Genomic DNA, 461,373 nt, shown 5'->3' on the forward strand with positions numbered 1-461,373 from the left:
GATAGCGCAGAGCGCCATCATTGCCTCTAATAGGCATGAGCGGCGGGCCGGCGTCAAAACATTTCGCGTCGGTCAGAGCACTGACGTAGCCCCGTTTGACTGCAGTTCTCGCGATATCCCGAAAGTTGATATCGCTATTATTTGAAAAGAGGGCACGCGCATTCGCAACTGACATGTTCCTCCGCTCGATCACACGTTCAGCCTTTGCTGGTGTGAAAGTGAATTAATGAAAATCGAAAACAAAAGGAAAGTCAAATGAAGATAATTGTTTCAATTGCGAAACCTGTTCAGCCGCTGATTAAACGCCTTCTGCATGGGATGATCAGATGAAACGATGGTGCTCGTTCGTCTTGAGCGGCGTGGGTTGGTTGGCCGAGGCAAATGGCAAAATAACGAGGCGATATGAACCGCGTTGCTTCAATCACTCAAGGGAACACTGTGTATCGTCAGGATAGGGCCGGAGTTGCCTGGGGATCAACTCCAAGCCTTCGAAGCAGCCTTCCTGCTCAATGAAGGATGAATGAGCAAGAGGCTGCACCGAAGGTAGCAGGGCGCGGTAGCACGCCCCCGTCATTAGAGCACGTTTCTATCTGATTAAATCAGATCGACGCTCTCAGTATTTGTTCTAACATGCATCTTGTTCCGAAAACCGTTTCACACTTTTCGGGATGCGCTCTAATAGTGCCCCCGCCTCACACGTGGCCCACTGTAATAGTGGTGTCTGTGATGGTTACGCCAAGTATTGTGCCTGTAATGGCGGTGTGAATGCCAGCGCGGTCCACGATAATGGCGGTTATGCGAACGCCAATGGTTTCGCTTGTAATGATGCTGTTTTTTCCAGTGTTTCCGTGAATGATGGCCCCGATGGTCCCGGACCTGTTCGACATTCGAACTCACGTCTGGCTTTGCGACATTGAGCGTTGGTGCCGCGTTTGCTGCGCCCGCTCCGATCAGCATTCCGACACCGAGAACACCGGCGATCAGTCCTTTAATTAGGTTCATTCTGCGTACTCCTTTCAAGTTCGCATCCTGAAACCTGGCGTATGAACTCAGGATGAACAGGGAAATCAGGAAAGATTTGGCTCTGTAACATGCTACTTCTCCAGCCATGAACCTCTCCGGACTGGCACCTTTGCGATTCAAGGACTACCTATAAGAATGAGATCATAACTAGCTAATTCGTAAGGGAGAAACATGCTTAGATCCAGCGTCGTTGGAACCATTCTGCTGCTGCTTCCCGTGTTCCCAGCCGCAGCAAACGACGCGCAATTGGTCGCCGATATGGCTTCCAAGTGCTGGAAGTTGCCCGAGGACATGGACTATCAACGAGCGTCCGCAACTTTCGAGGTTACGTATAATGCCGAGGGCGAGCTGGTGCGCATCGTGACTGTCGAGTATCAGCCAGTTCGGCGCGCAGGTCGAGAATTTGCAATCAGCGCCCAACAGGCGTTGAATGAATGTGCGGACAAAACGCCTGTTAAGTCCCGGACGATCCGGGTAGTAATGCGATACACAGCATCCGCATCGGATGGACCGTTGATCATGAAGAAGCCCCTCCGCTAACCAGACAACACGGCTTGCTTGTCCCTCACATTGCCTGATTGCCTGTAATAGCGATCATGTGGAGGACATCGTCGGCGGAGCAGCCGCGCGAGAGGTCGTTTGCGGGTTTGGCGAGGCCCTGGAGCACGGGGCCGATGGCCTGTGCTCCCCCGATGCGCTGGGCAATCTTGTAGCCGATATTGGCGGCTTCCAGATTGGGGAAGACGAAGACATTGGCGTTGCCCTTCAGCGGTGAACCCGGTGATTTGGCATGGCTGATTGCCTCCACGAAAGCGGTGTCGAACTGCAGTTCACCGTCGATGCACAGATCGGGTTTGCGGTCCCGCACCGTGCGGGTTGCCTGAACGACCTTCGACACGCGTTCATGCGCGGCGCTGCCGCCGGTGGAGAAGGACAGCATGGCAACGGCTGCGTCCTTTTCGGTCAGCTGGCGGTATGAATCTGCCGATTGGATGGCGATATCGGCAAGCTGGGCGGAATCCGGTTCCACCACGAGGCCACAGTCGGCAAAGACGAAAGCGCCTTTCTTTTGATGGTGCGACTGGCACAGCAGCATCAGGAAGAAGCTCGAGACGAGGGAAGCGCCTTCGGCCTTGCCGATGATCTGCAGGGCGTGGCGCACCACATCGGCTGTCGTCGCTACCGCGCCGGCGACCGTTCCGTCCGCATCGCCTTCCCGCACCATCATGGCGGCAAAGCCGAGCGGCGTCTTCACCATTGCCGCGGCCTGTTCTTCGGTCATGCCCTTGGCCTGACGCAGCCGGTAAAGTTTTTGCGCGTAATCCGCGCTTCTGTCCGATGTTTTGGGATCGATGATCGCGATCTTTGAACCGTCGATCTGTCCGCCGATGATGCTTTGCGACCCCAGCAGCGTGATGCGGGCAATGGCTTCTTGTTCGGCACGCAGCGCCGCATCGATGATACGCGGGTCCTCGCCCTCGGCCAGCACGATGTGACGTGGCTTCAAACGCGCTTTCTCAAAAATCTTTTCCAACGGCAGCATGGATGTATGTTTCTCTGGAATGGCCGGGAGATTTGTCCTCCCGGCCTGATCACTGACGGACTGGTTCAGACAGGCATTTGCTGGCGCATGTCGGCCTTGTCGATACCGGCCACGGTGACGGGTTTCTTCATCGCATCGCGGCGGAAAGGTTCGCCCAGCTCCTGATTGAGCACCACCTCGATGAAGGTGGTCACGCCCTTGGCCTGATCGTCGATTGCCGTCTGCAAGGCCTCGGTGAGCGCCTGCTGGCTATCGACAGTCACCCCCTTGAGACCGCAGCCATCCGCCACCTTGGCGTAGCTCAGATTGGGGTTGAGCTCGGTTCCCACGAAGTTGTTGTCGTACCACAGCGTCGTGTTGCGCTTTTCGGCACCCCACTGATAGTTGCGGAAGATGACCATGGTGATCGCAGGCCAGCCCTTGCGGCCGATGGAGGTCATCTCGTTCATGGAGATGCCGAACGCCCCGTCACCGGCAAAGCCGACCACCGGCGTGTCGGGCTGGCCGATCTTGGCGCCGACGATGGACGGGAAGCCGTAACCGCAGGGACCGAACATGCCGGGCGCCAGATATTTGCGCCCATGCTCGAAGCTTGGATAGGCGTTGCCGATAGCGCAGTTATTGCCGATATCGGTGGACATGATGGCGTTCTTCGGCATGCCGGCCTGAATGGCGCGCCATGCCTGTCGCGGCGACATGCGTTCCTTCTCGCGTTCACGTGCACCGGCATTCCAATGTGTACCCGGATCGTCATCCTCGTGATCCATCGATGAAAGCTGCTGCAGCCAGGCGGATTTGCGCTGATGGATGAGCTGCTTGCGCTCGTCGCGACCGGCATTGCCCGCATTGGCGCCCAACTGGTCGAGGATCTGCTGCGCGACCTGCTTGGCATCGCCGCAAATGCCGACCGTGATCTTCTTGGTGAGGCCGATGCGATCCGGATTGATGTCGATCTGGATGATCTTGGCGTCCTTCGGCCAGTAGTCGATGCCATAGCCGGGCAGCGTCGAAAACGGATTGAGGCGGGTGCCGAGCGCCAGAACCACATCGGCTTTGGCGATCAGTTCCATCGCGGCCTTGGAGCCATTATAGCCGAGCGGACCTGCGGCAAGCGGATGGGTGCCGGGAAAGGCATCATTGTGCTGGTAGCCGCAGCAGACCGGTGCATCGAGCCTTTCGGCAAGTGCGATGGATTGCGATATCGCGTCGCCGATGACGACGCCGGCGCCATTGAGGATAACCGGGAACTTTGCTTCCGTCAGAAGCTTTGCAGCCTCGGCAATGGCATCGCGCCCGCCGCTGGGGCGTTCCAGTCGCACGATCTGCGGCAGATCGACATCGATGACCTGGGTCCAGAAATCGCGCGGAACATTGATCTGCGCCGGTGCGCAACCGCGCCAAGCCTTCTCGATCACCCGGTTCAGTACTTCGGGAATGCGGGTCGCATCACGCACTTCTTCCTGATAGCAGACCATATCCTCGAACAGCGCCATCTGTTCCACTTCCTGAAAGCCGCCCTGACCAATGGTCTTGTTGGCAGCCTGCGGCGTGACCAGCAGCATCGGCGTGTGGTTCCAGTAGGCCGTCTTGATTGCGGTGACGAAGCCGGTCACGCCCGGACCGTTCTGGGCAATCGCCATGCCCATCTTGCCGGTCACCCGCGTATAGCCGTCACAGATCAACGCCGCATTGGTCTCATGCGCGCAATCCCAAAACGTAATGCCTGCCTTCGGAAACAGATCCGAAACCGGCATCATCGCAGAACCGATGATCCCGAATGCATGCTCTATCCCATGCATCTGCAGAACCTTAACAAACGCTTCTTCCGTCGTCATTTTCATGGCAGTGAATTCTCCTAAGCTACTTTTTCATAGGTTGGCGCGGTGGCGTTCTGTGCCGTTAACGCGTTTTTCCTGTCTTCAAGGACCATCTGGGCGAGTTTTGCGCCGATCATCATCGCTGGTGCATTTGTATTGCCGGAGACGATTTCCGGCATGATCGAACAGTCTGCGACACGCAGACCTTCAATGCCGCGCACACGCAGCCGGTGGTCGACAACAGAGCGTTCATCGACACCCATCCGGCAGGTGCCGGTCGGATGATAGATCGTGGTGGAATTGCTTCGTGCCCAATCAAGCAATTCGTCATCGCCGTCGAGATCAGCTGTCGGTCGGAATTCCTGCGCAATTGCAGACTTGAGAGGTTCAGTCCGGGCAATGCTGCGTGCGATGCGAATTCCCTCGACCAATGTCTGCTGGTCGTTTCTTGTCGCCAGATAATTGGGTTGAATGACTGGATGATCGAACGGGTTGCTCGAACGCAAGGCGACAGTTCCACGGCTTTCCGGCCGTAACTGGCACACAGATTGGGTGAAGGCAGAGAAAGGGTGCACACCTTCGCCGGGGCTGTCTGCCGACCATGGCTGGATGTGAAACTGAATATCCGGCGTGGCAAGTTCAGGTCGCGTCTTGACAAATCCGAAGACCAGACTGGCGGCCATCGTCATGGGGCCGGTTCTAAACAGCGCATATTCAAGACCAATGGCAGCCTTCTTGAAAAGACTGCGAACTTCGTCATTGAGTGTCGGCTCGTTGCATTTGAAAACCAGTCGAGCCTGCAGATGATCCTGCAGGTTCTGGCCCACTTCCGGCGCGTCGCGATGGACAGAAATGCCGTGAGCGGCCAGTTGTTCGGCTGGGCCTATGCCAGACAGCATGAGTATCTGCGGTGAGCCGATTGCTCCCGCGCACAAGATGACCTCACGTCTGGCATGAATCGTGCGGCGGGTGCCGTCTGGACGCTGATACTCTACGCCCGTCGCGCGGCTGTTCTGGATGACGACACGCATGATATGGGCATCGGTTTCGACGGTCAGGTTCTCTCGATGACGGATCGGGCGCAAAAATGCGGCTGCAGAAGAACATCTGCGTCCTTTGTGCATGGTCAGCTGAAAATGCCCCACGCCCTCCTGCGTTGCCCCATTATAATCGGGGTTGTAATTGTAGCCATTCGCGCGGGCTGCATCGATCCACTTTTCGCAGATTGCCCGCTTCAGGCGCGGGTCCGACACCTGCAGCTCACCTGTGGTGCCACGGTCTGCGGCGGCCGGGCGATGAAACGTTTCGAAACTCTCGAAAATGGGCCCCACATCCTGCCAGGACCAGCCGGAATTGCCGAACTGTGCCCAGCGATCATAGTCCTCTTTCTGGCCGCGGACGTAAAGCAAACCGTTGAGCGAAGACGAGCCGCCGAGCACCTTGCCCCGAGGCCAGTTCAGGCTGCGTCCGTTTAATCCTGAATCCGGTTCTGTCTGATAACACCAGTCATAGTTGGGGTCGTGCATCGTGCGAAAATAGCCAACCGGAACGTGAATCCATGGATTGCTATCCTTGCGGCCGGCTTCCAGCAGGTGAACGGTAACCGAAGGGTCCGCACTGATCCTGTTGGCCGCGATGCAGCCAGCCGAGCCAGCCCCAACTATGATGTAATCTGCTACTTCATTCATAAAGCACTTCCTCCTGACAGGATCCGTATCGCACGATGGAAACGGATCCCTGTCTTGCTGCCACTGCAGCCTGCTGGTTCCGCTAGAGCCGTTTTCGCCTGCGCTCGATTGCGACAGCGGATGCCAACGAAATTGCGGCCGCAAAAACCACGTAGACACATACCCAGAAAGGATCGTTGTTATTGATGGACATCAGATAGGTGGCGATCATCGGTGTCAGACCGGAAGCGATGATGCCCGAGAACTGATAGACGAAGGATATGCCCGTATATCTCACCGTCGGATCGAACAGGTCTGCAAACAGGGCCGCTTCCGGCCCGTAGCACATCGGATAGATGATGCCGAAGGGTAGTACGACACCCAGAATGATCAGCACGGGCTCTCCGGTCGACATGAGCCAGAAAGCCGGAAAAACGCTCAAGCCTAACAGCAATGATCCCCACGCATAGGTAACAGGTCGCCCGATCCGGTCCGACAGGCGTCCGAACAGCGGAATGAATACGATCATGACCACGGCGGCGGCGCAGACCGTCCACAATGCTGCCGTACGATCAAGCCCGGCAAAACGGGTCAGATACAGGATCGAGAAAACGGCAAAGATATTGAAGAAAACGCCGTCGATATAACGGGCACCCATGCCGAGAATGACGTTACCCGGATAGCGTTTGATCATGGTGGTAAAGGGCAAGCCCTGGTCTTGGTTACGAGACGCGGCCTTGGCCTTTTCGAACTCGGGGCTTTCTTGGATGTTCGAACGGACCCAAGTCCCTAGGAACACCAGAACGATTGACCCGATGAAGGCTGCGCGCCAGCCCCATGCCATGAACTGGTCGTCAGGTAGAAGTGACAGGAGCGCCATGACGCCTGACGACAGGAACAATCCAAGGGACAGGCCGATCTGTGGCAGGGAAGCGTAGAAACCACGCTTGTCCTTGGGCGCATATTCGTAAGCCATCAGTACTGCGCCGCCCCATTCGCCTCCAATACCAATGCCTTGAAGTATGCGAAGGAACAAAAGCGCCACGGGTGCCATCAGGCCGATGGTTTGATAGCCGGGCAAAAGTCCGATGGCGACGGTAGCACCGCCCATCATCAGCAAGCTGACGATCAGCATTGCCTTCCGGCCGATAAGGTCGCCGAAATGACCGAAAACAAGCCCGCCCAATGGTCGGGCGACAAAACCTACCGCAAAGGTCGCGTAGGCCAGCATGACAGAAACGGTTTCGTTCTCCGATGGAAAATAAAGGTGATTGAAGACGATGCCTGCCACCACGCCATAGAGAAAAAAATCATACCACTCGATGGTAGAACCGATCAGGCTGGCAAAGACCACTTTCCTGACATCGTTATTCTGGCTGCTGCTCCTCACAGCATCCACAGTTGTATCCGACATGACGCCCTCCTGCGTTTTGACGGTTATGGCCCGATCCACACTCCTCCTGTGGGTCGCGATGTCTTCAGCCTTGGCGCAAAACGAGTGAGAGTCAATTGTTTTTTGAGACGTTATGTCTCAAAAAATATCAATACGTTGAAATCGCCGGATATTAAATTCTCTTGGATACGTGTGGCAGGTGAGGTAAACCACGGGAAATCTCAGTGTGACGTAGTGTTTTCATGAAAAATGAATCCAAGAGCCTGATTGCCAGTCCAAGTATAAGAAACCTGCAGATTCTTGAGTTGCTGGGCCGTCAAAGACGAGCAATGACGCCTGCCGAATTCATTGATGAACTCAAACTGCCCAAGCCGACAGTTCATCGCCTGCTTGCCTATCTCGAAGAACAGGGTTTTCTCGCCAAGAACATTGATGGGAAAAGCTATCTGCCCGGGGCTCGCTTCCGCGAGATGGCAATTGGAGCCATGCATGCTTCACTGAGCAGTCTTCCGAGCAGAAATGTTCTGGTCTGGCTTAATCAGCAGATCGGCGAAACATGCAATCTGGCTGTTCCCGACAATGATGCGATGATTTATGTCGATCGCGTCGAAACGCAGTGGCCGCTCCGCATCGCGCTCCATATTGGCTCACGGGTGCCACTCCACGCCACTGCGGCGGGAAAAGTCACGCTCAGCCTGCTTTCGGAGGAAGCGTTCGAACGCTATCTCTTCACCGGAGACAAGCAGTCCTTCACCAACAAAACCATTGTCGACACGACGATGCTTCGCGAGGAAATCGAGCTTGTGAGAGCGCGTGGGTTCGCAACGGATCGGGAAGAGCTCGTCGATGGTATGATTGCTGTTGCGGTGCCGGTCATGGATGCGCGGCACAATTTTTGCGCGACCCTGTCGTTCCATGCGCCAACCCAGCGACTGTCCCTGGAACAGGGGCTTACCCATCTTGATGATCTGCGACAGGCAGCGGAAAAACTCGGCAAGTTTATCTGACTGGCCGCCGTTGTGTCATCTTGTGGAAGATTGACGGGGCAGCAACTGCCCCGTTCCGCTCAGCCCGTTGAGGCAGGCTCTCGTGAAAGAGCGTTCACCCAAACCTTAGATCAATTGTGACGAGAGACGCGCGAGCGTCTGCCTTGGGTCTGCCGGGCAGGGCCTATTTGCGTAATTCGGCTTCGATCTGATCGAGAACCTGATCCTTGCCAATACCAGTCAGGAAGGGCAGGCCCTTGATGACGAGCTTGGTCACCGAAGCCGAGATCGGCGTGGTGGAAACGATGAAATCTACATTGTCGGCCAACGAGGCAACTTCGGTTGCTTTCGCCTGCTGAGCATTGAAGGTAAGCCCGCGCTTTTTCATTTCTTCGGTCACGGTTGCATTCACTGCCGTCGATGTCGCTACACCTGTACCGCAAGCGAAGAGAATTGTTTTTATTCTAGCCATGGTTTCCTCCAATGGTCGTGCATTTAGAGCGCGTTTCGATCTGATTGAATTAGATCGTCTTTATTGCAGCGCGGTTTGAATGTCCTCAAGCGTGCGCGCCGCCTTCAACATGTCGAGTGCATCGGCATCCTGAATGGTCGCCATGATCCGCTGCAAGGTCTCAATCTGTTTGTCCTTGTCATTGATGGCAAGCAGAAAGACATATCCAACAGAAACAGCTTCTTCAGGATCTTCCATATTGGCAAATTCAACTGGCGATTTCAGCGTTGCCAAGGCGATGCCGGCTTTGAGCACATGCTCAGGATCGGTATGCGGCACGGCAACATTCTCGTCGCGCTCAAGCGGCAATCCGGTCGGCATTGACAACTCGCGGCTTATGACGGCATCGGCATAGCTTGGCTTCACATAGCCAAGCTTTTCCAGCTTTCCCGCCAGAATCCGGATGATTTCTTCATTGGTTTTTGCGTCGCTCTGAAGCTCGATCGCTTGAGGGTCGAGAAAATCAATCAGACCAGCAGCCATTCCATTCTCCGTTTAAAGAAGGTCGCACGCCGGTCTCGACGTGCGACTTGTATTTCATGCACCGATCAATGCCACCATTAAGCGGCAATTTCGTCTGCAGGTTCGTCCTCGGCACCTGCAGCGCGTTCCCATGCCTGCGTATTGCGACGATAGAGCATGAAAAGTGCTGCAATAACAACGGCGATCACCGCGATACCAATAGCACCAAGCCACTGGATGGCAGAGATGATGATGTACGGCACCCACAGGAATCCATCGACCACCGAAGTAATCTGCAAGGCGTTTTCAGGCAGCTTGAAGCCCGATGAGACTGCAGCACTGGTGAACAATGGTGCAAGCGCATTGGCGACATAGAAGCCGATTGCCAGCGTGATCGTTCCCACGACAACCATGCGGAACACGTTTCCTTTCAGAAGCGGGGCGGTCATGGCGACGATGAAAGGAATGACGGCAAGATCGGCGAACAGGATCACGCGGTTGCCCGGCAGGATGACCGACAGGATAATCGCAATCGGTACCAGAATGAGCGATGATGAAATCGCAGCCGGGTGTCCGATGAGGATTGCCGAGTCGAGGCCGACGAGAAGCTCGCGGTCACCGGTGCGTTTACGCACGAATTCCTGTGCGGCATCCGAAACTGGCAGCAAGCCTTCCATCAGGATTTTGACCATGCGCGGCAGAAGCAGCATTACGGCTGCAAGCGTCATGCCGGTGCCCAGAACCTTGGCAAGCACCGTGCCGAAGTCACCCGCATTATAGAATGCGATAAGACCGAGTACGAGACCGATGATCAGCCCCATCACAACCGGCTCACCAAAAACCCCAAAGCGGCGTTCGATGGTTTCGGTGTTGATGTTGATCTTGTTGATGCCGGGGATGCGGTCCATGATCCAGTTGAGCACGATCGCGATTGGCAGGATCTGTGCGGAAGCCAGATGTGGCACCGAAACGCCGGGAATGCCATAGAATTGCTGAACAGCGCGCGCCGACCAGTCCGCGAACAGCAGGGACAGAGCGGCAACAAGTGCTGCAACAATAATGCCGTAAGCGATATTATCGGTTGCTGCCACTACCAGCGAACCAACGAAGGCAAAGTGCCAGAAATTCCACACATCGACATTCAGTGTTCGTGTCCAGCGCATTAGCAGAAGCGCTATATTGACCAGAATGCCGACCGGAATAACCCACAGGCCCACCGATGAGCCAAAGGCGATTGCCGCAGCGGAAGGCCAGCCCACGTCAACGATATCGCGCTTGATACCTGTATTGGTGACGATTGCCTGAGCCACTTCACCGATTGAGGTGAACATGAGGCCGAGCACCAGATTAATACCGATGAAAGCTACGCCGATGGTCACGGCCGCTCGGAAGGCTTTGCCCACTTTTGCGCCAAGCACCACTGCGATGATGAAGATCACGATAGGCAACAGAACTGTCGCCCCAAGTGTGTCGACTGCCGTTTTTAGTCCGCTCAGAAATGCGTCCATTTATTTCTCCTCCCCCCGGAACACTCCCAAAGTGCGCCGAGCTAACAGAACGCCATTATTAGCTCGCACGTATCGACGTTTCAAAAAGTGAATTGTGCGAAACGGCAGAACATTTGTATTCTATAGCAAACCAAAGTTGAATAACAAGATGGCATTTAAAGGGTGTATCCGACCGAGCTGAAAATGAACACTGGTATTGACTTAAAAACAAATGTTCATTAATCGGTAGGGTAACAGAGGAGACTGCGAGAATTTTTGCAGGGACGTTCAGGAGGAAACGATGGCAACCAATGTGGCGTTGACGGGTCTGGCGCGTGATATGCAGGCGCGGGCCGATAGTGGGCGACCAATCCGCATCGGACTGATTGGCTCAGGAGAAATGGGCACGGATATCGTCACACGCGTTGCGCATATGCCGGGTATCGAAGTTGGTGCTATCTCCGAGCTGCGTGTTCCCAATGCTCTGAAGGCTGTCGATATTGCCTTTCAGGAAGAAGGCCATGGCCGCGAGGTTTCGACCGCTTCCGATCTGACGGCCGCCATGGAAGCGCATAAAGTTGCCGTAACAGACAACGCCAATCTGATCCTCGAGAACGATCTCATCGATGTTGTGATCGATGCAACGGGTGTTCCGGCTGTCGGTGCCGAGATCGGCCTGCGCGCTATGGAGCACGGCAAACATCTGGTTATGATGAATGTTGAAGCCGATGTGACAATCGGTGCTTATCTGAAAGCGGAAGCCGAGCGTCTTGGAGTCACCTATTCGCTGGGTGCTGGTGATGAGCCGTCATCCTGCATGGAGCTGATCGAGTTCGTAACCGCCATGGGCCACCCGATTGTGGCCGCAGGCAAGGGCAAGAACAATCCGCTCAATATTGATGCGGTCCCTGATCAATATATGGAAGAAGCCACGCGCCGTAACATGAACGTGCGCATGCTGGTGGAATTCGTCGATGGTTCAAAAACCATGGTCGAAATGGCTGCTATTGCGAATGCAACCGGTCTTGTCCCGGATAAGGCCGGCATGCACGGCCCTGCTGCAACACTTGACCAGCTCAACAAGACACTGATCCCTGAAAAGGACGGCGGTGTGTTGTCCAAGATTGGTGTGGTTGATTATTCGATCGGCAAAGGCGTAGCGCCTGGCGTGTTTGTCGTCGCCGACATGTCGCATCCTCGCATTTCCGAGCGCATGGAAGACCTGAAGATGGGCAAGGGTCCATATTTCACGTTCCATCGCCCCTATCACCTGACCTCTCTTGAAGTGCCGCTCACCTGCGCTCGCGTTGTTCTTTACGGCAAGCCGGACATGGTTCCGCTTTCAAAGCCGGTCGCAGAAGTGGCAGCGGTGGCAAAGAAGGACATGCAGCCGGGCGAAAAGCTCGATGCCATTGGCGAATATTGCTACCGCGCATGGATCATGACTTCGGGTGAGGCACGCAGCGCACATGCGATCCCTTGCGGGCTTCTGCAGGGTGGCAGCGTGACCAAGCCGATCAAGAAAGGTGAACTGATCACTTACGATAATGCGGCTGTGGCTCCGGGTTCGAAGATTGCCGAACTGCGCGCGCGTCAAGACAAGCTCGTTTACGGAGCGTGAGGACAAAACATCATGGTTCAAGCCAAAAAAATCGAACCGCAGGATACGGGCGACCGTCATAACTTGCCTTATGCCTTCCGCACCTACTCGCCCGATCAGCTGAAAGAAGCGCTGCATAAGATGTATCTTATCCGTCGCTTTGAAGAGGGCGCGGAAGAAAGCTACACGCGCGGTCTTATTCACGGAACAATGCATCTTTCCATCGGGCAGGAAGCCAGCGCGATGGGAACGTGTCTGCCGCTCAACGACGATGATATGATCACGTCGACCCATCGCGGCCACGGTCATTGCATCGCAAAGGGCGCAGACGTGAAGCGTATGTTTGCCGAGTTCTTCGGCAAGGAAACAGGCTATTGCAAAGGCCGTGGCGGCTCTATGCATATTGCTGATGTTTCCAAGGGAAACCTTGGAGCGAACGGTATTGTCGGTGGCGGTATTCCAATTGCGGTCGGTGCCGCCCTTTCCGCCAAGCAGCAGAAAAACGGCAAGGTTGTCGTGTCGTTCTTCGGGGATGGCGCAAACAATGAGGGTGCTTTCCACGAAGCTCTCAATATGGCTTCTGTCTGGAAACTGCCTGTGGTTTTCGTTTGTGAAAACAACGGCTACGGCATGTCTACCTCCACCAAACGCTCGACGGCGGTTGCCAATGTCGCAGACCGTGCATCGGCCTATAACATGCCGGGCGTGATCGTGGACGGTAACAATCTGTCGGAAGTGGCGGAAGCCGTCAATGAAGCTACCGAACGCGCGCGGCGTGGCGATGGACCAACGCTGATTGAAAGCAAGACGTACCGCATTCGGGGGCATTCCAAGAGCGACCGCAATCGCTATCGCACCAAGGAAGAAATCGAGCATTGGCAAAATGATCGCGATCCGATTGCGCATTTCGAGGCCGATTTGAAAGCCTATGGCTTCATCAACGATGCCGAGATCGAGGCGATCCGCGCTGAGGTGGAGAAGGAAATCGCCGAGGCGATCGAGTTCGCCAAGAACAGCCCGGCACCCGATCTGACCAACCTGACCCGCGACGTTTACACGGACGATATTTGAACATGGACACGACAATCCGTGAGTTGAGCTATTCGCAAGCTATCCAGGAAGCAATGGCAATTGCCATGGAACGCGACGACCGCGTATTTCTGATGGGTGAAGATATTGGCGTCTATGGCGGCGCATTTCAGGTGACTGGTGATCTGGTGCATCGCTTCGGTGAAGACCGGGTCATGGATACGCCGATTTCAGAACTGGGCGGCGCTGGTGTTGCTGTCGGTGCAGCACTGACCGGTATGCGTCCGATCTTTGAGTTTCAGTTCTCTGACTTTGCCGCGCTGGCGATGGAACAGATCGTCAATCAGGCCGCAAAAATCCGCTACATGCTTGGGGGGGCAGTTTCGGTGCCGCTGGTGATGCGCTTTCCGGCAGGTTCTGGAACGGGCGCTGCGGCACAGCACAGCCAAAGCCTTGAGGCATGGCTTGGCCATGTACCGGGCCTCAAAGTTTTGCAGCCTGCGACACCTTATGACGCCAAGGGCATGTTGCTTGCAGCTGTTGAAGATCCTGATCCGGTTATGATTTTCGAGCACAAGCTGCTCTACAAGACCAAAGGTCCGGTTCCTGAAGGCTTCTACACTGTGCCCATCGGTAAGGCGGAAGTGGTTCGCGAGGGTCGCGATCTGACCATCGTTGCGACGGCGATCATGGTTCACAAGGCGCTTGATGCGGCTGCCGAACTTGCCAGGGAAGGCATTGATGTTGAAGTGATCGATCTGCGCACAGTGCGTCCGATTGATCGCGAAACCATCATTAAAAGCGTCAAGAAGACGTCGAAGCTTCTTTGCGTTTATGAAGCCGTGAAAACCCTTGGCATTGGTGCTGAAATCTCTGCGATCGTGGCGGAAAGTGAGGCCTTCGACTATCTCGATGCGCCAATCGTCCGTCTAGGCGGCGCCGAAACTCCAATTCCTTATAATCCCGACCTTGAACGCGCGACGGTTCCACAGGTGCCCGATATCCTGAAAAGTGCTCGTGATCTGGCCAAGGGAGTGCGCTGACCATGGCTGTGGAAGTCATTCTCCCCAAGGTCGATATGGATATGGAGACGGGACAGATTTCGCGATGGTACGCCAAGGATGGCGATACTGTCACGAAAGGCCAGCTTCTCTTTGAAATCGAGACCGACAAGGCCGCGATGGAAGTCGATGCGCCGGCATCGGGCATCATCGCAGACATCAGCGCTTCTGAAGGGACAGTTGTGCCAGTTGGTCATACGGTGGCCTGGATTTATGCTGAAGGCGAAGAGCGCAACGGCAAATCGGCTCCTGCCATTGAAGAACCGATTGTTGCCGCACCCGTTGAAACGGTCATCGAACCGACAATTTCAAAACAGGCCGAACCCAAGTCCTCCCAAGACGATGATGCGGGTTCAGCCAACGATGTGCGGGCAACGCCGCTTGCTCGTCGGCTTGCGCGGGAAGCAGGGATTGATCTGACGTCCATTCAGGGTTCAGGCCCGAAGGGCCGCGTGCAGAAGAAGGACATTGAGGGCAATATCAGCGTCGCGAAGCCGGTAGCTGCGGTGGCCGCTAAATCGCCTGCAAGCAAAGATGCCGAACCTTCGGCTCTTGGACAGCTCAACGCTGTTTGGTTGCGGGAGGGGGACGCAGGCCGTCTGCCGATTGTCCTGCTTCACGGCTTTGCGGCTGATCTGAATTCGTGGCGTGGATTGTTTGCCGGGGCATCGCTCGGTCATCCGATCCTGGCAATCGATCTTCCCGGACACGGCAATTCACCACGTGCCGTTCCTGAAAGCATTGATGATATTGCTGTTGCTGTGGAGACGACGCTGGCATCCCTGGGCGTGACGTCGTGCTTGTTGGCCGGTCACTCCCTCGGCGGAGCTGTCGCGACTGTCACGGCGGCACGCGGTGTTGTCGATGTACGTTCCTTGCTGCTGATTTCGTCAGGTGGCCTGGGACCGCAGATCAATGGCGCATTTATAAAAGGTCTTGTCGGCGCGAAAAGCGAAGCCAGTATCGTTCCCTGGCTGAAGCTGCTCGTTACTGACGAGAGCCGTCTGACGAAGCCGTTCATCAACGCAACCGTTGCTCAAGCTTTCGACGCAGAACTGCGCAACACGCAGGAAGCGATTGGCGCCCGCTTGTTTGCAGATGGCACGCAGACCTTTGAGGTTCGCTCAAGCATTGCCACGCTTGCGATGCCAGTGCGGCTTATCTTCGGTGCCGAAGACCGCGTTATCCCGGTTGCCCATGCTCATGGCTTGCCGGGTAAAGTGGGGGTCCACATTTTTGCAGGTTGCGGACATATGCCACAAATCGAAGAACGGGCTGCCGTGCTGCAAATTCTTAAAGAGTGTGCTGCCGCAGCCAATTGATGCGGTAATGAAAAGAAAGCACATCGTTTTACGACGATGTGCTTTTTGCTGTTACTCTGATTGCGTCTTGTCTTTGAGCATCTGCGCGGCACTTTCCTCATCAGTGATGAGAACTGTCGGCTTCAAAAGCTCGACTGCGCCAAGCAGTGCTGCGATCTTCTCTTTGCCGCCTGATGTAAGAATACGCTGCGGCGTCTTCTGAAGGCTCTCGATTTTGGCCGACATAACACGGTCATGCACCGGATCATCGACGATCTTGCCGCTCTTGTCATAGAAGTGGAACAGCACGTCACCGACAGCACCATTTTCGATGAGCGACAGTTTCTGCGCCTCATCGATCAGGCCCACACGATAAGACGTGCTGCTCGCAGTCTGAATATCACCGACGCTGAGTAGAACCATGTCGAGTTCTTCGGCCATGTCCAGCACAGTATTCAACCCACAACGCTCGATAAGAGCGATCCGCGTTTCTTTGCTGTCGACCAGTGCGGGGGCGGGGATCAGATAGCCTTCGCCCTGAAAAATCTGCGCAAACTGCCAGGCAAATTCCGGTGGGTTTGAGCGACGCGGCTGTACGATGCCGCCGAGTAGAGAGATAACTTTCAAGTCATTGAGCGGGCGTGCACCGATATGTTGCAAAGTGCTGGAAAGGGTACGCCCCCAGCCCACGCCGATCGTCATGCCGTGCTGCACTTTTTCCGAAAGATAGGCGCCGGTGGCAGCACTGATCGGCGGAATCGGATCGATGTCGGGCGAAGAGAGCGGCGCGACAATGGCGCGCTCAAGACAGAAGGTCTTCTCAAGCTGAACTTCCAATGATGTCAGACTTGCCAGCTTGCCTTCGATAGTAATCTTTACTTCATTTCGAGCGCGGGCATCGGCAAGAAGGCGAACGATCGTGACACGGCCGACACCAAGCGCTTCCGCGATGTCGTTCTGGGTCATCTGCTCGACGTAATACATCCACGCCGCGCGTGTTCTCAACCGGCTTGTACGGTTTTCAGCAGCCACACCTTCCGATCCAATGACGAGGTCTGTTGCTTCCGGATTTTTCTGCGTCTTCTTGCCGGCTTTTTTCAAAGCTATCCCTCAAATTAATGGCGTATTATTGCACTATAGAAACGCTGTTCTTACACCGAAACTATTGCTTTTCCACGCGAAGGCAAACAATAATTCATGTGCTTGGTGCATCCTGTTATGATGGCGCTGTAGTTGAGGAAAATGAATATGTTACGCACTCTTTCGGAAGAAATTGCAGTCAATCTGAAGGACCGCCTGCGCGAGGTTCGATACATGATTCGTCGCAATCGCCATGAAAGTTTGCAGGGCGAGCAGGCGGCGGTGCGTCCTGGCGAAATCGTATCGCCGGAATTGTTGCTGGGACATGCGGCGAGCATGATGGACAAGGCGCTGACGACGGCTGAAACAATTTCGATTTCACTGATTTCGTCGAACCCAAATGTGCATAACAGCGCACCGCATGTAAAAAGCCTGTCGGTTTATTTCAGCGCTGGCGCCGAGGGTGTTCGGGCTTTTCGTAAGGATATGTATTATCTCACGAAGGAAGTACTCCGCCGCCATCAGTTGCAGAATGTGCTGATTCAGGAAGCCACGTTTGTGACGGTCCATGCCAGGATGGTGCAAAAGCACGGCTCGTTGCTGAAGAGTGTGTTTTCTGCAGAAGCAGGTGAAACGAAAATCGCGGCAACGGCCAAAGCTGTTGCAGCCATGTTTCTGGAACTGCTTGGCGAAAGGCCTGTGCGATTTATCTCGATGGACGGGCATTGCGACCCTCAGACTCTGCGCAAATTTGAAGCGACTTGCTTTGCGGCAGTTGGTGTTGCCTGTGGTCTGGCAACTGCAAAAGCGGCAGATCTGGCGGGCGTCGATCCTTTGGAAAGTGCAATTCTGGCACTGGATGCGCGACATGATCGTCTCATGCAGGCGGCAGAAGACCGCGATCAGGCACAGCTCGAAAGATTGTTCCAGACCTTAATTGCTCATCTTCCGTAAGGAAAAGCCCGGATATGGCTATCCGGACCTTTAACAGGTGCTTCGCGGGCGAAGTCTAACTTCCAAACATATCTGCGATAAGCTTTTTTGCGCGGGGGATTGAAGCCGGACTCATGCTGAGTTCGGTCAGGCCCATACGCAGGAATTCGCCGATAAGCTCCGGCTTGCCGGCAGCTTCACCGCACATGCCGACCATGATACCTGCTTCTGTCCCCGCTTTTGCGGTCATCTCGATTGCAGCCATTACGGCTGGGTGGCTGACGTCGTTGAGTTTCGCAACGGTCGGGTTGAGCCGATCCGCAGCCATCACATACTGCGTCAGATCATTGGTGCCGATGGAAAAGAAGGCTGCTTCTTTTGCGAGTTCTCGGGCAGCGAAAACCGCCGCGGGAGTCTCGATCATCACGCCAAGGTCAAACTCGGCAAAGGCCTTGCCTTCGGTTTCAAGCTCAGTGATGCAGTCCGCGATAAGATGCTTGGTTGCACGGATTTCTTCAACATCCGAAACCATCGGCAACATCACTTTGAGATTGCCGTTGACCGCTGAGCGCAACAGCGCCCGCAACTGCGGCTTGAACACATCCGGGCGGTCCAGACACATGCGAATGCCGCGCCAGCCAAGGAACGGGTTTTCCTCTTCGGGAAATTCGACGCCGGCAATCGGCTTGTCACCGCCGATATCCAGCGTGCGCACGATAACCGGGTTTGGCGCAAAAGCTTTCAGAAGTGCCGTATAGGTTTCTGTCTGCATATCTTCGGAAGGCAGGTGAATGTGCTTCATGAAGAGAAGTTCGGTGCGGAAAAGTCCGACCCCCATCGCACCGGCTTCGAGTGCTACATCGATCTCTTCCAGCGCACCCATATTGGCTGCGACTTCGATGATTGTTCCGTCGGCCCGACGCGGCGTGATGGAGCGGTAAGCATCCAGCGTCTGCTTTTCCTGCAATGCTTTGGAAATGCGCGCTTCGATTTCGTTACGGGTTGCGTCATCCGGATCGGAGTGAACGATGCCGAAACTTCCGTCCACGGCTACGGTTTTGGCATTCTTGAGTTGTTGAACTGCACTTCCAAGGCCAAGAACCGCAGGTATGCCGTGCGTGCGTGCAATGATGGCCACATGCGATGTCGCGCCGCCATGACCGCAGACGACGCCGCTGATTTTCTTCAGTGGTGCGCGCGCCAGATCCCAGGCGCCGATGTCTTCGGCGATGAGTACGGAGCCTTCCGGCAGTCCTTCCAGATTGATGTCTTCCTTGCCAAGCAGAGCAAGACAAATCTGGCGGCTGACAGCGTGAACATCATCTGCGCGCGCATTAAGATATGGATCGTCGAGTGCTGCAAATTGACCTGCTACAGTTGAAGCTGCGGCGAGCATTGCGGAAATGCCATCCAGACCGCCGCGAATAAGCGCAAGCGCTTCGTCAGTCAGACTGTCATCTGCAGCAATATCCTTCAATGCAGCGATGATACCCCTATCAGTGTCGGCGAGATCGCCGCTGGAGAGGGAAGCATCCATGCGTTGTTGCACTGTTGCGATAGCCGATCTGAAGTGGGCAATCTCCGCGTCTATTTCAGAAGCCGCAAGCTTCCGGCCTAAAGGTTTGATTTCTTCGGGAAAAAACGGAAACGCTGTTCCTAAAGAAATACCTTCGCTGGCCCCCACGCCTTTTATCTGACCTGCGGGAAGCGTTATCGTCATTGCAGGCCGAGCATCGGGGGGAGACGTGGTTTCGACTTGAGGGGCAGCCGTGGGAACAGGGCTAGCCGGTGTGTTGGTTTCTTCGAGGCCAGCCTGTGGGTTTTCCAGATAGCCGATCAGGGCCTCAATGGCTTCAATCGCGTCTGCCCCATTGGCGCGAACGGTCACTTCATCGAGCTCTTTCACGCCAAGCAGCATCAGTTTGACGGAACTTTTGGCGCTTACGCTTTTCCCGGCTTTGGCAATTTCGATATCACTTTCAAAACCCTTGGCCAGTTTAACGAAGCGAGTTGCAGGGCGCGCATGCAGCCCTTCGTGCACCCGGACGATAGTCGAGCGTTCCATTTATGTAAGCCTCAAATCGACATCTGAAACATTCCGACATCGGTGATGTGGAAACCCATTCCAGTTGTCTGTTTTAACACGCAAATCCAAATCGATGTGTGGCCAGTCTCAGCCGCCGATGGTGATGATCTGCCCTTCTTTGAGAGCAGCGACAAGCTCCTCGCCTGCTATTTCGCTGGCACAGATTTCACCTGGGCGGTCTGTCGAATCCGCGCCTGTGAATGAAATAACGACATGTCCGATTTCGCGCACTTTCTGCCAGGCACTTTCGCCAACCGCGGTGATTTGCGCGTTCAGCGAGCCTATCGTGATCTGTGCTCCAATGGCGGGAGCCGATGCTTCCGGACCTTCTTCCACAACGTGAAGAACAGATACTTCTGCCAATTCAGGCGGCGACCCGTCGGCAAACAGGATGAGAACGCCGCCTTCGGCGAGATCCGCGACTTCCGGGCCGATCGCGGTGATCCGCGTTTTCAGATGTATCGACATAGAAGCGGTCCTTTCTTGGTATGGTCGTTCGATGCTCGGGAAATCGATTGGGGCATCTTGTTGCACATGTTTGGGCGATTGCCTGCCGCCGCTTTTGCCGCGGCAGGCTGAGAGCTTCAAAGCGCATCCCGAAAAGTGTGAAACGGTTTTCGGGTAAGATGCGCGTCCAAAAAGTATCTAGAGCGCCGATCTGGTTCAATCAGATCGAAACGCGCTCTAAAGCACGGCGAGGCTGACAAGCCATGCGATCAGAACCGAAAGCGGGCCCATGATCTGACGGCTGATCAGAACTGCAGGTACACCAATTTCGATGGTCTTGGGCTTGGCTTCTCCGAGCGCCAGACCAACCGGCACGAAGTCGCAACCGACCTGTGTGTTGTAGGCAAACAGTGCGGGCAGGGCCATCGCCGGAGCGATTGTTCCGTTTGCGATCTGCGGTCCGATGATTGCCACGCCGACAACCTGCGCGATAACCGCACCCGGTCCGAGAATTGGCGACAGGAACGGCAAGCCGCAAATTGCGGAAAGCACAAGCAAGCCGACAATGTTATTGGCAAGCGGTCCGAGCGGCTGAGCAAGGATGTCGCCGATACCCGTGTAGAGGATCAGGCCGATCAACATGGTCACGAATGCCATGAATGGCAGAACGTTACGGATAACCTGATCGATTGTGCGGCGTCCGGCCTGGAAGAAGATGCCAACCACACGGCCCATCACGCGACCGATGCTGCTGATAAGGCCGACAATGCCGCCTTCGCTTGGTAGTTCTACCGGCGCAGGCGTGTCTTCTTCAACCGTCGCAGCAGCAGGGGCGGCGGCTGAGCCATCAGCAGGAACGATGTTTTCCGGCTTCACACCCGACACGTAAATGTCTTCGGTAATGAACTGTGCCAGCGGTCCAGACTGTCCAACCGGCGTGATGTTCACCGTTGGAATACGCTTGCGTGGATAGACGCCGCAACGGGCTGTGCCGCCGCAATCGACAACCACGACTGCCATTTCGCTTTCGATCGGCGGCGAGCGGAAACCGTCAACGGCTTCTGCGCCGGTCAGCTCGGCAATCCGGCGCGCAAGCGGATGAATGCCTCCGCCGGTGACCGATACAACTTTGCTGCGCTGCTCGGTCGGCTGAATGACCAGCGGGCCGCCCCAACCGTTGGAGCCGCGGGAAATCTTAACTGCCTTATAGGTCTTCACCATGTCGTCCTCCCCAATTCCCGCTTAAAGCTCAATGCCCTGACGCCGCGCCATAATGGCGGTGATGCGTTCAGTAAGCATGCCTTTAAGGAGGATCACGACGAGACCCACGATGGCGTACCAGATGGCGACGTTGATGTGATAACCTGTTGGAACTGCGCCCTTCTTCTCAAGTTCGAGAAGGGCAACGAGTACACCACCCCAGACGAAATATTCGCCCGGATTGATATGCGGGAAAAGACCCAGCGGCGGATGGACGTAGGATACAGCTGCATCGTAGAAAGCAGGCTTGTATTTCTCGTCCAGGAACGAACCGAATGTATAAGCCATCGGGTTGGTCAGGAAGAAGACCGAAAGAACAGGCAGAACCGTGTAGCGGGTGAGCGCAATACGTCCGGCGCTGCGTGCAATACCATGGACGCGCTTTTCACCGACCAATTCGGTTACGGCATAGAAGGCGGTCATCAGCACGACGAGGGTCGGGATGATGCCCGTTACAAACCCCGCAAAAACTTCGCCGCCCTTCTGGAAAACGCCAATGAAGTGCTTGCCGATTGAGGCAAGCCAGCCGAGCTGTTCTTCCTGCTGAACGTTCTGAAGTCGTTCCTTGAACTGATCGACTGTAATTCCGCCGCTGCCAGCATCGCCCGGCGCGGTGGTCGTTGCTTGCGCAAGCTGCAGTAGATCATTTCCCGCGTGCTCTGCGGCATGTTTGCCATGCAGTGCGGCATCGGAAATCATACTGCCAGCCATATGGATAGATTGCATTGTTACGTCGGCATGTTGTGCCAACATCGTCACTATCGACATTGTTCCTCCTCGATTGCTTGTTTCAGGCAAGCAACTCCTATGCTCCCACTGCCTTCAGACCTTCGAGTTCGATCCCATCGGATTGATCTCTGATGCGACCGATCTGCTCCAGCGCCTGTTGCGCGGCAGCCACCACTTCAGGCGTTCCTTCTCCAATTGCCGGATTGCCCTGTAATTCGCTGAGGTGCATTCCCTCGAAGCCTTCGCGACGGATGAATTTTGCAAAAACCGTGCGTCCGCTCATCTGCAGGAAGCGTCGCACCACCAGGTCGCGGTCTACGACGATCAATACGATGACGCCTTTTCCGAAGCGTGCCCGTATGTGTCCCGCACCAACAAAACCGTCAGAATATTTCGAAGTGATGCCTTTCATCACATCGGAATAGTGGCGCATCTGGAACCAGACGCCGAGCGACTGAAAGCCCCACAGCAAGGCGAGCGCCAGCAAGGCCCACTGCCAGATAGCCATAATTGTTCTCCTCCCAAGAAGGACGAATAGGATATTTCTCTCGTTCGTCTTTCATTAAATAGAGAACATTTGTCTTCTTGAATGTCAATATGTATAATTTTTTCTGCTAAACGAAGGCGAATGACGACTGACATCTCGATCGGTTTCGCATAATGTCATTTGCAACCCGGAGGCCGCTCGCACCATGGACTTGCTACTCAGAGAACAAATGGCATCGATGCCTGATTTGCGTCATCGACTGCGTCAGCTACGTTGGTTCAGGGCGACATTCCGCAAGCATGCCAGTCTGCTGCATGAACTTTATGGCGTTGAATATGACATCGATGAAAAGAAGCTTACCGAGGCGTTTCTGAACTGGGTGGAGCTGGTCAATCAGAACAAGCGTTTTGCCAAGGTGGACCGCAAAGACTTCATCACCTTTGCTGCCGGTCTCGTGCTGCGCGAATTGATCCGTTTGTCGCCTGCAAGGGTCGTTTCTCCACCAAAACACGCCACGGGCGATGCTGCCCGTCTTTATGAGATCGTCAGCTTCTGGCCGGAGGGTTTTCTCTACACCAATTACTGTATCTGTGCGATTGCCGCTGTGCAGGAACAGGAGTTCGGCACGGTACCGGATATCGACCAATGTGCCGACGAATTACGCACCTGGTGGTCTTATAAGGAAAACATCTCTGAAATGCCTGGTTATGCGATTGCATTTCTCGATAAGTTTCTTGGTGGCGAGCCCAACTGGGTCATGCCGGATCTGGCATCGGCGCGTGCAGCAGTGAAGCGCGCTTTGGGTGCTGATAATCCGGTCACAAAAATCAAGAATGAATAGCGGCGGCTTTCGTTTTGGAGCGGCGCTTTCGAATTTGAAGTTTGAAAAGAGTTTCTTTCGAATGGGTATCAAACGCCAAATTCATTCCACTAGGATATAGCTCAACGACTGCCGCCGCTGACTAATTGGCAAAGACGGTTGCCAAAAAACCATAATTACTCAACAAGGGTTGGAGTTAAACGCTCAGCGTCAAGAAATGGAACATCACTTGAAACGCATCAAAATTGGCTTGTTTTGTCTTTTTCTGACAGGTGCTTTGCCCGCACATGCTCTCGATACCGGTTCACCAGCCGTTTTGAAGCCATCGCCGCAGCAAGTGCAGGCCGCCCACCTGACGTCCGAATTTCTCGAGCGGTTTCACTACCGGCCCATTCCGCTGGATGATGCGTTGTCGGTCCGGATCATGGACCGGTTTATAGACTCGCTGGACCCGGATCGGCTCATCTTCCTGCAGATGGATGTCGACAAGTTCTTGATCGGCAGTAAGGAAATCGACGATGCCATTCAACAGCAAGATCTGACCGTTCCGTTCTCCATTTTCAACATCTACCAGCAACGCATCATCGAGCGCATGACATTTGCGCGCAGCCTGCTCAAACAGAATTTCGATTTCAGTAAGCAGGAAGATTTCTCCATCGTGCGCGACAAGGAACCTTGGCCGCGATCGAATGAAGAAAGCAATGATCTGTGGCGCAAGCGCGTCAAGAACGACTGGCTGCGCCTGAAGCTGGCCGGTAAGGATGACGCGACTATTCGCAAAACACTCGATAAACGCTACGAGAACTCCATCGAGCGGACGTATAAGTATAAAAGCGACGATGCCTTTCAGTCATTCATGGCTGCCTATACGACAGCGGTTGATCCCCATACCGATTATTTCGGCGTGAAGGCTTCAGCCGAATTCGACATTGCAATGAAGCTATCGCTAGTCGGTATCGGTGCCGTGCTTCAGGAAAGAGACGACTACACGACAATCCGCGAGCTCGTTGCCGGAGGCCCGGCGCAGTCATCGGGTAAGCTTGCCGTGGGCGACCGTATAATCGGTGTCGGTCAGGGCAAAAGCGGTCCGATCAAGGAAGTGATCGGTATGCGTCTCGATGAGGTTGTGCAAATGATCCGTGGCGACAAGGGGTCAGTCGTGCGCCTCGATATTCTGCCGGCGGATGCCGGCCCCGACGGCAAGCACCACGTCATCACTCTGGTTCGTGACAAGATCAGTCTCGATAAGCAAGCCGCCAAAAAAACGATCCTTTCGGTGAAGGACGGAGACGTCACACGCAAGATCGGAGTGATCACCCTGCCAGCGTTTTATGAAGACATTGCAGCACGGCGAAAGGGCGATAAGAACTACAGGAGTGCCAGCCGTGATGTTGCCAAGCTTATCGCCGAGCTCAAGCAGGATAAGGTTGATGGCGTTTTGGTTGATCTGCGCAACAATGGCGGCGGTTCGTTAAGCGAGGCGATCGACCTAACGGGTCTGTTTGTTGGAAAAGGTCCGGTGGTTCAGCAGCGCAATGCAACCGGAGAAGTCAAAGTGGAAAGCGACACTCTTCCGGCTCCGGCCTGGAAGGGACCGCTGGGTGTACTCATCAATCGCGGCTCAGCTTCTGCTTCCGAGATTTTTGCTGCAGCGATACAGGATTATGGGCGGGGCGTGGTCATCGGTGAACCGAGCTTCGGCAAGGGAACTGTGCAAACGGTGGTGGATCTTGATGAAGTGGCCAACAATCCTAAACCGGAATATGGCGAGCTTAAATTCACGGTTGCCCAGTTTTTCCGGGTTGATGGCGGAACGACACAATTGCGCGGTGTGACGCCCGATATCACTCTGCCGGGGCTTTTCGATCTCAAGCTGGTCGGTGAATCGAGCTTCGACAATGCTTTGCCCTGGTCTCAGGTCAACGCGGCAAAATACAAGTCATCCGATGATATAAAAGCCTTGTTGCCCCGGCTGCAAAACCTGCATGATGAGCGTGTGCAGAAATCTCCCGAGTTCAAGGACTTTGTGGAAGACGTTGCAACGCTCAAGGCGCAGCGTGACAAAAAGGTTATCTCGCTCAACGAAACAGAACGTCGTAACGAGATGACCGCTCAGGAAAATCGGGTCAAAGCACGCGGAAAACTCAATGATGGTATCGATGCGGAGGTTGACGACGGTCTGCAGTCGAATGAGCGAAGCTTGAGTGCTGATCTAGCTCTTGAGAAAAACCGCAAGAGCGCGACGGATGTCCTGCAGAATGAAGCTGCGGCTATTGTTACCGATTTGGCTGCTTTGCAAGGCAATGCACCTAAACGCGCCGCCAACTGATTGAAAGCAGGGCATTAGCCCTGCTTATACATTTGAGGCCGGAACGCTAAACTTCGTTCCGGCCTCAAATGTATAAGCAGGTTATTTCGTGCTGCAAATCAACGGTCGCTTCCTTGCTCGTAAATTACTCTGAGTTGCGGTCACAGCCAGTTCGCCTGACGGATACTTGACCAACGCATAGCCAATCAGCTATACGTTGGTTCATAGCCAATTGGGTATGAATTGAGCGAGGCCATGAGAGACGAAGTTTTCAAAGCGTTATCCGATCCGACCAGACGATCGATATTCGAGCGTCTTTGTCGAGAGGGCGAGAAGACGGTTACGGTGTTGACCGCAGGAACGAATGTTTCACAACCTGTTGTCTCCAAACATCTCGCCGCTCTCAAAAGGGCAGGCCTCGTCAGGGATCGTCACGAAGGCCGCCAAAGCCATTACAGAGCGGAATACACCGCATTAGTTCCTCTTATCGATTGGGCGAAAGAGTTGAACGGTTTTTGGGAACAGAAGTTCGATGCCCTTGAAGACCTGTTGAGGAGGATGGATCAATGAGCCAGATGTCAATTGATATGCGAACAGTCATAGTTGAGCGCGAAATGCCTTGTCAGCCCGAAAAGCTCTGGCGCGCGCTAACTGAGCCGCATCTGATCGCGGAATGGTTGATGAATAACGACTTCGCTCCGACTGTCGGCCATTGTTTCAAACTTCGAGGCGAGTGGGGCGGCGTATTGGATTGTCAAGTTTTGGTTGTCGAGCCGAACAGGCGGTTGTCTTACACTTGGAACCATATCCATGAGGACGAAGCATACAATCTCAGAAGTGTCGTGACCCTAATTTTGACACCCACCGCTACCGGGACACATTTGCGGATGGAACAGTCGGGCTTTTTGCCCGGTCAGAAGCAGGCCTTTCACGGCGCTCAACATGGATGGCGGAGTTTCCTTGAAAAGCTGGATGCGGTAGCCACCAATCTGGACTGACTCCATTCTTCGTCAGATTGTTGCAAAACATTGCAAGCCTTAGAACAACGGGAGTTCAGCCGGTCCGCTTTGCGAACTCCTCAAGGAGAATCCTCATATGGTCATAAATAGATCCATACGCCAAATTCATCGCTGGTTGTCGATCATTTTCACCCTTACCGTGATTGCGAATTTCGTCACCATGGCTTTCAGGGAACCTCCAGCATGGGTCGTCTATTCGCCGCTTTTACCACTATTTGTCCTGCTCGCGACTGGGCTGTATCTGTTTATTCTACCTTATATTCTGAGACGAAGTGAGTGAAGCCTTTCCAGGACCTCGCGCCCCGCCAGAAATAAGGAGCATGCTCCTGGAAACCGAATTCATACGCACTCAGGTGTCGATGTCGGCATGATCGTGCAGATTTATGAAATCATACTGGAAATGGCCGCCAGTGGAGCGGTTATCTTGTGGCGTCAAATCAAAAACCAACACTGAGTTTTGCGTTGAAGCCATTTTGTTTGGCACCGGATGCGAACTGCCCATTGTAGGATAGGCCAAGCGTGGCATCCTCGGTCAGTCGGAAATCAAGCCCCCTGGGCGTTGGGGACAGTACCCTCCTGCCATGATGCTGCGTTGTCCCAAAACGGCAGTGCGTGGTTTTTCCAGGTTTCGGTGTGAGCCGGAAGCGGAAAACCGAGCGCGGTCGAGATAACAATGGAAGAATGCCAGAACAGGTGCTTCTTGCGTCGGGAAAACGGCGCACGCAAACGTCTAGTTTTTGAAGTAAGTAGTGCCATTGCTGCCCCAGAGACGCAGCAAGCCACTGCGATGCAGCCTTATATATCAGGAGCCTCTATATTTCCAACAGCTCAAGCGGTCTGTTGATGATAAATGCACAGCAGATCTTGAATTAATAAGTAGTGCTTCTGTAATGGGCCTTCGTTCGTCAAGTCCCTCATTACCAAAATCTCGTCACCAGGATCATGCTTCTGTCCGTGGTCAACACGAAGGCCGCCACACCACGCCATAAGATCAGAACCGGCAGGTCAATCTAGGCGGCGTGATTGCCGAGGCATCACAGCACTACTTACGACCTTGCCAAGCTCTCGTCCCGGTGACGGGACCTCGCTGAGACGAAATTACAATTGCTTCGTCGCGATGCTTTATTTATGCCGCGGAGGCTTCTTTGCCCCAACGAAACTCGGTCTCATCCACCCACAGACGATGAAGGACAGTCGCAAGCTTGCGGGCAAGCGCGACTTTGGCGCGTTTCATGCCACGCCGCTTTGCCACGTCGACTGCCCATCGCTTCAGTGCCGAGAACCGGGTGGCGCGGGTCAGCATGATGTGGGCCGCCTCGTAAAGGGCCGTGCGCACCATTGTGTCACCGACCCGGCTGATGCCACCGTCCAGATCCGTCTCGCCGGACTGGTACTTCTTCGGCATTAATCCGAAGTACGCTCCGACGGTTTGGGATTTTGCAAACCGACCAGGGTCGTCGACCGCCGAGCGATAGGTGATCGCAACGAGTGCGCCACCCCCCGGCGTGGTCATCAGTCTCTGGCAGACCCGATCCTGGCGAACGATCTTCAGCATCTCACGATGCATCTTGGTGAACTCGTTCCAAAGTGCATGCCGGGCATGCAACATAGCACCGATGACTGTCTCCAACACAGGATGTCCGTCGACGAGCTCCAATATCCGTCCTTCAAATCGACCGCGGCTCACCTCGCCGACCTTCAGACCATAGCCACGCAAAATGCCTCGAATGCTCAACTCCACGTCACGCAATTTAGCTTGCAGCAGTTTGCGACCGGTCAGAAGCGCACGGACATCCTGCGAGCCGGGAGACTTCGAATGCACGGAGCGATACCATCCCATCCGCAATAGCTGCGCGATGCCACGCGCATCTTTCCTGTCCGTCTTGATAATCATCGCCGACAGCGCGGCCTTCACGTGACGGGTCTCCAGCAAAACAACATCAAAGCCAGCTTTCGTCAGACCTTCATACAACCATTGTGACATGGGGCCTGCTTCCAGGCCGATCCGCTTCAAAGCAAGATCCAGCGATGCAAAGTGTTCGATGAGCGCACCCGGATCGCTCGCCACCTTCGTCTCGCGGATGATCTTGCCTGCTGAATCCACCAAACACACACTGCTTGCTTCCAAAGAAACATCAATTCCGGCAAAGTACTCCATGGCTGTTCCTCGCTTGATGTTTGGGGCCGACCCGTTCGGACCCCGTTTCAACATCGTCATTCTGAGGGACAGCCACCTATCTCGCTACAATCTCGGAAGAGCCGGCCCATTACGGCATCTAACATCCGATCTTCGCATTGCCTTGAGTAATCATAGTCGACCATTAATCTCTCACGACAATAGCCGCGATGCACGCCCACCGCGTCTCATCCCAAATGCGAACGCCCCCCTTAATCAGCCCACCGCTTGCAGAGGCAGATAAACGCGATCACCCTTAAAGATCAGGCTTGGGTCGGTAATGTGCCCAAGATTTAAAGCAACGGTTTCCGACACATCTCTGTTGTTTGTCTTGGCAATAATGACAATGTTGTCGCCAGTGTCCACAACAATGGCCGTATACCCCTGTTGGTCGAGGTCGGGATTGAAGCGGCCCTGACTGTCCTGGTCGCCCGATGGATGGATGTCGACATAATCTGCGAGTACCCACCCGGTCCTGTCCGTGCCATCTGTCGCGAAACCATCCACCAAGGCCCATTGATTACCTGCCTTGTCTGTATGGCGTTCACCTGTCTCATCGACCAGCGAACCGGGGTGGAGTGTAGCGAGTTTCTTGCTGTCGACACCCGGCGCTTCCCTAACGTTAAGTCCGTCCGGCGCGATCACCACCAATTGGGTTTCAGGTTCAGGGTTTTCTTCTGGTTGTTTCTCCGGCTGCTCTATCTCGGGGGGCTCGCCCGATGGTTCGGTTTTGGTATCGACCGCAGGAATAGAGTTGTCTTCGTCATCTCCAAACAGTTTCGCAAAGGCATTGAAACTGTATATCGCCAAACCGCCGCCGAACGTGACGCCGAACATCCAACGGTCGGCCGTCGTCAAATCTCCACCCCACCCGGCTTTGCCCATTTTGGGATGCTGTTTTCCCCATAACCACCCGGAACCGACACCAAACAACACTCCCGCAGTGGTATTGAGGGGAGCATAATCTCCTTCGGGGATCGAGAGGCCGCTGCCTACGAGATACGATGGCAGGTGATATTTATCTGTTTTGGTGAATGCGCTTTGTCCGGTACGTGCTTCTCTAAGCGCCTTGGTGCCGAAAGCAACATTGCTGACTGTGAAAAGAGTGTTTGAGCTAAGGGGCGCTTCGATCGTTGCGGGAATGCCGCCATAGGCCTGGTTGGGCATAAAGCTTAGAGCTGTGATGGCACGTACTGTGCGTCCAAAAGGATGGCTTACATCCATCTGTTTGATAGGCAAAGCCAAGAGAACCTGAGTTGCAGCACGTGCGCCGTAACTGCTGGCATGAATCGCGAGCTGAGCATTTGCCGGAAGAAGCGGCATGACTATGGCAAATGTTCCAGTGCCGACGCCCGTCAACACGAAATCGCCAACACCAGCGGCCCGCATCCTCGCTATTGCCTGTACAGGACGCGATGCAGGTTTGTAGCCATTGAGCGCTGCTCGGAGATCAGGTTTGATCGCAGCGGTCTGTATTGGTCTGAAGATGGCGTTCTGCGTCGAGGTAAATGCTCCAAGTTGCTCCTTGCTCAACCCTGCCATTTGTCCCGGGGTAAATCTGCGCGACTGTCCGGTCGTGAATTCGGGCAATTGTTCGGGTTTGAGGGCGCCAAGATCTATATGCTTTACCCGCTTTTCCGGAATAGCTCGCAACTGATCGCCAGTCAGAGCCTGCCATTGGTGCTCGTTGAGTGATTTCCAGCCCATTGGCGACATATTGGTGATTTCATCGCCGGTCAGATTACGCGCAAAGACAAGCTCTTCGAGCATTGATTTGTGTTCTGCGCTCATTTTCTGCTTTGATGTGCCGGTTATTGCTTCCATCTGGGGAGTGGTCAGTTCCGGGAGTTGTTCAGTTTTTAGCCGTGGAGCAATCAATCCGACGCTGCTTTCGGGCACAGACCGCAATTGTGGTCCAGACATCGTGTGTACCTGCCGCGTACTCAACGCACTGAACTGGGCATTGCTCAACCAGCCGAACTGCTGTGGCTCGAGGCCCGAAATGCCAAGCGAAGGGACGCGCTTCAGTGAAATTGCTCTGATCTGGGGCTCGGTGAGGTTTTTTTGCTGACCCGCCCGATTGAAAGCCTCCCACTGCTTTTGTGTGAGCCACGGTATCTGTCTGGGTTTCAATGACGAAACATTCAGGCCTGCCATCCGGTTTGTCGGTACGGCCCGGGTTTGGCCCTGTGTCATATATTCCGGCAGGCCTGCCTGATTGAATGCCTTCCACTGGCCGTTTGTCATGCCCGCCACTTGGCCTTTTGCGGACATCCACGGAACCTGTTTCCCGTCTAGTCCGGCCATATCGAGCTGCTTGAACTGCTTCTCCGGAAGCGAGCTGAACTGGGTTTTGGTGAGATATGCCTGTGAGCCTGACTTGTTGAATGTCTTCCATTGCGGACCGGTGAAAGCTGCGATCTGGCTATTGGTAAGCGACTTGATCTGGTTCTGCGTCAATATTCCAGCATCGATATACCTGACACGAGCTTCCGGGATTCCGCGCATCTGGTTGCGGGTCAGATAAGGTTGCAAACCGGCCTGCTTGAAGTCGGCCCATTGCTTGGGGGTGAAACCCGCAACTTGATTGGACTTCAACCACGGCACATGCCGGGGCTCCAATTGCCCGATGTCGATACTGCGAGGTGCCGTGGCCTGCAGTTGTGTGCGGCTCGGACCGCGGGGCGCGGATGGCTGATGGTTGGACGAAGCACCACGGATCCATGGCACAACGTAGGCATCTTTGCCGTCCCAGACAATGCTGTGACTTTTGTTGCTATATTGGGGTTCGTCGCCCCGAGGTGTCCATCCGCCTTTGGCTGTTACATAGATACTCTCGGGATCGTTTGGAGCTCGACCGAGCACAGTCGCGGTGATTGGTTGCCCGGTTTCGTCGATCAACTGGATCGTTGTGGGCGCCTTGCCGGATTTGACTCCGGGGGTCTGGTCTGGGGTGCCCGTTGGCCCGGCCCCATCTGGATCGAGAGGCGAGCGATAGGCCGCGTTGGTAATCGTCGCATCCACTGGCGGCTGTGTTCCGGTTTCTTCGCCGTTGCCGGTCTTGACAGGTCGCATGGCGGCGAAAGATCTGACGCCCATGCCGGTGCCCACCACACCTGTTCCCAAACCAGTGATGGCGTTGGTAAATTCCAGCCCTGACATCTTGTCGCCGTTTGTCAGAAGGTCGCTTGCAGTAGCCGCGATCATCGGAACGCCGATGGCTGCTGCAGTGCCCTCCAATCCAAGGGCGGCAACATTCATGGCGCGTCCGCTATTGAGATAGGACCGGGCACTGGCCGCATAGGGGGAGGCCTGAAGATTGAAGGTCCGTCCACCCAGCGTGAAGGTTGAATCCTTCATACGCATTGCGCCGAAATTCGCCTGTAGCGAGCGCCCGAATGACATTTCAGTGCGCGCCGCCATGCCGAACGTACGCATACTGCTGCCGATGACAGGTAGTGCTGTCATGGCAACGCTAGCTACATTCATCAGTGATTCAGTATCTCCCCATTCGCCGCCATGATCCAGATAATCGGCCTGTCTGATGACGGCACGCCCGCCGAGATAAACGCCGCTACCGATTGCGATCGGTGCTGCCACTGGTGCGAGCGGAGTAAATGACAGGAGGGTTGCGCCGGTGCCCACAAGACCGACGACCGGGTCAATAACCTTGTCCCACGCTGAAACGATACGTGCATCTACAACATCAAGCGCAATCTGGCCGTCTTCGCCTTCCTTCATTTCCAGATTCTTGGGAATAACCAGCTTGCCGCTGTCATCGAACAGGCGGTTGTTCTCCTGGAAGTCTTTAACCCCGTCGAACTTCTGACCATTGGCATCAACATATTTCGTATTGCCGGCGCTGTCCTGGACCGCAAACAATGTTGTTTGGCTTGTTTCACCGCTTTCAGGTACGTAAAAAATCGGTACGGCCTTAACCTTGGGGCTATCGCCGCCAATGTTGTGGATCTCATCGATGATTTTGTCCCGCGCTTCCGCGTCGTCAATTCCGGCAAGACCTGTAGTTTCACCGATATAGTCGCTCAGTTTTTCGCCAGCGCGCTCTTCAAACTTGTTGTCAAATCCGTTGTCTTGCAGCCCCTGGAACTGCGGCTGGAAAATACCGCTCAGTGTTTTGTCTTCATCCTTGTCAAGAAGCACACGATCGGCGTCGTCCGTGCCCAACCGCTCAGGCTCCGACAAGAGTAGTTCCGATCGGTCGACATTGCTTGCAATGTTTTGTTTGACGTCATCCAGCTGATCGCGCTGCTGGTTCAGCATGCCGAGCTGGATTTGCAGGTTGGCAATGCGTGGATCAACCCAGCGGCCCTCTTTGGGCGCGCCCTGTGTCGGGCTTATCTCGATCCACACCGGTTTGCCGCTGTTCGTAAGGGCGTTGATTTTTTCCAGGCCCGACAATCCGTCAAGGTTCTCGGCGACTTCAGGAGCGACCTTAACGGTCAATCCATTGCCAAGATCCACTTCTACCGGCGGCTGTCCATCTGACAGCAGCCCGGCAGGCGGTTCTGCCGTGCCGGGACCATACTGACCGATCGCTTCCTGCACCTTGGCTTCCATGCCCTCTATCTGCTTGTCAATTTCGCCGATGTTCACATCTACACGCTTGTCGAGCAGAGTATTGACGTTGATCTTTGCCTGCTCATAACCGGCCAGTGGGCCGGGATTGGCAACGCACTGATCGCCGTTTGAGGTGGGAATGGAATTCGCCTGAAGGTCTCGCCATTGCTGGGCAAGCGGGCCGTTCCGGGCTTCATCACTTGCATTTTTGTCGTCGGGATCGGCGGTGATGTCGATCTTGAGAGTCTTGTCCTCGTATTTGATTTCCAGGACAAACTGTCCATCGGCGTTCTGGATGACTTCGGCACTTTTGAACTTGCCGCTGAATTTTCCACCGGCATCCGTAAACCCGTCTGGATCAAACTGGTGCGGTGCACGCTCCCTTTGCTGTGCTATTGTCTGATTTTCCAGAACTTCGTAATCGGCTTTCCCGCTCTTTTGCGAATAGTAGGTGGAATAGGCCTCGCTGAGTTGCAGGGCGCCATCAGTCTGGGTCTTGAAGAGTGCAACTTGCGGTTCGACCCAGCGCCATTCCGTCCTCACGCTGCCATCGGGCTGTGTGACGTTGACCTGGACGGCTATCGATGTCGCACTTGCAAGTGCATCGATCCCGCCACCGGCGGCGTTGTAGGCATCCGCGATATCCGGTGCTACCTTGATGGTCTGATCACCGATGGTGATTTCCACCGGCTCTTGGTTTTTTTCCAGCATGCCGGGTGGTGGAGTGTCCGACCCGGTTGTAAGAGCCATCATGTCGGCAAGCGCCTGATCACCTGCCTTGTTCTTGACGTCGGCCTGTGCCACGAGGTCGTTGATCTCCGCCCACGCAGCTTCGCCTTTTTCAACTTCATCCTGGAAGTTGTAATTGCTGTCGGCTGCGACGGCGACCGTATCATTACGGCCGGGATAGTATCCCATGTTGACACGATTATTGATCGCCTGGTCGAGAAGCGTCTTGCCTTCCTTGTAGGCGTTATATGCCTCGCCGGCTTTGGTATGGGCATCATGGGCGTCGGTTTGCAGTTGTTTGGCGTCTTCCAGCGTGCCTTCCGGCTTGACCGCATTCCACTGTAGCCCCAGCGGCTCAAATTTCTCGTTTATGCCAGCCTGGGCTGCTTCGACAGCCTGCTCGTAGTCGGGATCGAGCAGGTATCGGTTAAGATCGGCATAGTCGCTGCCGATCTGTGCCTTGGTCTCGGTTACTTGAGAAAGGGCAATGCTTTCATCCTGAAACGCGGCAGCGACATCGGGATGCATCCAGACCCACTGGCCGTTGACGGGGTACGCGATCCATTTTTCGCCTGGCGGGATGCCATATTTGGGCGGATCTCCAACCGGATCGAGTACGCCATCTCTTTCCGTCGGCGTCGCCGCAATGCCAGGAAGTTTGGGTCCATCAGGATCAGCCGGATTGACGATGCCATGTTCATCAATCGCATCGTTCTTTGATTGCGTAGCGTCGGTTGCGGCCTTTTCCTGCGCCTCCAGAAACTTGTCCGCGAGCTGGCTTTCGGCGAAGGCCTTGGTAACTTCCCCTTCCTTCTTTTCAGCGGGATCCGTGCTGTTGGGGTTTGCCTCGATCAAAGACTGCGCCAGTGCAGCCTCCGCACTGCCCTTTTCGAGTGTTATCGTGTCACCGGTCTCGTTATCCTTCAGCGTGACGGTACCATCGGTGCCCGTGGTCATGGTGTAACCGTTTGCAGTCACCGTAGTTGTCGTTGTCTCTTTACCGTCTGCGCCTGGCTGGGTAACCGTTTCTGTTATTCGGCCGTTTTCATCGGTCTTGGTCGTCCTGATTTCACCCGTCTGTGAATTGGTAACAGTTTTGTTCGTTGCGCCGGTCGCACCGTCCTTGGTTTCAACCGTCGTCACCGTATAGGACGGAGCAACCGGTCCCTGCACGCCTTCGGGAAGGCTGTTGTCGTGAACCTCCTGGGTGTAGGTTGTTTCATCGCCGGTTTTGCTGTCCGTCAGAGTTATTGAAGTGGTAGTGCCGCTGGTAGTCTCCTTTATGTCGACACCGGCAGCCAGCAACTCGGCGCGGACCTGATCGGCAGACAATCCACGTTCCTGCGCGATCTCCTCGACCGTTTTTCCATTCTCGATGGCATTTTTTGTATCGGAGACGTTCTGGTCAGCCGTCTTTACAGTGCCCTTGTCGCCGGGCAGACCCGGAGCCGATTGCTTCGGATCCAGCTCAACCCTTTCTCCGTCCGGACCAGTCACGAAGGTTTGCGTCGTGCCATCAGGATTGACGGTCGTTTCAACTTTCGTCCCGTTTTCATAACTGGTCTCGGTATGCGTCTCACCACTGCCGAGATCGTCCGTTTCCGTGGTTGTCGTGACACCGGTCTCGGAGTCGTAGCTGATTTCCTGCTTTTTCTCGCTTTCCGTACGAATTGGCGACGTATCTGCGTCGCCATCGGGCGTGGTCGTCACCGTGTAATGCGTGCCGTGCTGATAATCGATATTCTCGGTAACGGCACGACCCTGACTGTCGGTAATTGTTGTAACGCGAGTGTCACCATTCTGGCCTTCGGTGACAACAATCTCCGGGGCTTTTTCTCCGCCAAGTGCAGTCATGACAGCTTCTCGTGTCATGCCTCGTTCCTGTGCGATGGTATCGATGCTCTTGCCCTTGCCGAGATCGGCATGGATTTCGTTTGCAATCTCCGTGGGTGTTTTCTCGGTCTGCGTGGTAGAGACCGGCTTCACATCCGGCTGCTTTTTCGCTGGCGGAGGTGGCGGGGGAGGTGGAGGCGGCGGGGGTGGCGGCGGAAACTTCCGAATAATATCAAATATTCGCATCCAACGTCTCCCAAACTGTAGATTTCAGGCCGTTCGCGCATAGCTTCCAATACCTCCGACCGGGTCGGTCTGGATTGGGCAGGGCGCAAAAGCCTCCAACATCCGCATGCTTCTGGAAATATGGTAAGACGGTGTGGCCAGTCAGCAAAATCCACTTGGATTACGAGAACAACATTTTGATTTTAAAGAGAATATCTCTTCAGTGTCTTTGCTCGTGGCAGTTCAAGTAACGAGAGCGGAATGATTTTGGTGCAAACGGGTGCCAGCAACGAAACGGTTTTGTCGACTAAACATGATTGAGCGCAACGAGATGAGGCACAACCAAAGGAAAGAAATCGCTGTGCACATACTGGCCGAGTGTTGAACGATCGAACATGGCCTCGACCAGGCCGATATCTTCGATTACCGGTATCTGCATCCGTCGCGCAGCTTCCTCCAGTCGCAGGGCGTCCTCATCCGTAGCTTTCCCGGCTATCATCGGCATCGGGGTTTCGTCCTTGACAAAGCGAATGGCGATTGCCCGCGTGTTGCCTGAGAAGATAAGTGTCGGACCGGCTTTTGCACTTTGATATGGAGTGGAAACTGCTTCCTGTCGTAAACGGTTGAATTCACGTCGAATATACGGATCACCCTCGATATCGCGATGCTCGCGCTTGTATTCGCTACGCGTCATTTTCATATCACGACCGAAAAGCCACCGCTGGACGGGAATATCTGCCAGCCCCAGAAGGACAAAGCTCAGCGCTCCAGTTACTGCAAAGGCAACCAGTGCACCGAAGGCCACCGGAGCAAGGCAGCCGGGCGCGCAGACAGGCGCTTGAAAGATGGGTGATAGCCAACTGGCGCCAATGGCAATGAAAATGGATGAGAGCAGTGCGACCTTGGTTATTCCCTTGATGAACTCAATGAGATTGCGCAAGGATGCCAGACGTTTGAATCCTGTGACCGGGCTAAGCTGACTGAACTGAGGCTTCACGGGCTCGAAGGAGAAAATCAATCCCTTCATCATAATGATGGCTGTGGGAATGAGAGACAAAAGCATTATCGCCAGGGCTGATCCCATCATGGTCAGGAACAGCCAGAACACCATCATCATTGCCTGTCGGGCCAGCAACTCGAACGGTTGGCTGCCCGCCAATGCAACGATCTCGATCAACTCCATAAAACGTGCATAGAACCAACCACGAAAGAAATAAAAAAGCCCCAGTACCGCGATAAAAGATACGGCACTCAACAAATCGCGACTGCTGGCTACCTGGCCCCGCTTGCGCGCATCCTTGAGTTTTTTGGCTGACGCAGGAAAACGTTTTTCTTCAGTATCTTTGTCGGCCATCACTCAATCGCTTCTGTCCGGATGTTCACTGGAAGCGGAGCACAAATGTGCTGTGCTATGGCGTTTGCGGTTCTCTATCTTGAGGTTGTTCGGGGGCTTCCTCGGTTCCGTAGATATATCGGCGCGCGGCTCGAACCGATGGTGCAGAAGGCGGCGGTCCCATCCGCCGTCCTTCGAGCAGGTCTTTCTCGCTTTCCACCATGCGCTGAAGATTAAAGGCATTTGCGCAGCCTGGCGGTAGATGCGGCCCGACCTGCGAGACTTTCATGTACCGGGTTCCCGCCGATGTTGGTTCCTGGTCGGCAGGCGCTGTCAGGCAAGCATTGGGGACCAGAACTGAACCTTGAACGCCCTTGGCACCGTCGCTTTGACCGGTGGGAACATAGCTATAATCATTTGAGTGATCCGGTTCTGGCGCAGGTGTTGCACATGCTGAAAGAAGGATAATCGGAAGGATCCTGCCAAGACCGGTTATGTGAAAAGTCATCGGCGTTCTCCTCACTTGATTATCAGTCCCATGGACGGTGTATTCTTGGACCGCTGCGGTTTCTTTCGGGCGGGCCGGTCGATCGGGGTCGCCAGATCGCGGCTGCTCACGGGATTGACGATGTAGGGCGTGATCAAGACCACCAGCTCGGTCTCGCGTTTCTGAAATCGCTCCGAGCGGAACAGACTTCCAAGGATCGGCGTGTCTCCAAGGACGGGGACTTTCTCCAGATTGCGAGTCATGTTTTGCTGAAACAATCCAGCCAGCGCAAAAGTCTGACCACTCCCCACTTCAACGGTGGTGTCGACCCTGCGAACGACGAAGCTCGGATAGCTGAAACCGTCAGAGCCCGCAGATGCATTGATGCTGGAGATTTCGCTAACCTCCGGCTTGACATGCATGGCAATGCGGTTCTTTCCGATAACGGTCGGAGTGAAGTTTAGCGAAACCCCGAAGGGCTTGTATTCTACAGTATAAACACCCTGGCCCTGCGGTACCTGGATTGGAATTTCTCCGCCTGCGAGAAAATTGGCAGGCTGTCCGCTGACCGCAGTCAGATTTGGTTCGGCGAGTATTTTCACCAGACCATTGCGTTTGAGTGCTTCGATCACGACATCAAACTTGAAACCGCCCGATGTGGATCCGCCAGCGCCGAGATTGCCGCCGCCGTCAGGAACGGCATTGTTACCGAATATTCCCAACTTGAGACCATTCGATTCATATCCGAATTCCCAGTCAATGCCGTAAGATTGCAGTTCACTGCGCGCTACTTCCGCAAAGCGGACGCGAATATTGACTTGCTGTGACCCTCCGCCCAGAGTCGAATTGTTGATCGGTGGCTGATCGGGAAGGGAAAAGCTGCGGGCAACATTCTCTGTCGCCAGTGCGTCATCGATATTACCGGCCTGGCCATCCACAATGAGCTGGTTGCCGCTGAACGTCAGATTGGTGGTTGAAGTTGGGGCGGCTGCCTGATTTGCGCGGTTGGCTGCACGGGCATTGTTGGCCACCACGATCTGGGTCGCCGCCTGTATCTTGCGAGCCCGGGTCATGGCGATAAGGTTGGTTGCGCCGGGTTTCACGCCGTAAACATAGACAACGTCGGGCGCGACGACCTGTAGTTCAGCGATGGTTGAATCGGCCATGAAAACAGATTCGACAGGTTCGTTGAAACGTATGATACGACCTTGCCCGACAGGCAGATCGATAGCTGTTTGTCCCGACAAGCGTAAGGCGTCCTGAGCGTTTGCCGTCCCGCATAGCAACAAAACCACTGTGCCAATGAGCGCCAGAATACGGCAACATGCCTGCCGGAAAACATTTCCAGGACATGGTTGTCGTAATGCGAATTCATCCATGTTTTATTGTTCCCACTCTTATTATTTCACGCCTGTTGTGAGTGACCGACGTCCTGCATACGATTGGTCAATCTGCCTTGAGCGCCATTCCCGGAACTTGATCCGCTAACCGTCCCCAGCGGCTGCACGTTGAATTCAAAGGCTAACTCCTGATAGGACAATACCGATATATCGATGCCGTGATGGATGAGCAGGGCACGCAGATGCGGGCGAATATCTGCAGCTGTAATAACGACAGGCGCGGTTTCGGCCGTCGAGCGTGCGTTCAATTGCTTGATCTGCTGGGCAACACTGCGAAGCGCATCATCGGATAAATCGAGCACCGCGCCTGTGTCCGCATGTCGTAGTGCATTTCGTACATCGTGTTCGGCGGAGCGTTCAAGAATGAACGCGGCGATAACATGATTGTCATCGGCTGCCCCAAAACTGATCTGTCTTTTCAAAGCCATGCGGACTTTTTCATTCAGTGCACGCGTCTCCTCGTTTCCTGCCTCGATAAGAGCTTCCAGGATGACGCGAAGGTTGCGTATCGTCACGCCTTCTGCGACGAGCATTCGCAGAACCTCCAGCACTTTCGTGGTCGGCATTGTCTCCCTCGCCTGTGTCACGAGCTCTGATGAGGTTTTGCTAAGATCTTGCAGGAGATGGTTGGTCTCCTGAATGCCGATGAAATGCTGGGAATACATCCTGAAAACAAAACCCAGCAAAGGCCCCACACTATTCCCGAGTGGTCGAAAAGGAATATCGGCAGCGGTAAGGAGGGCCTGATGATCCCCGACAACCAGAAACATCTGCCTCTGACCCTGTATCTTTATCAAGGCGTCGCCGGCAATGCCCGCCAGTTCGAGATGCGCCGGGTCTTCCTCGACAAGAACACAACCGGGCGGAATTTCCATTTCAAGCACCGGCACGTCATCAAGATCGATGCGCAACTGGCGCGGTTTTAATTTTCTGTCGACAAGCCGGGGAACTGGAGGCACGTCGATGCCAAGTTCACTGCTAAGAAGGCCGCGCGCTTCATTTTGCGACGCTTGCAGCAAATCGGCGGGCATATCTGTTGCCAGCTCCGTACCAATTCGAATGACAAGCGGTGAATCGTAGACCGGTAAGTGCTCTTCGCTGTCGCCATCGTTGGACACCTGCCTCAACTGCACCGGTTCGGCGGCCTTCTTAACTTCGTCGGCCTGATTACGTTGCATCGCATAACCGGCCACACCGAGAATAAGGCCGAGCATGATAAATACCGGCATCGGGAAGCCGGGCACGATCGCCAGAACGAACATGATCAGGCTCGCCATGATCAGGCTTCGCGAATTGCGCAGCAGCTGTGACGTAATCTGGCGACCCAGATCGCTACCATTTTCCGAGCTGGCAACGCGTGTAACCATTGTACCGGCAGCAACGGCAACCAGAAGTGCTGGAATCTGAGCCACAAGACCATCACCCACCGAAAGCAGGGAATATGTCATGCCGGCTTCTGCAAACCCCATTTCGTGCTGCAGAACTCCAACGGCGAGACCACCGATCAGATTGACGAAAATAAAAACCATTCCGGCAAGCACGTCGCCTTTAACGAACTTCATGGCACCGTCCATGGCACCGAAGAACTGACTCTCCTGTTCGAGTGTCTGGCGCATCGCGCGTGCTTGAGCCTGATTGATGTCGCCGTTACGCAATTCGGCATCAATACTCATCTGCTTGCCAGGCAGGGCATCCAGCGTGAACCGTGCTGCGACTTCGGCAACTCGTTCGGCACCCTTGGCTATCACCACGAACTGGGCAATCGTAATAATGAAAAATATGATCAGGCCGACAGCTATACTTCCGCCAACCACGAAATTCCCGAAAGCGGTTACGATTTCACCAGCGTCAGCCTGCAGAAGAATGAGGCGGGTTGTTGTGATGGTGATCGCCAGTCGAAAAAGGGTGGCAATCAGGATCGCGGAAGGCAGCGCAGAAAACTGGAGGGGCGTGGTTGCATAAAGCGAACTGAGCAGGATGAGGACGCTGAATGCGATGTTAAGCGTGATGAGTCCGTCCACAGCCCAGGTCGGCAACGGTATAACCATCATGCTGACGGCTACCAGAACCAACACGGCGATCACGATATCGCTGGTGTTGCGTGCTCTCGCGAGGAAGCGGGTTATTCTGTTCATCATGCCCCGATCTCTGCCCGCATTTTCACAAACAGGTTAAAAGTCTGTCGTGCCTCTTCCTGACGCCCCGCCGCATGAAGAGCGCGGCTTTTCAGCAGGTGAAGCGCCGGATCATGTCTGTCGCCCAGTGTTTCGAGCCGCGAGATTGTTTCAAGAGCCTTGTCGGCTTCACCATCCAGTGTGAGAAGGTGACTGAGCGTTCGGAGGACCCCGATATCGTCCGGGGACAACTGGGCTGCAATCAAAAGATAAGCCGCTCCTCGTTTGGCCTGTCCATGACATCCGTAGACATAGCCAAGCAGATGTAGCAGCTGAACGGTGTCACGAGGATTTGTCAGTGCTGGTCTCCTCGCGCAGCCGATCGGAAAAACTGTTGTGGCGGCTGATTTCATCATCGATCAATGCGACTGTGAGCGAGCGTAGATTTCCGTTTCCCTCCAGCGGCATCAGACCACCATCGATATATTCGCCGAGCAGTTGGGCTGCATGCCGGATGATCGAAACATCGGCGATGCGCGGGCGCACGAATTCGGTAAGAATTTCGTTGAGCGTGTCGCTGTTGTGCAGCGACGCGAATGTCATTTCGGACTGTGTGGCCTCGCTGGCGTCTGCCTGTGCCGTACCTTGTGCAGTTCTGCGCTTGCGAAGTGCATCAATGGCCTTCAGATCCTGGCGCTCGACTGCTTTCCCCTGAACGGCGTGGGAGCGCCCGATGTTCCGGATATCGCTTGGCGGGCCTGGGTCAAGGCGGATTGCATCCGTGCGCCGCGTCATCGGTAATTCAGAGCAATTGTTGCCCCCTCCTTGCTAAGGTGAAGCGACTTCTCGCCAATCTTGCTGATCATCCAGCCATCATCCACATAGGCACCCTCATGATACCGAGTGCCGTCTCCTGCCAACACGTAGGAATTCGGTCCGAACCAGATGGCTTGTAGTGCAAGGCGAGGGGGCGTGCCGACACCGTTGACGGCGACATTCGAAGTCAGCACGATTCTGTCGCCATAGTTCCGATCAAACCAGGACTGTATATCCAGCCAGGCCTCGCTTTTCTCCTTGGCTAACGCGCCTGAAGCCACGAGGCGGTTTTTTTCGACTGCCAAAGTCACTCCACCGATGCCTGCCTGGTCCAGTTGAGCAGCCAGCAGGCCTTGGGCGACAGCCGGAGTTTCTGCCTTGTCCGGCATGGCGGCCTGCATCGTGCTGCCGGGGTCAGTGCCGAGATCCGCGCCTACAGGGGAGCTCATCAATGCGTGGGCCGCTAGAGACGCAAAGACGCCGATACAACAGACCACAGTCGCGACCGCAGTCGTTGGGCGTTTGAAAAAGCTTTTTGGCTCGGGCTGAGACGGAGCACAGATTACCATCTGTGCATCGCCGACGACGATGTTGACAGGTAGTCGGCTTCGATACCCGTGTCCCTCGGCGATGTGATGAGTGTTTACTTCAACATCACCACCGACAGCCTCGATTTCGATGCGGCGACCTGTGGGCCGCACCAGCACATGACGCGCGGCGATACCCGCGTCCTTCAGAACAATATCAGCTTCAGCGTCGGAACCGATGACGTAAGCTGAACCATCAAGCGAGATGGTTGCGCCTTGGTGTAATCCTGCGGCGACGCTCAGTCGAACATTTCCATCCGCAAAGCCGCTACGCCATTTTTCCAGTAAAGCGGGCAGCGCGTGCATCGGCTTGTTATCCTCCCGGCAAAATTGCCCGACCGGACCGTCCGGCCGGGCAGAATCGTGTCAGGACACGCTCGTATTAGCGACCAGACTGGCCGACCGCATCTGCTACACGGTTGCGTGACTGACCCTTGGCTTTGTCGGTTTCGACCGTAAGGTTGAACTTGGTCATTGCGAGCTGAAAGGCTTTCTGCTCTTGCCAGAAAGATTTCAGTTCGTTCACATTCCCGCCGGTCGTATCATCTACTTGTGTCACTGGGGGTCTCCTTGAGTTCGAACTTCATGCCCGACAGTAACGGCCGGACAGGTTCTCAGGTGCAGCGCGATACTAGCTTGGGGTTCCAAGTTCGGAAAATCCATTTGGTTCAGCGTTGGCCAGATGCGCTGGCGGTCGTGAAAACCCGCCTATTTCGCGATTTTCGTGAGTGGAGCAACGACGTGGGGCGGAAATAATGAACGTAAACCGCGGCCATGGTGGAAGTCAAAATTCGCCTGCGACACGTCGAACGATCCCAGCGCCCAGTTCACGGTGCTCCACTGTGACACGGTCTTTTTCGGGAATTTCATCTGCAAATTTCAGTTTCAGTCGGGCAACGACGATATCCGATGCGTGTAAGCCCCATCCGTGAAAGCAACCCCATCCATCTGTAACGATCTCGTCCAATGCCAGTTCGACATCGCCAAGCGGTCGGTTCTCCGCCGCAAGTTCACGGTTTCTGAGTGCGGAGGTGATAACATCTTCGCCGAGAAGGGTCTCGAGGCGGATCGCCTGTCTCCTGTCAATGATACCGGCGATTGCATTTGCCCGAAAAACGGCACCACTGCGCAGGATGAGTTCACCGAACCTGGCAGAGGGTATCAGCGCGATTGACCGGTCTTCTTCCCCAACCGTTTCCTCCGTAGGGGAGGGTAGATCGTAATGCGCGATCAAGCGTTGAGACAAGCGCCGCCGCAGGCGATGACTCCTTAAGAGTAGATCGCATTGTGTAAGGGAAATACGATCATCAAAGCATGCAGAAAGTTTTTCAGGCACGACATAGTCGGCAGGCTGGTCAAGAAAATTGCGCCATGCTGTGTCGGATTCATCCATTTGGCGAAGCCGTTCTCTTGGACGGAGGCAGAAGCTCACCGATCCTGTATTCTCCATTTTTGCGTCGGCTGATGAGCAGGAATATCCAGATAGCCAATCCTGATATAGCCGCTACGAAGGTGCTGATCAGCCAGATCGCTGGCACCACACTGTCCGGATGCAGCCATAGCCCAAGAAAGGATGTGTAACCCTGAACATCCTCGCTGGCGTCTGTGGGCGCCATGACGGGAACCAGAACCACTGAAACCTTGTCATAGGAAAGGCCCGCGACACCGTTGGCAACAAGCATCTTTACCTGCGGGATCAAGCTGTTCATCGGAACGGATGTCTTGTGGCGGATGAACACTGAAGCCGAGGATGGCACCAGATTTTGCCGAAGTGGGTCGTTTTCAGGCAAGACGAGATGTACGCGCGCGGAAAGCACACCATCGATATCCAGGATTGTCTTGGATAGTTCCTGGCTTAGTCCGTAAATCATGCGAGCCTTTTCCTGAACGGGTGAGGAGATAAGGCCATCATTCTTGAAGACGTCGCCAAGGCTTTCAAAACTCTGCTTTGGAAGTCCATTCTCATTGAGAATGGCCATGGCATCTGCAAAACGGTCTTTTGGAACGGAAACGGTTATCTTGCCGCTTTTACTGTTTTCCCGCTCTGCGGGTATGCCTTTGCGAGCAAGTGCAGCCACGACTTCGTTTGCCTGACGCTGATCGAGATCGGTATAAAGCTCGACAGTACAGGCCTGCAGCACCAGAAGTGACATGATGAGGACGAGGGCACGAACCCTGGAGGAAACCATGCGCGCGTTCAAACCCATTGCCTCAACATAAGAGATAAGTGCATGCTGCTCGCCTATTGTTGCTTTACCAGGGTATTAACCGATGTGGAGGCAGCGGCGACGCTACTTGTCGCCAGCGATGCGCTGAAGCTGGCCCAGGAAATAGAAACGTAACGATCCAGAACGTCGTCCAGACTTGCCAGATCCTGACCACCATTTGAACGGTCGTCTACCCGGTCATGTGCAGTCGTGCCTTGGGAGGGGTCTAGCGCTTCTTTTGCCTGCACGGCATTTTTTCCAGCCAGCATATTTTGGGCGTTTTCGACGACGCCAACGAAGGATTTCACGCCGGAACTCATGAAAGAATTGGGTGACAATGACCGGCCGTCAGAGCCTGCTTTATCAAGATAGTCCAGCAATCGTTCGGACTTGACGTTGGTTGAGCCATTCAACTCCGGCGACGAGCGATCAGTTCCACGGCTTTGCAAGGTCGTCGTATTGGAAGAAGACGGATCGGCCTGTGCGACCTGCGTTGTCTGCGTTTCAGTAATTTTTTGGGCTGTCATGCTGGCCTGCTGTTCTTTTAGGCGCAGCGCTGTTTCTGCGTCTGTCAGACCGGCAGGAGAGGCTGCGGCCACATTCGAAACGGGGTTCGCAACGGTCAACATCTGTGTCGAAATCAACCCGGATGCGATGGGTGCAACTTGCATGGCGTGCTCCTCAATTGACTTTTTCTACAGTCGGCGAACCGACATCGACTGATTGTGCCTGGGTTTGCCGTCCGCGAAATACACGTACATTCGTGGGAGCGTCGGATACGGTTTCCGCTGTCGTAAACGTGCCGACGGTTTCCTTGACGAGGGCGATGTAGGCAGGTGGGCCCGATATGGATGCCGCCTTTTGCTCGCGGTCGATCCGAACCGGAAACCGTGGATCGACAAGCCCCAGATTATCAAGTCGCTGGCTGATACCATCAAGCGCTCTGTCGTCCATGGCTAGCACTTCGGTGCGGTTTTCGGTCTCGTTGCTGATGTGCAATGTGGAACCGTCGAAATACCAGACTAGGCCGTAACGGTTGCAAACCCACTCAAGGAACTCCTTCGCGTTGCCTTGCGGCACACTTGCGGTGACACGTCCTTTGATTTCAGGGCTCATCTGAGTGGATACCCCGATATTTCGACCGAATTCGGTTAGCGTGTCACGCACTGACTGATCGATAACCATGTACTGGTAAGGACCCTCGGGCCATTTAGGTTCAGCGGCCCAGCTCATATTGGCCCATGTGAGTACAAGTGCGAAACCAATCCCGAAGGCGGATATAGTCTCCGACCGGCGTTGCCGAGGGCGATTTCGGTCAGCTTTTCGCATCTATCCACACAAGATTGAGCTGGGATCATCCATCGATGAAGGATACCGGCTCGACGGCACAACGGAAAATCCAAATGGAACGGGAGATCGACGAAAACTGCATTATTGATCGCAAGGTTGTTTCGCAGACGGCTTCGGGAGAATGGTGTGGTGAAAAAAAACACGGGTGTCTTCCAGATCGATGCCTGGAGGCGCAGTACAGGGATCACTGCCGTGGTCGTTTGTCTGATCCTCGCGATTACCGCTACAACTCCACTGTGTGCACAAACCGGGGGGTATGACCCCAGAACCTGGGTTTTTGATGAGGAAGCCAATGTCATGTTGGCGCCTGGAGACCTATTACCCCCAGGTGATCGTGGGTCCGCTGATCGTAGCAGGGAACCTATACCGAAGCGGATTGTAAACTATTCAGGGTCGGAGCCGACAGGCACCATAATCGTAAATACGACCGCAAAACGGCTCGAACTGGTTCTGGGGGGCGGAAAGGCAATGCGATATTCTGTGGGGGTGGGACGCGAAGGGCTCAGTTGGTCGGGACGTGATCGGGTATCTGCCAAAAAACAGTGGCCGGACTGGCGTCCACCGGCTGAGATGCGGGCACGCGAAAATCTGAAAGGACGTTCGCTACCTGCCTTCGTCCCCGGCGGACACAACAATCCGCTTGGCGCTAGGGCACTTTATATCGGGTCTACCCTCTATCGGATCCACGGAACAAACCAACCGTGGACCGTGGGCACGGCGACCTCCTCGGGATGTATTCGTTTGACCAATGAAGACGTTGTCGACCTCTATGAACGGGTAACGGTTGGTGTCGGTGTCATTGTGCAGAAATGAGCGTTGAAGGCAGAAAAATAAACGCCGCTGGACGCGGCGGGAAAAAAGAGGGGAAGATGCGGTTTGGTTTAGCAGTGGTTCTGGGGGCTGTCTTGCTGGCAACCGGTTGTCAGACGATCAACGAAAAAACCGTAAAAAAAAATCCGGAGCCGACGTCTCAATCAGAGCGATTGGCAAAGCTGGCTAAAGACATCGAGGGCCGTGGAGAAGCTGACACAGCCTTGCCTTTATATGCGCGCGCTGCCGCAATGCCGGAGGCAAGCGCAGCAATCATGGTACAGTCCGGCGACGCCTATTCTCGGGCTGGGCAAGCCGAAGAGGCGATCAGTGCATATAAGGCGGCTCTGGCCAAGGCGCCTGACAATGGACCGGCATTGCTGGGGATGGGGACTGCGCTGGTTCAGGTCGGTGACTTGTCAGCTGGCGTCAGTGCCCTGACCTCTGCCGCACCGGCAGTTGGTACCAGCAGTGCCTATAATCGTCTCGGTGTTGCCTTGACCATGACAGGACAAACACAAAACGCGATTGCAGCTTATCAAAAGGCACTGAGCATGGCGCCCGCAGATGTCGATATCCAGTCGAACCTGGCGCTGGCTGCCGCTTTGCAGGGCGACGCGTCAACGGTGGAACAGGCAGCACATAAGGTCGAAGCCTCGGGAGCTGCCGAGCTTCATCACAAGCGAAACATTGTGCTGGCTTACGGCTTGATCGGTCATGATCAAGAGGTTCGTTCCTCCACCCCCGCGGGATTAACCAGCGGTGAAGTCGACAAAATCCTCAAACTGGCAAAAAAAGCGCGTACGAAAGGGTCAGTAACGGCCAAGGCAGCAGCGCTTCGCGATGTCATGAGCGGATGAGCGCCAGTTCGCAATGGTTGGGCCAGATCGACATATCTGGAAAAATCTGAAGCCGGATGAGTGGATTTCGTCAGCCACGATAATAGGGTGCGGATAAGCGCTTAGGCAGAGGAAAAGCAATATCCTCCATCGATCAGGTTACAGGCTTTCAAGTTAGCGTGCACGTTGTTGGGAAACCGGCCCAGTCGGTCTGTAGAGTCCAAGCCGGTTATCCATATGTCAGTAGTGAAATCAAGCACCAGTATAATCCACTGAATCCACAGGGCAAATACGCTGTTTGACTGGTCTGTCCGACTGGTGTTACGAACGTGTCTCCCAATTGGGAGGGAGAACGCGGCGTGGGGGAACAATTCCGAGGCTAGGGAGAGCCGCATGAATTTTAACGCTGCATATGTTTTCGAAGGACGGTCGCATCGACCTGGACAAGCTTTGACCTTTTTCACCCGTGCGCGGACCGCATGGGAAACGCCCGCTTCAGGCGATGCGTGTCTGTTGAGACCATGCGCGAGTCGTCCGTGACCTCTTCTGGTCGTCGCCCAGTCGAAATGCCTGACATGGCAGGTGAAATTCTCATTTTGCTGCGTGCTCAGCTCAACGACATGACGCCGCAGATCCAGACCGCTGCGAGATTTATTCTCGACCGGCCGCAAGACGTGATGCTCCTGTCGATGCGAGAACTGGCAAATGCGGCAGGTGTCTCGCATTCGACGATAATGCGTTTGGCGGAATGGTTGGGGCTTGATGGATATGCCGCACTGCGTGAGGTCTTTATCAGCTCATTCCGGGAGGGAACGATTGTCGTAACTGCGGAATCGGGCATGCCGGAGAAAGCAGGCGAAGAGGGGAAGACCCCTGCGTTGATCGCATCCTCGATCAAGGATCTGGCGGCTGACAAGGCTCAGGTGCAACTTGCCGATGCGGCACAGCGGCTCATGAAGGCACGGACGATTGTCCTTGTTGGTTCGGCCCAGGAAAGCCCGGTGATCGGTCACGCAAGGCAACTTTTTCAAGCCCTCGGTTCGCGGGTGCAAATATCTGAACAGTTTCAAGCCGCAGATGCGGTTGAAGAAGATATATGCCTGCTCGTCATCTCCTTGCGCCCGCATGGCGATGAGCCCAGAGAGGCCATCCGTCTGGCGAGGCAGCTTGGTGTCCCCTCGCTTGCCATAACCGACAGTTCGAAAGCGCTGGTCGCAAGAATGGCAGATGTGCCGGTCATTTTTCGCCCCGCGTCGATAGCACTTAATATTCCCAGCCTAACCCCCGCCATCGCCGCCATAGAAGCAATCGCTTCAATCTGGCGACGAAATATGGGGTAAGTTCTTGCCGTTCACAACGCGATGCCGGGATTAGCCATCAGTGATGCGATTATTTCTACGGATGCGATTGTTGCTGCAAGCATCGGAGTGGTCTGCGATATTTGCGAGGGCAGTATGATCACATGGGAAAATCGTGTGATCGACGACGCCGGGCAGTTGGTAAGTGCAACTATTCGCGCGCCCCGGCGCCCTGCATATCGCGCCGTGTTTGTGACTTGAGGAATTGATGCCCCCATGCACACTGCAAGCATTGCGTCGCGGGGCCCCAGTGATTTGATCTCTGTCGGCGCGCCTGTTGCTGAATCGAATGAAACAGCCTTGCGCCCGATCGCCTGCATCAGATCTCCGAAACGGTGGGCTACGGTAAGCTCCGCCTCGCTGGTCACGCAGATCACGCGATCCGCGTCAGCCAGTATGGTGGCCGCTTCCCCGTAATGCTGGATCCTGTCCTGCAGGCCGCAACGCTCCACCTCCGTTGCCAGCCATTCGAGGCTGTCACTGGATGTCTGCTGACCCCAATCATTGTCTGTTGAACCCTCTGTGCCGGTCCAGGTTCCTGCTTTAATTCCTTCTCTGAAGATCGCACGCAGTGCGTCATAACCATCCAACCCCGTCCATTCTGCCAGACGTACCATTGTGGAGTGAGATACTCCCACCTGTTTGGCTTGTTTGCGCATTGACGTCAGAGCGACGTCAACCGGATGCGACAGGACGAAACGCGCTGCGGCGCGTAAACCTTGCGGCATGGTTTCCAGTTGCTCGGTCAGCCGTTCGTTGAAACGTTGAAAGTCATCGCTGATTAAGTCAGCAATTTCCTGTTCGATATCCCTCTGGTGTTTGGGCATAGAAAATCGAGCTCCTCCGATTTATGCCCCCTGCCACTTTGCACCACCTTCACTCCTCCTTTCGGTTGTAGGTTAAAGTATTGAGTATTCCCCTTGTTCAGAATTCGTGTTCTGGCGATCCAGATACCATTCCAGATTGCCCGAATTGAAAGTTTCATCGTATATCGACTAGTTCCTCCAGGAGGTTGTTGATCTCACCAAAGAAGGATAACTCGCCCTTCAGATAGGTGAGCAGAAACGCTGCATAGAGGAGAAGCAGCACCGTGAATGACAATGATTTCACGGCGAGCGACATGGCAAAAATATTGAGATGCGGTGCCGCGCGCGATACCAGCGCAAGCAGAATATCCGAGAGCAACAGGCCGACAATAAGCGGGAACGCGAGAGCCAGGGCCATGGTAACGATCCGTGTGCAAAGATTGAGAAAAAGCGTAACGCTCTCGGTGCGAAAGACCGGGGTGAACTGATCGACCGGCCATATGCGATAACTCGTATAGACAATGTCGAGCATCAGCAACAATCCGCCCAGCGACAGGAAAATCACGATCATGACGATGCTGAAAAGTGTACCCGTTATACTGGTTTCATGAGTCATCATGGGATCGATAAGCGATCCCATCGTCACGCCGCGCTGAAGATCCACTATGTCACCTGCTGCTTCTGCTGCCCAGAATGGAAGGCTCATGACAAAGCCGAGCATCGCGCCGAGAAGCATTTCTTTCATGCCCAGGGCCACCATCATTAACGGGCCCATATTCGTGTCCGTCACGGTCTTGTAAACAAGCGGCATGAGTGGAATGGACAATGCAATGGCCACACCATTGCGCAGGAGACCTGCAATACGGGCGCGCGTGAACAGAGCCATCAGGATCATCAGGCCGACCATGCGTGCCATTGCCAGTGCCGCAACCAGGACCAGAATATGGACCTGATGGAGCGCTGAAAAGATTCCACCGACCGATGTCATCGCGTTGCCCCCGGAAACTCCTCGAAAGCAACCGTTGCCTGGCGTGCGATGTCCTGACCAACTATCGGCCCGAAAATGAGGATCACGACCAGAATGACGACGATCTTGATTGCCTGAGGCAGTGACTGATCTTGAATCTGGGTCAAAGCCTGAAGGAGGCCGACGATCAATCCAACGACCAGGGCAGCGATGATTACAGGCGCTGATGCATAAAGCACCGATAGTAGTGCTCCCTGAACCCTTGTGAGAATGAGATCATCTGTCATTGCGCCTCTTCAGGAATAGCTCAAGATAAGGCCGTGCATCAGGCGCGACCATCCGTCGATTGCGACAAACAGGAACAGTTTCAGTGGAATGGATATGAGGATCGGTGACACCATGATCATGCCAAGCGTCATGAGGATGTTGGCGACAACCAGATCGATCACGAGAAATGGCAGATAAAGCAGGAGTCCGATCTCGAATGCACGCGTTAATTCGCTGGCAACGAAAGCAGGTATGAGAATAGACAGGTCATCGTCGCGCACGATGTCTTGCTTGGCGTCGGGCCATAAACGTTGAGTTGCGCTTTGAAAAAAGCTGCGTTCTTCCGGCTTGGTGAACCGCACAAGCTGGCGTTTGATCGGTTCGCGTACAAGTTCGGCGCTACGCATAATGTCGTCCGCCGTTTCGAATTTAGCCTGTCCCTCCACAAGTGTTCTCTGGATTTCTGTCAACATTGGCGTGGTGACAAACACTGTCAGGACAAGGGCTATTCCGTACAGAACGAGATTTGGCGGCATTTGCTGGATGCCTAGCGCATTACGCACCAGAAACAGCACAACGGATATTTTGAGAAAGCCGGTCATGGTGACCACTGCCAGGGGCAGGAGACCGACAATTCCGATGACAACAATGAGGGGAAGGATGTTCTGTTGCGCCTCAATCATTGTTGAAGATATTCACAACACGGATACCAAGTTTTTCACCCAGCTTTACGAGCTCCCCACGACCGACACGCTTGCCACTTGCAAAGATCGAGACCCCATTGTCGACGGGAGCGTCGAGCGGGATCAGAGCGCCTGCATCCAGACGCTGGACTTCCGCAAGGGGCAACGCCACACGGCCTGCCTCAAACACCAGAGTTACCGGTATATCGGCCAGGCCTGCAACGCTGTCGTCATCACCGTTTTCCGTCGTGCGTTCAGTAGCCATGTCGAAATCCCATTCAGATCCGGTTAAAGGAAGGAAGTGATCATTCAAATGCCAGCCACCGTTGACAGCCGAAACAGGGGCAGCCAATCGGTCGCCGATCAGACAACAGGATCGGCTTGCATGAAGTTCGCTGTCTGCCGGTAGAATGACATCGTCCCGTTCCAGTTCTTTCATCTCGCGGAGGGTAATGGTGGTTGCGCCGTAGAGAATGCGCAGGGGAACCGGAACCGATGTTGCAAAAAGCGAGGCCGGTTCTGCCGCCTGATCGAGCAGCGCCGCCAGCTTTTGCGCAAGTTGATCGCTGCCGATGGTCAGTGAGATGCTCATGCCGCAATCGGATCTGGCCGATATGATGGGCAGTAGCGGATCATCGTGAAAATCGACGTTCCCCCGGACCTCAAGGAATTCAATTCCGCTATTCAGCTTTTGTTCAAGCCAGTTCAATTCGTTATCAAGAATGGCCTCAAGCAGGAGGGTCAGATCTGCCAACGGCATAGTTTCGAAGCCGGTTGTTGAATCAGACCGTTCTAACCAGTCACCGAATAATGCGGCTGGGATATGAAGCGCCGCCCAGCCATAGGAGGTTGTTAGGGTAACGGAAACCTCGTGATGTGCGTCTGGCGGATAGTTGGTCGGGCCAAGAGTAAATGTCCGGTCCATTACTGAAAATGAAACCAGGCTCCGTCGCCGATTAAGCGCGTTAGCCGTATCAATGTGCTGGGTGGGTAGTTCGGGCAAGCCCAAAGGCTCAACGGTAGGGCGAAGCTTACCGTTGACCTGACTGGTGGTTGCCACCTGTCTTCTGTTTGCCAGCACCGCAACCATTCAGACTGGCCACCCGTCATCGTCTGGGGACTTGTTCAATCGATCGATCAACTCCTCAAGCTTTGTTTTCGAAGCACAAACCTGTCTGTATCGGCTCTGTTCGATACTCAGTTTTTCCATTGCTTGATCGAGAGATGATTGTGCCGCGCATTCCTCTTTCCAGTGGTGCTTGCCAGTTGCTGCGGCGTGCTGTTGAAAAGCCTCCAGATATTGCAGCCGGGACGTGTTGATGGTTTTACCCGCCATTGTGGCCAGTATCTCTTGCTCCATGATTGCAGCCTCGGCGACGTGTGCAAGGCGAAGTGCCGCCTTTTCGCGTGCCATGGCTTCCGCCTGTCGAGCCAGCTTTCTGACGCGACCGAGAGTGGCTCCGGCCTTTGTTTCGCGGAACTTACGGATCTCGCGCAGATGCTCGAGAACGGCTTTTTGTTTGGCGTGATTCAATCCGCTATCCCTCGCATCAGGCACAGGGTTTCTTCGATTGGTGCGCGCATTGGCTGTTTTTGCTGCAGGAAGTCATTGATCTTGTCGATCTTTGCAATCGCTTCGTCGGTTAGCGCATCGGAACCATGTTCATATTCACCGATGCGTATCAGAAGTTCCACCTCCTGATATCTGGCAAGGAGCCGTCTAATATGTGCCGCCGCCGCACGATGCTCATCGTCAATCACCTTCGACATCAGACGGCTATTGGAACGCACGACGTCGATGGCGGGAAAATGGTTGCGCTGGGCAAGATCTGCCGAGAGGAAGATGTGGCCATCCAGCAGCGCCTGAACTTCTTCGACAACAGGATCCTGAGTGCCGTCGCCCTCTATGAGCACGTTGTAAAGCCCGGTAATCGACCCGGTGGAGCCGGGACCGGCCCGTTCTAGCAAGCGAGGTAGAGCAGCAAAGAAAGAGGGTGGGAAACCGCGTCTGGTGGGAGGCTCCCCGGCAGCAAGTCCAATTTCACGCTGAGCCCTGGCGAAGCGCGTGATATTGTCGACTGCCAGCAGTACATGTTTACCTTGGTCGCGGAAATACTCGGCTATGGTTGTGGCAGCATGTGCTGCCTTGACACGTTCTATACCCGAGCGATCAGAAGTGGCTGCGACCACTACACAGCGCTGTCGTGATGCTACACCAAGATGGTGCTCCATGAATTCGCGCACTTCCCGGCCGCGTTCCCCGATCAGGGCGACAACGGTGACATCTGCATCGCTGCCTTCGACGATTTCGGCCAGAAGGAGTGACTTTCCGACACCTGGTGCACCGAACAGACCGACGCGTTGGCCCCGCGCGCAGGTTAGCATCCCGTCAATCGCCCGTACGCCGAAATGGATGGGTTCCGATATCAACATCCTTTCCATAGGCTCGGGCGCCTGGGCCATGACCGGATAGGAGTGCCAGTCGTAGCCAGGATCCAACGGTGCGCCATCGATGGGATTGCCCAAAGAATCGATGACCCGACCGAGGAGACCTGGTCCAACACGGATTTGCTGTACATTTCGTGTCGGGATGACCTCTGTAAGATTGGATAGGTTTTGAATGTCGCCCAATGGAAGCAAGATAGCGGTGTCGTCCCTTAGCCCAACGACTTCGGCTTTCCCTCGCTGACCTGATTTGGGGTCGACAAGATCACAGATTTCGCCCATGCGGGCTTCATCGATAGAGGCGCTAATCATCAGGCCAGTGACATCGCGCACCCGACCGCGACTGGGGCGAGAAACCCTGTTTTCGGTAAGTCCTCCGCGCAGTCGGGGGATGATGGAGGCAAACTTCGTGTCTGTTTCGTTCATTCATGCCCCGTTCTGGAAAACGTTGCATCAGGTGTCAGAAGGTTCGTGCGTATTGCTTCCAACTGTACTCTGAGCGTAGCGTCGATCACGGCCAGATCGGAGGACAGAATACAGGCATCGTCCGCCAGTTCGGGGTCGCCATGTATTTCAAAGGGCATCTCTTCATTCGCCATCAGGTCGGCCAGTTCACGACGCACTGCCTGTTCCATGGCTGGGTTGACGGCAATCTTCACGTATTTTGAGCGACGCAGATCCACCAGCGCCTGACGGGCCGTCTGGGCCAGTAGGTTGCCTGTGTCGAATGCGCCAAGCACACGCGTGACGATGTCGAGCGCGAGACTGGTGATTTCATTCTCCAGGGATCCGAGATATCGATCAACTTTGATGGTGGTGGTCTGAATCAGACGTGTGGCCGCCTTCTGGCCTTCGCTATATCCGTCTTCATAACCCTGTGCGTAACTGTCGCCATAGGCCTTGCGGGCCGCTGCCTGCTGTTCTTCTGCCGCAGCTTTGGCACTTTGGAGGAGGTTGTACCCCTCCAGCCAGACCCGTGCTGAAGATGCCTTGATGATGCGCCCCGTTGGGCCATTGGAGAACTTGACGGGGGCGGTGCTCGAAGTCATCGATAGCCACCGATTATCCGTGCAACGGCCAGCTTCGGATAATCGTCGAAGCGATATGTCCTGCTATGACTTTGTCCAGGTTTCCACATGTGACCGCGCCAGTTTGATTTTCGCGGCCACGATAGCCCCACAACACGGTGAGGAAAAATCCAAATGGATCGTCTGTATCGCGTGAGAGGACTGGCTCGGGGGATCTGCATAATGATGACAAATGGAATTTCTGCCTGAGTTCGGCGCAGATGCCCGGAACAGGCGATACCATGACACGACGACCCCGCCGGAACGATGCCCGGCTCTCAGGGCGAAAGTAGCACTTGCCCGTTACGGTGGCCTTACACAAATAGAGATCAACCACGACTGCAAGGTAGGCGAAGCCTTAGCAGATTCGGATGTTGGCGATGTTCGTCATCCGAGCCTGTGTTTGGAGCCGTCACGTCGCACTGTCTGTCAAGCATATTATCGATAATGACGGACGGTCTGCCGCCGTAGATGCTCCCGGCGACGGTTATAGCCAATCGGCGCGAATTGATTCCATCTGATTTTGTCACACAGAAGCATCGAAAGTCTGAACGCCGTATCTTGACATGTTTAGGCGTTTCATCATAAATATTCAGAATGCTGTTCTATAATGTAGAATTGCATGGAGGGGATAAAAATAAATGAGTGAGCCTGTGGAATTGCGCGGCCGGTTATCCGGTGCGGCTGACTTTTTGCACCTCAAATCAGGGAAGTCGCGAGCCATACATGCCTTGTCAGGGCATTGTTATCTGCGGCGATTTTCTGCGCTTGCAAGCATCAAAGGTTGGTGCGCCAAGCCAGGCTGCGTCGTTCTTCGCTCAACACCAGATCTACACGTTGCAAATGGAGGCAATGCATCATGACACTAAGCTTTGGTACTTTTTTTTCACTCGGTCGCCCCGTCACTCTCGCCGCATTTTTGGCTCTTGCCGCTGCGCCGTCGGCCCTGGCTGTCGAGATGATGGGTGAGTGCGAAGTGACTGGTGTGAAAGGCTCCATGCCTTTCACACCAGTCACTGCCGGCCAATTGACGGTACAGGTTAATCTTCCTTCGAACCCTGGCTGGAACAATGGGGATACGCCTGACAAGATCAAGGATGGTTACGAATATTGCCTTGGCGCTAACATTGCTCATCGCGCGGGCCTTGATGGTGTGAAGATCGTCAATGTTGCATGGGATGCGCTGGTCGCAGGTCGAACCAAAGATTTCGACGTGGCGCTTTCGCAGATTTCGATTACGGAACCACGTAAGAAAGTTGTCGATTTTTCGACGCCCTATTTCCACTCTGATTTTGGGATCCTGGTGAAGAAGGGTACGGTTGTCGACGCAGCCTCCATTAAGAAGATGCGCATCGCCGTGCAACAGTCGACCACTGCCGCTGATTTTGTTTCCAGCAAGCTGCAACCAGCCGAAGTCAAGGTGTATCAGGATGTAGCCAGCACGGTTACTGCGTTGAGGGCAGGTCAGGTTGATGCCGTGGGTAATGATACCGCTGTTGTACTCGGCTGGGCAAAGCGCTCAAACGGAGCGCTTGAAGTGCCTGGACAATTTCCGACAGGTGAAACATACGGCGGCCTTTATCCAAAGGGTTCCGATAATGCCGAAAAGATCAACAAAATCATCGAGTCGTTGATCGGTGATGGGACGGTGAAGTCACTTTCAGCCAAGTATCTCACGCCGGTGCTGGGCGCTGACCCGGCTTCGATCCCCTACATCAAGATGTAATCGCGCGAGGTTTTGAGCTGATGTCCTTCATTACGGATAGCGAAGGAGGCCAGATTTCTGGCCTTCTCAGCGGCAAGCGCCGCTGGAGTGCTGGCACGCCGCCCAAGGATGTTGCCGGTTGGGTGGCTGCCGCGTTGGGCGCCAGCGTCCTCGTCATTGCCTGTACCTGGAAAACGCTGCTTGACGTCAGGGCTGCCGCTGTGACGCTGGAAATCGGGGGGCTGTTCGTTGACGCGGTTCTGATGATCTGCGGTCTTGCCGTTTTGCTGCTCTTGCTACCAGGGCTCAGAAGCCTGCAAAATTCACGCGCTGCAAAAGCGGCGCTTGCGTCGGACAGTATGGTTGATGCCCGGGTGGCCAATGCAGCGTCGCGGGAGAACGCCTATTATACTTTGGGTGCGGCCGCTGCGGTCGTAGCCGTGATACTACTTGTGCAGTTCGTCATTGCAAATGATCTCGCCGTTGGGCGCACGTTCTTTCTGCTGCCGCTGATTGGAAGCACGTTTGGGCTGGTCGGCAAGGCATTCTGGGTCAACATCTATATTTTCGTCGTTGCGGAAATCTTTGTTCTCATTTGGGGACTGATAGTCGCCGTTGCACGGCTCATGCCAGGCAAAGCATGGCGTCCAATCCGTATGATGGCAACCATCTACACCGACGTATTCCGCGGGTTGCCAGCGATCATCAACATCTATCTGATCGGCTTTGGCCTCTCGTTAACAGGGCTGCCTTGGGTCAAAGATCTTTCACAGGAAACCTTTGCCATTATCGCACTGACCTTGACGCATGGTGCCTATACTGCCGAAATTTATCGCGCCGGTATTGAGAGTATTCATGGCAGTCAGGTGGCAGCAGCACGCTCGCTGGGGCTCACATATTTCCAGACGTTGCGATACGTAATCGTACCGCAGGCGGTGCGACGCATCATTCCACCACTCTTGAACGGCTTTATCGGACTGCAGAAAGATACGGCACTGGTTAATGTGATCGGCGCTGTCGATGCTTTCAATCAGGCCAAGATTCTGACCAGCAATTACTTCAACCTGTCGCCGGTATCCGGCGTCGCCTTCCTGTTTATCCTGATTACCATTCCACAGGCTCGTCTCGTGGACAAGCTGATGGAACGAGACCAGCGCCGCATGCGTGCCGGCGGCAATTGAGGGCTTCCGCACAATGGCAATGATTGAAATTCGTAACATCCATAAGCAATACGGTCACCACAAGGTGTTCGATGGCCTCAGTCTGAAGGTCGAAGAGCATCAGGTCGTCTGCCTGATCGGCGCGTCCGGTTGTGGCAAGTCGACCTTGCTGCGAACGATCAACGGACTGGAGGACATACAGTCCGGTGAAATCCGCATATGCGGCGACCGGATTACCGGCCCTGGTGTTGATGTCAACACGCTAAGACGGGATGTCGGTATCGTTTTCCAGAGCTACAATCTCTTTCCGCATATGACGGTACTTGAGAATGTCACATTGGCGCCGATCAAGGTGCTGGGTGAGGATCGTGCGGAAGCGGAAGCCAGAGCAATAGCGCTTTTGAAGCGGATCGGTCTCGACCATAAGGCGAAGGAATATCCCGACCGTCTTTCTGGCGGGCAGCAGCAGCGCGTTGCTATTGTCCGGGCGATGGCCATGGGGCCGATGGTGTTGCTTCTCGATGAGATCACATCGGCGCTTGATCCGGAACTTGTTTCGGAAGTGCTTAATATTGTCCGTGATCTTGCGGCCGAAGGCATGACCATGCTTCTTGCAACACACGAAATGGCATTCGCCCGCGAAGTTTCCAGCAAGATCTGTTTCCTGGCCGACGGCAAAGTGCATGAAGAAGGTTCGGCGGAAGAAATATTCGGGGATCCGAAGCAGGAGCGCACACGTGCTTTCCTGCAGCGGATCATCGAAGCCGGACGACTATAGGCCTCGCTTCAGCCGCTTCCTGTCGAGGCTATGATCCAAGGGAGAGTACATGCCATGAGTAAAATCAAGCGAGTACCACATTGCAGCCATTGGGGCGCGTATACGCTCCTTGTGAATGACGGCACCATTGTCGGCGTCGAGCCCTTCGAGTTCGATCCGTCACCGTCGCCGATCATCAATTCGGTAAAGGAATGGGGCAGCGGCTATCGCCGCGTGCCGCAGCCGCTGGTGCGCGCGGGTTGGCTGGAGAAGCGTGAGAAAAGCGATCGCCGCGGACGCGGGTGTGAGAAGTTCATACCTGTGGGATGGAATGAAGCAATCAACCTGATTGCCGAGGAGATACAGCGCGTCTCGCGTGATTTCAGTAATGAATCGATCTTCGCCGGCTCTTATGGCTGGACGAGTTGCGGACGTTTTCATCATGCACCATCGTTACTCAAACGTATGCTCAATCTGGTCGGTGGTTTCACCGGGCATGTGGACACCTATTCTACCGCTGCGGGGCCGGTCATCTTGCGGCATACGCTGGGAGATGATGCTGCTGGCGGTGGCCAGGCCAATACGCTCGATACAATTGCCGAACATACGGAAACATTGGTTGTTTTTGGTGCACTGTCACCGAGAACGGCACAAAGCGAAGCGGGTGGTATCGCAAGTCATTCGCTCGAGATATATTTGAAGAAAATTGCAGAGCGCGGCGTGAAAGTCATTCTCGTCTCCCCTTTGCGTGACGATATCCCCGATTGGGTCAATGCCGAATGGTGGCCGATCCGCCCAAACACAGATACTGCTTTGATGATCGGCATAGCGGGAGAGATATTACGGGCGGGCAGACACGACCTGTCGTTTTTACAACGCTGCACCAGTGGTTCCGAGCGCTTTCTGGCCTATCTGGACGGTGGTAGCGACGGTGTTGTGAAGACCGCCGAGTGGGCGGCGGATATCACGGGCCTCGATAGAAATCAGATCGTGTCGCTGGCGAAGCAGTTGGTAGACACGCGCTCGATGATAACGGTCAGCTGGAGCCTGCAGCGAGCGCATCATGGCGAGCAACCTTTCTGGGCGGCGCTGGGGCTTGCGTCACTGATCGGTCAGATCGGACTGCCGGGTGGAGGTGTCGGATATGGATATGCATCTCTCGGTGGTGTTGGCGCTCCGATCAATATTGGCAAGTCACCTGCAATCTCGCAACTGACCAAGCCCATTAACAGCTTCATTCCCGTCGCGCGTATTAGTGATATGCTTCTCAATCCAGGGAAGACTTACACCTATGAAGGATTGGTGCGGACCTATCCGGATATTCGTCTCGTCTACTGGGCGGGCGGCAATCCCTACCACCATCATCAAGATCTCAACAGGCTCTCTGAAGCCTGGACACGGCCGGAAACGATTATCGTTCAGGACCCCATGTTTACCGCTACGGCACAGCGGGCTGACATTATTCTTCCGGCAAATACATCTATTGAACGAAACGACATAGCGGGCAACAGACGATCCGATTTTATCATAGCCATGCACAAGGCGATCGATCCTGTTGGTGATTCAAAATCTGACTTTGATATTTTCAACGCCATTGCGATGAAGCTGGGTGTAGGCACAGCCTTTAATGAAGGCCATGACGAAATGGGATGGCTGCGGCACCTTTACGATATCAGCCGCGACGACGCGCGTGAGCGATTAGGCTTCGACATGCCGGATTTCGATATGTTCTGGGAACAGGGATATGCCCGATGTCCCACTGTGGATCATCACGTATATCTTTCCGGTTTCCGCGAACACCCTGAAAATCATACCCTCAATACCGAGAGTGGCAAGATCGTGATCGGTAGCGAGACACTCGCTTCACTGAAATATTCCGACTGCCGCGAACATCCTGCATGGATAGAGCCGGCTGAGTGGCTCGGTTCTGCTCAGGCTGGCAATCAGTTTCATCTTATCTCGCATCAACCGTCGGGACGTCTCCATAGCCAACTAGAAACGGGCGAGACGAGCAGGGCACAAAAGCGAAATGGACGGGAGCAAGCCCGTATCAATCCACTTGATGCCTGTGATCTGGGGATAGAAGACGGCCAGTCAATACGCCTGTGGAATATGCGAGGTGAATGTCTGGCGACAGCCAGCATTTCGGATGCTGTCCGGCAGGGCGTCGTTGTTCTCCCGACGGGAGCATGGTTCACCCCTTCCGGGAACAACGGGCTTGAGATTGCAGGAAATCCCAATGTGTTAACGCTCGATATTGGTACATCTCAGTTCGGGCAGGGGTGCTCAGCACATACCTGTTTGGTCCATGTTGAGTCCTATTTGGGGGACGCGGGGGATGCAATCGAAAAGTATCACGATCAACTCGTGGCCCTATCGGCTGTGGGCAGATGATACGAGGATAGTTGAGAGACCAGTCGGGGTTGCTTCTGCTTGAACAGAATTGTCGGAACTTCTCCAGATCTTTGTTTTTACGCATTTCTGAACGGAAAATTGCTGCTCGTTTTCCCTTGAGATGCTCCCAACCAGCAAGTGAGGGGTCATGGCCGCTGAGTTCGATGTAAGTGTATGTGGTAGTTATATTCTGGATATCTGCGGGTTTCCGGTAACCGATATCCCGCCGGGCGGCAGCGTTTCTCTTATCGAAGAAATCAGTATGACCGTCGCGGGAACAGCTGGAGGCACAGTGGTTCCATGCGCACGCCTGGGTCTTAAATCCCAAGCATTCGGTGCAGTCGGTAATGACGAGAAAGGGAGCTGGGTTCTCAATTCTTTACAAATGGAAAGTATTGATACGTCGCATATGCTGCGTTTGGACGGCGTGCAAACATCGGCCACGATCCTGCCAATCCGTCCTGATGGTTCGCGACCTGCAATTCACGCACGCGGTGCCTCCGCTCAATGGGTGATGACACCTGAAGCGCAGGCCGCAGCGATCAAATGCAAGGTTGTACATCTTGGCGGCGTCAATTCGATCATCGCCATGCAGGGGGAGCCTTCCATCGCACTTCTGAAGTCTGCCAAATCTGCCGGTTGTATTACGACCCTCGACCTGATTTCTGCGCGCAATGATACCTGGGCGCTGGTTGAGCCGCTGCTTCCATATGTCGATTTTTTCATGCCAAGCATTGATGAGTCGGCCATGATGACAGGCACCGACGATCCCGAGGCTTGCGCCCGTTTCTTCCTTTCAAAAGGTGCTGGGGCTTGTGCTATCTCGCTTGGCGCAGATGGTTCTTACTTCTTGAATAAGGAAGGACGGCAGTTCGCTCTTCCCGCATTTGCTGTGAAAGTGAAGGATACATCTGGCTGCGGAGATTCCTATACCGGCGGATTTATCGCCGGATTAGTACGAGACTGGGATGTCGAGGACTGCGCGAAGCTTGCCACAGCGACATCCGCCATTGTTGCTACCGGGTTGGGCTCGGGTGCGAATCTTGTTTCTTTTGAGAAAACTGTTGAAGCGATGAACTCGTTGCCGGTCTTGAAACACTGATCCTACAACAAACTGGAAAATGCGAAATGAACAGGAATGCCATCGTAACCGGCGGAAGCCGCGGTATCGGACGCGCAATAGCTTTGGGGCTTGCGCAGCGCGGTTTCAATCTCGCGCTTCATGATATGGAGCCACAGAAGGAATATCTTCTTGAAACCGTGAAAGCCGTTGAAGCTCTCGGTCGCCGCTGTGTGCCGGTTTTCGCAGATGTGAGTGATTTGGCTGAATGTCAGCGGGCGACACAGGAATCCATCGATGCACTTGGCCATATTGACGTGCTGGTCAATAATGCCGGCATTCTGAAAATGGCAACGATCGAGGAGATGACGCCTGAACTCTGGGACCAGACCTTTGCGGTTAATACCCGTGGTGTATTTCAGATGACGCAAGCTGTCATCGCTCATATGAAGAAGCGGCGTTACGGACGTATCGTGAATATCGCTTCGCTGGCCGCCCGGACCGGCGGGCCAGGCCAAGCGCATTATTCAGCCTCAAAATCCGCTGTCGTCGGGTTTACGCGCGTCTGCTCAATGGAGTTTGCCGGAGATGGAATTACCGTTAATGCTGTTTGTCCGGGCATCATCAAGACCGAGATGGGAATGAACAATCTGCGGGAGCCCGAAAAGATAGCGTATTTTGAGAAGGTCACAGATGTGCACCGGCTAGGCGAGCCTGAGGATGTCGTCGGACCGGTTGCTTTCTTCGCCTCTGACGATTGCGCCTTTGTCACCGGGCAGGCACTCAACGTCGATGGCGGTATTTTCTACAGCTGATTGAATATAAAAGGGCTGGCCGTTCTATCGGCCAGCCCCTCTACTACCGGTGATGACAGCTATTTATTTTCGGCGTATTGCCGCTTGCCGGTCTGAACTGTCTGATAGAGGGTTTGCGCGGCTGTCGGCAGTGTGGAAAGCAGGCCGCTATGTGTATCGCCTGCCTTGTCTGCCCACCTCTTCTGCTGTTCTTCAGTTAAGAGCACGAACTTGCCACCATTGGCTTCGAATTTACCGACTTGTACTTTCTCGTCAGCATCCTGGCGCTGCCGCATCTCATCGGTGGACGGCATTGCTGATTTGAGCAGGTCCTGAATCTTAGGCGGTAGTCCGTCATAGACGCGCTTGTTGATGAAAAATCCCTGTTCGTGATGGTACTGATGGGTGGTTACATAATTCTTGGCGAACTGGGCGGCGGGTGTTGTCACATAGAAGGTGAAGGGCAGGTCGCCACCCTCAACCATACCTTGCTCCAGCCCAGTAAAGAAATCCGGCAGGGAAAGCTGGACGCCGTTGACACCGATGTTCTCCCAGAACGCGCGAGCCGATGCTGCGGGCGGGACCCGAAAACGCTGGCTTGCAATATCATCGGGGGTTGTGCAGGTGGACTTGCAGAAAAGGTTTGACCAGCCAGCATCGCCAAGCCCGATTAGAACCAGCCCATTATCCTCGAAAATTTGTTCAAGTGCAGGACGCACAACGTTATCCGTGGCCCAACGGCGTTGTGCGTCATTGTCCCACAGATAGGGCATGGACATCACTGCGACAGGGGGAAGCGATACTGCGGTCGCCGCCAGTCCGCTGGTGCCGATTTCAAGACGGCCACGGATGACCTGTTGGGTCATTTCCTGATCGTTGGCGACGAGCTGGTACCCGATCTTGTAGTCGTCACCGCTCTGCGCGTTGAAATTGTCGATGAATGTCTGGATGATGCCCATCATCATCGAACCTGGCCGCAGTGATCCGGCGATGCGTAGGGTTTCAGTCGCCTGCGCTGTTCCAGTCATTGCGACCGTTGCGGCCAGAGAGCCAAGCAGCGCGATCCTCGTGATTGTCTGCATGTTGTTACCTCCTCCTTTATTATACCTTACGCTGTCCCCAATGACGGTCCGTATTATTCTTTTCTTGCAGCAGGTTCAGCGGACAAAAAACATGACAATCTGCGGCACATAGGTGGTGATCAGCAGGGGGATCAGCATCAGGATGACGAAAGGCAGCGCACCGCGTACTATGGTCGAAAAGCTTTCCCTGAAAACGCTCATTGCCACGAATAGATTCATGCCGACTGGAGGCGTGATGTAACCGATCTCCAGATTGACCGTAGTAATGACGCCGACATGTACGGGATCGTAGCCCTGGGCCTGCATCAGCGGCAGCAGTAGCGGCGACAGGATCAGAATCGCGGAACCAATGTCCATGAAGCAACCCGCAATCAGCAAGATGATGTTCAGTGTTAACCCCGCCGTGATCGGATTGGTGATCCACTGGCTCAACCACTCGACCATCATCTTCGGGATGCCTTCATAGTCGAGAATGGTGTTGAAGCTGCCCGCGATGGCGAGAAGTGGCAGAAGCGTGCCGAACAGGCGGATGGATTCCCCCAGCATTTCCGAGAAGCCTTTCATCGTCAGGTCTCGATAGACCAGCCCTTCGACGATAAGAGCGTAGACGAGTGAAACCACGGCTGCTTCGGTTGCCGTAAAATAGCCGGTATAGATACCTCCAAGTAGCAGAACTGGAAGGAACATGGCCGGGCCACCGCGTTTCAGCGCATTCAGGAGACGAGGCAGTGAGAAATTGCCACGAGCCGAGATCGGGGCGACGATTACGCAATAGATCACGAAGAAGGCCGTCATGAGGATGCCAGGGCCGATGCCACCCATGAAGAGTTTAACAATCGAAGTATCGGTGATGATGCCGTAGAGCATCATGGGAATTGATGGGGGAATCAGGATGCCGAGTGTCCCGCCTGAACATAGCAGGCCAAGCGACAATTGTTTGGAGTAGCCTTCCTTCAGCAGCGCCGGATACATGATTGAGCCGATGGCGGCGAGCGTGACGATGGATGAGCCTGAAATAGCTGCGAAAACCGCACAGGCCAGAATTGTCGCCACCGCAAGACCGCCACGAATATTGGCCGTCAGTTCTATCATGATGTTGATCAGGCGCTGCGCAATGACGCCCTTGCTCATGATGTTGCCCGCAAGGATGAACATGGGGATCGGCAGAAGCACATCGCGATCAACCGTGAACCACAAATCCTGAATGAAGAATTCGACCGATGAATTGCGCGCTACGAACTGATGTAGACAGATCACTGCAAAGGCAAGCATCAGCACCATGGGCTGGCGTAGTATAACGAGGGCCAGACTGCCGCCCGCAATCAAGAAGCCGGTCATATATCGGCACCTCCGTCATTCGGCCGTAAGCCGGGAAAGCAACTAAACAGAAAAAACTTGAACGCAGAAAAGCCGAAGGCGACGACAAGCACGCTTTGCACTTTCCAGATGTTGAAGGGTAGGGTCATGTCCTGCTCGCCGAGCTGGTAGGTGCTGGCGATGAACAAGAAGGACGCATAGGCAAGTCCGAGACACAATATACATGAGATGATGTCGGCAAGACGTGCGAAGAAGGCGTCGTATCGCGGCGAAATCAGCTTGTCGAGCACGGTGGGACGTAAATGACCGCCATAGGAGATCACATAAGAGAAGCCCATGATTCCGGCGACTGCCATGCAATAGACGGCGACACGCTGGGCGCCGAATATGCCTTGGCCGAGAACTTCCCGTCCAAAAATGTCCAGAACCAATGCGATTGTACCGGCAATGAAGGCAATATAACAGATGATCGTCTCCATTCGCACGACTGCCTTGTAGATGAAGACGATCAGCGCATTCGTCTCCGAGTGAACCAGCGTTCCTTTGGAGTGCGCGTCTTTGGTTGTTTCCATGGGCTTGACCTATGCCTGCTGCGCTGCCGTATCCGATTGTCCAGCGAATATTCCGGTCATCAGCGTGCGTGCTTTGAACAACGATGCTGACGGGATACTCAGTTCATCTGGCTGACAAACTTGGTTTCGAGATAGGCTGCGGTTGCTTCGGAGCCGCCTTCCGTTCCGTAACCCGAATCTTTAATTCCTCCAAACGGCACTTCAGGCAGTGCAAGGCCGTTGTGATTGATACTTAGCATGCCTGCTTCCATGTCGCGGGTCAGAGCGTGAGCTGTTCTGGCGGAACTGGTGAAGGCATAGGATGCAAGGCCGAAAGGCAGGCGATTTGCTTCGCCGATAGCATCTTCGTATGATTGGAACCGGTTGATGATAGCTACGGGGCCGAAAGGTTCTTCATTCATGATCTTTGCCGAAATGGGAACATTGACCAGCACGGTTGGTTCGAAGAAGTTGCCCTTGTTGCCGATCCGCCGTCCGCCCGTCTTCACTTCTCCGCCCTGCTGTACGGCATCGGCTATCAGGTCTTCCATGGCAAGGACGCGCCGTTCATTTGCCAGCGGTCCCATCTGGATTGCGTCATTGAAACCATTGCCGACGATGATGGCTTTGGCGGCCTTCACGAAGCCGTTGATGAACTGTTCCGCTACTCCTTCCTGTACAAGAAAGCGCGTTGGAGAGATGCAGATCTGACCGGCGTTTCGAAACTTGGAAGCGGATGTCACGGAGATTGCCTTTTGCAGATCCGCGTCGTCAAAGATGAGGACCGGCGCGTGTCCGCCCAGTTCCATCGTGACCCGTTTCATATGTAGGCCAGCAAGTGAAGCCAATTCCTTGCCTACGGGAGTAGAGCCGGTGAAGGAGATTTTGCGAATTGTCGGATGGGGAATTAGATAGGATGATATTTCCGATGCCTTGCCGTTGACAAGATTGACGACGCCAGCGGGGATTCCTGCGTCGGCGAAGGCTCGCACCAGTTCCGCCGGGGAGGCCGGGGTCTCATGCGGTGCTTTTACGATGATCGAGCAGCCGGTCGCGACCGCCGCTGAAAGCTTTCGAACAGCTTGGTTGATGGGAAAGTTCCACGGTGTAAAGGCTGCAACCGGTCCAATTGGCTGCTTGATTGCCAGTTGGGACACGTCGCTGTGGCGAGCTGGAATGACCTGGCCATAGGTGCGCCGGGCCTCTTCGGCAAACCACTCGATGATGTCCGCTGCACTTAGAACTTCTGCTCTGGACTGTTCCAGTGGCTTGCCCTGCTCGAGCGTCATGAGGCGGCCTATATGATCGACCCGCTCTCTCATGAGGCTGGCGGCCTTGCGCATGATTTTCGAACGTTCGAACGGAGACGTTTCCCGCCAGACACGAAAGCCGCGTTCGGCGGCAACAAGAGCTAGATCAAGATCTTCCTGGCGAGCCTGTGCAATATGGCCGACGATCTCGTTTGTTGCCGGATCGATAAGCGGCATCGTTTCGCCCTTAAGCGCGTCGCGCCATTCACCGTTGATGAAAAGTTTGATCTTCAGTTCGTTTAGCATGGGCACCGCTCGAATATTTTGGCTTTGAGGGTCTGCGATACTGTTGGCGATATCGCATACGGTTGCTATATGTTCTGAAATATAGAACGCTATTCCAAATATTTATTGTATAGGTAGACAACCTTTGTCAAGCTGGATTGTCGGCAAAACCTATTGTCCGGTTGCGGAGTTGTCATAATGGAATTGACAAGGAAGATATGGCGGCGATAGACTGGAATTCAGAACTGTATTCTATATTCTAGAACACTCCCGCAATCTGCAATTCCATTCGGAATGACGATGCGTCTGGGGCAATATATGCAAGGCGCGAGAGAGATCGCGGGACGCGGTTGCAGCGCATCCAAGCAGGCACGAAACTACAATATCAAAGCAGACAGTGGGTTACGCATGAGCGATGAACTGACATTACGCAATGAAATCATCGAAGGCTGCCGGAGCATGAATAGCCTCGGCATCAATAAGGGTACGTCCGGCAACATCAGCATGCGCTATGGAGACGGCTTTCTGATTTCGCCGACGGGTATTCCCTATGAGAAGCTTGCTCCGGAACATGTTGTCGCGATGCGCTGGGATGCGAGCTATGAAGGCGATGTGCTACCCTCCAGCGAATGGCGCTTTCACAGGGATATTCTAATGGCGCGCGACGACCTTAACGCGGTCGTACATACGCATTCGACCCATGCCACTGCCGTTAGTATCCTTGAACGGGATATCCCTGCGATCCACTATATGATTGCATCGGCGGGCGGCTCAAGCATCCGATGTGCCCCTTACGAAATCTTCGGTTCGCAGGAGTTGGCCGACCGGATCATTGACGCGCTTGAAGGACGGCGTGCGTGCCTTATGGCGCATCATGGCGTTGTCGCAGCGCATGTTTCGGTTGCACGAGCGCTTTCGCTGGCTGTGACCGTAGAAGAGCTTGCCCGGCAGTATCTTCTTTGCCTGCCATTTGGCGAGCCGCCAGTCTTGTCGGAGACACAGATTGCTGCCGTTCTGGAAAAGTTCAAGACATACGGACAGCAAAGCAACGCAGCACTAGACGGTCTTAGAGTTGCATCGTGACGGTGAGCCGGTCTCGTTCGACGATTATCATATTTCTATTTTTTATCTGCAAAGGTTGAAAGCATGACAATTGCTCTTGATAACGATCCGGTGGGTTTTCGACCAGCGTCCCGTATCGCTTCCGTTGGTGTCTCGAAGATACTGCAAATCGGTGCGAGGGCAGCTGCCATGAAGCGCGATGGCCATCCGGTTATTGTGTTGGGTGCGGGTGAGCCGGATTTCGATACGCCGCAGAATATCAAGGAAGCAGCCAAGGCCGCGATCGAAGCGGGGCAGACGAAGTACACTGCGCTTGACGGGACAGTGGCTCTGAAAATGGCAATCATGGAAAAATTTCGCCGTGAGAACGGTATTGATTATTCGAATGACGAGATCACGGTGGCCACCGGTGCAAAGCAAATTCTTTTCAATGCGTTCATGGCTACACTCGATGATGGTGACGAAGTAATTATTCCTACCCCTTACTGGACATCTTATTCTGATATTGTTGAAATTTGCGGCGGTATTTGTGTCACGGTTCCCTGCGATACCAGGTTCGGGTTTCGCCTTCAGGCCGAGCAACTTGAAAAAGCCATTACGCCAAAAACGCGCTGGGTTCTGTTGAATTCGCCTTCGAATCCTTCTGGTGCAGCCTACAGCGCTGACGATTATCGTCCATTGATCGATGTGCTGCTGCGCAATCCGCATGTCTGGTTGATGGTTGACGATATGTACGAGCATATTGTCTATGATGACTTCAAATTTGTGACACCAGCAGCTCTGGAACCTCGCCTACACAAGCGAACGCTCACCATTAATGGGGTTTCAAAGGCTTATGCAATGACCGGCTGGCGTATCGGTTATGCTGGCGGACCGAAGGCGCTCATCAAGTCCATGGCGGTCATCCAGAGTCAGGCGACATCATGTCCTTGCTCGGTCAGTCAGGCGGCTGCGGTCGAAGCCCTGAACGGGCCGCAGGCGTTTTTGAAAGAACGTCGAGATGACTTTCAGCGCCGCCGGGATATCGTCGTCAGCGGCTTGAATGCTATTGATGGGCTTGAATGCCGTACGCCGGAAGGCGCTTTCTTCACTTTTGCCGGATGCGGTGGCGTTTTGGGCAAGACGACGCCTAATGGACGAACGATCGTCACAGACAGCGATTTCACCGATTATCTTCTGGAGGAGGCATTCGTTGCCGTTGTTCCGGGGTCGGCATTCGGTCTGTCGCCGTTCTTTCGTATCTCCTACGCTATATCGGAGGCGGAGCTAAACGACGCGATAAACAGGATCAGCCGAGCCTGCGCCGCGTTGACATAACGATTGTTCATCAATGAGACACAAGGGCGGTTTGGCTTCAATGAAGTCGAAACCGCTCTACCTCTTGATTTTACTGGATCTTCAAGCAGACTTGGAGCATTTCCGGTCTATGCTGAATCATCAGATATTTCTATCTGTTTGTTATCAAACGCATATTTCCCCGAAAACCACTTCACGCTTTTGGGATGCGCTCCAATCGGCCCGGTTGAGCCGCTTATGGACGAATTTTCTTGTGTAGCTGCTTACACATTTGGGGGAAAGCTCCGCCCTCCCAGCGCCCGTGTTATCATTCTGGAAGCTTCCATCACATGAACGGAGTATTCCTTGATCTGTTTGCGCTTCAGCCGGGTATCCGGACCGGATATTCCGATCGCACCAACCAGCTCGCCGGAATGCCCCAGAACAGCACAGGCACAGGCAGCAATGCCTTCCCGCCATTCGCCTTGCGGAACAGACGCATATCCTTGCTGACGTATCAGGTCTATATCCGCTTTTAACTCTTCAAGGCTCGTCTTTGAGGAAACCGTATAGGGCGTAATCAGATCTTTAAACTGTTCCAGATAGGAATCTGGCAATTGCGCCAGCATCGATTTGCCCGTGGCGACCGTCCATGCAGGGGCTCTCGAACCAACGCTAGTATGCGCTCTGACATGATGCGCACCCTCGATCTTGTCGACATAGACGACTTCCGTTCCTTCAAGGACCGACAGGTGGATGGTTTCACCGGTAAGTTCAGAAAGCATTGCAAGCGCCGGATGCGCTACTTCAATAAAATTCAGTCTCTTGATAACAAGACTACCGAGTTGCCAGATTTTCGTTGTCAGTTCGTAGGTACTATGCGGAGGAATCTGGCGAACATAGCCATTCCCTATGAGCGTCGCCAACAGACGATGCACATTGCTTTTGGTCAGTCCCAATTCATTGGCGAGATCGGTTATCCCGCGAGGTTTTTCACTGGCTGCCAAGGTCTCGATCAGCCGTAGTCCCTTGATAAAGGCTTTATCCATTGCGCGCTTGCATTAATCTCGTTTTGGGTTTCGTATCTCAATTCATCGCAGGCTTGCTGAACATGCTTTCGACGATAATGCGTTAGAGTGTATTAAAATGAAAACTATAGAATAGATTGTCCCGCAGGAAAAGCGCCGAGCCCAAAAAACGGGCTCGGCAATTATTAATTATTGTGCGAGCAAAGCATTCAGTTTTTCTTGTGCATATTCTTCATTTGTTGATTTTCCGTCTGGCGATGGCGCACCCCAATAATCTGCGCTCCATTCAATGGCCTGTTTGACGTTTTCGGGATTATTGGCCCACAGCCGGCTCACTTCCGGGTCGGCGGCTTCATAGACTACCGAGGATGGCACGGGCACCGGATAGGCTGTCGACAGTTGGGCTGCGCGGTTTGCATCAAGGCGATAGGAGAGAAGCTTCAGAGCATTCTCGGGATTGGGAGCACCTTTGGGAATTGAAAAGAAGTCATAATAGACGAAGCCCTGATTCCAGGTCATGTTGATTGGGGCGCCTTCATCCTGTCTGAGTGTGATGATACGGCCCACATATGCCAGACACATGTCTGCTTCTCCATCCAGCATAAGCTGAGGTGCCTGAGCGGCCGTCGTCCACCACTTGGCCACATTGGGTTTGATCTCCGCAATTTTTTTGAGCGCCCGTTCCATATCAATCGGATAAAGCTCGGATTTGTCGACGCCGTCGGCCATCAACGCTGCTTCAAAAACAAAGCGCGGCCATGCGGGCAGGCAGCGTTTGCCGGGAAATGCATCCACGTTCCAGAAATCAGCCCAGTTATCTGGGTGTTTTTCATCATATTTATCGGTGTTGTAGGCAAGTGTCACACCAATGACCTGCAGCGCTACGCCCTTCTGCCGCTTCAGATTGTCTGGCATCGCGGCAAGCGTTTTCTGGGCTCCATCGGAGAGCTTGCTATAATCTATATCCAGGAGGCAACAATCGCCAAGAAGTTTGGTTTCTTGATCAAAGATGAATGTTAGATCCCACTGTGCCTTTTCAGCGGCTGCCTGTGCCTTGATCTTTGGCCCGCTACGGGCATCCTGAATGGTGATGACCTTGATGCCGGTATCCTTTTCGAATGGATCATACATGATCGAACGGAGCGCTTCACCATAAGCGCCGCCCGGATCCTGCATAATGACTTCCTTGCTTTGCGCATTTGCCCCCATCACGCCGAGCAGGCTGCATGTGGACGCAATCATTGTTCCCATGAAAAGCTTTCGTACCGTTCGCATTACCTGTCTCCTCCCTGTTTTGACATTGAATTTTGGATTGATCTTACGCATTTGCTTTCTTCGACCTCGTCAGAACGGGGCCGAACAGAAGTATCCCGCCCACCACCAGGACGACTTCCAGCGTTGAGACGACGGCGAGTACCGGATTGAGCTGATAGTTTACGTCCGCCCACAGGCGCAGCGGCAGCGTCTTCAACTGGGCGCTGGAGAGAAAAAGGGACAGGACGAGTTCGTCAAAAGAGTGCAGGAAAGCAAAGAATGCTGCCGCAGCAAGGCCGGGGGCGATCGCGGGCAGCGTCACTTTCTGCAATACCACCAGCGCTGAAGCGCCATGTATTGCCGCAGCCTGTTCCAGCCTTCTATCCACACCTTGCAGACTGGCAGCCACGATAACCACGACAAGGGGTATCCCGCCGATGGCATGGGCGGCTGCGAGCCCCAGTCTCGTGCCGATCAGGTCGAACTGAAGAAACAGGCTGTAGAGTGACAGCCCCAGCACGACCGGTGGCACGATGATGGGACTGACCAGAAGCAGCATGACGAGCGTCTTTGCTTTGAATGTTCCTCGAACGATACCCATCGCCGCTGATGCGCCGAACAGGACGGAGATGAATGATGAGATTGCCGCAATACTTAAAGATGCGAAGAATGCTGCCAGCCATTCGGAGTCCGAGAAGAATTTCTGATACCATCGCAACGAAAAGCCGGGCGGTGGGAATGTCAGAAAGCTTGCCTTGCTGAACGAAATGATGATGACCACAAGGATGGGCCCTATCAGGGCCAGTATCACCAGGGCTCCCAATAGCCTGACTGTCCATGTGCCGGAGCTTTCCGGCAATTTTCCAAGCAAACGTAGAAGTGGCCATCCAAAACTGTCTGCCACTATGGCTTTGAGGGATTGGCGGGCTTGCCGATTATCACTCTGGGATGAGGAAGTGCTTTTGCCTTCGGCCAGTTTTCCTCCACCCCAGATGAAATCAAAACCCAGAAACCGTCCGGCGATCCCGACGACCAGAAGCGTAATCAGGAGTAGGACCACCGCAAGGGCCTGAAGGAAACCCTCACTGGTGAGGAAATCCGCTTGTTGTGTTATATGCATCGCGAACATCTGGTCGCCGGGGCCACCAAGCAAGGTCGGCGTGATGAAGAAACCGAGGCCGGTTACGAATACCAGCAGAAACCCAGCGCCGATGCCAGGAAAGGTAAGCGGAAGCAGGATACGCCAGAAGACTGCAATTGGTCCTGCACCGCTGGCCAGAGCCGCCCGTGTGAGATTGTTATCAATCTTGGAAACACTGGAATAGATGCTGAGAACCATGAGGGGAAGCAGAACGGCTGTCATTCCGAGTAGAACGCTGCCGCGATTGAAGAGCAGTTGTGCGGGCTCATCGAAGATACCAAGCCACAGTGCGAGCTTGTTCAACGGACCGTTACGACCGAGCAGTACCATCCATGCATAGGTCCGGATTAGAATCGCAATGAAATACGGAAGAATGATTGCGGTCGCTATGAGCATTTTCACAATGCCGCGGCTGCGGTGAAGAAGAAGTGCAGTAGGATATCCCAACAGCAGACACATTATTGCAACGGAAACAGATATCTCCATCGTTCGAATCAGCGATTCCCAATAGAGGGCAACGGAGAATATGCGCTCGAAATGGCTTGTCCAGTTGGGACCGCTGATGCTCAGGCGAAATAGATCGAGCAGTGGCCAAAGATAGATGAAGCTGAGAAAGATTATAGAAGGCAGCAAAAGAACTGACGGATTCTTCAGTCTTTCAAGCCATGGTCTTGTCGGCTCCATACGACTGGAAGCGTTGCCCTGGGCCATCGTCATGACAATACCCAGCAATCTTCGGCGCTCCAGCTTACGTAGAGCTGCTCACCAATTTCGGGAATTGGTCTGCGATGACTGTCTGTACAGCGGATTACCAGCTTCTCACCACTGTCCGTTCTTGCTTCTATTCGCAGTAACTCTCCGAGAAAGAGGGCTGAAGTCACCTTGACCGGGAGTGAATTCTGGTGTTGCGTATTTGTAAAGGAAATGCGCTCTGGACGTACAAGTACAGTGACCCGTCTTGCATCAACCTGGTTGCCGCTTTCGACTTCGAATGTGAAACCGGCCTGGCTCTTCAACAAAAGCCGTGTTCCTCGTCTTTGAAGCACTTCGACATCAATAAGATTCGATTCACCGACAAACGAAGCGACGAACCGTGTTTCGGGATGGCGATAGATTTCTGTTGGTGTGCCTATCTGAATGATCTTACCTGCATCAAGAACGGCGATACGATCACTCATCGTAAGGGCTTCGCCCTGATCGTGGGTCACGAAAAGAATGGTGCTTCCGATTGTTCGGTGCAGTTCTCGGATTTCTATCTGGATGGATTCCCGAAGACGGCGATCAAGGGCGCTCAACGGCTCATCCATCAGAACGATGCGCGGGCGCATGACAATGGCTCGTGCTATCGCCACGCGCTGTTGCTGGCCGCCGCTCATCTGGCCGGGCATCTTTGCCGCATGAGCCGCGAGTTGCATCATTTCCAGCGTTTCGGCAACGCGTCTGTCGGTCGTTGCTCGATCCAACCCGGCCATGCGCATTGGGAAAGCTACGTTCTGCGTCACCGTCATGTTTGGAAACAACGCGTAGCTTTGAAATACCATGCCGAAGCCGCGTTTATGCGGTGGTATGTGCTGTACAGGACGACCGTCGACGAGAATTTCACCTGAATCAATCTTCTGAAACCCCGCGATGACATTCAGAAGTGTGGTTTTCCCGCTGCCGCTTGGCCCGAGAAGAGTGATAAACTCACCAGGAGCGATATCAAGATTTGCATCATCGATTGCAAGGAAACCGGCGTAACTCTTGCGAACCTGAGAAATGCGAATGCTACTTCCGATGACTGTGGAGGGCATTGAGGTGATATTTGTCCGATTCTGTCTGATGTACGTGGTGTCAGGGGACTCCTTGAGCTGTTTTGATGTAGCGGTCATAAATCCTCCCATTGGTTCTACATAATAGAACGATATTCCATAAATAGATTATTTCGTTCACCCAGCTTGTCAAGCAGTCACAGAAAATTGCCTCTGCCGCTGGTTAGAGGATTGACAGGTCGTTACGCTGGACGTTAACTCTAATTTAGAAATAGGTTCTATAATACAGAACACACAACGAAACGTAGAACGCGTTTATGACGCGCCCGGCTAATGGGAGGGTCACTTGCGATCCAAGCTTTGCGAATTGGCCAGCCTAGTTAAAACTGGCATGAAAATCGCGATTCCGGTTGATTATGCCGGTGTCTCGATGGCCATGACCGGAGCGCTTGTCGAAAATGGTGCAAGTGACCTTCATCTGGTTTGCGTGCCGACCGGGGGGGTGCAGGCAGATATCCTGATCGGTGCAGGGCTGGTCAGATGTATTGAAACGAGCGCTGTATCGCTGGGTGAGGCCGGCAGTGCGCCGCAGTTCAGTAACGCTGTCAAGCAGGGTGAAGTCGCGATACTCGATTCAACTTGTCCCGCGATTCATGCCGGTTTGATGGCGGCCCAGAAGGGGAGTCCGTTTCTGCCGATACGGGGACTCATTGGCACTGATATATTACGCAATAGGCCTGACTGGCGCCTTATCGAAAATCCTTTCTCGAAGGATCCTGACCCCATCGTTCTGGTGCCTGCCATCCAGCCGGATGTTGCTATCTTCCATGCTCCAATGGCTGACCGGTTCGGTAATGTCTGGGTGGGGCGTCGCCGGGAATTGGCGGCGATGGCATATGCTTCACGACAGACAATCGTAACTGTCGAAAGGGTTGTAGAGCACAGCTTGCTAAGTGACGAGATCACAGCCGCAGGCACGCTCCCGTCACTCTATGTGACGGGTGTTGCTGTCGCGCCAAAAGGGGCCTGGCCCTACGGTCTTTGGGGAGAATATCCTCCTGATCTTGCAGAGCTGAAACGCTATGCCGGGCTTGCGCGAACCGCTGCCGGGTTCGCAGAATATATCAAGTCGCTTTCTCCGGAGTCCGTGCAATGATGCCAATTCTTGCTCGAGAGACACTGATTTATACAATCGCACAACTTCTTGAAGGTGTGCGACACGTTGCCGTTGGAGCATCGTCTCCCATCCCTGCCGCCGGTGCAATGCTTCGACGTGCGCTCAACAGGCGCGACGGCGGGGAAGCGGTCAAAATCTCGATTCTGGGTTCGGTCGAACATAATTTCTTCACCAACGGTTCCGCAGAGCTTTTTGATTGTGCTGGTCAGGGTCGGATAGATGCCTTTTTTCTGGGCGGTGGACAGATTGACGGGAAGGGCAACATAAATCTTGTCGGCGTCGGTGATTATCCGCGAAGCACTGTGCGGTGGCCTGGTTCCTTTGGCTCTGCCTATCTTTACTTTGTCGTTCCGCGCATCATTCTTTTTCGCGAAGAGCACAGCCCACGTGTTCTGGTGAAAGAAGTGGATTTCATAAGTGCGGCGGGTGTCTCCGAGAAGAATGTCTACAGAACCGGCGGACCATATGCGTTGCTGACGGGCAAGGGGCTTTTCCATTTTGATAAAGAACGTGAAAATTTCCGTCTGACAAGCCTGCATAAAGGGCATGAGCTGGCAGACGTTATGGAAGCGACCGGTTTCGACTTCGATCATTCGCCCAGGCCAGATTTAACGCCCGATCCTGATCCTTCCATCCTCCAGTTGCTGCGAGGACGTATATTGGACGAACTTAGCGAAACCTATCCAGAATTTGCGACCGAGATGCGCCAGGAAATCGAGATGCTCTCGTCCGATGCATTTGAAATACAGGAAAATTGACATGACGCATAAGCAAGTTTCCAACGGATCTCTTCAAGGCTTGAAAGTCATTGATGCAAGCCGAGTGTTGGGTGGGCCATATGCGGGGCAAATTCTCGCGGATCACGGCGCTGATGTCGTCAAGATCGAGCCACCGGGTGGGGATGAAACCCGTGGATGGGGACCGCCTTTTCTGGATGATGCGGCAAGCTATTTTCTTGGTCTCAATCGCAACAAACGCGGCATGGCGCTAGATATGTCCAAGTCGGCCGGACAAGAGTTGCTGCTGCATCTGCTTGAGACGGCCGATGTCTTCATTGAAAATTTTAAGAGCGGCACGCTTGAGCGCTGGGGCCTGAACCGTACAGTTCTGACTGAACGTTTCCCCAAGCTCATTCATTGCCGGATATCCGGTTTCGGTAGCGACGGGCCACTGGGCGGCTTGCCCGGCTATGATGCGGCGATCCAGGCGGCTTGCGGCATTATGAGTGTGAACGGTGAAAAGGGTGGACAGGCTCTGCGTGTCGGTTTGCCGGTGGTCGATATGGTAACCGGCCTGAACGCCGTCATAGGGATTATGATGGCGCTGAATGAACGCGTAACGAGCGGTAAGGGCCAGTTTGTGGAGACGACACTCTACGATTGCGGCTTTTCTCTTCTCCACCCGCATTTGCCGAATTTCTATCTCTCGGGGAAAGTGGCTGGAACCTCCGGCAATGCGCATCCTAACATATGCCCGTATGACACATTCTTGACCGCGACGGACCCGATCTTTCTTGCAGTCGGCAATAACCGGCAGTTCGAGATATTATGCCAGATGATCGGTAAGCCGGATCTGCCTTCAGATTCACGATTTACAAACAACGGGCAGCGAAATCGAAACAGGGACGCCTTGAAGGCTGAACTGGAAAAGGGGTTGGCTGCTTTTGAATGTAAGGCGATCGCGAAGGATTTGATTGAGGCCGGGGTTCCCTGCGGTGCCGTTCGAACCATCGATCAGGTGATCGACGATCCGCATACGAAACACCGGGAAATGGTTGTGGATATCGATGATTTTCGCAGTACAGGGAGTCCGATCAAGATGTCGCGAACTCCGGCCAGTTATAGACGCAAGCCGCCGCGCTTTGCTCAACATACAAATGAAATTCTTAGCGAGCATGGTGTCGATATCGAGGACTATCGGGAAGTTCTGCCAGGGATGGAAACGGTTTCACCAATACCGGCAAAAACGGTCTAGAGATTTACTGTGAGAATTAAGGCTGGTTTGCGTTCGGGAAACGATAAAGGCAAACAGGACGATTTTGGCAAAGCCGTTTTACGGAAACCGTTCTGGTTTGGTTTATCGGCATTCCGACCACTCCGATACTTCGCTTCAAAATGAGGGAACTAACACAAATGAACGGCGCCGATCTTCTGTGCGAAACCTTGCTGTCAAATGGAATTGACGTCTGTTTTGCCAATCCGGGAACGTCCGAGATGCACTTCGTGGCAGCGTTGGACAGGCAGCCGAAAATCCGGTGCGTACTTGGCCTTTTCGAAGGTGTGGTGACCGGAGCCGCGGACGGGTACGCCCGTATGGCGGATAGGCCGGCGGCTACTCTGCTGCATCTGGGACCGGGGTTGGCGAATGGTCTTGCCAATCTGCACAATGCCCGTCGTGCTTTCACGCCGATAGTCAATGTCGTTGGAGATCATGCGACACAGCACCTTGCCTATGACGCCCCATTGACTTCCGATATAGAGTCACTGGCGCGTCCGATGTCGGGCTGGGTTGGAAGAGCTCAATCGGCAGATGATGTGGGGCGGCAGTCGGCACGTGCGATTACGGAAGCCAACAGGGCGCCCGGCGCCATCTCCACTCTTATCCTTCCCGCTGATGCCGCGTGGGGAGAGGTGCACAGCAACGTGCCCGGGAAAGCATCGAGAATTCCGGCTGACCAACCGGACTCTGACAAGATAAGAGAGGCCGCGCAGGCTTTGCGCGCAGGAAAGAATACGACCATTCTCGTTTCGGGAATAGCGCTAAGGGCGGAAAATCTCGAAACGCTGGGCCGGATCGCCTCGATGAGCGGCGCACGGCTGATGGCACAGCAATCGAATAGCAGGATACAGCGCGGTGCAGGACGTGTCGCCCTTGATCGAGTGCCTTTTGCCATCGATAAAGCGATTGAAATTTTCGCCGAGACGCAGCAGATTATCCTGATAGGTGCAAAGGCACCCGTCGGCTTCTTTGCTTATCCTGGCAAGCCGAGCAGTATGCTGCCCGTTGGCTGCATGGTTCTCGATATGGCATCGAACCATCAGGATTTGAAGGCCGCAATCGCCATGCTTGCCGACGAACTCGGGATCAACGCAACGACCGGCGCCATTGTTGCAAAGCGTGAAAAGCCCTCCATGCCAGATGGGACACTGACGCCTGAAGCGATTTCGCTCGCGCTGGCCCACCATATGCCGGAAAATTCGATTATATGCGATGAATCCGTTTCGTCAGGCCGGGATTTTTTCCGACATACATACAGTGCGGAACCTCATGATTTTCTACAGCTCACGGGAGGCTCAATCGGGATAGGGTTACCTCTGGCTGTGGGCGCGTCCATTGCCTGCCCGGATCGTAAAGTGATCACTCTACAGGCGGATGGCAGCGGTATGTATACGGTACAGGCTCTCTGGAGCCAGGCACGGGAGAGGCTTGATGTTCTGACCATTGTCTATGCGAACCAGCGCTATAACATTCTGCATGGTGAGCTTAAGCAGGTGGGGGCAGGGGTTGCAGGTTTCAACGCAAGCCGAATGCTTGATCTGGTCGATCCAACGCTTGATTGGGTCGGCCTTGCCAACGGCATGGGCGTCGAGGCTGTTCGCGTGGATACCGTGGCGGGATTTGAGAATGCACTAAAGGCTGCCTGCCAGCAAAAAGGGCCTTTCCTGATCGAAGCCATTATCTGAATCTTTAAGAGCGCCCGATTCCACAGAAGTGGTCGGGCGCTTTATCTCTTTGTTTTTACGCGCTGTCCGACGTAAAAATGCTTCGCACTTTTGCTGCAAATGCTTCAGACGCAGAATATCTTCTCAGCAACATAGACGATCTCACTGGTGAGCGGCACAGCATTTGCGCCTTATATGACATCCTGCACATGACGAAAGATAAGTTACGAGGCTGGGGCTTGTTCGAAATGGGCGAAAAGAGCGCTTGCGGAAAACACACCATTGCTTGTCACCACACCAGATACGAGGTGAGGCGGGGTTACGTCGAAAGCCGGATACCAGCCTTTTGCTAGCGGTGAAGCTGTCCGTTGGCCGAGGCAATGGAGGCTCTCCTCCGGGTTTCTGTCTTCCATGGGCACGTCGGCGTCCGTCGGTGTATTGCGGTCAGGGCTCTGCACCATGGCAAAGTAGGGAAGGCCAAAATGTTGTGCCGCGATTGCAAGTTGCAACGTACCAACCTTGTTGACGACGTGGCCGGACATGGTAACCCTGTCGGCTGCCGTCATCAGCCGTGCGACGTTGCCGCGCGCCATTGCCCAGGCGCCCATATTGTCGGTAATGACGGTTACCTCGAAATCCATTTCCGCAAGGCTGTGAGCGGTAAGCCGCGCCCCTTGCAGATAGGGACGGGTTTCGGAGCAAATGAAGCTGACCCGTTTACCTGCGCGCCTGACGGCCGCAGCTGTTTCGATAATAGTTGCTTCTGCCCAGCAGTGGGTGAGCACGCTGTCACCATCGGCGATCACACTTGCGCCATGGATCCCGAGACGTCTGGCTGTCGCACGACGTTCATTCCAAACACGCTCGATGGCGGCCTCGAACTGACCAAGAAAATCATCGGCACCGGCGAAGGTTTCTGTATCGGCCAACAACACCCTGACGACATTGGCGATATGATCATTGGTCGCTCTGGTCGCGATCAGGCGCGCACCGGCGCGTCGCATCAGATCAAGCCGGTTCTGCTCACCGGAAAGGAGTTGTGCTTCGCGCGCGGCCAGAACCATGCCTGCACTGGCGGCATAGAAAGGCCCCCCGCTCTGTGTCACCATCTGTTCGATGGCGATCGCCACGTCTTCCACCGTGCGGCAGACCACGAAGGATTTTTCGAACGGGAAGACTCGCCTGTCGAGGATGCGCACGCAGTCGGGCTCCAGGATCACGTTCTCGCGCATTATGGTGGGCAAAGTGATGGAATGCATATTTCCTCCAGGACGCTGAGGCCTCGGTGATGATTGACAATCATCTTATTCAATCTGGCTCAACCTGTCCGTCCAGTAATGGAATTAACATAATGAAATACATAATTTCAATATTAAAATTTAAACTAGGGTACTGCATCGGCAGCGCGTCGCCAATCCTGGGCTTCCGCGTATCTGGCGCGCAAGTAATCCATAAGTTCGGTGAAAGCTTCCTCGGTCGTGCGCTGGTTTCGGCTATAGACCCCCAGCAAGATGCGTCTGTGAAAGCCAGCAATCAGCATGCGATCACGGAACTTGAATACCACCATATTGGCAGGTGGAATCAGCACTTCGAGCAAGCCCTGAAGAAAGAAGCTATAGACACCATTGCCCGTTGCCTGAGCCAATGCTTGATGAAAGCGCACATCGGCGGCGCAGAAATCGACGTCGCTGATGGTGGCATCTTCCTGCAATACCAGTTCCCTTTCAAGCGCGGCAAGGTCGTCGTCCGTGCGGCGCTGGATTGCGTATTTCAAGCACAGAAGCCCCGTATCATGGCGAAATTCGGCAATATCGATCAGCGAAAACGAACCGAGGCTCGAAAGAAGCATCATGATGCCGACCATGTTCTCGCGGGTCTGATCAAAGCTTGGTCGGTTGACGAATATACCTCCCCCTGGTCCGCGCTTGGAGCGGATCAGATGTTGGGCAGCAAGTCGCTTCAGGGCTTCGCGAATTGTAGGGACCGATACACCGTAATGTTCAGCCAGATCGCCCTCTGTCGACAGGCGTTCATCGATCTTCAGTTCGCCATTAAGGATGCTGTCGCGGATATCATCCGCGATTTGCCGCGTGATCTGCCGCGGTGCCTGGGGGGCTTCCGTTTCCGGAAGAGGTTTGATGTCGGTCATGGTTCCTTTTCCCGGATGTGTCATGCCAGCATAATGCGATATCTGGCAGTTGCAGACAACATATGTTGACGGCCAAATCGCAAATTGTAATATGATAATTAAATGGGGGACGAGAATAATCAGAGATTGCTGCTCATGAAGCGAGCTTCCGGGAGTGGTCGAGATTTCCTGATGATGAACAACCTCATGGCCTGCCCGTGAAGTGTATCCCGAAAAGCGTGAAGCGGTTTTCGGGACAAGATAGCCACAATAGCAAAGAGATTGAGCATTTCTGATGATCCAATTAAACCGGAAATGCTCCAGGACGAAATATGAGGCGTTTGCGGGCGACCGCAGCTCCAATCGAGAGTTTTTTCCGAGAGTGAGGCGGCATGACTGATAAGACGATCACGACAACTGCGGTCGCATTCAATGAACACACGCTTAAGGCTTATCTTGGTTCGACGCCTCGGCTGAATGCGGTGTTCGATGAAGCGGTTGAAGATCTGCTTATCGATGAGATCGGCGATGGCAATCTGAATTTCGTTTTTTTCGTGCGTGGCAAGAAGGCAGCGTTGGCGCTCAAACAGGCGCTTCCCTATTCGCGCATGTCCGGTGGTTCGCGTTCATTGACATGCGAGCGACTGGCTTTTGAAACTAAAGCGCTGAGGATATTTGCGCAGCTCGCACCCGATCATGTTCCGGTGGTCCATCACTATGATGCCGAAAAATCGTTGATGGCACAGGAGTTTCTCTCGCCGCATATCATCATGCGCAAGGGCATGGTCGATGGTGTGGTTTACCCTCATTTTGCCGATCATATTTCAACTTATCTGGCCCGTTGTCTGTACGGGACGTCGGATTTTGCGCTGGCTGCGACGCGGAAGCGTGAACTGGTGGCTGATTTTGCACGCAATATCGAACTGTGTGAAATCACCGAACGACTGATCTTTACGGAGCCCTTTGTGCGCTCCACGAATAACAGATGGACGAGTCCGGCCTTGGATGCGCATGTCGAACGCATTCAGTCTGACACAGTATTGAAACTCCGCGTGGCGGAATTGAAGCAAAAATTTCTGACGCGAACCGATGCGCTGCTTCACGCAGACCTGCATTCCGGGTCGATCATGCTGACGGAGAGGGATACAAAGGTCATCGATCCGGAATTTGCGGTGTTTGGCCCAATGGGGTTCGATATTGGCATTTTGATCGGCAACCTGCTGCTTAACTATTTCGCCCAACCTGTTTATGAGCTATCTGGAGGCGATCGCGGGGGCTATCGTCAGTATATTCTGACTATGGTCCAGGATGTCTGGTCTGGCTTTGCTTCGAAGTTCTCCCTGCTCTGCCAGGAGCCATCCGATGCAGGCATCTTCTCCACTTCTGCTTATGACCCGTCGATTGAGGGTATGAGTCAGGCACGTGATGCCTTCGTTCGCTCCTATCTCGACGAAGTCCTGCGCGACACCATCGGTTATGCTGCGGTTGAGATGATCCGGCGCACCATCGGTCCAGCTCATACGCTCGACTATGAACTTATCACGGATCATGCACTTCGGGCGAAAAGTGAAGCTGCTGTTCTTGCTTGCGCCACAGGTATGTTGGCACGACCGTTTTCGATCCGCACGATAAGTGACGTGTGCTGCTTCGGTCAGGAGTGTGAGGCGCTATAGCTGGAATGGCCTAACTGTCATTTACCAGGGACTGAAACACACGGCGAACCGTAGCTTCCAGTTCTGTTGCACGATGGCCGACATGCTCGATCAGGGAAAGAATTCGTGATTCCGGTGGCTGGCCGAATGGCAGGCACTTCAGGTGCTCTGCGAGTGGAGGGGACAAGAGACGCTGCGGAATGACCGAAACTCCAAAGCCCTGAGAGACCAGTTGCTCTATCGTATCGAGGGAGTCGATTTCCATGCCGTCGGTGGGGTAAATGGCTTGTATCTGCAAGTCTGCTGCGATCTTCTGCCCCAGCCATGCACGTTTATTAAATGCGATGAAAGGTAACGCTGTTACGAGTTCTACGGCTGAAGTTACGTGTTTCAACGATTGCGGGCCAACGATGAAAAGCGGTTCCCGCGCGATCTCGGTAACATTCAGCTCCGGCATTTCCGTGCTAGGGGAGGTGATCAGTGCGAAATCTATTTCGCGCCGCAGCACGGCTGTAGCCAATTCGCCGGACAGGCCGGATTTGATATTGATCTGAAGATCGGGAAAGACGTCCCGCAACCGGCTGATTACGCGGGGCAGAATACGTGTCAGGGTTGTCGGAACAAAACCGATCGTGATCGACTTCGCGATATCCATACCCTTTGCAATTCTACGGATACGCTCTTCCAATTCCAGAATCTCTTGCGCAATTTCGGCAATAGCAAATCCCTCGACCGTCAAGGTTGGCGGCCGCGTGGTGCGATTGAAAAGATTGATCCCAAGCTCCTGCTCCAGCCGAAGCATTTGAATGCTTACGGCTGAAGGGCTGAGCCCGATCTGATCTCCGGTTGAAGCAAAACTTTGTTGCTTCAGGAACGTCACAACGGTTCTGAGTTGGCGGATATTCATGCAGTGAGGCCCTCTGGAGAAGATTTATCGTGAATATTTGTCATGATAAAATGCACTTCTTTAAACTGGCAACACTTCTTTTCAGTATCTAGAATGCAAGCATGATGAGTTCAGCCCACACAGATCCAGTTTCCACCGGCCCTCTCCACGGCGTCAGAGTACTTGACCTGTCCCGCATTCTTGCAGGACCGACATGTACGCAATTGCTCGGCGATATGGGGGCGGACATCCTCAAGATCGAGCGACCAGAAGAAGGGGACGACACACGAAGCTGGGGCCCCCCGTTTGTCACAGGTCCGGATGGCGCTTCGACACGGGAAAGTGCTTATTATCTGTGTGCCAATCGTAACAAAAGATCGCTTGCCCTCGATATTGCCAACCCCGATGATGTGAAGAAGCTTCGAAAGCTTGTCAGAGAATGCGACATTGTGGTGGAAAATTTCAAAGTCGGAGGCCTGCGTAAATACGGGCTGGACTATGAGAGTCTGATTAAGGACAAGCCGGATCTCATTTATTGTTCGATCACCGGTTTTGGTCAGACTGGTCCGAATGCGGCTAAACCCGGTTATGATTTGCTGGCTCAGGCTTATGGTGGGATCATGAGCCTGACTGGTGAACCTTCTGGGGAGCCGATGAAAGTCGGCGTCGGTGTTGCGGATGTTGTCTGCGGTCTTTATGCCGCCACCGCTATCCTGGCTGCATTGCGCCATCGTGACCAGACCGGCGTCGGCCAGCACATCGATATTGCGCTCGTCGATTCACAGATCTCCTGGCTTGTGAATGCGGGTACCTACTATCTGTTGTCCGGCAAGGCACCGGCAAGATATGGCAACCAACATCCGAATATCGTTCCATATCAGGTTTTTGAAGTTGCCGATGGGCATGTCGTGGTTGCAGCGGGCAATGACCGCCAGTACCGGAGCTTTTGCGATATCATTGAGCGGCCAGATCTGGCAACCGATGCCCGTTTCAAAACCAATGCAGCTCGTATCGAAAACCGTGAGGTGCTGATTGAGCTTCTTGAGAGAGAGCTGAAATCCATTTCCAGACAAAGGCTGGTCGATGGCATGGAGGGCGCCGGTGTTCCCGGCGGTCCCATCAATACGCTTTCAGATGTCTTCGTTTCGGATCAGGTGGAAAGCCGGGGGATGAAGATTTCAGTTCCCTATCCGACGTCACATTCCGGCCATGTGAGCCTGATCGGCAATCCCATAAAGTTCAGCCATACGCCGGTTACTTATCGCCGGGCGCCGCCGACCTGCGGGGAACACACGAACGAAATTCTTGAGCAATTCGGCCTGATGGATTCAGAGCCGCAGCCGACTATGGAATGAGGAGAACAACATGACTGCCGCAACCCCGATTACAAGCGATTTGATGGCCGCAGCCCGCGACCTTGCGGAAAATGAGTTTCGGCCATTGGCGGCAGAAATAGACCGAACCGAAGCCTATCCATGGCAGAATGTGGAAAAGCTTGCAAAAGCCGGCTTTATGGGAATGACCCTTCCCAAGGAATTTGGCGGCCGTGGATTGAGCTATGCCGATGCGGTCGTGGTGATTGAGGAAATGTCACGTTGCTGTGGGACAATGGGGCGGATCACCGTCGAAGCCAATATGGGAGCTATTGGCGCGATCATGCGCTATGGCTCCGACAAGCAGAAACATCTTGCCAGTGAACTTATTTTGGCAGGCGACAAGCCAGCGATTTGCATAACAGAACCGGCCGCAGGCAGTGCCGCCACTGAAATGACCACGACTGCGATCAAAACAGGCGATAAATATATCATCAATGGCAAGAAGCATTGGATCACTGGCGGAGGTGTGTCACGGTTGCATCTCGTCTTTGCCCGTCTGGTCGAAGGAGGTCAATCAAAGGGCATTGCCGGATTTATTGCCGTCAGGGACAAGACGCCAGGTCTGGTGATCGGCAAGCGAGAGCCAGCCATGGGGCTTCGCGGAATACCTGAAACAGAAATTCTGTTTGAAGATATGGAAATCGGCGAGGATATGATCGTCATTCCGCCGGAGGGGGTCAAGCGGGGCTTTGCAGGACTGATGCGCGCCTATAATTCTCAACGTGTCGGCGCAGGCACAGTTGCATTGGGCATTGCTCAGGGCGCTTATGAGCACGCTGTCACCTATGCACAACAGCGAGAGCAATTCGGGCGCCCCATTGCTGAATTCCAGGGGCTGCAATGGATGATCGCGGACATGTCGATTTCAATAGCTGCTGCCCGCGGGCTGCTCCGGTCCGCAGCAGGGACTCTGGTCGATGGATTCCCGGAGATCTGCGCCGCAGCGCAGGCCAAAATTCTCGCTGCCGAAGCAGCGCAGTCCGTAACCAGTGCCGCACTCCAGATTCATGGTGCCATGGGTTATTCTCGCAACCTGCCACTGGAGCGCATGGTGCGTGATGCTCGCATGTTCAGCATAGCCGGTGGCACCGCACAGATTCTGCGCACACAGGTAGCCGGTGTGGTTATGGGAATGAAGACACCGCAAACGCGGGATGGGTATCTGCAAAAGGAGGCGCTGCCGGCCCGGCAGGATGCTCTTCTCAATGTTGCAAGTGCCATGTGAGGATCGCACCGTGAGACAATTTGAAAATTCAGACGGCCTCGCCTTTACGGCGACATCAAGCGACAGTGCTACCGCATTCAGCAATTTTACTTCTGCCTATATGGGCTTTCGCCGCGACACAGGCGGCCTAATCAAGGCGCTGACAGAAAGTGACCCCGATATGCCTATGGCGCGATGTGCCAAAGGCTATCTTGCCAAGTTGATCGGCAGCACAAATCATTCGGCAAGAGCGAAGGTCATTTCCAGCGAGATGGGTGAGATACTCAATCAAACTGGCGCAAACGATCGCGAGCGCGCCCATGCCGCCGCACTGGCGCATTGGTGTGCTGGCGATCTTGAAAAGGCGACAGGGGTATGGGAAGGGATTTTGCTCGATCATCCTCTGGATGGTCTTGCTTTGCGTCTAGCACATTTTACGCATTTCTATTCCGGTGATCCACGCAGGATGCGCGATTCTATGGCGCGTATCCTGCCGCTCTGGTCTCGCGACCATCGGGATTATGGCTTCCTGCTTGGAATGTATGCCTTTGGTCTTGAGGAAAACGGCGAATATTTCTCTGCGGAGAAATACGGTCGGATGGCAGTTGAGCGAAACCCAGCGGATGCATGGTCCGTGCATTCGGTAGCCCACGTTCTGGAGATGACTGAAAGAACGGAAGAAGGCATTGAGTGGGTGATGGGTCTCGAAGACAGCTGGTCTTCCGTCAACAACTTCCGTTTCCACCTCTATTGGCATCGGTGTCTCTATCATCTGGAACGAGGTGAATTCCAGATGGTATTGCGGTTGTATGATGAGCAGATTGTATCGGATATCGAGTCGGATTTTTATCTCGACATTTGCAATGCATCGTCGTTGTTGTGGCGACTGGAAATGTTCGGCATTGATATAGGCAAACGTTGGGAATCGCTTCTGGATGTCGCGCGTCGCCATGTCAACGATACAGACTTGATTTTCGTATCGCTTCACTATCTCATGGCGCTTATTGCTGGCGGCGATCGCGAAGCGGCCGACCGCATGATCTCAAACATAACGGAATGGTCGACACTGGACGGTACGCAGGCCCAAATCTGCGCGGAGTCCGGGCTAGCGCTTGCAAAAAGCCTGCAACTGGTTCGGGCTAGCCGCTTTGCTGAGGCTGTGGCGACCATGGAACCAGTTCGTTACAAGCTGGACCGGATTGGGGGTAGTCGGGCGCAACGAGATGTGTTCCATATGATCCTGCTCGATGCAGCCAAATCCAGCAGCGACACACTGCGTGCAAGGGCACTCTTCGCAGAGCGCCTCGGCCATAAGGCGCATTCGAGCTGGTCGTGGACTGGTTATGGAGAAGTTCTCAGCACGCTTGGTCAGAACGAACAGGCGCAGCTGGCACATGCAAGAGCCGCATCGATAATTGTGAAATCATGATAAGGCACCCGATAACCGCGGACTGGAACTGAACTTGACGATCAAGCCCCGCTAGCGTTCGCAACCGAACAAACCTTATGTATTTACAGTGCCGGGTCAGCCCAATATGGTTCGGTAGATGGATTCCATAGGGCCCGACTGGAAGACTGTAGGCAGTGCCAGCCGTTGAATGCTCTTGATAACTTCAATGATGGGGGGCGGCGCGAAGGTTCAGTTGCAAAGAAATCTGCTTTGGATGAAGGTTGGCTTATTTCTGGACGCACTTATACTGCGATTGCCTTCCAGATCGCTGTGACAGGCCAACAACTGCTCGAGAATAGGGCTGCTCCTGCATGGCGTCGTCTGGCCAACGGTCGAAGCGGTTCTTTATCAGCGACTTGTCATCATTGAGGACACGGGCGAACTCCATTGCTCTTCTCCCAACAGAGCACAGCGGTGTGCCGTCGATCACGTCAATTTAACGAAACGCCCGAAACTGTTCAGACAAACCGAGATGGGGTATTCCGCTTGAGCCCCACCTTTAACGATTGCGGATTGTAGAAGGGTGCTGCGCTTCTGTTGATGGTAAAACGAGGTCATGTTTTGCAATAGCCTCAAGCATCGGAAAGGAAGCGCAGCATGAAACATTATACTGGACTTGACGTATCGGTAAAAGAGACCGCCGTTTGCATTATCGATGAAGCCGGTAAGATTTGCCGTGAGGTAAAAGTATCGTCACATCCTGATGACCTGATTGTAGTTCTGAAAGATCCTAGGTGGCATATTGAACGTGTCGGACTTGAAGCGGGCCCCTTATCGCAATGGCTGTTTGAGACTCTGGCAAAAGCAGGCGTGCCAACGATTTGCATCGAGATTCGTCACACCAAGGCGTTTCTGAAGGCACAGCCGAACAAAACTGATCGTAACGATGCTCGCGGCATTGCCCAGATGATGCGCGTAAATCTGTACAAGCCTGTACATGTGAAGACATTGACGAGCCAGAAGCGTCGCGCCTTGCTCACGGCACGTCAATTGCTTCAACAAAAAGCCATTGCCATAGAGAATGACATTCGAGGCCTACTGCGGAATTTTGGTTTAAAGGTTGGCCTGGCCGGTAAGATCACGTTTGAAGAACGGGTCTGCGAACTGGTCACTGGCTTTCCAGAGCTTGCGGAAATCATGGACGTTCTGCTGTCAGCCCGGACCAAACTACGCGATGAACTTAAAAAGCTGCAGAAGAAAGTGCTTGATTTGACCTCCCGGGATGAAATCTGCCGACTGTTGATGACTGTTCCCGGCGTTGGCCCTGTTGTCTCTTTTGCCTTTGTGAGCACGATTGATATTCCGCAACGATTTAAAAACTCTAAGGCAGTTGGGCCAATCCTCGGATTAACGCCAAAGCTGAATGAATCGGGTGAGAGTAAACGAATTGGTCGGATCTCCTGCTGTGGTGATGCAATGATGCGTTCCTTATTATACGAAGCGGCTCAGACCCTCCTGACGCTTGTCAAGAAATGGTCGTGGTTAAAGGCTTGGGCAATGAAGATTGCCAAACGAGCAGGAAAGCAAAAGGCAATTGTCGCACTTGCCAGGCGACTGGCTGTCATAATGCACCGCATGTGGAGCGACGGAACCGAGTTTTGCTGGACTAGGAATGGCTTACCCGCTGCTGCGTGAACAGTAGCTGTATAAAGATCCACATCGCCGTGGAGAGATGTCCTTTGCAGGACGATGAATGAGGTAAGTTCGTAGAGGTGGCAGTGCTGGTCGTATATGGCGATCAGGACGATACCGAGATTGGATACCTCATTCGTCTAACCCCATAGTGGAAGGGCCAACGCGCCGATTCCGGAGAGAGGCAAGAACCTGCGAAAGACTTTGAAATGCGGAGATTGTGAAATATCGAAGCGCTTGACTTTAGCTCGCCGAATAGAGAAGCCACCTCTGAGGATCGCGATCCGATACGAAGGAAGACGGCGACGTTTGTAAGGGCGGTTTAGGAATAAAGAAAGCGGGGCTTCGGTTCCGCTTTCTTTAATTAATGCGCCCTAGCTCTCTCCCCGCATGTGTTGTGCCGCCCCACTTATCCGAGTAGGACGGCAACGCTACACCTAATTCCGTTTCGTTTTGATCAAGTCATTGGTGGGGGTAGGAAACCGACCAGCAACAACCTCAGTTGTTGCAACCTTTGCCTTGGACTTGTCTTGCTTTGGTTTTCTAATTTCTCGGTTACTTCTTTTCTGACCTCTGGACATCCTGAAAACTTCCTGCTTTTGAGTAATCTATCATTTCTTGTGGTCGGTCTAATCATTCAATGGTTCAAACCACGGCTGGAGACCCGTCCATATTCTCAGTTGCATGACGCTGAGGAAGTTTTGGCAGAGCTCTGGATAGTGAGCGACCAGATTGGAATTCTTGAATCAGTAACTTTGCTTTGGCCAGATGGGCGGCCCGGTTTTCCGCGTTATCGTAAAGCCGATAGCCTGCGCGCCTCAATATTTCACGCATCATGCGGAAGTCAGTCGGGCCAAAATATGGTTTGATAATCTTGGAAGACATTTTGTCCTCCTTTTTTGGGGCTAGAGTCTGCACTCGTAACCGACAGCGCCCGTTCCAAATGCTATCGAGGTAGTCACCATGCGCTTTATGTTTGAGCAAAGCAACTGAGGCCGCATTGTGACCGCAGATAGGCGCCGCCTTATTGTTTATTGTTTGCAGCAATGGCTACGCCATGTCGGCTACGGTGATCCGATAAGAGGTTTGCCGCGCATGGAAGTACACTTCGCGCGCAACGTCGTAGATAATTTTCCGAGACGCGTCGAAGGCAGCGAGAAGTGACGATTCCGTCGCGGCGATGGAGCCGTTTTTCTCCAGTGCGGTTTTATCGATTAGGAATGGAACGGATGTCATTCCATCGTAACCGGTAAAGCGCACACCCATCTCAACTTCATCAAAGCTTCTTGCGGGATTTGGAAACAAAAGGGACATTATGTTTCTCTTTTTCCCGACCCGCCGTCACCATCCCATCGATCGGTGGCCTTTGCCATTGCTCGATGCTTTTTGATGAATTGTTTCAGGGCAATCTGTAGGCGACCTTCGTCGCGTGTTCCCTCTTGAAACCGGCGCGCGAGATAACGTGCAGCATCAGTGCGCAAATCTTGCGTGTCCTCTGTTTGCCGGGCTTCTCTAAGAAGGCGGGAAATCATAGTAATGTTTCTGGAATTCAAGGCGGTGGAAGACATGGCGTCCTCCTTTGTTGCGGGCTAGGCTTTTAAAGCCTGAACAACAGCGCCCGTTTCAATTGCTGTTATGACATTCACCATGCGCCTAATGTCCGACTTAAGCAACTAAGGCTGCATTAAGGTATCTACGATGCCCAGTCATTAATAGGCATCTAATGCAATCCGCCGCCACAATCGAAATGGACTTGCTTCGAAAAAGTGGAGAGGCGTTTTTCATTTATGCGGTCATTCGCTCGAACTGAGCCGGGCTCAGATAATCGAGTGAAGAATGACGGCGGATGGGATTGTAGAAGCCGTCGATATATCGGGCAATAGCTATTTCTGCATCGTGCCTTGTCTGGAATACCGTCCTCCAGATCAGCTCTGATTTCAACGTCTTGAAGAATGTTTCAACCATGGCGTTATCGTAGCAATTTCCCTTTCCAGACATGGAAATCGCGATGCCGTTCGCCTTTAGCTTCGCCTGGTAGTCATGGGAACAATATTGACTTCCGCGGTCCGAATGATGGATCAGGCCTTTCGGCGGACGCCGCATCGTTAAGGCCTTTTCGAGAGCCTGAAGAGCCAACCGGCGATGCAGGCGATCACTGGCCGCCCAGCCGACGACACGACGTGCAAAGAGATCAATGACGACAGCGAGATACAGCCATCCTTCTTTCGTCCAAGTGGAGTAAGAAGCGCAGATGCGCTTCTCCTCCCCGAACCGTACGTGCACCTTTCAGCGCATACGGCTCTCTATTCAAGCTTGGCCCATGGCCATAGCAACGTCATGATAATGCGACGTGACGGTGCTGCGGTCTTCAATCCGGAAGATGTATGGATTTACCTCGGGATTGCGCCACCGGAATTGCGCTTTCGGGCTTGAGACAAGCCGTTCCAATGCTTTTCCGATAGGATCACCGCGTTCATTGCGACCAAACACGAGCCAGGTTTTCGCCTTGCCCGGTTCCGGGACCCTGAACCATTTTCGCATCAAGGGTTTGATGCGAGATCGGTACTTATGTCCCAGCCAGTGCGCCATTTTCCAGAACACGACATGGTCGATGCGCCGGAAGACATACGCCGTGAAGTCGGTGAACTTGTAGAACGCCGCCCATCCCACCAACTGGCGGTTTAGGCTGGCGATCATGTCGACCGTGCTGACACTATGATTGCCGGAAAGAGTTTCCGTGAGTTTGCGAACAAACCCCTTGGCCTTTTCCTTGGGTATCGTCGTAACGATGGACATCCGTCCATGCGCCCCTCGCTTGCGGATAATCCGGTGCCCCAGAAAGACGAAGCCGTCATTGACGTGGGTGATATGGCTCTTCTCCATATTCATCGTCAGCTTAAGCCTGTCTTCCAGAAACGCCCGGCATTCCTCGCGGATTTCCTCCGCCTGAGCCTTGGTTCCTTTTACGATCACGACAAAGTCGTCAGCGTATCGGCAATAGGCAACAGCCGGTTTCCATTGCCGGTTCTCTCGAACCGTAATGGGCCTGCCTTGCTGGATGCCGAAGTTCCATGCCCAGCGATCCTTGCGGGCCTTGTCACTCAGGTATTTCGCCTCCAACCACACATCAAATTCATGGAGCATGATGTTGGACAGCAGCGGCGATAAAACGCCGCCTTGCGGAACGCCTTCGCTTGAAGCCGTAAACAGGCCACGATCAATGTGACCTGCCTTCAGAAACCGCCAGAGAAGATCAACAAACCGTCCGTCCTGTACCCGACGCCGCACACATTGAAGAAGCAGTCGATGATGAACCGTGTCGAAGTAACTTGCCAGATCACCTTCAATGATCGAGCGGCCTTTCGTTCCACCACCATCCTGTAACTGTATTCTCACTGTGCGAACGGCATGATGCACACTCCGTTCTGGCCGGAAGCCATAGGATAGACGATGGAAATCGCTTTCCCAGATTGGCTCCATGGCCATCAGCATGGCGCGTTGGACAATGCGGTCTGTCAGGGTCGGAATACCCAGTGGTCGTAGCTTGCCGTTTGATTTCGGGATATAGATGCGCTTCACCGGCTGGGGGCAGTAGGCACCCTTCAGCAGGCTTGTCCGCAGATTGTCCAGATGCTGATCCAAACCAGCCTGCATCCGTTGCTTATCTATTCCGTCGATACCCGGTGTTCGTGCGCCACTTGACGCCAGAACAATACGGGCGGCCTCGGCGAGCCACTCCCGATCGGCAATGAGCCGAAGAAGACGATCAAACCTTCTATTTGGATCGCTCTCGGCCCATGTTGCGAGCTTGTGCTGCATTTCGCTGATTATCATAGGTCTTCACCTCATTTGGTCAGGTAATTTGCACTTCAAGCAGTTTGAACTGTTCCCCTTCGCCATGTGACAGGCTTTCCCTGCCGCGGACTACTACGAGAACTCCGCCAGCATGATGGACATCAGGGTCAACTCCCTTGCAATGCAGAACATCGTTGTCATTCCATCATGCCTTCCCTCGTTCATATGCTGGACGTCTTCATATTGGTGAGGCTGCCGGTCGCAGTCTTTTCCCTTGCTTTCCGCAAGTCGATGCCGATGCCATGGTCTGGCTGCATTCTCCCCATGACCCCATGTGAGCAAGCTACATATATGATCACATTCGGATGACGCTGACATACGTCTCCAGCAACATCATCAGCATTCCGCCTGTTAAGCCGCGTAGGCGAAGGCGACATTTCAGCCCTCAGATGCGGGTTAACCGGTTCGTGTTCCTCAACCTTCCAATACTTCAGCCTCGGGAACCATCTCGGCGTAACGGCTTCGCCTCAATTCCCTTTACCTGCGGGCTACGTCACCCTGCCAGTTGACGACAGGTCACCGCCGCTTGGGCTCACGCCCCCTTACAGCAGAGGGCAGGCAAATCTTCAATTCCTCCTTTCTCCTTTGCATTCCAGTCATATACCTCCCCAATTGGGGCGAGGCGCACCTATATGAAATGTCGGCACCCCATTTCTGATTAGGGCCCGTTGCGGCGAAATCCTGCGCAATTATGTTGGGTGCGACCGGAAAAGCATGATGGCTGTCCGTGGTCTTTTTGAAACGGCGCTTCTGGCGTGCATGCATTGCGTTCTCCCGCATCAGGCGGGCAATTCGCCGACGGCCAACATCAAAACCTTGATCCAGCAATTCCCGCGTCATGCGCGGGCTGCCATAGGTTTCATTCGAGAGAGACCAAGCCGTGCGCATATGTGCCAGCATCACCAGATCATCGCGCTGGCGACGACTGGCTGCTCGATCTTTCCATGAAAAATAACCGCTTTGGCTAACGCCCATGACATGGCAAAGACGAGATGCGGGGAATTCTTTCTTCGCCTGATCGATGAAACGAAATCTCATCGACTTCCCTCCTTGGCGAAAAAAGCTGTTGCACGCTTTAGTATCTCGCGTTCCTGCCGCAATATCTCATTCTCTCGACGAAGGCGTTTAAGCTCAGCCGCCATATCTTCGTTCGCAGCAACCAGTTCAGGATCATCAATGGCTGCATCCCGATTGCGGGAAATCCACCGTGTTAGCGTCGACAGTCCCACGCCAAGGTCCTCAGCAACTTCACGCCGGGTCCGACCACTCGTCTCGGCCAGACGAACAGCCTCACGTTCAAATTCTTTCGTAAAGGGCACTCGCTTCGTCATAAAGGTTTCCTTTCAACTCATGAAAACCTCTCCACTTTTCCGAAGCAAGTCCAGCTATTCCCTTGGTCGCTAAAAAAGAAACCCCGCAGCGTTATCGCGCGGGGTTGGAAGTCATATGTCATCGGCAATCAAAATTTTATGCAGAACTTCGCACTTGTAAAGTCCTAACTTAGTCTTGCGGAGAAGACGGTCGATGCGCCGCATGTGTCGTCGGAGCGTGCAGAATGTGGATATCAGACGCATTGTTCGAAATCGTCACGCGACGGTTTAAACAGTGACCGCTCAAAAGAACGGTGATCGTTGCACGGCGATTGTAAGGAGTATGGCGGTTGGCAAGGCAATCGACATGCCAGCCAACGCGGTCGATGATGCTGTTCGAAGCGATTTGCTCAAATTTGCGGATGTCATTTTTGGCCTCCTTTGAGCAAATAAAAACACATCGTGCCGGGTTCAGTAAACCCGTTGAGCGTTACTAGAAGAGTTCCCACTGGCCGCGATTGCTGCAAAAAATCCCCGCAGCGAGGAACACGCGGGGCTAGAGGGAAGGTCTCAAATGCCTACAATCAAAATTCTATTCAGACGAGAGAGAAAGTGAAACCCCAACCCCATTTTCGCAACCGTGGAGAGGGTCCTCATAAACGAAAGACAGAGGTGACACTTTTTGACCATATGATAAAAGTTACGCCCAAATGGGAGGGGCGAATGAATAAAAAGAAGGTCATCGAAGCGCGGCGTGTGTGGGCCATACAATGGATCGAACAATTGTCCGTGCCGAAGTTTCTAGTATTGATTGTGGTTTGCAGCGCAGGCACTGGTGTTATTCTGAGCCAGTTGATTTGAAAGCGCTGAACGTAACGCACAATATCCGGCCAATATAAAGTAAAGCCCCGACGCTCCCTCCAGAGCCGGGGCCGCGCTTGGCAAATAAGGTGCAAGTCCTTGCTTCGCGCTATATCCGCTGAGCTTCGTACAGGACTTAACGGATACTCCAGTTGGCTTGACAAAATCGGATGTCGTTCTCATAGCCATAACCTCTCCCGCGCAAAAAGGCCCTGCCTCGGGGCGAGCAAGGCAGGGCTGCGTCAGCGATGGCTCTGGTGCTAGGTGAGGTGCGCTGACGCGAAGTTGTTGTTCTTGCGGCCGTTAAACTCTCAACGGCGGAATTTGTTCCAAGTTATGCAAACGGGTCATTTTCATCGAGAACAGGGTAGCTGGCCAGCGCCGAGCCATTGTTGTTTGTCGTTGGAAATGACTGGATGTCCTGGCGCTTTTGATATTTCTGATGCGCCAAACGAGCGGCTAAAGCGTGTCGCGTCTAAGCGGATTCAGAGTTTCGCTTTTGTGTGATCTATGATTCACTTTGCCCATGGAAGGAGACGCGCCATGGGCAAGCCGCATCCGATCGAGTTGCGTGAGCGTGTCGTTGCGTTTGTGAATGAAGGCAATAGTAACCGGGAAACCGCGCGGCATTTCCGCGTTTCGCCTCGGTTCGTCAACAACATGATGATCCTGCACCGGTCATCTGGTTCTCTTGCCGCTGCTAAACAAGGCCATCCGCCCGGCAGCAAACTATCAGCCCATTGTGAATGGATCAGTGAGCGCGTGGCGGCCCAGGGTGAAGTGACCTTGGATGAATTGTGTGTCGAACTCGCAGAGCGTGGTATTGAAGTGCACCGTGCGACAGTTGGTCGGTTTCTGCACGGGCTTGGGCTGAGCAATAAAAAAAAGCCTCAAGGCAAGCGAACAGCGCAGGCCGCAGATCGCCAGGGCGCGTGATCTATGGATCAATCGCCGAAAGCCATTTTTCAACAAAGCCTTGTCGCGGCTCGTTTTTATCGATGAGACTTCAACAAACACGCGCCTGACAAAACGCACCGGATGGTCGGCCAGAGGCAGCCGTTTTGTCGGCTATGCTCCGTTCGGTCACTGGAAAACCCAGACCTTCATTGCTGGCCTGCGATGCCACGGCCTGACCGCGCCATGGATCGTCAATGCACCAATGAACAGCCGCATCTTCGAAACATGGATCGAAACACAGCTTGCGCCGACACTCTCGCCCGGCGACATCGTCATCCTCGACAATGTCGGCTTCCATAAAAGCGAGCGAGCCGACCTCTTAGTCAAGGCTAAAGGCGCCTGGCTGCTTTTCTTGCCACCTTACTCGCCAGACCTGAACCCCATCGAAATGGCTTTCTCAAAGCTCAAGGCACTTCTACGAAAGCGAGCAGCTCGTAACTTCGATGCCATCACGAAAGCCCTCGGCGATATCATTAGCCTATTCTCCGTTCATGAATGCAGAAACTTCTTCAAAGCTGCGGGTTATGAGGTTGAATAGATGCGACACGCTTTAACTCGCAGATATATGATTGCTCCCTCAGCCCACTCTCGTACAGCATGATGATACTGGATGCTAATTCTGACGGAGAATAATTGCGATCGCTCTCTTCGAGCATTATTGCTGCATTACTAAAGCAGCGCCGCATAAAATTCACTTCCAATGGACTGAAAATGCGGCTCGCTTTGTTAAAAAGCGGCATAGTTGCCTCCCTCCAGTTGACACCAGAGCAACGCCCCACAACTATAAATGCATAGGAAATTTATGCCGGATGACGACAGCCGAATCAATAAAAAAGTCCTCGCCCATCATGTTTTGACTGGCGAGGTAACGTCTGCCGAAGCGAGCCATGCCGTTGCAGACGCTGCTTTCCTACTTGCAGAAATACAGATTGTTCCCCAAAAACGCCCCGCCTTCATAGATAAGGCAAGCTGTATTTGTACGTTGGCATCGACCGCACCTCGAAGTTCGCCTTGACCTGCCACTGAACTTTCATCCAACGGCCATTAGAGCCTCGGCGGTTTTGAATACGCCAATTGGCGTGTTGGTAGCAACCGGCGGAAACGCCAAGCTTTCATATTGCGCAGCGTTGGAGCCGGTTGCGGCGATAATTCCGGCGTAGCATGCCGGTGTCTGATAACCGAGCGATGAGTGTGGCCGGAAATGATTATAATCCTCTGCCCATTCAGCGATGGCGCTTCGGGCATGTTCGAGGCCGAAGAACAGGCTTTCGTTGAGCAGTTCGTCACGCATTCGTCCGTTGAAGCTCTCGACATAGCCGTTTTGCATGGGCTTTCCCGGCGCGATGTAATGCCACTCGACCTTGTGATCCTTCGACCAGGCCAGAATGGCATTCGAGGTGAGTTCCGTGCCGTTATCGGAGACAATCATCCCGGGCTTGCCGCGTCGTTCGATCAGCGTCGTCAGCTCCCGTGCGACACGGCGGCCGGAGATTGAGGTGTCCGGGATTGCTGCCAGGCATTCACGGGTCACATCATCAACGATATTGAGGACCCGGAACCGTCTCCCGCATGCAAACTGGTCGTGCACGAAATCGAGAGACCAACGGGCATTTGCCTTCGCCTCGACCAGGATCGGCGCACGCGTGCCGACGGCCCTTCGTCGAGCCTTCCGCTTGCGAACCGAAAGCCCTTCCTCGCGATACAGCCGATAGATGCGGTTGACGCCGGATGGCTCTCCGTCCCGCCTGAGCAGGACGAACAGCCGTCGGTAGCCGAAGCGCCGTCGCTCGTTGGCGAGATCGCGCAACTTTGCTCGCAATTCGACCTCCGGCGGTCGGCAGGACCGATAGCGGATCATCTTGCGATCAGCCGACACAATCTGGCAGGCCCGCCGCTCCGACAGACCCATGACGGCCTTCAGATGCATGACAGCTTCACGCTTGGCGGCAGGCCCTACCATTTTTTTGCGAGGAGCTCGCGGAGTGCGGCGGCATCGAGCATCTGCTCGGCCAACAGCTTCTTAAGCTTGGCGTTCTCTTCTTCGAGTGCCTTCAGGCGCTTCGCCTCTGACACCTCCATACCGCCGTATTTGGCTTTCCAGTTATAAAATGTTGCGTCCGAAATCCCATACTTGCGGCAAAGGTCGGCCACCTTCATGCCTGCCTCCTGCTCCTTCAGCACCGCAATAATCTGCTCTTCTGTAAATCGCTGCTTTTTCATTCGTCCGTCCTTTATTGGGCCGGACTCTAATCCATTCTGGAGGAAATTCTCAGTGGCAGGTCAGCCTTCACGCAACTCACCGACAAGGCCAACACGGTGACCGCACGAGCCTTCCTTGATGCGCTGGTAGCCGCTGTTCCCTACCGCATCGAGATCGTGTTGACCGACAATGGCATTCAGTCCGCGGACCTGCCAAAGAACCGTTCAGGGCCGACAGCCATGTGGCGCGGGCATCCGTTCGATCGTGCCTACCAAGCCCACGGCATCGAACACCGGCTGACGAAGCCCAAGCATCCATGGACCAACGGACAAGTCGAGCTGATGAACCGTACGATCAAGGAGGCGACGGTCAAACGCTACCATTACGATTACTACGAGCAACTCCGAACTCATCTCGCAAGCTTCGTCGCCGCCTACAACTTTGGCCGCCGCCTCAAGACACTGAAGGGGCTTACACCCTACGAGTTCATCTGCAAACAGTGGACAAAAGAGCGCGAACGATTCATTATCGATCCGATCCACCAAATGCTGGGACTAAACAGCTATTACAGCGCGATTGTGTTCTTCATCGGATGCACGCCGATCCAAGAGATTATCGAGGCGCAGATAATGGCGAAAAGCATCTGCGAAACGCTGTATGGCCCAACTCCGACAGGTGCAGCATGAACAACAATCTTTCCTGCGATATTGCAGAAGTCAGAGCGATAGCCGAGCGCTTGTCTCGATCGACCAGAACGACAGCGAGCTCTACAGCCGTGCAGGGCCGTTCTTGATCCACATATTGGCTGATAATGCCTGTGAGCTGGACAAAAAGCATGATGCGCTCGAGAAAAAGATTATCGAGCTTCGGCGCAACCAGCGCTCGTCCTGACAATTTTGCCCGCGCACCAGTGGAAGGCCGGAACACGATCATCCCCAGCGCGCTCCGGCCAGCAGTTCATATCGCCGCCCTTATGCCCGGCGATATGTCCACGAGTGGTTCTCACTAAACTAATGGTCCCACGGCGGCTCAACACATTAACACGATATACGAGCAATGTATCGCTAATAAACAATCATATCTTGTGGAGGTTGTAGTTGCGAAAGATGATGGTTCCCGACCGCATCGCGCGCCGGGGGTACGCGTTGCCTGAGAACGCGATGCGGCGGTACCTGCCGCAATCGGCAGGCCCACTGTACATGTGGGGATGTGGAAACCAATCGACAATCAGAATTGCGGTGGGACGTCACGATTATGGTTCGCAGTCGTTGCGACCTTCCTAGCACTTCCCCTGGCGGCTTGCCGCAAGCTGTCAGGGGATACCGGAAGCCCGGCACAGGTTCAGACGTCGCGGCGATTGGATCAATGAACGCATAGCCGTGAGAACATAGTTACATATCGCCACCGCTCATTTTGGTGCAGTGCGTTTCAATGACCGGTGGCGATTTACACCGTTCGGATTGAAAGGCGCCGCAGGATCATTTTTATATGTTGTTGACTCTATTAACAAAACTGGTGCCGCTTAGGTGACTCGAACACCTGACCCCATCATTACGAATGATGTGCTCTACCAACTGAGCTAAAGCGGCCCGGAACATTGCGTTCCAAATTCCCGAGGGAAGCCAACCATTTCTGACTGGACGGTGCGCTGATAACCAAAAGCATGGAGGAAAGCAAGGCCCAAATCAAACAATATGTGTGTTTGTTCAAAGGTTTTGCGTCATGCGTGACGCGAAAGCCTGACAGTGTGGAAGCCGGTCGGTTTTGCGAGATGGAAGTGATGGTAATCTCGTCGGGCATATGGGGTGCCGATACCGCGCCAGCCGTCGAAGCTGGCGCGGTGTCATGGAAGTCAGAGAATTACGCGCCCGCGCATAGATGCTGGCGAGCCTCCTTGTATTCACGCTCGAGGCGGTCGATCAGTTGCCCGGCAGGAGCCACTTCGCGGATGGCGCCGATGCCCTGACCGCAGCCCCAGATATCCTTCCAGGCCTTGGCGCCGTCCTGCTGCGCCTTGTCGAAGTCCATCTTGGAAGGATCAGCCTCCGGAAGGTTGTCTGGATCGAGGCCCGAATTGGCGATGGACGGCTTCAGGTAGTTGCCTCCAATGCCTGTAAAATAGTTGGAATAGACGATGTCGGATGAATTCGATTCGACGATCATCTGTTTATAGGCATCTGTTGCACGCGCTTCTGTTGTGGCGATGAAGGGGGAACCGATATAAGCGAGATCTGCACCCATGGCCTGCGCTGCAAGGATCGAGCCGCCATTGGCGATGGCGCCGGAAAGGAGCAGGGGGCCGTCGAACCAGGAGCGAATTTCCTGCACAAGTGCGAAGGGCGATAGCGCGCCTGCATGGCCGCCCGCACCGGCAGCAACTGCGATGAGGCCGTCCGCACCCTTGCGGATTGCCGAATTGGCGTGGCGGTTGTTGATGACGTCATGAAGGACGATACCACCATAGGAATGGATGGCGGCATTCACTTCTGGTACCGCGCCGAGCGAGGAAATGACAATCGGAACCTTATACTTCACACAAAGGCCGAGATCGTGCTCAAGGCGCTTGTTGGAACGGTGCACGATCTGGTTGACCGCGAATGGCGCGGATGGCCGATCGGGATTAGCCTTGTCGTAAGCCGAAAGCCCTTCCGTAATCTCTGCCAGCCATTCGTCGAGCTGCGCTTCAGGACGGGCATTAAGTGCAGGAAAAGAACCGACGACACCTGCCTTGCACTGCGCCATCACAAGGGCTGGATGCGAAATGATGAATAGGGGAGCACCAACCACCGGGATGCGCAGTCTGCTTTTCAGAATATCCGGCAAGGCCATCTTCAACCGTCCTCCTTGATTGACGTTTCCGTAAACGTAATATTTCTAGCAGCTCTTTGTCCAACGGCAATATCAAAAGAGTGCGAGCCTGTCTGTTGATAGGCTTGTCTCCTCTGTCGTTGAAAACCTTGACAGGGCGTGTCGAATGCCAGCCGATTTGCATATTTTGGAAACATAGGCGCTGCTTCTGCCGGAAATGCCCAATGGGAGGGAATCGCCAGCACACTTCTGGATGTCTTGGTCACCCGCAATGGGTGCATTTTGATCCTGTAACGCTGTACGGATGGGGGAAAACCGCATTCAGAGTTAATATTCGGTGTTCCGACATGCTTATCGGCTAGTCAAAGCGGGTGATGAACAGGTAAATGCCTTGATTCAGACGTTAATTTCGCTGAGGCTTATAAAATAGTCTGCATCGGGTACCGCTTGCTCCTGTTAGGGGCGTGACTAGCATGGCGGGAAAAACGAACAAGGGAAGAGCAGCCTTTGGAAAGTATTGAGCGCGCGATCAGGAATGCATTTGCCAAGGCAGATGCGCATAATCCGGCGACCCGCCAGCGAATCTATGAATCCGCCTGGGGTGCGCACGAGCGCGCTCTTGCGACGAACACCGCGCTCAGCGATGCGCAAAAGGAAGAGCGTCGTCAGAAACTGAAGGACGCAATCTCTCGTATTGAACAGGAATTCAAGACCGGCAGCGGCGCGGAAGATCGCCGTGAGCCGTCGCTCGACGCCTCACACCGGGAAGACCCGGTGCTTGGTGGCAGGGCGGAAGAAGCCTCGCCCGCACTCGATACCAGCGATATTCGCTCTAACTCGCGGCAGAAGAAGCGCAGCAATGCCGACCTTGGTTATGAGGGTGGCGTGTCTCGCAAGGACCGGAGGAAAAAGAAACGCCATTCACCTTTCTACAGTTATGGCATTCCGGCGCTCGTGCTCGCTGTTGCTGCTTTCATCGGTTACTCGCTCTATAACAGCTTTATTGATCTGAGCCGGGGACCGGCAAACAACCCCTTGTACGGCGATGGCAATATTGCGCCTTTGAAAGAAGGTGAGGAGCCTGGCGGGCTGAAATGGATCACGATCTTCCAGCCATCCGAGGCAACCCGCATGTCCGTGAAAGGACGTGCAACAGCCGAAATCAGGCAGGAAGGCACGCGCAGTTTCGCGCGTATTCAGTCTTCGGGGGCTGAGGATACGGTTACATTCGATGTCGGTGAAGGCATCTTGAACCAGTTGGAAGGCAAGAAGGCGACCTTCGACATCGTGGCACGTGCCGACGATGGCAAGATGACCCAGATGTCAGTCAATTGCGATTTCGGCAGTCTTGGCGACTGCGGACGCAGGCGCTACGACGTGCGCGATTCCATTAGCGACTTCCTTTTTGATATGGCTGTTCCGTCCGGTCAGAAGGCAGGGCGTGCAGGCACCATCACGGTCAATTCCGATCTCAGCGGTTCCGGCAAACCGGTCAACATCTATGAGATTCGCGTTTCGACGGCGGCTGAATAATCAGGTCAGCAGCTTTTCCAAAGTTTCAAGCCGATCCGCTTCGCGGGGCGGTTTGTCCCACCGAAGCCGCGAGAAACGCGGAAAGCGCATAGCGACACCCGATTTGTGACGCGTGGAGCGGTTGAGGCCTTCGAAAGCGACTTCTACCACCAGCCCATGATCGGGCTCGGCGCGGACGGACCGAACCGGCCCGAAGCGCTCGGTGGTATTCTCGCGCACAAACTTGTCCAGCAATTTCAGTTCTTCGTCCGTAAAGCCGAAATAGGCTTTGCCGACCGGCACCAGTACCGGTTGATCCTCCGGCCCCGTCCAGACGGCAAAGGTGAAATCGGAATAATAGCTGGACCGCTTGCCATGCCCGCGCTGGGCATAGACGATCACGGCATCGACGGTGAAGGGATCGCGCTTCCATTTGAACCAGGGGCCCTTGGGCCGGCCGGGAAGGTAAGTGCTGTCGTGGCGTTTCAACATAACGCCTTCGACGACGGGATGTGGCGGATTGGAGCGAAACTCCGCCAGTTCCTGAAAATCGCCAAAGGGCAAGACGGGCGATAGATCGAAGCGGCGCGGATCGAGCCTGCCGATGAAATCTTGCAGGCGGGCGCGGCGCTCGGAAAAAGGCCGCGCGCGCAAATCGGCACCGGTCTGCTGGTTCCCTTCCTGCAACAGGTCATAGGCCCGCACGAAAGCCGGATAGTCGCGTAACTGCTTTACGCTCACGGTCTTGCGGTTCAGCCTTTGCTGGAGATCGGAAAACGTGGCTGTTTCGATGCCGGTTTCGCCGTTATGACTGACGAGCAGTTCGCCGTCGATTGCGCCTTCGAAATCCATAGCTTCCAGAATATCCGGGAATGCGCCGGAAATATCGTCACCAGTGCGCGAATAGAGGCGACGCACGCCGTTTTCCGAAACGGCCTGGACCCGAATACCGTCCCACTTCCATTCTGCACTGTAGGCAGACGCATCGAGCGAGGAGATTTCGGCTTCATCGAGGGCAGTTGCCAGCATGACGGGGCGAAACGGTGCAGCTGCGGTGGCAGCAGGTTTTTCACCACGGCCTTCCAGCCAGGCGAAAAGCGCTTCATAGGGCGGCGACTGGCCGTGCCAGAGTTCCTCGATTTCTACAATGTCGGCGCCGCCGAAATCGGCAAGTGCCTGTTTGGCCAGACGGGCTGAAACCCCCACGCGCAAACCGCCGGTGACGAGTTTCAACAGCGCGTAACGTTCAGAAATGCCGAGTAGATCGAGCCATCCGGCCACGAGCATCGGGCCTTCGCGGCGCGATGCGTTCTGCAATTCGTGCATCACGATCCCAAGTGGCAGATTTGCCCCCGGAGTTGTTTCGCTTGGGCTGGGCCAGATGAGTGAAATTGTTTCGGCAAGATCACCGACATAGTCGTAGGAATAGGCAAATAATGTCGGATCGGTCCGCTCGGTTATCAGCGCCCGCAGCATGGCGGGCTTCACACTTTGCAGTTCGAGATCGCGTGTGATTGCCGCAAGTGCCAGACCGCGATCCGGGTCGGGCGTGGCGCGGAAATAGTCGATGAGCAGCCGAAGCTTGCCGTTGCGCTGCGGGGTCAGAACCAGCCGGTCAAGAAGTTCAGCGAAAGCACGCATCAATCGCCCTCGTCTTCATAGCCGACAAGATGCAGCGGCTTTGCCAGTATGTTCTGCAGCTCGCACCAGCGAACAAGCGCTTCCTCGCGTCCATGGGTAACCCACACTTCGGCGGGTGCGATTTCTGTTATGGTCGCCGTCAGCTCATCCCAGTCGCAATGGTCGGAAATGATGAGCGGCAGCTCCACGCCCTGTTGTTTGGCGCGCTGGCGGATACGCATCCAGCCGGAGGCGAAGGCTGATATGGGATCGGGAAAACGCTGCGCCCAGCGGTCGGAAAAGGCCGATGGCGGACCGACGATGATCTTGCCTGCAAAATCCGGCTCTGCTTCGCCGCGCTCAAGGGTCGCTGGTTCAAGGGGACCGAGATTGATACCTTGCGACTGGTAATAATCGCAGATCTTTTCCAGCGCAACATGAATGTAAATCGGTTCTGAGTAGCCTGCATTGCGTATGAGTTTGATGACCCGTTGTGCCTTGCCCAGTGAATAGGCGCCGACAAGATGCGCGCGTTCGGGAAACTGTCGGGTTGATTTGAGAAGCGCCGCGATTTCGTGTGACGCATCGGGGTGACGAAATACCGGTAGCGCAAAGGTTGCTTCGGTTATGAAGACATCACACGCGACAGGTTCAAAGGGCGCGCAGGTCGGATCGGTTGCGCGCTTGTAATCGCCGGAAGCGACAATGCGGGTTCCGTCCTTCTCCACTGCAATCTGGGCCGAGCCGAGTACGTGGCCTGCACCGTGAAAACTGACCCGTGTACCGTTGATCGTGAGGCTCTCGCCGAGGCCTATCGGTTGGGTGGTTTCGGCGAAATTTGCGCCGTAGCGCAGCGCCATAATGTCGAGCGTTTCGCGTGTTGCCAGTACATGGGTGTGGCCAGAGCGGGCATGATCGGAATGCCCGTGGGTGATGAGCGCGCGTTCCACCGGGCGCACGGGGTCGATGTAGAAATCGCCGGGCGGGCAATAGAGGCCTTTGGGAGAGGAACAGAGAAGCTGATTGAAACGCATGGTTTCAAGATAGGTCATGAAGTTTGTGTCGAAAAGGGAGGGAACCCTTTGCTGCTGACAAAATGAGAACAAAAGTGAACAAACACCTTGGCGGCTTGCCTCGCTGCGATTAGATTGACGGCGTGACACTGAACCTGAAACCCGCCGCCGCATCTGCCGCTTTTCCTTTGCCGGACCGTTTTATTGAATGGTTTGCGGCCAAGGGCTGGTCGCCCCGCGCCCATCAGCTTGAACTACTGGCGCGCGCAGAAGAGGGACAGTCTACGCTTCTGATCGCGCCCACTGGCGCGGGTAAGACGCTGGCCGGATTTTTGCCGGCGCTGGTGGATCTGGAACGAAATGGCCGTAAGAAGCCGGGTATGGCGAAGCGTGGTGTGCATACGCTTTACATCTCGCCGCTGAAGGCGCTTGCGGTCGATATCCATCGCAACCTTACGGTGCCGGTCGAGGAAATGGGCCTCGATATCTCCATCGAGACCCGAACGGGTGATACGCCAGCGCACAAACGCCAGCGACAGAAGCTGGCGCCGCCGGATATTCTGCTGACGACACCGGAACAGCTTGCGCTGTTGATCGCTTCCAAAGGCGCCGAACAGTTCTTCAAGGGATTGCGCTATGTGGTGCTGGACGAATTGCATTCGCTGGTGATTTCCAAGCGCGGGCATTTGCTGGCGCTGGGGCTGGCGCGGCTGCGCCGCCTGCAACCGCAATTGCAGACCATCGGCCTTTCCGCCACGGTGGCGGAGCCCGAAGAACTGCGCCGCTGGCTGGTGGAACAGGACGGCACCGGGCCCATGGCCGGTCTTGTGACAGTCGACGGCGGCGCCAAGCCGGAAATCACCATTCTCGATTCCGATGAGCGGGTGCCATGGTCAGGCCACTCCTCGCGCTATGCAATACCCGATATCTATGAGGCGATCCGCCAGCACCGCACGACGCTCTTGTTCGTCAATACGCGCAGCCAGGCGGAGATGCTGTTTCAGGAACTCTGGCGGGTCAATGAGGACACACTACCGATTGCGCTGCATCATGGTTCGCTCGATGCCAGCCAGCGCCGCAAGGTCGAGCAGGCCATGGCTGCCAACACGTTGCGAGCGGTGGTGGCGACGTCAACGCTCGATCTGGGGATCGACTGGGGCGATGTCGATCTGGTCATTCATGTCGGTGCACCGAAGGGCGCCAGCCGTCTTGCCCAACGTATAGGCCGCGCCAATCACCGCATGGATGAACCGAGCCGGGCTATTCTTGTGCCCGCCAATCGCTTTGAGGTGATGGAGTGTCGTGCCGCACTCGACGCCAATTATCTGGGCGCGCAGGATACGCCGCCTTTGATCGACGGAGCGCTGGATGTGCTGGCGCAACACGTGCTTGGCATGGCCTGTGCCGAGCCGTTCAATGCCGATCAGCTTTATCGTGAGGTGCAGAGTGCGGCACCTTATTCGAACCTCCCGCGCGAAACGTTCGACCGCATTCTGAATTTCGTGGCGACCGGCGGTTACGCGCTCAAGACCTATGAGCGGTTTGCGAAAATCCGCAAGACCGTGGACGGCGCTTGGCGGGTCTCCAATCCGCGTATCGCACAGCAATATAGGCTCAACATTGGCACAATAGTCGAGGCGCCAGAGCTGAATGTGCGGCTCACACGCGGCGGCAAGGGTGGAAATGCGCGCGGTGGACGTGTTCTTGGTCGCATCGAGGAGTATTTCCTCGAGACGCTGACGGCTGGTGACACGTTCCTGTTTGCCGGAAAGGTGCTGCGGTTCGAAGGTATTCGTGAGAACGAATGCATTGCCTCCAATGCTGCGGGACAGGACGCAAAAATCCCTGTCTATGCTGGCGGCAAGTTTCCGCTTTCCACCTATCTCGCAGCGCAGGTGCGCGCCATGCTCGCCGACCGCACACGCTGGCAGTTTTTGCCGGAACAGGTGCGGGAATGGCTGGAAATACAGCAGTGGAAATCCGTACTGCCTGCAACGGACGAGCTGTTGATCGAAACCTTTCCGCGCGGCAATCGCTTCTACATGGTCGCCTATCCGTTTGAAGGCAGGCTGGCGCACCAGACGCTCGGCATGTTGCTGACACGTCGTCTGGAACGCATGGGCGCGCATCCGCTTGGCTTTGTCGCTACCGATTATTCGCTGGGGCTCTGGGGCCTCAAGGATATGGGCACGATGATCGGCACGGGAAAACTCAATCTCACCCGGCTGTTCGACGAGGATATGCTGGGGGACGATCTCGAAGCATGGCTCGATGAAAGCTACCTTTTGAAACGCACTTTCCGCAATTGCGCGGTGATTTCAGGGCTTATCGAGCGCCGTCATCCGGGGCAGGAGAAAACAGGCCGTCAGGTTACGGTTTCCACCGATCTCATCTATGACGTACTGCGGACCCACGAGCCGGACCACATATTACTGCAGGCGACGCGCGCGGATGCTGCGACCGGGCTTCTGGATATCAAGCGTCTCGGGGACATGCTGGCGCGTGTGAAAGGTCATCTGCTGCACAAGCCGCTCGACAAGATTTCACCGCTGGCGCTGCCTGTGATGCTCGAAATCGGACGCGAGCGAGTGGCAGGCGAGGGCGATGAAATGCTGCTTGAAGAGGCCGCGGACGATCTGATCAGAGAGGCTATGCAATGAAAACCGCGGTGTGGGGAAATGGCGAGGCCTACAGTCTGGCCCATGCCGAAGTGCGTGGCGTGGCCGCTGTGTGCGACCCATCGGGCGCGCTGTTCCTGCCCGACCTGCATATGCTGATCGTTTCCGACCTGCATCTGGAAAAAGGCTCATCCTTTGCCAGGCGGGGTCAGCTCATCCCGCCCTATGACACCGCAGCAACGCTCGACATGCTGGCGCTGGCAATCGCGCGCTATCAGCCGCGAACTGTCATCAGCCTCGGGGACAGTTTTCACGATGCGACGGCTAGCGAGCGCTTGCCGTCACTTTATGCCATCCGGCTGAAATCGCTGATGGAGCATCGCGACTGGTTCTGGATCACCGGCAATCACGATCCGGATCGCCCGGTAGACCTGCCGGGCGATTGTGTTGAAGAACTGGCAGTCGGGCCGCTTACTTTCCGGCATGAACCATCGCGTAAAGCCGGGCAGGGTGAGATTGCCGGACATCTTCACCCGGCTGCCCGCATCGTGCGGCGCGGACGGTCGGTGCGTCGCCCTTGTTTTGTGAGCGACGGGGAAAGGCTCATCATGCCTGCTTTCGGAGCCTATACGGGTGCGCTGAATATTCTGGATCGCGCTTTCCGGGGCCTGTTCGCCGATGAGACCCTGCGTGCCTATATGCTCGGTCAGGGCAAGGTTTACCCGATTGCTCGTGGTGCGCTTTATGGTGGTTAATCTCGACGGAACAGAATGCGCCCAAACCAGCCGGTGAACACGGCAAGGAAAACGGCAAAAAGGCCGTAGAGAAAGCTGTTCTGGTGGGCGGCGTTGTAGATGCTCTGTTCGAAGCCTGCCTTGACGATTTCCAGACTGGCATTGGCTTCACGCAGAAAAACACCGTTGCGGAACAGGAGCGCTCGGGCCTTGTGGCGACCAACCGGCACGTTGGCGGGTAGTTTGAGCGTGGCGCGAAACAAGGTGCGGGAAATGAACTCCACACCCCCGATGCGCTGTGTATACAGGCCCTGCCGGATTTTCATCTCGCGCAGTTCGTTGCCGAATGCCGGGATATTGCCCGACAGGCTGCCGGGATCTTCGGGAACGAGATAGAAGTTGCGCACGCCCACCGAAAGCTGTCGGTAGATCTTCTCTTCGGCAATGTCCTGCAGATTGCGGGTGGAGGCCAGCGAATAGGAGAGTGGGACGCCCATGAAGGTTTCCGAATCCGCATTCACCCAGACACCGAGATAACGGTCCTTCTTGCGCACCACGAGGTCACGCGAAGGGCCTTGCAGCACGACGATGATGTCGTAGCGTCCCTGCCGCTGGATCATTGGATCGGCATTGTCGAGCGCACCGAATATGGTGAGATCCGTGCCGCCAAAATTCGATGTGATGGCGATGGTTTCGGTCGAAAGCCCGATTTCGATGGTTTCATCGGCGGGGTTTTGCAATTGCGGAACCGTGTTGCCGCTGCCGCTGGAATCGACCTGCGCAGCGGCGGTTTCCACCAACAGGAACATGAACAATGCGGAGGAGAGCGTGAGGCCCCGCATGTCAGATATCCGCAATCGAAATGGAGAACAGATTGTCGGGTCGTACAAACAGGCCAAAGGCGAGGCGCAGGCCAACGGCAAGCACCAGAAGCGCCAGCAGAAGGCGCAATTGTTCGCCGCGCAGCTTCTGTCCAGCGCGCGCTCCATATTGTGCACCGATGACACCGCCAACCATCAGCAGGAAAGCAAGCACGATGTCGATGGACTGGTTGGTGGTCGCCTGCAGGACGGTTGTGAATGCAGTCACAAAGGTGATCTGAAACAGCGAGGTTCCCACCACCACATTGGTCGGCACATGCAGCAGATAGATGAGAGCCGGCACCATGATGAAGCCGCCGCCAACGCCCATTACGGATGAGAGAAGACCGATGAAGAAACCGATACCGAGCACCGGAATGATGCTGACATAGATGGTGGATGCGCGGAACCGCATCTTGAATGGCAGACGATGTATCCACGTGTGCTGGCCGGAGCGCCGAACGGCACCAGCCTGTCCCTTCTTCACGCGGCGGAGCGCACGCACGCTTTCCACCAGCATCAATCCGCCGACAGTGCCGAGGAAGAAGACGTAGAGGATCGAAACGATCAGGTCCAACTGGCCGAGATCGCGCAGCCACGAGAACACGAAGATGCCGACGAGGGAACCCAATATGCCGCCCGCCACAAGAAACAGGCCAAGCTTGATATCGAGTGTTCGGCGCTTGAAATGCGCAAGGGCGCCGGAAACCGACGAAGCAATGACCTGATTGGCGCCGGTGGCGACCGCGATTGCAGGCGGAATGTTATAAAAGATCAGAAGCGGCGTGATAAGAAAACCGCCGCCAACGCCGAACAATCCGGACAGGAAACCCACGGCGGCGCCCATGCCGAGAAGAACCAGCATGTTGACCGACAATTCCGCAATGGGAAGGTAAATACCCAATTCCGAACCCGGCTTTCACGAACGCATGACATACAGCTGCTTGCGGTCGCGCTTCTCCGCAAGATGTTTCACCCTACTAAAACATCTCCGGCAAAATTATGAAACGGTTCTGAGCGCGGAAATGCATGAAAACAAGTAGTTAGGCTCAACTCAAACTTTGAGTTTCAACCGGACCACTCCTCATAATGTCTTGCTCTGTCGACGCAGCGGAGTCAAACGCCGATTGCCGATAAGGTTACCTCGCGGCACTCTATTCAAGGAAATTTCCGGGGTGTTGTTTAAGAACAACAAAAAGAGTGTTGAAGAGTACTGAAAAAGGTGCGGTTGAGATAATCCCATAAAATATATAGGAAATACATCGGTGGAATCGGACATTGATGCATAGTGGATCAGTCGACAACGTTCTGGCGGTTGCTGATGACGATGTTGATATCTTCTTTCGGCGTGATGACGGAATGGCCAGACGACGGATAAAACTGCGCACGGATCGAGATGCTGTCCGACATTTTACTGTCGGTCAGGCTGCCGTTCTTTATGATATAAAGATAGGGATTGGTCAGGTTTACGCTGAAGTTTCCCGCGAAACGGCTACTGGATTTGAAGCCGAAGCAGTTCATGCTTTCGGCATAATAGTTGCCATTCATCACGTTCCATTCCTCCATAGGGCTGGAACGCGTCAGGCAGGTCTTTTTGCCATCGGGTGTGGTGAAGTTCGCGTTGAATGACACAGCTATGAAGATATTCTTCAGCTCTAAACTGCCGGATAGAACTTTGAAAATGGATCTGTAGGGATGAATGTCCTCTGCGGGGACAAGCTGCTTGTCGCCGGAGGAAATTTCAAAATCGATCGCATCCCCCTGGAAACTTTTGATATCCTTGTCGAGCGCGAGGGGAATTTTCGCGATGATACCGTTTTCCATGTCGTTGTTTACGTGCAAGAGCATCGTCTATCCCCTCGTTGATAGGAGGTAAATGATAAGCCTCAACGAGTCGATTCAACCTGTCACTTCTTTCAGACACCTATGGTCGAAGCGAAAAAGGGCAGCGTGTGCTGCCCTTGAAAAATCAATGTAGCTTCAATGAATTATTTGTTCTTCTCAAGCAGAAGCTGGACCAGTTTCTGATCGACATCGCCGGTGGGCGTCTGTCCATTTGCCTTCTGGAATGCGGCAATTGCGGCGCGGGTCTTGCCGCCCATCAGACCATCGGCTGAGCCAACATCGTAGCCGTTTTTCTGAAGAATGAGCTGGATGTTGTGAACCGCCTTCTTCATGTCCACCGAGCCGGTGGTAAGTGGTTTGTTTTCGGCCCACGCGTCCGGCACGTCAATGGAATTGGTCGCCTGATCAAGCGGTTTGGCCTTCCAGAGCTTGACCGTGTCCTTGGCGTGTTCGAGCTGTTCCGGCTTCAGAGCCTTGGCAATCTGGTCACGCTTGTCTGCAGCATCCTTGTCGCCGGTATTGGCGGCGAGAGAGAACCACTTGTAGCTCTCCTCCAGATTGGCTGGCATGCCCAGCCCCTTGGCAGCAAGGATGCCGAGGTTGAACTGGCTATCCTTCACACCGAGTTCTGCAGCGTCGGTGAACCAGCGCACCGCAGACGTATTGTCCGGGTTACCATTGGCGCCGGTTGCGAAAAGGACGGCAAGATTATGCATCGCGCTTGCGTTGCCCTGCTGCGCCGAGAGCTGATACCAGGTCTTGGCCTTGTCGAGGTCGCGGGGCATGCCAAGACCCTTTTCGTTGAAATTGCCGAGGCGGTACTGCGCCGGGGCGAAGCCCTGACTTGCAGAAATCTCGTACCATTTTGCCGCCTTGGCAAAGTCGGCGGCAACGCCGCGCCCTTCCATGTAGCGGTTACCGACTTCGAAGAGGGCGCGAGAGTCGCCCTTGGCCGCAGCTTCGCGAAGTGCCACCGGTCCAGCTTCTTCCGGCACAAGCGGAATAGAGGCCTGGGTTTGGGTGGTGGGGTCGGTCGATGTGGCCGTTTCGACCGGATTGGTAGTCGCTTCGGCTGATCCGGCCTGCGGCTCGATCTGTGTAGGAATTTCTACCGTGGCCTGTTGCTCATTCGCTTGTGCCGTAATGGGTTCCTGAGCAACGTTTTCTGCGCGCGGCTCCGTGATCGGGGTTGTTGTCGCCGGTGCGATTTCAGCCGATTGAGGGGATGCGGGGGTGGTATCCGACGCGATCTTGGCGGCGATTTCGTCGGTTGGCGCAGCCGGGTTATCGGTGACGGTTGTGTCGATCTGCGGAGGGACCGTATCGATTGCCATGTCCACCGGTTCGTCGCGGTTGAGGAAGGCAGAACCGATCTGTAGACCGGCCATAGCGATCATCACGGCACCGATGGCCATCAGAATGGGTTTGCGCTGGCGCTGGATCATGTCGCCGACCGACGACTTCTTTTTGCCAGAGCGCTTGGTTGCGCCCTTCTGAAGCTGTTCGGCTTCGGCGGCGGCAAGCTGGGCGGCGCGCCGTGCTGCGGTTATAAAGTCCACCTTACCATTAGCGGCAAGTGCCGCATCGGCCGCATCTTCGCGCTGGCGGCGTTCTTCGCGCACCCGCTTCATGATCGAATTAAGATCCGGCATGCCTTCGCCTTGAGGGCGAGGAGATGGGGTTCTTTCGAGCTCAGGTTCTTCGTGCGTGATCGGCTCGATGGCAGCAAGGTCGCTTTCGAAGGCTGGCGCGTCGAGTGTCGCATCAAACGCGCTGGCTTCGAGCGTTTCGTCGTTCTTTCCAGCGGACTTGTCGGCCCTGCGACCGCGTATTGCCTTGGCAAAGCCGCCGAAGAGCGATGATTTGCCAGCCGCATCGCCCGCCTGCATGTTGACAGGACCGGTTTCACTCTGAACGGTCGCGAATGCCGCTTCCGCAGCGGCCGCAGCCGGTGAACGCGGTGCCGACGGACGCGAGGATCCAGAGTTCGGGCTCGTGAAGACCTGCTGTCTTTCGGTGTCCGGCGTATCCGGCTTTCCAACCACGTCCTGCTCAAGTCGGGCCAGACGGTCGACAATCTTGACTAGCGTGTCATGCACGGTCTCGAATGTCTTGCCGTTGCGCTCGTCGGAATTGCGCGCCAGAGCTTCGAGCGATTTCATGTCGTCGGCGAGTTGGCGGGCGATTACGCTGTCGCCATGCGAACCGTGCTGCAGAACCCGCGCGACCGCACTTTCGGCGGCTTCACGCGCTGCATCGAGTACTGTTTCGCGATTGGAGGCGATGGAGCGCTCTATGGAATCGAGACGCGGCTTCAGCTCTGCGATTTCGGCGACGGGCTGCGCCAGATGATGCGCGATATTTGCAATCTGATCTTCAAGGCTACGGATAGCCTTCATGTCGAGGCCCGGACCTTCATAGGCGGGGGCCTGCAGGAGGCCCAGCGAAATCTGCTGCGAAAGATCGTCCAGGCGGCCTTCCAGCGAGTGGATGGCGCTGCTGTCGACGTGCTGGGTAGCATATTGCGTGTCGAGACGCTGGGTCAGTTCCGCGAAACGGCGGTCGATCTTGTCCAGAACGGCAGGATGCGGCTCTTCGGCCCTGCGTTCGGCGGCTTCGAGTTTTTCGCCGATGGCTTCAAGGCGTGCCTCAACAGCCTGATAGTCGGACTGGCTGAGATTCTCCATCACCTTGCCAACCTGGTTGGCAAGCAGGTTGATCTGGTGTGCGAGCTGGTCGATAACGCCGTCCGGCATTGCCGAGTTGCTTGAAAGCCCGTCGATACGCGAGGAAAGTTCACCGAGCTTGCGATAAAGCGTGTCTGAATTCTGCTGCGTTGCCGAAGCGGCAAGCTGTTCTGCAAGTTCCGCCAGACGGCTTTCAATGCGCTCCAGGCGACGCGCACCATCCTGATCCGGGCGCTGGGCACGGCTTGTCGCGATGATGGCCCGACTTATTTCGTTCAGCCGCTCGTCGATCTGTTGCAGGCGGCCCTGTTCGAGCGACGATGCATGTTGGGGGCTGAGGGATTCCTCGATGGAATTTGCAAGCTGGCCGATGCGATCTTCGATTGCACTCAGGCGGTTCGATTGCGGTAAGGTGCCGATGGCGTCACGCACCTGCTCAAGCCGCGCGCCGATTGCATCCAGCGCCGGATCTCCTGCGTTGTGGCGCTGCTCGAACGCCTCGAAACGCGCGTCGAACTGGTCCCAGCGATTGTTGAGGCGATGCAGCGTTTCTTCGCGGGCAAGGCTCTGGACGGTGCGATTGAGCTCTTCGAGCTGGCGGCGGAGCGCCTGTGCGTTGGCCTCGCTGCTGCGTTCGGCGAGAAGGTGCACACTGTCGCTGATGCGTTCGAAATCGTCGCTCATCCGCTGTGTAAAGCCTTCTTCGCTCGCTGCGCGCTGAAGGCGGGTCATCTCACGGCTGGCACGGCTGACTTCTGCACTCGATGCATAGGCTTGCTGCGGGGCGTCATGGCTCCCGCGCATCCGGCGCAGATTTTCGGCAATTTCAGCAAGGCCAGTTACAGTCTCGTCCGGATGGCGCGCCGGCTTGCGTTCGGAGCGCAGAATGTCCCGCATATCGGGCGTGTCGTCCTTTTCCAGATCCACAAGGCGCTTTTCGAGACTGGCCAGTGTCTGATTGAGTTCTTCCATGGCAGGCGAAGGTGCGCGGCGCTCGCGGCGGGCGTTCAATTCGTCAATGATGGATCGTGAACCTGACGCCAGATCTGGGTTTGCCATGAGAAATTCACTTTTTCCAATGATAGAGACTGCCGAGAGCAAATTTCACCAGCGCAACAAGCGAGAATTTGCTCTGCTTACATTTGTACAAACGTGGTAAATAACTCGTTAATATATGCGACTAAGTGAGTGCTTTAGTGGGGCGGAAAAGCATCCCACGGTTGAGCGGGCTGAATTCGGCGTATCGAAGCAGCCTGACATGGAAAGCTGATTTATCGAGTATGGACGACGAGTGAATTGCGGCGGCGAGTGTAAATCGAAGCTGCGGCACTGACAGCAATGTCAATGTGAGCTGTCATCAACAGTGGTTCCATCGCGCAATTGTGCGGTGACCGGGCGTTTCCGGGGGCGGAAACAGGTAGAACATGAGTAAACAGACAAAAGCGCGGGAGCTGGCTGCAGATGTCGCGATTGCGGATCTGCTAACCGGCACAAGCGGGCATATGCGAAAGGAAAATCAGTCAGGCGGTCAATTATACCGGATTGGTGATCTGGCCGAGGAGTTCGACCTGACGTTGCGGGCCTTGCGTTTTTACGAAGGCAAGGGATTGCTTAATCCGCGCCGCGCGGGCGTGACGCGGCTTTACGATTACAACGACCACACACGATTGCGTCTCATCCTGTTTGGGCGCCGTATCGGCTTCACGCTGAGCGAGATGGGGCAGCTTATCAGCGTGTGGGAAAAGGGCGCCAGTGACTCCGCCGAGATTGAGCGGCTGCGCGGGCGCTTCAGGGAAAAACTGGTCGAGCTTGAGAAGAAAAAGGACGAGGTCGACCGGTCCGTCGATGAGCTTCGGGCCATTCTGGCGCGGATGGGAAAAGCGCCGATCTGATTTCCGGTATTTGAGATATGAAAATGTGACCGCCCTTGTCTGCGCCAGTCGGACAGACAAGGGCGGTCTCGATAGCTCGTTATCTCTTAAACCGAGTAACGAACTATCGTTTTGTACGTAATGAAAAATATAGAGTTGAAAATCATCGGCACCAGAATGTGACATCGGCCAGCGCACCGATACTGGCGGCGGTGGAACCGTTGCCATTTCGTCTCGACACTTTTGCAAGCCGCTGTCGCATTCTGTCTTACTGCTTCAAATGCTCCGCCCTGATGAGGTCATCGGGAAAGCAGATGTTGCCGACAAGACAGCGGGGGTAAGTGCCGAAATAATATATTGCATATCGTAAAAAGTTCCTGGTTATCAAAACGCCGCCAGCCTAACTGTTTTTAGAGTTATTCTAAATAGCAAGTTGGTGGGTGATCCGTACACATCAGGAATCGCTCATATTATAGGGTCCAAATCATTAAATTTGGCCAGCGTGACCGGGTTCGAAGTTACCGGAAATACGGGGTTTACAGGGAGGTTCTGCGTAGCGTTTCGACGCGGCGTCGCCAGGCGGAATGTTTCAGCCTGTCGCACGAAGTGTGCCGCCTGAAGGGAACTTCGACGTTGTGGTCCGGTTATCCCAGCCTTGCGACTTAACGCGAAAGTGAGGCTGAAAATGAAAAGAGCTCTTGTTCTGACCGCAGCGGCGTTTCTCGCCAGCTCCGGTTTCGCGCTCGCGCAGGACCGAGTGCTTATCGAAGTGCCTCAGGCAGCACGCGACTATGTCATCGCAAATCCGTCGGATCCTGTCGTCATTGAGGGAGAAATCAGCGATGGCTATGTCCTTCCCGATGCGGTGGCGGTTCATCCGATCCCCGAAAATCCGGATTTCGGTTATATCTATGTCAATGGCGAGCCGGTGATTGTTTCCATGCAGAACCGCCAGGTTGTCTATTACGTCGATGAGCCGAATGCCGGACCGCTCGTGCCGAAGGAAATCGTGACCTATATCGAAACCAACCCGGTTGATCCGGTCATGATTGAAGGGGATTTGGCGGAAGGCTCGGTGATCCCGGAGGACATGCCACTTGTGGCCGTTCCCGACCAGCCAACTTACTCCTATGTCTATGTGGAGGACCGTCCGGCTCTGATCGATACGCAGACCCGCCGTGTCGTTTGGGTCAAGTAAGCACGATAGAGGGGATCAAATAGGGCAAGGAAAGGCGGCAGAGTTGCCGCCTTTCCCACCCGTTACATGTGGTGCATCTGGGATGCCGGGCCGACATAATCGGCGTGATCGTCACCGTTCAAATTGCTTTGCCAGTCGACGATAACCTTTTCGCCGGGCCGCACATTTGGATGATAGGGCGGATAGAGTTCGAAGCTCTGACCGTCGGCCAAGGTGACGACGTGGCTCGCCTGATCGTAGGACTTCAGCGTTCCCATGGTGAAATCTTCCGCATGGGCGGCAAACGAAAACAGCGAAACACTTGCCGCAATGGCGGCCATAAGGTGGTACCGCATTTCAATCTTCTCCCGAATGGCGCAAACTGGACTGCGCTCCTTCGAAGGATCGTCAACTCGCATATTCATTCAACTATGCCGGGCCGATCCTGTCTATTGAAGTAGCGATTAATTTGTCGGGCTCCATAGCAAAGCCGATCAACAGAATTCACGCCCGATCACAGCTCTGCGACTGGGGTTCAAGGGTGAAAATCCCCATCTGTTATTTACAATAAAACCGTAATTGAGGGTTCATGCTGACGGAGTTGTTGCTCGATAATTTCCGGTAAACTTTGCATTTATGGACCGTTGTTTTCAACCATTCAAAAAGTTCTATGGCGAAATCGAATTGGCACTGAAAAATAAAATTGGTCTGCTACCCTTGTAGGCAGTGACATAAGGGTATATCTATTACAAATCGATTTTGTCATCGAACGACAAGGCGCGTGTTGCGTCCTGACTTTTCTTTCAATTTCGTAAAATACGCAGCGAAATTTATTTCGTTATTCTTCAACCATGCGAATCGAAAGGAATTCTCTATGGCAAACGGAACAGTAAAATTCTTCAACGGCGGCAAAGGCTTCGGATTTATTCAGCCTGATGATGGTTCGCCGGATGTGTTTGTTCACATCTCTGCTGTTGAGCGTGCAGGTATGCATACACTCAATGAAGGTCAGAAGGTGAGCTTCGAGCTGGTGGCTGATCGCCGTTCCGGCAAGAAGGCCGCTGATAATCTTCAGGCGCTGTAACTCGGCGTAAAGACGTTGTCTCCGATCTTTGACCACGGATGTACTGGCATTGATTGTTGAGGCGATTGAAAGGTCGGGTTTCTCCCGGCCTTTTTTATTTTGGAATGCATCCTGAAAGGTGTGACGCGGCTCTTCACAGGGGAGTAGGTTGAATGCTCGAAGAAAAATCGGCGGGACTGACCAAGGATACGCTCTTCAAGAAACCGCTTTCGCGCATGGAGGCAAAGAGCGCCGTAACCGACCAGACGGCTAGAGCTATCCTTCAGCACGAAAAAGCTGCGGTGGATGCCAAGACCGAACGGTTGAAAGCTGCGCGCCTTGAGCGCGACAGGCGTGATCCGTAGCATATTCGGGCGCGACAGGCGTGATCTATAGAGTGATCGTGCATTCGTGCAAGATGAATGAATGGAGACCGGTCGCAGCGGCGCGATGAAACGATGGCGTTTTGTCGGTTAGTTCGCGGGCCATGAAAGGAGTTAATTTGCAAGTCGTTGTACGAGATAATAATGTCGATCAGGCGCTGCGTGTGCTCAAGAAGAAGATGCAGCGCGAGGGAATTCTGCGTGAATTGAAAGAGCGCCGGGCTTACGAAAAGCCTTCGGAAAAGCGTGCGCGCGAGAAGGGCGAAGCTATTCGCCGTGCGCGCAAGGATGCGAAGAAGCGGGCTCAGCGCGAAGGTTTGCTGCCGAAGCCGAAGAAGAAGGTTGCTCCCACGCGGTCGAGAGCCCCAGTCGCTCCTGCAGCGACAACCTCTTCTGCTGCCTGATATATTCTCCGAAACTTTCGGAACTAGAGCGCATCGCGAAAAGCGTGAAACGGTTTTCGGATAAGATGCGCGTCAAAATAAATGGTTAGAGTGCCGATCTGATTCAATCCGATCGAAATGCGCTCTAAAAGCCATTCAAGACAGACCGCCGGATCGAAAGCGCTCCGGCGGTTTTTTATTGGCGCAGACACGGGTAACGAGGTCCGTTTCGCAGGTGCTTCCATATGCTTCCGATCTGTTCGACTGGACATTTTTCCATCCCGCACGAACTTGTGTAATTTTTGACGTTTACGGAAACGTCAAAGTAGGCTAGCTTCGACCTGAATTGACCGATCGTGCGCAAGATCCGTGATATGATCGGTCAAAACGGCAGCAAAAATGACTATTTTCGCAGAAAATCTTCCCTTTTTGTTGCAACGTGCGCGCTGTCACAACGTTTCGCTATAATGTGGCATGCAGGCATAAAACGCGGTTACGGGCTCGTTCCAGCCATCGCGGAACGGCTCAGGTGGTGAATTTGGAGGATTTCTATGCCGAGCTATCGCGCGCCAGTTGAGGATACGAATTTCGTTCTCAACGACGTTCTGAATTATCAGCGCTATAACAACCTGCCGGGCTTTGCCGACGCGTCGCCCGATGTCGTCGAGGCGATCCTGTCTGAAGGCGCGAAGCTTGCCGAAGGCACTTTGTTTCCGGTCAACCATACCGGCGATCAGGAAGGCTGCGTCCGCGCATCAGATGGTTCCGTGACGACGCCGAAGGGTTTCAAGGCCGCTTATGATCAGTATCGCGAAGGCGGCTGGCTGGGTCTCGCCGTGCCGGAACAATATGGCGGGCAGGGGCTTCCTTATTTGCTGCACACGGCGGTCGGCGAATATATGTCCTCGGCCAATATGGCGCTCACCATGTATCCGGGCCTGACACAGGGCGCGATTGCAGCGATCCTTACCCACGGCACCGATGAGCAGAAGGACACCTATCTGCCGAAGATGGTGGAAGGCACCTGGACCGGCACGATGAACCTGACCGAGCCGCATTGCGGCACCGATCTGGGTCTGCTGCGCTCCAGTGCAACACCGCAGGACGACGGTTCCTACAAGATTTCCGGCCAGAAGATTTTCATCTCGGCTGGTGAACACGACATGTCGGAAAACATCATCCATCTGGTGCTGGCCCGTATCGACGGCGCGCCGGAAGGCGTGAAGGGTATTTCGCTCTTCATCGTGCCGAAGTTCATTCTGGATGCCGATGGCAATCCGGGCGAGCGCAATGGCGTTTCCTGCGGTTCCATCGAAGAAAAGATGGGCATCCACGCCAACTCCACCTGCGTCATGAATTATGACGATGCGACCGGCTATCTGATCGGTGAGGCGCATAAGGGCCTGCGCGCCATGTTCACCATGATGAACGAAGCGCGTCTGGGCGTGGCGCTTCAGGGGCTTTCGATTGCCGAAACGGCTTATCAGAATGCCGCCATCTATGCCCGCGAGCGCATTCAGGGCCGTGCGCTTTCAGGTGCCGCAGCGCCGGACAAGAAGGCCGATCCGATCATCGTGCATCCGGATATCCGTCGCAATCTCATGAATATCCGTGCTTATAACGAAGCCGGTCGTGCGCTCATCCTGTGGACGGCGCTCAATTCCGATATTGCGCATCGTGCAGGTGACGAAGCGGAACGTCAGGCCGCAGACGATCTGGTCGGTTTGCTGACGCCGGTTCTGAAGGGTGTTCTGACCGACAAGGGGTTTGAGCATGCTGTCATGGCGCAGCAGGTCTTCGGCGGTCATGGCTACATCGAAGAACATGGCATGAGCCAGTATGTGCGCGATGCACGCATCGCCATGATCTATGAAGGTGCCAACGGCATTCAGGCGCTTGATCTGGTCGGTCGTAAGCTGGCGTTGAATGGTGGCCGTGCAATCACGGCCTTCTTCAAGGAAGTGGGCGAATTCTGCGAAACCAATCGCGAGGATGAAAAGCTCTCCTTCTATACCAAGCATCTGAAGAAGGGCGTCAACGACCTTCAGGCCGCAACCATGTGGCTGATGCAGAACGCAATGGCAAAGCCCGACAATGCCGGTGCTGCCTCCAACGACTACATGCATCTCTTTGGTCTGGTGGCGCTTGGTTACATGTGGGCGCGCATGGCGAAGGTTGCGGAGGAAAAGCTCGCATCGGGTGAAGGCAACAAGGCGTTCTTCGAAGCCAAGCTTGTTACCGCGCGCTACTATTTCGAACGGATCATGCCGGAAAGTGTGGCCCATCTGGCGCGCATCCAGTCGGGTGCGGATAGCATGATGGCGCTTAACGCAGACGCATTCTGAGTCTTTTGATTTGAGCCGGTGCCGAAAGGCATCGGCGGGCCAAATATGGCTGGAAGGAGCAAACATGGCTGAGGCTTATATTTACGATCACGTGCGCACGCCGCGCGGACGTGGCAAAAAGGATGGCAGCCTGCACGAAGTGACTGCCGTTCGTCTGGGCGCGAAGGTTCTGGAATCCCTGCGTGATCGCAACGGTATCGACACCGCCAAGGTCGATGACATTATTTTCGGCTGCGTGGATCCGGTGGGCGAAGCGGGCGCTGTCATTCCGCGCTCTTCGGCTTTTGAAGCGGGTTATGACTTCAAGGCACCCGGCATCCAGATTTCGCGCTTCTGCGCTTCAGGTCTCGATGCCATCAACTTGGCCGCTGCCAAGGTTGCCTTCGGTTCTGACGATCTGGTGATTGCCGGTGGCGTGGAAAGCATGTCACGCGTTGGCATGGGCATGTCGGGCGGTGCCTGGTACATGGACCCGTCGGTAGGCCTTCCCGGACGTTTCATGCCACAGGGCGTCTCCGCCGATCTGATCGCTACCAAATACGGTTTCTCACGCGATGACGTCGATGCCTATGCGGTCGAAAGCCAGAAGCGCGCCGCCAAGTCGTGGGAAAAGGGATATTTCAAGAATTCGGTTATTCCGATCAAGGATCAGAATGGCCTCACTATTCTCGATCATGACGAGCATATGCGCCCGACGACAGACATGCAGGCGCTGGGACAGCTCAATCCGTCCTTCGTGATGCCCGGCGAAATGGGCGGCTTCAATGCAGTCGGCATTCAGGCGCACCCGGAAGTCGAAACCATCATTCACGTCCACCACGCCGGCAATTCCTCGGGCATCGTCGATGGTGCCGCAGGGGTTCTGGTTGGCTCCAAGAAGGCCGGTAAGACCTTCGACATCAAGCCGCGCGCGCGTATCCGCGCCTTTGCCAATATCGGTTCTGAACCGGCTCTCATGCTGACCGGTCCGGTTGATGTGACGGAAAAGCTGCTCAAGCAAGCCAAGATGAAAATCTCGGATATTGATCTGTTTGAGCTCAACGAAGCCTTTGCGGCTGTTGTTCTGCGTTATATGCAGGCTTTCGATATTCTCCACGACAAGATCAACGTTAATGGCGGCGCAATCGCGATGGGCCATCCGCTCGGTGCGACCGGCGCGATGATCCTCGGTACGGTGCTGGATGAGCTGGAACGTCGCGACCTCAATACTGCGCTGGTCACTTTGTGCATCGGTGCCGGCATGGGAACGGCCACGATCATCGAGCGCGTGTAAGGGGAGGTTCAGACAATGGCTTATGTAAATTTCAAGGTTGAAACCGACGCTGACGGTATTGCTCTCGTAATCTGGGACATGCCTGAAAAGTCGATGAATGTTTTTACCGTCGATGCGATGCAAGAACTAAACGCCATCATCGACGCGACGACTGCCGATGTAAAGGTCAAGGGTGTTGTTATAACATCCGGTAAGGATACCTTCTCCGGTGGTGCCGACCTGACCATGCTGGAAGGCATGTTCAAGGAGTTCCAGAAGCAGAAGGCCAAGGACAGCCAAGGCGCGGTCCAGACCCTGTTCGACAATATCGGCAAGATGAGCGGCCTGTTCCGCAAGCTTGAAACCTGCGGCAAGCCTTGGGTTTCGGCCATCAATGGTACCTGCATGGGTGGCGCGTTCGAAATGTCGCTCGCCTGCCATGCCCGCGTGGCATCCGATGCTCCGGGCGTGAAGATGGCGCTGCCGGAAGTGAAGGTCGGCCTGTTTCCTGGTGCCGGCGGCACGCAGCGCGTTCCACGTCTTGCCAACCAGCAGGACGCGCTCCAGATGATGACGACCGGCTCCAGCCTGACGGCGCAGCGCGCCAAGGCGATGGGTCTCGTCACGGAAGTTGCACCGGCCAAGAAGCTGGTTGAAACCGCCAAGAAGCTTATCAAGGGTGGCCTCAAGCCGGTTCAGCCATGGGATGAAAAGGGCTTCAAGCTGCCGGGTGGTGCGATCTATTCGGCTGCCGGTGCCAATCTCTGGCCTGCTGCAACCGCCATTCTGCGCCGTGAAACCTCCGGCAATTATCCGGCGGCACTCGCTATCCTGAAATCGGTTTATGAAGGCCTACTGGTGCCTTTCGATACCGGTCTCAAGATCGAACAGCGCTACTTCACCGAAATTCTCCAGACGACCGAAGCGGGCATGATGATCCGTTCGCTGTTCGTGTCGTTGCAGGAGCTCAACAAGGGTGCGCGTCGTCCGGTCGATGAAAAGCCGACCAAGTTCAAGAAGATCGGCGTTATCGGCGCTGGCTTCATGGGCGCGGGCATTGCCTATGTGACCGCCAAGGCTGGCATTCCGGTGGTGCTGATCGATCGCGATCAGGAGTCCGCCGACAAGGGCAAGGCACACGCTGCTGACCTCATCGCCAAGGAAATGCAGAAGGGCCGCGCGACAGAAGCCGACAAGGAAAAGCTCTTGTCGCTTATCACTGCAACGCCTGATTATGCGCTACTCGAGGGTGCCGATCTGGTGATCGAAGCCGTGTTCGAGGATCGCGAAGTCAAGCGCGTGGCGACTGAGAAGGCCGAGGAAGTGCTGAAGACCTCCGCAGTCTTCGCGTCCAACACCTCGACCTTGCCGATTACCGGTCTTGCCAAGGTTTCGAAGCGTCCGAAAAACTTCATTGGTATCCACTTCTTCTCGCCGGTCGACAAGATGATGCTGGTGGAAGTGATCCTCGGCAAGAAGACCTCCGACAAGGCATTGGCCGTAGCCCTTGATTATGTTCGTGCGATCAAGAAGACGCCGATTGTCGTCAACGACACGCGCGGCTTCTACGTCAATCGCTGCGTGCTGCGCTATATGTCGGAAGCCTACAATATGCTGGTTGAAGGCGTCCCGGCTGCGATGATCGAGAATGCCGCCCGTATGGCTGGCATGCCGGTCGGTCCGCTTGCGCTCAACGACGAAACGGCCATTGACCTGTCACAGAAGATCCTCAAAGCAACGCTTGCCGATCTTGGTGAAAAGGCTGTCGATCCGCGCCATGTCGAACTGGTGGATAGGCTCGTCAACGAGTTTGACCGCAAGGGCCGCAAAAACGGCAAGGGCTTCTATGATTACCCGGCCAAGCCTGCCAAGAAGCACCTGTGGCCCGGCCTCAAGGATCTCTATCCACAGCAGGATCCGGACAAGATCGATGTGAAGGAACTGAAGGAACGCTTCCTTGTCACTATCGCTCTGGAAGCAGCCCGCGTGATGGAAGAAGGCATTGTCACTGATCCGCGTGAAGCCGATGTCGGCTCCATCCTCGCCTTCGGTTTCGCGCCTTATACCGGCGGTACGCTATCCTATATCGATGGCGTGGGTGCGAAGAAATTCGTCAAGCTTGCCAAGGAGTTGCAGCGCAAATACGGCCAGCAGTTCAAGGCACCGAAGCTGCTTCTCGATATGGCCGAAAACGGTGAAAGCTTTTATCAGCGCTTCAACCCGTACAAGACGGAAACGAAGAAGGCAGCGTAAGCTCCGGCTTTCTCCAGATCATCAGGCGCGGCATGTCTCATGCCGCGCTTTTTGTTTGCGCTATCCTGCCAGAACTGAATTGCATCCACCTCATTATTTCGTGAATAAGAAAATTTTCCCTGTTAATTCACCCATCTTGCGCAATTCCGGCTTTTTAGGTAGGTTTAAGCTGAAGATGGGGCGGGAAATTAGGTTTAAAATCCTCTTAAACATATCATTCTGATAGGTGATCGTTCAGAAGATATGTCGGAACCTAGGTGGCGGATCATTAATATGTTTTCTCACGATAGCGTGTGGGCGGCCATTGATGCCCTGGCTGAACGTCATTCCCTGAGCGCGTCCGGGCTGGCGCGTCGCGCAGGGCTTGACCCCACGACTTTTAACAAATCCAAGCGCTATGCTTCCGATGGGCGTGCGCGCTGGCCTTCGACGGAATCACTTGCCAAGGTGATGGAAGCAACCGGCTCCACCTTCGATGAGTTCACGCGGCTTATCCGGGGTGAAGATCGCACGCCGCAATTTGGCGAATACACGCACGACATGCAGTCGATTCCGCTGCTCGGCATGGCCGAAGCGGGCGCGGGCGGCTATTTCGACGATGCTGGTTTTCCGGCAGGGCAGGGCTGGGACATAGTGGAATTTCCCGCCGGTACGGGGGAAGGTGTGTATGCGCTGGAGGTTTCGGGCGACTCGATGTTGCCCCTTTACCGTGATGGCGATACGCTGATCGTTGCACCCAATACCGCCATTCGCCGGGGTGATCGTGTGGTGGTGCGAACGAAAGACGGAGAAGTGATGGCCAAGATCCTGCATCGCCAGACGCCGCGAACCATTGAGCTTCATTCGCTCAACCCGGAGCATCCGAACCGTACTTTCGAGGCCAAGGATATCGAATGGGTCGCCCGCATTTTGTGGGCCAGCCAGTAATGGTGCAATCGCAAGCTAGAAGTCATGCGCGCGCCGTCTTCGGCGGTTTGGCCGGTCTAACTGGCGTGGTACTGGTCGCAGCCTTCGTGGCGCCGTTCTATGGCGCGCTGGATCGCCCCGTCGTGGTCATCGATTCCGGTGATGCACAGACGAAAGTCGATTCCGGTACGGGCAACGGCATTGTCGTTGAACAGTTTGATTATAACGAGCCGGGAAAATCGCCTGAAACGGGTAATTCACCCGAGGGGACATCTCCGCAGCCGGGCCAGGCCGCTCCTGCTGAAGGGCAGCCGCCTGCGTGGAAAGAGAACGGGAAAGTAAACGATCAGGTCAATGACGGCGGCATGGAACGCGAGGCGCCACGACCGCCGCTGAGCGATCTTGGTCTTGCCACCACACCCAAGCCGCCGGAGCCACCAGCACCGGCAACGCCTGTCGATGCGGGCGAACAGATGCAGCTTCTGCAGCGTCCTGTTGCTGTGGCTGCCGGACGGCTGGAAAGCCAGGGCCGTATCGTCGAGCTGCAGGGGATTGAAATCGTTCCCGTCGAACAGATGTGCCAGACCGCTTCCGGCGAAAGCTGGCCATGCGGCATGCAGGCCCGCACCGCCTTCCGGCAATGGCTGCGCTCCCGCGCCGTCATGTGCCGCCTGCCGCAAAACGATAGTGGCGGCGCGGTCGCCACTGAATGCGTGCTGGGCAATGAGGATGCAGCCGCATGGCTGGTTGCCAATGGCTGGGCGAAGGCCGTACCCGGTGGTGCCTACGACGAAGCGGGACGCAAGGCTGTCGCAGCGCATCTCGGCATTTTCGGCGACAAACCTGATACATCCCTGCCCAATCCAGAGCTTGATAGCGGCAATATGATGGATAATCCTTCGCCTCTGGCACCCGAACCGGAGCCACAGCCGTCTTCGCCGTCGCCACAGCCGCAGGGTGATTTTCCGCCCGCACCGCCTGCACAGTGACGAACGAGGCCGACTCCCGTCGGGTCGTTCCGCTCATAAAATGAAAAAAGCCCCGAAGCTGGGTGTCCAACTTTCGGGGGTCAGTTCATCGAGCAGGGCTTATACATTAGAGGCCGGAACACCTGTTAGGATGTTCCGGCCTCTTTGCCGTTGTGTTGTCGCACTTCACGATGGCGGGTGCAAAGTGGTTGAGCCCATCGGGGCATGAACTTTCGTTCGTAAAAAAGCAGAACCCTTTGCATCCTTGAGGCTTCGTCGAACCGTTGAGAGAGCTTCGCGCTCGCGTATAAGGGAGACCAGCCTCATGACTGATATTACCCGTTTTGTCGGCATCGACATATCGAAATCTTCCTTCGATGTCTGTGTTTTGCCAGATGGCCGCTCGGCAAGCTTTGCCAATTCGGTAGAAGGCATTGCCGATTTCCTCGTGTTCATTGAGCCTTTGTGCGGAATAGAACGCCTCGTTCTCGAGCCGACCGGCGGTTACGAGCGTCATGTCTTTGCAGCCTTGCAGGCAGCACAATTGCCGGTCGCACGCGTGAATGCCAAACAGGTCAGGCAATTTGCCAAAGCCTGCGGCCAGCTCTCCAAGACTGACAAGATCGATGCCTTCATCCTTGCCGATTATGCAAGACGCATGGAAACACGCATTGTGCCGCAACGCTCTTCTCAGCAAGGCGCTCTGGTGGATTTGGTCCGTCGTTACAGACAGTTATCGCACATGATCGTGCAGGAGAAGAACCGCAGGGAAAAGCAGAACGAGACCCTCAAGGACTGGATTGAGGAGATGTTGCACGTACTGCTCGAACAGCGCCAGGCAGTTGTCGATGCGATGGAAGCTTGTCTGAAGGCTGATCTGGAACTTGCCCGTAAAGCCGATATCCTCATGTCGCTCAAGGGGATCGGCCTGCGGACGGCCTGTTTCATCCTGGCCGATCTGCCGGAATTGGGCCGCATCGGCAAAGGGCAGATTGCCAAGCTGGTTGGCGTTGCGCCGCTTAATCGCGATAGCGGGCTGATGCGGGGCAAGCGGATGATTGCAGGCGGAAGACAGCCGGTGCGCGACGCGCTTTACGTCGCAGCGCTACCAGCCATTCGCTTCGATCCAGCCATCAAGGCATTCTTCATGCACCTCAAGCAAAAGGGAAAGCCCGGAAAGGTCGCCCTCGTTGCCGTCATGCGAAAAATGATCATTATCCTCAACGCAAAAATGCGAGACGTATACGCAACGGTGCTTGACCACTAACACCGTTGCTTTTTCATTCAATGATCTGAAATTTAGACCAGTTCGCCAGCCAGCGCCTTTTTGATCAGTGCGCGGGTTTCGTCGATGCCGTAAAGCGCAACGAAGGAGCCGAAGCGCGGTCCGCGTTCCTGGCCGATCAGCACCTCATAGAGCATCTGGAAGAAGGAAACCGAAACGCCGGGTCCGCCTTCGGGGCTTTTCTTGGTATGGTCCTGATAACGCTCGATGGCACGGGCAACATCAAGGATGGCATTCTGGATGTCGTTGCCATCGGTTCCGGCAGGCAGAGTTCCGAGCTTCGCATCCAGTGCTTCAAGCGCTGCGCGCTCCACATCGTCCGGCGCGCGGAACTGCTTGGTCGGCTTCACGAAGTCGTTGAAGTAACGGATCGCATAACCAACGAGTGCGTCGAGTTCCGGGTTGTTTTCCGGCGTTACGCCCGGCACGTGGCGCGAGATAAAACCCCAGAGAACTGCAGGACTTTCGGCGTTAGATGCGCTGACCAGATTGAGCATCAGCGCGAAGGTGACCGGCAGATTGACCTTTGGCGGGTTGCCGTAATGAATATGCCAGACCGGATTGTTCAGCCGATCCTTCCATTCCTGACGGTCATAGGCCGAAAGATAGGTGAAATATTCGTCCACCGCCTTCGGGATGACATCGAAATACAGCCGCTTGGCGGTCTTCGGCTTCTGGAAATTGTAAAGTGCGAGGCTTTCTGTCGGCGCATAGGCCAGCCATTCATCGATGGAAATTCCGTTGCCCTTGGACTTGGAAATCTTCTGGCCGATCTGGTCGAGGAACAGTTCATAGACGAAATGTTCCGGTGCACGTCCGCCCAGAATTTCGCAAATGCGGTCATAAACGCCCGCATTGGTCTGATGATCCTTGCCGAACATTTCGAAATCGACGCCGAGTGCAGCCCAGCGCATGCCGAAATCCGGCTTCCACTGCAGCTTCACATTGCCGCCGGTGACGGGCAGGGTCGTTTCAACGCCCTCTTCATCGTCGAACGTGATGGTGCCAGCCTTGGCATCAACACGCTTCATCGGCACGTAGAGCACGCGACCGGACTTGGGCGAGATCGGCAGGAACGGGCTGTAGGTGGCCTGACGCTCTTCACCAAGTGTTGGCAGCATCACCTTCATGATGTCGTCATAGCGCTCCACGGCCTTGAGAAGCACCGCGTCAAACTTGCCGGATTTGTAGTATTCGGTCGCGCTGGCAAACTCGTAATCGAAGCCGAAAGTGTCGAGGAAGCGGCACAGCATGGCGTTGTTATGATCCGCAAAGCTCTTGTAATCGCCGCCGAACGGGTTCGGAACGGTTGAAAGCGGCATCTGCAGATAGGGCTCGAGAGCTGCCTTGTCCGGCACATTGTCCGGTATCTTGCGCATGCCGTCGAGATCGTCCGAGAAGCAGATCAGGCGCGTCTTGACCTTGTCTTCGGTCAGAATGCGGAAGGCATGGCGCACCATCGAGGTGCGCGCCACTTCGCCGAACGTGCCGATATGCGGCAGGCCCGATGGGCCATAACCGGTTTCGAAGATCACTGTGTCCGGCAGGCCGGTCTTGGCATAGCGCTTGAGAATTTTCTTCGCTTCTTCAAAGGGCCATGCTTTCGCTTCCGCAGCCGCCGCGGTCAGTTCCGGGGTCAGCGTGATGTCGGGAAGGCGGTGCGAGGTCATGGTTTAATCCTGTGAAGCGCTCTATTCAAAAAAACGTGCGCACGTGGGAGGCGCATATTGCTCTATGGCGCGGCAACCACTGTCCGTCAACGGTTGCGACCGAATTTCCTTGCGCAACGTGATGCAGCTTCCTAACTTTCAAACCAATTTGGGCCGTTGGAGTTGATTCCGGCCATTGTTGTGCAGGAGTACGCGATGAAAAAGATCACCCCGCAGGACGCACTCGTCTATATCATGGTTACGACGTCTGCCGCCGACACCACCATGACCGATGCCGAGCTGGAATCCATCGGCAATGTGGTGACGCGCCTGCCGGTTTTCCGTGGTTTCGATACCGGACGTCTGCCGCAGCTTGCCAATGATTGCTATACGTTGCTGGCCTATGAAGATGGCCTGGAAAAGATTCTCGATCTCGCTCATGAAGCATTGCCGGAACGCCTCTACGATACGGCCTATGCGCTGGCTGTCGAAGTGGCTGCCGCCGATCTGCATGTGGAGCAGGAGGAACTGGAGTTCCTGCAGATGCTGCGTGACCGCTGGACGCTGGATGAATTGACCGTTGCCGCCATTGAACGCAGTGCGCGCGTGCGCTTTCGCAAGCTTGATCCTGTCGTTTAGAGCGCGTTTCGATCTGATTGAATCAGATCGGCACTCTAATCCTTTGTTTTAACGCGCATCTTTTCCGAAAACCGTTTCACACTTTTCGGGATGCGCTCTAGAGCAAGAAATGCAAAACGGGCGGAAAATCCGCCCGTTTTCTTTGTGGGTTTCAGGATAATCAGCACACGACCGGGAGCCGTCGTGCCTTGCGCCCCTCAAGAGCGGCACGCATGATGCGGGCAGCTTCTGCGAATGTGGGCGTTTCCTTCCAGTGTTCGGCAAGAATGATGCCGGTCGGGACGATGTCCCTCAGCGCTTCCAGCGTGTGGCGTGGCACCATATCGGTGCAGTTCCACAGGCGGCGGAAGACGACGCTGATACGAGTGGTCTTGCCATTGACCCGAACAACAGGTTCAGCCGTTTCCGGGGTCCAATCTTCATAAGCATCAACCGCATCCTGAAACGCGTGATGAAGGTAGATCGGTGCATGACCGTCATGAAGCGGGGGCAGCAAACTGGACATTTCTGTTTCCTCTCTTCCAATGTGGTTCAGCTTTCAGGGGGCATTTGTCACCAGGTGATTGAAGTGGGGCGTACAAATGCATTCAAACAAGAGCCTTGAATTGCTCTTCTGTGGTCTATGCGTGTCGCGTCGAAATGAAAGCTCACGAAATACGACAACACATAATTAACCATGATCTACGGAAGAAGGCCTGTTTGGCAAGAGGGGATTTTCTTTAAATCAGCTCTTATCGGAAAAATAATTCAACCGCACAGGTTTAAATACTGCAATAATAAGCTAGAAAATCATTGAAATATTATTTTTACTTGACGGTTAAAGATGCCGGAAAACAGAATGTTTTTCGATATTTATTGTTCGGGTGACAGGTTTGATCCTGTCATTTACGGGCGACTGGTATAAAAAGTCAGAGCTTGAATCAAAAAGCGGCATGTGTGTGCAAAAATGGTAATTTTCGAGTACCGGAGCGCAATGTACTTTTAGATACATGAGCATCGGAACGCAAGCAAATTGCCATTTGCAGCCGCACAGGGCGACTTTTGGAACAGGCTCTTAGCGAATGAAAATGTGATTGCGGGGCAATGAATATGGTTCAACTGGTTCTGTCGCGTAGGGCTTTTCTGGCGGGTTCGACCGCTTTGGCTGCTCTCGCTGTCTGGCCGCAACGGTCGAATGCGGCTGGCGAAGTGAAAGGCGGCCGGCTGGTCGTGGCCGCAGATTCAGAGCCGCGCAATCTGAACCCGGCCATCGTGGCATCCAATGGTGTTTTCTTCGTCGCAAGCAAGGTGATCGAGCCTCTGGCGGAAGCGTCCTCCGAGGGCGAAAATGGTCTCGCGCCGCGGCTTGCCACAGGCTGGGAAGGCTCCGCCGACGGGCTGACGGTGGCGTTCCGTCTGCGCGACGATGTCAAATGGCACGATGGCAAGCCGTTCACATCGGCAGATGTGGCCTTTTCGGCCATGGAAGTCTGGAAACCATTGCAAAACCTTGGCCGCGTTGTGTTCAAGGCGCTGGAGAAGGTCGAAACGCCAGACGACCTGACTGCCGTCTTCCATTTCTCCGAGCCGACGCCCTTCCAGCTTATCCGCAATGCCCTGCCGGCATTGACCGCAGTGCTTCCGAAACATGTCTTCGCGGGCAGTGACATCATGGCCAATCCAGCCAATGAAAAGCTCGTCGGCACCGGCCCGTTCAAATATGCCGAGCACAAGACTGGCGAATATTATCGGCTGACACGGAACGACGATTATTGGGGCGAGGGGGAGCCTTATCTGGACGAGATCGTCTATCGCGTGTTGCCGGATCGCGCCGCAGCCGCTGGTGCGCTGGAGGCGGAAGAAATCGATCTCGCCGCTTTTTCCGCCGTGCCGCTAGCCGATCTGGACCGCATTTCGAAGGTTCCGGGCCTGACAGTCATTTCCAAGGGCTATGAAGCGCTGACCTATCAGCTGGTGGTGGAGATCAACCATCGCCGCAAGGAGCTGGCGGACCTGGAGGTTCGGCAGGCAATAGCCCATGCCATCGATCGTGATTTCGCGGTGAAGACGATTTTTCTCGGTTACGCCAAGACCTCAACCGGCCCCGTGCCGCGCTATGACAGCCAGTTTTACACCGATGACGTCTCGTCCTATCCGTTCGATGTCGCGAAGGCGAATGCGCTTCTGGACGAGGCCGGTTACAAGCGGGGCACGGACGGAACGCGCTTCACGCTCAAGCTTCTTCCGGCGCCCTACTTCAACGAAACGAAGCAGTTTGGCGATTATCTGCGTCAGGCACTTGCGGCAGTCGGCATTGATGCGCGTATCGTCAACAATGATTCCGCCGCACATCAAAAGGCGGTCTATACCGATCATGATTTCGACCTGGCCATCGCGCCCACGGTCTATCGTGGCGATCCGGCCATATCCACGACGATTCTGGTCGAAAGCGGTATTCCGGCAGGTGTGCCGTTTTCCAACCAGGGCGGCTATGCCAATGCGGAACTCGACGCGCTGATCGCCAAAGCCGCACACGAGATCGACGAGAAAAAGCGCACGGCGCTCTACCAGCAGTTCCAGCAGATGGTGAAGGCGGATTTACCGCTGATCAATGTTGCGGAATGGGGCTTCATCACCGTTGCCAGCGACCGCGTGAAAAATGTTTCCAACAATCCGCGCTGGGCTGTTTCCAACTGGGCGGATACATGGCTGGAACAGTGACTAAGCAGCCGGATTGATTGTATCCTGCCACCGTGAAACAGATTCTGGCCCTTTTCCGCAAACGACTGGTCGGCAGCATTATCGTGCTGCTGATTGTTATTGTCGGTTGTTTTTTCATGCTGGAAAGTGCGCCGGGCGATGCCGTCGACGCCTATGCCGTGACATTCGGCGGCGATGCGGCAACGATTGCCGAAATGCGGGCGCGCTGGGGGCTGGACCAATCCATTTGGCATCGGCTGGGGGCCTATCTGGCAGCACTTGTGCAGGGTAATCTCGGCTGGTCCGTGAGTTTCAACCGACCTATTCTCGACGTTATTCTGGAGCGCCTGCCCAACACGCTTCTTTTGATGGGAGCGGCGACCGCTTTATCTTTTGCTGTGGGCTCGCTCCTTGGCGTCGTGGCGGGTGCAAAGCCCGGAAGCTTTCGTGATCGGTTTCTTTCCGTCGCATCGCTTGTTCTCTATGCGATCCCCGGCTTCTGGCTGGCGCTTGTGCTGGTCATTCTGTTTTCGATCAGACTGCGCTGGCTGCCGTCGAGCGGCATCGAAACAATTGCCTCCGGCAAGCACGGGCTGCCGCGGGCGGGCGATATTGCAGTTCATCTGGTGCTGCCGGTTGTCTCACTGGCGGTGATCTATCTGGCGCTTTACCTGCGGGTCATGCGCGCTGCCATGGCCGATATATGGCGCATGGATTTCGTGCGTGCCTTGCGAGCGAGGGGCATTTCGCATCCGCGCATCGTCCTGCGCCACGTGGTGCGCAACGCGTTGCTGCCACTCATTACCGTGCTGGGCTTACAGGCTGCATCCATGCTCGGCGGTAGCGTGGTGATCGAAAGCGTTTTCGCCGTGCCGGGGCTGGGGCGGCTGGCGCAAGAGGCCGTTGCAAGCCGCGATACGCCGCTTCTGCTCGGTGTCATTCTGGTCAGCGCCATCATGGTTATTGTGGTCAATTTCCTTATCGATCTGATCTATCTCTGGCTCGATCCGCGTATAGCGACCGGAGGCGGCAGGGCATGAGCGGGGCTAAACGTTATTTCAGAACGGGTGAAGGTATAACAGGCACAATCCTGCTGGCGCTGCTCGTGCTGGCAGCAGTTTCAGCGCCTCTGTTCTTTCCCGCTGATCCTTTAAGCATTGTCTCAACGCCGTTGCTGCAACCCTTTGACAACGCGGATTTTATTTTTGGAACGGATCGGCTCGGGCGCGATGTTCTGGCTGAGCTTTTCCATGGTGCGCGCACATCGCTTGCAGTGGGATTGGCGGCCGCCTGCGCCTCAATCATCCTCGGCAGCATCGTCGGAACGCTGGCCGGTTTTGCGGGCGGTGTCATCGATGAAATCCTGATGCGGATCACGGAAGCCTTCCAGACTGTGCCGGGCTTTCTGCTGGCGCTGGCGCTGGTCAGCATTGCCGGGCCGTCGCTGCCGGTGCTGATTGCTGCGATCGCACTTTCGAGCTGGACGCAGGCTGCGCGCCTTACGCGCGGGCAGGTGCTCACAATCCGCGAAAGCGACTATGTGGCTTCCGCCCGTGTCATCGGCATGCATCCGATGGAAATCGCTTTTCGCCAGATTCTGCCCAATGCCTTGCCGCCGGTTCTGGCGCTGGTGCCGGTGATCGTCGCTTCCGCCATATTGATCGAAGCCGCTCTGTCGTTTCTGGGGCTGGGCGACCCGAACCGCGTCACCTGGGGCGGGATGATCGCCGAGGGGCGCACGGTTTTGCGCTCCGCGCCATGGCTTTCGATCCTGCCGGGTCTGGCGCTGGCATTGACTGTTGTTGGCGTCTATCTCGCGGGCGAAGGGCTGACGAACGCCTTGTCCCGACGCGAGGTGCAGTCATGAACGTGATTGTCCGGCTGGAACAGCTTTCCGTGCACTATGGCCGTGAAATGGCGCTGGAGAATATCGATCTTGACGTTCGTTGCGGCGAAACGCTGGCGATTATTGGCGAAAGCGGTTCGGGCAAAAGCACGCTGGCACTGGCCTTGGCCACGCTCCTGCCGGGCAATGCCCGCATTTCGGGATACATGAATTGGATAGATGGGAAGCCGCGACCGGGACGTGACACCGGCTTCGTGTTTCAAGACCCTGCATCGAGCTTCGACCCGCTGATGACGGTCGGCTCGCAGCTTGTCGAGACTATTCGCGCCCATGCGAAAATCGACAGGACGGCGGCTAAGGCCAAAGCAATCAGTCTTTTACAGCGAGTGCACATTCCGCAACCGGAAGCAGGTTTCACACGCTATCCGCATCAGTTTTCCGGCGGGCAGAAACAGCGCATTGCGATTGCGCTCGCCATTGCCGCCAGCCCACGACTGCTGATTGCTGATGAGCCGACAAGCGCACTCGACACTATCGTGCAGAAGGAGATTGTCTCTCTCTTGCGTGAACTGGTGCGTGCAGACGGGATGACACTGATCTTCATCACCCATGACATTGCTTTGGCATCGGGACTGGCCGACCGCGTTGCGGTTTTCCGGCAGGGAAAACTGGTGGAACTCGGGCCCGCACAAAAGATCATCTCAGATCCGCAAACGGATTATACGAAAGCGCTGATTGCAGCCGTGCCAGTGCTGGAGGCAGCACATGGTTGAGCCGCTTCTGAAGGCAGACCGGCTTGTGGTTCGCTATGGCGACGCCCTTGCGGTTGATGGCATCAGCCTCACGATCCAGCCGGGCGAGACACTGGCGCTGGTCGGCCCGTCAGGCAGCGGCAAGTCCACGCTGGCGCGGGCACTTTTGCGGCTTTTGCCGCTTGAAAGCGGTGCAATCCGCTTTGAAGGTCAGGACTGGCTGGCGTTGCAGGGAGTTGATCTCCGCAAGCAGCGGGCGCGTATGCAGATGGTGTTTCAGGACCCGCTCTCGGCATTTAATCCGCGTGCAAGCGTCTCCAATCTCTTACGTGAACCGCTGCGCATTCATGGGCTCAAGCGCGACATTGCCAGCCTTCTGCAAACGGTCGGGCTTGATCCGGCGCTGGCGCGGCGCGGTGTCCACGAGATTTCCGGCGGGCAGCGCCAGCGTGTCGCGATAGCACGGGCGCTTGCAACCGCTCCATCGTTGATCGTGCTGGATGAGGCGGTTTCGGCGCTCGATGTCACTGTGCGCGGTGCCATTCTCAACCGGTTGCGGGATATACAGAACGCCGAGCAGACGGCCTATCTTTTCATTACGCATGATCTGGCGGTCGCGGCACAGATGGCGGACCGTATCGCAGTGATGGAGCGCGGGCAGATTGTTGAATGCCGCCCGACGCGGGATCTGATAACGGCACCGCAAGCGCCAGTAACAAAAGCGCTGATCGAAGCGGTGCCGCGTCTCTCGATTTAGTTTTTTCCCAACTCCACCGAACGCTTGCGGGCCGCTTCCACGGCCTCGGCAACGAGCATCTTGAGACGGTCGCCCCCCATCAGCACTTCGAGCGCGGCAGCAGTAGTGCCATTCGGGCTCGTCACCTGTTCGCGCAGCTTTGACGGTGTGTCCGGGCTGGCATCGGCCAGGGCGCCCGCACCCATCACGGTCTGCATGGCGAGCAGTGCCGCCGTTTCATGCGGCAGACCGGCGGTCACACCGGCGTCGGTCAGGGCCTCGATGAAGTGGAATACATAGGCCGGACCCGAACCTGAAACAGCGGTCACGACGTCCATCAGCGCTTCGTCATTTACGCTCGCGACCTTGCCGGATGTCTCAAGAAGACGGGCGATGAAGGCTTCGTTTTCGTCGGTAACATTGGCGTTCTTGTAGGTGACGAGCATGCCCTTGCCGATCGCAGCAGGCGTGTTCGGCATGCAACGAAGCACGGCTGCATCGTGACCAAGCTGGCTTTCGAAGAGGGCGACCTGAATACCGGCCGCAACGCTGACGAAAGTGGCAGCCGGTGCGAAGCGCTTATAAGCTGGCAGAACTTTTGCCATGACCTGCGGCTTGACGGCCACGAGAACCATGCGCGGCGTCAGATCGACGGGCAGGGCTTCAGCATCGGCAAAGGCATGGACGCCAGCGCCAGCGGCGCGATCGCGAAGCGCGTCGGTCGGCTCCACGACATACACGTCGTTCGCCTTGAGGATGCCGCTGTCGAGCCAGCCCTTGAGCATGGCGAAGCCCATATTGCCGCAACCCACCAGAATTACCGTGTCATGCATATTGATTGTTCCACCTGTTTGGTTCACGGCGCACAGTTTCATGTGCGTCTTTTCTCATTCCCTTCGGGATATAGACCCGCGCGATTGCGACCTGCAAGACGGTATGGTGAAAAGCACGATATTTGCCCGCGAAGTACTGTCTGGTTACGATTTACCGATTGCTCATAAGATATCGACCATTATGCTTGTCATCTGGAATTCTGGACAGAGCAACGAAGCAGATTCTGTTTGCGTTGCTGGAATGGAGAGACAATGGATCCGGCTTTGACGACGGGCGTTCCACCGGCCGAGGCCTTCGGCCACGTCCGTATTATTATCGGCATGATCCTGGGCTTGTGCGTTTCACGCCTTTTGACTGGGTTGGCGCGTTTTATCCAGCATCCCGGCAAGCAGAAAATCTATCCGGTTCACCTCGCGTGGGTGGGCTTCATTCTGCTTTCGGTCATCCATTTCTGGTGGTTCGAGTTCAGCTTGCGCACCATTCCGCTATGGACCTTCGAGAAATATCTGTTTGTGATTTTCTATGCGGGACTGTATTTTTTGCTCAGCACGCTGCTCTTCCCCGACAGTATGGAAGAATATACTGGCTATCGTGATTACTTCATTTCCCGGCGCAAGTGGTTCTTCGGCATTCTGGCGTTGGTCTATGTGGTCGATTTCATCGATACGCTGTTGAAGGGAGCCGATCACTACCGGCTCTATGGTATCGAGTATCCGATTCAGGTTGCTTGCTTCATCCTGTTCAGTCTAATCGCGGTTTTCTGGGATAATCGGCGCTATCATGCGATTTTTGCAGCCGTCGCGCTGATTTACCAGATCACCTTCACACTGCGCCACTTCGCAACATTGAGCTGATTGGAGCGCATCCCGAAAAGTGTGAAACGATTTTCGGAACAAGATGCGCGTAAAGACAGAAAGCGAGAGCATGTTTCCCGAAAGTGGGAACCACTCTACGTCCGTCGTTCTGCATTGCGCCGGGTTTCCGTGTCCACGATTTCGCGAAACTGGCGCAACAGCGGATGGCGTTCGGTCTGCTTGACGCCGTAGTCGAGATTGAATGCGTAGTCAAAATCCGGCGGATTGAGCCCGATATTATGTTGCATCATGGTTTCGAGCTTGTCGAAGCCCTTCGCAAATATAGCTTCCATCGATCTGCCTTCGCTGTAGTCCGCCCAAAGTTCTGCGATTTCCGTGCGCAGATCGTCCGGCAGGGGTGCGCACAGCGTCATGAGGTCGGCTTTTTCGCGCTCTGCACGTCCATCGTCAGCAGATTGATGGATCGCAGGCACATCGCCGGAAATAGCCTCGCCCAGATCGTGGACGATGCACATCTTGATGAGTTTCAGCCGGTCGCAATCGCCCAGCTCACGGTCGAACAGCGTCGCCAGAAGGCATAGTCGCCAGCTATGCTCGACCGTGCTTTCCGGTCGACCCTGTGAGGTATGGCCGGAACGCAGAGTGCTTTTCAACCGTTCTGCATTCTGGATAAACTGGATTATGCCACTCAGCCGCTCCGGATCGATCGGTTGCTCCATTTTGGCGTTCATGGCGGTCTCCTGATTTATCTGTATGAATCAATACATATAATTGCAATTTTAACGGTTTATTTGCCATGATGAATATTAATCTGGATCAATAGCCACGGGTGAAACGCGGGACGGAGCAATGGTGGAACGGGACAGAGAGAGGAGACGTGCGGCTGCGCGCCCACTTCTGGCCTATGCGCCGGAATTCCTTGAGCTTGTGCCACCTGTCCAGGTAACCGAGAACAATGACGACGAGCGCGAACATCAGAGGCGTCGCGAGGAACTGCTGCGCCGCAAGCAGGATCTGTTGGACGCAGAAGAGAGCGAACGGATAGATCCGAAGGCGGATATGCAGGGCCGGATGAATGCCGTTCGGGAGGCGCTTGAAGCCAATCTCGAAGGTTCTTCGATCAAGGCGGAGCCTGCACCGGAAACGGCTCCATCGCCCACCGCCCTGAAGCCTGAAAACGAGCCGCCACCACTACCGCGCCGCAGGCGGCGCTGGGGACTTCTGGCTGGTTTCACGCTGCTGGGCGGAATTGTTGGAACCACATATGCTTTTCTGGTGCCGCACCAATATGGCGCAACGGCTTCGCTGCAGGTTTTCCCACCAGAGCGCCGCAGCGAAATTGCCTCGAATGTGGTTCTGGAACGTGCTGCGCAGATGGCACGCATTGAACGTGCCTCTGATCTCGGCGCTCCTTCGTTTCTGGAGGAGTTGCGCATTCGTCTGAATAGGTTGCTGCCGGAAGACCAACAATCTCCGGTGTCAAAAATGTCGGGTGCTGAATTGCTGCGTGAGCGCCTTGATTTCACGCAGGCGCTCGACAGCGGCACGGTGAATATTGAGGCCACGGCCGACAAGCCGGAAATGGCAACACTTTTGGTCAATGCCGTTGCGCAGGCATTTCGCGATCATCTGCAGGGCGGTGCGGAGCTGGGCGGGTCAGAGAGTGATCTTCCAGTGCGCTTGCAAAGTCTGGAGACGGATGCCGAAGCGGCACGGCTGGCGGCAACAGCTTTTCGTGTCAGCCGCGATTTTGGTGATGACGACAACAAGACCGCGCTTCAACGCGAATTCGCCGATAGCAAGGCCGAGACGGCGCGCATTGCAGCAGAGGCTAACAGCCTGAACGGCGCAACTGCCGAGAGCCTTGCCGAAAAGGGCGTACCGGAAACCATGCGATCCGGAGTGCTCGGTGTGCTGGTGGAGCGTTATCGTGCAGCAGGGAAGGGCGCCGAAGCAAAGCAGATTGACGCGGAAATTGACAAGGAGATTTCCAGCCAGCGCAGCATTTTACAGGCCGATCTTAAGAATGCGGTCGAACGCGAGCAAAAGGCAGCCGCTGCCATTGCGGGTTTTGGCTCGACGCCTGCTACGGATGAGGACAGAGCCCGTCTGCAAATGCTGGAACGCGATGCGGCGGCAAAGCAGGCGCTGTTTGAAGAATTTCAGATGCGCGCGGCGCGGGGCGAACCTGCCTCGGCAGGTTCTGCTGCGACCGTGCGGATTGTCACGCCAGCCATGGCAGGGCAGAACCCGCGCGATCTCTCGCCGCAAGGGATTATCGTGCTTGGATTGCTGGGCGGATTTTTGCTTGGCCTTCTTTCGATGATGTTGGCTGGTCGCAAGCCCCGGTCGTCGGTCAAGAGTGAAGCCGAGCCGGAAGAGGTTCTGGAACCCTATGGCGAAACCCGGCTTGCCGCCGTTATCCGCGAAGCCAATGCGCGCTGGGAAGCCGAGAATGACGCCACCCATCGACCCACGGAAAATGCGGCCCTCGGTCGTGCCATCGATGATGTGCGTTCATCCCGTATCACAAGGCTTTAGTCAGATCGCGCAAGCGTTTTGCGTTCGGAAACTTCATAAAATCCTGCATTGTCGCGCATTCGCCAATTGTCATCGGGCGTCATGACGCTTATGGGCATGTGTGTGAAAAAGATGTCGTGTATCTCCCAGACACGCAGTTCCAGACACTCAGGCCCGATATCACGAAAGAACGGAGCGCTCGCTATGGCTCAATTGATAGATGGCAAGAAGCTCGCCGAGGATGTGGTTTCCACGGTGAAGACCGAAACCCAAAAGCTCGTGGCTGCAACCGGCATCGTGCCCGGTATTGCGGTGGTCATTGTCGGTGAAGACCCGGCAAGTCAGGTCTATGTTGCGTCCAAGAGCAAGAAGGCCAAGGAATGCGGCTTTCATTCCGTTCAGCACGATCTGCCGGAAACGGTATCGGAGCAGGAATTGCTCGACCTGATCGAGAGCTTGAACAACGATCCCGCCATCCATGGCATTCTGGTGCAGTTGCCACTGCCGAAGCATATTGACTCAGGCCACGTTATCCAGACGATTTCGCCTGATAAGGATGTCGACGGTTTCCATTTCATCAATGTTGGCAAGCTTGGCACCGGCGAGGTTGAAACGGCTTTCGTTCCCTGCACGCCGGCAGGCGCAATGATCATGATCGAGCGGGTCCATGGCCGCGATCTTTCGGGGCTCAATGCCGTAGTGATTGGGCGTTCCAACATCGTCGGCAAGCCGATGTTCAATCTTCTGCTCGCAGCCAATGCCACCGTCACGGTTGCGCACAGCCGCACCAAAGACTTGTCCGCGATTGCCCGCACGGCGGATATTCTGGTTGCTGCTGTTGGCCGCCCGCAGATGGTCAAGGGTGATTGGGTCAAGCCCGGCGCAACGGTGATCGATGTCGGTATCAATCGCATTCCGGCACCGGAACGAGGCGAAGGCAAGACGCGACTGGTCGGCGATGTCGATTTCGCGGAAGCAGAAAAGGTTGCCGGAGCGATTACGCCGGTTCCGGGCGGCGTCGGTCCAATGACCATCGCCATGCTGATGGCGAACACGCTGACTGCCGCCTGCCGCACTGCTGGCGTGAAAAAGCCAGTTTTTTGACACAATTGAACTGCGTTTTTCGCGCAGTTTTATTCCCGTTTTGATGGTTTGAGAGGCAAAACAGCCGAAATCGCTGTTTTGCCTTAATTTCATTCGGGCGTTTTCAGAACACCGAAGCGCCTTCGTCGGCCCGCCCGGCGATCTGCCGGAAGGCGCGGAACAATTCGCGTCCCATGCCATGTTCGTTGCCGGAAAGATCAGGGCGGTCTTCGCCACGATCATTCAGCAGCATCACATTGACGAGAACTTCCAGAGTGCCATTCACGGCATCCAGACGAATGACATCGCCGTCGCGGATCTTGCCGATGGCACCGCCGTCAAGCGCTTCCGGCGTGACATGGATCGCGGACGGAACCTTGCCTGATGCACCAGACAAACGACCATCGGTGACAAGGGCGACACGCTGGCCACGATCCTGCAAAATACCCAGAACCGTCATCAGCTTGTGCAGCTCCGGCATGCCGTTGGCTTTCGGGCCCTGATAGCGGACCACGGCGATGAAATCGCCGGTCAATTCGCCAGCCTTGAACGCCGCCTGCATTTCGGCCTGATCGTTGAACACCCTGGCGGGTGCTTCGATGACCTGACGCTCCGGCTTCACGGCGGAAACCTTGATGATCGCATTGCCAACATTGCCGGTCAGAACCTTGAGGCCCCCGGTCGGCTGGAAAGGAGCATGGATCTTGGCCAGCACTTTGTCGTCGCCGCTTTTCTCGGGCACTGGCTCGCGTATGACCGTGCCATCGACACCCAGCTTCGGTTCAATGGCGTAAGGACGCAGACCTTCGCCGAACACGGTGCGCACATCTTCATGCAGGATGCCGCCATCGAGCAATTCGCGGATCAGGAAGCCCATGCCGCCTGCGGCATGGAAATGGTTCACATCGGCAAGCCCGTTCGGATAGACACGCGCTAGAAGCGGTACCACATCCGAAATCTCGGAAATATCGTGCCATGTCAGCTTGATACCGGCGGCAGCTGCCATGGCGATCAGATGGATCGTATGGTTGGTCGAGCCGCCGGTGGCATTGAGACCGATGACGCCATTGACGAAGGAACGTTCGTCCAGCATTTCGCCGACTGGCGTATATTCATTGCCGCAGGCAGTGATCGCCAGCGCGCGCTTGGCGGCTTCGCGGGTCAAGGCGTCACGTAGCGGCGTGCCCGGATTGACGAAGGACGCGCCCGGCAGGTGCAGGCCCATGATTTCCATCAGCATCTGGTTGGAATTGGCGGTGCCGTAGAAAGTACAGGTGCCGGGACCGTGATAGGACTTCGATTCCGATTCCAGCAGCTCAGCACGCCCGACCTTGCCTTCCGCGTAAAGCTGGCGGGTCTTGGCCTTTTCGTCATTGGGCAGGCCGCTGGTCATCGGACCGGCAGGCACGAACACGGCAGGCAAATGGCCGAAGGTCAGCGCGCCGATAATCAGGCCCGGCACGATCTTGTCGCAGACGCCGAGATAAACGGCGGCATCAAACATGTCGTGCGAGAGGCCGACGGCAGCGGCCATGGCGATGACTTCACGCGAGAACAGCGACAGCTCCATACCTGCGAAACCTTGCGTAACCCCATCGCACATGGCAGGCACACCGCCTGCAACCTGCGCAACACCGCCCGCTTCGCGCGCAGCCTGCTTGATGAGCTGCGGAAAGGTCTCGAACGGCTGATGCGCCGACAGCATGTCATTATAGGCGGTGATGATACCGAGGTTCAGCACTTCATCGCCGATCAGCGCAGCCTTGTCGTGCGGGCCGCAGGCGGCGAAACCATGCGCGAGATTGGCACAGCCCAGAACAGCGCGTTTTGGCTTGTTGGATGAAGCCTCGCGCACACGGCCAAGATAGGCGTCGCGGGTTGGCTTGGACCGTTCGCGAATGCGGGCGGTGATTTCCTGTATGCGTTTATGAGCGGACTGCATGGGCATGGGTATCACCTGTGCCAATCTGGCTTGAATCGAATTTAACTTGTCCAGTAAAGCTGGATCGGTGTGCGCGCATGATGGAAGACAGCCCGCACGGGCATTTCGTTCTCGTCATCGCCGGAGAGTGCCTTTTCGAGCGTTGCCTGCTTGGCAGCGCCTTCGATATGCAGAACCAGCATTTCGGCGTCGGCGATAATGGGAAGGGTCAAGGTCAGACGCTTTTCGCCTGCGCCCTCGGCATGAATGGGCAGGACGAGCGCCCGCGTTGCCGGATCGATCGCCTGATCGAGCCGGTCGGCACCGGGAAAGAAGGAGGCGGTATGACCGTCATTACCCATACCAAGCACCACCACGTCGAACGGACGGCGCAATGCGTCGATGCGGCTGGCAGCAGCAAGCGCTGCTGTTTCAGCCGTCGCCGCCGGATTATAGAGGCCAACGAACTTGGCCACGCCCGCATGATCGCGCAAAAGATGCTCGCGCACCAGCTTTTCGTTGGAACGCTCGCTTTCCACGGGCACGAAACGCTCGTCAACGAGGGTGATCGTGACGAGGTTCCAGTCGATCATCTTGCGGGAGAGCACTTCGAACAGCTTTAACGGCGTGGTTCCGCCGGAGACGGCCAAGGTGGCCTGTCCCCGTTCAGCAATGGCGGCATTCAGCTTGTTCGCAATGGCTTCCGACAGTGCCTGCGCCAGTTCCGTTCCGCTGGTAAAATCATGCCGTTCGATGCTCATTCCATCCCTTTCCATGCAAAAAACTAGAGGCTTTCGTGCCATGTGCGCCCGTCACGCTCGATAAGCGCGATGGACGATGATGGTCCCCATGTTCCTGCTGTGTAGCCCTGCACAGGCTGGCTGTTCAATTCCCATCCCTGAAGGATCGGATCGACCCAACGCCATGCGGCTTCGACTTCGTCGCGACGCATGAAAAGGGTCTGGTTGCCGCGCACCACATCCATGATCAGCCGTTCATAGGCATCCGGATTACGCTCACTGAAGGATTCGGCAAAGCTCATGTCGAGCGGCACGTGACGCAGGCGCATGCCGCCCGGACCCGGATCCTTGATCATCAGCCACTGCTTCACACCTTCATCGGGCTGCAAGCGGATGACGAGCTGGTTGGCCATGACCTTGCCAGCGCTTTCGCCGAAGATGGAATGCGGGATCGGCTTGAAGGTCACGACGATTTCCGAAACGCGGGTCGCGAGGCGCTTGCCGGTGCGCAGATAGAACGGCACTCCGGCCCAGCGCCAGTTGGCGATTTCGGCTTTCAGCGCCACAAAGGTTTCCGTGTTGCTGGTTTCGCTTTCCAGATCCTCCAGATAACCGCGCACCGGGCCGCCAGCCGAAGCGCCGGCGCGATACTGGCCGCGCACTGTCACGTCTTCGACATTGGAATTGGTGATCGGTTTCAGCGAGCGCAGAACCTTGACCTTTTCGTCATGAACGGCATCCGCTTCAATCGATGAGGGTGGCTCCATTGCAACCAGGCACAGAAGCTGGAGAATATGGTTCTGCACCATGTCGCGCAGCGCGCCTGCCGTATTGTAGTAACCGGCGCGGCCTTCAAGGCCAACGGCTTCAGCGACGGTGATCTGCACATGGTCGATATGGGCGGAATTCCACAGTGGCTCATAGAGCGCATTTGCAAAGCGCAGCGCCATCAGGTTCTGCACGGTTTCCTTGCCCAGATAGTGGTCTATACGGAAAATCTGGTCTTCGCGGAAAACGTTGCCCAGCGTATCGTTGAGCGTCATGGCGGATTCGAGATCGCGTCCGATCGGCTTTTCGACAATGATGCGGGTGTCGCGGGTGATGAGCCCATGGCTTTTCAGGCGGGTGGCAATGTCGCCGAACAATGTCGGGCTGACCGCGAGGTAAAAAGCGCGAATCTTTTCCGGCTTCTTGCCGATCAGGGTCTTGAGAGCGTCCCAGCCTTCTTCGGACTTGGCGTCAACGGCAACATAGCTGACACGCTTCAGAAATTCATCGACCTGCATCTCGTCGACTTCGGCAGGCTTGACGTGCTCATGAATGGCATCGCGTGCGAACTGCCGGTACTCGTCATCCGTCATGGCACTGCGTGAAGCGCCGATGATGCGCGTCGGGTCGGTGAGCTGACCTGCACGCTGACGCTGATACAGTGCCGGGATGAGCTTGCGTTCGGCAAGATCGCCGGAGCCGCCGAACACGATGCAGTCGAAAGGCTCTACCGGAATAGTCTGGCTGGTCATCTATCGCTCTCTTCTTTTCTTGCGCAAATCAGTCTGCCTGTGGGCAGCATGCGATTTTCGCGCAGCCTTTGTCTATTATCTAATCGATTTAAATTCAACAGTCGCAACGAGGCTTTCGCGGAAAATTGAAGAAATGACACGCTTTACCCGTCTTTCCCGACAGGTTAACCGCAAATGCACACATGACATGTTCATCATAAGGCCATATTGGGACGATCAATCGCGTTTCAAGTGATTTGAGGACGGACAGGATTAGCAGGACATTGCCAAAGGAGAATGACATGAAGAGGCTGCAGGATAAGGTCGCAATCATCACCGGTGCCGGTTCGGGGTTCGGTTCGGGCATGGCGCGACGATTTGCAGCCGAAGGTGCCAAGGTTGTTCTCGCCGATGTGAACGTGAAGCGTGTCGAGGATGAACTTGCCGATATCGGCAAGAGCGGCCTTTCCGTGCAGGCGGATGTTTCGCGCAAGGACGATATGGAACGCGTGGCGCGCACCGCCTTCGAAGCGTTCGGCCGCATCGACATCATGGTCAATAATGCCGGTTTCACGCATCGCAACATGCCGTTGACGGAAGTGACGGAGGATAGTTTCGATCTGATCGCCTCCGTGAATATGAAGGCACTTTATTACTCGACCCAGATTGTTGTGCCGATCATGGAGCATCAGGGCGGGGGCGTTATCCTCAATACAGCTTCGGCAACGGCACTGCGCCCGCGCAAGGGGCTCGTCTGGTACAGCGCATCCAAGGGCTGGATCATCAGCGCGACCAAGGCAATGGCACTGGAACTTGCGGACAAGAATATCCGCGTGAACTGCATCTGCCCGGCTGAAAGCGACGGTGAAGCACTGAAACTGTTCCTGGAGGAAGACACGCCGGAAGCGCGTCAGGCACTGAAAGCGACCATTCCTCTCGATCGGTTCTCGACGCCGGAGGATGTGGCGGAAGCAGCACTCTGGCTGGCCTCGGACGCCGCCTCCATGGTGACGGGGACGGCATTGAATATCGATGGCGGCTACTCCATCTGAGATTGCGGCTCTGGCGGCCTGCAAATGGCGTTGTTTTGCGCTTCCGGTGCTCATGTACCTAAAAGTACACTCCGCTCCGGTTCTCAAACTCCACCATTTTCGACACGCCATGGCCGAAATCTACCGAGCTAGCTGTTGGCTTCGGCAAGGAAGTCATCAAATATGGCTTCCAGCCGCCGGTGCCGTTCACCGGCCATGAGTTTTCCGGTTTCCGTCTTGAAGCCGGAGGCGAGGCCGAACAGTTTGGTGCGGAAATGGTCGAGCGCGAAGCGCTTGTCATCCAGTGGGCGGTTTTCGGCATGCGGGTCGCGCCAGTCGTAAAGCGCACTGCCCATGCGGCCAGCAATGTAGAAACATCGCGCAGCGCCAATGACGCCGATAGCATCCAGCCGGTCCGCATCCTGCAGGATTTTTGCTTCTGTCGTGACAGGCTCGATATTGGCCGAAAAGCTGTGCGCCTCGATGGCATGGGCGGCAAGGCTGACGCGCGCTTCATCCCAGCCAAGACCGCGCAGCAGCACTGATGCCTTCTCCGCCGCCAGACGTGAAGCGCGGTTTCTATCGGGCGAATTCTTCTCCACGCTCACGCAATCATGCAGCAGGGCTGCGGCGCAAAGCACTTCGGCATTGCCGCCTTCCTGACGCTGGATCGCGGCGGCATTTTTCCAGACGCGGGCAAGGTGGGACAGGTCGTGTGACCCGTCCTCGCCATGTTCGAGCGCGTGGGGCAGAAGCCTTTCGGCAAGCGTTTCGAAAGGCGCGAAGATATGTGCTGTCATCTGGTTCTGGCCTGGCTTGGGGATTCGGAAGATGGCCGAAATTATCGGTTCTTGCGCAGGACGGTCCAGTTATAAAATGCGCCGATAGCCATGATCAGGCAGGTGCCGAGAAACACGGAACGCATGCCGAAATGACCGCCGACAAAGCCGCCAGCCACCGGTCCCACGACCTGACCCACATATTGCGCCGAGACGGAATAGCCCAGAATGCCGCCCGCCACACGGTCGGGGACATTGTGCCGGATGACGCTGGTGATGCAGGGCAGGAGACCGCCCAGCGCCAGTCCCATCAAGAAGCGCAGGCCGATCAGTTGCCAGGCTTCCGTCACGAAAGCCTGTGGGATCAGCAGCAGCGCGGAAACCGAAAGCGCCCCGATGATGACGCGTGTGTGGCCGATGCGGTCGGCGAGGCGACCCATCCGTGAGGAAGACATGATGCTGCCGAGTGCAGCAGCAGCCATCACCACGCCAGAAATCAGCGTCACTTTCGTCTGGTCGCCCATCAGTTGGATCACATAGACAGTGATGATCGGTTCAATCGACATATTGGCGAAAAGCAGCAGCATACCCGTCACCAGCATCGCGATAACCGGCTTTCTGTCAGGGATGGCCGCCCAGATGGATTCCGCTTTCTGCTCCTTGGTCGGCTTTGGCGGTTTGCGCTCTTCACGGATCAGGAAAGTCGTAGCGAGGAAGGTCAGGAAGATCACGCCGCCCGCCAGCCAGAAGGTTGCGCGGATGCCGATCAGCGGCGGCAGTGCGCCGCCGAGCAATGGCCCTGCGAGATTGCCCGCCATGATGCCCGCCGAAAGCGCCCCCAGCGCCCAGCCGGTTTTGTCCTTTGGCGTCTGCGTGGCGACGAGGATCATCGAGCCCGACGAATAGCCGCCCGCAATGCCGACAAACAGACGCAACGCTACCAGTTGCCAGACGCTCGTCACCATGCCGATCAGCGACATGGCGATGGCCATGCCGAGGCTGGCGCGGATCAGCATCAGCTTGCGCCCGTAACGATCGCCGAGCCTGCCCCACAACGGCGCGACGAAGGCTGCTGCCAGAAAGGTCGCGCCGTAAGCGATGCCCGACCATTGCACGATGGCAGCGTGATCGCTGACGCCGAGCTGCTCTACATAAAGCGGCAGAAAGGGGAGGAGAAGCGACATGGCAATGAGCGTTGTGAACGAACCGATGAGGCAGATCAGCAGGTTCTGCTTCCAGTAGCGGTCGTGATTTTCTTCGACGGTGATGTTTTCCTGGCGGGCTGCGGCGACGGTTTCATCGCTGGCAGCGGCTTGGGCGGTGCTCATGTCATGTCTCGCGATTGCAATGTATTCCATTTTGGGATACCAAAACGGTATGCATGCTTGCGCCTGCTGAAACGACTTGTCAATCGTGCGCAGCTTTAAAATGGAGAATGGTCGCCGATGTCACAGATGAGGCAGGTTGAAACTCAGCTTCGCGATATGATCCTCGGTCTGGAACTGGGGCCGGGCGAACGTTTGACCGAGCGCTGGATCGAGGCGCAATTTGCTGCCTCACGCACGCCGATCCGGGCGGCGCTTCTACGGCTGGAGGCGGAAGGGCTGATCTGCCGCGAAGGGCGCGGCTGGACGGTTTCGCCAATCAATCTCAGCGAAATCGAGCAGATCGGTGTCTATCGCGAAGCGCTGGAAATTGCCGCGTTAAAGCTGACTTGCGCGCTTGAAGATCGCAGCGGCGTGGAGCCGATTCTGGCGATGCTGGACAGTTGCGATGCCAAAACCTCGCGAGAGGAATGGCACCGTATCGGAATGGATTTTCATATCGAACTGGCGCGGCTGTCCGGTAACGAGTTTCTCAGCCGCGGCGTGCGCGATGCCATGCAGCGCCTTTCACGGGCACGCTGGCTGGAGGTGCGGGACGAGGCGGCGCTCGCCCGCGCCTGGGGCGAACACCGCGCCATTCTCGACGCGGTACGCGAAGGGGATGCCGACAAGGCGACGGCGTTGATGAGCGCGCATCTGGACGGAAGTCGCAGCCGTCTCGTCAGCAATCTGCATGAGGACCGGCGTGGCCTCAAAGCGCGGGGCTTTGCGGTCATCAGCGCCTGAAACAGTCATCACCATTCGGGCAGCTTATGGCCGTCACGTGAATAATATTGCGTGCGTCCATCCGTGATGCCGATATCCCGCAGGAGATATTCGGGCGAATGTTCGGTGATGACGATATGAGCGCGTTTGCGCGAAAACAGGCGGGAGAGCAGCGCGCTCCAGCCGCTGTTTGTCGCATGGCTGATGGCGGGTGCTGTGGCGGTTGTGCAGGCAGAACCGAGGTTTTTCATGATCTCACCTATCGAATGAAGCGGCTGTGGGAGGCAGTCGCTCGTTAAATCCTGCCTATAGGTATGCGCCCGAAAACCTTTGTTTTCCAATCGAACCTCGATTAGTATGCATAAGGAGGACTTATGCATAATGACGACAGCGCTTCCCCCTTTATCGGCCATTCGCGTTTTTGAATCCGCCGCCCGCCATGCAAGTTTTACCCGCGCTGCGGAGGAGCTGGGCATGACGCAGGCTGCCGTCAGCTATCAGATCAAGATATTGGAGGAGCGCGTCGGCGCGCCGCTGTTTCTGCGTATGCCGCGGCAGGTGGAGCTGACCGAACTTGGCAAATGTCTTGCGCCCGCGATCACGGAAGCGTTCGAGACGATGCGCAATGCCTTCGCCAGCCTGCGGGAAGATGCGGAGGGCACACTGTCGATCAGCGTTCTCGCCACATTTGCCGCCAACTGGCTGGCACATCGGCTTGGCTCGTTCCAGATGCGGCATCCGTCGCTCGCGGTCAGGCTCGATACGTCCGACAGCGTGATCGATTTCGCGACGACGAATGTCGATATCGCAATCAGGAGCGGTTTCGGCAAATGGCCGGGGCTGGAAGCGCATCAGCTCATCAAGGCGAGTTTCACGCCCATGCTGAGCCCCGCCTTGGCGGCCACCATCGGCGGGGTAAAGGAGCCTGCCGATCTGCTGCGGCTCAAGATAATCGACGCGAGCGACCCGTGGTGGAAGATCTGGTTCAAGGCAGCGGGTATCGAAAACCCGCAAATGCAGGGCAATTCGCAAAACCGGCTGGGAGCGCAGCATATTGAGGGGCGGGCGACAGTCGCGGGGCAGGGTGTCGGCATTCTGACGCCCACTTTTCACCAGATAGAAATTGCCACCGGCCAGCTCATCCAGCCATTCGACATTCTATGTGACGATGGACGCGCTTATTGGCTCGTCTATCCCAAATCGCGGCGCAACACGCCAAAGGTCCGCGCGTTCAGGGAATGGATATTGAGCGAACTCGACTGCGGATAGATAGCAACGTCAATCTTTCGATACGGCGAGGAAAACCGCATGCTGGGCATCATATGCGCGCTTGAAGGCCGGTCGGGCTTCCCCCCGCGCCACATAGGCCGCAAGGTTCGGGTAATCGTTCAACATGCCTGAACTCTTCAGCCTTCGCAGCACGGTCACCATCATAAGATCACCGGCACTGAAGGCACCGTCGAGCCAGTCATTGTTGCCGAGACGGGCAGAAAGTGCGTCCAGCCTTTTGCGGATATAGGCCTCCACGATGGGCAGACGCTGCTCGTGCCAGCTCTCCTGCCGCTCTACAAAACCGGCTCTTTCCCGCTCGAGGATTACCGGCTCTATAGTGCTCTGTGCGGCGAACATCCATGTGATGGCGCGCGCGCGTCCATTGGCGTCATCCGGAAAAAGGCCGGGGCTCTGCTCCGCGATATGCAGCACGATTGCGCCGGTTTCGAACAGCGCCAGATCGGCCTCTTCATAGGTGGGTATCTGCCCGAAAGGTTGCAGATCGAGATGCGGACGGGTTTTCAGTGCCTCAAACGAAACGAGGCGTACATCATATTGCTGCCCAGTCTCCTCCAGTGCCCATCGAACGGGCATGTCGCGCGCCATTCCCCTGCCGCGATCAGGTGAGTTTTCAAAGGCGGTAATGATGGGGCGTGCCGGACTGTCGCTGTTGGCAGGCACATTCTTCATGATGGCTCCTCCTTATTGCCGCACGGGTTGCCCGCAAAGTGCGATGCAAACCATGTGTCAGTTCAGTTGCAGTCTGCCGCCGCTTCTCCTGAACCAGCAAGTCCTGTTATGGCTGGGCGAAATTTCCATGTAAATAATACCGACCAGTTGGTATGTTGTCAATGTGGGAGGGGTGGGAAAGATTGAGGAAGATGGAAGATGAAAGATGAAGGAGCAAAGGTCGAAGGAGGAAGTGGAAACCGAGAAGGCGGACGGTGGAGGATGGGGCTGGCAGGGGAAGGGCGGGAGGAGAACGGAAACCGAGAACGAGCCCGGCTGGGATTTTCATGCGCCAGGAAAACGCCATATCCTATAGCTTTCTATGCATCTCTTTTCCCATCGTATCGGGATCAATCCAGCGGATTGGTTCTTGAGGGGAGGCGGTTCCCATTTTTGAGCGGTACAGCAACGCTTTGGGTGTGGGGCCGCGAAGCTGTGCTTCATCGCACGAAAGCCACAATATCAGGCTTTCAAATTTTTTTCCGCCAAATGTCACATTCGGCATTGCTGTCTCGTCATGTCTATCGAACCCCTTGAACCGAAAGGAACGATACCATGATCCCTCTGCTCAACCCGTTCAATGTTGCACCTACCACGATGAAATCCTGGATGAATGCTTCGATGACCATCGCATCCAGCCTTGAAGGAAGCCTGATCGAGCTTGTCAAAATCCGTTCTTCGCAGATCAATGCCTGTGCCAATTGTATCAATATGCATACGCTTGAAGCACGCTCTCTGGGCGAGACCGAACAGCGCATTTATTTGTTGTCTGCATGGCGCGAAGCACCGTGCTACTCTGAGCGCGAACGTGCGGCTCTGGGATGGGTCGACGCGCTGACCCGCCTGTCACAAGGCCACGATCTGGCAGATGCCCGCACTGCCATGCAGGCACAGTTCACCGAGGAGGAGCAAGTGAACCTTACGCTGATGATCAACATCATCAATGGATGGAACCGCATGGCTGTTGGCTTCGGCCTCTGGTTCGAACCGGAAGCCAAAAAGCCCGTAGTAAAGGCAGCCGTCTGATGGTCGACATATCCTCGCAAAGCGATGCAGCCGACAGCTTTGATCCGCTGCGCCCGAAACTGATCCGCGTTGCCTATCGTATGCTGGGCTCGGTCGCCGATGCGGAGGATATGGTGCAGGAGGCGTTCATCCGATGGATGAGCGCCGACCGCAGTGAGGTGCGTGAGCCGGAAGCCTTTCTGCGCCGCACCGTTACCCGCCTGTGTCTTGATTTTCTGAAATCCGGGCGCAACCAGCGCGAAACCTATTTCGGGCCATGGATTCCCGACCCGGTTGTCGAAGAGGAAGCGGATGACGACGTCACCCTTCCGCTCATGCTGGCGCTGGAGCGTCTTTCACCGCTGGAACGCGCCGCTTTCCTTTTGCACGACGTCTTCGGGCTGGATTTCGACGAGATAGCGAAGACCATCCAGCGCGATGCCGCCGCCTGCCGTCAGCTCGCGGCACGCGCGCGCAAGCATGTGCGCGAAGAGCGCCCGCGTTTTCAGGTGGACAAGCAGCGCGGGCTTGAACTGGCGCAAGCCTTCTTCACGGCGTCGCGCAGCGGCGATATGAACACGCTTGGCGCAATGCTGGCGGCCGATGTGAGTTTTCACGCAGATGGTGGCGGCAAGCGCCCGGCTTTCCCGAAGCCTGTTTTCGGCTTCGACGAGGTGATGAAAACCAACGAGAAACTGGCAGGCTATTTCAGCGGCAACCGGTCGAAATTGCTGCGCATAGTCTTCATCAATGGCTTGCCCGGCTTCATCACACGCGAAGCTGATGGAGAAATCCAGACGACGGCGCTCGACATAGAAGACGGCAAGGTTGTCGGGATCTATGTCGTGCGCAATCCGGACAAGCTGAAGCATCTGCATTGAACGGGGATGCTATATGTTCTCCAGCATGTCTCCCAAACCCGGTTTCCACTTTTGGGAGACGTGCTTTACCCGATGAGATAGCGGCAAAGGCCTGCCGCACCGATGCCGATCAGCACGGTTGGCAGCATGGAAAAGCGCGTCGCGGCGAAGATCGTGATTGCAAGCGCGATCAGGTCCGCTGGCTTGTCCGAAACGAAATCGGGTGCGATGACCGAAATCAGGACGCAGCCGGGCGCTGCTTCCATCACTGCCGTTGCACGCTTGCTGAGCGTGCGGTTGCGTAGCAACACATAGCCACCGATACGCGTAAGATAGGTGACACTTGCCATCAAAACGATGGTCAGAACGGCTAACGGATCGATCATTCTTCACCTGCCAGCAGATAGGCTGCAACGAGACCGGACAAGGCACCGGCGGCGACATACCAGGCGCCGGGAATGGTGAGATAGGTCAGCGCGGCCACCACAAGGCTGACCAGCCATGGGCGTGCAGCGGCAAAACCTTTCCACATACCAGCGAGCAGAACCAGAAACACTGCCGGAAATGCCATGTCGAAACCGTAGGGGCGCAGGTCACCCATCATCGGGCCAAAGGCGGCGCCCAGCGTGGTGAAGACAATCCAGGCAAGATAGAAAGGAATGGCCACACCGGCATAGAAGGTGAGGCTCAATGCCGGATTGACGCCCTTCGACTGGCGGCGTTTCGCATCGGCAAGGCCGAGCGCCCAGCTTTCGTCGCACATCAGAAACAGGCTCGCAAAAGCCTTGCGCTTGGGAAGATGGCGGATGAAGGGTGCCAGAGCTGCCCCCATCAGCAGATGACGGCTGTTGACCAGAAAGGTAATCGCAACAATCAGCAGGACATGCGGCGGAGAAGTCCAGAGCTGGATGGCCGCAAATTCCGATCCGCCCGCAAAGTTCAGTCCGGTCATCATGGGGACTTCGATGACGCTCAGGCCCTTTTGTGCGGCCTGCGCGCCCAGAACCAGTGCATAGGGAATAATGCCGAGCAGTACCGGCAGGCCGGCAGCGGCCCCGCGACGGAATTCCGAGCCGCGCCCGGATCTGCTTTCCTGCGGCACATAGGCCTGTGAAATATCCATAAAATTCCCGTTGACCAACCGGTAGCTGGTTGCCCCTTGCTCAGTCTCTTGCGTGTTTGCTTGAGAAGTTTCGCTAGTATAACCAATCTCGTGAGCAATTTGGTTGCAAATTATGTTTGTATGCATCATTATTTGGCAGAAAATGCCAAAAGTATCGGCATAAATGGAATTGAGCGCCAATGAAGCTGGATGAGATCGATAAGCGGATTTTGCGTGTGCTGCAACGCGACGGCCGCATTGCCAATAACGATCTCGCACGCGAGGTCGGCCTGTCACCTTCGCCGTGTCTGCGGCGGGTGAAACTTCTGGAAGAGGCCGGCGTGATCGACCGCTACGTCGCGGTGCTGAACCCGGCCAAGGTTGGCAAGGGGCTGACTTTCTTCACGCGCATCCGGCTGGACAAGCAGGACGAGGAAACACTGCAGACCTTCGCCAAGGAAATTCTGAAACTGCCGCAGGTGCTCGAATGCTATTTCATGCTCGGCGATTATGATGCGATGATCCGGGTGGTTGCGGCTGATATTGAGGATTATCGCCGCTTCCAGTCGGAATATCTGAGCCGGATCAAGGGCGTTCAGAACCTGAAGACCGACGTGCCGAGCCAGACGGTCAAGCAGACTTCCGAAATGCCCCTGTAGCCGCATTCGCAAGACGGACGGGCTTATGCGGCCTGATCCTTCGCGATCACCGGATGAGAACGCGCCAGCTCCTCATTGACGTGATCTGCAAGTTCGAAGAAGCGTCTGCGCACCTTTGAAGCATAGGGGTTGGCATGTTCGATGGCCTGAAACACTTCCGGGGCATCGTGGCGGACCATGTTAACCGCCTGCATCAAAAGGTCGAAGCTCTTCGTTGTCATGCGGGTCGGCAACGGCTCCATCTGCACCAGAACCTTGGCGATCAGATGCGTCAGTCCCTGGACCATTGCCGCCTCGCGGTCATGGTCTTCGGGTGTTGTCACGATGACATCGAGGGCGAGATGCTTTTTCAGGAAGGCTGCAACACGGCGAAATCTCGTGCTGCGCACTGGACAGACGGCAATTTTCAGGCCGGCAATGCCGTCGCGTGCGCTCTGCGGGCCGAAGAGCGGATGCGTGGCGACAATATCGACATGATCGGGCAGTCCGCGTCGCATGATGTCGGCGGGCCCGACCTTGACCGAGCCGACATCGAGAACAAGCGCACCGGGGCGCAGATGCGGCGCAATCGTTTCCACCACACGGTCAAGCGTCGCGACCGGGGTTGCCAGGATGACGATATCGCATAGGGCGACCTGTTCGATGGAGGTCAGGGTAACGCCATGCATCAGCGCCGTCTGTTCCAGGCCCGCTGCGGGATCGTAAGCATATAATTGGAAATACGGATTCAGGTGGCGGGCAATAAGCTGCCCGAATGCACCAAAGCCGATAATGCCAATTTTCATATGCTGATTGTTGTCGCGAGACATGGACTGACCTCTATATGGCCGCATGGCCAGAGGTGCTGTCCTTGAAACTCAACCGCTGGCAATGCAGCGGTTGAACTATGACAAAGCAAACCCGCCGCTATATGAGCGGGGCGTAATAAGACCGGGTGCTGATGAGTGCTTTGTTCATGCCGTCTAGCTATTCCTGCTTTCGGTAGATGTCAACAGACCATCTATTTCATATAGGCGCGAACCACGTCGACCAGTTCGCCTGCACCTTCGTCGCGCTCCTTTTGCGGAAGGGAGCCATCGGCAACATGCATCAGGATATGGTCTTCAATCACCTCCGCCATCAGCCCGTTGACCGCACCGCGTACGCCCGCGATCACCTGCATGACTTCCGCGCAGCCCTTTTCTTCTTCGAGCATGCGTTCCACACCTTCAAGCTGGCCGCGAATGCGGCGCACGCGATTGATGAGCTTCTGCTTTTCGCGAATGGTATGAGTCATGGGGGCCTTGGTCCTTCATGGCAATGTTGCGATTTTCAGGCGGCGCGCGCCTCCACCTCTACGGTCACATGCGACAAATCATGGATAGCTGCAAGCTTGTTCCGGTAATAGGATGGTGCTCTCGGCTCATCCGCAATGATCGAAACAATGGCGCCGTGATGGCCCGGTCCAAGTTGCCAGACATGCAGATCGGCAATCACTCCGCCTTCGCGGCCGATAATTTCAGCGATCTCCTCCGGCAGGTCTTCACCGTCCGGCAGATAGTCCAGCAGCGTTGAACCGGTGTCCTTTATCAAGCCCCATGACCAGTTTGCGATCACCAGTGCGCCGACAATGCCTATAGCCGGATCCAGCCAGAGCCAGCCATAAAGACTGCCCAGCAGAAGCGCCGCAATAGCAAGCACCGATGTCAGAGCGTCGGCGAGCACATGCATATAGGCTGCACGCAGATTCTGGTCGTGGCCGCCCGCATGATCATGATCATCGTGATGATGGCCGTGGTGGTGCGAATGGTCATCTCTGAGAAGCCAGGCACAGACGAGGTTGACGACAAGCCCGATGATGGCGACCAGAATGGCCTCGTGAAAATTTATGCTGACTGGTGCCGTGAAGCGCCAGAAACTTTCCCAGCCGATCAACAGGGCGATCAGCGCCAGAACGATGGCACTGGCAAACCCCGCCAGATCGCCGAGTTTGCCAGTGCCGAACGTGAACCGCGAATTATGCGCGTGCTTGCGTGCATAGAGATAGGCAAGGGCCGCGATCAGCATTGCCGCTGCATGGGTCGACATATGCCAGCCGTCGGCAGTCAGCGCCATGGAGCCATAGAGGTTGCCGGCTGTGATCTCGATTATCATCATCGCTGCCGTGATGGCGATCACGATCCAGGTACGCTTTTCGTTGCGCCGGTGATTTTCTCCCAGAAAGACATGCTCATGTCTGGAATTCAGGTGCTGGCCGGGATGATCCGTATGATGATGCGTGCTCATTGAAACAGCCTTTCTATTAGAATAGGGGGGTATACTATTTTCAAGAGGCGTACAAATCACACTTTCAGGAGTGGCTTAACCTCGATCAGCACGAACGCCCGCAGGCAACGCCTTTCAACGGCAGAAAAACTCACCTTTCGGCGTAGCGCCTACGCCTATTCGAGAAGGCTTTTGGCCTGATTGCGGCAATCTTTTCGGGGTCGCGATCAGATAAGATCGGAATCGTTAGCGTGCATCCCGAAAAGTGTGAATCGGTGTCGGGAAAAGATGCTCGTCAAACAAGACAATGGGCGCGGCAATCTGATTCCATCAGATCGAAATGCGCTCTGAATTGGGGCAAAGCATTGAAGCGCCGCTGATCCGCACAACACGGAACGACGCTTCAGTTTTTGAAGCTGCGCATCGTGCTTTGCTCGAAATCCACGCTGATTTTCAGGCCGGTGCCGTAACGAGAAGAGCGGAGGGATTCATGTCTTCAGAAAAGAACGGGCATTCGCCGCGCAGTCGTGCGCGACGGCATTTTCTGGGTCTTACGGCGGCCACTGCCGCCAAGGTTGCGGCATTGGGGGTCCTGGCTTCAACGGTGTCGTCACGTCCGTCACAAGCACTGGGCACCAAATGGTGGCATGGTGGCCATGGCGGTCACGGCGGCGGAGGTTCCGGCGCTAACTGCCTTTTGAAAGGCACACTCATCGAAACCCCCACCGGCCTTGTGGCGGTGGAGACATTGACCGTAGGCGATCTTGTGACAACGGCTCGGAGTGAAACGCGCCAGATCAAATGGGTGGGTTGGCAGAGTCATAGAAAAGGTGGCACGCAATGGGATGAGAGCGTGATGCCGATCCGCGTGAAGCGATTTGCCATCGACAGCAAAACCCCGCAGCGCGACCTCTATCTTTCACCCAACCACGCTCTGCTCATCGACGGCGTGCTGATCCGTGCGAAAGATCTGGTCAACGGGCAAAGCATAGCACGCATATCGATGGACAAAACTATCGACTATTACAATATCGTTCTCGACAGTCATGAAGCCGTGCTGGCGGAAGGGGCTGCCGTGGAAACCTATCTGATGCGCGGCGACAGCTATAAGAGTTTCACCAATTTTGCCGAGTATCAGGAATTATATCCGGAAGAAGCCAATATCATCATGCAGCCCTATGCGCCGCTCATGGGGTATGAAGGTGCCCGCCAGCACATGCATGCATTGTTGTGCATGAGTGGCATTCTTCCGCTGCGCGACGTGGTTGAGGAAACCTATCAGCGTCTGGCAGCGAAGACGGATGAAAGCGTAGCGTAAAATGGTGAATAGTACCGGGCGGTGGTAAGAAAGGCGGGGTGCTCATCGGCACCCCGCCTTTTTGATGTGGTCCGGTTAAAACTAGCCAGCTTCCGCTGTGCGCAGGAAGGATTTTCGTTCCGTTTCACTGCCGTTGATCTGACCTCGCAGTTGCAGAAGATCCTTCCGGCTGACCAGTCCGCAGAGTTTTCCTTCGCGCGTCACAATCGGGATACGTCCTCGATCTGTCGCGATCATCATGTCGGTGATGAACGCCACGCTATCGTCCTGATGGCCAACCGGCGTGGATGTATCGGAAATGGCGTCTGCAAGCGTCTGGCTGGATAGCTCCGTCTTTCGCTGCCATTCCAGAGCATCCGCACGCGTAACCACGCCGACAAGGACATGATTGCCGTCTATGACCGGATATAGCCGATGTCGCGCTGCTTCCGAGGCGAAGAAGGCGGAGGCTTCCTGCACGGTCATGCTTGCCGGAAGTGTGTCCACATTCGTCACCATGACTTCATGCACGCGGACGGATTCAAACGGACTGACGCCATATTCGCGCGTGATATGCTGTCCGCGCCGTGCAATTTTCTCGGTCAGGATGGAGCGCTTGAGCAGAAGAACCGTCACTGCATAGGCGGTTACCGTTGCCACGAAAACCGGAACGATCTGGCCGAAATCGCCGGTGACTTCGACGGCAAAGAAGGTGCCGGTCAGCGGTGCGCGCATCGTTCCGCCCATCATGGCAGCCATTCCGAGCAGCGCCCAGAAGCCCGGTTCTCCGCCGGGCATGATCAGGCCAAGCAGCCAGCCCATTGCTCCGCCGAAGATCAGAAGCGGAGCCAGAACACCCCCGGAAGTGCCCGATGCCAACGCACAGAGCCAGATTGCGCTTTTGACGAGCAGAACCACCAACACCGTGGTTGCCAGGAATTTATCGTTGAGGAAACCGTCGATGAGATCATAGCCGACGCCGAGCGCACGCGGCTCGATCAGACCGCCGATGCCAATGGCAATGCCGCCAATTGCAGGCCACCACATCCAGTGAATGGGCAAACGCTCGAATGCATCCTCCAGCTTGTAGAGAAGTGTCGTGAGCAACCCGGATTGCAGCCCGGCTACGATGCCGATCAGTGCACATGCGACTATCCCCCACCAGGGCAGGACCAGATGAAAATGGGTCTGAAACAGCGGGCCTGTTTCGAAGAACAAGGGGCGGTTTGTGTTGGCAACCGCAGCTGCAGCCGCAACGGGAATGAAGCTGCGGGGCTTCCACTCGAAGAGTAGCAGCTCGACGCCCAGCATCACGGCGGCAATGGGCGTGCCAAAAATGGCGGTCATGCCAGCGGCGGCACCGGCGACGAGCAAGGTTTTCCGCTCGGCTGAGCTCATCTGGAACAGTTGCGCAAACAGCGATCCGATAGCTCCACCGGTCATGATGATCGGACCTTCGGCGCCGAATGGACCGCCCGTACCGATCGAAATCGCCGACGAGAGCGGCTTTAGTATCGCCACTTTAAGCGACATGCGGCTGCCACCGATCAGGATGGCTTCAATCGCTTCCGGAATGCCGTGTCCGCGAATTTTCTCCGAGCCGTAACGTGCCATCAGCCCGATTGCCAGACCACCCAGTATGGGGATGAGGACGATCCAGACGGATGGTGAAAGATGCGCCAGCGTTGCCGGGTCAATGCTGGCGCGACCAAACCAGACAAGATTGGTGACGAGGGCGATCAGGCTCACGAGCACCCATGCGGCAGCGGTGCTGACGGCGCCGATGACAATCGCCATCGCGATCAGGAGCAGCATTCGCCTGTCGGCGGTGAAATCACCCGCAACGCGGCGCGCCACGCCACCGGTGAAATCGTGCGGTCTTCGAAACTCGTTTTGCCGGGCCATAGCAAACTCCTGTCTTCTTCGGCAAGGATACTGGTTTGGGGGACGAGCATCCTCAAATGGCTGGCTAGATATATCGTAATACGATATAAATCAATCGCCATCTTTGTGTTTGGGCAAGGGGCTTGCTATTGGGGAAGGGATTGCTGCGAAGCGCCTTTGGAAATGCCAGAATTGGCGCGGCATACGCAGATAAGCGGTGCATGGGAGAAGCGTGTTGTGAAAAGAAATCCGGATGCTTTGACACAAGCCGATTATCAGGCACTTGCGGAACTTCGCTATCGTTTGCGTCGCTTCATGAGTTTCAGCGCGACGGCTGCGGACGCGGAAGGGCTTCCGGTGCAACAGCATCAGGCGCTGCTTGCGATTAAGGCCCACGCGGCTGATACGCCGATGACGGTCGGCAACTTAGCGGAATGGCTTGTCATCGCTCCGCACACGGCAACAGAGCTGGTTGGCAGACTGGCGGATGCCGATCTGGTCATGCGAATGGTCGATCCATCGGATCGCCGTCGCCACACATTGGCGCTGACCGACAAGGCAGAGCAGGTTCTTGAGAGGCTGAGTGCTGCACACCTCGCCGAAATACGCGAGCTTGCCCCCAATCTGATCGATGTACTGACCAAGCTGGAACGTGCTGCAAACAAGCCGAAGTAGCGGTCTATAGCCTGTCCATCAGCGCATACCACGACAGTGCGAGGAACAGCAGCGGCGAGCGGAAGGTGCGACCGCCGGGGAAGGCTGGAATGCGCAGTTCTTCGAACAGTTTCAGCCTGTCGCGATTGCCTGCGATGGTTTCCGCATAGAGCTTGCCCATGTAATTGGCCAGCATGACACCATGACCGGAATAGCCGCCTGCTGAAATCACACCGGGCATCACCTCACGCACTAAGGGCTGGCGCGGCATGGTTATGCCGACCGATCCGCCCCATGCATGGGTGATTTCGACTTTATCCAACGCCGGATAAATCTCTGCGATCTGGCGGCGGATATGCGTGCTGATGTCACGCGGATTGTCGGCAGTATAGGCTTCGCGTCCGCCGAACAGCAGTCGGCCGTCCTTCGAACGGCGGAAATAACGCACCACGAAGCGGGAATCGTCGATGGATTCACCGCCTGGAATAACCGGGCTGTCGTCGCCGAGTGGCACCGTTGCGCCGATGAAGGAGCGGATCGGCATGACATGCGATGCGCTGATCGGCTCCAGCAATCCGCCATAGGCATTCACCGCAATGAAGGCGTTTCGCGCAGATACTGTTCCGCGATTGGTTTCGACTTCGACCCGCCCGCTTGCAGTACTGATCCTGGTGGCTCTTGTGTCTTCAAACAGCTTGGCACCCGCCGCATGCGCTGCCTTTGCTGTTCCGACAAGCAATTTCAGCGGATGAATATGGCCGGTACCTGCATCATAGACGCCACCATAATAACGTTCGGAACCGAGCAGGTTCGCCGTCTCGGTGCGGTCGAGCAGACGCAAATGCGAATAGTTGAACCGGTTCGCCATCAGCTCGACATGGCGCTCATACTGCTTGAGATAGCGCGGCTTGTGCACGACCGAAATCTGACCGGGCACATATTCCATGTCGATCCCGTGTTCATCGGCAAAGGCAAGGAGATAGGCCTTGGCCTCCTCTGCTACGTTGAACAGGGCTTTGGCGCGCTCAAAGCCATATTCGGCTTCAAGGTCTTCGGCCCACGTGCGCTGACCGGTGCCGAACTGCCCGCCATTGCGCCCCGACGCCCCATCGCCGAACCGGGTGCCGTCAATGAGCGTAACATCCACGCCCTGTCTCGCCAGATGATAGGCAGCCGAAAGCCCCGTATATCCGCCGCCAATGACAACGACATCCGCCTGCCGCGAGCCATCCATCTCGGGATATTGCGGGCGGTCGGGAACAGTCGCCTCGTACCAGGAATAGCCGGGCGAGATTGGGCTTTGGTATGGCATGTGGAACCGGTCAGACGTTGAGCAGCAGGAACTCGCGTTCCCACGGGCTGATGACTTCCATGAAGGTTTCGAATTCGGCGCGTTTGATGGCGGCGTAGGTCGTGACGAAGGAACTGCCGAACAGGTTGCGTAGCTCGGTGTCCTCTTCGAACAGCTCCACCGCGTCGATCAGGCCGCGGGGCAGCTCGACTTCCTTGGTGTTGACGCTTGTGGTCGCGGGCTGTTCCGGTTCGATCTTGTTTACGAGGCCGATCAGGCCGCAGGCAAGCGAAGCGGCCAGAGCGAGATAGGGGTTGGCGTCGGAGGAGGGGATGCGGTTTTCCACGCGGCGCCCATTGGGATCTGAGCGAGGCACACGGAAAGCGGTGGTGCGGTTATCGTAGCCCCATTTGACGTTGACAGGCGCGGAAGCGTCCGGCGTCAGGCGGCGGTAGGAGTTCACGTAAGGCGCGAACATGACAAGCGCATTCGGCACGTGGCGCTGCATGCCGCCGATAAAGTGGCGGAAAGCTTCGCTTTCGCTGCCATCCTCATTGGTGAAAATGTTGCGTCCGGTCTTCTTGTCCACGATGGACTGGTGGATATGCATTGCCGATCCGGGCTGGCCCTGAATAGGCTTGGCCATGAATGTGGCATACATGTCGTGCTTGAGCGCAGCCTCGCGGATCGTACGCTTGAACAGGAAAACCTGGTCAGCGAGTTCCACCGGATCGCCGTGGCGCAGGTTGATCTCAAGCTGACCGGCACCTTCTTCGTGGATCAGCGTGTCGATCTCCAGCCCCTGACCTTCGGAGAAATGATAGATGTCGTCGATCAGTTCGTCGAACTCATTGACGCCCGCAATCGAATAACCCTGTCCGCCGCCAATGGCGCGGCCCGAACGGCCGACGGGCGGTGTCAGAGGATAATCCGGGTCGGGGTTCTTGCGGACCAGATAGAACTCGATTTCCGGTGCCACAACCGGCTTCAGACCGCGCTTGTTGTAGGCGGCAACGACGTTGCGCAGCACGTTGCGCGGGGTGAACTCGACGGCACGTCCGTCCTGATAGACGAGATCGCAGATAACTTGTGCCGTCGGGTCGGATTCCCAGGGAACAGCCGATAGCGTGGACAGGTCGGGCAGCAGTCGCAGGTCGCCGTCGTCTTCCGGATAGTGGAAGCCGTAGCCGTCTTCCGGATAGGCGCCTGAAATCGTCGTCATGAAGACGGCAGATGGCAGAGCCAGCGACGTGTTGGACGTGAATTTCTTGGACGGCATCATCTTGCCGCGCGCAACACCCGCCTGATCGGGGGTGATGCATTCGATGTCTTCGATATCCCGCCAGGCCAGCCATTCAGTTGCCTGCTTCCAGTTCTTCACACCGCGAAGAGATTTGACATAGGCAGGCGTACGGCGACGCGGCGCGCGCGTAACCTTCTTTTCCGTCGTATCAGCAGACATCAATCACCAGAGAATGATTTCGATACTGGCATGATAGCTGCGACAGGCGTCAATGACAAATGGGTCCGGCAAGCTTTTGTGTGCGCCATCGCAGAAAGCGCACACAAACAAAAATTGATGCGTCAGAGACCGAAATGGCCTTTGAGAGCGGGTACGTTCGTAACGAGCTGCTCGACCAGTTGCGGGTCGTGGCCGCGCACATAATTGATCACCTGCCCGCCTGCTTCGGTGATCTGGTCGCTGGAAAGGCCGTTGGAACGAAGCGTGGCGGCAGCTTTCAAAACTGCGCTCATCTTTTCGCCAGCCACATTATCCATCAGGCCCGAAAGCGCACCCATGATGCCGCCGGTGCTCGAGGCAAGCACGTCGTGGGCGTTTGCCAGTTGCTGCGCATCCGGCAGGAGCGCGAAAATCTTGTTGCCGATTTCAGGTGCGCTGTGCTGCAGCACGGAAAACACCGAACCGGCGAGCTTTTCGGCAAGCTGCGGCTCGATGTTGATCTTTGTGGCGATACTGTCGATGAGAGACTGAACAGACATGAAAATTCCGTATTCCTTGCCCCCGCAAGGGGCGGTTCAAACCGCAGTTGTCAGGCAAAGCACGACGGCTTTCACCACCAACCATTTACAGGCGATCCGAAAACAGATGTGCCGGATCTGGACGCAGGGACCATCAATGGTGCACCGGCGTCAATGCATGAGACGTGGCTTTGTTGGTGTTCGGTGAACTTTCAGTCAAGATTCAGTATGCGGAATATTGAAGCGGCTTTTCAGTGCCGGGACGAAAGCAAAGAGCCTTCGCACAAGATCGCGATCCCTTTCTCGAATATGGCGGATGACGGTTAGGAAAGCCTGATTGGCCTGTTCCATGGTCAGGCCGGTGGATTTCAATGCCGCCAGACCACAGACCAGAGCACCTATTCTCTCGCCAGCAAAACCTCCGGCAATGTCCGAAACCGTTCCAAGGATTCCATCCGTATGGTGATTTTCAGGACTGAGAACATCATTGGCGAGTGCCAGTGCACGCGCGCCGGGGATCAGGTTGAATATTTGCGGCGCGACAATCGGTGCTTCATGCTGGATGATTGAGAGCAATATTCCAACCGTCTGCTCAGCCGTTCCAGGATCTATGCTGCTATTGGAGGCAATATTGTCTATCAAGGACTGGATTGACATTTCTTACCTATAAGAAGTTAAATATTTTATTTAAAAATATTGGTCAAAGTAATTTGAAGAAATAATACATTTATTTAGAATAAGGCAGTTTTAGATTTTCTTATACGGTAAGAAAATACAGGGTGCTTCTGGCCGTATATTGCAAGAAGGCGTATAGGCTGCGTTCGCCCGTCCGCTTCTATGGAAGTTCGACTATGCGGCGCGTCAGATACGACTGCTGGAGAATATGCAGGTGCGCGAGAAAAGCCGGAAAACCTGCCTGACCTTCCGCAACCTGTCGATTGTCTTCTGATGAAAAAAAGCCCCGACTGGCAGGGCCAGCCGGGGAGGTCAGTTGAGGAAATCCGACCATAAAGCGGGTGGCAGATCAACCCCGTTTCATCGGATTTTACGGGTAACCGCCAGTTTGGACATTCTGTCGCTGCCAAAAGCAATGTGCATGAACATGGCGGCGACCGTAAGAATGAGGACCGTCATCATTTATCGTGGGTGACTATAACGGGGATCAAGAGATCGCCCGAGTTGCCGTCGCCGTTCCCGTGCTGCCGAAGGCACACAAAATGAAGGAACATGGTGGCGACGGCGATAGTCAGGACCGTCATCATTTGTCGTGGGTGACGATGACCGGGATCAACAGATCGCCCCAGTTGCCGTCGCCTCCATGATGCCGGGCGGAGCGGACCAGTTCCACCGAGACGCCTGCCTCGACCGCCTTCATGACGGTGTAGTTGAGGCGATGCAGATCGTTGGCGAGCATACGGATAACGGTCTGCTGATCCGTGGTCATGCTTGAAGATTGTTCTTCTGCTCTTTCCTTGACGCGTGCTGGCGAATTCATGGAACTGTTCCTCCTGTTTGTCGCCGGGCTGTTATTCAGCAGCCGGTCTGAACTGTGCTGTTTCAGTCGATTCCTTCATGGCGGTGGTCGAAGATTGGCCGCCGGTGATTGCGAGTGACACGGCATCGAAATAGCCGGTGCCGACTTCGCGCTGATGCTTGGTCGCAGTATAGCCATTGGCTTCGGCTGCAAATTCCGCCTGTTGCAGTTCGGAATAGGCCGCCATCTGCCGGTCCTTGTAGCCGCGCGCCAGTTCGAACATGCCGAAGTTGAGCTGGTGGAAACCGGCCAGCGTGATGAACTGGAACTTGTAGCCCATCGCACCCAGCTCACGCTGGAACTTGGCAATCGTGGCATCGTCGAGGTTCTTCTTCCAGTTGAACGACGGCGAGCAGTTATAAGCGAGCTTCTTGCCCGGATGCGCCTTGTGCACGGCTTCCGCGAAGCGGCGGGCCTGTTCGAGATCCGGCTTGGATGTTTCCATCCAGATCAGATCGCAATAGGGCGCATAGGCAATCGCACGGGCAATACATGGCTCGATGCCGTTCTTCACCTGATAGAAGCCTTCCGCCGTGCGGCCTGCATCGTAATCGACGAATGGTTGATCGCGCTCGTCAATGTCCGAGGTCAGAAGCTTGGCGGCTTCCGCATCCGTGCGGGCGATAACCAGCGTTGCCGTTCCCATCACGTCGGCAGCAAGACGAGCCGCATTCAGGTTGCGGATATGTGCTGCCGTCGGGATCAGAACCTTGCCGCCGAGATGGCCGCACTTCTTTTCCGAAGCGAGCTGGTCTTCATAATGCACGCCAGCTGCACCGGCCTCGATGAAGGCCTTCATGATTTCGAATGCATTCAGCGGTCCGCCGAAGCCTGCTTCCGCATCGGCAACGATCGGGGCGAACCAGGTGTCGACCGAGAGTCCGTTGCCTTCAGCGGTTTCGATCTGGTCGGCGCGCTGCAACGTCTTGTTGATGCGCTTGGCTAGTTCCGGGGCGGCGTTGGCCGGATAAAGCGATTGATCCGGATACATGGCCGAGGCCGTGTTGGCATCGGCTGCAACCTGCCAGCCGGAGAGGTAGATCGCCTTCAGTCCGGCGCGAACCATCTGCATGGCCTGATTGCCGGAAAGCGCGCCGAGCGCATTGACGAAATCTTCTTCATGGATGAGCTTCCACAGACGGTTTGCACCCATCTCGGCCAGCGAGTACTTGATCTCCACCGAACCGCGCAGCCTTTTTACATCTTCGGCCGTATGCGCACGCTGGATGCCGTCGAAACGGCCTTTGGGTGCCGAAGGAATAAGGCTGTAAAAATCTGTCATTTCGGTGTCTCCTCAGATTTTGAACTGGTTCGGGAAGAGAAATTTTCTGCGCTCTTTCTGTGACCAGATTTACAATCGAGATGAGTGAAGCGCCAGAAAAACCCGGAAAATAGCCTAAAAATTGAAGTTAAGCTGTCGGGACTTTGACTGATCAGCTATGTAAAATTGTAAAGATTGTCAAAGACGGATTATACGGCTATTTTGTCATGAACTGTAAAACTCATCATTGCGGGTTTGGGAGGACCAAGTGAGCGAACGCAAGATTTTTGCCGGGCCACGCATCAGACGCATCCGCAACGAGCGGTCCCTGACGCAGACGGCCATGGCCGAGGCGCTCGGCATTTCGCCGTCCTATCTCAACCTGATCGAGCGCAACCAGCGACCCTTGACGGTGCAGCTCTTGTTGAAGCTGGCCAGTGTTTACAAGCTGGATCTCGATAGCTTGCAAGCCGAAAGCGGCTCCACGATCACGGGACTGAAAGAAGTGTTCTCCGATCCGCTCCTGACCGGCGAATTGCCGGGCGATCAGGAGCTGGTCGAAATCGGCGAGGCGGCACCCAATGCTGCTGTCGGGATCATGAAGCTATATCGCGCCTATCGCGAACAGCAGCAGCGCCTGTCCGATCTTTCGCAATTGCTGTCACATGAGGGAAGCGGGGCGGAGCTTTCCGCCACGCGCCTGCCGTTGGATGAGGTGCGCGATGTGATGGCGCGCCGCGCCAATCATTATCCGCGCGTCGAGGAAGAGGCTGAAAGTTTTTTCGCCTTGTTGAAGCCGGATGGTGATTTGTCGGCAGCTTTGAAGGAATGGCTGCGGCGCGAGCATGGCATCACGGTGCGCACGCTGCCGGTCGCGACCATGCCCAACTGGCGCAGGCGTTATGACCGCCATTCGCAGCGCCTGTTTGTTTCGGAACGGCTGTCGCCCTTCGATCAGTTGCAGGAGATCGCCATGGAAGCGGCGCTCATCCGCATGCAGGTGGTGATCGGTGCGGAGACGGAAGGGCTGAAACTATCGTCCGGTGAAGCAAAGCGCATCGCCCGGTTCGAGCTGGCGCGTTATGCCGCGCAGGCTTTGATGATGCCCTATCGCCAGTTTCGCGATGCCGCAGTCCGGGCTCGTTATGATGTAGATGTGCTCCGCACGCGCTTCGGCGTCTCATTCCAGCAGGCTGCAAACCGGCTGACCACTTTGCAGCGGCAGGGAGCAAGTGCGCTGCCGTTCTTTGTCATGGAAATCGACCATGCCGGCAATCGTCTGCGTGTTGCAGGCGCGGAAGGTTTTCCAGTCCGCTTCGGCGGACAATGCCCGAAACTGCCGGTCTATGCCGCTTTTGCACAGGCGGGCCAGGTGCTGGTCGAACCGGCGGAACTGCAGGATGGTTCGGCCTTCCTGACGATTGCCCGTACGCTGGAGGGGCCGCAAGGTGCATTCAGTGAGCGTCCACGCCGGACGGCACTATTGCTTGGTTGTGCGCTGGAAGCGGGGGGCGATACGGTCTATGGTGCGTCGCTTTCAAAGGCTGGCAATACGGAGATTGGTCCGGCTTGTCGTCTGTGTGAAAGACAGGGCTGCATCACCCGCGCCGAGCCACCGCTGACACGTCCGCTTGGTCTGGACGAGATGGTGGCGGGGCTTTCTGCCTTCGACTTTCAATAGTGAGCTGATATTTCGACCCTGCATAACCGAAATCGCAACGCCCCTCGGGAAGCCTCCGAGATGCAATTTTTATGTTCGTCCTGTCACGAGCCTGTTGACGAATGCTGTGCAATCTAAAAAAGTGCAATAAAGAAACAGTATATCCACCTTGAACCTGCACCGGAATTTAATGTGCAGATTGGAGCAAATGATGGGGATGAAATCCTTCCTTCTGGCAACGACCGTCGTAACAAGCGTTGTCGCTGCCGCCACATTTTCCGCGAGTGCGCAGGAGCGGGTGGTCAATATCTATAACTGGTCGGATTATATCGACGACTCCATCCTGAAGGATTTCACCAAGGAGACCGGCATCAAGGTCGTCTACGACGTTTATGATTCCAACGAAATTCTGGAAACCAAGCTTCTGGCCGGCGGCAGCGGCTACGATCTCGTGGTGCCATCGGGTGAATTCCTTGGCCGCCAGATTCCGGCTGGCGTGTTCCTGAAGCTCGACAAGGACAAGCTCCCGAACCTCAAGAATATGTGGGATGAAATTTCGACCCGTGTCGCAACCTACGATCCGGGCAACGAATATTCCGTCAACTACATGTGGGGCACCACCGGCATTGGCTACAACAAGGCCAAGATCAAGGAAGCGCTCGGCACCGATACCATAGATTCCTGGGCTGTACTTTTCGACTCGGAACAATCGGCAAAGCTTAAAGGTTGCGGCATCTATCTGCTCGATTCGGCCAGCGAGATGCTGCGTCCGGCCCTGAATTATCTGGGCCTGGATCCGAATTCGCCGTCGCCGGACGACTTGCAGAAGGCGCAGGATCTTTATCTGAAGATCCGCCCGAATATTCGCAAGTTCCACTCGTCGGAATATATCAATGCACTGGCCAACGGCGATATCTGCATGGCGATCGGCTATTCGGGCGACATTTTCCAGGCCCTTGACCGCGCCGAGAAGGCAAAGCAGGGCGTCGAGATCGGTTATTCGATCCCGAAGGAAGGCGCGCTGGTCTGGTTCGACCAGATGGCGATCCCGGCAGATGCCAAGCACGTGCCGGAAGCGCTTGAATTCATGAACTATATGATGCGCCCGGAAGTGGCTGCCAAGGCTTCGAACTACGTGTTCTATGCCAACGGCAACAAGGCGTCGCAGGAATTCATCGACAAGGAAATTCTTGACGACCCGGAAATCTATCCGACCGATGACGTCATGAAGAAGCTGTTTGTGCCGACGCCTTACGACACCAAGACCCAGCGCGTCGTGACCCGCGCCTGGACCAAGATCGTCACCGGCCAGTAATAATCGAACGCTAAGTCGGGTGTGGTCCCGGAATGCCCTTGGGCATGACATTGTGAAGAGCGGCTCACTGTTGAACAGAGGGCCGCTCTACGTCTTGTAAAACCTGACGAAACATCGGGCACGGCTAGATCGATAGGGGAACGGAATGGAATCTTTTGGCAGCTTTCGCCGCAAATTTGCACCCTGGAACGACCCGGCGGCCAAGCCCTATATTTCCTTTGAGAATGTGACGAAAATATTCGGCGATTTCACCGCTGTCGATGATCTGTCGCTCAATGTTTTCAACCGCGAATTCTTCGCGCTGCTTGGCGCTTCCGGTTGTGGCAAGACCACGCTGATGCGCATGCTGGCAGGCTTTGAGGAGCCGACATCGGGCCGCATCACGCTGGACGGTCAGGACATGCGCGGCATTCCGCCCTATAAGCGCCCGGTCAACATGATGTTCCAGTCCTATGCGCTGTTTCCGCATATGACGGTGGAGAAAAATATCGCCTTCGGTCTCAAGCAGGACGGTATGGCGAAATCGGAAATCGACGCGCGCGTCGCCGAAATGCTCAAGCTCGTGAAGCTGGAGCAATATGGCAAGCGCAAGCCGCATCAGCTTTCCGGCGGCCAGCGCCAGCGCGTCGCACTTGCCCGTTCCGTTGCCAAGCGCCCAAAAGTGCTGCTGCTGGATGAGCCACTTGGCGCGCTCGACAAGAAGCTGCGCGAGGAAACCCAGTTCGAACTGATGGATTTGCAGGTCAAGCTAGGCATGACCTTCATGGTCGTGACCCACGATCAGGAAGAAGCCATGACCATGTCCGACCGCATTGCGGTGATGGACAAGGGCCGCATCAAGCAGGTGGCGACACCGGCCGAAGTCTATGAAGCTCCGCGCTCCAAATTCGTGGCTGACTTCATCGGCAATGTGAACATTATCGAAGGCGAAGTGGTGAAAGCCGCCAATGGTGAGGCGGAAATCGCTACCGAAAAATTTGGCTTCCACATCCAGACCGAAACCCGCGAAGAGCTCAATCCGGGCCAGAAGGTCTGGTATGCGGTGCGCCCTGAAAAGACACGCATCACGCGCGAAAAGCCGGAGGATGCTTCGATCAATGCAGTGGAAGGCGAGCTTTGGGATATTGCCTATTTCGGTGACATGACGGTGTTCCATGTGCGGCTCGACAATGGCCGCACCATCAAGGCCGCAAGCCTCAATGCCGTGCGCAAGACGGAAAATCCGCTGACCTATGACGAGCGCGTCTGGGTTTCCTTCGATATCGATGCCGGTCTGGTGCTGACCGCCTGAGGAGGCCACCATGCAGAAGCTCGTCGCTTCCATTGCCAGCCGTCTCGTCATCGCAGTGCCTTATCTCTGGCTGCTGGTATTCTTTCTCGTGCCGTTCTTCATCGTCTTCAAGATTTCCCTGTCGGAAGTTGCGATGGCGATCCCGGCCTATATGCCGACTTTCGACCTGGCGCAGGGGTTTGCTGCGACCTGGGAGAAAATCAAACAGCTCTCTTTCGACAACTATTTGTGGCTGCTTGACGATCCTCTTTACTACAAGGCCTATCTGTCGAGTGTCCGCATTGCGGCTATCTCCACCTTCCTGACGCTGCTGGTGGCCTATCCGATGGCATATGGCATAGCGCGTGCGCCAACGACGATCCGCCCGACATTGCTGATGCTGGTGATCCTGCCATTCTGGACCTCATTCCTGATCCGCGTCTATGCGTGGATCGGCATCCTGAAGCCGGAAGGCCTGCTCAACCAGTTTCTGATGTGGCTCAACGTCATCGATACGCCGCTTACTATTCTCAATACCGATACAGCCATCTTCATCGGTATCGTCTATTCCTATCTGCCGTTCATGGTGCTGCCGATCTATTCGTCGCTTGAAAAAATGGATTATTCGCTCATCGAAGCAGCGCAGGATCTGGGCTGCACTCCGTTTGCAGCATTCTGGAAAATCACGTTTCCGCTGTCTCTGGCCGGTGTTCTGGCTGGCTGCTTCCTCGTGTTCATTCCGGCAGTGGGTGAATTCGTTATCCCGGACCTTCTCGGCGGTTCACAGACACTCATGATCGGCAAGACGATCTGGAGCGAATTCTTCTCCAATCGCGACTGGCCGGTCTCGTCGGCGGTGGCCGTGGTGCTGCTGATCCTGCTGATCGTTCCGATCGTAATCTTCCAGCAGGTGCAGGCGCGTCAGCAGGAAAAGGGGAAATAGGATGCAGAACAACTGGTCCCGCTTCAATATTGCATCGGTGGCTCTGGGCTTTGCCTTCCTTTATCTGCCCATCGTCCTGCTGATTATCTATTCGTTCAACGAATCCCGGCTGGTCACGGTCTGGGCGGGGTTCTCGACCAAATGGTATGTTGAACTGTTCCGCAACCAAGCTCTGATGGATGCCGCATGGGTGACGATCCGCGTCGGCCTTCTGTCGGCAACGATTGCCACGGTTCTGGGTACGCTCGCCGCACTGGCGCTGACACGCTATACGCGTTTTCGCGGTCGCATCCTGTTTTCCGGCATGGTCTATGCGCCGCTCGTCATGCCGGATGTGATCACCGGCCTGTCGCTTCTGCTGCTTTTCGTGGCGATGAATTTCGACCGCGGCTTCTGGACGGTGACGCTGGCGCATATCACCTTTTCGATGTGTTTCGTGGCAGTTGTCGTGCAGTCACGTCTGGTGAGCTTTGACCGCTCGCTGGAGGAAGCGGCGATGGATCTTGGCGCGCCGCCGGTCACGACCTTCATGAAGGTCACCTTGCCGGTAATCCTGCCTGCTGTGGTTTCCGGCTGGATGCTCGCATTCACCCTGTCGCTCGACGATCTGGTGATTGCAAGCTTCACCTCCGGTCCGGGCGCAACCACGCTGCCGATGAAGATCTACAGTCAGGTGCGCCTTGGCGTGACGCCGGAAATCAATGCGATCTGCACGATCCTGATCGCACTGGTGACAGTTGGCGTCATCATCGCCTCGATTGTCAACAAGCGCCGTGAAGTGCAGCGTCGCCGCGACGAACAAGCGGCATTTCGTATGGGATAAACGGGAATATTTGCCTGCTGGCCCTGTCGGTCAGTAGGCAAACCGTGCTGCAAGAAGCTTGCCTTGTGCCATGGTCGGCACCTCGACATAGCGATGCATCAGCGTTGCAAGGCCGATGCTCAGGATAATATAGGCGGGCAGCAGCGCTATCAGGGCAACATGCCCGTAAAATACGTGCACCAGCGCGAAGAGCACAGTGGCGTGAACCAGATAGAGACTATAGGAAATACGCCCGAGAAACTGCGGCAAAGGCAACAGCAGGAAACGGCGTAACGTATCGCTTGAGGTTGCAAGCACGATGATCCAGACAAGCCCCGCCATCGTGGCCCAGTCTGTGAGATCTCCGACCCAGTTCTTCAGCATGGGCGGCCCGGCTCCATAAGTAACCAGCAGGAGAGCCATACTATTGATTACGACAGCCCGTCGGTTGGATAATCGCCTGTAGAAGCTCTGTATGGCTGGCAGGTTCTGCGCCATGAGACTGCCAAGCAAGAAGAAGCTTGCAAAATGCACCGTTATCCACCAGCCGCCGGTGTAGGGATCGGAGCGGAAGGCGTTGGCGAGAACGGAAAGCCCGAAAGCCACCGCAATCGCAGCCGAGGGCCGCAATGTCACGGTGATGACGAAGAGCAGCGGAAATATGATCGATATCCGCATCTCGTAAACGAGAGACCAGAACGCCGTATTCACTTCGCCATTGGGATAAGAGCCGATGAACAGCACATGCTGTGCGATCATTTGCGGCGTCACCGGTATGGTCCATGTGAGATTGAACCAGTTACTGAGCTGCTGGATAGGGCCGTTCAGAAACAGGGCACCGGCAAGTGCGAGCGAAAGCGCGACGAGATAAGGCAAATATATCCGGCAGGTGCGCCGGATAAGATAGGCTGGATAGGATGGCGTGCGGCGCATGAATGGCAGCGTCAGAACGAAGCCGCTCAACAGGAAAAAAAGCAGGACTGCTTCATGAGCAGCAAAAAAGAAACGGAGTGGCGATCGCAGCAGAATGAAAAAATAAGGTCCCATGGCATCATAGGGCCAGATATTCACAAAGTGCCGCAGCAAAACGACAGTCGCCGCCAGCCCGCGCAGCGCATCGAGTTCGGGATAGCGTTCTGGCTGGGTATGTGTCGGCACAACCGCGTCCCCGCACAATCAACTTGGTCTACGCATTATCCTACGCAAAACCGCATCGCATTTTTGCTGGAAATGCTCCTGTGAAAGGCGCCGATTTTCGGGGGCAAGGGCCAGCCGGTCAATTCGGGTCTTCGGCTGGCTCACATCACCGAAAGGCGTAAAGGGAGGTGGTTTTTAAACTCAGGAAGGAGCCGAGGCGTTCTGACCCGGCGGGCCGCTTGAGAACGCGTTTCGATCTGATTGAATCAGATCGGCGCCCTAACCTCTTTTATTTGAAGCATAATCTTGGTCGTCCTCGTTTCACTCCGGTCGGATTATGCTCTAATTACTGCCCGTTCCCATTGAAGACGGAGAAATAAACGGTCGGTCCCACGAGCCGCCGACGAAGAAATTGAGCGGTGGCTTGACGGGTGGGGTATCAGCAGGCGGCTGGTTGGTCTGGCCATCCGTGCCGCTTTCCTGCTGTTGTTGCGGCTGGCTGCTGGGAAAGACGACTTCGCCGCTCAGCGCCAGACTGCGATCCACGAAAGGCACAATGCCTGCAAGTGTCAGCGTGCCGTCGGACGTATCAAGGCGGGCATTTTCCAGCGTCGCAACGCCATCGGACAGGTTGGCCTTCACATCCAGACGATTGAATGCCAACGCGACATTTTCCTTCCGTTCGAGAGCGAAAAAGCGCTGGCTTTGCGCCTTGGTGAGAAAATCCTGCACGGCAAAGCCCTGCATCTGGCCATTATTGAGCTGGATGGAAACATTGCCTTGCGCATTAGTCAAAAGACCGGACCAGCGGTTGGCCGGACCTTTCATGAACAGGGAGACATTGCCTTTGCCGCTTATGAAAGGTTTGTCGAAGCCAAGTGCTGTGAAGAACTGCGAACTGTCGATATCCGAGGCGTTGAAGCGCAACTCGCCGCTGGCACTTTTCAGGTCGCGCACGATCTGCACATTGGCTTGCATGATGCCGTTGAAGGCCTTGGCGTCGCCGATATCGAAGATGGCGCGGCCACCGCGTATCTGCACTGCAGCGGCCACACCCGTCATATTCACGGGACCTGCTGTGGCATTCTGTGCTGAAAGCCGCAAATCCACTTCCGCGCGATCTATGAAGCTCGTGTCGACGACATCACGGTCGGGATTGTTGCGCTCGTTCGGCGAACGTGCGCCGCTATCCGGCAACGGAATGAAGGCTGAAAATAGGCGGCGAAGGTCGAGTTTGTCGAAAGCCAGCGTGCCAGTTACCGCAGGCTGGTCCTGTTCCAGGCCGATCTCGATTACGCCCTTGGCAGGGCTGTCGCTGGCGGTCATTTCCACATCCGCGAATTTCAGCCGTTTCGGCGTCGCTGTGATGGTGGATTCCAGCGAAAAAGCACCGATTTCAGCGCTACCCGCGATTGGCGGGAGACTGAGCCAGCGCACCGCGCCACTCAACGACGGGGTTTTCGCCGTCAGATCACCTTCGAAAAAGCGATCCTTGGAAATATTCGCTTTGCCCTGAAATGTGAGGCTTAATGGATTGGCGGTCAGGCTCGCTGTCACATCCGATGTGCCGCCGGCCAGAAGCGGCAGGGCTTGCGCGGCGGTCAGGCTGAACTGGGTGGTTTCGTCGCGCCATTTGGCACTGCCCTTCAGCGTTGCCGCGCTCGAAGTGCGCGGCCATTCCAGCGTTGCGTTGACATCGGTGATCTGCTCGTCGCTGGTGATTTCCGGCTCGCTGCCCGGACGGTTGAACGCAATCGTTCCATCGCGAACCACGACGCGGCCAAATGGTTGTGAGGCTTGCTGTGCTGCCTGCGCATTATCACCGGAACCGCTTTGCTGTAATGCGCGCTGAGCGCGAATAGCGGTACCGAGACGGCCGTTGGAGTTGGCGACAGCGTCCAGGAGCTGCGAGAAATTTGAAACAGGCCCGTCGAGATTTACATGCGGGCGGACGATTTGCGTCTCGGAGAACGAGATGTGCCCCATGATGGCATCGAGCGGCGAAAGTTCCACATCGATACGGTCCGCGCTCATGAGCGGCTTCTGGCCCTGATCTGTAAGTTTGCTGAGCGTCACGCCATTCAAGGAGGCACGCAGAACGGGGAATACTTTCAGGCGAGGGGCTTGTCGCAACTCAACGCTATAGCCGGTCCAGGCACTGATTTCCTGTGCAACGCGGATACGGATGGCATCGGTAGAGACGATGAAAGGTACCACGGCCAGCAAGGTTGCTGCAGCCGCGGCGCAGAGAATGACGAGCGCAATTATGAGGCGCGTAAATCGGGGCCAGCGCATCAACCATCCAATCAGTGAAGTTTCATCAAAGCGCGCCGCGTTTTATGTTCGCGCTGCGCTTTAAGTATTCGTTTTTTCATGTCGCACAAAACCGCGGCGCACTTTTGCGCGACATGCTGCAAGCTGTAAACCAGCAATGGGTCAAAGCAAAGACGCTAGTTTGATGATCGGTCGTTTGCGGTGGCAGTTGGCGGAATCAAATCACCCTTGCTGCTTCTTTTCCATGGGTAATCAATTGCTGCACGGAAATTAACCCTGATTTTACAGTCGCTACCAATGCGTAAACTCTGAACAAAGAATTTAAGGCATCGTTAACCGGCTTCACGCGATAAGGGATGCAACACTGAGTGATGATCGAGCCGCCGTTTCCGGTGCTCCGTTGCGAATTGCTTTCGTGTCCTTTTGTCTCTGAGATTCTGATAGCGCCGGTTTGTCCGGCGCTTTTTTTTGGTCGCACAAGAACATAAAAAACCTCCCGCGAGGGGAGGCTTTTTGATTATCGGCAATGCGGATCAGTCAGCCAGAACGCGCGTCGGCGGAAAGGCGATCTCGACGACTGTTCCATGCCCCGGCGTGGAATCGATGGCGAATTGCGCACGATTGGCTTCCACCATGGCTTTCGTCAGGGGCAAGCCCAGTCCGGTGCCTTCGTTGCGCCAGTCTTTTGCACTTTCAGCCTTGCGGCGTTCCAGTGCGTTGATCTGGCGGAACGGCTTCAGCGCCTGTTCGACCTCGGATTTGGTCATGCCGATGCCCGTATCGCGCACCCGCATCACGACGTCGCCATTTATCTCGTAGCTCGTGGACACAATTACCTGACCGCCAGGCGCCGTGAAACGCACGGCATTGGACAGAAGGTTCAATGCTACTTGCTTGATCGAACGCGTATCGGCAACAATGTCAGGAAGATTGGACTGGAAGCTTGAGCGGATGATGACGCGCTCGCGATTGGCCTGCGGCTGCATCAGCGCGATGGCTTCAGCAATGGCATCGTTGAGCGAGACCGCTTCGAATTTCATATCCAGAGCGCCGGCTTCGATCTTCGAAATATCGAGCAGGTCATTGACCAGTGCCAGCACGTGATTGCCGGAGCGATTGATATCGCGCAGATAATCCCGATAGCGATCATTGCCAATGGGGCCGAATTTCTCGTCGGCCATCAGCTCGGAAAAGCCGATGATCGCATTGAGCGGGGTGCGGATCTCGTGGCTGATACGCGCCAGAAACTCTGTTTTCTGGTTCGAAGCGCGTTCAGCTTCCTTGCGCGCATTGGTCAGTTCTTCCTCGGTGCGCTTCCACTGGGTGATGTCACGCAGAACGGCGCAGAACCCACGCGTATGCGGCAGTTTGCCGATGGTCATGAACAGCGGAATGAATCCGCCTTTGGCTTCGCGACCGATCACCTCGCGCCCGTCATTGAGCACACTCAAAACCCCATTGCCGGAAAGGCCGTGCAGATAGTCCATCGCAGCACGCTGGCTTTCGATGGCAAACAGCATCGAGAAGAACTTGCCTTCTGTTTCGTCGCGTTCATAGCCGAACAGGGCTGAAGCTGAATGGTTCATGGAGCGGATGCGGCCTTCCGGATCGATGAGGACAACACCGTCCGTCGCCGTGTCGAGAATGGTCTTCAGTTCCTCGACATTATCTGCAAGCGCCTGCTTTTCGTCGTCCGTGTTGAGCGCGACTGGCGCTGCGACAGGGGCGGCAACGGTCTCAGCGAGCGTCGATGCTACCGGCATCAGGCTCAGCATGAGTGCACGGCCATCGCGCCAGGAAATGGCATTGAGGTGCGCATCGACCGGTTCTTCGCTGCCATTGGCGCGACGCAGCACCATGCCCTGTCGCGATTCACTATCATCGCTATCGCTGTTGAACAGCACGTCGACACCACCCGCAGCGCGAATATCGTCGAGCGATTCATAGCCGGTGAGATCGAGCAAGGCCTGATTGACGTAATGGATATTATCGCCCGAGTGAATGATGACCGGCACCGGCAGATTGGCCAGCAAGGCGGTTACATCCGCATGGGCGGTCTCGGGCATCACGAATGACGTGTCTTCGATGGCATCTGCGCCGATGAGCGGCGCTTTCGCGTCAGTCTTTTCGACCGGCTGCGGGCTTTCCGCAGTTGCCTCTTCCGATATTACGCTCGCGTCGCTTTCGGCGCGCGAATTGGCAAGTCCCTGCTTGCGCAGACGGTCGGCGATTTCGCGAAATGCGTTGCGCTCGGTCTTGGTCAGCCCGCCTTCGGGACGCTCCTCACGCTCCTGTTCTTGCAGAATCCGCGCCTGATCTGCTGCCACTTTCTCCTGTGCACAGGCGTTCAGCAGGCTGATGACCTTGTCAGATTCGCGGCGTCCGGGTGTCGGTGCAATATTCAGAGGCGGTTTGGGCAGCGTTGCGACAGGGCTGTCGTCGTTGGCGATTTCTTCAGTCAACGCGAGAATGTCATCGTCTTCAACAGATGCAGTCGTATCAACCGGATCGCTGACGGGCTTGCGCGTCTGCGGAATACCGCCAGCAAGCACAAGTCCGATTTCCTCGGGGTCCTTCTCGGCCTCTGCCGGGCGCACCACACCAAAGCCGCGGAAACCGGTGAACTTCCGATCACGGGAATAGACGGGCAGGGCGGCAAGCTCGACCGGCACGCGCAGGTCCGTGCCCTCGACCGGCCACATCAACCGTTTTCCCGACCATGTATCGCGCTTGTCGAGCAGGGCCGCAATGCTGCCATCCGGATCGAAGCCGAAGACATTTGCAACATCGGCAAAGCGGCGTCCAACGACGTCGGCCGCATTGGGCCCGATCGTCGCGGCAAGATCCGGCGATACTTCGCTGAATGCGCCGTCCGGTCCTACCTTCCAAATGAAGCGGGCAGCCGGTGCATCCTGATCGAACACAAAGCTGCGGGGGCTCGGCTGCTCCGCAGAGGTCTCATCTTGAATAGCTTCCGCTTTGGTGGTCTCCATCGGCTCGGGAAGGATCTCTTCCAGAATTTCTTCAGCCTCGCCCTGTAGCGCGACAGGTGCCGCAAGTGCCGAGACAGGAGCATCGCCGATAATGCAGAGGAGATGCAGGGGCGGCGTATCGGTCAGTCGCGCAATCGCTCCTGGTACAGAATGTTTACCGGCGCGGATGCGGCGCTTGACGATACGGTCAGTCGCGTCTGCGGCTTCGATGATGAGGTCTTCCAGCGTGGCGGAGGAAATATCGAGTGCAGCAAAACGTGGGCTCGCGGCGAGTACCCTGCTGTTCGCGTCGATCAGCGCGATATGTGTACTGTCATCGCTGAGGCCGGAAATGACGGCTTCTGCCTTCGTTTCCTTGCCGTCGGCGGTTAGCAGCAGCCCGGACACTTCGTCGGGAAGCGTGATATGCGAAACGTTGAAACGGGTAAGGTCGGAACGTAATCCGCCACCCAGACGAATGGAAACGGTCCGGGATTCACCTTCCGCATTGCTGTTCGACGAGGCAATCTGTCGGCGTGTGGCTATGGGCAAATCGAGACTGCCGCCGATCATATCGTCCACGCGATCGAAGCCGAAAAGCTTCGCGCCGGGTCCATTGACCCAAAGCACTGCCGACAGGTCGTGCGTTAGCACGAGCTGCGCATCGCCCTTTGCAAAGCCTTCGCGGATCAAATCCAGCGCGGCTATATCGATGAAGGGGTATGATCCAGACATACCAGTCCTTACCTGTTCTTTCGACCGCCCGCAGTGCTTGTTAACGTCCTGTTAATAAGCCTCTTGTGGGCGCGGGTCCACATTGCCATTGGGTATGGGCTGCATTTTCTGTTTCATTAGTTAATGCGGGAAAGGCAATTTTACACGCTCGAACCAATATCCGAGTTGTGCACAGCCGGTCGGGTGTAATGGTTACCAGCCTGTGACCATTATTAGCAGGATTTGATGTTAAATCCCGCAATTGGGAATTTCTCAAAAAAGAGAGCTATAATCACTTGCAATATGGATCGATTCTCCGTATGTGACCCCCTGTCGGCGACGCCAGAGCGTCATGCAGCCGACACAAAGGTACGCGGTCGTAGCTCAGTTGGTTAGAGCGCAGGATTGTGGCTCCTGAGGTCGTTGGTTCAACTCCAACCGACCGTACCATTGACCCCCACATATTTGTGTGAGCTTAAAAAAGCGCTGAAGCGCTCGCTCGCCTGTCTTCGGCAAACTTCATGAAAACAATTGTTTAGCGGAGATCAATCCAAAGCGGTTCGCTTTATTGGGAACCAACGGCCTGTCCCACCATTAGGCTTATAGCGGCAACTCTGATGCCGCTGGAACGAACAGGAGGATTTGATCCATGAAACAGGTCAACCCGACTGAGGCAAGGCAGGGGCGCGAAGGCAAGCCCGTTCTCGTGGTGTTGCTGGTCAGTATAGCGGCGGCACTGGTCGTTTGGGTGCTGGTAGAAATCTACGGTGCCGTTATTTCCCCTGATGAGAACACGCCGAATGGCGAGAATTCCTTGCCGCCTGCTACGACGGAAACGGTTCCGCCAGCGTCGGCGCGATAGTCCATTCTCATGGTTTCATATCGATGACCGGCTAAGGGGTTTGCAAAATAGGCAGGTGCGATGAGTGGTGGCGTGGTGATCAGGCACTCACGCTCATCGGCACATATCAATATGCCTGCCGCCTGGGCCGCCTCAACAAACTGGCGACGCGCTTTGGCCGCGAGTTCCGTGTGGCCGTCCCAGCTAAGCAGGCAGGCCATGACGAGCGCATCGCGATGCTCGGGCTTGAATCTTGGCCAATGACGCAGGAAGAATTGCTCCGCATCCCGCGTGTCGCAGATGCTGTAAAAGATATCATAAATATAAACTGCAACCGGACTGGATCATTTCATATTTATTGCTTCTATATATACTAAAATATAGCTGGATTATGCATGTGTTCGTTCCTTTCGCAATAGTATTTCTGTAATTGTTGTTAACGGATGGAATCTTTATTTTAAGATAATGAATAGTATTTTTATAGAATAAACTAATGTTTATTATGAAGGCTCATTGCTGGCATATCACCTTTCACGGAACCTAAGCTAATGGATCCCGTTATGGAGCATGGAACAATTCTGGGCTGAGTTTACACATGACAATGTGATCAGTTTACCGGTGGTTCTGGCGCGGATGCTGCTGGCAACGCTGCTCGGCTCTATCATCGGTCTGGAACGGGAATGGCGTCGGCGACCAGCCGGGCTCAAGACCCACATGCTGGTCTGTCTCGCCTCCGCTACATTTACAATTGTCTCGCTGGAACTAGTCAACGTGCCGGTGTTCGACGATCAGAATATTCGGATGGACCCGTCGCGGCTCGTCGAAGCAATCACGAGCGGCGTTGCCTTTCTGGCGGCAGGCTTTATCATTTTTGCGCGCGGCAAGATAACCGGCATAACGACCGGCGCGGGCATGTGGCTGGCGGCATCCGTTGGCCTCGCCAGTGGTCTTGGCCTCTGGCACATCGCCATGATGGCGACGTTTATTGCCGTCACCGTTCTGATCGTGGTGGGAAAGATGGAAAACTCTGTCGGCTCAGACAACAGCAAAGTTGATGATAAAGCCTCCTGAGCTGTTGTCTGGCCTATCGTGTTGCATGCAGTGACGGATCAGGCTTCGGCAAGCGCCTCGGCGATGTTGTCCTTCAAGGCAAGGCGCTGCTTACGCAGGTTTGTTTCTTCTTCCTGGCTCACGGGCGCAATCTTTGTTTCTGCCCGGTGAATACGATCATTGATGGAATCATATTCTTCCAGAATGCGGGCAAAATGCGCATCCTTCGCCTTCAACGCATGAATGGCGTCGAGCTGGCCGGGAAACTCTTCTCCAAGCGTATGGGGGGTGTTCGACATTCTGCGGCTCCTTCCTTTGGTTGAAACGAGCTTCGCAAGCCAGCGCGAGAATGGCATTGATCGCAATCAAGCCAGACTGAAACGAGTATGCGGAAACTGCATGGCTGGCATGCAAAGGTCGATCTTCTAAGTACCCCAAGCCATCACCATTTCATGGGTACGGACCAACGAAGTGTCCGTGATGGAGAGAATAATGTTTACCCGCTTCAATAATCGTTTCGGTCGTGCATTCGCGCAATTCGGCAGTGCCGTTCGTGCTTCTGCTGCTGTGCGCGCTGGTCAGAAGCCAACTGCCCAGGACCTTGAGACGCTTGGCATCGACGTAGACCAGTTCCGTCGTATTCAGGGTTAAGCAGTCAAGTAGGCGTATGTGTATCTGAGTAAAAAAAGCAACGGTGTTAGTGGTCAAGCACCGTTGCGTATGCGTCTCGCATTTTTGCGTTGAGGATAATGATCATTTTTCGCATGACGGCAACGAGGGCGACCTTTCCGGGCTTTCCCTTTTGCTTGAGGTGCATGAAGAATGCCTTGATGGCTGGATCGAAGCGAATGGCTGGTAGCGCTGCGACGTAAAGCGCGTCGCGCACCGGCTGTCTTCCGCCTGCAATCATCCGCTTGCCCCGCATCAGCCCGCTATCGCGATTAAGCGGCGCAACGCCAACCAGCTTGGCAATCTGCCCTTTGCCGATGCGGCCCAATTCCGGCAGATCGGCCAGGATGAAACAGGCCGTCCGCAGGCCGATCCCCTTGAGCGACATGAGGATATCGGCTTTACGGGCAAGTTCCAGATCAGCCTTCAGACAAGCTTCCATCGCATCGACAACTGCCTGGCGCTGTTCGAGCAGTACGTGCAACATCTCCTCAATCCAGTCCTTGAGGGTCTCGTTCTGCTTTTCCCTGCGGTTCTTCTCCTGCACGATCATGTGCGATAACTGTCTGTAACGACGGACCAAATCCACCAGAGCGCCTTGCTGAGAAGAGCGTTGCGGCACAATGCGTGTTTCCATGCGTCTTGCATAATCGGCAAGGATGAAGGCATCGATCTTGTCAGTCTTGGAGAGCTGGCCGCAGGCTTTGGCAAATTGCCTGACCTGTTTGGCATTCACGCGTGCGACCGGCAATTGTGCTGCCTGCAAGGCTGCAAAGACATGACGCTCGTAACCGCCGGTCGGCTCGAGAACGAGGCGTTCTATTCCGCACAAAGGCTCAATGAACACGAGGAAATCGGCAATGCCTTCTGCCGAATTGGCAAAGCTTGCCGAGCGGCCATCTGGCAAAACACAGACATCGAAGGAAGATTTCGATATGTCGATGCCGACAAAACGGGTAATATCAGTCATGAGGCTGGTCTCCCTTATACGCGAGCGCGAAGCTCTCTCAACGGTTCGACGAAGCCTCAAGGATGCAAAGGGTTCTGCTTTTTTACGAACGAAAGTTCATGCCCCGATGGGCTCAACCACTTTGCACCCGCCATCGTGAAGTGCGACAACACAACGGCAAAGAGGCCGGAACATCCTAACAGGTGTTCCGGCCTCTAATGTATAAGGCCACCGTTTCCGGGGCTTTTGTTGTTTAGAGCGCGCATCCTTTCCGAAAAGCGATTTTCACACTTTTCGGGAGGGGTTTAATCCTCATCCGTCGCCATCTGGCTGAGCAAGGCACCCTTGCCGCGCTGGCGCATGATCATAGGTACGACGACTGCGGCAATTGCCAATGTGATGAGTACAATCGATACCCAGGAATGCACCAGCGTCATCGGGTTGCCCTGGCTGATCTGCAACGCTTGACGCAGGCTTTTCTCGGCCATCGGTCCGAGGATCAGGCCAACGACAACCGGCGCAATCGGGTATGAGAAGCGCCGCAGCACATAGCCCAGGACACCGAACGCCAGAAGCAGGCCAAGTTCGAACGAAACCGGCAGGCCGAAGAACATCGAGGTTGAGGCATTCGCGCCAATGGTTCCAAGCGTGGCGAAAACCAGAATGCCCGCATAAAGCCAGTGACGGGGGATGGTCAGCATCTTCACCCACAGGCCGATCAGCGGCAGGTTCAAAACCAGCAGCATCAGATTGGCAACGAGAAGGCTCGCAACCAGCCCCCAGACCAGCGTGGCATTGGTCACGAACAGCAGAGGGCCGGGCTGCAAGCCGAACTGCTGGAATCCGGCCAGCATGATTGCCGCCGTCGCCGTGGTGGGCAGACCGAGTGTCAGAAGCGGAACGAGCGTTCCGGCAGCCGAAGCGTTGTTGGCCGCCTCCGGTCCAGCAACACCCTCGATAGCGCCTTTACCGAACTCTTCGGGATGTTTTGAGAATTGCCGTTCCGCCGAATAGGAAAGAAAGCTCGACACATCGGCGCCGCCTGCAGGCATGGCCCCAATCGGAAAGCCGATGGCGGTGCCGCGAAGCCACGGCATCCACGAACGCTTCCAGTCATTCTTGGTCATCCAGACGGAACCCTTGACGGCGATGACCTCGTCTTCGGGTCTGAGTTTTTTCGACACGACCGCCAGCGTTTCGCCGATGGCAAACAGTGCAACCGCCAATGTCGTGACATTGATGCCATCAAGCAGGTTTGGCGTTCCCATGACGAGACGTGCCTGACCGGTCAACTGATCTATGCCGACGAGACCGAGCGCCAGACCGATGAACAGGGATGTCAGACCGCGAAGTGTGGAGTCGCCGAATGCGGCAGAAACCGTCATGAAGGCCAGCAGCATGAGCGCAAAATATTCAGACGGTCCAAAGGACAGGGCGAATTTCACAACCCACGGGGCAACGAAGGCCAGCGCCAGAGTGGCGATCAGGCCGGCGACGAAAGAGCCGATGGCCGCCGTTGCAAGCGCCGGCCCGCCACGCCCGGCCCGGGCCATTTTGTTTCCCTCCAGCGCAGTGACGATGGAGGCGCTTTCGCCCGGCGTATTCAGCAGGATCGACGTGGTCGATCCGCCATACATGCCTCCGTAATAAATACCCGCGAACATGATGAGCGAGCCGGATGGGTCCAGTTTGTAGGTAACGGGCAGGAGCAGTGCGACGGTGAGCGCCGGGCCGATGCCCGGCAACACGCCGACGGCTGTGCCGAGCGTGACACCGATCAGCGCATAAAGAAGGTTTGACGGTTCAAGCGCAACCAGAAGCCCGTTGGCGAGAAGTGCGACAGTATCCATGATGGCACTTAGCCTTTAAAGCATTTCCAGCAAAAGTGCGAAGCGGTTTTGCGTAGGATAATGCGACAAAACAAGAACTTAGAGCATTTCCAATGTTTCAGTCAAAACTGGGAATGCTCTAAACGAATTGTTCGAGCCAGCCGGACGGCAGCGATAGCTGCAGGCCGCGCGCAAAGATGAACCAGATCACGAAGGCGAAGATGATGCCGACGGGAACGCTGATCCAGAATTTGCGGTAGCCGAAGCCGCGCGCGGTCGCTGCAAAAAGCAGGCCGGTGGATAGGGAAAAGCCGACGGTTTTCATCGTCAGCATCTGGATGGCCAGACCGCCGATGATCCACGCCATCGGAGCAATTTCCTGATGCTCACGCTCGGGAAAGTCGCCGCGAAGCGCTTCGAACACGGTCCAGACGGCAAGGCCGAACAATCCGGCTGCAACGACATAGGGAACGGTTTTCGGGCCAACCGGCGAGTAGCTCGTCACGTCGTTGCCATAGGTTGTCGACCAGGCAATGGCGATGGCGACGGCTGCAAGGACGAGTGCGATGACAAGAGCGGCGAAATCTGGCGCCGCCCCTTCCGGGCGGCGCTTTTCCTGCTGGTCTGATCCTGTCATTTGACGAGGCCGATTTCCTTGAGAATGGTTTCAGTCGCAGCGACGTCTTTGGCAAGCTGCTCCTTGAACGCCGGACCGGCAAGATAAGTGTCTGCCCAGCCCTTATCCTTGAGCGCCTTCTGCCAGGATTCCGACTTCACCATTTTCTCGATATCGGCATTGATGGCCGCTTCCTGCTCGGCAGTGATGCCCGGAGCCGCACCCACCATGCGCCAGTTCTGGATCGAAACGTCCACGCCACCTTCCTTGAAGGTCGGTGCATCGATACCTTCCACGCGCTCGTCGCTCGAAATGCCGATAATACGCAGCGTACCCGCCTTGATCTGGGCTTCGAATTCGCCATAGCCGGAGATGCCGACGGTCACCTGATTACCGAGAATGGCAGCCAGTGCTTCGCCACCACCGGAAAAGGCAATATAGTTGACCTTGGTCGGGTCGACGCCTGCTGCCTTGGCAAAGAGGCCAGCAGTAATATGATCGGTGCCGCCGGCAGAGCCGCCGCCCCACGAAACGGAACCCGGATCAGCTTTCAGTTTCGCTGCAAGGTCGCCAAGGTTCTGGATGTCAGAAGAAGCGGGCACGACGATGGCTTCATATTCGCCCGTAAGGCGGGCGATCGGTGTGATAGCGTCGAGCGTGACCGGCGATTTGTTGGTCAGGATAGCGCCGACCATGACATAGCCGCCGACGATCAGCTGGCTCGGGTCGCCCTTGTTCTGATTCACGAATTGCGCGAGGCCGATGGTGCCGCCAGCGCCCGGAACATTGATGACCTGCACGCTGCCGGAAATCTTCTCGTCCTGAAGCGCGCTCTGCATCGTGCGCGCCGTCTGGTCCCAGCCGCCGCCCGGAGCGGCGGGTGCCAGCACCTTGTAGTCTTCCGCTGAAGCAGAACCTGCCATAGCCAACGCCGCTACCGACGTCAGGGCCAGAATAAATCTACGCATATGTCCTCCCAAATGGAATGTATGCCGCCCTCCGGCGGACCTCCCCAAGTCCCGCTCCTCTAGCGGGAGCAAACTACATGGAGATTAGCGAAAACAAATTCAATAGGCCAGCACATGCGACAATAGTTTGGCCGTAATTTAAGTAACGGGGCTTTCGAATCGCATGAAAATGACATGCCGAAATAGCGGGCGAGATGCGCTTGACGGCGACGATGCGCCGACGTAATAGTGTAACGACGGTTCCCCGACCGAGAGCGAAGGGGATTAATAGGGAACACGGTGAGGACGACCCGAAAAGGGGCCAAGACCGTGGCTGCCCCCGCAACTGTAAGCGGATTGCCGTTCATCCTCGTGACGTTCAAAGCGTCATGCCACTGTGCCGGAGAAGCGCGGGAAGGCAGATGAACAGCAGATATTCGTGAGCCAGGAGACCTGCCGTCTAGTGTTGTCCATTGTCACGGGCGGGGATGCCCGGAGCAGGAGCCGGTTATGACAGATTTCCGCGTCGCAGGACGCATTCTCCCATCGTTATCGCATGATTTCGAGATGTCCCCGGATATGCCTGCCCGCTTTCTGTGCCGGATTTTATCTGCCGTCTGACAGGATTCCTTTCGCGTATGAGCGGTTCAACTTGACCGCTCCATCCGTTTTTTCTCACGCATTTCCGAACGCAAAACCGGTTCCCACTTTTGCTGGAAATGCTCATCATTTCGGGGATTTTCATGAAAGCTTTCGGCAAAATGCCGTTTCGTTCTGCCATCTGTGCGGCTGCATTTATCGCAGGCGGTCTCGCCGCACACGCAGCGGAAACACAATATCCGCTGACGCTGAAGAATTGCGGTCGCGAAGTCACGTTCAAGCAAGCGCCCAGTCGCGCTGTTGCCGTCGGCCAGAGCAGTACCGAAATCCTTTACAGCCTTGGTCTCGGCGACAAGGTTGTCGGGACGGCCGTGTGGTTTGGCCCTGTTCTCAAAGGCTTTGAGGAGGTGAATGCCAAGGTGAAGCGGCTCGCGGATAACGATCCGAGCTTCGAAAGCGTCTTGGCGCAAAAGCCCGATATTGTGACGGCGGACTTCCAGTGGCATATCGGCCCGACAGGTATTGTCGCCAAACCGGAACAGTTCGAGGAACTCGGCATCCCGGCCTATACGTCGCCATCCGATTGTGTCGGCAAGGACAATTCCGGCGGCGGTGACGGTATTCGCACCGCGGCGTTCAAGATGGATATCGTCTATCGGGAAATCACCGAATTGGCGGAAATCTTCAATGTGCAGGATCGCGGCGAGAAACTCGTCGCCGACCTGAAGGCGCGTGAAGTGGCTGCACGTGAGAAGGTTGGGTCTGCTGACGGGAAGCTGTCCGCTGTTGTCTGGTTCTCCAGCACGCAGGTCGATGCCGATCCTTATGTAGCAGGCAAATTTGGTGCGCCAGCCTATATTCTTTCCGCACTCGGCATCAGGAATGTTATCGACAGCGAAGAAGAATGGCCAACGGTCGGATGGGAAACGGTTGCCAAATCGAACCCTTCGATGATCGTCGCCGCAAAGCTTGATCGCCGCCGCTATCCGGCAGATGACATTGCCGTCAAGCACCAGTTTCTGGACAACGACTCGGTGACGAAGCTGATGCCTGCGGTCGAGGACAAGCATGTCTTCGACATGGACGCGCAATCGATGAGCACTTCGCTTCGCGTGATCGAAGGCATCGAAACGCTTGCCGCCGACATAGCTGCCTCGGATCTGAACAAGTGACGGCGCGGGCAGCGATACCGGGCTTCAAACACAAGGGAAGGGCACGCTCCGGCGTGTTCTTCCTCATTTTCTCGCTTGTCCTGCTGCTTTTTGCCCTTTGGCTTGGAGCCGCGATAGGCGAAACTGCGATACCGCTCGACGTGGTTGCGAAAACCGTGGCTAACCGATTGTGGAACGCCGGATATCCGCTCGAACCCATCGATGAAGGAATTGTCTGGAGTTATCGCCTCAGCCGCGCAGTCATCGCGGCATGCTGCGGCGCGTCGCTCGCAATATCCGGCGTCATCCTTCAGTCGCTGCTTCGAAATTCGCTCGCTGATCCTTACATTCTGGGCATTTCCGCTGGCGCTTCCACCGGGGCCGTCAGTGTCGCCATTCTTGGCATTGGTGCCGGTGTGCTGACGCTATCGCTCGGTGCGTTCATCGGGGCTATTGTTGCTTTCTGCCTGGTGTCCCTGCTGGCGCTGCGGGCAGGACGCGGCAGCAGCGCAATCATCCTCGCCGGGATTGCCGGTTCACAGCTCTTTAATGCGTTGACCTCGTTCATCGTCACCAAGGCCGCAAATGCTGAGCAGGCACGCGGCATCATGTTCTGGTTGCTGGGCAATCTTTCTGGTGTGCGCTGGCCGGATGTGACGCTCGCTCTGCCCGCCTGCCTGATCGGTCTTGCCATCTGCCTGTGGCATGCACGTGCGCTTGATGCGTTTACTTTCGGAACGGAATCCGCCGCTTCGCTCGGTATACCGGTGCGCCGCGTCTATGCGGTGCTGATCGGTGTCAGCGCCATGATGACGGCAGTCATGGTTTCCATCGTCGGATCCGTTGGTTTCATCGGGCTCGTCATTCCCCATGCCGCGCGAATGTTGGTCGGGGTCCGTCATGGCAGGCTGTTGCCTGCGGCAGCACTGATCGGAGCAATCTTCATGATTGTCGCCGACATCCTGTCACGCATCATTATTCCGGGGCAGGTTTTGCCGATTGGTGTCATCACGGCTTTGTTCGGCGCACCAGCCTTCGCCCTGTTGCTTGGACAAAGGAGGGCTTCGTCATGATCCTTTCAGCACGCAATGTCGGCTGGTCGGCCGGCAATGTCGAGATCTTGCGCAATGTCTCACTGAAAGTGGCGAAGGGTGAGTTTCTGGGTATCATCGGCCCGAACGGATCGGGGAAAACCAGTTTACTGTCTCTACTTTCGGGCGTTCGCAGATGTCGTATTGGCGAAGTCAGCTTGTGTGGGGCGTCTATCGACAGTTTCAGCCGTCGCGAGATTGCACGGCAACTGGCGCTGGTTGAGCAACAGGCAGGAACGACAGAGCGCATTACCGCGCGTCAGGCGGTTGAGCTTGGGCGGACGCCCTATCTCGGTGCGCTGTCGCCGTGGTCAGCAGATGACGATGCAATCGTTGGCCAGGCGTTGGTCAATGTCGATATGGCCCATCTTGCCGACCGCTATTGGCACACGCTCTCCGGAGGCGAGCGTCAGCGTCTACATATAGCGCGGGCCTTGGCGCAGGAGCCGCAGATACTGCTTCTGGACGAACCGACCAACCATCTCGATATCGGGCACCAGATCGGGCTGCTCGATCTTGTCAGCCGCCAGAAGCTCACGGTTGTAGCTGCCTTGCATGACCTGAACCATGCCGCGATGTTCTGCGACCATATCGCTGTGATGGATAAGGGCAAACTCGTTGCGCTCGGTACGCCACGTGATGTCTTGCGGGCGGAGCTTATCGCCGAAGTGTTCGGCGTAGAAGTTGACGTCGAATATCACGGTATCGATGGCTGCCATATTCGTTATCGCGCACCGAGCCGCCGTTCATTGGAACATAGACATTCTGCCTGAACGGGCTGTCTGTAAGTCATTGTTACGGTTGATGCGGATCTTCTAATCGGCGGGAAACAAATAGGATTGTGAAATAGATATTGCTAATATAATATATCGGATTATTTGAATAACATCATGAAATAGTGTAGTTTTTATTGATTTTACTCACAGTAGTTTGACCTGTTTTGTTGACAATCTGTTTCCATCGCGTTGACGATTGGACTATATAGGTTCTGCACATCAGGACATGTACCCGTATGCGAGGCATCGGTCTTACTTATCGAGTGCATGGCTGAAGGACAGAAGAGATCATTTTTTGATTTGTTCCGTCACTCACAGTCTTGATGTGCGGGTCGCTCCGGTTTTGGGCCAGATAGATCCGTTTTGAATGAAGAATGACTATTGGCATGCCTGTTTTACGGCGGTTGTTAAAATCAACAGAGCATGTGGCGAATGTAATTTTTCAATGAATTAATATACGTAGTTATAGAGAGCGGCGGCTTTTCGTTTTGGAAAGCCGCCGTTGTTTTTTCAAGGATATTGCGCGCCGGTTACGGTGAGATAGACCGCATAAAGCGACTTTGTGGCCGTGATGAACAGACGGTTGCGGCGCGGACCGCCGAAGGTCACATTGGCGACCGTCTGCGGCGTCTTGATCTTGCCGAGAAGCGTGCCTTCCGGCGAGAAGCAATGCACGCCATCGCCCGCGCTGGTCCACAAATTGCCATCCGTATCGAAGCGGAAGCCGTCCGGAAGGCCCTTGTCGATGGTGCAGAAAACAGAGCCGCCCGTCAGGCGCTTGCCGCCATCCACAACGTCGAAAACGCGGATGTGGCGCGGTGCGTTCTCGTCGTGGCTATAAGCGCTGTCGGCAACATAGAGCTTCGTCTCGTCCGGTGAGAAAGCAAGGCCGTTCGGCTGGTGGAAGTCGGTGACGACGGCATCTATTTCGCCCGTCTTCGGGTCGAGGCGATAGACATTGCGCGACGGCTGTTCCGGGTCGGCCTTGTAGCCTTCATAATCCGCCAGAATGCCGTAGGTCGGATCGGTGAACCACACGGTTCCGTCTGAGCGCACAATGACGTCGTTTGGCGCATTCAGCCTTTTGCCCTGATAGCTGTCGGCCAGCACGGTGATGCTGCCATCCGGCTCTGTACGTGTGACGCGACGGCCACCATGCTCGCAAGTGACAAGGCGTCCTTCGCGGTCGCGCGTATTGCCGTTGGAGAAATTGGACGGGTTGCGAAACACCGAAACGCCGCCGCCAACTTCGCCGTCAATTTCGTTGCCCGGCACCCAGCGCAGGATGCGCTGGTTCGGGATATCGCTCCACAGGAGGCAGTTCAGGTCGTTGAACCAGACCGGGCCTTCGGCCCAGCGGCAGCCGCTGTAAAGTTCGTCCAGATCGGCGCTCGGCACGATCATCTGCTTGAAACGTTCGTCGTGGATTTCGTAGATCGAAACAGTCTGAGACAAGGGAGGTACTCCGAAGATGATTAGCGCTCTGCCCTTCGGCTGCTGGCGAGGAAGATCACCGCGATGATGGTGAGGCCAGTCAGCACGAGGCGAACACCGGCGCCGAAGCCGTAGGTGTTGAGCATCGAGACTATGAGGAACATGAAGAGGGCGGCACCCCAAATACCAGGGATGTTGGAATCGCCACCCGCAACTGCCGTGCCGCCGATGATGACGACCGCAATCGACATCAGAAGATATTCCGTGCCCATATTCAGCGCCGCGCCACCCGAAAAACAGGCGAGCAGGAAGCCGCAGAGCGAAGCCAGCACCGCACAGAGCAGATAGGTGACGAAGCGGGTGCCATCGACCGGAACGCCTGCCATGCGCGCAGCGAAAGGATTCTGGCCGATGGCCGAAATCCAGCGTCCATAGATGCTCTTTTTCAAAAGCACCCAGCCGATGATCGACAGGATCAGCGCCACGATGGCGACATTGGGAATGCCGAGCGTGGAGGCGGTGGTGAATTGCGAAAGGTTTTCCGGCGGTTTCACGCGCAGGCCGCGATTGCTCCAGATGGCGGTGGACTGGATCAGGAAGCTCATCGACAGGGTGGCGATGATGGGCGGAATGCGCAGGAGCTTGATCAGAGTGTAGTTGCAGATGCCGATGGCAAGGCCGATCAGCAGCGCTACGGCGAGGCCTGCCAGAATCATGCCGTCCTGCGTATCCATGAGTTTCAGCGCCAGCGTGGCGGCAAGCGTCATGTTGGCCGGGACCGACAGGTCGATATTGCCGGGGCCGAGCGTGATGACGAACATCTGGCCGAGGCCGACGATCACCGAGAAGGATGCGAAGGTGAAGGCCGCATGGGAAAGCCCGTGCGCGCCCGCACCACCGGTGAAGAGGATGGTGATGATCCACACCGCGGCGGTCGCGATAAACGACCATATCCACGGACGGCTGGTGAGAATGGCAAGGCCGTTCATTGCTTTTTCTCCCTCTTTTCGAGGCGGTTGAGGAAGAGGCGCAAGGCCAGCACCACGATGAGAATGCCGCCCTGCGCGCCGATCTGCCAGTCCGGCGAAATGCGCATGAAGGAGAGGAACGAACCGGCGAGCGTCAGCGTCAGCGCGCCGATCACCGCGCCGATGGGCGAGACGCGCCCGCCGACGAACTCGCCGCCGCCCAGAATGACGCCTGCGATGGACAGAAGCGTATAGCGTAGCGCGATATTGGCATCCGCCGAGGTGGTGAGGCCGACCAGCGCGATCCCCGCCAGTACGGCGAAGAAGGCGGCCAGCGCATAGGTTGCGGCGCGGATGGCGGTGACCGACCAGCCTGCGCGCTCGATGGAGCGGGTATTGCCGCCCGCACCGCGCATCAGAACGCCGAAGGTCGAGCGCATGACGATGAAATGCGTGACCGCGGCAATCACGATGCTGGCGACGATCGCCATCGGGATGAAAGGCGGCTTGGCTGTCATGATCCAGCGCGCCCAGTCCGGCGCCTGTCCGCCGGGCGAGGGCAAGAGAAGCACGGCGAGGCCGCCCCAGACGAAACTCATGCCGAGCGTCACAACGATGGAAGGCAGGTTGCGCAAATGGATGATCGCGCCGAGCGCCGCATAAGCGGCGATTGCGGCTGCGAGGATCAGCACACCGATGAGGGGAGCCGTGTTGAGATAGGTCGCCGCAACGCAGACGACAAAGCTCACAAAGGTTCCCATCGAAAGGTCGAGATCGTTGACGGCCATGATGAGCATCTGGGCGATGGTCGCGAGTGCGATGGGCACAGCCAGATTGAACAGCAGGTTCAGCCCCGTATAGCTCATGGCGCGCGGCTGCATGTAGAAGACGGCGACAAGGAGCAAAATCAGCGAGAATACCGGCGTCAGCAGGCGGATGGTGGAAGAGGAAAGGCGCATTATTCGTGACCTCCCTCAAAGGATGCTGCAAGCACGTTCTTTTCCGTGATGTCTTCGCCGGTCAGTTCCGCAACGATAGCGCCGTCGCGGAAAACATAGACGCGGTCACAAAGTTCGATTTCGTCCATTTCGGTGGAATACCAGACGAAGGTGCGTCCGTTTTCGGCCTCATGACGCAGGATTTCATAGACTTCCTGCTTGGTGCCGACATCGACGCCGCGCATCGGGTCGTCCATCAAAATGGCGTTGGCGCTGGTCGCCAGCGCGCGGGCGAAAAGCACCTTCTGCTGGTTGCCGCCCGACAGCGACAGGATGCGGTTGCCCATATCCGGCGTGCGGATCTGAATCCGGTCTTTCCACTGGCCGCCAAGCGTGTCCTCGCGCTTCTGGTCAACGAGCTTTGCCGACGACAGCCGGTCCAGCGAGCCGATGGTGAGATTGTGCAGAATGCTCCACAGCGGGAAAGTGCCGTTGAGGCTGCGGTCGCCTGCCACGAAGGCGATTTCGCATGTGCGGGCCGGAACCCAGTTCGGCCGCCGCGCATAGTAAAGATCGAGCAGCATCTTGGTCTGCCCGTGTCCGGCGAGACCGGCGAGGCCGATGACTTCCCCTTTGAACGCCTGAAACGGCTTGATGTCGCTGGCGCGCTTGGCAAATGACAGAACGGGCGTGCCGGTCGCATCGGTTTTCGCAACGCGGCGCGCTGCCTTTTCGCGCTCGACGCTGCCCATGGCTTCGACGAGGCTGCGATTGGTGAAATCTTTTGCCGCGCGGTTGGCGACCACCTTGCCGTCCTTCATCACCACGATGCGGTCGGAGGTGGAGAGAATTTCGCCCAGCATGTGCGAAATCAGGATAACGGAGCCGCCCGTGCCGACGAAACGGCGCACATAGGCCATCAGCTGCGCGGCAATGCCTGCGTCGAGCGAGGAGGTCGGTTCGTCCAGAATGACGAGCTTCGGTGCGGTGCCGGGCGCGGTGAAGTTGATGGCGATTTCCACCATCTGCCGCTCGGCGATGGAAAGCTCATCGATAGTCGCGGCGCAGTCGATCTTGTGGCCGGGGAAAATCTCGTCGAGCTTTTTTGCAATCAGTTCAATGGCCTTGCCGCGCCAGCTCGCGCCGGTCAGGTCACGCTGCATGATACGGACATTTTCGGCAATGGTGAGGTTTGGAAACAGCGACAATTCCTGAAACACGCAGCGAATGCCGTGCTTGCGTGCCGTCGCCACGCCGTGTCCCGGTTCGCCATGATAGGAAATGCTGCCCTCATGCGGGGAAAGCCCGCCATTGATGACATTGACGATGGTGGATTTGCCAGCGCCATTATGGCCGACCAGCCCCACACATTCGCCTTCGCGGATCACGAGTTCGGCGCCATCCAGTGCTTTTACTGCACCGAACTGCACGCGAATATTGCGCGCGGCGACGACCTCCTGTTTCTCTGCTGTTTCTGTCATACACTCAACTAACGATTGGACGTTTCCGGCGAAGCCAGCAAAGGGCCAGGCCGTCGGAAAGGCGTCAAAGTAAAGGGACAAAGAAGGGGCGAGGATCAGCTCGCCCCTCATGTTTTGGGTCGATCCGCTTACTTCGCGGCGTCGATAACCTTCTGCGCATCTTCAAGCGCATATTCGACATTGGCAACGCCACCCTTCTGGGTGTTGGCCAGATCCTTGTCGAGCGATTCCTGGCTGACGCTGAGGAACGGAACGACGAGGTCCTTCTTCACTTCCTTGCCGTCGAGAATCTGCTGTGCGACCCAGAAAGCCAGCGTGGATACGCCCGGTGCAATCGAAACCGACATGGTTTCATAGCCGTTGGCGTCTTTCTGCTGCTTCCACCACTGCAGTTCGTCTTCACGGTTGCCCATGATGATGGTCGGCGTTTCGCGCTTGGCGGCAGCAAAGGCCTGTGCGGCACCGTAGCCGTCGCCGCCCTGCGTCACGACCGCATCGACTTTCGGCAGGCTCGGCAGGATACCGGCAACAGCACGCTGCGCAACGTCGGCAGCCCAGTCACCGTTGACGGAACCGACAACCTTGAACTTCGGATGCTTCTTCACGCCTTCTTCGATACCGGCATGAATATTGTCATCGACCGAAACACCGGCGAGACCGCGGATTTCAAGCAGGTTGCCGCCATCTGGGTAACGCTTTGCAAGATAGTCGATCTGGCCTTCGCCCATGGCCTTGAAATCGACTGCGATGCGCCATGCGCAAGGCTCGGTGACAATCCCATCGAAGGAAACGACGGTGATGCCAGCGTCGCAGGCTTCCTTGACTGCGCCGTTCAGCGCCGTCGGCGAAGCGGCATTGATGACGATGGCGTCATAGCCCTGCAGGATCATGTTCTGAATCTGGGCGGCCTGTTCCGTCGCCTGATTTTCGGCGGTCGTGAACGGATCGGCAGCAGCCACCACGCCAGCCTTCACGGCTTCCTTGGTGATCTTGTCCCAGCTTTCCAGCATGGCCTGACGCCAGGAATTGCCTGCATAGTTGTTCGAGAATGCAATCTTCTTTGATGAAGTGTCGGCGAGTGCGCTGCCCGCCGCAAAAACGCCTGCTAGTGCCGCAGACGTAAAAAGGATTTTCCCAAGCTTCATTTTTTCCTCCCGGTTGCAAATATTCCGCTCCGCAGCGCCCCGGCGCTTCGGTTCGTTTAAACTCGAAATTGGTGCGAAGCCTCCCGCACCGCCGCTCCTCAACGACACCAACCGCAATTGACTTGATTTCCACTCTTGTCTTGCGGGCAATTTTCTGGTGAAGCGAGGATGAAAGAAGAGGAGCCTTCTGTGAAGGCCGAATGAAGCAACTGCGTTGCGGGTTCCCGCAGCAAAATTGCGGTTTCTCGCAAGACGCGCCGAGGATGTCCCGGCGTATTATATAGCTTCATGAGCAGCAATTTGCGTTCTGGAGGAGAAACGCTTGGCCGAACTCGCGCCCCAAAGGTTACTCGACCATTATCTGAATATTTCCAGATTACTGGCCGGACAACTCGACTTCGATTCTATCATTCAGGCCGTGGCGGCAGAGATCACGCATATCCTGCCGTATGACCATCTGGACGTCTGCATCAAGATGTTAGATGGAAAATTCCACATTGCCTACGAGGCTGGCATCGCCACCGCCTGGAGCCGCAACCCGCCAGCGCTTTTGTCCGGCAGTCCGATCCGCACGCTGTTGTCGGGCGAGGCGGGTTATCTTCTGACCGATGACGCACGCACGGATCCGCGCTTTCACTTCGAAGGTTCGTTTTCCAGTCCGATTATCGAACATGACCTGAAAGGGCGTCTGCATGTGCCTTTGAAGGCGCAGGGCGATATTATCGGCGCGCTGAGCTGTTCCAGTCTGACGCCAGCCTGCTATTCCAGGCGCGACGTGGAGAATGCGCAATCGATTGCCGATCTGCTTGCGCCTTATTTCTACGCAATCCGCGCCGCTGAGCAGGCCAAGCGTTCCGCCATTGTGGAAACTGAAGCACGAGCCCGCGAGGAAGGCTTGCGTTTCGGCGCTCTGAAACTGACCGAGGCTCTCGAGACCGAACGCCACCGCATCGGCATGGATTTGCACGACCAGACGCTGGCCGATCTGACCCGACTTGCCCGGCATGTGGAACGGCTTACGCATGTGCCGGATCTTTCCGGTGAACAGCTTGAGCCGCTGTTTCGCGGGCTCCAGCATTGCATGCACGATCTCAGGCAAATCATTGAGGAAGCAAAACCTTCCATCCTCCAGCTTTTCGGTTTCGTGCAGGCAACAGAAAATCATCTTGGCCGTTCAGTGCGTGACAGCGGTTCGTCGATCGAATGGACGTTGGATGACCGCAGCGACGGCATGGCTGATCGGCTGGAAGAAACGGTTGCAACCTCGCTGTTCCGCATTGTGCAGGAAGCTATCAACAATACGATCCGCCACGCCCATGCCAGCCAGTTGCTTGTGACGTTTCGCGACAAAGGCGGTCGTCTTCTCGTCGAAGTCGCGGATAATGGTATAGGCATGGATCGTCAGGTGCAGCGACCGAGTGTTGGGCATGGCATTGATAATATGCGTACGCGTGCGCGATTGATCTCTGCAAGTTTCGCTATCAGGAAGAACGGGGAAAGTGGCGGCACAAGTGTGACGATCCATCTCCCCGCAGAGATGTGCCGGAAGGCCGGAGGGTAAAATGCATGTTCTGATCGTGGAAGATGATCCATTGCATCGCGCCTATCTCGGCGAAGCCGTGCGGGCAGCACTGCCTGAGTGCAGTGACATCCTTGAAGCCGATAACGGATCGGCGGGCGAAAAACTGGCGCGCCAGCATCGCGCGGCCCACATTGTCATGGATTTGCAGATGAACGGTCGCAACGGCATCGAGGCGGCGCGCACCATCTGGAAGGAAAACCCCGAAACCCGCATTCTGTTCTGGTCGAATTATGCCGATGAGGCCTATGTGCGCGGCGTGTCGCGCATCGTGCCGGAGGGTGCGGCCTATGGCTATGTGCTGAAATCGGCTTCCGACGACAAGCTGCGTCTGGCGCTGCGCAGCATTTTCGTCGAGGCGCAATGCGTGATCGACCGTGAGGTGCGCGGTCTGCAACAAAAGAGCCTCGGTCATGCCAGCGGTTTCAGCGAAAGCGAATATGAAATTCTGGTCGATATCGCACTGGGCCTGACGGATCGTGTCATTGCCCGTCGCCGCAATCTGTCACTGAGAAGCGTCCAGAACAGATTGCAGCAACTCTATGAAAAGCTGGGCGTTTATCAGGAGAAGGGGGAGCCCGACGAGGGGCGTTTCAACCTCCGGGCTCGTGCCGTGACTGTTGCACTCTTGCGCAAGCTTTTGAACTACAGCGCACTGGAACGTGCCGAAATCGAGCTTAACGACTGGATTACAGCATCGGCCCGAAAATCGGATTCGATTTTCGGAAAGCACGATGCGTAGATTCATTAGGTTGGAGCGTCCTTTGTGCGTCCGAAAGGACGCACGGCGCTCTAACCGACAGCCGCTTTCAGGCGGCGCTGCTCGAGATTGAGGCCGAGTTCCTCCGCACGGGCGATGACCGGAGCGAAGCGACGGCGCTTCTTTTCTTCGTGGTTGGAAGCAATGTCTGCGATGCGGTGCTTGAGAAATGGGTTGAGAAACCGATCCCGCACCGAAGCCACATAGGCTTCCGCCTGTTCACCAAGGCCATCCGCTGCAAAAACCGGCAGGACTTCTTCGCGCCAGACAGCTTCCAGTTCATTGCGGATCGTCTCGTCCTGCATGGCTTCCAGCACGATTTCGTCTTTTGGACGCCCACCTATCAGCCATTGCTCCGCGATGAATGTATGGCCAAGATTGAGCAGATAGAGCTTCAGGTGCTCGTAACGTGCAAGATCGTCGGTGACGACGATATCGTCGTGTTCGCAAGGGAGCGTCAGGCCATCTGCTTTCTCGATGGCCCATAGCGCATAAGGCTCGGCGATAGCGCCGATTGGCTCTATGGGTTCGGAAACGATGCGATCGACAAGACTGTTGGCAAAGACGCAGCGGGTTTCGAGCCATTGCACGAAATTGTCGGGCAGTTTCCAGTTGTGGGCCAGATCGATGAGGATTGAGCGCAGCTTGTCGCCATTGCGCGAGATTAGTTCACAGGGAAACACCGACAGTGGTGCATCGGAATTGTGTTGCCAGCGATGATGCAGGAGCACCAGAAGCTTGGCCGGAAAGCTCTTTGGCAAGGCATCCGGGTTGGCGAGAAGCGAGCTGTCATCGCTCATGTCGAGCTCGTAGCCCTTGTCGCCAGTGTTGGAAAGAATCACATCGACGGTGGTGCCGAGATCGAGAATCGCCGCCCAGTCGTCATGCGCGGAAAAGGCAGCGGTAACGCCCTTTGCCTGATGGATCTTCTCGGAGGGCTTGCCGTCGATGAGTCCACGGATCTTCACCGGATAGCCGGTATTTTCGTTCAAAGCCGCAATACGCTGGCTGCTCTGCGGGTTTGAAGTCGTCTGCACAACGGCAATCGTTCCGATGGCTTTTCCGTTCGAAAGCGCTTCCGAAACAAAGAAATCGGCATGAGCCAACAGAAAGCGGCTGGTTCCGAACTGCAGTATCGCGGGCTTCTCGTGCATGACTTTCTCCCATAAATCGTTGGTTTTAACTAAGCGATGCAAGTCAAATTGGTCAAGCCAGTAGGAATCTTTATCGAAGGATTGGTTCGGTTCTGCACGCTGAAATGCGCGATTTGCCGCAATTCATCTGGTTTTTGTACGTATTGCACTTCATCCGGCTTGGAAATATGGTAAGGCCAATTCGAGGAGAGGCGGATTTGGGAGCACAATGAGCGACTTTACGGCAACAGCGGAACCCCGCAGGCTTTATCAGCAAATTGCAGACCGGGTGAGGAGCCTCATTCAGGATGGCCAGTTTCCTGCAGGCAGCAGACTGCCGGCTGAGCGCGAACTTGCGCAGCAGCTCGGTGTGTCACGTCCTTCGCTGCGCGAGGCGCTGATTGCACTCGAAATCGCCGGTAGCGTCGAAATCCGCATGGGCTCCGGCATCTATGTCACTGCAGAGTCGGAAAAGCGCTCGCTTTCGCATGGAGGCTCCATCGGCGAGAGCCCGCTTGAAATCATGCAGGCGCGTGAAATGGTTGAAGGCAGCGTGGTTGTCACGGCCTGCGCGCGTATGACGCCTGAAACATTGGTCGAATTGCGGGCAACGATCGACGCCATGAAGGTGAATGTCGATGCCGGGCGCAAGGCGATGGAACTCGACAGGCAGTTCCACCTGCTCATTGCGGAGCAATCGGGTAATTCTGTGCTGGTGCGCATTGTGCGCGATCTTTTCGACGAGCGGCATAGCCCGCTGACGTCGCATATCAGGACGCGCTTCGAAACCAACGATACATGGGCTCTGGCACTGGCCGAGCACGAAGCCATTTACGCGGCGCTGGAATCGAGGGATCCGCTTCAGGCGCAGGCAGCCATGCGAACGCATCTGGATCGATCCAAGCAGCGTTGGATGGATAACGAACCCCGCGACTGAATAGCCGGGACGATTTGGGAGTGAGGTCAGACACATGAATGAATCCGTTGCTACAGCGGTTGCGCCGGTTATTCTGCTGCATCCATCGGATGACGTTGCGGTTGCGCGCATTTCGGTTCGCGCGGGCGATCCGATCGGCCTCGACGGGATCAAGGCCCGCGAACTGATCGGACGCGGGCACAAGGTTGCCATTCGCGATATTTCTGAAGGCAAGGAAGTCCTGAAATACGGTCAGGTGATCGGCATTGCGACGAAGGATATTGCGCAAGGCGAGCATGTGCATCTGCAGAACCTTGCCATGCTGCCCTCCGAACACGAGCATCAATTCTCCATCGATATTGAAGAGCGCGGCATGTTGCCTGAGGCAGAACGCCGCCATTTCATGGGCTTTGACCGGGGCGCAGGCGGTGTTGGCACGCGCAATTTCATCGGCGTGATTTCGTCGGTCAATTGTTCGGCTACTGTGTCCCGATACATCGCTGATTATTTCAACCGCATGGGTGGTCTTGACGGCTTCGACAATGTCGATGGCGTTGTGGCGCTGACGCATGGCAGCGGTTGCGCACTCAACACCAAGTCGGAAGGCTATCGCCTTTTGACGCGCACCATTCAGGGCTATGCCAAACATCCGAATTTCGGCGGCATATTGCTGATCGGGCTTGGCTGCGAAACCAACCAGATCGCGCCGATCCTGGAACATTATCGCATGGAAGAAGGCTCGCGCCTGCGCACCATGACGATCCAGCAGCACGGCGGCACGCGCAAGACCATCGATCATGCGATTGCCGAGATCAAGGAAATGCTGCCGCTGGTCAATTCGGCGGTGCGCACCAAGCAGCCCCTGTCGAAGCTGAAAGTGGCGCTGGAATGCGGCGGCTCGGACGGCTATTCCGGCATTTCGGCCAATCCGGCATTGGGTTATGCCTCGGACCTTATCGTGCGCAATGGCGGTACGACCGTTCTGTCGGAAACACCGGAAATCTACGGCGCTGAGCATCTTTTGACGCGTCGTGCAGTAACACCTGCCGTTGCCGAAAAACTGTTGCAGCGCATCGACTGGTGGCGTGACTACACAGCGCGCAATGGCGACGAACTCAACAACAATCCGTCGCATGGCAACAAGCTCGGCGGGCTGACGACTATTCTTGAAAAGTCGCTCGGCGCGGTTGCCAAGGGTGGTTCCATGCCGCTCAAGGCCGTCTATGAATTTGCCGAAACCGTCACCGAGCCGGGCTTCGTATTCATGGACACGCCAGGTTACGATCCCGTCGCGGTGACCGGACAGGTTGCCGGCGGCTGCAACGTCATCTGCTTCACCACGGGCCGCGGTTCGGTTTCCGGCTTCAAGCCTTCACCTTGCATCAAGATCGCCACGAATTCCGAAATGTACGAGCACATGAAGGAAGACATGGACATCAATTGCGGCGGCATCGTTACTGGCGACGAGACTATCGAACAGTCCGGCGCACGTATGTTCGAACATATCATCGCGGTCGCATCCGGCGAGAAAACCTTGAGTGAAGTCTATGACTATGGCGACAACGAATTCGTACCATGGCAGGTCGGCGCCGTAACCTGATCCCCTTGTGTTTAATGATGACTGACAGGAATAATTCGATGGTCAAAGCTCTGCGTATCGAGAGCGAAAACGTCACACGTTTTGCTGAAATCGACGAAGCGCCCTTGCTGGCGGGTCATGTCCGTGTGCGGGTTCGGCATGTCGGTCTGTGCGGCAGTGATTTGAACACCTTCAAAGGGCTTAATCCGCTGGTTCAGCTGCCACGTATTCCGGGGCATGAAATCGGCGGTGAGATCATGGAAGCTGGAGAGGGCGTCAGCGCCGCCTACACCAAGGGTAAGCGGGTTATCGTGCTGCCCTATACGAATTGCGGCGAGTGCTCGTCCTGCCGCAAAGGTCGGCTCAATGCGTGCCGTTATAACAAGACGCTCGGTGTGCAGCAAAATGGCGGTCTGGCGGACCAGATTGTGCTGCCTGCTGAAAAGCTGATCCTCAATGATACGCTGGCGCCTCGTCATCTGGCGCTGGTCGAGCCGCTTTCGGTTGGGTTCCATGCCGTCGAGCGCGGGCGTGTTCAGGCAGGCGATACGGTCGCTGTACTGGGTTGCGGTATGATCGGCATGGGCGTTCTCATCGGCGCGCTTGCACGCGGCGCCAAGGTCATCGCCATTGATCCGAGTGCCGAAAAGCGCGAACTGGCATTGCAATTCGGTGCATCGCATGCTCTGCCGGGCGGTGAGGATGTTGTCGCGAAGGTTCAGGAACTGACCAACGACGATGGTGTGGATGTGGCTTTTGAAGCGGTCGGCCTGCCGATCACCTTCACGCAGGCTGTCGATCTGGCAGGTTTTGCGGGCCGGGTGGTTTATGTCGGTTATTCCAAGGCGCCGGTCACCTATCAGACGCAGTTCTTCAACCTGAAGGAACTCGACATCATGGGATCGCGCAATGCGACGCTCGCGGATTTCGAGGCCGTCATCGCGCATCTGGAAAAGCTTGGGGCGGATGCCGACAAGCTGATCTCGAAGGTATTTCCGTTCGATGAAGCTGAAGCGGCGCTTCCCTACTGGGATGGCGACCGCAACGTTTTGAAAATCATCATCGAGCACGACTGAAATCGAAGCGGGCTTCCACGCCCGGGAAGGAACGGCGTGGAAAACCTGCGGAGGAAACCGGCCACAAGGCCAATTGTTAATGACCCCATACGGGAGGATACCGATGAAGAAACTCGTTACCGGCATGATCGCCGCCAGCATGTTGCTGGCAGGAAGCATGGCTGCTTATGCTGCCAATGTGTCGATCAAGGTTGCCTATGAAAACAACCCCGGCGAGCCTTTCGATGAGGTAATGCATTACTGGAAAGACGATCTTGCCAAGCGCAGCAACGGCGAAATCACGCTCGAACTCTATCCAAGCTCGCAGCTCGGTTCCAAGAAGGATGTGACCGAACAGGCCATGATGGGCCTCAACGTCGTAACCATTTCCGATGTTGGCTTTCTGGCCGAATACGATCCCGATCTTGGTGTGCTCTACGGCCCGTTCCTGACCGACGACCCGGCACAGCTCTTCAAGGTTTATGATGGTCCCTGGTTCAAGGAAAAGAGCGAAGAGCTGAAGAAGAAGGGCATTCACATCGTAATGCCGAACTATCTCTATGGCATTCGTCAGATCATTTCCAAGAAGCCGATCCGTACGCCGGACGACCTCAAGGGCATGAAGATCCGCGTGCCGAACAATGTCATGCAGATCAAGACCTTTGAGGCCATGGGCGCGACCCCGACCCCGATGCCGCTGGGCGAAACCTTCCCGGCACTGGCGCAGGGCGTGATCGACGGCGTTGAGAACCCGATTTCGGTTCTTTACGGCCAGAAGTTCCAGGAAGAAGCCAAGTATCTGAGCAAGGTCGGCTATCTGACCAATGTGGCGCTCATTGTCGGCGGTGAAGCCTTCTTCTCGACGCTGCCGGAAGATCAGCTCAAGATGATCCACGAGTCTGCATATGATGCAGGCCTCTACAGCCAGAAGCTGACGATCGAAAAAGACAATGAAATGATCGAAAAGATGAAGGAAGCGGGTGTCGAGGTCATCGATGTCGACCGCGCTCCTTTCAAGGCGCTTGCTGAAAAGGTCTACACCCAGTTTCCAGAATGGTCGCCTGGTCTTTATGAAAAGATCAAGGCCGAGCTGAACTGATCCATCCTTATTCGGATATTGCCATGTCGCGGTTTTGCCGCGGCATGGCTCGTTCATGGAATTCAATCCGATGAAATACTTTGAAAAACTGATCGAATGGCTGGCTGCTGCCCCGCTATTGATCCTGCTTGCGATGTTCAACGTCGCCGTTGTCATGCGCTACTGGATGCATCAGCCGTTACAATGGACCGAGGAAATGGCCGGTCTGTTGATGATCTGGATCGTGATGCTCGGCAGCGTCGCCGCAGAACGCAGCAATCAGCATCTTGCCATCCCGATGCTTGTGGATCTGCTTTCGGAAAAGGTTCGCGATGTCGTCAATGCGATTGTCGCCATCCTGTCAGGACTGTTCCTGCTGTACGTTTCCTATGCCGGTTACAAGCTTGCGATTGCGGCTCAGTTCAAAGTGACTGATGTGCTGCGGGTTTCCTATTACTGGATCGATATCGCCGTGCCTGTCGGCTTCGTGATTATTGCTCTTTATATGTTCGCAGGCGCATTCAAATCCTTGCGCGCCGCTTTTGCGGGAGGCAAGGCATGAACCTGACGACTATCGTTCTTTTGATGCTGGCGCTGATTGCGCTCAACATGCGCCTTTATGTGGCCATTCTGATTGCGGTCTTCGCCTATTTCACGTTCTTCAACCAGATGCCGATAGCGATTGCCGTGCAGCGCTTTATCAGCCCGGCACAGAATACATCGCTGCTCGCCATTCCGTTCTTCATCATGCTTGGCACGGTGATGTCGCATACCGGCATTGCAGAGCGTCTGATCAAGGTTGCGGATATTCTGGTCGGCCGTATGCGCGGTGGTATGGCGCTCACGAACATCATGGTTTCAACCCTGATGGGCGGCGTCAGCGCTTCCAATCTGGCCGATAGCGCCATGTTGACCCGCATGATGGTGCCGGAAATGGTCAAGCGGGGCTATGACAAGGCGTTTTCCTGTGCCGTAACCGCTGCAGGTTCGCTGATCACCCCGATCATTCCTCCAGGTATCGCGCTGATCATCTACGGTTTGATTGCGGATGTTTCCATCGGCAAGATGTTCATGGCCGGTGTCGTTCCGGGCATTCTAGGGGCCGTTATCCTGATGATCGCCGCCTATGTGACATCGGTAAAGCGCGGCTATAAGCCGAGCCGCGAAAAGCGGATGAGCGGTGCCGAGGTTGCCTCGACGCTTGCCTCAGCGTGGCCTGCGGTTCTGCTGCTGTTTGCGATCATCGGTGGCATCCGCATGAACATCTTCACGCCGACGGAAGCCGGTGCCGTTGCAGTGACGCTGGTTCTGATCATCGGTTTCGTGATCTACCGCGAAATGCGCGTATCGCATGTGGTGGATTCGCTGATCGAAACGGCGAAATCGACCGCGTCAGTCATGTTGGTTATCATGGCATCGTCTGCGCTTGCTTGGGTGTTCTCGCTTGAACAGGCCGGGCAGTCGCTGATGCAGCTGATCTCGACGTTCACCAGCAACCCTTATGCATTCCTTCTGGCAGTCAACGTGATCCTGTTGATCCTTGGCGCTCTGATCGAGGGCACAGCCCTGATGATCGTTCTGGTGCCGCTCCTGATGCCAACGGTAAAGGCTTTGGGCATCGATCCTGTGCATTTCGGTATCGTCGTGATTATCAACCTGTCGATTGGTACTCTGACGCCACCAGTTGGCACCGTTATGCTGATGGTCTGTAACATCGCCAAGGTGCGAGTGTCAGACTTCACACGTCAGGCTTTCAGTATGTATATGGCGCTGTTCATTCTTCTGGCGCTGGTCACTTACGTGCCGATTATCTCAACCTACCTGGCGCATTAGACCTAGAGCGCATCCCGAAAAGTGTGAGACGGTTTTCGGCGCCGATCTGATTCAATCAGATCGGCGCTTTAACAGGTTGATCAAAGAGAAAAGCGCGGGAAGTTCCCGCGCTTCAGACCGCTGACAAACCTCGTCATTTTTTTGGCTGGGTTTATTTTGTGTTGATCTGCGAGATGGATCGGCTGTTTTAACCAGGCCGTTGAGATTCCCCTTTTCTCATGTGGGGCTTGGCTGGCTGGCGTTGGTGAGGGCGATTGCGATCTTCTTGATGTTCTGGGCGGTTGCGGCCAGCAGGCACTGGCATTGGACGCGCACGAGACTTCGGAAGCGGGCATAGCGGTGGCCATGCAGTTGCTTGGCATCGGCGAAGGAACGTTCGACGGTCTCCTTGCGGCGCTTGTAGATCGCTTTGCCCCAGGTGGTGAGGCGATGGCTATCGGTGCGCTGGCGGGCATCAGCCCAGACATGACGGGTGATGGTGCGCACCGCCTTGCTGTTGGATGTGCACGACGCCAGAAGCGGGCAGCCGCCACAGATGGCGGGGTCGGATGTATAGTGCCTGTAGCCGTTGCGGTCGGTGGTGGCGTAGGTGAGAAGCTGGCCTTGCGGGCAACGATAGCCGTCCTGTTCGGTGTCATGGACGAACTTCGACTTACGTATCATGCCGGCTCTGGGTGGGGTCGGATTGCGGTAGCCGGTAACACCGAGAATGTCCCTGTTCTCCAGGCCTTTGGCGATGCCGGCCGTCGCATAGCCGGCATCCAGCCCGACAGCACCGACGTCGAAGCCGAACCGCTCACGCTGGCGGTCCAGCCGGTCGAGATAGACGATACTGTCATGCACGTTGGCCGGCGTCGCATGGGTGTCAGTGATGATCGCAAGTCGGCCATCCACCGTGCGGTGATCCAGATAGAAGAAGCCCTTCGGCTTGCCGTCGCGCACCATGTAGCCGCTGTCGGGATCGGTTCGGCTGACCTTGGTCTGCTTGACCTCGGCTTCGCGCTCCTTTTCCTTCAATGGCTTCTGGCCGTGCAACACCCGCTCGGCCTCGATCGCCCGGTCGAGATCGGCCCAGTAGTCGGAGCGCGACTTGGCCACCATCTCGAGATCGTATTTGCCCTTGTTGGCATTGGCTTTCAGATGCGTCGCGTCGGTATAGAGAACCGTACCGTCGACCAGACCGTGATCTATAGCCTGCTCGACGATATGGTCAAAAATGTCCTGGGCGACCGAAGTGTCGTTGAAGCGCCGGCGGCGGTTCTGGGAAAGCGTCGAGGCATCGAACACGCCATCGGTCAACTTCATCCTCAGAAACCAGCGATAGGCGACATTGACCTCGATCTCGCGCACCAGCTGACGTTCCGAGCGGATGCCGAACAGGTAGCCGATGAACAGCGCCTTGAACATCAAGGTCGGGTCGAGCGGCGGACGACCGTTGTCGGCGCAATAAAGCCCCGCAACCCGATCATGGATAAAGGAGAAGTCTATCACCGCATCGATCTTGCGAAGCAGATGATCCTTGGGCACCAGGCTGTCGAGCGTTACTATCTCGAGAGCCGTCTGTTCGGGAGCAGGTTTCTTCAACATGACCCAGTGAATCACAAACCCCTGGTCAGAGCCAGGGGTTTGTCAGCAGTCTGAAGCGCGGGAAGTTCCCGCGCTTTTTCATTTGCTCACCATGGATTTTCAACGCGCGGCCAGATGGCACGGCTGAGCTTGCGGTAATTGGTCGTGCGCGGATTGCTCGGATAGGAGCTGGGTGCGGCAACATAGATAATCTCGGCCGCAATCGGCACGAATCCCGCATGGAAATGGTTGGTGGATTTGACCACCAAAACATTCTTCTTCATAGGGTCGATGCCGATATTCGAAAAGATATCCGGCTCGAAAGTCTGCGTCCGGTTGGTGTTGAGAATGATGTCGATCTCGGTGCCTTCAATGCGCACGACCGCCGAGGCTCCAAGCGTCACGCGGCTTGGGCCAAAACTCTGCCAGCCTTCGGCAAGGGTCTTCATGACCGTCACACGCGCATCGATGGGTTCGCCGCCAAGCGGACCGGATTTGCCGCCGAAACGCAGATCGATCACAGCGCCTTCGCCTGCCGCATGGCAGAATGTAACGGCGATAGGATCCCAGATCGTGGCAATGCCGATATTGTCGATACGGCGTTCGATCAGGCGGCGAAGCACATAGGTGCCGTCGCCCGCAACCCCGCCGCCGGGATTGTCCCATACGTCGGCGATCACGGCAGGCTTTGCAGGATTGGCCGCATGGGCCGCCAGTGCCCTGTCTATACCCTGATCGGTGTCGAACATGGTCATCAATGTCTGTTCGCGCATGGCGATCAGTTCACGCCCGAGTTTTTCTGCAAGCGCTACGCCTTTGGCCGGATCATTGTCAGTGACGACGAGAATGCGGGTTCCCATTTCCGGCACATCGGCAGCCATAAAGCCGTGAATGACGGAAATTGACAGAATGCCATCCTTGCCGTGCATCGCCTTGATGCGGTCGATGAAGGAGCGCATCGGCTCCTTGCTGGTTGGGAACACACTGATCATATGGCAGTCGAAGGTGGATATGACCGGCTTGATGCGGCCTTTCAGGGCATCCAGCGCAAGATCGACCACATGCTCGCCGCGCTCATAAAAATCCGTATGAGGAAATTCGAGGAACGCAGCGTAAATATTGAGGTTTTCGACCCGCTTCGGGGTCAGGTGGCTATGCGGATCGAATTCACTGGCAACCAGAATATCTGGCCCGACAATGGCGCGCACACGTTCCAGGAGGTCGCCCTCGCAGTCATCATAACCTTGGGCGACCATAGCGCCATGGAGGCCGAGAACAACTGCATCGACGGGCATCGCCGCCTTGAGCTGGTCGAGAATTTCATCGCGCAATTCTTCGAAAGTCTGCCGCTGCAACAATCCGCCGGGTTCCGCCCATGTGGCAGTGCCTTCGATGACGGTCAGTCCTTCTGTCGCCGCACGTTTGCGCAATGCAACGATAGGTGAAGAGCAAAGCGTTGGCGTTTCAGGGTGTTTTCCCGGCGCAGCATAGAAGGCCATTTCGAATGAGGCCCTGTCGGTCGGAACCGGGGAGAACGTGTTGGTTTCTGTCGCAAGCGACGCGGTGAAAATGCGCATGGAAATACTCTGTACGGGGGCGTGGCGTGCTTATTTCTGCGGCGCGTAGGCGATGGCTTCGACTTCAATCTTGATGTCGATCATCAGGCGGGATTCGACCGTAGTACGCGCTGGAGGTTCTTTCGGGAAATAGGTGCCGTAAACGGCATTCATTCGCCCGAAATCCCGGGCATCCTCCAACCAGATAGTGGTCTTGACAACGTCTTCCATCGTAGCGCCTGCAAGCGCGAGTGCAGCCTTGACGTTTTCGAGCACCTGTTTGGTCTGGGCCTCTATGCCGCCTTCGACGATCTGGCCGTTTGGTCCCACGGGCACCTGGCCCGAAATATAGACGGTGTCGCCTGCGCGAACGGCTGGCGAAAGAGGCACATGCGATGCGCCGAAGACCTGTTTTCTAGACATGATTTTCTCCGGTTATTTGACTGCTCCAAGGGCGAGTCCCTTGATGAGATAGCGCTGGAGCCAGATGAAAAGGATGGCGACTGGTAGTGTGGCAAGGAGGGTTGCCGCCATGACATAATGCCATTCGACAGTGTAGCGCCCGGCTACCAGCGAAAAGACCTGAATGGGCAGGGTGTAGCTCTCCTGCCTGCGCAGCATGGTCAGCGCCACGACGAATTCGTTCCATGCATTGATGAAAGTGAAGATTGCCGTGACGGCGATGGCAGGCAGGCAGAGCGGCAGAAACACTTTTATCAATGTCTTGCCTCGGCCTGCCCCCTCCATCCACGACGCTTCTTCCAGATCACGCGGTATGGTGTCGAAATAGCTTTGCAGCATCCACACGGTGAAGGCGATGTTGAAGGCCATATAGACGGCACCGACCGCAGAGACGCTTTCGATCAGCCCATAGGCTGCAAGCAGCCGGAAAAGGCCTAGCACCAAAACGATGGGCGAGATCATCTGCGAAATGAGCAGGAATTGCCGGAATGCGCCATGACCAGCAAAGCGGAAGCGCGACATGGCATAGGCTGCAGGAATGGAGACGATGATGGCGCCGACGGAAGCGATGACCGAAACGTAAAGCGAGTTCAAAAGCGCTCGTCCGAACTTGGTCTGAACCCACATTTCCGAAAAGTTCTGCCAGCGGAAGCTGCTCGGCCACCAGCTTGGCGACAAGACTTCCTGCGGCGGTTTGACGGCGGTGAGAAACATCACAGCAAAGGGAAACAGTGTCAGCACGATAAGCGGCGACAGAATGGCCCAGGCAATGATCGTGCGTTTCAGCTTTGAGCCTGTCATGTGCGTTCTCCCTGCATGGAAAGGCGGATATAGATCGCCGTGAATACGAGGAGGATCGCCAGCATGATGAGCGATACTGCGGAGGCTTCGCCCAGCTTTCCGAGCCGGAAGGCGAGTTTATAGAGATGCGTCACCAGGATATCGGTGGAGTTGGCCGGTCCGCCCTGTGTCATGACCCAGATGATCGGGAATGAATTGAAGACATAGATCGTATTGAGCACGATGGCGATGTTCACGAAGGGCTTCAGCAGCGGAAAGGTGATTTCGCGAAACTGCTGCCACAGGCTGGCGCCTTCGAGAGACGAGGCTTCGTAGAGATCCTCCGGGATGGATGACAGTCCGCCGAGAAAGATCGTGGTTGTGAATGGCACGGTGACGAGAATGCCGACCAGTATCTGCATCGGAAAGGCGGTGGTCGCACTCGCCAGCCATTGAATGTTGCTGTCGATGATGCCGAGATTTCGCAGTGCGGAATTGAGCATGCCGCTTTCGCCGTTGAGCGCCCAGCGCCAGACGATGGCTGTCATGGTGAGCGAGACCGCCCAAGGCAACATGACGATAACGCGCGCTACCGAGCGACCGTAAAAATCCATGTTAAGAATGACGGCCACCGGAATGGAAACAATCAGTGCGCCGCCAACCACTGCGACGGTCCAGACTGCGGTTCGCCAGAGTGCATTGAGGAAGTCAGGTGTTGCGAAAAGCGCGGTAAAGTTAGCGCCGTCATTGAAATCGCGTAGTTGCCCGAAGCGGTTGACATCGTGGTTGGCAATTTCAACGAGATGCACCACGGGCCAGAAGATCACCACCGCAGCCAGAAGCAGGCTCGGCAGGATCAGGAGATAGGGCAAGGTGCGGCTTTGCATCGGCAATCAATATCCCGGAAAAGAAAAGAGCCCGGCAGCGCGAGGGCACCGCCGGGCAGGCGGGGAGTGTTACTTCTTCAGGATCGCATCCGCCTTGGCTGCAGCTTCCTTCAGTACGGCATCAGGTTCACCCTTGCCGAGATAAATGCTCTGCATGGCGTTGGACGTGATGTCGGCAATTTCTTCCCAGCCCGGAATGATCGGTGCAAAGCGGGCATCCGGCAGAAGTGCGGTAAAGGCGGCAAGGTCAGCATTATTGACGTAATAATCCATCTTCGCCTCTTCCTTGTTGACCGGGAGGAAGCCTTCGCCCTGCGTGAACTTGGCGCGCCATTCGGTCTGGAACAGGAAGTCGAGCACCTTCCAGGCTTCCTCCTTGTTTTTGGAATTCTGGAACATGATGACGGAATCGGTCACGCCATACGTGCCACGTGCGCCTGTCGGTCCTGCAGGAATGGCTGCGACGCCATATTTGAGGTTAGGCGCTTCTTCCTTGATCTGGTTGGAAAGGAAAGGCGCGGTAATCATCATGCCGACCTTGCCCTGCTTGAACAGGTTCTGAACGTCTTCGCGGGCATAGGAGGTGACGCCAGGCTGGGTCAGCCCATCGTCGATCAGCGACTTGTATAGATTGGCCGCCTCAAGTGCACCGGGTGTGCTTAGGCCCGATGTGCCATCCTTGTTGAGGATTTCTGTCCCATAGGACCACATGCCGTAATAATAATAAACGTCGGTCTCGATTTCCTTGCCCTGCAGGCCGAAACCGTAATTCTCTCCGCCGAGTGCCTTGATCTTGGTGGCGGCGGCTTTCAGTTCATCCCAGTTTGCCGGCGGATTTTCTACACCAGCTTTCGCCAGAAGGTCCTTGTTGTAATACATAGCGCGGGCGGATGCCGCGATTGGCAGGCCGTAGGTCTTGCCTTCAAGAACGGATGGCGACAGGAAGGTCTCGATGAAGCGGCCCTTGAATGCGTCGTCCATATAGCCGTCGAGTGGTTCGGCGATGCCCTGCTGCACGAAATCGATCAGCCAGCGCGTGCCGATGATCGAAAGGTCCGCATTGGTGCCTGCGGAAATATCGGTCGTCAGTTTCTGCAGAAGCACATCCCACGGAACCACTTCGAAATTGAGCGTGATGCCGGGATTGGCGGCTTCAAACGCCTTCTTGACCTCCTCAAAATAAGGGCCGGTCTTGGAGCTGTACTCCGCGACTGTCATGCGCACTTCGCCAGCATTCGCAACCGACGACAGCGCCAGAATGCTTAATCCGGCCAGAAGGCCAGCCTTCCATTTGTTGATAGACATCTTCCCGTTCCCTTGTTTAGCCCCGCTTGGTGCGATGACAATCTATTTTGTTATTTTCTTACATTATCGGCTTAATTGGCACTTTCAAGTAAAAAGTTTTGTTGCAAACTTACATTTTGACTTTTACGCTGGTGGGAATAAACAGGTGCAGAAAGCTGCCGCATAAAAGGGGAATAGCGTGGAGCAAGCAGGTGAATTTGCCGGAAAGTCGGTGCTGGTCACCGGAGCGGGCGGTGGTGTGGGATGCGCGCTCGCCAAGCTGTTTTCCGAACGCGGTGCCCGTGTGATCGGTTGCGATGCGGCATTGGAAACGATGACGGGTGATACTCTTCATGCCCGCTACGCGTTCGATCTGCTCGATCGCGATGGACTTGAACTGGCTGCAAAACGGATCATAGCGGAATCCGGACTGCCCGATATCGTCATCAATAATGCGGGTTGGACCCGCGCCGAGACTTTCGATGGGCTGGATCAGGGCAAGATCGAGGTTGAGATCGACCTCAATCTCACTGCGGTTGCCGGATTTTCCAACGTGATGGCGCAGTCCATGGCAGCGCGAGGCAGTGGTGTTTTCGTCTTCATTTCTTCGGTCAATGGGCTCTTGCATTTCGGGAATCCGGCTTATGCGGCTGCCAAGGCCGGGATCAATGCCTTTGCGCGCGGTATTGCGGTTGAGTTGGGAAGGAAGGGCGTGCGCGCCAATGTCGTCTGTCCGGGCTCGATCCGAACGCCTGCGTGGGACCATCGTATCGCGCAGGATGCGAGCGTGTTGGACCGTCTGCAGCGCTTCTATCCGCTGGGACGCATCGTTGACACCCGTGAGGTGGCGGAAACAGTAGCGTTTCTGGCTTCTGACCGTGCATCGGGGATTACCGGCGCGATCCTGCCCGTTGATGCCGGGTTGACTGCGGGCTGCCGTCCTTTCATCGAAGATATTCTCGGAGGTAACTGACCGATGAAAGAGGTTTCGCTGCGCGGCATCACCAAGACTTTCGGGCAATTGACGGTCCTCGACCGTGTCGACCTCGATATTCAAAACGGAGAGTTTCTTGTACTGGTCGGGCCTTCCGGCTGCGGAAAATCCACGCTTCTGCGGATGGTGGCCGGACTTGAGCCCATTTCTGGTGGCGACCTTCTGATTGGCGGAGAGCGGGCCAATGAGCTGCCGCCACAGAAGCGCAATATTGCGATGGTATTTCAATCCTATGCGCTGTTCCCGCATATGACGGCGCGGGAAAATATTGGTTTTGGTCCGCGTATTCGCGGCGAAAAATCGGAAGAAACAGCTGCAAAGGTGGACAAGGCGGCTTCCATCCTCAATCTCCATTCCTATCTTGACCGCTATCCGCGCCAGCTTTCGGGCGGCCAGCGCCAGCGCGTCGCGATGGGGCGCGCCATCGTGCGCGAACCGTCGGTGTTTCTGTTCGATGAGCCGCTTTCCAATCTCGACGCCCAGTTGCGCGTGCAGATGCGCACGGAGATCAAAGCGTTGCATCAGCGCCTGAAATCGACGGTGATTTATGTCACCCATGATCAGATTGAGGCCATGACCATGGCCGACCGGATAGTGGTTATGAATCAGGGCAAGATTCAACAGATCGGCGCACCGCTGGACCTTTATGATCGTCCTGCCAACAAGTTTGTTGCGAGCTTTATCGGTTCGCCGTCGATGAGCTTCATTCCCGGAACTGTGTCGGGAGGAATATTCCGTACCGGTGAGGGTGAAGAGATTGCTGTTTCAGCGGGGCCGTCAGGCACCCGACAGGTGGAAGCGGGCATTCGGCCAGAAAATTTCACGGTCGCGTCCACAGGCAAAGGGCTGACGCTCACCGTTGAAGTGATTGAGCCGACTGGTCCGGAAACGCATGTCTATGGCCGGATTGCTGGACAGCCCATACGAGCTGTGTTTCGCGAGCGCATACATCTTGCGCCCGGCGAGCAAGTGCCTGTAACTGCAAAGAGCGAACACATACACCTTTTCGACAAGGATAGCGGTCTCCCGCTTTGAACTTCCCATGAGCAAGGTTGCCGACATCATCACGCGGCTGCATGTTGTGGCGCAGGACGGATCGAAGTCCGACCGGCGTCTGGCTGCCCTCGTGCTGGCCGATCCTGATTACGCCTCTAAGGCGGCAATCTCGGAAATTGCAGCCAGAGCCGGGGTCAGCGAACCCACAGTGACCCGCTTTTGTCGGGCGCTCGGCTGTGATGGTGTTCGCGACTTCAAGTTTTTTCTGGCGCAGGCGCTGGCCATCGGTGGCCAGTATCTGACCGCGGAAATTCCCGCCCGTGACGTTCGGGAGAGTCGTATAGCCACGGCTGTGACCGATGCGGCAGTTGCAGCCATCCAGCGTGCGAGCGACGGGCTCGACATGGGCGTATTGATGAAAGTGGCCGAACGGCTTGCCGCCGGTGGCCCTGTTCTGTGCCTCGGATCCGGCGGCATCTCTTCCATGCTGGCAACAGAAATGCAGAATCGTTTGTTCCGGCTGGGTATTCCGGTCAGCGCGCAGGTCGATGGCCAATTGCAGCGCATGTATGCGGCAGTCACCACGCATGAGACGACTGTAATCGCTTTCTCTGTCTCCGGTTTCGCGCGGTCTGTGGTGGAAGCCGTGCTGGTCGCGCGACAATATGGAGCGCAGACGGTAGCGATTACACCCGCCGGTTCCGATCTCGCCAGGGCGGCGGACGTGCTCATTCCCTATCAGGCCAATGAAGATGGCAATATTTACAAGCCGACATCGTCGCGCTTCGCGCTGCTCGCCATTCTCGACATGATCGCCACGGCCACAGCGGAAGCGCGTGGGCCGAAGGTGCTGGAAAGCCTGCGCCGCATCAAGCATAGCCTCAACACGCTCACCATAGACGATCCGCGCTTGCCGCTGGGAGACTGATTCATGACCAGACCGAAAACCGTTCACGAGGTGGATACACCAGCGATCCTCATCGACGTTGACCGCGTGAAAGCAAACATCGCCAAGGCACAAGCGCATGCGGATTCCGTGGGCGTGAAACTGCGTCCGCATATCAAGACGCATAAACTGCCGCTCTTCGCCAAAATGCAGGTGGAAGCGGGCGCAACCGGGATTACCTGCCAGAAACTTGGTGAAGCGGAAGTCATGGCCGATGCCGGGCTGACGGATATTTTCCTGCCCTACAACATTCTCGGTCAGGAAAAGCTCGATCGCCTGCACGCCCTGCATCAACGCATCACATTGTCTGTAACGGTTGATAATCGAACCTCCCTTGCAGGGCTTGCAGCGTGGTTCACCGATGAAAAGCAGCCGCTGAAAGTGCTTGTCGAATGCGATACAGGCATGGGGCGCTGTGGTGTTCAGACGCCAGCCGAAGCATTGGACTTGGCGCGAATTATCGACCGGAGCGCAGGGCTGCGTTTTGGTGGGTTGATGACCTATCCCGCAGCGGGAAAACCAGACGAGGCCGAGCAGTGGCTCTACTCGGCACGTGAATTGCTTGAGGCGAACGGTCTTCCATGCGAGACGATTTCAAGCGGCGGAACGCCCGATATGTGGCGCGATCCCGGCGACAGCGTCGTCACGGAATATCGCCCTGGCACTTATATCTACTTCGACCGTTATCAGGTTGCGAAGGGAGCGGCGGCAGTAGATGACTGCGCCTTGACGGTGCTTTCAACGGTTGTCAGCCATCCAACACCTGAACGTGCGATCATCGATGCCGGTTCCAAGGCACTATCCAGCGATACGCTGGGACTGAGCGATTTTGGTGAAGTGATGGGACGTCCCGATGCCCATGTCGTTGGCCTGAGTGAGGAGCACGGCAAGCTGACCGGTGACGTCGCCGATCTGAAAGTTGGGGAACGGGTTCGGGTTATTCCCGATCATGTCTGCGTCGTTTCCAATCTCTTTGACGAGATTCATCTCGTTTCGGGCGAAAATATCATCGACATCTTGCCGGTCGCCGCACGTGGAAAATTAAGATAATCAGGAGGATAGCATGAAGGATACGGCCAATCCGTTTGCTGGCGACAAGGATCGCGAACAGATTTGGGAAATGCTTGTGCGGCGCGATATCGAAGCTTTCGTATCGCAAGACTGGTCCATGGTGGCCGATGATTTCGATGAGGTGCGCTTCCTTGGCATTCATGCACATAACGATCGCGATCCCGACAAATGGGATGCGGGATTTCCGACGCTTATTAGTTATCGCGATGAATGGCTGCGGCAGGCAGCGGAAAGTGCGGCGGTCGAGTATGCCGAATCTCTGGCAGACGGCATTTTTCGCGCGACCAATCTGAGTGTTATCGACATTACCGGTGATATTGCCCTCGCCCGGAAAAAATTCGATGGAACCATTGCAAAGAACGACGGAACCGTCGATCGCCTCAACTGGCAGACGCTTTATTTTTGCCGTCGTGAAGGCGCGCGCTGGAAGATTACCGGCTTTGTCGGATATATGGCTTATCGCTGAGAAATCGGGGTATCAAGCCTCATCTACCGAGGCGCGGATTGTTCATTTGCGCCTCGTTCCAAAAATATGGGCGAGATAATTGCAGTTGCTTCTTAAGTAAATTCCAAAAAAACACGTATTATTGAGTATAGAAGGTGAACTAGAAATAAATTAAATGGAAATATCAGATTATATTTATAAATAATAGAAAATTAAAATAGTTCAAATTTAGAACCATATTTGGTATGTAATATAATCTTACTTAGTATTCTAAATTTTTGAAGCTATGGTTTCTCTCGAAACGAGGAGGAGTATCATGGCAAAGATCGTCGGCACGGCCAATTCAGACAATATCGTTGGTTCTGATGAGAATGATCGCATCTGGGGTCTGGCTGGAAATGATTTTATCGAGGGAGGTCGCGGCAGCGACATTCTCGATGGGGGTGAGGGCGATGACGTTCTGACTGCAACCGGGGAAGACCCGTCCGGATTTGATGAACTTGCGGGAGGGGCAGGCAATGACCGTCTCATCTTCAATTTCGTCGGGGGGGCTGCACGAGGCGGAGATGGAACTGATACGCTGGTAGCCGACCTGTCGAACCAGAAAGATGCAGTTGTGTTCAGCGCACCGCAAGGGCACGTTTACTGGGGGGATCCAACCGCCAGTGACCATCACCTCTATTTCACGGATCTCGAACGTCTCAATCTACAGACCGGCGCAGGCAACGATGCCATTGATGCAACGGGATTTGCCTTTGCCAACATTTACGCCGGTGCGGGCAATGACAGGATCGTGGCCGGAATCGGCAACGACCAGATTTTCGGCGGTGCCGGACAGGATCATATTCTGGGTGGGGGTGGCGAAGACAATATCCGGGGCGGCAGCGGCAACGATGTAATTGATGGAAGCAACGGCGACGACAATATTTCCGGCGACGAAGGCAGTGATACCCTGTTCGGCGGGCGGGGTAACGATACCCTGAATGGCGGTGACGGCGACGATATGCTGAACGGTGGCGACGGCAACGATACCCTCTTTGGAGGACAAGGCTCGGACACCTTGGTCGGTGGTGCGGGCAATGACGTGTTCACCAGTTATGCCGCCGATGACGACATCATGATTGGCGGCGAGGGCAATGACAGTTTTTCGGCGGGTGTGCAGGATAGCTACTATGCCGGATACTGGTTCCAGATGTCGGGCGGAGCCGGTGACGACACGTTTTCGATTTATTGTGACGACAATTTCGGCAGCGTGGACGGCGGCGAAGGCGTTGACACACTCTCGGTGAATTTTGACGACGTTGCTCCCGGCTTCACCTTTGATGCCACATCCTACACTACAATAGAGAAGTTCAACCTCGACGTTCGTTCGGCGACCAGAGGGGCCCAGATATTCGGCGGGGCTGGCGATGATAGCATCACCAGTTCGGAGACGTTTCGGGAAGGCTTCAGCGGCCATGACACATATGACGGACGTGGAGGCAATGACTACATCTACGGCGCAAGCGGTTCCGACAGCCTCTTGGGAGGAGACGGTGACGACGAGCTGAACGGCGGCGATGGTTTGGACCGGCTGCTGGGCGGGACAGGTTCCGACACGCTGACCGGAGGCGCCGACGCCGATACATTTATCTGGGGCGATGAATCCGTTGAGGCTGGAGGTCTCGACCGTGTTACTGACTTCAATGTGGACAGTGGGGATGTTCTCCTGTTCCGAGGCGTCGACACTATCGCAAGCTTCGAAAGTTTCGTCACGGCATCGGTCGATACATCAGAAGGCGTCTTCGTGAGCATCGATGGTACGGCAAATGGAATCGTCATCGAGAATGTTACACTCGCCGAATTGACTGAAAACGACGTCACTTTCGCCTGATGTGAAGCTCTCGTTATGAGAGCGACCTGACAATGTCGATTGTCTCTTCCGGTCCTTTCCGGGAGAGCATAATTATGGTCGGGAAAAATCCACTCATGCTGGGACGTGTTGCCGGAATCCGATGCACTGTGCTTGCGAAAAAATCGAAACGGGACATCATTCCTGGCAGCCTCGGGTGTTTTTTGCCGTGACCCAAAGTAACTTTGATTGACAGTATAATCACACTATTTTTCTGTAATTAGGGCCATCTTTATCCAGAATAATAATAATTCTGATGATGTCGCAGCTGATAGCATATTTGTCGCAGCCCGTTCCGATAATTGACTGGAGCGGGACTACTATTGCCTTCAGACTGGTCGATTGTCTCCTGCTTTGAGGGTCGTCGAACTGTCTTCAAAATTCGTCGTGCGACCCTTCAAAAAAATCATCCAAGGGGACGGTTGCTGGACGGATCATTCAGATGAATTCACGGCTGTGGGTGGACATGTCGGGAAATGACCTATATAGAATCAAGCAATCTATCGATAATCATTCCATGCGGACCGTTCGCGGAACGCAGATCGTGTGTGAGCGATTTGCGTTGGAATGAAGTTCTATCATTGTTAAAAAGGAGATTAAGTCCGCCAGCACAGCGGGGTTAAACTTAATGCATGGTATTTTATACAAGGAAGAAAGTATGAAGTCGCCGGCTAAGACGAAAATAAGCTTGAAGAGCGTTTTTAAAGTCTTCGGCGATGATCCGGAGCGTGCAATGAAGGAATTGCGCGCAGGTAAGTCAAAAACCCAGATTCACAGCGAACTCGGCGCGACAATCGGCGTCGACGATGCGACCTTCGATATCTACGAAGGCGAAGTATTCGTTATCATGGGACTCTCGGGCTCGGGCAAGTCTACGCTTCTGCGTTTGCTCAATCGCCTGATCGAACCAACTGCCGGTTCCATCGAAGTGGACGGCCGTGACATCGTCGAGATGAGCAAGCGCGAGCTGATCGATCTTCGTCGCCGCGACATGAGCATGGTGTTCCAGTCTTTCGCGCTTCTGCCCAATCGCTCGGTTCTGAACAATGCCTCGTTCGGCCTTGAAGTGGCTGGAATGGGCGAGACGGAGCGTCATCAGAAAGCGCTGAATGCACTCGCTGCCGTCGGGCTTGAGCCATATGCCCACAGCATGCCTGACCAGCTTTCCGGCGGCATGAAACAGCGTGTCGGATTGGCGCGCGCTCTGGCAAGCGAGCCGACCATTCTCCTGATGGACGAGGCTTTTTCCGCACTTGATCCGCTGATTCGCACCGAAATGCAGGACGAACTCAAGCGGCTTCAGGCAGAACATAGCCGGACGATCATTTTCGTCAGTCATGATCTGGACGAAGCCATGCGTATCGGCGACCGTATCTGCATCATGCAGCACGGCAAGGTCGTGCAGGTTGGAACGCCGAATGAAATCGTTTCAGCACCGGCCAACGATTATGTTCGTTCCTTCTTCCGCAATGTCGATGTGTCGCGTGTTTTCAAGGCTGCCGATGTGGCCCGCGAGGACGAGCTGATCGTCTTCGAGCCCGAACAGCTGGCAACAGCGCTCGAACGTTTCGATGCGAGCGGCCAGACGTTCGGCGTGCTGATAGATGCAGACCGCACATATCGCGGCATGGTCAGCCGCGACGCATTGGCAAAGGGTGCTGTAGCGCAAGATGGGGAGAGACTGGATAGTGTCCCTGCTATCGAAGCCGAGGCCCCCCTTTCCGGATTGCTGACGCAGGTGGCGGAAAGCCCCTGGCCGGTTCCGGTTACTGACCGCCAGAACCGCTATGTCGGTGCCATCAGCAAATCGGCATTGCTTGAAACGCTTGGCCGCGCGGGTTGAGACCTGCGCGCCAACGGACTTTTGCCCGATGAAGGCAGAATTGGTCCAATCCAGAAGAAATACGGAAATGGACGGTAAAATATGGATTTGAATTTTAGTGTCGGCGGATGGGCGGATGTTGTGGTCAATTACATTCTCGACCACTTTACGCCCGCGCTCGATATGATCGCAGCCGCTATCGGTTTTGTTACCGACGGCATCCAAAATGCTCTTCTTGTTGTTCCGCCGATAGGCGGGGTTGCAATTCTCACATTGCTTGCGTTGTGGCGCGTCGGATGGAAATTCGCGATTTTCGCAGCTCTCGCATTGGGGCTCATCATCCACATGGAATTGTGGACCGGTACGATGGAAAGCCTTTCTCTGGTGCTGGCCTCTACGGTTATCGCTGTCGTGATCGGTATTCCGCTCGGCATCGCCATGGCGCGGAACGATACGGTCGCCTCGATTGTGCGTCCGGTACTCGATCTTATGCAGACGATGCCCGCTTTCGTCTATCTCATTCCGGCAGCAATGTTTTTCGGCCTTGGTGCCGTGCCCGGAACGATTGCGACGGTGATCTTCGCCATGCCGCCGGTCGTGCGTCTGACCAATCTCGGTATCCGGCAGGTGCATGCTGAGTTCGTCGAAGCCGGACTGGCCTTTGGCTGCACGTCGCGGCAGCTTCTGTTCAAGGTGCAGCTTCCGAACGCCATGCCCTCGATCATGGCCGGTATCAACCAGACAATCATGTTGTCGCTCTCGATGGTGGTTATCGCATCGATGATCGGCGCCGGCGGCCTCGGCAATACGGTTCTGACCGGCATTCAGCGCCTCAATGTGGGCCTTGGCTTCGAAGGTGGCCTTGCGGTGGTCATTCTGGCGGTCATTCTCGACCGCATTACCCAAAGCTTCGGCAAGGGCGGCACGGGATTTTTCAAGAGGCTGGCATCTTTAAGAAAGGCGGCGGACACCCAATCCGCCTCGTCCTTTCGCAAGCAGGAAGCATGAAGCAGACAAAAACAACCAAGAATAACCCAATAATAACAATGGGAACTGATACCAATCGAAAAGGAGAAACTATGTTAGGCAAACTAACCAAATTCGGTCTGGCGGCAGTTGTGGCGGGAACGATGACCATGGGCGCAGCATTTGCGCAGGACGGCAAGCCGGTGAAAATCGGCTGGGCACCCTGGTCGGATGCTGAATTCGTCACCAAACTTGCCAAGAAGCTGATCGAAGACAATCTCGGCCAGAAGGTCGAGCTGGTTCAGACTGACGTGGCCCCACTCTATCAGGGTGTGAGCCGTGGCGATATCGATGCCATGATGATGGCCTGGTTGCCGGAAACGCATGCCGACTACTATGCGCGCGTGAAGGACAAGGTCGAAGACCTTGGCCCGCTCTATGAAGGCGCAAAGCTCGGCTGGATCGTTCCGGCTTACATCCCGGAAAGCGAGATCAGCTCCATTGAAGACCTGAAGAAGCCGGAAGTTCGCGAGAAGCTGAAGGGCGAAATTCAGGGCATCGACCCGGGTGCTGGCCTTACTCGCCTGTCACAGGAAGCGATCAAGAAATACGGGCTGGACTACAAGCTCAATATTTCAAGTGAAGCGGCCATGCTGACGACGGTTGACCGCGCCACGCGTTCTGACGGCTGGTTCGTGGCAACTTCGTGGAGCCCGCACTGGATGTTCGGCAAGTACAAGCTTCGTTACATTGCCGATCCTGAAGGCGCTCTTGGCGGCGCAGAACATATCGACGCCATCGCACGCAAGGGCTTCAAGGAAGATAATCCGAAGGTCGCATCGCTGCTGACCAAGATGAGCATTCCGATCAGCGAGCTTGAGGCTGCGATGTTCGATGCGCAGGAGACGTCTTACGAGAAGGCAGTCGATAAATATATCGCGGACCATCCGGACCGCATCAAGGAATGGCTGGCCGAGTAACTGGTTCCAGCAAAAAATGAGCCCCGGTTATCCGGGGCTTTTTCCTTTCCTATCCTCTTCGAGCTATCAGAATACCTGATATCACGATGATGCCGCCCAGAGCCTGCAATATGCCGATAGGCTCCGACAGGATGGTCCAGGCAAGAAATGCCGCGACGACGGGTTGCAGAAGCAAGGTCAGCGACGAAAACGACGCCGGAAGATAGGCAAGGGCATAGGCAATCATGCTCTGACCTGCCGCATGGGTTACCCATGCAAGACCTGCGAGTATAAGCCAGCCATAAAGCGTAGCAGGCAGGATCTGACCTTCCATGAAATACGCGACGGGCAGCGAAAAGACAGCAGCAATTGCGCTGCTCCAAAGCATGATGCGCATGGTGGAAAAGCGGCTGCGCAAGCGTCCGACCGAAAGAATGTAACCGGCATAGAAGACTGCGGCCAGAAGGGCCATCGCATCGCCGGAGGATCGGGATTGGAGAAGCTCACCCGGTCCGCCCTTCAGCACGACAACGCCGATGACTGCGACGGCAAGCCCGACCATGAAAGAACTGCTGACGCGCGATTTGAAAAGCAGCCAAGCGCCAAGTGTCACGAAAATCGGTGCCATATTGGCAAGCAACGTTGCATTAGCAACGGATGTCATGTGCAGTGACAGGTGCCATGCACCCAGATCGAAAGCGATGAACAGGCCGGGCAGCGCGAGGCGAAGGCAGTCAGATAAAGTGAGTGGCGGTGCATCCTTTTCGTCCCACCGCTCGCGGCCATCCATAAGCAGGAGCGGTAAAACTGCCAGTGCAAGACGCCAGAAACCTGTTGCGAGCGGGCCAACTTCGGAAAGTCGGACGAAGATTGGCGAACTGCCGATGGCTATGCCGCCAACGATCAGGGCGGTCATCGCCAGACGTTGCGCATTGGTGGGGGCGGGGTTTGCGGCAGTGGTATGCGACATTTTCAAACTCAAAGTTACGCCGAAATCGTTCTTTTGCCCACGCATTAAGCGCAGTTAAGGAGCGTCTCTCGGCTTCGGAATGAACTGGTCATGGAGAAAGCAGAGCACATTTCTTCCATTATCCGTGTTCTGAATATTGTCTTCATGTCGCAAAAGGGTGGAAATAACGAAAATTTTGCCCGCGACATTGATATGACGCGGGCTTGCTTATTCCTCTTTGTGGGAGGCGTCCAGCGCTGGGTTGTGGCAGAAACCGGAAATTTCATCACGTTTCTGTTCAACACATCGCAAATTATATGAAAAAGCGCCTTCGAGGGGCGCTTTTCAATTTTCAACGAGAATAGGGTGAGTAGCATTGTTTGCGCGGCCCATTATAGGGCTGGAAGGTATTGTCCGAAGAGCGATAGGACCGATAACGGTTATAGCACCACTGCACATGCGCATTTGACATCCTCGGCGCGCGATAAACGGGGCGAGGTTGGCTTATCGCACCGCCAATGATTGCGCCTGCACCGAATGCTGCCAGCGGATACCACCAGCCGTCATTGTGGCGCCGATAGCCGTGGCGATAATGACGATAGCCGCGATGACCGTTCCAGTGTCCCGGCCGGTTAGGTCGATGGCCATGATAGTGACGCGGCGGGCGGCGATGATCACGCACCTGCTCCACATCGTGGTTTATGACCGGGCGCTCCAAATTCATAGGCGCCGCCATCGTCGGCACAACCGATGTCGCACCGAAGATCACGGCCAGAGCCCCGGCACAAGTCTGTTTGAATATATTCACGTGCAGCCCTCCATATTAGATAATAGAGGTAAACAATTGAAATATCGATTGGTTCCCGGTTTCCATCGGGCAAATTTCTGTTGGCACCTCAAGGCGTGTAGCAATGTGGAAATGCGCTCAAAATGAAAGGGAGCAGGCTCCTCCCCAAGAACCTGCTCCCTAATGCATCGCCCCCCGCCATAGGTGGTGCGATGCTTGTCTCTTATGGACTTCCCATGCCTGATTAGCGTCTCAGACCTTACCTTCGACAGCGGCATTTAGCAACTTCAGCGCGCGTTCTTTTGTCAACTCAATCGGATTGCCGCCAGCCGTCGGATCGACGATGGCCATCTCGGCAATCAGGTCTTTCCGGGCTTCGTCCATGTCGAGGCCCTTGATGAATTCGGGCAGGCTGTTGGGAACGCCCAAATCGGTCCGCAATTTCATGATGGCCGCAAGAAATCCGTCGAAGCCACCCGCGATGCCGAGATAGTCGGCAAGTCTTTGAATGCGCTGTTCGATAGCCGAACGATTCTGAAGCAGGACATAGGGCATGAAAACTGCATTAGTCATGCCGTGATGGGTATCGTAGAGGGCGCCGATCGGATGGGACAGTGAATGGATTGCACCGAGACCCTTCTGGAAGGCCGTTGCACCCATGGCCGCAGCGGCCATCATATTGGCACGTGCTTCAATATTCTTGCCATCGGCATAGGCCGTTGGCAGATTTTCAAAGACCAGACGAATGCCTTCGACCGCGATGCCATCGGCCATCGGATGAAATCCGGGAGCGCAATAGGCTTCAAGGCAGTGTGCCAGCGCATCCATGCCCGTGCCTGCGGTGATGAAAGGCGGCATTCCGGTTGAAAGCTCAGGGTCGGCAATGACCGTGACCGGGAGCATCTTCGGGTGGAAAATGACCTTCTTGGTGTGGGTCGCTTCATTGGTCAAAACGCCAGCACGGCCTACTTCCGATCCGGTGCCGGCAGTGGTAGGCACGGCGATGATTGGCGCAATGGTATTGCTGTCGGCACGGGTCCACCAGTCGCCAATGTCTTCGAAATCCCAGACCGATCGTGTCTGCCCTGCCTGAAAGGCAATCAACTTGCCGAGATCCAGTGCTGAGCCGCCACCGAAAGCGATAACGCCATCATGCTTGCCGTTTTTGAAAACCTCAACGCCCGCATAGAGGTTGCTCTCGACCGGGTTCGGTTTGACTTCGGAGAAAACCCCGTATTTCACACCGGCTTCATCAAGAATAGCGAGCGTGGATGCCACCACAGGAAGCTTTGCCAGGCCAGGATCGGTCACAAAGAGCGGGTTCTGAATGCCCGCGGCCTTAAGGACGGCAGGCAATTCCTTGATACGGCCTGGACCGAAAAGTACGGTGGTGGGGAAATTCCATTTGGCAGTCAAAGTGGTCATGTCGATTGCTTTCCAGAAACTCAATTCAGATCAGATTTTCTCACGCAGATGGAAGGATTTCGGTCGCGTGAGATTGCCGTAGCCTATCGGTGACAGGGCTGCGCCCTTGCCGGTGTCTTTCACCCCGGTCCAGACTAGTGCGGGATCAAGATAGTCGCAGCGGTTCATGAAAACCGTGCCCGTCTCGATGCGGTCGCCAAGCGCGGCGGCGTGGTCCGTGTCTGCCGTCCACAATGAAGCTGTCAGGCCATAGATACTATCGTTCATGAGCGCGAGGGCTTCTTCGTCATTGCGCACTTTCATGATACCAACGATGGGACCGAAGCTCTCTTCACGCATGACGCTCATCTGGTGATCGACATTGGTGAGTACTTCAGGCGCAATATAGGGGGACCCCGCGCGGTCGTTCTCGACGCTCATATTGACATGAGCCTTCGCACCCTTGCGCAGCGCTTCAGCCTTCTGCTCGCGGATGAGATCGGCAAAACGCGCTTGCGCCATCGGTCCAAGCGTCGTTGAGCTATCAAGCGGGCTGCCGACCACATATTGCTTCGTTAGGTCAATGAATCCGTCGACAAAGCGGTCATAGACAGCTTCATGAACGTAGATGCGTTCTATCCCGCAGCAGCACTGGCCGGAATTGAAGAATGCACCGTCAACCAGATTGGCGACAGCGTGGTCCAGATTGACATCAGGCAGCACATAGGCCGGATCCTTGCCGCCCAATTCCAGCCCCAGTGTCATGAAGGTGCCTGCGGCAGCTTTCTCGATGGCGCGACCGCCACCGACCGAGCCGGTGAAATTCACGTGATCGATTGTCCCGGATGCAAGCAGCTTTTCCGTTGATGCATGATCGAGAACGACGTTCTGGAAAACGCCCTTTGGCAGACCGGCCTTCTCGAAGGCTTTTGCAAAGCGCTCACCGGCCAGAAGTGTCTGGGTTGCGTGTTTGAGGATTACAGTGTTTCCGGCCATCAGTGCCGGAATGATCGTGTTGACTGCCGTGAGATATGGATAGTTCCATGGTGCAACCACCAGAACAACGCCGAGTGGCACGTGTTTGACATACCGGCGAAAGCCGTCGTTCTGTGCCGGTACATAAGGCTTCAGCGCTTCTTCGGCGATGTCGATCATATACTGGCCGCGTTCCTGAACACCGCCATTTTCGCCGCCATAGCGTGTTGGTCGTCCCATCTGCCATGCAATTTCCGGGATAATCTCATCCTGCATTGCAGCGAGAGCGTCGAGTGCGGCACGGCAATAGCGGGCGCGTTCAGCGATGCTCGATTGAGCCCAACCTGTTTGCGCGCTACGTGCGGCAGTCACCACCGAGGCGATTGCAGCCTCGTTCAAAAATGGACGCTCGGCATAAACCGATCCGTCTATCGGGGAGATGATCTTGGCCGTGCCGCTCATCTGTAACTTCCTCTGAAACCTAGCATTTCGTCATTCATTTAGGGAACGGTCACACGGGTCAATAGCGCTCGAAGCCGCGATGCAGTTCCCAGTCGGTCACCCGCCGGTCATACTCGATCTGCTCCCAATGAGCAGTGTGGACATAGTGATTGACCACAGCGTCTCCGAATGCCTCCTTGAGAAATGCGGAGCTCTTAAGCGCTTGTGCGGCTTCGCGCAGCGTGTAGGGAATTTCCTTCAGCTTGACAGCACTATAGGCATCACCGACGAAAGGTTCTTCAAGTTCCAGTTGCTCGTCTATCCCTTTCAAGCCTGCTGCGATAAGTGCGGCAAAGGCCAGATATGGATTGAGGTCGGCGCCCCCGATACGGCATTCGATACGGATGCCTTTCGTGCCTTCGCCACACAGGCGGAAGCCCGCGGTGCGGTTATCCGGGCTCCACATGATTTTCGTCGGCGCGAAAGTGCCTGCCTGAAAGCGCTTGTAGGAATTGATGTAAGGTGCCAAGAAATAGGTGTAATCGGTGGCATATTTGAGCTGCCCCGCCACCCATGAACGCATCAGTGGCGTCATGGTATAAGGTGCTTTCGGATCGAAGAAGAGCGATTCCTTACCGTCGGCGCTCCAGATAGAATTGTGCACGTGGCTTGAACTTCCAGCCTTGCAGTAATCATACTTGGCCATGAAGGTGATGCACTTTCCATGTGCCTCGGCGATTTCCTTCATCGCGTTCTTCATGATGACATGGCGATCTGCCATTTCGAGAGCTTCGGCATAGCGCACATTCAGCTCTTCCTGTCCCGGCCCCCATTCACCCTTGGAGTTTTCTACCGGAATGCCTGCCGCCGCGAGCTGGTTGCGCATTGCGCGCAAGACCGGCTCTTCCTTGGTGGTCAGATGGATGACGTAATCCTGCACGTAAGGCGAGGCTGTCTCCATATCATGCCAATGCTTGGAGCGGGCCGTCTTGTAGGTTTCGTCGAAAAGATAGAATTCAAGCTCGGACGCAAAATAGGCGCGATAACCGCGCTCATGCAGACGCGCGAGCTGCTTCTTGAGGATTGCGCGCGGGGAGTGCGCTAGATCCTCGTGGTCGTGGTGATTGAGCACATCGCAAAGCACGATGGCCGTCTTTTCCAGCCAGGCGGCGACACGCAAGGTCGAAAGGTCCGGCTTGATGACAAAATCACCATATCCCTTGTCCCAGCCGGCGGCTTCGTAACCAGGCACTGGCTCCATATCGATATCGTCGGCAAGAAGATAATTGCAGCCATGGGTTTCGTCGTAACCAGATTCCACAAAAAACTGCCCATAGAAGCGCTTGCCGATCAAGCGTCCCTGCATGTCTACGAAACATGCGAGAACCGTATCTATTTCGTCATCTGCAACGGCTTTTTTCAATGCATCGAAAGTCAGTTGTCCGGCCATTTAATTTGCTGTGCTCCCACGGAATGAAGTGAGAGGCGCCGCGCGAATGCACGGCGCCTTTGTTCGTCAGGTGTAGCGGTAAGGTGCGCCGGCACCTCGCATGGTTTCCTGATATTTTTTCAGGATTGCGACCACTTTCGCGTTTCTCTCGCTCTTGGTGGCGATCTCGTCCCAGAACTGTTCAGCGGCGTCTTCGATCTGCTTCCATTCCGATTCAGGAATAGTGGTCAGTTCCAGTTTCCCGCCTGTGGTGCGATAGTGAGCTTCGCCCCACCAGTACCAGTGCTGGCGATAGTAATGCGATGAATCCATTGCCAGCTTAAACAAAGTCTTCAGATGATCCGGTACGGCGTCCCATTTCTCGGTATTCGCGAAATATGAGCCGGCCCATGCGCCGTTGATGTTGTTGGTCAGATAGTACTTGTTGATGTCCGCCCAGCCGACCGTATAGGCCTCGGTCGCGCCACACCACGCAACGCCGTCGAGTTCGCCGGTCTGGATTGCGACTTCGATATCTTCCCATGGCAGCGTGACTGGCACGACGCCGAATTTGGTCAGGAAGCGCCCGCCGGTCGGGAAGGTGAAGACCCGAAGCCCTTGCAGGTCAGCGACGCTGCGGATCGGTTTGGTGGTTACGAAATTGCAGGGGTCCCAGGAACCGGCGCTGAGCCAGGTAACGCCGGGAATTTCCTTATAGGCTTCCTCCCAGATTTCGTTGAGCCCGTACCAGTTGAACAGGGCTGGCACATCAAGGCTGTAACGCGATGCGAAGGGGAAGTAAGCGCCGAAGACCGCCACATCGACTGGCGATGCCATGGAGTCGTCGTCACTTTGTGCAGCATCGATTGTACCGGCCTGAACGGCACGGAACAGTTCACCCTGCGGCACAAGCTGGTCGGCCGTATAAAGTTCGATCACCATCTCGCCGTTGGCTGCTTTGTTGAAAGCATCAATCGACGGCTTGATGACATGCTCGGCAAGGGCCGGGCCCGCATAGGTCTGGAGGCGCCACTTGATCGGGCTTTGCGCCCTCACATAAGGCGTTGCAAGCGTGCTTGCACCCAGCGCACCAACGGTCGTCAACCCGGCTTTCTTGAGAAAATCGCGTTTGTTAAGCTTACTATTCTCACTCATGCCCATTCTCCCACTCTTGTTTGAGTTCACCCTTTATTTGTCCGGTCTGGCCGTTCTGGCTCTTGTTGCCGGCTTATGCGTATTTTCACGGAATTATCGTCATCGTCCGGTGTACCAGTTGGGCAACCACATCGCGATTTGCGGGAAGATCATCAGGATGATGATGGTCAGCACCATGAGGAAGAAGAACGGCACGATTGAACGATAGATGTCCATCAGCGTGACTTCTTTTGGTGCCAGCGCTCGCATCATGAAGAGATTGTACCCGAAGGGCGGCGTGATATATGCAATCTGGCATGTGATGGTGTAGAGCACCCCGAACCAGATGGCATTGAAGCCGAGGCTCTTTACCAGTGGTATATAAAGCGGCGCCACGATGACCAGCATTGCTGTATCGTCGAGGAACATGCCCAGTACGACGAACGAAAGCAGCATCAGTATCAGGATCGTCCATGGCGACAGATCAAAGGTGCCAAGCAATATGCTTTCGATGGCTTTTACCGCCCCAAGGCCGTCATAGACCGACGAAAAGCAGAGCGCTGCCAGAATGATCCAAAGGAACATACAGGTGACAGTGAGGCTGTTTCGCGTCGTGGTTTCCCATACGTATTTGTTGAGACGTCCGGTAAAAAGCGCGGCCAGTGTTGCAAGCAAGGCGCCGACTGCTGAACTTTCAACGAGGCTGGTAACGCCTGTAAGGAACAGCCCCATCATTGCGCCGAAGACGACGAGCGGTAGAATGCCAGCTCGCAGCGCGACAAAACGATCGTGCCACGTAATTCTGTCCAGCTCTTCCTGCGGCAATGTCGGCCCGAGTTCGGGCTGGATACGGCAGCGTATGTAGATATAGATCGCAAAAAGCACAGCCATGAGAAGGCCGGGGCCTATGCCTGCGAGCCATAGCTGCAGAACTGGTTGTCGGGCAATCATCGCATAGAGAACGAGCACGACGCTCGGTGGAATAAGGATGCCAAGCGAGCTACCAGCCTGGATGACGCCCGTTACCATAACCTTGTTGTAACCGCGCTTCAGCAATTCGGGCAGTGCCACGGTGGCGCCGATTGCCATGCCCGCAACGCTCAGGCCGTTCATGCAGGAGATGATGACCATCAGGCCGATCGTCCCAAGCGCCAGGCCGCCGCGAATGCCGCCGAACCAGACGTGAAACATTCGGTAGAGATTGCTGGCAATGCCGGACTCCGAGAGCATGTAGCCCATGAAGACGAAGAACGGCACCGTGATAAGCGGATACCAGTTCAATACCGCAAAGGTGGCGTTATACGGCATTTCAAATGAGCCCTTGCCCCAAAGCAGGAGCGCGGCGAGCGAACCGACGAAACCGATCACGCCGAATACGCGCTGCCCGGTCATGAGCAGCACCATCATGGTTGCAAACATGAAGAGCGTAATGAATTCCGAACTCATATGTGATGTCCTTCCTCAATGGCAGGACCCGCAATGGTGCTGATAGGCTTTCCACGCAGGGACGCCCAGTCCTTGAAGAAATTGGAGACGCATTGCAGCAGCAGGAGAAGAATGCCGACCGTCATGAGAAGCTTGATCGGCCAGAGAAGTGGTGCCCAGGCGGTATAGTTCTTCTGGCTGTAAACGATGGCGTAATTGGTCGATGAAATTCCGCCCGCGACCATCACTCCGAGATAGAAGATAATGAACAGGATGGTAATCATGTCGGTGACCATTTTCCTGCGCGGGGAAAGGCGGTCGAAGAATAGGTCCATTCGCACATGCGCGCCCTGCTGCATGGCATAGGCACCGCCGAGCAGATAGTAGGCGGAGAGCAGAAACTGGGACATTTCCAACACCCAGTTGACCGGAACGCCGAGGACGACGCGCGAGAACGTCGAATATAGAAGGCATGCGCCAAGCACGAAGAAAAGATACATCGCGAAGCGTCCGACATAGTAATTCAAGGCATCAATATATTTGACGAACAGTCTGATCGGCTTCGGCATTTCCGGCTCCTTCAGGCTTTCTGTTCCGTGTTGGGAAGACCGATTGCTTCCGCAATGTCCTTCAATATCGTTGCGATTTTTTCGGCCCAGACGATCTGTGTTTGGCCATCGGCAATCTCATCGTTACGGAGTTCGATCATCACGCAAGGGGCGTTGCGTGGGCGGGCGTGCCGTTCGAGCGTGTAGTAGACCCGGTCGGCTGGCGAATAGGGCTCGTTCACGCCGACATTGAGGGTAGCGTCTTTCCGCAGAGCGGCGATCAGCGGCTTGCCAATCCGGTCATCTTCGTCGTGGATGATGCCGATCTGCCAGGGGCGGGGGACGTCGCGATAGATAGGCGTGAAGGAGTGGACCGTCACGATCCATGATGGCAGTCCGCGTCGCCCACGCTCTGCAATTACGTGTTCGACAGCAGTGTGGAATGGACGATGTGAAAGATCGATACGCGCCAGACGTTCCATGGAGTTGAGCGCGTGATTTCCGGGAACCACGGTCGTCTCGCTGATTTCCGGAATGAGGTCGTGAGCGTCGAGCGGGCGATTGCAATCGATCAGCAATCGCGAAAGATGGCTTTCGACAAGAGGCGCATCGAGCGACGAGGCGAGGTGTCTTGCGACTTCGATAGCACCAGGATCCCAGGCGATATGTGCCTTAAGGGCATCAGCATTCAGGCCGAGCCCCTGAAAAGTATCGGGAATGAAATTGGATGCGTGTTCGCAAACAAAGAGATAGGGACTTTCCCCATCCTTGTTGAAGACAGAAACAGGCTCGCACGAAGCCGTGCGATATTCTCGCTCGTCCGTCATTCTAATCGTTCCCCGCGCTGTAACTTATGTTACGTTTTTTCCAATTATGCGCTATTGCGGATTATTTGATACGTCCTATGATTATTTGTCAAACACAATTTCGCCCAAATTCAAAAAGGGCCTGCTGAAACAGGAAGTGCTGTGCCGGTGCATGCAAGCGTTGCGGAACTGATCAATGAACGGATCGATACGATGCCGGCGGGTGAACGAAGTGCAGCGCAGACGCTGATCGCCAATTATCCGATGCTGGGCTTGAAAACCGTCGCGGAATTTTCCGGCTTGGCCGGTGTCAGTTCTCCGACGATCCTGCGCTTTGTGAACAGGCTCGGGTTTCAGAGCTATCCTGATTTTCAGGCGCGATTACAGGACGAACTCGCAGCCCAGTTGCAGTCGCCGCATCATCGCAACGAACAGCCGGGTACCGGACAAGACACAGCTTATCCGGCGGTGGAGCATACGCTGGAGAATATCCGTGAGAGTTTCCGACATCTCGGCGAAAGGCAGTTGCGACAGGCCGTTTCGGCATTGAGTGGCGCCAAAGGGAATGTCTATCTGATCGGTGGGCGTTTCACCGATCCTATTGCGCAGTATATGGCGGCCCACATGACTGTTATTCGTCCGTACGTCTTTCATCTTAGTGGTCAGGAAAGTGTCTGGCGTGACCGCCTTCTCGATATGAGCAAGCGCGATGTTCTGGTGGTTTTCGATATTCGCCGCTATCAGGACAGCCTTCTGAAACTGGCTGAAAAAGCGCGGGCGCGAGGTGTGGAGGTCATCCTTGTTACCGATCAGTGGCTTTCGCCGATTGCACGTGTAGCCAGACATGTTCTGGCGGGGCGCACGGCCGTACCGTCAGCCTGGGACTCATCGGCAGCACTTTTTGTCCTGGCGGAAACAGTCATTCGTGAAATGACAAGAATGCTGGAAAAAGACAGCGCCGCCCGCATTGCGGAACTTGAAGAACTGCGCTGACCGGTGCGTCGCTCTTTCGAGAGCGCGTTATTCTAGCCCGCAGGCACGCAGAAACAGCGTTGAAACTTCTTTCTCTATCCGTTCAAGGTCGAGCGGCTCGTCCTTCTCGAGCTCCATCATGCTGCGGACTTGCGTTTCGAAGTCGGCATAATGCTGGGTGACTGCCCATATATGCATCTGGAACAGCAGCGGATCGACAGGCTTGATGCGACCGTCATCCACCCATGACTGGATGAGTTTCACTGCATTATGGGTTGCGGAGACATGTTTTTTCCAGTGACGGCTCAGATAGGGCGCACCATTGGCGATTTCGGTGGTGAAAAGGCGCGAAGCTTTGGGGTTCTTCTGGCTGTATTCGAGCTTGGCGCGGATATATTGACGGATCACCTTGGCAGGGTCATCCCCGGTATTGGCTCCTAGGAAAATGTCTTCCCATTCGTCGAGGATATAGACGATGATATCCTCGTAGAGCTCTTCCTTGCTCGAAATATAATAATGCAGTTGCGGCTTCGTAAGGCCAGCGCGGTGCGCAATGCCTTGTGTGGATGCCCCCACAAGGCCTTTTTCGGCAAATTCATCAATCGCAGCAGTCCGTATTGCGCCGAGAATGCGCCGCCTACGTCCGAGAACCTTGTCCCGTCCGGTCAGTTCGGTGTCGTCATTCTCGTCGCCGTTGTTCATTCAGACCTGCCGCGATTGAGGAGGGGCTTACTGGCCCAGCTTCTTTTTGATGTCGAGCCCTGCACCCTTGTTTACGAAGGCATCGGTCGCGACCTTGGTCATGTCGAGTTCGTCACCGCTAATGATCCCCGCCTTGCGGGCGAGTTCGTAAAACGCCTTGACGCGATCCATCGAGACTGCGCCAATTCCCTTTTCAAGCGTATCGCCGCTGTCGATGAGCTGAAGGTTCTTGATCCGCTCCAGTTCCGCATCGAGCGTTTCCTTGCTCATGTCCGGGTTATCTTTCAGGATCAATTCATAAGCTTTGCTGCGGTCGCCATAGAGGAAATTGGTCCACCCTTCGATGGAAGCGCTGACGAAGCGCTGTACCAGATCCGGGTTCTTTTCGATCAGATCCTGGCGCGTTTCAATCGTGTTGCCGTAAGTGCTGTAGCCATAATCGGCGAGGAGATAGGTCGTGACCTTAGCACCTTCCTTTTCGGCATAGATTGGCTCGGCGGTCGCATAAGCCTGTTGCACGACCTTCTTGTCGTTGAGGAACTGGGCGAGGCTATAGCCATAGGGCCGCAGTTGTTCGTCCTTGAAACCAAAGTCCTTGACGAGCCATGGCCAGAACGAGAACTGACCGTCCTTCGAAATCAGGATCGTGTCGGCATTGGTCAGATCCTTGAAATCCTTGTACGCGCCCTCGTGCGCCATCAGTGCCTGTGGGTCCTTCTGGTAGAAAGCGGCAACAACCGTTGTCGGCACGCCATTGGCAACGTTATTGAACGACAGAAGCAGATTTCCGGTCAGCAGGAAGTCGAGGCGGCCTGCGGCCAGCATCGGGCGATTGTTGACCTGCGGTCCGCCCATTTCGATCTGCACATCGAGGCCGTATTTTTCATAGGTGCCGTCGGCAACAGCTTGATAGAAACCGCCATGGCCTGCCTGCGCCAGCCAGTTGGTGCCGAGCGTCACCTTGTCGAGCGCATAGGCCATCTGTGCGGAAAGGCCCATGGAAAGTACGGCCAGCGCCGCAACCAGTATCTTTTTCATATTTGGTTCCCCTTGTTTTAGTTCTTCAATGCCATGTCGGCGGTCCAGCCGCGCGTTTTACCCGGATTGAGCAGGCCATATGGGTCGGCTTGCTTCTTGAATTCGATCTGCACGCTGTCGATCTCCTTCATGCCGCCGTCCTCAATGGTGTAGGCATGCGGATCGTAGATGTCGCAACCGTCAACCTGCTCCAGTTCCTTGATCAGCCGGTACATCGCGTCACGGCCCTCAAAGCGCACAAGCGGAAGCGCGAAAATCTGCACTTCGCCTTCAAGGCGCGCCATTTCGTGATGCATATATTGCGTTTCGCCGTAGCGCTCGATCTGGCGTGTAACCACATCGACATCAAACGGACGCGGATAGGCGACTTGAAGATAAGTCCAGCCTTCTTCGGCTTTCAGCGCCTGCAGGGTTGTATGGTTCCAGCCGCACTCATAAGCTGGCTGCAGGCCGCTTTTGTGCAATTCATCCAGCGTCATGGCGAAGGAAACCTTGCCGCCAAATTCGCTGGCGAGTGCTTCGAAACGGGCCATTTCTTCCGGTGCGATCATCGCAAAAACCGCATCCTTGTCGGATGGGAAAAGATCGCCGAATTTGGTGTAAAAGCGCGCAAAACGGCGATCAACCGTAGTCAGAAGATAGCAGTCCAGATTATGTTCCAGCGCCTTGAGACAAAAGTTCAACGTTGCCTCGTAACTATCGAACAAGGCTGCGGTATGTATCCAGTCTGTCGCCTTGGTGAGGCCGATTTCCAGCTCCAGAATGATACCATTGGTGCCATAGGCATGCTGCACTTTATGGATATCGCGGCCGGTCAATTCGATGATCTTCGGTTCCGGTTCGACGGTTAGAACCTTGACCGAGTAGACATTGCCATCATCGCGCAACATGCCGTGGCGCAGCGAGCCAATGCCACCGGAGCCGCCGGAAAAAAAGCCGCCAATGGTGGCGATCCGGCGAGTCGATGGATACATCAACAGTTCCTGCCCGGTTTCACGCACGGCATCGTCAAGGCGTGAAATGCGTGCGCCGCCTTCCACGCGAACCTTGCCGGGTTCGATGGAAATGATGCGATCGATCTTGGTCATGTCCAGAATGACGCCGCCTTCAAGCGGAACGCATTGGCCGTAATTGCCGGTGCCGCCGCCGCGAACCGTGATCGGAATATGCAGTTTTGCGGCTGCTGCCGCCACGCGCCGTACCTCATCCTGATCTTTCGGAATGACAACGAGGTCACCAACATAATGGCCGATATCTTCGGTCAGGATGGGGCTGTACCAAAAGTAATCGCGGGAGCGCAGCTCGACCTGCTTGGGGTCGTCATAAATGCGGATTCCATCGATTTCGGTCCGGAATGCGGCCCAGTCGTAGATGCGCTGTGGAGCGGCAGAATTCATGTGGCTCTTCCATTGATTTGGCCCGTTAAGTTGGGGTCGGCAACACCATTGCGCCAGACGACGCGGCGGGCCTGCGGGCGGCTGATGAGATCGTTCAGGTCTTCTGCGTCGTGCCAGACAAAACTGGCCACGCCACCTGCGTTGGGTTGCTGTACGCATTCGCTGCCAATAAGGCGGGCGGGCAAGGTGGTGATGCTGTCGAGCCAATCCTGCGGCTCGATATGGCAGACAGGCGCTGCGAGACGAAGTACGGCGAGCGGGTCATAATCGCCATAAGGATAGAATGCGTCACGGACGTTGTCGGATCCGAGCATAACATCCATGCCTGCTACGCGTGCTTCCTTCAGCGGCGCAACACCGCGCAGACGCGGAGATTTTCCGCCGATCCGATCCTGCAGATAGAGGTTTGTCGTGGGCAGTGAAACGAGAGCCGTACCCGCATCTGCAGCAGCATGAAGAATGTGCTGTAATTCGTCCGGCTTGCGCAGTGATAGCGAGCAGGCATGACCGCATAACACCCGACTACCCATGCCATACCGTTTGGTTGCTGATACGATCAGCGAAAAGCCGTTCGCTTCAACATCCAGGCCTTCATCGACATGGAAGTCGAGATTGAGATCGTGCTGCATGGCGAGGCGGAACATCTCTTCGATTTTGGCTTCAAGATCGGCATTGCGATAGAAAAATGCGCCGAACACGCCACTGTCTTTCGCAACGCGGGCAGCGATTTGCCTGCCTGCTTCGAGCACAAGATCACCGTGGACAAGCGCTGCAAGCTGAAGGTCGATCCGGCCTTTCCATTCCTCGCGCAATTCATTGAGAACAGGCCAGGCAGTCGGCACTTCCGGCGTCGTCCAGTCGACATGGCTGCGCATCGCGCCGACACCCTGGTTGAACGCAGCCTCGAGGCCTTTGCTTGCGCGGGCGCGGATATCGTTCGCGCTCCAGTTCGTCCGGTCCGTGGCCATCAGGTCTATGGCGTCGAACAGGCAATCAACTCTGGCACTGCCGTTTTCTGCTATGCGCTGGATGGTGAAAGTCTTGTCGAGATGAACATGGACGTCCGCGAAAAGTGGGGTGACAAGCCCGCCATCCGCTGTCTGCGACGGCACAAGCGAGGCGATGCGGTCGCCTTCAATGCCAATGTCGTAGTGTCCGGAACGTCCGGCTATGGCCACGCCAGTCAGCATTTTAGCGCTCGCGACGGATTTCGCTCTCGTGCCAACGCCCGAGGACGAGGCGCGACAGCCAGCTTGTGAGGAGGAAGATCACGATGCCGAGCAGCGACACGAGGAAGAGTGCCGCAAACATGCGCGGAATTTCGTTACGGAAGCTCGATTCCAGAATGCGCGAGGCAAGACCCGTGCTCTGGCCTGCCGTACCTGCAACGAACTCAGCCACAACTGCACCGATCAGCGATAGGCCGCCAGCGATTTTCAATGCCGCCATAAAATAGGGCAGGGCGCTCGGTGCCAGCAGATAGCGCAGGCGCTGCCACGGCGAGGCGCGATAAAGCTTGAACAGATCGCGCAGATTATGATCAGCGCTGCGCAATCCAATCACCGTGTTGGAGAGGATCGGGAAAAACGCGACGATCCATGCGCAGATGAGCAAAGCCGAAAAAGTGTCGCGTACATAGATCAGGATGAGTGGTGCGATAGCGATCACCGGTGTGACCTGAAGGATAACGGCGAAAGGAAAGAACGCCATTTCTATCGGGCGCGACAAGGCGAAGATCATGCCGAGCAGAACGCCGCCAATAATGGCACAGGCGAGTGAGATCAGGGTCAGCTTGACGGTGAACCACATAGAGGCCATCAGGGACGGACCGTCTTTGAAAAGCGTTTCGGCAATGAGCGATGGCGCGGGGATCAGGTAATGCGGCACCTGATAGTAACGGACGAGACCTTCCCATATGCCGAGTGCGATAATGATTGCCAGTGTCGGCATGACGATGCGCAAGGTGCGCTCACGCCTGGCGAGGCGGTCCTGTTCGGAATTGAGGACTGGCAGTTCGTTTTGCATCTGGTTCATTTGCATGTCCTCAGTGATCTATATCTTCAGAGGAAAGCGTCGCGGTCAGTGCATCGGAAACCTTGGCGCAATATTTCGCGTAAGCATCCGTCGTGCGGTAGTTTTCTGCACGGGGATATGAGCCGATGATCGGTATATCGGCAACCACGCGCCCCGGTCTTGCCGCCATGACGATGACACGGTTCGACAGATAGACCGACTCGTAAACACTGTGGGTGACGAAGATCACCGTCAGGCCGTGTTCCTGCCAAAGACGCAGCACATCATTGTTGAGCTTGAAGCGCGTCATCTCGTCGAGCGCTGCGAAAGGTTCATCCATCAGCAGCAGACGCGGGCGTGTAACCAATGCGCGAGCGATGGAAACGCGCATTTTCATTCCGCCGGACAGCTCCCGCGGAAATGCCTTGGCAAAGCGTGACAAGCCAACCTGTGCCAGAGCTTCTTCAACACGCGGGTTCGCTTCCTTGCGGGAAATTCCGGACAGACGCAGCGGCAGATAGACATTGTCGAAAACGCTGGCCCAAGGCATCAGCGTCGGTTCCTGAAAAACGAAACCGATATCCTGCGCGCCGATAGGGCCCTTACCGGGAGCATGACCGTTGACACGGATATCACCGGCGGAAATCGATTCCAGACCGGCTATCATGCGCAGTGCCGTGCTTTTGCCGCAGCCCGAGGGACCGAGAAAACTGACGAACTGGCCTTGTTCGATCTTGAGCGACATGTCGCTCACAGCCATCACACCAGTGCCGTATTGCTTGTAGACGCCATCGATCTCGATCAGAGAGGACGGAACTTGCGAGTTGGGGGCCACGCTCATTGTCCTTACCAGGCTGGTTGATTGTCGAGCCAGGAAAGCGGCGCTCGTTCGATCTCCGCCAGCACTTCGATCAAGCGCTCGGCGGCAAAATCGATGGTCGCACGACCTTTTTCAGCCGTCGCGAGCGTCGCATTACCAGCGGCACCATAAGGATTGATGTCCTGAATCTGCCAGGCAGGCTTTGCGCCGCCGCTCAGCGAAAGATGCTTGAAATCACTTGCGAAAGTTTCCGTAAGCGTACGGAAATCCTGTGCTTTCGACATGTCGACGAGGTCGGGATGCATTTCCAGCATCACCGAGGTTTCCATGTCGCCGGCATGAATACCGTGCTTGGCGTCGTGGGCGCTGTAGACGCCATCAGGCATTCCAAGGCCGAACCAGTTGATACTCACCACCATCATGTTGTGACGGATACGAAGTTCTCGCGCCACGATATCCATGACGCTGATCTGGCCGCCATGGCTGTTGAGAAGCGCCATCTTGCGAACGCCGCTTGCCGCCACACATGCACCGATTTCGCACCACATGCGAATGATCGTCTCTGCCGAGAACGTCAGCGTGCCGGGATAAAGACTGTGCTCGTTACTCTTGCCTATGGCCTGCATCGGCAGGAAAAGCGCGCGACTTGCTTCAGGCAGGCGGGCAATTGTTTCCTTCACCATGCCGTCGACAATGGCGGCATCGACCGCCAGCGGCAGGTGAGGCCCGTGCTGTTCGATTGCACCGACGGGCAAAACCGCCACGAGCTTCTCACGCTCGAGGCGGGAGAATGCCTCGCTCGTATAATCGGACCAATATCGTTTCAAGATTGCAACTCCTACACGCTCGGGCCAAGGGCGTTGAATGCATCCTACTAAACAATCTGACCGAACGGTCAAACTAAATGTTTAAAATATGCGAATTGCATGCAATTAAGGTGTGAATCCGTGGCTATTCGGTCACGCGACGGGCCGCGACGCGTTTATGATGCGCGGAAAATTCCGGAGGTCATATGGACGAGAGATGCATTATCATTGGAGCAGGCCATGCTGGCTCGCAAGCCGCTATCAGCCTTCGACAGGAAGGTTATGCAGGCGAAATCGTTCTCATCAACGACGAAACAGATATTCCCTATCATAAGCCACCGCTCTCGAAATCCTACCTGAAAGCTCCGGAGGGCGGCGGTCTGGTGCTGCGTCCGGAAGCAACCTATCGCGACAACAATGTCGAGATGTTGTTTGGCTGTCACGTCGATGCCGTATCGATTGCCGACAAGACGGTCGCGCTCGATGACGGGCGCGTCTTGAACTGGTCAGAACTGATCTTCGCAACCGGCGCGCGTGCGCGCATTCCCAATGTGCCGGGTGTTGACGTTGACGGGGTCTTTACACTGCGCCGGATGGAAGATGCACGCCGCATCGCTGCGGCAATGCCGAATGTGGTGAATGTTGTCATTATCGGCGGCGGGTTCATCGGTCTCGAAATGGCCCATAGCGCAATCGCGCTTGGTAAGAAGACGGTTCTGATCGAAGCCGCGCCTCGGGTTCTGGGTCGTTCGGTTGCAACGCATATTTCCGCCCATGTTGAAGCGCGGAGCCGCGCCGCCAATATCACACTTTTAACCGGTCTCGGCGTGACTGCCATTGAGGGTGAAAATTGCCGTGTGACAGGCGTGAAGGCGGCAGACGGAACGATATTCCCAGCGGAGATGGTCGTTATCGGCACTGGCGCGGTGCCGAATGTAGAGCTTGCAGTCACAGCGGGGCTTGCGATCGACAACGGTATTGTTGTGGACGAACATCTGCGTACATCTGCCAGCCACGTCTACGCCATTGGCGATTGCGTGAGCTATGATCATTTTCATGCTGGTCGCCGGGTCCGGCTGGAATCGGTGCAAAACGCAACGGATCAGGCAAAACACGTGGCGCGCACCATTGTCGGGCGTGAAGCACCGTTTCGGGAGGTTGCGTGGTTCTGGTCCGATCAGGGCGATATGAAGCTGCAGACGGCGGGCCTTTCCTTCGATGCCGATCGGCACATCCTTTCGGGAAACCCGGACGAGAACGCGTTTTCGATCTTCCATTTTGCTGGTGACAGGCTTGTGGCTGTCGATTCCATTAATCGTCCGGCAGACCATATGATCGCGCGCCGTATGCTGGCAGCTGGCATCAATCCGACCGAGGCCGATATTGCTGGCGGGGCAGTGCGGCTGAAAGAAATGTTGGCTGCCACACCGAAATCTTGAGGATTCACGATGAATATTTTGAAACATCTGCTGCCCGCTGACATGGCGGTGCCGTTTGCCGCCTACAGTCATGGCGTCAAGGTAGAAGCCGGAGCTGAAATGATTTTCAGCTCCGGTCAGCTTGGTATCGCTCCCGATGCCAGCGTGCCGGAAGACGCAGGCGCTCAGGCCGAACTCTGCTTCGATAATATTCACCGTATCCTGCGCGATGGCGGTATGGAGCTTTCCGATGTCGTGCGCATCAACGCCTACGTCACTGACCGGGCATATATGCGTCCTTATATGGACGTTCGCGACAGGCTGTTCCCGCAGCCTGCACCGGCCTCGACGCTGATGATCGTTTCCGGCTTCACGCGCGAGGAATTCAAGGTCGAGATTGAGGTGGTTGCGGCCAAGTAATCTGTTATCGCCGCGCCGTCAAAGCGCGCGACAATGCATGTCGCCTTTGCTTGAAAGGAGTGGTAGGGTTGTCCGACATCCTCCATTCCCTTCAGGCCCATTCATTCATGTCAAAAATTCAGCCTTCGGCTTCCGTGCCGGAAACTTCGCCGCGTTCGTCTATACGACTGGCGGAATTAGCGCTTGCCATCGGCGGCTTTGGTATCGGCACCGGTGAATTCGCCATTATGGCGCTGCTGCCCGATATTGCCCGCGACCTCAATGTGACGATACCGCAAGGCGGGCACCTCATCAGCTCCTATGCGCTTGGTGTTCTGATTGGTGCGCCGGTGCTGGCCGTGATTGGCGCAAGGCTGGACCGTCGTAAGCTTCTCTTTCTGCTTATGGGGCTGTTCGCCTTTGGCAATCTCGCAAGCGCATTCATGCAGGACTATGCCGGTCTCTATATGATGCGGTTCGTTGCCGGTTTCCCGCATGGGGCCTATTTCGGCGTGGCTTCGCTTGTCGCTGCATCATTGGCGGAACCGGGAAAACGTGCGCAGGCTGTAGGGCGGGTGATGATGGGACTGACCGTCGCCACATTGTGCGGGACGCCGCTTGCGACTTCTCTCGGTCAGATTGCCGGATGGCGTGCAATGTTTGGCGCGGTCGGCTTGATTGCAATTCTAACCATGGTGCTGGTTGCGATCTATGTGCCCAAACAGCCTGCGGACGAGGGAGCGTCACCCTTGCGCGAACTGGGAGCGTTTCGCCGCAAACAGGTCTGGCTGACGCTCGGAATCGGTGCCATCGGCACGGGTGGCTTGTTTTCCGTCTTTACCTATGTCGCGGCGACAGTCACCGAGGTTTCTCATGTTGATGTGAAATGGATGCCTTTCGTGTTCGCCATGTTCGGTCTGGGCATGGTGCTTGGCAATATAGTGGGTTCGCGATTGACGGATCGCTCGGTCATGGGAACGGTTGGCCTGGTGCTGCTCTATGATATGGCAGTCATGCTGGTATTCCCCGTCCTCATGCAGCATCCGGTGACAGCATTTTTGAATGTACTTCTGGTCGGAGGCGGATTTGCGCTCGTCCCTGCCTTGCAGACGCGTCTGATGGATGTGGCGGCGGACGCACAGACGCTGGCCGCAGCCCTCAACCATTCCGCACTTAATCTTGCCAATGCATTGGGAGCATGGCTTGGCGGGCTGGCGGTTGCATGGGGTTATGGCTGGACATCGACGGGTACAGTCGGTGCATTACTCGCATTGTCAGGTCTGGTCGTCTTCGCAATCTCGGTTGCGTTCGACAGGCGCGGTGCGGCGAGGCTCGCCTCGCAAGAAGTTTAAGTACCCCACAAACGAAAATACCCGTCGCGGGAGGAGGCGACGGGTATTTTATGGGGAAGACCGGACTTGGGAGGAGGATATCCGGTCTTGAATCACCGAGGGAATGGGAGGAGGAGAAAACCCCGGTGATATTCTGGAAACTGTAGGACCGCGCGGTTATGGGGACTCGCGATCCTTGAAGAAGGCCAATGCCTTCCGAAGGCGCTATTAGCGAGCAGCGGCCTTGCGTGCAACGAACGGGATTTCCGAAGCAAGAATGCCAAGGTCGTTCAGTTCGCGTGGGCTCAGGCGGCTCAGTTCATTTACCGTGTTACGGTAGCGGCGCCAATTGTTGTACGAGCGGATCAGGTTCATTTCTCTCACCTAGTAAAATCTTATCTCTTTGTTGCAAACAGCATATAGGCTCGAAGCATTTCGAATTGGAGAGACAGATTTGCATAGCTGCAATGCGTTAAAGCTTGTCAATTGCACGCCTTTTACGCAGCTTGGCCATCATGCCATCACAATCATCTGTCCAAGTGGGGAAATCGCCAGAATTCAGGCTGCTTCAGCGGCTAACTGGTTAAAACTTCTTTTAAAATTTGCTTGCCGGGAAAGATCTCCACACAATGTGGCGGATAGAGATGCTCGTGAGGGTGTCGGGCGGGTAATTATGCGGTCTCGTCCGTGCCGTAATATGCGTGTATTATAGAGTATAGATCTGGACCTCCCGTCAGCTTTAGATTTTGTCGCAAAAGTCCGGGATATCGTCGGTTAGAGACAACAATTCCACATGACTTGCGCGCCGGATTGGGTTAAGGGAGTTTCGTCGGGTGTCGGGACGTCATGCTGAATGATGTTTTTGCACTGTCTGTCTGCGGGAGAGCGCCAACTGGCCGCCGAAGGGGAAATCGCCCGAAATCTCTCAGGTACAAGGAACCGCAGACGGGTAAGACAACTCTGGAAAGTCGGGGGAAACCCTGCGCCGAAGGTGTAAGTATGGCTTTCTATATAGCCATGCGAGTCTCTCAGGCCTGAGACAGAGGGGCACGAAGCAGCCGCATTTTGCGGAGGCACACGTGCGACTCTGGAGTTGTTATGGGCGATACCGCACACTTGAATACCTTGCCTTTGCAGGATCTGCATGAAGAAGCTGGCGCACGCTTCGGCGGCTTTGCCGGCTGGAACATGCCGATCACCTATCCGCTCGGCGTGATGAAGGAACATCTTCACACGCGTGAGCATGTTGGCCTTTTCGATATTTCACATATGAAGCTGATCGAAGTTTCGGGCGCAGATGCAATTGCGCTTCTGAGCGAAGCCTGTCCGCTTGATCCGTCGGTTCTGAAAACCGGCCAGTCGAAATATACTTTCTTCCTCAATGACAAGGGCGGCGTTCTTGACGATTTGATCGTCACGCGTCTTGGCGAAGACCGTTTCATGGTTGTTGCCAATGCTGGCAATGCTGATGCCGATATTGAGCATCTCAATGAAGCTGCGTCCGGTAAGGATGTAACCGTCAATCCGCTGGATCGCGTTTTTCTGGCAATTCAGGGTCCGGAAGCCGAAAGCGTCATTACGGATGCTGGTCTTAAAGGTGCAGAGCTCGGCTTTATGTGCGGCTTTGAACCTAATCCCAACTGGTTCATGACCCGTTCGGGCTATACCGGCGAAGACGGTTTCGAGATTGGCTTGCCTGCTGATGAGGCGCGTGCACTTGCAACCAAGCTTCTGGCCGACGAACGCGTCGAATGGATCGGCCTTGCTGCCCGCGACAGCTTGCGTCTGGAAGCAGGTCTTTGCCTGCACGGTCAGGACATTACGCCGGAAACCGATCCGGTCTCTGCCGGTCTCACATGGGCAATCACCAAGTCAGTGCGAGAAAAGGCTGCCTTCAATGGCGCCAAAGCCGTGCTGGACGCAATTGCCAAGGGTGCAACCGCCAAGCGTGTTGGCCTCAAGCCGGAAGGCCGTCAGCCAGTACGTGGCGGAGCCGACCTTTTTGATGAGTCCGGTCGCCAGATTGGCACCGTTACTTCCGGTGGTTTCGGTCCATCGGCCGGTTTCCCGGTCGCTATGGGCTATGTCGAGGCCAGCCTCGCAGTTCCTGGCACCCGCATTTTCGCTGACGTTCGCGGCAACAAGGTTCCCGTAGACGTGTCGGCACTTCCCTTCACACCGCATCGCTATCGCAAAGGATGATATCCATGGCCAATATCCTGTTCACCGAAGATCATGAGTGGATCAGCGTCGAAGGTGGCGTTGCCACTGTCGGCATCACGATCCACGCACAGGAACAGCTGGGCGACCTCGTATTCGTAGATCTGCCGGACGTCGGTCGCACCGTTTCCAAGGGCGAGGGCATTGTGGTTGTGGAGTCGGTCAAAGCCGCTTCCGACGTTTATGCTCCAGTCGATGGCGAAGTGGTTGAAGTTAACGACGCCGTTTCGAGCGATCCGGCTCTTATTAATCAGGCTGCTGAAGGCGAAGGCTGGCTGTTCAAGCTCAAGCTTTCCGATGAAGGCCAGCTTTCGGGACTTCTCGACAAGGCTGGTTACGACAAACTCGTAGGATAAAGAAATGACGCAACAGGTTCTCCCCTTTGTTGCCCGTCATATCGGGCCAAGAGTTGAAGACGAGCGCGCAATGCTTGCAGCGCTCGGTCTTCCTTCCATGGAAACGCTGATCACGCAGGCTGTTCCGGCATCCATACACCTCAACCGCGCGCTCGATCTGCCTGCAGCTTTGAGCGAACACGCAGCACTTGCGGAGCTCAATGAAATCATGGGCCGCAATGTGGTGAAGAAGAGCTTCATCGGTGCGGGCTATCATGGTGTGCAGACGCCCCCCGTCATTCAGCGCAACCTGTTTGAAAATCCGGCCTGGTACACGGCTTATACGCCTTACCAGTCGGAAATCAGCCAGGGTCGTCTGGAACTTCTGTTTCACTTCCAGACGCTCGTTGCCGAGCTTTCCGGTCTGCCGGTCGCTTGTGCATCGCTGCTGGATGAAGCAACTGCTGTTGCCGAAGCTGTGGGCGTTGCCGTTCGTCATCATCGCGACAAGCGCAGCCGCGTTCTGCTCGCAGGCGATCTGCATCCGCAGAACGTCGATGTGATCAACACCCGTGCCGAGCCGCTTGGCTGGCAGGTTGAAGCCGGAAGCACGGTTGACGACAACACCGCTGCGGTCATCGTGCCGTGGCCGGATACCAAGGGCGTTTACGGCGATTTTACAGCCGTTATTGCTGATGCAAAAGCCAAGGGCGCTCTGGTAATCGCTGTTGCCGATCCGCTGGCGCTGACGATTCTTGAGGCTCCGGCAAAGTGGGGTGCCGACATGGCTGTCGGCTCCATGCAGCGCTTTGGCGTGCCGATGGGCTTTGGCGGTCCACATGCTGCCTATCTGGCAGTATCCGAACCGCTGACCCGCATCATTCCAGGCCGCATTGTCGGCCAGTCGGTCGATGCGCATGGCCGTGCCGCTTATCGTCTGGCGCTACAGACGCGTGAGCAGCATATCCGCCGTGACAAGGCGACTTCCAACATCTGCACCGCGCAGGCGCTGCTCGCCAATATGGCGGCATCCTATGCCATCTGGCATGGCCCGGCTGGTTTGCAGGCGATTGCAACGCGTATTGCCGGTCTTGCTGCCCGCTTTGCGGCTGGCCTTAAGGCTGCGGGCGTCGAAATCGCCGGTGACAGCCTGTTCGACACGGTGAGCATCAAGGTTGCCGGCAAGGCCGCAAAGATCGCTGATGAAGCCGACAAGGGCGGTCGTCTGCTCCGCATCATCGATGCGGATACTGTTGGCGTCACCTTTGACGAAACCTCAACCGAAGACGATCTTGCAGCACTCGCCGTTCTGTTTGGCGCAAAGCCAGTCGGTAACGACGATCTGCTGACGCCGTCCAAAGGACGCGGTGAAGGCTTCCTGACACAAGATGTGTTCCATTCGCACCGTTCGGAAACCGAGATGATGCGCTTCCTGCGTCGTCTGGCCGACAAGGATCTGGCGCTTGATCGTGCGATGATCCCGCTTGGCTCCTGCACGATGAAGCTCAATGCGGCAGCAGAAATGATGCCGGTGAGCTGGAATACGGTTGCCAATCTGCATCCGTTTGCACCAGCCGCACAGACGACCGGCTATGCCAAGATGACCTCGGACGTCGAGGCATGGCTTTGCGAAGTCACCGGCTTTGCTGGCGTATCCTTGCAGCCCAATGCCGGTAGTCAGGGTGAATATGCGGGTCTTCTCGCAATTCGCCATTATCACCAGTCGCGTGGCCAAGGTCATCGCAACATCTGCCTGATCCCGTCGTCTGCACATGGAACCAATCCTGCTAGCGCATCTATGGCGGGTATGAGCGTTGTCGTGGTCAATTGCCGCCCGGATGGCGACATCGATATCGACGATCTCAAGGCCAAGGCCGAGAAGCATCGCGATAATCTCGCGGCGTTCATGATCACCTATCCGTCGACCTATGGCGTGTTTGAAGAAGGTATCAAGGCTTTCTGCGAAATCGTCCATGACAATGGCGGTCAGGTCTATTTCGACGGCGCAAATCTTAATGCGCTTGTTGGCCTCGCTCGCCCTTGCGATATTGGCGCTGACGTCTGCCACATGAACCTGCATAAGACCTTCTGCATTCCGCATGGCGGCGGCGGTCCGGGTGTCGGCCCGATTGGTGTAGCCAAGCATCTGGTGCCTTATCTGCCGGGTCATGTTGATCTTGGGTCCCAGCATGCCGTTTCGGCAGCACCGTTTGGCAGTGCATCCATTCTGGTGATTACGTGGATGTATATCCGCATGATGGGTGGCGCGGGTCTCAAGAAGGCAACCGAGGCTGCAATCCTCAACGCCAACTACATCGCGCATCGTCTGAAGGACGCTTATCCGATCCTTTACACTGGTGCACATGATCGTGTGGCGCATGAGTGCATCGTGGATACGCGCGTGTTGAAAGATAGTGCAGGCATCACCGTGGAAGACGTGGCCAAGCGCCTCATCGACTATGGTTTCCATGCACCGACCATGTCATGGCCGGTTGCGGGCACGCTGATGATTGAGCCGACCGAGTCTGAGCCGAAGTCGGAAATCGATCGTCTTTGCGATGCGATGATTGCCATTGCAGGCGAAGCGAAAAAGGTTGCCGATGGTGTCTGGCCTGCGGATGACAACCCGCTTGCCAATGCACCGCACACGGCGGGCGATACGCTGGCAACGGAATGGACGCATCCTTACTCCCGTGAGGAAGCGGTTTTCCCGGCTATTGCCCTTGGCGGCGAATTCGACGCAACGGCCAAGTACTGGCCGCCGGTCAGCCGCGTTGACAATGTCGGTGGCGACAGAAATCTCATCTGTTCTTGTCCGCCGGTTGCGTCTTACGGCTAAGACAAACTGTTTATTTATGAATGAGAAGCGCCGCGGCAACGCGGCGCTTTTTTTACTGAGGTTGATCGGATTTTTTAGATTAACCGAAATTCAGTTAATAATATAGAATGTGTTTAGAGTGAAGAAAAAAGCTTCGGATTTATCTTTTCAAAACAGAGAGTTGTAGAAATTTTGCGTTTCCGGTGAAACAAGCAAAAATTAGGATTATGGGCAAAAAAAGAGCCGGACTGAAAAGTCCGGCTAAGTTATGAAGGTGCCACATTGGGCAAACCTCCAGAGGGGAACACTTACCGCGCGCAATGGGAGGAGGCACAGCGGTAAGTGACTGTGATATGGATCAGCTTGCTCCAATCTTCAACCCCTAAAGTACAAATTTTTTTGACCATTTCGGAAATTTTTGAAATTTCGAGCAGTTCAACGTGAAGAATGCGCTTAGGCTGCAAATGGCACGTTTCATTTCGGTACGAGACTAGCGACAAAATCCCGAATTATTTCTGATAGATAAGACAAAAAATTGAGTTATGTGGTTTGAGTGTTTGCGACCACGATTAAATAGTTGCGGCCTAAATACATGAAATCATTAGAACAATTCTAAAACATTCCAATCGATGTCAAGCTCATTTGGCTTGCAGCGCTGGCTGTGCAGATATAAAAGATGACCAAATGCCGAAGGCTTCATGCCGGGCTTGAAGGGAAGCGACCGATTGACAGGCCGATTTCTCTATCTTTTGGATAGTTGGAATGCTCGTACCTTTTCTAATCATGTTTCGTGAGGGCGTGGAAGCCGCGCTGATCGTCGGCATTATAGCCAGTTATCTTCATCAGACCGGCCGCAGCGCCTGGATGCCTGTGGTGTGGATCGGCGTTTTGCTGGCACTCGCTATGTCACTCGCCGTTGGTGCCATCCTGCAGCTTTTGAGTGCGGAATTTCCGCAGAAAGCACAGGAAATGTTCGAGGCCATTATTGGTCTGATCGCTGTGTTCGTATTGACGTCGATGGTTTTCTGGATGCGCAAGGCAGCACGCTCCATCAAGGCGGAACTGCATCACTCCATCGATGCGGCGTTTCAAACACCAACACATAAGGGCTTCGGCCTCATTCTGATGGTCTTCTTTGCCGTAGCGCGTGAGGGGCTTGAATCGGTTTTCTTTCTGCTGGCTGCTTTCCAGCAGAGTGAGGGGGCTGCCGCTCCGTTTGGTGCGCTGCTTGGTGTATTGCTCGCTGCCGTCGTTGGCTATGGCATCTATAAAGGTGGCCTGAGGCTGAACCTTCGACGCTTTTTCCGCTGGACCGGTGTTTTCATTCTGATCATTGCTGCGGGCATTCTCGCCAATTCAGTGATGGCGCTGCACGAAGCCGGTGTCTGGAATCACTTCCAGACGGTCGTGTTCGATGCGAGCGATATTCTTCCGCTCGACAGCACGCTTGGTTCAGTTCTGGCCGGCATTTTCGGTTACATCGCAACACCGACTGTTAGTGAAGTGATCGCCTACGTCGCCTTTCTCGTTCCGGCGCTCATTCTGTTCCTGATGCCAGCAAGTGCATCGGCAACCGCAAGCCAGATTAAAACAAGCGCACAATAAAAGAGATTTTCATGACGAACCCGAAACCCGCAGACCCCATGTCGCGCAACCTGGTCCGCATTGGATTGGCTCTTGCAGTACTATTGCTGCTCGCGGCTGGCGCTGCCTTCTATTATGCATCTCGTATATCGGATAAAGCGCGCCACGCCGAAGCCGGCGACAAAATACAGGTCGCGATAAACGGTAAGAGTTGTGAGCCGAACGAACTGACAGTTCCAGCTGGGCGCTCGGTATTCGAAATAGTCAATAAGTCGGATCGTACGGTCGAGTGGGAGATCCTCGATGGCGTGATGGTTCTCGAAGAGCGTGAAAATATTGCGCCAGGGTTCAAGCAGACACTCACCGCCAAGCTGACGCCCGGCGAATACCAGATCACTTGCGGGCTTTTGTCCAATCCGCGCGGGAAGTTGATCGTGACTGCGACTGCTGCGAGTGAAGCAGAAAAGGGTAAGCTCCCGCTCACGGCTTTCATCGGTGCACTGGCCGAGTATCAGATTTATCTCACCACTGAAGTAACTGAATTCCAGAAGGCGGTTGGGGAGCTCTCCGCTGCAATAGCGAGCGGTAATCTTGAAGCTGCGCAGGCTGCGTACGGTCCAGCGCGTGGAGCTTATGCACGTATTGCGCCGGTTTCGGAAGCTTTCTCCGATCTCGACACCGCTATCAACGCCCGCGCCGACTATTTTGAGAAGCGTGAGCAGGACCCGGCCTTCGGTGGCTTGCACCGCATTGAGTACGGTCTTTTCGAGCAGAAATCCGTCGATGGACTTAGGGCTGTTGCCGGCAAGCTTGAGCAGGATGCCGCTGCATTGAAAGAGCGCATTCGGGGACTTCGGATCTCGCCGGATCGCATGATGGCAGGCACGGCTTCCGCTTTGAATCGCTTTGCTTCGACTGCGTCCGATGCGGGTGAAGATCGCTATGCACATACTGATCTGCAAGCTTTGTCTGGGCTTCTTGAAGGGTCCGGCAAGACAGCCAGCGTTCTGCGTCCGATCGTTGAAAAGGTTGATCCGAAGGCTTTTGAAGGCATCGACAAGGATGCTGTTTCGATCAAGGCGCTGCTCGATGCAGATGCCGAAGGCAATGGCTACAAGCCATTCGATGCTCTGTCCTCTGACCAGAAGGCAAAAATAAAGGATGGCGCAGCTGCGCTCGCCGCACAGTTTACGAAACTCCGTGATCAGCTTGGGGTAGAATGATGACCAAAAAATTTTTCAAAACCGATAAGATAACTACTGACGAGCCTGTTTCTGCCAGTCGGCGCGCATTGCTGATGGGGGCCGGAGCAACCGGTGTTGCGGGGGCCGTTGTCGGTGTGCTTGCCGCCCCGCAGGCGGCCTATGCGCTTTCTTCTGAAAGTGTGACCAACGCGCCGGAAAGTGACAAGATTCACGAAAGCCAGCCTTTTTACGGGAAGCATCAGCCGGGCATCGTTACGCCCCGCCCCGCTGCCGGTCTTGTCGCTTCTTTCGATGTGCTGGCGCGCGACCGCGTCGAGCTGGAACGTATGTTCAAGATGCTCACGGAGCGAGCCGAGTTCTTGATGAAGGGCGGCGAACCGCCGGAACTGGATGCGAAGTTTCCACCATCGGATTCCGGTATTCTTGGACCGGTGGTCACGCCGGATAATCTCACGGTTACGGTCGCGCTTGGTGCGTCACTGTTCGATGATCGTTTCGGTCTGAAGCCGTTGAAGCCGAAACTTCTACAGCGCATGACCGGTTTCCCCAATGATGCCTTGCAGAAGGACATTTGCCATGGGGATCTGGTACTACAGTTCTGTTCGAATACGCCAGACACGAACATCCATGCCCTGCGCGATATTATGAAGAACATGCCCGATCTTCTGATGGTGCGATGGAAACAGGAAGGAACGGTTCCTGTACAGCCGCCACACTCGCCCAAGGCGAAGGAAAGTGCCCGGAATTTCCTCGGTTTCCGCGATGGATCCGCCAATCCGGATTCGTCCGACGAGGCGCTGATGAACCGCATTTTATGGGTGCAGAAACAAAACGAAGAACCGGATTGGGCGATCAATGGCAGCTATATGGCTGTACGCATCATCCGCAATTTCGTCGAACGCTGGGACCGCACACCGCTGCAGGAACAGGAAGCCATTTTCGGACGCCTCAAGAACAGCGGGGCACCATTCGACGGCAAGACTGAAGCTGATGTTCCCAATTACGCGAAGGATGTCGACGGCAAGGTGACGCCATTGGACTCCCATATTCGCTTGGCAAATCCGCGTGACGCTAATGCGGAACAACACCTTATTTTGCGTCGGCCATTCAATTACTCCAACGGTGTCAGCAAGTCGGGCCAGCTTGATATGGGCCTGCTCTTCATCGCCTATCAGGCCGATCTGGAGAAGGGCTTCATCATGGTCCAGAACCGGCTCAACGGGGAACCGCTGGAAGAATATCTGAAGCCTATCGGAGGCGGGTATTTCTTCGCGCTGCCGGGGGTTCAGGATCACAAGGACTACTACGCGCGCGCACTTTTAGAGGCAAGCGGTCCGCAGAACGCCCGCGGGTGAGGATCGCATCTCAAGCTTGGATTTAACGCGCATTCCCGCAATGCGCCCTATATGGAGAGGCAAAATATGAAGTATCGTCTGCCATTGCTGGCATCGGCATGTGCCGTTGCCCTCACGCTGAGCTTCAGCGCAGCCAAGGCCGAAGTTTCACCGCTGGACCTTGTTCAGCCCATCGCGGATTACAAGGTCTACGTGCAGGAAAATCTCGTTATCCTGGTAAAGGATACGAAGGCTTTTACCGATGCGGTCAAGGCAGGCGATCTGGAGAAAGCGAAGGAGCTATATCCTTTTTCACGCGTTTCCTACGAAAAGATCGAACCGATTGCCGAGCTTTTCGCCGATCTTGACGCTTCGATCGACAGTCGTGCCGATGATCATGAAAATGGCGAGAAATCGGAAGATTTCACCGGATTTCACCGTATTGAGTATGGCTTGTTCGCACAGAATTCCACCGAAGGGCTCGCCCCGGTTGCCGACAAGCTTTACGCCGATGTACTGGAACTTCAGAAGCGTGTGAAAGACCTCACTGTTCCGCCGGAAAAGGTGGTCGGTGGTGCTGCTGCCCTGCTTGAAGAAGTGGCCGCAACCAAGATTTCTGGTGAGGAGGATCGCTACAGCCACACCGATCTTTGGGATTTCAAGGCCAATGTTGACGGCGCCCAGAAAATTGTCGAGCTTTTCAAGCCACTGTTGGAAAAAGAGAATCCGGACCTCGTGAAGAAGGTGGAAGCCAACTTCAAGACGGTGGACGACATTCTCGCCAAGTACAAGAAGGGCGACGGCTACGAGTCCTATGACAAGCTGTCGGATGATGATCGTAAGGCGCTTGCCGGTCCGGTCACTACGTTGGCGGAGGATCTTTCCACGCTGCGCGGTACGCTTGGCCTGAACTAGTCAACGGAAATTGAAATGGCGGGGTAACCCGCCATTTTCATGCGCTCATGCGCAGCTTGATTTCGGCATTGAGGAGAATGCGCTGGGTTTCCGGAAGCTCCAGCCGGTCGTCCATCGTCTCACCTAGAGTTCTGAACAAAAGCTCAATCACCAGCCGTCCGATTTCATTGTAATCCTGTGCTACGGTAGTAAGCGGCGGACACGTGTATTCCGATAGCGGATTGTTATCGTGACCGGCAACACGAACGTCGCAATCCTTGAGTCTGCCGATTTTTAAACCAGCCTGCCAGAGTGCGCTGGTTACGCCAAAGGCGATGCGGTCGTTGGAGCACAGAACCGTGCTTGTGGGGAGACGGCCCTTTTCGCGCAAAATTCGTGCGGTCTGCTCGAATGCATATTTTTCGAAATCCCAGCTTCGGCTCTGTTCGAGATCAATGATGCGCGGTTCATAACCGAGCTTTTCCATCGCCTGTTGATAGGCATCCTGCCGCTTGATCGCGTTGTTATTGACCATCGGCATCGAAAAATAGCAGGGCTCGCTGCCTGAACGGCATAGATAATCGACAATGAGATGAAAGGATTTGAGATTATCCGTGCCGACAAAAGGCGAAGTGTTGTCGAGGGGAGAGTCGACATAGACGATAGGGACGTCGTCGGCGAGACGCGCCAGCGTCGAATGTTGCGACGCTTCGCCAAGCGGCGCAATGATTGCGCCCGCGACATTCAGCGAACGCAGAGTTTCAATTGCCTGCTTTTCCAACTCAGGTTTGCCATCGGATGACAGGACGATCGCAAGGTAGCCACGTTGCTCCGCAAGCGATTGCAATCGCTTCGTCATCGCCATGTAGAAATGATCGAGCTGATTGGGAATTATTATCCCCAGGATTGTCGTGCGACGTCGATTGAGGTTCACCGCGAAAAGATTGGGACGAAAGCCGGATTGCTTGATCGCGGCTTCTATGATTTCGCGGGTCTTGGGGCGGACAGAAGAAGGATCGCTGAAATATTTTGAAACCGTCGGGCGGGAGAGCCCTACGAATGCCGAGAAATCTTCCATGGTGCGTATCGTTTTGCGCACGTCTTTAAGTCCTGTTCGTCAGTAGCCGCGGACTTGCTCCACGCAGCAATGCTGTTTTGTGCGAAACAGTCATATGAACTGGAATGTGCTGATTTCTCAGGAGAACGTCTGGCTCCTGTTGCCGCTTCTTCAACGATTTCAGGATGTTCCTCCAGCTCTGCTCGCCTTTATTTTCCTTCAGGCGAAGTGCAGTCAAATTGTCAAAGGCTGGGCCAAACGTCAAGCAGGCAAATGTGTTCGTGGAGAATGATGCGGTGAATACCCATATGTGCTAAAACATCAGTTCGTGAATTTGGCAGGTGGAAATGTCCGTGATTTCAGCCTTGAGAACTGTTCACAATGCGGTCGTTTCTCCTCGCAACGCATAATTGAAAACCGTGCTTGACAAGCTACGGATAGCCGCGCCATAAATTTTACATATGTAAGAATTTTGCTATGCATTCGTAAAGGAGGAGACGAAATGCGGACCAAAACTTATGTGATAGGGCTTATTGCGTCTGCCACTGGCGTCGCGATGCTGGCCGGTTCGGCGTGGGCGGAGGAACTCACGATCGCAACGGTCAACAATGCCGATATGATCATCATGCAGAAGCTTTCGCCGGAATGGGAAAAGGCCACCGGCAACAAGCTCAACTGGGTGGTGCTTGAAGAAAACGTGCTGCGCCAGCGTGTCACCACCGACATCGCAACCAAGAGCGGCCAGTTCGACATCATGACCATCGGCGGTTATGAAACCCCGATCTGGGGCAAGGCCGGATGGCTTCTTGCGGTCGATGATCTCGGCGACGATTACGACTATGACGATCTCATCAAGCCGGTACGCGCCGGTCTGACCGTCGATGGCAAACTTTACGCCGTGCCATTCTATGCGGAAAGCTCGTTCACCCTTTATCGCAAGGATCTGTTCGAAGCTGCCGGCCTGAAAATGCCGGATGCGCCGACCTATGCCGAGATCAAGGAATTCGCGACCAAACTCACCGACAAATCGAAAGAACAGTACGGTCTTTGCCTTCGCGGCAAGCCGGGCTGGGGCGAAAACATGGCCTATCTTTCGACACTGGTGAACACGTTCGGCGGCAGCTGGTTCGATGAGAGCTGGAAGCCGCAGATGAGTTCGGATACCTGGAAAAAGGCCATCACTTTCTACGTCGATCTGATGAAAGAAGCAGGCCCTCCCGGAATCACCTCGAACGGCTTCAATGAAAATCAGGCGCTGTTCTCCACCGGCCATTGCGCTATGTGGATCGACGCCACCTCGGCTGCGGGCCGCATCTACGATCCGAAGCAGAGTCAGGTTGCCGACAAGGTCGCCTTCACCAAGGCGCCCGTTGAAGTGACGCCGAACGGCTCGTCTTGGGCCTGGTCGTGGAACCTCGCCATCCCGGCATCGACCAAGAAGGCGGAAGCCGCAAAGTCGTTCCTGAAATGGGCGACTTCGAAGGGCTATGTCGAACTTGTCGGCAAGTCGGAAGGTTGGGTTGCTGTTCCGCCGGGTACGCGTCAGTCGACCTATGCCAATGAAGAGTACAAGAAGGCCGCGCCTTTCGCCGAGACGGTTCTCAAGGCGATTGAATCGGCCGACCCGACCAAGCCGACCAAGGACCCGGTTCCCTATACCGGCATCCAGTTCGTGGCGATCCCTGAATTCCAGGCGATTGGTACCATTGTCGGTCAGGCAATCTCTTCGGCTGTTGCCGGTCAGCAAAGCGTCGATGCGGCGCTCGATGGCGCACAGAAGCAGGCCGAACAGATCATGACACAGTCCGGTTACATCAAGTAATCCGGTTGCCATCAGCCTGCTGCGCTCCTGAGTGAGAGCAGCAGGCTCGATTTTCGCGCGATCCGCTGTACCCTTTTCGAGCGCAGCGGATGTCGAAGCGGGAAGGGGAGAAACGTCAGACATGCCAGCAAACCCGGCCTTGGCCACGGGCACTAAATCGCGCTTTGCCGCAAAATCGCGCCGCAGCGTCCGCACCGGACCTCTGCTTGCACCCGCCGTTATCCTGCTCTTGCTATGGATGATCGTCCCACTGGCGATGACACTCTGGTTCTCTTTTCAGTATTATAATCTCATCAATCCCTTCGTGACCGGTTTTGCCGGTTTCTCGAACTACAAGTTCCTGCTGTCCGATCCGGGGCTCTGGTCGGCCATCACAAAGACGCTCATTTTGTTGGGCTCGGTTCTGGCCATTTCGGTGGTGTTTGGCGTTTTGTTCGCCGTGATTTTCGATCAGGATTTCTGGGGCAAGAACATTGCGCGACTTCTGGTCATCGCGCCGTTCTTCGTCATGCCGACGGTGTCGGCGCTGATCTGGAAAAACCTTCTGATGCACCCGGTCAATGGGCTGTTCGCCTTTATCTCGCGCAGTCTCGGCCTGCCGGTCATAGACTGGTTCGGGCAGTTTCCGATGGCGTCGATCATCATGATCGTGTCCTGGCAGTGGGTGCCTTTCGCAACACTGATCCTGATGACCGCCATGCAGTCGCTCGACCGTGAGCAGATGGAAGCGGCGCGACTTGATGGTGCCAAAGGGCCGGTGATGTTCTATTATATCGTCCTGCCGCATCTGCTGCGCCCGATCTCGGTCGTCATCATGATCGAGACGATCTTCCTCCTGTCGGTCTTCGCAGAAATTCTCGTCACCACCTCCGGTGGGCCGGGCATCGCCACGACGACACTGACCTATTTCATCTATCTGAAGGCGCTCCTTCAGTGGGATATTGGTGGCGCTTCCGCTGCCGGTGTCGTCGCCATCATCCTCGCCAATATCGTTGCCGCGTTCCTGATCCGAACCGTGGCGCGCAATCTGGATAATTAGGGGAGACCAACGATGGCAGTAAAACGCAAATTCGACAAAGCTGCACTCTCCGCCGGGATTATCGGCTGGATCGTGGCGCTTTTGATGTTCTTCCCGATCCTCTGGATGCTGCTTGCGGCATTCAAGACGGAGATCGATGCGGTCGCCCCGCCAAAGCTGTTTTTCGAGCCGACGCTGGAAAACTTCGCGGCGGTCAATCAGCGGGCCGACTATTTCCGCTATGCCATGAACAGCGTGATCGAGAGCCTTGGCGCGACGATCCTGTCTTTATTGATTGCCGTTCCGGCAGCTTATGCAGCGGCATTCTTTCCGGGAAAACGCACCAAGGATCTGCTGTTGTGGATGCTCTCCACCAAGATGCTGCCTGCGGTGGGTGTTCTGGTGCCGATCTATCTTCTGGCGCGCGATACCGGGCTTCTCGATACGCGCACCGGGCTGATCATCATCTTCACCCTCTCTAACCTGCCCATTGTGGTCTGGATGCTCTATTCCTTCTTCAAGGAAGTGCCGCATGAAATCCTTGAGGCGAGCCGCATGGACGGGGCGAAGGTCGGCCAGCAGATACGCTATCTGCTCTTGCCGCTGAGCCTGCCCGGCATTGCATCGACGGCGCTTCTTTCCATCATCCTGTGCTGGAACGAAGCCTTCTGGAGCCTCAATCTCACGGCCTCGCAGGCCGGGCCTCTCACAGCATTCATCGCGTCCTTCTCGTCACCGGAAGGGCTTTTCTGGGCAAAACTCTCGGCAGCATCCACGCTCGCCATCGCGCCGATCCTCGTCTTTGGTTGGGTTACGCAGCGCCAGCTGGTGCGCGGTCTCACCTTCGGCGCCGTGAAATAAAGGGAACCCCATGGCTACGCTTTCTTTTCATAACGCCACCAAGTCCTTCGGCACTATCGATGTCATCAAGGGTGTGGATCTCAACATCGAAGACCGCGAATTCGTGGTTTTCGTCGGGCCGTCCGGTTCGGGCAAATCCACGCTTCTGCGGATGATTGCGGGGCTGGAAGAAATCACCAGCGGTGATCTTTTGATCGACGGGCAGCAGTGCAACGATACGCCGCCGGATGAACGCGGGCTTGCCATGGTGTTCCAGACCTATGCGCTCTATCCGCATATGAATGTGCGCGACAATATGGGTTTCGCGCTCAAGCTTGCAGGTGTCGGCAAGGCCGAGCGTGACCGTAAGGTGGAAGATGTCGCCAAGACATTGCAGCTCGACAAGTTGCTCGATCGCAAGCCGCGCCAGCTATCGGGTGGTCAGCGCCAGCGTGTCGCCATCGGGCGCGCGATGGTGCGCGAGCCGAAGATTTTCCTGTTCGATGAACCGCTGTCCAATCTCGATGCGGCGCTGCGTGTGCAGATGCGCATCGAGCTGGCGCGCCTGCATGACCGGCTGAATGCGACGATGATCTATGTCACGCATGATCAGGTGGAAGCCATGACGCTGGCCGACAAGATCGTCGTGCTACGCGATGGCAAGCTGGAGCAGGTCGGTTCGCCGCTGGAGCTTTATCATCACCCGGTCAATCGCTTCGTGGCGGGTTTTATCGGATCACCGACCATGAATTTCATCGAGGCGAAGGCGAGCGCGGTTGATGGCGAAGGCGTGACGGTGCAGCTTGCCAATGGGCGTTCGGTCAAGGTGCCGGTCGCGGGTGAAGGGGTGAGTGCCGGTGCGCCGCTTGTGCTCGGCGTTCGCCCGGAACATCTGCATCCGGCGGATGACGGCATTCTTGAAGGCGAGATTATGGTGGTCGAGCGTCTTGGCGGCCAGACTTATCTCTATGTGCAAAACGATGCCGCTTCCGGTCTGATCGTGGCGGAAGCTGGCGGCAATAGCACGGCACGCGCGCATGAAGCGGCCAAGCTTGGTTTCGATGCCGCCGACGCACATCTCTTCACGCCCGAAGGCCTGTCGCTCCAGCGCCGTGACCGCCATCCGCTGATCCTTTCTGAAAAGAAAACGCACCGTTAAAGAAGCATTTCCAGCAAAAGTGCGAAGCGGTTTTGCGTCGGATAATGCGTAAAAAAACAGTTACTACATTACCGGAGAAAGTCCATGAGACTGAAAGACAAGGTTGCCCTCATTACCGGCGCTGCGCGTGGCATCGGGCTTGGCTTCGCGGCTGCCTATGCGCATGAGGGTGCTAAGGTCATCATTGCCGATATCAATATCGAGCGCGCGGAAGAAGCGGCGCTTGGTATTGGACCGTCCGTGAAGGCGGTGAAGCTGGACGTGACCGATCTTGGCGCAATCGACAAGGTGGTTGCGGCCATCGATGCCGAATATGGCGGCATCGATATTCTGGTCAACAATGCCGCAATCTTCGACATGGCGCCGATCAATGAGCTGACCGAAGAGAGCTATGAGCGCGTGCTGGGCATCAATCTCAAGGGGCCGCTTTTCATGATGAAGGCGGTTTCGAATGTGATGATCAAGCGCGAACGCGGCGGCAAGATCATCAATATGGCGAGCCAGGCCGGTCGCCGCGGCGAGGCGCTGGTGACGCTCTATTGCGCATCCAAGGCGGCGATCATTTCCGCAACACAATCGGCGGCTCTCGCACTGGTCAAGCACGGCATCAACGTCAATGCGATTGCTCCGGGTGTGGTCGATGGCGAGCATTGGGATGTGGTGGATGCGAACTTCGCCAAATGGGAAGGCCTGAAGCCGGGCGAGAAAAAGGCAGCCGTGGCAAAGTCGGTGCCGATCGGTCGCTTCGCGACGCCGGAAGATATTACCGGCATGGCGGTGTTCCTCGCTTCGTCCGACAGCGACTATATCCTCGCTCAGACCTTCGGCGTGGATGGCGGCAACTGGATGGCTTGAGGCGAGGCCGGGATATTGCAATGAAAGCGATCTATTTTACCGGCCATGGCGAAGCAGGCATGGCCGATCTGCCAGAACCGGCATTGCAGCCGGGGCATGCCTTGATCGACGTCAAGGCTTCGGGCCTTTGTCACACCGATATCGATGTCCTGCATGGCCGCTATGGGTCGAGTGCCTTTCCGCTGGTGCCGGGGCATGAATATGCGGGCAGGGTGGTGGCCATTGCCGAAGACGTGACCAATGTAAAGGTCGGCGACCGCGTTGCGGTCGATCCGAATATTCCCTGTGGTCATTGTCGCGCCTGCCTCAAGGGTTTGACCAATCTCTGCTCCGATCTGAAAGCCTATGGCGTGACCCATGATGGCGGCTTCGCGGGCATGAGCCTCGTCAATGCCAGCCATCTCCATTCCATCGGTGATCTGCCTTATGATGTGGCTGGTCTCGCAGAACCGCTGGCCTGTGTGCTAAACGGGCTTGGCGCGGTGGGCTTGAAGACTGGCCCGCACGGCACTGAAAATGCGCTGGTGTTTGGGGCAGGCCCCATCGGTCTGTTGCTGGCTTTGTCATTGAAGGCGCAGGGCGTGTCCAAGGTCGCCGTCGCCGACATCAATGAACACCGGCTGGCTTTCGTTGAAAGCCTCGGGCTTGAGCCGGTCGTGTCTGGTTCACAAGCGCTGGACAAGCGCCAGCGCAGTTTCGATTTCGTGGCCGACGCCACCGGCATAGCCAGGGTGGCGGAAAGCATGGTCGGTTTCACCGCCGATGGTGGAACCGTTCTGGTGTTCGGCGTCTGCGCGCCCGACGCACGGATTTCGGTCGCGCCTTTCGAGATTTTCCGTCGCCAGATCAGGATTGCCGGTTCGCATTCGCTGAACCGTAATATTCCGCAGGCATTGGATATATTGAAACAGGACTTTTCAAATGGAGGCTCTATGGCGCGGCTTGTTTCCCACCGGCTGCCGCTGGAGGAAATGCTGCCCTTCTTCACCAGGCATGGTGGTGACCCCGCGACCATGAAAGTCCAGTTCGTACCCGATTGAATAGAGGATACCGTCATGACCAAGCTATCGCGCGCAACGCTTCAAAGCTTCGATAAAGTGCACAAGCCCGGCTACGACCCTGCCGGACTGAAGCCGGGTATCGTGCATTTCGGCGTCGGCAATTTTCACCGTGCGCATCAGGCTGTCTATCTGGATGATTTGTTTGCGACTGGCGAGGGGCACGACTGGGCACTGGTGGGGGCCGGTGTGCGTGGCAGCGACGATGCCATGCGTGATACGCTCAAGGCGCAAGACTGGCTGACGACTGTTGTCGAACAGGAAGCCGATCATGCGGGCGCGCGCATCACCGCATCGATGGTCGATTATGTAACCATTTCGACCGAGGAAGGGCGCAAGGCCCTGGTGGCTTATCTGACCGCGCCCGATACGCGTATCGTTGCGATGACGATCACCGAGGGCGGCTACTACATCGATCCGGCAAGCCAGACTTTCGATCCCTCCCATCCCGATATCGTGGCGGATGCCACGCATCCTGACCATCCGAAGACTGTGTTCGGCCTGATCGTTCAGGCGCTGAAACTGCGCAAGGCCGCGGGCGTTCAACCTTTCACGGTCATGTCCTGTGATAACATTCCCGGCAACGGGCATGTGACGGAAGACGCCGTGACGGGGCTGGCCAAGCTGAGCGATCCAGCTTTTGCCGACTGGATTTCCGCCAATGTCGCTTTCCCGAATTCCATGGTGGATCGTATCACGCCAGCCACCGGTGCGCGTGAACGCGAAATTGCCGCGAAGGAATTCGGCGTCGACGACCGCTGGCCGGTCTTTTGCGAAGTGTTCAAGCAATGGGTGATGGAGGATAATTTCCCCACCGGACGCCCGGCTCTGGAAAAAGTCGGCGTCACCTTCACGGATCAGGTTGCCGCTTATGAGTTTATGAAAATCCGCATTCTGAACGGTGGCCATGCTGCCATCGCCTATCCGGGCGGCTTGCTCGACATTCATTTCGTGCACGAAGCCATGGAGCATCCGCTGATCCGGCGCTATCTGGAAAAGCTGACCAAGGATGAGATCATCCCGGAAATACCGCCCGTGCCGGATACAGATCTTGAAGCCTATCGCGTGTTGATCGACAAGCGATTTGCCAATCCAAGTATTGGCGACACCATCCGGCGCCTTTGTCTGGATGGCTCCAACCGTCAGCCAAAATTCATTCTGCCTACTGCCGCCGACCGCGTGGCGAAGGGCCATTCGGTGACGGGGCTGGCGCTCGTATCTGCTTTCTGGTGTCGCTATTGCTACGGCACAACGGATAGCGGTGGGGTCACTGAGCCGAATGATCCGTCATGGGATCGCCTGACCAAGCAGGCAGCGCGTGCCAAGGCCGACCCGGCTGCATGGCTCGCGATGGAGGATATCTTCGGCTCGCTTGCTTCAAATCCAGCCTATGTAGTGGCTTTCTCATCCGCGCTTCTGCGCATCTGGCAGGATGGGACCGTCAAGACACTTGAGCGTTATCTGGCTGGCGAAACGTTATAAACGGAAATTACAGCGCGCCCGGATAAACCCTGACCGGGCGATTGTCCTTGACTGACTCCATCACCACAAAAGTGGATGTGCTTGCCACATTGGGCAAGCTCGAAATCTTTTCGCCCAGCACCTCGCGGTAACGCCGGATGTTGGGCGTTCGCACTTTCAGAAGATAGTCGAAAGAGCTTGCGATCATATGGCATTCTTCGACTTCGCGGATCTTACGTACCGCCATGTTGAACGCTTCGAGTGCGGCTTCGCGTGTGTCGGATAGTTTGACCGTGGTGAAGGCGATATGATCGAGACCGAGTTTCTCAGGGTCTATGGCTGCGCGAAAGCCGACAATATAGCCTTCATCGACCAGCCTTTTCAGCCTTGCCTGACATGGCGTCTTGGAAAGGCCGACTTTTTTCGAGAGTTCGGTAACCGGAAGGCGGCCGTCTTCGCTCAATACTTCCAGAATGCGTCGATCGAACTGATCCAAATCGTCTACGGAATCTATTTTACGCATCCTTTTAGCCTTCTCTTGATCGAATAATAAGATCGATATTCCTTCATATGGAGCAAATGAAGGCAGAATGCAATTTGTACAAATGATAGTGTCCGCCCACATAAAGCAGAGCTAAACTGGGCAAAGACGCTCGGGGCTGTTTTCAATTGCGAGCATTGCACCATGACCGATACCATACCCGCTCCTACCAATCCGGTTTTCCAGAATTTCGCGCCGCCGATCCGCGAGCAAAGCGTGCTGAGGCAGGCGATTACCGCCGCTTATCGCCGCCCAGAAGCGGAGTGCGTTTCGGCATTGGCCACACAGGCCACCTTGCCGGAAGAAACGGCCAAACAAGTCCGTTCCACGGCTCGTAAGCTGATCGAAGCACTACGCGCCAAGCACAAGGGTACGGGCGTCGAAGGTCTGGTGCATGAATACTCTCTGTCGAGCCAGGAAGGCGTGGCACTTATGTGTCTTGCCGAGGCGCTGCTGCGCATTCCAGACATGGCCACGCGCGATGCGCTTATCCGTGACAAGATTTCGAACGGCGACTGGAAGTCTCACATCGGCGGCGGTCGGTCGCTCTTCGTCAATGCCGCGACCTGGGGACTTGTCGTTACCGGCAAGCTGACCAACACGGTCAATGATCGCGGCCTGTCGGCTGCTCTGACGCGCCTGATCGCTCGTTGCGGCGAACCCGTTATTCGTCGTGGCGTTGACATGGCGATGCGCATGATGGGCGAACAGTTCGTGACCGGTGAAACCATTGATGAAGCGCTGAAGCGCGCCAAGTCGCTGGAAGAACGTGGTTTCCGCTATTCCTACGATATGTTGGGTGAGGCTGCGACGACCGCAGCTGACGCAGAGCGCTATTACAAAGATTACGAAACCGCCATTCACGCTATCGGTCGCGCTTCCGCCGGTCGCGGCATCTATGACGGCCCTGGCATCTCCATCAAGCTTTCGGCGCTGCATCCGCGTTACGTCCGCGCGCAGAGCGAACGCGTCATGGAGGAGTTGTTGCCGAAGGTGAAGGCGCTTGCAGTAATCGCCAAATCCTACAATATTGGCCTCAACATTGATGCCGAAGAAGCTGACCGTCTCGAACTGTCGCTCGATTTGTTGCAGAGCCTCTGTGAGGATCCGGATCTGGCCGATTGGGAAGGTATCGGTTTCGTCGTGCAGGCTTATGGCAAGCGCTGCCCGTTCGTGCTCGATTTCATCATTGATCTGGCGCGCCAAAACAAACGCCGCATTATGGTTCGTCTGGTGAAGGGTGCCTATTGGGATGCCGAGATCAAGCGTGCTCAGGTCGACGGGCTGGAAGATTTTCCGGTTTATACTCGCAAGGTGCACACCGACGTTTCTTATATTGCCTGCGCACGTAAATTGCTTGCGGCGACCGATGTGATTTTCCCGCAGTTCGCAACACATAACGCCCAGACACTGGCCACGATCTATCATATGGCTGGCCCCGACTTCAAAACGGGCAAGTTCGAGTTCCAGTGCCTGCATGGCATGGGTGAACCGCTTTATGATGAAGTCGTTGGCCCTGAAAAACTGGGTCGTCCGGCACGTATTTACGCGCCGGTCGGTACGCATGAGACGCTTCTGGCTTATCTTGTTCGCCGTCTTCTTGAGAACGGCGCGAATTCGTCCTTCGTCAATCGCATTGGTGATGAAAGTGTCTCAGTCGATGAGTTGATCGCTGATCCGGTGGATGTTGTTCGCTCGATGGCCGTCGTCGGCGCACGTCACGATCAGATTGCCCTGCCGGAAAATCTCTATGGTGTCCGCAAGAATTCTGACGGTTTCGACCTGTCGAACGAAGTCACACTCGCTGAACTGAGCAAGATTTTGAAAGACAGCAACGACCGGGTGTGGATTTCGGAACCACAGATTGCCGGAGCCAAGGTGAAGGGCGCCAGCCGTTCAGTTTTCAATCCCGGTGACCGGAACGACGTCGTCGGCACGGTGACTGAGATCGCTGAGGCCGATGTAGCGAAGGCCATGAAGGCGGCGCAGAAGGCAACGGCAAGCTGGTCGGCAGTTGCGCCCGTCGAACGTGCGGCTTGTCTTGAGCGTGCAGCGGACATCATGCAGCGCGACATGCCGGTTCTACTCGGCCTCATCATGCGCGAAGCTGGCAAATCCATGCCGAACGCGATTGCCGAAGTTCGCGAAGCCATCGATTTCCTGCGCTATTATGCAGAGCAAACCCGTCGCACGCTGGGCGTTGGCCATAAGGCGCTTGGGCCTATAGTCTGCATCAGCCCGTGGAACTTCCCTCTGGCAATCTTTACCGGCCAGATTGCAGCAGCACTTGTCGCAGGCAATCCGGTCTTGGCGAAGCCTGCCGAAGAGACCCCGCTTATTGCAGCACAGGGTGTTCGTACCCTGCATGAGGCTGGCATTCCAGCCGATGCGCTGCAGCTTCTGCCGGGCGACGGTCGCATCGGGGCTACGCTTGTGGCCGCAGAAGAGACATGCGGTGTGATGTTTACCGGCTCCACCGAAGTAGCGCGCCTCATTCAGGCTCAGCTTGCCTCACGTCTGCTGCCGAACGGCAAGCCGATCCCGCTGATTGCCGAAACCGGTGGTCAGAACGCAATGATCGTGGATTCATCCGCGCTGGCGGAGCAGGTTGTGTTCGACGTGATTGCATCGGCATTCGACAGTGCCGGTCAGCGTTGTTCGGCACTGCGCGTTCTGTGCCTGCAGGAAGATGTCGCGGACCGTATCCTGACCATGCTCAAGGGCGCTCTCCGGGAACTGTCCATCGGTCGCACCGACGCGCTGAAGGTCGATATCGGCCCGGTCATCACCGATGAAGCCAAGAATATCATTGAAAAGCACGTTCAGGGCATGCGTGACCTCGGTCGCAAGGTCGAGCAGCTTCCGCTCGGTACTGAAACCCAGAACGGAACTTTCGTTGCACCGACCATCATCGAGATTAATTCGCTTCGCGATCTGAAGCGGGAAGTCTTCGGCCCGGTTCTGCATGTCGTGCGCTACAAGCGTGACGATATGGAGCGCTTGATCGATGATATTAACGCGACCGGCTACGGGCTTACTTTCGGCCTGCATACGCGCCTTGACGAGACGATTGCCAATGTCGCGGATCGTATCCGTGTTGGTAATCTCTATATCAACCGCAACGTTATCGGCGCGATCGTTGGCGTGCAGCCGTTCGGTGGGCGCGGTCTGTCCGGAACTGGCCCGAAGGCGGGCGGTCCGCTCTATCTCGGACGCCTCGTGGAAACAGCTCCGATCCCGCCGCGCCATAGCTCGGTTCACACCGATCCGGCGCTCAAGGATTTTGCCAAGTGGCTTGGCCAGCGCGGCATGAACGATCTGGCCCAGGCTGCCCGTGATACTGGTAGCGCCTCGGCCCTTGGTCTTGATCTTGAATTGCCGGGCCCGGTCGGTGAGCGCAATCTTTATGCGCTGCATCCGCGAGGAAATATCCTGCTGGTTCCGCAGACAGAAATAGGCCTTTATCGCCAGATGACTGCCGCACTAGCAACGGGCAATACGGTCTACATCGACGAAGCGTCAGAGTTGCGGAATGTGCTGAAGGATATTCCCGCTTCGGTGGCGGCTCGCACGGTCTGGACGAAAAACTGGGAAGCCGATGCACCGTTTGCCGGTGCGCTGGTTGAAGGGGAGGCTGAACGCATCGTGGAGATCAACAAGAAGCTCGCGATGCTTCCCGGGCCGTTGGTCCTCACACAGGCCGCTTCCACGGAAGAGCTGGCAAACACCCCAGATGCCTACTGCCTCAATTGGCTTCTGGAGGAGGTTTCGACCTCAATCAACACCACAGCAGCAGGTGGCAATGCTAGCCTGATGGCGATTGGTTGATCCCATCTGGGGCTGGAAAGAACAAAAAAGGCGGCTTCGGCCGCCTTTTTTGTCGATATGAGCCTTGCATGGCTGTGCAACTGACGCCTGAAAACAGAATGATTGGATTATTTTTTGCAATTTCAGAATAAAATTTACAAGGGCATTGACAGGCTTTCGTAAAAGGCAAAGACTATGCACACGCTTGCAAAAGCGTCGGCGTGGAGGCGCCGTATAAAGGGAGGAAAACAATGCGTTCGGCATTTCTGATTGCGGCGCTTGCCGCTGGCATATCTTCATTTGCATTTTCTGCGCAGGCCGCAGGCAATCTCAATCTCATCTGTTCCGCGGACGTGGTCATCTGTGAGCAGATGAAGAACATGTTCGAGAAGGATACGGGCATCAAGGTCAATATGGTCCGGCTATCTTCCGGTGAAACCTATGCCAAGGTGCGGGCCGAGGCGCGCAATCCGAAGACTGATATCTGGTGGGCCGGTACGGGGGATCCGCATCTTCAGGCAGCGGCCGAAGGACTGACGCTCGAATATAAATCGCCGATGCTCGACCAACTGAATGATTGGGCCAAGAAGCAGGCCGAAAGCTCCGGCTTTCGTACGGTTGGCGTTTATGCCGGCGCGCTTGGCTGGGGGTACAATACCGATATTCTTGCCAAGAAGAATTTGAAGGAGCCGAAATGTTGGGCTGATCTGCTGGATGCGTCCTATAAGGGTGAAATCCAGATGGCCAATCCGAATTCTTCCGGCACTGCCTATACGGCGCTGGCAACGTTGGTGCAGATTATGGGCGAGGATAAAGCCTATGATTATCTGAAGAAACTCAACGAGAACGTGTCGCAGTACACCAAATCCGGCTCGGCTCCGGTCAAGTCTGCTGCGCGCGGTGAAACGGGCATTGGCATCGTCTTCATGCATGATGCGGTGTCGATGACGGCAGAAGGCTTTCCGATCAAGTCGGTAGCACCATGCGAAGGCACTGGTTACGAAATTGGTTCCATGTCGATCATCAAGGGTGCCAAGAACCTCGAAAGTGCCAAGAAGTGGTACGACTGGGCACTGACCGCGGAAGTGCAGTCGCATATGAAAGATGCGAAGTCCTTCCAGCTGCCGTCGAACAAGTCTGCGGAGGTTCCGAAAGAATCCCCACGTTTCGAGGATATCAAGCTCATCGACTATGACTTCAAGACCTATGGCGAACCAGCCAAGCGCAAGGAATTGCTTGAGCGCTGGGACAAGGAAATCGGTGCGCACGCCAATTGATCTTTCATTGGCTTGAAGTTCAGGTGCGTTGCTCGTTTTATGCGGCGCACCTGTCCTGAATGGCAGGACAAGGCAGCAATACTCCTGAAGTATGCAGGAGCTGAAGCCCTTGGCCATCCCTCAGAAATCCCTAATCCGGAGGGACGCGGACATCCATGAAACAGCATAATCGCAGACTGGATATCGTTCTGGCGTTGGCGCTGGCGGCATTTGTACTATTGCCGTGGTATCGCATAGAAGACGGCTTTATGAGTTTCGGCTGGCTGGCTGGAATGTTCGGCGATGGTGCAACGGCACCCGGCCTTTGGCAGATCGCCTTCTTCGGACGCTCGTGGCTTGGCGCTGTCGCTATATTCATGTTGCTTTGTGCTGGTGCCCGCTTCCTATTGCCTGTTGAGCGTCGTAGCGGGCTTATGATCTGGGCAAGTCTCCTCGGTGTGATTTTCCTGGCCCTGCAAGGATTGGCTATCGGTTTTTCCGGTTGGAACTGGACGATCAGTGAGAACCTGTTCGGCTCACTTGCCGATGGCCAGCCGGCCTTCGGTGTAGGGGCGATATTGACGGGTCTCTGTTTCCTGCTGATTTTCTCCTTTGGTCTCGCGGAACGTGGGGTGATGAAAGGGGATGCCTTCGTCGTCTCGTCCATTACCTTACTTGTCGCAATGGTAGGCGTTTTTGTCTTCTATCCCGTTATCAGCATGTTTGCCGGGTCGGTGCAGGATTTTGACGGTTCGTTCAAGCCCGAGGGATTCATCGGCAACATTCAGGACTCCTCGATCTGGAGCCTGGCATGCGTCGTCGGTGAAGGGCGATGCGGCGTTGCGTGGCGCACATTGTGGCTGGCTTTGATGACTGCGACGGGGGCCACGGTGCTGGGGCTCGCCTTTGCGCTTGTTGCGACCCGCACAGGTTTCCCTTTCAAGAAAGGCCTCCGTCTTCTCACCATATTGCCGATCATCACGCCGCCATTCGTTGTTGGCCTCGCATTGACGCTGCTCTTTGGTCGCGCGGGCGTCGTGACGGAACAGATCTCCAATATATTCGGTGTCGAACCTGGTCGTTGGCTTTATGGCCTCACCGGAATATGGATTGCACAGGTTCTATCCTTCACCCCGATATCCTTCCTGGTGCTCATCGGCGTTGTCGAAGGTGTGTCGCCGTCTATGGAAGAGGCGTCGCAAACTCTGCGTGCGGATCGCTGGCGCACGTTTCGCAGGGTGTCTCTACCATTGATGGCTCCGGGGCTTGCCAATGCGTTCCTCATCGCCTTTATCGAAAGCATGGCGGATTTCGGCAATCCGATGGTGCTCGGAGGCAGCAATGGTGTGCTTTCGACTGAAATATTCTTTGCAGTGGTGGGCGCGCAGAACGACCCATCGCGTGCAGCCGTTCTCGCTATTGTCTTGCTCTGCTTTACGCTGACGGCATTTCTCATCCAGCGTGTCTGGCTTTCGGGCAAGAATTTCGCGACCGTGACCGGCAAGGGCGATTCCGGCATGCATGCCGGGCTGCCGCGTGGGCTGAAGATCGGCGTTTATGCCCTCGTCATTCCGTGGATGATTTTCACTGTTGTCGTTTATGCGATGATCCTTATCGGCGGCTTTGTGCGCCAGTGGGGGCTCGATAATACATTGACGGTTGAACACTATGCGCGGGCGTTCTCCGTCAATTGGACCGAAAGCGGTATTGCGTGGACCGGCGTTGCATGGAATTCGTTCTGGACGACTATGGAAATTTCGCTGATTTCGGCACCGCTGACTGCGGCAGTTGGCCTGCTGACAGCCTATCTAATTGTTCGCCAGCGTTTCGTCGGGCGGAATGTCTTCGAATTTGCCCTGATGTTGAGCTTCGCCATTCCCGGAACAGTCATTGGTGTTAGCTACATCATGGCCTTCAATCTGCCACCGCTTGAAATGACCGGTACTGCGTTGATCCTGATCGCATGTTTCGTGTTTCGTAACATGCCGGTGGGTGTGCGGGGCGGCATCGCAGCCATGAGCCAGCTCGACAAAAGTCTCGACGAAGCTTCCCTGACGCTGCGGGCAAACAGTTTCCGCACGATCCGAAAGGTCATTTTGCCATTGCTGCGCCCGGCGATTACGGCGGCACTGGTTTATTCCTTCGTGCGTGCCATCACCTCCATCAGCGCCGTCATTTTCCTTGTTTCGGCGCAATACAACATGGCGACATCCTACATTGTCGGTCTGGTCGAAAACGGTGAGTTCGGCGTGGCCATCGCATATTCGTCGATGCTGATTGTCGTGATGATCGTCGTCATTACAGGCTTCCAGCTTCTCGTGGGTGAACGCAAACTTAGGCGTGAGAACCGCGTCGCTGCTGTCACCCCCGTCAAAACCGTTCGTCAGGAGAAAACCGCATGACCGCGATCCGTCCCGGCTCTGTTACGTTTGAAAACGTTACAAAGAAGTTCGGCAATTTTACCGCCTTGCCCGATCTGTCCCTGACCGTGGAACCGGGAACTCTGGTGACGTTGCTTGGACCGTCCGGCTGCGGCAAGACGACGACATTGCGGTTGCTGGCGGGGCTTGAACACCCAACCTCTGGCCGCATCCTGATTGGCGGCAAGGACGTGACCAATCTGCCAGCCAATGAGCGTGATGTGTCGATGGTTTTCCAGTCTTATGCGCTCTTTCCGCATATGAACTCGCTCGACAATGTGGCCTATGGGTTGGAATCCTCGGGTTTGAAAAAGGCGGAAGCGCGGGAACGTGCAGAAGAGGGCCTGAAGCTTGTCGGCCTTGCTGGAATGGGGCATCGCCTTCCGGCTGAACTTTCAGGTGGCCAGCAACAACGCGTGGCGGTGGCTCGCGCTCTGGTGCTGGAGCCGCAGGTTTTGCTTCTGGACGAACCGCTTTCGAATCTCGACGCGCGCCTGCGTCGTCGGGTGCGTACCGAAATTCGCGAACTGCAGCAGCGGCTCGGGTTTACTGCCGTCTATGTGACACACGATCAGGACGAGGCGCTCGCAGTCTCCGATACGATCATCGTCATGAAGGAGGGCAATATTGCGCAGAAGGGCAGCCCTCGTGATCTCTATGAAACGCCAGCCTCGGCCTTTATCGCGGATTTCATGGGAGAGGCGAATGTTGTGCCATGTGAGGTGATGACGGCAGACGGGGGCGAAGCTGTCATTCGTGTGGGTAGCCTGACCCACCGGGTTGCCGCACGTAACGCCCGACCGGGGCCAGCGCAGCTTGCGATCCGGCCCAATGCGGTGACGTTGCAACCAAAGGCAGGTGGCGGCTTTCCTGGTCGTGTCGCGCATTCAGCCTATCTCGGCGATCATATCGAGTATGAAATCGAGACCGAACACGGCAAACTTTTCATTGTTGATCCGGCGGTTGAAGAGGCGCTGCCGCCACAAACGGATGTCTCTATCGAGTTCAAAACGCGCGGGCTTGCCATCATCAATCAATAGGCGCAGAAACGTCGTGCCTCTATTTACCTCTCATCGGAAAATCATCATGACTTCTCATCCCCGACAGGAACTGGAAGCGCGGCTTGCGCTTGCTGAAAAGATCGCGCGTGAAGCGGGCGCCAAGGCACTCGACTATTTCAAGCGGCGTGAAACGCTGGTTATCGAAACCAAGCGTGATCCGCAGGATGTGGTTTCAATTGCCGACCGTGATGTCGAGCAGCTTATTCGATCCCGAGTGTCGGAAACCTTTTCACAGGATGGCTTTCTGGGAGAGGAATACGGGCTGAATGAAGGTACTTCGGGTTACACCTGGGTTGTGGATCCCATCGATGGCACCAGTCCATTCGTGAATGGCATGCCGAACTGGTGTGTTTCTATTGCCGTTCTGAAAGACGGTGAACCTGTGATCGGGGTCATTCAGGCCCCGTGTTTTGACGAACTTTATGCCTCGGCCAAGGGCCTCGGCGCAACACTCGATGGCAAGAAGCTGGTTCTCGATCCGAGCCGCACAATCCGTAATTCTGTGACGGGTATCGGTGCCAATAACTATGTCACACCGCAAGTCGTGGCGAAAATCGTTGAAGACCTCCTTGAGGCGGGCGGCACGTTTATTCGTAATGGTTCCGGTGCGCTGATGATCGCTTATGTCGCGGCTGGCAGGCTGGTCGGCTACTATGAGCCTTATATGCATGCCTGGGATTGCATGGCAGGCTTCTGCCTCGTGCGCGAGGCGGGCGGCTATGTGCATCCTTTCCCGGTGGACGGAGAAAAGCTCACCAAGGGCAACAAGGTTTTCGTGGCTGCACCCGGTGCGATCGAGGATCTCAAGAAAGTTGCCCGCTTATAGACAGGGATACGCTCTTTCCGGGCGTTCAGTTCCATCCATACTCTGAGTAGAGTTCATCGCGGGCGGCACAAAGGAGAGCCTGCCGGACGTAGGGAATGGTATTCTCCGGCAGATCGTTCAGGCTTCTCCATTCCAGATAGGCATGCTTGTCCGGCTCACATATGGCAGGCGTGCCAGTCCATTCATTCGCGCGAAAGAAATGACCGAGCCATTGATTGCCAGCAGTCAAGCTGTGCAGTGTGTGGACTGGTTTCAAGGCTTCGGGCGCTATGATTACGCCCGTCTCTTCGAATGCTTCACGTACTGCTGCAGCACGGATCGTTTCGCCTGCATCCAATGCTCCTGCAGGAATGCTGAACGAACCGTCCATCCATCCGGTTGCTTTCCGCTGCAACATGCAGATTTCCGGTCCGCATGCCAGAATGACAAAAACCGCAGACGAAAGCTGAAAGCGCACACGCTCGTTCAATGGGCTCTCCCCAAAAAGCAAATCGGCAAGTCTTGTACAGACTTGCCGAAAGTTTACACGAGTCGATCTGGATCCGAAGGCTGATCAGGGGTTATCGCGCTTGAAAATCCAATCGTGATCAGGATGGTTCTTGAATCGCCATTTGCGCAAGGGACCGGCCATTACGTTGAGATAGTACATCTCATACCCATAGGGCGCGCCACATGGATGATGCCCCTTTGGTACCAGCACGACATCTCCATCCGCGACCGCCATGGTTTCATCAAGGCTTCCATCTTCGGTGAAAACACGCTGGAAGCCGAAACCCTGCGCCGGATTGAGACGGTGATAATAGGTTTCTTCCAGATAGGTCATGTCCGGAAAATTATCCTCGTCGTGCCTATGGGGTGGATAGGACGACCAGTTGCCCTGTGGTGTGAATACTTCGGTGACAAGAAGGCTGTCGGCAACATCGCGGCCTTCCATCGCAATATTGTGGATGAAGCGGGTGTTGGCGCCTTTTCCGCGTTGTTCCAGTGTCAGGCTTTCTGGTCCGAGTTTCTGTGCCTTGCGACCCACTTTGCCAGGGGCGGTGCAAACAGCCAGGACACAATCTATTGTGGCTGTTGCACGCCAATCGCTTTCAGCAGGCACATAGAGGCAGTGTGGCGGCAGTTTCTCGAACACATTCATGCGTTCGCCTATCTCGCCGAAATCCTCTCCGGAGGCTGAAATGTGAGCTTTTCCCTCAACCAGAACGAGGATCACTTCGGTCGAGTCCGTCTTTTCCGAAACGCTTTCACCAGATTTGAGACGATAAAGCCCGAACCCGACATAACCCCATTCTGCACTCTCCGGGGTGATGTCATGGACCTTGCCATGCGTACCGTTAGGTTTGCGCAACAAATTGGCCATGTCTTAATCTCCTTTATCGAGCCCTGCCTCATGAGCGAATGACTTGAGCGATTTCAATCCAAGTGACTGGTATTTATAAGGATTACGAATATCTGGATCCTGTTCGGCTTCGATCACCAACCAGCCCTGATAACCGCTTTCCGCGGCAACTTTCAGCACAGGTACGAAGTCTACGCCGCCTTCTGCATCGCCAGGGACCGTGAATACACCGCGACGGACGCCCTCCAGAAACGACAGGCTCTGGTCTCGCACTTCGGTCGCTATTGCCGGGCGAACGTTCTTGGCATGGATATGCCCGACGCGAGCCATATGCTTTTTCGCAACCCGTTTCGGGTCGCCGCCGCCGAACAGGCAGTGGCCGGTATCGAGGAGAAGTTTGGTATGCGGGCCAGTATGCTGCATCAGAAGATCGATTTCATCCTCGCTCTGCACCACCGTTCCCATGTGATGGTGATAAACAAGAACGACACCCTGTGCGGCGGCGTATCCAGCCAGCGCCTCAACGTCTGCACCGAATTTTTCCCAGCGGGCTTCTTCCAGGGCCGGACGCTCGGATAGTGATTTGTCGTCGTCGCCGTGAATGGCGTTCGAGGTTTCGCAAACAATGATGACCTTCGAGCCCATTGCCTTCAGAAGGTCCAGTGCAGGTTGCATCGCCTTCTGTTCTTCATCGACTGAGTTCACCAGCAGATTGAGCGAATGCCAGCCCGATACATAGCGAAGCTTGCGAGGCTCAAGCACGGCCTTGAGTGCGGCCGGTTCCTGCGGAAACTTGTGACCTTTCTCGATCCCGTCGAAGCCGATCTTGGCTGTTTCATCGAGACATTGATCCAGTGTGATATGCGCGCCGAGGCTGCGATCATCGTCGTTCGACCAGGCAATAGGATTGGTGCCATAGAGGATCATCGGTCAGTTTCTTTCTTTGAGCTTGGCTTCATAATTTTTACGTGCGGCGCGTACCTGTTCGCGCTCCGAGACTTCCGGTACGGCGACATCCCACCACCATCCGCCAGTTTCAGGTGTCGGATAAGGGTCGGTATCGATAATGATGACAGTCGTGCGCGCACTCTTGCGGGCTTCTGCCAGAGCCTCTTCCAGCTCGCGAACGGATCCCACTTTCTTCGTATCAGCGCCCATAGCTCCGGCATGGGCGGCGAAATCAATGTGTGCTGGATTCACATGGCTCGAATGGTCAAGCAGGTTGTTGAACTCAGCACCGCCGGTTGCCATTTGCAGTCGGTTTATACAGCCGAAACCGCGATTGTCGGTGATGACGACCGTAATCTTCTGCCCCATCATGACGGCAGTGGCGAGTTCAGAATTGGCCATCATGTAGGAGCCGTCGCCAACCATCACGACGACATCCCGGTCCGGTTCGGCCATCTTGATGCCGAGACCCCCGGCGATTTCGTAGCCCATGCAGGAAAAGCCGTATTCCATGTGATAGGACATGGGACGACTGGCCTTCCAAAGTTGGTGCAACTCCCCGGGCATGGTGCCCGCCGCGCACATGACGACCGTGTTCTCGCGTGCCTGGCGCTGTACCGCGCCGATAACCTGCATATCGGTCGGCAAGGCATTGCCGTCGCTGGGGGCGTCTGTAAACCGGTCTGCCGCCGCAAACCATTTCTCTTTCAAAGCGGTATCCACGGGTTGGCGTTTATAGCTGCCAATCGCTTTTGAGAGAGCTTCGAGACCAATCTTTGCATCAGCAACCAACGGCAGCGAACCGTGTTTTGTGCTGTCATAGGGTTGGACATTGAGCGAGAGCAGCTTGCGTCCTGGTTGCTTAAACAGCGCCCATGATCCAGTCGTGAAATCCTGAAAGCGCGTTCCGACACCAATCACGAGATCGGCTTCTGCGGCGATAGCATTGGCGCTGTCCGCTCCGGTTACGCCCACTGGACCGAAGTTGAGCGGATGATCCCAGGGGAGAGCTGACTTGCCAGCCTGCGTTTCGATGACCGGAACGCCATGCGCTTCGGCAAAATTGCGCAACGTTTCGTGAGCGCCGGAGTAATGTACTCCGCCGCCTGCAACGATGACGGGCTTGAGCGCTGCCTTGATCGATGCCACTGCCACTGTCAGTTCATACTCGTCTGGCGGTGGGCGGCGCCAGCGCCAGACTTGCGGTGCAAAGAATTCTTCCGGCCAATCATAGGCCTCCGTTTGCACATCCTGACAAAATGCAAGCGTTACTGGTCCGCAATCGGCTGGATCGGTCATGGTGCGGAAGGCGCGAGGTAAGGCGGTGAGAAGCTGTTCGGGCCGGGTGATCCTGTCAAAATAGCGGCTGACCGGACGAAAACAGTCATTCACGGACATGGTGCCGTCGTTGAAATCCTCGATCTGCTGCAAGACGGGATCAGGGCCGCGATTGGCAAAGACATCGCCTGGAATAAGCAGAACGGGTAGACGGTTTACATGGGCGAGTGCCGCGGCGGTGACCATGTTCGTCGCGCCGGGGCCGATGGAGGAGGTGACGGCGCAAGCACGCCTACGGCCAAGCTGCTTGGTATAGGCAATGGCCGCATGCGCCATTGTCTGTTCGTTATGGCCGCGCCATGTGGGCAGTTCTTCGCGAATGCGATGGAGCGCCTCGCCAAGTCCGGCCACATTACCGTGGCCAAAAATAGCCCAAACGCCTGCAATAAAAGTCTCGCCATCCGGCGTCATCTGGTTTGCGAGGTAGCGCACCAATGCTTGCGCGGCGGTCAATCGAACGGTTTTCATAGCTCCTCCAGCTTCCTCCCGGCAGAACGAATTCAATATGTACGCACGCTGTCCCAGACGTTGCAAAGGCGGCGGTAGCGCGCGGCCATGTCGGCGATTGCTTCTCCGTCGGTGATCGAGCCGTTCAGCCATTTCCGTGCTGCGTCGCCAAAAATCGTGCGTCCCACTGCGAAGCCTTTGACGAGGTCGAAATCGGCAGCAATTGCGAGGCTGGCTTCCAGTTCTTCGGCAGGTGCGTCCAACCCCAAAACAACGATGCCCCGTGTGTGTGCATCGTTGCGTATGATCGCGTCGCAGGCATTGGCCCAGGCTGCTTTGGTTTTCATGGGCTCGAGCTTCCACCAGTCGGGATAGACGCCGATCTCATAAAAGCGCTCGATCACGCGTGCTGTAGTGTCGTCATCGATGGGGCCTGCTTTGGAAGGAATGATTTCCAAAAGGAATTCCAGTCGATTGCGCCGAGCGGCTGCGAAAAGACGTGAGACAGTTTCTTCCTGTTCAACCCTGAATTCAGCGGTATCATCGGGATGATAGAAACATAATAATTTCACGACATTCTCGACGGGCCACTCGACCAATCCACCGCAGTCCGGTCCGAGTTCCGGTTCCAGCTTGAGCGGGCGAGAGCCGGGCCATTCGGTGGGCCGCCCGATCCACAAGCCCGTGCCTGCGGCCCGGTAAAGCGCGTCTCGACCTAGTCGTCCGTCACACAATATGCCGTAACCTTCACCGCCGTTTGCCACCTGCAAGGCTGCATTCAGGCAGAGCTGCTTGAACTCGCCGATCTTTTCCATCGGAACGCCCGCCTCGCCGGCCATTTCTTCCAGCTGGATGCGGTGGTCGAAAGCGAAGACGCGCATATGCGGCCAGTGGCCGTTGCGATTGGTGGACCAGTGTATCTGCTCCAGCGCGGCATCCTTGCGCAAAGCTTTGTTGCGGATACCAGTGCGGAAAAAATACTGAAGCTCTTCCCAACTCGGATAAGCTGGCGTGCATCCATGCCGCGAGACCGTAAAGGCTCCGCAGGCATTGGCGAATTTGAGACTGGTCGGCCAGTCTTCGCCTTTCAGCCAGCCCCGCAAAAGCCCGGACATGAACCCGTCGCCGGCGCCCAGAACGTTGAAAACGTCAATCGGGAAGCCCTCGCCGCTTTGTCCTTGGTCGAGACTATCGGGAATTGTGCCTTCGAAAACCACTGCCCCCATGGAGCCACGCTTGCACACCAGTGCAGCATTCGTCACGTCGCGCACGGCTTTCAGCGCCTGCAGCGTATCAGTCGAGCCGCCCGCAATATGAAATTCTTCTTCTGTTCCGACGACGAGATCAAACAAATGGAGCGTCGATTGCAATTTGGTGGTAACGGCTGCGGATTCGATGAAACGATTTTCACCGTCGCCATGACCGGAAAGTCCCCAGAGGTTGGGGCGATAGTCAATGTCGAGCGCCGTCCGGCTGCCATTTTCGCGGGCAAGTCGAAGAGCCTTCAAGACGGCGGCTTCCGTCTTCGGATGTGACAGATGCGTCCCGGTGGCCAGCACGCAGCCCGACTCTGCGATGAATGCCGGGTCGATGTCCTCCTCGCACAAGGCCATGTCAGCACAATTCTCGCGATAGAAAATCAACGGGAAATGCTGTTGGTCGCGAATGCCGAGAATTACGAGAGCGGTGAGGCGCTCTGGATCTGTGGCGATGCCGCGCGTGTCAACGCCTTCGCGTTCCAGTTCGCGTAGCAGGAAGCGCCCCATATGCTCGTCACCGACCCGCGTAATCAACGCCGATTTGAGGCCGAGCCGTGCGGTTCCAGTCGCAATATTGGTGGGAGAACCGCCCACATATTTGTTGAAGGAGGCCATGTCTTCCAGAAGACCGCCAACCTGTGCGCCGTACAGGTCAACCGAAGATCGGCCAATCGTGATCAAGTCGAGCCGCTTCACTCCATCCTCCCTCGTTATTTTCTTATTGCTGCATGGCTGTGCATCAATCATACACATAGCAGTTATTCCATTTTCGATTAAAATAGATTTATTATTCTATTTCAACTGAAAAATGGAATATGCACGAGAAGAGTTAGTCGCTTTGACGCGCTGTCCCTACGGCGACAGCAAGCGCTATGGCTAGACAAAGTGTTGCGGAGAGTGAACGAAACGCACCGAAATCCACTTCAGAAACCAGCAAGGTCTGCGTAGCGGATTTGCTCATGGGGCTGACAAATGTGTCGGTAATGCCAACGACGTCGATGCCGCGCGCAGCGACGGTTTCGGCCATGGCGACCGTTTCTGGCGAATAGGGGGAGAAAGAAATCGCCAGAAGCACGTCGCCTTCGCGAATGGCATGCAGGTTCTCCAGTTTGCCAACGGCACTATGCAGCATGGCTGGCACCTGCATTTTCTCTAGCGCGTAAGCCAGGTAGCTTGCGACGGGAAATGCGCGGCGGATGCCGACAACATGGATTGTCTGCGCACCGGCCAAAAGCTGAACGGCCTTTTCCAATGCAACCGGATCAATGGTTTTGAGCAAACCTTCAAGGGAAGTGCGGCCTGCTTCGGCAAATTCGGCGAGAAGGGCGGGGGCACTGCCCGTTGCCGTTTCTCTCAAATGCTGAAGTCTGGTTGAATAGTCAGGCCAGCCTCCCGCATAGGATTCCCGGAACAGCTTCTGCATCTCCGAAAAACCGGAGAAACCCATGATCTGGCAGAAGCGCATGAATGCGGAACTCTGCACACCGGCACCCTCAGCCATCTCGGCGACGGTCGACACAGCGATACGATCCTGGTTGGCAGCAACGAAATCAGCGCACTGTTTCAGCCTCTTCGGTAAACGGTCTGAAACCTCTAGCAGCTTTGCCTCGAATTCCTTGATGTTCGTCGGAACGCTGATTGATGACGGTGCAGGGGAATCCATCATTGGCCTCTCAATATGATCTCTTGACAATCTTTATGTCACATTCTAGCAAAATGGAATAAATATTCTATAGCATGTCTTCGGCTGGCTGAAGATGGTCGGTTTCCTTGGGAGGATGAGGCAATGGTGACACGTTTGGCACTGCTTGGTGCGGGCCGTATCGGCAAGGTTCATGCCGGCGCAATCGCGGCGGACAAGCGGTCTCAACTGATTGCCGTTGCGGACGCAAACGAAGCTGCGGCAAAGGCAATCGCCGATTCTGCCGGCGCGGATGTTCGCAGCATTGACGCTATCGAGAACGCAGATGACATCGATGCAGTGCTGATCTGCACACCGACAAATACACACGCCGATCTTATCGAACGGTTTTCGCGCGCCGGCAAGGCCGTTTTCTGTGAGAAGCCGATCGATCTCAATATTGCACGCGTTCGAGCCTGCCTGGATGTCATTCGCGAAACTGGCGGGAAGGTGATGCTGGGCTTCAATCGCCGTTTCGATCCGCATTTCGCAGCAGTACGCAAAGCCATCGAAGATGGACGTATCGGTAATGTTGAAATGGTGACAATCACCAGCCGCGATCCGGGTGCGCCGCCCGCTGAATATATCAAGGTATCCGGCGGCATTTTCCGTGACATGACGATCCATGATTTCGATATGGCGCGTTTTCTCCTCGCTGAGGAAATCGAAAGTGTATCGGCCTCGGCCTCGGTACTTGTCGATTCGAGAATCGGAGAACTCGGCGATTACGATAGTGCGAGCGTCATCCTGACGACCTCGTCCGGCCGTCAGTGTGTTATTTCCAATTCGCGTCGTGCTTCCTACGGTTATGATCAGCGTATCGAAGTCCACGGATCGCTCGGCGCTGTTTCGGCGGAAAACCAACGCCCAGTCTCGATAGAAATCGCTTCCAGAGATGGCTATAACCGCCCGCCGTTGCATGATTTTTTCATGACCCGCTACACGGCTGCTTATGCAGCGGAAATTGCCGCGTTTATCGATGCACTTGATACAGGAAGAGTACCGCACCCTTCAGCAGAGGATGGATTGCAAGCTTTGGCTCTGGCTGAGGCTGCTCTTCGTTCGATCAAGGAAGGCCGAACCGTCAAAGTTGCAGAAGTCCTCGGATAAGGTGGTAATTTTGTTTGCCTTTTCCCGCAATCGGCTGCGATATGCGGGATATGGCCTACAAGATCGACGATTTGCCGTTCGAAGAGTTTTTCGTACCCGTTAGCAAGGCTACGGCCGCTCTGGTGCGGCTTGACGAACGGCTTTCGCGCTCGCCCATTCGCGAAGGTATGGTCGAGCGGATGCACATGCATGATGCGGTTGCTTCAATGTGGCTTGAAGGCGAACTGGTGCATATGGAAGACTTGGTCTTGCACGACGCCTTGATGGACAGCCGGATGCCAAGCCATGCCCTGACCATCGCGCATGCCGTTTTACGTATGCGTCGGCAGATTGCCGGTAGGTCAGCGGACTGGGCACTGGGGCCTACTGGTATTCAGCAATTGCTTGGTCGCACGGTCAATGCCACGCCCCTCAAAGAGATTGAACCGTCCGAAGCAGTGGATGTTGTCGATCCGCTGCTCAACGATATTGATAGCTTGCTTGCGCGGACCGATGCACTTTTGAAAGGTGCTGTTTCTGACAGACCCAAACTGGAAACTGCCGCGCGCGATGCCTTGCTTTACGACGACGAATGGGACGAGGATGCGCGCTTGCAGGAATGGCGGGATTGTCTTGCTGCGACGAGACATCTGCCACCGTTGATGCGAGCGGCATTGATCCATGATGCCTGGTTTTCTCTGGAGGTTGTGCAGCGATCATCATGGATTGGACGGTTGCTGACTGCGGCCTTCCTGCGGCAGAGCGGCCTCGCAACGGGGCATCTACCGGCAATCAGCCTCGGTCTTCGCGCGAAACGACCGGATGTACGCCGTTCGCCTCACCGTCCGATCCGTCTCAAGGCGTTTTTTGAAAGTATAGAAGACGCTGCCGATACGTCCATGAAGGAGCATGACCGGTTGCTTCTGGCGCGTGAGCAGATGCAGCGTAAGCTCAAGGGGCGCAGGTCCAACTCGCGACTACCGCAACTGATGGAGATGTTTCTGCGCAGCCCGCTTGTTTCCAGCCAGATGGTGGAGAAGGAATTGCAGGTCACGCAGCAGGGGGCTCTGAAACTGATCTCGGAGCTCAATCTGAGAGAAATCACCGGGCGCGGACGCTTTCGTGCCTGGGGGATTCTTTAACCAGGCTTCATGCATCTGCTGCGAAGATGCTGGGCGAAGAGCTGGAATTCGTTGCGGCGGGCGGCGTTGGAACGCCAGACGAGGACCAGTGAGCGGTAATTGTTCTTGCCTTGATACGGAACGATGCTCAACTCAGTTCCGCGCGTGACCCCGGCCTTGACTGCCACTTCGGGCAGAAGTGTAACTCCCATCCCGAAGTCAACGAGTTGCACCAGTGTCATTATGGATGTGGCGTGAACGTCGCCACCCGCTTGTGCAGGTGTGGATCCTATGGCGGCCATAACGTGTTCACGAAGGCAATGCCCGGTTTCCAGTAGAAGAAACGGCTGGTCCTGCAAGTCATCTGCCCCAACCCAATCGCGATTGGCCAACGCATGATCGCGTCGCACCGCCAGAAAGAAGATGTCCTGACTAAGCTCGGCCACTTCAAACTCATTGAGGTCATAAGGATGAGCAACGAGTGCAACATCGAGCGATCCTGAACGCAAGCTGTCGAGCAGGGAGCGAGTCAGGCCTTCGCGAATAGTCAATTGCAATTCAGGAAAGGCTTTGGCGGTTGCAGGCAGGACTTTAGGCAGTAAAAACGGAGCTATCGACGGAATAACGCCCATCCGCAGTCTGGTCGTGAGCGGGCGCTCGGCCTGTCGCGCATGCTCGGGTAGTTCCTCGATGAGAGCTACAATAGTGCGGGCACGCGCCAGAAAGTCTTCGCCAGCAGGTAAAAGCTGCATTCGCCGACCCGAACGGTCGATCAGCGTTACGCCAAGCTCTGTCTCGAGTGCCTGAATAGCGGCACTCAATGTCGATTGGGTAACGCCGACAACTTCTGCTGCTCGTGAAAAAGAACCCGCTTTGACGAGAGCCATAAAGTAATGGAGTTGGCGGACGCTGATATTGAGCATTGAATCTTCCGGCCTTATTCCATCGTTAAAATCGATAGATTTGATCGTTATAATCGCTTTGACCGATTTAACAAGAAGTCCTATATACGACTCGTAGACGGAAAATTCTGAAAGTTCAGAAACTTCCGCATAGCAACGGAATTTACAGGCAGGTATAAGATGCTCGGTATTGGCGACAAGCTCCCCTCCTTCAAGGTCACCGGCGTAAAGCCGGGCTTCAACCATCATGAAGAAAACGGTGTTTCGGCATTTGAAGAAATCACCGAGGCAAGCTTCTCGGGCAAGTGGAAGGTTATCTTCTTCTACCCTAAGGACTTCACCTTTGTTTGCCCAACCGAAATCGCAGAATTTGCGCGTCTTGCATCGGACTTCGAAGACCGTGACGCGGTCGTTCTTGGTGGCTCGACCGACAATGAATTCGTGAAGCTCGCATGGCGTCGCGATCACAAGGATCTCGATAAGCTGCCGATCTGGTCGTTTGCCGACACGAATGGTTCGCTGGTTGATGGTCTTGGCGTTCGCTCGCCGGATGGTGTGGCATACCGCTACACCTTTGTTGTCGACCCGGACAACACGATCCAGCATGTTTACGCAACCAACCTCAACGTTGGCCGCGCTCCCAAGGACACGCTGCGCGTTCTCGATGCATTGCAGACCGATGAGCTCTGCCCATGCAACCGCGAAGTCGGTGGCGAGACGCTCAAGGCTGCCTGATCGGCCCTGATTATCGGCGGAAAGGCGGGTCAAGGCCCGCCTTTCTTTTATCTACTATCCAAATTGACAGATAAAGAGGGTTCCATGTCCATTGATGTTCTGAAGTCAAAAATCCCGGATTTCGCCAAGGACGTTCGTCTTAATCTTTCGTCCATGGCGAGCGATGAAACGCTGACGCCGCAGCAAAAATACGGCCTGATCGTCGCTTGCGGGATTGCCTCTCGTAATGCAGACGTGCGCAAGGCGTTTGTTGCTGAAGCGGTCGCCAAAGTCGACCCTTCTGTCATTCAAGCGGCAAAGTCGGCAGCGTCGATCATGGGCATGAATAATGTCTATTACCGCTTCGTACATCTTGCGACCAATAAGGACTACCGGACCATGCCAGCAAAGCTGCGCATGAACGTAATCGGCAATCCTGGCGTCGATAAAATTGATTTTGAACTGTGGTCACTGGCCGTGTCCGCGATCAATGGTTGCGGTATGTGCATTGATGCGCACGAAGATGTACTGCGCAAGGCCAGTGTGACGTCGGAAACCATCCAGACCGCCGTGCGTTTTGCATCGATCATCCAGTCGGTGGCTATCGCTCTGGAAGCTGCAGATACCGAATAAGAATTGTAGGCTCCCCCAGAAAAAAGCCCGCGCGGATCGCTCCACGCGGGCTTTTTTTGATTCTGAACGTTGTTTTATTCGTCGCGCTTGAACGAAATAAATGCAAAGCCGATCAGCGAGATGACAGCTGCGGCAGACATGTAATAGCCGACATAGTCAAAGCTGTAATGCGTTGCGAGCCAGGTCGCGATGTAAGGCGCAACCGAAGCACCAAGAATGCCCGCCAGATTGAAGGTCAGCGAAGCGCCTGTATAGCGGACCGAAGTCGGGAACGGCTCTGCCAGAGCTGCGCCGATTGGACCATAGGTGAGGCCCATCAAACCGAAGCCGATGATGAGGAAGGCAAGAACGCCAGCTGTACCAGCCATAAACAAAGGTGCCATGATGAAGCCGTAGAGGCCGATCAGGACGGTGACGATCACCATGACCGGACGCATGCCGAAGCGGTCGGACAATAGGGCTGCTACCGGAATCATGAGGCCGAAGAAGATCACGCCAACCATCTGAAGGATAAGAAATTCCTCGCGGCTGTAACCAAGGGCGCGTGTACCCCAGCCCAGTGAGAAGACTGTCATGAGGTAGAACAGGACGAAGGTTGCAACAGCACCGATAGTGCCGAGAAACAGGCTCATCTTGTGCTTCTTAAACAGAGCTGCAACCGGAACCTCAACACGTTCAGCCTTATCGATTGCCTTCTGGAATTCTGGCGTTTCAGCGATTTTCAGACGGATGAACAGACCAACGCCAACCAGCAGGGCGCTGGCGATGAAAGGAATGCGCCAGCCGAATGCAAAGAATTGTTCTTCGGTGAGCAGCTCGGCCAGAAGGAGAAAGATACCTGTCGCCAGAATGAAGCCAACCGGAGCACCGAGCTGCGGGAACATGCCGTACCACGTGCGCTTACCTTCCGGTGCATTCTCTGTTGCAAGCAGTACTGCGCCGCCCCATTCGCCACCGAGCCCGAGCCCTTGACCCAGGCGACACAGCGCCAGCAGGAGAGCTGCCCAGACGCCGATTGAGTCATAGGTTGGCAGAAAGCCGATGGCGACCGTGGAGATACCCATAGTCATGAGTGCCGCAACCAGCGTCGCCTTGCGGCCGACTTTATCTCCGAAGTGACCGAATAGTGCGCCACCGATGGGGCGGGCAAAGAATGCAATCGCAAAGGTTGCGAGAGATTGGAGAAGTGCGGAATTGCCGTCGCTCGCAGGAAAGAAGAGGTGCGGGAACACGATTACCGCAGCGGTTGCGTAGATATAGAAGTCAAAGAACTCGATCGTGGTGCCGATCATGCTAGCGGCCAGAACACGGCGCGCGGAATTTTTCTGCGGAGCAACCGCTACAGCGACAGTCATTGTTTCAGATCCAATATTTGCGGGCAGTCGAAATTGGGGGAGGAGCCCGAGATGTGGTTCTTTAAAACCGCAGAACATAGAATCGCAAGCGGAAAACGGCTTTTCAGCAATTTTATGATTTCGAATGCGGTGTTTTGGAAAGAAAGCGAAAGTGGGTAAAATTCTCGTCAGCGCTCCGCTTGGCCTTTTAATTGCCGTAACGGAAGACTAGATTTCCAGTGTCGTCCGTTTGGAAACAATGATGTATCGAGCACAGTACGATATTGGTTTGAGGAATACGGCACGAGGCCATGCGGTCTTGCGATGGCCCTCCCGTGCGTTCATGACATTGCTATCGCTCCTGTTTCTTGTTTCGGTACAGCTTTGTTACGCGATGGCGCATGATGCACCGTCTGTGCAGATGGTTTCTGATGTCGGTGCAAATGTGCCGCATCACATGGGCGGTGTCGGTCCATCGACGGACGTGGGCAAAACTGCACCGATGGATCATGGTGCCAAAACACCAAATGCTTGCGTCATGATGACATGTGGCTGTGTTTTCCAGCTCGGTGCGGATTTACGTTCGTTTGTTCCTGCACAGAATTTTGGCTTGCCCCCGCTTGTGGCGGCTCTAAGCGGCAAATCTATAACCGGTGATCTACGACCTCCCATATCGCTTCAGGCTTGATCTGGAAATTGCTGCCGAGTTTTGGCAGCCATCATGATTATTGTCTGGAGACTTACTATGTCTGGAATTACACGCCGCCGCCTGCTGACCCTCGGGGCAGGGGCCGCCTTTATTACTGCCATTCGCCCTTTTGACAGCCTGGCCCAGGACGCTCACCAGAAAATGGGCCACGGTGCAGCCACTCCATCGACCGCTCCGACCGGTCGGCCTTTGCCTTTACCGCCACTGGTCGAACCCGATGCATCAGGTGTCGTTAAGCTGAAAGTACAGACGGGACGACACAGCTTTGAAGAGGGAAGCGAAGCGGCATCGGCAGGCATCAATGGTGCGTATCTTGGCCCTCTTGTGCGCTTGAAGAACGGTGAAACGGTCACTCTTTCCGTCGAAAATGGCATGGATGAAGGGACCACGCTTCATTGGCATGGGCTCTTTGTGCCGTCGATACTCGATGGCGGACCCCATAATGTTATTGCAGCGGGCGAGGCTTGGAAGCCGGAAGTCAAAATTCAGCAACCGGCTTCGTTCAACTGGTTCCATCCGCATTTGCACGGAAATACCGCCCGCCAGGCGCATTTGGGTATTGCCGGTCTCATGGTTGTGACTGACGGCAAGGATGCTGAACGCGGACTGCCTGAAGATTACGGCGTGGACGATATTCCACTGGTACTTCAGGATCGTCGGGTCATTGAAGGCGACAAGGTTTACGAGCCCGATATTATGGATTTGATGCACGGGTTCCGTGGCGGCAAGCTTATTGTGAATGGGATCGTGTCACCGGAAGCACGGGTCCCTGCATCTATCGTCCGTCTGCGTATCTTGAACGGCGCCAATGCGCGAAATTTTCACGTTCGCTTGAGCGATAATCGGCCTTTGCTTGTTGTAGCATCGGATGGCGGATTTATTGGAAAACCCGAGCCAGTTGAAAGACTGACCATCAGTCCCGGTGAACGCTATGAAGTTCTGGTTGATTTTTCCAAGGGCGAGGCCACTGACTTGCTGACCTACGGCGATGATAGCGGCGGTGACGATCTGCACTTGATGCGGTTTGTCGTAGATGCTGCATTGCAAGGGAAAGTCACGAAACTTCCAGATCGTCTTGACGGTCCTGATGCCCCCGATGAAAAACTCTCTGTCAAGCGCCGTTCATTTTTCTTCGACGAACGGATGGCAGAAAATATGAAGCTGATGATGGCGAAACTGTCGGCTGATCCTCATGCTGGGCACAACATGGGCAATATGGATATGGGTTCGATGCAGTCGGGTGCCATGGATCATGATATGCATGGAGCGAGAAGTTCCGCCGATGCAGGGCCAGCGCTTGAAGCTTTGACCTCGGGCGTGGAAATGGCAATTGCGGGTAAGCCGTTTGATATGGATCGCATCGATGTGGAAGCCAAACTTGGCTCCTGGGAGATTTGGGACCTTACAACGAAAGAGATGCCGCACCCATTTCATATCCATGGAGCGTCATTTCGCATTCTTTCCCTCAACGGTAAGGCCCCGCCAGCGCATCAATCGGGATGGAAGGATACCGCATTGATCGACGGAAAGGCCGAAATACTGGTTCATTTTGACCGTGAGGCGGTGAAAAGCCATCCATTTATGTTTCATTGCCATGTTCTGGAACATGAAGATGTGGGCATGATGGCTCAGTTCGTAACAGTATAGCCCATGACGGGCCGCGCGACAGGCGTTTGTCGCGCGGCCCTTCCTTCGGCAATTTATTTTCGAACAATTTCAGACAGTGTGCGTTGTCTCTTGATCACGAACCAATGTGATCAGGAGAAAACGATGCAGCCGTTATTGATTGCTTCAGCAATGATGCTTCTGACAGTTCCAGCTGTCGCGGCAGATATGAGTGTCAAACTCTACGAAGCCTTGCCGACAGGCCAAGGAAAGGAAATCGGCACCGTCACGATTTCGCAGACTGCGGAAGGATTGCAATTCAAACCGGATCTGCGAGGCCTTCCTGCTGGTGAGCATGGTTTCCATGTGCACGAAAATGGAAGCTGCGCGCCTGCTGAAAAGGACGGAAAAGCCGTCTCGGCACAAGCCGCCGGTGGGCATTATGATCCCTCACATTCAAAGCATCATATGGGGCCGGAAGGCGAGGGGCATCTGGGAGACTTGCCTTTGCTTAAGACCGACGCTGAGGGCAACGTAACGAAAAGCGTTACGGCTTCGCGCCTCAAGACACTCGATGAAATCAAAGGCAAGGCTTTGATGGTTCACATGGGTGGTGACAATTATTCTGACGAGCCCAAGCCACTTGGCGGTGGCGGAGCTCGGTTTGCCTGCGGTGTAATCGAATAATCGGGATTGGAACCCTATCCCCAGTTCTCGATACGGATTTTGGAACCGTCGGAAAAACGCGATATATGAAACGCAGAAGGGTCGACAACCGGCGTTTCACCCGTAACCATGTCTGCCACAAGCTTACCGGCGCCTGGGCCAATGCCGAAGCCATGCCCTGAAAATCCTGTGGCAACGATCAACCCTTCGACGCCCGGAATGGGCGAAATAACCGGGATGACGTCCGGCATTGTGTCGATGAGCCCCGCCCATTCCTGCGCTATTGCTGCAGATGCGAAAGACGGGATTGTCTGCTTCAGTTTCGCAAGCACCTGAGCGTTGGCGGCCTTGTGCGGAGTGGGATCAAGTGTGCGGATTTTTTCGAAAATGGAGACCTGATCGGCAGGACGAAGTTTCCATTGGAATGCTTCTTCGAAGAAGCGCTCACCAAACCGGAATCGCAACGACCGCCACTCGGTAGAAAGCGACGGTATAAAATCGCGGAAAAACCGGAAACTGTCGGGTACGATATCGGCAATGGAGCCGCCAAGGCTCGCGACCGTATAACCGCCGTCCAGTCTTTTTCGCAGGGCAAAATCCGAAAATGCGATTGCAGGCTCCACACCGGCATCGAGAGGCGCCGTACGGAATACGGAAGAACGAACTTTCAACTGCGGCAGATGTGCATCAAAGGCAGAGACGATTAGTCTCGACCAGGCACCGCCCGCGACGACCACTGCTTCGCATGGCAGGCGACCTTTTTCGGTAAGGACGGCGGTGACACGGCCATTGGTTGTTTCGATGCCGCGCACAGCACAGTTTTGTAGAATGACAGCGCCATTTTCTTGTGCCTTTGCTGCAAATGCGGGAACGGCCTTTTGCGGTTCGGCACGACCGTCGAGCGCCGTAATCATGCCGCCAGCGAGACGACGATTGATCCCCGGTGCAAGTGCCGAAGCTTGTTTGGCGTTGAGAAGTTCCGTTTCGATACCATGGTCGCGAGCGATTTTGATCCACTCGGCATAAAGAGCCATTTGCTCTTCTTTTTCAGCCGTGTAAGCAATTCCGGTAATACGGAAGCCGGTTTCGCGGCCTGTACGTTCGTTCATCCCGTCCCATAGCCGCATACTCTCGACGATGAGCGGCATTTCGCGGCTGTCACGACCCGTGCGGCGGCACCAGCCCCAGTTACGGCTCGATTGTTCACCTGCGATCTCGCCCTTCTCAAGGAGGGCGACAGGAATTCCGCGTTCGGCCAAAAAGAGGGCGGTGGAAACACCGATGACGCCGCCGCCGATGATGGCGATCTTGGTTTCTTGCGGCAAGCTTTCGGCTGTCGCCACCTTATCCGTGACCGGCCCCATTTAGGTATTCTCCTGCAATGCAATAGGGTAATTTGAGCATGTGGAAGCATGACGAACATGGCCCGCTTTTTGTTCATGATCAACCAGATACCCATCAAAGAAATACTGAATTACGATATTCCTGAGATATTCTATCCTGTTTTAGTAGCTTTCCGGAGAATGTGTCTCTATATCCGCCTAAACAGCAATCTGGACCCGCGATCTTGCTTATGGACGCCCGCAACCCGCACGACGAAAGACAGGTTTCCGGTCATTCCGGTCCCGCACTAAGGCTGTCAGGTATCAGCCGCCAGTTTGGCGCATTGCGTGCGCTCAACAATGTCTCTCTCGATGTTCATGCAGGCGAAATTATCTGCCTGGTTGGTCATTCCGGCTGCGGCAAAACTTCCTTGTTGCGCATCATCGCTGGCATTGATGCTCCAGACAGCGGAACGCTCACGATGGGGGGGAATACGCTTGTCGGGCCTTCGGTTTTTATTGAGCCGGAAAAGCGGAACGTTGGTGTCGTTTTCCAGGACTACGCGTTGTTTCCTCATCTGACAGTTAAGGAAAATATCGTCTTTGGCTTGCGGAGAATGTCCCGCGACGAAGCGAATGAGCGAACGCGAGAATTGCTGGAACTGGTGTCGCTCTCTCATATGGCGGATCGTTATCCGCACATGCTGTCCGGTGGCGAACAGCAACGTGTTGCTCTCGTTCGGGCTCTCGCGCCGAAACCACATCTCCTGTTGATGGACGAGCCATTTTCAAATCTCGATAGAGGTCTGCGCGCCCGGGTTCGTCGTGAGACTGTAGCCTTGTTGAGGGAGCTTGGAACAACGGCGATTATCGTAACCCATGAGGCTGAAGAAGCGCTATCTACCGGGGATCATGTGGTCCTGATGCGATCTGGCGAGATAGTACAAAGTGGCACGGCGCGCGAACTGCATGACCGGCCAGCGAACCGCTATGCGGCAGATTTTTTCTGCGACTTCAATGTGATGTCTGGAAAAGTCGAAGGCAATAAGTTGGTCACTCCTTTTGGAGGGCTCGCCATAACAGAGCAACTTGAACCAAATACTGAAGCGTTTGTTTATCTGCGTCCGCGTGATTTCACCATTCTGACCGATGGTGAGACCAGCGAAGGCTCATTCCACGGCCATATCGAATCCCGTACGTTTCTCGGTGAAATCGAGGAGCTTGTCGTACAGCTGACGAATGCGACTCCTCGTCTGCGGGTGCGTACAGAACTACGGCTTCCGGCATCGGCTAACGAGATTGTTCTATGCCCGCAATGGGATAAGGCGCTTGTTTTCCCCAAGTGACAGAAAATATATGTCGCCAAGACCGTCAGGGTAATTGACCGTCAATGAGCCTCCCCGTATAACCTGATTAGTTCGCTCATAATTCAAAATGAAACAGGTCCATCGGAGGTAAAATGTCCAAATTTGCGCGTTCAGGTCTCACTCTCCTCGCAGTAACGCTGTTCGCAGGAGCCGCCCACGCAGATGAAGTGAACATTTACACGACGCGCGAGCCGGGTCTCATTCAGCCCCTGCTCGACGCTTTCAAATCGTCCACTGGAATCACGGTCAATACGGTGTTTCTGAAGGATGGTTTGGCAGAACGTGTGGCCTCTGAAGGTGCAAATTCGCCCGCTGATATCCTCATGACGGTAGATGCCGGTAATCTGGTCGATCTCGTCGACAAGGGTCTCACTCAACCTGTTGATTCCAAGGTACTGAAAGAAGCTGTTCCAGAACAACTTCGCGACGCTAAGGATAACTGGTTCGCGCTGTCCATGCGCGCGCGCGTTGTCTATGCGGCCAAGGACCTGGAGCTCGACAAGATCAACTATGAAGACCTCTCCGATCCGAAGTGGAAGGATAAAGTCTGCATCCGTGCAGGCCAGCATCCTTACAATACTGCTCTCTTCGCGGATTACATTGCGCACTATGGTCCGGAAAAGACTGAAGAATGGCTGAAGGGTCTCAAAGATAATCTCGCACGCAAAGCTGCAGGCGGAGATCGCGACGGTGCCAAGGATATCCTCGGTGGTATTTGCGATATCGCAGTGGCCAATTCCTATTATGTCGGCCTAATGCGTTCGGGTAAGGGTGGTGACGAGCAGAAGGCTTGGGGTGAAGGCATCAAGGTGCTGCTGCCGACTTTCAAGGATGGTGGCACGCAGGTCAATATCAGCGGTGCGGCCGTTGCAAAGCATGCACCCCACAAGGAGGAGGCAGTTAAGCTGCTTGAATATCTTGTCTCCGATGAGGCTCAACAGATCTATGCGAAGGCCAACTATGAATATCCGGTCAAGCTGGGTGCGCCACTCGATCCGATCGTGGAATCGTTCGGCGAGCTGAAGATCGATAGTGTTCCGCTGTCAGAAATTGTCAGCCACCGCAAGCAGGCGAGCGAACTTGTCGACAAAGTCGGTTTCGACAACTAAAAGCCGATTGAGATAAGCAGAATAGCGCCGGTGCAGTTCATGCGCCGGCGTTGCACTATAGAGAGACCAATGGAAGCTTTTGCAGCCATGCGGAAACGAGTTTTGCAACCGGCAAGGGCAGGGCGCAACTGGCTATGGCTCTCGGCCTTCGTGGCGGTTCTGGTGTTGCTGCCGGTCCTTGCCCTGACCCTGGAAGCCATGCGCGGCTCAACCGGGGTCTGGACGCATCTGTTCGCTACCAACCTTCCAACGGCCTTTCTCGAAACAATAGTTCTGCTTGTCGGGGTCGGCATTATTGCTGCGGCTGTTGGAACGTCGACGGCATGGCTGGTGACTGCCTATGATTTTCGTGGGCGTGGCGTGCTGGAATGGGCGCTTTTGCTGCCATTGGCGGTGCCGACCTACATTGTAGCTTATGCCTATCTTGATATTCTGCATCCCATTGGTCCGGTACAAGGCGCGGTTCGTTTCGTACTGGGATATGACAGTCCGCGCCAGTTCCGGTTACCCGATATCCGTTCGATGGCAGGATGCATTATTCTTCTGGGTTTCGTTCTCTATCCATATGTCTATATCCCGACGCGAGCTATGTTTCTTACCCAGTCCGCCAGTCTCATTGAGGCGGCAAGAACCCTGGGTGTTAGCCGAAAAGGCATTTTCTGGCGCGTCGCGTTGCCGCTTGCACGGCCCGCTGTGGCGGTCGGAGTTAGCCTGGCCTTGATGGAAACGTTGAATGACGTGGGTGCTGCTGAGTTTTTGGGCATTCGCACATTGACCGTTTCGATTTACACGACCTGGATAACGCGTTCCGATCTGCCGGGTGCGGCCCAATTGGCACTCGCTCTCCTGTTTCTGGTGGTTGCCCTCGTTTCAATTGAACGCTGGGCGCGACGCAAACAGCGCTTTGCTTCCAATATTCGTCATTCACGTGGCTTTGAGCCGTTGAAGGTGAAGGGAGGGCATGCCGCCTGGTTGTTCTGTCTCTGCGCACTGCCTGTCGTCATAGGCTTCGTCCTACCTGCTATCTATCTGGTCGTGGAGGCCATAAAACGCTTACGTTTTGCCGGTGTGTCGCCGCGATTGATCAGCGAAGCTTTCAATACAATCTTCTTGGCTTCAGTGGCGACGGTTCTGGTGCTGATTTTCGGAATGCTCGTTGCATATGCGGTTCGGCTGTTCCCGGGCGCGATTTCGCGCTGGTCTTATCGCTTGTCGACGATGGGTTATGCTGCACCGGGGACCGTGATCGCGATCGGCATTCTAGCGGTTGCCGGCGGCTTCGATCATCTCGTCAATCAATTTACATTGCATTTTTTCGGATTTTCGGCAGGGCTGGTGCTGATCGGAAGTGGTGCAGCTGTCATCTACGCTTATGTCGTCAGATTTCTCGCCATCTCCGCAGGTGGGATTGATTCTGGACTGGAGCGCATACCCTTGTCGCTGGACCACGCGTCGCGGACATTGGGGCGCGGCGTGACACAGACATTCTGTGCAGTTCATTTGCCGTTGTCCAAAACTGCTATCGTGGCGGCAGGCCTGCTTGTATTCGTCGATTGCGTGAAAGAACTGCCAGCAACGCTTTTGCTGCGCCCACTCAATATCGAAACTTTTGCGACGCATCTTTATGGTGAGGCCGCACGTGGGACTTATGAGGAAGCGTCTATTGCTGCACTTGCTATTGTAGTGGTCGGAATTTTACCCGTGATATTGCTTGCACGTGTGGGAAGGCGTTTTGGACAGCGTAGGTGATCCGTTCTTGCAGTATAGGCGAACGTGGATCGATATATTCCATAATTCAGGATTGCTTAAATAGTTTTTGGTACTTTTAACCAGGGAACAAAGCACAGTCCGGATAATGCTTCTGGTTGTATTTTTATAGCAAGGCACTTCGGATAAAGGCGGGGCGGCATGTTTAAAGTCCTGGAATGCGTCACAGTACAGCATGATCAGCCTTTTGTGGTTTTGGCTGCGTCCATTTCATTTGCGAGCATGTTCGCTTTTTTTCTATTGCTTGTGCGCGCACGGGAATGCACGGAAAGCCGCCGCGACAACTGGCTGGCAATCAGTGCATTTGCAGGCGGGCTGGGTGTCTGGGCTACCCATTTTGTGGCCATGCTCGCTTATAGCGGCACTGTGGCAATCGAGTTTGATTTTACAATCACTGTTCTTTCAGCAGCGATAGCGGTACTTGGCTTTTGGATAAGTCTACGTCTTCTCGACGGGGCAACATTCAAACACGCTCTGATAGTTGCCATTTCAGCGACGCTGTCGATTGCAGCAATGCATTTCACGGGTATGAGCGCGATCAAGGCGGCAGCCGATGTCCACTATGATTTTCCACCGATAGTGGTCGGCAGCATAACATCGGTTATGCTTCTACTGGCTGCGTTCTGGCTTGTGACGAATGCTTCCGGCTGGATGCGTATTTTGCTTCCGACTGTCGGAGGAATACTCGCGGTTTGCGCGCTCCATTTCACAGCGGTTGCATCGACTGAGCTCGTTCCGAACCCAACCCTTCCAGCAGCCGATCCACTCGGTATCGGGCGTCTGTGGTTGATCGGCGCCATAGCCGCAGTTGTCTGCATTGTAGCTCTGACGACAACGGTTGCCGTATTCGTAGATCGTTACATGACGGATCTGAAAGGATTTGCGAACGCTACATTGGACGGGCTGGCTGTTATCCGCGATGGCGGAATTGTCGAGATGAATGCTCGCTTTTCCGATCTCATGCGGCGAAGTGAAAAAGCGCTTGTCGGTGTTGCACCAGATACCCTGTTGTTGGCCGCTGACGGGCTTCCTGTCTGCGCTGCCCGTGCAGAAGCAATTGAAGCCGCGCCGCGGTTTCCGAATGATGAGCGGATCTTTGAACTTGCGGTTCATACGATCGAATATCAGGGGCGTCCGTGTGAGGTTCTGGCCGTGCGTGACCTTACCGAGAAGCGTGCTGCCCAGCGTCAGATCGAACATATGGCGCGGCACGATGCGCTCACGAGTTTGCCCAACCGCATGTTCTTTGAGGAGCGTCTCGCGAACGCTGTAGCGCGCCGTAGCCGTGAGCCTTTCGCTGTGCTGGCGCTCGATCTGGACCGGTTCAAGGCAGTGAACGACATTTTCGGACACGCCGAAGGCGACCGGGTACTGAAAGCGGTGTCCAGCATTCTGAAGCGCTCCATTAACGGTATAGACACGGCCGCACGTATCGGCGGCGACGAGTTCATTATTCTGCAAGTGGGTGTGCCTCAGCCCAAAGGCGCGCGGAAACTGTCCGACAAGATTCTGGACACCTTCCGGTCAGAGCTGAATACAGTGCTCGATCCGACTGCTGTCGGTGTGAGCATTGGCGTTGCGATATATCCGAACGATGGGAAGGACGCTGAAGCAATCAGACACGCCGCAGACATTGCGCTTTATCGGGCAAAGACTGAGGGGCGTGGTACGGTTGCGTTCTATTCACCAGAAATGGACCGCGAGATTAGAGAGCGTCGCCAGATGGAGGCAGATTTGCGCCATGCGATGGTCCGTGGCCAGATTGGCATTGCCTATCAACCATTGTTCGCGACTGCTGATGGAAGCTGCACGGGCTATGAAGCCCTGGTTCGCTGGAGCCATCCGGAACGTGGCCAGATACCACCTGAGGTTTTCATCCCTATTGCCGAAGAAACAGGGGTAATTGTGGCATTGGGCGAGTGGGTTCTGCGTGAAGCTTGCCGCACGGCAGCCGGATGGGAGAACCATCTGACTATTGCGGTCAATCTGTCACCTGTGCAGTTCCGTCTGGTCAATCTGCCAGATACGGTCAGTTCGGTTCTCGCAGAAACCGGTCTCGATCCAGCAAGATTGGAATTGGAAGTAACAGAATCTGCCTTGATGAAGGATCGATTGACGACACTCGAACTGTTGCGGCGAATGAAGAAGCTGGGTGTTCGCATTGTTATGGACGATTTCGGCACCGGTTATTCGTCGCTTAGCAATCTTCAAAGTTTTCCATTCGATAAGATCAAGATAGACCGCAGCTTCATTACCAGTATGGAAACCGATGGTAGTGCAAGAGCTATTGTGCGCGCCATCGTTGGGTTGGGTCGGAGCCTCGATCTGCCCGTGGTAGCTGAGGGTATAGAAACCTTTGATCAGCATAGGATGGTGATCGAAGAGGGCTGCGAACAGGTTCAGGGCTTCCTCTTCGGTCGTCCGGCGAACGCACCAGCTTCCGTGGATCCTACTTCGAAGTCTCCCAGCAAAAAGGGTGGCGGGCAAGTAAAGGCGAGATAAAAAACTTCACATTTGTGAATAACTGCTCGGCGTCGGTATTTCCGACGGTTCTTTGCTGTGCCGAATTGTTACAAAGCTGTTATTTTATGCGATTTTGAATGCTGTGTTACCGGAATATGTCCACGAGCGGGAACTGCAAATTTCCTAGTCTTTGGAAGGGGTTGCACGGTGTCCGATGTGTCATGTCACCACGAATAGAGCAACGTTTTCAACACGATATTTCGCGTGATCGCAATAATAAGTGAATTTATTCGGAGGAGCTTTCCATGCCTGTAACACGTTGCGGCCACAAAGCGAAAGCTGAATAGGACGAACAGTAACAGTACTTAGGATCGTGAGACAAATCCCGTAACGGAGTTCTTCGATCTTTAGCTTGGTTAAGTGGATGATGGAAACAATGCTTACTTCGCAACAATGGCTTCCGGTCGAGTTGCTCAATATCGGGCTGGCTGCTGCCCTTTTTTTTGCCTGCCTTGTTCACTCATTGTGGAAGGCGGTGTTTGACGAGCTCAATCCGGTTTTCTGGCGACGTACGGCTGCACTGCTTTGGGCCGGTATCGTCATTGTCGCGCTGAGCGGAGGGATCGAAAGCTTCAACTGGCCGCAGGCCATTGGCTGGCTTCTCGTTCTTGGCGGTGTGGTTGCGACGGTCACGCGTACCGGTATGAGCTACTATCGCCAGTATTGTGCCCATACATCGCGTGGCGTACATGCGGGCCGCACCCGACTTTCAGGACGGTGATCACCATGTTTGCAAAGACCGTCGAAATGCCTTTGCGGCTTCACCGTCCCCATAGCCTGCGCTCGTTCTTTATCCGCGCTTTTGCTGCTGCACGATCCCGTAAATATTCGTAGATCGGGCACCTGACCGGCAGTAGCCCAGAATGGGGCCTTCAGCTTCATCAAGTGCTGCTGCCATTGCATCGACATCTTCTTGCGTCAATTGTCCGCCGACAACCGGGATGTAATAAGTGGCAAGCCCGGCTTTTTCAGCGACCCGTGCAATTTCGCTAAATTCGGGCTGTTCGGCCCCGCCTTCGCCATCTGGTCGATTGCAGATAATCGTTCGAAACCCCTCCGCCGCAATATCGCGTATATCGTCGGGCTCGATCTGGCCCGAGACCGAATAATTGTCGTCTACCTGGCGAATATCCATATTTTCCTCACTTGCCGTTCAAATCGCGGCGGCTTGTCCGGTGGCAACTTACATTAAAGTTGTTTTCATGCCACATGAAACTGTTGGGAGAATGGATGCGATGGCAGGCGAGCGATTAAGATGACGATCCACAAGATTAGCCGGAGTGCTACACGTCTCGCGCATCGTGTGTCGACCTTTCATGAAGGCACGCGAATGGTGCCGGAAGAAGTACCTGTGGCGGTGAGCTATAACGGTTCAACGCAAGCCGTGATGATGGCTACCCCCGACAGTCTTGAGGATTTTGCGATTGGCTTCACTCTTACTGAGAATATCGTTGACCATATTTCCGAGATAGAAGCGATTGAGGTCGTAGCCTTTGAGAAAGGAATCGACGTGCAGATCAGGCTGTCGGAGCGCCCGGAACAGCGGCTTGCTGCGCGACGCAGATTTATGGCCGGGCCTGTCGGTTGTGGACTTTGTGGGATAGATTCAATCGATCACGCCTTGCGGCCGCTTACGGCACTGGATCGAGATGGTGGAAAATTCACCTCCCATGATATTTCTATGGCTGTTAAATCTCTTGCCGAAGGGCAGGAGCTAAATGCTGAAACCCATGCAGTTCACGCCGCTGGTTTCTATGTGCCAGGCAAGGGGCTCATTGCCGTGCGCGAGGACGTCGGGCGCCACAATGCACTGGATAAACTTGTCGGCGCTGTCTCGCGTATAGGCACTTCACCGAAAAAGGGGATTGTTGCGATCACCAGTCGCGTTTCGGTCGAAATGGTACAGAAAGCTGTCATGTTCGGCACGCCTGTTCTGGCGGCCATTTCTGCGCCTACGGCTCTCGCCATCCGAACTGCTGAAGAAGCTAATCTGACGCTTGTTGCGTTGGTACGGGGAGATGAGTTCGACGTTTATACCCATGGAGAACGTATCGTCGGAGAATGACCGGCCTTTTGCAAGGCCGGTCAGCCCATCATTGTGCAAGTGCCGCAATACGGCTGCGCTCGCCAACGATCTGTAATACCGCGTTTGCCGCTTCCACACCCTTCACTTTGAAGTGCTCGTGAAAGAAGCCGTGGTGTTCTTTGCTTTCGTGGAAATGATGTGGCGTCAGGACAACACTGAGTACTGGAACTTCAATTTCGAGACTAGCCTGCATCATGCCGTTGATAACGGCGGTTGCCACGAAATCATGCCGATAGATGCCGCCATCCACCACGAAGGCTGCGCCGACGATGGCCGCATACTGACCGGTCTTTGCGAGGGTTTTGGCATGAAGGGGGATTTCATAGGCGCCCGGAACGTCGAAGATATCGATTTCCACGTTTGTACCGGTCTTCGCAGACAATTCTGCGATAAAGCTCTTGCGGGCTTCATCGACAATATCGGCGTGCCAACGAGCCTGAATGAATGCAATCTTGAATGAAGTCTTGTTCGGATAGCTCTGGTTCATAGGTTCCTCACGAAACTAGAATCAGGGCGCACAAAAGAACGCAAAGACGGTACCTGAATGGCACAATCCTGACACTCAATCGCTCTCTTCCATCCGGACTTTAACCGTCGGCTCCGGCATCTCACCGGATCTGCTGACCCTGAACTGAAAGCGAATCGGCTTCCATCCAGGCGCTCGCGGGCTCGAAGCTTACACTCCATACCGCCGGTGGGGAGTTTCACCCCGCCCCGAGAACAAACTCGCACACTATTATGCGAGCGGCGTGAAACTATGCGCTTGTCTAAAGTTTGTCCAGTGCGGAGAAGGAAATTTTCTGCTTCCGATATTTCGGTTTGGCTTCAGTATTTTAGGGCAATCGCTTGAGTAGGATACGCAGCAGATCGCGCTTGTTCAGAGAGGTAATGCATTATTTCTATTGGCTTTTCAGGATGTTAACTCTGGCTGCAGTTTTAATCGATTAAATTTCGTTTGTTTTATCCTATGAGAGATATTGACACCGTGGCCGGGTTTGAGACTATCCTATGCTCCACATCTTGTCCTGTGGGTGGTTCGCTGCCATAAAAGACAACGTTGTCAATTGGGCGAAAGCGACGTATGAGTGGAATGGAGGAATTCAGGAAAAACGTCCTAAGGGATGGCCGGGGCGCAGGTGAAAGCGAAAGCTTTCGCATCGTATTGCGGCAGTGAATAGGAGGATCGGGCTGTGTGCAGCGGCCGGTTTCACGTCTGTACCGAGGAGGTGCGGATGAGAGTGACGACACGGATTACTATGCATAAGCAGAAGCTTGGCCGGGTATCCGATAGTTTTAGTTTCGTTTGTTTCTACGGGAGGTAGACATGCATAAACTTTTGAAGCTCGCTGCGATGGGTACGGCCGCCTGTGCTTTGCTCGCCGGAATGGCCCCTGTTGCAAATGCGCAGGACAAGCAGAATGTTGAAGTTCTGCATTGGTGGACGGCAGGTGGTGAAGCCGCTGCGCTCGACGTTCTCAAGAAGGACCTCGAAAAGAAAGGCATCAGCTGGACCGATATGCCGGTAGCCGGTGGCGGCGGTACGGAAGCCATGACGGTGCTGCGCGCGCGCGTCACGGCTGGCAACGCGCCGACGGCGGTGCAAATGCTCGGCTTCGATATTCGCGATTGGGCAGAGCAGGGTGCTCTTGGCAATCTCGATGAGGTAGCAAGCAAGGAAGGGTGGGAAAAAGTTATCCCGGCCCCTCTCCAGGAATTTGCCAAGTATGACGGTCACTGGATCGCAGCGCCTGTTAATGTTCATTCCACCAACTGGATGTGGATCAACAAGGCGGCGCTCGAAAAGGCTGGCGGCAAGGAGCCTGCCAACTGGGATGAACTGATCGCTCTACTCGATAAGTTCAAGGAACAGGGTATCACTCCGGTCGCTCATGGTGGACAGCCGTGGCAAGACGCAACGATTTTCGATGCTGTTGTCCTGTCTTACGGTACGGACTTCTACAAGAAAGCTTTCATCGATCTCGACCCCGAGACCCTCGGCAGCGATACGATGAAGCAGGCTTTCGACCGCATGACGAAGCTGCGGTCTTATGTAGATGACAACTTCTCCGGTCGCGACTGGAACCTTGCTTCCGCTATGGTGATTGAAGGCAAGGCGGGTCTTCAGTTCATGGGCGACTGGGCTAAGGGCGAGTTTATCAAGGCTGGCAAGAAGCCTGGCGAAGACTTCGTCTGCATGCGCTATCCAGGTACGCAGGGCGCTATCACCTTCAATTCGGATATGTTCGCCATGTTCAAGGTTTCGGAAGACAAGATTCCGGCACAGCTTGAAATGGCATCGGCGATTGAAAGCCCGACTTTCCAGTCGGCCTTCAACGTGGTGAAGGGCTCAGCGCCAGCCCGTACCGATGTGCCTGATACCGACTTTGATGCTTGCGGCAAGAAGGCAATCGCCGACGAAAAGGAAGCAAGCCAGAAGGGCACGATGCTGGGCTCCATGGCTCATGGATATGCCAACCCGGCGGCTGTCAAGAACGCCATCTATGACGTCGTAACACGCCAGTTCAACGGTCAGCTCTCTTCGGAAGATGCTGTCAAGGAACTCGTGTCGGCTGTTGAGGCTGCGAAGTAACGTCGAAAATTGCGTCCGGGGTCTTTCCCGGACGCTATTTGCACCTGCGCCCTTGGTGAAAGAGGCGCCTTTGAAAGTGCTGGCAACAACGGCCAGAAATCAAAACAACGATTGCCTGATAAGGGTCTGCATGTTTCCATCGGAAATTGCAGGGAATTAAACGTATTAAGTGCATTCGGTCGCGCATGTTGCGGAGGCGCCGGAATGCCGGTCAAACAGATGTCTGGAACTTTGCCTGATAATTGGCATAAGGCCGGGCGGCGTGAACAAGGTGACGCAAATATGCAGCGTAACAGCCGAATACAGGAACTGGTGCCAAAGCTGGTTCTCGCGCCAAGCTTTCTGATAGTGCTCGTGTTTGTCTACGGTTTCATCATTTACACTGGTGTTCTTTCGCTAACCAACAGTCGAATGCTGCCGTCTTACGGCTTCGTAGGGCTCACGAATTATACCAAACTATGGGCTTTGCCTCACTGGTGGCGTGCAATCACCAACCTGGCAATTTTTGCATCGCTCTACATCATTATCTGTTCGGTTATCGGGCTGTTTCTTGCCATTCTTCTTGATCAGAAGATCCGCGGTGAGGGCGTTCTGCGTCCGATTTATCTCTATCCGATGGCGTTGTCTTTCATCGTGACCGGAACAGCATGGAAGTGGTTTCTCGATCCCGGTATCGGCCTGGAAAACACAATGCATCTATGGGGTTGGGAGAGTTTTTCCTTCAACTGGATCAAGAGCAATACCATGGCGATATACTGTCTTGTGATTGCTGCCGTATGGCAATCATCCGGATTTGTGATGGCGATGTTTCTTGCAGGGCTGCGTGGTGTCGACAACGAGATTATCAAGGCGGCCCAGATTGACGGAGCGTCAACAGGAACGATCTATCGTCGCATCGTCATTCCACTGATGCGCCCGGTATTCCTGTCTGCTTTTGTGGTTCTCGCTCATCTTGCAATCAAAGCATATGATCTCGTCATCGCGCTGACCGGCGGCGGCCCGGGGCAAGCCACCGAACTTCCGGCAACTTTCATGTATTCCTACACGTTCACACGGAACCAGATGGGTATCGGCGCATCGTCAGCGATCGTCATGCTGGCGATGATCTTCTCGATCATCATCCCTTACCTTTACTCTGAAATTCGCGGAGGGTCGCGGTCATGAGCGCCCAGTCGCAAGACAATGCCATTAGCAGCGGAAAGCTGACGCGTGCGCTGATCTACACCGCACTGCTGCTCTTTGCTTTCTATTATTTGTTGCCGCTTTATGTGATGCTGGTAAACTCGTTCAAACCCCTGGATGAAATCCGCCAGGGAGGCATGTTGAACCTGCCACAGCAATGGACGATCGAGCCGTGGCTATCCGCATGGTCGACGGCGCAGATCGGAGTGCAGCCTACCGGGCTGAGGCCGTTCTTCATCAACTCGATCCTGATGGTCGTACCTGCCGTTGCTATCTCAACCATCGTCGGTGCATTGAACGGCTATGTGCTGACCAAGTGGCAATTCCGCGGGTCGAATATCTTTTTCGGCTTGCTGTTGCTGTCCTGCTTTATCCCGTTTCAGATCGTTCTCATTCCGATGGCGCGTGTTCTTGGTTTTCTCGGCATTGCCGGCACAATCTGGGGGCTGATCCTTGTACATGTGGTCTATGGCATCGGTTTCACGACACTTTATTTCCGCAATTATTATGAGGCGTTCCCGACCGAATTGGTTCGGGCGGCCCAGATCGACGGGGCGAGCTTTTTCCAAATATTCTGGCGCATTTTGCTCCCGTCTTCAGGGCCGATTATCGTTGTGTCTGTGATCTGGCAGTTCACCAATATCTGGAACGACTTTTTGTTTGGCGCTTCGTTCTCCGGTGCGCATTCGACACCTATGACGGTGGCGCTCAACAACCTCGTGTCCTCCTCCACCGGCGTCAAGGAATACAATGTGCATTTCGCGGGCGCTATCTTGGCAGCTCTGCCGACGCTGATCGTCTACATCGTTTCTGGTCGCTACTTCGTACGTGGCCTGATGTCCGGTGCCGTTAAGGGATAAGTAGCAAATGTCTTTTCTGAAAATATCCGATCTCTACAAGTCCTACGGCAACGTTCCGGTTTTGAAGGATATCAATATCGAGATCGATGAAGGCGGTTTTCTTGTCCTCGTTGGCCCGTCTGGCTGCGGCAAGTCGACCTTGTTGAACACGATTGCGGGGCTTGAACCAATCACGTCCGGTGACATCGCTATCAACGGAAAGTCTGTTTCCGGTCTGCATCCGTCCCAGCGCGATATTGCAATGGTTTTCCAGTCCTATGCGCTTTATCCGAATATGACGGTGGCCGGAAATATCGCTTTTGGCATGGAAATTCGTAAGGTTCCAAAGGCCCAACGTGACAAAGCTATTCAGGAAGTTGCCGATATCCTGCAGATTGGTCATCTGCTGAATCGTAAACCGAGCCAGCTATCGGGCGGTCAGCGTCAGCGCGTTGCAATGGGCCGTGCGTTAGTGCGCAATCCCCAGGTGTTCTTGTTCGACGAACCCCTCTCCAACCTCGACGCCAAACTGCGCGTTGATATGCGTACCGAAATCAAACGGCTACATAGCCGGATGAAAACCACGATCGTCTATGTGACACACGATCAGATCGAGGCAATGACTCTTGCGACCAAGATCGCCGTTCTGAAAGACGGAGTCTTGCAGCAATTTGGGACGCCGGCCGAGATTTATAACAATCCGTCCAACATGTTCGTTGCCGATTTCATGGGATCGCCAGCAATGAACCTGTTGACAGTGCGGGTAGAAAAGAACGGTTCGGGTTATGCCATCAATCTTGGACGAGGTGAGGGCGATCTGTTGAAGTTGCCGTTGAAGAATGCACCACAGGGCTTGGCTGCCTATGACAACCAGGATGTCGTTTTCGGTATACGCCCCGAGGCGCTTACCGACCCTGATGGAGCTGATCGCAATGCGGATGCGATTGTGGAAGGGGATTGCCTGATCGACGTTGTCGAACCGGCAGGATCAGATACGTTTGCGGTTACGCGTTTGGGCGGTAAGCATGTCGTGGCGCGGTTACGAGCAGATGCCCGCATCGCGGCAGGGCAGCCCGCCCGGCTCGCATTTAACCTGGACAAGTCAGTCTTCTTTGATCCCACCAGCCAAGGTCGGATTCTCTGACTATCAAGTCTGTTGCGCAGTCTCCGTAAGCACGCAGGGAGACTGCATGAAACGAAAAGAGCGCTTCCATTGGTTTGGAAACGCTCTTTTTCGTATATGCCTGGAGGGCAAAAAACTTTGTCTAGGCGCACGCTTTAATGCAGGAAATCCAGCCCAAGAAGACCAACTGCAAGCGCAGTATTGAGTGAAATGATCATCATTCCATAGATGATGGCGGTTCTTGTAATATCGTTCATTTCCTACCTCCTTGAACCGGAGCGGCCCCCCACCCGGTTCGAAGCCTCGTGAAACTGTAACGAAATGTAACAAGCTGTTACGGGAAGCGCAACCCTGTTTTACGCAAATGTGAATGAGTGAAATCTGGCGTGAGAGACTGGGTCCCTTTTGGCTGACGGAGCACCTGTTGCGCCAAAATCGCGATAAATCACTGATTTTATCGCATATTCACTGCAATGTGACGCCGTTATGGCTAGCAAAAATCAGCTCAGCGCTACATAGGATTGTCGGCTCTTTCATATCCGTTCTTTCGGAATATTACCGTGAATCGCATCATTCCTCTCGTACTGGCTATAGCCCTGTTCATGGAGCAGATGGATTCGAACGTCATCTCGACGTCGCTTCCCGCTATCGCCGCTGACATTGGTACAAGCCCCATTGCACTCAAGCTGGCATTGACGGCTTACCTTGTTGCGCTCGCGGTTTTCATTCCTGTCAGTGGTTGGATGGCGGATCGTTTTGGCGCCAAGAATGTCTTCCGGACAGCAATAGCTGTATTTGTGGTCGGTTCAGTTGCTTGTGCCGCTTCGAATTCATTGGCGGCTTTCGTTGTTGCCCGGTTCTTGCAGGGAATGGGCGGTGCGATGATGACGCCGGTCGGCCGTCTTGTTCTTATCCGTTCAACCCCGCGCAGTGAACTTGTGTCGGCCATGGCATGGCTGACGATTCCAGCAATGGTTGGACCGCTTGTCGGCCCTCCGGTGGGCGGCTTCATCACGACTTTCCTGACGTGGCATTGGATTTTCCTGATCAATGTACCAATTGGTCTCGTTGGTATCTGGTTTGCAACCCGTTTCCTGCCGGACACTGATGAGCGCATTGTGAAACGTCTTGATTGGACGGGCTTTTTTCTTTCCGGGATTGCGATGTCGGGTGTTGTCTTCGGACTGTCGGTGGTCAGTCTTCCGGCCTTGCCACCTGCGGTCGGGTTTACGACCCTTGCAATCGGCATCGTCTGTACGGTTCTGTATCTTCAACATGCGAGGAGGGTCGACGATCCTCTGCTGAATCTTAAGCTTTTCGATAACCAGGTATTTCGTTCCGCCGTCATTGGCGGCAGCATCTTTCGGTTCGGGATCGGCGCGATCCCATTTCTGTTGCCGTTGATGTTTCAGTTGGGTTTCGGTCTCACGCCGTTTCAATCCGGGATGATGACTTTTGTTTCGGCGATTGGCGCTATCAGCATGAAATTCGGTGCAAAGCGTATCTTTGTTCGTGTCGGTTTCCGACGCGCTTTGATGGCCGGATCGCTGATCTCGGCCTGCTTCATCGCGGTGAATGGCCTGTTCTCACCGACAACACCTTACTGGATCATCATCGGCTTTCTTCTGGTAGGGGGCTTTGCGCGCTCGTTGTTTTTCACTGGTGTCAATGCGCTGGCTTTTGCCGAGATCCCTGATGAGAAGACCAGTCAGGCGACGCCTATTACCGCCGTTGCCCAGCAGGTTTCCATTGCTATCGGCGTGGCACTAGCAGGCGGTATTCTGGAAATCAGCACGTCGCTTCGCGGGGCCCATCTTGCGCTGGTGGACTTCCACATCGGCTTCTTTGTGGTTGCTGGCGTTTCAGCCTTGGCTTTTCTCTGGTTTGCACGTCTCGCACCGGATGCAGGCAAGGAGCTTGCTGCACCCACCGTCGTGAAACACCATAGCAAGGCGCATGCGTCGGCAGAGGCCACGAACACCTCTGCCGGAAAGTAAGCCTCAGCCTTTGAAATCGCGGGCGAGCAGATAAAGCTCGACGGATTCCGCACGGGATGCCGGTGGCTTCACGTGATGCACGGAGCGGAATTTCTGCTTGAGCAGTGCCAGGAGCTCATTTTCGGTGCCGCCCTGGAACGTCTTGGTGAGAAAATGTCCACCCGGCTTCAGAACCGAGATGGCAAAATCAGCCGCGACTTCGCACAAATGCACTGTACGCAAATGGTCAGTCCTGCGGTGACCTGTGGTAGGGGCAGCCATGTCGGAAATGACGAGATCTGGCTTGTCGCCGAGCGCATCCATTAATTTCTGCGGCGCTTCATCGTCGAGAAAATCCATTTCCAACAAGATGACACCGGGCAGGGGATCAACGTGAAGATAGTCGATACCGACGACGTGCGGGTTCTCGTCAGTTGAACCAACGATCTTGGCCGCGATCTGCGACCATCCACCAGGCGCGGCACCGAGATCAATGATCTTCTGCCCCTTCTTCAGCAAATCATAACGATCATTGATTTCAATAAGCTTGTAAGCCGCGCGCGACCGATATCCGTCCTGCCGCGATTTGTGCACATAGGGATCGTTGAGATGGCGCTGCAGCCAGCGGCGCGACGATTCTTTGATCGTGCCCGCCTTCTTCTTCACGCGCACCTGCAGATTGCTGGAGCCCGCGCCACCGCGACCGCCAGTTTTCACTCCACCTTTGTTTCCGCCTGCCTTGCTCATTATCAGTGCCTGTTTTTAGCGCCTGTCGCGCGATTGTGTCGCCATGCGCCATCGCGCGACATAAGTTCGGTCAAAATGCCCTCGCGAAGACCGCGATCGGCAACGAGTAGTTTCTCGCTGGGCCATACTTTGCGTATCGCATCAAGAATAGCACAGCCTGCCAATACTAGATCGGCGCGATCTGCACCAATACACGGGTTCGCTACGCGGGCCTCAAAATCCCACGATAGAAGGCGATTGGTCATTTGCGTCACGTCGTCGGCGCCCATCCACATACCATCGACCCGCCGCCGATCATAACGATCGAGACCGAGATGAATTCCTGCCAGCGTCGTAACTGTTCCGGAAGTACCTAACAGATGAAAGCGCGGACTGGCAGTCAAATTTCCGAGGCACTGACGTTCGGCAAACTGCGCAAGCAGATCGGTCACATGAGAAACCATGGAATCGAAGTTTTCCTGCGTAACATTGCGTCCGCCGAACCGTTCCGCCAGTGTCACAACGCCGACGGGGAGGGACGTCCATGCCATGATATGCTCAGCCAGACGCGGAGACCGGCGGCGAGAAACATCGATCAGTGCAATTTCGGAAGAGCCGCCACCGATATCGAACAGTACGACGGCGTCCGTCTCGCGGGTAACCAGCGTACCGCAGCCAGAGACGGCCAGTCGGGCTTCGGTTTGTCGGTCCACAATCTCCAGTTCAAGCCCGGTTTCCGCATGAACGCGCGCTAGAAACGCCTCGCCATTCGATGCCGAACGGCAAGCTTCCGTCGCAATTAGCCTCGACCGTCTGATTTTTTTGCCTGCCAGCTTGTCCCTGCAGATCTTCAACGCTTCGACGGCGCGGTCCATCGCATTGTCGCTGAGCTGGCCAGTGGCACTCAAGCCTTCTCCCAGCCGTACGATGCGTGAAAATGCATCCACAACACGGAATTGACCTGGCCTTGTCGGCGACGCAACCAGCAGGCGACAATTGTTCGTGCCAAGGTCGAGCGCTGCATAAAGCGGCGCTTCGGCGTGGTTGTGGCGTGGCGGCTGCACCGCGCCGTTTTGGCGTTTGGCTTGAGACGACGCCTGCGCATGATTGTCACGGCGCGGGGTTTCATGGCCGTTCTTGGCGGCGTGTTCGACTGTTCGCGGTGCGGCGTTAGTCTGCTGCTGCGCCTGCTTCTTCTTGCGGGCACGTCTGCGACGATTCGAAATCTTGCCGGGGGACTTGGCTTCCTGAAGAGCGGTTTCTTCCACAGCTTTCTGCGCGACAGCCGCTTCCGGTCGCCGTGCCGCTTTACCACGGTGACGGCGACGCGCACGCTTGCGCTGGCTGCCGGAACCCTTGTCATCCGCTTCACTTTGCGGCTTTGGGCGTCCTGAATCGGGTGCGCTACGCGCATTACCCGCTTCTGCAACGGCTTCCTTACGCGGTTTCCGCTTGCCGTTGTGGGACGGATTCCGGGCTTGAGCATTTCCCGATTGTCCGCCGGACGCCCCTTGATGCGCCTTTTCTACGGGGCGCTCCTCGGGGTTTTTCAAGGTACTGATCCTTATAAGCGCCGCGCGAACCGTGAGGACGCAAGCAGGACGCTTCAATTACTACGTTGCCCTTAATGTAACAGCGGTTGTCTCTTTTACCAAGGGGCAGGCCTATAAGACTCGGCTGAAAATTTTGAAAAGAACGAATGAATTGCGCAAACGCGAAAAACGAAAGGGTCTTCGCAAACGCGAAAGCCCTTTTTTAAAAGACAAAATGATTGGTCAGATGTCGTAGGTGTGCGCAGCGTTGATGGTTGCCACAAACTGCCTGGTGCGATCCCGCTTCGGGCGCGTGAAAACTTCATGCGCAGAGCCGGTTTCGACGATATTGCCTGACTCGAGAAACACGACGTTCTTCGCAATCTTGGAAGCGAGCCGCAGATCATGCGTTGCAATCACCATGGTGGTGCCTTCCTTGGCGAGTTTGCTCAGAACATCAACGACTTCGGAGGCAAGCTCTGGATCAAGTGCCGAGGTGGGTTCGTCACATAATAGCACACGAGGTGAGGGTGCCAACGCTCGTGCAATGGCGATGCGCTGCTGCTGCCCGCCGGAAAGCGTTGAAGGCCAGGCATCCGCCTTGTGCACCATACCCACCTTCGTGAGCAGTTCCATCGCACGTTCTTTTGCCTTGTCCTTAGGCCATTTGAGGACCGTAACAAGACCTTCCATTACATTCTGGATGGCGGTTTGGTGAGGAAAGAGCTGGAAATTCTGAAACACCATACCTGTTTGGCGGCGGATAGACTGGATCGCCTGCCAGCTTGGCTTGCGATCAGGCTCGAAGCTGAGGCTCTGACCGCCCAGAACGAGAGTGCCTGATGTCGGAATCTCAAGCAGATTTATGCAACGCAGCAAGGTACTCTTGCCACCACCGGACGGGCCGACGAGTGCCGTTACCGTTCCCTCTGCAATCGCAACGTTGATATCGTTGAGAATAACCGCGTCATCGAAACGCTTTACGATGTGCTGCAGCTCGATCATGCGTTTGTCTCCAGCGTGCCGCCATAACGTCCGAAGCGCCTTTCAAGTCGCACTTGTAGCGCCGACAGAACAGAGCTCATCACCAGATAAATCAAGGCTGCTTCTATATAGAGGATAAGAGGCTCATAAGTGGTCGCGACGATACGTTGTGCGGATTGGAAAAGCTCTGGCACAGTGATTGCGGCAGCGAGCGATGTGTCCTTGACCAGAGAAATGAAGGAGTTGGAAAGTGGCGGCACTGCTGTACGGGTCGCTTGTGGCAGAATTGTACGGGCGAGAGCCTGACGCCAGCTCATGCCGATGGAGTATGCTGCTTCCCACTGGCCTTTCGGGACGGCGGATATGACCGCCCGGATAATTTCAGAACTATAAGCGCCGACACTGAGTGAGAAGCCGATTACTGCTGCGGGAAATGCATCAAGATAGATGCCTGCACTTGGCAGGCCGTAAAAAATTACGAACAGCTGCACGAGCAGAGGTGTACCGCGGAATATCCAGACATAGAAACGCGCAATAGATGAAAGCCAAAGCGGGGCGAACAATCGCACGAGCGCTGTCAGGAGCCCCAATGTGAGGCCGAACGCAAAGGACAAAAGGGTGAGTGGAATGGTGAAGATCAATCCCGCCCACAAAAGAGTAGGCAGGGCTTCCACCATCAATTGAAGCCAATCGGGCACTTTTTCGGCTCCTTAACAACGCATAAGGTCAGACTGAAATGAACTTGCGCTGATGAACCTGCGCGATGTTATCTTATACGGTCTGGCACTCATGTCTTGGGAATAGTTTTTTACGATCACAATAAAACGAAGCCGGAATTAGCTTCCGGCTTCGTTACATGAGTCTAGTAAGACGCTTACTTGGAAACATCCTGACCGAAATATTTCTGCGCAATCTTGTCGTAGGTGCCGTCGGCCTTGATGTCGTCCAGCGCCTTGTTGATGGCTGCGACGAGGTCGTCGTCGCCCTTGCGAACGATGATGCCCGAGGCGTCGGCATTTTCCTTCTCGGCCACGATCTTGACCGGAGCCTTAGGCTGGTGCTTCTTGAAGTCGAGGAAGGAAAGGCTGTCATTGAGCGTCGCATCGGCGCGACCCGTCAAAACGAGCTGGATCGACTGGTCGAAACCGTCGGTCGCCACGAGTTCCGCACCCGCTTCCTTGGCAATTTTGCCGTAGTTGCTGGTCAGCGACTGTGCCGACTTCTTACCCTTCAGATCGGCAAAATCCTTGATCGTGTCGTTCTTGTCGTTGACGATCAGAACAACCTTGGAAACGATGTAAGGATTGGAGAAGTTGAACTTTTTCTTGCGCTCTTCGGTGATGCCAACCTGATTGATAACGGCATCGTAACGGTTGACGTCGAGACCGGCGATCAGGCCGTCCCATTTGCCTTCGACGAATTCCGGCTTGACGCCGAGCTTGGCAGCCACGGCTTCACCGATTTCCACATCGAAGCCGACGAGCTTGTTGTCTTTGTCGTGATAGGTGAAAGGCGCGTAGGTGCCTTCCGTGCCGATCTTCAGAACGCCCGCCGATTTGACGGCGTCGAGATTTTCTCCGGCCATTGCGCCGGTGAAGAGAGCTGCCTGAATGATACTTGCCGTAGCGATGATCTGAGCGAATTTCATTTTCGGTATCCGTGAACTGGTTGATGTTCTATTGATCGCAGAAATTTAATTCTAAAGATGCGTCCAAAACGACCATTAAGGCACTATTATTAGGATTAGTTCCTAATTATCTCACGAATTTGAGTGGATAGTTCTAACATTTTCCAGTGTGGATCGGAAGGGCGGAAAAAGCATTCGCTTGCTCGTCGTCATGCGCTGCTTTTATTCGATTTTATCCCGTTTGAATGCACAACGCCGCCAGAGTTTCAGCTGGCGGCGTTTGCTTTGTTATTATTCAGGACGATTATTCGGGTTTACCGTATCCGCCGCCGGTGGGTGTGATGACGGTGAAGGCTTCGCCCGCTTCCAGAACGGTCTGGTCGCAATTGCCAAGCACGTCGATGGAACCGTCCTTGCGGCGCACTTCGTTGCGGCCGGTCTGACCGGCTTCGCCGCCTTCCAGACCGAAAGGCGCCACGCGGCGATGACCGGAGAGAATGGCGAATTCCAGCGTCTTCAGCGCGCGGATCGTGCGCTTGGTGCCGTCGCCCGCATGCCATTTTCCCTTGCCGCCGGAGTCTTTTCTGACGTGGAAATCTTCCAGCAAAACCGGGAAGCGGGTTTCCAGAATTTCCGGGTCGGTCAGGCGCGAATTGGTCATATGGGTGTGTACGGCATCAGTGCCGTTGAAACCGGGACCGGCGGGCGCGCCGGAACAAATGGTTTCGTAATACTGATATTCGTCATTGCCGAACGTCAGATTGTTCATCGTGCCCTGCGCTGCGGCCATGGCCTTGGTCGCGCCGAACAGGCAGTTGGTGACAGCCTGACTGACCTCGACATTGCCTGCCACGACTGCCGCCGGATATTGCGGCGAGAGCATCGAGCCTTCCGGCACAACGATCCTGATCGGTCGCAGGCAGCCTGCATTCATCGGAATATCGCCCTCGACCAGCACGCGGAATACATAAAGCACAGCCGCGCGGGTGACGGGTTCCGGCGCATTGAAATTGTCGGAACGCTGTTCCGACGTGCCGGTGAAATCGACCGTCGCTTCGCGCTTTTCCTTGTCGATGGTGACGCGCACCTCGATCTGGCAACCCTGGTCCATCTCATAGGTGAAATGGCCGTTGGGCAGCTTGTCGAGCACGCGACGCACGCTTTCGGCGGCATTGTCCTGAACATGGCCCATATAGGCTTTCACGACATCTTCGCCGAAAAGACCGATCATCTTTTTCAGCTCGGCCACGCCCTTTTCGTTGGCGGCGATCTGCGCCTTCAGGTCATTGACGTTCTGCGTCAGGTTGCGGACAGGATAGGTGGCGCCAGTCAGCAGAGCGGCGAGCGCCTCCTCGCGGAATGTGCCACGATCGACCAGCTTGAAATTGTCGATATAGACGCCTTCCTGCTCGATATTGACCGCAAGCGGCGACATGGAGCCCGGCGCGATGCCGCCAATATCCGCATGGTGACCACGGCTTGCCACCCAGAAGCGGATTTCACGATTGTCGTCATCGAAAACCGGTGTGCAGACGGTGAGGTCGGGTAGGTGAGTACCGCCATTATAAGGCGCGTTGATGAGGAACACATCGCCCGGCTTGATGGCGCTGTTTTCCCGGATGGCGGTGGCGACCGATGCATCCATGGAGCCCAGATGCACCGGCATATGCGGTGCATTGGCGACAAGATTGCCTGCGGCGTCGAAAACCGCGCAAGAAAAGTCGAGGCGCTCCTTGATATTCACCGAATAGGCGGTGTTCTGAAGCGTCACGCCCATCTGCTCCGCAATGGACATGAAGAGATTGTTGAAAATCTCCAGCATGACCGGATCGGCTTCCGTTCCGATGGCCGTGCGCACAGGCAGCGCCTTGATGCGCGTCAGCACCACATGGTCATGCGTGGTTAAGCGGGCCTGCCAGCCATCTTCGATGACGATGGTCTGGTTTTTCTCAATGATGATCGCTGGGCCGGTGACGGTCTGGCCGCGCTGCATCTGTTCGCGCAAGACAACGCCCGCATCGTGCAACTCGCCCTGCGAGAAGAAGCGGGTTCGTTTGGCGGATTCCGCTTCCAGATCGCTGTCGAGCGATTGGGCGCTTTCGGTTTCGCCCGCGCCACCGCCCACGGCTTCGGCTTCCACAGCATCGATAACGAGAGCCTTGTTTTCCGCAATGAAGCCGAAACGGCGCTTGTGCGCCGCCTCGAACTCGGCGCGAAGACGGTCGGCATTGTCCTCAGCAGGGAAGGTGGCTTCTATGGAGAGCACGGTGTCGGTGCCCGCATAGCGGATGTGGGCGCGCAGATGACGTTGCACGGCTGCGGCCTCAGTGCCTTGAGCCAGAAGTTCGGCCACGCATTCCTGCGCCAATTCTTCGCCCAGCTCCTTCAGTGCTTCCGGCGCTGCCGGATCGAGCGCGACGCCCAGCGCCTTTTGACGCGTGGCGCGAATATCGGCCAGGCCCATGCCATAGGCGGACAGCAGGCCGGACATTGGATGGAGGAGAATATTCTTCATGCCAAGTGCATCGGCTACGAGACAGGCGTGCTGACCACCTGCACCGCCAAAGCAGTTGAGCGCATAGCGTGTCACATCATAGCCGCGCTGAACGGAAATTTTCTTGATGGCCTCGACCATGTTGGCCACCGCGATGCGGATGAAGCCATCGGCAACCGCTTCTGGCGAGCGACCATCGCCAATTTCGGTTGCGAGCGCGGTGAAAAGTTCACGCACCCGCTCCACATCGAGCGTTTGGTTCTGTTCTGGACCGAAGATTGCCGGGAAAAATTCCGGCAGCAGCTTGCCCAACATGACATTGGCATCGGTGACGGCGAGCGGTCCGCCATTGCGATAGCAGGCCGGGCCGGGATTGGCGCCTGCCGAGTCCGGGCCGACGCGGAAGCGCCCGGCGTCGTAATGCAGGATCGAGCCGCCGCCTGCGGCAACGGTGTGGATCAGCATCATCGGCGCGCGAACGCGCACGCCGGCAACTTCTGTTTCAAAAGCGCGTTCATATTCGCCGTCGAAATGCGCGACGTCCGTGGAGGTGCCCCCCATGTCAAAGCCGATGACTTTCGGGAAACCAGCCGTTTCGCCGGTTCGGGCGAGGCCGACGACACCGCCTGCCGGGCCGGACAGGATCGCATCCTTGCCCTGAAACAGATTGGCTGCGGTGAGACCGCCCGACGACATCATGAACATGACGCGCGCGCCGGTGCGCTCGATATCCAGCTCATTGGAGACCTGCGCAACATAGCGGCGGAGAACCGGTGACAGATAGGCATCGACGACGGTGGTATCGCCACGACCGACCAGTTTGATCAGCGGTGAAACCTCGTGGCTGACAGAGACCTGTTCAAAGTCGAGACCGCGCGCAATGCGAGCAATTTCAGCCTCATGCGCGGGAAACTTATAAGCATGCATGAGGGCGATGGCGACGGATTTGTACCCCCGTTCCTTCAGGGCAACCAGCGCGGATTCGGCCTCGGCGGGATCGAGAGCCGTTTCAACCGTGCCATCGGCCTGAACGCGCTCGTTCAGTTCCACGACCATTTCATAAAGCGCTTCCGGCTTGATGATCTCGGTCGCAAAGATGTTCTTGCGTTCCTGATAGCCAATACGCAGCGCGTCGCGAAAACCTTTGGTGGTGACAAGAGCCAGCCGTTCGCCCTTGCGCTCCAGAAGCGCATTGGTGGCGACCGTCGTGCCCATGCGAACTTCCCCGATGGTGCCGGCGGGAATCGGTTCACCGGTGTTCAGGCCCAGATGCAGGCGAATGCCGTGAACGGCGGCATCCTTATAGGCAGACGGGTTTTCGGAGAGAACCTTGCGTGCATGGAGCTGGCCTTGCGGATCGCGCCCGATGACGTCCGTAAACGTACCGCCGCGGTCGATCCAGAAGTCCCATACTCCGCGTCCCGTTCCGCTCATCGCTGGCTCCCTCACACAAATTCCAGATGCATTGAGTTGTGTATTCTGAAAACACTTCTGAAATTGATAGTCACATTTTATTGACAAAATGTCGATAAGATGGTGACATAAAATTCACATAAAAACGGGAGCGTCGAAATGGGTAAAGATAAGGCTTTTGAGGAAGAGCCTAGGACCGGAGACGAAATGCAGGAGGCTGGCTTCGATGAAGTCACGCTGCCCAAGCACTTGCGCCCGGTTGCCTCGATCGGCCCCATTGTCTCGTCCGCACATCTTGCCGAGGGCGGTTCGCCCGGCATGTCCGAGGTCGAATATGGCCTCATTCTCGCATCGCACGCGTTTTCGCGCTGGATGGTTCGCTGTATGGCTGCGGCGGGATTGCCCGGGCTTTCGCCCATCGAAGTGCTGATTCTCCATTCGATCCGCCATCGTGATCGCGAGAAAAAACTTGCCGATATCTGCCTCGTTCTCGATATTGAAGACACGCATATTGCCACCTATGCCATCCGCAAGCTTGAAAATGCCGGTTTGCTGACAACTGGCAAGGCGGCAAAGGAAAAGACGGTGAAGATCACCGCCAAGGGCGCCGATGCCTGCGCGCGCTATGCGCAGATTCGCGAACGCCTTCTGGTCGATTCCACCGCCAATGCGCGCCCTTCGGAAGAAACGCTTTCGGAAGTGGCCGCGCTTTTGCGCTTCATGTCCGGCGCATTCAATCAGGCCACGCGGTCTGCCATCACACTGTAAAAGGGTTGGAAGTTTGAGCGGAACCGAGTTGAGCGCACCAGTTTCAAAACCTCTGCTGACCGTCGATGGCCTCAGTGTCGAATTTGGCGCGAGCCGTGTCGTTGACGATCTGAGTTTCTCGGTCCATCCCGGTCGCACGCTGGCGGTGGTGGGCGAATCCGGTTCGGGCAAGTCCATCACGTCGCTTTCCATCATGCGGCTTGCTGATATGAGCGGCGCAAAATTTCCGTCCGGCCGCATTCTGTTCGGCGAACGCGATCTGCTGAAAGCCGATCAGAGGACGATGCGGAGCATTCGCGGCAAGGAGATCGCCATGATCTTCCAGGAGCCGATGACATCGCTCAATCCGGTTTTCACCATCGGCAATCAGATATCCGAAGTGCTGATGCTACATGAAGGAATGACCCAGCAGGCAGCACTTGCCGAGGGAAAGCGTCTTCTGGAAATGGTGCGGCTTCCGGATGCGGAAGGGCTGTTGAAGCGTTATCCGCATCAGCTTTCCGGAGGTATGCGCCAGCGCGTCATGATCGCCATGGCGCTTGCCTGCCGCCCAAAACTGCTGATCGCCGATGAGCCGACCACTGCGCTCGATGTGACCATTCAGGCCCAGATACTGCACATTATCAGGGATTTGCAGCAAGAGCTTGAAATGGCCGTGATTTTTATCACGCACGATATGGGCGTCGTAGCGGAAATGGCCGACGATGTCGTGGTCATGTGGAAGGGCAAGAAGGTCGAGGAAGGCCCGGTTGGGCAGATTTTCTCGAAGCCCGAACATGCCTATACCAAGACGCTGCTGTCGGCTGTGCCGAAGCTTGGCAGCATGACGGGCGAAGCCTTTCCCAAGCGGATGCCGGTCATGACCATGCGTGACGGTGTGCCGGTACTGACCGGCGAGGAGCGCATTCAGGACACGGCACGTTATGGCGACAAGCCGTTGCTTTCCGTGGACGATCTTTATGTGCGCTTTCCGATCAAGAAGAACCTGTTCGGCAAGGTCACGCATGTCTGCAACGCGGTGTCAAAGGTTGCCTTCGATATTTATCCGGGCGAAACGCTGGCGCTGGTCGGAGAATCCGGTTCGGGAAAATCGACCATAGGGCGCACCATCCAGCAATTGCAGACGCCGCTTTCCGGCGATATTCGCTTCAGGGGCAAGGCCTATTCGGCCATGAGCGCCGCTGAGCGCTATGCCATGCGCCGCGAAGTGCAGTATATTTTCCAGGACCCGTTTGCATCGCTCGATCCACGGAAGACGGTCGGCTTTTCCATTGCAGAACCGATCCGTACGCATGGCCTTCTCGACAATGACAAGGCAATCAATGCGCGTGTGGCGGAATTGCTGGAGCGCGTCGGCCTCGGTCCGGAACACGCCAAGCGCTATCCGCACGAGTTCTCTGGCGGCCAGCGCCAGCGCGTCTGCATTGCGCGTGCACTTGCCTCCAAGCCGAAGCTAATCATCGCCGATGAAGCCCTGTCGGCGCTCGATGTTTCCATTCAGGCGCAGGTCATCAACCTGTTCATGGACCTGCAGAAAGAGCAGGATTTGGCTTATCTCTTCATCAGCCACGACATGGCGGTGGTCGAGAAGATGAGCCACCGCGTTGCAGTTCTTTATCTTGGCCAGATCATGGAACTCGGCTCGCGGCAGCAGGTTTTCGAAACGCCTTCGCATGACTACACGAAGCGGCTTCTCTCGGCGGTGCCAATTGCCGATCCGTCGGCACGCACCAACCGGCCCGCACTGGAAGGTGAAATTCCAAGCACGACGCGACGGATCGACGATAAGCCGCCGATCTATCGTCATCGCGAGGTCGCAGCCGGGCATTTCGTGGCCGAAACCGCCTGACGCATAAAGTTCAACAGAAACCCAAAGGGGAAAAAAATGATAAGGAAAACACTTAAAGCCGTTCTCATGGCTTCCGCTCTTTCGGCGGCGGTGTTTGCATCTGCTCCGGCCTTTGCTGCCGGAAAGCTGACCGTTTCGTCGCCGCAGGACCCGGGCAGCTGGGACCCGATCGACACTTTCCTCGTCAACTGGGCTTCTGTCGCCACCAATATTTTCGACGGTCTCGTCTATCGCGGACCGGATCTCAAGATCGTTCCGGCGCTCGCGACCTCGTGGGAAGAGCTGGACGAAGGCAAGCGCATCCGCTTTCATCTGCGTGAGAATGTGAAGTTCCAGAACGGAGAGCCGTTCAACGCTGAAGCCGTTAAGTTCACCTTTGAGCGTCTGCTCGGTGACGAAGGCGCAAAAGGCCCGCAGCGTTCCAACTATATCGCCATCGAGAAGGTGGAGGTCATCGACGACAAGACCGTCGATTTCCATCTGAAGGCACCGGACCCGGTTCTGATCACCAAGCTTGCCGGTTATGGCGGCATGATCGTTCCGCCGAAATATATTCAGGAAAAGGGCGACGATTATTTCAACACGCATCCGGTTGGCACCGGACCGTTCAAATTCGTGTCCTATGAGCCGAAGGTCAACATCAAGCTTGAGGCCTTTGCAGACCATTGGGGGGGGGCGCCAAAGCTTTCCGAACTCGAATATCGCTTCATTACCGAGCCTTCGACCGCCGTTGCCGAACTTCAGGCCGGGCGCGTCGATCTGGTCATTCCGCCGACCATTCCGATTGGCATGATCCCGACCATTCAGGGCGACCCGAAGCTGGAACTCGTCACGACGGCAGGTCCGACCGTTTATGCCCTGCGCTTCAACACGGCTGATGGCATCACCAAGGATGAGCGCGTTCGCAAGGCGCTGACGATGGCCGTTGACCGCGACGCGATCATCCAGTCCATTCTGGCTGGTCAGGCAGAACCGATTGCAAGCTTCCAGGGTTCGCTGTCCTTCGGCTTCGATCCGAACATGAAGCCGCTGCCTTACGATCCTGAAGGCGCGAAGAAGCTGCTTGAAGAAGCGGGCGTTCAGCCCGGCGCGACGGTGCAGATCGACGTGCGCGGTCAGGATGCAAGCTTCAATGAAGTGGCGCAGGCTATCGCAAGCTTTCTGCAAATGGTCGGTATCAATGCCACCATCAAGCCTTACGACACCAATGTCCTGCTGAACGACATCATCCCGCAGGGCAAGACCGGCGCGATGTTCCAGCAGGCCTGGGGCGGCTGGACCTTCGACTACGATAACACGGCTTATTCCATGTATCACTCCGGTGAAAAGTGGAACCCGTACGACAAGGACGAAAAGCTCGACAAGATGCTGGAAGCACAGCGCTCAGTTCTTGATCGCGGCGAGCGCGAAAAGCTCTTGCAGGAAATCGCGGTTTACGCCGCCGACCGCGCACTCGAAATGCCGCTCTACAATCTCAAGGCAATCTTCGGCGTCAACAAGCGCGTGAAGAACTTCGTGCCGGTTCCAGATAGCCGCCTGCGTCTGACGGACGTCACTGTCGAGTAAGCAAGAATGACAATACGGCAAGCCGTTCAAACCCGGCTTGCCGCAGCATTTCGGAGGCGCACTGGTGGCCGGATTTCTGATCAAACGAATTTTGCAGGCGTTGTTCGTGCTTGTCGCGATGACGCTGCTTGTCGCTTTCGCGGTCCGCCTGACAGGCGATCCGGCATTGATGCTGACGCAAGGTGCAGGCAGTATCACCGAAGCCGATCTCGCGCGTATCCGTGAAGGCTTGGGTCTCAACCAGCCGTTCTTCGTTCAATACTGGCAGTTCCTCAAGGGACTGTTCACGATGGATCTGGGGCGTAGTTTTCTTGGCGGAACGCCCGTATCCACGCTCGTCGCTGGCGCTCTGCCTGCCACGCTGATGCTGGCCTTTGCCTCGCTGTTCGTTTCCATCGTGATTTCCGTGCCGCTCGGCATCAAGGCTGCCGTGTCGCGTGGTAAATGGGCCGATCAGCTCATCCGCATCTGCTCGCTGGTGGGGCTGTCCTTTCCGAACTTCTGGCTGGCGACCATGCTGGTGTTGCTGTTCGGCATCTCGCTGCAATGGCTGCCGCCAAGCGGCATGAGCGGCATTGCAAGCTTCATCATGCCAGCGCTCACCATGGGCATCATCCTGACGGCTACCAATGTCCGTCTTGTGCGCACGGCGATGCTGGAAACGCTGCAATCGCAATACATCATGGTGGCGCGCGCCAAGGGGCTGAGCGAGAACAAGGTTCTCTACAAGCATGCACTGCGCAATTGCGCCATTCCGCTGATCACCTATCTCGGCCTCCAGTTCGGCGGCCTTCTCGGCGGTATCGTGGTGGTGGAGCGTGTATTCAACTGGCCAGGCATGGGCACGCTTGCCTTCGACGCGGTGGCCGGACGCGATTATCCTGTCCTGCAGGCCACCATCGCGATCCTTTCCATGCTGATCATCGGCGTCAATCTTCTCGTGGACATCGCCTATGGCCTTGTCGATCCGCGTATCCGCACGGAGTAGGACCCATGGCAACCAAGACCTCATCCGTTCTGTTTTCGCGTTTTGCGAGCCTCGAATTCATCGTCGGTGTGGTGCTGACCGGCTGCATTTGTCTGGCGGTGATTTTCTCCGGCTATCTGTTTCCGGGTGGCGCCAACAAGATTGATCTTCTGGCGCGCCTGACGCCGCCATTCGTCAATCCGGCCCATGTTTTCGGCACCGATCCGCTGGGTCGTGACGTGCTGGCGCGTGTTGTCACTGGCGGCAAGATTTCATTGTTTGTCGGTTTCGTTTCGGTGATCGGCTCTGTGGTTATCGGCACGATCATGGGCCTCGTCGCTGGCTATTACCGTGGCTTCTGGGACATGGCGCTGATGCGCTTTGTCGATGTGCAACTGGCCATGCCGTTCATCCTGCTTGCCATCACCGTCATGGCCATTCTGGGCGGCGGGCTGTTCAACACCGTCATTTTGCTGATCGTCTCGCAAAGCGTGCAATATGCGCGACTGGTGCGCGGCTCGGTGCTGTCGCTGCGCGAGCGCGAATTCATCCTGTCGGCCCGCGCTATTGGCGTGAAGGACTGGCGCATTATCTTCCAGCACCTGCTGCCGAACCTGCTGGGTCCGGTTATCGTGCTGATGACGCTCAATGTTGCCAATAATATTCTGCTGGAATCGAGCCTGACCTTCCTCGGCCTCGGTGTCGATCCAACCATTCCAAGCTGGGGCGGCATGCTGGCCGATGGGCGCACCTATCTCCAGACCGCATGGTGGGTGAGCATATTCCCCGGCCTCGCCATTCTCTTCACCGTGCTTGGCCTCAATCTCCTTGGCGATTGGCTGCGCGACAGCCTCGATCCAACCGGCAGGACTTCCCGATGAGCGTGCTTTTTGAGAAAACCTATCCGCGTACCGTTCATGCGCTTGTCGATCATTTTCTGAAACCGGAAATGCGCGGCGCGAAGGTGGAAGCCTGGCTGTTCGATGACCAGCCGAGCCGCTTTGCCGCGGAAACGAAGCTGCGCGAGGCAGGCGTCGAGGCGCGCCTGCGCTCGGCTTACAAGCCGCTCCTGCATTTCTTTCTGGAAGAAGTCGATGGCTTGGCGCTGAAGTCAGCTGCGATCCGCTATCCGCGTCATGACGCCTGCGTGCAGAACCGTTTCCTGCTCGAAACCTATCCCTTATCGGCGCTTCTGTCAGACACGGAAGTGACTTTCGCAGCTTCGGGCAAAGACGATTTTCATTATGAAGTCGATCTGGTCTTTTCCGATGGCCATAGCGAGAGACATCGGGTTTTTGCACCGAACCGCGTGCATGTGGATTTCATCGGCGAAACGCTGGTGTCGCCAACCGGCTGGCTGACGGTCACGCAACACAGCAAGACTGAAAGCGCGCGCTATGAGACATCCTATGAAAAGCTGTTTCAGGACACGGTTTCGACTATCGCGGCGCATGACTGGAAGCGTGGCGAACCCTATTTCGATGAGCTGAACATCGCGGTCAGCCTACCGATCACTGACCGTCGCCTGCCTTATGATGAGGAAACGCTGAGCCTCACCGAAGCCATGCACGAGGATATCTATTTCTCGCTGCTCGAAGTCTTCCAGAAAAAGTCCGGTCGCCCGGTTGGCGACCGTGGTTTACAACCGGGCCAGATTGTGCCGGAAGTCCGCTTTCGTGATGCCAAACCTTCGGTCAAAGTGGAGACACGCCCGCTTTCAACCGATGATGCACTGACGGCAGAACAGGTTCTGGAGACGGCGCAAGCGCCGCTTTCCGCCGATCAGATCCGCCGTGAAATCGCCAGACTGGGCGGCGAGCCGTTCGAGGCAAAGACCCGTTCGGGCAGATCGGTGCGCGCGACTTATCACAAGGGCAGCGATGCCGCGATGATGATCAGCGCCGGTCAGCATGCCAATGAAACGACGGGTGTTGTCGGCGCGTTGCGGGCGGCCAACCGGCTTGCGGCGCGGGAAGGCGCGCATTTCACGATCTCCCCGCAGGAAAATCCGGACGGATACGAGATACACAAGCGGCTTTGCGCATTTCAGCCGCATCATATGCATCATGCGGCGCGTTATACGGCGCTTGGTGACGATCTGGAATATCGCAGCGGCGAGGGGCTTTACGAAAAGGCCATTCGCGTCGAGGCGGAAAAGCGGACGGACGCGAAACTACACGTCAATCTGCACGGCTATCCGTCGCATGAATGGACGCGCCCGCTCTCCGGCTATGTGCCGCGTTCCTTTGCCATGTGGACGCTGCCGAAGGGCTTTTTCCTGATCATCCGCCACCATGCCTCCTGGGAAAAGGAAGCAGAAGAACTGATCGACCGCGTGACGAAACATCTGGCCGCCATTGACGGCTTGGTTGCCTATAACAACGCGCAGATCAAGCTTTTCGAGCAACATGCAGGCGAAACGGGCTTCCGCATCATCAACGGCTTCCCGTGTCTTGTCGGCGTCGATGACCGCCATACGGTGCCATTGACGCTGATCACCGAATATCCGGATGAGACGGTTTATGGCGATGCTTTCGTCAAGGGACACACCGCGCAAATGGAAACCGTGCTGGCATCCTACGATGCCTTGCAGGCGCTGTTTCCTGCGGACATCGTTGTTTAAAGGTAGTAGACACCAATACGCTTGCCGCCGATGATCTCGACGGCAATCTCCATTTCGTAAATGTCGCCGAGGATTTCCGGATGAATGAGTTCAGCCGGACTTCCCTGATGGACTACCCTGCCGTGGCGCATGGCAACGATATGGTCGGAATAGCACGACGCGAAATTAATGTCGTGCAGAACCAGAACTACAGTTTTTCCAAGTTCGTCTGCAGCTCGGCGCAATAGCTTCATCATTGAGGCGGAATGCTTCATATCAAGATTGTTGAGCGGTTCGTCGAGCAGCACATAATCCGTGTCCTGGCACAGCACCATTGCCACGAATGCACGCTGGCGCTGCCCGCCGGAAAGCTCATCCAGAAAACGTCCACGTAGGTCGTCAAGGCCAAGATAGCCGATGGCCCGTTCGACATGATTGCGATCATCGTTGTTCGGGCGGCCTTTGGAATAGGGATAACGACCGAAGGTTACGAGATCATGCACGGTCAGGCGGGCGTTAATCGCATTTTCCTGCCGTAGTATTGAGAGCCTCTTTGCCAGCACATCGCCGGATGTCGTTGAAACGTCGAGCCCGTCTACCGTCACGCGCCCTTTGTCCATCGGTAGGAGACGGCTCACCATCGAGAGCAACGTGGATTTCCCCGCCCCATTCGGCCCGATGATCGAGGTTATGCCACAAGCAGGCAATTTCAGGGTTACATCATCAACGACAAGTGTACCGTTATAGGATTTGCTGACCTGGCTGATTTCTATCAACGCGCGTGCCCCCTGACGAGAAGGATGATGAAGACAAGGCCGCCCAGAAACTCAATGATGACACTCAGTGCGGTATTGAACGAGAAGATGCGCTCAAGAATGGTTTGCCCGCCGACAATGCAGAGGATCGCGAGCAACACAGCCACCGGCAGGACAAACCTGTGCTTCGCCGAACCGGCGATCATGTAGGCCAGATTGGCGACGAGCAGACCGAAAAAGGTGATAGGCCCTACCAATGCGGTGGACACGGAAACCAGCACTGTGACCATGAACAGGATCTTGCGCACGATGGGCTGATGATCAACACCGAGATTAATCGCCGGGTCTCGGCCGAGAGACAGGACATCAAAAACGTATAAGAAGCGCAGACCATACAGCGAAACCACAGCGACAATGACTGTCGATATGATCAGAATGTCGGTATTGATGGTGTTGAAACTGGCGAAAAAACGATCTTGCAGAACAGCAAAAAGATTTGGGTCGAGCATCCGCTGCATCAGGTTGGAAATGCTGCGGAAAAAGACACCACAGACAATACCGACAAGCATGATGAGATGCAGGCTGCGTGTTGCTCCGGAGAAAAGCCAGTAATAGAGCGTGCCGGCAAAAAGCACCATGATGGATGTTTCAGCTAGAAACCGAATATTCGGTCCAAGCCAGTCGATATGAACAACACCGAAGAAGAAGACCACCAACGTCTGGATCAGGATATAAAGCGCATCGAACCCCATGATCGATGGGGTCAGGATACGGTTGTTTGTGATGGTTTGAAACAATACCGTTGAAACGGCAACCGAATATGCAACCAGTATCATGGCCGCAAGCTTGGTACCGCGGAAGGACAGGATAAACGACCAGCTTCCTTTTGCGCCGATTGTCATGAATGCCGCCACTGCAAGCAAAGCGAGTACGCACAGCAGCGAGAGGATCAGGGTAGGGCGCTTAAGCAAGGCGAGAACCTCGCCGTAACAGCAGGTAGAGGAAGATGACGCTTCCTACGACCCCCATCATGGTGCCGATCGGGATTTCGTACGGGAAACGAACCAATCGCCCGACGATGTCACACGCAAGAACAAGCCCGGCGCCGAGTACCGCAACCCATGGTACCGCCCGCCGCATATTGTCCCCGATGAACATGCTGACGACGTTTGGAACGATAAGGCCGAGAAACGGTATCATGCCAACGGTCACGACGACCGATGCGCTGACCATCGACACAATGATGAGGCCGAGCGTAACCACGCGGCGGTAATTGAGGCCGAGGTTGGTAGTAAAATCCTCTCCCAAACCCGCGACTGTGAAGCGGTCCGCAGCGATGTAGGCGACTACGGTCAGGAAGAATGCAAGCCACAAGAGCTCGTAGCGCCCGCGGAGGACGCCTGAAAAATCGCCGGTTGTCCAGGAATTGAGCGATTGCAGTAGATCGAAGCGATAAGCAATGAAAGTGGTTATCGCACTGACGACGCCACCAAGCATGATGCCGACCAGCGGCACCACAAGAACAGACCGCAACGGAATTGCGCGAAGAATACGAAGGAACAGGGCGGTTCCAGCAAGGGCTGTAGCAGACGCAACCAGCATTTTGCCGATTACGGGCGTTTCCGGTGCAAACAATATGACGAGGAGTATACCGAGACTGGCAGATTCCACCGTGCCTGCTGTCGATGGTTCAACGAAACGGTTGCGCGTCAGCATTTGCATGATCATGCCCGAAACGGCCATGGACATGCCCGCTAGAATGATTGCGAGAGTGCGTGGGATGCGGCTGATAAGAAGAATTTCGGTCGCACGATCAGTGCTGCCAGCTCCGAAAAGCGTGTCTAGCGACACATCGCTGACGCCGATAAACAGGCTGATGACAGCCAGTACGGCAACAACGGCTATGGCTGCTGCAAGTCCCTTCACGCTCATGTCCTGTTCTGTTGCCTGATCACGATTTCGGGCCACCTGCTGTGATAGGTGACCCGACCGGATTTGGTTTAGGAAAGTTGTTACTTTACCTTGTCGAAAGCCTGGGAAAGCTGGTCGATCGTGTTATGAATCGCACCGAGACCGCCACCGATGAGATACCAGTTCTGAGCGTTCAGATAGACAACCTGATCCTTTTGCCATGCATTGGTTTGGCGCACGAGTTCATTGTCGAGGACCTGCTTGGCCGAATTGCCTTCACGCCCAATGGCAGCATCGCGGTCGATGACGAAAAGCCAGTCAGGATTGGTTTCAAGGATGAACTCCGAACTGACAGGCTGGCCATGGTTGCCGATCGACAGGTCAGGGGCTGCAGGCTTAACGCCGAAGCTGTCGTGCAGAACACCGAAGCGCGAACCGGGGCCGTAAGCGCTGATCTTGCCGCCAGAGGTGAGGATCAGAAGGCCAGTGCCTTTGTTGGCAGCTTTTTCCTTTAACGCAGCAAGCGCTGCATTAAGCTTGTCTGCTTCGTCCTTCGCTTCAGCTTCCTTTCCAAAAATCTGGCCAAGCTTTTCGACATTGGCTTCCGTATCGGCGATGAAATTCTTCGCATTGGTCGTCAGATCAACGGTGGGAGCTATCTTCGATAGCTCAGCATATTTTGAGGCTGATCGCCCTCCTACGATGATAAGATCGGGCTCCGCCGCATTAGCAGCTTCGTAGTCAGGCTCGAACAATGTGCCGATATTTACATAGTCATCGCCCTGATATTTCTTCAGATACTCGGGAAATGAAATGCCGCTGGGCACGCCAGTCACCTTGACGCCGAGGCGATCAAGATTGTCGAGAGTGCCGAGATCGAAAACCAGAACCTTTGCCGGCGAGGCTGGAACTGCTGTCTCACCCTGAGCATGCTTGATTGTGAGATCAGCAGCATTTGCAGTTGCAGCGATGCCCAGCGCCACAATGGCAGCGCCACACAAGCGTGTAACATGTTGAGCGATATTCAGCATGGTATCGATCCTTTCATCAATCTTGCGCTTTACAGTCAAGTATCATCTCAGTCAAAGACCGAAAGATAAGATTCAGTTATTTTTTGGCTGGGGGGCTTGTTTGAGCAGAATGAAACTCAGGCTGTCTTCTACCGTCAACGGTATCATTGAGCCGTGGCTTTCATCCTCGAAACGGTGAAAGACTGCGTCCATTTGCGGAAGTTTGGAAAGCTCGTTGAAGACATCCGAACCGGTAGGTCCGCCGCGCAGTGTTTTCAGTCGATCGTCGTCCTGTTTCGTCTGGCCCGGGCGGCTACCGCGCTTGCCGGAGGTCTCTATAAGCAAACGGATCGGTTGAGGTACATTTTTGAAGGCGAAGATGAACTGATCTTTGTCTGTCAGAATTGAACGGTCGTTCCACCAGATCGATGGGTCGGCTGCGCTGTAACTCTGGAAAGAATCGGTATGGTTGAACAGGGCATAAAGTGTGAACAGTCCACCTAGCGAGTGACCAAACAGGGCCTGTCGTTCTTTATTGATGTCGAAACGCTTTTCGATTTCAGGCTTTACCTGATTGTCGATGAAGTCGAAAAAAGCGTCCCGTCCTCCGGTCTTCGGCACATTGAAGTGAACCGGGATCAGATCGTCAGGCGTGGGAGGCGTAAGGTCGAAATACCTCAGGCGAACAATTTCATCCTGATTATCGGTCGGATAGCCAATGCCGACAAAGACAGCTTTCAAGGCGGCATTTTCTGCCATGAGTTTTGCTGCAATCGGCAACATGCGATTGCCGTCGACCATGTATATCACCGGATAGCCGCCTTTGGGCGCCGCTTCATTGGGGACGGCGGTGAATATGCGATAGGCGATGCCGTTGGCCTCCATGTCAAAGGAGGAGGTGACGGACTCAGTAGCCTGGACAGCGGAAGCCATTAGTATCCCTGCCATCATCAGGCACACCTTTTGTATAATATTCATCAGTACGCTCATAAGAGCATCCAATCATGGAAAGACGCCCGCCGTTGCGGGCAGGCGCCTTGTTGTTGAGATACTAGAAGCGGGAGGTCATGCCGACCCAGAGGCGGCGTCCTTCAACAACATTGTTGAGTTCGTCGACTGTCGTCTTTTTATCGAAGATATTATAGACGGCGGCGTTGAGGGTTACATTTTCGCTGAAATCGTACGAACCGCCGACGTCGAACGTCGTATAAGCCTTGTATTTGCGCGCAATAACATTGCCCTTGTCGTTATAGGCATAAGGTTCACCCACGGTGCCGATGCGCAAACCTGCATTGATTTCTGCGCCGTGATAATTCCCCGAAGCCCAGGCTTTCAGCCCATCGACCGGGGTGATCCAGTCCGCGCGGATGCTTGCCATATGCTTTGGTGTGCGGGCCAGTGGCAACCCGGCATATTCGCCGGTCTTTTGTTCGGAATCCGTATAGGTGTAGCTTGCACGAAAATTCAGGGTCGAAGTGGCTTCCCATTCACCTGTCAGTTCCACACCCTGCAAAACAGCTTCATCAATGTTGTAGCTGTAGTAGAGAATATAGTTTGGATCCTGATCCCAGCGGCGCGGCTCGCCGGTCACTGGATCGTACTGGATGTTGCTGGCGATCTTGTCCGTGAACTTCGTGTAGAAATAGGTTGCACCCAGACGAAGACCTTCCTGGTTATCCCAAAGAGCGCTGGCTTCGTAGCTAGTGCTTTTTTCGGGTTGCAGGTTAGGATCGCCGATAATTACACCGCAAGTGCCGTTGGGGCCATAGGTGCAATTGCCGCCACCCGTCGTGTAAGCATAGCCAGGTGCAATGGTGCGGATTTCAGGAGCGCGGAAGCCGGTCGAAATGCCTCCCTTAAGGGTCAGTTGCTCTGTCGCGTGCCAAACGGCGTATCCACGTGGGCTCCAATGCGATCCGTAAATCTCATGGTGGTCCATACGCAGACCCCCGGTCAAACCAAAGTCCGGTGTTAGCCACCACTCATCTTCGGCGAAGAGTGCCCACTGCTTGATACCAAATTCTTCGTCAAGTCCGCTGCGACGGCCTGGATTCTGATCGGTCAGAACCGAATCCATGAATTGACCACCTGTTACGAGGGTATGATTGCCATGGAGTTCGAAAGGTGTGGTGAATTTTCCATCGAGTATGGAGTTGCGAATATGCGGCGAGCGCATTGCCTCAACAAAGCTGCCGCTTTTCTTGTCCCATGAGAAACTGCTGCGTCTGGCGGTTTCCTGCATGAAGGAGAACTCTGAGGTCGTCGGTCCCCAGCGGCCGGTATGACTGATCGACCAATGATCGCGATCATTGTAGTTGTAAGTATCAACAGGAGCGGTTCCCCGGGTGGGAACTGGGTCGATATTCTTGCCGACGCTTGAATCACGGCGAAGGCGCGTCTTGCCCAATTCGAGCATGATATCGTGATCTTCATTCGGCGTGATCGTGACACGCCCGGTGATGTCAATATCTTGCTGCTCCGGCGTTCCGTTGATGATCTTATCTTCCTGACGCTTCAGTCCGCGACCCCAGAGCTGCACGCCGACGAGGTTCGGAACGAGTGGTCCTGTGATATAGTACGAGCCCTGAAGCGAATTGCCGAACTTTGAGTGTTGCTGCGCCGTGCCATCTACCGTGAACGAGCCGCTCCACGTGTCAGAGACTTTCTTGGTGATGATATTGATGACGCCGCCCATCGCATCCGATCCGTAGAGCGACGACATAGGACCACGAATAACTTCAATACGTTCAATCGCGTGCGCCGGCGGCAGGAAGCTCTGTTCAAAACCGGAGTTTCCATTGGTACGTGCATCACGTGTGCTCTGGCGCTTTCCGTCGACGAGCAGAAGAGTATAAGAACCGGGGAGGCCACGAATGAATATGTCGCGCTCGGCAGCCGAACCCGTGACAGCTACACCTTGAACGTCTTTCAAAGCGTCGGTCAGGTCGCGATAGGCACCCTTCTCCAACTCTTCACCAGGGACCACGGTGATGCTTGCCGGAGCGTCAGTGATGTTCTGTTCGAAGCCAGTTGCTGTGACCACGATTTGATTGAGCTTGACGGCTCCGTCAGCGGTCGTTTCGATGCCTGCTTCCGTTGCCGGCGCCTGTTTCTTCTTTGCGTCAGCTTCATCTGAAGTTGCTTCTTCTGTAGTGTTGTTCGCGGTTTGGGCGATCGCAAACGTTTCACTCAGAAGTAGCGCTGTGGAAAGGCAGGTCCCTGCAAGGATCACCCGATAAATGAGCGATTTGCTGGCCAAACGCCTGTCTTGTGTACCGTTGGCCCACAATCCCCGAAACAAGCTGGTCATTTTCGTCACCGTTTAAAGTTGAGTTTTCAGGTCTCCTTATGTATGGCAACAAGGTGACGTCAATCGTCATGTTTTATAAGCATTCCAAATTTCAAAAACCGCAAATGAACGGGCAATAGAGCGATGTCGGGCAAGCAGGCGAAATCCCAGCAACAAACGGAGAAAGGTGAGAATGAAAGCCTTCGTTTGGGGCAATTGCGCCTGCTGGTTGCTCTCGATGCGCTTCTTGTGGAAGGCAGTGTTGGCGGTGCTGCCAAACAGATGGGATTGAGCATCGCAGCCATGAGCCGGTTGCTTGGTCAGATTCGCGAGAAGTTCAACGATCCCATCCTGGTTCGTTCTGGCCGAAACATGGTGGCAACCCCGAAAGCAGAAGCGTTGCGTGGACGGCTGCGGCGGCTGGCGAGTGAAGCTGAAACGCTATTGAGTTTGAACCTTGCTGAGTTGCCGAAATCGAATTGCACCGGGCATCATGGGTGGAAGCGAAGCGCCATTGTAGCGCCGCCGCCGCTTGGTATCCGCAAGGTTGTCGAACTTGAAAATCATCCAACACCGGAGCAGCTTGCTGCACAATTCGCCAATATTCAGGGCGAAAACGACCCGGTCAGGAGACTTGCAAAATATATTGCCGTGATAGGACGGAAGGTCGGGCACACCCGACCTCTCGAAATGTCCGAGGCCGAAGATGCATTCACGACGATTTTTACAGGCAATGCCGATCCGATGCAGATCAGCGCCTTGCTCCGGCTTATCCATTATCGCGGAGAAACCGCTCCCGAACTTGCAGGCATGGTGCGTGCGGCGAGACGAATTTATTCTGTAGACTCAGGGTTGAATATACCGGCCCTGGACTGGCCAGCCTATCTATCACCCAATTCCATGCAGTCACCATGGTTCATGCTTTCGGCCTTGCTGGTCGCCCGAGCCGGCTATCCGGTCCTCATGCATGGCAACTGCGGTACAGGTGAAATCTCGGGCAAACTTGAGATAGCGGCTGAAGCTATCAATCTGCCGATTGCAACGTCCCATTCCCTGGCTGAAAGTGCTTTGAGAGCACATGGTATCTGTTTCATGCCGATGGCAGGTTTTGCTCCTCAGATTCACGCGTTGATGGCACTTTATCCTTTGTTTGATTCGCGTTCGTCGATGAACAGCCTTGTTCACCTTCTCAATCCGATGTGTCTCAAGGCATCATTTCTGGGTGTTACTCAACCTACATATCGCGAATTACATCGCGATGCGGGTGCGCTTCTTGGTATCTCGTCGATTTCCGTAGTTTCAACCAGTCGCGATGTTGCCGAGCTGGTTCCGCACCGAACGCATACGATCCACAGGCTTATCGATGGGCGTGAAACGGATTTGTTGCTCCCGATACTTTCCAAAGAGAGCAGTGACAGGCATTCGAACTTTAGTTCATTCGAGTACTGGTCCGGTGTCTGGTCCGGTGCCGCAGTGGACAAACGAGCAGAAAATACAATCGTGGCAACAGCTGCCATGGCGATGATGACGGCGGCGTCTGCAGATAACGAAAGTTATGCGCAGTTCTTTGAGAAAGCTGAAGAGTTCTGGCGCAACCGTCACGGACGAACGGCGTGATTCAGAGGTGATTGCGATTGCGGAATGTAAAACTGTTTACGTTCTGCAAAATTTGAAAAAGCTTTCTCTCGCTCGCTCGACGATGGCAAGTCCATGCTTTGTCCACTAATTTTATAGGCTTTATCTTGCTCCCCATAAGTTCGATTGAGAAAGGGAGCGCTGGTGGTTAATCCGATATTCGGTGAGGTGGGAACATCTATTTTCGAGGCGATGTCGCAGCTTGCCGTCGAATGCGGGGCCATCAATCTGGGGCAAGGATTTCCAGAAGGCTTTGAACCAGCAGAGCTGCTTGACGTGGCTGCCCGCTCTCTTCGCGAAACTTCGCAACAATATCCGCCGATGATGGGATTACCGGTTCTTCGCCGGGCCGTAGCCGAGAATGCCAGTCGCTTTTTGGGTCTCGATGTTGACTGGGAAAAAGAGGTTCTGATCACGTCCGGCGCTACGGAAGCTCTGGCTGATGTTTTCTTGGCGCATCTGGATACGGGTGACGAAGTTATCCTGTTCGAACCTGTTTATGATGCTTATGCCACGCTTATCCGCCGCGCGGGCGGGAAAGTCGTGCCGGTGCGGCTGAAACCGCCTCACTGGGAATTGCCGCAAGAAGAGCTGATAAAAGCGATCTCTTCACGGACGAAACTCATTGTCGTCAATACGCCGATGAATCCCATCGGGAAGATATTCGATCTAGAGGAGCTGGATTTTCTCGCCGAACTCGCGATCAAGCATGATCTTCTGATCGTTTCGGATGAAGTCTATGAACATCTGATCTTCGACAATGGGTCGTTTCATTCTCTGTTGGGTGTTGAGAAAATCCGCGACCGTGTCGTACGAATTGGCTCTGCCGGAAAGAGCTTCTCATTGACAGGCTGGAAGGTCGGTTATGTGACGTCTTCCGAAAGGCTGCTAGCACCGATTGCTCGTGCACATCAGTATGTCACCTTCACCACGCCGCCAGCGTTGCAATCGGCGGTTGCGATTGGTTTGACGTTGCCGGATAGCTACTTTCTCGATCTGCGCGCTACTTTGGCATCGCGGCGGGATTTGCTGGTCGGAGGCCTGAAATCTGCCGGGTTTGAGGTCGCCGCTGTGCCAGCTACCTATTTCGCCGTGGCCGACATACGGCCGCTTGATCCCGGAGACGACGATCTCGATTTTTGCCGACGGCTGACGCTTGAAGCAGGTGTAACTCCTGTCCCGATCTCATCTTTTTACGGCGCGCGTGATGTACGCAGCCATGTGCGTTTCTGTTTCGCCAAACGTGACGAAACGCTGCGCGATGCCGTTTCACGACTGGCCAAGTGGAACAACAAACGGAATTGGCGTGCCGCGTCTTAGGCGTCTTTCGATATCACTACAGGGAAATCAGTATGCATTCAGTTTCATTCTTGCGCAGTGCTGTTTCAGCGGCACTCCTTTCCGTACTCGCAGCTTCACCTTCATTAGCGGAGAAAATCCGTTTTGGCGTGACGTCCGGGCCGCACGCGGAAATCGCCGAGGCGCTTGCGCCTGTCGCCAAAGCAAAGGGGCTCGAGATTGAGATTGTGGAGTTTTCCGATGGTGCGCTGATCGATCCAGCCACGAATGACGGCGATCTGGATGCCAATGGTTTTCAACATACACCTTACTTTGATCAGCAGAATAAGGATCGGGGCCTTAATCTCGTTGCTGTGGGAGGGCGTACCGTGTTGTTGCCGATGGCTGGCTACTCACGCAAATACAAATCTCTCGATGAACTACCGGAAGGGGCGCAAGTCTCCATTCCCAACGATCCCAGCAATGCGGGCCGCGCCTTGAAGCTGCTCGAAACTGGCGGTCTCCTTAAGCTGACCCCAGGTGTGACGTTCAACGCAACTGAACTCGATATTGTCGATAACCCGAAGAAGATCAAAATCATTCCGATGGAGACGGCCCAGCTTCCGCGATCACTGGAGGACGTGGATTTCTCGGTTATCACTTCACACTTTGCGTTGAGCGCCGGGCTGGTGCCGAGCCGTGATGCGATTCTGATCGAAGATCAGCTTTCTGATTATTTTTGCCTGCTTGCTGTTGCCGACAAAAACAAGGATGCGCCCTGGGTCAAGACGCTTGCCGACGCCTATAAGTCTCCCGACGTCAAAGCCTTCATCGAGACGAAGTTCGGCGGCAACATTATAGCGGGTTGGTGAGATGAACGTGCTCGTGCGCAGCGAACCAGTGTCGAACGCCGTACCACGCGAGAGGGCGCCGTTGCAGCCCATTATCGACATACGGTCGCTGACAAAGACTTATGATGTGAAGGCTGGTCCGATCATCGACAATGTTTCGCTCCAAATCGATAAGGGAACCATTCACGGTATCATTGGTCGGTCAGGCGCTGGTAAAAGTACGCTTGTACGTTGCCTTAATGGCCTGGTGCGTCCAAACAGCGGAGAGATATTCGTCGCGGGGCGTGAGATTACAACGCTTGGACAAGACGAGTTACGACGACTTCGGCGTGACGTATCGATGATATTTCAGCACTTTAGCCTTCTCTCTTCTCGAACAGCTTATGGAAATGTAGCTCTGCCTCTGGAATTGGCAGGTGTGGATCGCAGCACCATAAGCAACCGAGTAAACGACCTACTGGATCTGGTCGGCCTCAAGGGAAAGGCTGATGCCTATCCATCAGAATTGTCAGGTGGCCAGAAACAACGTGTGGGCATAGCAAGAGCATTGGCTCTGGAACCAAGCGTTTTGTTGTCAGATGAAGCTACATCAGCTCTTGATCCTGAAACGACAGAACAAATCCTCTCTCTCTTGAAAGATATCAATCGACGGTTAGGGCTGACGATCGTGCTCATTACGCACGAGATGGACGTCGTGCGCCAGATCGCAGACCATGTGACGGTTCTTGATGCCGGAAGAGTTGTTGAAAGTGGAGGGACCTTCGACGTCTTCGCCTTTCCGCAATCCGTTATCGCCCGGTCGTTTTTGGCAAGTATTGTCGCCCACGATTTGCCGTCGGAAGTGTCGCGGCGACTGCTTCGGGAACCGGCTGCCGGGTCAGACCCGGTTCTCCGCATCATTTTCTCCGGCGAAGCTGCGCACGCACCGGTTGTTGCAACGTTGGTGCAGCGCTTTGGGATCAATCCGAACATACTACATGGACGCATAGACTATATTGGTGGGCAACCTTTGGGCATCATGACACTCGTTGCTGAAGGGGCACCGGCCAATCTTGCGGACGTCTGCAGCTATCTTTCTTCACTCAACCTTCATGGAGAGGTTATCGGTCATGTTGTCCGAACTGTTTCCGACGGCGCTCGTAGGGCTATTGCTTGAATCGCTGAGGCAGACGGCCACTATGGTGGCTGCGTCTGCCATCTTGTCCACATTGATAGGTCTGCCGCTGGGTGTTGCACTGGTCGTGACCAGCCAGGGTCAGTTTCTTGAGCGACCGGTCTTCAATCGCGTGGCGGGGACGGCTGTCAATCTGGTCCGCTCCACACCATTCATTATTCTGATGGTGGCGATCATTCCACTAACGCGTCTGATCGCCGGAACAACCGTTGGCACCTATGCGGCCATAGTTCCGCTGACGGCGGCAATCACCCCACTCTATGCACGGCTCGCCGAAACAGCGATGCGGGAAGTAGACCAAAGCCTGGTCGAGGCTGCTGAAAGCATGGGCGCAACGCCAATTCAGATCATTTTCAAGGTGCTTTTGCCTGAGGCGCTACCCGGTATCATCGCGGGGCAAACGGTTACTCTTGTCAGCCTTGTCGGGTATTCGGCGATGGCTGGAACCGTCGGAGGCGGCGGTCTAGGTGATCTGGGAATTCGTTTCGGTTATCAGCGGTTCATGCCGGAAGTCATGGTTGCTGTCGTCATCATTCTGGTTGCTATCGTTCAATCCATCCAGATCACGGGCGACTATGCCGCTCGTCTCGTCAATCACCGCGTAGTACGCAGCCGTCGCTCGCGCTAGGAATTCGTCAGGAGAAACCAATGTCCATACACACCACCCCGATCAATCTGCCTTTGCTCGACTTGTCGCGTTTCAATGGAACTGCCGAAGAGCGTGGCAACTTTATTGAAGAGCTACGCCGCACGCTTCATGACCATGGCTTTTTCTATCTTACAGGGCATGGCGTCGACCCAAAGCTCGTGGAAGACGTCGTTGCCACGGCAAAGAAGTTCTTTGCACTTCCTGCTGAAGAAAAACTCAAGATAGAAATGGTGAAGTCGGCACATTTTCGCGGCTACAACCGCGCTGGTTTTGAACGGACGCGTGGTCAGCAGGATTGGCGCGAGCAGCTTGATATCAACACTGAATCGGAACCGGCTACGATTGGTGCCGATAGCCCGGCATGGAAGCGTCTGATCGGTCCAAACCAATGGCCGGAAGCATTGCCCGAACTCAAGTCGTTGCTGCTTGCCTATCAGGCCGAAGTAACACGTGTCGGTATCGATATTCTGAAAGCAATCGCTGCTGCTCTTGGGCAGTCGGAAGATTTCTTCGCCCAGATTTACGAACCACATCCATCCCAGCTATTGAAGATTATCCGGTATCCGGGGCGTGATGTAGCGGAAAGCGAGCAGGGAGTGGGAGCCCACAAGGACGGGGGTTTCGTAACGGTGCTGCTGCAAGACGTCGTTCCCGGCCTGCGCGTCCAGCGGGAAGATGGCGAGTGGGTTGACGCACCTCCGGTTCCCGGCACGTTTGTCGTCAATACGGGGGAACTGCTTGAGCTTGCCACCAATGGATTTGTGCGAGCGGATGTGCATGGTGTCGTCGCTCCCCCAGCAGGCGTAGAGCGCTTCTCTGTCGCCTTTTTCCTTGGTGCACGTTATGATGCAACGATCCCGGTGATAGACTTACCGGATGAATTGAAGACCAAGGAACGTGGGGTGACTGTCGATGCTCTGAATCCGATCTTCCGTGAAGTCGGCGCAAACAATCTCAAAAGTCGCCTCCGGTCGCATCCAGATGTTGCGCGCGCCCATCATGCGGATTTGCTAACGCCTGAGCAACTGGCTGAGCGGTTGCCCGGATCAGCATATTGACGGATTGATCGGCGGTTTTCACGGCGTCGCGGTCATGTCGACCGGGACGCCTTTTCCCCATCCCTTGACGGCAATTGCGCTGGTCTCATCAGTAGCCAAGGAATGGGCTCAGGGTATGCCGTTAATCCAGATTTTCTGGATCGTGCGACACTCTGACGAGTGAGCGCCGTTCATACTTCGCTTGTTCGTTGACATTTATAAGCTGCGATTACTGGCAGGAGAGACGGAACTGTCATTTTGGTGGTGACCTTTGTCGTTTTGTTCAGTAAATTTAGGCTCCCTTTTGCAAAAATTTCGGCAAATTGACCGTGCAGTTGTCATTTTGAACAGTTTGCCCCTCTAAATTTAACAAATCCACGGCTTGATCGTTCGAAGCAACAATGGAAATCTCCCTGCACTTATAAAAAGCGTGACGTAGGGAGGGGATCGCTGAAATGCCTGTAATGCCCGAATTGTGTGCCGATACCATAGTTTATAACGGTACGATCTGGTGTGGATATGAAGAGGGTACAGTTGAAGCCCTGGCCATCTGGCAAGGCAAGGTGCTTGCAACGGGTACAAAGGACCAAGTTTGGTCTTTGAAGGGCGAAAATACGCATTTGGTCGATCTGAAAGGGCGCTTTGCTACGCCCGGACTGAACGATGCTCATTTGCATCTAATTTCCGTCGGACTGACACTCAAATGGATCGACGCGACGCCTCAGGCAGCGCCGACATTGCAAAGCTTGCTAGAAGCCATTCGGGATACGGCTGCTTCGGCCCCTCCGGGAACATGGATCAGAGCGCGCGGTTACGACCAGACCAAGCTCGATATAGGTCGCCATCCACATAAATCAGAGCTCGACGCCGTGGCACCAAACCACCCAGTCATGCTGGTGCGCGCCTGTGGCCACGTTTCTATTTTCAACTCCAAAGCCTTTGAGCTGGCGGGAATTGATGAAAAATCGCCAGTGCCGGATGGTGGATTGATCGAGCAGCGAAATGGAATGTTGACAGGAATGGTCGCCGAAAATGCACAAGGTGCAGTGCGCAAGGCTATTCCAAAGGCAACGACCGAAGAGATGATCGAGGCCATAGAGGCTGCGGGCAACCTATTGCTCTCATATGGCATTACCAGCGTCATGGATGCAGCCGTCGGGCAGGTTGCGGGCTTTGATGAAATTCGCGCCTATAATGTTGCGAAGCTTCAAAAGCGGTTGCCGGTGCGCACCTGGCTGGTCTTGCTGGGTGATCCCGGTCCGTCGATTGTCGAGAAATGTTATGAGGCCGGGCTGGTGTCCGGTGTTGGCGACGACATGCTGACCGTGGGCGCCGTCAAGATTTTCCTTGATGGTTCGGCAGGTGGGCGGACAGCCTGGATGAGCAAGCCATATCTGGGTGATGACAACAATATCGGCGTGCAGATATTGCCGGATGCGGAACTGGAAGCGCTGGTGCTTGATGCCCATAAGAAGGGCTATCAGCTTGCCTGTCACGCAATCGGCGATGCAGCAATCGGTCAGCTGATCACAGCCTATGAAAAGGCGCTCACAGCGCACCCTGACCCCGACCGCCGTCATCGCATCGAGCACTGCGGCTTCTCCTCGCCGGAGCAACATGAGCGAATGAAAAAAGCTGGCATCTATCCATGCCCGCAGCAGGTGTTCATCTACGACTTTGGTGATGCATATATCTCTGTTCTTGGCGAGGAACGTGCACTTTCCAGCTACCCATTGAAGACCTGGAAAGATCTCGGCTTCAAGCCTGCGACCGGTAGCGATTCACCCGTCTGTCACACGAATCCCTACCCGAATATCTATTCGATGCTGACGCGTGAAACGGGCAAAGGAACGGTGATGGATGCCCGCGAATGCGTGACTATCGAAGAGGCTCTTCAGGTCTATACGGAATTTGGCGCGTTTTCTCAGAAGCTGGAGAATGTGAAGGGCAAGCTCATACCGGGACAGGTTGCTGATCTGGCAGTCTTTTCACGCAATATGCTCACGGCAAAACCGGAGGAAATTCTCAACGACACGCACTGTGTTCTGACCATGCGCGATGGAGAGGTCGTTTTCGAACGATCCTGATACATATGCTCCCGATGTTTCGGGGGCAGATAAAAAGAATTGAAGCGCAAACGCTTCGGGGCAATTTCGGGCAGCTAGTTTTCGGTTAAGCTGCCCGACGGACGGTTCGATTGAATCGCAAGAATTACATTTATGAAGGGGAACAATATGAGAAAATTCGCAATGCTGGCGGCACTGTCCGCAGTTCTGTTGGCTGGAACAGCAGCTTATGCTGCGGACGAGCCGCGTTCGGGAGGTGTCGTCAATTTCGTCGCACCTTATGGTGACAGCTTCTCGACACTCGACATTCAGGCTTCGCCTGCCACGCAGGACGAGTTTTACGCGAAGGCAATCCACCGCACACTTTACGATTGGGATGCTGATCTCAACAAGCCAGTTCTCGGTCTGGCAACGGATGTAAGCGTTTCTGATGATAAGCTCGTCTACACCTATAAACTGCGCCAGGATGCATTCTTCCATGATGGCAAGCCATTAACGGCTGACGACATTATCTGGAGCTACACCCGCATCATGGACCCGAAGAAGGCTTTCCCGCCAGCGCGTTATATTGCCGAAATCAAGGGTGCCGATGAATATACACAGGGCAAAGCGAAGGAAATTTCCGGACTGAAAAAGATCGATGATCATACGCTTGAGATCACGCTGAAGCAGCCAATCGATCCCGGTTATCAGTTCATGCGCAACAACACTGCGATTTATCCTGCCGGTCAGGGCGATAGCGAAGAGTATCAGCGCCATCCGATCGGTCTCGGACCTTACAAGTTTGCCGAGTATGTTCCAGGCTCCCGTTTGACGGTCGAGAAGTGGGACAAATATTATGAAAAGGGCAAGCCATACGCGGACAAGATCAATATCATGATCATGGGCGATGCTGCTGCGCGTGACGTTGCGTTCCGCAACAAGGAAATCGACGTGGCAGTGCTCGGACCGGCACAGTACACTGCCTATCTTGCCGATCCTGAACTTGCGAAGAACATGGTCGAGGTAGCCGAGGTCTATACACGCGCCGTCGGCTTTAATCCGGATTTCAAGCCGTTCCAGGATAAGCGCGTCCGTCAGGCAATCAACTACGCTATCGATAGCGATCTCATCATTAAACGCCTCGTCAAAGACAAGGCTTATCGTGCGGTCGGCTGGCTTCCAAACTCATCTCCAGCTTTCGATAAGGACGCGAAGCCTTATCCATATGATCCTGAAAAGGCAAAAGCCCTGCTTGCAGAAGCTGGGTATCCTGATGGCTTCGAGTTTGAGTTGACGGCAACGCAGAACGAAAGCTGGGGCTTGACCATCGTTCAGGCAATCATTCCGATGCTTGCGAAAGTCGGTATCAAGGTGAAGGCAAAGCCGGTGGAAGCATCTGTTCTTGCCGATGTGGTTCCGGCTGGCAACTTCCAGGCCTATATGTGGTCGCTTGAAAGCGGTCCAGATGCATTGACAGCGATGCAGTGCTTCTATTCCACGACGCCGCAATCTGCATGTAATTATCAGAAGTTCTCCAATGCGGAATTCGACAAGATCGTCGACGCAGCAAAACTGGCTAAAAGCGAGGAAGAGAAGAACGAGCTTCTGACGAAGGCCAATAACCTGTTGCAGGAAGAAGCGCCGGTCTGGTTCTTCAACTACAACAAGGCTGTCATGGCGCATCAGCCGTGGCTGCATGGTCTGCAGCCAAACTCGGCAGAACTCGCAGTCCAGTCCTATGAAAAGCTTTGGGTCGACGACACGGTTCCGTCCGGTCGCTAATTCCGGCTGATCTGGATCGGCCCGCTCGGTTTCGGGCGGGCCACTGATCCCCTTTGCTCCAGCGTAATCTACGCTGATCCGAAAGGAGGACCATATGCTTTACTTTATTTTCCGGCGCGTCCTGCAGATGATACCGACGGTTGTCGCGGTATCGCTGCTGATTTTCATCATTTTCAGTGTTGTTCCGGGCAGCATCGCTTCCGGCCTTATTGCCAATGGCAAGGGCATGAACGATCCGAAGATGGTCGAAAAAATTACCCAGGAATTTGGGCTCGATAAGCCTGTTCACGTGCGTTTCGGCAACTATCTGGTTCAGTTGGCTCAGTTCGATCTCGGAACTTCGTATCGTTCGAGACAACCGGTTGTTTCGCTTATTCAGGAGCGTATGTGGCCAACGCTGAAGCTTGCTTTCGCGGCTATGGGCTTTGCGATCCTATTCGGTGTGCCGCTTGGATTTATAGCAGCACTGAAGCCTGGAAGCATTCTCGACAGCGTCACGATGATCGGCGCGGTGTCTGGCCTCTCTTTACCGCAATTTTGGCTAGGTCTGCTGGCGATGTATCTCTTCGCGCTGACACTCGGTTGGTTGCCGAGTTTCGGCTACGGTGATGGTGGCATAAGGAATATCATTCTACCGGCGCTGACCTTGGGTGTTGCGCCTCTGGCGTTGCTCGCAAGGACAACACGTGCGGCCGTGCTTGAGGTGATGGGCGCGGATTTTATCCGCACCGCTCGCTCAAAGGGCATGAACAGCTTCAGGCTGGTGAAATGGCACGTCATGCGCAATGCGCTGGTACTGATCATTACGACAATTGGCCTGCAATTCGGGTCGATGATGGGGCAGGCCGTGGTGGTTGAGAAGCTGTTTTCCTGGCCGGGCCTTGGTTCATTGCTGATTGATAGCGTTTCGCTGCGCGACATCCCCGTCGTGCAGGGGGCAATTCTCGTGATCGTATTGTGGTTTCTGGTCATCAATACGATCGTTGATATTCTCTATGCGGTTATCGATCCGCGCATAAGCCACGAGTAAGCCCATGAAACTGCGTTTCAATCTTGTATTCGGCGGATTCGTGTGCATCGTTATCGTGGCCGCAGCCGTCTTTGCGCCATTGCTGGCGCACTATAATCCGGTTCTCGATGCCGATCTGATGAATGCAGAACTTCCGCCCGATGCACAATTCTGGTTCGGCACCGATGCACAAGGCCGCGATGTATATTCGCGCATCCTTTATGGCGCGCAGGTCTCTTTGACTGTTGGTGTGGTCTCGCAATGCATCAACACGGTCATCGGCCTCTGTTTTGGAATTTCTGCTGGCTATTTCGGCGGCTGGTGGGATGATTTCGTCAACGGCCTCACTAACCTTATGCTGGCAATCCCGTCGCTGATTTTTGCTCTGGCGATTATGGCGGTTCTCGGGCCCGGTCTGCCGAGCCTCTTGCTCGCACTTGGTCTCACGAACTGGTCCTGGACCTGCCGCATTGCCCGCAGCTCCACCCTTTCACTCAAGAAGCAGGGGTATATTCAGGCCGCCAAGATGCTGGGCTATAGCGATATTCGCATCATGATTACGCAGATTGTGCCGAATATGATCGGGCCTATTCTTGTGATCGGCACGCTCGGAATGGGGGACGCTATCCTCGCAGAAGCTGCACTTTCCTATCTTGGTCTTGGTATCAGTCCGCCAGATCCAAGTTGGGGCAACATGCTCACCGATGCACGTGAGTTGATCGTGAATGCGCCTTGGGCTGCCGTGTTTCCCGGTCTTGCCATCTTCTTCACGGTGCTTGGGCTCAATCTGTTCGGCGATGGTCTTCGTGACTGGCTCGACCCGCATATGAGGACACGCAAGGTATGAGCGAGCAAACACTTCTTGAGGTTGAAAACCTGCGGATCGACATTGTTTCCGGTTCGACGAAGCATAATGTCGTTGAAGACGTATCCTTTACAATTGGCGCCGGTGAAACATTCGGGCTGGTTGGAGAGTCCGGCTGCGGAAAGAGCATCACCGCTTTATCGATGATAGGGTTGCTGCGCAAACCGCTGACGATAACCGGTGGAGCGATACGCTTCAAAGGACAGGACCTACGGTCCATGTCGTCACGCGAAATGCGAAGGCTGCGCGGCAATCGTATCGCGATGATCTTTCAGGAGCCAATGACCGCACTCAATCCGCTTTCACCCGTAGGGCGGCAGATTGCAGAAATGTTTGTGCTGCATCAGGGTGCAACTTGGCACGAGGCAGAGCGCAAGGCGGTCGAAGCGCTTGCCAGCGTTCAGGTGCCCGCGCCAGAGCAACGCGTGAAGAACTATCCGCATCAGATGTCGGGCGGCATGCGCCAGCGTGTGATGATTGCTATCGCGCTTGCGTGTGATCCTGATCTGCTGATTGCTGACGAACCTACAACAGCGCTTGATGTGACGGTTCAGGCGGAAATTCTGCGTCTGATGCAGGAGCTCTGTACAGCCCGGGGAACCTCTGTACTCATGATCAGTCATGATCTAGGTGTTATTGCCAAGATGTGCCGTCGCGTCGGTGTCATGTATGCCGGACATCTGGTCGAAGAGCGGATAACGTCGGGCCTTTTCCACCATCCGGCGCACCCTTATGCGCATGGCCTTCTTGCTTCGCTCCCGCAGCTTGGATCGCGTCAGAAAGAAGGTCAGTTACGGCTTCAGGAAATCGAAGGTGTCGTGCCTTCCATTTCCGCTTTCCCTGCGGGTTGCCGGTTTGAGCCGCGCTGCACGCGTGCCACCGATATTTGCCGCGCGCAAAAGCCGGGTTGGACGCCACTTGAGGATGCCGGTGTGGTGAGGTGTTTCCATCATGAATGATATGCATTCGACCAAATTGGCAGAGCCGCTGGTCAGTATCGATGACGTCTGCGTTTACTTTCCTGTGAGCGGCGGCATCTTCAGTCGCTCCAATCAATTGCTGCGCGCCGTCAACAATCTCAGTCTGACCCTCAACAAAGGTGAATGCTTGTCCATCGTGGGTGAGTCTGGCTGTGGAAAATCTACACTCGCGCTCTCCATCGTCGGCTTGCAAAAGCCGACCAGCGGACAGATCTATTTTGAGGGGCGCCCGATCACTGGCAAGAATGAGCCCTCGCGACTGGAACGGGCAAAGATGGCGCAGATGGTCTTTCAAGATCCATTCGCGTCACTCAACCCACGCCAGTCAGTCTACACATCGCTCGCCGCGCCTTTACGGCTTCATGGTGTGACATCTCGCAGCGAAGTTGATGGACGCGTTGAGGAAATTCTACGTCTCGTCGGTTTGAAACCGGAGCAGGCAAAGCGTTTTCCGCATGAGTTTTCCGGCGGTCAACGCCAGCGCATTGGGATTGCGCGCGCCTTGCTGCTCAATCCGAAAGTCATCGTGCTGGATGAACCTGTCTCAGCCCTTGATGTTTCTATCCGGGCGCAGATCATCAATCTGCTGTTGGAGCTGAAAGAGCGGCTTGGTCTTTCCTATATCATGATCAGCCATGATCTGAGTGTCGTAGAGCACATGAGCGACCGCGTAGCGGTGATGTATTTCGGACAGATTGTTGAAAGCGGTCCGTGGGATCGGATATTCTCGAATCCAACGCATCCTTATACGCGTCGCCTGATCGCGGCCATTCCGGATCCGATGACGGAATTGACAGGCGGTCGTCTAATCGATGACACCAACCCGCCTCGTGCACCAGACGGTTACGCGTTTTACCCCGAAAGCTTCGGTACGCACGACGTTCATGAAGTGCCGCCGCCGACGCAGTTCATCGATATTGGCGGCGATCAGCGCATTCGCATTATTAAGAAAGCTTGACTTCGAGTGAAAGACTAAAAAGCGCCGCTAAACGGCGCTTTTTATTGTCAATTTATTGGTTAGCCACTGATAAGCTTTACTTCCATGAAATCTTCCAGACCCCATTTTCCGCCTTCGCGACCATTGCCCGATTGCTTGTAGCCGCCAAACGGGCTGCCCGGCGCACGCGAGGTACCATTGATCTGCACCATACCTGCGCGCAGCTTGCGGGCCACACGCTTTGCCCGTTCCGGGCTTCCGGTCTGGATATAAGCTGCAAGCCCGTAGGGTGTATCGTTGGCGATAGCGATTGCGTCTTCTTCTGTATCGAACGGGATCATGGCCAGTACTGGACCGAAGATTTCTTCGCGGGCAATCGTCATATCATTGTTCACGTCAGCAAAGACAGTCGGCTTGACGAAATCACCTTCGGAGAAGCCAGCTGGGCGACCGGTGCCGCCTGCCACAAGTCGCGCGCCTTCATCGATGCCTTTCTGGATCAGCGTTTGAACCTTCTCGAACTGGATCGATGAGGACAAGGGGCCGATATGATCGCCTTCTTGTGCAGGATCGCCGACCTTCGTGCCTTCAGTCACCTTCCTGGCGAGTTCAACCGCCTTCTCATAAACTGATCGTTCGACAAGCATGCGTGTCGGTGCATTACAGGACTGTCCGGTATTCTCGAAACAGTGAGCGAGGCTGCGCGCGATAGTCTTTTCAAGGTCAGCGTCGGCAAAAACGATGTTTGGCGACTTACCGCCGAGTTCCAGCGAAACCCGTTTTACCGTTGCTGCTGCTGCGCGGGAAACCGCTGTTCCGGCGCGCGTGGAACCGGTGAACGACATCATGTCGATATCCGGGTGTTGTGACAGAGCTTCGCCAACGATAGCGCCTTCGCCATTGACGAGATTAAAAACACCCTTTGGAACGCCAGCTTGATCCACAAATTCTGCAAAGAGCATAGCCGATAAAGGTGCAATCTCCGAAGGCTTCAACACGACTGTGCAACCGACCGCTAGCGCAGGAATAACCTTCAGCGCGATCTGGTTCATTGGCCAGTTCCACGGCGTAATGAGGCCGCAAACGCCAATTGGTTCGCGCACAACCGTCTGGTTCGGATGCTTCGGGGAAAGTATCTCTTCGAATTCAAAGTTCTCAAACGCGGCGATGAAGGCTTTTGTATGCGAGAGGCCAGCCGCAGCCTGCGATTCCCGTGCGAGTTTAATTGGCGCACCCATTTCGAGTGAAATTGTCTTGGCCATCTCGTCCAGACGAGATTCATAAATTTCCACGATACGACGGATATAGCCAACGCGTTCTACTGCCGGTGTTTCACTCCAGGATGGAAAAGCCTTGCGTGCAGCAGCCACCGCCAGATCTATGTCTTTCGCAGAGCCTGCCGAGATGACGGCATAAGGCTTTTCATCGGCAGGATTGATGACCTCGATGGACTTGGCTTCTATTGGAGCGCGCCACGCCCCATCGATATAGAAGTCTGTTTTCTGGGTGAGGTTTTTCTGAAGCATCGTGCCGTCCTCCGTCGCGCTTACTGTTCAGGGTCAGCATAAGCCAACCCGATTTGCGTCCAACCCTAATGCCCGGATACAGCAGCGTCAAAACAGAAGGGTACATGGAAACATCAATTTTTCTTATTCATTATCGTAGGCTTCGACGTCGAAACCGAGAGCAACCAAACCTTCTTCGAGATAATCGCCGAGAAGCGGCGTGCCGATGAGATATTTGGCTTCTCGGCCATTGTCACGATCAGCAGCAGTTGAGAGGGCTTCGTCCCATTCTTCGGCGCTGAAATCGCCGCGCCCCACCCACATGAGTGCCAGTAACTCCTGCCGTTCATCAATGTTCAGGGATCGTATGGCGGCAAAAAGCTCTTTGCGGGTAGGATTGGCCAGTGAAGCGTCGAGAATGTCAACTTCACTGTCATCGCTAGCATTAGATCCGGATTCTTCATCAACTGCGGGAACCTGAACATCATATTCCCGGGCTTTGGCGATTATAAATTCCAAATTCCCGATATTGTTGACCAGCTCTACCACGCTTGCCTCCGTCATCTTGGTTGTTTGGCAAACAACGTTTATGCAAAGCCTTGGTTCCGGCTGTCTCAGGGAGCTGGATCAGCTTCGCGCAGCCTGTAGCCAACGCCCGTTTCAGTTAGAATATAATGCGGCTGATCTGGGGATTTTTCAATCTTCTGCCGCAGCTGCCGGACGTAGATGCGCAGATACTGTACGTCAGCTGCCGGTCCCCAGACCTGGTTCAAAATATAATGATGTGTCAGCACTTTTCCGGCGTGCTGTACAAGTAGACGCAGGATATCGTATTCCTTTGGCGACAGCTTAATTTCTTCACCGTTTATTTTCACAATGCGGCGCACAAGATCGACCGTCAGACCGTCGCTCTGGAAAAGCGGTCTTTCTCCCTGCTGTTGCAGTCGGTGACGCAAGGCGACACGCAGGCGCGCGGCAAGTTCCTTCATACCAAAAGGTTTTGGAACGTAATCATCGGCTCCCTCTTCCAGCGCGCGGACGATTCCTGTTTCGTCGGTGCGGCTTGAGAGGATAAGAATAGGCAAAACTATGCCATTTTCTCTCCAGCGTTGCAGCAGCGCATGCCCGTCGGTATCGGGAAGTCCGAGATCGAGGAGAACAATATTAGGTTTTTCTGTCGCTATGCGCTGCTCGGCTTCACCGCCATTCACCGCTTCAACGACGGTATAGCCCTCCGTCGTTAGCCCCACCCGCAACAGTTTACGGATGGCTGGTTCATCGTCCACGACAAGAATTTTCAATTTCTGATCGCTCATGAGTTCCTTTCAATTTCGTCAACGAGGACTGGCAGCGTGACTGTAAATATAGCACCAGTACCTTCATGCCGATTGCCTGCCCGGATGGAGCCACCCATCGCTTCGATGAAACCGCGAGCGATGGGGAGTCCCAGTCCAGTGCCGGCCTGCACATGGTCACCTTTACGCACACGATAGAACGTATCGAACACGCGCTCCAGATCGCTCGGCGGAATACCCGGACCCTGATCGCTGATTTCCAGCGTGATACGAGACGGATCGGCGTGAGCTGCAATTGTAATGGGGGAATTCTGCGGCGCGTATTTAGCAGCATTGTCGAACAGGTTAAACAAGGCCTGTTCGAACAGAACTGCATCAAGCTGAATCATTGGCAGGTTGGCTGGAACGACAACGTTCACCTGATGATGGGCCAGCATTTTGGCTGCACGATTGAGCGCGGCTCCGATAAGGTCACCGATGTAATGAAATGATAAATTGGGCTTCATAGCACCCGCTTCGATCCGTGTCATATCGAGAAGGTTGGCAATGAAGCGGTTCAGGCGCTCTGACTGGTCGACTACTGTTGCCACCAGTTCAGAGCGGTCGGCATCCGGCAATGATGCAGAATAGTCGCGCAGCGTCGTCGCTGCACCCAGAACAGCTGCCAAGGGAGTCTTCAGATCGTGTGAAATCGATGTGAGTAGGGCCGAACGCAGCTTGTCAGCTTCTGCCGCAAGTTTCGCTCGCTCAACATCACCGACGAGCTGAACGCGTTCGATGGCAATTGCGGCCTGATCGGCCAAAGCTTCGAAGAGGCGTTGTTGTTCAGGCGTGAGGATAGGGCCCGCACGATCATTGTCGAGACCGATGACGCCTACCGACGTCCTTGCGGTTTTGAGAGGCAGATAGAGGCGTTTGGCACCCGGCAAGGTATTTGCCCCACGCCCTGCTGGAAGATCATGTTCCCAGGTCCAGTGTGCGGCAGCGATATCGGCGTCATCCAGAGTGTCATCCGGCGGATAGCCGCCCCTAACCGCGATGCTGCTTCCTTCAGGCAAAAGGACCACGACCCGCACCTTGAGCATCGATGCGATCTGGAATGCGGTGGCCCATAGCACATCATCGAGTGAGCCGGTTCCTGCCAGCTTTTTGCTGAAAAGATACAGATCTTCCGTGGTTCGTGCACGCTGTCGCGCCGCTGCGGCCTGACGCTGGACCCGGCTTGCCAGGTTGCTGGCAATGAAACTCACAAACAGGAAGAAAATCAGCGCCACGACACTTTCGGGATCTGCGATGGAAAGCGTGTAGAGTGGTGAAAGAAAGAAGAAATTATAAGCAAATGCGCTAAGAACGGATGAAAAAAGCGCTGGCCAGAGACCGAGAGTAACCGCGACGCCAAGCACGCCAACAACAAACACCAGTGCTATACTGCGCACGTCCAGAAATTGTTCAAGCAACAATCCTGCAACGAGCGCTATGCCTGTCATTATGATGCCGATCAGATAAGGCCCGATGTCGGGTGTTGTCCTTTGACTGGCCGTATTTATCTTGCGGGTGGGTGCTCCGTTTTCATGGTCGACACCCGCCGTTATATGAATATCGATAGCGCCGGACAGCCGGACCAGTTCGCGAGCTATTGAGCCGTCAATCATCTCGCGCCAGCGTGATTTTATTGATTTTCCGGCGACGATCTGGGTGAAGTTGTGGGTGGAGGCGTAGCGCACAATGTCTTCGGCGACCGTTTGGCCGGGAATGATGATCGTTTCTCCGCCAAGCTGTTCGGCAAGCCTCAACGCAGTTGCAAGCCTGTCCTTTGCTTCTTCGGTAAGTCCTGCAGACCGGGCCGTTTCTATATGGATGGCTGCCCATGGTGCACGAAGACGATCTGCAAGCCGACGCGCGTAACGAACCAGCGATACACTGCGGGGACGCTCGTCGATGGCAACCAGTATGCGGTCGCCAGCGGCCCACGGCCCTTCGATAGCATGGGCTCGCATATGGCTGAGAAGTTGCTCGTCCACACGCTGGGCGGTACGACGCAGTGCCAGCTCTCGTAACGCTGTCAGATTTCCGGGTGAAAAGTAATTGCGGATCGCCCGTTTCGCAGTCTTGGGAAGGTAAATTTTGCCTTCATTGAGACGCTTGATGAGATCATTCGGCGTGAGATCAATCAGTTCGATATCGTCGGCACGGTCGATGATGCTGTCCGGCACCGTTTCACGCACGCGGATGCGGGTGATCTGCGCCACAACGTCGTTGAGGCTTTCGACATGCTGGATATTGAGCGTTGTATAAACATCGATTCCGCGCGCCAGAATTTCCTCGACATCCTGATAGCGTTTGGGATGCCTGCTGCCCGGCGCGTTCGTGTGTGCAAGTTCATCCACTAGAACCAGTTGCGGTTTGCGGGCGAGCACCGCGTCAATATCCATCTCATCGAGAAGATGACCGCGGTAGGCTACCTGTGCACGCGGGACGATCTCAAGCCCGTCCGTTAGGGCTTCGGTTTCAACCCGTCCGTGCGTTTCGACTACGCCGATGACGACATCTGCACCGTCAGCTTTGCGTGCGCGACCGGACATCAGCATTTCATAAGTTTTACCGACACCTGGCGCGGCACCGAGAAATATTTTCAGGCGGCCACGCGTCTCGCGTTCCGCCTGTTCAAGCAGAGCATCGGGTGAAGGTCTGTTATCGCCAAAGCGAAGGGAATCCGATGTCAAGCAAAGCTCCTGAAAGGAAGGGGCGGCAAATCATGCCGCCGCCAGTTATTCTACTTGGTGCCAGTCCTGTCCAGAACAAGGTTCAGCTTCAAAACGTTGACCACCGGCTCTCCGAGGAAACCAAGCTCACGGGCTTCAACCTGTTGCTCAACTATTTCGCGCAGCGCGGCTTCATCAACCCCGCGCGCTTTTGCGATACGCGGCACCTGATAGAATGCGGCTTCAGGTGAAATATGCGGATCGAGACCACTAGCAGATGATGTTACGAGGTCGATCGGCGGCGGCGCGGAGCCTTCGCTTTGCGCTAAAGCGGTAACGTCGGTTTTAATACGTTCGATGAGTTTTGAATTGGTTGGGCCAAGATTGGAGCCGCCGGAGCTTGCGGCGTCATACCCGTCTTTCCCTGCGGCAGATGGGCGACCGTGAAAATAGCGTCCACCGGTAAAATTCTGGCCAATCAACTCGGAACCGATGATTTTGCCGTCCTTTTCGATCAGGCTGCCATTGGCGCTGGCTGGAAAGATCGCTCGGGCTATACCTGTCATGCCAAGCGGATAGAGCAGTCCGGTTATGACAGTAAGCGAAACGATCATGACAAGCGCCGGACGAAGCTGTTTCAGCATTTTGTAAATCCTTATGCGAGGCCAAGAGCCATAATTGCCATATCAATGGCCTTGATGCCGACGAACGGCACGATGACGCCGCCGAGGCCATAGATCAGAAGATTACGTGAAAGGAGCGCTCCTGCGCCTACCGGCTTGTAGGTGACACCTTTCAGCGAAAGCGGGATCAGGGCCACAATAATCAAGGCATTGAAGATGATGGCCGACAGGATGGCACTTTGTGGCGTGGCGAGCCCCATGATATTGAGTGCGCCAAGCTGGGGATAAAAAGCCAGAAACATAGCCGGGATAATCGCAAAATATTTTGCAATGTCATTGGCGATGGAGAAGGTCGTCAACGCTCCCCGCGTCATCAGCAATTGCTTGCCGATTTCAACGATTTCGATGAGCTTGGTAGGGTCGCTGTCTAGATCGACCATATTTCCGGCTTCTCGCGCAGCAACTGTACCGGTGTTCATGGCCACGCCGACGTCGGCCTGCGCAAGAGCAGGGGCGTCGTTGGTGCCGTCACCGCACATCGCAACAAGTTTACCCTTGGCCTGTTCCTCGCGGATCAGCGACAGCTTGTTTTCTGGTGTTGCCTGCGCGAGAAAGTCGTCCACACCAGCTTCGGCAGCAATGGCTGCTGCGGTCATCGGATTGTCACCGGTAATCATGACCGTGCGGATTCCCATGCGACGCAACTCTGCGAAGCGTTCACGGATCCCGCCTTTGACGATGTCTTTCAGATGCACGACACCGAGAAGAAGTCCATTTTTGGCAACTGCAAGCGGCGTGCCACCCGCTTTGGCGATTGTGTCAGCGATAGATTGCAGTTCCGATAATGTTTTGTCATCGGCGCGGCTATTCTGGCCTACATAAGCAAGCACAGCATCAACAGCGCCTTTGCGAATGACGGAATCCTCAATATCGACACCGCTCATCCGGCTTTGTGCGGTAAAAGGCACGAAATGTGCGTGAAGCCCCTGCATGTCGCGCCCACGCAACCCGTATTTTTCCTTGGCCAGAACAACGATGGAGCGGCCCTCAGGTGTTTCGTCAGCAAGTGAGGCTAATTGTGCTGCGTCGGCAAGGGCTTGTTCCGTTACGCCGCTCACAGGTACAAACGCAGTCGCCTGACGGTTGCCGAGAGTAATCGTACCCGTCTTGTCGAGAAGAAGCGTGTCGACGTCACCTGCCGCCTCGACTGCACGACCGGACATGGCAAGTACGTTGAAGCGAACGAGACGGTCCATGCCTGCAATGCCAATAGCAGAAAGCAAGGCGCCGATTGTGGTCGGGATCAGGGTGACGAAGAGTGCAACCAGCACCGTTACAGGAATGTAACCACCTGCATAGGTCGCAAAGCTCGGGATGGTAACAACGGCTAAAACGAAAATCAGCGTCATGCCTGCAAGCAGAATGTTGAGCGCTATTTCATTCGGTGTTTTCTGACGTTCGGCACCTTCCACTAGACTGATCATCTTGTCGATGAAAGTTGAGCCTTGTGCCGCAGTGATGCGAACCTTGATCCAGTCTGAAAGAACCTGTGTTCCACCGGTAACAGCAGAACGGTCTCCACCGGATTCGCGGATGACGGGTGCAGACTCCCCGGTAATGGCGGCTTCATTGACGGATGCGACCCCTTCGATGACTTCGCCATCCGAAGGGATGATGTCGTTGGCTTCAACCAGAACGACATCACCGACCTTCAAGCTTGTTCCCGGTACGTTTTTCCAGCTTGGCCCTTCTGGTTTGTCCAGAAGTTTGGCTTGCGTTTCCGTCCGAGCCCGACGCAATGAATCCGCTTGTGCTTTGCCGCGGCCTTCGGCGACGGCCTCGGCAAAGTTTGCAAACAGCACGGTGAACCACAGCCATAGGACGATCTGGAATGAGAAACCGACATCAGGATTCCCAGCGGCGACATCTTTCAGGAGCAGTAAAGTCGTCAGCAGTGAAACAACTGCAACCACGAACATCACCGGATTGCGTGCAAGACTCTTGGGGTTGAGCTTGCGAAAGGAATCGCCAATGGCGGGTAGAAGGATGCGGGCATCGAGAATGCTCGCGGATTTGGACTGGCTCATAACAGAGGCTCCAGTGAGAATACGTTTTCGTTCGGAAAACTTAGATCAGTCCGGCAAGCTGAACCGCGAGAAGGAGGGCGGTCGTTACCAGAAGGATCGAGAGAATGCAGCTTGAAGGCCTGAGCATCAGAACATCTGCCCCTCAATTATCGCGAGGTGTTCGGCAACCGGGCCAAGCGCTAGTGCCGGGAAGAAGATCAGACCTCCAACCACAAGAATGACACCGATCAGCAAGCCGACGAAAAGCGGTCCGGTTGTCGGGAATGTACCTGCGGATTGTGGGGCCGCTTTCTTGGCGACAAGCGAACCGGCTATCGCAAGTGCTGGAACAATCACGAGAAACCGACCCATCAGCATGGCAAGGCCGATGGTGATATTGTACCAGGGCGTATTGCCTGAGAGGCCGCCAAAGGCTGAACCATTGTTCGCCGTGCCTGAAGTATAGGCATAGAGAATTTCCGAGAAGCCATGCGGTCCGGGATTGGCGATGGACGCCAGGCCCGTCGGAAGAGCCGAGGCGATGGCCGTGAAGCCCAGAATGGACAATGGTAGGCAGAGAACGGCGAGCATCGCCATTTTCACTTCCTTGGCTTCGATTTTCTTGCCCAGATATTCGGGGGTGCGCCCGACCATCAGTCCAGCCACGAAAATGGCAACGACAACGAACAGGATGATACCGTAGAAGCCTGCGCCTACACCGCCGATGATGATCTCACCCAGCATCATATTGATCATCGGGATCATTCCACCCAGCGCCATCATACTGTCATGCATGGCGATCACGGCACCGCATGACGCAGCGGTTGTGACAACAGCAAAAAGCGCGGACATTGCGATGCCGAAGCGCGTTTCCTTGCCTTCCATGTTGCCGCCATCAATACCGAGCGCATGGATCAGGGGATTACCAGCCGCTTCCGCCCAGTAGCAGATTGCTACGCCTGCGACGAACAATATGCCCATGGCAGCAAAGATCGCCCATCCCTGACGCTCGTTGCCGACCATTCGCCCGAAGACGTTGGTCAGTGAAGCGCCGATAGCGAAAATCGCAACCATCTGGATCATGTTGGAGATGGCGTCGGGGTTTTCGAAGGGATGTGCGGAATTGGCATTAAAGAAGCCGCCCCCATTGGTACCAAGCATCTTGATGGCCAACTGTGAAGCAACTGGCCCGAGTGCGATCACCTGTCTTGCGCCTTCCAGCGTCGTTGCTTCGGCATAAGCGCCAATTGTTTGCGGCACGCCAAGGCTGACGAAAGCTAAGGTAAGGATAATGCACAAGGGCAAGAGGAGGTAGAGCGTACACCGTGTAAGGTCGACCCAGAAATTTCCGAGTGTCTTCATGGATTTGCGCGAGAATGCTCGAATGAGCGCTATGGCGATGGCAACGCCCGTTGCAGCCGAAACGAAGTTCTGCACTGTCAGCCCTGCCATTTGCGTCAGGTAGGACATGGTACTTTCTCCACCATAGTTCTGCCAGTTGGTGTTGGTGACAAAACTAGCAGTGGTGTTGAAGGCGAGATCTGCCGGAACATTGCTCATACCCATCGGATTGAAGGGCAGGGAGCCCTGAAACCGTTGCAGCATGTAAAGCAACAGAAAACCGGCAAGGTTGAATAGCAGCAGGGAGACTGTGTAAGTCGTCCAATGCTGTTCTTCTCGTTCGCTTGTGCCTGCGACGCGATAAAGCCCACGCTCGACGGGAACGAGGAAAGGTGAAAGGAAGGTCCGCTCACCGCTGAAAACGCGCGTCATGTAGCCGCCGAGCGGCTTGACGAGCAAAATGATAATCCCGCAAAAAACGAGAATCTGAATCCATCCATTAAGTGTCATGGTTTTTTCCGAGGCCTGAATGCCTGCCGGTTACGCGGGGTTGGCCGGAGACCGGCTTAGAACCGCTCCGGTCGTATGAGCGCGTAAAGGAGATAGGCGGCTATGATGACTGCAACCAAAGCGCCAGCGATGTATTCCATCATCATGGCGTGCCTCAAAGCTTTTCGCAGATGCGCAGATAGCCGAACAATAGCGCAAAAAAGCCGATGCCAATTGCAAGGACGGCGAAATCCATAGTCATGCCTGAATTGCCCGAAAGGGCTCCCTGTTTCTTACAGGGGCATTATGTTGCCGCACCGCATAGGGTTTCGAGAGCAGGCACGACGTAAAAAAATAAAAAACTCATATATGGAATGCGGTCAAAAGAGGGACGGCCTGAGTTGACGTTGCGCCTCGGGCTGTCCAGGAATTAGAGCGACGTTGCCGCGGCTGCTGCACGACCGGCCATTCGACCGGAAAAGATACACCCACCAAGGAATGTTCCTTCAAGTGCGTTGTAACCATGGTAGCCGCCGCCACCGAAGCCGGCAGCTTCGCCTGCCGCATATAGACCGGGTACCTTTTCGCCTGCCTCGTTCAGCACTTGTGCGTCCAAGTCGGTATTCAACCCGCCAAGTGTCTTGCGCGTTAGAATATGAAGCTTGACGGCTATAAGTGGCCCGTTTGAAGGCTCTAGCAGAGGATGTAGTGGCACAGCACGCGTGAGACGATCACCGATATAAGCTCGGGCATTGTGGATCGCCATCACTTGAGCATCCTTGGAATAACGGTTCACTATCTCGCGATCCCGTGCTTCGATTTGATCGCGAATATGGTCAAGCTTGAGAAGCGGTTCTCCCGTCAAGCCATTCATTTTTGCAACGAGTTCTTGCAGGGTTCCGGCAGCAATGAAATCTGCTCCGTTTTCCAGAAATGCCTTGACTGGTGGTGGCGGCGCTTTGCCGAGGCGGCTTTTCAGCAAGAGCTTCCAGTCTTTGCCGGTAAGATCTGGATTTTGCTCCGATCCGGACAGAGAGAATTCCTTGCGGATGATTTTCTCAGTCAGAATAAACCAGGAATAGTCGTAGCCGGTCGAAAGAATGTGCTTGAGCGTACCAAGCGTATCGAATCCCGGGAGATAGGGGGCGGGAAGACGATCGCCCTTGGCGTCGAACCACATTGAGGATGGTCCCGGTAGAATGCGAATACCATGGTTCGGCCAGATCGGGTCCCAGTTTCGAAGTCCCTCGGTATAGTGCCACATGCGGTCGGCATTGATGACGTGACCGCCTGCAGCTACGGCGATATCGATGCCTCGCCCGTCGACATGGGCTGGTACACCCAACACCATTTCTTTCGGTGGATTGCCGAGCCTGTCGCGTGGCCAGGCTCTTCGAACCTTATCCGGGTCGCCGCCTATACCGCCAGATGTGACAATTACGCAGTCAGCGAAATAGGCAAACTCTCCCGCGATATCCCGCGATGAAGATTGCCCGCGCTCAACGGTCGAGGGGGCCAGCACTTCGCCGTAAACGCCACTGGCTCGTCCGCCGGTGGTTGCGATACTATTGACCCTATGGCGGCATCTTAAGGTTATGAGCCCTTTGCTGATAGATTCACGAAGCGATCGCTCGAATGGAGCCACCACACCGGGCCCTGTGCCCCAGGTCACGTGAAAACGTGGTACTGAGTTGCCGTGACCATCTGCTCTCGCCCCGCCACGTTCTGCCCAGCCGACAACAGGAAACCAACGCATGCCTAGACTATGCAGCCAGGGTCGCATTTCGCCGGCGGCGAACTCCAGATAGGATGCGGCCCAGCGCTTCGGCCAATGATCCTCAGGCCTGTCAAATTGAGCCGACCCGAACCAATCCTGCCGCGCGAGATCGATATTGTCCTTTATGCCGAGGCGACGCTGTTCAGGACTGTCGACCATGAACAGTCCGCCGAGTGACCAGAACGCTTGTCCGCCAATGGAATTCTCACCTTCCTGTTCGAGAAGAATGACTTTGCGTCCAGCAGCGGCAAGTTCATGCGCTGCGACAAGTCCGGCTAATCCTGCTCCAATGATAATCGCATCTGCATCCTCCATCCCCGCTTCCTCTCTCCCAAAAAGCGTTTGATGATCGCATCGTGACTGAAGGGGTGATGTGTTGCAAGCTGGGGTCCCACGTCGTCAACCGAAGAAATTCGGCATGATCCAATCGGCAATCAGCTTGATAGAAAGTCCGAACAAGGTCAGCTGCACCAATAGGAAAAATGGGCCGTCCGGCATGATCCGGGTCAGCTTGGCGCCGACGAAGGTGCCGATGACTGCGGCAGGGACGAGCCAAAGACCGAGTGAGGTATCGAGATTGGAAAACTGCTGCAACTGCCAGTAAGGCACCAGCTTTACGGCATTGACGATGGCAAAAAGAATGGTCGAGGTGCCGGCAAAGACCAGTTTCTGAAGGTGCTGCGGCAGTACATACATCTGAAACGGTGGTGCGCCGGAGTGAGAGACAAAACTGGTTAGACCCGTAAGCACACCCCAGAAGACGCCACTGGGAACATCCGCCTTTCGCGCCTGTTTGCGGTAACGTGCACCAAACCAGGCGTTGAAGCAGAAAAGGAGACCAACCAATCCGACCAGCATTCCGATGAATGTGGGAGACAGATGCGCGCTGAACATCCAGCCAATGCCGACGCCGAGTATTGCCGCTGGTGTCAGGATCGCGAGATTGCGTGCGGAGAAGTGATGGCGATAAAGATAGAGGCCGAACATGTCGCTGATGACATAGATCGGGAGCAGAAGTGCGGCTGCCGTGACTGGAGATATGACAAGTGCCATCAAGGGAACGGCAAGCGTACCGACCGATGGTAATCCGCCTTTTGAAAGCCCGACGAGAAATGCTGCAATCACTGCGATTGCGAGGAACAGGGGCGTATGTTCGATCATGTGATAGTGAGGTCAGCTTTTTTTGGGGGGCGGGGAAGACATCTCCGGTCGTTTGGCCGGAGATGTTTTGTTTGGATGTCAGGCGTGCGCCCATTCCCAATAAAGAGCGCGAGCGCGTTTCGTCAGCGCTCCGTATTCAAGTTTGCGATCATCAAACCCGATAATCGGCACGACTTTGCTCATATTGCCTGTAGAGAAGATTTCGTCTGCTTCGCGGAAATCTTCAATTTTCAAAGTGGTTTCGTGAACTGAAATGCCTGCTTCGCGTAACAGATTGAGTACACGCTGACGAGTGATACCGTTCAGGAATGTGCCATTGGGAGCTGGTGTAAAGACCTCGCCGCCTCGTACCATGAAGACGTTCGAGGTTGCAGTTTCGGCAACGTTTCCTAGGACATCGGTCACCAATGCATTGTGAAAGCCTTTTGCTTTTGCCTCACGCAGCATTCGCGCATTGTTTGGATAAAGGCAGGCGGCCTTGGCATTGACCGGCATGACTTCCAGGTACGGTCGACGGAATGATGTCGTGGTGATGGTAAAACCCTTTGGCTCGACCATAGGGATTGCTTCAAGGCAGAGCGCAAAATCCGTGGACGATGCAAGGGGCGCGACAGTGCTGCTATCACCTTCCTCTGCCCAGTACATGGGACGGATATACACGTCTGTTCCCGGCGTGAATTTTTTCAGGCCCTCGCGTGCGAGTGCCTCGATATCGTTGGCGGAAAGCGTCGGTTCCAGGCCCAGAGCACGGGCTGAATCATTGGCGCGTGCAGAATGACGATCAAGGTCCGGTGTTACGCCTTCAAAGAGGCGCGCGCCGTCAAATACCAGCGAACCAAGCCAGGTTGCCTGTGAGGCTGCACCCAGGATCCGGACGTCGCCTTCGCGCCATTCGCCCTTGTAGTAGGTCCACATCGCCCGATTATCGGTCATTTCCCTAGTCCTTTGACAATATTATTTCTCATGTTTCTGCCTGCGCCAGGGCGCTTTCAAACATAGATGCTTATGGAAAAATGCTCGGAACGCGTTTCGACATTATTGGATCAGATAGATATTCTAAGCGCTTCTATTTGAAACGTAATTTCATCGATCTTGCACAGGCTACTTATATCGTAGGAGGAGGCAAAGCCGGAGACAAGCGCGAAGTTGTCACTACCTGCTTTCAAGATTGCTCCATTTTGTCTTCTACAAGTGCGGGAGTCGGTTCCGATGTAGCAACAGCAGGAGGACCTTCGACACCCCGTTGCCTTTCGCGAATGAAGGTGAAGAGCCCGGAAATTGTGATGAGAACGATGCCGATCAGCATCGGCGTGTCTATGTGATCATGGAAGACAAAATATCCGAAAAGGATCGCCCAGAGCATCTGGCTATATTGTGGGGAGGCTATCGCACTCGCAGGTGCGCGTTGGGCTGCAAGCATCAACAGGATGTTGGCAAGGGCAGCGAGAAGGCCATAGCCTGCAAGATAAACCCATTGTTCGGTATTCGGCGCTTCAAAGGACGGGGTCATTAAAGCCCCGCAGATAATGATGGGGCCGATAAGTCCGCTCGTATAAAGCGATATGCGCTTTTCGCGCTTGCCCATGACACGGAAGATAATGATGCTCATAGCGCCACCTATGCCAGCGGCAAGCGCTCCGAGATGGCCGATCGAGAGCTCCCTGAAGCCGGGGCGGAGTACAATTAGAACGCCGACAAAGCCGATCAGAACTGCGGACCATCGCCGCCAGCCAACTTGCTCCTTCAAGAACACCACTGAAAGTATTGTCACGTAAGCGGGGAGAAGGAAAATGAGTGCGAAGGCTTCCGCCATGGAAAGATGCGTGAATGCCGTAACACTGCCTATCGTTCCCATGGCAGCCGTTACGGTGCGCAGTAGCCACATCTTGATATTGGTTGTGCGAAACATATCGAGCCAGACATCGTCAGCTTTTTTTGTAAAGGGAATAGCAAGTAGACCAAGTACAGCGCCGAAGAATGCAACTTCGTATGGCGACAGCGTGCCATCAAGAAACTTGACGCAGGCGTCGCTGACAGCGAACGCCGCATAGGACGCAAATGCGAGAAAAATACCATAAAGCATGACGATGTCCGAAAGAAACGGGGGGAGGAGTTCGCTCCGAACGCTCCCTTAATCGATTAGAAGCCTATTGGCAAAAGACATTTCGGAAATTCCGCATTCAAGTCAATAAACGAACCATTGCTTCGAAGAGAAGTAAATTCGACCTTTTCAAGGTTGTGAGCTCAAGCAAAAACGCATGCCTCATTTGCAATCATATCCGTGGTGGAAATTTAGGCAAACGCCTATTTAACAATCATCCAAACGAGGAGAAAGCAAATGAACATTCGTCAGAAAGTACAGCAGTTCGTATCCCGCCGCCGCGCTATCCGTGAGCTTGGTGCTATGGACGACCATCTTCTTGCCGACATCGGTGTTTCGCGTTCGCAGATTCATAGCGCCGTTTTCGGTAAGTAATAACTTATGGCGTGTCTCTCGAAGGGTCGCCCTGTAAGTATAAATCGAATAAAGTAACAAAGCGTCGGTCTCCAGTCCCGGCGCTTTTGTTTTATGGATTACTCATATAATTAATTTTTTGATCAGAAGTCTTCAGCTTCCAGTCGCTTAAAGCCTCTTTTTATATTCCAGCATCTGCTCGAAATCCTTGCTTACTCATTCTTCGCTTGCTCTCTGCTAATGAGACGTAATTCGTACCATTTTGGGACAGATGGCAATTGGTAACCGCCCGATTGCTACCGCCTGTTGAAACAAGGCCTCGTGACGTAAGACACGTCTTTAGCGACGTCGTTAATGACGTGTCTTGAGATTGAGGTGGACGATGCGGATGGAGATACTGGGCCATGAACGCCGCCGTCGGTGGCGAGCCGAAGAGAAGCTTGCGATAGTCAATTCGGTTGGGGTTGATGGCGCGACAGTCACAGAAGTTGCGCTCCGTCACGATGTATTGCGGCAGCAGATTTATATGTGGCGTAGCGAGTTGAAGAGGAAGGGGCTTCTGCCTTCCTCGCCGGAGCCCTTGTTTCTTCCCGTTGACATGACTGCCGCTCCGCTCGGTTCTGAGGCGAACAGTTCTGTCGATGCTTCATGCTCAATGGTTGAATTGCAATTGCGCTGCGGCCGTCGACTTTGTTTTGACAGCCAAGTGGAAGGTGCGGTGTTGACGCGGCTGATCCGGGTGGTGGAACAGGCATGATTGGACCGGGCACCGGCGTTCGGGTTTACCTTGCCTGCGGCGTCACAGATATGAGGAAGGGCATTGAGGGGCTTTCAATGTTGGCACAGGATGTCTTGCGTCAAAAGCCGACAGGAGGAGCAGTCTTCGCCTTTCGCGGGCGACGTGGCGATCGGGTGAAGCTCCTTTATTTTGATGGCCAGGGATTTTGCCTTTACTATAAAATCCTGCAGAAAGGCCGTTTCCCCTGGCCGTCGGCGGCCGATGGGACGGCTCGACTGACAGCAGCGCAACTGGCGATGTTATGGGAAGGAATAGACTGGAGGCGTCCGGACTGGGGTGCTCCGCCGGCACGTGTCGGTTGATTTTATCTTACTGAAACTACTTGTTTTTATGGTGCCCTGTCCTGATTTATGCTAGTCAGGATCATGTCGAATGCGAGCTCAATTCTTCCTGATGATCCAGCCTTTCTGAAGGCGATGATCACCGCCTTGCAGGCGGAGAATGCGAAGATGTCGGCGGCGTTGAAAGCGCACGATCACCTGATCCAGGGTCTGAGGCTACGCATTGCGCGATTGAAGAAACAGATCTTCGGCAAGTCTTCTGAAAAGATCGAGCGGGAAATTGCGCAACTGGAACTGGCTCTGGAGGATCTGTTGATTGCCAGTGCCGAACACGAGACCGCGCCCGTCGAGGAGCTTGAAAACGATACGGCTTGCGTTCCGGATGAAACTTCACAGTCCCGGCCACTGCGTCGGCGTCCGCGTGTGTCGGAAAATGCCGTTCGCGAACGCCGGGAACTGGATCCCGGTCATTGTTGTCCTGCCTGCGGCGGAGAATTGCGCCTTGTCGGAGAGGATGTCAGCGAAATCCTCGACATGGTCGCAGCGACGATGAAGGTCATTGAGATCGCCCGACCAAAGAAGTCGTGCCGTTGCTGTGAGAAGATGGTGCAGGTTCCTGCTCCCAGCCGCCCAATACCCGGCAGTATGGCTGGTGCCGGGCTTCTGGCCTATATCCTGGTCTCGAAGTTCGACGATCACCTGCCGCTCTATCGCCTCAACGAGATCTTCGCGCGGATGGGTGCCGATATACCTGACAGCACACTGGTGGACTGGTGCGGTCGTGCCATGCAGGTGCTTCGGCCGCTGATCGAGCGCATTGAGACCGAGATCATGAAAAGCGATCTCCTCCATGCTGACGATACGCCGATCCGGGTGCTGGATCGCTCATTGCGCGACAAGGGATTGGGCAAAGGTGTGAAGAAGGGCAGGATCTGGACATATGTCCGCGATCAGCGTCCATGGGCGGGTGGTGCACCACCAGGTGCTGTTTATTACTTCGCTCCCGACTGGAAGGAAGAGCACGTTCATAGCCATCTCAAAAAGGCGAGTGGCATTCTTCAGGCCGACGGCTACAAAGGCTATGCGAAGTTATATGAGCCGGGATCGGACGGGAAGCCCCGGTTCCGGGAGGCTTCATGTTGGGCGCATTGGCGGCGTGACTTTCATGACATCTGGACTGCAAACAAATCCGGGATTGCGCGCGAGGCTCTCGACCGGATCGGAGTGCTGTATGATATCGAACGGGGTATTATGGGGCAGCCTGCCGATGTACGGCTTGCCGCGCGTCAAAAGCACAGCAAGCCGAAGGTCGAGGAACTGCATGCATGGGCGGAAAAGCAGTTGCTCCGCATTCCTGGCAAAAGCGAGCTGGCGAAAGCTTTGCGCTATGGGCTGAGCAGATGGCCGTCACTCTGCCTGTTCCTGGAGGACGGGCGCGTGGCCATAGACAACAACGCTGCGGAGCGGGCCCTGAGACCAATAGGAGTAGGACGCCGGAATTGGTTATTCGCAGGCGCTGACACCGGCGCGGAAACTCTGGCACGCGCCATGACGATCATTGAAACAGCGAAGATGAACGGCATCAACCCGCAAGCTTATCTGGCCGATGTGCTCGACCGGATTCACGACCACAAGATCAATCGACTCGATGAGTTGCTGCCGTGGAACTGGAAGCCCCTCGCAGCTGAACATGCAAAGGCAGCCTGATGGCCACGGTCAGATTTGTTTACACGCTCGACTATGTCGCTGAAATGCTCGAAGAGGATGTCGATCTTCTTCAAGCGATCATCTACAATGACGACAACCTGACCTATGGCAATATCATCACCGTCGTAACCGGCGACGACCAGACTACGAGCGCCCTGACGGACGACGGCATCGATGAACTCAGACAGATGCTGGCCGACGCACGTAAATCAGCCGAAAAATGGCAGGAATTCCTCGAATGCTTTGTCGATGACGAAGAAATCGTCGCGCGCATCAATACATATTCTCCACGGTAACAATCGGGCGGTTACGGCAATTGTCGTCGGGCCAATTTTCCGTCAGCTTATATCTGCGGGAGCAGGCGATGAGGATGGGTTCTTCCGTTGTAACTACGGCTAATTTGCCGAACTTCATCGCCTCTTATTTTATAGCGATGTCTATTGCTGGAATTTATTGCATTTATTATCTGAAATGATTGCTACAGGCATTGTGAAAAATGCAGGAGTGCACGTAAATCTACCTCTTGCGCATCGGGTGGTCTCCGGCTTATCTGGCCACCCGATGACGCAAAGGCAGATACATCATGGACATTATCTGGCGTGGGATTCTGATTGGGATCGGCGCAACGGTCGTTATGGACTTGTGGGCACTTTTGCTAGCTGCAATGCCAGGGCAGACACGCCCCAATTGGGGATTGGTTGGCCGCTGGTTCTGGCATCTTCGCCACGCGAAAATTTTTCACGATAATATTTCCAATGCTGAACCTTATCAGCATGAAGTAGCGCTTGGGTGGATCGGACATTATGCGGTGGGTATCCTTTACGGAGTCGTCTTTGCCATTTACGGTGGCTCGGAATGGTTCTCAGACCCCGCATTTCTACCGGTCTGGATTTTTGGCATTCTGACAGTGGCGGCAGGGTGGTTTTTGCTGCAACCGGGCTTGGGAATCGGTTGGGCGGCATCCAAATTGCCCAATGCTCGTAATGTCCGCTACCTCAACCTGATTGCGCATACGGTTTTTGCATTGGGCATGTATGGCACGGCGTTGCTCTTACAAAGCCCATTTCAATCAGTCGGTTAGAAAAATAGAACACGTTCTCGCAAACTGTCTTTTTTGAATCTGTTTCAAACATTTCCCGACAAATGAGTGGCTGGCGCATGGCGAGATCTCAGTCCACACTAAATCATGTCAACAAACTGGCATACACACGGCAGAACTGTGCTTTTGTCCGTGATGGGTGTATGGGGAACATGTCCGACTGCAAATCTGCAGCGGCAACTAACATTATGGCAATCGCATAGGTTGCTTCGGCTCGACACTTTGCGAAGCGCAACAGTTTGCGCGTCGTGATTTCACGCGAACTGAGGTGCCAATTGACGGGCGCTTTGCCTTGGAGGGACGATGCTCGAAAAGCTGTTCAAATTGCAGGAACACGGCACTACGGCGAGAACTGAAATCATTGCCGGCGTGACGACCTTCCTGACGATGTCTTACATCATCTTCGTAAATCCGGACATTCTATCCACCACAGGTATGGATCGAAACGCTGTTTTCGTTGCCACCTGCCTAGCGGCAGCTCTCGGCTCGATCATCATGGCGCTCGTTGCGAACTGGCCTATCGGCATGGCGCCAGGCATGGGTCTCAATGCCTTCTTCGCGTTCACTGTTGTCGGGGCGATGGGTTTTTCCTGGCAGCAGGCGCTGGGTGCCGTTTTCATTTCCGGTATTATCTTCCTTCTCCTGACCGTGACCGGCATACGCCGCTGGCTGGTTGAAGGTATTCCGCATTCGCTACGAAGTGCGATCGCGGCAGGTATCGGCATGTTCCTGGCCCTGATCGGCCTGAAAAGCGCCGGTGTCGTCGTTGGCAATGAAGCAACTTTGGTCGGACTTGGGGATCTGACAAAATCCGGTCCACTGCTGGCTATAGCCGGTTTCTTCATCATCGCCGTGCTCGACGCTTTGAAAGTTCGCGGTGCGATCCTCATCGGTATTCTTGTTGTCACAGTGGCATCGATCGCTCTTGGCATCAGCCAGTTTGGTGGTGTTTTTTCGGCTCCTCCGAGCCTTGCGCCAACGTTTCTTCAGCTTGATGTGATGGGCGCTCTGCATACCGGCATTCTGCATGTCATTCTGGTTTTCGTCCTGGTTGAGGTTTTCGATGCTACCGGTACGCTGATTGGTGTGGCGAAGCGTGGCGGCCTGATCGAACCCGGTAAACCCAACCGTCTCGGACGTGCGCTGTTTGCCGATAGTACTGCAATTCTTGGCGGCTCGCTCCTCGGTACTTCCTCTACGACGGCTTATGTTGAAAGTGCATCGGGTGTTCAGGCTGGTGGCCGTACGGGCCTCACAGCTTTGGTTGTCGCACTTCTATTTCTTGCAGCCTTGTTCATTTCGCCGCTCGCCGGTTCGGTTCCGGCTTATGCGACTGCACCGGCTCTGATCTACGTCGCTTGCTTGATGATGCGTGAGCTGACCGAGATCGAGTGGCACGATGTAACGGAAGCGGCACCCGCGGCGCTGACGGCTTTGGCCATCCCGTTCACCTACTCGATTGCCAACGGCCTGGCCTTCGGCTTCATCAGCTATGTCGTTCTCAAAGCCTTCACTGGCAAGGCGCGGGACATCCATCTCGCCACATGGCTGGTTGCCGCACTCTTTGTCATCCGCTTCGCATTCTTTGCTGAGTGACAGTAAAAGCGCCGGGCCGAAATGGTCCGGCGCTCGTTTTGCAATATCGGGAGGAATAGAACTGTGCAAACGGATGAACTGAAACTACTGGAAAAACTGATCGACGTTATCGAGCAGGATGTTATTCCGCTGACTGAACGAGGCGTTGCGGAAGGTAACAAGGTGTTCGGTGCGGCCTTGCTGCGCAAATCAGATCTATCTCTTGTTCTTGCAGAAACCAACAATGAGACGGAAAATCCGCTCTGGCATGGCGAAGTGCATACTTTGAAGCGCTTTTACGAGATGCCGGAGAACGGACGTCCTGACCCGAAAGATATGGTCTTTCTTTCCACCCACGAGCCTTGTTCCATGTGTCTTTCAGCCATAACATGGAGCGGTTTCGATAATTTCTACTATCTCTTCAGCCACGAAGATTCACGAGATGCTTTTTCAATTCCGCACGATTTGAAGATCCTCAAGGAAGTCTTCACGCTGGAGCCAGGCGGATACAACCGCGATAATGCTTTCTGGCATAGTCATTCGATTCCGAAAATGGTTGCATCTCTGCCGGACGCCGACCGCTCGCGTCTAGGCAAAAGGCTTGACGCCATTTTCGCCAAATATGATGAATTGTCCTGTACATATCAGGCCAGCAAAGATGGAAACGCCATTCCTCTCAATTGAGGGGAATTTGTTTCTTACGGTCATATGCCTGAAATAGGCTCGTGCCAGAGGAGATGCGCGATCTCGGATATCCGGTTCGCTTATTTTTCATGTCTGACAGGACGAGCATCATGACCTCTGACCACATAGTATCAGCGATTGGCTTCTGTACCCCGACGGGTGACGGTAATTTCAGTACGCTTGAAGGCGCAATCCGCAACATCGTCGAACTCGGTTCGGAAGCTGTGGAACTGTCGCTTTATGGCGAGGAAATAATCTCCGGCGGTCGTCTCATCCCGCACCGCGTGGATCGTCTCGTCAATATCACCAGACAATTTGATACCCGCTACAGCGTCCACGGACAGATCGTTTCCAACTTCATGGATCGCGAGCATTTGGAGTATCAAAAGGCGGTTGTTCGGGCGATGCTGGAACTTTGCGACCGTGTCGGGGCAGAAATTCTGGTTCATCACTCCGGGCATGCGCCAATGCCCGCACCTTCTCTTATTCCTGACCTCGACAAGATGGAACAGGATGCGCTCGCCGAAATGGCAGAACTTGCAAAAGCCTATGGTGTGCGGATAGCACTCGAGAATATTTTCGCGATGAGCGACGCGGAATATCGCCAGACACCGGCTCAGGTCGCTGAAACCGTAGCTGCAGTTGGTCATCCTTCGGTCTGCGGACTGATCGACTTCAGCCATGCTTATATCGAATGTACGCGTCTGGGGCTTGATTGGCGTCCGCAAATTCGTGCCATGGCTCCCGTGACTGGACATTTGCATGTTCACGACAGTTTTGGCCGCTCTTATACGATGACCAAGTTTTATCATCCTGCCGAGGCAACAGCGCTTGGTATTGGCGATCTGCACCTGCCGGTGGGATGGGGCGATATCCCGTGGGAAGAAATTTTCGACGAACTGACGTTCTTGCCCGATACATTCCTGATCATGGAAATAGGAGAAGATCGTTTCAGTACCGAACAGGCCGATAGTCTTGCACGTGCGCGCAAGCTGGCTGAACGGGTTAACAATCGCCTGAAAGCTGCCTGATTGAAATAAAATAGGCCGCGCGATGAGCGCGGCCTATTCTAGAGCGCGTTTCGATCCGATTGAATCAGATCGGTACTCTATCTATTTGTTTTGACGCGCATCTTATCCGAAAACCGTTTCACACATTCCGAGATGCGCTCCGATGGCTACAGATTTTTCTATTTACGGATTTCACCAAGCTGCTTCTGCACCGTGTCGATAACATCCTCTCCGATCTGGGACTTGTATTTGTCATAGATGGGCTGGGATTTCTCAAGCATACGGGCATGTTCTTCGGGCGAAAGCGTGTTGACTTCCAGACCTGCCTCTTTGATTTTTTCGAGTGACTTCTGGTTCAATTCGCGAATAACCTTGCGTTCGACATCCCGTCCGATGACGGCGCATTCACGCAAAGCGGCCTGTTCTTCCGGTGAGTATGTGTCGAAGATCGGCTTGGAGTACAGGAAGAGAAACGGCGTGTAGGCGTGTTTCGTTTCCGTGACGAATTTCTGTACCTCGTAGAACTTTGATGTATCGATCGTTACGTAAGGGTTTTCCTGTGCGTCGATAGCCTTTGTTTCCAGTGCTGAGAAGATTTCACCAAAAGCCATAGGGGTGGCATTGGCACCGAAATTCTGGAACGTATCGAGGAAGATGTTGTTCTGCATCACGCGGACTTTCATACCGCTGAAGTCTTCCCACTTATTGACCGGATGTTTTGAGTTCGAAAGATTCCGGAACCCGTTCTCCCAATAGGCAAGATTGACGAGGCCGACAGCTGCCAGCTTTTCGTCCATCATCTTCCCGAACGAACCGTCGACGACAGCGTCCGCTTCTTCATCATTTGCGAAGAGAAACGGCAGATCGAAAACGCCGAGTGCCGGTACGATTCCGACGAGCGGTGACGACGATGTAACCACACCTTCTTGCACACCGGAACGTAGCGCCTGCGTCGCCTGCAAATCGCCACCCAACGCTCCACCCCAGAAAGCGGTTATCTTCATCTTGCCGCCGGACTTTTCAGCAAGACATTCATTCATGGCCTTTATGCCATTACCGACGGGATGATCCTCATTAATGCCGTTCGAGACGCGGATGTTGCGATCCTGAAACTCGGCAAATGCAGGGACGGTAAGCGCTCCCGCCACGAGGGCGGTCGTTGCCAGCATAATCAGTTTTTTCATTGAACTCTCCTCCCAGAGTTGATGTTAATCCTAATGAAGCCAGTTCATGGGTACGAGTACCAGACTTGGAAACAGAACCAGCAATAGCAACACAATCACCTGTGAAATCAGGAACGGATTGACACCGGCGACCACTTTTCCGAGCGGCACCTTTGAGACGCCGCTCACCACATTCAGCACTACGCCAACTGGCGGAGTGATAAGTCCGATGCTGTTGTTCATGATAAACAGGACACCGAAATAGGCCGGATCGATGCCTGCCTGTTTGACAATCGGCATCAGGACCGGCGTCAAGATGAGAATTGTCGGCGTGAGGTCCAATGCAGTCCCGACAATCAACACCAGGATCATGATCGCAAACATCAATAGTTTCGGACTATCGATCAGCGGTGCGATATAACTACTGATTTCAGCCGGAATATTTGCGGCTGTTATCAGCCATGACGAAACCAATGCCGAGGCGACGAGAAACATGATGACGGATGTTGTCTTGGCAGCGCGCAAGAAAACGCCGTAGAGATCGACGAACCTCAGTTCGCGATAAATGAACATGCCGACAAAGAGAGCATAGGCTGCAGCGACCACGGCTGCTTCTGTTGGCGTCATGACACCCATTCGAATGCCGCCGAGGATGATGATCGGCATACCGAGCGCCCATAACGCACGCGCAGTTGCCTGCAGCCGATTTTTGCCGGATTGCTTCGGAAGCACGTTGATATTATCTTTTCTGACGACAATTTGCCAGGTGACGAGAAGGGCGATACCCATCATCAGGCCCGGCACGATGCCTGCCATGAAAAGCTGTGTGATTGATACGTTGGCGGCAACACCGAACACGATCATTGCCATTGATGGCGGGATAACCGGCGCGATGATGCCACCGGCTGCCATCAATCCGGCAGAGCGCGGAATGTTATAGCCAGCCTTGGCCATCATGGGGACGAGGATCGTCGCAAGCGCTGCAGTATCGGCAGCGGCCGAACCCGATACGCTGGCCATGATGATTGCTGCGAGGATTGCAACGACACCGAGACCGCCGCGAATATGGCCCACACAAGCAATGGCGAAATCAATGATGCGGCGGGACAAACCGCCCGAATTCATCAATTCGCCGGCGAGAATGAAGAAGGGGATGGCCAGAAGGGTGAATGAGTCTACACCAGCGATCATGTTCTGCGCGATGATCTGCGTATTGAACATCCCCATGTACAGCATGAGAATGACACCACAGAACATAAGCGAGAAAGCGATCGGAACACCGATAGCCATGGCGCTGAGGAGCGAGCCGACAAATACTACAAGTGTCATGTCGTCTACTCCATAAGATGGTCGAGCGAATGTTCGCCCGCGAAAGTGGCAATTTCCTCATCGGTTAGACGACCGGTGACAGCTCGCAGGAAGCGCTCGGCGGCAATGATGAACATTGCACTGCCGGTAAATAGTCCGACGCCATATACCCAGATCATCGAAAGGCCGGTGACTGGTGCAACCATGCTGGCGTTGATGTCGAATTGTTTCCACGTACCCCAGAAGAAAATTCCCGAGCACAACATGACGATCAGATAGCTGATTGCCATGCAGGTAATGCGGCCTTGTCGACCAAAACGGGCAACGAGTGACTCAATACCCAAATGGCTGTTTTCTCGAAATGTGAGAACTGCGCCGAGAAACGCTACCCAGACGAAGAAATAACGTGAAAGTTCTTCCGATACGGTCAGTCCGGAATTTGCGGCGTAGCGCAAAATCACGTTGACGAAGACCATGATAGCCATGCCGGCGAGGAGGAAGACGAGAATTGCGCCAAGTAGCTTGTAAAAGAGGTCTATGGCTTTCGTCATATGTCCGCCCTCAGACTTTATCGAGCAGATCGCGTGCTTGCAGGTTTTGGATCAGCGCTCTGATGCCGAATGTCCATTCTGGACATTTGTCGGTCCGGTCGACCCAATTGACGAGCCGTCCGAGCTTGGGCGTGGATATCTCCACACGGTCGCCAATTTCGTGCGTGAAGCCTTGTCCGGCACCACGACGATCCTTGACGGGAGCAAACATCGTACCGAGGAACAATACCGCGCCGTCCGGATACTGATGATTGCGGTTCATCATTTGCGATGCAAGATTTTCAGGAGCGCGGCTGATCGCTTCCATCGGGCTTTCGCCGGTCATTTCGAAGCCGTCAACTCCGTGGACCGTCAGCGACAGCTTGAGCTTACGCAACACGTCCATGGTGAATTCACCGTCGAACAGGCGAATGAATGGGCCGATAGCGCAGGATGCGTTATTATCCTTCGCTTTGCCCAGCAGGAGAGCCGAGCGCCCTTCGACGTCCCGAAGATTGACGTCATTGCCGAGAGTTGCACCAACGATGCGTCCGTCTGAAGCAACGACCAGTACGACTTCTGGTTCGGGATTGTTCCATTGCGAAATTGGTAGAATACCGACAGTTGCACCGCATCCGACGGCGGACATCGGTTGGGATTTGGTGAAGATTTCTGCATCTGGGCCAATGCCTACTTCCAGATACTGAGACCAAAGCCCCATTTCCTGTAGGAGCGCCTTGACTTCCGCTGCTTTCTCGGAGCCAGCCACGACACCTCGCAAACTGTTACCAATGACGGGGGCGAGACGTTCGCGAACTTCGCGAGCGCGGGAAGGATCACCCTTTGCCTGTTCCTCAATCACGCGTTCGAGCATGCTGTCAGCAAAGGTGACGCCTGCTGCTTTGATAGACTGCAAATCGATGGGGGCAAGCAGCTCTCCGCGATCACCGGAAAGAAAATCGTCGAGTGAGCCAAGGTTTTGGAAGTTGTCCGTACTTTTTAATTCGCTTAGTAGCGAATTACGCTCCAGAAGACCTGAAACGGTAGCCGACAAGCCGGACAAATCGTGCAGATAACCGTCTTTCACCAGTATTGGACAGGGGCCGTTTTCTGCTTTCGACCATGCGCGGCCGATCAAAACAGCAGACTGGCTATCTTCAGGCAAAATTGCCGTTGCTTTCAATTCACGCTTGTCTTGCACAGATATCCTCCCAATGCATGACCGTTTCCCGCAGGTCATATGTTGTCAGGATGTCTGACAACAATAGTAATATTATTATTAGCAGTCTGGAGACGAGTCCAGCCTTCAGACGGCGTTAAACTCAAAAATTAGATCGATCTGTTTTTCTTCGACTGACAGTGTAAGCCTTGTCCATTTCCGGATTGAGCTCCATCCCGAGGCCTGCGCCGGGTGGAACCGTGATCATACCGTTCTTTACTTCGGGCAAGGCCGTAACAAGATCGCGATACCAGGTCTTGTAGAATGCGCGCACACTTTCCTGGATGAGCGCGTTCGGTGCGTTGAGCGACAGGTGCGTTGAAGCACACAGAACGACAGGGCCGGTACAATCATGCGGGGCGACGGGAAGATGCCAGGCTTCTGCCATAGCCGCTATCTTACGGGCTTCTGACAGGCCACCGCACCAGCTCAAATCGAGCATAACAACGCCAGCGACGCCTGTTTCGAGCAGATCGCGAAATGCCCAACGGCTTCCCAAGGTTTCGGAGGCACAGATTGGCGCAATGCTTGCTTCTGCATAACGTTTGAGGCTGCCAAGACTGTCCATCTTGATTGGGTCTTCGTGCCAGAAAGTCTTGAATGGTGCGAGTTCTCGCGCAATCTGCATGGCCGGTAAAAGCTGCCACATGGAATGGAATTCAACCATGATATCCATGCGATCACCGACGGCCGCACGGATCTTCTCGAAAGGCTGTAACGCCGCCTTCAGATCAGGCTGGGAAATATACTGCCCGCGTGTTTTCTCCGCTGCCATGTCGAATGGCCAGATTTTCATTGCCGTTATGCCCTCGTCCAGTAACGAGAGCGCAAGTTCGTCTGCACGGTGCAGGAAGCCATTAAGATCGTCATAATTGGCTCCTGCACTTGCAAGGCCATAATTGGCAGACTGCTGACCCGTTGCTTTCTTGATATATTCCGTTCCGGCACATGTGTTGTAGGTGCGGATGGATTGACGGCTGAAGCCGCCGAGCAACTGAGCGATCGGAAGGTTGGCAGCTTTACCGTAAAGATCCCACAAGGCGATGTCGAACGCGGAGTTCCCACGTACTTCGGCGCCAGTTGAACGGAATCCGAGATAACCCACAAGGTCAGAGGCCAACAGATCGATTTGCAACGGATCGCGACCCAGAACACGCGGTGCCACATATTCGTGCAAATAAGACTCGACCGTCTCGGACATGAAAAAAGTTTCGCCGAGCCCGGTAATTCCTTCGTCCGTATGCACTTCGACCCACAACAGGTTTGGTCGTTCGGCTATGCGGATCGTTTCGACAGCGATAATCTTCATTGCACCTCCCAATGCGATCCGATTGCGTATGAACTAGCTCTTTCCGCCTTCATTGAGTTTTTCGAAATGAAGGAGCAGGGCGCTATGATCCTTTTCGCCACCGCCTTCTTCCACGAAAGCGGCAAAAGCATCGCGTACCACCTCGGTCAACGGCAAGCTCAACGATAGGTCACCCGCAGTCTTGAGGATCGAATTGAGATCTTTCAATTGAATACGCGATGTGCCGCCCGGCTCGAAATTACGATCAATCATCCGTTTGCCGTGCAATTCGAGAATGCGGCTTTCACAGAAGCCGCCGCGGATGGCGTCGCGGAACGCTGAGCGCGAACCGCCGCCTTTCTCGACGAGAACCATTGCCTCCGCAATCGCTCCAATGGTCACGGCAACAATCTGCTGATTGGCGAGTTTTGCCAGTTGACCGGCACCAGATGGGCCAACGCGGGTAAGGCGTCCCATTGGTTTGAAAACATCGGAAAGCTTGGCAATGACCGTTTCATCGCCTCCAGCCATGATGGCAAGTGTGCCTTCCTGCGCACCCACTACGCCACCTGAAACCGGCGCATCGATATGATCGACGCCAATAGCTTGCAAACGCTGAGCATGCTCGCGGGCGAAGTCTGGCGAAATCGAACTCATATCAATGAGGATGCTGCCCCTTTTCATGACGGCAGCAACCCCTTGGTCGAAAAGAACGTCGCGTACTGCCGGGCCATCGGTCAACATGGTGATGACTATATCGGCATTCTGTACTGCCTCGGCGGCGGTTTGAGCGAGTTTGGCACCTTTTCCAGCAAGAGGGGCTGACTTGGCGCTGTTCCGATTCCAGACTGTTACGTCGATGCCGGCATTAAGAAGACGACCAGCCATCGGCGCGCCCATTAGGCCAGTCCCAAGAAATGCGATCCTGCGCGTCAAAGTTTGCCTCCCATCTCATCTTCGATGTGAACACGAATGATCTCATCAAAAGACGTTTCTGCGGTGAAGCCAAGAGCCTGGGCTCGTTTTGCCTCGAAGCCGGGTGCCCAACCGGCAACCATATGCATGATCATTTCATTTGGTTCACGGCGGATCAGGTCCACGGCCGTTTCACCGGCAACGCGACGCAATGCTTCAATCTGTTCACCCACTGTAGCACTAAGACCGGGCATGGAAAGATTGCGGCGCGTTCCCACGGCTTCCGTATCAATGGTTGCTCCGTGGATCAGAAAACCGACCGCTGACCGCGGCGAAGCATGCCAGTGCCGTACATCTTCCGGAACAGGTAGTATGGCTTCCTGCCCAGAAAGGGGTTCGCGCAATATATTGGAGAAAAAGCCGGAGGCAGCTTTGTTGGGCTTGCCCGGACGGATGCAGATCGTCGGCAGGCGAATGCCGATACCGTCGAAAAAGCCGCGGCGGGTATAGTCCGACAACAGAAGTTCGCTGATTGCCTTCTGCGTGCCGTAGCTCGTCAATGGGGTCGTGTGAAATTCGTCGGGGATCGGGCAAGGGAGCGGGGCTCCGAAAACCGCTATGGACGAAGTGAATACTACGCGGGGCTTATAGCCATCGGAAAGGTGCGCAAGCCGGATTGCATCGAACAGATGGCGGGTGCCATCCAGATTGATTCGATATCCCTTATCGAAATCGAGTTCTGCTTCACCTGATACGATTGCTGCAAGGTGAAAGATCACGTCGGGACGCGCTGACACGATGCTTTGGGCAGTCTCCATTGTGGAGATATCTGCTGCCAGAGTATCGACAGATCCGGCAAAGCCGGCAGGAGGTTCTGCAGCAACGATGTCGATAAGTGTCAGCTTTTCAATGGGCTTCCCGCCAAGGTGACCGTCTTTTGAGAGGCGTTGCGTCAGCTTGCATCCGACCATGCCCGCAGCGCCGATGATAGCAATATGCATTTGTAAGCCTCCTCCCAATCTTGTAGCCCATTGCAACCCAGAGCGCGGTGTTGGCTACCATAACAACACTTAACCAGTCTCCCACCAGATTTATGTTGTAGGGTTGTCTGATAACCTTATATGTAGGCGTTGAAAACAATTTTCTCGATCTTGCCACAGGAATGAAACGGAAAAGCCTGTTGCATTCCTCAAGCTGTCGTACATCTGCGGCAGCCGATTACGCATCAATGACGTCTATGAACAAGAGGATATTATGTACGGCTCGGGGGACATGACCGGAAGCAAGCAGGCAGAACTTATCGCTTTTTTGGGCGATGATCTGGTTATGACCGATAGAAGCGATATGCTCCGCTATTGTCGTGACTGGCCTGGTGATGTGGAGAACGTGGCGGTTGCTGTCATCCGTCCGCGTTCGACAGAGGACGTTTCCGCTGCGGTTAAAGCTTGCGGTTCACTGGGATTGTCCATCATTCCGCAGGGCGGAAATACCGGTCTTGTGCAAGGCGGTGTACCGGATGGGCGCGACGATCTCGTCATTCTAAGCCTTGAGCGGATGAACCGTATTCGAAAGGTCGACCCGGATGATTTTTCAGCGGTTGTTGATGCCGGTTGCATTCTCTCCGAATTGAAAGACAAACTGGCGGTTGAAGGAATGTTTTTCCCACTGGCCCTTGGCGCACAGGGAAGCTGCCGTATCGGTGGTAATGTCAGCACCAATGCCGGAGGCGTCAACGTGCTGCGTTATGGCATGACGCGTGAGTTGGTCCTGGGGGTGGAGGTCGTGTTACCTGACGGTACGATATTCAACGGTCTTTCAACGTTGCGGAAAGACAATCGCGGCATCGATCTGAAACAGATTTTCATTGGCGCGGAAGGCATTCTGGGCGTTGTGACCGGCGTTGCAATCAAACTGATGCCTTTGCCGGATAAGGTGGAAATCGCGCTGTTGGGACTCAAGTCACTCGCTGACGCTATTGCGCTTTATCGGCGTGCGCGGGTGCAGTGCTGTGACCTGATGTCCGCTTTCGAGTTCATGCCGCCGGTGGCTTTTACCTTGGCGCAAGAGGCGATGCCGGATCTTGCCATGCCGCTTGGACAATATCCTGCCTATGTCTTGATGGAGATTTCGGGCTCCGGGCTGGTCGATATAGCGTCCTTGATGGAACAGTTTCTTGCAGGCGCAATGGAAGATGGTCTTGTTCTGGACGGAACCATCGCGTCATCTCGTACGCAAGGTCAAAATCTCTGGATGTTCCGCGAGGCGATGAACGAAGGGCAGGCGCTGCGTGGCAAACATCTACGCACCGACATATCGGTCCCGCTGTCAAAACTGGCGTCGTTCGTCACGGAAGCTGAAACCGAACTGGCTGAGGTCCTTCCAGATTGTCTTGCTGTTTCTTATGGACATGTCGGAGATGGTAACGTGCATCTCAACGTTATCCCTGGAAACGATTTCGATATTGCGGTTAAAGACAAGAAGATCAAGCTTGCCAAGGAAACGATCAATGCCGTTCTGGATCGTTATGCAGGCAGCATTAGCGCCGAGCATGGCATCGGTCGCCTGAAGCGGGAAGATTTCGAGAAGCGCATTGACCCTGCAAGGCGAAAACTGCTTGAAGGTCTCAAGCAAGTCATTGATCCAGACAACATCATGAATCCCGGCTGCCAGCTTTCGCTTGACTCTTCAAAATGCTGACGACACACAATTTGAACGGATAATCAGGGAGGCTCTATCATTTTGTTTGGCGAAATCAGGCGCAATGAACAACTTCCCGGACGCATCGCTTCCGAAATTACGCGGCAGATCGGTGAAGGTAGTCTTCTGCCGGGGCAAAAGCTGCCGACGGAACATAATCTCGCACAAAGCTTCGGTGTTAGTCGCTCGGTCGTACGTGAAGCGATCGCCCAGTTGCGTAACGAGGGATTGGTCGAAACCCGACAGGGTGTCGGTGCTTTCGTAACGGAACCTGATAAGCGCCATGCCATCCGTATAGAACCTGAAACGCTTGCCAACCGCGATAGTTTCCGAAGTCTGTTCCAATTGCGAATGGCGCTGGAGATTGAAGCGGCGGGGCTTGCCGCAGTACACCATGATGAACACGACATGATGCAACTGAACGAAGCGCTTGCAGAGATGAGCGGTTCAAAAAAATGGACTGATACTGGTATTGCTGCCGATCTGGCGTTTCACCGTGCGCTCGCTTCCGCAACGCATAACGAATATTTTCCGTTGGTCCTCGGCTTCATTGCCGAACGCATCAATCAGGCAATCAATGCTGCACGCGCACGCGCAGTGCTTGAGCAGATTGTCGAGATCACCATCAATGAGCACACTGCAATCAGAGATGCCATTCATTCACGTGATCCGTTGCAAGCGCGCGAAGTGATGCGCCATCACATTGTGCAGGCAGCAAGCCGCGTTGGCCTCAAACTGGAAACCTTCTAATGGCTTCTTCTTTCGAACTCTTCAGTCTGGACGGGCGCATTGCCTTGGTCACTGGTTCCAGCCAGGGCATTGGTTTTGCATTGGCGCGGGGGCTTGCAGAACATGGTGCAACGGTCATCATCAACGGTCGCGACCGGAACAAGGTGGATACTGCCGTTACGCTCTTGGAAGAAGAGGGCCATACGGTCTTTGCGTCTGCGTTCGATGTGACGGATGCCGAAGAAGTTCGTGCGGCTATTGATGCTATCGAAGAGGAAATTGGTACGCTCGATATTCTGGTCAACAATGCCGGAATGCAGTATCGCGCACCGCTCGAAGATTTCCCGATCGAGAAATGGCAGCAGCTTCTGGAAACCAATATTTCCAGCGCTTTTTATGCGGGGCAGGCGGCTGCGCGCTACATGATTGCACGAGGACGTGGCAAGATAATCAACATTGCGTCGGTTCAAAGCGAACTGGCCCGACCTTCCATCGCGCCCTATACGGCGACAAAGGGAGCTATTCGTAATTTGACGCGCGGTATGGCCACCGATTGGGCCAGACATGGTTTGCAGGTCAACGCGATTGCTCCCGGCTATTTCAAGACGCCGCTGAATCAGGCATTGGTTGATAATCCCGAATTTACGGCGTGGCTGGAAAAAAGAACGCCGGCCGGCCGTTGGGGGGATGTAGAAGAGTTGGTCGGTGCTGCAGTTTTCCTGAGCAGCGACGCCTCCTCTTTCGTCAATGGACAGGTTTTGCACGTCGATGGCGGCATGACTGCGAGTGTATGAGGAATTGATGCTGCGTATTATCGTTATGGGTGTTTCGGGCTCTGGAAAGTCGACCGTGGGCGAGAAGATTGCTGATGCATTAGCTCTCCCGTTTCTTGAAGGCGACGCCCTGCACCCGAAATCCAATGTCGACAAGATGTCAGCCGGCATCCCTTTGCAGGATGAGGATCGCTGGCCCTGGCTCGATAGAATCGGTGAACGTCTTGCCGCCTCGACTGACGGTATTGTTGTTTCCTGTTCAGCGCTGAAGAAGAGCTATCGTGATCGCCTTCGTTCAGCTGCCGGTGCGCCGGTGATGTTTGTTTTTCTGGACGGTAGTTTTGAAGTCTTGCACGAGCACATGGGGCATCGCACAGGCCATTTCATGCCCGTCACAATGCTGGAAAGCCAGATTGCTACGCTTGAGAGCCCTGTGGGAGAACCTCTGGTATTCCGCGCAGATATCGCCGAAACCGTGGAAAAGATTGTCTCCGACACGCTCGGTTGGATACGCTCGGTTGAGCTTTAGCGCTATTTCAACGGCCAGAAGAACATCAATGTTGGAACAGTCACAATCGCTATAATGATTGATAGGGGTAATCCCAGGCGCGGATAGTCACTGAATCTGTAACCTCCTGGTCCCATAACCAGGGTATTGCACTGATGACCAATTGGCGTCAGGAAATCACATCCCGCGCCGATTGCGACCGCCATCAGAAAGGCCTCCGGCTTGAAACCAAGTCCGGAGGCAAAACTTGTCGCGATGGGAGCCATGACAAGCACTGTCGCAGCATTGTTGAGAAATGGTGTCACCATCATCGCGGCTACAAGAATCAGCGCCAGAGCTCCGGCTGGCGGTAATTGGTGGCCGATTGTAGCGAGCCCTTCGGCTATGAGATCGGTACCTCCCGTTGTTCTGAGAGCATCCGAAACCGGGATGAGTGCAGCTAGCATGACGAGAATAGGGCCATCAATTTCGTCATAGACCTCGTTGAGAGGTATCACTTTGAACAGTAGCATAGCGACTGCGGCGGCAAAGAAGGCGACCGCAACTGGTACAAGGCTTAAAGCGGTTGCTCCAATGGCTGCAATCAAAATGGCAAGCGGGATCAATCCGCGCCGGACGCTACCGAGCATCAGTTTGCGGCGGGCAAGCGGGAGCAACTCGAATTCCGGCAGGAAGGTGGAAAGATTTGCCTGTCTGCCTTGCAGCACTATCACGTCGCCGAAACGGAGAATGACTTCACTGAGACGTTCGGTAATGCGTTCACCCGGTCGGCTCACCGCCAGCAGGTTCAGGTCATAGCGCGCGAAAAGGGCAAGTCGTTGGGCGGTTAGCCCAATGAGGCGCGAGTTCTTGCCAATAACAGCCTCGACGGCCTCAATGTCGGTGGAACCGCTGGTCTCAGATGGATTGCGGTTTTCAGACAGGGTGAGTTTTCCGGCGCTTATGATCGCATCGAGCGCTTTAGGGTCGCCTTCAAGAAGAACTATATCACCTTCGTTGAGGATCGTATCGGGAAGCGGTGTCAGTCGCTGTTCGTTGCGTACAATGGAAGTCACCATCGCCTCGCCTTCAGCCGCCTTGATGAGATCGGTCACGCGCTTGCCGGGCATTGTCGAAGATTTGGTGACACGCGCTTCGGAAGCATAATTCTTGATCTTGATTGCTTCATCCAGCGAAACATTTTCACGGGTGCGTTGCGGAACGAGCCAGTAAAAAAATACCAGATAGATGAGCCCTACTGCTGAGAGCACAGCGCCGACCGGTGTGAAGTCAAACATGGTGAAGGGTTCGCCGACCATTTCACCGCGAATGCGAGAAACAACAATATTGGGAGAAGTGCCCACCTGGGTCATCAAGCCGCCAAGCAACGCACCGAATGCCATGGGCATGAGGAAAGTTGATGGGGAAACATTGGAACGGCGAGCGAATTGAAAGGCGACCGGAATCATGATCGCCAGCGCGCCGACATTTTTCACAAAGGCGGAGAGGATAGTGACGACTGTGACAAGAACGGCAAGCTGGAGCCGCACGCTGTTTATTTCCGGCAGAAAACGCTGAATCGCCGCCTGCATGAGACCAGAGCGCGCGACACCTGCACTGACCACCAACGCGCTGCCCACGATAATGACGATGTCGTCACTGAAACCTGAAAATGCCTGATCGAAGGGTACAACGCCGACTGCTATGCCTAGAAGAAGCGCACAGAGTGCGACTACATCATAGCGAAACTTGCCCCAGATAAACGCCCCCATCATGAGTATGATCACCGCGAAGGAGAGTATCTGCTGATGCGTCATCTATCGGGATTTCCTCACAAGTGGAAAAATATTCCCCCGGTGTAGCCGATAAACTCTAAAACAGAAATCGAATATTATAGCGGGTTGTGCCCTTTTGAAGGGCGCAACCCGCTTCCGTGTCAATCATTTAGACGTTGGCCATCACTGCCGAAAACATGCACATTTCCAGCGAATGCTCCAACTCTGACGGTTTCGTCGACGCTGTGTGTCGAACGTCCGGCAACGCGGAAGACGAGCGGCTTGCCGTCCGGTAATGTGCTGTGAATGTAACTTTCCGCGCCGACGAGTTCTATAGCTTCGATACGGACGGCCGCGTTGAAACCATCGGCGTCGTGCTCGCCATCTTCCAGGATGCGGATATCTTCGGGGCGAACGCCGATGGTGAAGTTCCCGGCAGGTATTTTGACCGCGCTACCCGCTTTCCAGGCAGTGTTTTCGGCACCTTGCAGCAGGTTCATCGACGGGGAACCGATAAATGTTGCAACGAATGTAGAGGCTGGTTTTTCATAAAGCTCGATTGGCGTACCAACCTGTTCGATATGGCCCGCATTCAGCACAACGAGGCGGTCAGCCATGGTCATGGCTTCCATCTGGTCATGTGTCACGTAAACACTGGTCGTACCGAGCGAACGTTGCAGGCGCTTGATCTCGACACGCATCTGCACGCGCAGTTTCGCATCCAGATTGGAAAGCGGTTCATCGAAGAGAAACGCTGCCGGTTCGCGCACGATGGCGCGTCCCATGGCAACGCGCTGGCGCTGGCCACCGGAAAGCTGGCGCGGCTTGCGATCGAGAAACTGCTCAATCTCCAGCGCCTTGGCTGCTTTGGCGATACGGCGTTCGATCTCGTCTTTCGGTGTTTTGCGGTTCTTCAGGCCATAGGCAAGGTTGTCGCGCACCGACATATGCGGGTAAAGTGCATAGTTCTGGAACACCATGGCGATATCGCGTTCGGCAGGTTCAACATCGTTGACCACGCGATCGCCAATCGCAATGGTGCCGGACGTAATACCTTCAAGACCGGCAATCATGCGCAGGAGAGTGGATTTACCGCAGCCCGACGGGCCTACCAACACTACAAATTCGCCGTCGTTAATCCCCAGCGATACACCTTTGATTACTTCGACATTGCCGCCATAGCTCTTGCGGACGTTATCAAGAACAATTTTGCTCATTACTTTTCCGTTTCAACGAGACCTTTGACGAACCAGCGCTGCATCAGCACCACCACGAGGATCGGTGGGATGATGGCCAGAATGGCTGTTACCATGACGTAGTTCCAAGGCGTGGACGCATCAGCCCAATCGACCATGCGGCGCAGGCCAATGATGATTGTGTTCATCTTGGCATCATTGGTAACGAGCAGCGGCCAGAGATACTGGGTCCATCCATAAATGAAGAGAATGACGAAAAGTGCTGCAATGTTCGTCTTCGAAAGAGGAAGCAGGATATCCCGCATGAAACGGAATGGTCCGGCATTATCGATACGCGCTGCTTCAACCAGTTCGCCAGGAATGGTGAGGAAGAACTGACGAAACAGAAACGTTGCCGTCGCAGATGCCATCAATGGCAGTGTGAGCCCGGCATAGGTGTCAATCATGCCGAGGTCCACGATCACCTTGTAGGTCGGCAGGATACGAACCTCTACAGGCAGCATCAAGGTTATGAAGATCATCCAGAAGAAGAACATGCGTAGCGGAAAGCGGAAAAACACAATCGCGAAAGCCGACATGAACGAGATGATGATCTTGCCGACAGCGATAGCCATGGCGACCACGAACGAGTTCCAAAGAAGTCGCTCCAGACTTACGCCGACAACGCGTTCCACGCCGCCAAAGATGGCTTCGCCGTAATTCTCAACGAAATGATCGCCGGGCAACAACGAGATGGGCGGGCGAATAATCTGCGTCGACGTCATCGTTGAAGCGACGAACGTATAGTAGATCGGAAAGGCGACAATTATGATGCCTACGATCAGGATCAGGTGGCCGATCAGGTTTGAGACTGGGCGTTTTTCTATCATTGTCGCCTCACTCACGAATAATGCACGCGCTTCTCAACGAAGCGGAACTGGAAAGCAGTCAAGGCAATCACGATTGCCATGAGAATAACCGACTGTGCCGAAGATGAGCCAAGGTTGAGATTAACGAAGCCATCGTTGTAAACTTTGTAGACCAGCGTTTCGGTAGCTCTGGCAGGGCCGCCGCCGGTCACGGCATGGATGATACCGAACGTGTCGAAGAAGGCGTAAACCGTGTTCACGACCAGCAGGAAGAACGAAGTCGGTGCAAGAAGTGGAAATATGATCGACCAAAATCTCCGTGATCCGCGTGCGCCATCAATGGCCGCTGCTTCGATCAACGACTTAGGAATTGCTTGTAAGCCAGCGACAAAGAACAGGAAATTATAGGAAATCTGTTTCCATGCGGCAGCAACGACGACGAGGCCCATAGCCTGATTACCATCAAGCAGCGGATCCCATGCGATGCCATTACGCCGCAGAATATAGGCAAAAGTACCCATTGCGGGATTGAACATGAAGAGCCATAGCATGCCGGCAACAGCCGGAGCCACGGCATAGGGCCAGATCAGGAGTGTACGATAAAATGTCTTGCCGCGGATAACGCGATCAGCCGCCGTAGCCAGCAATAATGCTGCGCCCATTGCAAGCAGCGCGGTCAGGATATTGAAGACAATCGTTACTCTGAATGAATGAAGATAGTTAGGGTCTGCCAGAACGGTCGTGAAATTCGTCAGTCCAACGAAGGTGGACTTTAGTCCGAATGCGTCTTCACGCATGAAGGATTGATAAATTGCCTGACTGGCTGGCCAGAAGAAAAACACCGCAGTCAGAACGATCTGTGGGGCCAACAGAAAATAAGGCAAAACTTTATTCGGAAAGATAACTTTCTGCACGGGGAGCTTCCTCGTGGGTGACAAGGCCGCCTGCCGAAGAGACAGGCGGCGTTGTATCAATGTGAACGATTACTGAGCGGCGGCAATTGCATCGTTGCCGCGCTTGACAGCGTTTTCGAGCGCGGTCTTCGCGTCCTGTTTGCCGCCGAGCATGGCTTCAAACTCTTCGTTCAGAATATCGCGTACCTGCGGCAGGTTGATGAGGCGCACGCCCTTGGAGTTTTCGGTCGGGGCTTTGCCCATCATCTGCAGGATTGGTGTTTCGCGACCTGGATTCTTTTCATAGAAATCCGACTTCTTGGTTTCTTCGTAAGCAGCCAGCGTCACAGGCAGATAACCGGACTTTTCGTGCAGTTTGACCTGAATTTTGGTCTGCGAGAGGAAGTTGAAGAATTCTGCGACGCCTTTGTACTGTTCGTCGCTAAGACCGGCGAAGACCCACAGAGCCGCGCCGCCGGGGATCGTGTTTTGCGGACCATGGCCTTCATAGTAAGGCAGTTGGCCAATGCCGTAATTGATGCCCGACTTCACGACGTCTCCGAGACCGCCGGATGATTCAGTCAACATAGCGCATTCACCCGAGGTGAAAAGCTGCTTGGCTTCTGACGTACGGCCGCCGTAACGGAACGTACCGTCTTTCGCGAGATCGGCGATCGACTGGAAGTGCTGTATGTAAAGTGGTGAATTGATTTCAAGCTTTACATCGGTGCCGCCGAGACCGTTTTCATTCGTACCATAAGGAACGTTGTTCCATGCAGCGAAGTTTTCGGTCTGAATCCAGGTCAGCCACGTAGACGTGAATCCGCACGGCGCTGCACCACTGGACTTGATCTTTTTGGCAGCCTCGAAAACTTCCGGCCACGTCTTTGGCGGATTGTTTTCATCGAGACCAGCCTTCTTGAAGGCATCCTTATTGTAATAAAGGATTGGCGACGAAGAATTGTACGGGAAGGACAGCATGGTGCCATCCGGCTTCGAGTAGTAAGCGACGATGCCGGGCAGATACTGCGACTTGTCGAACTTGAAACCGCCCTTTTCCAAAACTTCAGCGGCCGGAACCATCGCACCTTCGGCGGCCATCATCACGCCGCTACCGGCGTCGAATACCTGAAGAATTGCTGGCGGCTGCTTCGAACGGAACGCGGCAATGCCGGCATTCAGCGTTTCAGGGTAGGTTCCCTTATAAACAGGAACGATCTTGTATTCGCTCTGGCTTTCGTTGAACTCTTTCGAAAGCTCATTGACCATTTCGTTGTTGGCACCGGTCATGCCGTGCCACCATGCCAGTTCCGTCTGGGCGAATGCCTGCGAACCGATGGTGAGGGCGAGGGCGCTTGTCAGCGCCGAAGTCGTGATCAGACGGATAAGCATGTTTCCTCCTCGAGTGTGAGATTGCGTGAACATTCGAGCTCTCCTTTTGAGTGGCTCAAAGTTCCGACATCTGCGTTATATTCATTGCACTTATATGAATGCAATTTTTGTCAAAGGATCAACCTTCGATTCTTCCAATGGCAGAATAAATTCGAAAACGATAGCGTTCAAAATGAAAAAAAACGAAAGGCAAGTGATAATCGTGGGGAGAACATGTGAATAGTCGAAGGTTCAAGAATGCCTCCCTACTACATCATCATATGATATTTGAAGCTCGGGATCGGGTGGATTGACCAATGCACAAGACTGAATTGAATATACGCTCTTCGAATCTGGTCGGCGGTTTTTTTGGATTATTTGCCGTGACTGTACCTCACATTTCCCAACTTGCTGACAGGTGAATTTATGCCGAGTGACGATCGCAAGAAAAGTCGCGTTACGCTTCTGGATGTGGCGCGCCATGCAGATGTATCACGCGCGACGGCTTCTCTTGTCATACGCAAAAGTCCGTTGGTGGGCGCGGCAACACGCGAGAAGGTGGAGAAGGCCCTGCGGGATTTGGGCTATGTCTACAATATGGGCGCAGCCAGTCTCCGTGTAGAGCGGTCGAATACGGTTGGTGTTATCGTACCGACACTCGGTAATCCGTTCTACGGTGAATTGCTTTCAGGAATAGACGGTGTTGTTGGTGAAGCGGGAATGGTTGTTCTCCTTGCAAACAGTCACGAGAATTTCGTGAACCAAAGCACCCTCATGCAGCGTATGCGCGAGCATGGTGTTGATGGTGTGATTATCTCGCTGACGGCAGAAACGGCACCGGAGTTCATCGAACAGATCGCCGATTGGGGTTTGCCCGTCGTGCAGGTGCTGCGTCATGTGACAGATCGAGTTGACTATGCAGGTGTTGATTATGCCGGTGGCATGCGGCAGGCGGTCAATCATCTGGCCATGCTCGGACACAAGGCAATCGCATTCGCTGTGCATGGCCCGGTTCACTCAGCATATCGCGAGCGTGTCGAAGGTTTTCGCGATGCGATGCAACAGCAAGGTCTCGATCCTGCGATGATCGTTCGCTTGCCGCATACGATGCCGGAAATTGCCAGTGCTGCTCCGCTTCTCTTTCAAGATGGTAGGAAACCGACAGCTGCGATCTGCTTTAATGACGTGGTTGCGCTAGGCCTTTCGGCGGGTCTTTACGATTGTGGGAGGAAAATTGGTGATGATTTTTCTCTTATCGGCTTCGATGATGTAAGCGATGCCGAAGCAACGCGCCCGCGATTGAGTTCCGTATCGACCCGACCTGTTACAGTTGGCCAGAATGCTGCCACATTGCTTCTTTCGCGTTTGGCAAATCCCGAAAAGCAGGCGCAACGGATCGTCAGTGAAACATATTTACAGGTTAGACAGTCCTGTGGACCGGTAAAAACTTCCGTCGTCTAATCCGAATTAATGATTGACGAATGAGGTTAAACGCATTTAGATCGATCTAAATTTATTGCCGCCGGGAGGAAAAGTCGGCAAAATTCGCGTACCGGGAGGTTCAGCATTGTATAATTTCAACTTCGCGCCTGTCTTCGCGTCGATGGATAAGCTGCTTGTTGGCGCATGGCAAACAATCGAGCTTTCATGCGCTGCCATGGTGCTAGGTCTGATCGTCTCGATTATCTGTGCGGTGGGTAAGACCTCCGGACCAAAGCCGGTGCGCTTTATCATCGATGCTTATATCGAAATCATCCGCAATACGCCGTTTCTGGTGCAGATTTTCTTCATCTTCTTCGGGTTGCCGTCCGCCGGACTGCGTATGTCGCCGAACAGCGCAGCGCTGCTTGCGCTGGTCGTGAATTTCGGTGCCTACGGTACGGAGATTATTCGGGCTGGTATTGAATCCATTCACAAAGGTCAGGTCGAAGCAGGGACCGCACTCGGTCTCTCCAAATTGCAGGTCTTCCGCTATGTCATCATGAAACCGGCTTTGCGCACCGTCTATCCATCGCTTACCAGCCAGTTCATCTACCTGATGTTGACTTCAAGTGTGGTCTCGGTGATTTCGGCAAATGAACTCGCAGCTGCCGGTAACGATCTGCAGTCCGCGACTTTTGCGAGTTTCGAGGTCTATATCGTAATCACCCTCATGTATCTTGTCATGTCCATCGGCTTCTCGGCTATTTTCGCGCTGATTGAGAAGCTGGCATTCAAATACCCTTTGAGCCGATAGGAGCAGACCATGATCAGACCTTTCGGCTGGAACGAATTTCTTATCATCGTCTATGCGGCGCAGTGGACCATTGCTCTCTCTGCCATTGCCTTTGTTGGCGGCGGTATTGGAGGATTGATTGTCGCGCTGATGCGTGTTTCCGAGGCTCGCGTTCCCCGTTACGTAGCGCTTGGCTTCATACGATTGTTTCAGGGGACACCGCTTCTGATGCAGCTGTTCCTGGTGTTCTTCGGCCTCAATATTTTCGGTTTGGGCATCAATCCATGGATTGCTGCGACAATCGCGCTGACATTGCATGCGAGCGCTTTTCTCGGAGAGATTTGGCGCGGCTGTATTGATGCAGTGCCGCCCGGCCAACGTGAAGCGGCGACGGCACTGGGGCTGCGCTACTATAATCGCATGCGCTACGTGATCCTGCCACAAGCAGCACGCATTTCGGTTGCGCCAACGGTGGGCTTTCTGGTGCAGCTCATCAAAGGCACTTCGCTTGCCGCAATCATCGGTTTTACAGAACTGACGCGACAGGGACAGATCATCAACAACGCAACATTCAGCCCGTTCATGGTGTTTGGCACGGTCGCGGCTGTCTATTTTGTCCTTTGCTGGCCGCTATCCATTTTGGCACGCCGCATGGAAACGAGGTTTTCTCGCGCTACAGCTCGGTAATTGGGGGCTTGGGGAAGATGGTGAGCATTCCGGTCAATGTGAAACGACACGGCGTCAGGGAATGCACTGAGAAATAGAGAAACGGTGCCGGCGAGGAGACCGGCCCTTAATAGGGAAGGAATAAGTATGACTATCACCAGACGTTTGGTTATGGCCTTGATTGGTGCGGGAGCTCTTGCAACGGTGCTGGCACCGACCGCATTCGCGCAGACTGTGGATGGCATCAAATCCGCCGGGAAAATCAAAATCGGTATGCTGGTCGATTTTCCGCCATTCGGTATCATGAACACCAGTAATGAACCGGATGGCTACGATGCCGATGTGGCGAAGTTGCTGGCCAAGGAGCTGGGTGTCGAAGCACAGATCGTACCGGTTACCGGTCCGAACCGTATTCCATATCTGCAGAGCGGACAGGTAGATGTTCTGGTTGCTTCCCTGGGTATTACCGAGGACCGCGCCAAGAGTGTTGACTTCTCTCAGCCTTACGCGGGCATTTCGATCGGCGTCTTTGGACCGAAAGATATTTCTGTCGCAAAACCAGAGGATCTATCCGGCAAGGCGATCGGCGTCGCACGTGCTTCGACACAGGACACAGCCGTAACCAAAGTAGCACCGAAGGATGCCAACATCCGTCGCTTCGATGATGATGCGAGCGCTGTGCAGGCTCTGCTGTCGGGGCAGGTTGAGTTGATTGGTCTCTCCAATGTTGTGGCTGCCGAGATCGAAAAGGCTGCTCCAGGTCGCTACGATCAGAAAATTCAGCTCAGTCAGCAGGTGCAGGGTATTGCAGTTCGCAAGGGCTCGACGGAAATGCTCGATTTCGTCAATAAGTTCATCGAAAAGGCGAAGAGCGACGGCGAGTTGAACAAGATCCATGAAAAATGGCTCGGTGCGCCGCTTCCGGATTTTGTTTCCCAGGCAAAGTAAGCTTTTGAATTCCGCCATGCCCGTTAATTGGCGGGCATGGCGATCCAGTCCACGAAAGTGAGTTTCTCGACATGAACCAGATGGCTCAGGGAAAAACAAATCGGCTGCCGCAGGATGCTTCGGATACTGCAGTGCTCATGCAGGGAGTGAATAAGTGGTACGGTACGTATCATGCACTCAGAGATATCAATCTGACCGTGGCTCGCGGTGAACGCATTGTTATCTGCGGCCCATCTGGTTCGGGGAAATCGACCCTTATCCGCTGTATCAACCAGCTGGAGACTATTCAGGAAGGGCGCATCGTTGTTGACGGCCTTGATCTGACCGCGGGCGGAAAAAACGTGGATACTGTACGGCAGGAAACCGGCATGGTTTTTCAGCAGTTCAACCTTTTTCCGCATATGACGGTTCTTGAAAACTGCACTTTGGCTCCAATGAAAGTGCGCGGTGTTTCAAAGATTGAAGCTGCAAAGACCGCGCGTAAATATCTTGAACGCGTTCGCATTCCAGAACAGGCAGATAAATACCCGGCTCAACTGTCCGGCGGGCAACAGCAGCGTGTGGCGATTGCCCGCGCGCTTTGTATGAATCCCAAGATTATGCTTTTCGATGAGCCGACTTCGGCACTCGATCCTGAAATGGTCAAGGAAGTTCTGGACACCATGATTGATCTGGCGAAGGAAGGTATGACCATGCTTTGCGTTACCCATGAAATGGGTTTTGCACGACAGGTGGCAGACCGCGTCATCTTCATGGATCAAGGCCAAATTCTGGAAATGGCCGAGCCGGAGGAATTTTTCGGTAATCCGAAACACGAGCGCACAAAGGCCTTTATCGGCCAGATTTCCTGATTGCCTCCAATAGATTAGTAATGGAGTTTGAAGTGACGAACGAAGTTCTGCTCATCGAACCGATGATGCCGTTGATTGAAGAGCAATTAGACGCAGCTTACAAGGTGCTCCGGCTATACAAGCCGGAAGACAAAGCGGCGATTGATATAGCCCTAGGCACTATCCGTTCTGTTGTTACTGGCGGCGGAACAGGGCTTTCCAATGAATGGATAGAGCGTCTGCCGTCGCTCGGTCTGATCGCTATCAACGGTGTTGGGACGGATAAGGTCGATCTTGCCTTTGCACGGGATCGCAACGTGCATGTTAGCACCACGCCGGGCGTTCTGACCGATGATGTTGCCGATATTGGCATTGCTCTTATGCTTGCGGTAATGCGCCACGTCGCGACGGGCGATCAATTTGTGCGGGAAGGCAGATGGGCTGGCCGGGAAGGGTTCCCTCTTGGGGTCAGCCCCAAGGGTAAGCGTATTGGCCTTCTGGGGCTTGGTCAGATCGGGAAATCATTTGCGCGTCGTGCGGAAGCATTCGGCATGGAAGTGCATTATTGGAACCGCTCGCCTGTCACTGACACGAATTGGATTGCGCACGTCACTCCTGTAGAGCTTGCGCAACAGAGCGACGTGCTTGCGGTTTGCGTCGCGGCTAACCCGTCAACAGCGAATATCGTTAACGCTGATGTTCTCGCGGCAATTGGAAGCAAAGGCTATCTAATCAATGTGGCTCGCGGCAGTGTCATCGACGAGGATGCGCTTTTGGCTGCTTTGAAAAATGAGGTTATCGCCGGTGCCGGCCTTGACGTCTTCGTTAATGAGCCGACGATACGAGAGGATTTCCTGACCGCGCCAAATACGGTTCTGATGCCGCATCAGGGTAGCGCAACGGTGGAAACACGTGTCGGAATGGGCGAGCTCGTGCTCGCCAATCTTGCAGCATATTTTTCCGGTGATGTTCCGCCGACCAAGGTAAACTGAGTTATTCCCATGATTGTCAGACAGGCCTTTTTTGAAGGCACTATTCATGCTGGGCGCGAGGATGCGTTCAAAGCTTATGTCGCTGATACCCTTATGCCGATGTGGCTCGCTTTTCCGGGTATCAAGGAAGTGCGTGTTCTTTACGCTGTTGAACGCGACGAAGGTGCGCCAGCTTATCCCATGGTGCTTTGGACCATGTATGACAGTAAGGAGGCCTTGACAGAAGCACTTGCCTCACCTGTCAGATATGAAAGTCGGGAGGCCACGAAGGGCCTCCTGGAAATGTTCGACGGTCATATACATCACCACGTTTTCGATCTCGCTTTTCAAGGGTGAGATCGCACGCGGTTAGGCGCCCCATGTCCGCTCAAGGACATTGATCCAGTTCCCGTGAGCCAGCTTGACGATGGAAGCATCGTCATAGCCGTGCTTGCGGAAGGCGTCTATGACGAGCTGGAGGTCGCCAACATCGCGAAGTGTCGAAGAAATCGTGGTGCCGTCAAAATCAGATCCCAGAGCCAAGTGATCAATCCCAATGCGATTGACGATATAATCGGCATGGCGGACAAGCTCACCCAGATCCGTATTTGGATCGCGTTTTCCATCTTCCCGCAAGAATGATACGCCAAAGTTAAGTCCGACAAGTCCGCCGGTATCGCGAATGGCGTCGAGTTGTTTGTCGGTCAGGTTGCGGCTTTGCTGGCAAAGCGCGTGAGCATTCGAATGCGACGCCACAAGCGGTGCATCGGAAATAGCGGCTATGTCCCAGAAGCCTTTCTCGTTCATATGAGAGAGGTCGACCATCACCTTGAGTTCGTTGCAGGCGCGAATGAGCGCTTTGCCATGATCCGTTAGGCCAGGACCAATGTCAGGCGATGCCGGAAACCGGAACGGAATGCCATGGGCAAAAATATTTGGACGGCTCCAAACAGGCCCCAGCGTTCTCAGGCCAGCCTCATGCAAAACATAAAGAGCATCAAGGTCTTCGTTAAAGGCCTCTACGCCTTCGATATGGTAGACTGAAGCGAAAATTCCCTTGGCAAACGCGTCGCGAATATCCGCTGCCGTACGACAGATCCGAACCTTGCCTTCGGACGCCCGTTCGATTTTCAGAAGGATCGCCGACATGGCGAGGGTTGCTTTCATCGCATCCGTCTGGCCTGGCGTCGCCAGATTGCCATTGGCGTCGAGTTCTCGTGAAGGTGAAGGCACATATACTGCACACAGACCGCCGCCTAACCCGCCTTTCTGCGCGCGTGGAAGGTCGATATGCCCGACATTTTCTCCTTCGAGAAAGCGCTTCTCGGGCGCGGAGGCATCCGACGACCATAGGCGCAACAGCACGTCGTTGTGACCATCAAAAACCGGGATCTTCTGTTCGGTTGCCATGGGGAAAACCTTTTCAAATCAAGTCTAGTATTTGAGAGAGGGGTGATGAACCCAAGCGAGAAAAATTGCAAATGCGATTTCGGTCACTCGATATGACTACCCTGCATGAAGGGCGATTCTTTTATGTAAAAGCTCTCTTTTAGTTTGTCCTCATGCAAACTCTGCATAGGGAGTGCAAAATTCTGCATTGGCCCGTGCGTTGGCTGACGTGATAGCGGGAAGATGGAAAAATATATCCGGAGATAGAGCGCCCTCGATACGGCTCCCAATTTAACGGGGTCCTTCCAAAGGCGCTGCAAGAGGAGCTCATCAATGATTTCAAGACGCGGTTTTCTGGCAGGCGCAGCTGCCATTCCTTTCCTGTCCTATGCCAGCATTTTGCCCGCTATTGGAGCCGCACGTCAGGACATTCTGGTTGTGGCCCAGCAGCTCGACAATATGACCAGCCTTGATCCGCATGAGAGCTTCGAAGCCGTCGGCAGCGAAATCTGCAACAACATGTATCAGCGGCTGGTGCATCCAAGCCTTTCCAATCCAGATCAGGTGGAAGGTGGTGTAGCCATTTCCTGGGAGGCTGATGCCGACGGCAAGGTCTTCACCTTCAAGATCGATCCAAACGCAAAGTTTGCGAGCGGAGCACAGATCACTGCCGAAGACGTCGCTTTCTCGCTGCAGCGTGCGATCAAGATGAATAAGGGACCGGCTTTCATTATCGGCCAGTTCGGTTTCACACCCGAGAATGCTGAAAAGAGCATTGTTGCAACCGATCCTGCGACGTTGACCCTGACGGTCGAGCAGTCAACATCACTGCCATTTCTGTTGTATTGCCTGTCGGCAAGTGTTGCCAGCATTGTAGAAAAGAAAACCGTTCTGGAGAATGCCTCCGGTGACGATCTCGGTAACGGCTGGCTTCAGAAGAACAGCGCAGGTTCGGGTGAATGGGTTCTCGTTTCCTGGAAGCCGAGCGAAAGCATTATCCTGAACGTTAATCCACATGGCGCCTATAAGGGCAATGTGAAGCGCATCCTTCTACGCCATGTTGCGGATCCGTCTTCGCAGCTCCTCATGCTCCAGAAGGGCGATGTCGATATTGCCCGCAACTTGACGTCCGAGCAGTTGCGTGTTCTGCAGGGTAATAGTGATTTTGAGCTCGTCACGAAGGCAATCGCTGGTATTGGTCTGATGTCCCTCAATCAGAAGATCGAAAAACTCACTAATCCAAAGCTCTGGCAGGCAATCAAGTGGGCCATCGACTATCAGGGCATCCAGAAGAACATCGTTCCGCTGACACACAAGGTTCATCAGACCATCATTCCGGAAGGTTTCCCCGGTGCGGTTAACGAAACTCCGTTCCAGAAGGATCTGGAAAAGGCCAAAAGCTTGATGCAGGAAGCGGGTCTTGCCGATGGCTTTTCCATCAAGATGGATCACTATTCCGCTCAGCCTTGGCCGGATATTGCGCAGGCCATTCAGGCAAATCTTGCTGAAATCGGAATCAAGGTCGAACTTCTGGCCGCAGAGAACCGTCAGGTCCTCACCAAGATGCGCGCTCGTGAGCACGATATTGCGCTGACCGCTTGGGGGTCTGACTATTTCGATCCGAACACCAATGCCGACGTCTTCTGTAACAATCCGGACAATTCGGACAATGCGGCTACCAAGCCCTTTGCATGGCGCTCGTCCTATCAGAATGAGGAATTCGCGAAAAAGTCGATTGCGGCCCGCGATGAGCGCGATTCAGCCAAGCGCATCGAGCTTTATGAGAATTTGCAGCGTGAATTCATGAACGACAGTCCGTTTGTTGTGATGCTTCAGACCGTCACTACAGCGGCCTGCCGCAAGGAGATTACCGGAATGCGTCTCGGCGTCCTGTCCGATTCCCACTCCTATGCAGGGATCGCCAAGGCGTGATGAAAAGCCTCAAGAACCTGACCGGTATCCTGAGCAGCGTGTTGATCACGCTGTTCGGGCTTATGGTCATTACCTTCATGATTGGCCGCGTTATGCCGGTCGATCCCGTTATTGCTGCTGTGGGCGACAACGCGCCTGAGGCGGTTATTCAGCGTGTTCGCGCGGAAATGGGCCTTGATCAGCCGCTTGTGGTTCAGTTTGTGCATTATATTGGACAGGTGCTGCACGGCGATCTCGGCAATTCTATTCTGACCCGCAATCCGGTGACACAGGATATTGCGCGTTATTTTCCGGCAACACTGGAGTTGGCAACGGCTGCGCTCATTGTTGCTGCGCTTATCGGTATTCCGCTGGGTGTGTGGGCGGCTGTCCGGCAGGGTTCCATTGTCGATCAGACGATCCGCGTAGTTTGTCTTGCCGGTCATTCGGTTCCGGTGTTTATGCTGGCCCTGATTTCGCTTCTGGTCTTCTATGCGACGCTCGATATCGCGCCAGGACCCGGACGCCAGGACATCATCTATGAAGGCATGATCCCTCATATTACTGGCCTGCTCACTATCGATAGTCTCATCGAGGGCGACTGGGACGCATTCTTGGATGCGGTCTATCATATGATTCAGCCGGTCCTGATCCTCGCTTACTTCAGCATGGCGTATATCACACGTATGACCCGCGCCTTCATGCTCGATGCGCTCAAGGGTGAATTCGTCATTACGGCGCGTGCGAAAGGCTTGTCGCTGACGTCTGTCATCTGGAAGCACGCTTTCCCGACCGTTGCCGTGCAACTTGTGACGGTGCTGGCGCTGACATATGCGGGCTTGCTGGAAGGCGCTGTCGTGACAGAAACCGTCTTTAGCTGGCCTGGCCTGGGGCAATATTTGACCGTCTCGCTGATGAATGCCGATATGAACCCTGTCGTGGGCGCTACGCTGCTCATTGGCGTTATCTATGTCGGGCTCAATCTGCTGGCCGATATCCTCTATAAAGTTATGGATCCGCGTGTCCGATGATTTTTGCCAATTTTCATAACTGGGCGCTGGATGACTCGCCCGCTTCCCGCTCTCAGGCCAACTGGGGCAGGCGCTACCGCATCTGGGTCAACCTTCGAGCTAATCCGCTCGCGATGATTGGGCTCTTCATCATCGTTGCATTCGTTGTCCTGTCGTTGGCCGCGCCATTGCTGGCGCCATATGATCCGAGTGTACAGGATCTCGGCAACCGTCTGTCTGCTCCAACCGCAGAGCATTGGTTCGGTACTGATGAACTGGGTCGCGATATTCTTTCGCGCATTCTTTACGGTGGTCGCGTAACCCTTGGAATGGTTATCGCCGTTGTCGTTCTCGTTGCACCAATCGGACTGTTTATTGGTTGTATCGCCGGGTATTTCGGCGGGATTGTTGACACTGCGCTGATGCGTGTCACGGATGTCTTTCTTGCGTTTCCCCGGTTGATCCTGGCACTTGCCTTCGTGGCTGCGCTGAAACCAGGTGTTGAAAGCGCTGTTCTGGCGATCGCGCTGACTGCATGGCCTCCCTACGCACGTCTTGCACGTGCGGAAACCATGACCCTGCGCAAGAGCGATTTCATTGCGGCCGCCAAGCTGACTGGAGCATCGCCTTTCCGCATCATTCTGCGTCATGTCATGCCGCTTTGCGTGCCGAGTGTCATCGTGCGCATCACACTCGATATGAGCTCGATCATCATCACTGCTGCAAGTCTCGGATTCCTCGGCATGGGCGCGCAGCCGCCGTCGCCGGAATGGGGCGCGATGATTGCCACTGCCAAGCGCTTTATCTTCGAACAATGGTGGGTTGCCACTATTCCCGGCATCGCGATCTTCCTCGTCTCCCTTGCGTTCAATTTCCTTGGCGACGGTCTGCGTGACGTGCTCGACCCGAAGCAGAATTGAGAGAACAGATGCTGGTTGATATCAAAAATCTGCAGATCAGCTTTGAAACTCGCACCAGTCGGTTCGATGCTGTGCGCGGGATTTCGCTTCAGCTTGGTCGCGAAAAACTCGGCATCGTCGGCGAAAGCGGTTCGGGAAAGTCTTTGACTGCGCGTGCCCTCATGAAACTGCTGCCGCCAATCGCTGAAGTGAGGGCCGACAAGCTTTCCTTCGATGGTATCGACATTATGTCGGCCACGGAACGTGGCATGCGTCAGATACGTGGCAAGCGTGCAGGCTTCATTCTTCAGGATCCCAAATATTCGCTGAATCCGGTCAAGACGATCGGCGTGCAGGTGGCAGAGGCGTGGCGCACCCACAAAGGCGGTAGCAAACGTCGGGCGATGGACGCTGCCGTTGATCTGCTCGATCAGGTCATGATCCGTAATCCCCGCGACGTTGCGAAGCTATATCCGCACGAAGTTTCGGGCGGTATGGGGCAACGCGTCATGATCGCCATGATGCTTGCACCCGATCCGGAACTGCTCATTGCAGATGAACCGACATCGGCATTGGACGCCACTGTGCAGGCGGAAATTCTGCGCCTGATCGACGATTTGGTTTCCAAGCGTGGAATGGGGCTTCTGCTTATCAGTCACGATCTTCCGCTCGTGTCTCATTTCTGCGACCGCGTTATGGTTATGTATATGGGCCGTGTCATGGAGGAGTTGAAAGCTTCCGAACTCGTGCGAGCTGAGCATCCCTATACGAAAGGGCTTCTCAATTGCATTCCGTCGCTCATGCATCCCCGTGATCGATTGCCGGTTCTCAATCGTGAAGAAAGCTGGCTAAGTTCATGATAGATATTGATCAACTCCGCATCAGTTTCAGCGAGCGGGAAGTCGTCAAAGGTGTGTCTTTCAATGTTGAGAAGGGCGGTAGTTTCGGTATTGTTGGCGAAAGCGGCTCCGGCAAATCCACTATTCTGCGCGCCATGGCTGGCCTCAACGAACAATGGAGCGGCCGTATTGCGTTCGATGGCAAGGACGTTGCCCAAAAGCGCACGCCCGCCTTTTTCCGTCAGGTACAGATGGTTTTTCAGGATCCTTTTGGATCCCTGCATCCACGCCAGACAATTGATCGCATCCTGAGTGAGCTTCTGCTGGTTCATGGTATCGGGAATATAGACAAGCGTATTGAAAAGGTGCTTGACGAAGTTGCGCTGCCGAAAGCTGCGCGGTTTCGTTTTCCGCACCAGCTTTCGGGTGGCCAACGCCAGCGCGTAGCGATTGCTCGCGCTCTGATTGCGGAACCGGAAGTTCTGCTGCTGGATGAGCCGACATCGGCACTCGATGTCTCGGTACAAGCTGAAATTCTCAATCTTCTCGCGGACTTGCGCGCGGAAAAGAATCTCACTTATGTGCTCGTGAGCCATAATCTCGCAGTGATCGCACATCTCTGCCCACGGGTGGGCGTTATGCAACATGGCGAGATGGTGGAACAGCTCAGTGCCGAGGATTTGCGTACCGGGCGAACGACACATCCGCATACCACAGAATTGCGCGCACTAAGCGTCAATCTGGAAGAACCTGCCTGACGGAGTTTTCATGTCAACCCATGCTGACTGGAACGCGGCATCACTTGCCGCGAAAGTCTTTTCGAGAACCTGGGCCAAAAATGAACCGGGCGGCGTCATTGTCGGATTTGACCCTGACGGTGTAAAGTTTGCTTATGCGGGCGGGCTCGAAAGCCTGTCTACCGGAGTGCCGTTCACGGCCAATACGGTCGTACGCTATGCGTCAGTCACGAAACATGCATTCTGTGCGATGGTTCTCAAGCATGGTGACGTTATTGGCTTGGATGACCGGCTGGGCGATCATCTGCCAGAGTTGCAAAATCCGCTTGCGGACATCACGGTCGGTCGAGCGCTCGACATGACCGGCGGTCTGCCAGATACGCGGGAATGCCTCACGCTTCTTGGCTTGTCCGTTTATACGGAAACAGACGCCGATCAGCTTCTGGATTATCTAGCCTCCCTCAATCGTCTCAATTTCGACGCGGGTTCAGAGATTTCCTATTCCAATACCGGTTATCGTCTGGTGGAGGCCGCGCTCGAGCGGAAGGGCTTTCGCTTCAATGATTTTGTGAAATCGGACATTGCGGGATCTCTTGATATCTTCATGGAAGCACCGGACGTTTGGAATGATCCGGTTGCGGGCCTTGTTCCCGGTTACTGGAAATTCGGTGAAAAATGGCAGCTCAGTTCCGCTGGTCTGCATATTTCGGCGTCAGGCAGCTTGACTGGCAGTGGTATGGCGCTGACCAAATGGGCGCAAGCACTCGTTAATGGCGAGGGTACGTTCAAAGGCTTGCTCGATGAGCTGTCGGCTGACCGCCGTCTTTCTGATGGGCGAGTAACCGGTTACGGGCTGGGGCTGCGGTGGAACGAAGTGGGTGGTAAGCGTTTCGTCGGGCACGGTGGCTCGCATCCCGGTTACAAGAGTTACTTCCTGCTCGATCCAGCTGCGAAGACCGGCATGATTGTTGTTTCAAACCGTGAAGACTCCAATACCTATAAGATGGCGCGGGACTGCATGGCTGCTCTCAACGGTTTGTCGTTGCCAGAAGCCAATTGCACCATCCCAGATGGGCTGTATGTGGCGGAGAGCGGGCCGTTCTGGCTGGAAATGAGCAATGGCATAGCCAACTGGCTCGATTCGGAGGACACGCTTTACGATATCGGCGATGACCGGTTCTCGTCCCTGTCGCCGTCTTCCCCTGTTGAACTTCGTTGGACAGGCACCGAGCTGGAAGGCGAAATTGGATACGTGTCTCGCCGATTGAAGCCAGTGGTACCGAAACCGGTATGCAGGGAACTCGACGGTCATTGGCGGGCAGCGCCTTATGGCGCCAGTTTTGATATTAAGGACGGCCATCTCATCATGGGCATCGGACCTACACGTCGTGCCATGCCGTTGGAAGATCTCGGTCAGGGGCGTGCGCTCTTCACGCTGCATGATGGCCCATGGGCCAAGCGCGTCTGTTTGCATAAGCTTGACGATAATCGCGTTGAACTGGTGCTAAGCCGCAGCCGAATGATTGAATACGTCCGTTAATCCGGGCAATCCTAGGATTATATACGCGGCGGAAGGGTGACCTTACCGCCGCGTCTTGCATTGTGATAGCTTTCGGCAATTGATTCCGACTGTGAGGTGACGTGATGCTGGAACGGATGATCGATCAGGGTGTAGGGCGTGAGCCTGCCGACATCGTCTTGAAGGGCGGACGTTTCTTCGATCTTGTGACTGGCGAGCTTGTCGAAAGTGACGTCGCGATCTGCGGTGACCGGATTGTGGGAACATTCGGTACTTATCAGGGCAAGCACGAAATCGATATTTCCGGACGGATCGTCGTGCCGGGATTTATTGACACGCATCTTCACATTGAATCCTCACATGTCACGCCGCACGAATTTGACCGGTGTGTATTGCCGCAAGGCGTTACCACGGTCATTTGCGATCCGCACGAAATTGCCAACGTACTGGGTACGGAAGGCATCAAGTTCTTCCTCGATAGCGCCGTGGAGACCATTATGGATATCCGCGTGCAGCTTTCGAGCTGTGTGCCAGCGACGCATATGGAAACGTCCGGCGCCGAACTTCTGATCAATGACCTGTTGCCTTTTGCCAATCATCCCAAGGTGATCGGTCTTGCCGAGTTTATGAATTTTCCGGGGGTTCTGGCGAAAGACCCGGAATGCATGGCGAAGCTCAAGGCATTTCAGGGGCGGCATATTGATGGCCATGCGCCGCTTCTGCGTGGGTTTGATCTGAATGGCTATATTTCCGCAGGCATTCGTACCGAACATGAAGCGACAAGTGCGGAAGAAGCGCTCGAAAAGATGCGCAAGGGTATGCATGTGCTGGTGCGTGAAGGGTCTGTTTCCAAGGATCTGAAAGCGCTTATGCCGATTATTACCGAGCGTCATGCACAGTTCTTGGCACTATGCACGGACGACCGGAATCCGCTGGATATCGCCGATCAGGGGCACCTCGATTATCTCATCCGTACGGCGATTGCAGGCGGCGTGGAGCCGATTGCCATTTACCGGGCCGCAACTATTTCTGCAGCACGTGCTTTCGGCCTTTTCGATCGCGGTCTGGTTGCTCCCGGCCAGCGCGCCGATCTCGTTGTTGTGGATAGTCTTGAAGGTTGCCATGCCGAAATCGTGTTATCTGCGGGCAGGGTGGTTTCGGAAGATTTATTTGCCACTCGCAAGACTGTTGCGCCTGTTGGGCGCAACAGCGTCAAGGCACCCAAAGTCAGTGCATCTAGTTTCCGCTCTCATTCCAACAGCGGAAAGACACGCGCAATTGGTATTATTCCGGGCAAGATCATAACAGAAAGCCTCGAATTCGACCTTAAAGTTGGGCCGAATGGTGTCGAGCCGGACGTCCAGAAGGATGTGGTCAAGATCGCCGTTGTCGAACGTCACGGCAAAAATGGGAATATTGCGACCGGCTTTGTGCATGGCTTCGGCTTGAAATCGGGTGCAATCGCTTCGACCGTTAGCCATGACAGTCATAATATCTGCGTGGTGGGCACATCCGACGACGATATCGCGGCTGCTGCAAACCGATTGGGCGAAATTGAAGGTGGTTTTGTCGTTGTGCTAGATGGCAAGGTTTTGGCTGAAATGCCTTTGCCCATTGCCGGGCTGATGAGTGCTGAACCATACGAAACGGTTCGCGACCAGCTTCGTGTTCTGCGGCACGCTGCAGAAGAGCTCGGTTCTGTCTTGGAGGAGCCATTCTTGCAATTGGCTTTCATTGCCTTGCCGGTGATTCCGCATCTCAAGATTACCGACCGAGGCCTCGTGGACGTCGATAAGTTTGAGTTTGTCGGAAACTGATTAGTGCAGGCCGCCGACACCTAGCAGTTCTTCTACAGTCTGCTGATTTTCGGCGAGTTTCGCCGATGTACCCGACCACGCGATACGCCCACGTTCCAGAATGATGACATGATCGGCAAAATCGAGTGCGCTCTGGATACGTTGCTCGACAAGCAGGATCGTCATGTCGCCCTTTTGTGCCAGCATCGAGAAAGCGGCCATCAGCTCCTCACAGATGACAGGTGCGAGTCCTTCCAACGGTTCATCGAGTAGCAATACTGTCGGTTGCCCAAGAATGCTGCGCGCGGTCGAAAGCATCTGCTGTTCGCCGCCGGAAAGCTGCGAGCCAAGATTGTGGCGCCGCTCCTTCAGGCGCGGAAACATAACATAGGCTTCGTCGAGTGCATCCTTTGGCCGTTTTTTTAGACCTACGAAAAGATTCTCTTCCACCGTAAGGGTCGGGAACACATCGCGGGTCTGTGGCACGTAGCCTAGACCGGCAATTGCGCGGGCAGCTGATGGGAGCGCGGCAATATTCTTGCCATCCAGCAGAATTTCGCCGCCATAACGGCGTGTCTGTCCGGCAATGGTGGCAAAAAGGCTGGTCTTGCCGACACCATTGCGGCCCAGAATGGCAAGTCGCGATCCCGGTTCCGCTTTGAACGATACATCCTCAATGACGCGGGTAGGACCATAACCGGAGGAAAGGTTGCGGATTTCAAGCGAGACGGCACTCATTGCGCATAGCTCCCGAGATAGGCTTCGCGGACGTGTGTGTCCTGCACGACGTCCTGCGGTAACCCGTCAAAAATCACTGTTCCGGCAGCCAACACCACAACGCGCTTCGCAAAGCGAAAAACGAGGTCCATATCATGCTCGATCATGAGTACTGCCAGATCTGCAGGTAATCGGTCGAGCGCTTCCTCGATGCGCCCCGTATCACTCTGCGGAACACCGGCGGCAGGTTCATCAAGCAGCAGAACTTTGGGTCGAAGCGCTAATGCAAGGGCAATTTCAAGAAGTCTCTGCTGGCCATAAGCGATTTCACTCACCCGCAACTGCCCAAGATGTAGAAGGCCGAGCCCATCGAGAATGCCGCGAACTTCATCCATAACTTCCGGCATTTTGCGATAGTTGCCGAGAATGTGACCCGTCTTACCTTCGCGCTGCAGGACAGCAAGAGCGACATGTTCTTCAGGGGTCATGTCGAAGAAGAGTCGAGTAACCTGGAAAGAGCGCACCAGTCCGCGTCTGACGCGCTGCATGGCGCTGAGTCCGGAGACATTCTCGCCACCCAATGCCACTGTTCCGGAAGTTGCCGCGAGGTTGCCTGTGACGAGATTGACGAAGGTGGTCTTGCCCGCACCATTGGGACCAATGAGGGCGACGCGGTCGCCTTTCGTCATACTAAGCGAGACGTCGTTCGTGACCGCCAAGCCGCCGAAATTCTTGCGCAGTTTCGTTACTTCAAAAACCGTACTCATTTGCTGAGCGCTTTCTGGTTTTCGAAATAATAAGCCACGGTTCCGTAGAGACCGCGTGGCGCAAAAAGCACGACAGCAATCAGCAGAGCGCCGACCATTGTGAGCCAATGGAAGGGATTGGCTGCTGAGACCAGATCTTCGAACCACATAAAGACAACCGTGCCGATTAGTCCGCCGAACAGCGATCCTGTGCCGCCGAGAACCAGCATCACCAAAGCTTCCGCCGACATGGTGAAGCTGAGACTGTCTAGTCCAACGACCTGCGTGGAAATTGCATTCAGCGCGCCGCCGATACCAGCTACAGCCCCCGAAATGACATACATGCGAAGCTGTACGGATTGGACCGAAGCGCCCATCGCATGAATACGGATCGGGTCTTCTTTCACACCTCGGCAAAGCATGCCAAAGGGTGAACGCACGACATAGCGTAGGAAAATGAAGGAAACGAGCAGTAGGATTACGGCATAAACGTAGGCAGTGTGTCCGTAGAGATCGAACTCGAACATGCCAAAAATGGGATCGGGCGAAATGCCGCTTAGTCCATCACTACCACCGGTCCAGCTTGATGCTTTGTTGGCGGCTTCATGGAACAGGTGGACAACGGCAATCGATAAAACGAGTTGCGCGAGGCCATGAGCGCGCAGGATGACTATGCCGGAAATAAGCCCGGTGAGTGCGCCTGCAACAAGACCGATAAGCGTCATGAGGATCGGGTCTGTGATGCCGAAATGGGCAGCGGCGATACCGGCACTATATGCGCCGGCACCGAACAGGGCAGCGTGACCAAGCGTTGCTATACCGCAATAGCCTGTCACCAGATCGAGCGACAAGACGAGGAGAGCGATTGCAATAATGCGTGTCAGCAGTGCCAGATTGTCGGGGAACAGAAGCCAACCGACGACACTGGCCGCAATAATGGCCGCAATGCCAATGAGACCTGCATAAGAATGACGGCCATGGGGGAGGGGGTGCGTCATTTCCTGGCCAGCCTTCCTGCGAGACCGCGTGGGAACAGAGTCACTATGACGATCACCGCCAGGTAAAAGAAGAACTCGCCATATTCCGGCGCCAGATAACGCCCTGTGGTGTCGATTGCACCGAGCAAGAGACAGGCAATCAGCGCTCCGGGTATGGAGCCTGCGCCACCAACGGAAACAACAACCAGAAATGTCACCATATAACGGAGTGCATAATAGGGCTCTACAGGTAGCAGTTCGGCACCGACAACGCCGCCGAAGGCTGCAAGTCCGATGGCAAGTGCAAAGCTGATCGCATAAACGATTTCTGTTCGCACGCCGAGTGCAGCTGCCATATTGGCATTATCGACAGCAGCACGCAGTTTCACGCCGAAGGCGGTGCGTTCGATGATGTACCAGAGGCCAAGAGCTACCGCGAAGCCGCAACCGATTGCAAAGATGCGATGTTTTGCAATTGCGCGGAATCCGAGATCGACCGACCCCCGCAACATTTCAGGCAAGGGAATGGTCTTCAGTGTTGGCCCGAATATATAATTGGTGAGACCGATGATGCAAAAAGTGATGCCGATGGTCATCAGAACCTGTGTCAGTTCGGGTGCCCCATAAATGCGTCGATATAACAGTCTCTCTACGGGAACGGCGACGATCATCGTACCGACGACGGCGATGATGATTGCAAAGCCGTAATTGAGGCCAAGCTGCTGGACGGCATAGGATGCGAAATAGCCGCCGATCATTGCAAATGCGCCATGAGCGAGATTGACAACGCGCATCAAACCCATGGTGACCGAAAGGCCGATGGAAATGACGAAAAGCACCATGCCGTAGGCGAGCGCATCGACAGCAATGCTGAGCACAGTCTGCATTGAGTGGTCCTGTTAGAGCGCATCCCGAAGTGTGAAATGCCCTTCGGGATGCGCGTTAAAATAAGCAGTTGCGTGTGAGCAGCGTATCGCCTTGTACCTGTTCGGGCATCAAGGCGCGTCCACTCTTGAATGCCGGGTTTATTGGGCTTTCAACCCGGGATCCCCCTGCTTCTCGAAAGTTTGAATTTCCTTGTTGTAATAGGTGCCGTCGTCAGCCTTGGCGACTTCGCGCAGATAAATGTTCTGCGTCATGTGGCGGCTTTCGGGGTCAATGGATACGGGGCCGCGTGGACTAACCCATTCCATACCTTTCACGGCATCAACTGCTTTTTCAGCATCTTTTTCGCCGCCAGTTGCTTCTATCATCTTGTAGATGACATGCATGCCGTCATAAGCACCAACTGAAGGGAAAGACAACTCCGCAGGATTGCCGATTGCCTTTCGGGCTTCTTCGACGAACTTCTTGTTTTCAGGGGAGTCATGCGAGATCGCGTAGTGGAATGTCGTCAGTACCCCGAGCGCGTTCTCTCCCAGTGCTGGAAGGTCAGATTCCTGTGTCAGATCGCCAGGAGCGAAAAGCTGGATGCCGGACCCCTTCAACCCGTTGTCGACATAGGATTTCATAAAACCAAGCGTCGTCGGTCCGGATGGCAGAAAAGCAAAAACGCCTTGCGCGCCGGAGTCCTTGACACGCTGCATGATCGGGCTGAAATCATTTGTGGCGAGCGGCATGCGAATAGCTTCAACCACTTCACCGCCTGCTCCTGTGAAAGCCGCTTTGAAAGCGTTTTCTGCATCCACACCCGGACCGTAATCGCTCACGACCGAGATGGCTTTCTTGACACCTTTGTCGAGCGCGACCTTTGCAATCGCGGTAGATGTCTGCCAAGTGGTGAATGATGTGCGCACCACATAAGGGCTCTTCGTCACAATGGAAGAAGTGGCGGCATTCATGACCACCATAGGCACATTGCCCTGCTTGAGAATGGGCGTAACCGCCATGGCATCGGGAGTGAAGTAGAAGCCAGCGAGATATTGCACGCCTTCCTTGATCACGAGTTCCTGCGCAAGCGCCTTGGACTGCGCCGGATCGGCTTGAGGCACGTCACGATAAATGATCTCGACAGTGTCATCGCCGATCTTGTTACCGTGCTCGGTCATATAGGCGTCGATACCAGCCTTGAAGTTCTTGCCCTGAAGGGCAAACGGACCCGAAAATGGACCTATGACGCCGACCTTCACCACATCTGCATAAGCCGCTGATGTTGCGAGTGAAAAGACCGCAAGCGCGGTTAATGTGATTTTCTTCATGTTCTCCTCCCTAACGCCCACCATTCCCGTGCATAACCGTCTTGTCGCAACTGAGAATGTCCAGATTTCAGCATGCCTATCTAATTGGTCATGTAAAATGAAAAATTCCTCATAAACGATACTCAGATGGTTATATGTCCGAAGGTTGTTCGTTTCCTATCCGGACGATCTTATCGATCAAAGCTGATGCTATGTTGAGAGCACTGCCAGTCGACACCACGATTTGTGGCAGGATCATCCATTCGATCATCCAGGCCGCACCTGAGCGTTCTTGCTCGTGCACCATTGCCTGATGCAGACCACCTACTTGGGCAGCGTTGAAACGAGCAAGGCTGACCAGTATCTCAGCCGACACCGGATTTTGCTTGTGGGGCATGGCAGATGAGCCGCCGCCGCCGGTCAAGGACAATTCCGTGCCCAGTTCAGCCATGAGCGCGATATCCTGCCCGAACTTTCCAAGAGTACCTGTGATGAGTGCAACTAGGTTGCCGAACTCAACAATGAAAGCGCGTTGGCTGTGCCATTGCGGACTATCGTGCAGTCCGAGTTTTTCCGCTAGTAGCGCACGCAGTGCCGGTGCTCGATCATCGAATTTTTCAAGAGTTCCTGCCGCCCCTCCAAACTGCACCGGAAAGCTAATGGCATTCAGTTTTGTCTCATAAGCACCAAGCGGGCTTTTCCAGCTTGCGATCCGATCCGATACGGTTATGGGAATAGCGGGCTGCATACGCGTAAAACCGGTCAGCGGATTCGTTCCGAACGTTCCATCGAGCTGGTTGAAGCAATGTACGAGTTGCTGAATTCGACCAGAGAGAATTGCGCTGGCGCGCTTCAGGCGCAAAATCAGGCTCGTATCAATAACGTCTTGGCTGGTCGCGCCAAAATGTACGTATTCTCCGTGATTGTTGCCAACGACGTTACGCAGTCCCTTTATCAACGAAGGAACGATCACCCCATCACGCGCTGTCGCTTTCGCCAAATCGGATAGATTGGGTTCAAACAATTCTACGGCTTGTCTAATTGCCTGTCCCGCTTCGACTGGTATGAGACGCAAGTTGGCCTGCGCTTCAGCCAGAGCCGCTTCGAAGCGCAGCATCTCGGTAATATCGGCTGCTGCCGTGAACAGGCTCAGTATCTCTTCGTCATCGCCGAAAAGCTGCGCCAGAAATGGATGTTCGAAAACCGAAACGCTCATGCTTCAAATATCGAAAAAGACGGTTTCTTTCTCGCCCTGCAAGTGAATGTCGAAATGATAAACGTTACCGTCGCGCTGACCAATCAGGGTTTGCAACCGGCTGCGATGTTCGATGCGAGCAAGGACAGGATCCTCTGCATTGGCATCGGCTTCATCGGAAAAATACATCCGTGTCTGCAAGCCAAGGTTAATTCCGCGAGCAACGATCCACAAGGTGACGTGTGGAGCCATGAGGCGTCCATCTTTGAAAAGAACGCGACCGGGCTTGATGGTCTCGAAGGTGAACTCACCCGTGTCCATATGGCTGGGGCATCGGCCCCAGCCGCGAAAACCAGGGTCGGCCTTGCCACCGGTTTCGGAAGGGCTGTTATAGAGGCCAACTGCATCGGCCTGCCATATTTCGATCAGTGCATCACGAAGCGGCGCACCCATTCCGTCAATTACATGGCCCTTGATCGTGATGCGTTCGCCAGCAGCCTTCTCATCATAGAGAAGTCCGGAACCGAGATCCTGTTCGAAGACACCACCGATGTCGACGAAGTTGGGTGTCAATCCGATGTGTACGTAGGGGCCGGCGGTCTGGGACGCAGTTTCTTTCAGGTAACCAATAGATTGCACCATATCAGTTGCCCTCCGGGCGATTTTCAAAGAGAGTCGAGCGACGCCCGCGCAACACGATATCGAACTTGTAAGCGAGCATGTCCATCGGCAGATTAGCGTTCATGTCCAGAGGTGCTACCAGCCGTTCGACAGCCGATTTATCCGGAATGGTTTTGACGATCGGGCAAATCCAGATCAGCGGGTCGCCCTCGAAATACATCTGGGTGATAAGGCGCTGTGCAAAGCCATGACCGAACACAGAAAAATGGATGTGAGCCGGTCGCCAGTCGTTCACGCCATTCGGCCAGGGATACGGGCCGGGCTTTATGGTCTTGAACCAGTAATAGCCGTTCTCATCCGTGATCGTGCGACCGACGCCGCCGAAGTTAGGGTCGATGGCTGCAAGATAGGTTTCCTTCTTGTGGCGATAACGACCACCGGCATTTGCCTGCCAAAACTCGAGGAGTGCGCCCGGAACCGGACGGTTGCTCTCGTCCAGAACACGGCCATGCACAAGGACACGCGGGCCTATCGGCATTTCGCCGGGATGCGCATAATTGAGGATAAGATCGTTATCCAGTTCGTGCAGCATATTGTGCCCGAATACCGGGCCCGTAATTTCGCTTTTGGTGCCTTCGAGTGAAAGCAAGGCGCGGGTAGGCGAGCGGAGTACGGAGGTCTTGTATAACGGCGTGTAGGCTGGCGGATGCATGGATAGATCGCGAGCAAAGAATGGAGTTGTCTCCGGCAGACTATTCTTCATTTTTCAGCGTCCTCCGCTTCCATCTGTGCGTAAGTATGCTTGGCGATCTTGAATGCGTGGTTCGATGCTGGAACTCCCGCATAGATGGCAACGTGCATCAACGCTTCGCAGATATCCTCCTTTGTCGCACCTGTATTTTTAGTGGCGCGTATATGCATGGCAACTTCGTCGTCTTGTCCCAACGCGGCGAGAAGCGCAATCGTGACGATGGAACGCTCACGTTTGGTCCAGCCGGGCCGCGACCAGACGGTTCCCCAAGCCGCTTCTGTTATCAGCTCCTGAAATGGCGCATCAAGCTCGGTTGCACTGTTCGAGGCACGATCCACATGCGTATCGCCCAGAACCGAACGGCGCACATTCATGCCAATCTTATAGCGTTCCGACTGTGCGGCACTATCAGTCATGGTTATTCTCCATGCTCAAATCTGTTTGAAAGAAAATTACGCAACAGCGCGACATAGGCATCGGGCTGTTCAACGCAGGGGATATGGCCGCTGGCAGCTATTTCTGAGAAATAGGCTCCCGGAATGAGGCTTGCTAACTCGCGCACAAGAGTAGGTGGTGTGGAGCCGTCCTGATCACCGACCAGGCAAAGTACGGGTATAGAAATTTTCGCAGCAGCTTCGGTGAAATCGGCATCCCGTAGTGCGGCGCATGTTGCGGCGTAGCCGTCGAGCGGTTGGCGAACGAACATATTGCAATAGGCACGATAGGCCGGATTATCGGGGTGCCGATAGTTAGGGGTGAACCAGCGTGGCATCGTCGTGTCAAGGATACTCGCGAGACTATCCTGTTGAATCGCGTCGATACGAGCATTCCACATTTCTGCTGTACCGATTTTATGTGCGGTATTGGAAAGGATAAGCCCCGCTATCAGGTCTGGTCGCGATGCATAGACGCCCTGCGCAATCAGGCCGCCTACGGAAAGACCGCAGATAATCACCTGCTTTATCGATAGTCTGTCGAGAAGAGCAATGAGATCGGAAGCAAGCAATTCTATCGTGTATGGGGTGGTTCCGACATCTGAAAGGCCGTGACCGCGCTTGTCATAAACGAGCGTCGATACGTCATTGCTCAGGCGCTTGCGGACTTCATTCCATATACGGAAATCAGTTCCGAGCGAATTGATGAAAACGAGAACGGGCTTTTCTTCCGTTGACTGCTGAAAATCATAGTGAATGACGATGTCATTTACAGACGTGAACTGCACGGCTTTCTCCTCTCGCACTACACTGTCGTGCTTTAAAATGGTTAAGTAAAATGATATTATTGATTAAAACCATAACTACAGGGTTATTAATAAGTGATTGGGAACAGGATCAAGTTTCGTCATCTGCATACGTTTGTCGAGGTTGCGCGACAGAAGAGCGTTGTAAAAGCCGCGGAGGTTTTAAGCATCAGCCAGCCGGCAGTTACCAAAACGATGCGTGAGCTGGAGGAGATACTAGGTGTTCCGGTGGTAGAGCGTGACGGTCGCGGCATCCGGATAACGCGGTTTGGTGAAGTGTTTCTTCGCCACGCAGGGACAGCTTTGACGGCCTTGCGGCAAGGATTGGATTCTGTGTCGCAGGAGTTGGATGGTTCTGGGCCACCTATTCGCATCGGAGCGTTGCCGACGGTCTCAACCCGTATCATGCCGAAAGCTATGAGCCTGTTCCTTGCGGAAAGAACGTCGAGCCGGGTCAAAATCGTTACGGGAGAAAATGCTGTACTTCTGGAACAATTACGGGTTGGGGACCTTGATCTGGTTGTCGGGCGGCTTGCTGCGCCGGAGAAGATGACGGGTTTTTCATTCGAACATCTTTATTCAGAGCAGGTCCGGTTTCTGGTGCGGGCTGGGCATCCTTTGACAGACGGACGCGCGGTCTTCGAGAATCTGGCCGACTACCCGGTGTTGATGCCGACACGCAATTCAATCATTCGCCCATTTGTGGAGCGCTTGCTAATAACCAACGGCATAGGCGCCTTGCCTATCCAGATAGAGACCGTATCGGATGCTTTCGGACGTGCTTTTGTCCGCGAAAGTGATGCAGTGTGGATTATTTCAGAAGGCGTTGCGGCCAGAGATGTCTCGGAAGGTAAACTTGTTGCGCTTCCTATCGATACAAGTGAGACGACAGGCCCGGTAGGGCTAACTATGCGTACAGACATGGTGGAGACGGCTGCAATGCAAATTCTAATCCAGACATTGCGGGAGGCTGCCGGTTTGAAGTCATAGAAAACAACACGGTCAGTCACCGTAAAAAAGATGACTGACCGTGCTAGAAGCGAGAAGTTCTGGCCGGAACTTCACGCCGGGGGTTTCGTGATGAATAGAATTATACATCATTCCTAAAATAAAGCATCAATTTTGTATGATGTAGCAACAATAGTATTAGTTGCTTTCCATTAACATTAGTATTCACTTAATTGAAGGCGCCCGCTTGTCAAAACGGTAGCCCGACGTAATTTTCGGCGAGTGCACGGGAAGCTGCTTCGGAAGTACAGAAATAGTCAAGTTCGGCCTCCTGTACTTTCTGATCGAACGGAACCATATCCGGAAATCGGTGCAGCATCTTCGTCATTGACCATGAAAAGCGCTCGGCTTTCCAGATGCGCGAGAGCGCATTGGCGGAATAAGCGTCGATACCATCCGTCGACTTATCCAGGTAAAACTCTCTCAGCCCTTCGTAAAGATAGTGCACGTCGCTGGCTGCGAGGTTCAGTCCTTTTGCGCCGGTCGGAGGAACGATATGAGCGGCATCGCCGACAAGGAAGAGTTGCCCGAAGCGCATAGGCTCGGCCACGAAGGAGCGTAGAGGCGCGATGGATTTTTCGAAGGACGTTCCGGTTACCATAGCCTCGGCATGATGGGATGGAAGACGTCGGCGCAATTCGTCGTAAAAACGCTGATCGCTCCAGTCCTCGATTTTCTCATCAAGCGAGCATTGAATATAATAGCGGCTGCGGGTGAGGGAGCGCATGGAGCAAAGTGCGAATCCGCGTGCGTGGTTCGCATAGATCAGTTCGTGAGCGATTGGCGGAATATCTGCCAGTAACCCGAGCCAGCCGAAGGGGTAGGTCTTCTCAAAGATGTCGATTGCCTTGTCCGGCACAGATTTGCGGCTTATGCCATGATATCCATCGCATCCCGCAATGAAATCGCAATCGATGCGATGAGTTTTCCCATCCATTTCGTAAGTGATATATGGTGACTTCGCATCAAAATCGTGTGGTGTTACGTTCGCAGCTTCGTAAATGCTGACTGTATTCGATTTCCGTCGCTCATCCATAAGGTCATGCGTCATTTCGGTCTGGCCGTAAACCGTCACGCGTTTGCCGGTAAGTTTGTGCAGATCGATACGGTGATCCCGTCCGTCGAAGGCGAGAGAGAAGCCATCATGTGGCAATCCCTCTGCGAAGAGGCGCGCCGATACTCCAGCTTCGTCCATCAGATTGACGGTGCCTTCTTCCAATACACCAGCGCGCACGCGGCCCAGAATATATTCCGCGCTGACGCGATCAAGCACGACATTGTCTATCCCGGCACTTGTCAGAAGTTGGCCGAGGAGCAGGCCGGAAGGGCCTGATCCGATGATTGCGACCTGAGTGCGCATATGTTCCTCCCAATGCAAGTCCGCCTTTATTCTTAAGGGAGCCTTCAAACTGACAATGGATAATCCCGGCAATTTATTGTACAAATCGAACATGGCCGGAGGAAAAAGTGCGGGACCGATTTATTCCAACCTATGAGCTGTACGGAGAAGAGAACGAGCAGAAGCCGGATTTTTGGTTGCATTGTGAGACGCTTTTTTCGCGATCCAGTTTGCACAATTTTGAGATTTCACTGCATCGTCACGAGAGCTTTTTTCAGCTCTTGTACATTGAAGGTGGTGCGGGGCATGCGAATTTCGATGGCATCATTCGCCCATTCCAGACACCCTGTGCTATCTTAATGCCGGCCGGATTCAATCATGGGTTTGCATTTTCGAAAGATATAGCAGGACATATCGTAACGATATTGAGTGCCCATATGCCATTTATCGGAGGAGGCGCAACGCCGGAGTGGTTCATGCAACCTCGGCTCATAACGATGAAAGGTGCAGGCGAAGAGAATCTGGCGTTGCTTTCCTCTCTTTTAAAGCAGGTGCAAGATGAATTTATAACCAGAAAAAAACATAAAAACAGCTTATTAGAATCTCTTTTTAAAGTAATTTTCGTCTATATTCTGAGACAAATTTTCAGTTCCGAACCGGCGATTCAGGACGTGCGACAGGCGTATGGGTCACCCCGTATCGAGCGCTTGCTGGAACTGATCGACCGTTATTACCGCGAACACAAGCCCGTTTCGTTCTATGCGAAATTACTTGGGGTTTCATCGACGCATCTCAATCGAACTGTCAAACAGCTGACAGGGGTGACTGCACAACGTATGCTTGCAAACAAGCTGATTGATGTAGCCAAGCGCGATTTGATAGCTATGCCGTCGTCTGTTCAGCATATAGCTTACGGTCTCGGTTTCTCGGATCCTGCCTACTTCTCACGTTTCTTTCTGAAAATGACAGGGGAGACGCCGCGATCTTACCGTTTGAGGGAGCGCCAGCGTCTGGCCACTCTGGATTCACCGTCGCAGGGTTAAATTGGATTTTTTCATTTTCAGCGGTTCATCTCAGCAGACTGCGCAATTCTGATTGGATCTGCAGCATGGCGGGTAGGAAGCGTCTGACAAGATCACTTGTCTCAACATGGGCCACGGGGGCCCCGATGTTGAGCGCTGCGACAATGGTGTCGCGATGATTGAAAACAGGAACAGCGATGGAGCGTAATCCAAGCTCCAGTTCCTGGTCGTTGATTGCATAACCCTGCTCGCGAATAAGAAACAACTCGGTCATCACCAGACCAATTTCCGTTTTTGTAAACGGCGTCAATTTGTTTCGCTCAGTGCGCTCGAGAAGAGCCCGTGCTTCGGGTTCGTGAAGCCAGGCCAGAAGTACACGGCCCATTGAAGCACAGTATGCAGGAAGTCTGCTTCCAGCCATCAGATTGATGGACATCACGCGCATTTGCGAGGCGCGCGCGATGTAAACAATTTCGGTCCCGTCAAGAACGGATGCTGACGCACTCTCGCCGACTATATCGGCGAGCCGATCCAGATGCGGCTGGATGATCGTGGGCAATGGCGTCGAAGAGAGATACGCATGTCCAAGCCGCAGGATCCTGGGCAGGAGCATAAAAAACTTCCCGTCATATTCTGCATAGCCGAGTTCGGCGAGTGTCAGCAGGCATCGTCGTGCTGTCGCGCGATCAAGGCCCGTGATCTTTGAAACGTCAGCTATTGAAAGACGTGGCTGGTCTTCACCGAATGCTTCGATGACCCTCAGGCCTTTGGCAAAGCCTCCAATGAAATCTGTTTCACGCATGAAATTCCCCTCACTGTGCAATGCAATTTTGTGCGATATATGAACAAATGTCAAATACCGCACAAATAATTTGACCCGATGTCGACGGGGTGGCTAACTCCAGCGCCATTGAGACCGGAAGCGCTTGGGCGGGAGCGTGTCCCGAAAAGTGTGAAACGGTTTTCGGAACAAGATGCGTAAAAGCAAAAAGATGAAGCTTTGCGGTATGGAGGTGAGATGGACAAGACAGTCGGAAGTCTGGCGGTGGCCGTTGACGGAATAGGTGAGGGTGCAACCGTCATGATCGGGGGATTTGGTGGCTCCGGCGCGCCAATCGAACTCATTCATGCCCTGATCGACAAGGGCCCAAAGAACCTGACGGTCATCAACAACAATGCAGGCAATGGACGCATCGGTATTGCGGCCATGATCGATGCAGGGATGGTCAGGAAAATGATCTGCTCGTTCCCGCGGTCTTCCGATCCGCGCGCTTTCACCGATAAGTACATCGCCGGTGAAATCGACCTTGAACTTGTGCCGCAGGGAACGTTGGCCGAACGTATCCGTGCGGGCGGTGCCGGTATTCCGGCTTTCTATACGCCGACAGCCTATGGCACCGAGCTTGCCGAGGGCAAGGTCATAGCCGAGTTCGATGGACGATCTTACGTGCAGGAGCGGTGGCTGAAAGCCGATTTCGCGCTTATCAAAGCACATCTTGGCGATGTGCATGGCAACCTGACCTACCGCATGGCTGCTCGCAATTTCAATCCGCTGATGTGTATGGCTGCAGCCAAGACGATAGTGCAGGTATCTGAAGTTGTTCCGCTCGGCGGAATCGAACCGGAAGACGTCATCACGCCGGGCATCTTCGTAGATAGTGTCGTCGAAGTTCCCAATCCGCAGCAGGAAGAAGAACTTATTCGGACGGGAGTGGCCTACGCATGATGATCGATACTCATGAGGACATTAAACTGTCCAATGCCCAGATCGCATGGCGCGCCGCACAGGATATTCAGGATGGCGCCTATGTAAATCTTGGAATCGGTTTTCCTGAAATGGTGGCCCGCTATCAGCCGGAGGGACGGGAAGCAATTTTCCACACAGAGAACGGTGTTCTGGATTTCGGTGAAGCGCCGCCAGAAGGCGAGGAGGATTGGGATCTGATCAATGCTGGCAAAAAAGCTGTTACGCTGAAGCCTGGCGCTGCATTCTTCCATCATGCCGATAGCTTCGCGATGGTGCGTGGCGGACATCTCGATGTTGCAATTCTGGGTGCCTATCAGGTTGCTCAGAACGGGGATCTCGCTAACTGGCGAGTTGGGGCCAAAGGCGTGCCTGCAGTCGGTGGCGCGATGGATCTTGTACACGGTGCCAAGCAGGTCGTCGTAATCACCGAGCATATGACGAAAAAGGGTGAGCCGAAACTCGTCGAAAAATGCACTTTTCCACTGACTGGCGTCGCATGTATCACTCGCATCTATACCAGTCATGCCGTGATCGACATTGATCAAGGCCGTTTCGTGCTGCGTGAAAAACTGGCGGCGATGACACTTGAAGACCTTCAGGCCATGACCGGCGCAAAGCTCCACATTGATGGTCCGGTTGCCGATCTCGTTGTCCCAGAACTGTGAGGCCATGTCATGAGTGAAGCCTATATCTGCGATTATATCCGCACTCCTATCGGTCGCTATGGTGGCGCGCTATCATCAATTCGTGCGGATGATCTTGGTGCGATTCCACTGAAAGCGCTTATGGAACGTAATGGTTCCGTCGATTGGGAAGCTGTCGATGACGTTATCTTCGGCTCGGCCAATCAGGCAGGAGAAGACAATCGCAACGTTGCGCGCATGTCACTGCTTCTAGCTGGATTGCCCAGTGGGGTATCGGGAACGACGATCAATCGTCTCTGCGGTTCCGGGATGGATGCAGTCATAACCGCCGCACGCGCTGTCAAGGCGGGCGAGGCAGAGCTGCTCATTGCGGGTGGCGTGGAAAGCATGAGCCGTGCTCCCTTCGTCATGCCGAAGGCCGATAGTGCATTTTCACGTAGGGCGGAAATCTTCGATACGACGATCGGCTGGCGGTTCATCAATCCACTGATGAAAAAGCAGTACGGCGTCGATTCTATGCCGGAGACAGGTGAAAATGTCGCCGAAGATTTTCATGTCTCGCGGCAGGACCAGGACGTTTTTGCACTCCGCAGTCAGGAAAAGGCAGCTGCCGCACAGGCCAATGGACGCCTTGCGAAAGAAATCGTCCCGGTTACGATCCCGCAACGCAAGGGTGATCCCGTAATTGTCGGAAAAGACGAACACCCACGCGCGACCAGCTTGGAAGCACTGGCGAAGCTGGGTACGCCCTTTCGCGAGGGTGGTACCGTGACAGCTGGCAACGCTTCCGGCGTCAATGATGGAGCTGCCGCGCTTATCATCGCATCTGAAGCGGCCATCGAGAAACACGATCTCACGCCAATTGCCCGTATCATCGGTGGCGCAACGGCAGGCGTTCCTCCGCGCATCATGGGTATAGGTCCGGCTCCGGCGACAATGAAGCTTTCTGCACGTACCGGCATCGCACCCGATGCATTCGATGTAGTCGAACTGAATGAAGCATTTGCGTCGCAGGGGCTGGCAGTGTTGCGCAGTCTGGGAATTGCCGACGATGACAAGCGCGTCAATCCGAATGGTGGCGCTATTGCGCTCGGGCATCCGCTTGGCATGTCCGGGGCGCGCATTGCAGGCACGGCGGCGCTCGAGCTCTCGCTCAACGGCGGCAAATATGCTCTCGCAACAATGTGCATCGGCGTTGGGCAGGGCATTGCCATTGCGCTGGAACGCGTTTGAACGTGAATAAATGACAAATCCGGACGCTTTTCGCCCGGATTTGTTCCCTCCGACAGAGCAGTTACGACTTTTGTATTCTTGGGCGACTACAATATTGCCCGCGACTACCGATCAAGTTAGCATGACCTCATTACAGCAACGGCGGGAACAACCCGTCGAACCAAAATGGGGAACATGTCGATGAAAATTGCTCGCCTTGCCCTGATGGGTGGCCTCCTGGCAACTGCACTTTATACCGGCTCCGCCGCTGCCCGCGACCTGACGGTCGTTTCTTGGGGCGGTAACTACCAGGACGCTCAGCGTGAAATCTACTTCAAGCCCTTTTCTGAGAAGACCGGAAAGCCCTTGCTGGATGAATCTTGGGACGGTGGCTATGGCGTCGTTCAGGCGAAAGTAAAGGCAGGAGCGCCCAATTGGGATGTCGTGCAGGTAGAGGCCGAAGAGCTTGCCCTCGGCTGTGCGGATGGCCTTTATGAAAAGATTGATTGGGACAAGGTTGGAGGCAAGGACAAGTTCCTCGACAGCGCAGTCAATGATTGCGGTGTCGGTGCGATCGTGTGGTCGACAGCAATCGCCTATAACGCGGATAAGCTGAAAGAAGGCCCGCAATCCTGGGCCGACTTCTGGGATGTGAAAAAATTTCCGGGTAAGCGTTCTTTGCGTAAAGGCGCCAAGTACACGCTTGAATTCGCGCTCCTCGCTGATGGAGTCAGCAAGGATGAAGTCTATGATGTACTTTCAACCCCGGAAGGCGTGGATCGCGCGTTCAAAAAACTTGATGAGTTGAAGCCGAACATCGTCTGGTGGGAAGCGGGAGCGCAGCCGCTGCAATTACTGGCCTCGGATGAAGTGGTGATGGCATCGGCCTACAATGGACGTATCACAGGCATAAACAGGAGCGAAGGCAAGAACTTCAAGGTGGTCTGGCCAGGTAGCATTTATGCTGTCGACAGCTGGGTGATCCTGAAGGACTCAGAGAATAAGGACGCGGGGCTGGATTTCATTGCATTTGCCAGCGAGCCCGATAATCAAGTGAAACTGCCCAAATATGTCGCATATGGCCTGCCGAACAAGGAGGCTGCAAGCCAGGTGCCTGCTGAATTCGCCTCCGATCTTCCGACGGCTGAGGCCAATCTCAAAGATGCCCTCCCACTTAACGTCGATTTTTGGATCGATAATTCCGAAGAGTTGACGAAGCGTTTCAATGCCTGGTTGGCGCAATAATCCATAATCATAGCCCCGTCCGTGCAAATTTGGACGGGGTTTCCCTGTTTTCCGGAAGATGGAGTGATTCATTGACGGACTGCCGCATCCGCTTCGAGAATATCAGCAAATCCTACGGTGATTTCAAAGTTATAGATGGTTTGAACCTCGATATAGATCGAGGTGAATTCGTGAGCCTGCTTGGGCCTTCCGGTTCAGGCAAGACGACGCTTCTGATGATGCTCGCTGGGTTCGAAAGCCCAAGCAGTGGGACAATTCACGTCGACGGCAAAACAATCAATACCGTCCCTTCCTACAAGCGTAATATGGGAGTGGTTTTTCAGAATTATGCGCTTTTCCCCCACATGACGGTTGGCGAAAATGTCGCATTTCCACTGCAGATGCGTGGCCTTGCGAAGGCGGAGGTCGGCAAGCTGGTGGATAAGGTGCTCGATATGGTGCAGCTTTCCACTATGCATGAGCGTAAGCCATCGCAGCTCTCCGGTGGGCAGCAACAGCGTGTTGCACTCGCCCGTGCACTGGTTTTCGAACCGGGAGTGGTCTTGATGGATGAGCCGCTCGGAGCGCTCGACAAGCAGTTGCGCGAACAGATGCAACTCGACATCCGTGCGCTGCACAGCCGGTTGGGATTGACGATTGTTTTCGTCACCCATGACCAAAGCGAAGCCCTGACCATGTCGGACAGGATCGCTGTTTTCAACAGAGGCAAAATCGAACAGATAGGCACACCGCGCGCGATCTATGACGAGCCGCAGACGCGGTTTGTCGCCGAGTTCATAGGCGAAACCAATCTCGCTGAAGGAACAATCGAGCGGATGGAAGGTAGCAGTGCATTTATTCGTCTGAGCAATGGCGGCACGCTCACCGCGTCATCAAAGGGAACGCTGGCCATGGGACAGAAAGTTCTTTTGTCCATCCGGCCCGAGCGTATTGAGCTGGGCAGCGAGGGCAGTTCAGACAATCTTCTCAGAACGCGCGTGATTGACAGTGTCTATCAGGGAGATCATCTCCGTATTCAGCTTGATGCTCACGCTCATGATTTCATCGTTCGCCTTGACAGGAAAGCGCGCGAATGGACGCCTGGAACGGATGTCGTAGCGGGGTTCAACGCCGCTGATTGCTGGACTATCGCAACATGACGGTTCTACCCGGCAAAACTGTCCGAGCGATGTTCCTGATCGCGCCTTTATTTGTTTTCATAGCTTTATTTTTCCTGTGGCCTCTCGGAGTGATGATGAAACAGGCCGTGTCCGATACGGCGGTTTTGCGTGTTCTCCCTCAGACAGCCGAGGCTGTAAGCTTGTGGGACGGGCAATCGGGGCCGTCTCTGGATATGAAACAGGCTCTGGTGATGGATCTCAAATCCTCGACCGACCAGCAGGCCGTAGGTGACATGGTTCGCCGTCTGAACAGCGCTCAATCGGGCTTTCGAACGTTGATGAGTAAAACGCTTTCGGCCATAGAGAAGGGCGATCCTGTTCCCGACCTGGAAACGATCGACAAGCGATGGAGTCGCCCGGAATTCTGGCAGGCGATTGCAAATGCGCTTTCTCCAACAACTGATCGCAACCTGCTTGCGGCCGTGGATATGGAGCGCGATACGTCCGGTGAGATTGTTTCCATGGCGCCGGGTACATCGGCCAACCGGGCGATCATGCTACGCACATTCTGGATTGCTGCGTTGGTGACTCTGGCCTGTGCAATGATCGGTTATCCCTATGCTGTCTTGCTTACATCGTCTACGGGTTGGGTCAGAAATGTGCTTTTTGCTGCCGTTTTGCTGCCGTTGTGGACATCGTTGCTCGTGCGAACCGCTGCCTGGTTCATTCTCCTGCAGGACAAGGGACTTATCAACGACACGTTGATTTGGCTCGGCATTACGGATTCGCCTTTCCCGTTGATTTTCAACAGGGCAGGTGTGGTGATTGCCATGACGCATGTGCTTTTGCCGTTCATGGTGCTTCCGATCTATAGCGTGCTTGTATCGATCCCGAGCAATCTGATGCCGGCGGCTGCATCGCTCGGTGCACCACCGTGGAGAGCTTTTCTGCGTGTATTGCTGCCACTGAGTATGCGCGGCATCCTGTCCGGCATGCTGCTCGTGTTCATGAGCGCTATTGGCTATTATATCACCCCGGCATTGATTGGTGGACCGAGCGACCAGATGATAAGCTCGATCATCGCCTATTACGCGACCGGTTCAGCCAACTGGGGTATGGCTGGCGCACTCGGGCTCGTGTTGCTGGTTGCCTGTCTTATACTCTACGCTGTCTACGGGCGGCTTACTGCTGACGAACAGGGGAAGGCGTGAGCATGGGGCGCATCACGAAAATCCTGTTTGGTATCGCAGCGGTGGTCTTTTTGATTGCGCCTCTGCTCGCGATCCTTCCGCTTGCATTTACATCCAGCATATTCCTGACTTATCCGGTGCCCGGCTGGTCAGTGCGCTGGTTTGAAGAACTTGCTACGGCGGACGTCTGGCGGCGCGCAATCGTCAACAGCCTGATTATCGGTTCGGGAACGACGATCTTGGCGACTGTACTGGGAACCATGGCTGCACTCGGCTTGCGTAGCAGGATTTTGTTTTTTTCCGGCCCGGCTAAAACTCTGTTCCTGTTACCCATGGTCGTTCCCGCCGTCGTCATGGGGGTAGGGATGCAGTTGCTATTCGTGCGGCTTGGTATAGCGAATTCCTATCTTGGCGTGATCGTTGCTCATACCGTGATTTCGATACCCTTTGTTCTCGTGAGCGTTACCGGGGCGCTGGCTGGTATCGACAGGCGTGTCGAACTTGCAGCCGAGAGCCTGGGCGCATCACCCTTGACGGTGTTTCGAAAAATCACACTTCCGCTTGCCATGCCGGGCGTCGCTTCCGGTGCGGTGCTCGCTTTTGCTACTTCGCTGGACGAGGTTGTGCTGACACTGTTTGTTGCTGGTCCAAATCAGCGCACGTTGGCGCGTCAGATGTTTTCGACAATCCGAGAGAATATCAGCCCGGCTATAGCTGCCGCAGCATTTCTGTTTATCGCAGGCACAGTACTTTTAGGTCTCGCAGCCATGTTATTTCGCCGAAGACGCGTGAATGGGACTGTCTCCATCTGACGTGCGGTATCGGATTCTCAGTCGGTCCGATGGGATAGGCTTGCCTTGGCCTGTTTTATTCTGAGCCGTTCAGCGATCAATCCGTGTCGAAAGAATGATGGATGACATCGTTCGCTCGACGCCTTCCAGTGCGCCGATGCGATCCAGGACGGCGTCGAGCTCTTGTATGGACGGAGCTTCGACAACCACGATCATATCAAAATGCCCGCTGACGGAGTGAAGTGAGCGGACGGCCATCATGCCGCGCAGTGCTGTTTCGACTTTCGGGGCAAGTTTGGGCAGTGCCGTCACCAACACATGGGCGCGAACCAGATCGCGCTCGAATTCAGGTGCGATTCGCACCGTGTAACCTTCTATAACCCCGCGTTTTTCCAGTTTTTCGATCCGGCTTTGGACTGTGGTGCGGGAGACGCCGAGGCGCCTTGCTAGGTCCGCTGTCGAGGCGCGGGCATTTTCACGGAGGAGGGCGATGAGTGTAAGATCGGCTTCTGTCGTCATAATGCATATTGCATACGTTAATATGCGTAAACAAACAACGTCATATCGTCAGTTTGTATGCTTCTTTTTGCATGAAACTATGCGATTCTTGCATATCCGAATTGCATTCCAAGGGGAAACTCACATGAAAGAGATCGTTGTTGTCGGTGCAGGCAAAATCGGCGCTACCATTGCCGATCTTCTCGCTTCCACAGGCGAGTATGCCGTCACCGTTGTCGACCGTTCTCAGGAACAGCTCGATGCTCTGGAATCAGGTGCAGAAGTCAAGACGCAGGCGCTTGATATTGAAGATGCCAAGGCTCTTGAAGCCGCTCTTGCTGGCAAGTTCGCCGTACTCAGCGCCGCTCCATTTCATCTGACGACCCGTATCGCCGAAGCTGCAGCGAAGGCCGGCGTTCATTATCTCGACCTCACGGAAGATGTGGCAAGCACGCGCCGCGTCAAGGAGCTTGCGAAGGAAGCCAAGACGGCCTTCATTCCGCAGTGCGGACTCGCTCCCGGCTTCATCTCTATCGTTGCCTATGATCTGGCAAAGCGTTTTGACAAGCTCGACAGCGTTCGTATGCGCGTCGGTGCCCTGCCGCAATACCCTTCGAATGCTCTGAACTACAATCTGACCTGGAGCACCGATGGCGTTATCAATGAGTACATCGAGCCGTGCGAAGCCATCGTCAACGGTGAACTGACTGAAGTTCCTGCTCTCGAAGAGCGTGAAGAATTCTCGCTTGATGGCGTCACCTATGAAGCCTTCAACACCTCCGGCGGGCTGGGCACGCTTTGCGAAACGCTCGAAGGCAAGGTGCGTACGCTCAACTACCGCACCATCCGTTATCCGGGTCACGTTGCGCTGATGAAGGCGCTTCTCAATGATCTGGGCCTGCGCCATCGTCGTGAAGTACTCAAGGACATTTTCGAAAATGCCCTGCCAACGACCCTTCAGGATGTTGTTGTGATTTTCGTGACAGTTTCCGGCACCAAGAATGGCCGCCTGGTTCAGGAAACCTACGCGAACAAGGTTTATGCTGCTCAGGTTGGCAAGATCGTTCGCTCGGGTATCCAGATCACGACGGCTTCGGCTATTTGCGCTGTGCTCGACATGCTCGCCAAGGGCGACCTTCCGCAGCAGGGCTTTATCCGTCAGGAAGACATCACGCTCAACGCGTTTCTCGCAAACCGCTTTGGCAAGGCTTATGCACAGGAAGACCATTGCGCACGTATGGTTGCCTGATAGCTTCCGCCGCATGAATGCAGGGTCTGTTGCGCTTGTACGCAACAGACCCTTTTGCGTTTTGGTATTTGGAAAATCTGCCCTACCAAAGTCGCAGTTGAATCGGATCGGGTTTAAGCGCATTGCCCGGTCCAAACCGGCGGATGGATCTTTCCGCCCGCTTGATCTGTGTCTATCCGCGCATCGTATCCGAAACTGTTTCACCCGTTTCGGGGTGCGCTTTGAAGAAGTAGGAAAGTTATGTTGAAATCAGTTTTGCTGGCCGGTCTGGCCTCTGTCTTCCTCGCTTTGCCGGTTCAGGCAAAGGAATGGAAAGAAATCCGCATCGCCAGCGAAGGTGCTTATCCTCCATTCAACTATATGTCTCCAGACGGCAAGCTTGAAGGTTTCGATCTTGATATCGCGAACGCGCTTTGCGAAGCCATGGAAGCCAAATGCACGATCGTCGCCAATGATTGGGACGGTATGATCCCAGGTCTGCAGGCCAATAAATTCGATGCGGTTATTGCTTCGATGGCCATTACCGAGGAGCGTGAAAAGCAGGTCGCCTTCACTGAGCGCTATTACACGACCCCGCTTGCGGTTGTCGTACCGAAGGACACCGATATTACCTCGCTCGATCCATCGGCATTCGATGGAAAGACGGTCGGTGCGCAGGCTGGCACCACTCAGGGCAACTATGCCGACGACGTTTATGGCAAAGCGGGAGCAGATGTGAAGCTCTACCCGACTGCCGACGAAGCCAATGCCGATCTTGAAAGTGGCCGTCTGGACGCAATTGCCGCCGACAAATTCCTCGCTGCTGACTGGCTGAAGAAGCAAGGTGGAAACTGCTGCAAATTCCTCGGTGACATTCCTGGCTCCGAAACCAAGATCGCAGTTGCCCTGCGCAAGGGGGATGACGATCTGCGTGAACAGTTCAATGCCGCGATCAACAAGATCCGTGACAACGGTACCTACGAAACGATCCGCAAGAAGTATTTCGATTTCGACATCTATTGATGTGACAAAATTTGCGCCGGACGCCTTCAAATCCTGCTTGCAGTGGAAGGCGACCAGTGCTTCAGTCTTGGTGAGCGCATGAAAACGGGGCGCTGCCATTCGCAGGGGATACTCTGCCAATTACAACGATAACAAAGCAGTAAGGGGAATAGTTATGTTGAAAGCCATCCTATTTGCGAGCGTTGCATCTGTAATCGCGGCCTTGCCGGCGCAGGCCAAAGAATGGAAGGAAATCCGCATCGCAACCGAAGGAGCGTACCCGCCTTTCAACTTCGTGGCAGCCGATGGGTCTTTGCAAGGCCTTGATGTCGAAATAGCCAATGCTCTGTGCAAGGCGATGGAAGCGAAGTGCACCATTGTTGCTAATGATTGGGACGGGATGATTCCAGGTCTGAAAACGAACAAGTTCGATGCGGTCATCGCTTCGATGAGCATCACGGAAGAGCGCAAGAAGGAAGTCGCCTTCACCGACAAATATTACTCCACGCCGCTTTCGGTTGCCGTGCCAAAGGACAGCCCGATCACATCCTTGGATGCCGAACCCTTCAAGGGCAAATCAGTTGGTGCTCAAGGCTCGACGACACAGGGCAACTATGCGGAGGATGTCTACGGCAAGGCTGGTGCTGACGTTAAGCTTTATCCTACTGCCGACGAAGCCAATGCCGACCTGAAGAATGGGCGACTTGATGCGGTTGTTTCCGACAAGTTCCCGATCTCCGACTGGATTAAGGGCGACGGTGCGGATTGCTGCAAGCTCATTGGCGATATTCCTGGAACGCAGACCGATACCGGGATTGCGCTGCGTCAGGGCGATGACGATCTGCGTGAACAATTCAACGCTGCAATCAAGAAAATTCGCGAAGACGGGACCTATGCCACGATCGTGAAGAAATATTTCGACTTCGACATCTATTGATTGCTTGTAAAAGACACCGCACTTTGCTGTAAGCAACAACGCGCCGGCTACAATCGGCGCGTTTGTTTTTTGTTTTTGTGGATGCCGGAAATGCCCATTCAGCAGCAAGATGTCATCGTCCTGGGCGCGGGTATTATCGGCGTATCCACAGCGCTGCATCTGCAGGCGCGCGGCCGTTCGGTTTGCCTGATCGACAGAAGTGAGCCGGGCAATGGCACCAGCTTTGGCAATGCCGGTCTGATCGAGCGGTCGAGTGTAATTCCCTATTCCTTCCCGCAAGGCTTTTGGACGCTTGTGCGTTACAGCATGAACCGTCGCTCTGATGTTCGTTATAATCCATTCTACATACCGAAGATGGCTCGCTGGCTGTTTCAGTACTGGCGGGAATCTTCGCCGGAACGGTTGAAAATTGCTACGAATGCCATGCTGCCTTTGATCGAAGCGAGCGTTCGCGAGCATGATTCCTTGGTGGCTCAGTCGGGCAGTGAACGGTTGATCCGATCCCAAGGATGGATCGAAGTGTTCCGGTCATCTTCGGCGTTCGACGCGGCGGTGCGCCGTTTACCCGATTTGCAACGCTTCAAACTGTCCTATGATATTCTGGATGCAGCAGCATTGCGTCAGCGTGAGACATCACTCGGCGATGTGGCTGGCGGAATTCACTGGCTCGATCCGAAAACTGTTGTGAACCCGGGCGGTTTGGTCAAAGCCTATGCTGACTTGTTTACCGGGAATGGTGGTATCTTCGTTCACGGCGATGCTGCGAGCCTGGCGCCGAATGAGAACGGTTGGCAGGTGACAACGGAAGCGGGTGCTGTCCATGCGCGTGATGTTGTCGTCGCACTCGGTCCGCAATCAGGCCTCATCTTTAGAAAATTTGGGTATCCGATCCCACTCGGAATCAAACGTGGCCATCACCTTCATTTTTCTATGAAGGACGGTTCGCGGCTTGGTCATACGGTGGTGGATGAAGAAGCTGGCTATGTTCTCGCCCCTATGGTGCAAGGTGTACGTCTATCGACAGGCATCGAATTCGCTTCGCCCGACGCACCCGCCAATTATATACAGCTTAAGAAAGACGAGAAAATTGCGCGCCAGCTTGTGCCCCAACTGGGCGACGCTGCCGAAACGACGCCCTGGCTTGGGTTACGTCCTTGCCTGCCTGATATGCGCCCGGTCATTGGTGCCGCGCCAAGGCATAAGGGGTTGTGGTTCAATTTCGGCCATGCGCATCACGGCTTGACGCTTGGGCCTGCGACAGGGCGGTTGCTCGCCGAGATGCTTGTCGGGGAAGCGACCTTCGTTGACCCGAAGCCCTATTCGGCAGAGCGGTTTTTGTAGTTTTATCTAAAAATTTCGCGACAGACTTGTCAGTCACGGTAGGGCGGGGCTATCAATTGGTCCCACTTTCATATCGCGCAGTTGCGAACAATCGATCCGGAAAATTCTTGTGAAAATGAAGCCTTTGGGCCGTACCGGCCTCACTGTCACTGAAATTTGCCTAGGCACCATGACCTGGGGTGTACAGAATACCGAGTCCGACGCCCATGAGCAGCTCGACATCGCTTTCGATGCCGGTATCAACTTCATTGATACGGCCGAAGGGTATGCCATTCCCATGAGCCCGGAAAGCTATGGCAAGACCGAGGCTTATATTGGTAGCTGGCTCAGGAAGTCCGGGAAACGCGACAAGATCGTGTTGGCAAGCAAGATCGCTGGCGGCGGCAGGCAGAAGTGGATTCGAGATGGTGCCAAACCGAGCCGCGCCAGCGTGCGCGAAGCGGTTGAGAATAGTCTGAAACGGCTTCAGACGGACTATATCGATCTCTATCAGGTTCATTGGCCGATGCGTGCGCATTACCACTTCGGCCAAAGCTGGAGCTTCGATCCGTCCAATACGGATGGAGCCGCAGAAACCCAACAGATGCGTGACGTTCTGCTGGGGCTCGGAGACATGGTTCAGGACGGCAAGATCAGGCACATTGGTCTTTCCAATGAGACGGCCTGGGGAACTATGCAGTGGCTTCATCTGGCCGAGCAGGATGGCCTGCCACGGATAGCCTCGATCCAGAACGAATATAGTCTGTTGCAGCGTCAGTTCGATTTTGACATGGCAGAACTGGCACTCTGCGAAGATGTTGGATTGCTTGCATATTCGACGCTTGCAGCCGGTGTACTGACTGGGAAATATCTGGGAGGCAAAATGCCGGCTGGCTCACGTGCGGCCATTTCCGAAGGCGGTATCTGGAGGAACAATGTTCATTCCGAACCGGCAGTTCGCGCTTATATCGATGTTGCAAAAAAGCACGGTCTCGACATCGCCCAGATGGCGATTGCCTTTACGTTGACACGCCCGTTTATGACTTCGGCCATCATTGGCGCCACGACCGTCGACCAGTTGAAGACCGATATCGCGGCCCATCAGATCAAGCTGTCGGAAGATATCATGGCTGACATCGAGAAGGTCTACCGACAGTATCCGCGTCCTCTTTAAGCCAAGAAATGACGTTTAAAAGAAGCCCGCCAATGGCGGGCTTTTCTATCCGGCAAGATAGATTTCGTGTTTGACAATCCATTGTTCGATTGGCGTTTCGCTTGAGGAACTGACAATCACCATTCGGTCGAAGCGCAGATTGCGGCCGGTGAGTGACTTTGCCAGGCGAGCCATCTCCGCTTCTCGCGAAGCCTCATCGGCAACGCCATAGGCAAGCGAAACATGTGGGAGGAAAGTCGAGATATCTTTCTCTCCAGATATGCCCAGTGAATCCTGCTTCAGTGCCATCAGTGCAGGTGTTTTCTGCAATGCAGCGTAGAACGACCGGAAATAGGCCTCGGTTCCCGTCACGTCTTCAATCTGGACGTCGAGCGGCTTGCGACCGACCGCCAGGCTCAGCACAAGCGGCAGTAGTTCATCTGCTGAGCGTTTCATATCGGGCACGAGTGTCACATGTGGTTCAAATACCGGCGAAGCGAAGCGGCCGGCCAGTTCTGTGACGATAGATTCAAGGAATCGGAGGTCGTCGCGTGCAGGACGCAACCAGACGGAATGGAAACTCATTGATCTGGCATCCGCCGAATGCTGCGTTCGTTTTTAAGTGGCCTGACGCTGTTGCGCAGAATGAGCGGTAGTTCGAGCATAATTGTTCGAGGTGGCGCATTTGGTGTGGCCTGTCGCTCGTCCAACAGTCGGATGATTTCGGAAGAGAGGCGTTCAGCATTCTGATCGAATGTCGTCAGACGATAGGCTCCCCAGCGCGCTTCCGTGACATTATCGAAACCGATAACCGAAATATCCTCGGGAATGGAGAGGTTGAAGACGTCACGTGCGCAGTCCATCAGACCGAAAGCCATAAGGTCGTTCACACAGAACACGCCTTCGACGCGTTCTCGCTCGCCGAGCAGCAGGGAGGCTGCGCCGTAGCCACCGTCATAATCGGTCAGGTCGCCGCGTTGGACACTGACGCTCAATCCGAGGATCCTGCCCTTGGCAATAAAGGCTTCCTCACGTTCAACGAGATTGAAGCTGCCGACATTCGACGTTATGAGGCCGAGCTTTTTCATGCCTCGCGCCGCGAAAATTTCGACAGCAGTTTCGGCGGCAAGTCGATTGTTGAGATGAATATGATCGGCCCCCTCTTCGGTTCGCCCGACGAGGATCAAGGTCTGGCCGTTTCGTTGGGCAAGCTCGACAAATGAAGAGGAGGGCATGCCGGAAAGAACCACCGTCGCTTCGGCACGATAGCGCAGAAGGGTTTCATGGGCGGCGGAGAGGTTTTCCCCGTGCTGGCCGGTCGGAATTAAAACCGGCACGCTGCCGCGTGCTGCAAGTCGACGGGAAAGCGCTGCAATCTGGCGTGAACGAAAAGGGCTATCCGGGTCTGCGGCAATCATTCCGACGATACGGCTGCGATTTGCGAGAAGACCGCGCGCCAGGTCGTTGACCTGATAGCCGAGTTTTTCAGCGGCTTTTAGCACCTTTTCGCGTGTTGCGGGTGACACGCTGGCGCCGGGTGTAAAGGTGCGAGACACGGCGGAACGAGACACGCCTGCCTCAAGCGCAACTTCATGCGCGCTGATGAACCGTGGTTGGTTATCCGCACCGTCCTGTTCGTGCTGCGTTTCTTTATCTGGCATTTTATCGCCCTACTTTTGAAAGGACATCGGCTCTGAGGAAGCGCTCGACCACAAACATGAAGGCAATTGATGGTACCAGCAATATCAATGCGCTGATTGACGCGATTTGATAATTGCCGCCGGAGCTCGCTGTATAGAGCAGCAAGGGCAGGGTGGATATATCCGGAGCGCCAACGAAGTAAGTGCCGGTAAATTCGTCGAGTGATTCAAGAAAGACAAAGATCGCGCTTGCAAGTAGACCAGGTGCGGCGATCGGCAGGGTGATGTTGAAGAAAGTCTTGAGAGCTGAAGCGCCCATTGAACGGGCCGCTTCTTCAAGCTCGCGATCAATAGCCGAGAACGCCGCCGTGGCGATCCATACAGCATAGACCAGACCATGGGTGACATGCACCAGAACGACGCCAGTGATAGTGCCGTTCAGGCCAAACGAATAGAACATTTGTGCGATGTTCACGTAAACGGGCAGGTTTGGAAAAGCCTGCGGTATCAGGAGCGTCAACAGGATCAGGCCACGAAACGGCAGTTTCAATCGTGCGAGGGCATAACCGGCGGGGATGGCAAGGCCGAGCGAGACGACCACGGTCAGGCCTGCAATAACGACGCTTGTTGCAAGTGATGAGAGCGCATTGCCACGGGAGGAAAACACATTTGCCCAGAACGAAAATCCATACTGAAGCGGCAGTGTGTGCGGAAAATACCAGCGCTCAGCCACGGCCCACAGAAGCAGGTTGGCAAGCGGCCCGAAAATCGCAAAGGCGAGCAGGCCAAGCAGGATGCCACGCGGTATCCAGCGCCAATCAATGATATTGCTCATTGGCCGTGTTCCTTTATGGTCTGGCGGAGGTAAATCCAGGCGACGAGACTGGTCATGAGCAGAGAAATCGTACCCAGCGCGTTTGCGACGCCATAATCACCATAGGCGTTGATGCGGAATGCCATGTTTGCGGTAATCATCGTCGGTGATTGGGCGTTGATCATTAACGGCACGGACAAAACGGACATCATGGTGACAAAGCTCAGTATCAGTCCAACGAGCAAAGTCTGGCGGACTTGGGGGAGAACGATCTCGAGGAGGATGCGCAGCCGCCCTGCACCCAGATTGCGGGCGGATTCAATAGTGCTGCGATCAATGGACGCCATGGCACCAGCCAGTAGCAGCGTGACAAAAGGCGTCTGTTTCCAGACGAATGCGATCACGATCCCCCGCCAGTCTAGAAAGCTCATGGCCTGTAGGGGCGTTAGAAACCCTGTTTCGATGAGCAGGCTGTTCATCAATCCGTTCTTGGCAAGGAACGTGCGAAGTATCTGGCCAACGACGATGAAGGGGATGAAAAGTGGCCACCGATAAAGCCAGCGCAAAACAGTAACAGCGCGCTGGTTGGAGCCGAGTATCAGATAACCGCCGATAGCTATAGAAATTAACGCGATCAGCAGCGACGACAGCGTGACGATAACAAAAGTGAAGATGATGTCGCTGGAATAAAGTTCGAATGCTTTGGTGAAGTTGCCGGTTCCCCATTGACCGGACACATAGAAAGCTCCGGTGATCGCTCCGAAAAGCGGCACGATGAACAGCAACAGGACGATCGCAAGTGCGGGCGCGACAAGAAGAATACCCGTCAGTCGATGCGACATTCGAAACCTCATGAAATATGGGAGTGCCGGACACGCTCGTGGTGCTTTGATTACGTATCCGGCATCGACTTCGAAGTGCTCTGGCTGGAAACAATTTTGCTGAAGCACTTCGATAGAAGGCAGGATTGTCGGGCTTAATTGCCGACCTGACGCTCGTAAGCTTCCAGAATCGCGGTGTTATAAGGTGCGATCGGGAAAGGCTTGCCGTATTTCGCAAGGTCATCCGGCGAAATATCGGTGAAAAGCTTGTTCCAGGTGTCGTTATCCAGCTCTGCCTTAACATGGTCGGCGTCAATGCCTGGATACCAGTTGAACCGTTTCACGATACCTTCGGCCTGCACTTTCGGGCTAGTCGCCAAAGCAACGAATTTTTCGGCAAGTTCCTTATGCGCACTCTTTTCTGGGATCACATAATGCATCGGCTGGCCGGGCATGCCGGGAGCGGGCAGGACAAGTTTCATTTCTGGCGGAAGCTGACCATTTGCCTTCCATGAATAGAACATGTCGACCCAGACCGGTCCCATCGAAATCTCGCCGCGGCTCAACATGTCGAGCGTGCCAGCATTTCCAGGGGTGAGGGTGGCATTTTTTGTGAAGTCCTTGAGCGAGGCAAATGCCTTGTCCCAGTTTTTCTCTGCGCCTTCTTCGAACGGACCATTCATCAGCTTGTCTGCATCGCCGCCATAAGCGTAGATCCAACCCATGACGAAACTCACGCCCGACGCACCACCTTTGATGCCATTATACCCGAACTGCTTCGGGTTTTCTTTGGCCCATGTGACGAGCTCATCGTAGCTCTTCGGCGGATTGGCGACGAGGGCTGGATTGTATGCAAGTGCTGTCTGGCTGTTGAACATCGGCATGACATAACCGTCGACATCCGTGCCAAGTGCCATTTTTGCATTATCGCGCGTCACCAGCTTGCCACTGTCGATTTTGCTGCGGTAGTTTTCGAGGAACTTGGCCGTTACCATCGGTCCGGCAAACTTCTCGTGGACCACAGCGACGTCGGTATCCCATTTTTCCACGCCGGCCTTGGACTGGGCTTCGAAACGTTCAAGAATCTTTTGCGAACCTGCATCGCCAGGGCCTGTTCCGACGACGCGAACAGTCGTTCCTGGGTTTTCCTTCTCGAACAAAGGTCCAAGATACTGATTGATATAGTCGACCATATTCTGATCGCCTGCCGTAAGGACAGTAAGGTCATCAGCGGCGGCTGGTGCTACGGTGAGGCCTATCGCCATCGCCGCGTTCAGGATAGTTCTCATGAAAGGACTCCTGTCTGAAACCGGAATTTCCGGTATTATGTTGAATGCAGATGCGGTGCATCCGGTGGTGGCTATCGGGAACGGTGCATCTACGGGCACGGAACTGTCCGCAGAATGGATTTCGAAACGGGCTTTCCCTGTATTAGGTACGATAGAAAATGGGATCAGCGTGCACAGCTGTGCATAATAAGATGTGACGCGAACGCATATTTTGCCGATCCATACTCTCCTTCATTTCAGGGCGCATCGTATGTGTCGCCAGCGAACTATTTGTCGAACAGAAACAGGGCGTGTTCGGGTATGCGGATTTCAACATTCGCTCCAGGTTGATGGCTTTCCTGAGCATCGACCATGATGTGACGATCACCAATGCGGATCATGTGTCGCCAGAGGCCACCGGGATAGCTGGTCTGTTCGACAGTTCCGTTGAGGATTAGCTCGGAAGCTTGGGCGGGCTGGTCTGTCCCTGCCTTGGTGAGGCGAGCAGCTTCACTGCGGAAGCGCGCCGATGCCTGGCCGTCTGAAAGATTGCGACGGCCTGCAGAAATAATGCTGGCCTTGTTGTTCGCGCCCGCTGCGATCTCTATATGATCGGCCTTGATCTGGATCGGCACTTCGATCAGATTTTCGGCGCCCATAAATGCCGCTACAAAATCCGACACAGGATGGTTGTAGACCTCTTCTGGAGCTCCGGCCTGAGCGATTTCGCCGTTATTGAGGATGACGATGCGGTCCGCCATAACCATGGCCTCTTCTCGGTCATGCGTCACGTGGACTGCCGTAATGCCGAGGCGGCGTTGCAGGGCACTGATCTCATGACGAACCGTCAGTCTGATGCGTGCATCGAGATTGGAAAGTGGCTCATCGAGCAACAAAATGTCGGGCTGAATAGCGAGGGCCCGGCCGAGCGCGACACGCTGGCGCTGTCCACCAGAAAGGGCGGAGGGTTTGCGCTCCAATAAGGCATCGAGTCCCAGTAGGCGAGCGACTTCTTCGACCTTGTGCTTGATTGTTTCTTTTCCCGCGCCGCGAATGCGCAGGCCGTAACCCATGTTCTGCGCGACTGTCATATGCGGCCAGAGCGCGTAGGACTGGAAGACAAGAGCCATGCCGCGTTTATCCGGAGGCAGTTTTGTGACGTCTCTACCGTCTACCCGTATCGCACCATCGGAGGGTGTATTAAAGCCTGCAATCGCGCGCAGCAGGGTTGTCTTGCCGCAGCCGGACGAGCCGAGAAGTGCAACGAATTCGCCCTTCTTGACGGACAAATTCACACCTTTGAGAACTTCATTGCTCCCATAACGAACGCGTGCGTCCGCCACCTCCAAAAACGCTGGCATAAGCGCCTCCTCCCCAGGATCGCCGGCTGGTATTATTTTTTCTGCACAGCCGTGCAATTTGGATTGAAGCATCTTTAAGCCACCTCGACAAGCCGCAAAAGTGAAATTACGCGGAAAAACAGTCTCAAGTTCCATTATGGAACGTTGTCTGAAGGCTGATTAACGAGATTTCATAACAGCTGTATGACGTATAGATGAAAACGTGGACAGCTTTGCAAAGCTGTCCACGTCGCACGCAAGCGGGGGCCGACCGAGAGTACAGGACCCGGCTTGTTATCGATGTTCAGTCATACTTCTTCTAGATGCTCTTCGAGTTTTGCACTTCGTCGAGAGGAGTGGATGAACGCGGCAATAAACATCGCGGTCATCAGTAGAACGATCGTTGGCGCTGGAGCGCTGTCGATGAAGAACGACAGATAGACACCAAAGAAGGACGCGATGACTGCAATCGTCACTGCGAGCATCATCATGGTGCTGAATTTGCGTGTAAGCAGAAAGGCAATCGCGCCGGGGGCGATCAACATCGCGATGGCCAGAATGATGCCTACTGCCTTCAGAACACCAACGATTGTCAGCGATATCAGGCAGAGCAAACCGTAGTGCAGAAAACGAACCGGGAGGCCGACTGCTCTGGCTTGTGCCGGGTCGAAAGCATGCAGTAGGAAGTCACGCCATTTGACGACAAGAACGCCAGTGGTCAGCGTAGCAATAGCTGCCGTTTCGATCAAGTCGGGCAGTGTTATGCCGAGCATGTCGCCAAACAGGATATGATCGAGATGCACTGTAGAGCGGATCGAAACGTAGAGGACGAGGCCCAGGCCGAACATGCCGGAGAATACGATACCCATCACCGTATCCTGCTTGATGCGGCTGTTCTCGGTGAGGTAGCCGGTTGCAAGGGCGCAGGCCATACCCGCTACAAAGGCGCCAATGCCAAAAGGTATCCCGATAATATAGGCGATAACCACACCCGGAAAGACGGCATGGCTGATCGCATCGCCCATCAGTGACCAACCTTTGAGAACCAGAAAGCACGACAGCAATGCTGTTGGGATTGCGATGAGCACGGAAATGGCTAGCGCATATTGCATAAACTCGAACTGAAAAGGGGAGGCCAGCATTTCAAGAACGGTCATTGCGGAGCCTCCTGGAGGGCTATCGCAGCTTTGCGACGTGCTGCCAGAAGACCGTGTTTCGGAGCAAGGACAAATACGCTGAGGAACATCAGCGTTTGGAGAACAACGATAATGCCTCCAGTCGCACCATCCAGGAAGTAGCTTACATAGGCACCGACGAAGCTCGTAATAGATCCGACGGCAACGGCAATCCAGAGCAAGCGAGAAAAGCGATCAGTCAGCAAGTAAGCGGTAGCGCCCGGTGTGACCACCATGCAGATGACCAGAAACGCACCGACTGTTTGCATAGCCGCGACTGTGGATGCCGACAAAAGCGTGAAAAACATGATCTTCAAGAGGTTCGGCTTGAGACCGATTGAACGCGCATGGTTCTCATCGAAGAACACCACCATCAAGTCTTTCCACTTCAAAAGAAGCAGCGACAGGGAAACGAAGCCGATAATCGCCAGTTGCAGGGTGTCTGCCGGTGTGATGGCAAGGATATTGCCGAGAACGATGGTTTGAATGCTGACAGCCGTCGGCTTGAGCGAGATCATAAACAGGCCGAGTCCAAAGAACGACGAGAAGATCAGGCCGATGATCGCGTCTTCCTTCAGCTTCGTGCGCTGGTTGAGAAAGAGCATCGCCGCTGCGGCGAGACCTCCTGAAAAGAACGCGCCAATAGAGAAGGGCAGGCCGAGCATGTAGGCGCCTGCGACACCCGGCACGATGGAATGGGAAAGAGCATCGCCGATCAGCGACCATCCTTTCAGCATGAGATAAGCTGACAGGAAGGCGCAGACACCACCGACCAACGCCGAAACCCACATGGCATTCAGCATATAATTGTAGCTGAACGGTTCAAGCAACACGGTCATTGTTTCTGGCCCCCTTTCCGGGCAGAGGAGCCATCATTCTCGTACACAACGAACGGCCGTTCATCGTCTGTTATAACGCCTACTGCAGCTCGTCCTGAGTGGTCAGTCTCACCAAGCACGAGATGGCGCAGTACGCCACCGAATGTTTTTTCGAGGTTGGTTTGTGTGAACACTTCAGCCGTCGGTCCGTAACCAATCACTGTTCGTTTCAGTAGTACCGTGCGGTCGCAGAACTCGGGAACACTGCCTAGATTGTGTGTCGAAACCAGCATGATGCGCCCTTCATCCCGGAGGCTGCGAAGAAGAGTGACGATTGCTTCTTCCGTCTTGACGTCGACCCCAGTGAATGGTTCGTCCAGAAGGATCACTCGCCCATCTTGTGCGAGGGCTCGGGCCAGAAATACCCGTTTCTTTTGCCCGCCCGAAAGCTCACCGATCTGTCGCTGGTGAAATTCGATCATGTTCACGCGAGCGAGTGCTTTTTCTACGGCTTCCCGGTCCGCGCGGCGCGGAATGCGCATCGTGCCCATATGGCCGTAGCGCCCCATCATGACGACATCTTCGACGAGAACCGGAAAATTCCAGTCAACCTCCTCACTTTGCGGGACGTATGCTACGAGATTTTTCTTCAATGCAGCTCCAACCGGCATTCCAAGAATGGATATTCCACCCTTGGCGAGTTTCACAAATCCCATGATCGCTTTGAACAGGGTCGACTTGCCGGATCCGTTGACGCCGACAAGTGCTGTAATTGTGCCGGTTGGTATAGTGAAGCTTGCATTGTGCAAGGCCGTATGGCCGTTTCGGTATGTGACAGTTGCCTCTCTTACATCGATGCCGACGGCCGCGCTTTTACACAACGCGATATGGGTGTCTTCGTGAAGATCTATGGGAGCATTCATTGTTTGAGTCCTTCAGCGATCGTGCTGGAGGTGATTTTAAGGAGGTCAATAAATGTCGGCACGGGGCCGTCCGGCTCTGAAAGTGAATCGACATAAAGAACGCCTGCATACTTCGCCCCTGTTTCACGTGCTACTTGCTCGGCCGGAGCAGGAGATACCGTGCTTTCGGAAAAAACAGCGGCAATGTCGTTTCCACGCACTGCGTCAATCACTTTGCGCACCTGCTGAGGGGTGCCCTGCTGATCTGCATTGATTGGCCAAAGGTAAAGTTCCTTCAAGCCGAAGTCGCGTGCGAGATATGAAAATGCGCCTTCACTGGAAACGAGCCAGCGCTTGTCCTCCGGGATGGTCGCCAATTCATTTCGGATAGGATCAATTGTAGCTTTAATCTTCGCCTTATAAACTTCCGCGTTTGCTGTGTAGATGTCCGCGTTCGAGGGGTCGTTTTTGACAAAAGCATCGCGGATATTGTCGACATAGATCAAGGCCGCATTTGGCGACATCCAGGCGTGAGGATTTGGTTTGCCGCCATAAGGCCCCTCGCTGATGTCGATCGGTTCAACACCGTCAGAAACAACGGCACTCGGAACATTCTTGAGCCGCGAGAAGAACTTTTCGAACCATAGTTCCAGACCAAGACCGTTCCAGAGAACCAGCTCTGCGTTTTGCGCTTTGATCAGATCTCCGGGCGTTGGTTGATAGTTGTGAATCTCGGCGCCCGGTTTCGTAATCGATTCAACTGTTGCGGCATCGCCCGCAACATTCTGTGCGATATCGGCAATAACGGTGAATGTTGTCACTGCCTTGAATTTTTCTGCAAACGCAACGCCGGCGCTTGCCCAGAGCAGAGAGCCACTCATGAGACCGAGAGCCATTGATCGTAAAATGCGATGCAGCATATCTAAATCCTTGTTGCCAATAGTTTGCAATTGCATAACCGATCGATTGTTGAACGGCAAGTGTTATTGCAAGTCATTTGCATAAAGGCTGCGCGGCAATCGCAGCTCAAAATTCCGATTGCAAAACGTAACTACACGTATAAATTGTATAACACGCGGGCGTGTGCATTAATGAGTTGTATTTTTAGTGAGTGATCGCAGGAGGCTTCCCGGCCGCCGTAGAGACGGGGAGTTTGTATTCTCTGTTTTCAGATTGAGCGAGCGAGGTGAAAATGAGCTTAGCGATTGATTTGCCGTTGATTATTTCACCAGATGGGAGGTCGAAGTGGGCGGATGTTGAAGAAGTGCAGATGAGCCTGTCTAAATGTGGTTTAACTTGTAGCACCACCCAAATCGGACCGGTCAGCTATCGCGGAAGCGGCATGACCTTCATCATTCTCAGAGAGCAGGTATGCAATCTAAGATGGTATTCCACCGCGCGCATAGATGAAAAATCGAGTTGCTCGGTCGGAACTGTCTTCATCATTCCGGCTTCTACCGATTTATTAATCTATTGGCCTGAACGAACCGAAGTTGTGATTGGGCAATTTGATCAGCAGCTCTTGCAGGGGGCGCTTTTTGAAAGTTCATTATTGGAAGAAATCAACGACTTCAGGAGTGCTACAAAATTCTCGTGCAAAGAGTCTCTGCCAATATGTCATATGATCTGGGAGGAAATCTGCCAGCGGAGTGGGCAAGGCGGACCTTACTTAGATGCTCTCGGCTTAGTTCTAAGCCACACGATAGCTCGCAGCCTGTTGAATGATAGGGCTTTAATCGACAGCAAGGGCGGGCTTAGCGCAATAGACTGTCACCAGATCGAAACATATCTCAACCAGAACTTTCACAAGCCTCTTTCAGTTCCTGATATGGCTGAGATGCTAGGAATTTCGGCAGGGCATTTTTCTACGTGTTTTAGAATTAGTTTTGGGCAGACGCCTCACCAGTATCTGATGGGATTGAGGCTTGATGAGGCTGAGCGGTGTCTCAGAAAAACATCTATGACGATTAGCGAGATTGCGCGCCATTTGAATTTTTCCAGCCAAAGTCATCTAACGACCGCTTTACGGAAATATCGACACGCAACCCCTGGGGAATTACGCAGGTAGATCTTTAAAGAAGAGTTTGTCAGAAAAGACCTACTTAGGCCGTGTGGACGGATTTGATTAAGATGAAAGCAGAAGCGATTGCGACGATGGATCGGAAGTTTCTTGCTGTTTTCTCGCAGCGTAATGCGACACGTTTGAACCGTTTGAGCTTCCCCATCATTTGTTCGATACGTGCGCGACCTCGATAAAGCGCCGTGGCAAAATGCTTCGGAATATTACGCCTGTTTGATCTGTAGGGGATCACAGGGATAGCGCCAGCCTTTCGCGCAATCTCTCGATTAACGTCGCTATCATAGCCTTTGTCAGCAATGATAGCGCGGTGCCTGACTTGAGGGCCCGTGTCCATGAGGCTTTCAAACTGTTTGCTATCGGAGGCTTCGCCTCCGGTCAGTTCAAAGCCAAGGGGCTGACCATTTCGGTCGGTTTTCAGATGGATTTTGGTTCCGAACCCTCCACGAGACCGGCCGAGCGCTTGACCTTCCTGCCCCCTTTAGCGCCTGCTGCAGATACATGGGCGCGAATGACGGTGCTGTCGAACATAGCGATAAGATGAGCGCTTTCATCAAGCCCAGCCAAAATGGAAAAATAGTCCTCGAAAACACCTGCTTTACCTAAACGGTCAAAACGCTTCCATACGCTGTTCCAGTTACCAAACCGCTCAGGCAAAGCCCGCCATGAGATGTTGTGAAGGGTGAAATAATGCAACGCCTCAAGGAATAGGCGGTCATTTTTAGCTTTCGCGCCAACGGCTGGCAGACAAGTCCGAAAAACCTCAAGTGCCAGTTCATAGTCATTTTCTGTCATCTTGGTGCACATTACTGACCTCCAAATCACGTCAGCAATATGTGAATCACGTCGAGAGAAAGTCTGGAACCGGAAAACTTATACCTGAGTCAATTCGTCCACACGGCGTAGCCATTGCACTGCTTTGGTGATGGCAATTTAGTGCTGCTTAAAAATTCATGGTCACCTTTGCGTATCTGTCGACTTTCGCTTCAGCCATTTGCGCCAGATATGAATCTCACTTTTGCGACGCCAGCGACGGACGCGATGAGAATCATGTGAAAGGACGATTAGTCCGAGTGGGAGCATCCAGAAACCGAGAATCGGAAGAAAGCCAAGTGAGCCGCCGACTAGGAGTGTGCCGCCAAGTGTGCGGCGCATCATGACAGATTGCGGCATTGGTATTCGTCGACCAAGAATCACAATGGTTTTTTTTCGGGTTGTTTCGGCGTATTGATCATTCACAGGCGGATCTCTTCGGCTCATATGTTACAATTCACAGGAGGAAAACGTCCCAGAGAATATAGGGTTTCGAGGGCATAATGCAAAAAGATGAAAAAAAATGGATTTAGCCCTTTGCAAACGTGAAATCCTTTTGCTATACGCCACATCGCTGACGCAACGAGCACCTGTTCCCCGGTAGCTCAGTGGTAGAGCAACCGGCTGTTAACCGGTTGGTCGCTGGTTCGAATCCGGCCCGGGGAGCCACTGCTTTCTTAATGAAAACAGTAGCTTACAAGAAAAGAAAATCCGTAAAGATTTAGATTTGAAGTTTCAGGGCAACATCTGGGGCAACATGTGCATGTTTTCATTTCTGCTTGTCGTTTGCCATTTCTTTTAAGACCACATCAAATTTTCGAATCGATTCTTCGAGCTTTATCATGCCTTCGTTCAACACCGCTGTTGTAGCGTCGGCGGCAGGATCATTCACCAAAGTGTCTGCAATGATCGAAGCACCCGCGAGCAGATGACGTGATGCTGTCAATGCGTCGAAAGCTTCGATGAGCTGTCTGGAGTTTACAGTCGCAAGATTTGAACTGGTCATTTCTTCGATTCCTTCCGAACGGCGTCAATTAGTTGTTCGACTTTTTTGAGATGCCTCTTTGCTATGTGCGCTACCGTTGTGAGCGCGTTGGTTTGCTCTGCATCCTCGATTTGGGGTGCCATCATGAGAATCGCATCCAGCAAAAAAATGGCTTCATCATTCTCATTCAAGATGTCTTGGTATTTCACTTCGGCAGCTATCGGTGCGGTTTCCATTGTCATTCCTGTCGTTAAGAAACTGGTAACTGTGTTTCATAAACATATTCGACAAATGTTTGTTGTCAATATAATTCTGTATCTAGTACATAGAATTATAGAGACGAGGACTGATATGCTGACAATAGGTAATCAATTGAAAGCGGCGCGCGCGCTCATTGGCGTCGAGCAAAAAGAAATAGCCGATGCTGCGGGAGTGCACGTGAACACTATTCGGAGCATGGAAGCGTCAGGGCTTGAACCGATCGCTGGCCGATCACAGAATGTTCAAGCCGTTCAAAGGGCGCTTGAACAGAAGGGAATCGAGTTCCTAAATCATGGGAAGCCGGGTGTTCGAATTATTGGAGGCAACGACTGATGGCTGAAAGTGAAACTTCATGTCGTTTACGTCTTCAAGCCACCGAATTTTGGCTTGATAGAATGGCTGAACTATCGCAGGTCGGTCGCCCAATTACGGCAAGTGATATTGAGACATGGCTGGACATATTAAGGAACGGTGAAGCTGCTGATTATTATACCGAGAACGGCAAAGTAAACCCTGCTCTCTTTGATGAAGACAACAGGATTCGATATCCCGTTTATGAAAGTGTTGCTCTTAGAATTCTCGATATTCTAAGACCCGCTTAATCCCAATTTTCTTCGCCATCCGGTGGGGAATATCGGGGATCCTTTCCCGATGTAAGATGACGCCTATCGAAGAAAGCCTTTACAGCAGGCCAGTACCGCAGATCGTTAAAGAGCGGTTCTTTAGGAGGAAAGGCGTCACGCTCGAGCACAATCACGGTTGACTTAAACGCTGCTGCGGAGATGCCTAACGATCTCGCGATCTCAATGTCACTGACGAATAGCTTTTCAACCATCTTGCCGAAGCCTTTTGTTGCTGTAATTAGCGATGAAAATTGCACAGATTTGCACGCATTTGCACACTTTTAGACAGGCGCGAATGAAATTAATTTCAAATATTTCGGAGCGGAAATGTTACAACATGGTACGCATCGATACAGCTTGTGACAGCAAAAGGGCGCCCGGACGAGGGCACTTCATAACTTAGGCAGCTTGCTGGCGTCTTGTCTCTTCCCAAGGCAGAATTTCTGATTTGAGAAAATATTTGCGCCGTTTGATTTCGACGGGACGCGGAAATGCCGACTCTTTGTCAGCCATCCAATGCTTTAACGCCATTACGCTGACGCCATAGCGATCAATCACTCGACGTGCCGTGAAAAACGCACCCATCGTCATTGTCAGTTTCCCGATGATGCCATTCTAAAATCCCAATAACGCCCGGAGCCCAGTTTTCGAAACGTGGTGCATCACTGTTCTCCAACTTGATCGAGAAGGCGGCGGAAATAGAAGAGGTTCTGAAACGGCATGACGCGGCGTAGACGGCGAGTGTCTGCATCAGACCAATCACCCGTTGACGCATTAGTGCCTGCGCGTATTAACCCTTCGAGCTTATTGGCAGTGGGTCCGAGAAGAATGCCAAGCTTCTCCTGACTTTGATAACGAGATAGTGGCTCGTTTGCACCGATCATTCGGAATGCGTCGTATTGGCCGCCCGTCCATTTGGAGGAAATCGCGTTCATGGTTTCCAGCCAGCCGAGAACACCGGACCGCGAAACGCCCTGTTTTACCCAATTGGCAGTGCTGTTCGGATTTTCTTTGCCAGCGGCGAGGTTATAAGCGGCCTCACCCATCATACCGAGACCAATAGCGGCGATCATGCCTTGAAGGGCCTGTACATCCCGCGTCTGCATTCCACGGAACAGTAGGCGCTCTGTCGCTGACTGCACGAAAGTTTTATATTGCAAGATCAGCGCAGCTGCTGGGTTGCGGCTCTGGAGGAGTAGCTTTTCCTGTCCAGGCGTAATGATCATCATGTCGATGTCGCGGCCCAAAGCACCCTCGAAAGCGTCCCGCGCACCTATATCGGTCCAATTGCCGGTATTTGTAACGCGGACTCCGTCGATTACGTTGGAGCCGCCTTCGGTCTCCAATTCTTTCCAGATACGAGCGGCCATATGTGCATCAATGCCGGATTCTGCCAGCTTACGCACTTGGCCTTTCTTCGCAGAACCTTTGACTATGGCTTCGACTGCATTCGACATTTCATTCATCGAGACCATGCCCGCGCCCCACTTACCAAAATCGGTCCATGGGGTCAGAAGGTTGGTAAGGAAGAATTTGTTCGAGACTTGATCAATGGCGCGTTCGAAACGCGATGTCGGCTTATACATTTCCATGAAGTCGTTAAAGCTTCCGGCACGCATCTGAAGGTACGTTTCTGAAGCAAGGCCGAGCGCCTTCAACTCCTGTCTAGCACCATTGGCAGCCTTGCGCATTTCCGGCGATGACATCATGCGCATCATTGGTGCCCACTGATATTTGAAAGCGCTCGCGAATCCGTAATGCCAGATAGAACCCGCTACGTCAGGAATTGAAGCCAAAGTAACGCCGCCAAGATCAGCGGTCATATTGGCCTTGCCAACGGTTCCAACTATTTGGCCAGCACGGCGCATGCGAGGATCTGATGAAAAGCCGTAGGTTCCACGCACACGGTCGCGAATAGCGGCCAAATCGGTGACAGCAGCATCATACTGCTTTTTAAGCTGCGCGCGTTCCTTTTCGGTTTTGGCTCTACTTGAGAGGGCGTCATGCTCTTCTCGCAGCTTGCGAAAGGCTTCCAGCATGTCAACGTCCCCGAATTTCTCAGTGAGAAGAACGTCAGGCACAACAGTGTTCAAATAAGCATTGATCGATTCCTCAATGTCGGTGTTGAGGAAATCACGCACCATATTATCAGGAATCATGAATTCGCGGGAAGCGAGAGGGCCACGCGCACTCTGATCAGTCGGGACACCGGTACCGATCGATGCGTCATCATAAGGAATACGACCATCTGGATTTCCGATAATTCGGTCAACGATCTGGGAAGAACGGCTTTGAAGATCGGCTACGGTCTTTTCCTGATCTGAAGCGATGATGCGCCTGATAGCGCGCGTCGTGGCATTGTCAGCACCGGTCAGGCGCGGCGCATCGGGTTGGCGAGCAGATACAGCCGTATCTCGCGCTTTCATCGCGGAAATCGCTTCGTTGGCGCTTTTGCCCTTCCACTCTTTCAGAGCATCCTCAATTTGCTGCCACTGCTGCGCTTCTCGCTGTTTGACAGCAATCATACCATCCGTGTCGCCTTTTGCCTGCTTATAAAGCTTTGCAATTTCGGTCTGGGTATCATCAAGTTCTTTCGACAATCCTTCAAGCTTGGTCTTCAATCCAGCCTTGCGGGTTTGCTCGCTCGACAGCCATTGTGTGAAACGTTCAACCGCAACAGGACGCTGTGCAATCAGTTTTTCCTTGTTCCAAAGCCGAGACATATAGCTCGCGGCGGTGCCGGGATCGACATCTTCAGGCAAAAGACCGGCTTTGATCGCCCGATCCTTCCAAGGATCGAGAACATTCTTTCGCAGAAATTGGGCTGCTTCCGCCACTTCAGGAACTTCATGCATGTCGCCATTGCGCAAAGCATCGTCGATCATGCTTTTGAATTCGGTATAACTGGCTTTGTCGCGCGGCCTGCCAAGCGCATCTGAGATATGCGTGGCCTGACGTTGCAGGATATTCGGGTCTTGCGCACCAAACCGATAGCGCGTGAATGTGTCCTCAAGCTTGTCTACGATTGCGACTTTGGACTGCCCGATCTGATTCCGGGCCAGTCTATCAAGCGAGGGGCCTTGGGTGGTAGCAATGCCCTCAAGGTTTTCTTTGAAGATGTAGGGCGTTTCGGCAAGGTCAGCGGTCGCGCGCCGGGCGGACACAAATGGAGAATTAAAAAGCCTGCGTGTGGGGGACAACTTCGCAGTGATGTCCAGATTGGGGATTTTGTCTTTAATTCCATCAGGCACGACTGAGCGAATAACGTCTGTTGCGATATCCGCAGGCGTGCGGACCAGCTCTAACTGACGGGTATCGGTCGCAGCCGCGCCAGCGGACTTAGGGAATGACAAAACATCGTTCCCCCAGTCCACGCGATCTTGATGCAGTTTCGTTTCCAACGATTTCCGTTCGACCCGCGAAAGGAGAGCACCAGCGCCTGCACCAAGAATGCCTGCGAGAATGGTTCCCGTGCCGATGCCGGTAGCGACATCGCCAACATTATAATCTGGCGTGGTCGCATACATCGCAGCTTCACCGATGGCAGCGCTTGCGCCGCCTGCAATTGCGGTATCTGCCCCAAGCCTGAGGGCGGTTTGACCTGACTGCAAACCAGAAAAGAATTTGCCTATCGGCATAAAAATGGTGGGATCGACTAAGCCAGCACCTACAGCGGCGGCCGTGCCGAATGTACCGGATCTTGCAAACGTTTCACGCGCTTGTTCATCCTGATCCCACTCGTACATGATCGCCTGAGTTTCAGCGGCATTGTACGAATGTGCGAACCGCGCTGGATCAGATGCATATTTCGTATCCTTGATCATATCCCAAGGGTTGTGTTCAGGGTCCAACGTGGCCCCGATACCTCGATCATAAGCATACCGCGCAACACGATAAGGCCAGTTGAAAAGCGTGAATGCCGAACCGATGGCTTCGCCAGTGGTTGCAGGGGGCGCTTCGGGGGCTGATTGCTGTGGCTCTGTCGGTGTGAATCCGACTTTCTTATCTGAAACGACGATCATCGGGTCGCATCCTCTGGCATGCGGTTCATCTGCTCAAATAGAGCGTTTGTGCGATCAGAAACGTCTTTCGCGTACTTGCGTTGTTGAATGAGCTTATCGCGTGCCAGTGAGGCCGCTCTGTCAGGATCGAAGAACACGCGCACGATGTTGCCGTCATCGTCGGTGAGTATATCCTCGAATCCGGTTTCTGGATCGACCTTTGCAACGAGATAGCCCGGTAACTGCTTGTTCTGAATTTCGCCTTCGGTCTTGGTGTCGGAAACGAGCGATAGACGATCAATATCCATCCCGCGCGCAGACGCGAATTCTGAAAGTTGATCGCTCATCCAGTCTTTGGAACCGTTAACATCCGGATAGAAGGATTCCGGGGCGTAAAGCATAACCCGGCCATTGACCGCGGCTGATGCTGACCATTTTTCACGCATACGAATAACAGCCTGTTCTTTTGCCTTGCCGATATCGTTCAGCGCACCGTTGCGTTCGCCTACCAGCGTTACATAATCGTTAAGCATCATGCGTTGGGTAAGAGCGTCGGTCGGTGCGTCTGGATTTGTGAACCAGGCATTACCGATCTGTCCGGTGAGATCGTTGACCGAAGCCTTGCGGGCTTCCTTCTCACCAGCTGTAACAAGCGGCCTGACGCGTTCCTGCCATTTCGGGTCGTTCCGCTGCTTGAGCCAGTCTTTTGCCTCTTCCGGGCCGTAATAGCGGACGCGCGCCTGCCAATCTTGCAAACGATCAACAATATCTTTGGAATAGGTTCGCTCAACCGCACCAATACCGACATGTTCGCTCAATGTCTGAAGCTGTTGCATGGCTGCCATATGCTTGTTCGGATCAACGGAAACAGCCGCGCCCGAAATGATGTCCTTGTATTTTGGATCTTCTAAAGTTGCTTCGAACGTATCGCTCGGCATTTGCAACAGCGATGACGTCAAGGAATTCAGCGCCGCCGGATCATCGGAGCGCCATATCTGACCAAGAGCGTTGAAATCGCTTGGACGGAAAACAGAAGGTGGTGAGGAAATCTCTCCGGCTGAAACAAGGGCCATGCCTGCACGCTGGCGGGAAGCTACGGCCGCATTGATCGCGTCGGGATCATTTCCCGAAGGAAAGCCGGATAGCGCCCCTACGGATTGACTGTAACGGCTGGCACCATATCCAATCGGATCATCCTTTAGGGCCTTAGCCTGTGCGGTTTCCGCTTCTCGATATGACTGAACGGCCTGATGCTGTGCGATTGTTGCACCATCAGACTGCATTCCCGCCTCTATCGCGGTGATAACGGCATCACGGTCGGACTTATCGGGATATTGCAGTTCAAGGTTTTGCAGGAATTCTGCGCCGCGGAGAACTTCGGAGTATTTCAGACGCAGGCTATCACTGGTGAATTGTGGAATTGCGTCGGCAAGAGTCTGTATCTCGTCGAGCGAAGGGATATTTCCCTTCGTGAACATCTGTTTGAAGTCGTCGAAATGGAGTTCGTAGCGGTCAGTGACGGCGTCACGAAGGCCTTTGACGTAATCTGGGTCGCGCACCCAAGCCGGGGTGGGACCGCTCGATGCACCTCTGCGCGTGCTGTCATCCTCAATGTGCCAATTCTCATTCGAGAGCGGGAATTTCAGCCCGAAGTCTTTGGCGTGCGAATGCAACCAGTCAACGACTTCAGGCGGAGCGTTCTTCAAACTCTGACCATTATACGAGAGATCGGCAGCAGTACCGTGATTGTGGTTCGACCCCTTCGAACCAGCCACGCCCGGAGGTGGTGCAACCCATTTACGAGCTTCTGCAACTGAGCCGTATTTCTTTAGAGCATCATTCCAAAGCTCAGTTTGACGTTCGACCGAACGCGCCCCGGAATAGATGCCGAGCTTTTCCGCGATGCCGGGAGGAGCGGCTTGGATCAAAGAAGCGAGTTTGTTACCGAAACCCGCGTCCATGCCATCAACGTGACTGGCATCTTTATTACTGCGGGCAAGAAGGAAAGCGCGTGCTTCAGAAGGTCCAGACTGTCCCAACTTCCGACCTGATGATGCATCCAAATTTGGGCGCATCAAATTGCCGGTATAAGATACCAGTGAGCCGGTAGGGGTATTAGCCGATTTTCTGGCATATTGGTCGCGATACATATCGCGGTCGTTGGCCAGTTTCGCAGCTTCCGAAAATTTTCCGGTCTGCCAAAGGCCTTGATATACCGCGGCATAATCCGGGCTGTCGTATCCATAACCGGCTTTAAATTGGTCCGTGAGATCTTTACCTTTCGCAAGGAATGGCTTTGCCTCTTCGTCCCAAATTGCCTTTTGAGCCGTGATACGCTCTCTCATCATTCCCGCAAGCTGGTTGCGTTCTGGCAGAGAAAGAGTGAGGGATGTATCGGTTCGCACACGATCAATGAGCTTGAGTGCGCCAGCGGTGTTGCCAGCCCCTACAAGATCATCGACGTTTCCGACAAGCGAATAGCCTATGGCAGCGGACTCTACACGCCGCTTTTCAATTTCGGCTTGCTTCGCGCTGTATGCAAAATCCGGATTGGTGGCTAATTCGTCCAAGAGCGAAACAAGCTTGCCACTCGTTGACTTGTATTGTTCCGTGTTCACACCACCAGAACGCGCTAATGTGAACAAATCATCCATGTACATTTGCTTTGTGGCTTCCATGTCGCCCTTAGCGACCTGAATGTCACGCTTGCGTCGTTGCTCAGAGACACCTAGCGCAAATTGCTGGCCTTCCTCATCGAGAAGCCCGGATACGACGCCGCGCATCTCTTTTGGGGCATTACTCAGAAATTGGTTCTTGAAGCCGTGCCAAGCACTCTCAAAAGCCTTAACGTCGCCGGTGTGTTCGGTTGAAAGCGCTTGAGCGGCTTTCCTTATATCGAGAGCGGAGCGAGCAGCAAAGCCTTGCATTGCAGCCCGATTATAGGCCCGGCCCGTCTCGCTGTAATTGCTGCGAAGATCGACTTGGAGATTGCCCGCGTCATCTCGATAAGGCGCACTCTGTCCGTCGATACCCGACTGAAACACTTGGCCTTCTTCCAGTTTTGTACCGATACTACCTATTGCGTCAGCGATTTGCATAAATGGATTTGCGGCGGTAGACCCCGATACAGCAGACTGTGGGCCTTGGAAGATTGATTTGCGATCAGCAACAGAAGGGAGACGGGCCAATTTTACGCTCTCTGTTTAGGTAACGAAACGTATCAAAACCTAACAGTGGCTGTCGTTCAGGCGCAAAGCACATCTTGGCGCTCAGATTGTTTCGAAGTATATATCGAAATGGCTCAGGAATTTTTGGGGTGTGGGATGCGGGAAATTCTCGTTAAAATTATATCGCTGCTCGACGTGTCTGAAACAAAACCGTACGAAGCCGAAGGCTGGCAGCGAGCAAAGCTCCAATCTCCTTTTCGCAAAATGTCAGATGGAACGCGTAGCGATGGCTTTCATATCATTCTGAAGCGATGGAATGACGCGGCTAAAAAATGGGAAATGAAAGAAGTACCCGAAACTGAAGACGAATTTATGGGGCGTCAGTGGTAAGTGTCACATTCAGAATTTGCTGAATCTTTATTTCAACACCAAATACCGTTTCTCGAACTTCCTTAAGTACCCCATTAGTTTCAGCTGCCTCGAGCAATTTTTTGGCATAATGCTGAAGCACATTCACTCCCTCGTGGGGCGCGATCAATTTCTTTTCGATCATGACATCGAGCAAAACAAACGTTGTGCTGGATGCAGCGTGAAGAATTGTTTCTGCAAAGGTTGATGAATTATCCATAGCTTAATATTGCCTTCCACTCCAATGCGTCCAAGCCGCATTTCCAGATACGGTTGAAGAACCAGCATCCCCGCCACGCACGAATAGCTCATAATAAGCGCTGCCATCCGTTGTGTCGCGAACTGTCACACAGATCGATCGGGCCACGCCGTTTGCCCCTGATGAATTTAGGAGCGCACTCTTAAATTCTACGCCACTCTTGAAAATCGACACGCCAAGGATCTGGTCAGCCCCCGCAACTGACGAAAGAGTAACAGTTGCCGAAATCGCCACTTCTCCAGCGCGTGGATTCCATCGGTTGTTTGTTGTGTCGTAATCGCCGCCATAGGTAAACTGCAAAGCTGGCATTGTAAGCTTAACCCAATTGCCATTCGTAACGACTTGGTTGGCCCCATTTTTGTGCGCCGAAAACATAGACGCGGCATCAAGCCGACCGCCACTACGTTCCACCCCGTGAATATTCCCCGGAAAAACGTTTCGCGTGTCCAGATTTGCACGAATAACACCGTTGTAGTGAACCAGATAAGTGCGCCCGGTTGCAGGCCCTGAATACGCAACTCCGATAACGAAGAGAGAACTTGATGCAACGCCAGCAAACTGACCGTTGAAATTCGGGGTATTGAAAAGAGAAACTACCTGCCCCGCGATACGCATGAAAGCGCCTTCGGTGCAGTGATAATGGTTGAGTGCTCCGCCTGTGATGGAATAAGGCCCCGTGATTTCAAGGCCCGCACCATCCGTTGCCATCATGTGGTCAGTGACCGAAGCTCCCGGCGTTCCACATTGACCAAATTGGAGATTATCGCCAGAAATGAAGCTGCCAACGCCGCGAGCAAACATGCAGTAGTTATTTGCGTTCAGTGGGTCCAACTTCATCCAAGTCAGATGCACCCTGGCACCCGATAGAGATTGAAAACCGCCCGCGACATTTACATCAGTCAACGCCGCCCCAATGCCACGGAACACAACCGGCGTCGGATTCGCGCCTTGCCCGACCGGCTGGCCGACACAATAGACAGTTTCGGTATAGGTGCCATCGTAAATATTGACATAGGCGGTGAACCCATTCAGGTCGATATTTCCATAGACTTCCTGACGCGCACGGTTGATCGTCTTGAATGCGCGGTTCGAAGCATTCGACGAGCCGTCGTTGGTGTCGTTGCCATCTGGTCGAACATAATAATTTCGGTCGGACCACAGACGTTCACGTAGCTTCAGCTTCTTCTGGAAGGCGACTTCTTGCCCGGTTTTAAGCCGGGACGGCATAATATCTTCAAATTTATACCAAGTGCGTCCATCACCAGAGACGATAGTGTCACTCGAACCACTGTTCGTTGCGATATACAGCCCACCATCGCCATCGCCGGGAATGGTTCTGCCAAGCGTCAGAATGGAACTGAAACCGGGCTTTACCTGTGCGAAACCAACAGCGAGATTTGTTTCAAAAATATGCTCAGAGATTGGACCGCCTTGTCCTATGAGGGAGGCTAGAGCGGTATCGCCGTTTTGCCGGTCGATAATTTCTTGGTTTATACGGTTGTTTAGTGCTGCATCGCCAGCAATACGCGCCGTGATTTCGTCCTTCAAACCATTTGAAAATCCGTCTGCATCGCGCCGGACTTCCTGCATCTCAGCTTCAAGCCGGTTCAGGGAGTAATTATGATCAGGAATGCGGAGCGGAGCACCGCTCATATACTGGTCTGTACGGCGTGGGTTGCGCCTGCCTCGAACTGTTACAAATCCCGCAATGGCTACGTTCATCCGCACGACAGCGTTGGTTGAGATACCTTCGTTGAAGTCAGCGATGATTGTGAAGTCTGTCCGCAGTTCCCCATTCACCTCGACCTGAAGATCGGTTGCGGGAAACTCCCCGACGTTCTTTCCGAAGATCGGGTAGTTAACGGGGAAATCCGTTGTCGGAACAACTGGATTGTAAAAGGCTTCGCGAGTGGATGCTGTGATCGTAACCATGCCCGCGAATATTCACGGACATGGTAATATTAGCAAAGCACAGCCTAAGCCATTGCTTTAGCCCTAAGCGTTGTAGTGAAATGTCCGCCGGGGATTCGCCCGGAATATGGGCGTGTGATTGAAGAGGCGGGAATGAAAGAGAGTTTTTTAGAAGTTGATTTTGGCAGGTCTAACGGGTCTTTGAGTTATGACGCTCTTGAAAATGTGGTCAGTTTCCTGGATCAGGAAATGAAATTTCTTAACTGGTTAGGGTCTGCGCCGGTCCAAGGTAATATCGATGCTCCGTGGAGTCAAATTAACCATCAGTTCAATCAGATCAATAAATTCGTCAGACGGGATAATAGTGACGAACGAGAGCGTACGCAGTTAAAAACAGCATTAGAACAAGCTTTTCGTGGTGCTAAAATACCGCTTTCAACTTCTCCGGTAGGAAGTTTTATAAATGAACTGCGGACGGAATCGCCGATAGCAGCGGCTGCTGCATTGACTTCGTGGATGAATTTGCCGGGTCTGAACTGGTCAAATTATGAACACATCAAAGGAGCGATCCTAATGGTCGCCTTTGATGAAAAGATCACATCAAAAGCCCCTGCGGCAGTTCAAAAATCATTGGAGAAGCTTCACCAAAAGTTTGTCGACGCACGTGAAAATACGGAGAGCGAAACACAGGAGCAACGTCAGAAGTTTGACTCAGAAAGAGTAGCTGTGCGCAGCGCAACCGCCCTCACACTCCGTCAAGCTAGGCAACGTTCTTGGGTTGTCAGGAAGCGGACAGACATCAAAACGGAAGCTGCAATCAAGAGTATTCAGGAAACGGAAGCTCTATATCGAGAGCATATGCGTCTTAAGGCACCCGTAGAGTACTGGAAAAAGAAATCGAAAACTCATTTCGACAATGCAGCGTCGTACAGACGCGGATTGCTGTGGTTCTCTGTCCCGGCATCGCTTCTCCTTCTTGGTATCCTTTCGCTCATAGCGCGTCACGCAGTTCTGACTGCCACAGCCGATAAACCCGCAGCTGTATATTTAACGTTAGTAACAATGGGAATTGTGGCAACGACTATTGTTTTTTGGGCCGCAAGAATAATCATACGTTTGTTTCTAAGCGAGCATCACCTAGCAATTGATGCAGAGGAACGAGCCGTTATGACGGAAACATATCTTGCGCTGACCGCATCCAACGCAGCCACCGAAGAGGACAGGGCAATAATCCTAACGACTCTGTTCCGTCCTACAGCGGATGGTATTGTAAAAGATGACGCTGGACCGGATCTCAGCCCAGCTTCATTACTTTCCAGAATTGGAACACGGTAATAACAGAATGCGAGTTTTGGTGCATGGCTCGGGACAACGTCACCACGTGAACACCAGAACGTTTGATCGAGTCTTCTTTATCCATTTTTCGTATCCCGTGAAACCATCACTTTGATCCAGCAGTAATGCAACGCTATCGTCTGGCATGTGCGGCTGTGGCGCTTGGTGTGCAATTCGACTGGTTATCGCTAAGCGTGATCCCCACAGTACCGGTTGAGATCAAAATGATTGGGCATGTGACGCCATGAACATATTTGAAGGCTGGTCTGGTGATAGTCCTTGGTACGAGAATGGCGATTATGACGGCACACAATGCGAGCGCTGCAATCGTACTCGTGTAATGCTGTGCGATGCACCTGATGGAACGCAGCACCGTGTTTGCGAGAAATGCAGTTGGGATAATACCGCTCACGAGTTTGCCGCCGCTGTTGAATTCAGACCAGAGGGATCAGCACTGCAATGACAAACCTTAAGATCAGTCAAGTGAACGGTGTTACGAGATGCACGTTTGAGATCGAGGATAATGAGCTGCAACAACTCGAACGGCTGCAACTGAACCGTGCTGATGGTGATATCCCATATCTCTCGGCATTGAAGGCTGCATTGGTATTGGAAGCAATATTCCAACGCCTGCATAACGAGGCAATCGACAAAGCCTTAGACCAATAATCATCAATCAGAATAGAGGGGGAATGATGAATACGTTTGCTTTTGCATCAGTCGGATTGTGGGCCATATCAAGCGGGCTATGGGTTTGGGCGGCATGCGTGAAGCCGCCTATTTTACTACACCCCAAAGGCAACGACGGCGCAATTATTTTCGGTGATAAGCAGGGAGAGGGGAGCTTCTTTGGTGCTCAAATACCATCTTACTCCACTCAAATCGTCTACTACAAAAAGACGACCTTACGGAATACGTTGGCTGCTGGTGTGAGTGCTGCTGCATCCGCCGCGGCAGCTCTGGCAATCTGTTTCCCCGACATATGAAAGGCATGAAAAAGCCCCGGCAAACCGAGGCTGGCATCAGAATGCATAAAACAATGTAAGTGAATAGCTTACATTGCTATTTACATTTGTCAGCAAGTCGCTTACATTCATGGAGTTCTAAACAAAGAAGGAGAACCGCCATAACGATAAACAGAGGACTAAATGATCAAGTCATTCAAAAACAAAGACCTGTCCAAATTATTTGAGACAGGTGCATCAGGCAAAATTGGTAACCAATTTCACAAGCGTATTCTTGTGAGGCTTGATCGTCTGCAACAGGCTGACAGTTTGACAGAACTGGACTTGCCCGGGTTTCAATTCCACTCCCTCAATGGGTTTGACCCAACGAGGTACACCATTCACGTTAACGGTCCATGGTGTTTAACGTTCGAATTTGTTGATGGCAATGCCTATAACGTAGATTTCGAGCAGTATCATTAAAAATCGAGGTTGGCGGACACCTGCCAACCTCGGGCTACAAACCTCGCGGAAGCGAGATACACAAAGGAAGAAAGGTATAAGAATGTCTCATGATGTGAAGCGGCCACTGAAAAGGCGCCCGCTACATCCGGGTGCATTACTTGAGGATATCATTCCCGAAACGAATAAGACTAAAACCGAAATAGCTAATTTACTGGGTATTTCGCGGCAGCAGCTCCATGATATTATGACGGAGCGTAAGCCTGTGTCTGCTAATATAGCGGCACGTTTAGGCAAGTTATTTGGAGACGGTGCAGCGGTATGGCTTCGTATGCAGAGTGCTTATGATGCATGGAATGCGGAGAACACTATAGATCTTAGTGAAATTCCGACCATACGCGCCGCATAGGGAAACATCTGAAATCGCCACAAGCCCGCCAGTTAGTAAACTGGCGGGCTTTATGTTGTAATTCAGATCGATCGTTTACGAGGCCGACGCGGCAGATCGACGAGCACAATCCCTACACGAACACCGCCAAGCCACAACGGGAATGTCTCAGGTCCCATGCCACGACCCTGTGGTCGGCCATAGTTCTCCAGCTTGCTGGTATAACCTTTGATGCAGCGCCGGACCGCCTATCACAAGTAACGTCGTAAGCGTGTCGCCCATATAGCGACCTCCGGCTAGGAAACGAAGCGGTCATCCCAAACTAGAGTGAGCTATTCTCCACGAAGCACACTATATCAAGCACTTAGAAGCGTTTTAGTCAGACCGTTTTTAGCAACAGTGAGTTTACTGGCGGTTCCATAAAAGTCACCAAGCGCAATTAAGTCGTTAGTTTTGTAAACAACGTCGATCATCCGCATCAGGGCTAACCGATAAGATTCCACGGCACCTAGCTGTTCAGGGCTCGCCCAATTTTCTATAACTTTCAGGCGCGCTAACTGTTGGTTAAGGTTTTCGACCAACCTTGTTTTCGCCTCTTTATCCGCAATCTTTTGATCAAACATCTCAGTTGCAAATGCTGCTGCAAAAGTTTGAAAATCTACCATCGAGGATATCAAAAGTTGAACTTCTTGATACCTCTCTGTCTTTATCCGTTGCAGCTCTTGGCTTTGTTCGCTTTTGAGACGCTGACTGTCTGCAATAAAATAATTAGCATACGTTGTAATGCCAAGCATGCTTATCCCGCCAACAACCAAAATCCAGCGTGGCGTCTCCGACCGACGCCACCACGAAGGGGAAATTAACGGTATCTCTTTAATCACGCTTTAACCGATCCTGCTTCGGACTAGTCTTTTCGGTGACAACGACGCCGGAGCTTAAGCCCGTTCTTTTACGTTGCGCCTGTTCAATTTTACACAATTCTTGCCAACGCTGATAGCCCATCGCATCAATTTCATACGTGGCTTCTTCCGCAACTTCCGCGATGCATTGTTTCGACAAGGAACTTTGATCAACACTGTTTGTGATTACGATTTCGTCTGGCGGAAGTTTGGAACCTGCCTGTGCATTAACCGAGGCCATTGCTATCATCACCGCAGTCAATAATGGAATTATGTTTTTTGCATAGATGACGATATGCCCCGGCGAGTTGATCGCGATACGCTGATCCGGAATATCATCAGAGAAATCAATCTCAGAAACCACCTCAGATATCGGCTTGCTCGAAATATCTTTAATGTTTTCGTCATTCTTCGCTTCATGCAGTGCAGTAATATATAGAACTACCTGCTGAAATAAATAGTTGTCTAGGGCAGAAAACTCTTTTGAAGTTGTGGAGAATTTGCAGACAAATTCATCATTATAAAAATACCTTTCATACATCATGTCGAATATTGCAGGAAAGAAAGATTTCTCTATTTGACGAAGCGGGTTTGGACTTGGAATTTTTCTTTCCAGCCAAGTGGGAATAGAATTTCGTGGCTTCCTAGAAAGCCACTTGACTTTACGCGCTGGAATTTTGCTATCGCCGTAAACTGGCGTTTCAACCCAATCCAGCTCATCATCAATTATTTCCCCAAAAAGAACATCGCGCTGATGGTCGGAAGGTGGAACGATCACTATCGAACCAACAGGTAGCTCAAGAAATCCTCTGAGCACTCCGGCGAACTGTTTGCGCCGTGCGGTGGTGCGATAACCCTTTACTTCTTTTAAAACTCGTGTCGGTTCTGCATTTTCTTTTCCGGAACGATACCAATGTTTAATTCGCTCTGACAGAACTATCCCTCGAACGAGCTCGTGCTGATCTTTTAAAGCCTCTATTGGAAACGCAGGAAGGTCTAAGAAAATCGCTGATTGTTCTGCCATATCGTTGTAAAAACGATAGCCATCTCCTGGAAATAGGATGTAACAACGCTGGTCACCCGGAACAAATTTTGTGCGAAGATCAATTTGCAATTTGGTTGGCAACACGTTTCCCCATTTCGAATCTCAATGCCTGCGAATGGACACCGCAAACGCCGTGATCCGATAATCGGCAGACAAAAAAGGGGATTAATTATTGATAAAATTTGTCCCCCGCCGTTTCAACTTTTAAGCGTGAAATCGCGGATTCTGCAAGTAGGCAAAAAGTTTTGAGTAGGAAAAATACAGTGTGAGGGTGGACTAGATAAAAAGCGCGCCAATTTTTAACCCCCGGCCCTCGAAAATCACCGCCGACCAAAGGAAGGGGGTACGGGGCCTCAGCTTTCTGCAAGCGTTCCCTCAATCACTGGCGGTTGAGTGCCAGCATGATCATGTGCAGGCTTAACAAAGTCGGATAGATCGATGACATAACCCGGCGTCTCAATCCGGTTATTGATCATGATGTTCGTTGTCGATGGTGCGGCGAGATCATCCTGTACGAATGTCTTTGCAGCTTCGAGACGAACGCGCTGACCGGCTGCTGTCTTCTTCAGTCCGTCATCGTCTCGGATTGCGGCAATGGTGCGTATGGACGCGGGTTTCTCGCCATTACGAAGCAAGGCCATCTGCTGCTGATAATACGCCTGCACGGCTGGCTTATGCCATGCTGCACGCAATGCGCGATCAGTAAGCCCAGACGCTTCTGCTGCACTCGCAATGCTGACCGATGCATCCTTGTTATCTTCGAAGCCAAAGACGAACAACTCGACGGCCTTCTTCACTCGTGGCGTCAAGCCTGAACCTCGACCAGAGGGCTTGTTCTTCGCAAGCTTGGTGCGCCGGGCTGCTGTAAGGGCCTTCGGTGAAAGATCGTGTCTGGCGGCCATTTTATGCATTCCTTCAACAATGAAACGACAGGCTCATGAGCGTTCATTCCTGTCAGATAGCGAAAAACGTCACTGCTCTCTCTATCTGATGTTGCCCGAACGTTGCCCGGAAGCTTATGCGGAAGTCTGAATTCATACTCAAGTCATTGAATATAAACAATTTAGCATCGTAGGCCAACCGGTTTCCAACCAGATATCCCATTCTCTCACGAATATTACAGGCTCGCCATCGCTCGATCAAAGCACCACCTGTTGCTGTAAAGAGAACGAAATCCCCCTGTATATGGTATACTATTAGTGTATGACGTGATCACACCATAGAAATTGCGGTTTGATGCTTAATGGTATGATCTGGTCACACCAATGGTATGTCTGAATCACACGATGGGCCGATTTATGGCATGACGCTATCACACCAATGGTATGAGCTGGTCACGCCGCTGATTAAACTTTTGGCTTCCACCGCATGTATTCTTTGGTTGGTCCGGAAAGAACTCTAGTCGGATAGTCGACGGGGTATTCCGTCAGTATCCAAGTCGTTGCTCGACTGAACTCGGTCGGGTCTATGCGGGTTTTCCAATTGAACGAGCCCTTCTGGGAAACTTTTATAAAGCCGCGGTCCTGAAGCTCTAAGAAAGCTTTTTTAATGGGGCCGTCGCTACAACCGACAAGCGGCTGTGCATCCCTATGCGATAGTGGAATATTGCCATTGTTCGTGCCGTTATAAAGCCGCTTTAATTCGATATAAAGGCACCGAGCATAGACGTTTAATGAGCGATACGCGTCAGATTTGAGCATATGATCTTCTAAGCGAACATACCGTTCGAGTTTAATTGGGCCGTGCTGGTTCCTTTTTGTCAAAGTATGGCCCTGCTACATCCGCTGCACCGAAAAGGCCCGCTAGCTTCCGCGATTGATATGTTGATCGTCTTGCCATGGCCGCAAGCACATTTCAGATGCTTGTTTATCCTCGTGTCATGTTCCATTGCACTAGCAAGCTGCTCGCGAAGCTCCGCCTTTGATAGGCGGCGCTTCGGTGTAAACGGAGCCAGCCACCCGCCGCTGACGGCCTCATGGCCGTACTTGGACATCTGCTTCTGTCGGTTGAGTTTGGAAAAATCGCGCCTGGAACCAGTCATGCTGCTTCACCATCGCGGTTAGCAATACGCTGGCGAATCCACTCATCAATTTCAGATTCAACCCAAGCGATCTTGCGAAGACCGATTTGCACCGGTTTCGGAAATAGACCGAGGCGGATAAGCCGCCTGCGCTGGGTTTCGCCGAAGGGGACGCCTTTTTCTTTAAGGTCGGATGTAGAAAGAAGTCTCATTAATCGCCTCGATCACGTCGTGACGCCAAATACAACAACCCAACCATCTGCGAATTTAAGCCGCGGATAGTAAAAAACTAATGGGTGATGCCGTACTTGAAGCATCGGTTACGAACGTGTGGGATCGATAGCGAATTCCTTAAAGGTGAATCGTTAGAACAATATGGCTCTTTATTGCGCGTTAATCAACCTTGAGCCGTATTAAGGTTTATGATGTTATCCGGTGCCGGTGAGGTGATTTCGCGCAAGCGGGCTGCCCATAGTTCCAACGCATGTCGTTTTTCAGTTTCATAAGCATGCTGATCATAAACGGCGTGCAAGCCTTTTTGGGTGTGAGCTATCACAAGCTCAGCAACGGTCGACGAGATAGGAAGCGCGGACATCCTTGTCCGAACCGTTCTCCGAATGTCATGAATAACGAATGGATCAAAATCCACCTCGTCGGCCTCGTCCCCTTGCTTGCGGGCCAGCGCGCGAAGGATGCGCAACATCTCTTTGTCCAAGCGCACTTTGGCTTTGGAAAAACCGTTGACTGGCTTCTTTCCCTCGGTTGTCGAGAATATGTGCTTACCCTGAATAAATGGATTCACGGCATCGAGAACAGAAATGGCACTGTCTGTGAGCGGCACCGAGTGAGCATTCTCAGCTTTCATTCGGGCTGGTGGGATCGTCCACAGCTTCGCTTTTCTGTCGAATTCGCTTTTGACTGCATCAGCAACTTCCGATTTTCGTTGTCCGGTCAACAGCAGCAGTTGAAATAATGGGCCATATGGATAACCTAAACGCTTTGTAGCTCGCCAATACGCGAACAGTTCAGCGTCATTCAGAACCCTTTTTCGTGATGCCTTTTTCCCAATGACAGCGTTAGGGCGCATACGATCACACGGCGATATCTCGATGCCATAGACACCCCGACTGATAACCCAGTTGAAAAATGTGCGGGCATGACCAAGAAGATTGAATGCCTGATACTTTGCACCCCGTGCGACGGCATCATCAAGAATTATAAGAATGTCGGCCTTGCAAATCTCATCAATTGGCTTGTCTCTCAATCCTTTTCTCAGAACTGTTTTGCCGTCACGTTGAACCGGTTTGTCATCTAGAAACTCTCCTTTGAGATCACGGGCGACCTCTAATCCTTTACGCTGGATAGGGTTGTTTTCGTCAGCTCCGACAACTGATAATCTCAGATAGTCTTCAACAATCCGGCCAAACGTGCGGCCACGCCGCAAAACCTCAGCATCCTTCGTGTCATTGGCAGCGGATCGAGGGTCTATGCCGCGACGCACAAGCTCGTGCCATTCTCTCGCAGTATTGCGCGCTTGTTCCAGAGTTAGCCGCCCATACTCACCTATGGCTCGCCTAGTGGGGTTATTGCTGCCCGGAAACCTTGCGACCAGCACAAACGTCTTGGTTCCCTTGTCCGTAACTCGGACTGCTAAACCGGGAACTATGCCGTCTTGAATGTCATATCGAGTACCAGCTGGAGCAGGTTTAAGCGCATGCATGCGACGATCAGTTAAATTTTCGCGAGCCATGCAAATCCTCCACGGGGGCAACATCGGGGCAACATATTTGTTTGTATTATAGCGCGGCTTAAAGAGGCTTAACACCGCTTATTTGAAATTATATTCAATAAAACAAGGGGATGAAAACGCATAGCGCGGCGAATGGAGGTATAGTGAAATCTATGTGAACCGGCTGTTAACCGGTTGGTCGCTGGTTCGAATCCGGCCCGGGGAGCCACTTCAATCTTGAAGTTGCTTATTTCACAATGTTTTGAACGTCTGAAGTTTTCCACGATACGCAACACGGTACGTGGAAAAATTCAGTGTCTTCGCCTTGCAGTACGAGAGCAGTCCGTCTGTTGTCGCTTTTTAGCGGGGAATAATACGTCCGATTTTCTGCGGCCTGTGACGACCGAACGAAATGAACGGTTTTGTTGGGCTGCTGACATAGACGCAAACCGCTACGCGCCCGGAGCCATTGAAATCACACTAAACATTTTATCGTTGAAGCTAGGCACCAGTCCCAGACGTGTTTCTTTTGTAATGGTTCTTTATGTCGGGTGCATATCGATTCCTGCCATCCATATTGAACTAAATCATTCTTCGCGCGTTGGTTAGCTAACTGTTAACCATGATTGGAGAATGGCAATGCCTTGGTATTTTCGTCTCGAATCCGGCTTCGCCGCTATTTTTGTGATCGCGGTTTGCGCT

The 461,373-nt window shown here is 54.8% G+C and carries 417 protein-coding genes, 3 tRNA genes, 5 pseudogenes and 3 riboswitches; of the genes and pseudogenes, 210 read left to right on the forward strand and 215 right to left on the reverse strand.

The features are described from left to right. Positions 1-692: 692 nt before the first annotated feature. A complete protein-coding gene (locus tag CQZ93_RS17580; RefSeq protein WP_105543893.1) occupies positions 693-887 on the reverse strand; it encodes a hypothetical protein in 195 nt (64 codons plus the stop codon). A 307-nt stretch (positions 888-1,194) separates the two neighbouring features. Here CQZ93_RS17580 and CQZ93_RS17585 point away from each other — a divergent pair, with 307 nt between their 5' ends. Then, positions 1,195-1,563, forward strand: a complete 369-nt coding sequence (locus tag CQZ93_RS17585) for a hypothetical protein (RefSeq protein WP_105543894.1) — start codon at positions 1,195-1,197, stop codon at positions 1,561-1,563. 25 nt (positions 1,564-1,588) lie between these two features. Here the strand turns inward: CQZ93_RS17585 and pta are convergent, their stop codons facing one another. The 4 genes from pta to CQZ93_RS17605 form a co-directional block, all read right to left on the reverse strand. After that, positions 1,589-2,566 (reverse strand): phosphate acetyltransferase, encoded by a 978-nt coding sequence (gene pta / locus CQZ93_RS17590; RefSeq protein WP_105543895.1) that lies wholly within the window; start codon positions 2,564-2,566, stop codon positions 1,589-1,591. A gap of 65 nt (positions 2,567-2,631) precedes the next feature. Further along, on the reverse strand, positions 2,632-4,407 hold the full coding sequence (xsc, locus tag CQZ93_RS17595; protein WP_105543896.1) for a sulfoacetaldehyde acetyltransferase: 1,776 nt from the start codon (positions 4,405-4,407) through the stop codon (positions 2,632-2,634). 14 nt (positions 4,408-4,421) lie between these two features. Beyond that, positions 4,422-6,071: a GMC family oxidoreductase gene (locus CQZ93_RS17600; protein ID WP_105543897.1), complete on the reverse strand. Its 1,650-nt coding sequence runs from the start codon at positions 6,069-6,071 to the stop codon at positions 4,422-4,424. 82 nt (positions 6,072-6,153) lie between these two features. Next, positions 6,154-7,464: an MFS transporter gene (locus CQZ93_RS17605; protein WP_181153417.1), complete on the reverse strand. Its 1,311-nt coding sequence runs from the start codon at positions 7,462-7,464 to the stop codon at positions 6,154-6,156. Between the two features lie 221 nt (positions 7,465-7,685). On the opposite strand from CQZ93_RS17605, the gene CQZ93_RS17610 reads away from it, so the two are divergent. Further along, positions 7,686-8,450 (forward strand): IclR family transcriptional regulator, encoded by a 765-nt coding sequence (locus tag CQZ93_RS17610; RefSeq protein WP_105543899.1) that lies wholly within the window; start codon positions 7,686-7,688, stop codon positions 8,448-8,450. Between the two features lie 163 nt (positions 8,451-8,613). Here the strand turns inward: CQZ93_RS17610 and CQZ93_RS17615 are convergent, their stop codons facing one another. From CQZ93_RS17615 to CQZ93_RS17625, 3 genes are all read right to left on the reverse strand, one after another. After that, complete coding sequence (locus CQZ93_RS17615; RefSeq protein WP_105543900.1) at positions 8,614-8,901, reverse strand: PTS sugar transporter subunit IIB; 288 nt, start codon at positions 8,899-8,901, stop codon at positions 8,614-8,616. 60 nt (positions 8,902-8,961) lie between these two features. After that, a complete protein-coding gene (locus CQZ93_RS17620; RefSeq protein ID WP_105543901.1) occupies positions 8,962-9,423 on the reverse strand; it encodes a PTS sugar transporter subunit IIA in 462 nt (153 codons plus the stop codon). A 77-nt stretch (positions 9,424-9,500) separates the two neighbouring features. Continuing rightward, positions 9,501-10,910, reverse strand: a complete 1,410-nt coding sequence (locus CQZ93_RS17625; protein WP_105543902.1) for a PTS galactitol transporter subunit IIC — start codon at positions 10,908-10,910, stop codon at positions 9,501-9,503. Positions 10,911-11,190: 280 nt separating this feature from the next. Here CQZ93_RS17625 and CQZ93_RS17630 point away from each other — a divergent pair, with 280 nt between their 5' ends. The 4 genes from CQZ93_RS17630 to CQZ93_RS17645 are packed head-to-tail and all read left to right on the forward strand — an operon-like array spanning position 11,191 to position 15,901. Then, positions 11,191-12,510, forward strand: coding sequence for an NAD(P)H-dependent oxidoreductase (locus CQZ93_RS17630; protein ID WP_105543903.1), 1,320 nt, complete (start codon positions 11,191-11,193; stop codon positions 12,508-12,510). Between the two features lie 12 nt (positions 12,511-12,522). Next, complete coding sequence (locus tag CQZ93_RS17635; protein ID WP_105543904.1) at positions 12,523-13,560, forward strand: thiamine pyrophosphate-dependent dehydrogenase E1 component subunit alpha; 1,038 nt, start codon at positions 12,523-12,525, stop codon at positions 13,558-13,560. A gap of 2 nt (positions 13,561-13,562) precedes the next feature. Next, on the forward strand, positions 13,563-14,561 hold the full coding sequence (locus tag CQZ93_RS17640; RefSeq protein ID WP_105543905.1) for an alpha-ketoacid dehydrogenase subunit beta: 999 nt from the start codon (positions 13,563-13,565) through the stop codon (positions 14,559-14,561). Positions 14,562-14,563: 2 nt separating this feature from the next. Further along, the gene (locus tag CQZ93_RS17645; RefSeq protein ID WP_105543906.1) at positions 14,564-15,901 is read left to right on the forward strand and encodes an acetoin dehydrogenase dihydrolipoyllysine-residue acetyltransferase subunit; all 1,338 of its coding nucleotides are present in this window, start codon (positions 14,564-14,566) and stop codon (positions 15,899-15,901) included. A 51-nt stretch (positions 15,902-15,952) separates the two neighbouring features. On the opposite strand, the gene CQZ93_RS17650 is transcribed toward CQZ93_RS17645, so the two are convergent. After that, entirely contained in the window at positions 15,953-16,981 is a 1,029-nt protein-coding gene (locus tag CQZ93_RS17650; RefSeq protein WP_105543907.1) for a sugar-binding transcriptional regulator, read from the reverse strand. 147 nt (positions 16,982-17,128) lie between these two features. Between CQZ93_RS17650 and CQZ93_RS17655 the strand changes: the two genes are divergently transcribed. Then, complete coding sequence (locus CQZ93_RS17655; protein WP_105543908.1) at positions 17,129-17,914, forward strand: hypothetical protein; 786 nt, start codon at positions 17,129-17,131, stop codon at positions 17,912-17,914. A 55-nt stretch (positions 17,915-17,969) separates the two neighbouring features. Here CQZ93_RS17655 and ptsP read toward each other — a convergent pair whose 3' ends face one another. The 5 genes from ptsP to CQZ93_RS17680 form a co-directional block, all read right to left on the reverse strand. Then, positions 17,970-19,958, reverse strand: a complete 1,989-nt coding sequence (gene ptsP / locus CQZ93_RS17660) for a phosphoenolpyruvate--protein phosphotransferase (RefSeq protein WP_105543909.1) — start codon at positions 19,956-19,958, stop codon at positions 17,970-17,972. A gap of 108 nt (positions 19,959-20,066) precedes the next feature. Beyond that, on the reverse strand, positions 20,067-20,447 hold the full coding sequence (locus CQZ93_RS17665; RefSeq protein ID WP_105543910.1) for a PTS glucitol/sorbitol transporter subunit IIA: 381 nt from the start codon (positions 20,445-20,447) through the stop codon (positions 20,067-20,069). Between the two features lie 216 nt (positions 20,448-20,663). Then, positions 20,664-21,647 (reverse strand): PTS glucitol/sorbitol transporter subunit IIB, encoded by a 984-nt coding sequence (gene srlE, locus CQZ93_RS17670; protein ID WP_105543911.1) that lies wholly within the window; start codon positions 21,645-21,647, stop codon positions 20,664-20,666. A 21-nt stretch (positions 21,648-21,668) separates the two neighbouring features. Beyond that, entirely contained in the window at positions 21,669-22,454 is a 786-nt protein-coding gene (gene srlA, locus CQZ93_RS17675) for a PTS glucitol/sorbitol transporter subunit IIC (RefSeq protein WP_105543912.1), read from the reverse strand. 37 nt (positions 22,455-22,491) lie between these two features. Beyond that, a complete protein-coding gene (locus CQZ93_RS17680) occupies positions 22,492-22,923 on the reverse strand; it encodes a transcriptional regulator GutM (RefSeq protein ID WP_105543913.1) in 432 nt (143 codons plus the stop codon). 184 nt (positions 22,924-23,107) lie between these two features. On the opposite strand from CQZ93_RS17680, the gene CQZ93_RS17685 reads away from it, so the two are divergent. The 5 genes from CQZ93_RS17685 (at position 23,108) to CQZ93_RS27020 (ending at position 27,329) form a co-directional block, all read left to right on the forward strand. Beyond that, a complete protein-coding gene (locus CQZ93_RS17685; protein WP_105543914.1) occupies positions 23,108-23,743 on the forward strand; it encodes a hypothetical protein in 636 nt (211 codons plus the stop codon). A gap of 196 nt (positions 23,744-23,939) precedes the next feature. Further along, positions 23,940-26,051, forward strand: a complete 2,112-nt coding sequence (locus CQZ93_RS17690) for a carboxy terminal-processing peptidase (RefSeq protein WP_105543915.1) — start codon at positions 23,940-23,942, stop codon at positions 26,049-26,051. Between the two features lie 234 nt (positions 26,052-26,285). Then, entirely contained in the window at positions 26,286-26,600 is a 315-nt protein-coding gene (locus CQZ93_RS17695) for an ArsR/SmtB family transcription factor (protein ID WP_105543916.1), read from the forward strand. After that, a complete protein-coding gene (locus tag CQZ93_RS17700; RefSeq protein ID WP_105543917.1) occupies positions 26,597-27,028 on the forward strand; it encodes an SRPBCC family protein in 432 nt (143 codons plus the stop codon). The genes CQZ93_RS17695 and CQZ93_RS17700 overlap by 4 nt, the downstream gene beginning before the upstream one ends. 97 nt (positions 27,029-27,125) lie before the next feature. After that, positions 27,126-27,329: a hypothetical protein gene (locus tag CQZ93_RS27020; RefSeq protein ID WP_105543918.1), complete on the forward strand. Its 204-nt coding sequence runs from the start codon at positions 27,126-27,128 to the stop codon at positions 27,327-27,329. Between the two features lie 69 nt (positions 27,330-27,398). Here the strand turns inward: CQZ93_RS27020 and CQZ93_RS26690 are convergent, their stop codons facing one another. From CQZ93_RS26690 to CQZ93_RS17770, 15 genes are all read right to left on the reverse strand, one after another. Continuing rightward, positions 27,399-27,566, reverse strand: a complete 168-nt coding sequence (locus CQZ93_RS26690) for a hypothetical protein (protein WP_181153419.1) — start codon at positions 27,564-27,566, stop codon at positions 27,399-27,401. A 609-nt stretch (positions 27,567-28,175) separates the two neighbouring features. Next, positions 28,176-29,207 carry an IS110 family RNA-guided transposase gene (locus CQZ93_RS17710; RefSeq protein ID WP_105543919.1) on the reverse strand — a complete coding sequence of 344 codons (1,032 nt, stop codon included), beginning with the start codon at positions 29,205-29,207 and terminating at the stop codon, positions 28,176-28,178. 234 nt (positions 29,208-29,441) lie between these two features. Beyond that, on the reverse strand, positions 29,442-36,518 hold the full coding sequence (locus CQZ93_RS17715; RefSeq protein WP_181153420.1) for a DUF4781 domain-containing protein: 7,077 nt from the start codon (positions 36,516-36,518) through the stop codon (positions 29,442-29,444). A 379-nt stretch (positions 36,519-36,897) separates the two neighbouring features. Beyond that, a complete protein-coding gene (locus tag CQZ93_RS17720) occupies positions 36,898-37,944 on the reverse strand; it encodes an EscU/YscU/HrcU family type III secretion system export apparatus switch protein (RefSeq protein ID WP_105543921.1) in 1,047 nt (348 codons plus the stop codon). 55 nt (positions 37,945-37,999) lie between these two features. Continuing rightward, a complete protein-coding gene (locus CQZ93_RS17725; protein WP_105543922.1) occupies positions 38,000-38,431 on the reverse strand; it encodes a hypothetical protein in 432 nt (143 codons plus the stop codon). Between the two features lie 11 nt (positions 38,432-38,442). Further along, positions 38,443-39,657, reverse strand: coding sequence for a type II and III secretion system protein family protein (locus CQZ93_RS17730; RefSeq protein ID WP_286154071.1), 1,215 nt, complete (start codon positions 39,655-39,657; stop codon positions 38,443-38,445). A 158-nt stretch (positions 39,658-39,815) separates the two neighbouring features. Continuing rightward, a complete protein-coding gene (sctV, locus tag CQZ93_RS17735) occupies positions 39,816-41,948 on the reverse strand; it encodes a type III secretion system export apparatus subunit SctV (protein ID WP_105543924.1) in 2,133 nt (710 codons plus the stop codon). Next, positions 41,945-42,190, reverse strand: coding sequence for a hypothetical protein (locus CQZ93_RS17740; RefSeq protein WP_286154074.1), 246 nt, complete (start codon positions 42,188-42,190; stop codon positions 41,945-41,947). The genes sctV and CQZ93_RS17740 overlap by 4 nt, the downstream gene beginning before the upstream one ends. 76 nt (positions 42,191-42,266) lie before the next feature. Continuing rightward, the gene (locus CQZ93_RS17745; RefSeq protein WP_105543925.1) at positions 42,267-42,719 is read right to left on the reverse strand and encodes a GNAT family protein; all 453 of its coding nucleotides are present in this window, start codon (positions 42,717-42,719) and stop codon (positions 42,267-42,269) included. Beyond that, positions 42,716-43,633 (reverse strand): SctD/MshK family protein, encoded by a 918-nt coding sequence (locus CQZ93_RS17750; protein WP_105543926.1) that lies wholly within the window; start codon positions 43,631-43,633, stop codon positions 42,716-42,718. The genes CQZ93_RS17745 and CQZ93_RS17750 overlap by 4 nt, the downstream gene beginning before the upstream one ends. A 76-nt stretch (positions 43,634-43,709) precedes the next feature. After that, a complete protein-coding gene (locus CQZ93_RS26695) occupies positions 43,710-43,886 on the reverse strand; it encodes a hypothetical protein (protein WP_181153421.1) in 177 nt (58 codons plus the stop codon). 225 nt (positions 43,887-44,111) lie between these two features. Next, entirely contained in the window at positions 44,112-44,573 is a 462-nt protein-coding gene (locus CQZ93_RS17755; protein WP_350308594.1) for a hypothetical protein, read from the reverse strand. A 139-nt stretch (positions 44,574-44,712) separates the two neighbouring features. Continuing rightward, the gene (sctJ, locus tag CQZ93_RS17760) at positions 44,713-45,516 is read right to left on the reverse strand and encodes a type III secretion system inner membrane ring lipoprotein SctJ (RefSeq protein WP_105545194.1); all 804 of its coding nucleotides are present in this window, start codon (positions 45,514-45,516) and stop codon (positions 44,713-44,715) included. A gap of 53 nt (positions 45,517-45,569) precedes the next feature. Continuing rightward, positions 45,570-46,163, reverse strand: coding sequence for a hypothetical protein (locus tag CQZ93_RS17765; protein ID WP_146114467.1), 594 nt, complete (start codon positions 46,161-46,163; stop codon positions 45,570-45,572). Positions 46,164-46,215: 52 nt separating this feature from the next. Further along, the gene (locus tag CQZ93_RS17770; RefSeq protein ID WP_105543929.1) at positions 46,216-46,767 is read right to left on the reverse strand and encodes a type III secretion protein; all 552 of its coding nucleotides are present in this window, start codon (positions 46,765-46,767) and stop codon (positions 46,216-46,218) included. A 300-nt stretch (positions 46,768-47,067) separates the two neighbouring features. On the opposite strand from CQZ93_RS17770, the gene CQZ93_RS17775 reads away from it, so the two are divergent. The 3 genes from CQZ93_RS17775 (at position 47,068) to CQZ93_RS17790 (ending at position 49,873) form a co-directional block, all read left to right on the forward strand. Then, positions 47,068-47,697, forward strand: coding sequence for a L,D-transpeptidase (locus CQZ93_RS17775; protein WP_286154276.1), 630 nt, complete (start codon positions 47,068-47,070; stop codon positions 47,695-47,697). A gap of 56 nt (positions 47,698-47,753) precedes the next feature. Continuing rightward, complete coding sequence (locus CQZ93_RS17780) at positions 47,754-48,554, forward strand: tetratricopeptide repeat protein (RefSeq protein WP_105543930.1); 801 nt, start codon at positions 47,754-47,756, stop codon at positions 48,552-48,554. Between the two features lie 500 nt (positions 48,555-49,054). Then, on the forward strand, positions 49,055-49,873 hold the full coding sequence (locus tag CQZ93_RS17790; protein ID WP_181153423.1) for a MurR/RpiR family transcriptional regulator: 819 nt from the start codon (positions 49,055-49,057) through the stop codon (positions 49,871-49,873). Positions 49,874-49,884: 11 nt separating this feature from the next. Here CQZ93_RS17790 and CQZ93_RS17795 read toward each other — a convergent pair whose 3' ends face one another. The 8 genes from CQZ93_RS17795 to sctL all read right to left on the reverse strand — a co-directional run bounded on the left by CQZ93_RS17795 (position 49,885) and on the right by sctL (position 56,108). Then, positions 49,885-50,718, reverse strand: a complete 834-nt coding sequence (locus CQZ93_RS17795; RefSeq protein WP_105543933.1) for a MurR/RpiR family transcriptional regulator — start codon at positions 50,716-50,718, stop codon at positions 49,885-49,887. 154 nt (positions 50,719-50,872) lie between these two features. After that, positions 50,873-51,685, reverse strand: a complete 813-nt coding sequence (gene sctT, locus CQZ93_RS17800; RefSeq protein WP_105543934.1) for a type III secretion system export apparatus subunit SctT — start codon at positions 51,683-51,685, stop codon at positions 50,873-50,875. Next, complete coding sequence (locus CQZ93_RS17805) at positions 51,682-51,951, reverse strand: EscS/YscS/HrcS family type III secretion system export apparatus protein (RefSeq protein WP_105543935.1); 270 nt, start codon at positions 51,949-51,951, stop codon at positions 51,682-51,684. The genes sctT and CQZ93_RS17805 overlap by 4 nt, the downstream gene beginning before the upstream one ends. A gap of 9 nt (positions 51,952-51,960) precedes the next feature. Beyond that, on the reverse strand, positions 51,961-52,614 hold the full coding sequence (gene sctR / locus CQZ93_RS17810) for a type III secretion system export apparatus subunit SctR (protein WP_105543936.1): 654 nt from the start codon (positions 52,612-52,614) through the stop codon (positions 51,961-51,963). Further along, positions 52,607-53,704: a type III secretion system cytoplasmic ring protein SctQ gene (gene sctQ, locus CQZ93_RS17815; protein WP_105543937.1), complete on the reverse strand. Its 1,098-nt coding sequence runs from the start codon at positions 53,702-53,704 to the stop codon at positions 52,607-52,609. The genes sctR and sctQ overlap by 8 nt, the downstream gene beginning before the upstream one ends. Continuing rightward, entirely contained in the window at positions 53,705-54,028 is a 324-nt protein-coding gene (locus CQZ93_RS17820) for a hypothetical protein (protein ID WP_146114468.1), read from the reverse strand. It lies immediately after the preceding gene. 116 nt (positions 54,029-54,144) lie between these two features. Next, positions 54,145-55,485 (reverse strand): FliI/YscN family ATPase, encoded by a 1,341-nt coding sequence (locus tag CQZ93_RS17825; protein ID WP_105543939.1) that lies wholly within the window; start codon positions 55,483-55,485, stop codon positions 54,145-54,147. Next, on the reverse strand, positions 55,482-56,108 hold the full coding sequence (gene sctL / locus CQZ93_RS17830) for a type III secretion system stator protein SctL (RefSeq protein ID WP_105543940.1): 627 nt from the start codon (positions 56,106-56,108) through the stop codon (positions 55,482-55,484). The genes CQZ93_RS17825 and sctL overlap by 4 nt, the downstream gene beginning before the upstream one ends. A gap of 877 nt (positions 56,109-56,985) precedes the next feature. Here sctL and CQZ93_RS17835 point away from each other — a divergent pair. The 6 genes from CQZ93_RS17835 (at position 56,986) to CQZ93_RS17860 (ending at position 64,017) form a co-directional block, all read left to right on the forward strand. Then, a complete protein-coding gene (locus CQZ93_RS17835) occupies positions 56,986-57,852 on the forward strand; it encodes an ABC transporter substrate-binding protein (protein WP_105543941.1) in 867 nt (288 codons plus the stop codon). A 20-nt stretch (positions 57,853-57,872) separates the two neighbouring features. Beyond that, a complete protein-coding gene (locus CQZ93_RS17840) occupies positions 57,873-59,012 on the forward strand; it encodes an amino acid ABC transporter permease (protein WP_105543942.1) in 1,140 nt (379 codons plus the stop codon). 13 nt (positions 59,013-59,025) lie between these two features. Continuing rightward, a complete protein-coding gene (locus CQZ93_RS17845) occupies positions 59,026-59,769 on the forward strand; it encodes an amino acid ABC transporter ATP-binding protein (protein ID WP_105543943.1) in 744 nt (247 codons plus the stop codon). A gap of 30 nt (positions 59,770-59,799) precedes the next feature. Then, a complete protein-coding gene (locus CQZ93_RS17850) occupies positions 59,800-62,142 on the forward strand; it encodes a molybdopterin-dependent oxidoreductase (protein WP_286154082.1) in 2,343 nt (780 codons plus the stop codon). 148 nt (positions 62,143-62,290) lie between these two features. Continuing rightward, positions 62,291-63,244 (forward strand): carbohydrate kinase family protein, encoded by a 954-nt coding sequence (locus CQZ93_RS17855; protein WP_105543945.1) that lies wholly within the window; start codon positions 62,291-62,293, stop codon positions 63,242-63,244. Between the two features lie 26 nt (positions 63,245-63,270). Beyond that, positions 63,271-64,017 carry an SDR family NAD(P)-dependent oxidoreductase gene (locus CQZ93_RS17860; RefSeq protein ID WP_105543946.1) on the forward strand — a complete coding sequence of 249 codons (747 nt, stop codon included), beginning with the start codon at positions 63,271-63,273 and terminating at the stop codon, positions 64,015-64,017. Positions 64,018-64,076: 59 nt separating this feature from the next. Here the strand turns inward: CQZ93_RS17860 and CQZ93_RS17865 are convergent, their stop codons facing one another. The 4 genes from CQZ93_RS17865 to CQZ93_RS17880 all read right to left on the reverse strand — a co-directional run bounded on the left by CQZ93_RS17865 (position 64,077) and on the right by CQZ93_RS17880 (position 68,502). Further along, positions 64,077-65,078, reverse strand: a complete 1,002-nt coding sequence (locus CQZ93_RS17865) for a TRAP transporter substrate-binding protein (RefSeq protein WP_105543947.1) — start codon at positions 65,076-65,078, stop codon at positions 64,077-64,079. Positions 65,079-65,153: 75 nt separating this feature from the next. After that, the gene (locus tag CQZ93_RS17870; protein ID WP_105543948.1) at positions 65,154-66,416 is read right to left on the reverse strand and encodes a TRAP transporter large permease; all 1,263 of its coding nucleotides are present in this window, start codon (positions 66,414-66,416) and stop codon (positions 65,154-65,156) included. Beyond that, positions 66,413-66,967: a TRAP transporter small permease gene (locus CQZ93_RS17875; RefSeq protein WP_105543949.1), complete on the reverse strand. Its 555-nt coding sequence runs from the start codon at positions 66,965-66,967 to the stop codon at positions 66,413-66,415. The genes CQZ93_RS17870 and CQZ93_RS17875 overlap by 4 nt, the downstream gene beginning before the upstream one ends. A 98-nt stretch (positions 66,968-67,065) precedes the next feature. Further along, the gene (locus tag CQZ93_RS17880) at positions 67,066-68,502 is read right to left on the reverse strand and encodes an NAD-dependent succinate-semialdehyde dehydrogenase (RefSeq protein WP_105543950.1); all 1,437 of its coding nucleotides are present in this window, start codon (positions 68,500-68,502) and stop codon (positions 67,066-67,068) included. Positions 68,503-68,889: 387 nt separating this feature from the next. On the opposite strand from CQZ93_RS17880, the gene CQZ93_RS17885 reads away from it, so the two are divergent. Together CQZ93_RS17885 and CQZ93_RS17890 are read left to right on the forward strand one after the other, a co-directional pair. Further along, positions 68,890-69,564, forward strand: a complete 675-nt coding sequence (locus CQZ93_RS17885; RefSeq protein WP_105545196.1) for an L-fuculose-phosphate aldolase — start codon at positions 68,890-68,892, stop codon at positions 69,562-69,564. A 63-nt stretch (positions 69,565-69,627) separates the two neighbouring features. Then, on the forward strand, positions 69,628-70,860 hold the full coding sequence (locus CQZ93_RS17890; protein ID WP_105543951.1) for a pyridoxal phosphate-dependent aminotransferase: 1,233 nt from the start codon (positions 69,628-69,630) through the stop codon (positions 70,858-70,860). Between the two features lie 242 nt (positions 70,861-71,102). On the opposite strand, the gene CQZ93_RS17895 is transcribed toward CQZ93_RS17890, so the two are convergent. The 4 genes from CQZ93_RS17895 to CQZ93_RS17910 all read right to left on the reverse strand — a co-directional run bounded on the left by CQZ93_RS17895 (position 71,103) and on the right by CQZ93_RS17910 (position 76,112). After that, complete coding sequence (locus CQZ93_RS17895) at positions 71,103-71,867, reverse strand: IclR family transcriptional regulator (RefSeq protein WP_105543952.1); 765 nt, start codon at positions 71,865-71,867, stop codon at positions 71,103-71,105. Between the two features lie 168 nt (positions 71,868-72,035). Beyond that, complete coding sequence (locus tag CQZ93_RS17900; RefSeq protein WP_105543953.1) at positions 72,036-73,121, reverse strand: extracellular solute-binding protein; 1,086 nt, start codon at positions 73,119-73,121, stop codon at positions 72,036-72,038. 43 nt (positions 73,122-73,164) lie between these two features. Next, positions 73,165-74,958 (reverse strand): ABC transporter permease subunit, encoded by a 1,794-nt coding sequence (locus tag CQZ93_RS17905; protein WP_339561742.1) that lies wholly within the window; start codon positions 74,956-74,958, stop codon positions 73,165-73,167. Beyond that, entirely contained in the window at positions 74,955-76,112 is a 1,158-nt protein-coding gene (locus tag CQZ93_RS17910) for an ABC transporter ATP-binding protein (protein ID WP_286154083.1), read from the reverse strand. The genes CQZ93_RS17905 and CQZ93_RS17910 overlap by 4 nt, the downstream gene beginning before the upstream one ends. Positions 76,113-76,359: 247 nt before the next feature. Between CQZ93_RS17910 and CQZ93_RS17915 the strand changes: the two genes are divergently transcribed. From CQZ93_RS17915 to CQZ93_RS17930, 4 genes are all read left to right on the forward strand, one after another. Further along, positions 76,360-77,148, forward strand: coding sequence for a CoA transferase subunit A (locus tag CQZ93_RS17915; RefSeq protein ID WP_210201129.1), 789 nt, complete (start codon positions 76,360-76,362; stop codon positions 77,146-77,148). Then, positions 77,145-77,927 (forward strand): CoA transferase, encoded by a 783-nt coding sequence (locus CQZ93_RS17920; protein WP_105543955.1) that lies wholly within the window; start codon positions 77,145-77,147, stop codon positions 77,925-77,927. The genes CQZ93_RS17915 and CQZ93_RS17920 overlap by 4 nt, the downstream gene beginning before the upstream one ends. A 1-nt stretch (position 77,928) precedes the next feature. After that, positions 77,929-79,143 (forward strand): CaiB/BaiF CoA transferase family protein, encoded by a 1,215-nt coding sequence (locus tag CQZ93_RS17925; protein WP_105543956.1) that lies wholly within the window; start codon positions 77,929-77,931, stop codon positions 79,141-79,143. 158 nt (positions 79,144-79,301) lie between these two features. Further along, complete coding sequence (locus CQZ93_RS17930; RefSeq protein WP_105543957.1) at positions 79,302-80,852, forward strand: acetolactate synthase large subunit; 1,551 nt, start codon at positions 79,302-79,304, stop codon at positions 80,850-80,852. A gap of 203 nt (positions 80,853-81,055) precedes the next feature. Here CQZ93_RS17930 and CQZ93_RS17935 read toward each other — a convergent pair whose 3' ends face one another. Further along, the gene (locus CQZ93_RS17935) at positions 81,056-82,090 is read right to left on the reverse strand and encodes a translation initiation factor eIF-2B alpha/beta/delta subunit family protein (protein ID WP_105543958.1); all 1,035 of its coding nucleotides are present in this window, start codon (positions 82,088-82,090) and stop codon (positions 81,056-81,058) included. Positions 82,091-82,215: 125 nt separating this feature from the next. Continuing rightward, entirely contained in the window at positions 82,216-82,980 is a 765-nt protein-coding gene (locus CQZ93_RS17940; protein ID WP_181153424.1) for a FadR/GntR family transcriptional regulator, read from the reverse strand. 371 nt (positions 82,981-83,351) lie between these two features. Between CQZ93_RS17940 and mtnK the strand changes: the two genes are divergently transcribed. Beyond that, a complete protein-coding gene (gene mtnK, locus CQZ93_RS17945; RefSeq protein WP_105543960.1) occupies positions 83,352-84,632 on the forward strand; it encodes an S-methyl-5-thioribose kinase in 1,281 nt (426 codons plus the stop codon). A 10-nt stretch (positions 84,633-84,642) separates the two neighbouring features. Here mtnK and CQZ93_RS17950 read toward each other — a convergent pair whose 3' ends face one another. Continuing rightward, positions 84,643-85,518, reverse strand: coding sequence for a LysR substrate-binding domain-containing protein (locus tag CQZ93_RS17950; RefSeq protein WP_105543961.1), 876 nt, complete (start codon positions 85,516-85,518; stop codon positions 84,643-84,645). Between the two features lie 101 nt (positions 85,519-85,619). Between CQZ93_RS17950 and CQZ93_RS17955 the strand changes: the two genes are divergently transcribed. The 5 genes from CQZ93_RS17955 (at position 85,620) to CQZ93_RS17970 (ending at position 91,162) form a co-directional block, all read left to right on the forward strand. After that, positions 85,620-86,852: a CaiB/BaiF CoA transferase family protein gene (locus tag CQZ93_RS17955; RefSeq protein WP_286154085.1), complete on the forward strand. Its 1,233-nt coding sequence runs from the start codon at positions 85,620-85,622 to the stop codon at positions 86,850-86,852. Between the two features lie 10 nt (positions 86,853-86,862). Beyond that, on the forward strand, positions 86,863-88,098 hold the full coding sequence (acdA, locus tag CQZ93_RS17960; RefSeq protein ID WP_105543963.1) for a 3-sulfinopropanoyl-CoA desulfinase: 1,236 nt from the start codon (positions 86,863-86,865) through the stop codon (positions 88,096-88,098). 10 nt (positions 88,099-88,108) lie between these two features. Next, a complete protein-coding gene (locus tag CQZ93_RS17965) occupies positions 88,109-89,506 on the forward strand; it encodes a tetratricopeptide repeat protein (RefSeq protein WP_105543964.1) in 1,398 nt (465 codons plus the stop codon). 165 nt (positions 89,507-89,671) lie between these two features. After that, on the forward strand, positions 89,672-89,896 hold the full coding sequence (locus tag CQZ93_RS26410; protein WP_146114469.1) for a hypothetical protein: 225 nt from the start codon (positions 89,672-89,674) through the stop codon (positions 89,894-89,896). Between the two features lie 228 nt (positions 89,897-90,124). Then, positions 90,125-91,162 carry an IS110 family RNA-guided transposase gene (locus CQZ93_RS17970; RefSeq protein ID WP_105543965.1) on the forward strand — a complete coding sequence of 346 codons (1,038 nt, stop codon included), beginning with the start codon at positions 90,125-90,127 and terminating at the stop codon, positions 91,160-91,162. A gap of 642 nt (positions 91,163-91,804) precedes the next feature. Here the strand turns inward: CQZ93_RS17970 and CQZ93_RS17975 are convergent. From CQZ93_RS17975 to CQZ93_RS27025, 6 genes and pseudogenes are all read right to left on the reverse strand, one after another. Beyond that, positions 91,805-92,044: a hypothetical protein gene (locus CQZ93_RS17975; RefSeq protein ID WP_105543966.1), complete on the reverse strand. Its 240-nt coding sequence runs from the start codon at positions 92,042-92,044 to the stop codon at positions 91,805-91,807. A gap of 165 nt (positions 92,045-92,209) precedes the next feature. Next, positions 92,210-92,473 (reverse strand): DUF1488 family protein, encoded by a 264-nt coding sequence (locus tag CQZ93_RS17980; protein WP_105543967.1) that lies wholly within the window; start codon positions 92,471-92,473, stop codon positions 92,210-92,212. After that, positions 92,473-92,727 carry a hypothetical protein gene (locus CQZ93_RS17985; protein ID WP_105543968.1) on the reverse strand — a complete coding sequence of 85 codons (255 nt, stop codon included), beginning with the start codon at positions 92,725-92,727 and terminating at the stop codon, positions 92,473-92,475. Before CQZ93_RS17985 ends, CQZ93_RS17980 begins: the two co-directional genes overlap by 1 nt. 217 nt (positions 92,728-92,944) lie before the next feature. Next, positions 92,945-93,391 (reverse strand): annotated as a pseudogene (locus CQZ93_RS17990) (IS3 family transposase); the annotation flags it as partial. Between the two features lie 75 nt (positions 93,392-93,466). After that, entirely contained in the window at positions 93,467-94,993 is a 1,527-nt protein-coding gene (ltrA, locus tag CQZ93_RS17995; RefSeq protein WP_181153425.1) for a group II intron reverse transcriptase/maturase, read from the reverse strand. Between the two features lie 651 nt (positions 94,994-95,644). Beyond that, positions 95,645-96,345: pseudogene (locus CQZ93_RS27025) on the reverse strand (IS3 family transposase); the annotation flags it as partial. A 702-nt stretch (positions 96,346-97,047) separates the two neighbouring features. On the opposite strand from CQZ93_RS27025, the gene CQZ93_RS26700 reads away from it, so the two are divergent. The 3 genes from CQZ93_RS26700 (at position 97,048) to CQZ93_RS27035 (ending at position 98,680) form a co-directional block, all read left to right on the forward strand. After that, entirely contained in the window at positions 97,048-97,185 is a 138-nt protein-coding gene (locus CQZ93_RS26700; RefSeq protein ID WP_181153426.1) for a hypothetical protein, read from the forward strand. Positions 97,186-97,728: 543 nt separating this feature from the next. After that, positions 97,729-98,121: a helix-turn-helix domain-containing protein gene (locus CQZ93_RS27030; protein WP_286154086.1), complete on the forward strand. Its 393-nt coding sequence runs from the start codon at positions 97,729-97,731 to the stop codon at positions 98,119-98,121. A gap of 40 nt (positions 98,122-98,161) precedes the next feature. Continuing rightward, positions 98,162-98,680: an IS630 family transposase gene (locus CQZ93_RS27035; protein ID WP_286154087.1), complete on the forward strand. Its 519-nt coding sequence runs from the start codon at positions 98,162-98,164 to the stop codon at positions 98,678-98,680. 492 nt (positions 98,681-99,172) lie between these two features. On the opposite strand, the gene CQZ93_RS18015 is transcribed toward CQZ93_RS27035, so the two are convergent. After that, a protein-coding gene (locus CQZ93_RS18015; RefSeq protein ID WP_105543971.1) for an IS3 family transposase occupies positions 99,173-100,362 on the reverse strand; the annotation gives its coding sequence in 2 pieces (ribosomal slippage) (positions 99,173-100,110 and positions 100,110-100,362; 1,191 coding nt in all). 51 nt (positions 100,363-100,413) lie between these two features. Between CQZ93_RS18015 and CQZ93_RS18020 the strand changes: the two are divergent. Continuing rightward, a pseudogene (locus tag CQZ93_RS18020) lies at positions 100,414-100,905 on the forward strand (integrase core domain-containing protein); the annotation flags it as partial. A gap of 950 nt (positions 100,906-101,855) precedes the next feature. Here CQZ93_RS18020 and CQZ93_RS18030 read toward each other — a convergent pair. Beyond that, positions 101,856-101,931: transfer RNA gene (locus CQZ93_RS18030), tRNA-Thr, on the reverse strand. Between the two features lie 271 nt (positions 101,932-102,202). Beyond that, positions 102,203-103,171, reverse strand: coding sequence for an NAD(P)H-dependent flavin oxidoreductase (locus CQZ93_RS18035; protein WP_105543973.1), 969 nt, complete (start codon positions 103,169-103,171; stop codon positions 102,203-102,205). A gap of 486 nt (positions 103,172-103,657) precedes the next feature. Between CQZ93_RS18035 and CQZ93_RS18040 the strand changes: the two genes are divergently transcribed. Beyond that, a complete protein-coding gene (locus CQZ93_RS18040; protein WP_105543974.1) occupies positions 103,658-104,683 on the forward strand; it encodes a hypothetical protein in 1,026 nt (341 codons plus the stop codon). Here the strand turns inward: CQZ93_RS18040 and CQZ93_RS18045 are convergent, their stop codons facing one another. Continuing rightward, entirely contained in the window at positions 104,684-106,303 is a 1,620-nt protein-coding gene (locus CQZ93_RS18045; RefSeq protein WP_105543975.1) for a cisplatin damage response ATP-dependent DNA ligase, read from the reverse strand. Then, positions 106,303-107,316, reverse strand: a complete 1,014-nt coding sequence (locus CQZ93_RS18050) for a ligase-associated DNA damage response exonuclease (protein WP_105543976.1) — start codon at positions 107,314-107,316, stop codon at positions 106,303-106,305. The genes CQZ93_RS18045 and CQZ93_RS18050 overlap by 1 nt, the downstream gene beginning before the upstream one ends. A gap of 122 nt (positions 107,317-107,438) precedes the next feature. Between CQZ93_RS18050 and CQZ93_RS18055 the strand changes: the two genes are divergently transcribed. Both CQZ93_RS18055 and pdeM read left to right on the forward strand, forming a co-directional pair. Then, positions 107,439-109,955, forward strand: a complete 2,517-nt coding sequence (locus CQZ93_RS18055; protein ID WP_105543977.1) for a ligase-associated DNA damage response DEXH box helicase — start codon at positions 107,439-107,441, stop codon at positions 109,953-109,955. Beyond that, on the forward strand, positions 109,952-110,668 hold the full coding sequence (gene pdeM, locus CQZ93_RS18060; RefSeq protein ID WP_105543978.1) for a ligase-associated DNA damage response endonuclease PdeM: 717 nt from the start codon (positions 109,952-109,954) through the stop codon (positions 110,666-110,668). The genes CQZ93_RS18055 and pdeM overlap by 4 nt, the downstream gene beginning before the upstream one ends. On the opposite strand, the gene CQZ93_RS18065 is transcribed toward pdeM, so the two are convergent. The 4 genes from CQZ93_RS18065 to CQZ93_RS18080 all read right to left on the reverse strand — a co-directional run bounded on the left by CQZ93_RS18065 (position 110,665) and on the right by CQZ93_RS18080 (position 117,098). Beyond that, positions 110,665-111,489: a TIGR02186 family protein gene (locus CQZ93_RS18065; protein ID WP_105543979.1), complete on the reverse strand. Its 825-nt coding sequence runs from the start codon at positions 111,487-111,489 to the stop codon at positions 110,665-110,667. The genes pdeM and CQZ93_RS18065 overlap by 4 nt on opposite strands. A gap of 1 nt (position 111,490) precedes the next feature. Continuing rightward, positions 111,491-112,372, reverse strand: coding sequence for a sulfite exporter TauE/SafE family protein (locus CQZ93_RS18070; protein WP_407921838.1), 882 nt, complete (start codon positions 112,370-112,372; stop codon positions 111,491-111,493). A gap of 428 nt (positions 112,373-112,800) precedes the next feature. Then, positions 112,801-113,355 (reverse strand): hypothetical protein, encoded by a 555-nt coding sequence (locus CQZ93_RS18075; protein WP_105543981.1) that lies wholly within the window; start codon positions 113,353-113,355, stop codon positions 112,801-112,803. 140 nt (positions 113,356-113,495) lie between these two features. Beyond that, on the reverse strand, positions 113,496-117,098 hold the full coding sequence (locus tag CQZ93_RS18080) for an SEL1-like repeat protein (protein WP_105543982.1): 3,603 nt from the start codon (positions 117,096-117,098) through the stop codon (positions 113,496-113,498). A gap of 365 nt (positions 117,099-117,463) precedes the next feature. On the opposite strand from CQZ93_RS18080, the gene CQZ93_RS18085 reads away from it, so the two are divergent. Both CQZ93_RS18085 and CQZ93_RS18090 read left to right on the forward strand, forming a co-directional pair. Next, positions 117,464-117,931, forward strand: a complete 468-nt coding sequence (locus tag CQZ93_RS18085) for a MerR family transcriptional regulator (protein WP_105543983.1) — start codon at positions 117,464-117,466, stop codon at positions 117,929-117,931. 664 nt (positions 117,932-118,595) lie between these two features. Next, on the forward strand, positions 118,596-119,108 hold the full coding sequence (locus tag CQZ93_RS18090; protein WP_105543984.1) for a DUF1236 domain-containing protein: 513 nt from the start codon (positions 118,596-118,598) through the stop codon (positions 119,106-119,108). A 62-nt stretch (positions 119,109-119,170) separates the two neighbouring features. Here the strand turns inward: CQZ93_RS18090 and CQZ93_RS18095 are convergent, their stop codons facing one another. Then, the gene (locus CQZ93_RS18095; protein ID WP_146114470.1) at positions 119,171-119,443 is read right to left on the reverse strand and encodes a hypothetical protein; all 273 of its coding nucleotides are present in this window, start codon (positions 119,441-119,443) and stop codon (positions 119,171-119,173) included. Between the two features lie 518 nt (positions 119,444-119,961). On the opposite strand from CQZ93_RS18095, the gene CQZ93_RS18100 reads away from it, so the two are divergent. The 9 genes from CQZ93_RS18100 to CQZ93_RS18145 all read left to right on the forward strand — a co-directional run bounded on the left by CQZ93_RS18100 (position 119,962) and on the right by CQZ93_RS18145 (position 129,907). Next, positions 119,962-120,171 carry a cold-shock protein gene (locus CQZ93_RS18100; RefSeq protein ID WP_105543986.1) on the forward strand — a complete coding sequence of 70 codons (210 nt, stop codon included), beginning with the start codon at positions 119,962-119,964 and terminating at the stop codon, positions 120,169-120,171. 152 nt (positions 120,172-120,323) lie between these two features. Next, positions 120,324-120,515 (forward strand): hypothetical protein, encoded by a 192-nt coding sequence (locus CQZ93_RS18105; protein WP_105543987.1) that lies wholly within the window; start codon positions 120,324-120,326, stop codon positions 120,513-120,515. A 137-nt stretch (positions 120,516-120,652) separates the two neighbouring features. Then, entirely contained in the window at positions 120,653-120,937 is a 285-nt protein-coding gene (gene rpsU, locus CQZ93_RS18110; RefSeq protein WP_105545200.1) for a 30S ribosomal protein S21, read from the forward strand. Positions 120,938-121,467: 530 nt separating this feature from the next. Next, positions 121,468-123,261, forward strand: coding sequence for an acyl-CoA dehydrogenase C-terminal domain-containing protein (locus tag CQZ93_RS18120; protein ID WP_105543989.1), 1,794 nt, complete (start codon positions 121,468-121,470; stop codon positions 123,259-123,261). A gap of 64 nt (positions 123,262-123,325) precedes the next feature. Next, positions 123,326-124,534, forward strand: a complete 1,209-nt coding sequence (locus CQZ93_RS18125) for an acetyl-CoA C-acetyltransferase (RefSeq protein WP_105543990.1) — start codon at positions 123,326-123,328, stop codon at positions 124,532-124,534. Between the two features lie 15 nt (positions 124,535-124,549). Then, the gene (locus CQZ93_RS18130) at positions 124,550-126,766 is read left to right on the forward strand and encodes an FAD-dependent oxidoreductase (protein ID WP_105543991.1); all 2,217 of its coding nucleotides are present in this window, start codon (positions 124,550-124,552) and stop codon (positions 126,764-126,766) included. A 273-nt stretch (positions 126,767-127,039) separates the two neighbouring features. Continuing rightward, positions 127,040-127,693: a S24 family peptidase gene (locus CQZ93_RS18135; protein WP_105543992.1), complete on the forward strand. Its 654-nt coding sequence runs from the start codon at positions 127,040-127,042 to the stop codon at positions 127,691-127,693. After that, positions 127,693-128,661 carry a thermonuclease family protein gene (locus tag CQZ93_RS18140; RefSeq protein ID WP_105543993.1) on the forward strand — a complete coding sequence of 323 codons (969 nt, stop codon included), beginning with the start codon at positions 127,693-127,695 and terminating at the stop codon, positions 128,659-128,661. The genes CQZ93_RS18135 and CQZ93_RS18140 overlap by 1 nt, the downstream gene beginning before the upstream one ends. A 304-nt stretch (positions 128,662-128,965) precedes the next feature. Further along, on the forward strand, positions 128,966-129,907 hold the full coding sequence (locus CQZ93_RS18145; RefSeq protein WP_210201110.1) for an IS110 family RNA-guided transposase: 942 nt from the start codon (positions 128,966-128,968) through the stop codon (positions 129,905-129,907). Positions 129,908-129,939: 32 nt separating this feature from the next. Here the strand turns inward: CQZ93_RS18145 and CQZ93_RS18150 are convergent, their stop codons facing one another. Then, complete coding sequence (locus CQZ93_RS18150; protein WP_105543994.1) at positions 129,940-131,595, reverse strand: lysine--tRNA ligase; 1,656 nt, start codon at positions 131,593-131,595, stop codon at positions 129,940-129,942. Positions 131,596-131,790: 195 nt separating this feature from the next. Here CQZ93_RS18150 and CQZ93_RS18155 point away from each other — a divergent pair, with 195 nt between their 5' ends. Next, a complete protein-coding gene (locus tag CQZ93_RS18155) occupies positions 131,791-132,213 on the forward strand; it encodes a tellurite resistance TerB family protein (RefSeq protein ID WP_105543995.1) in 423 nt (140 codons plus the stop codon). A 160-nt stretch (positions 132,214-132,373) separates the two neighbouring features. Here the strand turns inward: CQZ93_RS18155 and CQZ93_RS18160 are convergent, their stop codons facing one another. Then, positions 132,374-132,718, reverse strand: a complete 345-nt coding sequence (locus tag CQZ93_RS18160; RefSeq protein ID WP_105543996.1) for a BRA0787 family protein — start codon at positions 132,716-132,718, stop codon at positions 132,374-132,376. Positions 132,719-133,122: 404 nt separating this feature from the next. Further along, positions 133,123-133,232, reverse strand: a pseudogene (locus CQZ93_RS27420) (flagellar basal body P-ring protein FlgI); the annotation flags it as partial. A gap of 70 nt (positions 133,233-133,302) precedes the next feature. Here CQZ93_RS27420 and CQZ93_RS18165 point away from each other — a divergent pair. From CQZ93_RS18165 to CQZ93_RS18185, 5 genes are read left to right on the forward strand one after another with little or no spacing between them, the layout of a single operon-like run. After that, complete coding sequence (locus CQZ93_RS18165) at positions 133,303-134,913, forward strand: ABC transporter substrate-binding protein (protein ID WP_105545202.1); 1,611 nt, start codon at positions 133,303-133,305, stop codon at positions 134,911-134,913. Between the two features lie 17 nt (positions 134,914-134,930). After that, positions 134,931-135,932: an ABC transporter permease gene (locus CQZ93_RS18170; RefSeq protein ID WP_105543997.1), complete on the forward strand. Its 1,002-nt coding sequence runs from the start codon at positions 134,931-134,933 to the stop codon at positions 135,930-135,932. Continuing rightward, positions 135,929-136,759: an ABC transporter permease gene (locus tag CQZ93_RS18175; protein ID WP_105543998.1), complete on the forward strand. Its 831-nt coding sequence runs from the start codon at positions 135,929-135,931 to the stop codon at positions 136,757-136,759. Before CQZ93_RS18170 ends, CQZ93_RS18175 begins: the two co-directional genes overlap by 4 nt. Then, a complete protein-coding gene (locus tag CQZ93_RS18180) occupies positions 136,756-137,511 on the forward strand; it encodes an ATP-binding cassette domain-containing protein (RefSeq protein ID WP_105543999.1) in 756 nt (251 codons plus the stop codon). Before CQZ93_RS18175 ends, CQZ93_RS18180 begins: the two co-directional genes overlap by 4 nt. Further along, positions 137,504-138,247, forward strand: a complete 744-nt coding sequence (locus CQZ93_RS18185) for an ABC transporter ATP-binding protein (RefSeq protein WP_105544000.1) — start codon at positions 137,504-137,506, stop codon at positions 138,245-138,247. The genes CQZ93_RS18180 and CQZ93_RS18185 overlap by 8 nt, the downstream gene beginning before the upstream one ends. Here the strand turns inward: CQZ93_RS18185 and proC are convergent. Next, positions 138,244-139,059 carry a pyrroline-5-carboxylate reductase gene (gene proC, locus CQZ93_RS18190; RefSeq protein WP_105545203.1) on the reverse strand — a complete coding sequence of 272 codons (816 nt, stop codon included), beginning with the start codon at positions 139,057-139,059 and terminating at the stop codon, positions 138,244-138,246. The two genes, CQZ93_RS18185 and proC, sit on opposite strands and share 4 nt — an antisense overlap. Positions 139,060-139,311: 252 nt before the next feature. On the opposite strand from proC, the gene CQZ93_RS18195 reads away from it, so the two are divergent. Further along, positions 139,312-139,914: a hypothetical protein gene (locus CQZ93_RS18195; protein WP_105544001.1), complete on the forward strand. Its 603-nt coding sequence runs from the start codon at positions 139,312-139,314 to the stop codon at positions 139,912-139,914. A 95-nt stretch (positions 139,915-140,009) separates the two neighbouring features. Here the strand turns inward: CQZ93_RS18195 and CQZ93_RS18200 are convergent, their stop codons facing one another. After that, positions 140,010-140,606, reverse strand: a complete 597-nt coding sequence (locus tag CQZ93_RS18200; protein WP_105544002.1) for an HD domain-containing protein — start codon at positions 140,604-140,606, stop codon at positions 140,010-140,012. 118 nt (positions 140,607-140,724) lie between these two features. Here CQZ93_RS18200 and CQZ93_RS18205 point away from each other — a divergent pair, with 118 nt between their 5' ends. Then, positions 140,725-142,416, forward strand: a complete 1,692-nt coding sequence (locus tag CQZ93_RS18205; RefSeq protein WP_105544003.1) for a GumC domain-containing protein — start codon at positions 140,725-140,727, stop codon at positions 142,414-142,416. A 183-nt stretch (positions 142,417-142,599) separates the two neighbouring features. Beyond that, on the forward strand, positions 142,600-143,499 hold the full coding sequence (folD, locus tag CQZ93_RS18210; protein ID WP_105544004.1) for a bifunctional methylenetetrahydrofolate dehydrogenase/methenyltetrahydrofolate cyclohydrolase FolD: 900 nt from the start codon (positions 142,600-142,602) through the stop codon (positions 143,497-143,499). A 103-nt stretch (positions 143,500-143,602) separates the two neighbouring features. On the opposite strand, the gene edd is transcribed toward folD, so the two are convergent. Genes edd through zwf form a run of 3 tightly spaced genes read right to left on the reverse strand, consistent with a single transcriptional unit; the run spans position 143,603 to position 147,659 of the window. Continuing rightward, the gene (gene edd, locus CQZ93_RS18215; RefSeq protein WP_105544005.1) at positions 143,603-145,426 is read right to left on the reverse strand and encodes a phosphogluconate dehydratase; all 1,824 of its coding nucleotides are present in this window, start codon (positions 145,424-145,426) and stop codon (positions 143,603-143,605) included. Positions 145,427-145,461: 35 nt separating this feature from the next. Beyond that, entirely contained in the window at positions 145,462-146,160 is a 699-nt protein-coding gene (gene pgl, locus CQZ93_RS18220; RefSeq protein ID WP_105544006.1) for a 6-phosphogluconolactonase, read from the reverse strand. 23 nt (positions 146,161-146,183) lie between these two features. Beyond that, complete coding sequence (gene zwf, locus CQZ93_RS18225) at positions 146,184-147,659, reverse strand: glucose-6-phosphate dehydrogenase (RefSeq protein WP_105544007.1); 1,476 nt, start codon at positions 147,657-147,659, stop codon at positions 146,184-146,186. A gap of 281 nt (positions 147,660-147,940) precedes the next feature. On the opposite strand from zwf, the gene CQZ93_RS18230 reads away from it, so the two are divergent. Next, positions 147,941-148,690, forward strand: a complete 750-nt coding sequence (locus tag CQZ93_RS18230; protein ID WP_105544008.1) for an SDR family oxidoreductase — start codon at positions 147,941-147,943, stop codon at positions 148,688-148,690. Positions 148,691-148,818: 128 nt separating this feature from the next. Here CQZ93_RS18230 and CQZ93_RS18240 read toward each other — a convergent pair whose 3' ends face one another. Then, entirely contained in the window at positions 148,819-149,469 is a 651-nt protein-coding gene (locus CQZ93_RS18240) for an HD domain-containing protein (protein WP_105544010.1), read from the reverse strand. Positions 149,470-149,510: 41 nt separating this feature from the next. Next, a complete protein-coding gene (locus CQZ93_RS18245) occupies positions 149,511-150,776 on the reverse strand; it encodes a multidrug efflux MFS transporter (protein ID WP_105544011.1) in 1,266 nt (421 codons plus the stop codon). A gap of 117 nt (positions 150,777-150,893) precedes the next feature. On the opposite strand from CQZ93_RS18245, the gene CQZ93_RS18250 reads away from it, so the two are divergent. Further along, positions 150,894-151,559: a GntR family transcriptional regulator gene (locus CQZ93_RS18250; protein ID WP_105544012.1), complete on the forward strand. Its 666-nt coding sequence runs from the start codon at positions 150,894-150,896 to the stop codon at positions 151,557-151,559. 8 nt (positions 151,560-151,567) lie between these two features. Here CQZ93_RS18250 and CQZ93_RS18255 read toward each other — a convergent pair whose 3' ends face one another. Continuing rightward, entirely contained in the window at positions 151,568-151,789 is a 222-nt protein-coding gene (locus CQZ93_RS18255; RefSeq protein WP_105544013.1) for a hypothetical protein, read from the reverse strand. A gap of 130 nt (positions 151,790-151,919) precedes the next feature. Between CQZ93_RS18255 and gcvA the strand changes: the two genes are divergently transcribed. Continuing rightward, positions 151,920-152,807 (forward strand): transcriptional regulator GcvA, encoded by an 888-nt coding sequence (gene gcvA / locus CQZ93_RS18260; RefSeq protein ID WP_105544014.1) that lies wholly within the window; start codon positions 151,920-151,922, stop codon positions 152,805-152,807. Positions 152,808-152,816: 9 nt separating this feature from the next. Here the strand turns inward: gcvA and CQZ93_RS18265 are convergent, their stop codons facing one another. Both CQZ93_RS18265 and CQZ93_RS26420 read right to left on the reverse strand, forming a co-directional pair. Further along, positions 152,817-153,500, reverse strand: coding sequence for a glutathione S-transferase family protein (locus CQZ93_RS18265; protein WP_105544015.1), 684 nt, complete (start codon positions 153,498-153,500; stop codon positions 152,817-152,819). Positions 153,501-153,849: 349 nt separating this feature from the next. After that, positions 153,850-154,044: a hypothetical protein gene (locus tag CQZ93_RS26420; protein ID WP_146114471.1), complete on the reverse strand. Its 195-nt coding sequence runs from the start codon at positions 154,042-154,044 to the stop codon at positions 153,850-153,852. A 50-nt stretch (positions 154,045-154,094) separates the two neighbouring features. Between CQZ93_RS26420 and CQZ93_RS18270 the strand changes: the two genes are divergently transcribed. Both CQZ93_RS18270 and CQZ93_RS18275 read left to right on the forward strand, forming a co-directional pair. Next, positions 154,095-154,565 carry a carboxymuconolactone decarboxylase family protein gene (locus CQZ93_RS18270; RefSeq protein WP_105544016.1) on the forward strand — a complete coding sequence of 157 codons (471 nt, stop codon included), beginning with the start codon at positions 154,095-154,097 and terminating at the stop codon, positions 154,563-154,565. Further along, positions 154,565-155,425, forward strand: a complete 861-nt coding sequence (locus CQZ93_RS18275) for a sigma-70 family RNA polymerase sigma factor (protein WP_105544017.1) — start codon at positions 154,565-154,567, stop codon at positions 155,423-155,425. Before CQZ93_RS18270 ends, CQZ93_RS18275 begins: the two co-directional genes overlap by 1 nt. 65 nt (positions 155,426-155,490) lie before the next feature. Here CQZ93_RS18275 and CQZ93_RS18280 read toward each other — a convergent pair whose 3' ends face one another. Next, positions 155,491-155,790: an AzlD family protein gene (locus CQZ93_RS18280; protein WP_105544018.1), complete on the reverse strand. Its 300-nt coding sequence runs from the start codon at positions 155,788-155,790 to the stop codon at positions 155,491-155,493. Next, a complete protein-coding gene (locus CQZ93_RS18285) occupies positions 155,787-156,527 on the reverse strand; it encodes an AzlC family ABC transporter permease (protein WP_105544019.1) in 741 nt (246 codons plus the stop codon). Before CQZ93_RS18285 ends, CQZ93_RS18280 begins: the two co-directional genes overlap by 4 nt. Before the next feature lie 179 nt (positions 156,528-156,706). Here CQZ93_RS18285 and CQZ93_RS18290 point away from each other — a divergent pair, with 179 nt between their 5' ends. Continuing rightward, positions 156,707-157,165, forward strand: coding sequence for an Lrp/AsnC family transcriptional regulator (locus CQZ93_RS18290; protein WP_061346941.1), 459 nt, complete (start codon positions 156,707-156,709; stop codon positions 157,163-157,165). A gap of 23 nt (positions 157,166-157,188) precedes the next feature. Here CQZ93_RS18290 and CQZ93_RS18295 read toward each other — a convergent pair whose 3' ends face one another. The 3 genes from CQZ93_RS18295 to dmeF all read right to left on the reverse strand — a co-directional run bounded on the left by CQZ93_RS18295 (position 157,189) and on the right by dmeF (position 159,430). Then, on the reverse strand, positions 157,189-157,974 hold the full coding sequence (locus CQZ93_RS18295; RefSeq protein WP_105544020.1) for a prephenate dehydrogenase: 786 nt from the start codon (positions 157,972-157,974) through the stop codon (positions 157,189-157,191). 191 nt (positions 157,975-158,165) lie between these two features. After that, positions 158,166-158,441 carry a metal/formaldehyde-sensitive transcriptional repressor gene (locus tag CQZ93_RS18300; protein ID WP_105544021.1) on the reverse strand — a complete coding sequence of 92 codons (276 nt, stop codon included), beginning with the start codon at positions 158,439-158,441 and terminating at the stop codon, positions 158,166-158,168. A gap of 35 nt (positions 158,442-158,476) precedes the next feature. Beyond that, positions 158,477-159,430: a CDF family Co(II)/Ni(II) efflux transporter DmeF gene (gene dmeF / locus CQZ93_RS18305; RefSeq protein ID WP_105544022.1), complete on the reverse strand. Its 954-nt coding sequence runs from the start codon at positions 159,428-159,430 to the stop codon at positions 158,477-158,479. A gap of 469 nt (positions 159,431-159,899) precedes the next feature. On the opposite strand from dmeF, the gene CQZ93_RS18310 reads away from it, so the two are divergent. After that, positions 159,900-160,727 (forward strand): Hint domain-containing protein, encoded by an 828-nt coding sequence (locus tag CQZ93_RS18310; RefSeq protein WP_105545204.1) that lies wholly within the window; start codon positions 159,900-159,902, stop codon positions 160,725-160,727. An 81-nt stretch (positions 160,728-160,808) separates the two neighbouring features. Here CQZ93_RS18310 and CQZ93_RS18315 read toward each other — a convergent pair whose 3' ends face one another. Continuing rightward, positions 160,809-162,611 (reverse strand): chloride channel protein, encoded by a 1,803-nt coding sequence (locus tag CQZ93_RS18315; RefSeq protein WP_105544023.1) that lies wholly within the window; start codon positions 162,609-162,611, stop codon positions 160,809-160,811. A 294-nt stretch (positions 162,612-162,905) separates the two neighbouring features. Between CQZ93_RS18315 and CQZ93_RS18320 the strand changes: the two genes are divergently transcribed. Beyond that, on the forward strand, positions 162,906-163,265 hold the full coding sequence (locus tag CQZ93_RS18320) for a MarR family winged helix-turn-helix transcriptional regulator (protein WP_286154279.1): 360 nt from the start codon (positions 162,906-162,908) through the stop codon (positions 163,263-163,265). 4 nt (positions 163,266-163,269) lie between these two features. On the opposite strand, the gene CQZ93_RS18325 is transcribed toward CQZ93_RS18320, so the two are convergent. From CQZ93_RS18325 to aceA, 6 genes are all read right to left on the reverse strand, one after another. Continuing rightward, on the reverse strand, positions 163,270-164,556 hold the full coding sequence (locus CQZ93_RS18325) for an NAD(P)/FAD-dependent oxidoreductase (RefSeq protein ID WP_105544024.1): 1,287 nt from the start codon (positions 164,554-164,556) through the stop codon (positions 163,270-163,272). A 10-nt stretch (positions 164,557-164,566) separates the two neighbouring features. After that, on the reverse strand, positions 164,567-165,997 hold the full coding sequence (locus CQZ93_RS18330; protein ID WP_105544025.1) for a glutamine synthetase family protein: 1,431 nt from the start codon (positions 165,995-165,997) through the stop codon (positions 164,567-164,569). A gap of 122 nt (positions 165,998-166,119) precedes the next feature. Then, positions 166,120-166,536 carry a 3-hydroxyacyl-CoA dehydrogenase family protein gene (locus tag CQZ93_RS18335; protein WP_105544026.1) on the reverse strand — a complete coding sequence of 139 codons (417 nt, stop codon included), beginning with the start codon at positions 166,534-166,536 and terminating at the stop codon, positions 166,120-166,122. A 195-nt stretch (positions 166,537-166,731) separates the two neighbouring features. Then, entirely contained in the window at positions 166,732-167,172 is a 441-nt protein-coding gene (locus CQZ93_RS18340; protein WP_105544027.1) for a hypothetical protein, read from the reverse strand. A gap of 601 nt (positions 167,173-167,773) precedes the next feature. Further along, on the reverse strand, positions 167,774-168,010 hold the full coding sequence (locus CQZ93_RS18345; RefSeq protein ID WP_010659117.1) for an SMc00767 family acetate metabolism repressor: 237 nt from the start codon (positions 168,008-168,010) through the stop codon (positions 167,774-167,776). Between the two features lie 31 nt (positions 168,011-168,041). After that, on the reverse strand, positions 168,042-169,331 hold the full coding sequence (gene aceA, locus CQZ93_RS18350) for an isocitrate lyase (protein WP_105544028.1): 1,290 nt from the start codon (positions 169,329-169,331) through the stop codon (positions 168,042-168,044). A gap of 247 nt (positions 169,332-169,578) precedes the next feature. Here aceA and CQZ93_RS18355 point away from each other — a divergent pair, with 247 nt between their 5' ends. The 5 genes from CQZ93_RS18355 (at position 169,579) to CQZ93_RS18380 (ending at position 175,321) form a co-directional block, all read left to right on the forward strand. Further along, the gene (locus CQZ93_RS18355) at positions 169,579-170,991 is read left to right on the forward strand and encodes a helix-turn-helix domain-containing protein (protein WP_105544029.1); all 1,413 of its coding nucleotides are present in this window, start codon (positions 169,579-169,581) and stop codon (positions 170,989-170,991) included. A gap of 190 nt (positions 170,992-171,181) precedes the next feature. Beyond that, entirely contained in the window at positions 171,182-172,285 is a 1,104-nt protein-coding gene (locus tag CQZ93_RS18365; RefSeq protein WP_105545206.1) for a polyamine ABC transporter substrate-binding protein, read from the forward strand. Positions 172,286-172,430: 145 nt separating this feature from the next. Continuing rightward, positions 172,431-173,576: an ABC transporter ATP-binding protein gene (locus tag CQZ93_RS18370; RefSeq protein ID WP_105544030.1), complete on the forward strand. Its 1,146-nt coding sequence runs from the start codon at positions 172,431-172,433 to the stop codon at positions 173,574-173,576. A gap of 10 nt (positions 173,577-173,586) precedes the next feature. Then, positions 173,587-174,498, forward strand: coding sequence for an ABC transporter permease subunit (locus CQZ93_RS18375; protein ID WP_105544031.1), 912 nt, complete (start codon positions 173,587-173,589; stop codon positions 174,496-174,498). Position 174,499: 1 nt separating this feature from the next. Continuing rightward, positions 174,500-175,321 (forward strand): ABC transporter permease, encoded by an 822-nt coding sequence (locus tag CQZ93_RS18380; RefSeq protein WP_105544032.1) that lies wholly within the window; start codon positions 174,500-174,502, stop codon positions 175,319-175,321. A gap of 30 nt (positions 175,322-175,351) precedes the next feature. Here CQZ93_RS18380 and CQZ93_RS18385 read toward each other — a convergent pair whose 3' ends face one another. The 3 genes from CQZ93_RS18385 to pdhS form a co-directional block, all read right to left on the reverse strand. Further along, entirely contained in the window at positions 175,352-176,458 is a 1,107-nt protein-coding gene (locus CQZ93_RS18385) for an acyltransferase family protein (protein WP_105545207.1), read from the reverse strand. Between the two features lie 321 nt (positions 176,459-176,779). Beyond that, complete coding sequence (locus CQZ93_RS18390; protein ID WP_105544033.1) at positions 176,780-178,732, reverse strand: AsmA family protein; 1,953 nt, start codon at positions 178,730-178,732, stop codon at positions 176,780-176,782. 512 nt (positions 178,733-179,244) lie between these two features. Further along, positions 179,245-182,418: a cell-division control histidine kinase PdhS gene (pdhS, locus tag CQZ93_RS18395; RefSeq protein ID WP_105544034.1), complete on the reverse strand. Its 3,174-nt coding sequence runs from the start codon at positions 182,416-182,418 to the stop codon at positions 179,245-179,247. A 352-nt stretch (positions 182,419-182,770) separates the two neighbouring features. Between pdhS and CQZ93_RS18400 the strand changes: the two genes are divergently transcribed. Both CQZ93_RS18400 and CQZ93_RS18405 read left to right on the forward strand, forming a co-directional pair. Then, a tRNA-His gene (locus CQZ93_RS18400) sits at positions 182,771-182,847 on the forward strand. A 199-nt stretch (positions 182,848-183,046) separates the two neighbouring features. Continuing rightward, on the forward strand, positions 183,047-183,259 hold the full coding sequence (locus CQZ93_RS18405; RefSeq protein WP_105544035.1) for a hypothetical protein: 213 nt from the start codon (positions 183,047-183,049) through the stop codon (positions 183,257-183,259). Here the strand turns inward: CQZ93_RS18405 and CQZ93_RS27285 are convergent. Beyond that, positions 183,160-183,561 (reverse strand): DUF982 domain-containing protein, encoded by a 402-nt coding sequence (locus CQZ93_RS27285; RefSeq protein ID WP_105544036.1) that lies wholly within the window; start codon positions 183,559-183,561, stop codon positions 183,160-183,162. The genes CQZ93_RS18405 and CQZ93_RS27285 overlap by 100 nt on opposite strands. Positions 183,562-183,805: 244 nt before the next feature. On the opposite strand from CQZ93_RS27285, the gene CQZ93_RS18415 reads away from it, so the two are divergent. Further along, positions 183,806-184,309, forward strand: coding sequence for an MgtC/SapB family protein (locus tag CQZ93_RS18415; RefSeq protein ID WP_105544037.1), 504 nt, complete (start codon positions 183,806-183,808; stop codon positions 184,307-184,309). A gap of 38 nt (positions 184,310-184,347) precedes the next feature. Here CQZ93_RS18415 and CQZ93_RS18420 read toward each other — a convergent pair whose 3' ends face one another. Next, positions 184,348-184,587 (reverse strand): HP1242/YdcH family protein, encoded by a 240-nt coding sequence (locus CQZ93_RS18420; RefSeq protein ID WP_105544038.1) that lies wholly within the window; start codon positions 184,585-184,587, stop codon positions 184,348-184,350. Between the two features lie 193 nt (positions 184,588-184,780). On the opposite strand from CQZ93_RS18420, the gene CQZ93_RS26705 reads away from it, so the two are divergent. Continuing rightward, positions 184,781-184,939, forward strand: coding sequence for a hypothetical protein (locus CQZ93_RS26705; protein WP_100229493.1), 159 nt, complete (start codon positions 184,781-184,783; stop codon positions 184,937-184,939). A gap of 46 nt (positions 184,940-184,985) precedes the next feature. Here the strand turns inward: CQZ93_RS26705 and CQZ93_RS18425 are convergent, their stop codons facing one another. The 4 genes from CQZ93_RS18425 to CQZ93_RS18440 form a co-directional block, all read right to left on the reverse strand. Next, positions 184,986-185,927: an IS110 family RNA-guided transposase gene (locus CQZ93_RS18425; RefSeq protein WP_210201111.1), complete on the reverse strand. Its 942-nt coding sequence runs from the start codon at positions 185,925-185,927 to the stop codon at positions 184,986-184,988. Positions 185,928-186,211: 284 nt separating this feature from the next. Continuing rightward, positions 186,212-187,756, reverse strand: a complete 1,545-nt coding sequence (locus tag CQZ93_RS18430; RefSeq protein WP_105544039.1) for a tripartite tricarboxylate transporter permease — start codon at positions 187,754-187,756, stop codon at positions 186,212-186,214. 118 nt (positions 187,757-187,874) lie between these two features. Further along, on the reverse strand, positions 187,875-188,372 hold the full coding sequence (locus CQZ93_RS18435) for a tripartite tricarboxylate transporter TctB family protein (RefSeq protein ID WP_105544040.1): 498 nt from the start codon (positions 188,370-188,372) through the stop codon (positions 187,875-187,877). Next, positions 188,369-189,319: a Bug family tripartite tricarboxylate transporter substrate binding protein gene (locus tag CQZ93_RS18440; RefSeq protein WP_061346962.1), complete on the reverse strand. Its 951-nt coding sequence runs from the start codon at positions 189,317-189,319 to the stop codon at positions 188,369-188,371. The genes CQZ93_RS18435 and CQZ93_RS18440 overlap by 4 nt, the downstream gene beginning before the upstream one ends. A gap of 220 nt (positions 189,320-189,539) precedes the next feature. Then, a riboswitch (cobalamin riboswitch) is annotated at positions 189,540-189,773 on the forward strand. A gap of 268 nt (positions 189,774-190,041) precedes the next feature. Between CQZ93_RS18440 and CQZ93_RS18445 the strand changes: the two genes are divergently transcribed. The 3 genes from CQZ93_RS18445 to CQZ93_RS18455 are packed head-to-tail and all read left to right on the forward strand — an operon-like array spanning position 190,042 to position 192,913. Then, positions 190,042-191,070, forward strand: a complete 1,029-nt coding sequence (locus CQZ93_RS18445) for an ABC transporter substrate-binding protein (protein ID WP_105545209.1) — start codon at positions 190,042-190,044, stop codon at positions 191,068-191,070. After that, complete coding sequence (locus tag CQZ93_RS18450; RefSeq protein WP_105544041.1) at positions 191,067-192,122, forward strand: FecCD family ABC transporter permease; 1,056 nt, start codon at positions 191,067-191,069, stop codon at positions 192,120-192,122. Before CQZ93_RS18445 ends, CQZ93_RS18450 begins: the two co-directional genes overlap by 4 nt. After that, entirely contained in the window at positions 192,119-192,913 is a 795-nt protein-coding gene (locus CQZ93_RS18455; RefSeq protein WP_105544042.1) for an ABC transporter ATP-binding protein, read from the forward strand. The genes CQZ93_RS18450 and CQZ93_RS18455 overlap by 4 nt, the downstream gene beginning before the upstream one ends. A gap of 513 nt (positions 192,914-193,426) precedes the next feature. Here CQZ93_RS18455 and CQZ93_RS18460 read toward each other — a convergent pair. The 5 genes from CQZ93_RS18460 to CQZ93_RS18480 form a co-directional block, all read right to left on the reverse strand. Further along, entirely contained in the window at positions 193,427-194,320 is an 894-nt protein-coding gene (locus CQZ93_RS18460) for an SMP-30/gluconolactonase/LRE family protein (RefSeq protein ID WP_105545210.1), read from the reverse strand. A gap of 71 nt (positions 194,321-194,391) precedes the next feature. Further along, positions 194,392-195,339: an ABC transporter permease gene (locus tag CQZ93_RS18465; RefSeq protein ID WP_105544043.1), complete on the reverse strand. Its 948-nt coding sequence runs from the start codon at positions 195,337-195,339 to the stop codon at positions 194,392-194,394. Continuing rightward, positions 195,336-196,277: an ABC transporter permease gene (locus CQZ93_RS18470; RefSeq protein WP_105544044.1), complete on the reverse strand. Its 942-nt coding sequence runs from the start codon at positions 196,275-196,277 to the stop codon at positions 195,336-195,338. Before CQZ93_RS18470 ends, CQZ93_RS18465 begins: the two co-directional genes overlap by 4 nt. After that, positions 196,277-197,737 carry a sugar ABC transporter ATP-binding protein gene (locus CQZ93_RS18475; protein ID WP_105544045.1) on the reverse strand — a complete coding sequence of 487 codons (1,461 nt, stop codon included), beginning with the start codon at positions 197,735-197,737 and terminating at the stop codon, positions 196,277-196,279. Before CQZ93_RS18475 ends, CQZ93_RS18470 begins: the two co-directional genes overlap by 1 nt. A 128-nt stretch (positions 197,738-197,865) precedes the next feature. Further along, positions 197,866-198,882 carry an ABC transporter substrate-binding protein gene (locus CQZ93_RS18480; protein ID WP_105544046.1) on the reverse strand — a complete coding sequence of 339 codons (1,017 nt, stop codon included), beginning with the start codon at positions 198,880-198,882 and terminating at the stop codon, positions 197,866-197,868. A gap of 322 nt (positions 198,883-199,204) precedes the next feature. Here CQZ93_RS18480 and CQZ93_RS18485 point away from each other — a divergent pair, with 322 nt between their 5' ends. Together CQZ93_RS18485 and CQZ93_RS18490 are read left to right on the forward strand one after the other, a co-directional pair. Then, a complete protein-coding gene (locus tag CQZ93_RS18485) occupies positions 199,205-200,443 on the forward strand; it encodes a GAF domain-containing sensor histidine kinase (protein ID WP_105544047.1) in 1,239 nt (412 codons plus the stop codon). A gap of 1 nt (position 200,444) precedes the next feature. Further along, the gene (locus tag CQZ93_RS18490; RefSeq protein ID WP_105544048.1) at positions 200,445-201,203 is read left to right on the forward strand and encodes a response regulator transcription factor; all 759 of its coding nucleotides are present in this window, start codon (positions 200,445-200,447) and stop codon (positions 201,201-201,203) included. A gap of 50 nt (positions 201,204-201,253) precedes the next feature. Here the strand turns inward: CQZ93_RS18490 and CQZ93_RS18495 are convergent, their stop codons facing one another. Further along, the gene (locus tag CQZ93_RS18495; RefSeq protein WP_105544049.1) at positions 201,254-202,375 is read right to left on the reverse strand and encodes a mannitol dehydrogenase family protein; all 1,122 of its coding nucleotides are present in this window, start codon (positions 202,373-202,375) and stop codon (positions 201,254-201,256) included. Positions 202,376-202,583: 208 nt separating this feature from the next. On the opposite strand from CQZ93_RS18495, the gene CQZ93_RS18500 reads away from it, so the two are divergent. The 6 genes from CQZ93_RS18500 to CQZ93_RS18525 all read left to right on the forward strand — a co-directional run bounded on the left by CQZ93_RS18500 (position 202,584) and on the right by CQZ93_RS18525 (position 208,815). Then, complete coding sequence (locus CQZ93_RS18500) at positions 202,584-203,291, forward strand: FadR/GntR family transcriptional regulator (RefSeq protein ID WP_105544050.1); 708 nt, start codon at positions 202,584-202,586, stop codon at positions 203,289-203,291. Between the two features lie 34 nt (positions 203,292-203,325). Then, positions 203,326-204,870: a UxaA family hydrolase gene (locus CQZ93_RS18505; RefSeq protein WP_105544051.1), complete on the forward strand. Its 1,545-nt coding sequence runs from the start codon at positions 203,326-203,328 to the stop codon at positions 204,868-204,870. Between the two features lie 38 nt (positions 204,871-204,908). Further along, entirely contained in the window at positions 204,909-205,925 is a 1,017-nt protein-coding gene (locus tag CQZ93_RS18510; protein WP_105544052.1) for a zinc-binding alcohol dehydrogenase family protein, read from the forward strand. A gap of 103 nt (positions 205,926-206,028) precedes the next feature. Further along, on the forward strand, positions 206,029-207,003 hold the full coding sequence (locus CQZ93_RS18515) for a C4-dicarboxylate TRAP transporter substrate-binding protein (protein WP_105544053.1): 975 nt from the start codon (positions 206,029-206,031) through the stop codon (positions 207,001-207,003). 70 nt (positions 207,004-207,073) lie between these two features. After that, complete coding sequence (locus CQZ93_RS18520) at positions 207,074-207,544, forward strand: TRAP transporter small permease (protein ID WP_181153427.1); 471 nt, start codon at positions 207,074-207,076, stop codon at positions 207,542-207,544. Then, the gene (locus tag CQZ93_RS18525; protein WP_105544055.1) at positions 207,541-208,815 is read left to right on the forward strand and encodes a TRAP transporter large permease; all 1,275 of its coding nucleotides are present in this window, start codon (positions 207,541-207,543) and stop codon (positions 208,813-208,815) included. Before CQZ93_RS18520 ends, CQZ93_RS18525 begins: the two co-directional genes overlap by 4 nt. Before the next feature lie 216 nt (positions 208,816-209,031). On the opposite strand, the gene CQZ93_RS18530 is transcribed toward CQZ93_RS18525, so the two are convergent. From CQZ93_RS18530 to CQZ93_RS18555, 6 genes are all read right to left on the reverse strand, one after another. Further along, the gene (locus tag CQZ93_RS18530) at positions 209,032-210,402 is read right to left on the reverse strand and encodes an IS1182 family transposase (RefSeq protein WP_105544056.1); all 1,371 of its coding nucleotides are present in this window, start codon (positions 210,400-210,402) and stop codon (positions 209,032-209,034) included. A gap of 86 nt (positions 210,403-210,488) precedes the next feature. Beyond that, positions 210,489-211,958 carry a M81 family metallopeptidase gene (locus tag CQZ93_RS18535; RefSeq protein ID WP_105544057.1) on the reverse strand — a complete coding sequence of 490 codons (1,470 nt, stop codon included), beginning with the start codon at positions 211,956-211,958 and terminating at the stop codon, positions 210,489-210,491. A 30-nt stretch (positions 211,959-211,988) separates the two neighbouring features. Next, the gene (locus CQZ93_RS18540) at positions 211,989-212,360 is read right to left on the reverse strand and encodes a RidA family protein (RefSeq protein WP_012093249.1); all 372 of its coding nucleotides are present in this window, start codon (positions 212,358-212,360) and stop codon (positions 211,989-211,991) included. A gap of 12 nt (positions 212,361-212,372) precedes the next feature. Then, complete coding sequence (locus CQZ93_RS18545; RefSeq protein WP_105544058.1) at positions 212,373-213,200, reverse strand: carbohydrate ABC transporter permease; 828 nt, start codon at positions 213,198-213,200, stop codon at positions 212,373-212,375. Further along, positions 213,197-214,066 carry a carbohydrate ABC transporter permease gene (locus CQZ93_RS18550; RefSeq protein ID WP_105544059.1) on the reverse strand — a complete coding sequence of 290 codons (870 nt, stop codon included), beginning with the start codon at positions 214,064-214,066 and terminating at the stop codon, positions 213,197-213,199. Before CQZ93_RS18550 ends, CQZ93_RS18545 begins: the two co-directional genes overlap by 4 nt. 69 nt (positions 214,067-214,135) lie before the next feature. Beyond that, positions 214,136-215,371, reverse strand: coding sequence for an ABC transporter substrate-binding protein (locus CQZ93_RS18555; RefSeq protein WP_105544060.1), 1,236 nt, complete (start codon positions 215,369-215,371; stop codon positions 214,136-214,138). 178 nt (positions 215,372-215,549) lie between these two features. Here CQZ93_RS18555 and CQZ93_RS18560 point away from each other — a divergent pair, with 178 nt between their 5' ends. The 9 genes from CQZ93_RS18560 to CQZ93_RS18600 all read left to right on the forward strand — a co-directional run bounded on the left by CQZ93_RS18560 (position 215,550) and on the right by CQZ93_RS18600 (position 225,461). Further along, positions 215,550-216,323 carry an SDR family oxidoreductase gene (locus CQZ93_RS18560; protein WP_105544061.1) on the forward strand — a complete coding sequence of 258 codons (774 nt, stop codon included), beginning with the start codon at positions 215,550-215,552 and terminating at the stop codon, positions 216,321-216,323. A 3-nt stretch (positions 216,324-216,326) separates the two neighbouring features. Then, on the forward strand, positions 216,327-217,379 hold the full coding sequence (locus tag CQZ93_RS18565) for an ABC transporter ATP-binding protein (RefSeq protein ID WP_105544062.1): 1,053 nt from the start codon (positions 216,327-216,329) through the stop codon (positions 217,377-217,379). 7 nt (positions 217,380-217,386) lie between these two features. Further along, on the forward strand, positions 217,387-218,268 hold the full coding sequence (locus CQZ93_RS18570) for a MurR/RpiR family transcriptional regulator (RefSeq protein WP_105544063.1): 882 nt from the start codon (positions 217,387-217,389) through the stop codon (positions 218,266-218,268). A gap of 3 nt (positions 218,269-218,271) precedes the next feature. Next, positions 218,272-219,336, forward strand: coding sequence for a D-TA family PLP-dependent enzyme (locus CQZ93_RS18575; protein WP_105544064.1), 1,065 nt, complete (start codon positions 218,272-218,274; stop codon positions 219,334-219,336). A 13-nt stretch (positions 219,337-219,349) separates the two neighbouring features. Further along, on the forward strand, positions 219,350-219,823 hold the full coding sequence (locus tag CQZ93_RS18580) for a hypothetical protein (RefSeq protein ID WP_105544065.1): 474 nt from the start codon (positions 219,350-219,352) through the stop codon (positions 219,821-219,823). Between the two features lie 295 nt (positions 219,824-220,118). Then, positions 220,119-221,675: a calcium-binding protein gene (locus CQZ93_RS18585; RefSeq protein ID WP_105544066.1), complete on the forward strand. Its 1,557-nt coding sequence runs from the start codon at positions 220,119-220,121 to the stop codon at positions 221,673-221,675. A gap of 676 nt (positions 221,676-222,351) precedes the next feature. Further along, a complete protein-coding gene (gene proV / locus CQZ93_RS18590) occupies positions 222,352-223,536 on the forward strand; it encodes a glycine betaine/L-proline ABC transporter ATP-binding protein ProV (RefSeq protein WP_105544067.1) in 1,185 nt (394 codons plus the stop codon). A gap of 81 nt (positions 223,537-223,617) precedes the next feature. Further along, entirely contained in the window at positions 223,618-224,523 is a 906-nt protein-coding gene (locus tag CQZ93_RS18595) for an ABC transporter permease (protein ID WP_105544068.1), read from the forward strand. 71 nt (positions 224,524-224,594) lie between these two features. Further along, on the forward strand, positions 224,595-225,461 hold the full coding sequence (locus CQZ93_RS18600; RefSeq protein ID WP_010659072.1) for a glycine betaine ABC transporter substrate-binding protein: 867 nt from the start codon (positions 224,595-224,597) through the stop codon (positions 225,459-225,461). 49 nt (positions 225,462-225,510) lie between these two features. Here CQZ93_RS18600 and CQZ93_RS18605 read toward each other — a convergent pair whose 3' ends face one another. Then, complete coding sequence (locus tag CQZ93_RS18605; RefSeq protein ID WP_105544069.1) at positions 225,511-226,410, reverse strand: DMT family transporter; 900 nt, start codon at positions 226,408-226,410, stop codon at positions 225,511-225,513. 90 nt (positions 226,411-226,500) lie between these two features. Here CQZ93_RS18605 and CQZ93_RS26710 point away from each other — a divergent pair, with 90 nt between their 5' ends. Beyond that, complete coding sequence (locus tag CQZ93_RS26710; RefSeq protein WP_181153428.1) at positions 226,501-226,710, forward strand: hypothetical protein; 210 nt, start codon at positions 226,501-226,503, stop codon at positions 226,708-226,710. A gap of 31 nt (positions 226,711-226,741) precedes the next feature. Here the strand turns inward: CQZ93_RS26710 and CQZ93_RS18615 are convergent, their stop codons facing one another. The 8 genes from CQZ93_RS18615 to CQZ93_RS18650 all read right to left on the reverse strand — a co-directional run bounded on the left by CQZ93_RS18615 (position 226,742) and on the right by CQZ93_RS18650 (position 235,359). Then, the gene (locus CQZ93_RS18615) at positions 226,742-227,197 is read right to left on the reverse strand and encodes a BA14K family protein (RefSeq protein ID WP_105544070.1); all 456 of its coding nucleotides are present in this window, start codon (positions 227,195-227,197) and stop codon (positions 226,742-226,744) included. A gap of 231 nt (positions 227,198-227,428) precedes the next feature. Continuing rightward, positions 227,429-228,601 (reverse strand): iron-containing alcohol dehydrogenase, encoded by a 1,173-nt coding sequence (locus tag CQZ93_RS18620; protein WP_105544071.1) that lies wholly within the window; start codon positions 228,599-228,601, stop codon positions 227,429-227,431. A 30-nt stretch (positions 228,602-228,631) separates the two neighbouring features. Beyond that, positions 228,632-230,017 carry an aldehyde dehydrogenase family protein gene (locus CQZ93_RS18625; protein WP_105544072.1) on the reverse strand — a complete coding sequence of 462 codons (1,386 nt, stop codon included), beginning with the start codon at positions 230,015-230,017 and terminating at the stop codon, positions 228,632-228,634. A 58-nt stretch (positions 230,018-230,075) separates the two neighbouring features. Next, the gene (locus CQZ93_RS18630) at positions 230,076-231,446 is read right to left on the reverse strand and encodes a glutamine synthetase family protein (RefSeq protein WP_105544073.1); all 1,371 of its coding nucleotides are present in this window, start codon (positions 231,444-231,446) and stop codon (positions 230,076-230,078) included. A 66-nt stretch (positions 231,447-231,512) separates the two neighbouring features. After that, on the reverse strand, positions 231,513-232,580 hold the full coding sequence (locus CQZ93_RS18635; protein WP_105544074.1) for a TRAP transporter substrate-binding protein: 1,068 nt from the start codon (positions 232,578-232,580) through the stop codon (positions 231,513-231,515). A gap of 99 nt (positions 232,581-232,679) precedes the next feature. Then, positions 232,680-234,005 carry a TRAP transporter large permease gene (locus tag CQZ93_RS18640; RefSeq protein WP_105544075.1) on the reverse strand — a complete coding sequence of 442 codons (1,326 nt, stop codon included), beginning with the start codon at positions 234,003-234,005 and terminating at the stop codon, positions 232,680-232,682. After that, entirely contained in the window at positions 234,002-234,553 is a 552-nt protein-coding gene (locus tag CQZ93_RS18645) for a TRAP transporter small permease subunit (RefSeq protein WP_105544076.1), read from the reverse strand. Before CQZ93_RS18645 ends, CQZ93_RS18640 begins: the two co-directional genes overlap by 4 nt. 11 nt (positions 234,554-234,564) lie before the next feature. After that, positions 234,565-235,359 carry an N-formylglutamate amidohydrolase gene (locus tag CQZ93_RS18650; protein ID WP_105544077.1) on the reverse strand — a complete coding sequence of 265 codons (795 nt, stop codon included), beginning with the start codon at positions 235,357-235,359 and terminating at the stop codon, positions 234,565-234,567. A 192-nt stretch (positions 235,360-235,551) separates the two neighbouring features. On the opposite strand from CQZ93_RS18650, the gene CQZ93_RS18655 reads away from it, so the two are divergent. Further along, positions 235,552-236,331 (forward strand): MurR/RpiR family transcriptional regulator, encoded by a 780-nt coding sequence (locus tag CQZ93_RS18655; RefSeq protein WP_286154280.1) that lies wholly within the window; start codon positions 235,552-235,554, stop codon positions 236,329-236,331. Between the two features lie 27 nt (positions 236,332-236,358). On the opposite strand, the gene CQZ93_RS18660 is transcribed toward CQZ93_RS18655, so the two are convergent. The 7 genes from CQZ93_RS18660 to CQZ93_RS18690 are packed head-to-tail and all read right to left on the reverse strand — an operon-like array spanning position 236,359 to position 243,107. Continuing rightward, positions 236,359-237,012, reverse strand: coding sequence for a TetR family transcriptional regulator C-terminal domain-containing protein (locus CQZ93_RS18660; protein WP_105544079.1), 654 nt, complete (start codon positions 237,010-237,012; stop codon positions 236,359-236,361). A gap of 27 nt (positions 237,013-237,039) precedes the next feature. Then, positions 237,040-238,050 (reverse strand): ABC transporter substrate-binding protein, encoded by a 1,011-nt coding sequence (locus CQZ93_RS18665; RefSeq protein WP_105544080.1) that lies wholly within the window; start codon positions 238,048-238,050, stop codon positions 237,040-237,042. Between the two features lie 17 nt (positions 238,051-238,067). Then, positions 238,068-239,447 (reverse strand): FAD-binding oxidoreductase, encoded by a 1,380-nt coding sequence (locus tag CQZ93_RS18670; protein WP_105544081.1) that lies wholly within the window; start codon positions 239,445-239,447, stop codon positions 238,068-238,070. After that, on the reverse strand, positions 239,444-240,637 hold the full coding sequence (locus CQZ93_RS18675; RefSeq protein WP_105544082.1) for an amidohydrolase family protein: 1,194 nt from the start codon (positions 240,635-240,637) through the stop codon (positions 239,444-239,446). Before CQZ93_RS18675 ends, CQZ93_RS18670 begins: the two co-directional genes overlap by 4 nt. A 1-nt stretch (position 240,638) precedes the next feature. Continuing rightward, positions 240,639-241,481 carry an ABC transporter permease gene (locus CQZ93_RS18680; RefSeq protein WP_181153429.1) on the reverse strand — a complete coding sequence of 281 codons (843 nt, stop codon included), beginning with the start codon at positions 241,479-241,481 and terminating at the stop codon, positions 240,639-240,641. 10 nt (positions 241,482-241,491) lie between these two features. Beyond that, positions 241,492-242,301: an ABC transporter ATP-binding protein gene (locus CQZ93_RS18685; RefSeq protein ID WP_105544083.1), complete on the reverse strand. Its 810-nt coding sequence runs from the start codon at positions 242,299-242,301 to the stop codon at positions 241,492-241,494. A 5-nt stretch (positions 242,302-242,306) separates the two neighbouring features. Further along, entirely contained in the window at positions 242,307-243,107 is an 801-nt protein-coding gene (locus tag CQZ93_RS18690) for a creatininase family protein (protein ID WP_105544084.1), read from the reverse strand. Positions 243,108-243,292: 185 nt separating this feature from the next. Here CQZ93_RS18690 and CQZ93_RS18695 point away from each other — a divergent pair, with 185 nt between their 5' ends. The 3 genes from CQZ93_RS18695 to CQZ93_RS18705 all read left to right on the forward strand — a co-directional run bounded on the left by CQZ93_RS18695 (position 243,293) and on the right by CQZ93_RS18705 (position 246,255). Continuing rightward, positions 243,293-244,525 (forward strand): NAD(P)/FAD-dependent oxidoreductase, encoded by a 1,233-nt coding sequence (locus CQZ93_RS18695; protein WP_105544085.1) that lies wholly within the window; start codon positions 243,293-243,295, stop codon positions 244,523-244,525. Between the two features lie 9 nt (positions 244,526-244,534). Then, positions 244,535-244,924, forward strand: coding sequence for a RidA family protein (locus CQZ93_RS18700; protein ID WP_105544086.1), 390 nt, complete (start codon positions 244,535-244,537; stop codon positions 244,922-244,924). Positions 244,925-245,031: 107 nt separating this feature from the next. Then, on the forward strand, positions 245,032-246,255 hold the full coding sequence (locus CQZ93_RS18705) for an MFS transporter (protein ID WP_105545212.1): 1,224 nt from the start codon (positions 245,032-245,034) through the stop codon (positions 246,253-246,255). A 207-nt stretch (positions 246,256-246,462) separates the two neighbouring features. Here CQZ93_RS18705 and CQZ93_RS18710 read toward each other — a convergent pair whose 3' ends face one another. Further along, positions 246,463-246,609 carry a DUF1127 domain-containing protein gene (locus tag CQZ93_RS18710; RefSeq protein ID WP_007879540.1) on the reverse strand — a complete coding sequence of 49 codons (147 nt, stop codon included), beginning with the start codon at positions 246,607-246,609 and terminating at the stop codon, positions 246,463-246,465. A gap of 493 nt (positions 246,610-247,102) precedes the next feature. Beyond that, a riboswitch (glycine riboswitch) is annotated at positions 247,103-247,186 on the forward strand. A gap of 146 nt (positions 247,187-247,332) precedes the next feature. On the opposite strand from CQZ93_RS18710, the gene gcvT reads away from it, so the two are divergent. From gcvT to efeO (CQZ93_RS18745), 7 genes are all read left to right on the forward strand, one after another. Next, on the forward strand, positions 247,333-248,436 hold the full coding sequence (gcvT, locus tag CQZ93_RS18715) for a glycine cleavage system aminomethyltransferase GcvT (protein ID WP_105544087.1): 1,104 nt from the start codon (positions 247,333-247,335) through the stop codon (positions 248,434-248,436). A gap of 5 nt (positions 248,437-248,441) precedes the next feature. Beyond that, positions 248,442-248,810: a glycine cleavage system protein GcvH gene (gene gcvH, locus CQZ93_RS18720; RefSeq protein WP_105544088.1), complete on the forward strand. Its 369-nt coding sequence runs from the start codon at positions 248,442-248,444 to the stop codon at positions 248,808-248,810. 4 nt (positions 248,811-248,814) lie between these two features. After that, the gene (gene gcvP / locus CQZ93_RS18725; RefSeq protein ID WP_105544089.1) at positions 248,815-251,628 is read left to right on the forward strand and encodes an aminomethyl-transferring glycine dehydrogenase; all 2,814 of its coding nucleotides are present in this window, start codon (positions 248,815-248,817) and stop codon (positions 251,626-251,628) included. 741 nt (positions 251,629-252,369) lie between these two features. Then, a complete protein-coding gene (gene efeU, locus CQZ93_RS18730; RefSeq protein WP_105544090.1) occupies positions 252,370-253,212 on the forward strand; it encodes an iron uptake transporter permease EfeU in 843 nt (280 codons plus the stop codon). Positions 253,213-253,223: 11 nt separating this feature from the next. Next, on the forward strand, positions 253,224-254,414 hold the full coding sequence (efeO, locus tag CQZ93_RS18735; protein ID WP_105544091.1) for an iron uptake system protein EfeO: 1,191 nt from the start codon (positions 253,224-253,226) through the stop codon (positions 254,412-254,414). Next, a complete protein-coding gene (efeB, locus tag CQZ93_RS18740; protein WP_105545213.1) occupies positions 254,414-255,751 on the forward strand; it encodes an iron uptake transporter deferrochelatase/peroxidase subunit in 1,338 nt (445 codons plus the stop codon). Before efeO (CQZ93_RS18735) ends, efeB begins: the two co-directional genes overlap by 1 nt. A gap of 66 nt (positions 255,752-255,817) precedes the next feature. Continuing rightward, entirely contained in the window at positions 255,818-256,645 is an 828-nt protein-coding gene (efeO, locus tag CQZ93_RS18745; protein WP_105544092.1) for an iron uptake system protein EfeO, read from the forward strand. Positions 256,646-256,682: 37 nt separating this feature from the next. Here the strand turns inward: efeO (CQZ93_RS18745) and CQZ93_RS18750 are convergent, their stop codons facing one another. Then, positions 256,683-257,702: a LacI family DNA-binding transcriptional regulator gene (locus CQZ93_RS18750; RefSeq protein WP_105544093.1), complete on the reverse strand. Its 1,020-nt coding sequence runs from the start codon at positions 257,700-257,702 to the stop codon at positions 256,683-256,685. Between the two features lie 94 nt (positions 257,703-257,796). Here CQZ93_RS18750 and CQZ93_RS26715 point away from each other — a divergent pair, with 94 nt between their 5' ends. The 8 genes from CQZ93_RS26715 to CQZ93_RS18785 all read left to right on the forward strand — a co-directional run bounded on the left by CQZ93_RS26715 (position 257,797) and on the right by CQZ93_RS18785 (position 265,915). Beyond that, positions 257,797-257,973, forward strand: a complete 177-nt coding sequence (locus CQZ93_RS26715) for a hypothetical protein (protein WP_181153430.1) — start codon at positions 257,797-257,799, stop codon at positions 257,971-257,973. A 210-nt stretch (positions 257,974-258,183) separates the two neighbouring features. Continuing rightward, a complete protein-coding gene (locus CQZ93_RS18755; RefSeq protein ID WP_181153431.1) occupies positions 258,184-259,503 on the forward strand; it encodes an ABC transporter substrate-binding protein in 1,320 nt (439 codons plus the stop codon). Positions 259,504-259,624: 121 nt separating this feature from the next. Continuing rightward, positions 259,625-260,542, forward strand: coding sequence for a carbohydrate ABC transporter permease (locus tag CQZ93_RS18760; RefSeq protein ID WP_105544094.1), 918 nt, complete (start codon positions 259,625-259,627; stop codon positions 260,540-260,542). A gap of 12 nt (positions 260,543-260,554) precedes the next feature. Next, the gene (locus CQZ93_RS18765) at positions 260,555-261,382 is read left to right on the forward strand and encodes a carbohydrate ABC transporter permease (RefSeq protein WP_105544095.1); all 828 of its coding nucleotides are present in this window, start codon (positions 260,555-260,557) and stop codon (positions 261,380-261,382) included. A gap of 10 nt (positions 261,383-261,392) precedes the next feature. Next, positions 261,393-262,520 carry an ABC transporter ATP-binding protein gene (locus CQZ93_RS18770; RefSeq protein WP_105544096.1) on the forward strand — a complete coding sequence of 376 codons (1,128 nt, stop codon included), beginning with the start codon at positions 261,393-261,395 and terminating at the stop codon, positions 262,518-262,520. Between the two features lie 84 nt (positions 262,521-262,604). After that, positions 262,605-263,375 (forward strand): L-iditol 2-dehydrogenase, encoded by a 771-nt coding sequence (locus tag CQZ93_RS18775; protein ID WP_105544097.1) that lies wholly within the window; start codon positions 262,605-262,607, stop codon positions 263,373-263,375. 20 nt (positions 263,376-263,395) lie between these two features. Next, positions 263,396-264,415, forward strand: a complete 1,020-nt coding sequence (locus CQZ93_RS18780) for a zinc-dependent alcohol dehydrogenase family protein (RefSeq protein ID WP_105544098.1) — start codon at positions 263,396-263,398, stop codon at positions 264,413-264,415. 15 nt (positions 264,416-264,430) lie between these two features. Continuing rightward, on the forward strand, positions 264,431-265,915 hold the full coding sequence (locus CQZ93_RS18785; RefSeq protein WP_105544099.1) for a mannitol dehydrogenase family protein: 1,485 nt from the start codon (positions 264,431-264,433) through the stop codon (positions 265,913-265,915). Positions 265,916-265,922: 7 nt separating this feature from the next. Here the strand turns inward: CQZ93_RS18785 and CQZ93_RS18790 are convergent, their stop codons facing one another. Then, positions 265,923-266,417 (reverse strand): Lrp/AsnC family transcriptional regulator, encoded by a 495-nt coding sequence (locus CQZ93_RS18790; protein WP_105544100.1) that lies wholly within the window; start codon positions 266,415-266,417, stop codon positions 265,923-265,925. 162 nt (positions 266,418-266,579) lie between these two features. Here CQZ93_RS18790 and putA point away from each other — a divergent pair, with 162 nt between their 5' ends. The 5 genes from putA (at position 266,580) to CQZ93_RS18815 (ending at position 275,805) form a co-directional block, all read left to right on the forward strand. After that, entirely contained in the window at positions 266,580-270,263 is a 3,684-nt protein-coding gene (gene putA, locus CQZ93_RS18795; protein WP_105544101.1) for a trifunctional transcriptional regulator/proline dehydrogenase/L-glutamate gamma-semialdehyde dehydrogenase, read from the forward strand. 230 nt (positions 270,264-270,493) lie between these two features. Continuing rightward, entirely contained in the window at positions 270,494-271,519 is a 1,026-nt protein-coding gene (locus tag CQZ93_RS18800) for an ABC transporter substrate-binding protein (protein ID WP_105544102.1), read from the forward strand. A gap of 155 nt (positions 271,520-271,674) precedes the next feature. Beyond that, a complete protein-coding gene (locus CQZ93_RS18805) occupies positions 271,675-273,900 on the forward strand; it encodes an ABC transporter permease (protein ID WP_105544103.1) in 2,226 nt (741 codons plus the stop codon). Beyond that, positions 273,897-274,958: an ABC transporter ATP-binding protein gene (locus tag CQZ93_RS18810; RefSeq protein WP_105544104.1), complete on the forward strand. Its 1,062-nt coding sequence runs from the start codon at positions 273,897-273,899 to the stop codon at positions 274,956-274,958. The genes CQZ93_RS18805 and CQZ93_RS18810 overlap by 4 nt, the downstream gene beginning before the upstream one ends. Positions 274,959-275,004: 46 nt before the next feature. Further along, positions 275,005-275,805 (forward strand): inositol monophosphatase family protein, encoded by an 801-nt coding sequence (locus CQZ93_RS18815; RefSeq protein WP_105544105.1) that lies wholly within the window; start codon positions 275,005-275,007, stop codon positions 275,803-275,805. A gap of 25 nt (positions 275,806-275,830) precedes the next feature. On the opposite strand, the gene CQZ93_RS18820 is transcribed toward CQZ93_RS18815, so the two are convergent. The 6 genes from CQZ93_RS18820 to CQZ93_RS18845 form a co-directional block, all read right to left on the reverse strand. After that, positions 275,831-276,274 carry an NUDIX hydrolase gene (locus CQZ93_RS18820; protein ID WP_105544106.1) on the reverse strand — a complete coding sequence of 148 codons (444 nt, stop codon included), beginning with the start codon at positions 276,272-276,274 and terminating at the stop codon, positions 275,831-275,833. 84 nt (positions 276,275-276,358) lie between these two features. Beyond that, positions 276,359-277,168 carry a 5-deoxy-glucuronate isomerase gene (iolB, locus tag CQZ93_RS18825; protein ID WP_105544107.1) on the reverse strand — a complete coding sequence of 270 codons (810 nt, stop codon included), beginning with the start codon at positions 277,166-277,168 and terminating at the stop codon, positions 276,359-276,361. A 3-nt stretch (positions 277,169-277,171) separates the two neighbouring features. Then, positions 277,172-278,074, reverse strand: coding sequence for a myo-inosose-2 dehydratase (gene iolE, locus CQZ93_RS18830; RefSeq protein ID WP_105544108.1), 903 nt, complete (start codon positions 278,072-278,074; stop codon positions 277,172-277,174). 3 nt (positions 278,075-278,077) lie between these two features. Then, positions 278,078-279,901 (reverse strand): 3D-(3,5/4)-trihydroxycyclohexane-1,2-dione acylhydrolase (decyclizing), encoded by a 1,824-nt coding sequence (iolD, locus tag CQZ93_RS18835; protein WP_105544109.1) that lies wholly within the window; start codon positions 279,899-279,901, stop codon positions 278,078-278,080. Positions 279,902-279,933: 32 nt separating this feature from the next. Continuing rightward, positions 279,934-281,892 carry a bifunctional 5-dehydro-2-deoxygluconokinase/5-dehydro-2-deoxyphosphogluconate aldolase gene (locus tag CQZ93_RS18840; protein ID WP_422616101.1) on the reverse strand — a complete coding sequence of 653 codons (1,959 nt, stop codon included), beginning with the start codon at positions 281,890-281,892 and terminating at the stop codon, positions 279,934-279,936. Between the two features lie 76 nt (positions 281,893-281,968). Then, positions 281,969-282,802: a MurR/RpiR family transcriptional regulator gene (locus tag CQZ93_RS18845; RefSeq protein ID WP_105545215.1), complete on the reverse strand. Its 834-nt coding sequence runs from the start codon at positions 282,800-282,802 to the stop codon at positions 281,969-281,971. Between the two features lie 123 nt (positions 282,803-282,925). Here CQZ93_RS18845 and iolG point away from each other — a divergent pair, with 123 nt between their 5' ends. Together iolG and CQZ93_RS18855 are read left to right on the forward strand one after the other, a co-directional pair. Then, complete coding sequence (gene iolG, locus CQZ93_RS18850) at positions 282,926-283,930, forward strand: inositol 2-dehydrogenase (protein ID WP_105544111.1); 1,005 nt, start codon at positions 282,926-282,928, stop codon at positions 283,928-283,930. A gap of 41 nt (positions 283,931-283,971) precedes the next feature. Next, entirely contained in the window at positions 283,972-285,051 is a 1,080-nt protein-coding gene (locus CQZ93_RS18855; RefSeq protein ID WP_422616102.1) for an RHE_PE00001 family protein, read from the forward strand. Here the strand turns inward: CQZ93_RS18855 and CQZ93_RS18860 are convergent. Beyond that, positions 285,048-285,953, reverse strand: a complete 906-nt coding sequence (locus CQZ93_RS18860; RefSeq protein WP_105544112.1) for a hydrogen peroxide-inducible genes activator — start codon at positions 285,951-285,953, stop codon at positions 285,048-285,050. The genes CQZ93_RS18855 and CQZ93_RS18860 overlap by 4 nt on opposite strands. 159 nt (positions 285,954-286,112) lie before the next feature. Here CQZ93_RS18860 and CQZ93_RS18865 point away from each other — a divergent pair, with 159 nt between their 5' ends. Together CQZ93_RS18865 and ahpD are read left to right on the forward strand one after the other, a co-directional pair. Next, positions 286,113-286,667, forward strand: a complete 555-nt coding sequence (locus CQZ93_RS18865; protein ID WP_105544113.1) for a peroxiredoxin — start codon at positions 286,113-286,115, stop codon at positions 286,665-286,667. Positions 286,668-286,751: 84 nt separating this feature from the next. Further along, positions 286,752-287,279 (forward strand): alkylhydroperoxidase, AhpD family, encoded by a 528-nt coding sequence (gene ahpD, locus CQZ93_RS18870; RefSeq protein ID WP_105544114.1) that lies wholly within the window; start codon positions 286,752-286,754, stop codon positions 287,277-287,279. A 74-nt stretch (positions 287,280-287,353) separates the two neighbouring features. Here ahpD and CQZ93_RS18875 read toward each other — a convergent pair whose 3' ends face one another. Then, entirely contained in the window at positions 287,354-288,634 is a 1,281-nt protein-coding gene (locus CQZ93_RS18875; RefSeq protein ID WP_105544115.1) for an MFS transporter, read from the reverse strand. A 241-nt stretch (positions 288,635-288,875) separates the two neighbouring features. On the opposite strand from CQZ93_RS18875, the gene CQZ93_RS18880 reads away from it, so the two are divergent. The 3 genes from CQZ93_RS18880 (at position 288,876) to sodC (ending at position 291,614) form a co-directional block, all read left to right on the forward strand. Continuing rightward, positions 288,876-289,301 (forward strand): hypothetical protein, encoded by a 426-nt coding sequence (locus CQZ93_RS18880; protein ID WP_105544116.1) that lies wholly within the window; start codon positions 288,876-288,878, stop codon positions 289,299-289,301. A gap of 57 nt (positions 289,302-289,358) precedes the next feature. Further along, positions 289,359-290,969 carry a multicopper oxidase CueO gene (gene cueO / locus CQZ93_RS18885; protein WP_105544117.1) on the forward strand — a complete coding sequence of 537 codons (1,611 nt, stop codon included), beginning with the start codon at positions 289,359-289,361 and terminating at the stop codon, positions 290,967-290,969. A gap of 123 nt (positions 290,970-291,092) precedes the next feature. Continuing rightward, complete coding sequence (gene sodC / locus CQZ93_RS18890) at positions 291,093-291,614, forward strand: superoxide dismutase family protein (RefSeq protein WP_105544118.1); 522 nt, start codon at positions 291,093-291,095, stop codon at positions 291,612-291,614. A 14-nt stretch (positions 291,615-291,628) separates the two neighbouring features. On the opposite strand, the gene CQZ93_RS18895 is transcribed toward sodC, so the two are convergent. Continuing rightward, positions 291,629-292,957 carry an NAD(P)/FAD-dependent oxidoreductase gene (locus CQZ93_RS18895; protein ID WP_105544119.1) on the reverse strand — a complete coding sequence of 443 codons (1,329 nt, stop codon included), beginning with the start codon at positions 292,955-292,957 and terminating at the stop codon, positions 291,629-291,631. 209 nt (positions 292,958-293,166) lie between these two features. Here CQZ93_RS18895 and CQZ93_RS18900 point away from each other — a divergent pair, with 209 nt between their 5' ends. From CQZ93_RS18900 to CQZ93_RS18920, 5 genes are all read left to right on the forward strand, one after another. Then, positions 293,167-294,261, forward strand: a complete 1,095-nt coding sequence (locus CQZ93_RS18900; RefSeq protein WP_105544120.1) for an ABC transporter ATP-binding protein — start codon at positions 293,167-293,169, stop codon at positions 294,259-294,261. 113 nt (positions 294,262-294,374) lie between these two features. Beyond that, complete coding sequence (locus CQZ93_RS18905; RefSeq protein WP_105544121.1) at positions 294,375-295,391, forward strand: Fe(3+) ABC transporter substrate-binding protein; 1,017 nt, start codon at positions 294,375-294,377, stop codon at positions 295,389-295,391. 69 nt (positions 295,392-295,460) lie between these two features. After that, positions 295,461-297,140, forward strand: coding sequence for an ABC transporter permease (locus CQZ93_RS18910; RefSeq protein ID WP_105544122.1), 1,680 nt, complete (start codon positions 295,461-295,463; stop codon positions 297,138-297,140). Between the two features lie 159 nt (positions 297,141-297,299). Beyond that, on the forward strand, positions 297,300-299,660 hold the full coding sequence (locus CQZ93_RS18915; RefSeq protein WP_105544123.1) for a bifunctional diguanylate cyclase/phosphodiesterase: 2,361 nt from the start codon (positions 297,300-297,302) through the stop codon (positions 299,658-299,660). 397 nt (positions 299,661-300,057) lie between these two features. Next, positions 300,058-300,402 carry a hypothetical protein gene (locus CQZ93_RS18920; protein ID WP_105545217.1) on the forward strand — a complete coding sequence of 115 codons (345 nt, stop codon included), beginning with the start codon at positions 300,058-300,060 and terminating at the stop codon, positions 300,400-300,402. Between the two features lie 69 nt (positions 300,403-300,471). Here the strand turns inward: CQZ93_RS18920 and CQZ93_RS18925 are convergent, their stop codons facing one another. Continuing rightward, positions 300,472-300,816 carry a protein tyrosine phosphatase family protein gene (locus CQZ93_RS18925; RefSeq protein WP_105544124.1) on the reverse strand — a complete coding sequence of 115 codons (345 nt, stop codon included), beginning with the start codon at positions 300,814-300,816 and terminating at the stop codon, positions 300,472-300,474. 120 nt (positions 300,817-300,936) lie between these two features. On the opposite strand from CQZ93_RS18925, the gene fdhD reads away from it, so the two are divergent. Further along, positions 300,937-301,746 (forward strand): formate dehydrogenase accessory sulfurtransferase FdhD, encoded by an 810-nt coding sequence (gene fdhD, locus CQZ93_RS18930; protein ID WP_105544125.1) that lies wholly within the window; start codon positions 300,937-300,939, stop codon positions 301,744-301,746. A 28-nt stretch (positions 301,747-301,774) separates the two neighbouring features. Here fdhD and CQZ93_RS18935 read toward each other — a convergent pair whose 3' ends face one another. Next, positions 301,775-302,254, reverse strand: a complete 480-nt coding sequence (locus CQZ93_RS18935; protein ID WP_105544126.1) for a 6,7-dimethyl-8-ribityllumazine synthase — start codon at positions 302,252-302,254, stop codon at positions 301,775-301,777. A 77-nt stretch (positions 302,255-302,331) separates the two neighbouring features. Then, positions 302,332-302,493, reverse strand: a riboswitch (FMN riboswitch). 598 nt (positions 302,494-303,091) lie between these two features. Between CQZ93_RS18935 and CQZ93_RS18940 the strand changes: the two genes are divergently transcribed. The 5 genes from CQZ93_RS18940 (at position 303,092) to CQZ93_RS18960 (ending at position 309,498) form a co-directional block, all read left to right on the forward strand. Beyond that, on the forward strand, positions 303,092-304,357 hold the full coding sequence (locus tag CQZ93_RS18940; RefSeq protein ID WP_105544127.1) for an ABC transporter substrate-binding protein: 1,266 nt from the start codon (positions 303,092-303,094) through the stop codon (positions 304,355-304,357). 282 nt (positions 304,358-304,639) lie between these two features. After that, the gene (locus CQZ93_RS18945) at positions 304,640-305,521 is read left to right on the forward strand and encodes a carbohydrate ABC transporter permease (protein ID WP_105545218.1); all 882 of its coding nucleotides are present in this window, start codon (positions 304,640-304,642) and stop codon (positions 305,519-305,521) included. Beyond that, positions 305,518-306,399: a carbohydrate ABC transporter permease gene (locus tag CQZ93_RS18950; RefSeq protein WP_105544128.1), complete on the forward strand. Its 882-nt coding sequence runs from the start codon at positions 305,518-305,520 to the stop codon at positions 306,397-306,399. The genes CQZ93_RS18945 and CQZ93_RS18950 overlap by 4 nt, the downstream gene beginning before the upstream one ends. A 7-nt stretch (positions 306,400-306,406) precedes the next feature. Beyond that, on the forward strand, positions 306,407-307,522 hold the full coding sequence (locus tag CQZ93_RS18955; protein ID WP_105544129.1) for an ABC transporter ATP-binding protein: 1,116 nt from the start codon (positions 306,407-306,409) through the stop codon (positions 307,520-307,522). A gap of 539 nt (positions 307,523-308,061) precedes the next feature. After that, positions 308,062-309,498 (forward strand): DHA2 family efflux MFS transporter permease subunit, encoded by a 1,437-nt coding sequence (locus CQZ93_RS18960; protein WP_105544130.1) that lies wholly within the window; start codon positions 308,062-308,064, stop codon positions 309,496-309,498. 3 nt (positions 309,499-309,501) lie between these two features. Here the strand turns inward: CQZ93_RS18960 and CQZ93_RS18965 are convergent, their stop codons facing one another. From CQZ93_RS18965 to CQZ93_RS18990, 6 genes are all read right to left on the reverse strand, one after another. Beyond that, entirely contained in the window at positions 309,502-310,224 is a 723-nt protein-coding gene (locus CQZ93_RS18965) for an RlmE family RNA methyltransferase (protein ID WP_105544131.1), read from the reverse strand. Between the two features lie 2 nt (positions 310,225-310,226). Next, positions 310,227-311,756, reverse strand: a complete 1,530-nt coding sequence (locus CQZ93_RS18970) for a Ppx/GppA phosphatase family protein (protein ID WP_105544132.1) — start codon at positions 311,754-311,756, stop codon at positions 310,227-310,229. 222 nt (positions 311,757-311,978) lie between these two features. Beyond that, a complete protein-coding gene (locus CQZ93_RS18975; RefSeq protein WP_105544133.1) occupies positions 311,979-312,740 on the reverse strand; it encodes an amino acid ABC transporter ATP-binding protein in 762 nt (253 codons plus the stop codon). Further along, positions 312,737-313,417: an ABC transporter permease subunit gene (locus CQZ93_RS18980; protein ID WP_105544134.1), complete on the reverse strand. Its 681-nt coding sequence runs from the start codon at positions 313,415-313,417 to the stop codon at positions 312,737-312,739. The genes CQZ93_RS18975 and CQZ93_RS18980 overlap by 4 nt, the downstream gene beginning before the upstream one ends. A gap of 176 nt (positions 313,418-313,593) precedes the next feature. Beyond that, on the reverse strand, positions 313,594-314,367 hold the full coding sequence (locus CQZ93_RS18985; protein ID WP_105544135.1) for an amino acid ABC transporter substrate-binding protein: 774 nt from the start codon (positions 314,365-314,367) through the stop codon (positions 313,594-313,596). Between the two features lie 283 nt (positions 314,368-314,650). Next, entirely contained in the window at positions 314,651-318,274 is a 3,624-nt protein-coding gene (locus tag CQZ93_RS18990) for a hydantoinase B/oxoprolinase family protein (RefSeq protein ID WP_105544136.1), read from the reverse strand. 138 nt (positions 318,275-318,412) lie between these two features. Between CQZ93_RS18990 and CQZ93_RS18995 the strand changes: the two genes are divergently transcribed. The 6 genes from CQZ93_RS18995 to CQZ93_RS19020 all read left to right on the forward strand — a co-directional run bounded on the left by CQZ93_RS18995 (position 318,413) and on the right by CQZ93_RS19020 (position 326,026). Continuing rightward, on the forward strand, positions 318,413-319,021 hold the full coding sequence (locus CQZ93_RS18995; RefSeq protein ID WP_181153434.1) for a winged helix DNA-binding protein: 609 nt from the start codon (positions 318,413-318,415) through the stop codon (positions 319,019-319,021). Positions 319,022-319,034: 13 nt separating this feature from the next. Further along, positions 319,035-320,870 carry an ABC transporter ATP-binding protein gene (locus CQZ93_RS19000; protein WP_105544138.1) on the forward strand — a complete coding sequence of 612 codons (1,836 nt, stop codon included), beginning with the start codon at positions 319,035-319,037 and terminating at the stop codon, positions 320,868-320,870. Positions 320,871-320,906: 36 nt separating this feature from the next. Further along, positions 320,907-322,436 carry an ABC transporter substrate-binding protein gene (locus tag CQZ93_RS19005; protein ID WP_105544139.1) on the forward strand — a complete coding sequence of 510 codons (1,530 nt, stop codon included), beginning with the start codon at positions 320,907-320,909 and terminating at the stop codon, positions 322,434-322,436. Between the two features lie 64 nt (positions 322,437-322,500). Beyond that, positions 322,501-323,424, forward strand: a complete 924-nt coding sequence (locus CQZ93_RS19010; RefSeq protein WP_071632246.1) for an ABC transporter permease — start codon at positions 322,501-322,503, stop codon at positions 323,422-323,424. A 5-nt stretch (positions 323,425-323,429) separates the two neighbouring features. Then, positions 323,430-324,284: an ABC transporter permease gene (locus tag CQZ93_RS19015; protein ID WP_105544140.1), complete on the forward strand. Its 855-nt coding sequence runs from the start codon at positions 323,430-323,432 to the stop codon at positions 324,282-324,284. Continuing rightward, the gene (locus CQZ93_RS19020; RefSeq protein ID WP_105544141.1) at positions 324,281-326,026 is read left to right on the forward strand and encodes a M14 family metallopeptidase; all 1,746 of its coding nucleotides are present in this window, start codon (positions 324,281-324,283) and stop codon (positions 326,024-326,026) included. The genes CQZ93_RS19015 and CQZ93_RS19020 overlap by 4 nt, the downstream gene beginning before the upstream one ends. Here the strand turns inward: CQZ93_RS19020 and CQZ93_RS19025 are convergent. The 6 genes from CQZ93_RS19025 to CQZ93_RS19050 form a co-directional block, all read right to left on the reverse strand. Then, complete coding sequence (locus tag CQZ93_RS19025; protein ID WP_105544142.1) at positions 326,023-326,781, reverse strand: iron ABC transporter ATP-binding protein; 759 nt, start codon at positions 326,779-326,781, stop codon at positions 326,023-326,025. The two genes, CQZ93_RS19020 and CQZ93_RS19025, sit on opposite strands and share 4 nt — an antisense overlap. After that, a complete protein-coding gene (locus CQZ93_RS19030; protein ID WP_105544143.1) occupies positions 326,778-327,731 on the reverse strand; it encodes an iron chelate uptake ABC transporter family permease subunit in 954 nt (317 codons plus the stop codon). Before CQZ93_RS19030 ends, CQZ93_RS19025 begins: the two co-directional genes overlap by 4 nt. Further along, the gene (locus tag CQZ93_RS19035) at positions 327,724-328,686 is read right to left on the reverse strand and encodes an ABC transporter permease (protein WP_105545219.1); all 963 of its coding nucleotides are present in this window, start codon (positions 328,684-328,686) and stop codon (positions 327,724-327,726) included. Before CQZ93_RS19035 ends, CQZ93_RS19030 begins: the two co-directional genes overlap by 8 nt. Before the next feature lie 86 nt (positions 328,687-328,772). Continuing rightward, positions 328,773-329,702, reverse strand: coding sequence for a siderophore ABC transporter substrate-binding protein (locus CQZ93_RS19040; RefSeq protein ID WP_105545220.1), 930 nt, complete (start codon positions 329,700-329,702; stop codon positions 328,773-328,775). Positions 329,703-329,774: 72 nt separating this feature from the next. Further along, positions 329,775-330,614, reverse strand: a complete 840-nt coding sequence (locus tag CQZ93_RS19045) for an alpha/beta hydrolase (RefSeq protein ID WP_286154206.1) — start codon at positions 330,612-330,614, stop codon at positions 329,775-329,777. A 118-nt stretch (positions 330,615-330,732) separates the two neighbouring features. Further along, on the reverse strand, positions 330,733-332,991 hold the full coding sequence (locus tag CQZ93_RS19050; RefSeq protein ID WP_286154208.1) for a TonB-dependent receptor domain-containing protein: 2,259 nt from the start codon (positions 332,989-332,991) through the stop codon (positions 330,733-330,735). A gap of 123 nt (positions 332,992-333,114) precedes the next feature. On the opposite strand from CQZ93_RS19050, the gene CQZ93_RS19055 reads away from it, so the two are divergent. From CQZ93_RS19055 to CQZ93_RS19110, 12 genes are all read left to right on the forward strand, one after another. After that, positions 333,115-334,587 (forward strand): glycosyl transferase family protein, encoded by a 1,473-nt coding sequence (locus CQZ93_RS19055; RefSeq protein WP_105544145.1) that lies wholly within the window; start codon positions 333,115-333,117, stop codon positions 334,585-334,587. Positions 334,588-334,749: 162 nt separating this feature from the next. Next, positions 334,750-335,925 carry an aminotransferase gene (locus CQZ93_RS19060; RefSeq protein WP_105544146.1) on the forward strand — a complete coding sequence of 392 codons (1,176 nt, stop codon included), beginning with the start codon at positions 334,750-334,752 and terminating at the stop codon, positions 335,923-335,925. Positions 335,926-335,957: 32 nt separating this feature from the next. Continuing rightward, positions 335,958-336,755, forward strand: coding sequence for a MetQ/NlpA family ABC transporter substrate-binding protein (locus CQZ93_RS19065; RefSeq protein ID WP_105544147.1), 798 nt, complete (start codon positions 335,958-335,960; stop codon positions 336,753-336,755). Between the two features lies 1 nt (position 336,756). After that, entirely contained in the window at positions 336,757-337,890 is a 1,134-nt protein-coding gene (locus CQZ93_RS19070; protein WP_105544148.1) for a methionine ABC transporter ATP-binding protein, read from the forward strand. Next, positions 337,844-338,536, forward strand: coding sequence for a methionine ABC transporter permease (locus tag CQZ93_RS19075; RefSeq protein ID WP_105544149.1), 693 nt, complete (start codon positions 337,844-337,846; stop codon positions 338,534-338,536). The genes CQZ93_RS19070 and CQZ93_RS19075 overlap by 47 nt, the downstream gene beginning before the upstream one ends. A 20-nt stretch (positions 338,537-338,556) precedes the next feature. Further along, positions 338,557-339,615 carry an isopenicillin N synthase family dioxygenase gene (locus CQZ93_RS19080; protein ID WP_105544150.1) on the forward strand — a complete coding sequence of 353 codons (1,059 nt, stop codon included), beginning with the start codon at positions 338,557-338,559 and terminating at the stop codon, positions 339,613-339,615. Positions 339,616-340,058: 443 nt separating this feature from the next. Next, entirely contained in the window at positions 340,059-341,681 is a 1,623-nt protein-coding gene (locus CQZ93_RS19085) for an amidohydrolase (RefSeq protein WP_422616111.1), read from the forward strand. Positions 341,682-341,828: 147 nt separating this feature from the next. Beyond that, the gene (locus tag CQZ93_RS19090) at positions 341,829-343,424 is read left to right on the forward strand and encodes an ABC transporter substrate-binding protein (RefSeq protein ID WP_105544152.1); all 1,596 of its coding nucleotides are present in this window, start codon (positions 341,829-341,831) and stop codon (positions 343,422-343,424) included. Positions 343,425-343,518: 94 nt separating this feature from the next. Continuing rightward, positions 343,519-344,454: an ABC transporter permease gene (locus CQZ93_RS19095; protein ID WP_105544153.1), complete on the forward strand. Its 936-nt coding sequence runs from the start codon at positions 343,519-343,521 to the stop codon at positions 344,452-344,454. 4 nt (positions 344,455-344,458) lie between these two features. Then, positions 344,459-345,280 (forward strand): ABC transporter permease, encoded by an 822-nt coding sequence (locus CQZ93_RS19100; protein WP_105544154.1) that lies wholly within the window; start codon positions 344,459-344,461, stop codon positions 345,278-345,280. Further along, complete coding sequence (locus tag CQZ93_RS19105) at positions 345,277-346,257, forward strand: ABC transporter ATP-binding protein (protein ID WP_105544155.1); 981 nt, start codon at positions 345,277-345,279, stop codon at positions 346,255-346,257. Before CQZ93_RS19100 ends, CQZ93_RS19105 begins: the two co-directional genes overlap by 4 nt. After that, positions 346,250-347,236 (forward strand): ABC transporter ATP-binding protein, encoded by a 987-nt coding sequence (locus CQZ93_RS19110; RefSeq protein WP_105544156.1) that lies wholly within the window; start codon positions 346,250-346,252, stop codon positions 347,234-347,236. The genes CQZ93_RS19105 and CQZ93_RS19110 overlap by 8 nt, the downstream gene beginning before the upstream one ends. A 59-nt stretch (positions 347,237-347,295) precedes the next feature. Here CQZ93_RS19110 and CQZ93_RS19115 read toward each other — a convergent pair whose 3' ends face one another. From CQZ93_RS19115 to CQZ93_RS19170, 12 genes are all read right to left on the reverse strand, one after another. After that, on the reverse strand, positions 347,296-348,741 hold the full coding sequence (locus CQZ93_RS19115) for an aldehyde dehydrogenase family protein (protein WP_105544157.1): 1,446 nt from the start codon (positions 348,739-348,741) through the stop codon (positions 347,296-347,298). Positions 348,742-348,864: 123 nt separating this feature from the next. Continuing rightward, complete coding sequence (locus CQZ93_RS19120) at positions 348,865-349,269, reverse strand: DUF3775 domain-containing protein (protein ID WP_105545222.1); 405 nt, start codon at positions 349,267-349,269, stop codon at positions 348,865-348,867. 65 nt (positions 349,270-349,334) lie between these two features. Further along, positions 349,335-350,036 carry a response regulator gene (locus tag CQZ93_RS19125; protein WP_105544158.1) on the reverse strand — a complete coding sequence of 234 codons (702 nt, stop codon included), beginning with the start codon at positions 350,034-350,036 and terminating at the stop codon, positions 349,335-349,337. Next, complete coding sequence (locus CQZ93_RS19130; protein WP_105544159.1) at positions 350,033-352,738, reverse strand: sensor histidine kinase; 2,706 nt, start codon at positions 352,736-352,738, stop codon at positions 350,033-350,035. The genes CQZ93_RS19125 and CQZ93_RS19130 overlap by 4 nt, the downstream gene beginning before the upstream one ends. 50 nt (positions 352,739-352,788) lie before the next feature. Beyond that, entirely contained in the window at positions 352,789-353,361 is a 573-nt protein-coding gene (gene kdpC, locus CQZ93_RS19135) for a potassium-transporting ATPase subunit KdpC (protein ID WP_105544160.1), read from the reverse strand. A gap of 11 nt (positions 353,362-353,372) precedes the next feature. Then, positions 353,373-355,427: a potassium-transporting ATPase subunit KdpB gene (kdpB, locus tag CQZ93_RS19140; protein WP_105544161.1), complete on the reverse strand. Its 2,055-nt coding sequence runs from the start codon at positions 355,425-355,427 to the stop codon at positions 353,373-353,375. Positions 355,428-355,553: 126 nt separating this feature from the next. Beyond that, complete coding sequence (gene kdpA / locus CQZ93_RS19145; RefSeq protein ID WP_105544162.1) at positions 355,554-357,257, reverse strand: potassium-transporting ATPase subunit KdpA; 1,704 nt, start codon at positions 357,255-357,257, stop codon at positions 355,554-355,556. 56 nt (positions 357,258-357,313) lie between these two features. Then, on the reverse strand, positions 357,314-357,403 hold the full coding sequence (gene kdpF, locus CQZ93_RS19150; RefSeq protein ID WP_105544163.1) for a K(+)-transporting ATPase subunit F: 90 nt from the start codon (positions 357,401-357,403) through the stop codon (positions 357,314-357,316). Positions 357,404-357,666: 263 nt separating this feature from the next. After that, complete coding sequence (locus CQZ93_RS19155; RefSeq protein WP_105544164.1) at positions 357,667-359,328, reverse strand: FAD-binding dehydrogenase; 1,662 nt, start codon at positions 359,326-359,328, stop codon at positions 357,667-357,669. An 84-nt stretch (positions 359,329-359,412) separates the two neighbouring features. Continuing rightward, on the reverse strand, positions 359,413-360,174 hold the full coding sequence (locus CQZ93_RS19160; RefSeq protein ID WP_105544165.1) for a sulfite exporter TauE/SafE family protein: 762 nt from the start codon (positions 360,172-360,174) through the stop codon (positions 359,413-359,415). A gap of 78 nt (positions 360,175-360,252) precedes the next feature. Then, a complete protein-coding gene (locus CQZ93_RS19165) occupies positions 360,253-361,107 on the reverse strand; it encodes a branched-chain amino acid aminotransferase (protein WP_105544166.1) in 855 nt (284 codons plus the stop codon). Positions 361,108-361,336: 229 nt separating this feature from the next. Beyond that, positions 361,337-362,257, reverse strand: coding sequence for a DMT family transporter (locus CQZ93_RS19170; RefSeq protein ID WP_105544167.1), 921 nt, complete (start codon positions 362,255-362,257; stop codon positions 361,337-361,339). 255 nt (positions 362,258-362,512) lie between these two features. On the opposite strand from CQZ93_RS19170, the gene CQZ93_RS19175 reads away from it, so the two are divergent. The 9 genes from CQZ93_RS19175 (at position 362,513) to CQZ93_RS19215 (ending at position 369,805) form a co-directional block, all read left to right on the forward strand. Beyond that, positions 362,513-362,650 (forward strand): DUF1127 domain-containing protein, encoded by a 138-nt coding sequence (locus tag CQZ93_RS19175; RefSeq protein WP_010658957.1) that lies wholly within the window; start codon positions 362,513-362,515, stop codon positions 362,648-362,650. 367 nt (positions 362,651-363,017) lie between these two features. Further along, a complete protein-coding gene (tnpA, locus tag CQZ93_RS19180; RefSeq protein ID WP_181153301.1) occupies positions 363,018-363,386 on the forward strand; it encodes an IS66-like element accessory protein TnpA in 369 nt (122 codons plus the stop codon). Next, positions 363,383-363,730, forward strand: a complete 348-nt coding sequence (gene tnpB / locus CQZ93_RS19185; protein WP_011982990.1) for an IS66 family insertion sequence element accessory protein TnpB — start codon at positions 363,383-363,385, stop codon at positions 363,728-363,730. Before tnpA ends, tnpB begins: the two co-directional genes overlap by 4 nt. A 63-nt stretch (positions 363,731-363,793) precedes the next feature. Next, positions 363,794-365,416, forward strand: a complete 1,623-nt coding sequence (tnpC, locus tag CQZ93_RS19190) for an IS66 family transposase (protein WP_105543156.1) — start codon at positions 363,794-363,796, stop codon at positions 365,414-365,416. Beyond that, positions 365,416-365,712 (forward strand): hypothetical protein, encoded by a 297-nt coding sequence (locus CQZ93_RS19195; RefSeq protein WP_105541351.1) that lies wholly within the window; start codon positions 365,416-365,418, stop codon positions 365,710-365,712. The genes tnpC and CQZ93_RS19195 overlap by 1 nt, the downstream gene beginning before the upstream one ends. Before the next feature lie 284 nt (positions 365,713-365,996). Further along, the gene (locus CQZ93_RS19200) at positions 365,997-366,497 is read left to right on the forward strand and encodes a DUF2938 domain-containing protein (RefSeq protein ID WP_181153490.1); all 501 of its coding nucleotides are present in this window, start codon (positions 365,997-365,999) and stop codon (positions 366,495-366,497) included. Positions 366,498-366,818: 321 nt separating this feature from the next. After that, positions 366,819-368,111 carry an NCS2 family permease gene (locus tag CQZ93_RS19205; protein WP_105544169.1) on the forward strand — a complete coding sequence of 431 codons (1,293 nt, stop codon included), beginning with the start codon at positions 366,819-366,821 and terminating at the stop codon, positions 368,109-368,111. A gap of 63 nt (positions 368,112-368,174) precedes the next feature. Then, positions 368,175-368,774 carry a nucleoside deaminase gene (locus CQZ93_RS19210; protein ID WP_105544170.1) on the forward strand — a complete coding sequence of 200 codons (600 nt, stop codon included), beginning with the start codon at positions 368,175-368,177 and terminating at the stop codon, positions 368,772-368,774. Positions 368,775-368,884: 110 nt separating this feature from the next. Further along, positions 368,885-369,805, forward strand: a complete 921-nt coding sequence (locus tag CQZ93_RS19215; protein WP_105545223.1) for a sugar phosphate isomerase/epimerase family protein — start codon at positions 368,885-368,887, stop codon at positions 369,803-369,805. A 158-nt stretch (positions 369,806-369,963) separates the two neighbouring features. On the opposite strand, the gene CQZ93_RS19220 is transcribed toward CQZ93_RS19215, so the two are convergent. The 7 genes from CQZ93_RS19220 to denD form a co-directional block, all read right to left on the reverse strand. After that, a complete protein-coding gene (locus CQZ93_RS19220; protein WP_105544171.1) occupies positions 369,964-370,968 on the reverse strand; it encodes a TRAP transporter substrate-binding protein in 1,005 nt (334 codons plus the stop codon). 30 nt (positions 370,969-370,998) lie between these two features. Next, a complete protein-coding gene (locus CQZ93_RS19225) occupies positions 370,999-372,276 on the reverse strand; it encodes a TRAP transporter large permease (protein ID WP_105544172.1) in 1,278 nt (425 codons plus the stop codon). A gap of 5 nt (positions 372,277-372,281) precedes the next feature. Beyond that, positions 372,282-372,806 carry a TRAP transporter small permease gene (locus CQZ93_RS19230; protein ID WP_105544173.1) on the reverse strand — a complete coding sequence of 175 codons (525 nt, stop codon included), beginning with the start codon at positions 372,804-372,806 and terminating at the stop codon, positions 372,282-372,284. 10 nt (positions 372,807-372,816) lie between these two features. Continuing rightward, positions 372,817-374,025, reverse strand: coding sequence for a fumarylacetoacetate hydrolase family protein (locus tag CQZ93_RS19235; protein WP_422616103.1), 1,209 nt, complete (start codon positions 374,023-374,025; stop codon positions 372,817-372,819). An 82-nt stretch (positions 374,026-374,107) separates the two neighbouring features. Further along, the gene (locus CQZ93_RS19240; RefSeq protein WP_105544175.1) at positions 374,108-375,313 is read right to left on the reverse strand and encodes a mandelate racemase/muconate lactonizing enzyme family protein; all 1,206 of its coding nucleotides are present in this window, start codon (positions 375,311-375,313) and stop codon (positions 374,108-374,110) included. A gap of 33 nt (positions 375,314-375,346) precedes the next feature. Then, positions 375,347-376,228 carry an NAD(P)-dependent oxidoreductase gene (locus CQZ93_RS19245; protein WP_105544176.1) on the reverse strand — a complete coding sequence of 294 codons (882 nt, stop codon included), beginning with the start codon at positions 376,226-376,228 and terminating at the stop codon, positions 375,347-375,349. Then, complete coding sequence (denD, locus tag CQZ93_RS19250; RefSeq protein ID WP_105544177.1) at positions 376,225-377,208, reverse strand: D-erythronate dehydrogenase; 984 nt, start codon at positions 377,206-377,208, stop codon at positions 376,225-376,227. Before denD ends, CQZ93_RS19245 begins: the two co-directional genes overlap by 4 nt. Positions 377,209-377,461: 253 nt before the next feature. Between denD and CQZ93_RS19255 the strand changes: the two genes are divergently transcribed. From CQZ93_RS19255 to CQZ93_RS19270, 4 genes are read left to right on the forward strand one after another with little or no spacing between them, the layout of a single operon-like run. Beyond that, positions 377,462-378,904 carry an FAD-binding oxidoreductase gene (locus CQZ93_RS19255; protein WP_105544178.1) on the forward strand — a complete coding sequence of 481 codons (1,443 nt, stop codon included), beginning with the start codon at positions 377,462-377,464 and terminating at the stop codon, positions 378,902-378,904. Between the two features lie 42 nt (positions 378,905-378,946). Further along, the gene (locus CQZ93_RS19260) at positions 378,947-379,654 is read left to right on the forward strand and encodes a FadR/GntR family transcriptional regulator (RefSeq protein WP_105544179.1); all 708 of its coding nucleotides are present in this window, start codon (positions 378,947-378,949) and stop codon (positions 379,652-379,654) included. After that, entirely contained in the window at positions 379,654-380,427 is a 774-nt protein-coding gene (locus tag CQZ93_RS19265; RefSeq protein ID WP_105544180.1) for an SDR family oxidoreductase, read from the forward strand. Before CQZ93_RS19260 ends, CQZ93_RS19265 begins: the two co-directional genes overlap by 1 nt. A 7-nt stretch (positions 380,428-380,434) precedes the next feature. After that, positions 380,435-380,935, forward strand: a complete 501-nt coding sequence (locus CQZ93_RS19270; RefSeq protein ID WP_105544181.1) for a gluconokinase — start codon at positions 380,435-380,437, stop codon at positions 380,933-380,935. A 2-nt stretch (positions 380,936-380,937) separates the two neighbouring features. Here the strand turns inward: CQZ93_RS19270 and CQZ93_RS19275 are convergent, their stop codons facing one another. The 5 genes from CQZ93_RS19275 to ugpB all read right to left on the reverse strand — a co-directional run bounded on the left by CQZ93_RS19275 (position 380,938) and on the right by ugpB (position 386,997). Further along, a complete protein-coding gene (locus CQZ93_RS19275; RefSeq protein WP_105544182.1) occupies positions 380,938-382,710 on the reverse strand; it encodes an SLC13 family permease in 1,773 nt (590 codons plus the stop codon). A gap of 119 nt (positions 382,711-382,829) precedes the next feature. After that, positions 382,830-383,885, reverse strand: coding sequence for a sn-glycerol-3-phosphate import ATP-binding protein UgpC (locus tag CQZ93_RS19280; protein WP_105544183.1), 1,056 nt, complete (start codon positions 383,883-383,885; stop codon positions 382,830-382,832). Further along, positions 383,885-384,733, reverse strand: coding sequence for a sn-glycerol-3-phosphate ABC transporter permease UgpE (ugpE, locus tag CQZ93_RS19285; protein WP_104754895.1), 849 nt, complete (start codon positions 384,731-384,733; stop codon positions 383,885-383,887). Before ugpE ends, CQZ93_RS19280 begins: the two co-directional genes overlap by 1 nt. 11 nt (positions 384,734-384,744) lie before the next feature. After that, positions 384,745-385,626, reverse strand: a complete 882-nt coding sequence (gene ugpA, locus CQZ93_RS19290) for a sn-glycerol-3-phosphate ABC transporter permease UgpA (protein ID WP_105544184.1) — start codon at positions 385,624-385,626, stop codon at positions 384,745-384,747. A gap of 69 nt (positions 385,627-385,695) precedes the next feature. Beyond that, positions 385,696-386,997 (reverse strand): sn-glycerol-3-phosphate ABC transporter substrate-binding protein UgpB, encoded by a 1,302-nt coding sequence (gene ugpB, locus CQZ93_RS19295; protein ID WP_181153435.1) that lies wholly within the window; start codon positions 386,995-386,997, stop codon positions 385,696-385,698. Positions 386,998-387,402: 405 nt separating this feature from the next. Between ugpB and CQZ93_RS19300 the strand changes: the two genes are divergently transcribed. From CQZ93_RS19300 to CQZ93_RS19330, 7 genes are all read left to right on the forward strand, one after another. Continuing rightward, complete coding sequence (locus CQZ93_RS19300) at positions 387,403-388,437, forward strand: LacI family DNA-binding transcriptional regulator (protein ID WP_105544185.1); 1,035 nt, start codon at positions 387,403-387,405, stop codon at positions 388,435-388,437. Positions 388,438-388,543: 106 nt separating this feature from the next. Continuing rightward, positions 388,544-389,212 (forward strand): amino acid ABC transporter permease, encoded by a 669-nt coding sequence (locus CQZ93_RS19305; protein ID WP_105544186.1) that lies wholly within the window; start codon positions 388,544-388,546, stop codon positions 389,210-389,212. Between the two features lie 9 nt (positions 389,213-389,221). Continuing rightward, positions 389,222-389,878, forward strand: coding sequence for an amino acid ABC transporter permease (locus CQZ93_RS19310; RefSeq protein WP_105544187.1), 657 nt, complete (start codon positions 389,222-389,224; stop codon positions 389,876-389,878). A gap of 126 nt (positions 389,879-390,004) precedes the next feature. Continuing rightward, positions 390,005-390,805, forward strand: coding sequence for a transporter substrate-binding domain-containing protein (locus tag CQZ93_RS19315; protein WP_105544188.1), 801 nt, complete (start codon positions 390,005-390,007; stop codon positions 390,803-390,805). 71 nt (positions 390,806-390,876) lie between these two features. Continuing rightward, entirely contained in the window at positions 390,877-391,656 is a 780-nt protein-coding gene (locus tag CQZ93_RS19320) for an amino acid ABC transporter ATP-binding protein (protein WP_105544189.1), read from the forward strand. Positions 391,657-391,676: 20 nt separating this feature from the next. Then, positions 391,677-392,627 (forward strand): 2-hydroxyacid dehydrogenase, encoded by a 951-nt coding sequence (locus tag CQZ93_RS19325; protein WP_105544190.1) that lies wholly within the window; start codon positions 391,677-391,679, stop codon positions 392,625-392,627. A gap of 9 nt (positions 392,628-392,636) precedes the next feature. Continuing rightward, positions 392,637-392,963, forward strand: a complete 327-nt coding sequence (locus CQZ93_RS19330; RefSeq protein ID WP_105544191.1) for an EthD domain-containing protein — start codon at positions 392,637-392,639, stop codon at positions 392,961-392,963. A 12-nt stretch (positions 392,964-392,975) separates the two neighbouring features. Here CQZ93_RS19330 and CQZ93_RS19335 read toward each other — a convergent pair whose 3' ends face one another. Then, on the reverse strand, positions 392,976-394,016 hold the full coding sequence (locus CQZ93_RS19335; RefSeq protein ID WP_105544192.1) for a dipeptidase: 1,041 nt from the start codon (positions 394,014-394,016) through the stop codon (positions 392,976-392,978). 312 nt (positions 394,017-394,328) lie between these two features. Between CQZ93_RS19335 and CQZ93_RS19345 the strand changes: the two genes are divergently transcribed. The 7 genes and pseudogenes from CQZ93_RS19345 (at position 394,329) to ade (ending at position 402,727) form a co-directional block, all read left to right on the forward strand. Next, positions 394,329-395,927, forward strand: a complete 1,599-nt coding sequence (locus CQZ93_RS19345) for an ABC transporter substrate-binding protein (protein WP_105544194.1) — start codon at positions 394,329-394,331, stop codon at positions 395,925-395,927. Beyond that, positions 395,927-396,937 carry an ABC transporter permease gene (locus CQZ93_RS19350; RefSeq protein ID WP_105544195.1) on the forward strand — a complete coding sequence of 337 codons (1,011 nt, stop codon included), beginning with the start codon at positions 395,927-395,929 and terminating at the stop codon, positions 396,935-396,937. Before CQZ93_RS19345 ends, CQZ93_RS19350 begins: the two co-directional genes overlap by 1 nt. Beyond that, positions 396,934-397,836: a nickel transporter permease gene (gene nikC, locus CQZ93_RS19355; protein WP_105544196.1), complete on the forward strand. Its 903-nt coding sequence runs from the start codon at positions 396,934-396,936 to the stop codon at positions 397,834-397,836. Before CQZ93_RS19350 ends, nikC begins: the two co-directional genes overlap by 4 nt. 8 nt (positions 397,837-397,844) lie before the next feature. After that, positions 397,845-398,675: an ABC transporter ATP-binding protein gene (locus CQZ93_RS19360; RefSeq protein WP_105544197.1), complete on the forward strand. Its 831-nt coding sequence runs from the start codon at positions 397,845-397,847 to the stop codon at positions 398,673-398,675. After that, positions 398,672-399,412 carry an ABC transporter ATP-binding protein gene (locus CQZ93_RS19365; protein WP_105544198.1) on the forward strand — a complete coding sequence of 247 codons (741 nt, stop codon included), beginning with the start codon at positions 398,672-398,674 and terminating at the stop codon, positions 399,410-399,412. The genes CQZ93_RS19360 and CQZ93_RS19365 overlap by 4 nt, the downstream gene beginning before the upstream one ends. Positions 399,413-399,422: 10 nt before the next feature. After that, the gene (locus CQZ93_RS19370; RefSeq protein WP_105544199.1) at positions 399,423-400,931 is read left to right on the forward strand and encodes a serine hydrolase domain-containing protein; all 1,509 of its coding nucleotides are present in this window, start codon (positions 399,423-399,425) and stop codon (positions 400,929-400,931) included. Positions 400,932-400,986: 55 nt separating this feature from the next. Continuing rightward, positions 400,987-402,727, forward strand: a pseudogene (gene ade / locus CQZ93_RS19375) (adenine deaminase). Here the strand turns inward: ade and CQZ93_RS19380 are convergent. From CQZ93_RS19380 to pcaD, 10 genes are all read right to left on the reverse strand, one after another. Next, positions 402,728-403,444, reverse strand: a complete 717-nt coding sequence (locus CQZ93_RS19380) for an ABC transporter ATP-binding protein (RefSeq protein WP_105544201.1) — start codon at positions 403,442-403,444, stop codon at positions 402,728-402,730. Next, positions 403,441-404,190 (reverse strand): ABC transporter ATP-binding protein, encoded by a 750-nt coding sequence (locus CQZ93_RS19385; protein ID WP_105544202.1) that lies wholly within the window; start codon positions 404,188-404,190, stop codon positions 403,441-403,443. The genes CQZ93_RS19380 and CQZ93_RS19385 overlap by 4 nt, the downstream gene beginning before the upstream one ends. Beyond that, entirely contained in the window at positions 404,187-405,167 is a 981-nt protein-coding gene (locus CQZ93_RS19390) for a branched-chain amino acid ABC transporter permease (protein ID WP_105544203.1), read from the reverse strand. The genes CQZ93_RS19385 and CQZ93_RS19390 overlap by 4 nt, the downstream gene beginning before the upstream one ends. Continuing rightward, positions 405,164-406,033 (reverse strand): branched-chain amino acid ABC transporter permease, encoded by an 870-nt coding sequence (locus tag CQZ93_RS19395; RefSeq protein ID WP_105544204.1) that lies wholly within the window; start codon positions 406,031-406,033, stop codon positions 405,164-405,166. Before CQZ93_RS19395 ends, CQZ93_RS19390 begins: the two co-directional genes overlap by 4 nt. A gap of 138 nt (positions 406,034-406,171) precedes the next feature. Beyond that, positions 406,172-407,344 carry an ABC transporter substrate-binding protein gene (locus tag CQZ93_RS19400; RefSeq protein WP_105544205.1) on the reverse strand — a complete coding sequence of 391 codons (1,173 nt, stop codon included), beginning with the start codon at positions 407,342-407,344 and terminating at the stop codon, positions 406,172-406,174. A gap of 130 nt (positions 407,345-407,474) precedes the next feature. Beyond that, positions 407,475-408,539: a 3-carboxy-cis,cis-muconate cycloisomerase gene (locus CQZ93_RS19405; RefSeq protein WP_105544206.1), complete on the reverse strand. Its 1,065-nt coding sequence runs from the start codon at positions 408,537-408,539 to the stop codon at positions 407,475-407,477. A gap of 3 nt (positions 408,540-408,542) precedes the next feature. Next, the gene (pcaG, locus tag CQZ93_RS19410; RefSeq protein WP_105544207.1) at positions 408,543-409,160 is read right to left on the reverse strand and encodes a protocatechuate 3,4-dioxygenase subunit alpha; all 618 of its coding nucleotides are present in this window, start codon (positions 409,158-409,160) and stop codon (positions 408,543-408,545) included. Position 409,161: 1 nt separating this feature from the next. After that, complete coding sequence (gene pcaH, locus CQZ93_RS19415) at positions 409,162-409,902, reverse strand: protocatechuate 3,4-dioxygenase subunit beta (RefSeq protein WP_105544208.1); 741 nt, start codon at positions 409,900-409,902, stop codon at positions 409,162-409,164. Beyond that, positions 409,899-410,306 (reverse strand): 4-carboxymuconolactone decarboxylase, encoded by a 408-nt coding sequence (gene pcaC / locus CQZ93_RS19420; protein WP_105544209.1) that lies wholly within the window; start codon positions 410,304-410,306, stop codon positions 409,899-409,901. Before pcaC ends, pcaH begins: the two co-directional genes overlap by 4 nt. A gap of 2 nt (positions 410,307-410,308) precedes the next feature. Continuing rightward, positions 410,309-411,112, reverse strand: a complete 804-nt coding sequence (gene pcaD, locus CQZ93_RS19425; RefSeq protein WP_105544210.1) for a 3-oxoadipate enol-lactonase — start codon at positions 411,110-411,112, stop codon at positions 410,309-410,311. Between the two features lie 93 nt (positions 411,113-411,205). On the opposite strand from pcaD, the gene pcaQ reads away from it, so the two are divergent. Continuing rightward, positions 411,206-412,120 (forward strand): pca operon transcription factor PcaQ, encoded by a 915-nt coding sequence (gene pcaQ / locus CQZ93_RS19430; RefSeq protein ID WP_105544211.1) that lies wholly within the window; start codon positions 411,206-411,208, stop codon positions 412,118-412,120. A 208-nt stretch (positions 412,121-412,328) separates the two neighbouring features. On the opposite strand, the gene pobA is transcribed toward pcaQ, so the two are convergent. Beyond that, positions 412,329-413,498, reverse strand: coding sequence for a 4-hydroxybenzoate 3-monooxygenase (gene pobA / locus CQZ93_RS19435; protein WP_105544212.1), 1,170 nt, complete (start codon positions 413,496-413,498; stop codon positions 412,329-412,331). Between the two features lie 107 nt (positions 413,499-413,605). On the opposite strand from pobA, the gene CQZ93_RS19440 reads away from it, so the two are divergent. After that, positions 413,606-414,520, forward strand: a complete 915-nt coding sequence (locus CQZ93_RS19440; RefSeq protein ID WP_105544213.1) for a helix-turn-helix domain-containing protein — start codon at positions 413,606-413,608, stop codon at positions 414,518-414,520. Positions 414,521-414,545: 25 nt separating this feature from the next. Here the strand turns inward: CQZ93_RS19440 and CQZ93_RS19445 are convergent, their stop codons facing one another. Then, a complete protein-coding gene (locus CQZ93_RS19445) occupies positions 414,546-415,301 on the reverse strand; it encodes an IclR family transcriptional regulator (RefSeq protein WP_105544214.1) in 756 nt (251 codons plus the stop codon). A 216-nt stretch (positions 415,302-415,517) separates the two neighbouring features. Here CQZ93_RS19445 and CQZ93_RS19450 point away from each other — a divergent pair, with 216 nt between their 5' ends. The 7 genes from CQZ93_RS19450 to CQZ93_RS19480 all read left to right on the forward strand — a co-directional run bounded on the left by CQZ93_RS19450 (position 415,518) and on the right by CQZ93_RS19480 (position 422,449). After that, a complete protein-coding gene (locus CQZ93_RS19450) occupies positions 415,518-416,225 on the forward strand; it encodes a 3-oxoacid CoA-transferase subunit A (protein ID WP_105544215.1) in 708 nt (235 codons plus the stop codon). Next, a complete protein-coding gene (locus tag CQZ93_RS19455) occupies positions 416,222-416,911 on the forward strand; it encodes a CoA transferase subunit B (RefSeq protein ID WP_105544216.1) in 690 nt (229 codons plus the stop codon). Before CQZ93_RS19450 ends, CQZ93_RS19455 begins: the two co-directional genes overlap by 4 nt. Before the next feature lie 9 nt (positions 416,912-416,920). Next, positions 416,921-418,123: a 3-oxoadipyl-CoA thiolase gene (gene pcaF / locus CQZ93_RS19460; protein ID WP_105544217.1), complete on the forward strand. Its 1,203-nt coding sequence runs from the start codon at positions 416,921-416,923 to the stop codon at positions 418,121-418,123. Between the two features lie 180 nt (positions 418,124-418,303). Then, a complete protein-coding gene (locus CQZ93_RS19465; RefSeq protein ID WP_105544218.1) occupies positions 418,304-419,347 on the forward strand; it encodes an ABC transporter substrate-binding protein in 1,044 nt (347 codons plus the stop codon). Between the two features lie 71 nt (positions 419,348-419,418). Further along, positions 419,419-420,486 carry an ABC transporter ATP-binding protein gene (locus CQZ93_RS19470; RefSeq protein ID WP_105544219.1) on the forward strand — a complete coding sequence of 356 codons (1,068 nt, stop codon included), beginning with the start codon at positions 419,419-419,421 and terminating at the stop codon, positions 420,484-420,486. Further along, the gene (locus CQZ93_RS19475) at positions 420,483-421,658 is read left to right on the forward strand and encodes an ABC transporter permease (protein WP_105545225.1); all 1,176 of its coding nucleotides are present in this window, start codon (positions 420,483-420,485) and stop codon (positions 421,656-421,658) included. The genes CQZ93_RS19470 and CQZ93_RS19475 overlap by 4 nt, the downstream gene beginning before the upstream one ends. A gap of 2 nt (positions 421,659-421,660) precedes the next feature. Next, a complete protein-coding gene (locus CQZ93_RS19480) occupies positions 421,661-422,449 on the forward strand; it encodes an ABC transporter permease (protein ID WP_105544220.1) in 789 nt (262 codons plus the stop codon). Positions 422,450-422,518: 69 nt separating this feature from the next. Here CQZ93_RS19480 and CQZ93_RS19485 read toward each other — a convergent pair whose 3' ends face one another. Continuing rightward, the gene (locus CQZ93_RS19485) at positions 422,519-422,947 is read right to left on the reverse strand and encodes an Lrp/AsnC family transcriptional regulator (RefSeq protein ID WP_061347140.1); all 429 of its coding nucleotides are present in this window, start codon (positions 422,945-422,947) and stop codon (positions 422,519-422,521) included. Between the two features lie 124 nt (positions 422,948-423,071). Here CQZ93_RS19485 and CQZ93_RS19490 point away from each other — a divergent pair, with 124 nt between their 5' ends. From CQZ93_RS19490 to CQZ93_RS19510, 5 genes are all read left to right on the forward strand, one after another. Beyond that, positions 423,072-424,175: a saccharopine dehydrogenase family protein gene (locus CQZ93_RS19490; RefSeq protein ID WP_105544221.1), complete on the forward strand. Its 1,104-nt coding sequence runs from the start codon at positions 423,072-423,074 to the stop codon at positions 424,173-424,175. 240 nt (positions 424,176-424,415) lie between these two features. Beyond that, complete coding sequence (locus tag CQZ93_RS19495) at positions 424,416-425,177, forward strand: ABC transporter substrate-binding protein (protein WP_105544222.1); 762 nt, start codon at positions 424,416-424,418, stop codon at positions 425,175-425,177. 154 nt (positions 425,178-425,331) lie between these two features. After that, positions 425,332-426,093 carry an ABC transporter substrate-binding protein gene (locus CQZ93_RS19500; RefSeq protein ID WP_105544223.1) on the forward strand — a complete coding sequence of 254 codons (762 nt, stop codon included), beginning with the start codon at positions 425,332-425,334 and terminating at the stop codon, positions 426,091-426,093. Between the two features lie 90 nt (positions 426,094-426,183). Beyond that, positions 426,184-427,434 (forward strand): NAD(P)/FAD-dependent oxidoreductase, encoded by a 1,251-nt coding sequence (locus tag CQZ93_RS19505; protein WP_105544224.1) that lies wholly within the window; start codon positions 426,184-426,186, stop codon positions 427,432-427,434. A 115-nt stretch (positions 427,435-427,549) separates the two neighbouring features. Continuing rightward, entirely contained in the window at positions 427,550-428,587 is a 1,038-nt protein-coding gene (locus tag CQZ93_RS19510) for an aldo/keto reductase (RefSeq protein ID WP_105544225.1), read from the forward strand. 45 nt (positions 428,588-428,632) lie between these two features. Here the strand turns inward: CQZ93_RS19510 and CQZ93_RS19515 are convergent, their stop codons facing one another. The 5 genes from CQZ93_RS19515 to CQZ93_RS19535 all read right to left on the reverse strand — a co-directional run bounded on the left by CQZ93_RS19515 (position 428,633) and on the right by CQZ93_RS19535 (position 433,130). Next, positions 428,633-429,151 carry a haloacid dehalogenase gene (locus CQZ93_RS19515; RefSeq protein ID WP_105544226.1) on the reverse strand — a complete coding sequence of 173 codons (519 nt, stop codon included), beginning with the start codon at positions 429,149-429,151 and terminating at the stop codon, positions 428,633-428,635. Further along, a complete protein-coding gene (locus CQZ93_RS19520; protein WP_105544227.1) occupies positions 429,148-430,227 on the reverse strand; it encodes a LacI family DNA-binding transcriptional regulator in 1,080 nt (359 codons plus the stop codon). Before CQZ93_RS19520 ends, CQZ93_RS19515 begins: the two co-directional genes overlap by 4 nt. A 1-nt stretch (position 430,228) precedes the next feature. Further along, positions 430,229-431,041, reverse strand: coding sequence for an ABC transporter permease (locus tag CQZ93_RS19525; RefSeq protein WP_105544228.1), 813 nt, complete (start codon positions 431,039-431,041; stop codon positions 430,229-430,231). Then, on the reverse strand, positions 431,038-431,862 hold the full coding sequence (locus CQZ93_RS19530; RefSeq protein WP_105544229.1) for an ABC transporter permease: 825 nt from the start codon (positions 431,860-431,862) through the stop codon (positions 431,038-431,040). The genes CQZ93_RS19525 and CQZ93_RS19530 overlap by 4 nt, the downstream gene beginning before the upstream one ends. Positions 431,863-431,996: 134 nt before the next feature. Continuing rightward, the gene (locus tag CQZ93_RS19535) at positions 431,997-433,130 is read right to left on the reverse strand and encodes an ABC transporter substrate-binding protein (protein WP_181153437.1); all 1,134 of its coding nucleotides are present in this window, start codon (positions 433,128-433,130) and stop codon (positions 431,997-431,999) included. Here CQZ93_RS19535 and CQZ93_RS19540 point away from each other — a divergent pair. Next, on the forward strand, positions 433,129-433,317 hold the full coding sequence (locus tag CQZ93_RS19540; protein ID WP_105544230.1) for a hypothetical protein: 189 nt from the start codon (positions 433,129-433,131) through the stop codon (positions 433,315-433,317). The two genes, CQZ93_RS19535 and CQZ93_RS19540, sit on opposite strands and share 2 nt — an antisense overlap. Before the next feature lie 79 nt (positions 433,318-433,396). Here CQZ93_RS19540 and CQZ93_RS19545 read toward each other — a convergent pair whose 3' ends face one another. From CQZ93_RS19545 to CQZ93_RS19565, 5 genes are all read right to left on the reverse strand, one after another. Then, on the reverse strand, positions 433,397-434,470 hold the full coding sequence (locus tag CQZ93_RS19545) for an ABC transporter ATP-binding protein (protein WP_105544231.1): 1,074 nt from the start codon (positions 434,468-434,470) through the stop codon (positions 433,397-433,399). Positions 434,471-434,757: 287 nt separating this feature from the next. Continuing rightward, entirely contained in the window at positions 434,758-435,606 is an 849-nt protein-coding gene (locus CQZ93_RS19550) for a metal ABC transporter permease (RefSeq protein WP_105544232.1), read from the reverse strand. Then, positions 435,603-436,463, reverse strand: coding sequence for a metal ABC transporter permease (locus tag CQZ93_RS19555; protein ID WP_105544233.1), 861 nt, complete (start codon positions 436,461-436,463; stop codon positions 435,603-435,605). The genes CQZ93_RS19550 and CQZ93_RS19555 overlap by 4 nt, the downstream gene beginning before the upstream one ends. Continuing rightward, entirely contained in the window at positions 436,460-437,365 is a 906-nt protein-coding gene (locus CQZ93_RS19560; protein ID WP_286154225.1) for a manganese/iron ABC transporter ATP-binding protein, read from the reverse strand. Before CQZ93_RS19560 ends, CQZ93_RS19555 begins: the two co-directional genes overlap by 4 nt. Beyond that, on the reverse strand, positions 437,362-438,240 hold the full coding sequence (locus CQZ93_RS19565; RefSeq protein WP_422616112.1) for a metal ABC transporter substrate-binding protein: 879 nt from the start codon (positions 438,238-438,240) through the stop codon (positions 437,362-437,364). The genes CQZ93_RS19560 and CQZ93_RS19565 overlap by 4 nt, the downstream gene beginning before the upstream one ends. Before the next feature lie 296 nt (positions 438,241-438,536). On the opposite strand from CQZ93_RS19565, the gene CQZ93_RS19570 reads away from it, so the two are divergent. Next, complete coding sequence (locus CQZ93_RS19570; RefSeq protein WP_286154226.1) at positions 438,537-439,412, forward strand: helix-turn-helix transcriptional regulator; 876 nt, start codon at positions 438,537-438,539, stop codon at positions 439,410-439,412. Between the two features lie 34 nt (positions 439,413-439,446). On the opposite strand, the gene CQZ93_RS27290 is transcribed toward CQZ93_RS19570, so the two are convergent. The 3 genes from CQZ93_RS27290 to CQZ93_RS19585 form a co-directional block, all read right to left on the reverse strand. Next, entirely contained in the window at positions 439,447-439,848 is a 402-nt protein-coding gene (locus tag CQZ93_RS27290; protein ID WP_084486908.1) for an IS5 family transposase, read from the reverse strand. Continuing rightward, positions 439,839-440,228 (reverse strand): transposase, encoded by a 390-nt coding sequence (locus CQZ93_RS19580; RefSeq protein ID WP_095444932.1) that lies wholly within the window; start codon positions 440,226-440,228, stop codon positions 439,839-439,841. The genes CQZ93_RS27290 and CQZ93_RS19580 overlap by 10 nt, the downstream gene beginning before the upstream one ends. 150 nt (positions 440,229-440,378) lie before the next feature. Continuing rightward, positions 440,379-440,681 (reverse strand): hypothetical protein, encoded by a 303-nt coding sequence (locus CQZ93_RS19585; RefSeq protein ID WP_422616104.1) that lies wholly within the window; start codon positions 440,679-440,681, stop codon positions 440,379-440,381. 147 nt (positions 440,682-440,828) lie between these two features. On the opposite strand from CQZ93_RS19585, the gene CQZ93_RS19590 reads away from it, so the two are divergent. Beyond that, positions 440,829-440,903, forward strand: a tRNA-Asn gene (locus tag CQZ93_RS19590). A gap of 100 nt (positions 440,904-441,003) precedes the next feature. Here CQZ93_RS19590 and CQZ93_RS19595 read toward each other — a convergent pair. Both CQZ93_RS19595 and CQZ93_RS19600 read right to left on the reverse strand, forming a co-directional pair. Then, on the reverse strand, positions 441,004-441,240 hold the full coding sequence (locus CQZ93_RS19595; RefSeq protein WP_105544235.1) for a hypothetical protein: 237 nt from the start codon (positions 441,238-441,240) through the stop codon (positions 441,004-441,006). Continuing rightward, the gene (locus tag CQZ93_RS19600) at positions 441,237-441,455 is read right to left on the reverse strand and encodes a hypothetical protein (protein WP_105544236.1); all 219 of its coding nucleotides are present in this window, start codon (positions 441,453-441,455) and stop codon (positions 441,237-441,239) included. The genes CQZ93_RS19595 and CQZ93_RS19600 overlap by 4 nt, the downstream gene beginning before the upstream one ends. Before the next feature lie 115 nt (positions 441,456-441,570). Here CQZ93_RS19600 and CQZ93_RS19605 point away from each other — a divergent pair, with 115 nt between their 5' ends. Beyond that, a complete protein-coding gene (locus tag CQZ93_RS19605; RefSeq protein WP_105545230.1) occupies positions 441,571-441,813 on the forward strand; it encodes a MerR family transcriptional regulator in 243 nt (80 codons plus the stop codon). After that, positions 441,813-442,082 (forward strand): hypothetical protein, encoded by a 270-nt coding sequence (locus CQZ93_RS19610; protein ID WP_105544237.1) that lies wholly within the window; start codon positions 441,813-441,815, stop codon positions 442,080-442,082. Before CQZ93_RS19605 ends, CQZ93_RS19610 begins: the two co-directional genes overlap by 1 nt. A 420-nt stretch (positions 442,083-442,502) precedes the next feature. Here the strand turns inward: CQZ93_RS19610 and CQZ93_RS19620 are convergent, their stop codons facing one another. The 3 genes from CQZ93_RS19620 to CQZ93_RS19630 form a co-directional block, all read right to left on the reverse strand. Then, positions 442,503-442,694 (reverse strand): helix-turn-helix transcriptional regulator, encoded by a 192-nt coding sequence (locus CQZ93_RS19620; protein ID WP_105544239.1) that lies wholly within the window; start codon positions 442,692-442,694, stop codon positions 442,503-442,505. 71 nt (positions 442,695-442,765) lie between these two features. After that, a complete protein-coding gene (locus tag CQZ93_RS19625) occupies positions 442,766-446,125 on the reverse strand; it encodes a hypothetical protein (RefSeq protein ID WP_105544240.1) in 3,360 nt (1,119 codons plus the stop codon). Then, the gene (locus tag CQZ93_RS19630; protein WP_146114473.1) at positions 446,122-449,292 is read right to left on the reverse strand and encodes a M15 family metallopeptidase; all 3,171 of its coding nucleotides are present in this window, start codon (positions 449,290-449,292) and stop codon (positions 446,122-446,124) included. The genes CQZ93_RS19625 and CQZ93_RS19630 overlap by 4 nt, the downstream gene beginning before the upstream one ends. 108 nt (positions 449,293-449,400) lie before the next feature. Here CQZ93_RS19630 and CQZ93_RS19635 point away from each other — a divergent pair, with 108 nt between their 5' ends. Further along, on the forward strand, positions 449,401-449,661 hold the full coding sequence (locus tag CQZ93_RS19635; RefSeq protein WP_105544242.1) for a hypothetical protein: 261 nt from the start codon (positions 449,401-449,403) through the stop codon (positions 449,659-449,661). Here CQZ93_RS19635 and CQZ93_RS19640 read toward each other — a convergent pair. Then, complete coding sequence (locus CQZ93_RS19640; RefSeq protein ID WP_105544243.1) at positions 449,642-449,899, reverse strand: hypothetical protein; 258 nt, start codon at positions 449,897-449,899, stop codon at positions 449,642-449,644. The genes CQZ93_RS19635 and CQZ93_RS19640 overlap by 20 nt on opposite strands. 3 nt (positions 449,900-449,902) lie before the next feature. Then, positions 449,903-451,870 carry a hypothetical protein gene (locus CQZ93_RS19645; RefSeq protein WP_105544244.1) on the reverse strand — a complete coding sequence of 656 codons (1,968 nt, stop codon included), beginning with the start codon at positions 451,868-451,870 and terminating at the stop codon, positions 449,903-449,905. A 132-nt stretch (positions 451,871-452,002) separates the two neighbouring features. Between CQZ93_RS19645 and CQZ93_RS19650 the strand changes: the two genes are divergently transcribed. From CQZ93_RS19650 to CQZ93_RS19670, 5 genes are all read left to right on the forward strand, one after another. After that, the gene (locus tag CQZ93_RS19650; RefSeq protein WP_105544245.1) at positions 452,003-453,184 is read left to right on the forward strand and encodes a DUF6161 domain-containing protein; all 1,182 of its coding nucleotides are present in this window, start codon (positions 452,003-452,005) and stop codon (positions 453,182-453,184) included. 459 nt (positions 453,185-453,643) lie between these two features. Further along, a complete protein-coding gene (locus CQZ93_RS19655; RefSeq protein ID WP_105544246.1) occupies positions 453,644-453,853 on the forward strand; it encodes a hypothetical protein in 210 nt (69 codons plus the stop codon). Between the two features lie 23 nt (positions 453,854-453,876). Beyond that, positions 453,877-454,170, forward strand: coding sequence for a hypothetical protein (locus tag CQZ93_RS19660; protein ID WP_105544247.1), 294 nt, complete (start codon positions 453,877-453,879; stop codon positions 454,168-454,170). A gap of 162 nt (positions 454,171-454,332) precedes the next feature. Further along, positions 454,333-454,611 carry a type II toxin-antitoxin system RelE/ParE family toxin gene (locus CQZ93_RS19665; RefSeq protein WP_105544248.1) on the forward strand — a complete coding sequence of 93 codons (279 nt, stop codon included), beginning with the start codon at positions 454,333-454,335 and terminating at the stop codon, positions 454,609-454,611. An 82-nt stretch (positions 454,612-454,693) separates the two neighbouring features. Next, positions 454,694-454,999: a HigA family addiction module antitoxin gene (locus tag CQZ93_RS19670; protein ID WP_105544249.1), complete on the forward strand. Its 306-nt coding sequence runs from the start codon at positions 454,694-454,696 to the stop codon at positions 454,997-454,999. 335 nt (positions 455,000-455,334) lie between these two features. Here CQZ93_RS19670 and CQZ93_RS19680 read toward each other — a convergent pair whose 3' ends face one another. The 5 genes from CQZ93_RS19680 to CQZ93_RS19710 form a co-directional block, all read right to left on the reverse strand. Beyond that, positions 455,335-455,772 carry a hypothetical protein gene (locus CQZ93_RS19680; protein WP_105544250.1) on the reverse strand — a complete coding sequence of 146 codons (438 nt, stop codon included), beginning with the start codon at positions 455,770-455,772 and terminating at the stop codon, positions 455,335-455,337. Positions 455,773-455,851: 79 nt separating this feature from the next. Then, complete coding sequence (locus CQZ93_RS19685; RefSeq protein WP_146114474.1) at positions 455,852-457,003, reverse strand: hypothetical protein; 1,152 nt, start codon at positions 457,001-457,003, stop codon at positions 455,852-455,854. Positions 457,004-457,275: 272 nt separating this feature from the next. Then, complete coding sequence (locus CQZ93_RS19690) at positions 457,276-457,824, reverse strand: hypothetical protein (protein ID WP_105544252.1); 549 nt, start codon at positions 457,822-457,824, stop codon at positions 457,276-457,278. A 1,135-nt stretch (positions 457,825-458,959) separates the two neighbouring features. Beyond that, positions 458,960-459,154: a helix-turn-helix transcriptional regulator gene (locus CQZ93_RS19705; RefSeq protein ID WP_105544255.1), complete on the reverse strand. Its 195-nt coding sequence runs from the start codon at positions 459,152-459,154 to the stop codon at positions 458,960-458,962. A 185-nt stretch (positions 459,155-459,339) separates the two neighbouring features. Beyond that, positions 459,340-460,692, reverse strand: coding sequence for a tyrosine-type recombinase/integrase (locus CQZ93_RS19710; RefSeq protein ID WP_181153438.1), 1,353 nt, complete (start codon positions 460,690-460,692; stop codon positions 459,340-459,342). Positions 460,693-461,373 lie beyond the last annotated feature (681 nt).

Source organism: Ochrobactrum vermis (assembly GCF_002975205.1).
Taxonomy (GTDB): Bacteria; Pseudomonadota; Alphaproteobacteria; order Rhizobiales; family Rhizobiaceae; genus Brucella; species Brucella vermis.

What these genes read in the sequence shown, in the direction of transcription:
- CQZ93_RS17580 (WP_105543893.1), bottom strand. Translation starts at nt 887, where the DNA reads ATGTCGAACAGGTCCGGGACCATCGGGGCCATCATTCACGGAAACACT.
- CQZ93_RS17585 (WP_105543894.1), top strand. Translation starts at nt 1,195, where the DNA reads ATGCTTAGATCCAGCGTCGTTGGAACCATTCTGCTGCTGCTTCCCGTG.
- pta (WP_105543895.1), bottom strand. Translation starts at nt 2,566, where the DNA reads ATGCTGCCGTTGGAAAAGATTTTTGAGAAAGCGCGTTTGAAGCCACGT.
- xsc (WP_105543896.1), bottom strand. Translation starts at nt 4,407, where the DNA reads ATGAAAATGACGACGGAAGAAGCGTTTGTTAAGGTTCTGCAGATGCAT.
- CQZ93_RS17600 (WP_105543897.1), bottom strand. Translation starts at nt 6,071, where the DNA reads ATGAATGAAGTAGCAGATTACATCATAGTTGGGGCTGGCTCGGCTGGC.
- CQZ93_RS17605 (WP_181153417.1), bottom strand. Translation starts at nt 7,464, where the DNA reads ATGTCGGATACAACTGTGGATGCTGTGAGGAGCAGCAGCCAGAATAAC.
- CQZ93_RS17610 (WP_105543899.1), top strand. Translation starts at nt 7,686, where the DNA reads ATGAAAAATGAATCCAAGAGCCTGATTGCCAGTCCAAGTATAAGAAAC.
- CQZ93_RS17615 (WP_105543900.1), bottom strand. Translation starts at nt 8,901, where the DNA reads ATGGCTAGAATAAAAACAATTCTCTTCGCTTGCGGTACAGGTGTAGCG.
- CQZ93_RS17620 (WP_105543901.1), bottom strand. Translation starts at nt 9,423, where the DNA reads ATGGCTGCTGGTCTGATTGATTTTCTCGACCCTCAAGCGATCGAGCTT.
- CQZ93_RS17625 (WP_105543902.1), bottom strand. Translation starts at nt 10,910, where the DNA reads ATGGACGCATTTCTGAGCGGACTAAAAACGGCAGTCGACACACTTGGG.
- CQZ93_RS17630 (WP_105543903.1), top strand. Translation starts at nt 11,191, where the DNA reads ATGGCAACCAATGTGGCGTTGACGGGTCTGGCGCGTGATATGCAGGCG.
- CQZ93_RS17635 (WP_105543904.1), top strand. Translation starts at nt 12,523, where the DNA reads ATGGTTCAAGCCAAAAAAATCGAACCGCAGGATACGGGCGACCGTCAT.
- CQZ93_RS17640 (WP_105543905.1), top strand. Translation starts at nt 13,563, where the DNA reads ATGGACACGACAATCCGTGAGTTGAGCTATTCGCAAGCTATCCAGGAA.
- CQZ93_RS17645 (WP_105543906.1), top strand. Translation starts at nt 14,564, where the DNA reads ATGGCTGTGGAAGTCATTCTCCCCAAGGTCGATATGGATATGGAGACG.
- CQZ93_RS17655 (WP_105543908.1), top strand. Translation starts at nt 17,129, where the DNA reads ATGTTACGCACTCTTTCGGAAGAAATTGCAGTCAATCTGAAGGACCGC.
- ptsP (WP_105543909.1), bottom strand. Translation starts at nt 19,958, where the DNA reads ATGGAACGCTCGACTATCGTCCGGGTGCACGAAGGGCTGCATGCGCGC.
- CQZ93_RS17665 (WP_105543910.1), bottom strand. Translation starts at nt 20,447, where the DNA reads ATGTCGATACATCTGAAAACGCGGATCACCGCGATCGGCCCGGAAGTC.
- srlE (WP_105543911.1), bottom strand. Translation starts at nt 21,647, where the DNA reads ATGGTGAAGACCTATAAGGCAGTTAAGATTTCCCGCGGCTCCAACGGT.
- srlA (WP_105543912.1), bottom strand. Translation starts at nt 22,454, where the DNA reads ATGTCGATAGTGACGATGTTGGCACAACATGCCGACGTAACAATGCAA.
- CQZ93_RS17680 (WP_105543913.1), bottom strand. Translation starts at nt 22,923, where the DNA reads ATGGCTATCTGGCAGTGGGCCTTGCTGGCGCTCGCCTTGCTGTGGGGC.
- CQZ93_RS17685 (WP_105543914.1), top strand. Translation starts at nt 23,108, where the DNA reads ATGGACTTGCTACTCAGAGAACAAATGGCATCGATGCCTGATTTGCGT.
- CQZ93_RS17690 (WP_105543915.1), top strand. Translation starts at nt 23,940, where the DNA reads ATGGAACATCACTTGAAACGCATCAAAATTGGCTTGTTTTGTCTTTTT.
- CQZ93_RS17695 (WP_105543916.1), top strand. Translation starts at nt 26,286, where the DNA reads ATGAGAGACGAAGTTTTCAAAGCGTTATCCGATCCGACCAGACGATCG.
- CQZ93_RS17700 (WP_105543917.1), top strand. Translation starts at nt 26,597, where the DNA reads ATGAGCCAGATGTCAATTGATATGCGAACAGTCATAGTTGAGCGCGAA.
- CQZ93_RS27020 (WP_105543918.1), top strand. Translation starts at nt 27,126, where the DNA reads ATGGTCATAAATAGATCCATACGCCAAATTCATCGCTGGTTGTCGATC.
- CQZ93_RS17710 (WP_105543919.1), bottom strand. Translation starts at nt 29,207, where the DNA reads ATGGAGTACTTTGCCGGAATTGATGTTTCTTTGGAAGCAAGCAGTGTG.
- CQZ93_RS17720 (WP_105543921.1), bottom strand. Translation starts at nt 37,944, where the DNA reads ATGGCCGACAAAGATACTGAAGAAAAACGTTTTCCTGCGTCAGCCAAA.
- CQZ93_RS17725 (WP_105543922.1), bottom strand. Translation starts at nt 38,431, where the DNA reads ATGACTTTTCACATAACCGGTCTTGGCAGGATCCTTCCGATTATCCTT.
- sctV (WP_105543924.1), bottom strand. Translation starts at nt 41,948, where the DNA reads ATGATGAACAGAATAACCCGCTTCCTCGCGAGAGCACGCAACACCAGC.
- CQZ93_RS17745 (WP_105543925.1), bottom strand. Translation starts at nt 42,719, where the DNA reads ATGACGCGGCGCACGGATGCAATCCGCCTTGACCCAGGCCCGCCAAGC.
- CQZ93_RS17750 (WP_105543926.1), bottom strand. Translation starts at nt 43,633, where the DNA reads ATGCACGCGCTGCCCGCTTTACTGGAAAAATGGCGTAGCGGCTTTGCG.
- sctJ (WP_105545194.1), bottom strand. Translation starts at nt 45,516, where the DNA reads ATGGTTTCCTCCAGGGTTCGTGCCCTCGTCCTCATCATGTCACTTCTG.
- CQZ93_RS17765 (WP_146114467.1), bottom strand. Translation starts at nt 46,163, where the DNA reads ATGTTGACCGTTGCGAACCCCGTTTCGAATGTGGCCGCAGCCTCTCCT.
- CQZ93_RS17770 (WP_105543929.1), bottom strand. Translation starts at nt 46,767, where the DNA reads ATGAGCTGGGCCGCTGAACCTAAATGGCCCGAGGGTCCTTACCAGTAC.
- CQZ93_RS17780 (WP_105543930.1), top strand. Translation starts at nt 47,754, where the DNA reads ATGCGGTTTGGTTTAGCAGTGGTTCTGGGGGCTGTCTTGCTGGCAACC.
- CQZ93_RS17790 (WP_181153423.1), top strand. Translation starts at nt 49,055, where the DNA reads ATGCGCGAGTCGTCCGTGACCTCTTCTGGTCGTCGCCCAGTCGAAATG.
- CQZ93_RS17795 (WP_105543933.1), bottom strand. Translation starts at nt 50,718, where the DNA reads ATGCCCAAACACCAGAGGGATATCGAACAGGAAATTGCTGACTTAATC.
- sctT (WP_105543934.1), bottom strand. Translation starts at nt 51,685, where the DNA reads ATGACATCGGTCGGTGGAATCTTTTCAGCGCTCCATCAGGTCCATATT.
- CQZ93_RS17805 (WP_105543935.1), bottom strand. Translation starts at nt 51,951, where the DNA reads ATGACAGATGATCTCATTCTCACAAGGGTTCAGGGAGCACTACTATCG.
- sctR (WP_105543936.1), bottom strand. Translation starts at nt 52,614, where the DNA reads ATGATTGAGGCGCAACAGAACATCCTTCCCCTCATTGTTGTCATCGGA.
- sctQ (WP_105543937.1), bottom strand. Translation starts at nt 53,704, where the DNA reads ATGGTTGCGGTGCTGGCAAACAGAAGACAGGTGGCAACCACCAGTCAG.
- CQZ93_RS17820 (WP_146114468.1), bottom strand. Translation starts at nt 54,028, where the DNA reads ATGGCACGCGAAAAGGCGGCACTTCGCCTTGCACACGTCGCCGAGGCT.
- CQZ93_RS17825 (WP_105543939.1), bottom strand. Translation starts at nt 55,485, where the DNA reads ATGAACGAAACAGACACGAAGTTTGCCTCCATCATCCCCCGACTGCGC.
- sctL (WP_105543940.1), bottom strand. Translation starts at nt 56,108, where the DNA reads ATGACTTCGAGCACCGCCCCCGTCAAGTTCTCCAATGGCCCAACGGGG.
- CQZ93_RS17835 (WP_105543941.1), top strand. Translation starts at nt 56,986, where the DNA reads ATGACACTAAGCTTTGGTACTTTTTTTTCACTCGGTCGCCCCGTCACT.
- CQZ93_RS17840 (WP_105543942.1), top strand. Translation starts at nt 57,873, where the DNA reads ATGTCCTTCATTACGGATAGCGAAGGAGGCCAGATTTCTGGCCTTCTC.
- CQZ93_RS17845 (WP_105543943.1), top strand. Translation starts at nt 59,026, where the DNA reads ATGGCAATGATTGAAATTCGTAACATCCATAAGCAATACGGTCACCAC.
- CQZ93_RS17850 (WP_286154082.1), top strand. Translation starts at nt 59,800, where the DNA reads ATGATCCAAGGGAGAGTACATGCCATGAGTAAAATCAAGCGAGTACCA.
- CQZ93_RS17855 (WP_105543945.1), top strand. Translation starts at nt 62,291, where the DNA reads ATGGCCGCTGAGTTCGATGTAAGTGTATGTGGTAGTTATATTCTGGAT.
- CQZ93_RS17860 (WP_105543946.1), top strand. Translation starts at nt 63,271, where the DNA reads ATGAACAGGAATGCCATCGTAACCGGCGGAAGCCGCGGTATCGGACGC.
- CQZ93_RS17865 (WP_105543947.1), bottom strand. Translation starts at nt 65,078, where the DNA reads ATGCAGACAATCACGAGGATCGCGCTGCTTGGCTCTCTGGCCGCAACG.
- CQZ93_RS17870 (WP_105543948.1), bottom strand. Translation starts at nt 66,416, where the DNA reads ATGACCGGCTTCTTGATTGCGGGCGGCAGTCTGGCCCTCGTTATACTA.
- CQZ93_RS17875 (WP_105543949.1), bottom strand. Translation starts at nt 66,967, where the DNA reads ATGGAAACAACCAAAGACGCGCACTCCAAAGGAACGCTGGTTCACTCG.
- CQZ93_RS17880 (WP_105543950.1), bottom strand. Translation starts at nt 68,502, where the DNA reads ATGCTAAACGAACTGAAGATCAAACTTTTCATCAACGGTGAATGGCGC.
- CQZ93_RS17885 (WP_105545196.1), top strand. Translation starts at nt 68,890, where the DNA reads ATGAGCGATGAACTGACATTACGCAATGAAATCATCGAAGGCTGCCGG.
- CQZ93_RS17890 (WP_105543951.1), top strand. Translation starts at nt 69,628, where the DNA reads ATGACAATTGCTCTTGATAACGATCCGGTGGGTTTTCGACCAGCGTCC.
- CQZ93_RS17895 (WP_105543952.1), bottom strand. Translation starts at nt 71,867, where the DNA reads ATGGATAAAGCCTTTATCAAGGGACTACGGCTGATCGAGACCTTGGCA.
- CQZ93_RS17900 (WP_105543953.1), bottom strand. Translation starts at nt 73,121, where the DNA reads ATGCGAACGGTACGAAAGCTTTTCATGGGAACAATGATTGCGTCCACA.
- CQZ93_RS17905 (WP_339561742.1), bottom strand. Translation starts at nt 74,958, where the DNA reads ATGACGATGGCCCAGGGCAACGCTTCCAGTCGTATGGAGCCGACAAGA.
- CQZ93_RS17910 (WP_286154083.1), bottom strand. Translation starts at nt 76,112, where the DNA reads ATGACCGCTACATCAAAACAGCTCAAGGAGTCCCCTGACACCACGTAC.
- CQZ93_RS17920 (WP_105543955.1), top strand. Translation starts at nt 77,145, where the DNA reads ATGATGCCAATTCTTGCTCGAGAGACACTGATTTATACAATCGCACAA.
- CQZ93_RS17925 (WP_105543956.1), top strand. Translation starts at nt 77,929, where the DNA reads ATGACGCATAAGCAAGTTTCCAACGGATCTCTTCAAGGCTTGAAAGTC.
- CQZ93_RS17930 (WP_105543957.1), top strand. Translation starts at nt 79,302, where the DNA reads ATGAACGGCGCCGATCTTCTGTGCGAAACCTTGCTGTCAAATGGAATT.
- CQZ93_RS17935 (WP_105543958.1), bottom strand. Translation starts at nt 82,090, where the DNA reads ATGCATTCCATCACTTTGCCCACCATAATGCGCGAGAACGTGATCCTG.
- CQZ93_RS17940 (WP_181153424.1), bottom strand. Translation starts at nt 82,980, where the DNA reads ATGACCGACATCAAACCTCTTCCGGAAACGGAAGCCCCCCAGGCACCG.
- mtnK (WP_105543960.1), top strand. Translation starts at nt 83,352, where the DNA reads ATGACTGATAAGACGATCACGACAACTGCGGTCGCATTCAATGAACAC.
- CQZ93_RS17950 (WP_105543961.1), bottom strand. Translation starts at nt 85,518, where the DNA reads ATGAATATCCGCCAACTCAGAACCGTTGTGACGTTCCTGAAGCAACAA.
- CQZ93_RS17955 (WP_286154085.1), top strand. Translation starts at nt 85,620, where the DNA reads ATGATGAGTTCAGCCCACACAGATCCAGTTTCCACCGGCCCTCTCCAC.
- acdA (WP_105543963.1), top strand. Translation starts at nt 86,863, where the DNA reads ATGACTGCCGCAACCCCGATTACAAGCGATTTGATGGCCGCAGCCCGC.
- CQZ93_RS17970 (WP_105543965.1), top strand. Translation starts at nt 90,125, where the DNA reads ATGAAACATTATACTGGACTTGACGTATCGGTAAAAGAGACCGCCGTT.
- CQZ93_RS17975 (WP_105543966.1), bottom strand. Translation starts at nt 92,044, where the DNA reads ATGTCTTCCAAGATTATCAAACCATATTTTGGCCCGACTGACTTCCGC.
- CQZ93_RS17980 (WP_105543967.1), bottom strand. Translation starts at nt 92,473, where the DNA reads ATGTCCCTTTTGTTTCCAAATCCCGCAAGAAGCTTTGATGAAGTTGAG.
- CQZ93_RS17985 (WP_105543968.1), bottom strand. Translation starts at nt 92,727, where the DNA reads ATGTCTTCCACCGCCTTGAATTCCAGAAACATTACTATGATTTCCCGC.
- ltrA (WP_181153425.1), bottom strand. Translation starts at nt 94,993, where the DNA reads ATGATAATCAGCGAAATGCAGCACAAGCTCGCAACATGGGCCGAGAGC.
- CQZ93_RS26700 (WP_181153426.1), top strand. Translation starts at nt 97,048, where the DNA reads ATGAATAAAAAGAAGGTCATCGAAGCGCGGCGTGTGTGGGCCATACAA.
- CQZ93_RS27030 (WP_286154086.1), top strand. Translation starts at nt 97,729, where the DNA reads ATGGGCAAGCCGCATCCGATCGAGTTGCGTGAGCGTGTCGTTGCGTTT.
- CQZ93_RS18035 (WP_105543973.1), bottom strand. Translation starts at nt 103,171, where the DNA reads ATGGCCTTGCCGGATATTCTGAAAAGCAGACTGCGCATCCCGGTGGTT.
- CQZ93_RS18045 (WP_105543975.1), bottom strand. Translation starts at nt 106,303, where the DNA reads ATGCGTGCTTTCGCTGAACTTCTTGACCGGCTGGTTCTGACCCCGCAG.
- CQZ93_RS18050 (WP_105543976.1), bottom strand. Translation starts at nt 107,316, where the DNA reads ATGCGTTTCAATCAGCTTCTCTGTTCCTCTCCCAAAGGCCTCTATTGC.
- pdeM (WP_105543978.1), top strand. Translation starts at nt 109,952, where the DNA reads ATGAAAACCGCGGTGTGGGGAAATGGCGAGGCCTACAGTCTGGCCCAT.
- CQZ93_RS18065 (WP_105543979.1), bottom strand. Translation starts at nt 111,489, where the DNA reads ATGCGGGGCCTCACGCTCTCCTCCGCATTGTTCATGTTCCTGTTGGTG.
- CQZ93_RS18070 (WP_407921838.1), bottom strand. Translation starts at nt 112,372, where the DNA reads ATGCTGGTTCTTCTCGGCATGGGCGCCGCCGTGGGTTTCCTGTCCGGA.
- CQZ93_RS18075 (WP_105543981.1), bottom strand. Translation starts at nt 113,355, where the DNA reads ATGCTCTTGCACGTAAACAACGACATGGAAAACGGTATCATCGCGAAA.
- CQZ93_RS18080 (WP_105543982.1), bottom strand. Translation starts at nt 117,098, where the DNA reads ATGGCAAACCCAGATCTGGCGTCAGGTTCACGATCCATCATTGACGAA.
- CQZ93_RS18085 (WP_105543983.1), top strand. Translation starts at nt 117,464, where the DNA reads ATGAGTAAACAGACAAAAGCGCGGGAGCTGGCTGCAGATGTCGCGATT.
- CQZ93_RS18090 (WP_105543984.1), top strand. Translation starts at nt 118,596, where the DNA reads ATGAAAAGAGCTCTTGTTCTGACCGCAGCGGCGTTTCTCGCCAGCTCC.
- CQZ93_RS18095 (WP_146114470.1), bottom strand. Translation starts at nt 119,443, where the DNA reads ATGCGGTACCACCTTATGGCCGCCATTGCGGCAAGTGTTTCGCTGTTT.
- CQZ93_RS18100 (WP_105543986.1), top strand. Translation starts at nt 119,962, where the DNA reads ATGGCAAACGGAACAGTAAAATTCTTCAACGGCGGCAAAGGCTTCGGA.
- CQZ93_RS18105 (WP_105543987.1), top strand. Translation starts at nt 120,324, where the DNA reads ATGCTCGAAGAAAAATCGGCGGGACTGACCAAGGATACGCTCTTCAAG.
- CQZ93_RS18120 (WP_105543989.1), top strand. Translation starts at nt 121,468, where the DNA reads ATGCCGAGCTATCGCGCGCCAGTTGAGGATACGAATTTCGTTCTCAAC.
- CQZ93_RS18125 (WP_105543990.1), top strand. Translation starts at nt 123,326, where the DNA reads ATGGCTGAGGCTTATATTTACGATCACGTGCGCACGCCGCGCGGACGT.
- CQZ93_RS18130 (WP_105543991.1), top strand. Translation starts at nt 124,550, where the DNA reads ATGGCTTATGTAAATTTCAAGGTTGAAACCGACGCTGACGGTATTGCT.
- CQZ93_RS18135 (WP_105543992.1), top strand. Translation starts at nt 127,040, where the DNA reads ATGTTTTCTCACGATAGCGTGTGGGCGGCCATTGATGCCCTGGCTGAA.
- CQZ93_RS18140 (WP_105543993.1), top strand. Translation starts at nt 127,693, where the DNA reads ATGGTGCAATCGCAAGCTAGAAGTCATGCGCGCGCCGTCTTCGGCGGT.
- CQZ93_RS18145 (WP_210201110.1), top strand. Translation starts at nt 128,966, where the DNA reads ATGACTGATATTACCCGTTTTGTCGGCATCGACATATCGAAATCTTCC.
- CQZ93_RS18150 (WP_105543994.1), bottom strand. Translation starts at nt 131,595, where the DNA reads ATGACCTCGCACCGCCTTCCCGACATCACGCTGACCCCGGAACTGACC.
- CQZ93_RS18155 (WP_105543995.1), top strand. Translation starts at nt 131,791, where the DNA reads ATGAAAAAGATCACCCCGCAGGACGCACTCGTCTATATCATGGTTACG.
- CQZ93_RS18160 (WP_105543996.1), bottom strand. Translation starts at nt 132,718, where the DNA reads ATGTCCAGTTTGCTGCCCCCGCTTCATGACGGTCATGCACCGATCTAC.
- CQZ93_RS18165 (WP_105545202.1), top strand. Translation starts at nt 133,303, where the DNA reads ATGGTTCAACTGGTTCTGTCGCGTAGGGCTTTTCTGGCGGGTTCGACC.
- CQZ93_RS18175 (WP_105543998.1), top strand. Translation starts at nt 135,929, where the DNA reads ATGAGCGGGGCTAAACGTTATTTCAGAACGGGTGAAGGTATAACAGGC.
- CQZ93_RS18180 (WP_105543999.1), top strand. Translation starts at nt 136,756, where the DNA reads ATGAACGTGATTGTCCGGCTGGAACAGCTTTCCGTGCACTATGGCCGT.
- CQZ93_RS18185 (WP_105544000.1), top strand. Translation starts at nt 137,504, where the DNA reads ATGGTTGAGCCGCTTCTGAAGGCAGACCGGCTTGTGGTTCGCTATGGC.
- proC (WP_105545203.1), bottom strand. Translation starts at nt 139,059, where the DNA reads ATGCATGACACGGTAATTCTGGTGGGTTGCGGCAATATGGGCTTCGCC.
- CQZ93_RS18195 (WP_105544001.1), top strand. Translation starts at nt 139,312, where the DNA reads ATGGATCCGGCTTTGACGACGGGCGTTCCACCGGCCGAGGCCTTCGGC.
- CQZ93_RS18200 (WP_105544002.1), bottom strand. Translation starts at nt 140,606, where the DNA reads ATGAACGCCAAAATGGAGCAACCGATCGATCCGGAGCGGCTGAGTGGC.
- CQZ93_RS18205 (WP_105544003.1), top strand. Translation starts at nt 140,725, where the DNA reads ATGGTGGAACGGGACAGAGAGAGGAGACGTGCGGCTGCGCGCCCACTT.
- folD (WP_105544004.1), top strand. Translation starts at nt 142,600, where the DNA reads ATGGCTCAATTGATAGATGGCAAGAAGCTCGCCGAGGATGTGGTTTCC.
- edd (WP_105544005.1), bottom strand. Translation starts at nt 145,426, where the DNA reads ATGCCCATGCAGTCCGCTCATAAACGCATACAGGAAATCACCGCCCGC.
- pgl (WP_105544006.1), bottom strand. Translation starts at nt 146,160, where the DNA reads ATGAGCATCGAACGGCATGATTTTACCAGCGGAACGGAACTGGCGCAG.
- zwf (WP_105544007.1), bottom strand. Translation starts at nt 147,659, where the DNA reads ATGACCAGCCAGACTATTCCGGTAGAGCCTTTCGACTGCATCGTGTTC.
- CQZ93_RS18230 (WP_105544008.1), top strand. Translation starts at nt 147,941, where the DNA reads ATGAAGAGGCTGCAGGATAAGGTCGCAATCATCACCGGTGCCGGTTCG.
- CQZ93_RS18240 (WP_105544010.1), bottom strand. Translation starts at nt 149,469, where the DNA reads ATGACAGCACATATCTTCGCGCCTTTCGAAACGCTTGCCGAAAGGCTT.
- CQZ93_RS18245 (WP_105544011.1), bottom strand. Translation starts at nt 150,776, where the DNA reads ATGAGCACCGCCCAAGCCGCTGCCAGCGATGAAACCGTCGCCGCAGCC.
- CQZ93_RS18250 (WP_105544012.1), top strand. Translation starts at nt 150,894, where the DNA reads ATGTCACAGATGAGGCAGGTTGAAACTCAGCTTCGCGATATGATCCTC.
- CQZ93_RS18255 (WP_105544013.1), bottom strand. Translation starts at nt 151,789, where the DNA reads ATGAAAAACCTCGGTTCTGCCTGCACAACCGCCACAGCACCCGCCATC.
- gcvA (WP_105544014.1), top strand. Translation starts at nt 151,920, where the DNA reads ATGACGACAGCGCTTCCCCCTTTATCGGCCATTCGCGTTTTTGAATCC.
- CQZ93_RS18265 (WP_105544015.1), bottom strand. Translation starts at nt 153,500, where the DNA reads ATGAAGAATGTGCCTGCCAACAGCGACAGTCCGGCACGCCCCATCATT.
- CQZ93_RS26420 (WP_146114471.1), bottom strand. Translation starts at nt 154,044, where the DNA reads ATGCCGAATGTGACATTTGGCGGAAAAAAATTTGAAAGCCTGATATTG.
- CQZ93_RS18270 (WP_105544016.1), top strand. Translation starts at nt 154,095, where the DNA reads ATGATCCCTCTGCTCAACCCGTTCAATGTTGCACCTACCACGATGAAA.
- CQZ93_RS18275 (WP_105544017.1), top strand. Translation starts at nt 154,565, where the DNA reads ATGGTCGACATATCCTCGCAAAGCGATGCAGCCGACAGCTTTGATCCG.
- CQZ93_RS18280 (WP_105544018.1), bottom strand. Translation starts at nt 155,790, where the DNA reads ATGATCGATCCGTTAGCCGTTCTGACCATCGTTTTGATGGCAAGTGTC.
- CQZ93_RS18285 (WP_105544019.1), bottom strand. Translation starts at nt 156,527, where the DNA reads ATGGATATTTCACAGGCCTATGTGCCGCAGGAAAGCAGATCCGGGCGC.
- CQZ93_RS18290 (WP_061346941.1), top strand. Translation starts at nt 156,707, where the DNA reads ATGAAGCTGGATGAGATCGATAAGCGGATTTTGCGTGTGCTGCAACGC.
- CQZ93_RS18295 (WP_105544020.1), bottom strand. Translation starts at nt 157,974, where the DNA reads ATGTCTCGCGACAACAATCAGCATATGAAAATTGGCATTATCGGCTTT.
- CQZ93_RS18300 (WP_105544021.1), bottom strand. Translation starts at nt 158,441, where the DNA reads ATGACTCATACCATTCGCGAAAAGCAGAAGCTCATCAATCGCGTGCGC.
- dmeF (WP_105544022.1), bottom strand. Translation starts at nt 159,430, where the DNA reads ATGAGCACGCATCATCATACGGATCATCCCGGCCAGCACCTGAATTCC.
- CQZ93_RS18310 (WP_105545204.1), top strand. Translation starts at nt 159,900, where the DNA reads ATGTCTTCAGAAAAGAACGGGCATTCGCCGCGCAGTCGTGCGCGACGG.
- CQZ93_RS18315 (WP_105544023.1), bottom strand. Translation starts at nt 162,611, where the DNA reads ATGGCCCGGCAAAACGAGTTTCGAAGACCGCACGATTTCACCGGTGGC.
- CQZ93_RS18320 (WP_286154279.1), top strand. Translation starts at nt 162,906, where the DNA reads ATGAGTTTCAGCGCGACGGCTGCGGACGCGGAAGGGCTTCCGGTGCAA.
- CQZ93_RS18325 (WP_105544024.1), bottom strand. Translation starts at nt 164,556, where the DNA reads ATGCCATACCAAAGCCCAATCTCGCCCGGCTATTCCTGGTACGAGGCG.
- CQZ93_RS18330 (WP_105544025.1), bottom strand. Translation starts at nt 165,997, where the DNA reads ATGTCTGCTGATACGACGGAAAAGAAGGTTACGCGCGCGCCGCGTCGC.
- CQZ93_RS18335 (WP_105544026.1), bottom strand. Translation starts at nt 166,536, where the DNA reads ATGTCTGTTCAGTCTCTCATCGACAGTATCGCCACAAAGATCAACATC.
- CQZ93_RS18340 (WP_105544027.1), bottom strand. Translation starts at nt 167,172, where the DNA reads ATGTCAATCCAGTCCTTGATAGACAATATTGCCTCCAATAGCAGCATA.
- CQZ93_RS18345 (WP_010659117.1), bottom strand. Translation starts at nt 168,010, where the DNA reads ATGAATTCGCCAGCACGCGTCAAGGAAAGAGCAGAAGAACAATCTTCA.
- aceA (WP_105544028.1), bottom strand. Translation starts at nt 169,331, where the DNA reads ATGACAGATTTTTACAGCCTTATTCCTTCGGCACCCAAAGGCCGTTTC.
- CQZ93_RS18365 (WP_105545206.1), top strand. Translation starts at nt 171,182, where the DNA reads ATGGGGATGAAATCCTTCCTTCTGGCAACGACCGTCGTAACAAGCGTT.
- CQZ93_RS18370 (WP_105544030.1), top strand. Translation starts at nt 172,431, where the DNA reads ATGGAATCTTTTGGCAGCTTTCGCCGCAAATTTGCACCCTGGAACGAC.
- CQZ93_RS18375 (WP_105544031.1), top strand. Translation starts at nt 173,587, where the DNA reads ATGCAGAAGCTCGTCGCTTCCATTGCCAGCCGTCTCGTCATCGCAGTG.
- CQZ93_RS18380 (WP_105544032.1), top strand. Translation starts at nt 174,500, where the DNA reads ATGCAGAACAACTGGTCCCGCTTCAATATTGCATCGGTGGCTCTGGGC.
- CQZ93_RS18390 (WP_105544033.1), bottom strand. Translation starts at nt 178,732, where the DNA reads ATGCGCTGGCCCCGATTTACGCGCCTCATAATTGCGCTCGTCATTCTC.
- pdhS (WP_105544034.1), bottom strand. Translation starts at nt 182,418, where the DNA reads ATGTCTGGATCATACCCCTTCATCGATATAGCCGCGCTGGATTTGATC.
- CQZ93_RS18405 (WP_105544035.1), top strand. Translation starts at nt 183,047, where the DNA reads ATGAAACAGGTCAACCCGACTGAGGCAAGGCAGGGGCGCGAAGGCAAG.
- CQZ93_RS18415 (WP_105544037.1), top strand. Translation starts at nt 183,806, where the DNA reads ATGGAACAATTCTGGGCTGAGTTTACACATGACAATGTGATCAGTTTA.
- CQZ93_RS18420 (WP_105544038.1), bottom strand. Translation starts at nt 184,587, where the DNA reads ATGTCGAACACCCCCCATACGCTTGGAGAAGAGTTTCCCGGCCAGCTC.
- CQZ93_RS26705 (WP_100229493.1), top strand. Translation starts at nt 184,781, where the DNA reads ATGTTTACCCGCTTCAATAATCGTTTCGGTCGTGCATTCGCGCAATTC.
- CQZ93_RS18425 (WP_210201111.1), bottom strand. Translation starts at nt 185,927, where the DNA reads ATGACTGATATTACCCGTTTTGTCGGCATCGACATATCGAAATCTTCC.
- CQZ93_RS18430 (WP_105544039.1), bottom strand. Translation starts at nt 187,756, where the DNA reads ATGGATACTGTCGCACTTCTCGCCAACGGGCTTCTGGTTGCGCTTGAA.
- CQZ93_RS18435 (WP_105544040.1), bottom strand. Translation starts at nt 188,372, where the DNA reads ATGACAGGATCAGACCAGCAGGAAAAGCGCCGCCCGGAAGGGGCGGCG.
- CQZ93_RS18440 (WP_061346962.1), bottom strand. Translation starts at nt 189,319, where the DNA reads ATGCGTAGATTTATTCTGGCCCTGACGTCGGTAGCGGCGTTGGCTATG.
- CQZ93_RS18445 (WP_105545209.1), top strand. Translation starts at nt 190,042, where the DNA reads ATGAAAGCTTTCGGCAAAATGCCGTTTCGTTCTGCCATCTGTGCGGCT.
- CQZ93_RS18455 (WP_105544042.1), top strand. Translation starts at nt 192,119, where the DNA reads ATGATCCTTTCAGCACGCAATGTCGGCTGGTCGGCCGGCAATGTCGAG.
- CQZ93_RS18460 (WP_105545210.1), bottom strand. Translation starts at nt 194,320, where the DNA reads ATGATCGTGCCGAGCGCCGATCTGGACGAACTTTACAGCGGCTGCCGC.
- CQZ93_RS18465 (WP_105544043.1), bottom strand. Translation starts at nt 195,339, where the DNA reads ATGAACGGCCTTGCCATTCTCACCAGCCGTCCGTGGATATGGTCGTTT.
- CQZ93_RS18470 (WP_105544044.1), bottom strand. Translation starts at nt 196,277, where the DNA reads ATGCGCCTTTCCTCTTCCACCATCCGCCTGCTGACGCCGGTATTCTCG.
- CQZ93_RS18475 (WP_105544045.1), bottom strand. Translation starts at nt 197,737, where the DNA reads ATGACAGAAACAGCAGAGAAACAGGAGGTCGTCGCCGCGCGCAATATT.
- CQZ93_RS18480 (WP_105544046.1), bottom strand. Translation starts at nt 198,882, where the DNA reads ATGAAGCTTGGGAAAATCCTTTTTACGTCTGCGGCACTAGCAGGCGTT.
- CQZ93_RS18490 (WP_105544048.1), top strand. Translation starts at nt 200,445, where the DNA reads ATGCATGTTCTGATCGTGGAAGATGATCCATTGCATCGCGCCTATCTC.
- CQZ93_RS18495 (WP_105544049.1), bottom strand. Translation starts at nt 202,375, where the DNA reads ATGCACGAGAAGCCCGCGATACTGCAGTTCGGAACCAGCCGCTTTCTG.
- CQZ93_RS18500 (WP_105544050.1), top strand. Translation starts at nt 202,584, where the DNA reads ATGAGCGACTTTACGGCAACAGCGGAACCCCGCAGGCTTTATCAGCAA.
- CQZ93_RS18505 (WP_105544051.1), top strand. Translation starts at nt 203,326, where the DNA reads ATGAATGAATCCGTTGCTACAGCGGTTGCGCCGGTTATTCTGCTGCAT.
- CQZ93_RS18510 (WP_105544052.1), top strand. Translation starts at nt 204,909, where the DNA reads ATGGTCAAAGCTCTGCGTATCGAGAGCGAAAACGTCACACGTTTTGCT.
- CQZ93_RS18515 (WP_105544053.1), top strand. Translation starts at nt 206,029, where the DNA reads ATGAAGAAACTCGTTACCGGCATGATCGCCGCCAGCATGTTGCTGGCA.
- CQZ93_RS18520 (WP_181153427.1), top strand. Translation starts at nt 207,074, where the DNA reads ATGAAATACTTTGAAAAACTGATCGAATGGCTGGCTGCTGCCCCGCTA.
- CQZ93_RS18525 (WP_105544055.1), top strand. Translation starts at nt 207,541, where the DNA reads ATGAACCTGACGACTATCGTTCTTTTGATGCTGGCGCTGATTGCGCTC.
- CQZ93_RS18530 (WP_105544056.1), bottom strand. Translation starts at nt 210,402, where the DNA reads ATGTTGAAGAAACCTGCTCCCGAACAGACGGCTCTCGAGATAGTAACG.
- CQZ93_RS18535 (WP_105544057.1), bottom strand. Translation starts at nt 211,958, where the DNA reads ATGCGCATTTTCACCGCGTCGCTTGCGACAGAAACCAACACGTTCTCC.
- CQZ93_RS18540 (WP_012093249.1), bottom strand. Translation starts at nt 212,360, where the DNA reads ATGTCTAGAAAACAGGTCTTCGGCGCATCGCATGTGCCTCTTTCGCCA.
- CQZ93_RS18545 (WP_105544058.1), bottom strand. Translation starts at nt 213,200, where the DNA reads ATGACAGGCTCAAAGCTGAAACGCACGATCATTGCCTGGGCCATTCTG.
- CQZ93_RS18550 (WP_105544059.1), bottom strand. Translation starts at nt 214,066, where the DNA reads ATGCAAAGCCGCACCTTGCCCTATCTCCTGATCCTGCCGAGCCTGCTT.
- CQZ93_RS18555 (WP_105544060.1), bottom strand. Translation starts at nt 215,371, where the DNA reads ATGTCTATCAACAAATGGAAGGCTGGCCTTCTGGCCGGATTAAGCATT.
- CQZ93_RS18565 (WP_105544062.1), top strand. Translation starts at nt 216,327, where the DNA reads ATGAAAGAGGTTTCGCTGCGCGGCATCACCAAGACTTTCGGGCAATTG.
- CQZ93_RS18570 (WP_105544063.1), top strand. Translation starts at nt 217,387, where the DNA reads ATGAGCAAGGTTGCCGACATCATCACGCGGCTGCATGTTGTGGCGCAG.
- CQZ93_RS18575 (WP_105544064.1), top strand. Translation starts at nt 218,272, where the DNA reads ATGACCAGACCGAAAACCGTTCACGAGGTGGATACACCAGCGATCCTC.
- CQZ93_RS18580 (WP_105544065.1), top strand. Translation starts at nt 219,350, where the DNA reads ATGAAGGATACGGCCAATCCGTTTGCTGGCGACAAGGATCGCGAACAG.
- CQZ93_RS18585 (WP_105544066.1), top strand. Translation starts at nt 220,119, where the DNA reads ATGGCAAAGATCGTCGGCACGGCCAATTCAGACAATATCGTTGGTTCT.
- proV (WP_105544067.1), top strand. Translation starts at nt 222,352, where the DNA reads ATGAAGTCGCCGGCTAAGACGAAAATAAGCTTGAAGAGCGTTTTTAAA.
- CQZ93_RS18595 (WP_105544068.1), top strand. Translation starts at nt 223,618, where the DNA reads ATGGATTTGAATTTTAGTGTCGGCGGATGGGCGGATGTTGTGGTCAAT.
- CQZ93_RS18600 (WP_010659072.1), top strand. Translation starts at nt 224,595, where the DNA reads ATGTTAGGCAAACTAACCAAATTCGGTCTGGCGGCAGTTGTGGCGGGA.
- CQZ93_RS18605 (WP_105544069.1), bottom strand. Translation starts at nt 226,410, where the DNA reads ATGTCGCATACCACTGCCGCAAACCCCGCCCCCACCAATGCGCAACGT.
- CQZ93_RS26710 (WP_181153428.1), top strand. Translation starts at nt 226,501, where the DNA reads ATGGAGAAAGCAGAGCACATTTCTTCCATTATCCGTGTTCTGAATATT.
- CQZ93_RS18620 (WP_105544071.1), bottom strand. Translation starts at nt 228,601, where the DNA reads ATGACCACTTTGACTGCCAAATGGAATTTCCCCACCACCGTACTTTTC.
- CQZ93_RS18625 (WP_105544072.1), bottom strand. Translation starts at nt 230,017, where the DNA reads ATGAGCGGCACGGCCAAGATCATCTCCCCGATAGACGGATCGGTTTAT.
- CQZ93_RS18630 (WP_105544073.1), bottom strand. Translation starts at nt 231,446, where the DNA reads ATGGCCGGACAACTGACTTTCGATGCATTGAAAAAAGCCGTTGCAGAT.
- CQZ93_RS18635 (WP_105544074.1), bottom strand. Translation starts at nt 232,580, where the DNA reads ATGAGTGAGAATAGTAAGCTTAACAAACGCGATTTTCTCAAGAAAGCC.
- CQZ93_RS18640 (WP_105544075.1), bottom strand. Translation starts at nt 234,005, where the DNA reads ATGAGTTCGGAATTCATTACGCTCTTCATGTTTGCAACCATGATGGTG.
- CQZ93_RS18645 (WP_105544076.1), bottom strand. Translation starts at nt 234,553, where the DNA reads ATGCCGAAGCCGATCAGACTGTTCGTCAAATATATTGATGCCTTGAAT.
- CQZ93_RS18650 (WP_105544077.1), bottom strand. Translation starts at nt 235,359, where the DNA reads ATGACGGACGAGCGAGAATATCGCACGGCTTCGTGCGAGCCTGTTTCT.
- CQZ93_RS18655 (WP_286154280.1), top strand. Translation starts at nt 235,552, where the DNA reads ATGCCGGCGGGTGAACGAAGTGCAGCGCAGACGCTGATCGCCAATTAT.
- CQZ93_RS18660 (WP_105544079.1), bottom strand. Translation starts at nt 237,012, where the DNA reads ATGAACAACGGCGACGAGAATGACGACACCGAACTGACCGGACGGGAC.
- CQZ93_RS18665 (WP_105544080.1), bottom strand. Translation starts at nt 238,050, where the DNA reads ATGAAAAAGATACTGGTTGCGGCGCTGGCCGTACTTTCCATGGGCCTT.
- CQZ93_RS18670 (WP_105544081.1), bottom strand. Translation starts at nt 239,447, where the DNA reads ATGAATTCTGCCGCTCCACAGCGCATCTACGACTGGGCCGCATTCCGG.
- CQZ93_RS18675 (WP_105544082.1), bottom strand. Translation starts at nt 240,637, where the DNA reads ATGCTGACTGGCGTGGCCATAGCCGGACGTTCCGGACACTACGACATT.
- CQZ93_RS18680 (WP_181153429.1), bottom strand. Translation starts at nt 241,481, where the DNA reads ATGAACCAGATGCAAAACGAACTGCCAGTCCTCAATTCCGAACAGGAC.
- CQZ93_RS18685 (WP_105544083.1), bottom strand. Translation starts at nt 242,301, where the DNA reads ATGAGCGTGGCCCCCAACTCGCAAGTTCCGTCCTCTCTGATCGAGATC.
- CQZ93_RS18695 (WP_105544085.1), top strand. Translation starts at nt 243,293, where the DNA reads ATGGACGAGAGATGCATTATCATTGGAGCAGGCCATGCTGGCTCGCAA.
- CQZ93_RS18700 (WP_105544086.1), top strand. Translation starts at nt 244,535, where the DNA reads ATGAATATTTTGAAACATCTGCTGCCCGCTGACATGGCGGTGCCGTTT.
- CQZ93_RS18705 (WP_105545212.1), top strand. Translation starts at nt 245,032, where the DNA reads ATGTCAAAAATTCAGCCTTCGGCTTCCGTGCCGGAAACTTCGCCGCGT.
- CQZ93_RS18710 (WP_007879540.1), bottom strand. Translation starts at nt 246,609, where the DNA reads ATGAACCTGATCCGCTCGTACAACAATTGGCGCCGCTACCGTAACACG.
- gcvT (WP_105544087.1), top strand. Translation starts at nt 247,333, where the DNA reads ATGGGCGATACCGCACACTTGAATACCTTGCCTTTGCAGGATCTGCAT.
- gcvH (WP_105544088.1), top strand. Translation starts at nt 248,442, where the DNA reads ATGGCCAATATCCTGTTCACCGAAGATCATGAGTGGATCAGCGTCGAA.
- gcvP (WP_105544089.1), top strand. Translation starts at nt 248,815, where the DNA reads ATGACGCAACAGGTTCTCCCCTTTGTTGCCCGTCATATCGGGCCAAGA.
- efeU (WP_105544090.1), top strand. Translation starts at nt 252,370, where the DNA reads ATGCTCGTACCTTTTCTAATCATGTTTCGTGAGGGCGTGGAAGCCGCG.
- efeO (WP_105544091.1), top strand. Translation starts at nt 253,224, where the DNA reads ATGACGAACCCGAAACCCGCAGACCCCATGTCGCGCAACCTGGTCCGC.
- efeB (WP_105545213.1), top strand. Translation starts at nt 254,414, where the DNA reads ATGACCAAAAAATTTTTCAAAACCGATAAGATAACTACTGACGAGCCT.
- efeO (WP_105544092.1), top strand. Translation starts at nt 255,818, where the DNA reads ATGAAGTATCGTCTGCCATTGCTGGCATCGGCATGTGCCGTTGCCCTC.
- CQZ93_RS18750 (WP_105544093.1), bottom strand. Translation starts at nt 257,702, where the DNA reads ATGGAAGATTTCTCGGCATTCGTAGGGCTCTCCCGCCCGACGGTTTCA.
- CQZ93_RS26715 (WP_181153430.1), top strand. Translation starts at nt 257,797, where the DNA reads ATGAACTGGAATGTGCTGATTTCTCAGGAGAACGTCTGGCTCCTGTTG.
- CQZ93_RS18755 (WP_181153431.1), top strand. Translation starts at nt 258,184, where the DNA reads ATGCGGACCAAAACTTATGTGATAGGGCTTATTGCGTCTGCCACTGGC.
- CQZ93_RS18760 (WP_105544094.1), top strand. Translation starts at nt 259,625, where the DNA reads ATGCCAGCAAACCCGGCCTTGGCCACGGGCACTAAATCGCGCTTTGCC.
- CQZ93_RS18765 (WP_105544095.1), top strand. Translation starts at nt 260,555, where the DNA reads ATGGCAGTAAAACGCAAATTCGACAAAGCTGCACTCTCCGCCGGGATT.
- CQZ93_RS18770 (WP_105544096.1), top strand. Translation starts at nt 261,393, where the DNA reads ATGGCTACGCTTTCTTTTCATAACGCCACCAAGTCCTTCGGCACTATC.
- CQZ93_RS18775 (WP_105544097.1), top strand. Translation starts at nt 262,605, where the DNA reads ATGAGACTGAAAGACAAGGTTGCCCTCATTACCGGCGCTGCGCGTGGC.
- CQZ93_RS18780 (WP_105544098.1), top strand. Translation starts at nt 263,396, where the DNA reads ATGAAAGCGATCTATTTTACCGGCCATGGCGAAGCAGGCATGGCCGAT.
- CQZ93_RS18785 (WP_105544099.1), top strand. Translation starts at nt 264,431, where the DNA reads ATGACCAAGCTATCGCGCGCAACGCTTCAAAGCTTCGATAAAGTGCAC.
- CQZ93_RS18790 (WP_105544100.1), bottom strand. Translation starts at nt 266,417, where the DNA reads ATGCGTAAAATAGATTCCGTAGACGATTTGGATCAGTTCGATCGACGC.
- putA (WP_105544101.1), top strand. Translation starts at nt 266,580, where the DNA reads ATGACCGATACCATACCCGCTCCTACCAATCCGGTTTTCCAGAATTTC.
- CQZ93_RS18800 (WP_105544102.1), top strand. Translation starts at nt 270,494, where the DNA reads ATGCGTTCGGCATTTCTGATTGCGGCGCTTGCCGCTGGCATATCTTCA.
- CQZ93_RS18805 (WP_105544103.1), top strand. Translation starts at nt 271,675, where the DNA reads ATGAAACAGCATAATCGCAGACTGGATATCGTTCTGGCGTTGGCGCTG.
- CQZ93_RS18810 (WP_105544104.1), top strand. Translation starts at nt 273,897, where the DNA reads ATGACCGCGATCCGTCCCGGCTCTGTTACGTTTGAAAACGTTACAAAG.
- CQZ93_RS18815 (WP_105544105.1), top strand. Translation starts at nt 275,005, where the DNA reads ATGACTTCTCATCCCCGACAGGAACTGGAAGCGCGGCTTGCGCTTGCT.
- iolB (WP_105544107.1), bottom strand. Translation starts at nt 277,168, where the DNA reads ATGGCCAATTTGTTGCGCAAACCTAACGGTACGCATGGCAAGGTCCAT.
- iolE (WP_105544108.1), bottom strand. Translation starts at nt 278,074, where the DNA reads ATGATCCTCTATGGCACCAATCCTATTGCCTGGTCGAACGACGATGAT.
- iolD (WP_105544109.1), bottom strand. Translation starts at nt 279,901, where the DNA reads ATGAAAACCGTTCGATTGACCGCCGCGCAAGCATTGGTGCGCTACCTC.
- CQZ93_RS18840 (WP_422616101.1), bottom strand. Translation starts at nt 281,892, where the DNA reads ATGTGTATGATTGATGCACAGCCATGCAGCAATAAGAAAATAACGAGG.
- CQZ93_RS18845 (WP_105545215.1), bottom strand. Translation starts at nt 282,802, where the DNA reads ATGGATTCCCCTGCACCGTCATCAATCAGCGTTCCGACGAACATCAAG.
- iolG (WP_105544111.1), top strand. Translation starts at nt 282,926, where the DNA reads ATGGTGACACGTTTGGCACTGCTTGGTGCGGGCCGTATCGGCAAGGTT.
- CQZ93_RS18855 (WP_422616102.1), top strand. Translation starts at nt 283,972, where the DNA reads ATGCGGGATATGGCCTACAAGATCGACGATTTGCCGTTCGAAGAGTTT.
- CQZ93_RS18860 (WP_105544112.1), bottom strand. Translation starts at nt 285,953, where the DNA reads ATGCTCAATATCAGCGTCCGCCAACTCCATTACTTTATGGCTCTCGTC.
- CQZ93_RS18865 (WP_105544113.1), top strand. Translation starts at nt 286,113, where the DNA reads ATGCTCGGTATTGGCGACAAGCTCCCCTCCTTCAAGGTCACCGGCGTA.
- ahpD (WP_105544114.1), top strand. Translation starts at nt 286,752, where the DNA reads ATGTCCATTGATGTTCTGAAGTCAAAAATCCCGGATTTCGCCAAGGAC.
- CQZ93_RS18875 (WP_105544115.1), bottom strand. Translation starts at nt 288,634, where the DNA reads ATGACTGTCGCTGTAGCGGTTGCTCCGCAGAAAAATTCCGCGCGCCGT.
- CQZ93_RS18880 (WP_105544116.1), top strand. Translation starts at nt 288,876, where the DNA reads ATGTATCGAGCACAGTACGATATTGGTTTGAGGAATACGGCACGAGGC.
- cueO (WP_105544117.1), top strand. Translation starts at nt 289,359, where the DNA reads ATGTCTGGAATTACACGCCGCCGCCTGCTGACCCTCGGGGCAGGGGCC.
- sodC (WP_105544118.1), top strand. Translation starts at nt 291,093, where the DNA reads ATGCAGCCGTTATTGATTGCTTCAGCAATGATGCTTCTGACAGTTCCA.
- CQZ93_RS18895 (WP_105544119.1), bottom strand. Translation starts at nt 292,957, where the DNA reads ATGGGGCCGGTCACGGATAAGGTGGCGACAGCCGAAAGCTTGCCGCAA.
- CQZ93_RS18900 (WP_105544120.1), top strand. Translation starts at nt 293,167, where the DNA reads ATGGACGCCCGCAACCCGCACGACGAAAGACAGGTTTCCGGTCATTCC.
- CQZ93_RS18905 (WP_105544121.1), top strand. Translation starts at nt 294,375, where the DNA reads ATGTCCAAATTTGCGCGTTCAGGTCTCACTCTCCTCGCAGTAACGCTG.
- CQZ93_RS18910 (WP_105544122.1), top strand. Translation starts at nt 295,461, where the DNA reads ATGGAAGCTTTTGCAGCCATGCGGAAACGAGTTTTGCAACCGGCAAGG.
- CQZ93_RS18915 (WP_105544123.1), top strand. Translation starts at nt 297,300, where the DNA reads ATGTTTAAAGTCCTGGAATGCGTCACAGTACAGCATGATCAGCCTTTT.
- CQZ93_RS18920 (WP_105545217.1), top strand. Translation starts at nt 300,058, where the DNA reads ATGCTTACTTCGCAACAATGGCTTCCGGTCGAGTTGCTCAATATCGGG.
- CQZ93_RS18925 (WP_105544124.1), bottom strand. Translation starts at nt 300,816, where the DNA reads ATGGATATTCGCCAGGTAGACGACAATTATTCGGTCTCGGGCCAGATC.
- fdhD (WP_105544125.1), top strand. Translation starts at nt 300,937, where the DNA reads ATGACGATCCACAAGATTAGCCGGAGTGCTACACGTCTCGCGCATCGT.
- CQZ93_RS18935 (WP_105544126.1), bottom strand. Translation starts at nt 302,254, where the DNA reads ATGAACCAGAGCTATCCGAACAAGACTTCATTCAAGATTGCATTCATT.
- CQZ93_RS18940 (WP_105544127.1), top strand. Translation starts at nt 303,092, where the DNA reads ATGCATAAACTTTTGAAGCTCGCTGCGATGGGTACGGCCGCCTGTGCT.
- CQZ93_RS18945 (WP_105545218.1), top strand. Translation starts at nt 304,640, where the DNA reads ATGCAGCGTAACAGCCGAATACAGGAACTGGTGCCAAAGCTGGTTCTC.
- CQZ93_RS18950 (WP_105544128.1), top strand. Translation starts at nt 305,518, where the DNA reads ATGAGCGCCCAGTCGCAAGACAATGCCATTAGCAGCGGAAAGCTGACG.
- CQZ93_RS18955 (WP_105544129.1), top strand. Translation starts at nt 306,407, where the DNA reads ATGTCTTTTCTGAAAATATCCGATCTCTACAAGTCCTACGGCAACGTT.
- CQZ93_RS18965 (WP_105544131.1), bottom strand. Translation starts at nt 310,224, where the DNA reads ATGAGCAAGGCAGGCGGAAACAAAGGTGGAGTGAAAACTGGCGGTCGC.
- CQZ93_RS18975 (WP_105544133.1), bottom strand. Translation starts at nt 312,740, where the DNA reads ATGATCGAGCTGCAGCACATCGTAAAGCGTTTCGATGACGCGGTTATT.
- CQZ93_RS18985 (WP_105544135.1), bottom strand. Translation starts at nt 314,367, where the DNA reads ATGAAATTCGCTCAGATCATCGCTACGGCAAGTATCATTCAGGCAGCT.
- CQZ93_RS18990 (WP_105544136.1), bottom strand. Translation starts at nt 318,274, where the DNA reads ATGAGCGGAACGGGACGCGGAGTATGGGACTTCTGGATCGACCGCGGC.
- CQZ93_RS18995 (WP_181153434.1), top strand. Translation starts at nt 318,413, where the DNA reads ATGGGTAAAGATAAGGCTTTTGAGGAAGAGCCTAGGACCGGAGACGAA.
- CQZ93_RS19005 (WP_105544139.1), top strand. Translation starts at nt 320,907, where the DNA reads ATGATAAGGAAAACACTTAAAGCCGTTCTCATGGCTTCCGCTCTTTCG.
- CQZ93_RS19015 (WP_105544140.1), top strand. Translation starts at nt 323,430, where the DNA reads ATGGCAACCAAGACCTCATCCGTTCTGTTTTCGCGTTTTGCGAGCCTC.
- CQZ93_RS19020 (WP_105544141.1), top strand. Translation starts at nt 324,281, where the DNA reads ATGAGCGTGCTTTTTGAGAAAACCTATCCGCGTACCGTTCATGCGCTT.
- CQZ93_RS19040 (WP_105545220.1), bottom strand. Translation starts at nt 329,702, where the DNA reads ATGCTGAATATCGCTCAACATGTTACACGCTTGTGTGGCGCTGCCATT.
- CQZ93_RS19045 (WP_286154206.1), bottom strand. Translation starts at nt 330,614, where the DNA reads ATGGCTTCCGCTGTCCAGGCTACTGAGTCCGTCACCTCCTCCTTTGAC.
- CQZ93_RS19050 (WP_286154208.1), bottom strand. Translation starts at nt 332,991, where the DNA reads ATGACCAGCTTGTTTCGGGGATTGTGGGCCAACGGTACACAAGACAGG.
- CQZ93_RS19055 (WP_105544145.1), top strand. Translation starts at nt 333,115, where the DNA reads ATGTCGGGCAAGCAGGCGAAATCCCAGCAACAAACGGAGAAAGGTGAG.
- CQZ93_RS19065 (WP_105544147.1), top strand. Translation starts at nt 335,958, where the DNA reads ATGCATTCAGTTTCATTCTTGCGCAGTGCTGTTTCAGCGGCACTCCTT.
- CQZ93_RS19070 (WP_105544148.1), top strand. Translation starts at nt 336,757, where the DNA reads ATGAACGTGCTCGTGCGCAGCGAACCAGTGTCGAACGCCGTACCACGC.
- CQZ93_RS19075 (WP_105544149.1), top strand. Translation starts at nt 337,844, where the DNA reads ATGTTGTCCGAACTGTTTCCGACGGCGCTCGTAGGGCTATTGCTTGAA.
- CQZ93_RS19080 (WP_105544150.1), top strand. Translation starts at nt 338,557, where the DNA reads ATGTCCATACACACCACCCCGATCAATCTGCCTTTGCTCGACTTGTCG.
- CQZ93_RS19085 (WP_422616111.1), top strand. Translation starts at nt 340,059, where the DNA reads ATGCCCGAATTGTGTGCCGATACCATAGTTTATAACGGTACGATCTGG.
- CQZ93_RS19090 (WP_105544152.1), top strand. Translation starts at nt 341,829, where the DNA reads ATGAGAAAATTCGCAATGCTGGCGGCACTGTCCGCAGTTCTGTTGGCT.
- CQZ93_RS19095 (WP_105544153.1), top strand. Translation starts at nt 343,519, where the DNA reads ATGCTTTACTTTATTTTCCGGCGCGTCCTGCAGATGATACCGACGGTT.
- CQZ93_RS19100 (WP_105544154.1), top strand. Translation starts at nt 344,459, where the DNA reads ATGAAACTGCGTTTCAATCTTGTATTCGGCGGATTCGTGTGCATCGTT.
- CQZ93_RS19105 (WP_105544155.1), top strand. Translation starts at nt 345,277, where the DNA reads ATGAGCGAGCAAACACTTCTTGAGGTTGAAAACCTGCGGATCGACATT.
- CQZ93_RS19110 (WP_105544156.1), top strand. Translation starts at nt 346,250, where the DNA reads ATGAATGATATGCATTCGACCAAATTGGCAGAGCCGCTGGTCAGTATC.
- CQZ93_RS19115 (WP_105544157.1), bottom strand. Translation starts at nt 348,741, where the DNA reads ATGCTTCAGAAAAACCTCACCCAGAAAACAGACTTCTATATCGATGGG.
- CQZ93_RS19125 (WP_105544158.1), bottom strand. Translation starts at nt 350,036, where the DNA reads ATGAGCGATCAGAAATTGAAAATTCTTGTCGTGGACGATGAACCAGCC.
- kdpC (WP_105544160.1), bottom strand. Translation starts at nt 353,361, where the DNA reads ATGCTGAAACAGCTTCGTCCGGCGCTTGTCATGATCGTTTCGCTTACT.
- kdpB (WP_105544161.1), bottom strand. Translation starts at nt 355,427, where the DNA reads ATGAGCCAGTCCAAATCCGCGAGCATTCTCGATGCCCGCATCCTTCTA.
- kdpA (WP_105544162.1), bottom strand. Translation starts at nt 357,257, where the DNA reads ATGACACTTAATGGATGGATTCAGATTCTCGTTTTTTGCGGGATTATC.
- kdpF (WP_105544163.1), bottom strand. Translation starts at nt 357,403, where the DNA reads ATGATGATGGAATACATCGCTGGCGCTTTGGTTGCAGTCATCATAGCC.
- CQZ93_RS19155 (WP_105544164.1), bottom strand. Translation starts at nt 359,328, where the DNA reads ATGGAGGATGCAGATGCGATTATCATTGGAGCAGGATTAGCCGGACTT.
- CQZ93_RS19160 (WP_105544165.1), bottom strand. Translation starts at nt 360,174, where the DNA reads ATGATCGAACATACGCCCCTGTTCCTCGCAATCGCAGTGATTGCAGCA.
- CQZ93_RS19165 (WP_105544166.1), bottom strand. Translation starts at nt 361,107, where the DNA reads ATGACCGATAATCGGGCGATGTGGACCTACTACAAGGGCGAATGGCGC.
- CQZ93_RS19170 (WP_105544167.1), bottom strand. Translation starts at nt 362,257, where the DNA reads ATGCTTTATGGTATTTTTCTCGCATTTGCGTCCTATGCGGCGTTCGCT.
- CQZ93_RS19175 (WP_010658957.1), top strand. Translation starts at nt 362,513, where the DNA reads ATGAACATTCGTCAGAAAGTACAGCAGTTCGTATCCCGCCGCCGCGCT.
- tnpA (WP_181153301.1), top strand. Translation starts at nt 363,018, where the DNA reads ATGGAGATACTGGGCCATGAACGCCGCCGTCGGTGGCGAGCCGAAGAG.
- tnpB (WP_011982990.1), top strand. Translation starts at nt 363,383, where the DNA reads ATGATTGGACCGGGCACCGGCGTTCGGGTTTACCTTGCCTGCGGCGTC.
- tnpC (WP_105543156.1), top strand. Translation starts at nt 363,794, where the DNA reads ATGTCGAATGCGAGCTCAATTCTTCCTGATGATCCAGCCTTTCTGAAG.
- CQZ93_RS19195 (WP_105541351.1), top strand. Translation starts at nt 365,416, where the DNA reads ATGGCCACGGTCAGATTTGTTTACACGCTCGACTATGTCGCTGAAATG.
- CQZ93_RS19205 (WP_105544169.1), top strand. Translation starts at nt 366,819, where the DNA reads ATGCTCGAAAAGCTGTTCAAATTGCAGGAACACGGCACTACGGCGAGA.
- CQZ93_RS19215 (WP_105545223.1), top strand. Translation starts at nt 368,885, where the DNA reads ATGACCTCTGACCACATAGTATCAGCGATTGGCTTCTGTACCCCGACG.
- CQZ93_RS19220 (WP_105544171.1), bottom strand. Translation starts at nt 370,968, where the DNA reads ATGAAAAAACTGATTATGCTGGCAACGACCGCCCTCGTGGCGGGAGCG.
- CQZ93_RS19225 (WP_105544172.1), bottom strand. Translation starts at nt 372,276, where the DNA reads ATGACACTTGTAGTATTTGTCGGCTCGCTCCTCAGCGCCATGGCTATC.
- CQZ93_RS19230 (WP_105544173.1), bottom strand. Translation starts at nt 372,806, where the DNA reads ATGACGAAAGCCATAGACCTCTTTTACAAGCTACTTGGCGCAATTCTC.
- CQZ93_RS19235 (WP_422616103.1), bottom strand. Translation starts at nt 374,025, where the DNA reads ATGACCTGCGGGAAACGGTCATGCATTGGGAGGATATCTGTGCAAGAC.
- CQZ93_RS19240 (WP_105544175.1), bottom strand. Translation starts at nt 375,313, where the DNA reads ATGAAGATTATCGCTGTCGAAACGATCCGCATAGCCGAACGACCAAAC.
- denD (WP_105544177.1), bottom strand. Translation starts at nt 377,208, where the DNA reads ATGCATATTGCTATCATCGGCGCTGCGGGCATGGTCGGATGCAAGCTG.
- CQZ93_RS19255 (WP_105544178.1), top strand. Translation starts at nt 377,462, where the DNA reads ATGTACGGCTCGGGGGACATGACCGGAAGCAAGCAGGCAGAACTTATC.
- CQZ93_RS19265 (WP_105544180.1), top strand. Translation starts at nt 379,654, where the DNA reads ATGGCTTCTTCTTTCGAACTCTTCAGTCTGGACGGGCGCATTGCCTTG.
- CQZ93_RS19270 (WP_105544181.1), top strand. Translation starts at nt 380,435, where the DNA reads ATGCTGCGTATTATCGTTATGGGTGTTTCGGGCTCTGGAAAGTCGACC.
- CQZ93_RS19275 (WP_105544182.1), bottom strand. Translation starts at nt 382,710, where the DNA reads ATGACGCATCAGCAGATACTCTCCTTCGCGGTGATCATACTCATGATG.
- CQZ93_RS19280 (WP_105544183.1), bottom strand. Translation starts at nt 383,885, where the DNA reads ATGAGCAAAATTGTTCTTGATAACGTCCGCAAGAGCTATGGCGGCAAT.
- ugpE (WP_104754895.1), bottom strand. Translation starts at nt 384,733, where the DNA reads ATGATAGAAAAACGCCCAGTCTCAAACCTGATCGGCCACCTGATCCTG.
- ugpB (WP_181153435.1), bottom strand. Translation starts at nt 386,997, where the DNA reads ATGCTTATCCGTCTGATCACGACTTCGGCGCTGACAAGCGCCCTCGCC.
- CQZ93_RS19300 (WP_105544185.1), top strand. Translation starts at nt 387,403, where the DNA reads ATGCCGAGTGACGATCGCAAGAAAAGTCGCGTTACGCTTCTGGATGTG.
- CQZ93_RS19310 (WP_105544187.1), top strand. Translation starts at nt 389,222, where the DNA reads ATGATCAGACCTTTCGGCTGGAACGAATTTCTTATCATCGTCTATGCG.
- CQZ93_RS19315 (WP_105544188.1), top strand. Translation starts at nt 390,005, where the DNA reads ATGACTATCACCAGACGTTTGGTTATGGCCTTGATTGGTGCGGGAGCT.
- CQZ93_RS19320 (WP_105544189.1), top strand. Translation starts at nt 390,877, where the DNA reads ATGAACCAGATGGCTCAGGGAAAAACAAATCGGCTGCCGCAGGATGCT.
- CQZ93_RS19325 (WP_105544190.1), top strand. Translation starts at nt 391,677, where the DNA reads ATGGAGTTTGAAGTGACGAACGAAGTTCTGCTCATCGAACCGATGATG.
- CQZ93_RS19330 (WP_105544191.1), top strand. Translation starts at nt 392,637, where the DNA reads ATGATTGTCAGACAGGCCTTTTTTGAAGGCACTATTCATGCTGGGCGC.
- CQZ93_RS19335 (WP_105544192.1), bottom strand. Translation starts at nt 394,016, where the DNA reads ATGGCAACCGAACAGAAGATCCCGGTTTTTGATGGTCACAACGACGTG.
- CQZ93_RS19345 (WP_105544194.1), top strand. Translation starts at nt 394,329, where the DNA reads ATGATTTCAAGACGCGGTTTTCTGGCAGGCGCAGCTGCCATTCCTTTC.
- CQZ93_RS19350 (WP_105544195.1), top strand. Translation starts at nt 395,927, where the DNA reads ATGAAAAGCCTCAAGAACCTGACCGGTATCCTGAGCAGCGTGTTGATC.
- nikC (WP_105544196.1), top strand. Translation starts at nt 396,934, where the DNA reads ATGATTTTTGCCAATTTTCATAACTGGGCGCTGGATGACTCGCCCGCT.
- CQZ93_RS19360 (WP_105544197.1), top strand. Translation starts at nt 397,845, where the DNA reads ATGCTGGTTGATATCAAAAATCTGCAGATCAGCTTTGAAACTCGCACC.
- CQZ93_RS19365 (WP_105544198.1), top strand. Translation starts at nt 398,672, where the DNA reads ATGATAGATATTGATCAACTCCGCATCAGTTTCAGCGAGCGGGAAGTC.
- CQZ93_RS19370 (WP_105544199.1), top strand. Translation starts at nt 399,423, where the DNA reads ATGTCAACCCATGCTGACTGGAACGCGGCATCACTTGCCGCGAAAGTC.
- CQZ93_RS19380 (WP_105544201.1), bottom strand. Translation starts at nt 403,444, where the DNA reads ATGAGTGCCGTCTCGCTTGAAATCCGCAACCTTTCCTCCGGTTATGGT.
- CQZ93_RS19385 (WP_105544202.1), bottom strand. Translation starts at nt 404,190, where the DNA reads ATGAGTACGGTTTTTGAAGTAACGAAACTGCGCAAGAATTTCGGCGGC.
- CQZ93_RS19390 (WP_105544203.1), bottom strand. Translation starts at nt 405,167, where the DNA reads ATGACGCACCCCCTCCCCCATGGCCGTCATTCTTATGCAGGTCTCATT.
- CQZ93_RS19395 (WP_105544204.1), bottom strand. Translation starts at nt 406,033, where the DNA reads ATGCAGACTGTGCTCAGCATTGCTGTCGATGCGCTCGCCTACGGCATG.
- CQZ93_RS19400 (WP_105544205.1), bottom strand. Translation starts at nt 407,344, where the DNA reads ATGAAGAAAATCACATTAACCGCGCTTGCGGTCTTTTCACTCGCAACA.
- CQZ93_RS19405 (WP_105544206.1), bottom strand. Translation starts at nt 408,539, where the DNA reads ATGAGCGTTTCGGTTTTCGAACATCCATTTCTGGCGCAGCTTTTCGGC.
- pcaG (WP_105544207.1), bottom strand. Translation starts at nt 409,160, where the DNA reads ATGGTGCAATCTATTGGTTACCTGAAAGAAACTGCGTCCCAGACCGCC.
- pcaH (WP_105544208.1), bottom strand. Translation starts at nt 409,902, where the DNA reads ATGAAGAATAGTCTGCCGGAGACAACTCCATTCTTTGCTCGCGATCTA.
- pcaC (WP_105544209.1), bottom strand. Translation starts at nt 410,306, where the DNA reads ATGACTGATAGTGCCGCACAGTCGGAACGCTATAAGATTGGCATGAAT.
- pobA (WP_105544212.1), bottom strand. Translation starts at nt 413,498, where the DNA reads ATGCGCACTCAGGTCGCAATCATCGGATCAGGCCCTTCCGGCCTGCTC.
- CQZ93_RS19445 (WP_105544214.1), bottom strand. Translation starts at nt 415,301, where the DNA reads ATGCGTGAAACAGATTTCATTGGAGGCTTTGCCAAAGGCCTGAGGGTC.
- CQZ93_RS19450 (WP_105544215.1), top strand. Translation starts at nt 415,518, where the DNA reads ATGGACAAGACAGTCGGAAGTCTGGCGGTGGCCGTTGACGGAATAGGT.
- CQZ93_RS19455 (WP_105544216.1), top strand. Translation starts at nt 416,222, where the DNA reads ATGATGATCGATACTCATGAGGACATTAAACTGTCCAATGCCCAGATC.
- pcaF (WP_105544217.1), top strand. Translation starts at nt 416,921, where the DNA reads ATGAGTGAAGCCTATATCTGCGATTATATCCGCACTCCTATCGGTCGC.
- CQZ93_RS19465 (WP_105544218.1), top strand. Translation starts at nt 418,304, where the DNA reads ATGAAAATTGCTCGCCTTGCCCTGATGGGTGGCCTCCTGGCAACTGCA.
- CQZ93_RS19475 (WP_105545225.1), top strand. Translation starts at nt 420,483, where the DNA reads ATGACGGTTCTACCCGGCAAAACTGTCCGAGCGATGTTCCTGATCGCG.
- CQZ93_RS19480 (WP_105544220.1), top strand. Translation starts at nt 421,661, where the DNA reads ATGGGGCGCATCACGAAAATCCTGTTTGGTATCGCAGCGGTGGTCTTT.
- CQZ93_RS19485 (WP_061347140.1), bottom strand. Translation starts at nt 422,947, where the DNA reads ATGACGACAGAAGCCGATCTTACACTCATCGCCCTCCTCCGTGAAAAT.
- CQZ93_RS19490 (WP_105544221.1), top strand. Translation starts at nt 423,072, where the DNA reads ATGAAAGAGATCGTTGTTGTCGGTGCAGGCAAAATCGGCGCTACCATT.
- CQZ93_RS19495 (WP_105544222.1), top strand. Translation starts at nt 424,416, where the DNA reads ATGTTGAAATCAGTTTTGCTGGCCGGTCTGGCCTCTGTCTTCCTCGCT.
- CQZ93_RS19500 (WP_105544223.1), top strand. Translation starts at nt 425,332, where the DNA reads ATGTTGAAAGCCATCCTATTTGCGAGCGTTGCATCTGTAATCGCGGCC.
- CQZ93_RS19505 (WP_105544224.1), top strand. Translation starts at nt 426,184, where the DNA reads ATGCCCATTCAGCAGCAAGATGTCATCGTCCTGGGCGCGGGTATTATC.
- CQZ93_RS19510 (WP_105544225.1), top strand. Translation starts at nt 427,550, where the DNA reads ATGAAGCCTTTGGGCCGTACCGGCCTCACTGTCACTGAAATTTGCCTA.
- CQZ93_RS19515 (WP_105544226.1), bottom strand. Translation starts at nt 429,151, where the DNA reads ATGAGTTTCCATTCCGTCTGGTTGCGTCCTGCACGCGACGACCTCCGA.
- CQZ93_RS19520 (WP_105544227.1), bottom strand. Translation starts at nt 430,227, where the DNA reads ATGCCAGATAAAGAAACGCAGCACGAACAGGACGGTGCGGATAACCAA.
- CQZ93_RS19525 (WP_105544228.1), bottom strand. Translation starts at nt 431,041, where the DNA reads ATGAGCAATATCATTGATTGGCGCTGGATACCGCGTGGCATCCTGCTT.
- CQZ93_RS19530 (WP_105544229.1), bottom strand. Translation starts at nt 431,862, where the DNA reads ATGTCGCATCGACTGACGGGTATTCTTCTTGTCGCGCCCGCACTTGCG.
- CQZ93_RS19540 (WP_105544230.1), top strand. Translation starts at nt 433,129, where the DNA reads ATGAAAGGACTCCTGTCTGAAACCGGAATTTCCGGTATTATGTTGAAT.
- CQZ93_RS19535 (WP_181153437.1), bottom strand. Translation starts at nt 433,130, where the DNA reads ATGAGAACTATCCTGAACGCGGCGATGGCGATAGGCCTCACCGTAGCA.
- CQZ93_RS19545 (WP_105544231.1), bottom strand. Translation starts at nt 434,470, where the DNA reads ATGCCAGCGTTTTTGGAGGTGGCGGACGCACGCGTTCGTTATGGGAGC.
- CQZ93_RS19550 (WP_105544232.1), bottom strand. Translation starts at nt 435,606, where the DNA reads ATGACCGTTCTTGAAATGCTGGCCTCCCCTTTTCAGTTCGAGTTTATG.
- CQZ93_RS19555 (WP_105544233.1), bottom strand. Translation starts at nt 436,463, where the DNA reads ATGACCGTGTTGCTTGAACCGTTCAGCTACAATTATATGCTGAATGCC.
- CQZ93_RS19560 (WP_286154225.1), bottom strand. Translation starts at nt 437,365, where the DNA reads ATGAATGCTCCCATAGATCTTCACGAAGACACCCATATCGCGTTGTGT.
- CQZ93_RS19565 (WP_422616112.1), bottom strand. Translation starts at nt 438,240, where the DNA reads ATGGCTCTCGGTCTCATGAGTGGCTCTCTGCTCTGGGCAAGCGCCGGC.
- CQZ93_RS19570 (WP_286154226.1), top strand. Translation starts at nt 438,537, where the DNA reads ATGAGCTTAGCGATTGATTTGCCGTTGATTATTTCACCAGATGGGAGG.
- CQZ93_RS19580 (WP_095444932.1), bottom strand. Translation starts at nt 440,228, where the DNA reads ATGTGCACCAAGATGACAGAAAATGACTATGAACTGGCACTTGAGGTT.
- CQZ93_RS19585 (WP_422616104.1), bottom strand. Translation starts at nt 440,681, where the DNA reads ATGAGCCGAAGAGATCCGCCTGTGAATGATCAATACGCCGAAACAACC.
- CQZ93_RS19595 (WP_105544235.1), bottom strand. Translation starts at nt 441,240, where the DNA reads ATGACCAGTTCAAATCTTGCGACTGTAAACTCCAGACAGCTCATCGAA.
- CQZ93_RS19600 (WP_105544236.1), bottom strand. Translation starts at nt 441,455, where the DNA reads ATGGAAACCGCACCGATAGCTGCCGAAGTGAAATACCAAGACATCTTG.
- CQZ93_RS19605 (WP_105545230.1), top strand. Translation starts at nt 441,571, where the DNA reads ATGCTGACAATAGGTAATCAATTGAAAGCGGCGCGCGCGCTCATTGGC.
- CQZ93_RS19610 (WP_105544237.1), top strand. Translation starts at nt 441,813, where the DNA reads ATGGCTGAAAGTGAAACTTCATGTCGTTTACGTCTTCAAGCCACCGAA.
- CQZ93_RS19620 (WP_105544239.1), bottom strand. Translation starts at nt 442,694, where the DNA reads ATGACGATGGGTGCGTTTTTCACGGCACGTCGAGTGATTGATCGCTAT.
- CQZ93_RS19625 (WP_105544240.1), bottom strand. Translation starts at nt 446,125, where the DNA reads ATGATCGTCGTTTCAGATAAGAAAGTCGGATTCACACCGACAGAGCCA.
- CQZ93_RS19635 (WP_105544242.1), top strand. Translation starts at nt 449,401, where the DNA reads ATGGCTCAGGAATTTTTGGGGTGTGGGATGCGGGAAATTCTCGTTAAA.
- CQZ93_RS19640 (WP_105544243.1), bottom strand. Translation starts at nt 449,899, where the DNA reads ATGGATAATTCATCAACCTTTGCAGAAACAATTCTTCACGCTGCATCC.
- CQZ93_RS19645 (WP_105544244.1), bottom strand. Translation starts at nt 451,870, where the DNA reads ATGGTTACGATCACAGCATCCACTCGCGAAGCCTTTTACAATCCAGTT.
- CQZ93_RS19650 (WP_105544245.1), top strand. Translation starts at nt 452,003, where the DNA reads ATGAAAGAGAGTTTTTTAGAAGTTGATTTTGGCAGGTCTAACGGGTCT.
- CQZ93_RS19655 (WP_105544246.1), top strand. Translation starts at nt 453,644, where the DNA reads ATGACAAACCTTAAGATCAGTCAAGTGAACGGTGTTACGAGATGCACG.
- CQZ93_RS19660 (WP_105544247.1), top strand. Translation starts at nt 453,877, where the DNA reads ATGATGAATACGTTTGCTTTTGCATCAGTCGGATTGTGGGCCATATCA.
- CQZ93_RS19665 (WP_105544248.1), top strand. Translation starts at nt 454,333, where the DNA reads ATGATCAAGTCATTCAAAAACAAAGACCTGTCCAAATTATTTGAGACA.
- CQZ93_RS19670 (WP_105544249.1), top strand. Translation starts at nt 454,694, where the DNA reads ATGTCTCATGATGTGAAGCGGCCACTGAAAAGGCGCCCGCTACATCCG.
- CQZ93_RS19680 (WP_105544250.1), bottom strand. Translation starts at nt 455,772, where the DNA reads ATGCTTGGCATTACAACGTATGCTAATTATTTTATTGCAGACAGTCAG.
- CQZ93_RS19690 (WP_105544252.1), bottom strand. Translation starts at nt 457,824, where the DNA reads ATGGCCGCCAGACACGATCTTTCACCGAAGGCCCTTACAGCAGCCCGG.
- CQZ93_RS19705 (WP_105544255.1), bottom strand. Translation starts at nt 459,154, where the DNA reads ATGAGACTTCTTTCTACATCCGACCTTAAAGAAAAAGGCGTCCCCTTC.
- CQZ93_RS19710 (WP_181153438.1), bottom strand. Translation starts at nt 460,692, where the DNA reads ATGGCTCGCGAAAATTTAACTGATCGTCGCATGCATGCGCTTAAACCT.